The sequence below is a fragment of the Microbacterium sp. NPDC060117 genome (genome assembly GCF_042729315.1).
Lineage (GTDB): Bacteria > Actinomycetota > Actinomycetes > Actinomycetales > Microbacteriaceae > Microbacterium.
The window spans coordinates 111,419-566,934 of sequence record NZ_JBHWXR010000002.1 but is presented as its reverse complement, the minus strand read 5'-3'; the positions used below and the strand labels follow the sequence as shown (position 1 = coordinate 566,934).

Below are 455,516 nucleotides of genomic sequence, written 5' to 3'. Positions count from 1 at the left end.
CGCTGGTCGTCGCCTACGCCCTTGCGGGGTCGATGAACTTCGACTTCGACACCCAGGCGCTGGGCACCGACGGCGAGGGCAACGACGTGTTCCTCAAGGACGTCTGGCCCGACCCCGCCGAGGTGCAGCAGATCATCGATTCGTCGATCTCGCGCGACCAGTTCATCAAGCAGTACGCCACGGTGTTCGACGGCGACGAGCGCTGGACGAGCCTGCCCACGCCGACCGGTCCGGTCTTCGAGTGGGACGCCGACTCGACCTACGTGCGCAAGGCGCCGTACTTCGACGGCATGGAGGCGACCCCGGCACCCGTGTCCGACATCAGCGGCGCCCGCGTGCTGGCCACCCTCGGCGACTCGGTCACCACCGACCACATCTCGCCGGCCGGCAACATCAAGGCGGGCACGCCCGCCGCGCAGTACCTCACCGAGCACGGCGTCGCGCAGAAGGACTTCAACTCCTACGGCTCTCGCCGCGGCAACCACGAGGTCATGATCCGCGGCACGTTCGCCAACATCCGTCTGAAGAACGCGCTGGTCAAGGCGGTCAACGACGGACAGCAGATCGAGGGCGGTTACACCCGCGACTTCACCCAGGCCGGTGGCCCGCAGGCGTACATCTTCGACGCCTCGACGAACTACCAGGCCCAGGGCACCCCGCTGGTGATCTTCGGCGGCAAGGAGTATGGATCCGGATCCTCCCGTGACTGGGCGGCGAAGGGCACCAACCTCCTCGGCGTGAAGGCTGTCATCACCGAGAGCTTCGAGCGCATCCACCGCTCGAACCTTATCGGCATGGGCGTCGTGCCGCTGCAATTCCCCGCGGGCGAGTCCTGGGAGTCGCTGGGCCTCGACGGCACCGAGATCGTCTCGATCGCGGGCCTCGAGGAGCTCAACGAGGGCACCACGCCGAAGACGGTCAAGGTGACCGCGGCTCCGAGCGAGTTCTCGGCCGAGGGCAAGCAGCCCATCGAGTTCGATGCGGTCGTCCGCATCGACACCCCCGGTGAGGCCGACTATTACCGCAACGGCGGCATCCTGCAGTACGTGCTGCGCTCGCTGGTCTGATCCACGACGAGAGGCGGGGCCGGTTCCTTCGGGAGCCGGCCCCGCCTCTCATGTCAGGCGCGTGGCGCGCGTCCGCCGCTGGCATCCGTGCTGCGACGTCTGCAGGACGCCGTGACGGATGCAGGCGCTGATCGCGGATTCGGTCCTGCAGGCGTCGCCTGGTCCTGCAGGCGTCGCAGGACGTCTCCTCAGTTCTTCTTCGCGGGAAGTGTCGGCGGCGGGTCGTCGGGCGCGAGTTCCGTGGCGATCTGCCGGAACAGCCGGTCACTCGCATTGTCGTAGACGCCGTTCGCGTCGAACGCGCCGGGCAGGAACGTCGTCGCCACCGCGATCGCGATCTTCTTCGAGGGCAGATACGCCTCGGTGGCGCTGTACCCGCTCAGCAGAGGGTTCTGCAGCTGCCAGGATCCGGATCTCACCACTCCGAGTCCGTAGTTGTAGCCGTTCACCTGGGTGAAGCAGGATCCGGCGCAGACGGGGAGCGGTGTGCCGAAACCGATCAACGTCGAATCGGTCATCTCGTGGAAGCTCTTCGGTGAGAGCAGCTTGCCGGTGCCGACGGCGACCGCGGTCGTCGCCATGTCGGTGATCGTGGTCGCCTCGGCGGCTCCGATCGGCGTGCCCCAGGCGGGGTTCCAGAACGTCGACTCCTCCGTGAAAGGCATAGACGGGGGAATGCCGAGGGCTACGCGGCGCTCGGAGCTGTAGGCATGCAGCACCGGTTCCGGCATGGTCGCGGTACTGTACGCCGCCGTCTGCGTCATACCCATCGGGCCGAGGACCTTCTTCTGCAGCAGCTGGTCGAGGGGAGCTCCTCCGATCATGGAGAGGATGTGGCCGAGGATCATGAAGTTGGTGTGCGCGTAGCTCCAGTTGGTGCCGGGCTCGAATTGCAGAGGGCGATTGAACGCGTCCTTCAATCGCTCGTCGAACGTGAACTCGTGGAATGGGTCGGCGTTGTAGGCCGCGGTCCACTCCGGATCCGTCTCGAAGTCGGGATATCCGGTGGTCTGGTTCGTCAGCATCCTGAGCGTGACCTTGTTCGCCTCGGGCAGGCCGGGCATCCACTTGTCGACCGTGTCGTCGAGAGTGATCTTCCCCTCGTCGACGTACTCCAGCAACAATGTGGAGACGTACTCGAACGCCACCGCGCCGTTGCGGAAATGCATGTCGGTGGTGGCGGGGACGCCGGTCATCGAGTCCCCGTACGCCTGCATGGCCACGACCTTGCCGTCGACCGTGACCCGCACGATCACCGCCTTCAGACTGTCGGCCTTCATGGCCTCTCGGACGATCGAGTCGACCCGTGCGTTCTGGACGGTCGGAGGTTCGGACGACGCGATCGCGGCGGGAGCGGCCCCGCCCGCCGGCCGCCATACGATCCAGGCGATGACCACGAGCAATGCGATGACAGCAGCGGCTGCAATGACGACGATCGTCCTTCGCCGCGCGGTGCCGCGGGATGCCGGTGTCTGCGCGTTCACGTTCGTCTCCTCGGATCCACGATCGCGGAATGTCCAAGCGCACCGGGGGCCGTTCGGGTCCGGTCCTTCGGGCGCACGGGGACGATCACTCGCGTCCCCGTGCTCGCCTGCTGCTGAGCATAGACCCGGGGTCGGTGGCGATCAACGAGAGTGTGACGGCGCTCCGATGTACCGGGAGGACGGTCGGAGGATCTTGCCGTCCTGCACCTGCTCGCAGGCGTGCGCGCCCCAGCCGATCAGGCGTGCCGATGCGAACGTCGGAGTGAACAGCTCGCGCGGAATCCCGCACGCCTCCATGACGACCGCGGCGTAGAGCTCGACGTTCGTGCGCAGGGCGCGGCCCGGCTTGAGCTCGTCCAGCACCTGCAGCACGGTCTGCTCCACAGTCACCGCGAGGTCGACGCGGTCCGACGCGAGTCCGTCGACGCGCAGCCGCTGAGCGACCCCGCGCAGCAGGCGCGAGCGGGGATCCTCCGTGCGGTACACCGCGTGCCCGAACCCCATGATCCGCCCGCCGTTCTGCACGCGCTCGCGCACCCAGGCGTCCGCACGATCGGGTGTCCCGATCTCGTCCAGCATGTCGAGCGTGCGCGCGGGTGCGCCTCCGTGCAGTGGTCCCGACAGCGCGCCGAGTGCACCGCCGACGCACGAGGCGAGGTCGGCGCCGGTGGACGCGATGACCCGCGCCGTGAACGTCGACGCGTTGAACCCGTGGTCGATCGCCGCGGTCAGATACGTGGCGAGGGCAATGGAGAGGCGGGCGTCGGGTGCGGCGCCCGTGAGCATGCGCAAGTAGTCGGAGACGGGGTCGAGCTCCGCGTCCGGCGCGATCGGATCCTGTTCCTGGCTCCACCGGTGCAATGCCGCGATCAGGGACGGCGCGACGGCGGCGAGACGGATCGTGTCGTCGACGCGCTCCTCGTCGGTCTCGTCGTAGAGGGCGCGCCGTCCGTCCGCGGCGGAGACGAGAGCGAGCCCGGTGCGCAATTGGGCCATGGGATCCAGACCCGAGGCCGCGATCGCCGACAGCGGTCCGTGCAGGTGTTCGGGGATCGTTCGCGCCGCGGTCGTTCGGGCGCGGAAAGCTGCGGCGTCGGCGTCGTCCTGAGGCAAAGCGCCGAGTGCGACCAGCCTCCAGGCGTCCTCGAATCGGGCTTCGGCGGCCAGCTCCACACCCGAGACGCCCCGGTACTGGAAGAAGCCCTCCTCGCCGCGGACGTCGCCGATCGTGGTCTCGGCGACGACGACGTTGGTGAGTCCTCGCGGAACGTCGATGAGATGCGTGTCGTTGCGATCGATGGTGATGGCCATGTCGGCTCCTCTCTGGCGAGTCGCGGATGGCGGCTCTTCGCTCACGATCTCTAATGGATCCGGATATCGTCAATGTTGATCGAATCAATGAAGGAGCCCGCGATGGACGCACTCACGGCGGCGCAGACGGCGGCGCGTCTCGGTGTGCGGACGGAGACGCTCTACGCGTATGTCTCTCGGGGCCTGATCGCGCGCGAGCGCGGGGCGCACGGCTCGTTGTTCGACCCGCTCGAGGTCGAGCGCTTCGCCCGTACCCGCCGCCGTGCGACCTCGCCCTCGCACGGCGCGGCTCGCGCGGCCGGCGCGGACGGGAGCCCGCTGGCTGTCATCGACACGGACATCGCGCTGATCGAGGACGGGGAGCTCTGGATCCGCGGCGTGCCGATCGATGAGCTGGTCGCGGGGGAGGGCCAGCCGCCGAGATTCGACGCGATCGTGCGGTGGCTCTTCGCGCGCACGGACCTGCCGCAGTGGGACGCGTTGCGGCTGGAAGGGTCCGGGAGCGCAGCGCCGAGCCGCGTGGTTGCCGCCCTTCCGCCCGCTGCCGGGGCATTCAGCCGACTGCTCGCGGCGGTCGCGACTCTCGCGGCGGAGGATCCGGAACGATACGACCTCCGTGCGGAGACCGTGGCACGCGTCACGACGCGTCTCGTCGCCGGGCTCGTGGATGCGCTCCCGCTGCTCGGTGTCGGTCAGCAGAACGACAGTGCGGCGTCGACCAGCGGGACGACGGGCGGATCGGTGGCAGCGCGGCTCTGGCCTTGCCTCACGAGGCTTCCCCCGACGCCTGATCGCGTGCGAGTGCTGGACGCTGCGCTCGTGCTCCTGGTCGATCACGACATGGCGGCCTCGACTCTCGCCGCGCGGGCCGCGGCGTCGGCGCGAGCCCATCCCTACGCCGTCGTGGCGGCCGGGTTCGGCGCCCTCGACTCTGCTCTGCACGGAGCGGTGAGCGCGGCGGTCCACGCACTGCTCCGACAAGTGCGGGACGGGGTGGATCCGGCAGCCGCGCTGGCGACCGCGACGCGCTTGGGCGGAGCGGGGATCCCCGGCTTCGGACAGCTGCTGTACCCGGACGGAGATCCCCGGGCGCGGCTGTTGCTTCGGCTCATGCGCGAGACGGCGGATCCGCAGGCTGAGACGGCACTGGGGCTGGCCGAGCAGCTGATCGCCGTCGTGCATGCCAGGACGGGCCTCTACCCCACGGTCGATCTCGCGCTGGCCGTGATGGCACTGGCCTGGGACATGCCCGCGGACGCCGGAGAGACGGTCTTCGCGGTCGCGCGCTCAGCAGGCTGGTGCGCGCACGCGCAGGACGAGTACGGGCGGTCCCCGCTGCGGTTGCGGCCGATCGGACACTACGTCGGTCCGGATGCGGCGGATCTCCAGCGGCCCGGGAGCAATGCTCGGTAGTCTTGGTCGGTGCTGCGGGCCTCGGCTCGCTGTTCCCGTTTCGTTTCAGGAGGCAGACACGGTGGCGATCCTTCCCGGCATCTCCGGTCCCCGCGACCTCGACCGGCTCACCCCCGAACAGCTCGCGGAGCTGGCAGCGGAGGTCCGTTCGTTCCTGATCGAGAACGTCGCCCGCACGGGTGGCCACCTCGGGCCGAACCTCGGCGTCGTGGAGCTCACCATCGCGCTGCACCGGGTGTTCTCCTCACCGGATGACCCGATCATCTTCGACACCGGGCATCAGTCGTACGTGCACAAGCTCCTCACTGGGCGTCAGGACTTCTCGGCGTTGCGCTCGCGCGGCGGGCTGGCCGGCTACCCACAGCGGTCGGAGAGCCCGCACGACGTCGTGGAGTCCTCGCACGCCTCGAGCTCGCTGAGCTGGGCAGATGGGATCTCCCGCGCCTTCACCGCGACGGGTCGCGGGGACCGTCACGTCGTCGCGGTCGTCGGCGACGGCGCGCTCACCGGCGGCATGACGTGGGAGGCGCTCAACAACATCTCCGATGACAACGAGCGCAACCTGGTCATCGTCGTGAACGACAACGGGCGCTCCTACGCGCCGACGATCGGCGGTATGGCCCGCTACATGAACCGGGTGCGCACGGCGGGCGTGTACCGCGACCTGCATCGCAAGTCGGACCGGTTCTTCCGGGCGTTCGGTCCAGTCGGGCGCGCGTTCTACCGCGGCGTGCGCGGAGGAACGCACGGCTTCCTCTCGCGCTTCTCGAACAACGAGGAGTTGTACTCCAACCTCGACATCAAGTACCTCGGTCCCATCGACGGGCATGACATCCCCTCTCTCCTTGAGACGCTGCAGCTCGCGAAGGACTACGGCGCCCCGGTCATCGTGCACGTCATCACCGAGAAGGGCCGGGGGTACCAGCCCGCGCTCGACGACGAGGCGGATCAGTTCCACGCGGTCAACAAGATCGACCCGAAGACCGGCGCCCCCCTCGCGGCGAGCGGCATCGGATGGACCGACGTGTTCGCCGACGCACTGGTCGACGTCGGTTCGCGCACCCCGAAGGTCATCGCGATGACGGCGGCGATGCTGCGGCCCACGGGTCTCGCTCCGTTCGCAGAGCGGTTCCCCGACCGCGTCTACGATGTCGGCATCGCCGAGCAGCACGCCGTGACGTCCGCGGCGGGCCTCGCGTACGGCGGTCTGCATCCGGTGGTCGCGCTCTACGCCACGTTCATGGGCCGCGCGTTCGACCAGGTGCTGATGGACGTCGGGCTGCACCGTGCCGGGGTGACGTTCGTGCTGGACCGGGCGGGCGTCACCGGGCCCGATGGCCCGAGCCACCACGGTCTGTGGGACCTGTCCATGCTGCAGATCGTGCCGGGGATCCGCATCGCGGCGCCCCGTGACGCCGAGCGCCTGCGCGAGGAGCTGGAGGAGGCGGTGGCCGTCGACGACGCGCCGACCGTGATCCGCTTCCCCAAGGGTGCGGTGACCCCCGAGATCCCGGCGCTCGAGCGCCTGCACGACGGCGTGGACGTGCTCTCCCGCGATGAGGACGAGGATGTGCTGCTCATCGGGATCGGCCCGTTCGCGACTCTCGCTCTCGACGTGGCGGACCGCCTCAAGGCGCAGGGGATCGGCGCGACCGTGATCGACCCGCGCTGGGCGATCCCGGTGCAGCCCTCGGTCGTCGAGCTCGCGGCCCGGCACCGCCTCGTCATCACCCTCGAGGACGGCATCCGTGTCGGCGGGGTCGGCACACGCGTCCGTCAGGTCCTCCGCGAGGCGGGCATCGACACAGCCGTCGACGAGCTGGGCCTGCCCGACGAGTACATCGACCACGCCAGCCGCGACCAGATCCTCGAGGATGCCGGGCTGACCTCGGGCAAGATCGCGCAGGACGTCGTCGCCCAGGTGCTCGGCACCCGCGTGCCGATCGCCCGCCCCACGGGCGAGGTTCCGCTGCACACGGGCACGGTCGAGATCGTGGCCGGGGCACGCGAGGACCGCACGGCGAACGATCCCCGGCGTTAGTCACGCTCCGGCCAGGGTGCGCTGACCTTCCGGTCGTCACGCAGCGCCTGGCGCGCCGTGATCGACCAACCTGTGCCTGCGCTGACGGCGCCAGCGGTGGCGGCGAGCGCGATCAGCGGCCAGAGATCTCCAGACATGTTCCACGCGCCGGTGATCGCGCCGCCGATGCCGACGGCCAAGGCCCCGCCGACGACTGCTCCGAACGCTGCGTGCGCGCCGAGGTGGATCCATCTCGACCTGATGCGCGCCAGCGAACGTCCGAGAAGGGCGGCGAACGGCAGGGACACGAGTGTCGCGATTCCTGAGATCGCACCGCCGACGGCGAGCGAGACGATAGCGAAGACAGCCTTCAGCTCGCTGAACGCCGCGGATACGGCTCCGGGGAGCGTCACCAGCGCTCCCAGAATCGCCAAGAAGACCAACCATGCCCAGAACGCGCCGCGCACCAGCTCATCCCCGGTGAACGCCATGGGCCTCGCGGGCGTCCGCGGAGAAGGCGCGTCGGTACCGATGCTCATCATCATCGGGGAGCCGCCTGAGGATGGGGATGCCGGCGACGGAACCAGGGCTGCGGAGTCAGCCCGCGGTCCTTCCGCAGCGCGAGCGACGCCGTCCTCGCCCAGGCGAGCGTGATCGCGACCGACCCCGAGGCCCAGCCGGCGACGGCGATCACGGTCAGAACGCCTGCGAAGCTCAGATGCAGCGTGGTGATCACGGCTGCCGTCACCGCACCCGAGAAGACGATGCCGAACCCGGCCCATGCGATGACATGCGTTCGGAAATCTGCCACCCGGACGATCGCACGTCCGAGGAGCAGCGCCGGCATCACTCCGATCAGGAGCGCGAGGAGCGAGATCGGCACGGCGTAGAACTGGACCAGGATGGTGAGGCCCACGCCTCTCCCGAGGGCGGAAAACAACGAATCCGCTTGGTCGAGTCTGTCGACGAACGCGGCGACGGTGCCCGCCAGCACGCACGCGATGAGGAACAGCACGAGGTGCAGCCCGAGAGCACGGAAGGCGCCCGCGATGAACTCCTCCGGGGTGAACGCCATCGGCTTGTTCGGTGTCCGCGGCCACGCCGCAAGCTCTTCGGCGTTCATGGCCGCACGTCCGCGATCTGGTCGAGGAGGTCGCGGGTCACACCGCGGACACCGGGGACGCGCAGGAACGGGAGTGCGACGGCGAACAGTCTGAGTCCGGTATCGAGGAGGCGGGTGGTCTTCGCCTGGTCGGGAGACTCGTCATAGGTCCACCGGAGGATGAGCGCGAGATACATCGGGAAGATCGCCTCGGGCAGACGCTCGGCGATATCGTCCGGCACACGATGCGACGCGCCTTCGACGACTTCGCGGAGCAGGCCGATCGTCATCTCGCGCGCGGGAGAGGACTCCACGGACAGGGGGTTGATCGGGGAGTCGGGGGAGACCATCGCGCTGAGGAAGCCCGGTGCGACGGCGCGGTAGGCGCCGACCGTTTCCAGGCTGGTCTCGAGGAAGATGCGCAGACGATCGACGAGGCCGGTCACACCCTCGAGCCTTGGGCGCGCTACTGCTCCGTGATCCCGCTGCTGCTGGTCGTAGAGCTCCTGGACCAGGTGCTCCTTGGAAGGGAAGTAGTAGTAGGCGTTCCCGACCGATACGCCTGCCTCCTTGGCGATCAGTCGGATGGTGGTGTCCGGGTAGCCGCGCTCGACGAATGAGGCCATGGCCGCGGCGCGGATCCGCGCTCTTGTCGCTTCGGCCTTCGGGGTGAGCGGCTTCGACGTGGCGTCCGACTCTGAACTGAACATGTTCAAAGAGTAGCGCGGACCCCGTGGAACGTCTACCCGGGCCGGGCGTGGCCGGCGCTCGGTCAGTACACTCGGCCCTCCGTGCACGTCGCGGTGTCGGCCGTGTTGCCCATCACCTGCGAAGGCAATGCGACGGCGTCGGTCGTCGTAGGGGCTGCGGAAGCGGCAGGAGCCAGAGGATCGGCGGCATCGGCCTCCGCGGGAGCCGCGGTGCCGGCTTCCTCGGTTGACTGACCTTGGGTGGCCGCTGTGAATGTGAAGGTCTTGTTCTGCTCGAGAGCGGTCAGCACCTGCTGTGCGGCGGCCTCGTCCGGAACCAGCCGGTTCGGATTCGACGGCGCGGGATAGACGGGGTACTGGATGAACGCGTACTCCTGGGTGGGCACACTCTTGATCGCGAGGCCCAATTGCACGAGCGTGAGCGGGTTCTCCAACGTGGTGCTGGGGTCGATCGCGCTGATGCCGGCGTGCGCCAGCCGAAGCAGCTTCGCGGGATCGGTGAGCGTCTGCTCGTCGCTGATCCGCCGCACCAGGCTCGAGAGGTACTGCTGCTGGTTGCCGATTCGCGCGAGGTCACTACCGTCCGCCGTCGAGTAGCGCGCGCGAAGAAAGGCGAGAGCCTGCGCGCCCTGAAGCGTATGCCGTCCCGCGGTCAGATCGATGCCGGAGTCCGCGTCCCGCATGTCGCTGGCGACGCAGATCTCCACGCCGCCGATCGCATTGGTGACGTCGATCACGCCACCCCAGTTGATCGATGCGGCGTAGCCGACCTTCAGCCCTGTCAGCGCCGTGATCGCCTTCGCGGAGCAGTTCACTCCGCCCCGTTCGAACGCGGCATTGATCATCTCGCCCGAGACCGCTGGTGACACCGTGCCGTCATCCTTCCGACACTCGGGGATTTCGACGAGGAGGTCGCGCGGGAAGCTGATCACCGTGATGTGCCGTGGCTCCGCGGAGATGTGCACGAGCATGAGGACGTCGCTGCGCGTGCCCTCGACGTCCGGATCCGAGCATCGATTCTGGAACATCGCGGCGTATTGCGGCTCGCAGTTGTCGGTTCCGGCGAGCAGGATGTACGCGGCGACGTTCGGGAACCCGCCCAGCCCAGGTGCGGCTGCTTCTGCCGGTGCGTCCTCGAGCGCGAAGCTGCCCGACGCGAAGTTGCCGGCGAGGTCCTGGACGATCCAGACGCCGGTCGCGACCGCAGCGATGGCGACGGTGGTCGCGCAAACGGCGAGAAGGCGCAGGAACTGTCCCCAGGCGCCCGGACGCGGAAGCTGGCCGTGCTGGGCGACGGTCCGCCGACCGGATCTGGTTCCTCCCACACGATCCCCCTGATCTGCGCCTCGGACGATGCAGACGACCCGTCATGCACCACCTGTTGCTGCCCGAGCCTAGCGGGCGATGTCAGGCGGAGTCGGCGAGCGTCTCGGCCACGAGGCGCGACACCTGGTCGTGGGCGAGGGAGCGGTCATCGTCCACGAGGCCGATGCGGGTTCGCCTGTCCAGCACGTCGTCGGTGGTCAGCGCGCCTTCGGCCCGCACCGCGAACTCGACCTCGGCGCGTGTCACGTCGATACCCGCGGCGATGCGCTCCCGCGGGGCCGTGCAGCGCGCGCGGGCCAGCACCAGCCCGGCCTCCGCTCCGTAACGCCAGTGCAGATCGTCCGAGGGGCGCGAAGGAGCCGCAATCGCGCCGACGAGAGGCAGCGTGGCGGTGCGGCACGGCCCCGCGGGGAGACCTGCGATCGCGACTGCTCGATCGACCGCATCCTCTGCCATGCGGCGATAGGTGGTGAGCTTTCCGCCGAGGACGTTCACGAAACCGCCCTCGGAGACGGCTACGAGATGGCGTCGAGAGATGTCCGCAGTGGAGGATCCACCGGTGTCGACGAGCGGCCGCAGCCCCGCGTATGCACCGCGGACCTGGTCGCGCCGGATCGGCGTGGCGAGGGCGCGGTTGAGGACCTCGAGCAGGAACGCGATCTCCGGCTCCGTGGGGACGGCGACCGAGGGCACCGGCCCCGGCGCGTCTTCATCGGTGAGACCGACCACGACGCGGCCGAGCTGCTGCGGCAGAGCGAACACGAAGCGGCTGATGGATCCGGGATGCGGCACGGTGAGGGCTGCCGCGGGGTCCCCCAACGCTGCGGCGTCGAGCACGAGATGCGTGCCCCGGCTCGGCCGCATGCGGATGGCGTCATCGAGATCTCCGGCCCAGACGCCCGTGGCGTTCACCACGGTACGGGCGCGGATCTCGAACCTCTCGCCGCTGAGGGCGTCCTCGACGTGGGCACCGTTCTGGCGGAGCGTGAGTGCGCGCACCCGCGTGAGGATCCGGGCGCCGAGGGATGCGGCTGTCCGCGCGACGGCGACGACGAGCCGGGCGTCATCGACGAGCTGACCGTCGGCGGCGAGCACGGCGCCCTGCAGCCGCTCCGCCTGCAGGGTCGGCACCAACCGAGCCGCGGTGCGCGCTGTGATGAGGTGAGGCGCGGGCAGGACGGCCTGCGGCGTGCCCGCCCGCAGCCGCAGCAGATCCCCGAGTGCGAACCCCACGGCGCCTGTCAAGCGCTGCTTCGGGGTGGCGGCGGGGGAGAACGGCAGCAGCTGAGCCATCGGGCGGATGAGATGAGGGGCGATCCGCGTCATCAGCAGGTGGCGCTCGACCGCGCTCTCCCGCGCCGTGGCGATGTCGCCGGTCGCGAGGTAGCGCAGCCCGCCGTGCACGAGCTTCGAACTGAACCGGCTGGTGCCGAACGCGAGGTCCTCGGCCTCGATGAGCACGACCGACAGTCCGCGGCTCACCGCGTCCAGGGCGACTCCGGCGCCGGTGATCCCGCCCCCGACGACGAGCAGGTCGACACGGTCCTCGGCAGTGCGGAGCAGTTCCTCGCTCCGGCGCCGCGCGTTCAGTCGCGAGGAACCGTTCATGGCCGCAGCAGCCCGTCGATGGCGGTGCGCAGCTCGCGTTCGAAGGAGAGCTCGTCGATGAGTTCGCTCACCGTGCCGTGGGAGAGCAGTGCGGACTGCGCGATCAGCAGCAGCATCACCGCCATCGCCTGCGGATCATCGCGGCGGACGGATCCATCATCCTGGGCCGCAGAGATGGAGACCGCGATCCAGGCGAGGATCGCACGCTGGCTGGATCCGACGCGCTCCAGGGTGTAGCGCGTGAACGCCTCGGGCTCATCCGTCAGCAGGTGCCGGTAGACCGGGTCCCCGCGGAACAGCGTGGAGAACCGGAGCACGTCCTCGATGATCTCGGCGCGGGTCGTCGCAGGCTCGGGGAACTGGTCGAGGATGCTCGCCACACGGCGCAACAGGGCGGCGCGAACCACATCGTCGGCATCCGACCAGTGACGATAGATCGTCGGGCGACTCACTCGCGCGCGGCGGGCGAGCTCGGCGATCGTCACGCCGTGCACGCCTCGCGACGCGATGAGCGCCTCGGCGGACTCGAGGATCCGGGTCTGCGTCGGGTCCCAGCTCGGCAGGGGGACATCGAACGCGGGTTGACGTTTTGTCATGATCTGTCACACTGTAACGCATGACGAACCCGAGCGGCAGAGACGCCGACGATCCGATCGACGAGACGGCGCCGATGCGCTGGAATGGCTGGGGAGACCCCGAACGGGCCGAGGGTCTGCCTTTCGCTGTGCGTTCCCTGCTGCCGCTGCTGCTCGGGCGCATCCGTCGCCCCGGCTCGGCGATCGCCCTCGCCGACGTCCGGCTGATCCGTTCCGCCTTCACGTCCGACGACGTCGAGGCGTTCGCCGAGGTGCTCGGCGCCGACAACGTCCGGACGGATGCGGAGTCCCGCATTCGGCACGCCGGGGGGCGTTCCACCCCCGACCTGCTGCGCCGCCGTGAGGAGGACCAGGCCGCGCCCGACGCGGTGCTGCGCCCGCACGACCACGACCAGGTCGTCGCGTGTCTGCGCCTGGCCGCGGAGCGCGACATCGCCGTGATCCCGTACGGCGGCGGGACGAGCGTCGTCGGCGCCCTCGACCCCGAGCGCGGTGCGCACAGGTGCGTCGTGAGCCTGGATCTCGGCCGGATGACCGGCCTGCTGCGTTACGACGCCGTGAGCGCGGAGGCGGTGCTCGCCGCCGGAACGACCGGGCCGGAGGCGGAACGGCTCCTCGCGGGTCACGGCATGGAGCTGGGGCACTACCCGCAGAGCTTCCGCTACGCGACGATCGGCGGATTCGCCGCCGCGCGCTCATCGGGACAGAACTCGGCCGGTCACGGCCGGTTCGACACGATGGTCACCGGCATCAGGGTCGCGACCCCGACGGGCGACATCGAGCTGGGGCGGTCGCCGGGCAGCGCCGCAGGCCCGGACCTCATCCGCCTCTTCCTCGGATCCGAGGGCATCTACGGCGTCATCACCGAGGTGACCGTGCGCGTGCACCCCGTGCCGTCCGGGCGCGTGATGGAATCGTGGACGTTCCCCGACTTCGCGACCGGTGCCGCGGCGTTGCGAACCGTGGCGCAGGGCGGCGGTGGCCCCACCGTGATGCGCCTGTCCGATGAGGCCGAGACCAGCGTGAGCCTCGCTCAGGTCGGGAAGATCGGCAAAGCGCTCGCGAAGGGCACGAGCGCGGTCACCGTCTTCGAGGGGGACGACGTGGCGGCGCGTCGAGCGCGCACGGCTGCGCTGCTGCACGCGGCCGGCGGCACGTCGCTGGGCGAGGGAGCATCGGAGGACTGGCTGCGCACCCGTTTCGACGGACCGTACCTGCGCGATGCCCTGCTCGATGCGGGTGTGTTCTGCGAGACGCTCGAGACGGCGACGACGTGGTCCCGGCTCGTGGGCCTGCGCGATGCGGTGACGACGGCGCTCAAGACCGGATTCGCCGAGGCAGGACGCAAGTCCTTCGTGATGTGCCATGTCTCGCACGTGTACCCCACGGGGGCATCGCTGTACTTCACCGTGCTCGCTCCGCTCGGCACCGATGCGCTGGACGCATGGGCCGGCATCAAGCACCGGGCCGGCGACGCCATCATGGCCGCGGGCGGCACGATCAGCCACCACCACGCGGTGGGGCGCGATCACTCGCCCTGGCTCGCGGACGAGATCGGTCAGACGGGCATCCGGATCCTCGCGGCTGTCAAACGCGAGCTCGATCCCGCGGGGATCATGAATCCCGGCGCCGTGCTCGGCGCGGCGGCGCCGGTTCCCGTGTCACCCGCGGGAGCCTGAGGCATGCCGAGGATCGCGCTGATCGTGAACCCGCGCTCCGGCAAGGGGCGCGGCGCCTCCGCGGCGGATGCGGCCGTCGCCGCGCTGCGGGACGCGGGTGCCGAGGTCGTCGTGCACATCGGATCCTCGCCCGCGGACACGCGCCGTCTGATCGGGGTCGCCGTCGCGACACGTCCGGAGGCGCTCGTCGTGGTCGGCGGAGACGGCACCGTGTCGGAGATCCTGCCCGAGCTTGCAGGCACGGAGATGCCGATGGTGCTCGTTCCCGCCGGCACGGGCAACGACCTCGCTCGCGCCCTGGGAGTGCCGAGACACGACCCGGCCGGTGCCGCGCTGCTCGCGCTGCACGGAGTTCCTCGTCGCATCGACGTCGGCGAGATCGTGGCAGCCGGCCGGACCACGCCGTTCCTCACGGTGGCGGCGCTCGGCTTCGATGCCAAGGTCAGTGATCGCACGAACCTGCTGCGCTGGCCCCGCGGTGCCGCGCGCTACTACCTGGCGATCCTGATCGAGGTCGCCCGCCTGCGGCCGACCCGGTTCCGGCTGGCCTGCGAGGGCGAGGATCCGAGAGACGCCCCCGGCACACTGGTCGCCGTGGGCAACACCGCCAGCTACGGCGGCGGCATGCCGATCTGCCCCGACGCGCGCCTCGACGACGGCCTGCTGGACGTGGTGCATGTCGCGCCGATGCGGCGGATCCGATTGCTCGCGCTGTTCCCCCTGCTGCTGCGCGGGCGGCATCTGACGCGGCCGGAGGTGGCGCACCGCCTGGTGCGCGAGATCACCGTCTCATCGCCGGATCTCGTGGTCTACGCCGACGGAGAGCGGATCGCGGAGAAGGCGTGCACCATCCGGGTGCGCCCCGCGTCACTGACCGTGATGGTCGCGAAGGGAGTCACCGCATGACCGGCTTCGATGAAGACGTCGTCGTGATCGGGTCCGGGTTCGGCGGTTCGGTCGCTGCGCTCCGGCTCGTGGAGAAGGGCTACCGGGTCCGTGTGTACGAGGCGGGTCGACGCTTCGAGGACGACGACTTCGCGAGGACGAACTGGGACGTCCGCCGCTACCTGTGGGCTCCCGCCTTCGGGTGCTTCGGCGTACAGCGGATCCACCGGCTGCCGCACGTCATGATCCTCGCCGGCGCCGGTGTCGGCGGCGGATCCCTGAACTACGCGAACACGCTCTACCAGCCCGGCGACGGCTTCTTCGACGACCCGCAGTGGTCCGGTATCGCGCCATGGCGGGACGAGCTCGCGCCGCACTACGCCACGGCCAAGCGCATGCTCGGTGTCGTGGAGCACTACCCGCACACCGGCCCGGTCGAACGGATCATGGCAGGTGCAGCCGAGGATCTGGGCGTCGCGAAGACATTCCGCCGAGCGCCGGTCGGCGTGTACTTCGGCGCGCCGGGCGAGACCGTGCCGGATCCGTTCTTCGGCGGCGAAGGCCCCGCACGCACCGGCTGCACGTTGTGCGGGAACTGCATGGTGGGCTGCCGCGTCGGCGCGAAGAACACTCTCATGAAGAACTACCTCGCGCTCGCGGAGCGTCGTGGCGCGGTGATCGAGCCGCTGCGCACGGTCGTCGAGGTCCGCGAGCTCGCCGGAGGAGGCTTCTCGGTCACCACTCGCCCCAGCGGCGGCTGGGGTCGGGGCCGACGGCGCACCGTGACCGCGGAGCGGGTCGTGCTGGCGGCGGGCACCTGGGGGACGCAGCAGCTGCTGCACCGGATGAAGGCCTCGGGCGCGCTGCCGCGGATCCCGGATGCGCTCGGCCGGCTCACCCGCACCAACTCGGAGGCGCTGGACGGCGCGGTCTCGACCGCGGTGCCGGAAAAGGCCGGCTTCGCCCACGGCGTGGCCATCACGACGTCGTTCCACGTCGACGATCGCACGCACGTGGAGAACGTGCGGTACGGCCCCGGATCCAACCTCATGGGGGCGCTCGCGACCGTGCTCGTACCGGGCGACGTGCCGCTGCATCGCCGCCTGGGCGCGCTCCTCGGAGCCGTCGCGGGTCATCCGATCCGACAGTTCCGACTCGGGACGCTGCGTCGCTGGAGCGAGCGCGGCATCATCGCGCTCGTCATGCAGACCGCCGACAACTCGCTCACGCTCTCCCTGCGCCGTCGGTTCGGGCGCGACGTGCTGACCAGCGCCCAGGGGCATGGCGCCCCGAACCCGAGCCACCTGCCCGAGGCGCACCGTGCGGCGCAGGCGATCGCGACCCGCATGACGCAGGAGACGGGCGTGCCTGCATCCGCACGGGGATCCTGGCCCGAGGTCTTCGGGATCCCGCTCACCGCGCACTTCCTCGGCGGGGCGGTGCTGTCGGATGCGCCTGAGCACGGCGTCGTGGACCCCTTCCACCGGGTGTGGGGGCATCCCGGGCTCTCGGTCGTGGACGGATCCGCCGTCCCGGCGAACCCGGGTGTCAATCCGTCCCTCACGATCACGGCCCTGGCCGAACGTGCCATGTCGTACTGGCCGCGACGGGGCGAGCCCGATCCGAGGCCGGAACAGGCCTGACGCACGAAGAAGGCCGCCTCCCTCGGGAGACGGCCTTCGTCGTGCAGCTCTGTCGCGCCGCGTCAGGCGTTCGCGATCCCGCGGATCGCCGGCGTGTGGAACGTCGCGTTGAACACGCGCTCCGACGCGCCCTCGCGGTCGAGGTACGGCGATGCACCGCCGTCGATGAACGGCCAGCCCGCGCCGAGGATGAGGCACAGGTCGATGTCCTCGACCTCCGGCACCACGCCCTCGTCCAGCATGAGTTTGATCTCCTGCGCGAGCCCGTCCTGCACCCGGCGGAGGATCTCGGCGGCCGGTGTCGGCGTGGAACCCGCGGCCTGCTTCACGAGCTTGTCCGCGGCCTTGGTGAAGCCGGTCACCCGCCCGCCCTTGTCCTTCTCGACGACCTCGGGCAGATCCGCCAGCGCGTGGAAGTTCTCGTTCGCGTAGAAGCGGTCAGGGAACGCGTGCACCATGGTGTCCTGCACGTGCGCGGCGACCTTCCAGCCGACCAGGTCGATGAGCTGGAACGGGCCCATCGGCAGTCCGAGCGGGCCGAACGCCTTCTCGACGTCCGCGACGGGCGTTCCCTCGTAGACGGCACGGGCGGCCTCGCCCATGACCTTGGCGAGAAGGCGGTTCACGACGAAGCCGGGGGCGTCGGCGGTCAGGACCGCGTTCTTGCCCAGGCCCTTCGCGACCACGAATGCGGTCGACAGTGCCGCTTCGGTGGTCGTCGGCGTCTTCACGATCTCGATGAGCGGCATGACCGCGACCGGGTTGAAGAAGTGGAAGCCGACCAGACGCTCGGGATGAGCGAGTTGGGATCCGATCTCCTCGACCGACAGCGACGAGGTGTTGGTCGCGAGGATCGCGTCCTCGGCGACGATCTTCTCGATCTCGCCGAACACCGCCTGCTTCACGCCGACCTCCTCGAACACGGCCTCGATCACGAAGTCGCAGTCGGCGTAGAGGCTCTTGTCGGTCGTGCCGGTGACGAGGGCGCGCAGCTTGTTCGCGGTGTCCGCGTCCAGCCGGCCCTTCGCCTCGAGCTTGCCGATCTCCTCGTGGATGTAGGCGACGCCCTTGTCGACGCGCGCCTGGTCGAGGTCGGTGATGAGCACGGGCACCTGCAGCTTGCGCACGAAGAGCAGCGCGAACTGGCTGGCCATCAGGCCGGCGCCGATGATGCCGACCTTCGTGACCTTCTTCGCGAGGGCCTTGTCGGGAGCCCCGACGGGGCGCTTGGCGCGCTTCTGCACGAGGTCGAAGGCGTACATCGACGCCGCGAACTGGTCGCCGGTGACGAGGTCGGCGAGGGCCTCGTCCTCCCGTGCGAAACCTTCCTCCCGGCTTCCGCTCTTCGCCTTGTCGAGCAGGTCGAGAGCAGCGTAGGGCGAGCGCGGCACGGTGCCGATCTTGGACTCGAGCATGCCGCGGGCCATCTTGATGGCGATCGGCCACTTGGTGAGGCGCTCGATCTTGCCGGGCTCGTTCTTGCGCTCGACCTTCTTGCCGCCGAGCACCGCGTCGGCCCAGCGCAGCGAGTCCTCGAGGAAGTTCGCCGCGGGGAAGATCGCGTCCATCATGCCGAGCTCGAACGCCTGCTGCGGCTTGAGCATGCGGTTCTGCTTGAGCGGGTTCGAGATGACGACCTCGAGCGCGTTCTCGATGCCGATGAGGTTCGGCAGCAGGTACGCGCCGCCCCAGCCCGGGATGATCCCGAGGAACACCTCGGGCAGCGCGAGGGCCGCCGCCGAGGCGTCGACCGTGCGGTAGGTCGAGTTGAGCGCGATCTCGACGCCACCACCGAGGGCGAGGCCGTTCACGAACGCGAACGACGGCACGCCGAGCGTGCTGAGCGATCCCAGCACCTTGTGTCCGAGCTGCGCGATGAGGCGCGCGTTGTCGCGGGATCCGACCCTGCTGATGTCGGAGAGGTCGGCGCCGGCCGCGAGGATGTACTGCTTGCCGGTGATGCCCACCGCGGCGATCTCGCCGGCGGCAGCGCGGGCGCGGAGTCCGGCGAGCGTCTCGCCGAGCTCCGTGAGCGTCGCGGGGCCGAGCGTGTTCGGACGGGTGTGGTCGCGCCCGTTGTCGAGCGTGATGAGCGCGAGCACTTTGCCGGACGGCAGGCGCACGTCGCGCACGGGGGAGTGCGTGACGACCTCGCCCTCGGTGAGGGCCATGATGGGCGAGAAGTCGATGGCGTCGTAGTTCGTCATTCCTGCACTCACTTCCGCTTCTTGCCGTCGAAGTAGGGGTTCTCCCAGATGACCGAGCCGCCCTGGCCGAGTCCCACGCACATCGCGGTGAGGCCGTAGCGGACGTCGGGACGCTCGGCGAACTGCGCGGCGAGCTGGATCATCAGGCGCACGCCGCTGGCGGCGAGCGGGTGCCCGAGCGCGATCGCGCCGCCCCACTGGTTGACCCGGGGGTCGTCATCGGCGATGCCGAAGTGGTCGAGCAGCGAGATGACCTGGATCGCGAACGCCTCGTTCAGCTCGAACAGGCCGATGTCGTCGATCGTCAGGCCGGCCTTCCTGAGGGCCTTCTCGGTGGAGGGGATCGGGCCGATGCCCATGATCTCCGGCTGCACGCCCGCGAAGGCGAAGGAGACCATGCGCATCTTCGGCGTCAGGCTCAGCTCCTTCACGGCTCCGCCGCCGGCGAGCAGCGACATCGTCGCGCCGTCGGTGAGCGGCGAGGAGGTGCCGGCAGTGACGCGGCCGTGCGGACGGAACGGCGTCTTGAGCGCCGCGAGGTCCTCCATCGTGGTCTGCGGCCGGCGGCCCTCGTCCTCCGTGGCGAGGCCCCAGGCGCCGTCGGCGCCCTTGATCGCGACCGGAACGAGGTCGGGCTGGATCTTGCCGGCGTCGTAGGCGGCCTGCACCTTGTGCTGGCTCAGCATGCCGAAGCGGTCGGAGCGCTCCTTGGTGAGGTGCGGGAAGCGGTCGAAGATGCGCTCGGCGGTCACACCCATGTTCAGGGCGCCGGGGTCGACCATCCGCTCAGCGACGAACCGCGGGTTGGGGTCGGCGTTGCCGCCGATCGGGTGGTGCCCCATGTGCTCGACGCCGCCCGCGAGGGCGAGGTCGTACATGCCGACGCCGATCGACGCACCCATCGTGGTGACGCTGGTCATGGCGCCCGCGCACATGCGCTCGACGGCGAGGCCGGGAACGGTCTGGGGGAGTCCGGCGAGGATCGCGACCGAGCGTCCGAGGGTGAGGCCCTGGTCGCCCGTCTGCGAGGTCGCCGCGATGGCGACGTCGTCGATCCGGTCCAGCGGGACGTTCGCGTTCCGCTCCATCAGGCCGATCGTGGCCTTGACGGCCAGGTCGTCCGCGCGGGTGTTCCAGTACATGCCCTTCTCGCCGGCGCGCCCGAAGGGGGTGCGCACTCCATCGACGAAGAAGACGTCCGAGATCTCGGCCACTCTGCCTCCATTGTTCCGCCGGGAGCCAACGCTCGCCGGACTTACAGTTTCGCACGTCCTGAGGAACGCGGTTCCCGAATTCGTGAGACCGAGTCTCAACTCGTTCCGCGCGATCGGGTGTGTGCTCTCAGCCTAGGAGCGGTGGGGGAACGGAGGATGAATCGGTTGGGCTGAACCTACGAAGCGGTTCCGGAGGGCTCGTCGGTCGTTTGCGCGGCTTCCACAAAAGCATCCGCGATCCGCTGTGCGGTTTCCTCAATCTGCCACCGTCGGGCATCACGTGCGGCGAGGGCGGATCCGATCGATGCGGCATCCGTCTCCGTCGGCGGCTCCCACGCGATCCTGCGCAGTGTGTCAGGGGTGAGCAGGTTCTCCGTGGGCATCCCGAGCTCTTCGGCGCGGGCTTCGACGGCGGCCCTGGCGGACTTCAGCCGGGCGTCCGCCTCGGGGTTGCGGTCGGACCAGGCGCGTGGCGGCGGGGGAGCGTCGCTGGGGACGCGCTCACGCGGCAGATCGGTGCGCTCGCGGCCGCGCTCGATCGCCGCCCACCAGCGATCCAGCTGGCTGCGGCTCGCTCGCCCGGTGAACGCCGACACCGCGGCGAGGGCGCCCTTGCTCTGCGGGTTGGCCTGCACCGCGGCGATGAGCGCGCGGTCGGGGACGAGACGACCCGGCGAGACGTCGGATTCCCGGGCGAAGTCCTCCCGGGCCTGCCACAGCTCGCGGGCGACGGCGAGGTTCTTCGCGCCGCGCACCTGATGCAGACCGCTCAGGCGTCGCCACGGCTCCTCACGCGGAGGCTTGGGCCGGCGCACTCGGGTGGCCTCGAACTCCTCGGCGGCGTACGCCGTCTTGTCGGCCGCCGTGAGCTCGGCCGCGATGAAGTCGCGGACGTCCACCAGATGCAGCACATCGAGCTCGGCGTATTCGAGCCAGGCGTTCGGCAGCGGCCTGGTCGACCAGTCCGCTGCCGAGTGCTCCTTGGCCAGCACGATGCCCAGGGCGCGCTCGACCACGGCCGCGAGGCCGACGCGCTCATAGCCGAGCAGCCTCGCTGCGAGCTCGGTGTCGAACACGCTCGCGGGCTCCAGGCCGAGTTCATGCAGAGAGGGCAGGTCCTGGCTCGCGGCGTGGAACACCCACTCCTCGGCGCCGATGGCCTCCTGCAGGGGAGCGAACGAGGTGATCGCGATCGGATCGAACAGGAACGCTCCGGCGTCGCGGCGGAACGCCTGCACGAGATAGGCGCGCTGCGAATAGCGGAAGCCGGAGGCGCGTTCCACGTCGACGGCGACGGGCCCGCGTCCTGCAGCGAGCGTCCGGGCCGCGGCGGCGAAGTCCTCGTCGTTGTCGATGACGACGTAGTCAGTCACGGATGGTTCTCCTGGCGCCGAACACGGCGATGTCCTCTGAGCCGGGCGGCAGTCCCGCCAGCATCCCGACCAGTTCCGCCCATGCCTCGGCGTGCGGGGCGAGCGGACCGGTCGGCGACCACGACGCGCGGAGTTCGATCTGCGCGCCGTCCCCTTCCGCGGCCAGGCCGCCGAAGCCCTTGGACAGGGTCTTCGTCGACGTTCCGGACGCGGAGTGATGCGTCGCGCCGTGGGAGGCGAGCGCGTCGATCAGCCAAGACCACGCTACATCGGCGAGCAGCGGATCCGTGCCGATCTCGGGCTCGAGAGGCGCCTGCGCGAAGGCCACGATGCGCCAGGGCCCGCCCCAGGCGTCCGGCTCCGACTCGTCGTGCAGCAGCACGAGGCGACCGGTGCCGTACAGCGAGTCGCCGTTCTCGTCGGGGCGTACATCGGCCGCGAGCGCGAGCGCATCGGGCGCGAGGCCGGACGGCGCGGCGATCTCGTGCACGACGATGTCGGCGCGGAATCGCAGCGCGCGCAGCTGCTCTGCGGCATGCGCGAAGTCGCCGTCGGATCCGGGATGAGCGCTCACGCGGACAGACTAGAGTCAGGAGGCGATGAAGAGTCTCAGGCACGCCGCGACGGTCGGCGCGATCGCGCTGGCGGGCGCCGCGGCTCTCGGCGCGGCGATCGGCGGAGCCCTCGTGCTGCGCATCGCCCGCGAGGTCATCACGCCCGCACCGCGCAAGAACGACACCGACGTGCTCTCGATCGACACGGGTGCGCAGACGATCGAGCTCTCTCGGACGCCGGACACCGAGCTGCCAGGGCGCTACGGCCTCTATGTCGACGGCACCCCCGGATACGTGAAGCTCGGCGCCGTGCTGCACGCGGACGCCGGCAGCGTGCGTCGAAAGCTGCTGACTCAGATCGAGCCGGGTGCCGAGGTCGGGCGCCGCGCGGGATTCAGCGGTTACTACTACCTCGCACCGGGGGAGCTGCACCTGCCCTACGAATCGGTGCTGATCGGTACGCCGGCAGGGCCCTGCCCGGCCTGGCTCTTCCCGGCGGAGTCGACCACCTGGGTGATCCAGGTCCACGGCCGGGGCGCCACCAGGTCCGAGTGCCTGCGCGCCGTGCCCGTGCTGCATGCCGCGGGGCTGCCGGTGCTCGTCACCTCCTACCGCAATGACGGGGAGGGCCCGCGCACGCGACCGGGGTCCTACGGTCTCGGGGCGACGGAATGGCGCGATGTCGACACCGCGATCGCCTACGCGCTCCGCCACGGCGCGGAGCGGATCCTGCTCATGGGGTGGTCGATGGGTGGCGCGATCGCGCTGCAGACGCTGGTGAGCTCCGACCACGGCGGCGCGGTGGTCGGCATGATCCTGGATTCCCCGGTGGTCGACTGGCGCACGGTGCTGCGCTTCCAGGCGAAGGCGAAGAAGCTGCCGGATCCGCTGCCGCAGCTCGCGATGGACGCCCTGGAGCAGCCCTGGTCGGCACGGCTCAGCGGCGCCGACCAGGCGATCGCGTTCGATGCGCTGGACATGGTCGCCCGCTCCGCCGAGATCGACGTGCCGATCCTCCTGCTGCACAGCGACGACGACGGCTTCGTGCCCTCAGACGCCTCGCACGCCCTGGCGAAGGCGCGGCCGGACCTGGTGACCATGCCGCCGTTCACCGGCGCGCGCCACACGAAGCTGTGGAACTACGACCAGAACCGCTGGACCGACGCGATCGCCGACTGGCTCGGCGAGCAGGGGTTCGCGGACTGATCCGGCCGGATCGTCGGGCGCCTTTCGTCCTGCTGCGCTCGCTCGGAAACCGGGCTGTGTCGGTTCCCGAGCGCGGGGCGCTGCGACGAGATGAACGAAGCCGTGCGGATCAGGCGGCCGCGAGGCGCGCGCGCACCTGGCGCTTGGCGCGCATCAGCATCCCGGTCATGCCGGAGATGCGCAACGGCGAGACCACACGGGTGAGGCCGATCGACTGCGGGAAGTCGTCCGGGATCGCCAGCACGGCCTCCGGACTGAGACCGGCGATGCCCTGCGCCAGGATGCTCGCGAAGCCGCGCGTTGTCGGCGCCTCCGCGGGCGCGGTGGCGTGCATCGTCACGGCGCCGTCCGCCAGCTCCAGGTAGATGTAGACGGGCGACTGGCACTCGGCCACGCGCTCGGTCATCTCCGGGTGCGCGGCGACCTCATCGGAGACCGCGGGCAGCTCGTTCGAGAACTCGAGCAGGAGCTGCAGCCGGTCCGCCTCTGGGAGTTCCAGGAACGCGTCCCGGATCTCTGCGAGCGCATCGGGGAGGGCGAAGTCGGCGGTGTCAGTCATCACCGCTATCCTCCCACGCTCAAAGCGATCCGGGCTCCTCGCCGGTGACGATCGGGACCCGCACGGCGCTGCCCCATTCGGTCCAGGATCCGTCGTAGTTGCGGACGTTCTCGAACCCGAGCAGGTGCTTCAGCACGAACCAGGTGTGGGCGGAGCGCTCGCCGATCCGGCAGTACGCCACCACGTCGTCGCCGGCCTCGAGCCCCGCCCCGTCGAGATAGATGGCCTCGAGTTCGGCGCGGGGCTTGAAACCGCCGTCCTCGGCGACGGCCTTGGCCCACGGCACGTTCTGCGCGGTGGGGATGTGGCCGGCGCGCAGCGCGCCCTCCTCGGGGTAGGCGGGCGCGGACGTGCGGGAGCCGTTGTACTCCTCCGGCGAGCGCACGTCGATGAGCGGGTTGCCGAGGTGCGCCAGCACGTCGTCCTTGTAGGCGCGCAGCACGGAGTCGTCGCGCTCGACGATCGGGTACTCGGTTGCGGCGCGTCCGGGGAGATCCGTGGTGATCTCGCGGCCCTCGGAGATCCAGCGGTCACGGCCGCCGTCGAGCAGCCGCACGTCCTCGTGGCCGAACAGCGAGAACACCCAGAGCGCGTAGGCGGCCCACCAGTTGTTCTTGTCGCCGTAGATGACGACGGTGTCGTCGCGGGAGATGCCCTTGCGGCTCAGCAGCGTGGCGAACCCGGCGCCGTCGACGTAGTCGCGCACGACCGGGTCGTTCAGCTCGGTGTGCCAGTCGACCTTCACCGCACCGGGGATGTGCCCCGTCTCGTACAGCAGCACATCCTCGTCGGACTCCACGACGACCAGACCGGGTTCACCGAGGCGTGCGGCCAGCCATTCGGTGGTGACGAGCCGGCCGGGCTCGGCGTAGTCGGCGAACGTTGCGGACGTGGTGTCGAAGTCGACGGTCACAGGGTGCTCCCTCGGAGACGGTGGTGCGGGGCGACAGAGTCCGTGAACGGTGCGTCGCGCGCGATGACGCGCGGTGAAACCGGTGACGGCGACGGCGTAGGGTTGATCCGTCACCTCGACACTAGAACCCCGTGCGCCCCTGCGCATCCGCAGGGTAAGACTTCGACACAGGATCCGCATGACCGATCAGGCCGCCACCTCCGGCGTCGTCCATCTCATCGACCGCCAGCCGCAGATGACCGGCACCGAACTGCTGACGGGCCTGGTGCCGCCGCCGCAGTTCGACGGGGCGACCTTCGACAGCTACCGGTCGGATCCTGCGTTCCCCTCGCAGGAGGAGGCGAAGCAGCACCTCGTCGCGTTCGCCACGGGGGCGCAGCCGGTCAAGCGCGGCGGTCTGTTCCGTCGCGCACCCAAGCTGCCCGAGACCAAACCCGGCGTCTATCTCGACGGCGGCTTCGGCGTCGGCAAGACCCACCTCCTCGCCTCGATCTACCACGCGATGCCCGCGCGGAGGAAGTACTTCGGGTCTTTCATCGAGTACACCGCGCTCGTCGGCGCACTCGGCTACCGCAACACCGTCGACCTGCTCCGCGGGTCCGACCTGCTCTGCATCGACGAGTTCGAGCTCGACGATCCGGGCGACACCATGGTGATGACGCGCCTGCTCGGCGAGCTCGTGGGCAGCGGAACGAAGCTCGCCGCCACCTCCAACACCCCGCCGAACGCGCTCGGCGAAGGCCGCTTCGCCGCGCAGGACTTCCTCCGCGAGATCCACGCGATGTCGGACAGCTTCGAGACGATCCGCATCGACGGTGTCGACTTCCGCCAGCGCGCGCTGGACGGACACGCCCTGGCCCTGACCGGCGACGAGTACGCCGCGCAGGTCGCCGCACTGAGCGCCGGGCACCGCGTCTCGGACGACGCATTCGACGACATCGTCAAGCACCTCGCCCAGGTGCACCCGTCGCGCTACATCCGCCTGATCGCGGGCGTCGAGGCGCTGGGGATCCGCGATGTGCGTCAGCTCACCGACCAGTCGGAGGCGCTGCGCTTCGTGGCGTTCGTCGACCGCGCGTACGACGCGCAGATCCCGATCCTCGCGTCCGGGCGACCGCTGGACGAGGTGTTCAGCGAGGAGATGCTCGGCGGGGGCTACCGCAAGAAGTACCTGCGCGCCATCTCCCGCCTCAACGCGCTCTCGCACGCCGAGCGCCCCGACGGGGCCTGAGCGCGACTCGCGAAACACGCTGTTCACACAGCGGCGGATCCTGTAACACCGCCGCAACATCCGCCTCGCTCTGGCGAAACACGGCGCCGCCACACTGAAACGCACGACGCGATCAGGTGGAGGCGCACAGCATGGAAGCAACAGGGAACATCTCCTGGGGAGTGACGGCGACGGCGCTGGTGCTGCTCATGACGCCGGGCGTGGCGTTCTTCTACGGCGGCCTGGTGAAGGCCAAGAGCGTCATCAGCATGATGATGATGAGCTTCGGCGCCATCGGGCTCGTCGCGGTGCTGTGGATCCTCTTCGGGTCGTCCATGGCCAGCGTGGCCTCTCCGACGCAGTTCGCCGGCGACCCGTTCGCCGACTTCGGCCTCGCCTCGCTCGCGAGCAGCAAGGGCTCCAACGTCGCGCTGCTCACGGTCGGCTACGGCGCGACCTTCGCGATCATCACCGTCGCCCTCATCTCCGGAGCGATCGCGGACCGGGCGAAGTTCGGCCCGTGGCTCATCTTCGTCGGCGTCTTCGCGACCGTCGGCTACTTCCCGATCGCCGCCTGGGTCTGGGGCGGCGGCTGGATCATGCACCTGGGCGCCATGCTGTTCGGCGCCGACAGCGGCATCGAGTTCATCGACTACGCCGGCGGCACGGCGGTGCACATCAACGCCGGTGCCGCGGCGTTCGCGCTCGCGCTCGTGCTGGGCAAGCGGATCGGATTCCAGAAGGGCATCCAGAAGCCGCACAACGTGCCGCTCACGCTCCTCGGCGCAGCGCTCCTGTGGTTCGGGTGGTTCGGCTTCAACGCCGGCGCGCAGTGGACCACGAAGGGCATGGACGGCGTCGGCCTGATCACGATCAACACCTTCGGGGCGGCGGCCGCGGGCATCCTCGGGTGGATCCTGATCGAGCGGATCCGCGGAGGAAAGGCCACCTCGATCGGCGCGGCCAGCGGTGCGGTGGCCGGTCTGGTGGCGATCACGCCGGCCTGCGCCAACCTGACACCGGGATGGGCGCTGCTGCTCGGCGCTCTGACCGGAGCCGTGTGCGCCCTGGCCGTCGAGCTGAAGTTCCGCCTCGGTTTCGACGACTCGCTGGACGTGGTCGGTCTGCACCTGGTCGGCGGCTTCATCGGCACGATCTACCTCGGCTTCTTCGCGACCGGGCAGGGCCTGTTCACAGGCGGCGACCTCCGGCTGCTCGTGGTGCAGGTGCTGGCCTCCGGTGGCGTGCTGATCTACTCCTTCGTCGTGGCGCTGATCATCGGCCTCGCCATCGAGAAGACCATCGGATTCCGTGTCACCAGTGAGGACGAGATCGCCGGCGTCGACCTCGTGGTGCACGGCGAGGAGGGCTACGCGCTCACCTCCTGAGGCCCGCGGGGATGCGGGACAGGCGCGGATAGGGTGTCGTTGTGACCACCAATGGCAACGGCATCCTGTCCGCGCTCTTCGCCGTCGTGACGGGGATCGCCAAGGCATTCACGAGCTCCTCGACCCGGGGCGCCACAGCCCGCGGTCCAGCGGCGCCCGCGGTGGGCACGGCGACCCTGGAGCCCACGCCCGGCCACGGGGGCGCCACGGAGACGATCGAACTGGACCCCCGGTCCGTGCGCGGTCTGCGGGTCTCCTACGCGCCCCAGCGCGACGGCGCGCCCGACGCAGGGGAGATCGTCTGGACCTGGGTGCCGTATGCGGAGCGCGACGGCCGCGGCAAGGACCGGCCGGTGCTCGTCATCGCGACCCAGTCCGCCGAAAGGGTCTACGCGGTCAAACTCACGAGCAAGTCGCACGACGGGGATCGCGACTTCCTCTCGCTCGGATCCGGTCCGTGGGATGGACAGGGCCGGGAGAGCTGGGTCGACATCGATCAGCTCTACAGCGTGCACGTCTCGGGCGTGCGGCGCGAGGCCGCCGCACTCGACCGCGGCCGTTTCGAGCGCGTGGCGAGCGTGCTCGAGCGCCGGTTCGGCTGGACGGCGGTCGCCTGAGGGGCGGTCGAGCCCGCGCTCAGCGACGCGCCGGCGAACCGCCGCGCAGCACGAGCACGGTCGTCACCGCGAGCACGACGATGCCGATCGACTCCACGACGACGGTCTGCGGCACGAGGGTGAAGGTCCACACCTCGGTGATCCCGAAGAGCCCGACGGTGAGCGCCAGCAGGAGTGCACCGAGCGTCGCGATGAGGAACAGCAGCGACAGCACGGTCGCGGCCTGCAGGAGCCTGTCGCGAAGCAGCACCATGCCGGCGGCGAGCACGACGGCGGCCACAGCGTTGAGCACGAACATCACGCCGAGGACGCCGCCGACCCCGTCGAAGACGAGGAAGAGGTGTATTCCGCCGGTGGCGAGGAGGACGAGCGCGCTGAGGATCCGCATGACCCGCAGCGCCGCGGTGGTGGTCGACGTCATCGTGCTACCTGCTTCCGTCTCGAGCCGAGGCCTTCTGGGGTGACACGAGGTGCGTGTCCGCGCGGTTCATCCGGACCAGCCAGAACACGTCGCGGCCGAACGACTCGAGCAGGAGCAGGAGCGCGCCGGCCGCCGCGGCGACGCCGATCACGGGTGGCAGCACCTGCGCCGCGATGACGGCGAGCACGACTCCGCAGGTCGCGGCGACGACCTTGCGCCAATACCGGTAGGGCAGCGTGCGGCCGAGGAACGGCAGCGCCCATGCCGCCGCGACGAAGGCGTACCGCATGAGGCCGATCGCGAGCACCCACCCGCCCACGAACCTCGCGTCGTACACGCTCAGCATGAGGAGCAGGAACGCATCCACCTCCATGTCGAACCGCGCGCCGAGCTCGCTCACACTGCCGGTGCGGCGCGCGACGAAGCCGTCCACCCCGTCGAGCGCGAGGGCTATGGCCACGATCGTCACGAGCAGCGCGGGGCGGCCGGCTTCCGTGAGCGATGTCACCACGAGGCCCGTCGCGATCCCGACGAGGATCGAGCGGGCGGCCGTGACGGCGTTGGCGGCGCCGAAGCGGATGCTGCCGCGCCGTCGGAGGCCGCGGGAGACCAGCAGCGACGACACGACCAGGTAGCCGAGCGCGGCCGCCCATCCCGCCATCGACAGCGGTTGCGAAGCGCCCAGCACGAGCAACGTGAGGACTCCTGCAACCCCCCAGAGCCAGGGCGTGAGCTGAACCTTTCGCATCGGGCCTCCGTGTTACTTTCATGGTAGTCATGGGTGACACGACGCAGCAGGCGGTCGAGGTTCACGCGGATCGCGCAGCGACGGCGACCGCGTGGTGGATGACGGGCCCTGGCCGCGGCGAGTTCCGCAGCGATTCCGCGCAACCCCCCGCGCCGGGCGAGGTCGCGGTGCGCACCCTGTGGACGGGGATCAGCCGGGGCACGGAGTCGCTCGTCGCGCGCGGTGCGGTCCCGACCTCCGAACACGAGCGGATGCGCGCGCCCTTCCAGGCGGGAGCGTTCCCGTTCCCCGTCAAGTACGGCTACCTCAACGTCGGGGTGGTCGAAGAGGGCACGGAGGCGCTGCGGGGCCGAACGGTGTTCGCCCTGTTCCCGCACCAGTCGCGGTACGTCGCACCCGCAGAGGCCGTGATGCCCGTGCCCGACAGCGTGCCCGCTCGGCGCGCCGTGCTGGCGGGGGCGGTGGAGACCGCGGTGAACGTGCTCTGGGACGCGGCTCCCGCCGTCGGCGACCGCGTGCTCGTCGTCGGCGCGGGGATGATCGGCTGCGCGATCGCGCGCCTGGTCCGTGGCATCCCCGCAGTCGACGTCACCGTGGCCGATGTCGACCAGGGCAAGGCGGACGTCGTCGAGGCGCTCGGCGCGCGGTTCGTCCACGCCGCGGCCCCGCTCGGCGAGGCGGACATCGTGATCGAAGCCAGCGGATCCGCGGCCGGACTTCAGCTCGCGCTGCGGAGTGCACCCACCGACGGCGAAGTCGTCGTGGCGAGCTGGTACGGCGCGGAACTGGTGCCGCTCGAGCTGGGTGCGGACTTCCATTCGCGCCGTCTGCGGATCCGGTCGAGCCAGGTCGGCGCCGTCGCGGCGCTCCGTCGCGGCCGGCGAAGCACACGGGATCGATTGGCGCTCGCGCTCCGTTTTCTGGAGGACCCCGACTTCGACCTGCTGCTCGGCCCCAGCGTCTCCTGGCGCGGGCTGCCCGACGTGACCGCGAGGCTCGCCGACGGCACCGCGTCCGGGCTCTGCCAGACGATCGATTGGAGCACGCCATGACCTTCGCCGTGACCGTCCGCGACCACCTGATGATCGCCCACAGCCTGCACGGCGAGGTGTTCGGCCCCGCGCAGCGGCTGCACGGCGCGACCTATGTCGTCGATGCCTCGTTCCGCGCCGCGGAACTCGATCCGAACGGCATCGTCGTGGACATCGGGCGGGCCTCGTTCGCGCTTCGCGAGATCGTCGGCGAACTCTCGTATCGAAACCTCGACGACGAGCCCGACCTGAAGGGCGTCAACACCACGACGGAGCGGCTGTGCCAGATCATCGGCGACCGGCTCGCAGAGCGGGTGCGTGACGGCGATCTCGGCGATGCGAGGCTGACCGGCATCGCGGTCACTCTGCACGAGTCGCACATCGCCTGGGCGTCGTACGAGGTGACGATGTGACGGGCCGCGCTGTCACCTTCCTCGTTCCCGAGGGCATCGACGATCCCATCCGCGTGAGCGGTGGGAACGTGTACGACCGGCGCGTGCGCGACGGATTGGGCGCCCACGGCTGGCACATCACGACCGTCGAGACGCGGGACTCTTCGGATACGGCGGCCGTGCTCCGCGAGGTGCCCCGCGGAGCGACGGTACTCGTGGACGGGCTCGTCGCCCTCGGCGCACCGGGGGTGCTCGTCGAGGCGACGACCCGGATGCGGATGGTGGTGCTGGCGCACATGGTCGCGGCGGCCTTTCCCGATGCGACGGCGGAGACCGCTGTGGACGAGCGTCGCGCTCTGAACGCCGCCGATCATGTGATCGTGACGAGCCGGTGGACGGCGGAGGAGCTCCTCCGCCGTGGACTGGCGGCTTCCGATCGGGTGACGATCGCGCCGCCCGGAGTCGACATGCCGTCGGCGTCGTCCGCCACGGGGAGCAGGGAACCGGCTGGGCTGGACATTCTCTGCGTCGGCGTCGTGGCGCCGCACAAGGGACAGGACGTGCTGCTCGCGGCGCTCGACCGGCTGGAGGGGAGCTGGACGTGCCGGATCGTCGGATCCCGGCGACCGTTCGGCGCCTTCGCCTCGTCGGTGGCCCGCGATGCCCGGCGCTTCTCCGGCAGGGTGCGGCTCACCGGCGTCCTCGACGGAGCGGAGCTCGCTGCCGAGTACCGCCGCAGTGCGCTGCTCGTGGCGCCGTCGCGCGTGGAGAGCTCGGGCATGGCGATCGCCGAGGCCCGCGGGCACGGCGTGCCCGTCCTGGCCGCGGCGGTGGGCGGCATTCCCGACACCGTGGCCGGAGGCGGTGCCATCCTCGTCCCGCCCGATGACCCCGCCGCCCTCGCCGCCGCCCTCGACGGCTGGATGACGGATCCGGCGCTGCGTCTGCGCCTGCGCGCCGAGGCCCGCTCCGCGCGCGCCGGCCTGCCGACCTGGTCTGCGACCGTGGCCGCCGTTTCCAGAGCGCTGGAGCCGTCATGAGCTCCGTCTCGACCGCCACCCCGTCATGGCTCGCGCTGCGGGCCTCCGCGGACGACGCCGCGCGCTCGACGGAGCTCGCCGGCCTGCTCGCGCGTCTGCTCCCGCCCGGACCGGCCGTGCTGCACGACCTCGGGGCCGGCACCGGCGGCATGACGAGGTGGCTCGCGCCGAGGCTGCCCGGACCGCAGGAGTGGGTGCTGCGCGACGGTGATCCGGGGATCCTGGACCACCTCGATCTCGATGCCGTCGCCGATGACGCGGGGCGGCCGATCCGCGTCGTCGCGGCCGTCGAGGTCCTCGCGGCGCTCGATGTCCGCGCGTTCGTCGGCGCCGCTGCCGTGACGGCGTCCGCTCTGCTCGACGTCGTCACCCGCGAGGAGGCTGGTCGCGTCGTCGACGCGTGCGTCGCGGCCGGCGTCCCCGCGCTGTTCAGCCTCTCGGTGACCGGAGTTGTGGTGCTCGATCCTCCCGATCCGCTCGACGACGCCATCGGTGACGCCTTCAACGCGCACCAGCGACGGGATTCCGACGGGCGGCGGCTGCTGGGCCCCGATGCCGCCCCGGTGCTGGCGCGGCTGTTCGCCGAGGCCGGGTGGCGCGTGCGAACGAGTTCGACGCCGTGGCATCTCGGTCCCTCGAATGCGCCTCTGGCTACCGCCTGGCTCGAGGGCTGGATCGACGCTGCGGTCGAGCAGCGTCCCGAGTTCGCGGAGGATGCCGCGGCCTATCTGGCTCGCAGACGAGAGCAACTCGCCGGGGGAGCCCTGCGCGTCACCGTCTCGCACCAGGATGTGCTCGCATGTCCGCGGTGAGCCCCGTGTCGGAGGGCATCGCCGAAGGCACGCCCATCGCGGCGGAGCAGCAGCGTGGTCGTCGACCGATCCGCCTCGCCCTCCGTATCGGCGTCGGGATCGCGATCCTCGTCGCGACGGCGCTGGTGGTCGGCCTCGGCCCCTTCTTGCGCGGGATCGCCGCCATCTCGCCGTTTCCTGTATTGGCGGCACTCGTACTCGCGGTCATCGCGACAGTGGCGGCCGCATGGCGCTGGCGGACGGTAGCGACCGGGTACGGGCTGACGCTGCGCGGGCGGGCGGCGTTCGCCGCCTACTACCGGTCGCAGTTCCTCAACGCAGTGCTGCCGGCCGGCGTTCTCGGCGACGTGCATCGCGCCTGGGCGCACGGACGCGACCAGGGCGGCCTCGGCATCGCAGCGCGCGCCGTGGCCGTCGAGCGGATCCTCGGGCAGACCGTCCAGCTGGCGCTGACGCTCGTCATCCTGCTGCCCCTGGGGCTCGGATCGCCGCTTGCGCCTCTCGTCTGGGGTGCGGGAGCGATCGTGGTCGCGGTGGTCGTCATGACGGCGGCCGCAGCGCTCCTGCCACGTCTGCGGCGGCTCCTGCGGCAGGAGTACGCCCTGCTCCGCCCTGTGCTGGCGCGCCCGGCGGCGTTGATCTCGATCATCGCGTCATCGGTCGTGGTGGTGTCGTCGCACGTCGCGCTCTTCATCGTGGCGTCCCTCGCCGTCGGACTGCCGTTCGGCGGCGGGCTCCTGGCCGTCGGGCTCGTCGTGCTCGCGGCATCGGCGGTTCCGCTCAACGTCGGCGGGTGGGGCCCGAGGGAAGCCGTGGCGGGTGCGGCGTGCGCCTTCGTCGGCCTCGGCGCGTCGGCCGGCGTGGCGGCCTCGGCGGCGTTCGGCGCCCTGGCTCTCATCGGGGTCCTGCCCGGCGCGGTCGTGCTTCTCGTCGAGCGGAGGAGAACGCGATGAGCGAGCGGCCGTACGTGACGCTCAGCTGCGCGATGTCGATCGACGGATACCTCGACGGCGCCTCGCCGCGCCGCCTCGCGATGTCGAACGAGGCCGACTTCGACCGGGTCGACGAGGTGCGCTCCCGCAACGACGCGATCATGGTCGGAGCCTCGACCGTGCGCCGAGACGATCCGCGGCTGCTGGTGCGCGACGCCGGGCGGCGGGCACGACGGCTGTCCTCGGGACGCTCCGCGTCCCCGGCGAAGGTGACGGTGACGGCGTCGGGAGACCTTCCTCCTGACGCGGCGTTCTTCACCGCCGGGGATGTGCCGCGGCTCGTCTACACCCCGTCTGACGGCGCGCCGGGCCTCCGTGCGCGACTCGGCAAGCGGGCCACGGTGGTCGGACTCGGGGCGCAGGTCACCATGGCCGCGCTCCTCGAGGACCTCGGTGAGCGCCGGGCGGTCCGCCGGCTCATGGTCGAGGGCGGCGGCGCCGTGCTCACGCAGTTCCTCCAAGCCGACCTCGTCGACGAGCTGCAGCTCGTGATCGCACCGTTCTTCGTCGGCGAACCGGGCGCGCCGCGCGCCGCGGCGGCTGGTCCTTATCCGTGGACGGCCTCGCGTCGAGCCCGTCTCGCGGACACGCGGCAGATCGGCGACGTGGTGCTGCTGCGCTACGCCCTGTCGGACCGCTGCGATGTCCCTTCGGATCGAGGTCGACCCGCCATCGCCGATGGCGCCGAAGTCTCCCCGGAACGACGATGAGCATGCCCGTCCGGCACCGGAGCGCACGTGGATCCGGCCTCTGGCTCTCCCCACGGCGGAGGCGGGGCGCGGCCGGCCTCGTCCTCGCGATCGCGGTGCTCGTCGCCCTCCCGCTCGCCCCGGGACTGCTGGTCACGGATCGGTCCTCCGTAGGGCTGACGGGCCTCGTCGGCCTTCCCGCGGAGTCGCTCCTGATCGTGCTTCTGCTCCTGATCCTGCCCTGGCGGTCCGTGCGCCGCGTCCTCGCAGGGATCTTCGGCGTGTTCGTCACCGCCGCCCTCGCCCTCGCTGCGATCGACCGCGGCTTCCGCGCGACCGTCGGCACTCCGTTCGTCCTCGTGGACGGGCCGCAGCTCGGATCCGCCTATGGCGTGGTCGTCGACGCGGTGGGCGCCTTCCTCGCAGAGCTGCTGCTCGTCGGCCTCGTGTGCGCCATGCTCGCGTGCGCGACGCTGCTGGCCTGGGCTGCGCTGCGCGTCGCCGACGTGGTGCGGCGACATGCAGCGGGACGGGTCGTGACCGCGGGACTCGCGGTGGTGTGGCTGGTCGCGGGCGTCCTGGCGCCGGCGGCGGCGAGCGTCCCCCTCGCCGCCGCCGCTTCCGTCGGCGCCGTGAGTGCCACGGTGTCCCGCACCGAGCGCGTCCTCGCCGAGCAGGCCGCGGTCGCGAGCGCCATCGCCGAGGATCCGTTCGCTGCGGTGCCGCCCTCTCGACTGCTCACGGGGCTCCGCGGCAAGGACGTCGTGCTCGCGTTCGTGGAGAGCTACGGCCGGGTCGCTCTCGAGGGACCGGGGATCGCCGACGGCGTCACGGATGTGCTCCGCGCGGGGGACGCGTCGCTCGCCGCCGAGGGCTACACGGCGCGAAGTGCCTGGCTCACGTCACCGACCTTCGGCGGACTCAGCTGGCTCGCGCACGGCACGCTGCAGACCGGAGTATGGACCCCCACGCAGCCGGCATACGATCAGCTCGTCGCGAGCGATCGGCTCTCGCTGACCCGGGCCTTCGGTGCGGCCGGGTGGCGGACGGTGTCCGACGTGCCCTCGGATACCGAGGCCTGGGCCATCGGGTCGTCCTTCTACCGCTACGACTCGCTGGTCGACGCGACGGACGTCGGCTACCGCGGCCCTCCCTTCGGCTACGCCCGCATTCCCGACCAGTTCACGCTCAAGCACTTCGCCGACACCGAGCTGACGGGTCCGCATGATCCGGTGATGGCCGAGATCGACCTGGTGTCGTCGCACACCCCGTGGGCGCCGCTGCCGCAGCTCCTGCCCTGGGAGCGGATCGGCGACGGCTCGGCCTACGACCCGCAGCCGGGTCAGAGCGCTACCGCGGGCACGGTCTGGCAGAGCCCGAAGACCGTCCAGCGCTTCTACGGACAGTCGGTGCAGTATTCGCTCGGCTCCCTGCTCTCGTTCCTCGAGAACGTCGACGACCCGAACCTGGTGGTCGTCGTGCTCGGCGACCACCAGCCCGCGGCGATCGTGAGCGGCGCGGACGCGTCGCATGACGTGCCGATCAGCATCATCGCCCGCGACCCCGCGGTGTTCGCGGCGATCGGCGGCTGGGGGTGGACGCGCGGCCTGCAACCGGGGGAGAACTCCCCGGTCTGGCGCATGGACGCCTTCCGGAATCGTCTTCTCACGACGTTCAGCGAGAAGCACTGAAGGCGACACGGCGGTGCGGACGGAGCGGACACGTAGGCTGAAGGCGTGGCGAAGAGCATCCTCATCACGTCCATCGAAGGTCACTCCGGCAAGTCTCTCGTCGCGCTGGGCGTGATCGATGCGCTGAGCAGAGCCACGGCCCGGGTGGGCGTGTTCCGTCCCGTCAGTCGCGCGAGCGACGGCGCGGACGACGTGCTGGAGATGCTGCTGAGCCGCACCCAGGTCGGACTCGGCGCGGCCGAGTGCATCGGCGTCGGCTATGACGAGCTGCACGCCGACCCCGATGCGGCCCTCGGGCGGATCCTGCAGCGCTATCGGGCGGTCGAGGCGCAGTGCGATGCCGTCGTGATCCTGGGCAGCGACTACACGGATGTGGCGGCGCCCGCGGAACTCGGGGTCAACGCGCGGATCGCGGCGAACCTGGGCGCACCCGTGCTCCTGGTGCTGGGAGGACGGGACACGGCCGGCCACGGCGAACGGCTGGGCGCCACCGAGGCGCGCACCGCTGCGCAGCTGGGACAGCTTGCGAAGCTCGGCATGGCCGAGCTGGCACAGGAGCGCGCGGTGCTGTCCGCGATCGTCGTCAATCGCGCCGATCCCGCCCAGCAGGAGGAGATCGCCGCGACGATCTCGGCGGTGCGGGCCGAGCGGTCCACGGACGCCGCCGAGGAGGTCCCGGTCTGGGTGATCCCCGAGGACCGCTCGCTCGTCGCCCCCTCCGTCCGCGGCGTGCGAACAGCGCTCGAGGGCCGGATGGTGCGGGGCGACGAGGAGCTCCTCGACCGAGAAGTGCTCGACGTGGTGATCGCGGGCATGTCGATGGTGAACGTGCTGCCACGGCTGATCGAGTCGTCCGTGGTCGTGGTGCCCGCCGACCGCGAAGAGGTGCTGCTGGCGACGCTGCTGGCGCAGGCCGCGGGCACTTTCCCGTCGATCGCGGCGATCGTGCTGAACGGGCCGTTCGCGTTGCCCGAGCCGATCGAACGCCTCCTCGACGGGCTGGGACCGCGGGTGCCCATCATCGCGACCGATCACGGCACCTACGACACGACCGTGCGCATCATGAACGCGCCGGGCCGCCTCTCCGTGGACGCCCCGCACCGGGTCGGCCGTGCTCTGGCGCTGTTCGAGCAGAACGTCGACGTCCCGGCCCTGATCGCGCGGCTGGGCGTGGCGCGCTCCGATGTGGTGACGCCGCTGATGTTCCAGTACGAGCTGTTCGACCGGGCGCGCACCGAGCGCCGCACGATCGTGCTCCCGGAGGGCGGAGACGACCGCGTGCTGCGCGCCGCAGGTGCCGTCCTCGCCGGCGGGATCGCGGACCTCGTGATCCTCGGCGAGGAGGCCGCGGTGCGCGCGCGAGCCATCCAGCTCGGCGTCGACCTGGACGCGGCACGCATCGTGTCGCCCACGGATCCCGAGCTCGTGCCGCGGTTCGCCGAGGAGTACGCACGACTGCGCGCGCACAAGGGCGTCACCGTCGCCCAGGCCGCCGACACCGTGACCGACGTCTCCTACTTCGGCACGCTCATGGTGCACCTCGGGCTCGCCGACGGCATGGTCTCCGGCGCGGCGCACACCACCGCCCACACGATCCGCCCGGCTTTCGAGATCATCAAGACCCGGCCCGGGGTCTCCGTGGTGTCGTCGGTCTTCCTGATGGCTCTCGCAGACCGCGTCCTGGTGTACGGCGACTGCGCCGTGATCCCCGACCCCACCAGCGAGCAGCTCGCCGATATCGCGATCTCCTCCGCGGCGACCGCAACGGCGTTCGGCATCGAGCCCCGCGTCGCGATGCTCTCGTACTCGACCGGCGATTCCGGATCCGGTGCCGAGGTCGAGAAGGTGCGCACGGCGACCGAGCTGGTGCGCGAGCGGGCGCCGGAGCTCCCCGTGGAAGGGCCGATCCAGTACGACGCGGCCGCCGACGCAGCGGTCGCCCGTGCGAAGCTCCCCGGTTCCTCGGTCGCCGGGCGGGCCACGGTGTTCGTGTTCCCCGACCTCAACACCGGCAACAACACCTACAAGGCCGTGCAGCGCTCGGCCGGCGCCGTTGCGATGGGACCGGTCCTGCAGGGGCTCAACAAGCCGATCAACGATCTGTCGCGCGGCGCGCTCGTCGAGGACATCGTCAACACGATCGCGATCACCGCGATCCAGGCGCAGCAGGGGAGCGCATCGTGAGCATCGTCCTGGTCATCAACAGCGGATCCTCGTCCTTCAAGTACCAGCTCATCGATGTCGCCGACGGCGTCTCGCTGGCCTCGGGGCTCGTCGAGCGCATCGGGCAGCAGGAGGGGCGGGCGGTGCATGTCGACTCCCAGGGTCACGAGACGGAGCGGATCCTGCCGATCCCCGATCACACGGCCGGCTTCCAGGTGATGCTCGACGCGTTCGACGCGCTCGGGCCTTCGCTCGAGGAGTTCCCGCCCGCGGCGCTCGGGCACAGGGTCGTGCACGGAGGTGCGCGCTTCTTCGAGCCGACGCTGATCACCCCGCTCGTCGAGATCAACATCGACGAGCTCTCGGCACTCGCCCCGCTGCACAACCCGGGTGCGCTCCAGGGCATCCGCGCGGCGAAGGCCGCCTTCCCGGACGTGCCGCACGTCGCGGTGTTCGACACGGCGTTCCATCAGACTCTCGCGCCCGCGGCGTACACCTACGCGATCGATCGTGAGCTCGCCGAGGCGCACCGGATCCGCCGGTACGGCTTCCACGGGACCTCGCACAAGTACGTGTCCGAGGCGGCGGCCGCGTTCGTCGGCGGCGAGCGGGACGATCTGCGCCAGCTCGTGTTCCACCTCGGCAACGGTGCCTCGGTGACCGCGGTGCGCGGAGGACGTTCCGTGGAGACGTCGATGGGCATGACACCCCTGGAAGGGCTCGTGATGGGCACGCGCTCCGGCGACATCGACCCCGCTGTGCTGTTCACGCTGGCCCGTCGAGCCGACATGACGATCCAGGATCTCGATGAGCTGCTGAACGCCCGCAGCGGACTCAAGGGGCTCGCCGGCGTATCGGACATGCGCGATGTCCTCGCCCGCGCGGCCGCGGGAGACGAGGACGCCGCGCTCGCGTTCGAGGTCTACATCCACCGGCTGCGCGCGTACGCCGGAGCCTTTATCGCCCAGCTCGGCGGCGTGGACGTGATCTCGTTCACCGCCGGGGTGGGCGAGAACAACTCTCTGGTGCGCCGGGAGGCGATGGCGACGCTCGGGTTCGCGGGCGTCGAGATCGACCCGGCGAGGAACGACGCATCCGGTTCGGGGATCCGCGTCATCTCGACGGATGCCTCCCGGGTGACGGTGCTCGTGGTGCCGACCGACGAGGAGCTCGAGATCGCACGGCAGACGGAGCAGATCCTGCCCTGAGCCGGACGGGGCCAACCGCACCCCGCAGGGACTCGCGCGCGGTCTCGACCACGAGCGCTCCAGAGGCGCACGACGCGCCTCACGCGAACAGGGCGTCGAGCTCTCCCACGCTCACCCGAGGCCCCGGGGATGCCGATGTCGTGCCCGGCTCCGGTGCCCTCGAATCGATCACCGTCATGAGCGAGAGCGCCGCACTCGTCAGGAACCTGCTCGGCTTGGCCTGGACGTGCCGTGCGGTGAACGCCGTCGGGTGCGTCGGGAGAGTGGCGGGGGCGTACACGCTCAGCGCATCGCGTGCACGCGTGAGCCCGACGTAGAACAGCCGTCGCTCCTCCTCGAGACCGGCATGCGAGGTGAGGGCCATGTCCGACGGCATGGCGCCGTCCGTCGCGCGCAGCAGGTGGACGTGCGACCACTCCAGCCCTTTGGCCGAGTGGATCGTGGACAGCGTCACCCAGTCCTCGTCGAGGTGCGGTTGCGCCGCCCAGTCACCGGCGCGCGTGACCGGATCGATGGCCTGATCGCCCACGAACGCGCGGAGATCGTTCTGGCGGGACGCGGCCTCCGCGATCTCCTGCACATCCGAGGCACGTCGTTGCCAGTCGGGATAGTGCTGCGCCAGCAATCCCGAGACGGCATCGTGGCAGGCCTCGACCAGGTCGGCCACGGGCGAGTCCGCATCGACGACGCCGAGGAGCGAGAGCGTCGTCGCGAGCCCGACGCGGGCCGTGGGAGGGGCCGCCGCGATCGCCTCCGCCCCTCCGCCGATTCCCTGATCCGCGAGGATGCCGGCGAGTCGGCGCGCGCTGACCTTGCCGAGACCGCGGTGCCGGGTGAGCAGGCGGTACCACGCGATCTCGTCGCCCGGATTGAGGACGACACGGAACGCCGCGAGCAGGTCGCGGACGTGGGCGGTCTCGAGATAGCCGATGCCGCCGAACTTGACGAACGGGATGTCGCGGACCTTGAGCTCGACCTCGAGCATCGCGCTGTGCGAACCGGTGCGCATCAGTACCGCCTGCTCCCGCAGCGGAACGCCGTCGGCGTGGACGGCCAGGATCCGATCGGCGACGGCGCGGGCCTCGTCGTCGGCGTTCTCGCATCGCACGAGTTCCGGACGGGTCGCCGTTCCCGTTCGATCCGCGACGAGCTTGATCGGGAAGTCCTCTGGACGGGCGGCGTTCGCCAGATCGAGGATCGGCTGCGTCGAGCGGAAGTTGCGCTCGAGGCGGATGAGCTCGGCGTCGGGATGCCGATCGAGCACCTCCTGGAGCTGGCCGGCCCCGGCGCCGCGGAAGCCGTAGATCGCCTGCGCGTCATCGCCCACGACGGTCAGGCCGTGCCCGTCGGGAGCCAGCGCCTGCACGACGTCGGCCTGTACCCGGTTCACGTCCTGATACTCGTCGACGAGCACCCAGTCCCAGCGGGCGCGCAGTCTCGCTCCCACGTGCGGGTCGCGCGCGAGAGCGCGCCACGCCACCAGGAGATCATCGAGATCGAGAAGGCCGCGGGCGCGCTTTCGCTGCGCATAGGCGCGGAGCAGCCCCATGATCTCGTCGGCGTGCCCGAGCGCCCAGGGGAACTGCTCGGAGATCACCTCGCGTCCCGGTTTCTCCAGACTCACGGCCCGGGAGGCGATGTCGGCCATCGCCCGGCTCGTGGGCATTCGCCGGTCGGTGCCGTCCAGGCCGTGCTCGCTGCGCAGCAGATCGATCAGGTCGACGACGTCATCGGGGGCCAGCACCGAGACGTCCGCCAAGCCCAGATGCTGCGAGTACTCCGCGACGACGCGGTGCGCCACCGCGTGGAATGTGCCTCCGGCGATGCGCTGGGCCAGCGCGGTGTCTCCCACCATCGCGGCGGCGCGAGCGGTCATCGCGGCGGCCGCGCGCCGGGTGAACGTGAGCAGCAGGATCCGCTCCGGAGGCACGCCGGTGTCGATCAACCGCGCCACCCTGCTGGTGAGCACGCGCGTCTTCCCGGTCCCCGCGCCGGTGGCGACGACGAGCGGCCCTTCGCCGTGCTCGACGGCGCGCCGCTGCATCTCGTCCAGCTCTTCGATCACATCTGCGCTGCTCACGGGGCCGACGGTATCTCCGCCCTCGGACATCGGCGACAGCAGCTGCGCGCCACGCCCGGCCGACCGGCGCTGTCCTTGTGCGCTCGTCGGATCCGGTATGCTCTTTACCTGTGCCTCCGGGCACGCGAAAACTACAGATGGGCGATTGGCGCAGTTGGTAGCGCGCTTCCTTCACACGGAAGAGGTCGTCGGTTCGAGTCCGGCATCGCCCACCACCGAAAGCCCCTGGGAGAACCCAGGGGCTTTCGCCGTTCCCGCGTCGCTCCGCGCTCTGGGCCCGGCGGTCTCGATGGGGCGATCCTCGGCGCTCGTGTAACCTCTGGGTTGCAGGAAGGTTCTCGCCGGCCATCCCGCGCGACACAGGAGGCATGTCCATGACGAGCACGACGCGCAACGAGGCATCGGTCGCGGACGACGAGTTCTACACGGTCACGCGCAGCATCTCGATCGCCGCCCCTGCGGAGAAGGTGTGGCGCGCGATCACCGAACCGGAGCATCTGTCGCGCTGGTTCGGGCTCGCCGTGCTGGATGCGGCAGGTGCCGGAACGATGACCTTCGACGGGCACGGCGCCGTCCCGATCCGCGTCGAGTCCGTCGATGCGCCGCGGTCGGTGTCGTACCGGTGGAGCAACGACAACGCGCTCGATCGACTGCCGGTCGAGCTCGATGAGGAGAACTCGACCGTGTTCCGCTTCACCCTCGAGCCGGAGGGGGAGGGCACCCGGCTCACGGTCGTCGAGTCGGGCTTCGAGAGGACCTCGGATCCGCTGTCGAACCTCGACAGTCATCGCCGCGGGTGGGATGCAGAGCTCGACAAGCTCATCGCCCTGTTCGGGGGTCTCGTATGACCTCGACCCTTGTCCCGGTCTTCGCTGCGCTGGGGGATGAGACGCGGTGGAGCATTCTCAGCGCCCTCGGCGACGGCGATGCCTCCGCGTCGGCTCTCGCCGAGCGGTTCCCGGTGTCTCGGCAGGCCATCGCCAAGCACCTGACTGTGCTCGCGGAAGTCGGCCTGGTCGAGCCCGTCCGGGCGGGGCGTGAGGTGCGCTACCACGTCGTCGGTGCGGAGCTCAGCGCGACCGCGCGCCGGCTCGATGCGATCGGGCGCCAGTGGGAGAGCCGGCTGACGACGATCAAGGAGATCGCCGAGGGGCTCTAGCCGCCGATACCTGCAATTCAACAGTTGCAGAACCCATCCCTGTTGTGCAACTCTAGGGTTGCACACAACATGAGATGGGAGGCGGCACAATGCTGCTCGAGAACAAGGTCGCCGTGATTCACGGCGGTGGCGGGTCGATCGGCGCGGCGGCGGCGCGAGTGTTCGCCCGGGAAGGGGCGAGGCTCTTCCTGGCCGGGCGATCGCTGAATCGACTCGAGGCTGCGGCATCGGCGGCCAGGGCCGAGGGGGCGGAGGTGTCCGTCGCCGTCGTCGACGCGATGGACCAGAATGCCGTCGATCGACACGCCGATGACGTCGGTGCGGAGGCCGGGCGCATCGACATCGCGCTCAACGCGGTCGGCTTCGACCACGTGCAGGGGCTGGCCATCGGCGATACGTCCCTCGAGGACTATCTGCACCCCGTCGTCGGCTACCTGCAGACGAACTTCGTGACCGCCAAAGCGGCGTCCCGCCACATGATCTCGCAGGGGAGTGGCGTCATCCTGACGATCTCCACGCCGGGCGCCCGCCTGACGGGGCGCGGACTGATCGGCAACGCGGCGCAGTCCGCGGGACTCGAGGGCTTCTCGCGCGCTCTGGCGGGCGAGCTCGGACCCGCGGGCGTGCGGGTCGTGTGCGTGCGCCCGCATGCCATCTCCGATGCGATGGAGACGTCCTACACCCGGGAGATGTTCGGCCGCATCGCGGCGGCCGGGGGCGTTCCGATGGGGGATTGGGTCGGCGGGCTCGCCGGGACGACGCTGCTCGGGCGCCTGCCACTGCTGGATGAGGTGGCGGAGTATCTTGCGTTCGCCGGCTCCGACCGCGCGTCCTCGATGACGGGTGCGATCGCGAATCTGTCGGCAGGGGCGCTCGTCGACTGAGTCGAGGTCGGGACAGGCCGATCCCGGAGGGCGCCCGGTTGCCGTCGCCCCTCCGGGATCCCGGCGGACACGCCCGAGAACGGGGCCCGGTTTGGCGAAGCCCCAAACCTCGGCTAATGTATTTCAAGTGCCCGGGACACCGGGGAAACACAAAACGCGGATGTAGCGCAGTTGGTAGCGCACAACCTTGCCAAGGTTGGGGTCGCGAGTTCGAGTCTCGTCATCCGCTCCAGTGCAGGAGCCCCTTCGGGGGCTTCGGCATGTGGGTTCGAATCCACATGGTGGCGTGGCCGAGAGGCTAGGCACCGGCCTGCAAAGCCGTTTACACGGGTTCGAATCCCGTCGCCACCTCGCTCTTCTCAACTGAATAGCCTGAACAGGCGCGATTGGCGCAGCGGTAGCGCGCTTCCCTGACACGGAAGAGGTCACTGGTTCGATCCCAGTATCGCGCACTCAAGAAAACCCCCGGTCTGCCGGGGGTTTTTGCATTCCCTCGGGGGTTTTATCCGGTGATCGCGCCGATGATCACTCGTATGGCGAGCGCCACCACGGCGACGCCCACGACCAGGTCGGTCCAGGTCGCGACCGCCTCCTGCGCGTTCTTGCCCTTCTTGGGCAGGTGCATGAGGCCGGCGATGAGAAGGAAGACGCCGCCGGCGAGCGCGGCGGGCAGCACCCACCCGGGGACAAGCGCGAGCAGCCCTGCCAGGCCCATCGCCGTGTTCGCGGCACCGAGCTCGCGCGTGAGCTGCTGCTCCTGCACGCTCGGCGCGGTCGAACCGAGAATCTGGGCTGTCTGCCCCTTGCCCGACATCTGCGCGATTCCGGCGGCGAGAAGGCGCGTGCCCACTCCCCAGAACGCCCACCACTTGCCGAACACCAGAATCGGATCCCCGCCGACCACGATCAGTTCGACGAGCCCGCTGACGAGCGGCAGGACGACGGTCTGGCCGATCACGATGATGAAGTAGGTCATGGCGACCTCCGATGCTCTGCGGACGCGGCGGACACTGCGGACCTCATCGTGCCAGCCGACAGGGCGCCGCACCAGAGGCCGACGCCGCGACCTAGTCTGGGCGCATGCGGAAGTCCCTTCTCCTGATGCTGTCGGTCGGCCCGGCCGCGGCGGGGATGGCGTTCCTGCTGTGGGGCGAGGCGGTCTCGGCATGCGCGAGCGTGCGAGGCCTCGAGAGGGGGCGGCCCGGTGGGCAGCGCGCCGTTCTCGTGCTGGGATACGGCAACCGAGGATCGCGGGCCAACGCCGTCAACCGCTATCGGGTGCGCGCGGGCCTGCGCACCCTGCGGAGCGCCCACGATGCCCTGATCTTCTCCGGCGGGGCGGTGCGGGGTCCGGAGCCGGAGGCGCGGATCCTGGCCCGGTACGCGGCCGCGAGGGGATATCGCGGGCGGATGCTCCTGGAGACCGAGAGCCGCTCGACCGAGGAGAACATCCGCAACTCGATCGTCCTGCTCGAAGACGCGGGGGAGATCGCCGTCGTCTCGAACGCGCTGCACGCCGAGCGGGCGCGGGAGCTGCTGCGCGCCGCGCGACCCGACCTGGCCGCCCGCCTCGTGCGCGCCGACGACTACCGCTTCGGGGAGATCCCGGTGATCAAGGCGATCGCGGCCGCGCTCGCGCTCGTCGAGCGCCGTCGGAGTCGGACGAGGACGGGCTCGCGCTAGGTTGGACGCTGCCCGTTCCGAGAGCGGGCACCACGGGCTTGGGGAGAGAGAGCATGACGAACGCGGTCGAACGGTACCGGCACGGCCTGAGCCCGATGCGCGGGCGCGCGCAGCACCAGGAGCACCGCGCCGCCACCCCGCTCGAAGCGCTGTACGACCTGGTCTTCGCAGCAGCCTTCGGCGTCGCGGGTGCGCAGCTCGCGGACGGCGTCGCGGTCGGCCACGGCGCCGCGGCGGTCGGCGCCTTCGCCTTCGCGGTCGCGGTCGCGGCGATCATCTGGGCCTGGATCAACTTCTCCTGGTTCGCCTCAGCGTTCGACACGGACGATTGGCTGTTCCGGATCTTCACCATGGTGCAGATGGCCGGCGTGATCGTGCTCGCGATCGGGCTGCCCGCCATGTTCGCATCGCTCGAGGATCACGGCGCCTTCGACAACCGGGTCATGGTGTCCGGCTACATCGTGATGAGGGTGGGGCTGCTCGCGCAATGGCTGCGCGCATCGCGCGATCCGGCCTACCGCCGACACGCGCTCACCTATGTGCTGTTCGTCGCCGTCGCGCAGATCGGCTGGATCATCGTGGCGTGGGCTCCGCTGCCCCTCGGCGCTGCCTTCGCGGCTGCGGCGGCGTGCTGGCTGATCGAGCTGGGCGGTCCGATCGTGGCCGAGCGCAAAGGCGAGGGCGAACGCCGGGGAACCCCCTGGCACGCGCACCATATCGCGGAACGGTACTCGCTGCTGACGATCATCGCGCTGGGCGAGACGGTGATCGGAACCCTCGCCGCCGCACAGGAGGTCTCGCACGAGCAGGGGTGGTCAGGGGACGCCGTGGTCGTGATCGGCGCGGGCGTGGGCTTGACCTTCGCGCTGTGGTGGTCGTACACGATGATGCCGTCGGGCCCGATCCTCGCCGTGCACCGCAAGCGGTCCTTCGTGTGGGGCTACGGGCACGCCTTCATCTTCGCGAGCGTCGCCGCGGTCGGCGCCGGACTGCACACCATCGGGTTCGCGTACCGGCATGAGGATCCGCTTGCGACGCCGGTCGTCATCTTGATGATCGCGATCCCGGTGATCGTCTTCATGGTGTCGATCTCGCTGCTGCACTCCTATCTGGTGCACTCCGTCATGAAGGGGCTCCCGCTGCACGCGATCGCGATGGTGCTGCCGCTGCTCGGAATCGTGCTGGCCTTCGTCGGGCTTCCGCTGTGGGCCTGCCTGCTCGTGGTGCTGGCCGGCCCCGTCTTCGTCGTGGTCGCCTACGAGGCCGGCGGGTGGAGGTTCGCCCAGCGGCACCTGGACGAGGCGCTGGGCCGCACCATGAGCGAGGCGCCGCACGCGTCGGCGTAGGATTCTCCTATGGACTTCGCCCGGCTGACGCACGCGACCGTGATCGCGGTCACCGGCACGCGAACTCTCAGGGCCTGAGCGGGCAGGGCGCCGACGCGCCCGAAGCTGAGCCGAGACCATCGCCAAACTGGAGAACTTCCTTTGTCTGAGAACCCCGCGTCCGCCCCTGAAATGCCGTCCTATCCGTGCGACGGCTTCGCGCTCTACGGCGCGAATGGACCCTTCAGCGACCGCTCCGTCGTCGCCATGCTCGTCAACGGGCAGCAGAAGGACCTCGCCGCCCTCGTGAACGAGGACGACGACGTCCAGCCCATCACCATCGAGAGCCCCGAGGGCCTCGCGATCCTGCGCCACTCCACGGCGCATGTGCTCGCCCAGGCGGTGCAGCGCATCAAGCCGCAGGCGAACCTCGGGATCGGCCCGCCCATCACCGACGGCTTCTACTACGACTTCGGGGTCGACACGCCCTTCACTCCGGAGGACGTCAAGGCGATCTCCAAGGAGATGCAGCGGATCCAGCGCGAGGGCCAGCGCTTCGTGCGTAGGGCCGTGAGCGACGACGAGGCTCGTGCCGAGCTCGCCGACGAGCCGTTCAAGCTCGAGCTCATCGGGCTGAAGGGCCCGGGTGCCGACAAGACGGAGGGCGCCTCCGTCGAGGTCGGCGAGGGCGAGCTCACCATCTACGACAACGTGGCCAAGGACGGCGAAGTGGTCTGGAAGGACCTCTGCCGCGGCCCGCACCTGCCGAACACTCGAATGATCGGCAACGGCTGGGACCTCACCCGGATCGCGGCGGCGTACTGGCGCGGATCCGAGAAGAACCCGCAGCTGCAGCGCATCTACGGCACCGCCTGGCCGACCAAGGACGAGCTGCGCGCGTACCAGCAGCGCCTCGAGGAGGCCGCCAAGCGCGACCACCGCCGCCTCGGCAAGGAACTCGACCTGTTCTCCTTCCCCGATGAGATCGGATCCGGCCTGTCGGTCTGGCACCCTCGCGGCGGCATCATCCGCGGCGAGATGGAGCAGCACGCGCGCAGGCGGCACATCGAGGGCGGGTACAACTACGTGTACACGCCGCACATCTCCAAGGAGGACCTGTTCCTCACCTCCAACCACCTCGTCACCTACCGTGACGGCATGTTCCCGCCGATCCGGATGGACGAGGAGCGCGACGAGGACGGGCACATCACGAAGCAGGGCCAGGACTACTACCTGAAGCCGATGAACTGCCCGATGCACATCCTGATCTACAAGGAGCGGGCACGCAGCTACCGGGATCTGCCGCTGCGCTTCGCCGAGAACGGCACCGTGTACCGGAACGAGCTCTCGGGCGCCCTGCACGGCCTCACCCGTGTGCGCGGCTTCACCCAGGACGACTCGCACCTGTTCGTCACGCCGGAACAGCTGGAGACCGAGGTCACCAAGGTCCTCGAGTTCATCCTGTCGATGCTGCGCGACTTCGGGCTCAGCGACTTCGAGCTCGAGCTGTCGATGCGCGACGACGAGAAGGACAAGTGGATCGGATCCGACGAGTTCTGGGAGTACTCGACGAATGCGCTGCGCAACGTCGCCCTGGCCTCCGGACTGAAGCTCACCGAGGTGCCCGGCGAGGCGGCCTTCTACGGTCCGAAGATCGACCTGAAGACCACCGACGCGATCGGCCGCGTGTGGCAGCTCTCCACGGTGCAGGTCGACCCGAACCTGCCGGAGCGGTTCGGGCTCGAGTTCACCGACAAGGACGGGCAGAAGAAGCGCCCGATCATGATCCATCGGGCGCTGTTCGGCTCGATCGAGCGCTTCTTCGCGATCCTGCTCGAGCACTACGCGGGCGACTTCCCGCTGTGGCTCTCGCCGGTGCAGGTCGTGGGGATCCCGGTCGCGGAGGCGTTCGCCGACTACCTCGACGATGCCGTCGCCGCCCTGCGCGCGGCAGGTGTGCGCGCCGAGGTCGACCATTCGGACGAGCGCATGCAGAAGAAGATCCGCAACCACACGACGGGCAAGGTTCCGCTGATCCTCATCGCGGGGGAGCAGGATCGCGCCGCGGGCACGGTGTCGTTCCGGTTCCGCGACGGCACCCAGGAGAACGGCGTTCCGCTCGCCGAGGCCGTCGACAGGGTGCGACGTGCGATCGAGGACCACGCGCTGATCCAGACTGCGGGCGACCTGGCATGAGCGACGTCGGGGACGCGGGCGTCGGGGCGCGGCTGGAAGACGCCGCGCACCTCGCCGGCGTCCCCGACGAGTTCCAGCGCCTCTGGGTGCCGCACCGGATGACGTACATCCAGGCGGGCCCGGAGCCGCTGCGCGAGGAGTGCCCGTTCTGCGAGGCGCCCAAGCATCCGGACGAGGAGCGGCTCATCGTCGCCCGCGGGCGCACCGCCTACGTGCTGCTCAACCTGTTCCCGTACAACTCGGGCCATCTGCTCGTCTGCCCGTACCGCCACATCGCGACGTACGACGAGGCGACCGCGGAGGAGGTCGCCGAGATCGGCGAGCTCACGCAGATCGCCATGCGGGTGCTGAAGGCGACCTCACGCTGCGACGGGTTCAACATCGGCATGAACCAGGGCGCCGTCGCCGGTGCCGGCGTCGACGCGCATCTGCATCAGCACGTGGTGCCGCGCTGGAACAGCGACGCCAACTTCTTCCCGATCATCGCGAAGACCAAGGCGCTGCCACAGCTTCTCGGCGACGTGCGCAACACTGTCGCCGCTGCCTGGCCCGCCTGATCGTCGTCAGCGCACCCGGCGGGCTTCGAACTGGAGCGGAGGGTTCGCGTAGAACTCCTGCGCCGGGACGAGCTGCAGCTCTCGCGCGCCCGACTCGAGCGTGAGACGGAGGAGTTCGTACACGCTGGACACCGTGCGCTCGAGCGCGACCTTCGCGTCTCCGGTCTCCACATAGTGCGCGGTGAACAGCGCAGCGGTGACATCACCGGATCCGTTCGCCTTCATCGGCAGGTGCGGCGTGGCCACGAGCCAGGCGCCCTTGTCGTCCACGGCGAGCATCTCGATCGTGCCCTCCTCGCGATCGGGGCGCTCGACGCTCGTGACGAGCACGGTGTTCGGCCCCATGGCGCGCGCCTTGTCGACCGAGGCCAGGGTGGATTCGAGGGTGTCGGGCTCGGTCTCCGTGAGGAAACCCAGCTCGAACTGGTTCGGGGTGATGATGTCGGCGACCGGGACGACCTTGTCGCGCAGCAGCACCGGGATCGCGGGGGCGACAAAACACCCCGACTTCGCGTTGCCCATCACCGGATCGCAGGCGTAGACGGCGTTCGGGTTGGCGGACTTCACGCGCGCCACGGCGTCGATGATCACGTCGCCGATGCCCTCGCCGCCCTGGTAGCCGCTCAGAACGGCGTCGACCTCGCCGAGGACACCGCGCTCCTCGATGCCGGTGATGACCTCGCGCACGTCGTCGGGCGCGATCAACGGTCCGCGCCAGGCGCCGTAGCCGGTGTGGTTGGAGAAGTTCACCGTGTAGACGGGGAGCACCTCGACTCCGATGCGCTGCAGCGGGAACACCGCCGCGGAGTTGCCGACATGGCCGTACGCGACGGCGGACTGGATCGAGAGCACGGTGAGCATCCTCCGATCCTCTCACCTGCCGCTGGCTGATCCGGTCACTGTCTCACCGATGTGAGACACCGATGCAGACAGCGTATGATCTGTCCTATGACAGAACTTGCACCCGAATCGACCACCGGAACCGGTCGCGTCAAGCGCGGCCTCGCCGAGATGCTCAAGGGCGGCGTCATCATGGACGTCGTCACTCCCGAGCAGGCGAAGATCGCCGAGGACGCCGGCGCCGTCGCCGTCATGGCCCTCGAGCGGGTGCCCGCCGACATCCGCGCCCAGGGCGGCGTGTCGCGCATGAGCGACCCCGACATGATCGACGGCATCATCTCCGCCGTCTCGATCCCGGTCATGGCCAAGGCTCGTATCGGCCATTTCGTCGAGGCGCAGGTGCTGCAGGAGCTCGGCGTCGACTACATCGACGAGTCCGAGGTGCTGTCCCCGGCCGACTACGTCAACCACATCGATAAGTGGGGCTTCACCGTGCCCTTCGTCTGCGGTGCGACCAACCTGGGCGAGGCCCTCCGCCGCATCACCGAGGGCGCCGCGATGATCCGCTCCAAGGGTGAGGCGGGCACCGGCGACGTCTCCGAGGCGATGAAGCACATCCGCACGATCCGCGGCGAGATCGCCCGCCTGACCACCCTGCCCAAGGACGAGCTGTACGTCGCCGCCAAGGAGCTGCAGGCGCCGTACGAGCTGGTCGCCGAGGTCGCCGCGAAGGGCGCGCTGCCGGTCGTCATGTTCGTGGCCGGCGGCGTGGCGACGCCCGCCGACGCCGCCATGATGATGCAGCTCGGCGCCGACGGCGTGTTCGTCGGATCCGGCATCTTCAAGTCCGGCGACCCGGCTGCCCGCGCCGCGGCGATCGTCAAGGCCACCGCCGCCTACGACGACCCCGCCGTGATCGCCCAGGTCTCCCGCGGTCTCGGCGAGGCCATGGTCGGCATCAATGTGTCCGACCTGCCCGCCCCGCACCGCCTCGCGGAGCGCGGCTGGTGACAGCACCCGTGCGGATCGGCGTGCTCGCGCTGCAGGGCGATGTGCGCGAGCACGCCGCGATCCTCACCTCGCTCGGGGCGGAGGCGGTCGCTGTCCGCCGCCCCGAGCAGCTGGAGGGGCTGGACGGGCTGGTGATCCCGGGCGGCGAGTCGAGTGTGATCGACAAGCTGTCCCGGATCTTCGGCGTGCGCGAGCCCCTGCGCGCGCTCATCGCCGACGGCCTGCCGGTCTACGGCACCTGTGCGGGGCTGATCCTGCTCGCGGATGAGATCGAGGGGGCGATCGACGGCCAGCTCACCTTCGGCGGTCTCGACGTCACCGTCGCCCGCAACGCGTTCGGCGGACAGGTGGAGTCGTTCGAGACCGAGCTGGCGATCGACGGCGTCGAGGGGCCGGTCGATGCCACGTTCATCCGCGCGCCGCTCATCACGCGAGTCGGCCCCCGGGCGACGGCGATCGCTGCGCTGCCCGACGGCGGAGTGGTGGCCGTGCAGCAGGGCAACCTGCTGGGCACGAGCTTCCATCCGGAGATGAACGGCGAGCCTCGTCTGCATGCGCGGTTCCTCGACCTGGTCGAGGCGAGGCGTGCCGCGCTCGCGTCGTAGAGGTGCGGTTCTGCGCCGTCCGTCTGTTCCCCGGGCGCGGATCTTCTAGAATGGACGATGCCCTGGCGGGATGAGCCCCGGGGCGGATACGAGCGGGAGACATATGTCCGGGCATTCCAAGTGGGCGACGACCAAGCACAAGAAGGCGGTCATCGACTCGCGCCGTGCGAAGTCGTGGGCCAAGCTCATCAAGAACATCGAGGTCGCGGCGAAGCTGGGCGGCCCCGACCTCCAGGGCAACCCGACCCTCTTCGATGCGGTCCTCAAGGCCAAGAAGACCTCGGTCCCGAAGGACAACATCGACCGTGCGATCAAGCGCGGCGCCGGCATCGGCGGCGAGTCTGTCGAGTACTCCTCGATCATGTACGAGGGCTACGGCGCGAACGGCGTCGCCCTCATGATCGAGTGTCTGACCGACAACAAGAACCGCGCCGCCGCGGAGGTGCGCACGGCGCTCAGCCGCAACGGTGGCACGCTCGCCGATCCCGGATCGGTCGCATACAACTTCACCCGCAAGGGCGTCATCGTCGTCGACGGCGAGAACACGACCGAGGACGACGTTATGATGGCGGCGCTCGAGGCCGGCGCCGAGGAGATCGAGCCGCACGCACAGGGCTTCGAGATCGTCACCGATGCGTCCGACCTGGTCGCGGTGCGCACCGCGCTGCAGGAGGCGGGCATCGAGTACGAGTCGGCGGACGTCGAGTTCGTGCCGAACCTCAAGGTCGAGATCGACGCCGAGGCGGCGCGCAAGATCTTCCGCCTCATCGACGCGCTCGAGGACAGCGACGACGTGCAGAACGTCTACGCCAACTTCGACCTCACGGCCGAGGTGCAGGCCGAGCTCGAGAACGACGAGTAAGCCCGAGCAGGACTCCTCGATGGCCGCGCCGCAGATCGTCCCGTACGATCCGGCGTGGCCATCGCTCGCTTCATCGTGGATCCTGCGGATCCGTGAGACGCTCATCCGTGCCGGGATCCCCGTGGCCGGCTTCGCGCACATCGGCTCGACCGCGGTGCCCGAGCTCGCGGCCAAACCGTATGTGGATCTCCAGGTTCTCGTGCCGGCGATCCCCGACGAAACCGTGGTCGATGCAGCGCTCGACCCGCTCCTGTTCGAGAGAGCGCGTGGATCCCGTCCCGACTCCCCGGGGGTCGACGTCGACATCCCGCGGCCCGGATCCGATCCGCGCCATCATGAGAAGCTGCTCTACTTCCGCGATCTGGACGGCGACGCCTCCCTGCGCGGGCTGATCCTGCACATCCGCCATGCGGACTCCTCGTTCGCCGGCTTCGTGGTGTCGTTCCGCGACTGGCTTCGTGCGAACCCGGCGGAACGCGCGGCGTACGAGCAGCTGAAGCGGTCCCTCGCCGCGGCTCACTCGGCCGCGCAGGACTACGACGACTACACCCGCGCGAAGAGCGCCTTCATGGATCATGCGCAGACGGCGATGGGGTGGCCTGATCCGGCCGGGCGCGGCTGACTCTCCCTCCTGGCCCGCTGTCCGGCTCCGCTACGGTGTCGTTGATCCGCCCGATGCTCGAAGGGACTGCCATGGCCGGTGAAGCGGAGTCTGCGGTGGTCGTGCCCGATCGCGACCCTTCGCGTGTGCACTGGATGGAGCTGTTCTTCGACCTGATCTTCGTGGCCCTGGTGTCGCAGCTGGCGCGCGGGCTGCATGAGGATCCGTCGAACTCCGCCCTGCTGCTGTTCACGGCGCTCTTCGCCTCGGTCTGGTGGTCCTGGGTCAATCTGACGTTCACCGTGAACGTGATGACGTGGCTCACCCGCAGACAGCTCGCCGTCGTGATGCTCGCCGCGATGGCCTCGGTCGGCGCCATCGCGGTCGCCGCGCCGGAGGCCGTGGGAGAGCGCTCCTGGCTGTTCGCCGCGGGCAACGCCGCGCTGCGGCTCGTCCTGCTCGGCCTGTGGATCGCTCTGTCGTGGGCGAACGGATCGGCGTCGCGCATCCGGCTGCTGGCCTACAACGGCGCGACCGCCGTGCTCTGGCTCATCTCGATCGCCGTGCCCGCGCCATGGCGATACGTGCTGTGGGGGTTCGTGATCGTCGTCGAAGTGGTGCTGCTGCTCACGAACAGTCGGAGCTGGCGTGTGCGGATGCTGCCGCGGATGAACGTCGAGCACATCTCGGAGCGCTTCGGCCTGCTCATCGTGATCGTGCTGGGGGAGTCGGTGCTCACGATCGTCACCGCGCTCAACGGCACCTGGACCCTCGCCTCAGGGGGAACAGCTGCGGCGAGCCTCGCCGTCGTCGCTCTGCTGGCCTGGTCCTTCTTCATGTACGGCACGGAGACGATGCGCACCGGACTCGAGCAGCTGCAGCGGGCCGGGCGCTATGGTGCGATCCGCGACACCGTCGGGTTCCTGCCGTTCCTCCTGGTCGTCGGTGTGACGGCGATCTCCAGTGCGCTGTCCGCGGGGATCGGGCACCCCGGGGAGGTTCTCGCCCCCGCATCCGTGATCTCGCTGTGCGGGGGTCTCGGGATCTTCTTCGCGACGAACGCGGTCGTATCACTGAGGCTGGGGCGCCCCTCCGCCGCGGTGCTGCGCTGGGCGGTCCCGGCGCTTCTGCTCATCATCGTGCCCACGATCGTCGCGGCGACCTCGCCCGCGGGGTACGCGATCCTGGCCGCATGCGGTGCACTCGCGGTGATCGTGCTGCTCACGGAACTCGGCAACCGCGCGCACCCGGCTTCCGCGCCGGCGCGGGAGGCATGACCGGCCGCGCGCCTGGGGCGCGGAGCCCCGGGGCGGCCATAACCTGAAGTCATGACGGGAGTGCGACGCGTGCTGGGCATCGACCCCGGCCTCACACGCTGCGGTGTCGGCGTCGTGGATGTCGACGCGATGCGCCGGGGCACGCTCGTGCACGTCGGGGTGATCCGCACACCTGTGGATGCGCCGATCGGCGAGCGGCTCGCGGCGGTCGCCGCCGGGATTCGCGCGGTGATCGCAGAGCACCACCCGGACGCAGTGGCTGTCGAGCGGGTCTTCGCCCAGCAGAACACGCACACCGTCATGGGCACGGCGCAGGCCAGCGGGGTGGCACTGCTCGTCGCCGCCGAGCACGGGCTCCCCGCCGCCACGCACACGCCGAGCGAGGTCAAGGCGGCCGTCACCGGGTACGGCTCCGCCGACAAGAAGCAGGTGCAGGCGATGATCGCGCGCATCCTGCGACTCGACGCACCGCCGCAGCCCGCCGACGCGGCCGACGCTCTCGCGATCGCGCTCTGCCACGCATGGCGCGGCGCGGGGCATGCAGGGGGAGCGTCCCAGGGCTCGGATGCCCAGACCCCGGCGCAGAAGGCATGGGCTGACGCGGAGCGTGTCGCTCGAACATACCTACGAGCACGTGCGTAGACTGCTCTCATGATCTCCTCCCTGCGTGGCACCGTGCTGTCCGCGACCACGGATTCCGTCATCGTCGAGGTCGGGGGAGTGGGCTTCTCGGTCGCCGTGCCCGGCGACGTCGCGCACACCGCGCGGGTCGGTCACGAGCTGCGCCTGCACACGTCGCTGATCGTGCGGGAGGACGCTCTGTCGCTGTACGGGTTCGCGGATCCGGCCGAGCTCGACGTGTTCGGTCATCTGCTGTCGGTGACGGGTGTGGGGCCGAAGTCGGCGCTGGGCGTGCTCTCGCACCTCTCCGTCGACCAGATCGCGACGGCGGTCGCCGCCGACGACGACGCGCCCTTCCGACGCGTCTCCGGCATCGGACCGAAGACGGCGAAGCTCATCGTCCTGCAGCTCACCGGCAAGCTGCAGGCGCCGGTCATCGCCCCGGCCGCCGCATCCGTCCCCGACGAGATCGGCTCGCAGTTGATCGCCGCCCTCATCGGCCTCGGCTGGTCCGAGCGCGTCGCCGCCGAGGCCGCCGAGCGGAGCACCATCGAGGCGAGCGAGACCGAACGCGGATCCGTCGCGCTGCTGCTGCGCCGCACGCTCGCGACCCTCGGACCCGCTCAGGGCGGAGCCGCCCGTGGTTGAGTTCCACGACTCCGGCGAGGCCGTCGACGAGGCCGAGCTCGCGATCGAGGGCGCGCTGCGCCCGGCGAGCCTGGACGAGTTCGTCGGCCAGCACAAGGTGCGCGGGCAGATGAAGCTCCTGCTCGAGGCGGCGCGGATCCAGGACCGGGCGGCGGACCACATCCTGCTGTCCGGCCCTCCGGGACTGGGCAAGACGACCCTGGCGATGATCGTGGCGCACGAGAGCGGACGCCCGCTGCGCATGTCGAGCGGTCCCGCCATCCAGCACGCCGGCGACCTCGCCGCGCTGCTGTCGAGCCTGACCCCGGGCGAGGTGCTGTTCATCGACGAGATTCACCGGATGGCGCGATCCGCGGAGGAGATGCTCTATCTCGCGATGGAGGACTTCCGCATCGACATCATGGTCGGCAAGGGCGCCGGTGCCACGAGCATCCCGCTCGAGCTCGCCCCGTTCACGCTGGTGGGGGCCACCACGCGCTCGGGGCTGCTGCCCAACCCGCTGCGTGACCGCTTCGGCTTCACGGCGCATCTGGAGTACTACGAGGCGGATGAGCTCGAGCGGGTCGTCGAGCGCTCCGCCATCGTCCTCGGAGTCGGCGTGCCCGCCGTGGCGCGGGCGGAGATCGGCCGGCGCTCACGAGGCACTCCGCGCATCGCCAACCGCCTGCTGCGGCGCGTGCGCGACTACGCCCTCGTCCACGGCGGGGGATCCTCGGCGTCCGTCGAGGACGTGAGGGCGGCTCTCGAGCTCTACGACGTCGACCGGATCGGTCTCGATCGCCTCGACCGTGCGGTGCTGGACGCGATCGTGCGGCGCTTCCGCGGAGGTCCCGTGGGCCTCAGCACCCTCGCCGTCTCGGTGGGCGAGGAGGCGGACACCATCGAGAGCGTCGTCGAGCCCTACCTCGTCCGGATCGGCTTCCTCGGCCGCACACCGCGCGGGCGCATCGCGATGCCGGAGGCGTACGCGCATCTCGGCGTCGCGCACCCCGAGGGGGTCGCGTTGTTCGATGACCTATAATCGCTGGAGACTTTCACCATCCCCTCCCTTCCGCGCCCCACTGTTGGCGCGCGCCCCGAAAGGCTCCTCCTCGCATGAATCTCGCGACGTTCTTCTCGCAGTACGGCCTCTTCTTCGTCCTGGCCATCCTGCTCGTCTTCATGGTGTTCAGCACCCGCCGCCGCAACAAGCGCATGAAGGAGGAGCAGGAGAAGAAGGCCACGCAGACTGTTCCCGGAGCCAAGGTGCTGCTGCAGGGCGGCCTCTACGGCACGATTGTCGAGTTCGACCCGGAGAACCTGGACCGCCCCGCCAAGGTGGAGATCGCGCCCGGCGTGGTCATCGAGGTGCACTCGCAGGCGATCCTGCGGGTCGTGGACGAGGAGCAGGCCGCTCCGGTCGCGGAAGAGGCCCACACGCCTCTCGATGAGCAGACCCCGCTGGATGAGCAGACGCCGCTCGACGAGCGCGCCAAGGACATCCGCATCGAGTCGGCCGAGGAGACCCGCGCCCGCCTGGAGCGCGAGGCCGACGACAAGAACTGACGCGGTCCGCGCGCAGCGCAGGACCTCCCTCCGGACAGACCGTCCCCCTCAGAAAGCGAAGAACCTTCGTGGCATCGTCTTCTCCCGTCAAGCACGCCTGGCGGGTCCTGCTCGGCCTGCTCATCGCCATCGGCGTGCTCTTCGGCCTGAACGCCCTCGGCGTCTACGGCTTCGGCAAGAGCTCCTGGTCGCCCCAGCTGGCCCTGGACCTGCAGGGCGGCACGCAGATCATCCTCAGCGCGCAGACGGCGGACGGCAAGGATCCCAACGCCGAACAGCTCGATCAGGCGGCGCAGATCATCCGGCAGCGCGTGGACGCGTCGGGCGTCGGGGAATCCGACATCACCACGGAGGGCGGCCGCAACATCGTCGTCCAGATCGCCGGCAAGGCGGACGAGGCGACCCGCAACCGCATCCAGGCGAGCGCCAAGATGGAGCTGCGCCCGGTACTCGCCGCGACGGCGCCCTCGACGTCGTTCGTGGGCGATGACGGCAAGTCGACGCCGTACCCGACCCCCGCACCGGATCTCGCTTCCACCCCCTCGCCCTCGCCCACCGATGGCAGCGACATGTCCTGGGTGACGCCGAAGCTGCAGGCCGAGTTCCTCGCGTACGACTGCAAGACCAAGCGCGACACTGCCGCGCTGCCTGCCGACGAACCGCTCATCGCCTGCGACAGCAGCGGCCAGGCCAAGTATCTGCTCGGCCCGGTGGCGCTCGACGGCACGTCGATCAAGGACGCCGTCGCCGGCCTGAACCAGCAGACCGCACAGTGGGAGGTCAACCTGACCTTCGACGGCAAGGGCACCGACGCGTTCGGCAAGGTCAGCCAGCGCCTCTACGCGTTCACGCAGCAGAACCAGACGCCGCGCAACCAGTTCGCCTTCGTGCTGGACGGATCCGTCATCTCCGCACCGAGCATGAACGGCGTCATCCTCGACGGTCGTCCCTCGATCAGCGGCTCGTTCACGCAGGAGACGGCCAAGAGCCTCGCCGACCAGCTCAAGTTCGGCGCCCTGCCGCTGAGCTTCACCGTGCAGAGCTCCGACACCATCTCGGCGACACTCGGATCCCAGCAGCTCCAGATCGGCCTCATCGCCGGCCTCATCGGCCTCGGGCTCGTCGCCATCTACTCGCTGCTCAGCTACCGCGCGCTCGGATTCGTGATCATCGCATCGATCGGCGTGATGGCCGTCATCACCTACGTGCTGATCTGCATCCTGGGCTGGCGGATGGGCTTCCGACTTTCCCTGGCGGGCGTGGCCGGTCTGATCGTGTCGATCGGATTCACGGCCGACTCGTTCATCGTCTATTTCGAACGAATAAGAGACGAACTGCGCGACGGCAAGTCCATCACCGGCGCGGTCGAGGACGGCTGGAGCCGCGCCAAGCGCACGATCTACATCTCCAAGTCGATCAACATCCTCGCCGCCGTGGTGCTCTACATCCTCGCGGACGCGACGGTGAAGGGCTTCGCGTTCACCCTGGGTCTGACCACCATCATCGACGTGCTGATCTTCGTGGTGTTTACGCACCCGGTGATGCAGATCCTCGCCCGCACGCGCTTCTTCGGCAATGGTCATCCGCTGTCGGGCATGGATCCCGAGGCCCTCGGCGCCGTCTACCGCGGACGGACCGAGTACCGTGCCGTGGCCCCCGCGTCCCAGGGCAAGGCGGCCCGTGCCGGCCGCTCCCGGGGTGAGGCCGAGCGGCGTCAGACCATCGCCGAACGAAAGCGCGCGGAGGCCCTCGCCGCCGCGGACCAGGGCGCGAGCAGGAACGGGGAGAACGACTGATGCGCTCCATGAACGAGTTCGGCAACGACCTCTACTCCGGCAAGACCTCCTTCCCGTTCGTCGGGAGGCGGCGACTCTGGTTCATCATCGCGATCCTGCTCGTGGTGGGCTCGGCCCTGGTGCCGCTCTTCCGCCCGGTGCAGTTCTCGATCGAGTTCACCGGTGGATCCCAGTTCACGGTGGAGGCTCCGGCCAACCGCAACCAGGACATCGCGACGACCGCGGTGCGCTCGGTGCTGCCGAACGTCACCACGAAGGTGACCACCGTCAACAACCGCGACATCCGGGTGCAGACGGCCCAGCTCAAGAACGAGCAGGAGAGCCACGACGTGGCGGCCGCCCTCGCGAAGGCATACGACGTCCCGGTGGACAAGGTGAACACGTCGTTCATCGGCCCGAGCTGGGGCGAGGGCGTGACCCGGCAGTCGCTCTGGGGTCTGGCGATCTTCCTCGCGCTGACATTCCTGATCCTCGCGATCTACTTCCGCACCTGGAAGATGTCGGCGGCGTCCATCCTCGGCCTGCTCGACGTGCTGGTCATCACGGTCGGCGTGTACGCGCTGGCAGGATTCGAGATCTCCCCGGCGGCCGTGATCGGCTTCCTCACGATCCTCGCGTACTCGCTGTACGACACCACGGTCGTGTTCGACAAGATCCGTGAGAACACGACCGAGGAGGGCGCCAAGTCCTCCCGGACGTTCGGCGAGGCGGTGAACCTCGCGGTGAACCAGACGCTCATCCGATCGATCAACACCGCCGTCATCGCGGCGCTGCCGGTCGGCGCGATCCTGTTCATCGGCGCGTTCTGGCTGGGCGCGCAGACCCTGACCGACATCTCGCTTTCGATCTTCGTCGGGATCATCGTCGCCGCGTACTCGACGCTGTTCGTCGCGGCGCCGCTGTACTCCCTGTTCCGCGAGAACGAGCCGGCTATTCGCGAGCACGACAAGCGCGTGCTCGCGGCCCGGGAACGCGCGACGGTCACCGCGGTGGAGGTCTGAGCCTCGATGCGTCCGGCCGTCCCGGGCACTTGTAGGATGATCTGCCTGGAGGTCCGATGAGCGAGGTCGGCACGACGCCCGGGGCGCCGGCGCAGGGATCGAGTCTGCGACGACTCGTACCCCGGATCTTCTCGCGCGCGCCCCGGATCAACGACCTCGACAACCTCATCCGCACGGTGCGGCAGAACCATCCGCGTGGCGATCTCGCGATCATCGAGCGCGCCTACGCAGTCGCCGCGGAGAAGCACCAGGGGCAGAAGCGCCAGAGCGGCGAGCCGTACATCACGCACCCGCTGGCCGTGGCGCAGATCCTCGCCGATCTCGGGCTCGGACCGCGCGCCATCGCGGCCGCGCTGCTGCACGACACCGTCGAGGACACGGGTTACGCACTCACCGAACTGACCGCGACGTTCGGCGACGAGGTCGCGATGCTCGTCGACGGCGTCACCAAGCTCGACAAGGTCAAGTACGGCGACAGTGCGCAGGCCGAGACGGTCCGCAAGATGATCGTCGCGATGTCGAAGGACATCCGGGTACTCATCATCAAGCTCGCGGATCGCCTGCACAACGCCCGCACCTGGGGCTTCGTGCCACCGGAGAAGGCGGCGAAGAAGGCCACCGAGACGCTCGAGATCTATGCGCCCCTCGCGCACCGGCTCGGAATCCAGGCGATCAAGTCGGAGCTCGAGGATCTGTCCTTCGCGGTCCTGCATCCGAAGATCTACGCCGAGATCGACAGTCTCATCAAGCAGCGCACGCCGCAGCGCGAGAAGTACATCCACGAGGTGGTCGACGCGGTCGAGAGCGACCTGCGCGACCTGCGTGTGCGCGGCAAGGTCGCCGGCCGGCCGAAGCAGCTCTACTCCGTCTACCAGAAGATGGTGGTGCGCGGTCGCGAGTTCGACGACATCTACGACCTCATCGGCATCCGCGTGCTCGTCGGCACGGTGCGCGACTGCTACGCGGTGCTGGGCGCGATCCACGCGCGGTGGACGCCGTTGCCCGGCCGGTTCAAGGACTACATCGCCACCCCGAAGTTCAACCTGTACCAGTCGCTGCACACCACGGTGATCGGCCCCGGCGGCCGCACCGTCGAGATCCAGATCCGCACGCACGAGATGCACCAGCAGGCCGAGTTCGGCGTCGCTGCGCACTGGATGTACAAGGAGCGGATGAACGGCGGGGGCAAGGGGTCCACCGCCGACGCCGACATGACCTGGCTCGCGCACATCTCCGACTGGCAGGCCGAGACCGCCGACCCCAGCGAGTTCCTGGACTCGCTGCGCTTCGAGATCGGTGCGAAGGAGGTCTACGTCTTCACGCCGAAGGGGCGCGTGATCGGACTGCCCTCCGGTGCGACGCCGGTGGACTTCGCCTACGCGGTGCACACGGAGATCGGTCACCGCACGATGGGCGCCAAGGTCAACGGCCGCCTCGTGCCGCTGGAGACCGCGCTGAACAGCGGCGATGTGGTCGAGGTGTTCACGTCGAAGAACCCCGACGCCGGGCCCAGCCAGGACTGGCTGACGTTCGTGAAGAGCACCCGCGCGCGCAACAAGATCCGCGGCTGGTTCACGAAGGAGCGCCGCGAGGAGGCCATCGAGCAGGGCAAGGAGGCCATCGCGCGCGCGATGCGCCGACAGAACCTGCCGCTGCAGCGGCTGATGAGCCAGGAGTCGTTCACCGAGGTCGCGCACCAGCTGCGCTACGAGGACGTCTCGGCGCTGTACGCGGCGGTCGGTGAGGGGCACGTCTCCACGCAGTCCGTGCTGGAGAAGGTCACCGCGCTCATCTCCACCACCGAGGACACGTCGACGGGCGCGATCGACATCCCTGCACACGGTCGCAGCCGGGCTCCGCGCGAGGGCGACTCCGGAGTGCTGGTGCGCGGTGCGGCCGACATCCTGGTGAAGCTCGCGAAGTGCTGCACACCGGTGCCGGGCGACGAGATCGTGGGGTTCGTCACGCGGGGGAGCGGCGTGTCGGTGCATCGCTCGGACTGCGTGAACGTCAAGGCGCTCTCGGTCGAGAAGGATCGGATGGTGGACGTCGAGTGGGCGCCCACCACCCGCAGCGTGTTCCTCGTGCAGATCCAGGTGGAGGCGCTGGACCGTTCGGGTCTGCTGTCCGACGTCACCCGGGTCCTCAGCGAGCACCACGTCAACATCCTCTCCGCGACCGTGCAGACCACCAACGACCGTCTGGCGCTCAGCCGCTTCGTGTTCGAGATGGGCGACACCGTTCATCTGGACCGGGTGCTCAACGCGGTGCGACGGATCGACGCCGTCTACGACGTCTATCGCGTCACCTCCTCCTGACGGCGGACGCCGCGTCGCGAGGCGCGTCCCCGTCCTCAGCGGGACGCCCGTCCGCACCGTGGCCGGCGAGGAACCGCGCGACGCGGTGATAGCCGGGACCGTGGTGCAGCTGTGCCAGCCGGGCGGCGGCGCGCGGGATGAGTGCCGGATCCGTGAGCGCCAGCAGTCGTGCCCAGTCATGCCGTTCCGGCACCGTCGCGGGCCAGCGCAGCAGATCGATGAGCGTGCGCTCGGGCGTGGTCACGGCGATGCCGCCGAGGTGCTGCACGTCGGAAGGATCCAGCACCGGATCGTGCACGATGATCCGGCGGGTCGTCGGCGCGCGCAGCCGGTGGCCGGTCGCGCTCTGCAGCTCATGCGGATCCGGCGGGGCATCGCTCGCACCATGGATCCATGCCGCCGTCATGCCGGCGAACGCCGCATCGCGCATTCCTGCGACGAGGGGGATCAGCGAAGCCGCACGGAGGGCCGCCGTCTCCACGAGGTCCGCCGGCGCATAGCCCTCGCCGAGCTCGACCACATCCCCGTCCAGACGTGCCGCGGCGAGCTCCGGCAGGGAGAGCCGGGCTCCGGGAACGTGAAGGAACGTGTCGCGCATGCCTCCAGTGTGCGACAGACGCCACAGGGCGGGGATCCGGAGATCCCCGCCCTGTGGACAACTCCGGCGATCCGGAGTGCGTGTGCGGTCAGCCGCCGAGCGCGTTCAGCCAGGCCCGTCGAGCCTCGAGCGCCTCGGTGGCCTCCTTGAGAGCCTTCGCGTTCCCGGACTTCTCCGCGGCATCGCGCTCGGCCTCGAGCTTGGCGATCGCCTGCTGGAGCTGGTCGCTCATCGCGCCGGCGCGGGCCTTCGTCTCGGGGTTGTTGCGCTTCCAGTCGACGTCCTCGCGCGACTTCAGCTCCTGCTCGACGACGCGCAGGCGGTCGTCCAGGGCGCGCTCCTTCTCGCGCGGGAAGATCCGTCCGACCTCGTCCCACTGGCGCTGGATGCGGGTCAGCAGCGCGCGCGCCTTGCCGAGGTTCGCCTCGTCGGCAACGGCCTTGGCCTCTTCGAGCAGGGCATTGCGCGCCTCGATGCGAGGAGCGGACTCCGCCTCGGTCGCCGCGGCCTGCTCGGCGCGCGCCGAGTAGAGCGCGTCACCGGCGGCCTTGAACCGCGCCCAGAGCGCGTCGTCGGCCTTGCGTCCCGCACGACCGGCGGCCTTCCACTCGTCGAGGAGGCTGCGGTAGGCCGGGATCCCGTCGACGCCCTTGGGCGCCAGGGCCTCCGCGCGCTCGACCAGGCGCGACTTGCGGTCGCGCGCGGTCTTGTGGGTCTCGTCGAGCTCGGCGTAGAAGGCCCGGCGCTGACGATCCACGGTCGCACGGGCATCGCGGAACCGCTTCCAGAGCTGATTCGCCGCACCCTTCGGGAGACGCGGACCGTTCTGCTGGTGGCTCTGCCACGCGTCGAACAGCGCGCCCATCTCCTCGGTGACCTTCTTCCACTGCACGGAGGAGAGATCCTGCGCGGCGATCGCCTCGGAGCGCTCGACGAGCGCGGTGCGCTCGGCGATGGCGGCGTCGACCGCGGCCTTCGCTTCGACCGCCTCCGCGGCGGAGGCGTCGGCGAGCGATCCGGTCAACGCGTCGAGGCGGGTGCGGAGGTTCGCGAGGTCGCCGACCGCGGCGGCGTCGGTGACGTCGGCGACCAGGTGCTGCGCCTGCTTGGCGAGATCGGTCGCGCCGGATCCGCCCGCCTGCACGCGCTGCTCCAGCGTGTTCACCTTGAACGCGAGATCCTCGAACTTGCGCACGAAGTAGGCCAGCGCCTCGGCGGGTGTGCCGTCGGGGTACTGCCCGACCTCGCGCCACTCGTCACCCTCGCGCACGGACACGGTCCCGTCCTCGGTGACGCGACCCCACTCGGCGGCGTCGCTCGTGCTCACCGGTGCCGGAACGGCAGGCGCTGCCGGCGTCGCGGGACGGATGGCCGACGCCGGCGGGCGCGGCATGGCCGGCGGGCGGGGCATCGCCGGCGGACGCGGCGCGGGCACGGGGGTCGACGGTCGCTCCTCGGCCGCCGGAGCCGCCGCAGCGGCCTCGGTCTGCTCGGCAGGCGCGTCGGTCGCCTCGGTCGGAGCCTCGGCCTGCTCGGCAGGCGCCTCGGGCTCGACAGCCGGCGCGGTCTCCTCGGCGGGTGCGTCGGCGGCCGCCGCAGCGGCCTCGTCGGCGACGGTCTCGGGCGCCTCGGCGATCGGCGTCGCGGTGTTCTCGGGCTCGGACTGCGCGGCCTGCTCGCCGGTGGTCGGGTTTTCGGGGGTGTGCTCTTCGGTGGACACGGTGAACTCCTTGCGCGGCATGCCGCGGGAGGCGGAAAGGACAGGCCCAGCCTAGTACGCCGGGCGGCGCCGCGAGAGGGGCGCGGCTCAGCCGGCCGGGGTCTCCGTCGCCGTCGGCAGGGGCGTGGGAGCCGAGGTCGGGGCAAGCGTCGGGCTGACCGTCGGCGAGGGCGAAGGGACAGGTGCAGTGGCGTCCGCATGCACGACCTGGCTCACGATCGCGCCGATCACGATGACGGCTCCGGCGACCACGGCGACGGTGTTGTCGCGCACCCTGCGGCGAACGCTCGCGGCATGCAGATCCTGCCGTGCGGTGTGCAGCCGCGCGCGCTCCTGCTGCACACGGGCGCGCTGGTCGCGGGCGTTCGTCGGGCGGCGAGCGGCCATGGATCCTCCCTGGATGTCGAGGACAGAGCCTATCGTGCGCGCCCCCGCCCGGCGTGCAGCCGGCATCCGCGTCCGGGTGCCGCGCGTCACGGTGTCGGTGCACGCCGTTAGCCTTGACCGCATGACTCCTGCAGCACCGCTGATGAGCGGCCAGACGCCGCTCGCCGTGCGGATGCGCCCGATCTCGCTCGACGAGGTCGCCGGGCAGCAGCACCTGTTGAGGCCGGGGTCGCCGATCGTCTCGCTCGCGGATCCGGCGGCGAAGACCGCGTCGAGCGTCTCGATGATCCTCTGGGGTCCGCCCGGCACGGGCAAGACGACTCTCGCGCAGGCCATCGCCCGCTCGTCGGGTCGGCGTTTCGTGGAGCTGTCCGCCATCACCGCCGGTGTGAAGGACGTGCGCGAAGTCATGCAGGAGGCGCTGAACCAGCGCGATCTCTACGGTCAATCGACCATCCTGTTCCTTGACGAGATCCATCGCTTCACGAAGGCGCAGCAGGACGCGCTGCTGCCCGGGGTGGAGAACGGCTGGGTCATCCTCATCGCGGCGACCACGGAGAACCCCTCGTTCTCCGTCATCTCGCCGTTGCTGTCCCGGTCGCTGCTGTTGACGCTGAAGCCCCTCACCGACGAGGACATCGGCGTCCTGATCGACCGTGCCGTGGCGGATCCGCGCGGGCTCAACGGGCGCGCGACGCTGGACGATACGGCCCGGGCCGCTCTGATCCGGCTCGCCTCGGGCGACGCCCGGCGAGCGCTCACCGGGCTCGAGGCCGCGGCGGCCGTGGCGGCCTCGCCGGAGCGCCTCACGGAGGACGAGACCCCCGCCGTCACCGATGACGACGTCGCGCAGGCGGTGGACCGCGCGCTGCTGCGATACGACCGCCAGGGCGACGAGCACTACGACGTCATCAGCGCGTTCATCAAATCGATCCGCGGATCCGATGTCGACGCCGCTGTGCACTACCTCGCCCGGATGATCGAGGCCGGGGAGGATCCGCGCTTCATCGCACGGCGCCTGGTCATCTCGGCGTCCGAGGACATCGGTCTCGCCGATCCGCAGGCGCTCGTGATCGCCGTCGCAGCGGCGGATGCCGTCGCCTTCATCGGGATGCCGGAGGGGAGGATCCCCCTCGCCGAGGCGACCGTCTACCTCGCGACCACGGCGAAGTCGAACGCGGCGTACCTGGCGATTGACGCGGCGATCGCGGATATCCGCGCGGGCGGGTTCGGGCGGGTGCCCGTGCACCTGCGCGACGCGCACTATCCCGGCGCCAAGCGCCTGGGGCATGGCAAGGGCTACCGCTATCCGCATGACAGCGACGCCGGGATCGTGCCGCAGCAGTACCTCCCTGATGAACTGCAGGGGCGCCGCTACTACCAGCCCAAGGCGCTCGGCGGAGAGCGCGAGGTGCAGGCTCGGCTGGAGCGCATCAGGCGAATACTCGGCGAGGGGTAGGTCGCGGCGGGAAGCACCGGGACCCGTCCTGCGCACGGCGACGGACGCTCAGGGCCGATCTGATAGCATGGATCGGCTCGAAACCGTGTTTTCGGGCATCTCTCCACTCCTGCACCACCCTCTCGTCCGCCCCGGCGTGCGCTCGTGAGGGGCGGAATCGAGACGATACGTCCGCGAGCCGTGATCGACACGGCCGCGTATCGAAAGGAACACTTCGTGGTTACGAAGTCCCAGGACCGCCGTAAGGTCCGCCTGTCCCGTGCCCTCGGCATCGCCCTCACCCCGAAGGCCGCCAAGTACCTCGAGAAGCGTCCCTACGCTCCGGGTGAGCACGGTCGCACCAAGCGCAAGCAGGACAGCGACTACGCCGTCCGTCTGCGCGAGAAGCAGCGTCTTCGCGAGCAGTACGGCATCCGCGAGAAGCAGCTGGTCATCCAGTTCAACGAGGCCCGTCGCAAGGACGGTCTGACCGGTGAGAACCTCGTCGAGCAGCTCGAGATGCGTCTGGACGCGCTCGTGGTCCGCGCCGGTTTCGCGCGCACCACCGCGCAGGCGCGTCAGCTCGTCGTGCACCGTCACATCCTCGTCGACGGCCAGCTCGTCGACCGCCCGTCCTTCCGCGTGAAGCCGGGTCAGCTCATCCACGTCAAGCCCAAGAGCGAGGGCCTCGAGCCCTTCCAGGTGGCGGCCGCCGGCGGTCACGCCGAGGTGCTGCCCCCGGTTCCGGGTTACCTCGAGGTCGAGCTCGACAAGCTGGAGGCCCGTCTGGTCCGTCGTCCGAAGCGCGCCGAGGTCCCCGTGACCTGCGACGTGCAGCTGGTCGTCGAGTACTACGCGGCTCGCTGATCCACAGCGAACTCAGCGAACACGCCGAGGAGGCGTCGGGGGCATCCCCGGCGCCTCCTTCGCGTTTGCGCATACGATGGAGACCGTTGTGAGCGGGCCCGAACCGGAGGTGGTGACATGAAGACCCTGTTGTGGTTCCTCATCGGCGTGATCGGCGGGTTCGTCGCCGCGCACTTCCTGAACAAGGATCCGCGAGGCCACGACGTGCTGGCGGCCGTCGACGACCGGATCAATGAGTTCACCGGGATCCTCGCCGACGCCTTCCACGCCCAGGAGGCCCGCCTCACCCACGACGGCGCCGCGGACTGACGCGGATCCCTCCTCCTCCCGAACCCGCGCTCCGGCGCGCCCTGACAGCAAGGACCCCTCGACGAGCATGAAGACCGCGGAGATCGCGCAGCGCTACCTGAGCTACTTCGAGAAGAACGATCACCTCATCGTCCCCTCGGCGTCGCTGGTCAGCGACGACCCCTCGCTGCTGTTCACCGTGGCCGGCATGGTGCCGATGATCCCGTATCTCACGGGCGTGGTCCCGGCACCGCACCCGCGTATCGCCGACTTGCAGAAGTGCATCCGCACGAACGACATCGAAGAAGTCGGGCGCACGGCACGGCACGGCACGTTCTTCCAGATGCTCGGCAACTGGTCGTTCGGCGACTACTTCAAGGAGGGCGCGATCCGTTACGCCTGGGAGCTGCTGACCGGCTCCGAGAGCGACGGCGGGCTGGGCTTCGACGAGAAGGACCTCTGGGTCACGGTCTTCGAGACGGACGACGAGGCCGAGGCGATCTGGCGCGACGTGATCGGGCTGAAGCCGGAGCGCATCCAGCGCCTGGGGCGCGCGGACAACTACTGGAACACGGGTCAGCCGGGCCCCGGCGGTCCCGACAGCGAGATCTTCTTCGACCGCGGACCCGCGTACGGCCAGGACGGGGGACCGGCGGCCGACGACAACCGGTTCCTGGAGATCTGGAACCTCGTGTTCATGCAGGACTTCATCGAGAACATCCGCGGCAAGACCGAGTTCGACATCGTGGGCGAGCTGCCCATGAAGAACATCGACACCGGCATGGGCCTCGAACGTGTCGCCTTCCTCAAGCAGGGCGTCGAGAACATGTACGAGACCGACCAGGTGCGCCCGGTGCTGGACCGCGCTGTCGAACTCTCCGGACGGCGCTACGGCGCCGAGCACGCCGACGATGTCCGCTTCCGCGTCGTCGCCGACCACGTGCGCTCCGCACTCATGCTGCTCTCCGACGGCGTACGCCCGTCCAACGAAGGTCGTGGCTACATCCTCCGCCGGCTCATGCGCCGCACGGTCCGCTCGATGCGTCTGCTCGGCGTCGACGAGCCGGTGTTCCCCGAGCTGTTCGCGGTGTCCAAGGACGCCATGAAGAGCGCCTACCCGATCCTCGAGCAGGACTGGGTCCAGCTTTCCGCCGCCGCGAATGCGGAGGAGGAGACCTTCCGTCGCACGCTGGACGCCGGATCCACCATCCTCGACCTCGCCCTCGCCGACACGAAGAAGGCCGGATCCGAGACGCTGAAGGGGTCCGAGGCCTTCCTCCTGCACGACACGTACGGCTTCCCGATCGATCTCACGCTCGAGATCGCCGAGGAGGCGGGGCTCGACGTCGACCGCGCCGCGTTCGACGCGCTCATGCAGGAGCAGCGCTCCCGCGCCAAGGCCGACGCGCGCAACCGCAAGCGCCAGATCGCCGACGTGTCGGTGTACGGCGACCTGCGCGCGAAGGGAGAGACCGCGTTCCTCGGCTACGACGAGCTCGAGACCGGCTCGACCGTGCTCGGGATCCTCGTCGACGGTCAGCCCGTGCGCAGCGCCGCAGAGGGGCAGGTGGCCGAGGTCGTCCTCGCCGAGACCACCCTGTACGCCGAGTCGGGTGGCCAGGTCGCCGACAAGGGCGTCATCACCGGCCCCGGCTACGCGCTCGAGGTGCTGGACGTGCAGCGTCCCGTTCCCGGCCTGATCAGCCACACCGTCGAGGTGACCACCGGCGTCGTCTCGATCGATGCCCCCGCGACGACCACGGTGGACGCGGCCAACCGCCGTGCCGCCCGTCAGGCCCATTCCGCGACGCACCTCGTGCACGCCGCCCTGCGCGACACGCTCGGCAAGACCGCGACCCAGGCCGGATCCCTGAACCGTGCCGGTTACCTGCGCTTCGACTTCTCCTGGGGGCAGGCGCTGTCCGGGGACACGAAGAGCGAGATCGAGGAGATCGCGAACCGTGCCGTGCAGGACGGGCTCGAGGTCACCACGCGGATCATGTCCCTCGACGACGCCAAGGCCGCGGGCGCCATGGCGCTGTTCGGCGAGAAGTACGGGTCGACCGTGCGCATGGTGGACATCGGCGGCCCCTGGTCGCGCGAGCTGTGCGCCGGCACGCACGTGGCGTCGAGCGCGGAGATCGGTCTCATCAACCTCGTCGGCGAGTCCTCGGTCGGCGCGTCCAACCGCCGCGTGGAGGCTCTCGTCGGCGCGGACGCATTCCGCGAGTTCGCCGCCGAGCGCGCTCTCGTCTCCCAGCTCACCACTGCGCTCAAGACGCCGCGCGACCAGCTCACCGAACGTGTGACCGACCTCGCCGCGCAGTTCAAGGCCGCCGAGAAGCGGATCGCCCAGTTCGAGGCCGCCGAGCGCGCGGGCCGAGTGCCGGCGATCGCGCAGACCGCGACCTCCCTCGGATCGCTGCAGTTCGTGGCGCACGACCTCGGCGAGGTCGCCGGTGCGGACGAGGTGCGCGAGATCGCGACCGGCGTGCGGGACTCGTTCGGCTCCGCGGCGGCGGTCACGGCGATCTCGGGGATCGCGAACGGCCGGCCCATGGTGGTCATCGCGACGAACGACGCCGCTCGGGGCGCGGGAGCGAAGGCCGGTGCCCTCGCCAAGATCGCCGCGGGCGTTCTCGGCGGTGGCGGCGGCGGCCGCGACGACGTCGCTCAGGGCGGCGGGTCGGACGCGGCGGCGCTGCCTGCGGCGTTCTCCGCGATCGAGCAGGAGCTGCGTCGAGCGTGACCGGGTTCCGACGGGGCGTCCGGCTCGGCATCGATGTAGGCCGCGCCAGGATCGGTGTGGCCCGGTGCGATCCGGACGGCCTGCTCGCGGTGCCCGTGGAGACCGTGCCGCGCGGCGACGCCGCGGTGGCACGGATCGCCGACCTCGCGGCCGAGTACGAGCCGCTCGAGTTCGTGGTCGGGCTGCCGATCAACCTCCGCGGCGAGGACACCGCGTCGACCGCCGATGCCCGTGAGTTCGCCGAGGCCCTCGGCCGCGCGTGCGGGATCGCCGTTCGCCTGATCGACGAGCGGCTGAGCACCGTCACCGCGCACCAGGCGCTGCGCGCCTCCGGGCGCACTCAGCGCAACTCCCGCGGCGTGGTGGATCAGGCCGCGGCCGTGGTGTTGCTGCAGCACGCGATCGACATCGAGAAGAACACCGGCGAGCCGGCCGGTGCCCCGCTGATCCTCGACGAGGAGAACCGCTGACATGTCCGACCGATCAGCATCGGCCGCCACGCCGGAGAACGACCCCGTCTCGCACGACCTGTTCGGCGCGCTGCCGGATCCGCAGGTGCAGGCACCTCGCCCCGCCGAGCAGCCGGCCGTTCCCGGATCCCGTCGTGCGGTCCGCGAGGCCGCCGCGGCTCCCGCGCCGTCGGCAGGATCGGTGCCCGCACCGTCTGCGGCATCGGGCGACGGCGAGACCGCGCCCACGGAGCACCACGACACGTCGCACGCGACGCTGGAGGCCCTGTTCCGTCACGAGACCGAGCCGCCCGCGACCCCGAAGCGCAAGAAGCGCCGCGGTTGCCTGATCGCGCTGCTCGTCGTGTTCGTGCTGATCGCCGGCGCCGCCGGCGGCGGACTGTGGGTGTGGAACACCTACGGCGACAAGATCAGCGAGGTCATGGGCTGGGGCCCGGCCAAGGACTTCGAGGCGGGACAGGCGACAGGCAACGCGCTCGTGACCATCAAGAAGGGCGACGGCGGCCAGCAGATCTCCCAGGCCCTGTACGACGCGGGGGTCACGAAGACCTCCGGCGTCTTCTACGACATGCTCGTCAAGGACAACGTCGTCACCACGTTCTACCCCGGCGTCTACAAGCTGCAGCTGAAGATGACGGCAGCGGCGGCGCTCAAGGCGCTCGACGACCCGAAGAACAAGATGCAGAACTCCGCGGTGCTCCCCGAGGGACTCTCCGTCACCGAGACGATCTCGCGCATCGCCCAGAGCGTGGACGTGCCGCTCGCAGACCTCCAGGCCGCCGTGAAGAATCCCGCGGACTACGGCGTGAACGCCCCCTCGCTCGAGGGCTGGCTGTTCCCTGCGCTGTACGAGTTCCAGCCCGGGGCGACCGCGAAGGACGTGGTGTCGACGCTCGTGCAGCGCACCAGGGACTCGCTGAGCGCGGCCGGCGTGCCGGCGGCGGATGAGCAGCGCGTGCTCACGATCGCGTCGATCATCCAGCGCGAAGCCCGCGCCGAGGCGGACTTCTACAAGGTCTCCCGGGTGATCCAGAACCGCCTCGATCAGGGCATGAAGCTGCAGATGGACTCGACCGCGCAGTACGGCTACGGCGAACTGCACAGCGGATCCGCCAGCACCTCCGACGCGGCCCAGACCGACGACAACCCGTGGAACACCTACGTGATCGACGGGCTGCCGAAGACCCCGATCTCGAATCCCGGGGACAAGGCGATCGATGCCGCCATGCATCCCGCGGCCGGGCCCTGGCTGTACTTCGTGACAGTCAACCTCGACACGGGGGAGACGGTGTTCTCGACGACGTACGCCGAGCACGAGGCCGCAGTGAAGCAGTGGCAGGACTGGTGCAAGGCCAACCCCGACTCCGGGTGCTGACATGATCTCTCCGTCGCGGCTGGCCGTCTGGGGAGACCCGATCGACCACAGCCGCTCTCCCGAGCTGCACAGCGCCGCCTACCGGCTGCTCGGGCTGGACTGGGAGTACGACCGCCGCCGCGTCGACACGGCGGGTTTCGATGCTGCTCTGGACGGACTCGATGCGACCTGGCGCGGGCTCTCCCTGACGATGCCGCTCAAGGAACGGGCCCACGCGCGCGCCGACGCCCTCGACGACGACGCGCGTCTCACCGGAGCCGTGAACACGCTGCTGCTGGGCGAGGAGATCCGCGGGTTCAACACCGACGTCCGCGGGCTCACCGCGGCGCTCCTGGCGGGGGGACTGGCGTCGGCACGCACCGCGCGGGTGCTCGGCGGGGGAGCGACGGCCCGTTCCGCCCTGGTATCGCTGCTGCGCCTGGGCGTCGACCTGGTCGAACTGCGGACGCGCCGACCGGAGCAGGCTGAGGAGCTCGCCCGGTTCGCCCAGCACATCGGCCTGCAGGCGACCACGACGCCGCTCGACTCCGCCGCTGCGCCGCTGCCGGCGGATCTCACGGTCTCGACCCTGCCCGGGGGCGCGGCACTGCCGGAGGCCGTCATGGCCGCACTCGCGCAGCAGGGCGGCGCGCTGTTCTCCGCCGCATACGCCCCCTGGCCGACCCCGCTCGCCCAGGCATGGACGGACTCACCGGTGCTGACCGGACTGGAGATGCTGCTGCACCAGGCGGTCGCCCAGATCCGGATCTTCCTGCACGGCACTCCGGAGGAGGCGCTGACGGACGAGCCCGCGGTCCTGGAGGTCATGCGGGCGGCTCTGGGCTGACACGCACCCCGCGGTCATGCGGGCGGCCCGACCCCGAACACATGGGAGACTGGGGGAATGCTCCGCGTGCTCACGGCCGGCGAATCGCACGGCCCCGAACTCATTGCCGTCATGGAGGGCCTGCCTGCCGGCGTCCCGCTGTCCCGTGAGGCGATCCAGTCCGACCTGCAGCGCCGCAAGCTCGGCTACGGGCGCGGTTCGAGGATGAAGTTCGAGCAGGACGAGCTCTCGATCTCCGGCGGCGTGCGCCACGGGTTCACCCTCGGCAGCCCGATCGCGATGCGCATCGGCAACACCGAGTGGCCGAAGTGGGTCGAGGTGATGAGCGCCGACCCCGTCGAGCTCACCGACAAGTCCCGCGGGCGCAGCGCGGCCCTGACCCGCCCGCGCCCCGGTCACGCCGATCTCGTCGGCATGCAGAAGTACGGCTTCGACGAGGCCCGCCCGATCCTGGAGCGCGCGAGCGCTCGGGAGACCGCCGCCCGTGTCGCGCTCGGCGCGGTCGCCAGGGCGTTCCTCGGCGAGCTGGGGATCCGTCTGGTCAGCCACACCCTGTCGATCGGGCCGGTCCAGGTGCCGGAGGGATCCGACCTCCCGACCCCCGACGACGTGGACGCGCTGGACGCGGATCCGCTGCGCTGCTTCGATCCCGCCACGTCCGCGCGCATGGTCGAAGAGGTCGACGCAGCCCGCAAGGACGGCGACACGCTCGGCGGCATCGTCGAGGTGCTCGCCTACGGGCTGCCGCCGGGGCTGGGGTCGCACGTGCACTGGGATCGCCGTCTGGACGCGCGGCTCGCGTACGCGCTCATGGGCATCCAGGCGATCAAGGGCGTGGAGGTCGGCGACGGCTTCGAGACCACGCGCCGGCGCGGTTCCGCCGCGCACGACGAGCTCTTCGCGACCGAGGACGGGATCAGCCGCGGCTCCGATCGCGCAGGCGGCACCGAGGGCGGGATGTCCACCGGCACCGTTCTGCGAGTGCGTGCCGGCATGAAGCCGATCGCCACCATCCCGCACGCACTGCGCACGGTCGACGTCGCGTCGGGAGAGCAGGCCACCGCGCACCATCAGCGCTCGGACGTGTGCGCCGTGCCCGCCGCCGGCGTCGTCGCAGAGGCGATGGTCGCGATCGAGCTCGCGAACTCCGTGCTGGAGAAGTTCGGCGGCGACAACGTCGCCGAGACCCGGCGCAACCTCGAGGCGTACCTCGCCGCGATCCCGGAGGAGCTGCGCACCACGCCGGCCTCCGAGGCGGCGTTGATCCTGCACGATGAGCTCGGCTGAGGTCCTCGCGCCGGAGCTGCTGGTCCTCGTCGGCCCCATGGGCGCCGGCAAGACCAGCGTCGGGCGCAGGGTCGCGAAGGCCACCGGACTCCGCTTCGTCGACACGGACAAGGTCATCGCGCGCGAGCACGGTCCCATCCCGGAGATCTTCGCGGAGTACGGCGAGACGCAGTTCCGCGTCTGGGAACGGGCGGTCGTCGCCGAGGCCGTCGCGGGCGGGGGCGTGATCTCCCTGGGCGGAGGCGCGGTGCTCGACGCGGACACCAGGTCGCTGCTGCAGACCGCGCCGGTGGTCCTGCTGACGGTGTCGGCGGAGGCGGTGGCGGCACGGATCGCCGGAGACGCACGTCCGCTGCTGCACGGCGAGGAGGATCCGGTGCAGCGCTGGTCCAGGATCTTCGCCGAACGGCGTGCGCTGTACGAAGAGGTCGCCGACGCGCACTTCGACACCTCGCGGGTGCCGATGTCGCGGGTGGCGGAGCAGGTCGTGGAATGGATGAGAGGACGAGCATGAGCGCGGAGCAGAACGACGGGGTCACCACGATCGGCGTGACGGGCGGCACCCCGTACGACATCACCGTGGGACGGAACATCCTCGATCGCGTCTCCGCGGCGCTGGCGCCGAGCGTCCGCAAGGTGCTCGTCGTGCACCCGCCGACGCTCGCCGATCGTGCCGCGCAGCTTCGCGACCGGATCGTCGCCGACACCGCGAACGGTCCCCGTGAGGTGCTGTTGGCCGAGATCCCGGACGCCGAACAGGGCAAGCGCATCGAGGTCGCCCAGTTCCTGTGGCAGATCATGGGCCAGGCCGATTTCACCCGCAGCGATGCGGTCGTCGGCTACGGCGGCGGAGCGGTCACCGACCTCGCCGGCTTCGTCGCGGCGACGTGGCTGCGCGGGGTGCAGATCGTGCAGGTGCCGACCACGGTCCTGGGCCTGGTCGACGCCGCCGTGGGCGGCAAAACGGGCATCAACACGAACGAGGGCAAGAACCTCGTCGGCGCGTTCTGGGCGCCGCGCGCCGTGATCGGCGACCTCGACGAGCTCTCGAGCCTGACTCCGAACGAGGCGACCGCCGGCTTCGCCGAGGTCGTCAAGGCCGGCTTCATCTGGGCACCCGAGATCCTCGACATCATCGAGGCCGATCCCGCCCGCGCCGTCGATCCGCTCACCCCCGAGTTCCGTCGCGCCGTCGAACTGGCGATCGGGATGAAGGCGACGGTCGTCTCCGAGGACTTCCGCGAGGCCGGGCAGCGCGAGATCCTCAACTACGGGCACACCCTCGGCCACGCGATCGAGCACGCCGAGCGCTACCGCTGGCGGCATGGCGCAGCGATCTCCGTCGGCATGCTGTTCGCCGCCGAGCTCTCGCGGCTGGCCGGACGCCTCTCCGACGACGACGCCAACCGGCACCGGGCGATCCTGGAGTCCCTGGGCCTTCCGACCTCGTACCGCGCCGGAGCATGGCCGACCCTGCTGTCCACCATGCAGCGCGACAAGAAGAGCCGGGGTGGCATGCTGCGTTTCATCGTGCTGGACGGCATCGGCAAGCCGACGGTGCTGCAGGCACCCGACGAGTCGCTGCTCTTCGCCGCCTACCAGGAGGTCGGCGAGTGAGCACCCGCGTGCACCGGGTCCTGGCGACGGAATGGGCCGAGGTGCGCACGCTGCGCCTGCGGTCGCTGCAGGATCCGGTCGCGGCCCTCGCGTTCCTCGACACGTTCGAGAACGCGTCCACGCTGCCCGACGAGTTCTGGCAGCGTCGCACCTCTGATGCCGCGGCGGGTGGTCCCAACGCCCAGTTCGTGGCGATCGCCGAGGACGGCGAGTGGTTCGGATCCGCGACGGTCATCGGATCGCAGGTTCCGGACGTCGAGACCACGGCCCTCGTCGTCGGCGTCTACGTCGCCGAGGGACACCGAGGCAGCGGCACGATCGAGGCGCTCTTCGACGAGTGCGCGACCTGGGCCGCGGAGCTCGGCGCCACCGAGCTCACCCTCGAGGTGCATGTGGACAACCGTCGCGCGCAGGCCGCGTACGAGCGCTGCGGCTTCACGCGGACGGGCCAGATCACCGAACTCGCCAACGGGCACGAGTATGTGATGACCCGCCCGGTTGTTCCCGCCGCACGCTGATACCGTGAAGCCGTGACCACGCCGCGCCGCCTGCTCCTCGTCAACGGACCGAACCTGAACCTGCTCGGACAGCGCGAACCGGGGATCTACGGATCTGCGACGCTCGCCGATGTCGAGCGGATCACGGCGGAGGCTGCCGGGGCGTACGGCTACGAGGTCCGCGCCGTGCAGAGCAATCACGAGGGCGTGCTCCTCGATGCGATCCACGACGCGCGCGAGGACTGCGCCGGCATCGTGATCAACGCCGGGGCCTACACGCACACCTCGGTCGCCCTGCGCGACGCGCTCACCGGCGTCGCGCTGCCGTTCGCCGAGGTGCACATCTCCGATGTGTACGCGCGCGAGGAGTTCCGGCACCATTCCTACCTCACCGATGTCGCGGCCGTGCACGTCGTGGGGGAGGGCGTGCAGGGATACGCGACGGCGACGCGGCGCCTGATCCTGGTGCTCGCCGGACAGGCGGACGGCTGACCCGCTGCCCGTTCCGATCGCTCTCACGGGCGTCCAGCCGGGATCCCGTAAGATTGAACGTCGGCCGATCGGCCGCGAACCTCAGGAACGGACTTCTCAGACCCATGGCATCCACCGCAGACATCAAGAACGGCGTCGTCCTCTCGATCGACGGACAGCTCTGGAACGTCATCGAGTTCCAGCACGTCAAGCCCGGCAAGGGCGGGGCGTTCGTCCGCACGAAGCTGAAGAACGTCGTCAGCGGCAAGGTCGTGGACCGCACGTACAACGCGGGCGCCAAGATCGACATCGAGAACGTCGACCGCCGCGACTTCACCTACCTGTACACGGACGGCGACAACTACGTCTTCATGGACCAGGAGGACTACGACCAGATCAACGTGGCCGCGGCCACGGTCGGCGACGCGAAGAACTTCATGCTGGAGAACCAGCAGGTGCAGATCGCACTGAACAACGGCAACCCGCTCTACATCGAGCTGCCGGCCTCGGTCGTCCTCGAGGTCACCTACACCGAGCCCGGCCTGCAGGGAGACCGCTCCTCGGCCGGCACCAAGCCCGCCACGCTGGAGACCGGGTACGAGATCCAGGTCCCGCTGTTCCTGGAGACCGGCACCAAGGTCAAGGTCGACACGCGTACCGGCGGCTACCTCGGCCGCATCAACGACTGACGCGTGGGCGCCCGGACCAAGGCGCGCAAGCGCGCCCTCGACATCCTGTTCTCCGCCGATGTGCGCGGTGACGATCTCGCGGTGACCCTCGCCGCCGAGGCCAAGCGCGCCGCCGCCGAGCCCGCACGCGAGGGCTCGTGGCTCTACGGACGCGAGATCGTCGACGGGATCATCGATCACCGTGATGAGATCGACGAGCAGATCACCACGCACAGCCGGGACTGGAAGCTCGAGCGGATGCCGGCTGTGGACCGGGCGCTGCTGCGCATCGGCGTGTGGGAGATCCTCCACAACGACGAGGTCCCGACGGCCGTCGCGATCGACGAGGCCGTGGAGCTCGCGAAGGAGTTCTCCACCGACGAGTCGGGCGTGTTCGTGCACGGCGTGCTGGCGCGCGTCGCCCGCTCGGCCTGACCTGACCACACCACGATCTCCAGGAGCTCCGTTTGGGGCGTATCCGTCCGTTTTGGGGCGCAGGATCCCGGTCTTTCCCGGGATCCTGCGCCCCAAAACGTTGAAGTGCGCCCCGAAGCCGGGCCGGTTGTCCGTGGCCTGCCTGAGGATGGATCATCATGACCTCCGCTGACGCCGACGACTGGCGCGTGCTGCTGCCCTCCACCCGGGCGAGCGGTGCTCCGCTGGCGCTCGGGGTCGAGCTTCGCCGGCGAGACCGCGCCGACGCCCGACACTGGGGGTCTCGCCCCCTTCGCACGGCCACCGCGCGGGACCTGGTCAAGGATCCGGGCGAGCTGTTCCTCGCCGTCCGCCCGCTGCGGCGCAACGACGCCGGAACCGCCTGGGTGCAGGCCGATGCCGACTGGGATGCAGTCCGCCGTCCCGGCACGCGCTACGACGCGGGGCACTCGCGCTGGTTCGCCGACCTGCTGAGCATCTCGCGCGATTCGCTGCTGTCCGGGACCGCGGGGGTCTGGCTGCTGCTGGATCCGGTGGCGTCACCGCTTCTCTGGCCCCACCTGCAGGCTGCGGCGGCCACGGGAATCGGGATGGTCGCGACCGATCGCAATACCCGCCTCAGGTGGTCGGACGAGCTGCGGATCGTGGTGGACATCGCCGCGGACGGCGGCGGGCTCCTCCTGTCCGCCTCGGCGGACGCGGCAGGCGAGTCCTTCCCCGCCGCGGCGACGCGGGCGGTGGGGTCCGGCGGCGTGTACGCGCACCGCGTCGTCGGCAAGAGGATCGATCTCGTGGTCGGACCGGTGCCGGTGACCGACGGCGCCCGGGCGCTCCTGGAGTCGCCGGCGGGGTTGACGGTCGCTCCCGTCGACAGGAAGGCCTTCTTCCGGGACGGGTATCCGATGATCCTGCGCGGCGCCGCCGTGCGCCCGGGACGCGGGGTCACACTGCCCCCGCCGCCGAAGCCCGTTCCCCTCCTCGTCGTCGACTTCCGCCCCGACGACGTCGTGGCGTACCGACTGCACTGGGACTACCCGGGCTACGCGCGTTTCCCCCTCGACGAGCGCGCCGCCGTGGCAGGGATCCGGGACGATGCCGTGGAAGGGAGGCTGCGTCCTTCCGTGCTCGCGGCGTGGAGCGAGGTCACCGGACTGCCGTTCCTCCTCGCGGGCACACTGCGCGACGCCGACGCGGCCGAGTTCGTCTCGCACCTCGTGCCGGCCCTCGAAGCGCGCGGCTTCGTCACCGAGACGACCGGTACGCCGCGCAGCTACGCGGAGCTCACCGGCGATCCGGCGATCACCGTGAGCACCGTCGAGAGCACGGATCCGGACTGGTTCGAGCTCGGCATCCTGGTGCGGATCGACGGGAGGACGATCCCGTTCGAGCCGCTGTTCCGGGCGCTCGCCCTCCGCCAGGGCAAGCTCAAGCTCGTCGACAACACCTGGTTCTCGCTGCGCCACCCCGCCTTCGACCGGCTCAAGGAGCTGCTGGACGAGGCCGCCGAACTCGCGGAGTGGGAGACGGGGCCGAGGATCGCGCGCACCCACCTCGCCCTGTGGGAGGACTTCGAGGATCTCGCGGACGAGACCCAGGCCGCACGGACGTGGCGCGCCGCCGTCGACGACCTGAAGGCCGCCCCCGGTGAGGCCCCGGTTCCCGTCCCCGTCGCCATCACGGCCGCCCTGCGCCCCTACCAGCAGGAGGGGTTCACCCGGCTGGTACGGCTGTGGCAGCACCGCCTCGGCGGGATCCTCGCCGACGACATGGGGCTCGGCAAGACCCTGCAGCTGCTCGCGCTCATCGCGCACGCCCGTGCGAGCGCTGCCCACGGAGCCGCCCCGTGGCTGGTCGTCGCGCCCACCTCGGTGCTTCCGGTCTGGGAGCGTGAGGCCGAGCGGTTCGCGCCGGGGCTCCGCGTCGTCGTCGCCGGGCGGACCCGCGACGCGCACGGCGTCGACCTCGCCTCCCACATCGACGGCGCGGACCTCGTCATCACCTCGTACACCGTGCTACGCCTGGACGCGGAGGAGTTCGCGCGCCGCCCGTGGTCGGGCGTGGTCCTCGACGAGGCGCAGAACGTGAAGAACCCCGCCACCCGCCAGCATCAGGCGGTCGCTGCGCTCGATGCGACGGCGGTGTACGCCGCGACGGGCACCCCGCTGGAGAACGGTCTGGGAGAGCTGTGGGCGCTGCTGAGCCTGACGTCACCGGGGCTGTTCGCCTCGGCCCGGAGGTTCCGCGAGGACTTCATCCAGCCCATCGAGCAGGGCAAGGTGCCCGAGAACGCCGAGGGCGCTCCCTATCGCCGATCGCGTATCGAGCTGCTGCGGCGGCGGATCCGACCGTTCCTCATCCGCCGTACGAAGGAGCTCGTCGCCCGGGACCTCCCCGAGCGGCAGGAGCAGGTGCTGCGCGTCGAGCTCGCCCCCGCGCACCAGCATCGCTACGACACGGTGCTGCAGCGCGAGCGGCAGAAGATCCTCGGGCTGCTGCCCGACCTCGACCGGCAGCGGTTCATCGTGTTCCGCTCGCTCACCATGCTGCGCATGCTGAGCCTGGCTCCGGGGCTGATCGAGCCCGACGACGCCGGCATCGCCTCCCGCAAGCTCGAGGAGCTCGTCGAACGGCTCCTCGAGCTGCGCGCCGAGGGTCACAGAGCCCTCGTGTTCAGCCAGTTCACGTCGTTCCTGGGCCTGGCCGCCGAGCGGCTGCGTCGCGCCGGCCTGCGGATCTCCTACCTCGACGGTTCCACCAGGGACCGAGACCGCGTCGTGCAGGAGTTCCGGGCGGGGGATCAGGACGCCTTCCTGCTCAGCCTCAAGGCGGGCGGCACCGGGCTCACGCTCACCGAGGCCGACTACGTCTTCCTGCTCGACCCGTGGTGGAATCCTGCCGCCGAGGCGCAGGCCGCCGACCGCGCACACCGGATCGGGCAGCAGAACCGCGTCTTCGTCTACCGCATGATCGCCGAGGGCACGATCGAGGAGAAGGTGCTCGCCCTGCAGCAGCGCAAAGCGCGCCTGTTCTCCGCCGTGCTGGACGACGAGGACCTGTTCGCACAGTCGCTCACCGCGGACGACATCCGCGAACTCCTGAGCTGACCTTCGGGACCCTGGAGAGCGCCACCTGATCGGGTTATGCACGGGCCGCCTCCAGGACCGCGCCGGGCCGCCCGGGTAGGATCGACAGGTCCACACAGGAGGAGAGACATGCGGATCACGGGACTCGGGCATGCCGGGATGTTCATCGAGACGGTCGGCGGGAACATCATCTGCGACCCGGTCCTCGGACCCTCCTTCTATGGATCCTGGTTCCCCTTCCCCGACAACCGCGGGCTCGACTGGGAGCGTTTCGGGCGCGAGGCGGACTTCCTCTACGTGTCGCACCGGCACCGCGACCACTTCGACCCCCGGCTGCTCGAGCAGTACATCCGCAAGGACATCGAGGTGCTCCTGCCCGAGTATCCGACCGATGACCTCGAGCGCGACCTGCGCGCGCTCGGCTACGACAACATCACCTACGCTCCGGCCGGCGAGGTCATCGAGCGCGGCGCGCTGAAGATCATGGTCACCCCGCTGCGCGCCCCGAGCGACGGTCCGATCGGCGACTCCTCGCTGAGCGTGGACGACGGCTCCGGCTCCGTGCTGAACCAGAACGACTCGCACCCGCTCGATCTCGAGAAGCTGCTGAAGTTCGGCCGGCCGGACGCGTACTTCACGCAGGTCTCGGGTGCGATCTGGTGGCCGATGGTCTACGACCTTCCACTGGACGCCAAGCAGAACTTCGCCCGCCTCAAGCGCGAGGCGCAGAACAAGCGTGCGATGTACTACATCGAGAAGGTCGATGCGCCGCACGTGTTCCCGATGGCGGGCCCGCCGATGTTCCTGCGCGACGAGCTGTTCGACTTCAACGGCATCGGCCGAAACGGCGAGTCGATCTTCACGGACCAGAAGCAGTTCCTCGCCCACATGAACGAGCTCGCGCCGCAGTTCGACGGGCACCTGTTCGTGCCCGGCACCGTCGTGACACTCGAGGAGCGTCAGGTCGCCTCGGTCGAGCAGACCCTGTACTCCGAGGACGAACTGCGCCACATCTTCGACGAGAAGTGGGACTACCTCGACGAGCAGCGCGCGAGCCGGCAGCAGGAGATCCGCGATGAGGAAGCGCGTCGCTCGCCGATCCTGAATCCCGACGAGATGCTCGCTGCGATCAGGGAGTGGTGGGAGCCGCTCCTGAAGAAGTCGCGCACCATCCGCCTGGGCGTCGGCGGCAACGTCCGGTTCCGCATCGGGGAATTGGACATGGTCGTGGACTTCCCCCGGGCCAAGGTGCGCGAGTACGCGGGGGAGGAGTGCATCTACTGGTACACGATCCCCGCGGATCTCGTCTCCACGAACATCGCAGACCATGAGATCGACTGGTCCAACTCGATCTTCCTGTCCATGCAGTTCTCCGTGGGTCGCAGCGGCAAGTTCAACGAGTTCCTCACGACGTTCCTGAAGTGCCTGTCGGTCGACCGGATCGAGTACGTCGAGAACTGGTATCAGGAGCAGACCGATCAGACCGAGGACGCCGAGATCGGCGACTGGGTCGTGCAGCGCCGGTGCCCGCACCTGCGTGCCGACCTGACCCGCACGGGATCCATCGACGAGGACGGCGTGCTCACGTGCAGCATGCACGACTGGAAGTGGGATCTGAAGACCGGCCGGTGCCTCTCCACCGCGGGCCACCCGATCCGCGCGAAGCAGATCGATCCGGTGACCGAGGCCGCTCTCAGCGAAGCCTCCTGAGTTCCGCGCGACGTCGTGGTGTCGTCGCCCCCGAGACGCCTCGGCTAGACTGGGGGCATCCTCAGAAGCAACCTTTAACACCGTCCTGTGAGGCGGAGAAGGGAGCCGGCAGATGAGCGCACGTATCGTGCTGCAGGAAGCCGACATCAGGCGCGCCTTGACGCGCATCGCCCACGAGATCCTCGAATCCAACCGAGGAGCGGAGGATCTGGTCCTCCTGGGCATCCCGACCCGCGGGGTCCCGCTCGCCGAGCGGCTCGCGCTACTGATCACCGAGATCGCGCAGATCGCCGTCCCGGTCGGATCGCTCGACGTGACGCTGTTCCGCGATGATCTCGCGAAGCATCCGACTCGGTCGCCGCACCGCACGGACATCCCCGCCGGCGGGATCGACGGCAAGACCGTCGTGCTCGTCGATGACGTGCTCTTCTCCGGCCGCAGCATCCGCGCGGCTCTCGACGCGCTGCAGTCGATCGGACGCCCGGCCGTGGTCCGCCTCGCGATCCTCGTCGACCGCGGGCACCGCGAACTGCCGATCCGCCCCGACTTCGTCGGCAAGAACATCCCCTCGTCCCGCACGGAGCGGGTCAACGTGCGCCTGCGCGAGGACGACGGCGAGGAGTTCGTCTCGATCGAGGGAGGGGGCGAATGAGGCACCTGCTCGACACGCGCACGCTCGCGCGCGAGGACGCACTGCGGATCCTGGACATCGCCGAGGACATGGCCGACACGCAGTCCCGCGAGGTCAAGAAGCTGCCGACGCTGCGCGGCAAGACCGTGGTGAACCTCTTCTTCGAGGATTCCACGCGCACGCGGATCTCGTTCGAGGCCGCCGCGAAGCGCCTCTCCGCCGACGTGATCAACTTCGCCGCCAAGGGCTCCAGCGTCTCCAAGGGCGAGAGCCTCAAGGACACCGCTCAGACGCTGCAGGCGATCGGCGCGGACGCCGTCGTCGTGCGCCACCCCGCCTCCGGCGCGCCGCGCACCCTCGCGACGAGCGGCTGGATCTCCGCGGGCGTCGTGAACGCCGGAGACGGCACACACGAGCATCCGACGCAGGCTCTGCTCGACGCGTACACGATCCGCAAGCGCCGCTTCGGGGCGGACAGCCGCGGTCGCGACCTCAGCGGCGTGCGCGTGGTCATCGTCGGCGACGTGCTGCACTCCCGGGTCGCACGCTCCAATGTCTGGCTGCTCGCCACGCTCGGAGCGGAGGTCACCCTGGTCACCCCGCCGACGCTGATCCCGCAGGACGTCACCGCCTGGCCGGCACGGGTGCTGTACGACCTCGACACGGCACTGGCCGAGGAGCCGGACGCCGTGATGATGCTGCGCATCCAGCTCGAGCGCATGCACGCGGCCTTCTTCCCGAGCGAGCGCGAGTACACCCGTCGCTGGGGACTCGATGCGGCCCGGCTGCGACGGCTGCCCGACGATACGATCGTGATGCACCCTGGCCCGATGAACCGCGGATTGGAGATCTCCTCCGACGCCGCGGATTCCGCTCGCTCCACCGTGCTGGAGCAGGTCGCCAACGGCGTGTCGGTGCGGATGGCGGCGCTGTATCTGCTGCTGACCGGGGAACGCCCGGAACCGGCCAGGGCGGGGACGACGCCCGGAACCGATGAGTTCGAGATGAATCGAGGAGACCGATGACCGAGAGCCTGCTCTTCCGAGGCGCGAGGATCCTCGGCGCTGATTCCGCGGACATCCTGGTCCAGGACGGCCGGATCGCCGAGGTCGGCTCCGGCCTCTCCGCCGCCGGCGCACGCGTCGTCGACGCGGACGGCCTGGTCGCGCTTCCCGGCCTGGTCGACCTGCACACGCATCTGCGCGAGCCCGGCTTCGAAGCCAGCGAGACCGTGCTGTCCGGCTCCCGCGCGGCCGCCGCCGGCGGCTTCACCGCCGTGTTCGCGATGCCGAACACCTCGCCGGTCGCCGACTCCGCCGGTGTGGTCGAGCAGGAGCTCGCCCTCGGCGAGGCCGCCGGCTACGCCACGGTGCAGCCCATCGGCGCCGTCACCGTCGGGCAGAAGGGGGAGCGGCTCGCCGAACTCGGCGCCATGGCCTCGTCCCGCGCGAACGTCCGCGTCTTCAGCGATGACGGCTTCTGCGTGTGGGATCCGCTCATCATGCGCCGCGCACTCGAGTACGTGAAGGCCTTCGACGGCGTGATCGCGCAGCATGCGCAGGATCCGCGGCTCACCGAAGGGGCTCAGCTCAACGAGGGCGCCGTGTCCGCCGAGCTCGGCCTCGTCGGCTGGCCCGCGGTCGCCGAGGAGTCGATCATCGCGCGCGACATCCTGCTCGCGGAGCACGTCGGATCCCGGCTGCACGTCTGCCACCTGTCCACCGCCGGCTCGGTGGAGCTCATCCGCTGGGCCAAGAAGCGCGGTGTGGCGGTGACGGCAGAGGTCACCCCGCATCATCTGCTGCTGACCGATGAGCTCGCCCGCGGCTACGACGCGCGGTTCAAGGTCAACCCGCCGCTGCGCACCCAGGAGGACGTGCTCGCGGTTCGCGAGGGTCTCGCCGACGGCACGATCGACATCGTCGCCACCGATCACGCCCCGCACCCGAGTGAGGCGAAGGCGTGCGAGTGGCAGGCCGCCGCGAACGGCATGGTCGGTCTCGAGTCCGCGTTGCGGGTCGTGCACCAGGCCATGGTGCAGACCGGGTTGCTGGACTGGACCGACGTCGCCCGCGTCATGAGCTCCGCCCCGGCGCGGATCGGCTCCCTCGCCGGCCACGGCACGCCGATCGCCGCGGGTCAGCCCGCCGAGTTCACGCTCTACGACGCCGCCGCGCAGGGAGTGTTCGCCGAGGCCGACCTGCACGGCCAGAGCACGAACTCGCCGTACCTGGGCCACGACCTGCCGGGCAAGGTGCTCTGGACGGTGCACCGCGGCTACGTGACGCTCGAGGACGGCGTGCTCGCGAACCTCGAGGGGCGCTCGTGAACCAGCAGATCGCCGGCGCGGTCGTCCTCGGCGTCGCCGTGCTGCTCATCCTCGCCGGGGTGTGGGCATGGCGCGCGCGGCTGCGACGCGACTCCGGCCTCACCGCGCCGCTCGGCGTCCCCGAGCACGCCGAGGTCCGGGCCCGCTACGAGACCCTGTACGTCGCGACCACCCGGCACGACCACTCGCTCGAACGCCTCGCGGTACGCCCGCTCGTGTACCGGGCCCGTGGCGAGCTCACCATCACCGACCGCGGCACGGCGCTGAGCCTGGACGGCTCGCCCACTGTGTTCCTCGCGTCGACCCGGCTGATCGGCGCGGACCTCGCGACGGTCACGATCGACCGGGCCGTCGAACCGGGCGGGCTGATCCGCCTCGTCTGGCGCACGGACGACGGCACCGTCGTCGACAGCTACCTCCGCATCACCGGGGACATCGGCAACACGGACGCCTCCGGCGCCGCTCTCGCCGACCTCCAGCGACTCATCAGCTCGCAGTGCCCCGACGCTGCCTCCGAGACAGGAGAATCCGCATGACCCTTTCGCACGACTCCGCCGTACTCGTCCTCGAGGACGGCACACGCCACATCGGGCGCGCCTACGGCGCCCGCGGCACGACTCTCGGCGAGGTTGTCTTCGCCACCGGCATGTCCGGATACCAGGAGACGCTCACCGACCCGTCCTACGCCGGACAGATCGTGCTGCAGACAGCGCCGCACATCGGCAACACCGGGATGAACGACGAGGATCCCGAGTCCCGCCGTATCTGGGTCGCCGGGTACATCGTGCGCGACCCCTCGCGGGTCGTGTCGAACTGGCGCGCGAACGCCTCACTCGATGACACCCTCGTGCGCGACGGGATCGTCGGCATCAGCGGAATCGACACCCGTGCGATCACGCGGCACATCCGCTCCGCCGGATCCATGCGCGGCGGCATCTTCTCCGGTGCGGACGCCGCGCTGGATGCGGATGAGCAGCTGCGCCGTGTGTCCGAGGCGCCCGAGATGGCCGGTCAGAACCTCTCCGCCGCGGTCTCCGTCACCTCCGCACAGGTCACGCCCGCGACGTCGGAGCGGATCGGCAACCTCGCCGTGCTCGACCTCGGCGTCAAGCAGTCCACGCTCGACAACCTCGCCGCCCGCGGGTTCGACGTGCACGTGCTGCCGCAGGCCTCCACGTTCGCCGACATCACCGCGATCGAGCCGGTCGCCGTGTTCTACTCGAACGGCCCCGGCGACCCGTCCGCGTCCGACGCGCAGGTCGCGGTGCTCCGCGAGGTGCTGGACGCGGGTCTGCCGTACTTCGGCATCTGCTTCGGCAACCAGCTGTTCGGCCGGGCCCTGGGGCTCGGCACCTACAAGCTCACGTTCGGCCACCGCGGCATCAACCAGCCGGTGCTCGACAAGGCCACGGGCCGCGTCGAGATCACGGCGCACAACCACGGCTTCGCCGTCGAGGCGCCCATCGAGGGCTCCTTCGACAGCCCCCACGGCTACGGCAAGGTCGAGGTCAGCCACGTCGGCCTCAACGACCAGGTCGTCGAGGGGCTCCGCGCCCTGGACATCCCGGCCTTCTCGGTGCAGTACCACCCCGAGGCCGCGGCCGGTCCCCACGACGCCAACTACCTCTTCGACCGATTCCGCGACGTCGTCGTCGCCCACCTCTCCACGAAGGACAGCAAGTAATGCCCAAGCGCGACGACATCCACTCCGTCCTCGTCATCGGATCCGGTCCGATCGTCATCGGTCAGGCCTGCGAGTTCGACTACTCCGGCACCCAGGCGTGCCGCGTCCTGCGCGAGGACGGCGTCCGCGTCATCCTGGTCAACTCCAACCCGGCCACGATCATGACCGATCCCGACTTCGCGGACGCGACCTACATCGAGCCGATCACCCCCGAGGTCATCGAGACCATCATCGCCAAGGAGAAGCCGGACGCGATCCTGCCCACCCTGGGCGGTCAGACGGCGCTCAACGCCGCCATGGCCCTGCACGAGCGCGGGATCCTGGAGAAGTACGGCGTCGAGCTCATCGGCGCGAAGGTCGACGCGATCCAGAAGGGCGAGGACCGCCAGATCTTCAAGCAGCTCGTCCTCGACGCGGGCGCCGACGTCGCTGCGTCCGTGATCTGCCACACGATGGACGAACTGCTCGAAGGCGCCGAGAAGCTCGGCTACCCACTGGTCGTGCGCCCCTCGTTCACGATGGGTGGACTCGGATCCGGCTTCGCATACGACGAGCAGGATCTGCGCCGCATCGGCGGCGCCGGCCTGCACGACTCGCCGACAACCGAGGTGCTCCTGGAGGAGTCGATCCTCGGCTGGAAGGAGTACGAGCTGGAGCTCATGCGCGACACGGCCGACAACACGGTCGTGGTCTGCTCGATCGAGAACGTCGACCCGGTCGGCGTGCACACCGGCGACTCGATCACGGTCGCCCCGGCCCTCACGCTCACCGACCGCGAGTACCAGAACCTGCGCGACATCGGCATCGACATCATCCGGGCCGTCGGCGTCGACACCGGCGGCTGCAACATCCAGTTCGCGGTGAACCCGGAGAACGGCCGCGTGATCGTCATCGAGATGAACCCGCGCGTGTCCCGCTCCTCGGCGCTCGCGTCGAAGGCGACCGGCTTCCCGATCGCCAAGCTGGCGGCCAAGCTCGCGCTCGGCTACCGGCTCGACGAGATCCCCAACGACATCACGGGTGTCACCCCGGCGAGCTTCGAGCCCACGCTCGACTACGTCGTGGTCAAGGCGCCGCGGTTCGCGTTCGAGAAATTCCCGGCGGCGGACGCCACGCTCACCACGACCATGAAGTCGGTCGGCGAGGCCATGGCGATCGGCCGCAACTACACGACGGCACTGCAGAAGGCGCTCCGGTCGCTGGAGAAGCGCGGGTCCTCGTTCCACTGGGGTCACGAGCCCCGCTCGGTCGAGGAACTGCTCGAGGTCTCGAAGACCCCGACCGACGGCCGGATCGTGGTGCTGCAGCAGGCGCTGCGCAAGGGCGCCACGATCGAGCAGGCCTTCGATGCCACCGCGATCGACCCCTGGTTCATCGACCAGATGGTGCTCATCAACGAGGTCGCAGAGCAGATCCGCACGGCGCCCGAGCTCGATTCCGACACGATCCGGCTCGGCAAGGACCACGGCTTCTCCGACGCGCAGTTCGCCGAGCTCCGCGGTCTCACCGAGGCCGAGGTGCGCGGAGTCCGGCACGCACTAGGGATCCGCCCGGTCTACAAGACGGTCGACACCTGTGCAGGCGAGTTCCCCGCGCTCACGCCGTACCACTACTCCAGCTACGACAGCGAGACCGAGGTCACGCCGTCCGAGCGCACCAAGGTCGTCATCATCGGATCCGGCCCGAACCGCATCGGCCAGGGCGTGGAGTTCGACTACTCCTGCGTGCACGCCTCGTTCGCGCTCTCCGACGCCGGTTTCGAGACCGTCATGGTCAACTGCAACCCGGAGACGGTGTCCACCGACTACGACACCTCGGACCGGCTCTACTTCGAGCCCCTCACGCTCGAGGACGTGCTCGAGGTCCTGCACGCCGAGGCGCAGTCCGGCGAGATCCTCGGGGTCGTCTGCCAGCTCGGCGGGCAGACTCCGCTGGGCCTCGCCAAGGGCATCGAGGCCGCCGGCTACACGGTGCTCGGCACGAGCCCCGAGGCGATCGACCTCGCCGAAGAGCGCGAGCTGTTCTCGCGCCTGCTCGACGACGCCGGCCTCGTCGCCCCGCGCAACGGTACGGCGATCGACGTGGACGGCGCGGTCGCGGTGGCCGAGGAGATCGGTTACCCGGTGCTGGTGCGCCCGAGCTTCGTGCTGGGCGGGCGCGGCATGGAGATCGTCTACGACACTCCGGCGCTGCGCGACTACTTCGTCCGCACTGCGGGCGAGGTCATCATCGAGGAGGGCAAGCCGCTGCTCGTGGACCGCTTCCTCGACGATGCGATCGAGATCGATGTGGACGCGCTGTACGACGGCACCGAGCTCTACATCGGCGGCGTCATGGAGCACCTGGAGGAGGCCGGGATCCACTCCGGCGACTCGAGCTGCACGCTGCCTCCGGTCTCGCTCGGACGCACCGACATCGACCGGGTGCGCGAGGCCACGCTCGCGATCGCCGAGGGCGTGGGTGTGCGGGGCCTGCTGAACGTGCAGTTCGCGATCAGCGCCGGCGTGCTCTACGTCATCGAGGCGAACCCGCGCGCGAGCCGGACCGTGCCCTTCGTGTCGAAGGCGCTGGGCATCCCGCTGGCCAAGGCAGCGAGCCGCATCCTGTCCGGCACCACCATCGCCGCGCTCAAGGACGAGGGCCTGCTGCCCGAGAACGACGGATCCCGCGTTCCGCTCGGCTCGCCCGTCTCCGTCAAGGAGGCCGTGCTGCCCTTCAAGCGGTTCCGCACCGCGGACGGACGCATCGTCGACTCCGTGCTCGGCCCGGAGATGCGCTCGACCGGAGAGGTCATGGGCATCGACCGCGACTTCCCGACCGCGTTCGCGAAGAGCCAGGCCGCGGCCTACGGCGGGACCCCGACGTCCGGCACGGTCTTCATCTCGGTCGCCGACGCCGACAAGCGCGCCGTGATCCTGCCCGCGCACCGGTTGCACCAGCTCGGATTCACGATCGTGGCCACGGCCGGCACGGCCGAGATCCTCTCCCGCAACGGCATCCCGGTGACCGTGGTGGAGAAGTACAGCGAGACGCAGGAGAGCGGCGAGACGAACATCGTCGACCTGATCGACCAGGGCGCCATCGACATCATCGTGAACACGCCCTCCGGCGGCGCCGCGCGCGCCGACGGCTATGAGATCCGCGCGGCCGCCGTCGCCGCGGACAAGGCGCTGTTCACCACGATCGCGACGCTCGGCGCCGCCGTCAGCGGCATGGATGCAGCGGACAAGGGCTTCGAGGTGCGCAGCCTGCAGGAGTACGCGATCGATCGGGCGACGTCCCGATGAGCATCGGGTTCGGCGAGCGGACGAGGGCGGCGCTGGCGGCATACGGGCCGCTCTGCGTCGGCATCGATCCGCACGCGGCGCTGCTGGACGACTGGGGCCTGGCGCAGGGCGCCGCAGGGGTGCGCGAGTTCGGCCTGCGCACCGTCGACGCCGCAGCCGGCCGGGTGGCCGCCGTCAAGCCCCAGGTCTCGTTCTTCGAACGCTTCGGTTCGGCCGGGATCGCCGCGCTCGAGAACGTGATGGCGGCCGCCGCAGCGGCGGGCCTGCTCGTCATCGCCGACGCCAAGCGCGGCGACATCGGCACCACGATGGACGCCTACGCGGCCGCCTGGTTCACGCCGGGATCGCCGCTCGAGTGCGATGCCCTCACAGTCAACCCGTACCTCGGCGTGGGTGTCCTGGACGGCACGTTCGACCTGGCGGCCCGCCACGGCAAGGGCACGCTGGTGCTGGCCGCGACCAGCAACCCGGATGCGGCGCGGCTGCAGCGCGCCATCGATGCGGACGGTCGCACGGTCTCCGCCGCGGTCATCGACGCCGTGTCGCGCCGCAACGCCGCCGACACGCCAGCGGGCGAATGGGGGAGCAACGGCTTCGTCGTCGGCGCCACGGTGAACTGGTCCGAGGCGGGGATCGCCGCCTTCCAGCCGCCGGCGCCGATCCTCGCGCCCGGTTTCGGCGCGCAGGGCGCGACACCCGCGGATCTGCGAACGAGATTCGGTACGCTGGCAGATAACGTCCTGGCTTCCGAAAGCCGGAGCATCCTGTCCGCCGGTCCGGACCGGATCGCAGCGACGATCGAAGAGCGCGCCGCGCGCTACCAGGAGGTCATTGGTGGTTGAACCGGCAGGGCGCGCAGTGCCCGAGGTCGATCGCGTCGCCGCCGCTCGCCGAGCGGTGGAGCGCCGCCGTGCACGAGCATCGCTGAAGCGCGATCTGACCATGCGGGTGGTCGCACCGCAGGACGTGCTGGCCGCCGCCGCAGCCGACCCGCAGTCCACTGCGGGGACGCTGCGCGTGCCGGACTTCCTGACCGCCTTGCCCGCGATCGGCGCGGGCAAGCGCGATCGCATCCTCGCCGACCTGCAGATCTCCCCGGTCAAGCGGCTCGGAGGACTCGGCTCCCGGCAGCAGCAGGCGCTGCATCGCTGGGTCGACGCCCGTTTCCCGCAGGCGGCGCCTCGCGCAGGCCGCAGCCGCCTCCTGGTCCTCGCCGGCCCCACCGCGGTGGGCAAGGGCACGGTCGCCGCGCACATCCGCGAGAACCACCCCGAGATCCTCCTGTCCGTCTCCGCGACCACGCGCGCGCCGCGCCCGGGCGAGCAAGACGGCGTGCACTACTTCTTCGTCGACGACGCCGAGTTCGATCGCATGATCGCCGCGGACGAGCTTCTCGAGCACGCCACCGTGCACAACCGGTTCCGCTACGGCACTCCGCGGGGGCCCATCGACGCGGCCCTCGCCGAGGGCAAGACCGTGCTGCTGGAGATCGATCTGCAGGGCGCCCGGCAGGTGCGGGCCGCGGATCCGTCTGCGAATCTCGTGTTCCTGCTGCCGCCGTCGTGGGACGAGCTCGTGCAACGCCTGGTCGGGCGCGGCACCGAAGACGCAGAGGAGCGGGCCCGGCGCCTGCGCACGGCGAAGGTCGAATTGGCGTCGCAGTCCGAGTTCGATTACCGCGTCGTGAACGAGGACGTCGCCACCGCCGCCCGCGAGGTCGTAGAATTGTCCTCGGCGTCTGCGCGCTGACCGGTCCCTGAGGCTCTCGAGGGCGCGCGCCCGTATTCTTCGCGACACGCGTCGCAGAACATCCCACCAACAGGAGGTCCACCATGGCCGGACACAACAACGGCATCATCGACCCGCCCATCGACAACCTGCTCGACCGCGTCGAGTCCAAGTACGAGCTGGTCATCTACGCGTCCAAGCGGGCCCGTCAGATCAACGACTACTACTCCGACCTGCACGAGGGCAACCTGTTCGACAACGTGGGCCCGCTGGTCGACTCCTCGGTCGAGGACAAGCCGCTGACCATCGCGCTGCACGAGATCAACGAGGACAAGCTCCGCATCCGTCACGCGGAGTGAGCTGATCCACCGCCGGCATTAGGCAAGGGAGCCGCCGTCATCCCCTCCGAGGATGTCGGCGGCTCCGTCCATACTGGGCTCGGGCTCATCCGCCCGACGCCACGGGCGCACTCCGCCCGGCACACCAAGGGAGCACCGATGAGCGCGCTGCGTCTGTTCACCTCCGAGTCCGTCACCGAGGGACACCCGGACAAGATCTGCGACCAGATCTCCGATTCGATCCTGGACGGCCTGCTCGCGGTGGACACCGGATCCCGCGTCGCCGTGGAGACGCTCGTGACGACCGGCCTCGTGCACGTCGCCGGCGAGATCCGCACCTCCGGCTACGTCGACATCCCGACGATCGTGCGCGACGTCGTCAACGGCATCGGGTACACCTCGAGCGACACCGGGTTCGACGGCTCGTCGTGCGGTGTCAGCGTCTCGGTGGGGGAGCAGTCGGCCGACATCGCGAGCGGTGTCGACCAGGCCCGTGAGCATCGCGAGGGCGGATCCTCCGACCCCCGCGATCTTCTGGGTGCCGGCGACCAGGGCATCATGTTCGGCTTCGCCACCACGGAGACCCCGCAGCTCATGCCGATGGCAGCATGGACCGCGCACCGACTCGCGGAGCGGCTCACCGAGGTGCGCCGCGACGGCACGCTGCCGTTCCTCCGCCCCGACGGCAAGACGCAGGTCACCCTCGGCTACGACGGCTTCACCCCCAAGACGGTCGACGCGGTGGTGCTCTCCACGCAGCACAACCCGGAGATCTCGCAGGACGAGCTCAAGGAGCTGGTCCGCACTCACGTGATCGACCCGGTGCTCGCCACGACCGGTCTCGACCTCGACGACGTCACGCACTACATCAACCCGGCGGGACCCTTCGTGACCGGCGGCCCGAAGGGCGATGCGGGACTGACGGGGCGCAAGATCATCATCGACACCTATGGCGGCGCGGCCCGGCACGGCGGCGGCGCCTTCAGCGGCAAGGACCCGTCCAAGGTCGACCGCTCGGGCGCCTACGCCATGCGCTGGGTCGCCAAGAACGCCGTCGCCGCGGGCCTCGCCGACCGGCTGGAGGTGCAGGTCGCGTACGCGATCGGCGTGGCACAGCCCGTCGGGCTCTACGTCGAGACCTTCGGCACCGGCAAGGTCGACGACGAGACCATCACCCGCGCGATCCGCGAGGTGTTCGATCTGCGCCCGCAGGCGATCATCGAGGAGCTGGACCTGCTGCGTCCGATCTACGCCGCCACCGCCGCATACGGCCACTTCGGTCGCGAGCTGCCGACGTTCACCTGGGAGCAGACCACGCGCGCCGAGGACCTGCGTCGCGCCGCCGGTCTCTGACCCGGCGCCGAACCTCAAGGCCCGTTCGTGCCACGGCCGATCGCCCGCGTGCTGCTGGACTCGCCGGTCCCGCAGCTGGACCGGCTGTTCGACTACGCCATCCCGGCAGAGCTGATCGACGACGCGCTGCCCGGAGTCCGAGTGCGGGTACCGCTGCGCTCCGCGGGACGGGTCATCGACGCCTACGTGGTCGACGTGGACACGGAGGACGACGACGCGCGGACACTGGCGGAGCTCGACTCCGTGGTCTCCCGCGCACAGGTGCTGCCGGAGCGGCTCTGCACGCTCGCCCGCCGTGTGGCCGATCGCGCCGCGGGCAGCGCCTCGGACGTGCTCCGGCTGATCGTGCCCAAGCGTCAGGTCAGGGTGGAGAAGGCCTGGCTGGCCGCAGGTTCGGGGACGGATCCTGTCGCGGGCGCGGATGCGGACAGCGATATCGCCGCCTCCGGCGCTGCGGCGGCGGAAGCCGTATCCGAGACCATCGCGCAGTACGCGGGCCTCGCCGACGTGCTCGCGGAGTCGGCACGGGCGGCCGTGGAGGCGATTCCGCGCCTGGCCTCCGACGGCCTGCCGGAGTGGACCCGGCTGATGGCCGCCGCGGCCGCCGACACGCTCGCCGGGGGCGCCTCGGCGATCCTGGTCGTACCCGACTATCGCGACCTCGACCTGCTCCTCGCCGCTCTCGATGTGCTCGCGCCCGATGCCCCGGTCGCCCGGCTGGACTCCCGGCAGACGAACCCCGACCGCTACCGCGCGTACCTGCGCACTCTCGAGGATGCGCCCTGCATCGTGGTCGGCAACCGATCCGCCGTATACGCGCCGGCGCGCGCGGGCCTGGTGGCGCTCTGGGATGACGGCGACGGCCTGCTCGCCGAGCCCCTCGCCCCCGGTGCGCATCCCCGCGACGTGGCGCTGCTGCGCCAGGAACAGGAGAGGTCGGCCCTGCTGTTCGCGGGGCACACCCGCACGACCGATGTGGAGCGCCTGGTCGAGACCGGATGGATCCGGCCGATCACGGCCGCGAAGCGGCAGCTGCCGCGCGTGGTGCTGGACTCGACGGAGGATCTGGACCGCCGCGGGCAGCGCCTGCCGTCCCGCGCCTTCCTGACCGCACGGGACGCGGCGGCGACCGGGCCCGTGCTGCTGCAGGTCGCCCGGCCGGGGTTCTCTCCGACGCTGGTGTGCGCGTCGTGCCGCGCTCCCGCCCGCTGCCGCGCCTGCGGGGGACCGCTCGGCGCCGCCCATCGCGGGGCGACCCCGGTGTGCGCCTGGTGCGGACGCGGGGCGCGGCTCTGGGCCTGCAGCTCCTGCGGCGGGGAGAAGGTGCGCCTCGCGGCCTCTGGCAGCGAACGGACGGCAGAGGAGCTGGGACGGGCATTCCCCGGCATCCGGGTCATCGTCGCGGACGGCAACCATCCGGTGGAGCGCGTCGACGCCAGGCCGGCCCTGGTCGTCGCGACCCGCGGTGCGGAGCCGCTGGCCGAGGGCGGCTACCGCGCGGTCGTGCTGCTCGACGGCTCCCGCATGCTGCAGGCACCGGAACTGCGGATCGGGGAGTCCTGCCTGCGCTGGTGGTCGAACGCGGCGGCCCTCGCCGCCCCCGGCGCACCCGTCCACCTCGTCGGCGTCGACGGCGCAGTGGCGCGTGCCCTCGCCACCTGGTCCCAGGCCTCGTACGCGCGTTCCGAGCTCGCCGAGCGCGCGCCCCTGCGCATGCCGCCGTCGGTGCGCGTCGCCCAGCTCGAGGGCACCGGGGCGGGCATCCGACGCGCTCTCGACGACATCGCCGCGCTCCAGCTGCCGCCCGACGCCGTGCTCGGCCCGGTACCGATCGAAGGCGACGACGACGGCCGCGAACGGGCGCTCGTGCGCTTCCCCTACGCCGAGGGCGCGCGCGTGGCCGGCACGCTCCGCGCCGCCGTCGTCGCAGAGGCGATGGGGCGTCGACGAGCCCGCGGTCGCACCCCACGGACTACGCTCTCGGTGAGGCTGGACGTCATCGAACCCGATCTCTAGCCCCGGAATCGCCCGTTCGTCTCGAACATCCCGCAGCACCTTCGAAGGACCCCCATGCGCCTCGTCTTCGCCGGAACACCGGCAGCCGCCGTGCCCACCCTCCGCCGCCTCGCGGCCGAGCATGAGATCGTCGCGGTCGTGACCCGCCCGGACGCGCCGCTCGGGCGCAAGCGGATCCTCACGGCCTCGCCGGTCGCCCAGGTCGCCGGCGAACTCGGGATCCCCGTCATCAAGGCCGCGCGTCTGGACGAGGAGGCGACCGGGCGCATCTCCGCGCTGCGACCCGAGCTCGGTGTGATCGTCGCCTATGGCGGACTCGTGCGCGAACCACTGCTGAGCACGCCCGATCATGGCTGGATCAACCTGCACTTCTCGCTGCTGCCCGCCTGGCGCGGAGCCGCTCCTGTGCAGCGTGCGCTCATCGCGGGCGATGCGGAGCTGGGCGCCACCGTGTTCCAGCTCGTGGCCGCGCTCGACGCGGGAGACGTGCACGCGATGCGGGCGTACCCGGTGGCGGACGACGCCACCGCGGATGACGCGCTCGCCTCCCTCGCCGTCGACGGCGCCGGGCTCACGGCGGAGGCCGTCGCGGCGATCTCCGAAGGCACCGCCCGCCCCGTGCCGCAGCACGGGGACCCCACGCATGCCGCGAAGCTCGGTCTCGATGACGGCCGGTTGGACTGGGCCGAATCCGCGGATGCGGTGTTCGACCGCTACCGCGGCGTCACCAGCGAACCGGGCGCGCATACGACGATCGACGGCGCGCCGCTCAAAGTGCGTGAGCTCGCACGGGCTCAGGACGCGGATCCGCTTCCGCCCGGCGCGCTGCACGGGGTCAAGGGCGGTGTGCTCGTCGGCACCGCCACCGCACCGTTGCTGCTCGTACGCGTGCAGCCGGCCGGGAAGGCCGCCATGGCCGCCGCCGACTGGTTCCGCGGCCTGCGGGTCGATGATGGCGCGACCGTGCGGTTCGACGTGACGTCGCAGACCGAGGGGAGCGCGGCACGGTGAGCGCGCAGGGACGGCAGAACCACGACGACCGTCCTGGCCCTCAGCGGCGCGCCGACGGCCAGGACGGACCACGTCGGCAGAGCACCGGCGGAACCTCGCCGCGCGCATCCGCACGAGATGCGCGCTCCCGCGACGTGCAGCCCGCGCGCCGCGTCGCCTACGACGTGATCCGGGCCGTCAGCACATCGGACGCCTACGCCAACCTGCTGCTGCCGGGGGCCATCAGGGAGGCGGGGCTCTCCGGTGCGGATGCGGCCCTCGCCACCGAACTCGCCTACGGAACCCTGCGCCGTCTCGGCACCTACGACGCCGTCATCGCCGCCGCGGCGGGCCGGGACACCGCCGAGATCGATCCGCCCGTGCTGGACGCACTCCGGCTCGGGACGCACCAGATCCTCGCGACCCGCGTGGCGACGCACGCGGCCGTCAACGAATCCGTGAACCTCGTTGCACGGGAGGCGGGCCGTGGCGCCTCCGGTTTCGCGAACGCGGTGCTGCGCAAGGTCGCCGCACGTACGCAGGAGGAGTGGCTCGACGCGGTCACCGCCGCGGCGAGATCGGACGACGAGCGGCTGGGGCTCCGTTTCGCGCATCCGGTGTGGATCATCCGAGCCCTGCGTCGCGCACTCGCGGCCGAGGGGCGGGAGGAGGAGCTGGAGGCGCTCCTCGCCGCCGACAACGTCGCACCCGAGGTCACGCTCGTCGCCCTGCCGGGTCTCGCGGAGCCGCAGGAACCTCGGCGACCGTATGCGCCGACGGCGTTCGGATCCGAAGGCGGAGACCCCGGCGCCGTCGTCTCCGCCCACAGGGGCCGGGTGCGTGTTCAGGACGAGGGGTCGCAGCTCGTCGCGCTCGCCCTCGTCGGCGCGCAGCCGCTCACGGCGGGGGAGCGCTGGCTCGACCTCTGCGCGGGTCCCGGAGGCAAGACGGCCCTGCTCGCCGCGGAGGCCCTCCGTGGCGGTGCGGCACTCGACGCGAACGAGGTCGTGCCGGCGAGGGCGGGACTGGTCCGCAAGGCCGTCGCCTCGGTGCCCTTGCACGTCGACGTCGCCGAGGAGGACGGCCGCGTGCTCGCCCTCGACCGGCCCGGCGTCTACGACCGGATCCTGCTCGATGCACCGTGCACCGGACTCGGGGCGCTCCGGCGTCGTCCGGAGGCACGATGGCGCAAGACCGCGGCCGACGTCCCCGAGCTCGCAGCGCTGCAGGAGGAGCTGCTCTCGGCCGCGCTCGTCGCCCTCAAGCCGGGCGGCATCCTCGCCTACGTGACGTGCTCTCCGCACCTCGCCGAGACCGCGGCGGTGGTGCAGACCGTCCTGCGCGACAGGGACGACGTGCAGGAGCTCGACGCGCGCGAGGTAGTCCGCGACGTCTCACAGCATCCGATCGATCTGCCGGAGCCGTCGAGCGGATCCGGGCACGCCCAGCTGTGGCCGCATCGGCACGGCACCGACGCGATGTTCCTGTCGCTCCTGCGGAAGACGGCGTAAGAGGCCGGCTCTACTCCACGATCGCCGCCACGGCTCGCCGGGAGCGCACCAGACGCGCCGTGACGAACACGACCACCACCATCGCCAGGGCGAACGCGAGAGCGATCCACCCGGATCCGACGCCGACCCCGCCCTCGGCGACGGGCTTGCCGAGCCAATCCGCGACGGAAGCGCCGAGCGGCCGGGTCAGCACGTACGCGATCCAGAACGCGAGGACCCCGTTCCAGTGCAGGAAGCGGTAGCCGATCGCGGGGACGAGGATCAGCACGGCGAAGAGCAGGATCGACGGCACATATCCGAGGTGCAGTCCGACAGCGGCGAGGTCCCCGGCCGCGGTGCCGAGCGCGAACGTCGCGACGACAGCGGCCCAGTAGAACAGCTCGCGCCGCGTGGTGCGCACCTCGTGCACCGAGAGCGTGCGCTCGGTGCGCCGCCACAGCAGGAACACGCCGGCCAGGACGGCCGCGTAGACCACGGTCGTGACGGCGTACGGGAGTCCCAGCACGACGTGCACCACGTCTGCGGCCATCGTCCCGAACACGCCGACCATGGCGACCGTGAACCAGTAGACGCCGGGCACGTACCGGTGCCGGGTGAGCTGCCAGCCCAGCGCGAGGAGGAACAGGGCGAAGCCGAGCAGGACCGCGACAACCGGCGGCATGACCCGGATCGAGAAGTCGGAGGCGGCTTCCCCGAACGCCGTCGAGGCCGCCTTCGCGATCCAGAACCCCACCGTCGGATCCGGCACGCGCACCGGCGCTGCGCGGTGGTCGGCATTCGTCATGCTGCTCATCGGTCTCCTCGGCCTCGCTTCGGGGCGGTGTCCGCACGTCGCCGGCGCAGATCCGCGACGACGCTATCCGCGCCTTCTAGGCGCCCGCTGACATCCGGTGCCGGTGCGCGTCCGCGCTGCCGCCCGACCGGCACCGGGATAATGGGGCGCATGCCCGCATCCCGCACCGAACTGCCCGCAGCCCCTCGGATCAACCCCTCGATCCTCGCCGCCGACTTCGTGAACATGCAGACGGACCTCGCCCGCATCGCGACGGCGGACTTCGCGCATGTCGACGTGATGGACAACCACTTCGTCCCCAACCTCACGTTCGGACCGCAGATGGTCGAGCGCATCCAGGCGACGAGCCCGATCCCGCTCGACGTGCATCTGATGATCACGGATCCGGAGCGCTGGGCGCCCGGCTACGCAGAGCTGGGCGCGGCGAGCGTCACCTTCCACCTGGAAGCCGCGACGGATCCGGTGGGTCTCGCGCGCACGCTGCGCGGGATCGGCGCGCGCGCCGGCGTCGCGATCAAGCCGGGCACCGCGGGCGAGGCACTCTACGACATCCTCGACGAGTTCGACCAGATCCTCGTCATGACCGTCGAGCCCGGCTTCGGTGGCCAGGGCTTCATGCCCGAGACCATGCCGAAGCTGCGCGCCCTGGCCGACGAGGCCAAGCGGCGCGGCTCGAACGTGTGGCTGCAGGTGGATGGAGGCATCTCGGACGCGACGATCGCCCAGGCGGCCGCGGCCGGCGCCGACACGTTCGTCGCCGGATCCGCCGTGTACGGCTCGCATGACATCGAAGCAGCCGTCACGCGGCTCCGGGGTCTCGCACGAGCCGGTAGCCTGGGAGGGTGAAGACCTTCGACGAACTGTTCGCCGAGCTGAGCCGCAAGGCGGCCGAGCGCCCGGAGGGATCCGGGACGGTGCGCGAGCTCGACGCGGGAGTGCACACGATCGGCAAGAAGATCGTGGAGGAGGCGGCCGAGGTGTGGATGGCCGCCGAGTACGAGAGCGACGAGGCCGCGGCCGAGGAGATCTCCCAGCTGCTGTACCACCTGCAGGTGCTCATGCTGGCCAAGGGACTGACCCTGGAGAACGTCTACCGACATCTGTGAGGCGCCCCCGACGGGGCTCCTTTCGCACACAGATCGCTTCGAACGAAAGACCTCCCATGCTGCGCATCGCCGTCCCGAACAAGGGATCGCTGTCCGAGACCGCCGCCGAGATGCTCGCCGAAGCCGGATACGCCGGCCGTCGCGACACCAAGACCCTGCACGTGATCGACGCCGACAACGACGTCGAGTTCTTCTTCCTGCGTCCCCGTGACATCGCCACCTACGTCGCCTCGGGCGCGCTGGACGTCGGCATCACGGGCCGGGACCTGCTGCGAGACGTCCGCCGACCGGACGCCCGCGAGATCGAGCAGCTCGGCTTCGCTCGCTCGACGTTCCGCTTCGCCGCGCCTCCCGGTCGGTTCAAGACCCTGGAGGACCTGAACGGCGTGCGCGTCGCCTCCGCCTACCCCGGCCTGGTCGATGACTACCTGCGCGAGCACGGGGTGACCGCAGAGCTCGTTCCGCTCGATGGCGCCGTGGAGTCGGCCGTGCGCCTGGGCGTCGCGGACGCGATCGCCGACGTGGTCGAGACCGGCACCACGCTCCGACAGGCCGGGCTGGAGATCTTCGGCCCGGTGATCATCGAGTCCGAGGCCGTGCTGATCAGCCGCCCGGGCGACGCCGAGGGTACCGAGAAGCTGCTGCGTCGTCTGCGTGGCGTCATGGTCGCCCACCGCTTCGTGCTGCTGGACTACGACCTGCCCGCCGATCTCGTCGAGCAGGCGGCCGCGATCGCGCCCGGGCGCGAGTCGCCGACCGTGTCCCCGCTGCGGGATCCGGCCTGGGTCGCCGTACGGGTAATGATCCCGCGCCGCGGCATGAATCTGGTGATGGACCAGCTCTACGCGCTCGGCGCGCGGGCCATCCTCGTCACCGCGATCCACGCGGCGAGGCTCTGATGTCGCTCACCGCGCGCGTCATCCCGTGCCTCGACGTGGCCGCCGGTCGCGTCGTCAAGGGCGTGAACTTCGAGAACCTGCGCGACATGGGCGATCCCGTCGAGCTCGCCAGGCACTACGCCGCGCAGGGCGCCGACGAGATCACCTTCCTCGACGTCACCGCGACCGTGGACGAGCGCTCCACCACCTACGACGTGGTGCGCCGCACGGCCGAGGAGGTCTTCGTTCCGCTCACCGTCGGCGGAGGGGTGCGCTCGGTCGAGGACGTCGCCCGTCTGCAGGGCGTCGGCGCCGACAAGGTCGGCGTGAACTCCGCCGCGATCGCCCGACCCGCCCTGATCGGCGAGATCGCCGATCGCTTCGGCGCTCAGGTGCTCGTGCTCTCGCTCGACATCAAGCGCAGTCCGCGCACGGCATCCGGCTTCGCCGTGACCACCCACGGAGGCCGGACGGAGACCGCCCTGGACGCCCTGGACTGGGCCCGCGAGGCCATCGAACGCGGGGCCGGGGAGCTGCTGGTCAACTCCATCGACGCCGACGGCACCAAGGACGGCTTCGACCTCGAGCTGACCGCGCTGATGCGGGAGATCTCCAGCGTGCCCGTGATCGCCTCGGGCGGTGCCGGGAAGGCCGAGGACTTCGCTCCGGCGATCGCCGCGGGTGCGGACGCGGTCCTCGCCGCCAGCGTGTTCCACTCCGGCCAGCTCACGGTCGGCGATGTCAAGGCCGCGCTGCGCGAAGCGGGGGTGACGGTGCGATGAGCGAAGACCGCCTGGAGGCCGACCTGAGCCTCGTCACGTACAACGACCAGGGCCTCGTCCCCGTGATCGTGCAGCAGTGGGACACCCTCGAGGTGCTCATGATGGCCTGGGCCGATGAGGAGGCGCTGCGCCGCTCGCTGACCACCGGACGCGCCACCTACTGGTCGCGCTCCCGCCAGGAGTACTGGCGCAAGGGCGACACCTCCGGCCACGTGCAGCACGTGCGCGGCGCCCGCCTGGACTGCGACGGCGACACCGTGCTCCTGCTCGTCGATCAGATCGGCGTGGCCTGCCACACCGGCACCCGCACCTGCTTCGACGGCAGGGATCTGGATCCGGTCGTGGCGGTGTCGGATGACGTCGCCGTACCCGACGACGCCGAGACGGCCACGCAGTGATGCTCACCCGTCGCGCGAAGTCGTCGAGCCTGCTGCTGATCCTGCTCGCGGGCGGTATCGGCATCCTCTCCTCGACGCAGACGTGGCTGACCGTCACCCGCGCGGACGGGGGAGAGGCGCTCGACGTCGCCGGCAACGCGGCACTGCCCGTTGTCGCCCCGCTGAGCCTCACCGCCCTCGCGCTGTGCGCGGCCATCGCGCTCGTCGGCCCTGTACTGCGGCGGGTGTTCGCCGCGATCGCAGTCGCCGTCGGCGCCCTCATGCTCGTGCTGACGACGCGCATCCTGTTCCAGCATCCACTGGACGCCGTCAGCCCCGCTCTCACCAAGGCCACGGGTCTCGCCGGGAACACGGCGCTGGCGGCCATCGTCGACGGCATCGCCGTGACGGCCTGGCCCTGGGCGGCGCTCGTCGGCTGGATCCTGCTGGTGCTCGGCGGCGGGCTCGCCCTGGCCACCGCCGGCCGGTGGCGCAGCGGCGGGCGTCGCTACCGCACCGCCCCGACTCCGCACGACGGACCGGTGGACGCGGTGGAGAGCTGGGACGATCTCAGCCGGGGCACCGACCCCACCCGCTAGACCCTCGTGACGACGCCCCACGCTGCCCGGGGTCCTCGTCGCACGGAACGATCCCGATAGACTTGACCACACCACCCGACGCTCGGAGGAGAACATGAGCAACCCCATCGCAGATCCCGGCCACGGACACTCGCCTGCGGCTTGGACCGCCGTGGTGATCATGCTGCTCGGCTTCACGGTCGGCACCACCGCGTTCTTCCTCGAGATCCCGGTCGTGGTGTGGGTGGGCGTCGCGTTGATCGTCGTCGGCGCGATCGCGGGCTGGGCGCTCTCGAAGGCCGGATACGGCGCGAAGGGCCCGAAGTACCAGCCGAAGGCGCACTAATGGTGCTCGCCGACCTCACGGCCGGCGCAGTCGAGGACGCCGCCCGTCGCGAGCGGGAGCGTCCGCTGGCGATCGTGGAGCGTGCCGCACTCGATCGTGCCCCTGCCCTCGATGCGCACGCCGCACTGGCGCCCGCCGAGCGGGTGAAGATCATCGCCGAGGTGAAGCGGGCGAGCCCGTCGCGCGGAGCCCTCGCTGAGATCCCGGATCCGGCCCTGCAGGCGTCCCTGTACCAGCAGGGAGGCGCATCCGCGATCAGCGTCCTCACGGAGGAGCGCCGCTTCGGCGGCAGCCTCGCCGACCTCGAGGCCGTGACCGCGGCCGTGCAGGTGCCCGTGCTGCGCAAGGACTTCATCGCCACGCCGTACCAGGTCTTCGAGGCGCGCGCCGCGGGCGCGTCCCTCGCGCTGCTCATCGTGGCCGGCCTGGACAGGGCGAACCTGGAGCGGTTGTACGCGCTCATCCTCGAGCTGGGCATGACGCCCCTCGTCGAGACGCACTCGGCCGAGGAGCTCGAGGTCGCGATCGATCTGGGTGCGCACCTCATCGGTGTGAACGCCCGCGACCTGAAGACCCTCGAGCTGGATCGCGACCTGTTCGGCCGGCTGGCCGAGCGGATCCCGTCGACGTCCGTGAAGATCGCGGAGTCCGCCGTGCTCACGCCCGCCGACGTCGCGCACTACCGCGGCGCGGGCGCCGACGCCGTGCTCATCGGCGAAGCACTCGTCACCGGCGACCCCGTCGCCACCCTGCATTCCTTCCTGGAGGCCGGATCATGAGTCTGCGCGACCAGCCGGGGCCGTTCTTCGGCGACTTCGGCGGACGTTTCATGCCCGAATCGCTCATCGCCGCGATCGATGAGCTCACCGTCGCGTACCACGAGGCGATCGCCGATCCGGCGTTCCAGTCCGAGCTCGCGACGCTGCTGCACTCCTACGCCGGGCGTCCGTCGCCGATCACCGAGGTGCCGCGGTTCGCCGAGCATGCCGGCGGTGCACGGATCTTCCTCAAGCGCGAGGACCTGAACCACACCGGATCCCACAAGATCAACAACGTGCTGGGTCAGGCACTGCTGACCAAGCGACTGGGCAAGACCCGGGTGATCGCCGAGACGGGCGCCGGCCAGCACGGCGTCGCCACGGCGACCGCGGCCGCGCTGTTCGGCCTGGACTGCACGATCTACATGGGCGAGGTCGACACCGAGCGTCAGGCGCTCAACGTCGCCCGGATGCGTCTGCTCGGTGCGGAGGTCGTGCCGGTCACCACCGGATCGCGCACGCTCAAGGACGCGATCAACGATGCCTATCGGGACTGGGTCGCCACCGTTGAGACCACCAACTACATCTTCGGCACGGCGGCGGGCCCGCACCCGTTCCCTGCGATGGTGCGCGACTTCCAGAAGATCATCAGCGAGGAAGCGCGTCAGCAGCTGCTCGACGAGGCCGGGCGCCTGCCGGACGCGGTGCTGGCATGCGTGGGCGGCGGATCCAACGCGATCGGCATGTTCGACGCGTTCCTGGACGACGAGACGGTTCGGCTCTACGGCGTGGAGGCGGCCGGCGACGGCGTCGACACCCCCAAGCACGCGGCGTCTATCGAACGCGGGCGTCCCGGCGTGCTGCACGGCGCCCGCACTTACGTCCTGCAGGACGAGGACGGGCAGACCATCGAGTCGCACTCGATCTCGGCCGGGCTCGACTATCCCGGGGTCGGCCCGGAGCACTCCTGGCTCGCCGCGATCGGCCGCGCCGAGTACATCCCCGCGACCGACGACGAGGCCATGCAGGCCCTGCGCCTGCTGAGCCGCACCGAGGGCATCATCCCCGCGATCGAGTCGGCCCATGCCCTCGCCGGAGCCATCCGGATCGGCACCGAGCTCGGCCCCGACGCGATCCTGGCGGTCTGCCTCTCCGGCCGCGGCGACAAGGACATGGACACCGCCGCCCGCTACTTCGGACTGTACGACGAGGGCGCCGCCGAGAACGGAGCCGGCGCATGAGCCGCGTCGAAGAAGCCATCCAGCGCGCGCAGGACGACGGCCGAGGGGCCTTCATCGGCTACCTGCCGGTCGGCTACCCGGATCTGCAGACCAGCATCGACGCCGCGATCGCGCTCGCGCAGAACGGTGTGGACATCATCGAGCTGGGCCCGCCCTACAGCGATCCCGTCATGGACGGTGCGATCATCCAGGAGGCGACGCAGGCGGCGCTTGCGAACGGCTTCCGGATGCGCGACCTATTCACCGCGGTCGAGGCCATCACCGACGCCGTGGACGCTCCGGTCGTCGTGATGACCTACTGGAACCCCGTGCTGCAGTACGGCGTCGACCGCTACGCCGACGACCTGCTCGCCGCGGGTGGCGCCGGGCTGATCACGCCCGACATCACGCCGGAGGCCGCACCCGAGTGGATCGCGGCGAGCGAGCGCACTGGTCTGGACCGTGTCTTCCTCGCCGCGCCGACGTCCACGGACGCGCGACTGGACCTGGTCTCCTCCAGTTCCACGGGATTCGTGTACACGGTCTCGACCATGGGCATCACCGGGGAGCGCGCCGAGCTCGACAAGGCTGCACGCACGCTCGTCGGCCGACTCCGCGAGCACGGCGCCGGCCGCGCCTGCGTCGGCATCGGGATCTCGACCGCCGCGCAGATCGCGGGCGTGCTGGAGTACGCCGACGGCGCGATCGTCGGCACGGCGCTCGTGCGGGCTCTGCGGGACGGGGGAGTGGCGCGCCTCGCCGAGGTGACCCGCGAACTCGCCACGGGCACCGCGCTCGCACGGTGACGGCGCCCTGACGACGTAGACTCGTGATCATGCCCTTCGCGCTCCAGAACGCCCTCATCGGCGTGCACGCCAGCATCCCGAGCCCGCCGGTCAGCTACTTCACGCTGAACATCTTCGGGTGGACGCTGCAGATCCACTTCTACGCGCTGTGCATCATCGCCGGCATCATCGCGGCCACGCTGCTCACCAACCACCGGCTCACCCAGCGCGGTGCGGAGCGCTGGGTCGTCGTGGACATCTGCATCATCGCCGTGCCCCTGGCGATCATCGGCGCGCGGATCTTCCACGTGCTGACGCACCCGGGCTTCTACTTCGGACCGGGCAAGAACACCTGGAACCCCTTCGAGCCCGGCTCGGTCTGGGCGATCTGGGAGGGCGGCATCGCCATCTTCGGCGCCCTCATCGGCGGCGCGATCGGCGCCTGGCTCGGCTGCAAGTGGACCGGCGTGCGCTTCTCCGCGTTCGCGGACGCACTCGCCCCCGGCCTCATCCTCGCGCAGGCGTTCGGACGCTTCGGCAACTGGTTCAACCACGAGCTGTTCGGCCTGCCCACCGACCTCCCGTGGGGTCTGGAGATCGAGTCCACCAACGCGGCGTTCCCTGCGGGACTCGCTCCGGGAACCCTGTTCCATCCCACGTTCCTGTACGAGGTCATCTGGAACACCCTGGGCTGCCTGTTCCTGCTCTGGCTCGGCCACAAGCTGCGCCTGCAGTGGGGCAAGCTGTTCGCGGTGTACCTGATCTGGTACGGCGCAGGACGCATGGTCTGGGAGTCGATCCGCATCGATCCGAGCGAGATCTACTTCGGCCTGCGCACGAACGTCTGGGCCGCCCTCTTCGGCGTGGTGCTGGGCATCGTGATCCTCTTCGTGCAGACCCGCCGTCACCCCGGCTTCGAGCCCTCGCCGTACCAGCCGGGTCGGGAGCCGAGCGCCGCTGGGGTAGAATCGCAAAACCCCGATGATTTCGTCGACCTGAGCGAGCCTCAGTCCGACGAGAATCGCGCGGAGGCGGACGCCACGAGCGCCGTCTCCCGCCCCTGAGAACGGCACCGACAGGAGCCTCGCTGCGGTGGACGCACGTCCACCGGGAATCACGCACTGAACGAGCGGGCCGATGATGTCCCCGGGTTCATCAGAAATCTGAGGACGGTGACTGGTGTACTTCCAGCCTCCCTACGGCGCTTCCGGCGCCTACCCCCCGAAGCAGGGGATGTACAACCCCGCGTTCGAGAAGGACGCCTGCGGCCTGGCCATGGTCGCGACGCTCCGCGGGGAGCCGGGCCACGACATCATCGCGCTCGCCCTCGAGGCGCTGCGCAACCTGGAGCACCGCGGGGCCATCGGATCCGACGCGGGAACCGGCGACGGAGCCGGGATCCTGACGCAGATGCCGGACACGTTCCTGCGCGCGGTCACCTCCTTCGAGCTTCCCCCGGTGGGCGAGTACGCCGCCGGGCTCGCCTTCCTCCCGCTCGATTCGCGGTCCCGCCGCGAGCAGAAGGCCGGGATCGAGAAGATCGCCCGTGCCGAGGGGCTCACCGTGCTCGGCTGGCGCGAGGTGCCCACCGCGAACCAGCACCTCGGCAAGCTGGCCGACGAGGCCCGCCCCGCGTTCGAGCAGCTCTTCGTCTCGCGCCCCGCGTCCAGCGGCGCCGAGGCCCTCTCGGGCATCGCGCTGGATCGGGTCGCCTACCGGCTGCGCAAGCGAGCCGGCCACGAGCTCGGCGCCTACTTCGTCTCGCTGTCGGCGCGCACCCTCGGCTACAAGGGCATGGTCACGACCCTGCAGCTGGAGCCGTTCTACCCCGACCTGCAGGACGAGCGCTTCGCCTCCGAGCTGGCGGTGGTGCACTCCCGCTACTCGACTAACACGTTCCCGTCGTGGCCGCTGGCGCAGCCGCTGCGCATGCTCGCGCACAACGGTGAGATCAACACCGTCGGCGGCAACCGCAACTGGATGCGGGCACGTCAGTCGCAGCTCGAGTCCGAGCTGCTCGGCGACATCCGCCCGCTGCTGCCGATCTGCACCGAAGGTGCGAGCGACTCCGCCTCCTTCGACGAGGTGCTCGAGCTGCTCACGCTCACCGGCCGCAGCCTGCCGCACTCCGTAATGATGATGGTGCCGGCCGCCTGGGAGCGCCAGACGGACCTGGACCCGGATCTGCGCGCGTTCTACGAGTACCACGCGAACCAGATGGAGCCGTGGGACGGCCCCGCCGCCCTCATCTTCACCGACGGCACCGTCGTGGGCGCCACGCTCGACCGCAACGGACTGCGCCCCGGGCGCTGGACCGAGACGACGGACGGGCTCGTCGTGATCGGCAGCGAGACCGGCGTCCTCGAGTTCGAGCCCGAGCGCATCAAGCGCCGCGGCCGACTGCAGCCCGGCACGATGTTCGTCGTCGACACCGCGCAGCGCCGCATCGTGGAGGACGAGGAGGTCAAGCGCGACCTCGCCGCCCTGCACCCGTGGCAGGAGTGGCTCGACGAGGGGCGCGTGCGCCTCGCCGACCTCCCCGAGCGCGAGCACATCGTGCACCCGGTGGCGTCGATCACCCGGCGTCAGCGCACCTTCGGCTACACCGAGGAGGAGGTGCGGATCCTGCTCACCCCGATGGGGCAGACCGGCGCCGAGCCGCTCGGCGCCATGGGGAGCGACGCGCCGATCGCGGTGCTCTCGGAGCGGCCGCGGCTGCTCTTCGACTACTTCGTGCAGCAGTTCGCGCAGGTCACCAACCCGCCGCTCGACGCGATCCGCGAGGAGGTCGTCACCAACCTCTCGCTCGGTCTCGGTCCGGAGCGCAACCTGCTGGAGTGGGGACCCGACCACGCGCGCACGATCGTGCTGGACTTCCCCGTCATCGACAACGACGAGCTCGCCAAGCTCCGCCACATCGACCGCGCCCGTCCCGAGCGCTCCAGCGCGACGATCAAGGGGCTCTATCACTTCGATCTGGGCCCGCATGCGCTCGCGCAGCGTCTCGAGGAGATGTGCGCCGAGGTCGACACCGCGATCGAGGACGGCGCCGAGCTGATCATCCTCAGTGATCGCGACTCGAACAAGGACCTCGTCCCGATCCCGTCCCTGCTGATGCTGTCGGCCGTGCACCACCACCTCATCCGCCGCGAGGACCGGATGAAGGTCGGCCTGATCGTCGAGGCCGGCGACGTGCGCGAGGTGCACCACGTCGCGACGCTGATCGGCTACGGCGCGTCCGCGGTGAACCCGTACCTCGCGATGGAGACGGTGGAGCACCTCGTGCGCACCGGATACATCACCGGCATCACGCCGGAGAAGGCCGTCCGCAACCTCATCTATGCGCTCGGCAAGGGCGTGCTGAAGATCATGTCCAAGATGGGCATCTCCACGGTCGGCTCCTACGCCGGCGCGCAGGTGTTCGAGGCGGTCGGCCTCAGCCAGGAGCTCGTGGACGCCTACTTCACCGGCACCGAGACCAAGCTCGGCGGTATCGGCATCGAGGACGTCTTCGCCGAGAACCAGGCGCGCCACGACTTCGCCTACCCCGAGGACGCCGCCGCGCGTGCGCACGAGCGGCTCTGGACCGGTGGCGAGTACCAGTGGCGCCGGGACGGGTCCCCGCACCTGTTCAACCCGCAGACCGTGTTCCGTCTGCAGCACTCGACCCGCACCCGCCGGTACGACGTCTTCCGCGAGTACACGCAGCTGGTGGACGATCAGGCCAAGGAGCTCAAGACGCTGCGCGGGCTGTTCGAGCTGCGCACGGGCGAGCGTCCGCCGGTGCCGATCGACGAGGTCGAGTCGGTGTCCTCGATCGTCAAGCGGTTCTCCACGGGCGCGATGAGCTACGGATCCATCTCCCAGGAGGCGCACGAGACGCTCGCGATCGCGATGAACCGGCTCGGCGCGAAGTCGAACACCGGCGAGGGCGGCGAGGATCCGGATCGCCTGGTCGACCCGGAGCGGCGCAGCGCGATCAAGCAGGTCGCGTCCGGCCGGTTCGGCGTGACCAGCCAGTACCTCACCGAGGCCGATGACATCCAGATCAAGCTCGCCCAGGGCGCCAAGCCCGGTGAGGGTGGTCAGCTGCCGCCGCAGAAGGTCTACCCCTGGATCGCGCGCACCCGGCACGCGACCCCCGGTGTGGGACTCATCTCGCCGCCGCCGCATCACGACATCTACTCGATCGAGGATCTCAAGCAGCTCATCTTCGATCTGAAGCGCGCCAACCCCGACGCCCGCATCCACACCAAGCTGGTCAGCCAGTCGGGCATCGGCGCGGTCGCGGCCGGCGTCGCCAAGGCGCTCAGCGATGTCATCCTGGTCTCCGGACACGACGGCGGCACGGGCGCGAGCCCGCTGAACTCGCTCAAGCACGCGGGTACCCCGTGGGAGCTCGGGCTCGCCGAGACGCAGCAGACGCTCATGCTCAACGGCATGCGCGACCGCGTCGTGGTGCAGGTCGACGGCCAGCTGAAGACCGGTCGCGACGTGATCATCGGCGCACTGCTGGGTGCGGAGGAGTTCGGCTTCGCCACGGCGCCTCTCGTGGTGAGCGGCTGCATCATGATGCGCGTCTGCCACCTGGACACCTGCCCGGTCGGCGTCGCCACGCAGAACCCGGTGCTGCGCGAGCGGTTCACCGGCAAGCCCGAGTTCGTCGTGAACTTCATGGAGTTCATCGCGGAGGAGGTGCGCGAGCACCTCGCCGCGCTCGGCTTCCGCAGCCTCGACGAGATCGTGGGACGGGCGGATCTGCTGCGCATGGACGCGGCTATCAAGCACTGGAAGGCCGACGGTCTCGACCTCGCGCCGGTGCTCGAGGGCCCGGCGTTCCCCGCAGGGGAGCCCCGTCGCAGCGCCCGCACGCAGGACCACGAGTTGGAGAAGCACTTCGACGCACCGCTGCTCGAGGCGGCACGCGATGCGATCGCCCAGGGCACGCCGGTCTCGTTCGACCTGCCGATCCGCAACACCGAGCGCGCCGTGGGCACCATGCTCGGCCACGAGGTCACCGTGCGGCACGGGGGAGAAGGCCTGCCCGCCGGCACCATCGGCATCTCGCTGCACGGCACCGCGGGGCAGTCGCTCGGAGCGTTCCTGCCGCGCGGCATCTCGATCGCGCTGGAGGGCGACGCCAACGACTACGTCGGCAAGGGCCTCTCCGGCGGCGAGATCGCCATCCGGCCGCATCGGGACGCGACGTTCGCGCCGCACCGCAACGTGATCGCCGGCAACGTGATCGGCTACGGCGCGACGAGCGGCACGATCCACATCTCCGGCGTGGTCGGCGAACGCTTCCTGGTCCGCAACTCCGGGGCGACCGCCGTCGCCGAGGGCGTGGGCGACCACGCGCTCGAGTACATGACGGGCGGCGTCGCCGTGATCCTCGGCAGCACCGGGCGCAATCTCGGGGCCGGCATGTCCGGCGGCATCGCGTACGTGCGCGAGCTGCACACCGAGCGCGTGAACCCGCTGTCGCTGGGTTCGGGCGAGCTGGAGCTCCTCCCGCTCGACGAGGTGGACGCGCAGGAGCTCCGCGAGCTGCTGGCGCAGCATGTGGAGCGCACCGGATCCCCGCTGGCCGCGGAGATCCTTGCGGACGACGACTTCGCCGCATCCTTCACGAAGATCCTGCCCCGGGATTACGCAGCCGTGCTGCGCACCAGGGCAGAGGCCGAGGCCGAGGGGATCGACCCCGACGGCTCCATCGTCTGGACCCGCATCCTGGAGGTGACCGGTGGCTGATCCCAAGGGCTTCCTGACCGTCACGGAGCGCGAGCTCCCCGCACGCCGGCCCGTCCCCGTCCGCATCATGGACTGGAAGGAGGTGTACGAGCCGGGTGATTCGGCCGTGCTCCGCCGCCAGGCCGGGCGCTGCATGGACTGCGGAGTGCCGTTCTGCCACCAGGGATGCCCGCTGGGCAACCTCATCCCGGAGTGGAACGACCTCACCTGGCGCGGCGAGGGCCGTGCGGCGATCGATCGCCTGCACGCGACGAACAACTTCCCGGAGTTCACCGGGCGGCTGTGCCCCGCGCCGTGCGAGAGCGCATGCGTGCTCGGCATCAACCAGCCGGCGGTCACGATCAAGCAGATCGAGGTCTCGATCATCGACGAGGCGTTCGCGTCGGGCTGGGTCGAGGCGCAGCCACCGGCACGCCTCACCGGCAAGACCGTCGCGGTCGTCGGATCCGGCCCCGCCGGGCTCGCCGCCGCCCAGCAGCTCACGCGCGCAGGGCACACCGTGGCCGTGTTCGAGCGCGACGACCGCATCGGCGGGCTGCTGCGCTATGGCATCCCGGACTTCAAGATGGAGAAGTCGCACCTCGACGCGCGCCTGCGGCAGATGTCGGAGGAGGGCACCCGCTTCCGCGCCGGCGTCAACATCGGCACCGACATCAGCTGGGCCGATCTGCGTGCCCGGTACGACGCCGTGGTGATCGCGACCGGAGCCACGCTCCCGCGCGAGCTCGCGATCCCCGGCCGAGATCTGGACGGCGTGCACTTCGCGATGGAGTACCTCGTCGAGTCGAACAAGGCCGTCGCCGGAGATCCGGTGGCGAACCAGATCAGCGCCGAGGGCAAGCACGTCATCGTCATCGGCGGCGGCGACACCGGCGCCGACTGCATCGGCACCGCGCACCGGCAGGGTGCGCTCAGCGTGACCAACCTCGCGATCGGCCGGCAGCCGTCGTCCGGACGCCCGGAGCACCAGCCCTGGCCGATGATGCCCACCGTGTTCGAGGTCTCCTCGGCGCACGAGGAGGGCGGAGAGCGGCAGTACCTGGCCTCCACGGTCGAGTTCCTCGGCAACGAGGCGGGTGAGGTGCGGGCGCTGCGCGTCGCTGAGACCGAGTTCGTGGACGGGCGGCGGGTACCGAAGAGCGGCAGCGAGCGGGAGATCCCCGCTGACCTGGTGCTCATCGCGATGGGCTTCACCGGCCCGGAGTATGAGGCGTACGGCGACGACGGGCCGCAGCGCACCGATCGTGGCGCGTTCCGCCGCGACGAGGACTACGCATCGACCATCCCGGGCGTGTTCGTGGCCGGCGATGCCGGGCGCGGTCAGTCGCTGATCGTGTGGGCCATCGCGGAAGGCCGCGCCGCGGCCGCCGCCGTGGACCGGCACCTGATGGGTCAGACGGTGCTGCCCGCTCCCGTCCGCCCGTCGGATGTCGCGATCGGGGTCCAGCCCGCGTAGGCTGGGCCCGGCAGCGTGGCCCCTATTCCATCCCCCTGACACTTATCGGAGAACGCATTGAGACGTGCCAAGATCGTGGCCACACTCGGCCCCGCAACCTCGACGTATGAGACGGTGCGGGCCCTCATCGATGCGGGCGTCGACGTCGCCCGACTGAACCTCAGCCACGGGGACTACTCCGTGCACGAGAACAACTACGCCAACGTGCGCCGCGCTGCGGAGGACTCCGGTCGGGCGGTCGCCGTCCTCGTCGACCTGCAGGGTCCGAAGATCCGTCTCGGCAAGTTCGAGGCCGGCCCCTACGAGCTCGCGGTCGGCGACATCTTCAAGATCACGACCGAGGACGTCCTCGGCAACAAGGAGATCTGCGGCACCACCTTCAAGGGCCTCCCGCAGGACGTCAAGCCCGGCGACTTCCTCCTCATCGACGACGGCAAGGTCCGCGTCGAGGTCGTGGAGACCGACGGGACCGTCGTCACCACGCGCGTCGTGGTCGCCGGCGCCGTGTCCAACAACAAGGGCATCAACCTGCCCGGCGTGGCCGTCAGCGTTCCCGCGCTGAGCGAGAAGGACGAGGACGACCTGCGCTGGGGTCTGCGCATCGGCGCCGACCTCATCGCGCTGTCGTTCGTCCGCGATGCGACCGACGTCACTCGCGTGCACGAGATCATGGCCGAAGAGGGCGTGAAGATCCCGGTCATCGCGAAGATCGAGAAGCCGCAGGCCGTCGACAACCTCGAGAGCATCGTCGACGCGTTCGACGGCATCATGGTCGCCCGCGGCGACCTCGGGGTCGAGCTGCCCCTGGAGGCCGTGCCGATCGTGCAGAAGCAGGCCGTCGAGCTCGCTCGTCGCATGGCGAAGCCGGTCATCGTCGCGACGCAGATGCTCGAGTCGATGATCTCCAGCCCGGTTCCGACGCGCGCCGAGACCTCCGACGTCGCCAACGCCGTCCTCGACGGCGCCGACGCGGTCATGCTCTCCGGTGAGACGAGCGTGGGGGAGTACCCCATCATCGTCGTGGAGACCATGGCGCGCATCATCGAGTCCACCGAGGACCACGGCCTCGAGCGGATCCATCCGCTGACGACGAAGCCGCGCACGCAGGGCGGGGCCATCACGCTCGCCGCCCTCGAGGTCGCCGAGTTCGTCGAGGCCAAGTTCCTGTGCGTCTTCACGCAGTCGGGCGACTCGGCCCGCCGCCTGTCCCGGCTCCGCTCGCGCATCCCGATGCTCGCGTACACGCCGGACCCGGCGATCCGACGTCGCCTGGCCGTCACGTGGGGCGTGCGCACGAGCCTAGTGAACTTCGTGCCGCACACCGACATGATGTTCCACCAGGTGGACGAGCACCTGCTCGGATCCGGCCTGGCCGAAGTGGGCGACAAGGTCGTGGTCATCTCCGGATCCCCTCCCGGGATCGTCGGTTCGACGAACGACCTGCGCATCCATCGCGTCGGAGACACCGTTCACGGCGCGGCGCCGGCCTACCAGGTCAAGTAGCCGCATTACACGAGGGCCGGTTCCCACGGGGACCGGCCCTCGGCGCATCCGCGGGTGCGCTACAGTCGATCCGGGCCGGCGTGGCGGAATGGCAGACGCGGAGCACTCAAAATGCTCTATCCGAAAGGGTGTGTGGGTTCGAGTCCCACCGCCGGCACCAGGGGTTCACAAGAACCGAAACTCCCGTCCAGTAGGATGGATCCGTGACTGAAGAGCAGCAGCCTGAGCAGCCCGCCTCGTCCGCTCCGCGACGCGTGGTCGTCGCCGAGGACGAGTCGCTGATCCGCCTCGACATCGTCGAGATCCTCCGCGACAACGGCTTCGACGTCGTCGGCGAGGCCGGAGACGGAGAGACCGCGGTCCAGCTGGCCACGGAGCTGCGCCCCGACCTGGTCATCATGGATGTGAAGATGCCGCAGCTTGACGGCATCAGCGCCGCGGAGAAGCTGCACAAGGGCAACATCGCCCCGGTCGTGCTGCTCACCGCGTTCAGCCAGAAGGAGCTCGTCGAGCGCGCGAGCGAGGCGGGCGCCCTGGCCTACGTCGTCAAGCCGTTCACGCCGAACGACCTCCTCCCGGCGATCGAGATCGCCCTGGCCCGCCACGAGCAGATCATCACGCTCGAGGCCGAGGTCGCCGACATGGTCGAGCGCTTCGAGACCCGCAAGCTCGTCGACCGGGCGAAGGGCCTGCTGAACGAGAAGATGGGCCTCAGCGAGCCCGAGGCGTTCCGCTGGATCCAGAAGGCGTCGATGGACCGTCGCCTGACCATGCAGGACGTGGCGAAGGCCATCATCGAGCAGCTCGCCCCCAAGAAATAGAGCGTGGATCTCGGGCACGGGATCCTGCTCCGCCCGCTTCTCGACGGCGACGGCGCGCAACTCGCCGCGGCGTACACCCGCAACCGCGAGCATCTCGCCCGGTGGGAGCCGCTCCGTTCGGAAGAGTTCTTCAGCGCGGCGCGCCAGGAAGAGTTCGTCCGAGAATCCCTGCGCGGCGTGGCCGACGGGCGCAGCGCCGCCTATGTGCTCGAAGACGGTCGCCGTCGCATCGTGGGACGGGTGAACCTCAGCGACATCGTGCGCGGCGCGTTCTGGAGCGCGCACCTGGGTTATTGGGTCGACAAGGATCTGACGGGCCGCGGCGTCATGCGCGGCGCGGTCTCCGCGGTCTGCGCGCTCGCCCGCGACGACCTCGGACTGCACCGGGTGCAGGCGGCCACGCTCGTGCACAACGAGGCCTCGCAGCGCGTGCTGCGGGCGACCGGGTTCACCGAGATCGGCCGTGCACCCCGCTACCTGCGCATCGCAGGGGAGTGGCAGGACCACCTGCTGTTCCAGCGGATCCTGGAGGATGCTCCGGACCGCCGACCCTGAGCGATCAGGCGCCGGGAAGGTCCTTGATCATGTTCGTGATCCGGATCGTGGAGCAGCGCCGGCCCTGATCGTCGCTCACGACGATCTCGTGCACGGTGATGCTGCGGCCCAGGTGCACCGGTGTGCAGACGCCCGTGACCATGCCGCTGGTGGCCGAACGGGTGTGCGTGGCGTTGATGTCGACGCCCACGGCGAGTCGCCCGGGGCCGGCGTGCAGGTTCGCGGCCATCGATCCCAGGGATTCGCCGAGCACCACGTAGGCGCCGCCGTGCATGAGCCCGACGGGCTGCGTGTTGCCCTCGACGGGCATCGTGGCGACGCACCGGTCCACCGAGAACTCGACCCAGCTCAGGCCCATCTTCTCGGCCAGCGCGCCCATGCCCCGCTCCGTGGCCCAGTCCAGTCCGGTGCTCGTCCGAGTGGTGCTCGCCTCGGCCTGATCGCTCACGCGGATCCTCCTCGATTTCGATGTCCGCAGGGGTCGTTAGGCTGAAGTCGTGACGGACTCCGCAAAGCCTACCCTCATGGTCGTCGACGGCCATTCGCTCGCATACCGGGCGTTCTTCGCCCTTCCGGTGGAGAACTTCACCACCAAGGACAACCAGCACACGAACGCCATCTACGGCTTCCTGTCGATGCTGGTGAACCTCATCAAGGCGGAGCGTCCCACGCACATGGCGATCGCCTTCGACACGTCGAGGCACTCGTTCCGCACCGACGAGTACCCGGAGTACAAGGCGACCCGCTCGGAGACGCCGTCGGAGTTCCGCGGGCAGATCCCGCTGCTCCAGGACTGCCTCGCGGCGATGTCGATCCCGGTGCTCACGAAGGAGGGCATCGAGGCCGACGACATCCTCGCGACGCTCGCCGCGCAGGGATCGGCCCAGGGCTTCGACGTCCTCGTCGTCTCGGGCGATCGCGACACCATTCAGCTCGTGAGCGACGAGGTCACGCTGCTCTATCCCAACGTGCAGGGCGTGTCGCAGCTCAAGCGCTACGACCCGATCGCCGTGCAGGAGCGCTACGGCGTGCGACCCGAGCAGTACCCGGACATCGCCGCGCTCGTGGGCGAGACGAGCGACAACCTGCCCGGCGTGCCCAAGGTCGGCGAGAAGACCGCCGTCAAGTGGCTCACGCAGTTCGGGTCGCTCGATGAGCTGCTCGAGCGCTCGGGCGAGATCAAGGGCGTGGTGGGCGGCAACCTGCGCGAGCACATCGAGGACGTGCGCCGCAACCGCCGGTTGAACCGTCTGCTTCAGGACGTCGAGCTCCCCGTCGGGCCCGCCGATCTCGAGACGCGTCCGATCGACGCGCAGGCCGTGCGCGACATCTTCGCGCGTCTGGAGTTCCGCACCCTGCTGCCCCGCGTCTTCGAGGCGGTCGGTGAGGATGCGCCCGCGGAGGAGGCCGTTGCCGGCGTCGCCGTGCCGGGTGCCGCCGAGCTCTCCGCCGAGGGCGTCGCCGGGTGGCTCGCCACGGCCACCGGCGAGGTCGCGGTCACGGTGACCACGTCCGCCGGCCTGCCGCAGCGGGTCGGGCTCGCGCACGGCGATGATCTCGTGGAGCTCTCCTGGTCGTCGCAGGTGCAGGACGCCCTCGCCGATTGGCTCTCCTCCGATGCGGCGAAGGTCTTCCACGACGCGAAGCCGCAGGTGAAGGCGCTGCACACCGCAGGCGTGCGCGTGGGCGGGCTGTCCTACGACACGAACCTCGCTGGCTGGCTGCTGCGCCCCAGCTACCCCGACAAGACGCTCGCCGACCTCGTCGACCGCTACCTGGGCGAGAAGCTGCCCGAGGCGGATCCGAGCCAGCTGGTGCCGGAGACCGAGGGGGCCTCACCCGCACAGCTCGCCTGGTTCACCGCGCGCGTCGCCACCGCCCTCCGCGCGGACGTGCCGGAGAGCGTCGACCGAGTGCTCCGCGAGATCGAACTGCCGACCCTCATCACGCTCGCCGACATGGAGCTCGCGGGCGTCGCGGTCTCGCACGAGATCCTCTCCGGCTTCTCGCAGGAGCTGGGGGATCGCGCGGCCCGCATCGCCGAGGAGTCCTTCGCGATCATCGACCGCGAGGTGAATCTCGGCTCGCCCAAGCAGCTGCAGGAGGTGCTGTTCGAGCAGCTGGAGCTGCCGAAGACGCGCAAGACCAAGACCGGATACTCGACCGACGCCGCCGTGCTCGCCGATCTGCAGGAGAGCAACCCGCATCCGTTCCTCGACCTGCTGCTGCAGCACCGCGAGGCCACGAAGCTCCGGCAGATCATCGAGTCGCTCGACAGCGCGATCGGCAAAGGCGGGGCGGTCCGCGATGATCACCGCATCCACACGACCTACGTGCAGACCGGCAGCCAGACCGGGCGCCTCAGCAGCACCGACCCCAACCTGCAGAACATCCCGGTGCGCACCGAGGAGTCACGGCGGATCCGCAGCGCGTTCCAGGTCGGCGAGGGCTACGAGACGCTCCTGACCGCGGACTACTCCCAGATCGAGATGCGCATCATGGCGCACCTGTCCGGCGACGAGGGCCTCATCGAGGCGTTCAACTCGGGCGAGGACCTGCACCGTTTCGTGGGTGCGCGCGTGTTCGGCGTGGATCCCGCCGAGGTCACGCCGGCCATGCGCACGAAGGTCAAGGCCATGTCCTACGGTCTGGTGTACGGCCTCAGCGCCTTCGGCCTGTCCAAGCAGCTGCGCATCGAGCAGTCCGAGGCGAAGCAGCTCATGATGGAGTACTTCGCCCGCTTCGGTGCCGTCCGCGACTACCTGCGCGCCTCGGTGCTGGCCGCGAAGGAGGTCGGTTACACCGAGACGATCTTCGGGCGACGGCGACCGTTCCCCGATCTCGTCAGCCCGAACCGTGTGCTCCGTGAGAACGCCGAGCGCGCCGCGCTCAATGCTCCGATCCAGGGCAGTGCGGCAGACATCATGAAGGTCGCGCTGTTCCGCATCCACGCCGACCTGCTCGAGGCCGGCCTCGCCTCGCGGGTGCTGCTGCAGATCCACGACGAACTCGTCGTCGAGGTGGCGCCCGGCGAATGGGACGCCACCGAGCGCATCGTGCGCGAGCGCATGGGCGGCGCGGCGGACCTCTCCGTGCCTCTGGACGTGCAGGTCGGTCGTGGCGGCGACTGGAACGAAGCCGCGCACTGACGCAACGCCGCGGAACGGGAGCCTCTCCACGACGCGGGCCCTCAGGCCGCGTCGTTCCGTGGAGCGGAGCCCGTTCCGTGGATAGGCTCAAGGGATGACCGCAGAGCAGCCCACGACGCGCAGGCCGTCCACCATCGATCAGATCGCGGAGGGCTGGGTCGACACCCTGACCGAGCTCTCGCCCATCCTCGGCACCTACATCGGCCGCAACGAGGTCAACGGACGCCTCGACGACTTCAGCCCGGCAGGGCACGAGCATGCGATCGCCGAGACGCGCCGGGTTCTGGCCGAGCTCGACGCGCAGGAGCCCGTCGACGAGATCGACCGGGTCACCAAGACGGATCTCTCCGCCGAGCTTCGTCTCTCGATCGAGCAGCACGACGCCCAGTGGCACTTGCGCGACCTGAACGTCATCGCCTCCGCCGCCCAGGACGTCCGCCAGGCCTTCGACCTCATGCCCACCGCGACCGCCGATGACTGGAGCGTCATCGCCGAGCGCCTCGGCGCGATCCCGGCCGCACTGGACGGGTATGTGGAGACGCTTCGTGAAGGCATCGCGAAGGGCGTCGTGCCCGCCCGGCGTCAGGTCGTCGAAGTCGCCACGCAGATCGCGCGGTACACCGCGGACGACGGCTTCTTCGCCGCGTTCGTCGCCGACGCCTCGACCGACGAAGGGCAGCTGCCCGCAAGCCTCGCCCGCGACCTCGCCGATCGGTCCGCGGCCGCCCGCGTCGCCTATGACGGCCTGCGCACGTTCCTCAGCGCCGAGCTCGCACCCGTCGCCGGGGAGCAGGACGCAGTGGGGCGCGAGCTGTACGCCCTGGCCTCTCGCCGCTTCCTCGGCGCGACGATCGACATCGACGAGACCTACGAGTGGGGTCGCGAAGAGCTCGCCCGCATGGTGGCCGAGCAGACCGCGATCGCGAATGAGATCCTCCCCGGATCCACCGTCGAGGAGGCCGTCGCCCACCTGGAGGCCGACTCCGCGCGCAAGCTCGTCGGCACCGACGCCTTGCAGCGCTGGATGCAGGAGACCAGCGACCGGGCGATCGCCGAGCTCGGCGCCTCGCACTTCGACATCCCGGAGCAGATCCGCGAACTCGAGTGCATGATCGCACCGACGCAGGAGGGCGGGATCTACTACACCGGCCCGACCGATGACTTCTCCCGCCCCGGGCGCATGTGGTGGTCGGTGCCGGAGGGCGTGACGGAGTTCGACACCTGGCGCGAGCTGACGACCGTGTACCACGAGGGCGTTCCCGGGCACCACCTGCAGATCGCCCAGGCCACGTACAACCGGGCGGAGCTGAACACCTGGCGTCGCGTGCTCGCCGGTACCTCCGGTCACGCGGAGGGCTGGGCGCTCTACGCCGAGCGCCTCATGGAGCAGCTCGGCTATCTCGACGACCCCGCCGACCGGCTCGGCATGCTGGACGGGCAGCGCATGCGCGCGCTGCGCGTGGTGCTCGACATCGGCGTGCACCTCGGCAAGCCGCGCCTGGATGGCGAGGGCGTCTGGGACCACGACTACGCGCTCGACATGATGCGCCGCAACGTGAACATGTCCGACGAGTTCCGCCAGTTCGAGGTGAACCGCTACCTCGGCTGGCCGGGGCAGGCGCCGTCCTACAAGGTCGGCCAGCGCATCTGGGAGCAGGTGCGCGACGCGGTCAAGGAGCGCGAGGGCGACGCCTTCGACATCAAGGCGTTCCACAAGCGGGCCCTCGACATGGGCGGGGTCGGGCTCGACACGCTGCGCAGTGTGTTCCAGGTCGGCTGAACGGTCTGCAGCGTGAGGAAGGGGTCGCGGGAATGCCCGCGGCCCCTTCCTCCTTTATTCAAGTGAATAGAAAGGAGCTCGGCATGGAGATCGAATTCGGACTGGACACGTTCGGCGACATCACGGTCGACGAGGAGGGGAACACCCTCAGCGGCGCGCAGACCATCCGCAACATCGTGGAGCAGGCGGCTCTGGCCGATCAGGTCGGCGTCGACTTCTTCGGCGTGGGGGAGCATCACCGTCGGGACTTCGCGGTGTCGAGCCCGGAGATGGTGCTGGCGGCGATCGCCTCGCGCACGGAGCGGCTCCGTCTGGGCACGGCCGTCACGGTGCTGAGCTCGGACGACCCCGTGCGCGTCTACGAGCGCTTCGCGACGCTCGACGCGCTCTCCGACGGCCGCGCCGAAGTGGTGCTGGGCCGAGGATCCTTCACCGAGTCGTTCCCACTGTTCGGCTTCGATCTGCGCGACTACGACCGGCTCTTCGAGGAGAAGCTCGAGCTGTTCGTCGAGCTGCTCAAGGAGCAGCCCGTGAACTGGCAGGGCACGGTCCGCCCGCCGCTCGAGAACGCGGACGTCTTCCCGAAGACGGCCAAGGGCATGCGCACCTGGGTGGGCGTCGGGGGATCTCCCGAGTCGGTTGTGCGGGTCGCACGCCACGGCCTCGGGCTCATGCTCGCGATCATCGGAGGACCGGCGGCTCGTTTCCGTCCCTTCGTCGACCTGTACCACCGCTCGGTCGATGCATTCGGCAACCCGGCGCTGCCCGTGGCCGTGCACTCGCCGGGACACATCGCCGACACCGACGACGAGGCCTGGTCCACCGCCTACCCGGGGTTCGAGACCATGCGCAACACGATCGGCGCCGAACGGGGCTGGGGTACGGGCTACAGCCGTGCCCAGTTCCAGAACGAGGTGGGCCCGGAGGGCGCCGTCTACGCCGGCTCCCCGGAGCGGGTCGCCGCCAAGATCGCCGACACCGTACGCACCCTCGGTCTCGGCCGATTCGACCTCAAGTACGCCACCGGCACGACCCCGCACCAGGCCCTCATGCGCAGCATCGAGCTCTACGGCACCGAGGTGATCCCGCGCGTGCGGAAACTGCTCGCGGACGACTGACGTCGCACGGTGACGGGGTCGGTCGGACGCGCGTCCGACCGACCCCGTCGTCGTAGGCTGGATGGATGAGCGCTGTTCGATTCGTCGCCATCGGAGACTCCTTCAGCGAGGGCGTCGGTGATGAGCTTCCTGACGGCACCGTCCGGGGATGGGCCGATCTCGCGGCGCTCGGGTGGGCCGACGCGATCGGAGAGCCGATCGCGTACGCCAACCTCGCGATCCGTGGGCGCCTCGCCTGGCCGGTCGTCGAGGAGCAGCTCGAACCGGCCCTCGCCTTGAAGCCGACGCACCTCTCTTTCAACGCGGGCGGCAACGACATGCTGCGCCCGAGAGCCGACATCGAGCACATCGCCGACGCGTTCACACGCGTGCTCCGGCGTTGCGACGAGGCCGGAGCCACCCTCATCGTGCTGTCCGGCGCCAACCCGTCGGCGCAGCTGCCGCTGACCTCGCTCATCCAGCGTCGCGGCGACGAGCTGTCCGCCGCGGTGCTGCGCAGGATCCAGGATCGACCGGATGTGCTCCAGGCGCTGAACTGGCCGGACCGCGAGCTGAGCGGGCCGGAGTACTGGGCGGAGGACCGGCTCCACATGAACGCGAACGGACATCATCGCGTCGCCGCCCGGGTCTTGGATGCCGTCGGCGTCGACGCTCCGGGGGAGTGGTGGCATGCGCAGGACGTTCCGGAGGAGGAGCCGTTGAGCACCGCCGCGTACTACCGACGGCACGTGGGGCCATGGATCCGTCGCCGGGTGACGCGCCGGTCCTCCGGCGACGGACGTCTGCCCAAGTTCGCCGACTGGACCGAGATCCGCCCCTCTTCGGAGCGCTGAGCGCACCGCCCCCGGGTCGGCGCGCTCGAACCCGCGCGGCGTCGTCAGCGCGAGACGCGGGCGAGGAACTCCGCCGTCGCCGCGTGCTGCGGCGCGTCGAAGATCTGCTGGGGCGGTCCATGCTCCACGAGCACGCCGTCCTTGAGGAAGACGACCCGATCGGCGACGTCGCGCGCGAAGGACATCTCGTGCGTGGCCATGAGGATCGTGGTGCCGCGCCCCTTGAGCTCCCGGACGAGATCGAGCACCTCGCCGACGAGCTGCGGGTCGAGGGCACTCGTGATCTCGTCGAGGAGCAGCAGCTCGGGATCCGTGAGGATCGCCCGCACGATCGCGACGCGCTGCTGCTGTCCACCGGAGAGCCGATCGGGGTAGGCGTCGGCCTTGTCTCCGAGGCCGAGCGCCGTCAGCAGTTCCCTGCCGCGCCGGCTCGCCTCCGCCTTCGGCATGCGGTGCACGCGCCGGGCTGCGAGAGTGACGTTGTCGAGCACGGTGAGGTGCGGGAACAGGTTGAAGTGCTGGAACACGACCCCGATCCGTGCGCGAATCGCGTCCGCATCGATCCGCGGATCCGTGATGTCGGTTCCCGAGAGCAGGATCTGCCCGTCATCGACGCGCTCGATGAGGTTCATCGTGCGGAGGAGCGTGGACTTTCCGGATCCGGACGCGCCGATGAGGACGACGACCTCGTGCGCGTCGACCGCGAGGTCGATGCCGCGCAGCACGTCGTGGTCGCCGAAGCGCTTGCGCACTCCGAGCGCTTCGATCACAGGAGCGGTCATACGATGCCTCCGGCCTGCTCGCGCTTGTTGAGACGCGCCGTGACGACGTCCGTGAGCCGGATCATCGGCCAGCTCAGGATCACGAAGAAGAGTCCGGCGACGATGTACGGCGTGAAGTTGAACGTCTCGGCGACCTGCAGCTGCGCGGCACGGACCGCGTCGATGGCGCCGAGGACCGAGATGAGGCCGACATCCTTCTGCATCGACACGAAGTCGTTCATGAGTGCGGGCACGACCTTGCGCACGCCCTGCGGAATCACGACGATGCGCAGGGTCTGCCCGTGCGTGAGACCCAGCGACCGGGCCGCCACCCGCTGAGACGGGTGCACGGCCTCCATCCCCGCGCGGAGCACTTCGGCCACGTATGCCGAGTAGCTGATCACGAGGGCGATCGTTCCCCAGAACATCGCGGGCATCCGCGGGAAGATCATGAGCGCGGGGATCCCGAAGCCCACCAGATAGAGCACGATCAGCAGGGGCACGCCGCGGAAGAAGTCGGTGTAGGCCGCCGCAAGCAGCCGCAGCGGGAAGAACACAGGGCCCCGCAGCGACCGCAGCACGGCGAGAAGCGTGCCGAGCAGCGCCACGCAGACGGCGGCGATCACGAGCACGAGGATGTTGAGCAGCAGCCCCTGGAAGATCGGCCCGACGCTCGCGAGCGCCACCTTCGGATCGAAGAAGGTCTCGCGGACGACCTTCCAGCCCGGAGTGTTCGCGATGAGCACGATGAGCACAGCGGCCAGCACGAGGCTGCTCAGCAGCGCGATCAGGACGGAGCGCGTGGTCGCCCGGCGGCGCTGTGCGCGGCGGGACAGCTCGAGGGGGCTCGGCTGCCACGCCGCGTCGACGAGGGGAGCGGTCACTTCAGGACGGGGACGTTCACGGCCTCGCTGAGCCACTTCTTCTGCAGCTCGGCGATCGTGCCCTTCTTCTGCAGTGCGTCGACGGCCTTCGTGACGGCCGGGGTGAGCGCGGAGTTCTTCGGAAGCACGAAGGCGAACTGGTCGCCGCCCTTGTCGTCGGCGAACTGACCGATCACGCTGGCGTTCTCGAGCTGCGCGCCGGTCACGTAGAACGCGCCGGGCAGATCGGTGATCATCGCGTCGATCTGGCCCCCCTTGAGCGCCTGGACGACGTCGTCGACCGAGTTGAAGACGCTGAGATCGCCGGTGCCGAGCTGCGACTTCGCGACGGTGTAGCTCGTCGTGCCCGTGGCGACGCCGACCTTGGCCTTCTTGAGGTCGGCGATGCTGGTGGCCGTGGCGGCGGGCGTGCCCTTCGCAGCGACCACGGCCTGCGTGGTCGTGTAGTAGGACGAGGAGAAGTCGACAGCCTTCTTGCGGTCGTCGGAGATCGAGAACTGCTGGATGTTGAGATCCCAGTCCTTGGGGCCGGGGGCGATCGCGGCGTCGAAGCCGGTGCGCGTCCAGACGATCTGCTTGTCGGAGAAGCCCAGCTCGGCGGCCACGGCGTGGGCGACGGCGCCCTCGAAGCCCTTGCCGTTCGCAGGGTCGTTGTCGACGAACCACGGCTCGTAGTCGGGGTCACCGGTGGCGATCGTCAGCTTGCCTGCGGTGACGGTCTGCAGGGCAGCCCCGGTGGCGTCGGCGTCGGCCGACGGCGCGGACGCGGCAGAGCCGCTGCAGGCGGCAAGGGAGAGCGCGGCGGCTGCGAGCGTCGAGACGAGCGCGACGCGGCGAAGAGCGGGTGCGAGGGACACGGGGACTCCTGAGATGCGGGTGCGGGGGCGGACGGGTAGGACTGCGGGCGCAGGTGCCCCGTTCATACCGTAGAGGAATCGGCGAGACGCCAGTCGGCGAAGTCGAAACCCGGCGAAACGAAACAGGAGACCAGCACCTCGCTGTCATCGAGCGGACGGGCCGCCTGCCACACTCCGGCGGGCACGAGCGCCTGTGCAGCATCGTCGGGACCGAGCACGATGATCTCGGCGTCGCCCGGTGCCGCATCGGAGCCCCCGAGACGGAGCTCGAGGCGACCCGGACCGTGCCAGAGCCAGAGCTCGTCACTGGAGACGACGTGCCAGGCGCTGGACTCGTCGGACATGAGCAGGTAGTGGATGCACGTCGCCGCGGGACGTGCGCCGCCGGCGGTCTCGATGGGGATCGGACTGGTCCAGGTCCGGCGGAACCAGCCGCCCTCGGGGTGCGGCTCGAGTGCGAGGCGGATCGCGGTCGAGGGGATGGACTCAGACATGGGGCGTCTCCGTGGCGTGCCGGTCAGGGGTTTCGAAAGCAGCGGTCGCATGACGCACCTCGCCGGCGATGACCGTGGCGGCCGACCGCCCCGCGCCCGACTCCACGAGCTCGACCACGGCATCGGCACCCGGCGCGACGTCGAAGAAGGCGAGATCCGCGAGCGCGCCCACGGCGAGATAGCCGGTGCGGTCCGGGCCGACATCGATCCCCATCGCGTGCGCTCCGCCCAGGGTCGCGGCGTTCAGGAGGCGCGCGTGCAGATCGCGGTCGGTGTACCCCTGTGATCTGGCGATGCGGGCGAGCTCCGCGACGTCCGCGAGCAGGTCGAGGGAAGGGCTCGAGGACAACGAGTCGGTGCCCACGGCGATGGGATTGCCTTCCCGCAGATAGGCGGCGATCGGCGGCTCCTCCAGACCGATCACCGCGTTCGAGCGCGGGCACAGCGCGACGCTCGTGTGGCGCTCCCGCAGGATCGCCCGGTCACGGGCGCTCATGTAGACGCCGTGCGCGATGTGGCAGTCGGGGCCGAGCACACCGAGCTGGTCCACGAACTCGGTCGCGCTGGTGCCGAAGCCGGCGTCGCGCAGCTCCTGGAAACTCGCGAGACCCGCCGTGTGCCAGGCGTGCGCCTGGTCGTGTGCGAACTCGCTCTCGAACGCCGCCTCGCCGAGGTGGATGTGGATGCGGCTCCCGCGCTCCCGGACGATGTCGGGGATCTCCAGCAGGGGTTCGATGTCGAGGGAGTACGGGGCGTGCGGCGACAGTCCGGTGCCCGGTGGCGTGGGCAGCGCGTCCAGCGAGTCCTCGACCTGACGACGCCCGGTGCGCGCCCACTCCGCGTTGGTCCAGCTCATCACCTCCCAGTAGGTGATGCCGTGCAGACGGGCATCGTGCAGCGCGGACGCCGCAGACCTGTCGGTGACGACGTCCGCGGCGGCGGTCGTGCCGGTACGGATCAGTTTCGCGGCGCCTTCCGCCGCATCCGCGGCCCAGTCCCTTCCGCTCTCGTACACCGGATCGAACGCCGTGACCCAGTCCTCGAAGCCGTGGTAGCGGCCTTGCCCGACCTCGGCCATGCCGGTGTACTGGAGATGGGTGTGCGCGTTGACGAGCCCGGGGATCAGCACACCGGGCCAGTGCACTTCGGTGGGCGCGATGCCCCGGTCGGTCAGCGAGCGCTGCACCCAGGCGCGCTCGCCCACGTGCAGGATCCTGCCGTTCTGGACGGCCACCGCACCGTCGGCGATCGGCGGGGCGGTGATCGGGAAGACCTGCCCAGCCGAGTACAGAGTCACGCCGCTCATGCCGTCGCCTCCCGGTACCGCGGCGAACGCCAGTCGTCTTGGGCGAGCCGCTGTGCATCGCTGCGGACATCGAGGTCCTCGTGCCGTGCCGCCAGGGCTGCGCGAGCGACCGCCTGATCCGCCTCCGCGGGGAACGGATGCACGCCGGCCGGGAGCGGTGAGGCGAGCAGCTGAGCCACGGCGGACAGCTGCACGGCGAAGGAGAGATCCATGATCTCGATCGGATTGCCCTCCGCCGCGGCGAGATTGACGCACCCGCCTCGCGCGACGAGGAGCCCGCCGTCGCCCGCGCTTTCGAGATGCGGGAGTGCCGCACCGGCACGTTCGACCGGGCGCAGCGCCGCCACGTCGACATCGACCTCGCCCGGCACGCCGCCGGCGACGGCCACGATCTCCGCGACGCGCAGGGTCTCGGCGTCGATCGTGTGCGGCGCGCCGGTGGCGGAGATGACCAGCGCGCCCGGTGCGAGGTCGCGGAGATGCCCCGTGACGTAGCCATCGTGCGCCGCGCGGAGCGCGCGGACCGGATCCGTCTCGGTGACGCCCACCGTCGCTCCGAGCGCGCGCAGATGGGCGGCGACCCCTTCGCCGACGGGGCCGTAGCCGATGACCACCGCAGGCTGGTCGCGGACGGAGATCCCGGCGGTGTCGAGCACGTCGGCGACGGCGAACACACACGACTGTCCCGTGCCGTAACGGTTGTCGAAGGCCGTCTTCATGGGAGCGTCGTTGACGGCGATCACGGGGATCCGCAGCGCCCCCTCTGCGACCATCCGGCGCAGCGGGGTCAGGCCGCTCGTCGTCTCCTCCGCAGCGCCCCTCAGGTCGCCCAGCGCGTCCTGCTCGTGAGCCAGCCGGATCAGATGCGAGCCATCGTCCAGCAGCAGGTCGAGACCGCGCCGGAGGAATGCGACGGCGGCGTCGCGTTCTGCTGCTCCGGACAGCGCGGGGTTCCCGTCGACCGGGATCCCGCGCGCACGCAGCGCGGCGGCCACTTCGGGATCGATCTCGTCCGGGTGCGCGTACACCGCGACGTCGGCACCGGCCGCGCGCAGCAGCAGCGCGAGCTGCGCCGTCTTCGGCTCGAGCACCATCGCGATGCCGATCCGGATGCCGCGCACGGTGCCGGCTTCGCGCAGCGCATCGGCGATGCCGCGGGACACGGGCATGTGCACGCCCGCGAAGTCGATGCGCTCGTCCGCGGTGGCCCGCCACGGCAGCGCGTCTCCGTTCAGCAGGATCTCCGTCGTCGACTCCGGCGCGAAGACCACCGATCCCTGGCCGAGTCGTGCACCCAGCCGGGACAGAAGCTCGCGCAGCTCGTCGGCGACCTCGTCCTCGCCGACCACGTCGAAAGTGCGGCCTGCCACCAGCAGGTTGGTCGAACGGGCGAACCGCCGCACGAGTCGTTCGGCGGTCAGAAGGGCGTCGGGCACGTGCTTCAGCGTAGACGTTCCGCCTGCTCCGCCCGCGCCGTGCGACGACGTGCGCTACGCGTCGCGCGCGGCTCGTGGCAGCCGATAGGTGAGCTCCGCGAAGGGACCCGCTCGGCGAACGCCGACCAGCTCGAGCCGCGTGTGATCGAGGTCGCGGGGGAGCAGTGGCTTCCCCGCGGCGAGCGTCACCGGCGCGAAGGTGATGACGATCTCATCGAGCAGGTCCGCATCGACGAACTGGCCTACGAGATCTCCACCGCCGACGATCCAGACATCCTTGCCCGCGGCAGCTGAGACGATGTCCGGCCAGTGCTCGATCACGGACCCCTGCACGAACCGGATGTCGGCGCCGGGCACCCGCTCCCGCTCGCGTCGGGTGAAGACGAACGTCGGACGATCGCCGTAGAACTGCTGCCAGCGCTCGGGATGCTCCATCAGATCCTCGTGACCCCGCACCCATTCGTACGTCGATGCCCCCTCCACCAGTACTCCGATACGTTCCGTGAACGCGGCGATGTCGGCCGTGGCCTCGTCCTGCGGGATCGCCAGAAGCCAGTCCAGCGCATCGTCCGGGTCGGCGAGGAACCCGTTCACAGTCGAGGCGGTGTAGAAGATCGCGCGTGTCATGGGGGAGACCCTACGTGTGGCTGCCGACATCGGCCTCCGCTGCGCGACGCTTCCGATGCAGCTGCCACTCGCGAGCGGTGAGTGCCACGATGAAGACGTCGAAGAGAGTGAGGGCGAGCATCCACCAGCTGAAGTGGACGACGAGCTCGTAGCCCTGAATGACGATGAAGACACCGAGCGCCGCGAGCATCCACGGATACGCCCAGAGCTGCTGCTTCAGCAATGCCCAGACCAGCACGACCTTGATGATCCCGTGCAGCAGCAGGTAGGCCGCCGCGAAGAGCGTCGTCCTGGTGCCCCACGAATCGCCCAGATGGATGGCCCAGTGGAACACGGGGGAGCGCTCGTGCCCGACGAGGACGAACGAGACCACGTCCCCGAGCCAATCGCGCAGCCGGGCCGGCGAGATGAAGAGCAGGGCGAGTCCGCCGATGAGCTCTACGACGCCGTCGAGACCCTTGAGCACGATGCTCACGGCGAAGACCCGATCGAGGGTGCGGTGCTGTCCGGACGCGGCCATGTGCTCGATGCTACGAAGACCGTCTCTTAGACTGCCCTGAGATGAGCGATATCGAGATGCGGGCGCTGCCCGGCGGCACCGTCGGCTTGCATGATGCGCGCACGAAGCGTCGTTGGCAGGTGGCCCTGCAGCCGTTCGAGATCGGTGTCTACGCCGTCACCGAGGAGCAGGTCTCCGAGCTCCTCGGTATCGCGGCGGAGCGGCCGGACCAGCCCGCCGTGGACGTCTCCTGGCAGCGCGCCGTCCGGTTCTGCAACGCCGCCTCGGAGTGGGAGGGGCTGGATCCGGTATATCGGTTCGACGGACCGGAGGTGCGCTGGGACGTCTCGGCGGATGGATTCCGCCTCCCCACGGAAGCGGAGTGGGAGTACGCCTGCCGCGCCGGGTCCACGACCCCGCACTACGGACCGCTTCCGGACATCGCCTGGACAGCCGCCGACGGCGTACGGCATCCGCAGCGTGTGGGGGAGCGGATGCCGAACCTGAACGGACTGTTCGACACGCTCGGCAACGTGTGGGAGTGGTGCTGGGATCTGCTGGATCCGGCCCGCTACGGCGAGTACCGGGTGTTCCGCGGCGGCGGATTCGCCGACGACGCGTGGAACGTGCGTGCCTCGGTGCGCAGGGGCGGGGATCCGCGGACCGCACAGGACGACCTCGGCTTCCGCGTCGCGCGCGGCGGCTTCGACGGTCACGACGCCGCTCAGGGCTGGTCGCTCGCCGCCGACGAGGAACGCGCGCTGTTCTCGGGCCCGCTGCCGACGGGGTGGACCCCGCGGCGCTGACAACCTCTTCGCAGCGACGCTCACCCTCCTGGGCAGTCGCAGACCTCACCGCTCGAACACTGGCACGGGAGCGCCGGATAGTCGGTCTCGTCGACGTGAGACCGCACCTCAAGATCTGTGAGCGGCACGATCGTGGCCTCCCTCAGCGGCTCGGGAGCCCGGCCCGCGGCAGCACCCTCATCGCAGTCCGCAGCCTCAGTGTCGATCCGCGTGCCGTCGGGCGCGACGATGAGCGTCCAGCATGTGCGCAGGGAGACCTGCGCGTAGAACAGCCCGCCGCCGGACTCGCCCCCTGCTGAGGTCGTCAGCGTCATCGCTGTCCCGGAGTCGTCTCGGCGGAGGTCGGTGAGCAGCCAAGATCCTTCCGCGCTGCGCAGGCGGAGGTCTACCAGACCGTCGATGTCCGGCAGCGCGGATTCAGGATCACGCGACAGAAGTGCCCGGAACTGCCAGATCTGATCCTGGAACTTCTCGACCATGGCCGCGAGCCCCTGTCGCGCGCTGCGCTCCGCATCCGCCTGGGGCGACCACGCCGCACAACCGGAGATGAGCGCTGCGCACGCCCCCACCATCAGCGCCCCGATGATCCGGGTCGTCCTCGACCTGTGCATGTCGTCATCGTGACACGGACCACATGCCTCCAGCGGAATCCGTCGGCACGTCACTGTCCGCGTACGCTCTCGAGCACGTCACGGATCGCCGACACGACCAGGGCGGGCCGCTCCACCTGGATCCCGTGGCCGCTGTCCGTCGTGCTGATATGCGTCGCGTGCCATGAGCGTGCGAGTTCGTCCTGCGCGGCCAGCCATCCGGGCCAGGTCGACGCGCCGGGAGTCAACCCGAGGTCCCACGGCTGATCCGAGGAGAGCACGGTGGTCGGCACGTCGGGCACCGGTGCGGCTGTGGCGAACTCCTGCATCGTCGGGTCGTACGCGGGGCTCTCCGCGGTGCCATCCGTACGGGCCGCGGCGATGACGGCCATCCAGGCCCGCCATTGCGCAGGGCTGAACGTCCGGGCGAGCCAGGTGGACGCCGAATCGACGAGGACCAGGCCGACGACGCGCTGAGGGTCCTCGCGCGTGAAGAGTTGCGCGATCAAGCCGCCCCAGGACGCACCGACCAGGACGAGCGGACCGTCCTCGCCGGCGGTGCGGAGCAGATCTCGGAGATCGCGGACACCGTCCTCCGCCGTCGTCGGCTGCGTCACGGGCGTCGACGGGGACGTCGCTCCGTCCTCGCGGATCGTGCCGGGGCGATCATAGGCGCAGACGTGCACGTCCGCGGAGAGCGAGGGCAGCACAGCGGTGGGGCCTGCTGCGGGGGTGGCTGTCGGGAGCGGCGTCTGCGGGCGCGGCAGCGTCGTCCACTCGTCGGCCGCACCGCCCGTGCCGGAGATCAGGACGACAGTCGGGGAGCCGGATCCGCGACAGGTCAGGAACATCTCTCGCGACGTCGAGATGCGCACCATTCCTCCGCGATCAGGGGCGGAGGACGGGGACGAGGCGGGCGCGCCGGGAGGCATCGGGGCACAGCCGCACAACAGCACGAACATCAGCACCGCGGCGACCGACGTCATGCCCCTGTACCGCATCGCGTGCCTCCCGGAGACGGATGATCCTGGCGGCAGGCTATTCCTCCTCGGGGCGCTCGGGAAGTCAGGGGAGGGCGCGGACGAGGACGAGCGACCCCTCGAACCTCGCCCTGTGACGCCACTCGCCGTGTCGGCGATCCCACTCACCCGAGTCGAGCGCTCGGCGGAGGCGATCGGCGTACTCCTCCGCGCTCGTCGGGCTCACGAAGCTCCAGGCCGAGCAGGCCGCCCGTGCACCGGCATCGAGCAGCGCCTCGGGGCGCCCGTAGTAGGCCTCGTTGAACCCGTCGGTGCAGTCCAGCGGGATGGGCACCGGCTCGACGGTGACGCTGCCGCCGAGTCCGTCGGCCAGCGCCGCCAAGGAGGGATAGCGTCGTCGTTCGGTCTCGATGACCTCGGGCGCGTATTCGACGAGCCAGAACCGGTCCAGCAGATCCGGATCGCAGGTGAGGATCGCGACCGGACCGCGGGTGACCCGTCGTATCTCCGCCAGCCCCGCCGGCAGATCCGCCCACTGGTGCACGGAGAAGGTCGTCATCGCCGCGTCGAAGAACGCATCGGTGAAGGGCAGCGACTCTGCGACGGCGTCGAGCGCAGGGGCGAGGTGGGCCGGTCGTTGCGCGCGCATGCTCGCGGACGGTTCGACCGCCGTGACGTCCAGGCCGACCGGCTCATAGCCGCCCGCACCCGCACCGACGTTGAGCACCGACTGCGCGTCGCCGAGAGCGTCACGCACGATCGCCGCGATCCGAGGATCCGGCCGCCGGAAGTCGCTGTAAGTCCCGCCGATGAGCCCGTAGTCCGCGTCACCCGCGCTGCCGTCCTGAGTCCGTGCACGATCCGTCATGCGTCGATCCTCACACGACGGCACTCGGAAGCACGGGGCGTGCGCGAGCGGTGCGATGATGAGGCCATGCCCGTAGACCCGCGTGCGACGACCCTGACGACCGACCGCTTGGTCCTGCGGCCGCAGCGGGTGCAGGACGCCGCCGTGTTCCATCGGTTGTGGACCGAGCGTGACGAGCGGGTTCCCGCGCACCGCAGACTCGACGCGGACGGGCACCCGACGGAGGCCGAGATCGTCGATGACATCCGTCAACGGCGGCGCGGCCCTGCGCGCCCGGGACTGCTGACCGTCGTGCAGAAGGAGAGCGGCGAACCGATCGGATACTGCGGCGTGGTCTGGGATGCGGAGGGCGATCGGCCGGAGCTCGCGTTCGAACTGCTGCGCTCCACGCACAACCGCGGGTATGCAACGGAAGCCGGCGGCGCCGTCATCGGCTGGGCCGGAGACGCGGGCATCGCCCGGCTGTGGGCGAGCGTGTGGGATTGGAACATCGCGTCACGCCGCGCTCTTGAGAAGCTCGGATTCGTCGAGACCGGGACGGTGATCACCGAGAATGCGCACGGCCGCTCGCTCATGACGATGCGCGAGATCTCGCGCTGATCGGCCTATCGTCGAGCCGGAGGAGGTTGCGCATGGCGACGATCGAGGACGTGCGGGCACTCGGATCCGCACTGGAGCGCTCCTACGAGGTCTACGTCCGCGGACGGCTGAAGTTCCGGGTGGGACAGCTCGTGTACGTCGCCTTCTCGGCCGACGAGCGCATCATGGAGTTCGGCTTCCCGAAGGAGCTGCGCGAGGGGCTTGTCGGGGGCCAGCCTGAGAAGTTCCAGCTGCCGTCGCCATCGGACATGCGGTTCCACTGGGTGCGATCCGACCTCGCGGCGCTCGAGCCGGGCGAGGCCCGCGAGTTCGTGGTCGACGCCTGGCGCATGGTCGTGCCGAAGAAGCTCGCACGCGCCTACGATCTGGCCTTTCCCGACGGCCCGGCATGATCCGCGCGTCGGCGCGGTGCGCGCGTTCCCGGATCCTGTGGCACCAGAGCCCCGGGACTTCGGGCCGATGTTCAGCCTGGAGGGGATAGGGTTGTGCCCAGGTTGTTGAAGTTGTGGTTTCTGCCGGGGTTCTGCTCCGGACCAGCTTCTGGGCTCGGACATCGGCCGAGCGGGTATTCAGTTCAGTGACTCTGGTTGCGTCAGCCATCGTGATGCGCTCCCCACCGGTTGGTTCTCTGATCTCTCCTGCTGTTCCCACTTCCGTGTCGTCGCCCACGCCGGCGCCGAGACCCATGTGGAGCCCGGCCGACACGTCTGATCATGGCCGACACCGAGCGCCGAACGGCGCCACCCCAGATTTCCCGACGGCATCGTCGCGGATTCGCGGACCGTTCAACGGGTCCCAGACAAGAAGGAACGACGACATGGCCACTGGCACCGTCAAATGGTTCAACACCGAAAAGGGCTTCGGATTCATCGCCCCCGACGACGGCACCGCTGACGTCTTCGCGCACTTCAGCGCGATCACGGGCGACGGTTACCGCAACCTCGAGGAGAACCAGAAGGTCTCGTTCGATTCCGAGCGTGGCCCCAAGGGCATGCAGGCCGCCAACATCCAGGTGATCTGAGCCTCACGGCAGCGAGCGGGCGTCCCGGCAGTCACATGCCGGGACGCCCGCTTTCTTCTGGGCGCGAGGTTATCCATGTACTGACAGTCCCTGTTCATCCGTTTTCGGCAGGCCTACGGTCGAGTTCATGAGCACCCACTCTCACCCTGAACAACGGCGTCATCATGCCGGCCCTCGGCTTCGGCGTCTTCCAGACGCCGCCCGACGAGACCAGGGACGCCGTCGCCACGGCCCTTGCGACCGGGTACCGGCTGATCGACACCGCGGCCGCATATGCGAACGAACGCGGAGTCGGCGATGCGATCCGCGAGTCCGGCGTCGCCCGTGACGATGTCTTCATCGAGACGAAGATCTGGATCAGCGACTACGGCTACGACCGCACCCTGCACGCGTTCGACAAGAGCGCCCGCAAGCTCGGCGTCGACCGGATCGACCTGCTCCTGCTGCACCAGGCGCTTCCGGGCGAGTTCGACAGAACTCTCGACGCGTACCGGGCCCTCGAGCGGCTGTACAAGGACGGCCGGGTTCGCGCGATCGGGATCAGCAACTTCATGCCCATCCACCTGAATGCCCTGCTTGCGGAGACCGACGTGGTACCGGCGGTGAACCAGGTCGAGGTGCACCCGTTCTTCACCCAGCCGGTCGTGCAGTCAGCCAACGCCGAGCACGGGATCCTCACCCAGGCCTGGTCTCCGATCGGTGGAATCACGTCCTACCGCGGCGAGGGCGGCATGAGCAGGTTCACCGACCCGTCGATCCTCGAGATCGCGGGCAGGTACGGGAAGAGTGCGGCACAGGTGATGCTGCGGTGGCATCTGCAGGAGGGGCGCTCCGCGATCCCCAAGTCCGTCAAGGCCGGCCGCATCGCGGAGAACTTCGACGTGTTCGACTTCGAGCTCACGGGTGATGAGCTGCGCCGTATCGATGCGCTCGACCGGGGCGTGCGTGGTGGCCCGGAACCGGAGATGATCACGCTCGAGGCGTTCGGTCGGGACATCCCCGAAGCCTGAAACGCGGGGGAGAGGCTGTGTCCTCTCTCCCCGGCTCCAGAGACGGAACATGAACACATGAACAATCAGAGCGAGGTGCGCGAGTTCCTGATGACCCGTCGTGCACGTCTCACCCCGGAGCAGGCGGGGATCATCGGCGGCGGCCGCCGCCGCGTCGCAGGTCTGCGGCGGGAGGAGGTCGCGATGCTCGCCGGAATGAGCGTGGACACTACGCCAAGATGGAGCGCGGAAACCTCTCCGGCGTCTCCCCGGAGGTCCTCAACGCTCTCGCCCGCGCCTTGCGGCTCGACGATGCGGAGATCTCCCATCTGCAGGACCTGGCCGCTGCCGCTGCACCGGTCGGGGTACTGCGAAGGAGGAAACCGAGGGTGGAGGCGTCGGTGCGGCCGACCCTGCAGCGTTTCCTCGACACCATCATCGGCACCCCGGTGTACGTGACGAACCCGCGCAAGGACTTCCTCGCGACGAACGTGCTCGGCGCCGCCGTGTTCGCACCGATCATCGATGATCCCGCGAACGGCCGCAACAACGCCCGGTTCGTCTTCCGCAACCCCTTCGCCCGGACCTACTACCCGGACTGGGAGGCGGGCGCCCGCAGCATCGTCGCGACGCTGCGCATCGCCGCAGGCCAGAACCCCCACGACAGAGCACTCACCGATCTCATCGGCGAACTCGTCACCCGCAGCAACACGTTCCGCACCATGTGGGCCGCGCACGACGTCCGCTTCCACCGCTCCGGCACCAAGCGCATCAACCATCCGGTCGTCGGCGACCTCCAGTTCCACTACGAAGCCTTCGACCTTCCCGGCAGCGACGGGCTCGTCATGTACGCCTACACCGTCGACCCTGCGTCGCCCAGCGCCGAACGACTGCAGTTGCTCGGCAGCCTCGCCTCGACCTCCCGAGCGGTGTCGTGATGCGCCTGCAGGGGGATCCGTCGAGCAGCAAGGGCCCGGCGGCGAGGTTCACGGGGGATGTGCAGGTCCCCCCGATCCCCAGTGGCGATCTGCCCCACGGTGATGGACCGGCCGTCACCTGGTCCGAGCACGTCACCGACCAGGAATACCGCGAGGCTGCACGGGCAGCCGAGAAGGACTGACCCCATGACTGATCCCACCCCTGCGCAGCGGGCGATCGGCGACTTCGCCCCCAAGCTGGTCGAACTCACCGACACCGTCTTGTTCGGCGACGTCTGGGCCCGACCCGAGTTGAACCGACGCGACCGCAGCCTCGTCACCGTCGCCGCGCTCGTCGCGAGCGGCGCATTCGAGCAGCTGCCCAATCACCTCCGCCTCGCCCGCGACAACGGGCTCACCGAAGACGAGGTGAAGGAAGCGATCATCCACCTCGCGTTCTACGCCGGCTGGCCCAAAGCCATGTCAGCGATCCAGATCGCCAAAACCGTCTTCACCGACTGACCGAAGGACCAACCCGCATGGCCTCCACGACCGCTCCGATCGCTGTCATCACCGGCGCATCCTCCGGCATCGGCGCCGCCACGGCCCGGGCCCTCCACGCCACGGGCCATCACGTCGTGCTCCTCGCTCGACGCACTGACCGGATCACCGCCCTCTCCGACGAGCTCGGCGACCGAGCCACCGCCATATCCGCCGACATCACCGACCACGATGCGCTCCGTGCGGCAGCCGACCACGTCGCCGCTCTCGGGGGAGCGGACGTCCTCGTGAACAACGCCGGGATCATGCTGCTCGGCCCCTTCGCCACCGCGCAGCGCGACGACTACCGCGCGATGATCGAAGTCAACCTCCTCGGCGCGATCTCGGCCACCGAGGTGTTCCTGGAGCAGCTCAAGACCAGCGGCGCGGCCGACATCGTCAACATCTCCTCGGTCGCGGGGCGTACTGCGCGTGCCGGCAACGGCGTCTACGCCGCGACCAAATGGGGGATCAACGGCTGGTCCGAATCCCTTCGCCAGGAACTCCTTCCGGACGTGCGGGTCATGCTGATCGAGCCCGGCGTGGTCGCGACCGAATTGCCGACTCACATCACCCATGCGGACACGAACGCCGCGGTCAACGAGCTGTACAGCCACGCCGAGGTCACGGCCGACGACATCGCCGAAGTCATCGCCTTCGCGATCAGCCGACCGAGGCACCTCGCGATCAACGAGATCCTGCTCCGCCCGGCGGGACAGGTCTGAACGAGCGACAGCGCCTACCGCACGGCCGGCGCGTCGTCGTGGTCGTGGTCGTGGTCGTCTTCGAGGATCATCCCGACTGACGTGGCGCAGGCGTCTCCCCGCCACGCCTCGACGCCCTCTCGGACGGCCAATCCTGCGATGACGAGCCCTGCGATCGGATCCGCCCACCACCACCCGAACAGGCTGTTCAGCACGAGCCCGACCAGGACGGCCCCGGAAAGGTAGGTGCAGATGAGCGTCTGCTTGGAGTCCGCGATGGCGGTCGCTGAGCCGAGTTCACGGCCCGCACGCCGTTGCGCGAGAGACAGGAACGGCATGACGAGCACGCTCAGCGCGGTGATGACGATGCCGAGAGTCGAATGTTGGACATCGACACGGCCGAGCAGCGCCAGTACCGACGTGGTGGTGACGTACGCGGCCAAGGCGAAGAAGGCGACGGCGATAACGCGCAGCGTCACCTTCTCCCATCTCTCCGGATCACGGCGGGTGAACTGCCATGCGACCGCCGCCGCCGAGAGCACTTCGATCGTGGAGTCCAGGCCGAATCCGATGAGCGCCGTGGAGGACGCAACCGTGCCGGCGGAGATCGCCACGGCGGCCTCCACGACGTTGTAGCCGATGGTCGCGGCCACGATCCAGCGGATGCGTCGCTGGAGCCGGTGGCGGCGGTCGACCGTGAGGCGAGCAGCTGTGCCACTCATGCGCAGTTGCAGCTCTCTCCGGTACAGCACCCCGGCTCGACGAAGAGCACCACGCGCATCAACTCATCGAGTGCCGGCGCGAGATGCGAATCCGCGAGCCGGTACCAGGTGCGCCGGCCGTCGGGAATCGCCTCGACGAGTCCGCAGCCTCTCAAGCAGGCAAGCTGGTTCGACATCACCTGACGTGAAACACCCAGAGCCTCCGCAAGGTCGGAGGGGTGCCGGGGCGATTCACGGAGCGCCAGCAGCACACCGGCCCGCGTGGGATCTGACAGCGCGTGTCCGAGACGCGCCAGAGCAGCCGTGTGCGTCGCTGCGGCGAGGGGAGTGGGCATGGGTCAAAAGTACACAAATGCGTGAATTAACGAAACTGTGTATCGTCGAGGGAAGCCTCCCGCCCGAAAGCCGTGGCCCGTACCGACTGCACCCTGCCCGACGCCGACCACAGCGATCGCCGGAGACACCCTGGAGACACCTGGAGGACAGGTCACTCGACCGTCGAGGAGCTGAGCATCGGCGCAAAGATGATGATGCCGGCACCCAGAAGGCAGACCGCCGAGCCGACGTAGTCCCACTGCGTGGGCTTGAACCCGTCGACGATGATTCCCCAGGCCAATGATCCTGCGACGAAAATGCCGCCATACGCGGCCAGCACACGCCCGAAGTTGGCATCAGGCTGGAACGCCGCGACGAACCCGTAAGCGCCGAGGGCCACGATTCCGAGGAGCGCCAACCACCAACCGCGATTCTCGCGCACCGCCTGCCAGATCAACCATGCTCCGCCGATCTCGGCAGCAGCGGCGACGAGGAACAGGATGATGATTCGAGCGGCCGTCATGCTGCCAGCCTGCCACCTGCGCGGATGGCGATGAGTCGGCAGCAGGGGAGCAAGGCCACCAGATCCATTTGCGGATCGTCGAGGACACGTGCTCCGCGTACTGACATAATGTGCATTATCAGCGATATCCCGAACGAGATCGCGGAACTCATCTGTACCGTGCGATTGCACGGTACGGCCTGCTGTGGGCGATCCCAGGGACTCATTCCGCTCTGCACGCGTGCGCGTGCGTGGCGCCCGTGCTGCGGCACGGCCATCACGCCACGCTGGTCCAGCGCGCTGTCAGCGGCGACGCCCACGAGGCGCCCCACAAGATCCAACTGTTCGACCCTCCAGATCCGCACCGACGAACCCGGGTCTGGGCCTGGGCCTGGGCCTGGGCCTGGGCCTGGGCCTGGGCCTGGATCGCATCATCGCCCGGATGGAACTCTTCCCCGCAGCACTCCGTCTGGGAAAGGGAACCCGAAGCTGACATAACAGCGCCGCGTCGTTATCGCGTTCTGCCGATCAGCTGGTCGCCGCCCGCTGCCGTGCCGCCTCATAGAGCATCAGCGTGGCGGCGTTCGAGGCGTTCAGCGAGCTCGCGGATCCGCTCATCGGCACGCGCACGATCACGTCCGCGGCGTCTCGCCACCCGCGCGCCAATCCGGTCGTCTCGTTGCCGATCAGCACCAGCGAAGGCTGAGTGAAGTCGTAGTCCCACACATCCACGTCGCCGTGCTCGTCGGTCGCGACCAGCGTGAGCGGCGTGCCCTGCGCCCGAACCTCTCGCACCCAGTCGAACACCGGACCACCCGAGGCCGCCCGTACCACGGGCGTTGCGAACAGCGACCCGGTCGACGCGCGGACCGACTTCGGATCGTACGGATCCGCCGCATGCCCCGAGACGATCAAGCCGTGCCCGCCGAGCGCGTCCATCGAGCGCAGGATGGACCCGATGTTGCCGGGTTGCGTGGGACGGTCGAACACCATCCCCAGGAAGTCCCGCGGCACCGGGATCCGCGACAGCTCATCCGAGGGCATCGCCACGACGGCGATGAGCTCCGTGGCGCCCTCGTCCTTGTCGGCCAGCTCAGCCAGCAGCACCGGGCTCATCGCGATCGTCTCCGGCGCCCGCTGCACCATCTCCCGCGCCCACGGCGACAGCGTGCGCTGCGCGTCGTGGATCACGGTGAGGATCGTCCAGCCGTGCTCGACCGCCTGGGAGATCGGACGCACACCCTGCACGACGAACCGATGCTCGCGTGAACGGTGGTTGCGGTTGCGCGTCAGCGCCTCGAGCAGCTGGAACCGCGAGTTGCGCGTCGTGATCCGAAGGTCCGCCATGGTGGATCTCCTCTCAGGCGCCGACGTAGGCGGCGAGGTGCTCGCCCGTCACGGTCGACTTCGCCGCCACCAGGTCGGCCGGGGTGCCTTCGTAGACGATGCGCCCGCCGTCGTGGCCGGCACCCGGACCGACGTCGATGATCCAGTCGGCATGCGCCATCACGGCCTGGTGGTGCTCGATGACGATCACCGACTTGCCGGAGTCGACCAGACGGTCCAGCAGCCCCAGCAGGTTCTGCACATCCGCCAGGTGCAGGCCGGTCGTCGGCTCATCCAGCACGTACGTCGCGGCGCCGTCGGCCATCTGCGTCGCGAGCTTGATGCGCTGACGCTCTCCACCGGACAGCGTCGACAGCGGCTGACCCAGCGAGAGGTAGCCGAGCCCGACGTCCTCGAGGCGGCTCAGGATCGTCACCGCGGCGGGAATCTTGGCCTCTCCCCCGCGGAAGAACTCGTGCGCTTGCGCAACCGGCATGTCCAGCACCTCGGTGATGTCCTTGCCGGCGAGCTTGTACTGGAGAACAGCCGCCTGAAAGCGCTTACCGCCGCAATCCTCGCAGGGGCTCTCCACGGTGTCCATGAAGCCCAGCTCGGTCACGATCACGCCTGCCCCCTTGCACGTCGGGCAAGCGCCCTCGGAATTCGCGCTGAACAGCGCCGGCTTCACGCCGTTCGCCTTCGCGAACGCCTTTCGGATCGGCTCGAGCAGCCCCGTGTACGTGGCGGGGTTGCTGCGTCGCGAGCCCTTGATCGAGGTCTGATCGATCGAGATGACACCCTCACCCTTGGCCACGGAACCGTGGATCAGTGAGCTCTTGCCCGAGCCCGCGACACCCGTCACGACCGTCAGGACCCCGAGCGGCACGTCGATGTCGACATCCTGCAGGTTGTTCGTCGTGGCGCCGCGCACCTCGATCGCCCCGGTGCGCTCGCGCACCTCCGGCTTGAGAGCCGCTCGGTCATCGAGATGCTGTCCGGTGAGCGTGCCGCTGGCCCGCAGCCCCTCGACCGTGCCCTCGAAGCAGATCTCGCCGCCGGCGCTGCCCGCCCCCGGTCCGAGATCGACCACGTGGTCGGCGATGGCGATCGTCTCCGGCTTGTGCTCGACGACGAGAACGGTGTTGCCCTTGTCGCGAAGCTGCTCCAGCAGCCCGTTCATGCGCTGGATGTCGTGCGGATGCAGGCCGATCGTGGGCTCGTCGAACACGTAGGTGACATCGGTGAGCGAGGATCCGAGGTGGCGGAGCATCTTGATCCGCTGCGCCTCTCCCCCGCTCAGCGTGCCGCTGGGCCGCTCCAGCGAGAGGTAGCCGAGACCCAGGGTGACGAAGGCATCGAGGTTCGCCCGCAGCGCGTCGAGCAGTGGTCCCGCGCCCGGCAGGTCGAGCGATCGCACCCACGCGGCGAGATCCGTCACCTGCATGCGGCAGGCGTCCGCGATGCTCACGCCGTCGATCTTCGAGGACCGCGCCCCCTCGGTGAGGCGCGTGCCGTCGCACTCCGGGCAGACGGCGAACGTCGCGACCCGCTCGACGAAGGCGCGGATGTGTGGCTGCAGGGCGTCGATGTCCTTCGACAGCATGGACTTCGTGATCTTCGGGATGAGCCCCTCGTACGTGATGTTGATCCCGTTGATCTTGACCTTGGTGATCTCGCCGTACAGGAACAGCTGGCGCTGCTTCTCCGTGAACGTCGAGACCGGCTTCGCCGCCGGGTAGAAGCCCGACTCGGCGAACTGGCGCACCATCCAGCCGTCCGCCGTGTAACCCGGCACCATGATCGCACCATCGTTCAGCGACTTCGTCTCGTCGACGATCTGCGTGAGATCCAGATCGGACACCGCTCCCCTGCCTTCGCATCGCGGGCACATGCCGCCGAGGTAGATCGCATCCTTGACGATCTTCTTCTCGCCGCCGGGGCCGGTCATCACGCCGCTGGCCTTCTGCGTCGGGATGTTGAAGGAGAACGCCGTCGGCCCGCCGATGTAGGGGGTTCCGAGCTTCGAGAACAGGATCCGCAGCATCGCGTTCGCGTCGGTGACGGTGCCGACGGTCGAGCGCGGGTTCGCACCGAGGCGCTCCTGATCGACGAGGATCGCGGTGGTCAGGCCCTCGAGCACGTCGACGTCCGGGCGGGGCACCGACGGCATGAACCCCTGGACGAAGGCGCTGTAGGTCTCGTCGATCATGCGCCGGGACTCGGCGGCGATCGTGTCGAAGACGAGAGAGCTCTTGCCGGAGCCGGACACCCCCGTGAACACCGTCAGTCGGCGTTTCGGCAGCTCGATCGAGACGTCCTTGAGGTTGTTCTCCCGGGCGCCCTGCACCCGGATCGCATCGTGGGTGTCGGCGACGTGCTGCTCGGTCATCGGCGTGTCTCTCCGTATCGGACGGGACGGCAAGGGGCGCGTCAAAGGATAGCGGTGCGCCCCGACGTCGTCGCAGGCACCGCGCAGGCTTCAGGCCACCTGCTGCAGACGGATCATGTTGCCCGCCGGGTCGCGGAACGCGCAGTCGCGGATCCCGTAAGGCTGGTCGATCGGCTCCTGCACGACATCCGCACCGCGCGCCTCGATCTCAGCGAACGCCGCATCCACGTTCTCCGTGGCGAGCACCACGCCGCCGAAGCTGCCCTTCGCCATGAGCTCCAGGATCGTGCGCCGCTCGTCGTCGTTGATGCCGGGGTCCACGGCGGGAGGCGTGAGCACGATCGAGGTGTCGGGCTGGTTCGCCGGTCCCACGGTGAGCCAGCGCATCTGCTGATAGCCGACGTCCTTGCGCAGTTCCCAGCCCAGCACGTCGCGGTAGAAGCGCAGCGACTCCTCGGCGTCGGTGTGCGGGAGGAAGCTGGCGTTGATCATGATGTCCATGCGGCTCACGCTACGCCGGAGGATCCTGCGGGGCTTCTCGATTCCTGATCGGTCTGGTCGCCTGCTTCTCTATCCATGAAGGGATCCCCGGTCCCAGACCGGGATCCGAGCGGTAGCGACTCGGCGAGACGCCGACGAGCTCGGAGAATCGGGTGCTGAACGTGCCCAGCGACTGGAACCCGACGGCGAAGCACGCCTCCGTCACCGACACATCGCCGCGGCGCAGCAGGGCCATGGCCCGCTCGATCCTGCGCGTCATCAGATACGAGTACGGCGGCTCGCCGTAGACCAGCTTGAACTGCCTGCTCAGGTGCCCCGCCGACATGTGCACCCCTGCTGCGAGGGCCTCGACGTCGAGCGGTTGCGCGTACTCCCGGTCGATGCGGTCGCGCACCTTCCGCAGGGCCGCGAGATCGCGCAGGCGATCGTCGTCAGCGGCCGGATTCATCTCACGATCCTCGCACGAGGGTGCCACGGGACACGGAATCCCCAGATCCGGGCACTGTCACAGGTGCCGCTGTACAGTGAGGGCATCCCCAATTCCCAGGGATTACTCAGAAAGGGCCATCCTCATGTCCGAAGCAGTTTCCGAAGCGAAGAGCCTCGTGAAGTCGCTCCGAGTCTTCCTCGCCGTCTCGGGCGTCATCGCCCTCATCGCAGGCATCGTCATGCTGGTGTGGCCGGTCAAGACCGCGTTCGTCCTCACCGGCATCATCGCCGCCTATCTGATCGTCGCCGGTGTCGTGTACATCGGGCTCGGCATCTTCAGCGCCGGCAAGTCCGGCTGGGCCCGGATCGGTCACATCGTGCTCGGTCTCCTGTACATCGTCGCGGGCGTCATCGCGTTCACGAACATCCAGACCGCCGCGATCGCCTTCGCCCTCGTCACGGTGATCTTCATCGGCGTGAGCTGGATCTTCGACGGCGTCATCTCTCTGACGCTCATGGGCACGGACGGGTCGAAGACCTGGACCCTGCTCTACGCCCTGCTCAGCATCATCGCCGGCATCGCGGTGATCAGCCTCGGACTGGCCGCCGTGCCGTTCTTCTGGCTGTTCCTGGCGATCTCGCTCGTGGTGCTCGGCATCGCGCAGATCGTGCGCGCGATCACCATCGGCAAGGACGCGAAGGCCGTAGCCGCGGCCGCGGGAGTCTGATCCCTCGGATCCACGCGAAAGCGGCCCGGAGCCTCTGAGGCTCCGGGCCGCTTTCGGCGTCTTCGACGCCTATTCGGCGACGAACCCACTGACGTCGCCGATCAGCCGCGTGTGGTCGGCCGGGACCGGCTCGACGGCGGCCTGCGCGACCTCGGCGGCGAACTCCGCCACGTTGTACAGACGTCCCGCCGACTCGCGCCGCTGGGAGATCGCGCCGGGATTGGCCCGTTCCAGCAGTGTGGCGGTGATCGTCCCCTCGATCATGTCGCCCGAGACGACGACGAACTCGACGCCCTGCGCCTCGACCGCCGGGATCAGCTCGCGCAGCGCGTCCTCGCCCGCGCGCTTGGAGAGCGCCACCGGCTCGTACTCGGGCATGGTCGGCGTGGTGCGGATGAAGTGCGCCTGGTGGCTCGTCACGAAGACGATGCGACCGCCCTCGCGCAGCAGCGGCAGTGCGGTCTCCAGCACGTTGACCTGCGCATCGCGGTTGAGGCGCAGCGCGTAGTCCTCGCCCATGTTCGCCTCCATGCCGCCGGAGGCGTTCAGGACCAGCACGTCCAGTCCGCCGAACTCCGCCTTGACCGCGCCGAACATCTCGGCGACCGACGCCGGGTCGGTCAGATCGGCGCCGACCACCAGAGCGCGGCGGCCGAGCGCTCGCACCTCGCCCGCGAGCTTCTCCGCGCGGGGTGCCTTATTGCGGAAGTTGATGACGACGTCCGCCCCGGCCTCAGCGAAGTACCGGATCGTGTCGGCGCCGATGCCACGGGAGGATCCGGTGACGAGGGCGACCTTGCCGGTCAGCGAATCGGCGGGAAGGGTCTGAGACACGGGGACTCCTCGAGAGGGTGCGCACGCGGCGCGCGGGTGGGACCAGAACACCCTACCAATCCGCGTGATTCCGCGGCGAGTGACGCGGTGAGGGCACGCTGACCGCGTGATAGGTTGGCAAAAAGAAGGGGCGGTATGGACACGATCCTGCAGATGTTCCAGGACTGGGCGTGGATCGGCTGGCTGGTCCTCATGGTCTTGTTCTTCGTCATCGAGATCTTCACGCTCGACATGACCTTCCTCATGCTCGGGCTCGGCTCCGCGGTAGGCCTGCTCTCGACGCTCACAGGATGGCCGGTCTGGGTGCAGGTGATCATCGCCGCCCTCGCGGCCGTGCTGCTCATCTTCGTCCTGCGACCGCCGCTGCTGCGCCGTCTTCATCGCGGCGAGGACCAGACCCGCTCGAACGTCGACGCGCTGATCGGACTGCACGGCACCGTGCTGCTCGAGGTCACGTCGCTCACCGGGCAGGTCAAGCTGAGCAACGGCGAAACCTGGACCGCCCGTCTCGCCTCAGAGGCTCCCGTCATCGCGCCCCTCTCCCCCGGCGCCCCGGTGACGGTGGAGCGGATCGAAGGCGCCACCGCATACGTCCGTTCCGCCCACGTCTAGGAGAAACAGGAGCAGCCCTTCATGGACAGCGCGTCCTTCATCCCCACCGCCATCGGATGGATCCTCGCGATCGCCGTCATCATCTTCGTGCTGGTGACCATCGCCCGATCGGTCAGGATCATCCCCCAGGCCACCGCCGGGGTCGTCGAGCGGCTCGGCAGGTACCACAAGACCCTGATGCCGGGCCTGAACCTGCTCGTGCCGTTCATCGACCGTCTGCGCCCCCTCATCGACATGCGCGAGCAGGTCGTCTCGTTCCCGCCGCAGCCCGTGATCACCGAGGACAACCTCGTGGTGTCGATCGACACGGTCGTGTACTTCCAGGTGACCGACGCCCGCGCCGCGACCTACGAGATCGCCAACTACCTCGGCGCAGTCGAGCAGCTGACGACCACCACACTGCGCAACGTGGTCGGCGGTCTGAACCTCGAGGAAGCGCTGACCAGCCGCGACAACATCAACGGCCAGCTGCGCATCGTTCTCGACGAGGCGACCGGCAAGTGGGGCATCCGGGTCGGGCGCGTCGAGCTGAAGGCCATCGACCCGCCCGTCTCCATCCAGGACTCGATGGAGAAGCAGATGCGCGCCGAGCGCGACCGTCGCGCGGCGATCCTCACCGCGGAGGGCACCAAGCAGTCGCAGATCCTGGAGGCCGAAGGTCAGCGGCAGGCGGACATCCTCCGCGCCGAGGGCGAGAAGCAGGCCGCCGTGCTGCGCGCCGAGGGCGAGGCGGAGGCGATCCAGAACGTCTTCAACGCCATCCACCAGGGCCAGCCCGACGACAAGCTGCTCGCGTACCAGTACCTGCAGATGCTGCCGAAGATCAGCGAGAGCGCATCCAGCAAGCTGTGGATCATCCCGAGCGAGTTCACGGAAGCGCTGAAGAACTTCGGCGGCGCGTTCACGCCGGGTTCCGGCGGATCCACGCCCTTCACCCCGAAGGCCCCCGTGTCGCCGGCCGTCCCGACCACGCGCGCGGCGGCTTCCCCTGCCGTGGCTCCCGCACCCGCCTCAGACGGCGCCGCGTGACCCACCCGTACTTCCAGGGCGCCTCGGCGCCGCGAGTCCTCGCTCACCGCGGTCTGGTGGGCGAGGACTCGTCCGTGTTCGACAACTCCGCCCTCGCCCTCGCCGCCGCCGACGCCGCCGGCGCGGAGTACGTGGAGACCGACTGCCGGGCCACCGCCGACGGTGACGCCGTGCTGTTCCACGACGAGACGCTGCAACGTCTGCTCGGAGATCCCCGTCCCGTGGCCGAGGTCCCGACGGCCGAGCTCGTCAAGCTGTTCGCCGCCCACGGCGGCCTGCTCACGCTCGCCGACGCCCTCGAGTCCTTTCCTCTGCTGCGGTTCAACGTCGATGTGAAGTCGCGTGCAGCTGCAGGGGACGTGGGTCGCGCAGTCGCCGCCCACGGGCACCGGGTCCTCCTCACCAGCTTCGACGACCGCAATCGCCGGGCCGCGCTGGAGGCCGCCGCGGCGGCCGGGGCCGATGTGCTGCCGGCGTCCTCGGGAGGGCGGACCGCGATCGCGCTGCTCCTCCTCGCATCCGCGCTGCGTCTGCGAGGGGTGGCCCGTCGGGTCCTGCGGGGACTGGACGCCGTGCAGATCCCCGAGCGGTTCGGCGCGCTTCGCGTGTTCACCCCGGCACTCGTCCGCGCCGCGCACGACGCCGGGGCCGAGGTGCACGTGTGGACCGTGAACGACCCCGAGCGCATGCGGACGCTCGTGTCCGCCGGCGCCGACGGCATCGTCACGGACCGCGCGGACGTGGCGATCAGGACCCTCTCCCCGCGCTGAGATCCAGTCCCACGGTTCTGCGGATCCGGTCCCATCTCTCGCGCCGTGCGGTCCTGGGCTGGGTATCGACTGTGAAAGCGTTCATGGTTTGCCCCCTTCGCACCTTCTGCACAGCCCGGGCCGATATACCTGAGGGCGACGAGAGGACCACACAATGGCAGATCGCAGCCTTCGAGGAATCCGACTCGGCGCCCAGAGCCTTCAGAGCGAAGAGGGCGTCGTCTTCATGGAACGCCAGCAGACCGCATACTCCTGCGACTCCTGCGGCCACGTGACCACCCTGATGTTCGCGGCCGACGCAGAGCCGCCGGCAACCTGGGAGTGCCGCACGTGCGGCGCCGATGCCCGACTTCAGATCGACGGCAAGTCCGTCGAGATCGCGGAGGACGGCGACAAGAGCGGACGCACGCACTGGGACATGCTTCTGGAGCGCCGCACCCGTGCGGAGCTGGAGGAGCTCCTGGAGGAGCGCCTCGCGTTCATCCGCGCGCGTCGCGGTGCCGGCGAGGACCCGACCCGCGAGAGGATCGGCGCCTAAGCCACCCACCGGCCCCGTCGTATGCGGGCGAGCACGCCCGCCACGACGACCAGGAGCAACCCGCCCCACAGCAGGATCTGCTCCAGCCAGGGCCCGATGACAACACCCGCGGTCGCCCCGGTGTGCAGCTCGACATCCTCGAGCAGCGCACCGGGGCGATCCTCGTTCAGCGAGGCCTGCGTCGAGCCGTCCGCGCGGATCACCTGACTGGTTCCGACCGTGGAGATGTTCACGACCGCCCGCCCGGTCTCGACGGCACGCATGCGCGCGATCCCGAGCTGCTGCAGATTCTCCACCGTGCCGCGGAAGTCGGCGTTGTTGGTCTGGAAGACGAGGACCTGCGCGCCGGAGTCGATCCCCTGCGCGATCAGTTCGTCATAGATCACGTCGAAGCAGATCGCAAGCCCCACGGGGGTGTCTCCGACGCGGACGACCGGCGCATCCGTACCCGGCGTGTACTCGCGTCCGATCAGGCCGATGAGATCCGGCACGATCGCGTTGAAGAACGCCCGATCGGGCACATACTCCCCGAACGGCACCGGGTGGCGCTTGGCGTGGGTCTGCACATCGTCCCTCGCCAGTGAACGGTGGTTGTCGGCCGGCCACAGGAACGAGGTGTTGTAGAACAGATCGCCCTTCTGCGTGGCCGCGTTCGCGAGGATCGGTGCGTGCACGCGCGCAGAGATCTCATCGAGCGCATCGGCGAGCACCGGGTACTGGAACGGGTCCCCATCGAGGCCGCCTTCCGGCCAGACCAGGAGATCCATGCGCTTGCCGAACAGGGGCTCCGTCGCCGCCGTCTGCGCATTCAGCACGGCGAGCGGTTCCCGTTCGTCGAAGTACCCGGTCGGACCGTTGCCCTGCACCGCGCCGATCCGCATCGTGCCGTTCGCCGACGTCGGGAAGGCCGGCAGGAAGGCGAGCAGCGCGACGAGCGCCGCGGGGATCACGAGCGCCGCCGCGCGCGGGCGCCGTCCCCTGCGTACGACCTCGACCAGGAGCGCGACGAGGAGCACCATGAGGAAGCCGAGCCCGCTGATCCCGACCCAACTCGTCACCCGCGCCGCCGCCGTGTCGGACATCGTGTAGGCGATGCGCGCCCACGGGAATCCGCCGTACGGCCAGTTCCCGAGGAACAGTTCGCGGCCGATCCACAGCGCAGCCACCACCGCGGACACCGCGCCGGCGCGGAGCAGACCCGGACGGACGAGGACGGGGATCCATCGATACGCGAGCGTCACCGGAACCAGAGCGACCGCTGTCAGAGCCGCCTCGAGAAGACCGAGCGCGAGCCACGGAACGGGACCGAGATAGCGCGCCGTCCACGAGACGAGGACCAGGTAGAACACCGCTCCGTACACGAAGCCGACCAGCAGGGCGGACCAGGTGCGGCGGCCGATCAGTGCGACCAGCAGGAGCGCCACGGCGGGGAAGGCCGCGATCCAGATCGAGAGTGCGGGAAACGCCAGGTTGAGGAGTCCGCCGGCCGCCGCCGCGGCGAGCAGCGCCGCCCAGAGCGGGAGCACAGGGCGGGGCGCGGGGGCTGCGGCGCGTGCCTCGGGCGGCGTGATGGTGCGGGTGGTCACGGTCACATCGACGAGTAGGCGACGATGCCACGGCGGACACCGTCGAGTGCGGTACGGGCGGTGCGCGCCGTGTCGGCGTTCGGCGCGACGATGGAGAGCTGGTCCAGCAGGTCGATGGTCTGCTTCGCCCAGCGCACGAAGTCGCCCGCCGCCATGTCCGCGTCTTCCAGGACGGCGTCGAGGGACATCCCGCGCGCCCAGGCGTGCATCGCCCCGGCGAGTCCGGCGGAGGGGCGATCGGATCCGGGCAGCCGGTTGTCGTGCTCGAGGTCGTCGAGTTCCGCCCAGAGTTCCTGCGTGCGCTCCCAGGCGATGCGGAAGCGACCCCGCGGCAGATCCCGGGGATCGATCGATCCGTCGTCGCGCCGCGGCTCGTAGACGAGGGCGCAGGCCATCGCAGCGAGGGACGGCGCGTCCAGCCCGTCCCACAATCCGCGCCGAAGCGACTCCGCGACGAGCAGGTCGCGCTCCCCGTAGATGCGCTGCATGGTGCGCCCCGCGTCGGTGAGCGTCAGCTGATCCCCGCTCCCCTGCACGTAGCCGACCTCGGTGAGCACATCGAGAACCCGGTCGAAGACGCGGGCGACGGTGCCCGTGCGGGTCTCGATCTGCCGACGGGTGCGGTCGGTCTCCCGCTTGAGCTTCCAGTACCGCTCGGCCCACCGCGCATGCTGTTCGCGATCCGGGCAGCGGTGGCAGGCATGACGCTGCATCGCGCGGCGGAGCGACTCGATCTGACGCAGCCGCTTCTCGCGCACCGCGCGCGGGGCCTGCTGATCGGCACGGTTCTTCTTCTCCAGATCGCTGAGCTCCCGCCGGATCCCCGAGTACTCGGTGAAGTCGCCCCGGTCGCAGGTCATCGATCCGAGATAGCCCTCGAGCGACGCCTCGGCCTCGCGAACGGTGCGCGCGAGCCCCACGACGGCGCGATCCGCCTGGAACTGGGCGAACGACGACTCGAGGACCTCCCGGGAGCGGTTGCGCCCGAACCGGTCCAGCAGGTTCACCGCCATGTTGTACGTCGGCCGGAAGCTGGAGTTCAGCGGATAGGTGCGTCGGGAGGCGAGCGCGGCGACGGCCTGCGGATCCATGCCCTCGGTCCACTGCACGACGGCGTGTCCCTCGACATCGATGCCGCGGCGGCCCGCACGACCGGTCAGCTGGGTGTACTCCCCCGACGTGATCGCGACGCGCGCCTCGCCGTTGAACTTCTCCATGCGCTCGAGCACGACGGTGCGCGCCGGCATGTTGATCCCCAAGGCGAGCGTCTCGGTCGCGAAGACGACCTTGAGCAGACGCTGCTGGAAGAGCTCCTCGACGATCTCCTTGAACGCGGGGAGCAATCCCGCATGGTGGGCGGCGACACCGCGTTCGAGATTGTCCAGCCAGTCCCAGTAGCCGAGCACGGCGAGGTCCTCATCGCGCAGCGTGCGCACCCGGTCCTCGACGATCGCGCGGATCTCCTTGCGCTCCTCGGCCGTGGTCAGCCGCAGCCCGGAGCGGCGGACCTGCTGCACCGCGGAGTCGCAGCCGACGCGGCTGAAGATGAAGAAGATCGCGGGCAGCAGGTTCGCACGGTCGAGCAGATCCACGACCTGAGGGCGGTCCAGCCGCTCGATGCGACGCACATTCGCGGAGCGGACCGGGCGCTTTCCGCCGCGTTGCGGGCGCCGTCCCTGCGCTCCCGCATGGCGCGCGCTGCGGAACTGCTGCGCATCGCGGTTGCGCTCGTAGTTCGCACCGCCGAACGAACGGATCCGCAGCAGCTCCTGGTTGACCTGCGCCGTGGCGATGCCGGCGCGATCGTCGAAGAGCGGGAGCAGGTCGTCCCGCACGAGCACGTGCTGCTCGAGCGGGACCGGACGGGTCTCGGACACGATGACCTCGGTGCCGCCGCGGACCGTGTCCAGCCAGTCGCCGAACTCCTCGGCGTTCGACACCGTCGCGCTGAGCGCCACGATCCGCACGCTCCGCGGCAGGTGGATGATGACCTCTTCCCACACCGCGCCGCGGAAGCGATCGGCGAGGTAGTGCACCTCGTCCATGATCACGTAGCGGAGATCGTCGAGGGCGCGGGAGTCCGCGTAGATCATGTTGCGCAGCACCTCGGTGGTCATCACCACGATGCGCGCGGAGCCGTTGATGTTGACGTCTCCGGTGAGCAGCCCGACCTGGTCCGCACCGTACACGTCGACCAGTTCACGGAACTTCTGGTTCGACAGCGCCTTCATCGGCGTCGTGTAGAACGCCTTGTCCGACGGGGTCGACATCGCCTGGTGGATCGCGAACTCGCCGACGATCGTCTTGCCCGCGCCGGTCGGCGCCGCCACGAGCACACTGCTGCCGCGCTCCAGGGCGTGGCAGCCTTCGATCTGGAACGGGTCCAGCTGGAAGCGCTGCATCGCCGCGAAGGCGGTCGTGGCGGGGTGGTCCTGAGCGGCGCGGGCGGCGGCGTAGCGATCCGCCGGCGACGTCATGCCGTGGACTCCTCGAGGAACTCCTGCTGACGCTTGTGCTTGCGCCTGTCGAAGAGCAACGACAGGGACGCCGCGGCGAAGTACAGCACGATCAGGATGCCGGCGAGCATCAGCATGCTGACCACGTCGGCGGCGGGGGTCGCCAGGGCCGCGAACAGGCACGCGATCAGGATCGCGATCCGCCAGGCCTTGAGGATCGCCCGCCCTGACATGATGCCGGCGAAATTCAACGCGACGAGGAACACGGGGATGATGAACGAGATCCCGATCACGAGCATCAGCTTGAAGACGAAGTCGTAGTAATCCTGCGCGTTGTAGAGGTTGGCCGCGCCCTTCGGCGTGAAGCCCCACATGAGTTCGACGATGTGCGGCATGACGAGCACGCCCACATAGCAGCCGGCGAAGAACAGCGGCACGGCAGAGGCGACGAAACCGACCGTGTAGCGGATCTCCTTCTTCGTCAGGCCGGGCATGATGAATGCCCAGATCTGCCACAACCAGACCGGCGCCGACAGGAAGATGCCGATCGAGAACGCGATCCTCATCCGCATGTCGAATGCGGCAGTCACCGTTCCGAAGTTCAGCGCGGCGAAGTTGTCACCACGTTCCTTCGCAACCTGACGGATCGGTTCGGTGACGAAGCTGATGATCGGGTCCGTCACGAGGAACGCGACGATCATCCCGACGAGGAGAGCGGCGGCTGCGATGACCAGCCGCTTCCTCAGCTCGACGAGGTGCCCCGCGAGGGGCATGGTTTTGTCGCGACGCGGCTTCCGCCCCTTCGTCGCCGGTGACGCGTCGGTCACGCCCGTCAGCGCTGGGTACCGGCGTCGTGCGGCGGGTTGACGGCGGTGGTGTCGGCCGTGTTCTGCACGGGAGTCGGCAGAGCCGTCGTGGCGGGCGCCTGCGTGGATGCGGCGGCATCAGTCGCGGAGGCCGCGGCGTCCTCGTCCTTCATGGCCTTCATCTCACCCTTGAAGACGCGGGCCGACTGTCCCATGCTCTTCGCGAGCGCGGGAAGCTTGGCCGCGCCGAACAACAGCAGGATGACGGCGAGGATGATGACCAGATGCCATCCGTTGAGTCCGGCGAACATGATGATCTCCCTTGATGGATCGGGTGTTGCGCACAGTCTACCGTGACTGCGAGGTGGTTTGTTCGGAGTACAGCGCAAGTGCTGCGGCAGCCCATTCCCGAGCGGCGCAACGCGCCGATGCGGGTTCGAGGATCTCCACCGCGCCGCCGAAACGAGCGGCCAGCCGTTTGAGGCTGAGCGGGTCCCCCACATGAAGCGTAGCGGTCATGGAGGAGCCCTGGACGCCGGCATCGGCGCGGCGCAGATAGTCGCGCAGGAGCGGTGCGAGGCGCTCCGGGAAGCGGATCACCGCCTCGTCGCTCTCCCCGTCGCCGGCGAACAGCTCGGGCACGGGCTCATCGCCGTGCGTGATCGCGATGTCGGTGAGTCGCGGCTCGCTGACACGGTCCAGGTGGAATGTGCGCATCGCGCGGCGCAGGTGGCACCAGCCCTGCAGGTACCACTGCCCGTTCGTGATGAGCACCGTGACCGGGTCGACCGTGCGCGTCGTCGGTGCCGCATCCGGCGCGCGGTAGGTGAACGACACCGCGACGTGCTCGTTCAGGGCGGTCGCGACGACCGTGCGGACCTCGTCGACCGGCCCCGGCGCGACGATGACGTCCGCGGGCAGCCCTGCGGCACCCCGCGAGAGCTTCGTGATGAGAGTCTGCACCACCGTGGAGTCCGCGACACCCGGCACCGCCGAGGCGAGCTGCAGGCCGGCGACCAGCGCGGCGGCCTCGCGTGCGGTGAACTTCGGCACGCGGCGCAGGCCCACGTCGTTGGTGATCTCGATGATGCCCTGCTCGTCCAGCAGGTCCCAGTTGATGTCGAACAGCTCCTGCGGCGCCTGCCAGTAACCCTCGTCCCCGGGCAGCCCGATCACCGTGAGCTTCTCGACCATGGCCCGCATCTGCGCCTCGGTCATGTCGAACTCCGCCGCGGCCTCGGCCAGCGACACCTCGCCGCGCTCGAGCAGATACGGAACGAGCGTGAGGTAGGCGCGGACGCGGTCCGAGCTCAGCAGAGGTCTGCGCTGCGCCATCATGAACGCTCCTTCACGTCTGCATGCGCCGCGACCGCCGCACGTAGACGCACGATCACCGCATCGCGGAGCACGGCGGGCTCCACGACACGCACCTCCGGCCCGTACGAGGCTAGTTCATCCGCGAAGATGTGCAGATCCACGTAGCGCACGCGGATGCCCTGCACGGCCGGCTCAGCGCGCCGGCCGAGACGCAGCGCCGCCTCCGTGCCGGGGGTGACCTCCAGCAGGGCGGAGTGCGCGGCGGCGACCGCTTCCAGGCTCGCGAGCGCCCGCTCCCCGGCGCCCTCCCGCAGCTCGGCGGGGAAGGCATCGTTCGTGACCGTCACGTCTCCCACGATGCGGGTGAGGAGGAACATGCGGTCGCCCTCGGCGTCCACGTCGCGGCCGAAAACATGCCAGCGCGCCTCGTACTCCACCAGGGCGAGCGGCTGCACACGGCGCCGGCGAGGCGCCTGCTCCCCCGGCTTCAGGTAGTCGAAGGCGACGCCGACGCTGCGCTCGATCGCGCCCTGCAGCGGGGCGAAGGCCGCATCGCGCGCGGTGATGCGCGGTGCGAAGCCGATGATCGGCTCATCCACGTCGATCCCCAGAGCGCGGATCTTGCGCACCCCGGCCTGGGCATCGGCGGACAGGGACTCCTCGCTCCAGACGCTTCCGGCCAGGCGGAGCACGGCGAGCTCGGCCGGGGTGAACTCGATGTCGACGGGCAGGTCGTATTCCGCTTTCGGAATGCGGTAGCGCGCCTCACGCAGATCATTCGGATCGGCGTGGTCGCCCAGCGTCTCGATCGGGATGCCCAGCGCGCGCAGCTCTTCCTTGTCGCGCTCGAACATCTTGTCCAGTGCGTCCGCCTTGCCCTCCGCACGCTGGCGGTAGCCCGAGACGGACGCGAGGATCTGCTGCTTGGTCAGCCCGATCTCCGTGGCCATGAGCGCCACGACGAGATTCGTCAGACGCTCCTCCGCGGGGATCCGTTCCGCCATTTACTGGCCCGTCGTGGAGGAGTTGTCGATGCCGAGAATGTCGACGACGATCGCCTGGGTGCCGTTGCCGTCGCTGCCCGTGCCCGCACTCGCGTCGGCCGGCGGAACGATCAGGAGCACCTGGGATCCGACGGTCTGCCCCTCGATGCCGGCGGCACCGGAGATCACCGCGGACTGGGAGTCCCACGTGCTGTTGACGACCTTGCGCGTGTCCCAGTCCACGCTGGTGAACTGCACGCGGACTCCGTCGGTCTTCTTCACCTTGGGCCCGTCGCCGTGGATGAGGGTCTGGACGACCTGCTTGGTGGGCTTCTTGGCGTCAGGGATGATGATGCCAGGGCGTCCGTCGGGCGCGCGGACGACGGTGGGCAGGCCCAGGGCGTCGTTGTACTCCAGCGAGCCCTCTGCATGCGGCAGGAACACCGTGCGCACGTCGAGCACCGCGACAGCGGCGTCCTCCGCAGCGGTGCCCGCGGGGAAGCCGACGAGCAGACGCGACCCCGCGGTCGCGCACTGGAGCGCGTCGCCGAGCGGCTTCGCCTGGGACGCCAGGCTGTTCACGTCCGAGGCCGCCGTCGTCTTGTCGAAACCGGTCGCGCCGATCTTCTGCCCGGTCCGCGCGTCGTACAGCGCGATGTCCACGACGATCGGCTGGTTCTTCGCGGTGATGGGAGTGCCCGTCCCGACGATGAGGTCGTCGACGCTCGCCTTCTGCACCTTGGTGGGTGACGCGATGGTGACGGTCGGCTCGGCGCCGAAGTCGCCCTTCACCGTCACGGAGTCGGTGAGGCCGGACGATTTCGGCTGCGTCGGGCAGGCCTGTCCGGCGAAGGACGGACCTGCGGAGCAGCCGGCCAACGCGAGGGCGGCCAGGCCGAGGGTGATCAGAGCAGCGGCAGTCTTACGCACGCGCTCCAGTCTATGCGGACGGATCCGCCCCTTCGGTTCCTTCCGCCTCCGCGTCGCCGGACGCCGCCAGTCGCGCACCGCCTGCTGCCCGCTGCGCCTCGCGGACGCGCTTGCGCAGGTTCTTGTCGGTGATCTCGCGATCGCCCACGGCGCCGGGAGTCCACAGCTCCACGTCCTCGTCGCCGTAGCTGGGCTTCTTCGCCGCACGGCGCTTCACATCAGGCGGAATGGCGCCGGGGGCGAGTCGGCGGGCGGTGATGAGGAAGCCCGTGTGCGCGACCATCCGGTGATCCGGCCGCACCGCCAGGCCTTCGACGTGCCAGCCGCGGACCATGGTCTCCGAGGACTCCGGCTCGGTGAACAGGCCCGTGCCGCGGACGTACTCGGCGACCCGGGAGAGCTGCGTGGCGGTGGCGATGTAGCAGAGCACCACGCCGCCGGGGGCGAGTGCCTCCGCGACCGCGTCGATGCACTCCCACGGCGCGAGCATGTCCAGCACGACCCGATCGACGGTGCCGGCCGAGAACTCGGTGGGCAACTGCTCCTGAAGATCGCCCACGACGACGCTCCAGGTCTCGGGGAGCTCACCCAGGAAGGTCTCCACGTTGGCGCGGGCGACGTCGGCGAAGTCGTCGCGACGCTCGAAGGACACCAGGCGTCCGCTCGGTCCGATCGCTCGCAGCAGGGACAACGAGAGGGCCCCGGACCCGACACCGGCTTCGACGACGGTCGCACCGGGGAAGATGTCGGCCTGGGTCAGGATCTGCGCCGCATCCTTGGGATACACGATGGCCGCGCCGCGCGGCATGGACATGACGAAGTCGCGCAGCAGCGGACGCAGCGCGAGGTATTCGTTGCCCGAGCTGTTGGCGACGACGGAGCCGTCCGGCAGGCCGATGAGATCGCGGTGACGCAGAACGCCATGGTGCGTGTGCAGCTCGCCCTCCGCGCGGAGCGTGACGGTGTGCATCCGGCCCTTGGGGCCCGTCAGCTGCACGCGATCGCCCTCACGGAACGGGCCGCTGGGCCTCTGCGCGCTCACAGGGCCGCCTCCGCGCGGGCGGCGCGGACACGGGTGAACTCGACGGCGAGGTCGTCGACTCCGCGCCCGTCCAGCGAGTCCCAGATGGCATCTGCATCGAGACCGTCGAGGGCGACGATGTGCGGCACGCCGATCGCGACCGTACGGGCGGATACGGCGGCCTGCAATCCGGTGCGCGAATCCTCGAGCGCCACGGTGTCGGCGATGTCGACGCCGAGCGCGTCGGCCGCCTGCAGATAGGGGTCCGGGAAGGGCTTGGGACGCTCGACGTCATCGCCGCCGACGATCACGTCGAACGCGTCGAAACCGATGAGCGACACGATGTCCTCGGCCATGCGGCGCAGCGACATGGTGACCAGAGCCGTGCGGATGCCCGCCTCGCGCAGCTCGCGCAGCAGCTCCCGCGCGCCCGGCCGGAACGGCACGCCGTCCTGCTGCAGACGCACGCGCACGCGCTCGGTGAGCTCGTCCACGATCTCCTGGGCACCCATCTCGACACCGGCGCCCTGGAGGATGATCGCGCTGTCGATCAGGCCGTTGCCGACCAGCTGCAGAGCCTGCTCATGGGTCCAGGTGCCGCCGAAGGACTCGATGAGATCAGTCTCGGCGTCCATCCAGTACGGTTCGGTGTCGACAAGGGTTCCGTCCATGTCCCAGAGGACCGCGCGAGGGTGTTGATTCACTCCCCCATCGTACCGGCGGCCCGCGCCGCCGACGGTGGCGGGGACTAGCCTGGACGGAACACACGGCGCAGGTCGCCGCAGGAAGGAACACTGTGCAGGTACTCGGAACCCGGATCGTCGTCGCCGCCTTCGACGGCTGGAACGACGCCGGAGAGGCCGCATCAGCCGCTGCCGAGCAGATCGACGACGGCGGCTACTCCCTCGTGCACGCGGCCGATCCCGAGCTGTACTTCGACTACCAGTGGGCCCGCCCGACGCTCGAACGCGACCAGGAGGGCAATCGCAGCCTCCGCTGGCCCTCGGCACGGATGCTGCGGCCCGCCGGAGCCCCGGAGAGCACCGAGCCGAGGCTGTGGCTGCTGACCGGCACCGAGCCCGCGCGGGCATGGCAGGCGTTCAGCGCCGAGTTCATCGACGCGGCACTCAGCGAGGACGTCACGGGCTTCGTGACACTCGGCGCGATGCTCTCAGACGTGCCGCACACCCGCCCCATCTCGATCTTCGCGTCGAGCGAGAACGCCGAGGTCCGCGAGGCGCTCGGCATCGAGCGCTCGACGTACGAGGGCCCGATCGGAATACTCTCCGCTCTCGAGCACGCTGCGGAGGAGGCCGGGATCCCCGCGCTGTCGCTCTGGGCCAACGTGCCCCATTACGTGCAGACCGGCGGCTCGTCCCCCAAGGCGACGCTGGCCCTGCTGGACCGACTGCACGAGGTGACCGGGATCGACGTGCCGCGAGGATCGCTGTCGACCGAAGCCGCCATGTGGGAGGCGACGATCGACGCCGCCGCCGCGGAGGACGAGGAGATGGCCGCCTACATCGCGCAGCTCGAGACGAAGCGCGACACCTGGGAATCCCCCGACGCCTCGGGCGAGGCGATCGCACAGGCCTTCGAGCGGTTCTTCCGTCGCAACGGCGAGGGTCCGGGCGAGCACAAGCGCTGAGCCGTCGCGCCCGCACGGATTCCGATCCGCCCGCGCGGGCGGACGCGCGGTCAGGGCTTGATCACGCCGAGCGCGAGCAGGACGATGAGCACGATGCCGAGCAGGATCCGGTAGACCACGAACGGCAGGAAGCTGCGCTGCGAGATCCAGCGCATGAAGAACGCGATGACGCCCAGGCCCACGACGAAGGCGATGCCCGTGGCGGCGAGGGTCTCGCCCGCGGAGAACACGCTCGGCTCGCCGATGCTCTTGACCGCCTGATAGACGCCGGATCCGAAGACGGCCGGGATCGCGAGCAGGAACGCGTAGCGCGCGGCCGCCTCGCGCTCATAGCCGAGCAGCAGGCCCGCCGTGATCGTGCCGCCCGATCGGGAGACGCCAGGGATCAGCGCGAGGGACTGCGCGAGGCCGTACACGATGCCGTGACCGAGGGTGAGGTCCTTGAGGGTGCGCCGACGCGCCCCGATCGCGTCCGCGACGCCGAGCAGCACGCCGAACACGATGAGCATGATCGCGACCAGCCACAGCGAACGGAACACGGTCTCGATCTGGTCCTTGAAGACCAGGCCGAGCACGACGATCGGGATGCTGCCGATGATGATCAGCCATCCCATCCTGGCATCGGGGTCGTTGCGCGGGATCCGGCCGATCAGGGCGGCCCACCAGTTCCCGATGATCCGGACGATGTCGCGCCAGAAGAACACCACGACGGCGGCCTCGGTGCCGATCTGGGTGATCGCGGTGAACGCCGCGCCGGGATCCTGTGCGCTCGGCAGGAAGGCGCCGACGATGCGCAGATGCGCGCTGGAGGAGATCGGCAGGAACTCGGTGAGGCCCTGGACGATCCCCAGGAAGATGGCTTCGAGAAGGTGCATGGATCGCTTTCGCGTCGTGCGCAGGCTCGCGCGGGGAGGTCGGTCTGTGGTCGTGAACCGGAGCGGCGGTCAGTAGGTGCGCAGCAGGTCGGTCAGCACGCGTTGCCCGAACACCAGCGAATCGATCGGCACGCGCTCGTCCACGCCGTGGAACATGCCGGTGAAGTCGAGATCGGCGGGCAGTCTCAGCGGCGCGAAGCCGTAGCCCGTGATGCCGAGGAACGCGAGCGCCTTGTTGTCCGTGCCCGCGCCGAGCAGGTACGGGATGACGGGGACGCCCGGATCGTGCCGCTCGAGCGCCGCGACCATGGCGTCGACGAGAGGACCGGCGAACGGCGTCTCCATGCCGATGTCCTGCACCACCATCTCGAGCTCGATGTCGTCGCCGACGAGTGCGCGCAGCTGCCCGAGCACGTCCTCTTCCTGGCCCGGGATCACACGCACGTCGATGAGCGCCTCGGCGCGCTCGGGAATGACGTTGTGCTTGTAACCGGCCTGCAGCACGGTGGGGTTCGTCGTCGTGCGCAGCGTGGAGCGCAGGAACGCCTCGGCGGGCCCCGCCGTCGCGGCCAGGGCATCGGGGTCGTCCACGGGAAGGCCTGTCAGCGCGCTCATCCGGTCGAGGAAGTCGCGAGTGGTGTCGGTGAGCTGGATCGGCCACGAGGTGCGGCCGATCGCGGCGACGGCGTCGGCGAGTTTCGTCACCGCGTTGTCGGGATGGAAGCGGCTGCCGTGCCCGGCACGCCCCTTCGCGATGAGGCGGATCCACATCAGCGCCTTCTCCCCCACCTGCAGCAGGTAGGCGCGCTGGTCTCCGACGGGGATCGAATATCCGCCGACCTCACTGATCGCCTCGGACGCCCCCGCGAACCACTCGGGCCGGTTCTGCACGACAAGGGCGGAGCCCTCGACGCCGCCGTTCTCCTCATCGGCGAAGAACACCAGGATCAGGTCGCGCTCGGGCTGCTCGCCCGCCCGCAGGATCTCGGCCACGGACGTGAGGATCATCGCGTCCATGTTCTTCATGTCGACTGCGCCGCGGCCCCAGAGCATGCCGTCCTGCACGATGCCGGCGAACGGGTCCACGCTCCAATCCCCCGCCATCGCGGGCACGACGTCGAGATGCCCGTGCACGACGAGCGCCGGCTTGTCCTTGTTCCGACCCTCCACCCGCGCCATGACGTTCGTCCGCCGCGGGATCGGCTCGTAGTACTCCGGCTGCAGGCCGAGCGACTCCAGGTAGGCCCCGACGTACTCCGCGGCCTCCCGCTCGCCCTTCGCGTCGCCGCCGCCGAAGTTGGACGTGTCGAAACGGATGAGCTCGGCGGCGATCCGCGCGACCTCGGGAAGTCCGGCATCCGTCTGGGGCATTGCACCAGGCTATCGAACCCCTGCGACGCGCCCGACGTGCACCCTGGTTCGAGCAGACCCCAGGATCGTGCTAATCTCGATCTTCGGTTGGGAACAGCCGAAAACACCAGCGCGGGTGGCGGAATAGGTAGACGCGCTAGCTTGAGGTGCTAGTGCCCGAATAGGGCGTGGGGGTTCAAGTCCCCCCTCGCGCACGCTGGTAGGAAGGCCCCGGGTCCGAAAGGATCCGGGGCCTTCTTCGTGCCCGGCCAGTCGATGGGCGGATACGAGGAGAGCCGGGATCAGCGATCCCGGCTCTCCTCGTATCCGCCGTGGGTCAGCCGACGCTGACGTTGAACAGCAGACCCAGCACGTAGGTGACCGCGGCGGCGCCGAATCCGATCGCCAACTGGCGCAGACCGCGCCGCAGCGGCGGCCCGCCGGAGAGCACCCCGACGGTCGCACCGGTGCCGAGCAGGGCGATCCCGACGAGCGCGAGGGCCAGGAGCACCGCCGGCGTGCCCTGCATGCCGAAGATCCACGGCAGCACCGGCACGATCGCGCCGGAGGCGAAGAGCAGGAAGCTCGAGATCGCGGCCGGCCAGGCGTTGCCGATGATCTCGTGCTCATCGCCATCGGCGATCGGCACGCGCAGCGGGCCGGTGGCCCGCTGCGCCATTCCGGCCTTGGCCGCGCTCACGACGCGGCGGGCGCGCTGCAGCGACTCGTCGGCGTCCATGCCCCTCGCCCGGTACACGAGCGCGAGCTCGTTCTCATCGAGGTCGAGGTCGCTCGCGGTGGCGTCGCCGTGCCCGTTCTCCTCGGTGGCCTCCAGCAGCTCGCGCTGCGAGCGCACGGACACGAACTCGCCCGCCCCCATCGAGAGCGCCCCGGCGAGCAGGCCCGCGAAGCCGCTGAACAGCACGAACCCGCTGCTCACACCGGTGGCGCCGATGCCGAGCACGAGCGCGAGGTTGCTCACCAGACCATCGTTCGCGCCGAACACCGCGGCCCGGAAGGACCCGGAGAGCTGGCGCCGACCACGCGCGGCGAGCCCGCGGACCACTTCGAAGTGCACCTTCTCATCCGCACGCATGGCCGGTGTGGCGTATGCCTCGGAGTCGTACGGGGATCGCGCTTCGGCGCTCTGCGCGAGTGCGAGCACGAAGATGGATCCGAAGCGCCCCGCCATCCAGCCGAGGATCCGGGTGCGCAGGCCGGGACGCGGAAGACGGTGCGGCTCTCCGCCGAGCAGCTCGAGCCAGTGCGCCTCGTGGCGCCCCTCGGCGGCGGCGAGCTCGAGCAGGATCTCGCGTTCCTCGCCTTCGCGGCGCTGGGCGAGCTGTTGATAGACATGCGCCTCCGCGCGCTCCTCGACGAGGTAGCGCGCCCAGCGACGGCGGTCGGCCGCTGTGGGCTCGGCGGGGACAGGAGCAGGGGTGTTCATGACGTCCTTCACGGATCGGGGCAACCGTTCCACGCTATCGATCCAGGCCCCGCGGATCCGCGCCAGGACGGGGATTGACAGCATTTCGGGGATCCGAACCGGGAGATTCCGGGCGCGTCCGCGCGACCTGCTCAGAGGCCGATCGCTCCGAGGCGGAATCGGCTCAGGAGCGCACGCGTCGGCGCAGCAGATCGATGCGCGACTGCAGCTGCGTCACAGTGGCCTGCGCCACCGCGGGGCCGCCGCACAGCCGGCGCAGTTCGGCGTGCACGGCACCGTGCGGGTCGCCGGTCTGGCGCGCATAGACGCCGACGAGACTGTTCAGCAGCTGCCGCTGCTCGCGCAGGGTGCGGTGCAGCGGCTCCGGCAGCGTCGTGGTGGGCGCCGGGGTGACGGCCTCGCGCGCTTCCCGCAGCCGCGACTGCCGCGACTGCCGCTGCATGAGCAGCTCGTGCACGTGCTCGGGTTCGAGAAGGCCCGGGATCCCGATGAACTCCTCCTCCTCGGGCGTGCCAGGCTCGGCGAGCTGGCCGAACTCCTTGCCGTCGAAGACGACGCGGTCGAAATGCGCGAGCGAGGAGATCGCCTGATAGCTGAACTCCTGGGTGAGTGCATCAGAGGCGTCCTCCTCGCGGTTCGCGCTCTCCAGCAGCGAATCCTCGAGCCCGTCCTCGTCCTTCGACTGCCGATCCAGGGCGTGGTCCCGCTGCCGCTCGAGCTCGTTGGCGAGCTTCATGAGCACGGGGACGTTGGGCAGGAACACGCTCGCCGCCTCGCCGCGACGGCGGGCGCGCACGAAGCGGCCGATGGCCTGCGCGAAGAAGAGCGGCGTCGACGACGACGTGGCGTACACGCCGACCGCGAGGCGGGGCACGTCCACGCCCTCGGACACCATGCGCACGGCCACCATCCAACGGTCGCCCGACGCGCTGAACTTCTCGATCCGCTCCGAGGCGGTCGCATCGTCGCTCAGCACGACGGTGGGGCGCTGCCCCGTGAGCGAGTGCAGGATCTTGGCATACGCGCGGGCGACCGTCTGATCGGTCGCGAGCACGAGACCGCCCGCATCGGGGACATGATGGCGGATCTCGGTGAGCCGCCGATCGGCGGCAGAGAGCACGGCGGGCATCCACTCCCCCTCCGGGTCCAGCGCCGTGCGCCAGGCCTGAGAGGTGACGTCCTTGGTGTTGTCCTGGCCGAGGTGCGCCTCGAGCTCGTCGCCGGCGCTCGTGCGCCAGCGCATCTTTCCCGCGTACATGTGGAACAGCACAGGGCGGACCACGCCGTCCTGCAGCGCCCGACCGTAGCCGTACGCGTAATCCGTGCTGGAGATCCGGGCACCCGATTCGTCGGGCAGGTACTCGACGAACGGGATCGGCGCGGTGTCGCTGCGGAACGGAGTTCCTGACAGCAGCAGACGTCGCTTCGCCGACCCGTAGGCGTCGCGGATGGCGTCGCCCCAGCTGAGGGCATCACCGCCGTGGTGCACCTCGTCGAGGATGACGAGCGTGCGCGCGTCCTCCGTGAGGTGTTTGTGCACCGATGACTTCGCAGCGACCTGCGCGTACGTGACGACGACGCCGTGGTACTGGCGGGAGGGCGCCCAATGGCTGTTGCGGAACCGCGGATCCAGGCGGATGTGCACCCGCGCGGCGGCGTCGGCCCACTGCGTCTTGAGGTGCTCGGTCGGCGCGACCACGATCACCCGGTCGACCTCGTTCGTGCGCAGCAGCTCGACCGCGAGCGTGAGCGCGAACGTGGTCTTGCCGGCGCCCGGCGTCGCGGCGACGAGGAAGTCCCGGCGCTCGGGGATCCGGAAGTACTCCTCCAGAGCTTCGCGCTGCCATGCCCTCAGCCTGTCTGCGGTGCCCCAGGGCGCGCGCTGAGGGAAGGACGGGGAGAGCATGGGATTCCACGATAGACGAGGCGGCTGACATTCCCGGGCGCGTCGGATCCCTCGACGCCGGTCTCAGCATTCCCAAGGGATCGGCTCAGCGGATCCACGACGGGCGACCCTAGAGTGCGAGCCGGCATTCCATTCGGAGCGCCCTGCCCGAAGGAATCTCTGTGACACGACACCGTTCGGCGCGCCCGATCGCCCAGCACAGCTCTGCACGACGGCCACGCGCTTGGGCGCGAGCACTCCGCGCACTCGGCATCGCCCTCGCCGTGGTCCTGGTGAGCACCGCGGCCGTGGTCGGATATGTGGTCAGCGATCTCACCGCAGCGGTGGCGCACAACAGCGTGCAGCTCGAAGGCGGTCCCACGACCGCGCCCGACATCGGCGCGTACAAGAACGGCTTCAACCTGCTCGTCGTCGGCATCGACGCCTGCGAACCGAAGTACGCGGACCTGTTCCCCGGCCGTTGCGATGGCCCCGACGCGTCGAGCGTGAACAACGACGTGACCGTGCTCATGCACGTCTCGAACTCACCGCGCCGCATCACGGTCGTGAGCTTCCCGCGCGACATGATCGTGCCCGTGCCGTCGTGCACGGCGAAGGACGGCACGAACGTGTCCGCGCAGAGCGCCGCCCAGATCAACACGACCTATGACGAGGGCGGGCTGTCCTGCGTCGCCAAGACGGTGTCGGCGCTGTCCGGGCAGCAGGTCGACTTCGCCGCCGCAGTGAACTTCGGCACCGTGATCGACATAACGAACGCGATCGGCGGAGTCCAGGTCTGCCTCGCCACCCCGATCGACGACGCCTACACGGGCCTCAACCTGAGCGCCGGCGAGCACACGATCCAGGGCCTCCAGGCGCTGCAGTTCCTGCGCACCAGGCATGGCCTCGTGAGCGGCAGCGACCTCGCGCGCATCGGCAACCAGCAGCAGTATCTGGCCAGCCTCGCCCGCCAGCTCACGAGTGGGAAGGTGCTGTCGAACGTGCCCGAAGTGCTCAAGATCGCCACGATCGCGCTGACGAACCTCGAGGCCAGCACGACTCTCAAGAACCCGGCCACGATCCTTCAGCTCGCCCTCGCCGTCAAGGACGTGCAGCCCTCAGACATCACGTTCATCCAGTATCCGAACGTCACCGACCCCGACAACCCCAACCGCGTCATCCCGGATGCCCCCTCCGCGCAGACGCTCTGGTCCGCCGTCGCGGCGAACCAACCGGTCCTGATCACGCACCAGAACACGGTGAACGACGGGGTCACGGTCGAACCGACGACGCCCACGGACGCGCCGACGCCCGGTCCCGCCGGCTCGGCGGCTCCGACCTCGACGCCGACGCCGGCCGCTTCCGCAGTCCCGCTCTCCGACAACGTGCGCGGCAGCACGGCGGCCCAGCAGACCTGCACGAACGGCGACACCAGCGGCTGATCCCCACGTGCGCGGGTAGTCTCGGATGCTGTGCCGCGCCGAGCAGGCGCCCGCGAGGAGGAGAGGATCATGTCCGGTCACGAACCGCGCACCCCGTACGTCCCCAATGAGACGCCGCACCCATGGCACCGCTATGTGGCGATCGGCGACTCGTTCACCGAAGGCATCGGCGACCCCGATCCGACGGCCCCGGGGGGCCACCGCGGCTGGGCCGATCGCGTCGCGGAGGTGCTCGGCGCGCAGAGCGAGGACTTCGCGTACGCCAACCTCGCCGTGCGCGGCAAGCTCATCGGTCAGATCAGCGATGAGCAGATCGCCCCGGCGATCGCACTGAACCCCGATCTGATCACGCTCTGCGCCGGGGGGAACGACGTCATCCGCCCGGGGACCGATCCCGACGAGATCGCCGTGCTGCTCGACGACATGGTCACGCGCCTCGATCGCACGGGCGCGGCGATCGTGCTGTTCACCGGCATCGACACCAACTTCACCCCCGTGTTCCGCCCGTTCCGCGGAAAGGTCGCGATCTACAACGAGAACGTGCGCGCGATCGCCGAGCGGCACGACTGCATCGTCGCCGATCAGTGGGGCCTGAAGATCATCCAGGATCCGCGTTTCTTCGCCGACGACCGGCTGCACATGAACCCGCTCGGCCATCACGAGGTCGCCCGTATGGTGCTGCGCGCCCTGAACGTGCCCAGCGACCTGCAGGAGATGGTCGCCGACCCGTTCCCCGCACGCACCTGGCGGGAGGCCCGCAGCGAGGACCTGATCTGGGCGCGCACGCACCTGGTGCCGTGGGTGCTGCGACGCCTGCGCCACCAGTCGTCCGGAGACAGCATCGAGGCCAAGCGCCCCGAGCCGCTGCCCGTGGTGCTGCCGCACGACGAGTGACCCGGAGACCGCGTGGGCGGGACGGCGAACGGCCGTTCAGCCGCGCGGCGGATGCTGCAGCGCCCAGAGCGCGACAGCCGCGGTCGAGGCGACATTGAGCGAGTCCACGCCACCGGCCATGGGGATGGTCACCACGGCGTCCGCGGCCGCCACCGCCTGGGCGGTCAGGCCGGGTCCCTCGGATCCGAACGCGAGAGCGACGCGTTCGGGGCGCCGTGCGGCATAGGCATCGAGCGTCTCGGCGTCGTCCTGCAGCGCCAGCGCGGCGAGCCGGATCCCCTCGCTCCGCAGGATCGGCACCAGTTCGTCCCAGCTGTCGAACCGCGTCCACGGCACTTGGAACACCGTGCCGGTGCTGACCTTCACGCTGCGGCGGTACAGCGGGTCCGCGCAGCGGGCGGAGACCAGCACCGCATCGGCGCCGAGGGCCGCCGCGGCGCGGAAGGCCGATCCGACGTTCTGGTGCTCGATGAGATCCTCCAGCACCAGCATCGTGCGCGACCCGCGCACCACGTCTGCGAGCGTCGGGAGCGAGGGCCGGTGCATGGCCGCCAGCGCGCCGCGGTGCACGGGGAACCCGGCCACGGCCTCGACCACGGCGTCCGGGCAGACGTACGCTTCGACATCGGCATCCCCGAAGAGCGCGCGCAGACCGTCCAGCCAGCGCTCCTGGGTCAGGACGGAGCGCGGGCGATGCCCCGCGCGCACAGCGCGCTCGATGACCTTGAGCGATTCGGCGATGTACAGCCCGCCGTCGACGTCGCCGCGAGTGCGCAACGCCGTGTCGGTGAGCCCGCGGTAGTCGTCGAGTCGAGGATCTGCAGGGTCGTCGATGCGGGTCTCATGCACGGATCCACTCTTCCAGGTCGCTCGGGTCCGACGAGTTCTGCACGCCATCGGCACGCATCGGCGACTCGGCCGCTGTCCGTCAACGCGCCCGTAGACTCGGGCGAGGAGGTCGGATGAACACCAGCACGCCGTCGCTGCACGCGCAGCTCGAGCCCGTCGCGGAACTCCTCGCCGACCGCCGCATCGCGTTCCTCACCGGCGCCGGCCTCTCCACCGACTCGGGCATCCCGGCGTATCGCGGCGCCGGATCGATGCCACGGCGCACGCCCATGACCGTGCAGACGTTCCTGGGCTCGCAGGAGGCGCAGCGTCGGTATTGGCTGGGCAGCCATCTCGGCTGGCGCTCGTTCGGCGCCGCTGCGGCGAACCCCGGCCACCACGCCATCGCCGGACTCGAGAGAGACGGGCATGCGGTCGGCGTCATCACGCAGAACGTGGACGGCCTGCATCTGGCCGCCGGTTCCGCACGCGTGGTCGAGCTGCACGGCACCATGCGCACCGTGCTGTGCCTGCAGTGCGGCCAGAGCTTCTCCCGCGACGCCGTGGCCGCGCAGATCGAGAGCCGCAACGCCTGGCTCGACGTTCCGGACGACGTGCTGCTCGGCCCGGACGGCGATGTCAGGCCCGAAACGACCGCGGGCTTCTTCCTGCCGATCTGCACGGTCTGCGCAGGGCCGCTCAAGCCCGACGTCGTCTTCTTCGGCGAGTTCATCCCGGCCCAGCGGTTCGCGACTGCGGAGGCATTGCTGCGCTCGGGCGACGCATTGGTCGTCGCCGGTTCCTCGCTGGTGGTGAACTCCGGCATCCGCATCATCGAGCGCGCACGCCGCCGCAGCCTCCCCATCGTCATCGTCAACCTCGAGCCCACCAGGGCCGATGCCTGGGCCTCCGCGACCATCGCGGCATCCACGAGCGTCGTCCTCCCCGCCCTCCAGGAGCTGCTCACGTGACCCTCATCACTCTCATCCGCCACGGCCAGACCGACTGGAATCTGGATGGCCGGATCCAGGGGTCCACCGACATCCCGCTGAACGACACCGGTCGCGCCCAGGCGCGCGCCGCCGCCGTGCGCCTCGCCGGCCAGCCCTTCGATCACGTCTATGCGAGCCCGCTCGTCCGCGCCATCGAGACCGCGGAGATCATCGCCCGCGAGCTCGGGCTCGCCGTGCCGCTGATCACCGTGGGGATGCGCGAGCACGAGTTCGGCGAAGCGGAAGGGCTGCTCTGGGATCAGTACCGGGAGCGGTTCGGAGCACGTCACGATGACGTGCCCGGGGCCGAGACCACCGCGCAGCTGACGGACCGCGCGCTCGCCTCGCTCGCCCGGATCGACCTCGCGGCCCGCCGACGCTCCGCCCCGCGAGTGGAGTTCGTGCTCGTGTGCACCCACGGCGGCGTCATCCGCGCCCTGCTCGAGCACGCCTCGGGCGGCACGCTGCCGGCACCCGGCGAGCGGCTCGGCAACGGATCCGTGCACCGCTTCGCGATGGACGGCGGCGGCTTGAGACTGCTCGACGCCGCCGTCGTCTGAACGTCGATCCCGCGGGGCGGCGCCCCGATCGGAAACGGCGCCGGGCGTAGGATCGAAGACGCCGCCGACCCGAGGAGAGCCGTGAATCCCGCCCCTGCACCGACCTGGCGGATGTGGCTGATCTGGATCGTGGGTGTATCGGCCTACGTCGTGTCGATCACGAATCGCACGTCGCTGTCCGCGGTCGGGGTGGACGCCGCGCACCTGTTCCAAGCGGATGCGTCGACCTTGTCGCTCTTCGCCGTGCTCCAACTCGCGGTGTACGGACTCATGCAGATCCCGGTCGGCCTGCTGCTGGACCGCTTCGGTTCTCGGCCGATCATGGTCGCCGGAATGCTGCTGATGGCGGTGGGCCAGCTCGTGATGGCGTTCGCGCCGAATGTCGGCGTCGCGATCGTCGCGCGCATGATCCTCGGCGCCGGCGACGCCGCGATCTTCCCCGGCGTGCTGCGCCTCGTCGCGATCTGGTTCCCGGCGCAACGGGGCCCGCTGATGGCGCAGCTGACCGGCATCGTCGGCCAGCTCGGTCAGCTCGTCGCGCTCCTCCCCCTGCCCGTGCTGCTGCACTCGACCTCGTGGTCCGTCACATTCGGTTCTCTCGCCGGGCTCGGCGTGCTGTTCACCGTGCTCGTGTTCGCGCTGATCCGCAACCGCCCTCCCGAGCTCACCCAGGACGTCTCGGTGAACACCGACACCGGTGCGATCCGCGTCGTCACCTCTCAGGCGGACCTGCGCGTGTCGCTGCGCGAGGCACTCGCCCACCCCGGCACCCGGCTGGGCTTCTGGACACACTTCACGACCCCGTTCGCCGGCACGGCCTTCATGATGCTGTGGGGCATCCCGTTCCTCACGAACGGCGAGGGACTCTCGATCGGCGCGGCCTCGCTGGTGACCACGGTCTACGTCATCTTCGGGATCCTGTTCGGTCCCGTCCTCGGTGCGCTGTCCGCCCGTCATCCGACGAGCCGGTCCCTCATGCTCGTGCTGCCGACGATCGCGCTCCAGGTGCTCGTCTGGCTCGCCGTGATCCTGTGGCCCGGCACGGCGCCGCTGTGGCTGCTCATCCTGCTGGCGATCGCACTCGCCACCGGCGGACCCGCGTCGATGGTCGCGTTCGACCACGCGCGCACGCACAATCCGCAGCATCGGCTGAGCACCGCCACCGGCGTGGTCAACGGCGGCGGCTTCCTGGCCGCCCTCGTCGCGATCTTCCTGATCGGTCTCGCGCTCGATCTGCAGGGCGCGGGCACGCCGACCACCTACTCGCTGGAGGCGTTCCGGTGGGCGTTCCTCACCCAGATCCCGCTCTGGGTGCTCGGCACGGTCTTCATCGTGCGGGAGCGGCGCCTGACCCGGCGGGTCCTGGGTCTGGACCGCCCTCCCCGGAACGACTGACCGCGCGATCAGCGACCGCGCGGCCAGCGACGTTCAACCGAGCAGCATCGCCCGGCCGGGCTCCTGCAGCACATCGGCGACAGCTTTGAGGAACTGCGCACCCTCGGCCCCGTCCACGATCCGGTGATCGAACGACAGGCTGAGCGTCATCACATCGCGCAGCGCGACCTCGCCCTTGTGCTCCCACGGCAGGCGCCGCACCGCGCCGAGCGCGAGGATGCCAGTCTGCCCCGGCGGCAGGATCGGGGTGCCGGCATCGATCCCGAACACGCCGATGTTGGTGAGCGAGAACGTGCCCCCGACGAGGTCAGCCGGCGGAGTCTTGCCGCTGCGCGCCGTACGGGTGAGCTCGGCGACCGCCGCCGCGAGCTCCCCCAGGGGCATGCGCTCGGCATCGCGGATGATCGGCACGATCAGCCCGCGCTCCGTGGCCGCGGCGATGCCCAGATCCACGAAGTGCTGCTGCACGATCTCGCCCGCCTCGCCGTCCCATCGCGAGTTCAGCCCCGGGAAGGCGGAGAGCGCCAGGCACACGGCCTTCGCGACCACGGTGAGCACCCCGATCCGCGGCGCGTCCGGTTTGGCGCTCGCCCGCAGCGAGGCGATGAGGTCGGTCGTCGCGGTGACGTCGACGGTGTGGAACGTGGTCACGTGCGGAGCCGTGAACGCGCTCTGCACCATCGCCTCGGCCGTGTGCTTGCGCACGCCTCTGATGGGGATGCGGGTGGTGGCGCGCTCCCCCCGCACCGCCTGGGCGGGCGCTGCGGACGGAGTCGAGACCTCGACCGTTTCGAGGGGGCCGCCGGCGCCGCGCTGACCGATGCGCTCACGGTAGGCGTCCACGTCGGCACGGGTGATCACCCGGTCGCCGAGTTCGGCGGAGACGAGCACGAGGTCCACGCCCAGGCCCTTCGCGTAGGCGCGTACCGGCGGGGTGGATCGCGGACGCTCGCCGCGCACGGGCGGGGCCGGCACCACGGCGATGTCGTCGTGCGGCGCGGCGACCCGCACGTCGACGTCGGAGGCGACCGCGGTCGCCGCGGACGCGGCTCCGGCAACGGCCCGGCGTGCTCGACGCTGCGGCCGACCGGTCGACGGCGCGGCACCGTAGCCGACGAGATTCGGCCCCGAGCCCTCCTCGACCTCGGCGGTCGCCGGAGTCCCGGGCGTCGTCACGGCCTGACCCTCGATCTCGAAGCCGACCAGCGGTGCTCCCACGAGCACGACGTCGCCGGCCGCGGCGTGCAGCGAGGTGATCACACCGGCGTGCGGCGAAGGCAGCTCGACGATCGCCTTGGCGGTTTCGACCTCCGCGAGAGTCTGGTTCAGGGTGACGGTGTCGCCCTCGGCGACGAGCCACTGCACGATCTCGGCCTCGGTGAGGCCCTCGCCGAGGTCGGGGAGAAGGAACTCCTGCTTCATCGGTCCACTCCCTCCAGCAGCTGCTCGTCGTCGCAGACGCGGTCGACCGCGTCGAGGATCCTGTCGAGGTCCGGCAGATGGAACTTCTCCAACTTGGCCGGCGGGTAGGGGATGTCGTGGCCGGTGACGCGAAGCGGCGCCGCCTCGAGCCAGGTGAAGCACTTCTCCGTGATGCTGGCGATGACCTCGGCGGCGACACCCGCCTCGCGCGCGGCCTCGTGCACGACCACGACACGGCCCGTACGGCGCACCGAGGCGCACACCGTGCCGTAGTCGACTGGTGACAGCGAGCGCAGGTCGATGACCTCGAGCGAACGCCCCTCCGCCTCCGCGGCTTCCGCGGCATCGAGCGCGGTGCGGACCATGGCCCCGTAGGTCACGACCGTGACGTCGTTGCCCTCGCGCACCACCCGGGCGAGCCCCATGGGCGGCGCGTCCGCGAGCGGGGTCTCCAGATCCACCTCGCCCTTGGCGTGATACAGACGCTTCGGCTCGAAGAAGATCACGGGGTCGTCGCTCGCGATGGCCTGGCGCAGGCAGGTGTACGCGTCCTGCGGGTTCGACACGGCGACCACACGCAGGCCCGCCGTGTGCACGAAGTAGGCCTCGGGCGACTCGGAGTGGTGCTCGGCGGCGCCGATCCCGCCGCCCCAGGGGATCCGGATGGTGATCGGCATGGGAACCGTGCCCTGGGTGCGGTAGTGCAGCTTGGCCACCTGGGACACGATCTGGTCGAACGCGGGGTAGACGAATCCGTCGAACTGGATCTCGACCACGGGCCGGTAGCCGCGCATCGCGAGGCCCACCGCCGTGCCGACGATGCCGGACTCGGCCAGCGGCGTGTCGATCACCCGCTCCGCGCCGAACTCGTCCAGCAGCCCGTCCGTGATGCGGAAGACGCCGCCGAGCTTGCCGATGTCCTCGCCGAGCAGCACGACCTTCGGGTCGTCGGCCAGTGCCTGCGAGAGGGCGGCGCCGAGCGCCTTACCCATCGTCATCTGCGTCATGTCACGCCTCCGCGAGGGTTGCGAGGTAGCGCTCGTAGTCGGCGCGCTCCTCGGCGATGCCGGTGTGCGGCTCGGCGTACACCCCGTCGAACACGGCGAGCGGGCCGCGAGTCTCGAGGCCGAGGCATGCCGCCCGCATCTGCATGGCGGCTTCGTCCGCCTCCGCCGCGATACCGGCGGCGATCTCGTCGGTGAGCGCGCCCTCGGCGCGCAGCAGGGCCTCGACCCGAGCCAGCGGGTCCTTGCCGCGCCAGTAGTCGAGCTCGGCAGGATCCCGGTAGCGGGTCGGGTCGTCGGCGGTGGTGTGCGGGCCCATCCGATAGGTGACGAGTTCGAGGAACGCCGGTGAGCCGCCGCGGGCCTGCTCCAGTGCCCAGCGGGTCGCGGCGAACACGGCGAGCACGTCGTTGCCGTCCACGCGCATGCTGGGAATGCCGAAGCCCGGGGCTCGCCCGGCGATCGGGTGCTGCGACTGCACGGCGACCGGCTCGGAGATCGCCCAGTGGTTGTTCTGGCAGATGAAGACGACCGGGGCGCGGTAGGAGGACGCGAAGACCATGGCCTCGTTGACGTCGCCCTGGCTGGTGGCCCCGTCGCCGAAGTAGGTGACCGCGACCTGGTCGGAACCGTCGTGGAGGATGCCGAGCGCGTAGCCGACGGCGTGCAGAGTCTGCGCGCCGATGATGATCTGCAGCGGCGCCATGTGCATCACGGCGGGGTCGTAGGACGCCCCCTCCTCGCCGCGCCACATCCGCACGTAGTCGCCGGGCTGCGCGCCACGCGCCAGCATCACGCCGGTCTCGCGGTAGCTGGGGAACACCACGTCGCCGTTCTTCAGAGCGCGTGCGGAGCCGATCTGCGCGGCCTCCTGCCCCTGGCACGGTGCCCACAGGCCCAGCTGCCCCTGCCGCTGCAGCGCCACGCCCTCGGTGTCCAGGCGACGCAGCACGATCATGTCTCGCAGCAGTGACAGCAGCTGCGCGGAGCTGACGTCGGCCGCGTACGGGGACAAGCGCGTGTCGTTGCGGCGCCGGCCGTGGGCGTCGATGAGGCCGGCGGGCTCGTCGAGCCCGACGCCGGTGACGGTGATCGGATCAAGGTGGGTTGACATCTTCGTCCTCCTCAGTGGATCCGCCCTCGTGAGGAGGATCCGGTGCGTCTTCGCTACGCCTTGAGAGTACGTCCGCTTGACACGTCGCTCAAGCATTCCCAATCGCCTTGAGCATGTTGCCAAATAGGCGCCCACGGCAGAGTGCTAGCCTTTGGCAACATGGCAACTCTCGATCGCACCGATCTCGACATCCTCGAGATGCTCTCGGCCGACCCCCGCACCACGGTGGTCGCGATGGCCGAGAAACTGCGGCTCTCGCGCAACACGATCCAGGCCCGGATGGCCCGCCTCGAGGGGACCGGGGTGTTCCTCCCGTACGAGCGGGCCTTCTCCCCCGCCGTGCTCGGCTATCCGCTGCAGGCGTTCGTGAGCATCGGGGTCCGTCAGACCGAGCTGCCGCGGATCATCGCCGAGCTGGCGCGCGTGCCGGAGGTCGTGCAGGCGCACGGGCTGAGCGGCTCGATCGATCTGCTCGCCCTGGTCGCGTGCCGCGACGCCCGCCATCTCTTCGACACCGACGCGCGGATCCTCTCGATCGACGGCGTCGAGCGGACCGAGACATCGCTCGCGATGGGCGAGGTCATCCCGTTCCGCGTCGGCGGCCTCATGGGGCTGACACGGCGAGAGGCCGGAGGAACCGCCTGATCGCGCCCGCCGCCTCGGCAGGGGTCTCGTAGTGGATCAGGTGCCCGACATGGGCGATCTCGACCAGCTCGGCGTCGGGGAAGAGAGTGGCCAGGTGGCGCTCGGCCTCGATCGGCGTGATGTCGTCGCGCTGCGCCGCGACGAGCAGCGTCGGCACGGTGATCCGCGGCGCGAACTCTCGGACGTCATGGGAGACGCTCGTGCGGAACGCCTGGCTCAGGACCTCGCGGTCCGCGAACCGTGAGAAGTAGGTGTCGTGCTGATCGTGCACGAACCGGCGCAGTTCCGGATCGCTGGTCTTCGCCATCGCGATGCTCATGCCCCGCACGATGATCCTGTTGCGCAGGAGCTCGGTGCCGATGCCCTCGGGAAGCCGCGCCCCGAGGGCGTAGTAGAGGATCGCGAGGCGTGTGAGCACCGCCTTCGGGCCCTCCAACGCCGGCGCGCCGATCGGATTGACCAGGATCAGCCGCGGCGTCTCCAGCCCGCGCGAGACGGCAGCCGATGCCACGATCGAGCCGAACGAGTGCCCGAGGACGACCGCGCCCGGGGCCGCCACCGCGGCGAAGTCGATGAGCCACTGCGCGTAGGCGTCGATGTCGTGCACGCGGCCCGGCAGTGGTGCGGTCTCGCCGAATCCCGGCAGATCGGGCATGATCACGCGAATGCCGGGCAGGTGCGCGACCACCGGCTCCAATCCGTGGTGCTCGCCGCGGAAACCGTGCACCGCGAGAACGGTGAGCTCGGCATCGTCAGGGCCGTAGCTCCAGTACGCCGTGCGTCCGCCGAGAACCTCGGCCTCCTGCCGACGCACGGAGATGCGATCCAGGCGTGCGGCATAGGGCGAGGGCGCGGGCATGGTTCGAGTCTACGGGCGGGATCGGTACTGCCTGAGCGCACTGCCGCGTGCCGGGACGGCGATGTCCGGGCCGCACCCTACGGTGGCGTCATGACCGCTTCGACGCCGCTTCCGCCCTGGTTGACCCGCGTCGGGGTGTTCGACCTGGAGACCACGGGAATCGACGTCACCCGGGACCGCATCGTCACCGCGCACGTCGGTGTGCTCGACCACCACGGCGCCGAGATCGCCGCCCGCACCTGGCTGGCCGACCCTGGAATCCCCATCCCCGCCGGCGCCACGGCGATCCACGGCATCACCTCCGAACGCGCCTACCGCGACGGCGCACCCGCCGCACAGGTCATCGCCGGCGTCGTGACCGCGCTGCGTTCGCTGCTCGATCAGGGTGTGCCGGTGGTGGCGTACAACGCCGCCTTCGACTTCTCGCTGCTCGCGCACGAGGCGCGCCGGCACCGGATCGCCCCTCTGGAGAACCCCGCCCCGGTGATCGATCCTCTGATCATCGACAAGACCTACGACCGGTATCGCCCCGGCAAGCGGACGCTGGAGATCGTGGCCGCGCACTACGGTGTCGACCTGACCGGTGCGCACGATGCCTCGGCCGACGCCGTCGCCGCAGGCCGGGTCGCCCAGGCGCTGGCCCAGCGTTTCCCCCTGCCGGCGAGCGCGGGTGAGCTGCACACCCGCCAGATCGGCTGGGCCCGTGCACAGGCCGCGAGCCTGACCGACTATTTCGTGCGGATCGGCCGGATCGAGCCCACCGAACGCGTCGACGGCCGCTGGCCGGTGCGCGATGGTGACGCCGCCCGTCAGAGCGCGCCCACCGGGTCCTTCTGACAGATCCGGACCCTGCGGCGTAGCCTGCAGGGGTGAATGCGACCCTGAGCGCGGTGCTGGGCTGGAGCACGGCAGCCCTCCCGGTCGCGCTCGGGCTCTACGTCCTCGGCTATGCCGCCTGGGTGCTCGTTCGTCGCAGGCCGCTCGAGAAGCGCTACGTGGGAGGCGGAGGAGGGATCGGCGGCGCCTTCGACAGCGTGTTCGCACCTTCATCGATGGAGGCCGAGGCCGAACGCGACCGGCAGACGAGGCGGACCGCCCCCGCGCCGGCGCCCGGCGACCCGCCCTGGGGCATCGACGGCGACAGGATCCGGATCGACCTCTGACCGGCACGTTCCGCACCGGCAGATCCTCGCGCGGTAAACTGGGCGGTTACCCGACCGAGGGAGGCGCGACCGCCATGATGACCGACACCGCACGCATCGAGATCCTGGAACAGGAGATCGAGAGGATGCAGACCGTCATCGACTTCCTGCAGGTGACGTTCGCCCAGGAGCCGAAGCGCAAGAACCGTTTCCGCCGCGTGATCCGCCATGCCGAGGGCAAGATCGACGGCATCCGGTTCGCCCTCGAGACGATCCGGTCGACGGCGCCCGCCATCGACGGCCCGGGCTCGGCGTAGACAGCAGAAGACCCCCGCCTCGACCGAGGACGGGGGTCTTCGCAGAGGCGATTACTTGGAGGAACCGCCGAAGTTCTTGAAGCGCTGGTTGAACTTCTCGACGCGGCCGGCCGAGTCCATGATGCGCTGCTTGCCCGTGTAGAACGGGTGCGAGGCCGAGGAGATCTCGACGTCGATGACGGGGTACTCCACGCCGTCCAGCTCGATCGTCTTGTCGCTCGTGACCGTCGAACGGGTCAGGAAGGTGTCGCCCGAGCCGAGGTCGCGGAACACGACGGCCTGGTACGTGGGGTGGATGTCAGTCTTCATGGGATTCCTTACGTGGTGCCCTGGATTGTGCCAGGGGCGAGGGAAGTCTGCGGTGCCGAGAGCACCAAGGATCGATTCTAACAGATCAGGCGGCGCGGGCCGCGTAGCGCCCGTCGGCCCGGTCCAGAGAGATCGACATGCCGAACGCCTCGCTCAGAGCCTCCGCGGTGAGCGTCTGCTCGATCGGACCCGCCGCGACGATCGCACCGTCGCGCAGCAGCAGCACATGCGTGAATCCGACGGGGATCTCCTCGACGTGATGCGTCACCATGACCATGGCCGGCGTCGTCGGCGACTGGGCGAATCCGCCGAGCAGGCCCAGCAGCTCCTCGCGTGCGCCGAGATCGAGGCTCGCGCTGGGCTCGTCCAGCAGCAGCAGTTCGGGGTCGGTCATCACGGCGCGGGCGATCTGCACACGCTTCTGCTCGCCATCGCTGAGCGTGCCGAAATGGCGCTCGGCGAGGTGCTCCAGGTGCCACTGCTCGAGCACCCGCATCGCACGGCGCTCGTCGATCGACTCGTACGACTCGTTCCAACGACCCATGACCGAGTATGCGGCGGTCATGACGGTGTTCAGCACGGTCTCGTCCGCCGGGATCCGGCGCGCCATCGCCGAGGAGGCGAAGCCGATCCGGGGGCGGATCTCGAACACGTCGGTGCGGCCGAGGGTCTCCCCCAGGATGTCCACCTTCCCCTGCGTCGGGTGCATCAGCGTGTCAGCGAGCTGCAGGAGCGTCGTCTTGCCTGCGCCGTTGGGTCCCAGCACCACCCAGCGCTGGTCGTCCTCGACGGTCCAGGAGAGATGATCGACGATGTTGCGGCCGTCGCGGCGCACCACGACGTCCGAGAATTCGAGGACGGCAGACATGCGCCCAGCCTATCGGTCAGGCCGTGAGCTGCTCGTAGAGCGCCCTCGTCGTGTCGGCGATCGCAGCCCAGCTGAACTCCTCCGCGGCGCGACGCCGACCGGCCTCGCCATAGGCGCGCGCCTGCTCCCGGTCCGACACCACCTCGGTCAGCACCGCCGCGAGATCCGCCACGAACCGCTCCGGATCCACCGGCGTCCCCGTGCCGTCCTGCACCTGATCGATCGGCACCAGCCGGCCCGTCACGCCGTCGACGACGACCTCGGGGATCCCGCCCGTCGCGGTGCCCACGACCGCGGCACCGCAGGCCATCGCCTCCAGGTTCACGATGCCCAGCGGCTCGTACACCGACGGGCAGACGAACGTCGTCGCAGCCGTGAGGATGGCGGACAGCTCGTGGCGCGGCAGGAACTCCTCGACCCAGACCACTCCGGTGCGCGTCGCGGTGAGTTCGGCCACCAGACCGCGCACCTCGTCCATGATCTCCGGAGTGTCCGGCGCCCCTGCGCAGAGCACGAGCTGCACCTCGGGCGGCAGCTTCTCGGCGGCGCGGAGGAAGTACGGCAGGCCCTTCTGCCTCGTGATGCGACCGACGAAGACGACCGAAGGGCGCGACGGATCGATGCCGTGCTTCGCGAGCACGCCCGGATCCTCGACGGGCCGCCACGCATCGACGTCGATCCCGTTGTAGATCACGTGCACCTTCGCGGGGTCGACCTGCGGATAGGCCCGCAGGATGTCGTTGCGCATGCCCCCGCTCACGGCGATGATCGCGGCCGCGTTCTCGTAGGCGAGCCGCTCGATGCCGCTCGAGACGGCGTAGCCCCCGCCGAGCTGCTCGGCCTTCCAAGGACGCAGTGGCTCCAGGCTGTGCGCGGTGAGGACGTGCGGGATGCCGTGCAGCTGCGCGGCGATGTGCCCGGCGAAGTTCGCGTACCAGGTGTGACTGTGCACGACGTCGGCTCCTGCGATGTCCGGCACCATGTCGAGATCCGTGCCGAGCGTCTGCAGCGCGGCGTTCGCACCGGCGAGTTCGACGGGTGTCCGATAAGCCGTAACCCCCTGTTCATCCCGGTCCGCGCCGAACGCCCTGACCCGCACATCCACGCTTCCGCGCAGCGCTTTCACCAGTTCCGCGGCGTGCACCCCGGCCCCTCCGTAGATCTCAGGCGGGTACTCCTTGGTGATGATGTCGACGCGCATGTCCTGAAGGTAGTACATCGCGGCGACGGGGCTCTATGGTGGACGCATGTCGGCACCAAAGAAGGTTTTCGGGATCATCCTCGCCGGCGGCGAGGGCAAGCGACTCATGCCTCTGACGGCGGATCGGGCCAAGCCCGCGGTCCCGTTCGGCGGGCAGTACCGACTGATCGATTTCGCGATCTCCAACCTGATCAATTCGGGCCTGCGGCAGATCGTGGTGCTCACCCAGTACAAGTCGCACAGCCTCGATCGGCACATCTCGCAGACGTGGCGGATGTCCGCTCTGCTCGACTCCTACGTGACCTCGGTGCCCGCTCAGCAGCGTCTCGGTAAGCGCTGGTTCTCCGGATCCGCCGACGCGATCCTGCAGAGCCTGAATCTGATCCTGGACGAGAAGCCGGACATCGTCGTCGTGATCGGCGCCGATCACGTCTACCGGATGGACTTCACCCAGATGATCGAGGCGCACATCGCCTCCGGCGCACGGGCCACGGTCGCCGGCATCCGTCAGCCGCTCGCGCTCGCCTCGCAGTTCGGCGTCATCGACGTCGCGGAAGGCGACTCCGGCCGCATCAACGAGTTCCTGGAGAAGCCCTCCGATCCGACGGGGCTGCCGGACTCGCCGCACGAGGTGCTCGCGTCGATGGGCAACTACGTCTTCGACGCCGACGCTCTCATCGAGGCCGTCGAGGCCGACGGCGAGCTCGCCGGGTCCGACCATGACATGGGCGGCGACATCATCCCGTACTTCGTGAACCGCGGCGAGGCGGGGTTCTACGACATGAAGCAGAACGAGGTACCGGGATCCTCCCCGCGCGACCGCTCCTACTGGCGGGACGTGGGCACGATCGAGTCCTTCTTCGACGCGCACATGGATCTCATCTCGACCCTGCCGATCTTCAACCTCTACAACATGGAGTGGCCCATCCACTCCCAGGCGGTGAACTCGCCGCCGGCCAAGTTCGTGCGGGACTCCGTGGGGCGGATCGGCAATGCGATCGACTCCATCGTCTCGCTGGGATCCGTGCTCTCCGGCACGCACCTGGAGCGCAGCGTGGTCGGCCCCTGGACTCTCGCCGCCGGCGGATCGACCATCACCGACTCGGTGCTCTTCGATGGCGTGCGAGTGGGTCAGGGCGCGCGAGTGCACCGGGCGATCCTCGACAAGAACGTGGTGCTGCTCGACGGCGCGACGGTCGGCGTCGATCGCGAACGCGATCTCGAGCGCGGCTTCACGATCACGGAGACCGGGCTCACGGTCGTGGGGAAGGGCCAGCGCATCGAGCGGTGACCGCTCCCCTGCCGCAGCGTCACAGCGGCTCGGGCCTGCCGACGCGGCCGCTACGCTCGTCGGGTGACCACCGCGCGCTTCCTCGTCGTCCTCGATGCAGATTCCACGCTGATCCGCAACGAGGTGATCGAGCTCCTCGCCGAGGAGGCGGGGCGCCGCGCGGAAGTGCAGGCCGCGACCGAGGCCGCCATGCGCGGCGAGGTCGACTTCGCGACGAGCCTGCGCACGCGCGTCGAAGCACTGGCGGGCGTCCCCACGGCGGCGTTCGAGCGTGTGCGCAGCCGTATCGAACCCACCCCCGGCGTGCAGGAGCTCACCGCGGCGGTGCACGCGCGCGGCGGTGTGGTCGGCGTGGTCTCCGGGGGTTTCCACGAGATCCTCGACGCCGTCGCACCCGCCCTCGGTGTGGACCGGTGGCGCGCGAACCGTCTCGAAGTCCGGGGCGAGGCCCTGACCGGGCGGGTCGACGGCGCCATCGTGGACGCCGCGGCCAAGGCGGCCTCGCTGCGGGAATGGGCCGCGGAGCTCGGCGTCGCGCCCCGCGCCACGATCGCGATCGGCGACGGCGCGAACGATCTGCAGATGATGGCAGCGGCCGGGCTCGGGCTCGCCTTCAACGCCAAACCCGCCGTCCGCGCGAAGGCTTCGCTCGTCGTCGGGCGCGTGGATCTGTCCGAGGTCATCCCGCTGCTCCCCTGAGCACGCCCACGCCCCCGGCCTGGCGGCATCGACTCTGGCGCTTTGTCGGCGGACCTGCCTAGCGTGGACGCATGGACATCATCCTCGTTCCCGGCCTGTGGCTCGACGCCGATTCGTGGGAGCCGGTGCTCGCACCGCTCCGCGCCGCGGGACACGCACCGCGGCCGCTGACCATGCCCGGGGTCGGAGCCCCTGCGGCGGACTCGTCCGAGATCCGCATGAGCGATTGGGTCGATGCGGTGGTCGCCGCGATCGATGAGTCCGTCGGCGAGGTGGTGCTCGTCGGCCACTCCGGAGGCGGCAACGTCATCTGGGGCGCCGTCGATGCCCGCCCCGATCGTGTCCGCCGCGCCGTGTTCGTCGACACCGTGCCTCCGCCGAACGGAATCGGCATCAGCGAGTTTCCCGTGAGCGATGGCGTGATCCCGTTCCCCGGCTGGGACTTCTTCGACGCCGAGGACGTCGCCGATCTCGACGCGAGCACTCGCTCCGCCGCCGCGCGCACGGTGCGGAGCGTGCCCGCGCGTGTGCCGACGGATCCGATCGCGCTCTCCGACCCGCGTCGGTACGACGTCCCGGCGACGCTGCTCATGGGCACCCTCACGCAGGAGGCGCTCGAGGCATACCTCGAACAGTGGGGCTCCTACGGCGACGAGTACCGCAGCATCCGCGACGCCGAGGTCGTGCGCATCGGATCCGGCCACTGGCCGCAGTACTCGGTCCCCGATCGGCTCGCGGAGCTGCTGGTCGCGTCCGCGCGCTGAACCGCCGGGCTTCCCGCGGACCGCGGGTTCAGTGCCCCATGCCGAGGCCGCCGTCGACGGGGATCACCGCACCGGAGATGTATGCGGCGTCGTCGGAGGCGAGCCAGGTGACCACCCCGGCCACCTCGTCGGCCGAGGCGAAGCGCCCCGCGGGGATGCTGGCCTTGTACTGCTTCTGCGTGTCCTCGGGCAGCTCGGAGGTCATGTCCGTCTCGATGAATCCCGGCGCGACCACGTTCGCGGTGATGCCGCGGGCGCCGAGCTCGCGGGTGAGGGAGCGGGCGAAGCCGACCAGCGCGCTCTTCGACGCGGCGTAGTTGATCTGACCCGCGGAACCGTAGAGCCCGACCACGCTGGAGATGAGGATGACCCGGCCGAACCGCGCCTTGAGCATCCCCTTCGACGCGCGCTTCACGACGCGGAAGGATCCGCCCAGGTTCGTCGAGACGACGCTGTCGAAGTCGTCCTCGCTCATCCTCAGCAGGAGCGTGTCCTTGGTGATGCCGGCGTTGGCGACGACGACCTCCACAGGTCCGAGCTTCTGCTCGACCTCCGTGAACGCCGTGTCCACGGCCGCGGCGTCGGTGACGTCGGCGCGCACGGTCAGCGTGCCCTCGGGTCCTTCCCCGCTGCGGGCGGTGACGGCGACGCGGTAGCCGTCACGCACGAAGCGCTCGGCGATCGCGCGACCGATGCCGCGGTTTCCGCCGGTGACGAGGACGACGCGATCAGTGCTCATGCGGGGCTCCCAAGATTCGAGGTGTACGGCACGCAAGCCTATCGAGCAGAAGTGGCGGCAGGAATTGACAGAGCACCGGTGGCACGGAAATCTGTGAGGTGACCATCCGTGTGATCGACCGCGAGGAACAGCATGAGCAACGACAACGGCGGGATCCCGCCCCAAGGCCAGCAGCCCCCCGCCTATCCCGGTGCGCCGGTGCCCCCGCAGCAGCCGGCCTACCCTGCCGCCGCGCCCGCCCCGCAGTCACCGGTCCCGCCGGCTCCGGCCTACCCGGCTTCGGCTCCCCAGCAGCCGGGCGCCCCCGCCTACCCCGGTGCCGCCCCGCAGCAGCCGGCCGCGCCGTCCTATCCGGGTGCCGCACCGGCGTCTCCCGGGTATCCGGCGCCGTCGTACGCGCAGCCCTACGGGCAGCCCTACCCCGCGCCGCTGAAGTCGAACGGTCTCGCGATCACGGCTCTCATCTGCGGCATCGCGGGTGTGCTCCTGTGCTGGCTCGCCTACATCGTCATCCCCTTCCTCGCGTCGGTCACCGCGATCATCACGGGCCACATGGCGCTCGGGAAGATCAAGCGCGACGCCGCGCTCGGCGGCAAGGGGCTGGCCATCACAGGCCTGGTGCTCGGCTACGTCGGCGCGGTCCTCAACCTGCTCATCGGGGTCGGCTTCCTGCTGCTCATCGCCTACGGAATCTCGCAGGGCAGCAGCTACTGATCCGATGCCCCGCGGCGTCCGGCCCGGTCGCGGCGGCGTAGGCTGGAGTCATCGTGAGAAGGACTCCTGACGCCGCCGTGACCTCCCTGCCGCGCGCACCGCGCGACGAGGCGAGAGACCGCGTGCGCCATTACGTCATCACGATGTCGATCCGCATGATCTGCTTCGTGCTGATGTTCGTGGTGCAGCCGATGGGGTGGTGGACCTGGGCTTTCGGGATCGCCGCCGCGGTGCTGCCGTATATCGCGGTCGTCTTCGCCAACGCCGGTGACGACTCCGTGCCCACCGGGGTCGAGTCCCCGCGGATCGAGATCGAGGCTCCCGCCGAAGCGGCGCCCTCCGCGTCGCAGGAACCCCCGGTGATCACGATCGCCGAGACCGTCGCGCATCCGGCCGAGCCGCGCTCGTGAACGCCCCGGATCCTGCCCTGAAATGCTCGCGTGCCGGCTGCCGGGCGGCGGCGACCCATCGCATCGTGTGGCGCAACCCGCGAATACACGGACCCGAGCGCGAGAAGGTCTGGCTCGCGTGCGGCGAGCACCTGAGATTCCTGTACGACTACCTGCGCGCCCGCGACTTCCCGGCGCGCATCGACACGGCCGTGGGTGAGGGCGAACCCGAATGATGCGACAGCGCCTGCTCCGCTGGAGCGCCTACCTCGCCGTCGCGATCGTCTTCGCGATCGTGTGCGCCTATCTGTCGAATTGGCAGTTCTCGCGCAACGACGGCCGACAGACACAGCTCGAACTGGTGCAGCAGAACTACGACGCCAAGCCCGTCCCCCTCGATCAGCTGCTCGCCCCCGGGGAGCCCCTCCCGGAGAAGTCGCAGTGGCACCCCGTGCAGCTGCACGGGCGATACGAGCCGTCGGGTCAGCTCCTGGTGCGCAACCGCCCGCACGGCGGCACCAGCGCCTTCGAGGTGCTCGTGCCGTTCCGCACGGATGACGGGCGCGTCTTCATCGTGAACCGCGGGTGGGCCATCGCCGGAGACGGATCCGACGTGCCGACGTCGATACCCGCGCCACCCTCGGGAGAGACCACGGTCATCGCCCGGCTGCGTCCGGCCGAGCCTCTCCCGCCGTCCGGCCGTGGTGCGCCCGAAGGGCAGGTGCCCAGCATCAACCTCGCCCTCGTGGCGGACAAGATCGGTGGCGGCAGCGCAGTCGACACCGGGGCCTACGGGGAACTCGTCAGCGAATCCCCCGCGCCCGCCACGCGCCCGCACGCCTTCGAGGCGCCGTCCGACGACCCGGGCCCGTTCCTGTCCTACGCGATCCAGTGGATCCTGTTCGCGATCATGGGCTTCATCTTCATCGGCTACGTGATCCGCACCGAGGTCCACAAGCACCGCGACGAGGCGGCCGGACGGCCCCCACGGGGCCCCCGACGCCGCCGCGACCGCGACATGGACGACGAGGACGCGCTGCTGGACGCCGTGGAGCCGCGCTGATCCTCTCGCCTGCGCACCCGGGTCGCCCCGGGGGTCGGCAGCGAGCGAGGCTCAGGCGAGCTCGATGAGGTCCTGGTAGTCCTTCGACCAGATGTCCTCGACGCCGTCGGGCAGGATCAGGACGCGCTCCGGGTTCAGCGAGGCGACGGCGCCCGGGTCGTGCGAGACGAGCACCACGGCACCCTCGTAGTGCGCGAGCGCACCCAGGATCTCCTCGCGGGACGCCGGGTCGAGGTTGTTCGTGGGCTCGTCGAGGAGCAGCATGTTGGCCGAGGAGACGACCAGCGTCGCGAGGGAGAGGCGGGTCTTCTCCCCTCCGGAGAGGACGCCGGCGGGCTTGAGCACGTCATCACCGGTGAACAGGAAGGATCCGAGCACCTTGCGCGCCTCGGTCTCGTTGATGTCGGGCGCGGCCGACATCATGTTCTCCAGCACCGAGCGCGACACATCGAGGTTCTCGTGCTCCTGCGCGTAGTAGCCGACCTTCAGGCCGTGCCCCGGTTCGAGCTGGCCGGTGTCGGGCTCGTCGACGCCGGCGAGGATCCGCAGCAGTGTCGTCTTCCCGGCGCCGTTGAGGCCCAGCACGACCACCTTGGAGCCGCGGTCGATCGCCAGGTCGACGTCGGTGAAGATCTCGAGCGAGCCGTACGACTTCGACAGTCCTGAGGCCATGAGGGGGGTCTTCCCGCACGGGGCGGGCTTGGGGAACCGCAGCTTGGCGACGCGGTCGACCTGACGTACCTCTTCGAGACCGGCGAGCAGCTTCTCGGCGCGAGCGACCATCTGATGCGCGGCGGCCGCCTTGCTGGCCTTCGCGCCGAAGCGCGCGGCCTGCTGCTGCAGAGTCGTCGCCTTCTTCTCGGCGTTGGCGCGCTCCTTCTTGCGCCGCTCCTCGTCTGCCACCCGCTGGCGCAGGTAGTTCTTCCAGTTCATGTTGTAGATGTCGATCATCTGGCGGTTCGCGTCCAGGTAGAACACCCGGTTCACGGTCTCGCCGACCAGCTCGACGTCGTGGCTGATCACGATCAGCCCGCCCTTGTAGCCCTTGAGGAACTCGCGCAGCCAGACCACACTGTCCGCGTCGAGGTGGTTGGTGGGCTCGTCCAGGATCATCGTCTCGGCGTCCGAGAACAGGATCCGGGCGAGCTCGATGCGCCGGCGCTGACCACCGGAGAGCGTCTTCAGCGGCTGGTCGAGGATCCGGTCCGGCAGCGAGAGATTGTTCGCGATCGACGCGGCTTCGGCCTCGGCCGCGTACCCGCCCAGCGCCTCGAACCGCTCGGTGAGGTTGCCGAAGCGCTTCATCGCCTTCTCGGCGACGGCCGGGTCGGCGGAGCCCATCTGCTCGGACGCCTCGCGCATGCCCAGCTGCAGGGAGCCGAGGCCGCGCGCGTCGAGGATCCGAGTGCGCGCGAGCATCTCCGGGTCTCCGGAACGCGGGTCCTGCGGCAGATAGCCCAGCTCGCCACTGCGCTCGACCTTGCCGTCGGCGGAGATCAGGTCCCCCGCCAGCACCTTCGTCAGTGTCGTCTTGCCGGCGCCGTTGCGGCCGACGAGACCGATCTTGTCGCCATCGGCGACGCGGAAGGAGACGTTCTCCATGAGGAGACGCGCTCCCACGCGGATCTCGAGGTCGTGCACGGCGAGCACAGCGGACGTCCGTTCTTCAGAGGGGGGTGAGCGGCCGGATGGCCAGCCCCCCAGTATAGGACGCGCGACGGGACCGGATCTGCGTGTCCGCGGCGGGAGGGACGCTCATCCGAGTCCGCGCGCCGCGAGAGCCTCCCCCACCGCGTCCGCGTGCCGAAGGGTGCGCACGAGCAGCGGAACCGCCACCCTCGGTCCCAGTCGCACGCCTCGGGCGTCCTGGGCCTCGCGGACGGCGCGCACGAAACCGCCGACGACCGGAACCATGGTGAGGGTGAGCGAGAGCACCAGCGCGACCGATTCCGCATCGACGCCGAGCGGCCGCAGTGGTCTGAGGAGCCGCGCGATGACCGCCATCAGGGCGCTTGTCGAGGTAGTACGGGTGAGCAGCTCCGCGAGCAGCAGGAGCGCCACGAGTCTTCCCGTGTTCACGATCGCCGCCGGCACCCCGACGAAGACCACGAGTGCCGCGCCGAGGATGAGCACGAGCCACCGCAGGCGCCACCATGCCTGTCCCAGGGCGCGCAGGCCGAGTCCCGCGAGCAGGAACAGCGCACTGACCGCCACCACCGCGCCGCATGCGACGACAGCGGCCCCCTGCGTCGCCGGGAGGAACGAGAGGACGAGCGCGCTCAGTGCCAGCAGCGCGAGCTTCACTCCGGCGGGTGTCCGGTGCAGGAAGCCGGATCCGGGACGGTAGAGCGAGATCATCGCGATGCCTCAGGCGCAGACCTGCAGGTACGCCGAGATCACATCGTCGGGCGCGCCCTGTGCGAGCACCCGCCCCTGCTCGATCAGCACGACCTCATCGCAGCGTCGGGCCAGGTCGAGGTCGTGGGTGACCAGGACGAGGGGCATCTCCAGCTCCAGCAGGGCATCGCCGATGCGACGGCTGTTGCGGAGGTCCAAGCGCGTGGTGGGCTCGTCGGCGACCACGAGATCCGGACGGCCGATCAGCACGGACGCCAGCGCCAGCAGCTGCTTCTGGCCGCCGGACAGCTCCGTCGCCGGCGCGTCGCGCAGCGCCCCCAGGCCGCACCATTCCAGCGCCTCCTCCACGCGCGCGGTGCGCTCCGGTGCGGGGACATCGCGCAACGACAGCGCCAGGTCCTCGGCGGGCGTCGGCATCAGGATCTGCGCGTCCGGATCCGCGAACACGAATCCCACTCTGCGTCGCACGTCCCGCGTGTTCCGCACCGGATCGAGCCCGGCCACGCGCACCGACCCGGTGGTCGCCACATGAAGCCCGTTCAGCAGCCGGACCAGACTCGACTTGCCGGATCCGTTCGCGCCGATCACCGCGGTCCGTCGCGCGGTCAGCCGCAGCGAGACGTCCTCAAGGATCCTCCGCCCGTCGAGGTGCAGCGAGACCGCGCTCAGCTCGACGTCAGGCGACACGCGCGGTCGTCCGCAGGAATGCCCGCGGGTACGCGCGCTGCAGCGCGACGCACAGCACGGTGGCGACGACCGCCTTGAGGAGATCGCCCGGGAGGAACGCGAGACTCGACAGCGCCGTCACCCCGAGCGGCACCCCTGTGGCGAACGCCTGCACGGGGATCCCGAACAGATACACGACGCCGATCCCGCCGAGCACCGCGGCGAGACCGGCTCGCCACCACGTGACACGTCGCGCGCCCATGATCAGTCCGATCACGACGACACCCGCGAGCCAGCCGAGGAGGTAGCCGGCGCTCGGCCCGGCGAAGACCGCGAGGCCGCCTCGTCCGCCCGCCAGCACCGGGAGGCCGACCGCGGCGAGAGCGAGCACGGCGAGCACCGACAGCGGGGCCAGACGCGGACCGAGGATGAGTCCTGCGAGCATCACGCCGAGAGTCTGCGCCGTGATCGGCACGCCCCCGGGCAGCGGCACGATCACCAGCCCCAACGCGATGATCAGTGCGGCGAAGACGGCGATGCGGGCGGCGTCCGCGCCCCAGGGCCGGGAGGTCGAGGTCATGGGTTCCCCTTCGGATGTGCATGCGCGACGGATCCGGGCCGGCCGGCGCGCTACCTGAACAGTGTTCACCTGAACGCCGTTCAGTATACTCATCCGCATGACTCCCCCGCGCACCGGACGCCACGACCGCGATCACATCATCGGCGTCGCGCTCGACCTGCTCGACCGCTACGGCTTGCCCGATCTCACGATGCGCCGTCTGGCCACGGAGCTCGACGTGCAGCCCAGCGCCCTCTACTGGCATTTCGACAGCAAGCAGGACCTGCTCGCGGCGGTGTCGGACCGGATCCTCGCAGGCATCCCCGATCCGGCACCCGGCGACGACCTGCTCGGTGCAGCGCACGCGGTGCGGGATGCACTGCTGTCGTACCGCGACGGCGCCGAGATCGTGATGAGCTCCGCGGCGCTGCGCCCAGGGAACTCTCGCGCGGAGGACGCGCTCCGCGCCGTGCTGTCGCCGACCGTTCCCGATGCAGACCTCGCGGCGACGGCCGTGCTGCAGTTCGTCCTGGGCCACACCACACTCGTGCAGCAGCGCATGCACGGCGAGAGCTACGGCGCTGCGAGCTCCACGGAGACCCTGGACGGGCACGGCCGCGACGCGGCGGTGTTCGATGCGGGCATCGCCCTGCTCAGCCGCGGAGCGGATCGGACGCCGGCACCGCGCTGACGGCATCTGCACGGGCTGCCCCGGGCCCGTCCCCGATGCGCAGTCCGGGGAGCACCGCGATCAGGATCGCCGCAGCCGAGACGGCGAAGACCACGGGGAATCCGGAGCCGGCGATCGGCAGGCTCACGAAGAGCAGCCCGGCGAGGGCGATCGTCACCGCGGAGCCCGTCGAATCCGAGATCGAGAGCGCCGACGAGTTGAACCCCTCGTCGACCGGCGTCGAGTAGGCCAGAGTGAGCACGTTCAGACGGGGGTAGAGCAGCCCGACGCCGCCGCCCGCGATCCCCCAGAGTGCCACGACGGCCCACGGCATCGATCTCGACACGGCCAGGCCGATCAGCCCGAGGAGCGAGACCGACAGCAGCGCCAGGCCGATGACGACCATCCGCCGGCTGCCCAGTCTCTCGCCGTACCGGCCCTGCACCGCGGACGCACCCGACCAGGCGAGCGCAGACATGGTCAGGGCGAGTCCCGCGATCGTGGGGCTGAACTCGAACCGCTCCATGAGCATCCTCGGAACGTAGGCCTCGGCCGCGAAGAAGGCGCCCGCGACGAGCCCCCGCATCAGCACGACGCTGGGAAGCCCCGGTGCCGCGCGCAGCGTGCCGGCCGGCAGCAGCGGCCGGATCGCGAGAGCGATCGCGACGATGGCCGCGAGTGCGACCGGCCAGCCGATCTCCGGGGCGGCGTCGGAGGCGAACCCCACGGCGACAGCGGCGACTGCGACGACGACGGCGAGCAGGATCCGCACCCCGATCCGCCCGGCGGACGGCGGCGCAGGATCCTCGCCGCTGGGGTCCCGATGCGTGCGCAGGTCGACCGCGCGGAGCCGGACGATGACCAGCAGGAAGGCGATCACGTTCAGCACGGCGACGCCGAGGAAGGTCCAGCGCCAGTGCAGGAACTGCGCGACGGCGCCGGCGAGGAACGGGCCGATCATCGACGGGACGACCCAGGCGGCCGCGAAGGCGGCGAAGATGCGCCCGTGCAGCGACGGCGGGTAGACGCGGGCCACCACGACATACAACGCGACCGTCTGTCCGCCGCCGCCGAGCCCCTGGATGAGCCGGCCCAGGACCAGCGTGTACATGTCCGTGGCGGCACCCGCGATCACCAGACCCACGATGAACAGCGCGACCGCGGTGTACAACGGCGCCCGCGGTCCGGCTCTGTCACTCCACGCCCCGCTCGCCACCATGCCGATGACCCCGGTCGCGAGGGTCCCGGCGAAGGCCACCGCGTACAGCGCGTCGCCGTGCAGATCCGCCGCGACCAGGGGCATGACCGTGGTCACGGCCAGCGCCTCGATCGCACCGAGGAAGATGAGCACGACGGACCCGACCGTGATGCCGAGTCGATGCCGGTCCCAGATGGTCGCTGCGGCGACCGGTGCCGTCACCGCTGCACCAGCGCTGCGATCCGGAGCACTGCTTCGCTCAGCACTTCCGGCGAGCAGCCCAGGTTGATGCGGACGTGGCCACGACCTTCCACGCCGAAGGTCGGGCCGCGGTTGAGCGCGACCTTCGCCTCGCGAAGGATCCGGCCGGCAGGGTCGTCCCCCCAGCCGAGGTCACGGAGGTCGACCCAGGCGAGGTAGCCCGCGTCCGGCAGGCGGTAGCGCGCGCCCGGGATGTGCTCGGCGAGCAGACGACCGAGCAGGCGCCTGTTGTCGTCGAGGGCGACGAGGAGCCCGTCCAGCCAGGCGTCGCTCGCCGGGTCCCAGGCAGCCACGGCCGCCATCGCGCCGAAGAGTCCTGTGCGCCACTCCACCTCGGGCGGGAGCCCGCGCACCACGGCGGCGGTCTGCTCACTCGCGGTGACCATCACCGCGCACTTCAGGCCGGCGAGGTTGTACGCCTTGCTCGCGCTGGTGACCGTGTAGCCGACCTCCGCCGCGAGCGGCGACGCGGCGAGGAACGGGGTGTAGTCGATCCCCGGCTGCACCAGGGGCGCGTGGATCTCGTCGCTCACCACGACGGCACCGTGCGCGGAGGCGATCTCCGCCAGGCGCGCCAGCACGGCGTGGCTGTGCACCGTGCCGGTGGGGTTGTGCGGGTTGCACAGCAGCACGGCGCGCGCGCCGTCGGCGAGAGCCCGATCGATGCCGTCGAGGTCGAGCGTCCAGGATCCGTCCGCGTCGACGAGCGGAACGCGCTCGACGACGCCGCCGGCCTCCTCGATGCAGTCGAAGAACGGCGGGTACACCGGCGGCGCCACGACCACCCGGTCTCCCGGAGCCAGCACCGCACGCAGGATCTCGACGACGCCCATCATCACGTCGCACGTGGACCTGATGTGGGCGGGCTGCACACTCCAGCCGAAGCGACGCTGCGCATACGCGACGAACGCATCCCGGAGACCGGGGTCCGGAGGGGTGTACCCGGTGTCGCCCTGCTCGACCGCTTCGTGCAGGCGCCGGGTGATCGCGTCGGCGAGGGGGAAGTCCGTCTCCGCCACGAACAGCGGCAGCACGTCGTCAGGATACGTGCGCCATTTGGTGCTGGAGCGGCGGCGGAGCTGATCGAGCGGCAGCGCCCGGAGGGCTGCGGTGCGTGCGGCGGCGAAGGTCACCCTTCGAGCCTATCGACGCGGGAACGCCGAAGGGCCCGACCCCGTCATACGGCGTCAGACCCTTCGATCCTGCGTGTCAGATCGCGAAGCCGAGCGCGCGCATCTGGTCGCGGCCGTCATCGGTGATCCGCTCCGGACCCCACGGCGGCATCCAGACCCAGTTGATGCGGAATCGGTCGACGACATCGTCCAGCGCCTGACCGGTCTGCTCCTCGAGCACATCGGTCAGGGGGCACCCGGCGCTCGTGAGCGTCATGTGGATGACGAGGGCGTCGTTCTCCTCGTCCCAGGAGAGATCGTAGATGAGGCCGAGGTCGACGACGTTGATCCCGAGCTCCGGGTCCACGACGTCCTTGAGCGCCTCGGTGACCTCGTCGTACTTCTCTCCGGTCAGCGTTGCCGTCATGCCTTCAGCCTACGCTTCGATGGGAGCGGCGGGGTCGAGGAAGCGGTCGTAGCCCTCATCCTCGAGACGGTCGGCGAGCTCCGCACCGCCCTCTTCCACGATCTTGCCGGCGACGACCACGTGCACGTAGTCGGGGCGGATGTAGCGCAGGATGCGCGTGTAGTGCGTGATCAGCAGCACGCCGAGGTTCGTGTGCTCCTTCGCGCGGTTGACACCCTCGGAGACGATCTTCAGAGCGTCGACATCGAGGCCGGAATCGGTCTCGTCGAGCACGGCGATCTTCGGCTTGAGCACCTCGAGCTGGAGGATCTCGTGACGCTTCTTCTCTCCACCGGAGAAGCCCTCGTTGACGTTGCGCTGTGCGAACTTCGGGTCCATGCGCAGGTTCGCCATCGACGCCTTGACGTCCTTGGTCCACTGGCGGATGGAGGGTGCCTCGCCATCCAGCGCGGTCTTCGCCGTGCGCAGGAAGTTGGTGACCGTGACGCCGGGGATCTCGACCGGGTACTGCATGGCGAGGAACAGGCCGGCGCGGGCGCGCTCGTCGACGCTCATCGCGAGGACGTCCTCGCCGTCGAGCGTGATCGAACCGCTGGTGACGGTGTACTTGGGGTGGCCGGCGATCGTGTACGCGAGCGTCGACTTGCCGGACCCGTTCGGGCCCATGATCGCGTGGGTCTCCCCCGTGCGCATGGTGAGGGTGATGCCGTTGAGGATCGGCGTGGTGCCCGCCTCGGTCTCGACGGTGACGTGCAGATCGGTGATCTCCAGGACAGTCATGGATGGTTCCTTCGTATTCGTGAAGCTTCGTGTACGGGCGCCGGGCTCAGAGGCCGCTGACGTCCTTCGTGACGGTGGGGTCGATCATGAGGTCGTCTCCGACGATCTCCGTGACGTACACCGGGACCGGCTCGTAGGCCGGAAGGTTCAGCGGCTTGCCCGAGCACAGCGAGAACGCCGAGCCGTGCGCCCAGCACTCCAGCGTGGTGCCCTCGACGAACCCCTCGGACAGCGAGATGTCGCCGTGCGTGCAGGTGTCGCCGATCGCGTGGATCTCGCCCTCGGAATCGAGCACGACCGCGATCGGGACGCCGTCCAGCTCGACGCGCAGCGGAGTGTCCTCCTGCAGGTCGCTCACGGCGCAGGCCCGCTGGGCGGTCACGCGTTCACCGCCTGTAGCTCCAGCTCGATCGCGGCGAGCAGCTCCTCCTCCAGGGAGGGCACGCCGAGACGCTGCACGATGTCGCTGAGGAAGCCGAGGACGACGAGGCGACGAGCCTCCTCCTCGGTGATCCCCCGCGCCTGCAGGTAGAACAGCTGCTCGTCGTCGAAGCGTCCGGTCGCGCTCGCGTGGCCCGCACCGAGGATGTCCCCGGTCTCGATCTCGAGGTTCGGGATCGAGTCGGCGCGTGCTCCCTCGGTGAGTACCAGGTTGCGGTTGGCCTCGTACGAGTCGGTGCCCGTCGCGTCGGGGCCGATCAGCACGTCGCCGATCCACACGCTGTGCGCGCCTTCGCCCTGCAGCGCGCCCTTGTACAGGACGTCGCCGACCGTGTGAGCGCCCTTGTGGTGCAGGTAGACCTGGCTCTCCAGGTGCTGTCCGGCATCCGCGTAGGACAGGCCGTACAGACGCGTCTCGGATCCGGCCCCCGCGAGCTCCACGTTCGGGTTGACCCGGACGACGCCGCCGCCGAAGCTGACGACGAAGTGCGTGAGCGTGGCGTCGCGGTCGACCCGGGCCTGGTGCGAGGCGGCGTGGATCGCGTCATCGGCCCAGCGCTGCACGCTGACCACGGTGAGCCGGGAGCCGTCGCGGGCGATGATCTCCACGTTCTGCGCGTACTGCGCGGCGCCGTGGTGATCGAGCACGACCGTCGCGCGGGAGTTCGGCATCGCCTCGATGAGGATCTGGCCGAACGCGCGCTTGCCCGCGTCCGTGCCGTCGATGTGGAGCACGATCGGCGCGTCGATCTCGTCGTTCTGCGGGATACGCAGGTGCAGGCCGCGGCGGGCGTGCTTCCAGGCCAGGGCGCTGGGCAGATCCTCCGGACGGAAGAACTCGCCGTAGGCGTCGGCCTCGTCGGGGACGAGGAAGGCCTCGACCCCGTCCAGGTCGATCGCCACGGCGTCGTCATCGCCGGGCTCGTCCGCCAGCAGCCCGGCGAGCTGGGCCACCGGCGTGTGCTTCCAGTTGACCTCGCGCCCCGTGGGAGCGCGGAAGTCGGCCGGGTCGTACGAGTGCGGGCGCTCAGAGCGGGTCTGCACCGGGACGGTCTTGTCCGCAGCCACGAGCTGGGCCGCGGGGTCGATGTGGGCGTGCGTGTCCTGCGCCTCCGCGGGCGCGGCAGTGGGGGCCGTCATCTCAGCCGACCGATCCTTCCATGCCCATCTCGATGAGCTTGTTCAGTTCCATCGCGTACTCCATGGGCAGCTCGCGCGCGATCGGCTCGATAAAGCCGCGCACGATCATCGCCATCGCCTCGTCCTCGGGCATGCCGCGGGACTGCAGGTAGAAGAGCTGCTCCTCGCTGACCTTCGACACGGTGGCTTCGTGGCCGAGCTGCACGTCGTCGACGCGGATGTCGATCGCCGGGTAGGTGTCGCTGCGGGACTTCGTGTCCACGAGCAGCGCGTCGCAGCGCACCGTGTTGGCCGAGTGGTGCGCGTTCGCGTCCACCCTGACCTCGCCGCGGTAGCCGGCGCGCCCGCCGCCGCGGGCGATCGACTTCGACACGATCGAGGACTGCGTGTAGGGCGCCATGTGGATCATCTTCGCGCCGGCGTCCTGGTGCTGACCGGGACCGGCGAAGGCCACCGAGAGGGTCTCGCCCTTGGCGTGCTCGCCCATCAGGTAGATCGACGGGTACTTCATCGTCACCTTGGAGCCGATGTTGCCGTCCACCCACTCCATGGTCGCGCCCTCGTGCGCGACCGCGCGCTTGGTGACCAGGTTGTAGACGTTGTTCGACCAGTTCTGGATCGTCGTGTAGCGCACGCGGGCGTTCTTCTTCACGATGATCTCGACGACGGCGGAGTGCAGCGAGTCGCTCTTGTAGATCGGAGCGGTGCAGCCCTCGATGTAGTGCACATAGCTGTCCTCATCGGCGATGATCAACGTGCGCTCGAACTGGCCCATGTTCTCGGTGTTGATCCGGAAGTAGGCCTGCAGCGGGATCTCCACGTGCACGCCCTTGGGGACGTAGACGAACGAGCCGCCGGACCAGACCGCGGTGTTCAGCGCGGCGAACTTGTTGTCGCCGGCCGGGATCACCGTGCCGAAGTACTCCTCGAAGAACTCGGGATGCTCGCGCAGCGCGGTGTCGGTGTCCATGAAGATGACGCCCTGCGCCTCCAGATCCTCGCGGATCTGGTGGTAGACGACCTCGGACTCGTACTGCGCGGCGACGCCGGCGACGAGGCGCTGACGCTCGGCCTCGGGGATGCCGAGGCGCTCGTAGGTCTCGCGGATGTCCTCCGGGAGGTCCTCCCAGCTCTGCGCCTGCTTCTCCGTGGAGCGCACGAAGTACTTGATGTTGTCGAAGTCGATCTCACTGAGGTCGGCGCCCCAGGTCGGCATCGGCTTGCGGCCGAAGAGCTGCAGACCCTTCAGACGGGTCTTCAGCATCCACTCCGGTTCGCTCTTGAGCGCCGAGATGCCCCGCACCACATCCTCGGACAGACCGCGTCGCGCGGTCGCGCCGGCGGCATCCGTGTCGTGCCAGCCGAACTCGTACACCCCCAGACCTTCAAGCTCCGGGCGGTCGATCAGCACATCCGACATCACACTCTCCTCTTGGGCCGTAACGGTTCATCCGCCCCGGCACACCGTCGCTCCCGTCGAGTCTGCGGGGAACGGGTGCCGCTCATGGGCCCTCATCATGGACGCAAAGCATTCGCGCCTAAACTGTGTTGTCGATGGCAGAGCCATGCGCGTTCCGCGCTCCTGCGACCATCGCCAACACCTGAGATTCTACAGGTTCCCTCCGACATCCGGGCCGCAGTGCGCCCGCCGGAAGGGTTCCGGAGGAGCCATGCCCGAGATCGCACCACAGCCCGCCCCCCGCACCCGCTCCGGATTCCTGGGCCGAGTCCATGATTGGCTCCCCGATCGCGTCGACCTCCGCGTGCGGATCGCGGCCTGGGTCTCGCTCATCCTCGAGGTCGCGATCGTCGGCACCGGAGGCGCCGTGCGCCTCACCGATTCGGGTCTCGGCTGCGAGTGGCCGCTGTGCACGCCGGACTCGCTCTTCCCCACTGCCGCACAGAGCTACCACTCGCTCATCGAGTTCGGGAACCGCGGGCTCAGCTTCTTCGTGGGCCTCGCCGCGATCGCCGTGATCGTGCTCGTCTCGCGCCTCCGATCCGAGCGCCGTGATCTCTGGATCATGTCCTGGATCGTCTTCGCGGGCGTGCTCGTTCAGGCCGTCGTCGGCGGGATCCTGGTGATCTTCCAGCTGCACCCGAACATGGTCGCCTTCCACTACCTGGTCTCGCTGGTGCTCGTCGCGGTGTCGGCGGCATTCGTGGTGAGGATGGGACAGCCTCGGGGCGCGCGGGAGCGCGCCGTGCCCAAGGGCGTCGCCATCCTGGTGCACGTCACCTCCTTCGTCCTGGCGCTGACGGTGATCTTCGGCGTGCTCACGACCGGCGCGGGACCGCACTCCGGCGACCCTGCGGTGACGCTGCGGAACGGCTTCGACGCGACGATCCTCGAGCACGTGCACTCGTGGCCCGCCTACGCGCTGTTCGCGCTGACCCTGACGCTGCTCGTGATCGCGCTGACGAACTCGCTCACCGCGATCCGCAACGCGGTGATCACGCTGCTCGCGATCGAGCTGGTCCAGATCGCCGTCGGCCTCTACCAGGCGCGCAACGCCCTGCCCCCGCTCGCCGTGGGCGTGCACATGGTGCTCGCCGCGATCCTCGTCGCGGCCTGCACGGCCCTCGTGCTGCGGCTGAAGCGCCCCGCCGCGACCTGGCCCGCAGCGGCGAGCGTGCAGGGCGCCGCTGCCGCGGACACCGAGTCCTCGAGCTCTCTCGGCTGAGCTGCTCGTCCGTCAGCCGGCGCTCCGATCGGCGCCCGGACTGCCGTCCTGCGCCCAGGCGACCCCGAGGGCGAACAGCGTGGCGACACCGTAGCGCTCCATCGCCGCCGCGATCCTGCGCCTCCCGGTGCGCGGCGTGATGCCGAGCGAGCGGGACGCCGCATCGAGGGTCATTCCCCGCCGCATCCGGTGCAGCAGCTGACCGTACCCGCCGGGATCCCTCTCGACGGGACTGGCCTGCTGCCAGAGCTCCGCGAAATAGGCCTTCGCGAGCTCGGCGATCACCGGGCTCGCGACCGCCAGCACGCTCTGCGGCGCCGCCTCGCCCCACACCAGCGGGACCCCTGTGACATCCAGGTCGTCCACCCAGAACCAGCCCGGAGGGTCCGGCAGCATGCGGAACTCCACGCCGGAGTCGCGGAAGGCGCGCACCATGCCGGTCAGGTGCTCGTCGAGCGGCATCGCCGGGATGATCGCCTGCACCGAGGAATAGGTCGACATCGCCGTGGCGAACGCCCTGCTGCGCTCGGGGCTGCTCGCACGATATCGATCGAGGTCGGTCAGCACCGCCCTCACCCGGCCACCGGACCCCACCCGGGATGCCTGGACGGCGAACCACAGGTCCTCAGCGGCGTGCGGACCGTGCGCGCTCTGCAGTGAGAGCCGGTCCTGGGCGACCGCCTCACCGAAGTTCCAGGACGAGGTGCGGCGCGCGACGGCGTCCAGGATCGTCGCGAGCTGATCGCTGCGGGCCTGCGCCTGGGCGCGTTCCGACTGAAGCACCCGCTCGATCGCGATCGCCGCGGCGTGAACCGGAGGATTGAGCAGGATCACCCCGTCCTGCAGGGACAGGGCTCCCACGTCCGCGAGCCGCTCCAGGCTCGTCCGCACCGGACCGTGATCGAGTCCTGAACGCGCGACGACCGCATCCACGTCGAAGAGCCGCTCCCGCAGCAGCAGATCCAGCAGTTCGTCGTCGGTCATCTCATGTCCTCTTGCGGACAGTGCACGTATCGGTCCTTGCGCCGTCCTGATCAGGTCAGTTGGAATATGTCCTGGACGCTAGCAGGAGGCACGGGATCAGGGACGGATCCGCACCTGCATGCTGGGGACGCGGGTCCCGGCGCAGGGACGCCGGGACCTCACCTCGTCTCCCCCGGGGCGGCAGTCGACGCACCGGGCGGGCCTCGCCGACGCGACGGACACATACCGCCCTCATAGGCGACGCAGATCGGACGCACGAGTTCGCCGGTGAGGCTGGATCCATGACACGCGCATTGAATCGCAGCCTCCCGTTCTGGATCCTCGTGATCGCCTCGATCGGCCTCGTCGCCGCAGGGCTTCTCACCGTCCTGGATCACCTCGCCACCATGACCGCCACCCTCAAGGACGGCAGCGCGACCGGACTCGAGGTTTACGGAGGTCAGTCCTGGATCGTGCTCGGTTCAGCCCTGATCGGAGCGGGAGCGCTGGGCGTTCTGCTCGCGCTCGCGCTCGCGGTCGTCTCGACGCTGCTCGGCGCCGCCACGGCACGGCCGGTCGACATCGCGCCGCTCGCGTTCGAGGACGTCGATGACATAGACGACGAGAACGGATCCGAGGCTACCGACCCCGAAGGAGCGCTCGACGCTCCTGCCGCTCCGCACGAGATCGAGAAGCAGCAGCGGCAGGATCGGGCCGAGGTCGATGACGCGTCGGCCGACGAGGCTCAGAAGGGCAGCAGCGGGTCGACCGCGACGGCCACGAAGATCAGCGTCAAGTAGGTGATGGAGGCGTGGAAGACGCGCATCGGCTTGGCCGATGCGCCCTTCACCGCCTGCGCGTACAGCCGGTGCGACTCGTACACGAACCAGCCGCCGAAGACCAGCGCCGACACCGTGTAGACCAGGCCCATGCCGGCCACGGGGATCAGCAGCAGTGAGCACGCCAGCGTCGCCCACGCGTACAGGATGACCTGCAGGCCCACCTGCGAGGCGGAGCGGGTGACGCCGAGCATGGGCACGTCGACGTCGTCGTAGTCGTCCTTGTACTTCATCGACAGCGGCCAGTAGTGCGCCGGGGTCCACAGGAACACCAGCACGAAGAGCACGAAGGCCGGCCAGTCCAGCGAGCCGGTCACCGCCGCCCAGCCGATGAGGACCGGGAAGCACCCGGCGATGCCGCCCCAGATGATGTTCTGCTCGGTGCGACGCTTGAGGATCATCGTGTAGATGACGACGTAGAAGAAGATCGCGGCGGCCGAGAGCACGGCGGCGACCCAGTTGGTGGTCAGCCAGAGCCACCCGGTGGAGGCGACGGCGAGCACCCAGGAGAACACCAGGGCGCCGCGCGGAGAGACCTCGCCGGTGACCAGCGGGCGCTTCTCGGTGCGGTGCATGTGCGCATCGATGTCGCGGTCGATGTACATGTTGAACGCCGCGGCGGATCCGGCGCTCATGGACCCGCCGATCACCGTCGCGGCGACCAGCCACAGATTCGGCAGACCGTGCTGGGCGAGGAACATCACCGGCACGGTGGAGACGAGCAGGAGCTCGAGAACGCGGGGCTTGGTCAGTTCGACGTAGGCCTTGATGGTCCGCTTCAGAGAGCGCTCAGCGGCGACGGGCTCGATGGTGGTCGCGATGCTGACCGCCTCCTTCATGCGCACAAGGGAACAGTCTCATCCTACGGCACGGGGCGTAACACTCCGCCGCCTGAGAGAGGCGCGCGCAGAGGCGACCATCGTCCCGCGAAGCATGAGTGGACCGCCCTTCGATCGCATCGACACAGTTGGTCGCGACCAGACCCGTGCGGCGCGGGTCCGCACTATGCTGAAATCGCTCGCGCGCCCGTCAACGTGCCTCGCCCTTCCGTGAAGTCGCGGTCTGCGCGCAGACGATCGGGCGCTCTCATGTCTTGGAAAGGACTCCGGAGTGTCGGAACTGCTGTGGGAAGAGATCGATCGGCGCGCGGTGGACACCGCCCGGGTTCTGGCGGCGGACGCCGTGCAGAAGGTCGGCAACGGCCATCCGGGCACGGCCATGAGCCTGGCACCCGTGGCGTATCTGCTCTACCAGCGCGTGCTGCGTCACGACCCGGCCGACACCCACTGGATCGGCCGTGACCGGTTCGTCCTCTCCGTCGGGCACTCCTCGCTCACCCAATACATCCAGCTCTACCTGGGCGGATTCGGCCTCGAGCTGACCGACCTCGAGGCGCTCCGCACCTGGGGCTCGCTGACCCCGGGCCACCCGGAGTACGGCCACACGAAGGGCGTGGAGATCACGACCGGCCCGCTCGGCCAGGGACTCGCCTCGGCCGTGGGCTTCGCCTACGCCGCCCGCTACGAGCGCGGCCTGTTCGACCCGGACGCCGCAGCGGGCACGAGCCCGTTCGACCACCACGTGTACGTGATCGCCGGCGACGGCGACCTGCAGGAGGGCGTGACCAGCGAGGCGTCCTCGCTCGCGGGCCACCAGCAGCTCGGCAACCTCATCGCCATCTACGACTCCAACCGCATCTCGATCGAGGGCGACACGAACGTCGCCTTCACCGAGGGCGTCCGCGAGCGCTACGAGTCCTACGGCTGGCAGGTGCAGCACGTGGACTGGGTGCGCACCGGCACTTACGTCGAGGACGTGAAGGAGCTCTTCGACGCGATCGAGCAGGCCAAGGCGGAGACCTCCAAGCCGTCCCTGATCATCCTGAACACGATCATCGGCTGGCCGGCGCCCAACAAGAAGGGCACCGAGTCGGTGCACGGGAACGCGCTGGGCGCGGACGAGGTCGCCGAGACCAAGGTCGTCCTGGGCTTCGATCCCGAGAAGTCCTTCGTCGTCGAGGACGCGGTGATCGAGCACACCCGCGAACTCGGCGCACGCGCGGCCGAGGGCCGTGCCGCCTGGCAGCAGGACTTCGATGCCTGGGCCGCGGCCAACCCGGAGCGCAAGGCGCTGCTGGACCGCCTCGAGGCGCACGAGCTCCCCGAGGGCATCGAGGACGCACTCCCCGTGTTCGAGGCCGGGACCGAGCTCGCGACCCGTGCGGCCTCCGGCAAGGTCATCAACGCGCTGGCGCCCGAGCTCCCCGAGCTGTGGGGCGGATCCGCGGACCTCGCCGGATCCAACAACACCACGATCGCGGGTGCCAAGTCCTTCATCCCCGAGACCTGGTCCACGCACGACTGGAACGGCAGCCCCTACGGCCGCGTGCTGCACTTCGGCATCCGCGAGCACGCGATGGGCTCGATCCTGAACGGCATCGTGCTGCACGGCCCCACCCGGCCGTTCGGCGGCACGTTCCTGATCTTCAGCGACTACATGCGTCCCGCCGTGCGCCTGGCCGCGCTCATGAACGTGCCGAGCGTGTTCGTGTGGACGCACGACTCGGTCGCCCTCGGCGAGGACGGCCCCACGCACCAGCCGATCGAGCAGCTCGCCTCGCTGCGGGCGATCCCCAACCTCACCGTGGTGCGCCCGGCCGACGGCAACGAGACCGCGGCGGCCTGGCTGGAGATCCTGCGCCGCCACGGCGGCCCCACGGGCATCGCGCTGACCCGACAGAACGTCCCGAACTTCGCGCGCGGCACCGGAGACGCCACCGGCGACACGTTCGCTGCTGCATCGAACACGGTCAAGGGCGCATACGTCCTGGCCGAGGCGCCGAGCGGCACCCCGGATGTCATCCTCATCGCCACCGGCTCCGAGGTCCAGCTCGCCGTCGCCGCCCGCGAGACGCTGGCAGCGGAAGGCGTCAACGCCCGCGTGGTGTCCGCGCCGTCGCTGGAGTGGTTCGCCGAGCAGGACGAGGCTTACCGCGAGTCGGTGCTGCCGTCCGGAGTCAGGGCCCGCGTCTCCGTCGAGGCCGGTTCCACGCTGACCTGGCACGGCATCGTGGGCTCGACCGGTCGCTCGGTCGGCATCGACCACTTCGGAGCCTCGGCCGACTACAAGACGCTGTTCCAGAAGTTCGGCATCACCGCCGAGGCCGTCGTCGCCGCGGCCCACGAGACCATCGCCGCCAATGCGGCCGCATAAGCACGGATCCGAGGAGAACGCATGACCACCCCCACCGCCGCACTCGCCGACGCCGGAGTCTCGATCTGGCTGGACGACCTGTCCCGCACCCGGATCCAGTCCGGCAACCTCGCCGAACTCATCGGCACCCGCAACGTCGTGGGCGTGACCACGAACCCGACGATCTTCGCGAACTCGATCACGAACCCCTCCGACACGTCGTACGACGCGCAGGTCGCGGAGCTCGCCGCCCGTGGCGCCACCGCCGAGGAGGCCATCCTGGAGGCGACCACGCAGGACGTCCGCGACGCGCTCGACGTCTTCCGTCCCGTGTGGGAGCAGACCGGGCACGTCGATGGCCGCGTGTCGATCGAGGTCTCCCCCGACCTCGCGCACGACACCGAGGGCACCACCGCGCAGGCCAAGGAGCTGTGGACGAAGGTCGACCGGCCGAACCTGCTCGTGAAGATCCCGGCCACCAAGGCCGGTCTTCCGGCGATCACGGCGGCGATCGCGGAGGGGATCAGCATCAACGTCACGCTGATCTTCAGCCTGGAGCGCTACGCCGAGGTCATCGACGCCTACCTCACCGGCCTCGAGCAGGCCGCGGCGGCCGGCCACGACCTGTCCACGATCCACTCGGTCGCCTCGTTCTTCGTGTCGCGCGTCGACACCGAGACGGACAAGCGCCTCACTGCGATCGGCACCGATGAGGCCACGGCCCTCAAGAGCAAGGCCGGTCTCGCGAACGCCCGCCTCGCCTACGAGCTCTACGAGCAGACCTTCGCCGGCGACCGCGCCGCCGCGCTGCTGGCCGCCGGCGCCAACCGCCAGCGGCCGCTCTGGGCCTCCACCGGCGTGAAGGACCCGGCACTGCCGGACACCCTCTACGTCACCGAGCTGGTCGCCCCGAACGTCGTCAACACGATGCCGGAGAAGACCCTCGAAGCGACCTACGACCACGGTGTGATCACCGGCGACACCGTCACGGGCGCGTACGAGGAGTCCCGCGTGGTGTTCGCGGGACTCGCCGCCGTCGGCGTGGACTTCGCCGACGTGACCCAGGTGCTCGAGGACGAGGGAGTCGAGAAGTTCATCGACTCCTGGCACGGCCTGCTCACCCAGGTTCGTGAGGGTCTGGACGCCCAGCGGTGAGTTTCCAGATCCACACGTCCGGGGCGCCGAAGGCCGCGATCGATGAGGTCGTGCCCCGGCTGGTGGGCGAACTGATCGCGTCCCGGATCACCGGCGGCGACCCCACCGTCTGGGGCGAGGCCGCCGAGGCCGAGGCGAGCATCCGCCTCGGCTGGGTCGACGCCGTCTCGGTGTCGCGTCCACTGCTGCCGGAGATCCACGCGCTGCGCGACGAGCTGGCGGGCAAGGGCATCACCCGGGTCGTGCTGGCCGGGATGGGAGGGTCCTCGCTCGCCCCCGAGGTCATCTCGCAGACCGCCGGCATCGACCTCACGATCCTCGATTCGACGTCGCCGGGGCAAGTGCTCGCCGCGATCGACGCAGGACTCTCCGACGTGGTTCTGGTGGTGTCGTCCAAGTCCGGATCCACGGTCGAGACGGACTCGCAGCGCCGCACCTTCGAGGCTGCGTTCCGCGATGTCGGGATCGACCCCGTCGAGCGCATCGTCGTAGTCACCGACCCCGGATCGCCCCTCGACGCGTCGGCGCGCGCCGCCGGCTACCGGGTCTTCAACGCCGACCCGAACGTCGGCGGCCGGTACTCCGCGCTCACCGCCTTCGGACTGGTTCCGTCTGGTCTCGCCGGCGTGGACATCGCGGAGCTGCTCGACGAGGCCGAGGCCACGCTGCTGCAGGTCGCGATCGACTCCGCCGAGAACCCGGCTCTTCTGCTGGGTGCGGCGATCGCCGCCAGCGCGCAGTCTCCGGACGGTCCGCGACGGGACAAGCTGGGGCTGATCACCGACGGCACCCACATCGTGGGTCTGCCCGACTGGATCGAGCAGCTCGTCGCCGAGTCGACCGGCAAGGAGGGCACCGGGATCCTTCCCGTCGTGCTGCTCCCCGTCTCCCCCGAGGTGGAGGCGCGGCCCGCCGACCTGCAGCTGGTGCGCCTCGTCGACGAGGCCGACGAGTTCCACCTCCGCGAACGCCACCCCGGCGAGATCCTCGTCAGCGGCACGCTCGGCGCGCAGTTCGTGGTCTGGGAGCACGCCACCGCGATCGCGGGCTACCTGCTCGGAATCAACCCGTTCGACCAACCCGACGTCGAGTCGGCGAAGGTCGCCACCCGAGGCCTGCTGGACGCGCGGCCGGAGCCGTCGCCGGCGGCCTTCGTGCAGGACGGGGTCGAGGTGCGCGCCTCCGACGCCGCTCTGCTCGCGCCGGGCACGATCGCCGGGGTGCTCGATGCCCTGTGGCGGACCCTGCCGGCAGACGGCTACGTGTCCATCCAGGCCTACGTGAACCGCCTCGAGATGCCGCAGCTGCAGGGCCTCCGCGAGCTCGTGGCCGCCGACTCCGGCCGACCCACCACGTTCGGCTGGGGCCCGCGGTTCCTGCATTCGACGGGCCAGTATCACAAGGGCGGCCCCGCCCAAGGCGTGTTCCTGCAGATCCTGGAGCGCACGGACGTGGACCTGGAGATCCCCGGCCGTCCGTTCACGTTCGGCCAGCTCATCGAGGCACAGGCCGCCGGCGATGCCGGTGTGCTCGCCGCGCACGGCCGCCCCGTCGTCACGCTGACGATCACCGAACCACAGGACGATGTGCTCGACCTCTTCGAGGCCGCGCAGTAGGCATCACCCAGAGAGCACTCAGGAGAATCCCCCACCGATGACTGTTCCCGTCTCCCGCGGCCGCAACCCGCTGCGCGATCCCGACGACCGCCGGCTGAGCCGGATCGCAGGGCCCAGCGCTCTGGTGATCTTCGGCGTCACCGGCGACCTGTCGCGCAAGAAGCTGATGCCCGCCGTCTACGACCTCGCCAATCGCGGCCTCCTGCCCCCCGGGTTCGCCCTGGTCGGGTTCGCCCGCCGCGACTGGGAGGACCAGGACTTCGCCCAGGTCGTCTACGACGCCGTCAAGGAGCACGCGCGCACCCCGTTCCGTGAGGAGACGTGGGCCCAGCTGCTGCAGGGCATCCGCTTCGTCTCCGGCGAGTTCGGCGATCCCGACGCGTTCCGGCGCCTGCGCGAGACCGTCGAGAAGCTCGACGTCGAACGCGGCACCATGGGCAATCACGCGTACTACCTGTCGATCCCGCCGAACCAGTTCCCGCTCGTGGCGCAGCAGCTGCGCGACTCCGGACTCGTCGAGGGCCATGAGGACGCGGATCACTGGCGACGCGTGGTGATCGAGAAGCCGTTCGGGCACGACCTCGCTTCGGCCCGGGCGCTGAACGACGCGCTCGAGGGAACCTTCCCCGCCGACTCGATCTTCCGCATCGATCACTACCTCGGCAAGGAGACGGTGCAGAACATCCTGGCACTGCGCTTCGCGAACGAGCTGTACGAGCCGATCTGGAACCGCAACTACGTCGACCACGTGCAGATCACGATGGCTGAGGACATCGGCGTCGGCGGCCGTGCCGGATACTACGACGGCATCGGCGCCGCCCGAGACGTCATCCAGAACCATCTGCTGCAGCTGCTCGCGCTCACCGCGATGGAGGAGCCGATCAGCCTTTCCGCCGAACACCTGCGTGCCGAGAAGGAGAAGGTGCTGGCGGCGGTGTCACTGCCCGACGATCTCTCCCTCGCGACGGCTCGTGGACAGTATGCGGGTGGCTGGCAGGGCGGCGAGCAGGTCACCGGGTTCCTCGACGAGGACGGCATGGATCCGGAATCCGCCACCGAGACCTACGCCGCGGTGAAGCTCGAGATCAACACCCGGCGCTGGGCGGAAGTGCCCTTCTACCTGCGCACCGGCAAGCGCCTGGGCCGTCGTGTCACCGAGATCGCCGTCGTCTTCAAGCGCGCGCCGGAGCATCTGTTCGGCAGCGGCCAGACCTCCGAACTCGGCCAGAACGCGCTGGTCATCCGCGTGCAGCCGGACGAGGGCGTCACCCTCCGATTCGGTTCGAAGGTTCCGGGCAGCGGCAGCAACGTCCGTGACGTGACGATGGACTTCGGCTACGGCCACGCGTTCACCGAGGCCAGCCCCGAGGCGTACGAGCGGCTCATCCTGGACGTGCTGCTCGGCGACCCGCCACTGTTCCCGCGCCATGAGGAGGTCGAGCTCAGCTGGAAGATCCTCGACCCGGTGGAGCAGTACTGGGCCGCCGAGGGCGGCCCTGTGGAGCAGTATGCTCCCGGATCCTGGGGTCCGGCCTCCGCCGACGCCCTGCTCGCCCGCGACGGACGTGTCTGGAGGCGCCCGTGATCATCGATCTGCCCGACACCACCACCAGCCAGGTCGCGAAGAACCTGGTGAAGGCGCGCGAGGAGGGCGGCGTCGTCGCCCTCGGCCGCGTGCTGACGCTCATCATCGCTGCGACGGACGACGTCGCCGAATCCGCGATCGACGCCGCCAACGACGCGTCGCGCGAGCACCCGATGCGCGTGATCGTGCTGACCACCAGCGAGGGGGACTCGCGCCTCGACGCGCAGATCCGCGTCGGCGGCGACGCGGGCGCGAGCGAAGTCGTGGTGCTGCACGCCTACGGCGACGCCGCGAGCAACGAGGAGAGCCTCGTCACCGGTCTGCTGCTGCCCGACGCCCCCGTGGTGGTGTGGTGGCCCCGCGAAGCTCCGGAGGCCCCGGCTGCCTCTCCCCTGGGCCGCATCGCGCAGCGCCGCATCACCGATGCCGCGACCGCGCAGGACGTGCGCGCCCAGCTCGAGGTGCTCGGCCGCACGCACGTGCCCGGCGACACCGACCTCGCGTGGACCCGGCTCACGCACTGGCGGGAGCAGCTCGCGGCGGTGCTGGATCAGCCGCCGTACGAAGAGGTCACCGCCGTCGAGGTGCGCGGATCCGCGGCTTCTCCGTCCACGGCGCTGCTGGCCGGCTGGCTGCGTCTCGCGCTGGACGTGCCGGTGCGCTGGGCCTACGAGAGCCCGCAGGTGTGGCAGGAGGGCATCAAGTCGGTGCGTCTGACCCGTGCGAACGGTGACATCCTGCTGGAGCGGCCCGTGCCGGGTTCGGCCGTGCTCACGCAGCCCGGGCAGCCCGACCATGAGCTGCACCTGCCGCGGCGCACCCTCCGCGAGTGCTTGGCGGAGGAGCTGCGTCGCCTCGACCCCGACGTGCTCTACGGGCGCGTGATCACCGAGGGCTGGGAGCGGCTCGAGGCTCCGGAGCCGGTGGCCTGACGATGGCTGCGGATTCGCCCGCCAAGCGGGTCGTCATCGGCGAAGACCCGGCGTCGCTCGCGCGGCTCGTCGCCGACCGGTTCCTCGTCCGCGTGCAGGCGCGGATCAGGGACGGACGAATCGCCCACGTCGCACTCACCGGCGGCAGCATGGGATCCGCCGTGCTGAGGGCCGTCGCGGAGGACGCGCGCACGGCCCAGGTGGACTGGTCGCTCGTGCACTTCTGGTGGGGCGATGAACGTTTCGTGCCGGCGCAGGACCCCGACCGCAACGCAGGACAGGCCAGGACGGCGCTGCTGGACAGGATCCCTGTGCCTGCGGAGAACGTGCACGAGATGGTCGCGAGCGACGCAGGGCTGAGCCTGGATGAGGGCGCCGCGGCCTACGCCGCAGAGCTCGCGCGCTTCGGCGATGCGGAGCGCGCCTGGCCCTCGTTCGCCGTGTGCTTCCTCGGAGTCGGGCCGGACGGACACATCGCCTCGCTCTTCCCGGACCACGCGGAGATCAGAGTGACCGATGCCGCGGTGCTGCCCGTGCGGAACTCGCCGAAGCCGCCGCCGGAGCGGATCACGTTGACCCGCCCGGTGATCAACTCCTCGAAGCGGGTGTGGCTCGTGCTCACCGGCGCCGAGAAGGCATCGGCTCTCGGGCTCGCCCTGGCGGGCGCGAACTACGAGAACGTACCGGCCGCGGGCGCCAAGGGACGCAAGCGCACCGTGTTCTTCGTCGATGAGGCAGCGGCCTCCGAGGTCGCGCCCGAGCTCATCGACGTCGACTACTGATGGACATCGCCGGACCCGGTCCGGCGCACGTCAGATCCGCGAGGATCCGTTTCCGCGCTCGTCGGCGTCGCCGCCGGTGCGGGGCGGGTCCTCGCGGCGTATCGGCGCGACGTTCGACGGCCACCCGGACTCCTCGAGCGGACTCGCGGGGGGCGTGGGGGGCACTGTGTCGTCGGAGGAGACGCGCGGCGCCGGGGCATCGATCCCAGCGGCCCCGGATGCGCTGACCCCACCGGAGCTCCCCCGCTCGATCGGCAGCTCCTGGCTCTCGCTGACGACCTGCGGATGGTAGCGGGCGAGCGTGACGACGCCCCACCCTGCGATCAGGCCAGAGACCCCGAAGGCGACGAACACCCAGACGGGTGCGGCGGCGCCCTCCTCCAGCACGAGCAGGCCGATCAGCACGGCCACCATCGGATCGATCACGGTGAGCCCGGCGATGACCAGGTCCGGCGGACCGGATCCGTACGCGGTCTGCACGAAATAGGCGCCCGCGGCGCCGGCCGCGATCAGCGCGATCACGCACACGGCGGTCAGCCAGTCGAACTGACCGGACTGGATGCGGCTGATCACCGCCTTCGCGAGCGTCGCCACGAAACCGTACAGGATGCCCGCACCGGTGACGTAGAAGAGCGCGCGCATGCGATGCCGGAGGATCAGCCAGCACGTGCCGAGCAGGATGATCACGAGCAGCAGGATCGTGAGGATCGTGAACAGCTGGGTCTCGCTGATCTTCCGCTCGACGGCGAACAGTGCGGCGAACAGCACGAAGATGAAGATGCCGCCCACGCACGCGAAGATCGACACCACGGAGCGCTTCGTCGGCGCGACGCCGCTCACCCGCGCGTTGAGCAGCGTGGTGATCACGAGCGCGATGGCACCGAGCGGCTGGACCACGATCAGGGGCGCCTTGGTGAGCGCTGCGAGCTGGCAGACGATCGCCAGGGCCAGCATGAGCGTGCCGACGATCCAGGACGGGCGCGTCAGCAGGCCTTTGACCTGCACCCAGCTGAGCCCGGTCGCCGCGTCCGATCCGCTCAGGCGCTCCACCTTCTCGACGCCGCGGTGCTGATACTGCGCACCGAGCGACATGAACACGGCCCCGGCGAGGGCCAGCGGGATGCCCATCAGCAGGCCAGGGTTCGCGAACACGCCGGCGAGGTGTTCGCCGACGTCCGCGGCCCCCATTTCCCTCGTCAGGTCCTCAAGCACCCTTCGAGCCTACCTGCCGTGATGCGCCGACTAGGGTTGACGCGTGGCTGTGCTTCCGATTCGCATCATGGGCGATCCCGTCCTGCATTCCCCCGCCGACCCCGTCGGCGAGATCACCAATGAGATCCGCACCCTGGTGGCGGACATGCACGAGACGATGGACGTGGCCCCCGGCGTCGGGCTCGCCGCGCCGCAGGTCGGTGTCGGCCTGCGGATCTACGTCTACTCGTACGTCGACGACGACGAGAACCCGTGGCGTGGCGAGATCATCAACCCCGTGCTGTGGATGGCGCCCCTGTCGCCCGGCTCCCCCGACCCCGACCTCGAGTCCGAAGGCTGCCTCTCCTTCCCCGGCGAGCGGTTCCCCCTGCGCCGCTCGGAGCGCGTGCTGGTGACGGGCGTGGATCTGAACGGCGACGCCGTGCGCATCGAGGTCGACGGGTGGCGCGCCCGCATCATGCAGCACGAGTTCGATCATCTCGACGGCATTCTCTATGTCGACCGCCTCGACGACGGCGACTGGAAGACCGTGCAGAAGATCGCCCGCAAGCGCGGCTGGGGCCGCCCCGGCGCCAGCTGGCTGCCCGGCGTGGACGATCTCGAGGGCTGACCCCCGAGAAGTTCCACTCTGCACAGAAATTCCCCGGTACAGCGGGGTTTTCACGCAGGTTTGAGATTTCCTCTTCGACACCGGTACGTTCGTAGCGGTCCCGCGTTCTGCGTGGATTCATAGCTTCTAGAGGGGGAATTCCCATGAACGACCGCGCTCTTCTCCGTCGCGCCGCCGTCGTCGGCGCCGCGCTGGCGCTGGCAGCCGGGCTCAGCGGCTGCAGCGTGCTCAACAGCGTCCTCGGCAACGGGGGCGGCGATGCGCCGCGTAACGACAAGGCCGAGGTGACCGAGAGCTCGAGCATCGGCATCTTCAATCTCAAGCTCGGCGACTGCAAGATGAGCGACTCGGGGACCACCGTCAGCGACACCGACGTCGTCCCCTGCGACAAGCCGCACGACGAAGAGGTCTTCTACGAGTTCAAGCTCGAAGGCGCCGAGTACGACTCCGCCGCGATCGACAAGGAGGTCGAGAAGTGTGCCGGTGACGCCTTCACGACGTTCATCGGCATCGCCTTCGACGACTCCACCCTCGACGTCGCCTACATGACGCCCACGAAGGACACCTGGGACGAGATGAACGACCGTCTCGTGCAGTGCATCGTGAGCGACCCGGCCGGGCAGACCACCGGCTCCCTCAAGGGCTCCGCGCGCTGAGCAGGCCGGATCCCGCGTCTTCCGGAGGGGCTCGCCACGGCGGGCCCCTCCGTCGTCTCCGCCGCGGGCGCCGACGCGCCCGGGCGTCGCGCCGTGGCGGAGTCATGACCCAACCTTTGCTATAGTTGACGAGTTGCCCGCGCAGCGGGAAGCATTCCTCGGTAGCTCAATTGGCAGAGCAGCCGGCTGTTAACCGGCAGGTTCTTGGTTCGAGTCCAAGCCGGGGAGCAATCCCCCGAAGGCCCCGTCTCATGACGGGGCCTTCGTCGTTCCCGGGGTCTCCCGGGGCCACCACGCCATCTTCGCCGCATCGGACGCATACCGTGCCCTGATCGCGCTTCGCGGCGGCTCCAGGCTGTGGTGCGGCTGTTGCGATACGCGCAGAGAACTGGCATCTCTTCGTGACGTCGGAAGGCGCACGGAACAGATGAACAGCGACATAGATTCACCCTGTCGCGCGTCACTCTCCGCAGAGGATGAGCAGTTCGCGTAATGCAGGCGCATCGGCCCCGTCTCTCCAGTGCACGGAGTCCGCGCTGCGAGGTTCCCAGACGCCGATCAGTGCCACCCAGGGCCGTGCGAACGCCAAGGGGGGTGGCAGGTGCGGCCGGCCTAGCGCCGGCCGCACCGCCGATGACGCGGAATGTCACCAGGGCGGTCGAAGGCGCCGATCACATCATGGTCCGCAACCCGCCCGATGCATAGCGCCGGAACCGATGTCCGACGCGGCGTCGTCGAGTGACCGTGCGAAGCTCTGTCGACGATCAGCGCGCGTGCTCGGCGCCAGGGGTCCAGAGCAGATCCGCCCCCGCGCCGCGTGCGACCACGTGGCCCTCGCGGATCATGAGCGTCTCCGCGCCCAGCTCTCGCGCGAACGCGGCGTCGTTGCTGACCAGCAGCGCCGCCATCCCCCGTTCGGTGCGGCGCCGCGTGATCGCCGCGAACACCACCGGCCGCACCTCCAGATCGAGGTTCGCGAGGGGCTCGTCGGCGATCAGCACGGTCGGATCGAGCACCAGAGCCCGGGCGATCGCGACACGCTGACGCATGCCCGCGCTGAGCTCGTAGGGGAACGAGGCGGCGAGACCCAGCGGCAGGTGCAGCTCGTCGAGCAGCGTCGCCACCCGGATCGCCAGCGCCTTCACGTTCACGCGGCGCTCGCGCTGCAGGATCGGCTCCGCGATGATCTCCTGCACGGTCAGCTGAGGCGTGAGCAGCGCCCCGGCGTTCTGCGGAAGGTAGCCCGCACGATAGGTGAGCTCTCGCAACCGGCGTCCGGGGTGGCGTACAGAGACGCCGCACACGGTCGCGGAGCCTCCGACGACCCGGATCGAGGGGTCGGCGGCGCCGGCGAGGGCACCGACCAGCGTCGACTTCCCGGCCCCGGTGGCACCGGCGATGCACATCAACTCCCCCGCGGGCAACGCGAACGTCACGCCGTCGATCGCCCTGGTGGGCGCGGAGTGCCCGATCCGGTCGATCACGATGTCCTCGCAGACGATCGCTGTGGATGCATCCGCCGTCGCACGTGCCATGCACCCATCCTGCCCGATGGCCGCCGGCGCCGGGCCCCGTTCCGCGGCGGGCCTCAGTACTCGATGAAGCGCTGTCGCTCGGCGTCGATCTCGACGATGCGGCGTGCGATCGAACGCGCGCCCTCCGAGTCGGCGGGCAGCCGCTGGATCGCTCCCAGCAGCTCGTGCTTCTCCCGCTCCAGCCCCTTCACGATGAGCCGGCGGCACAGATCCGTCGCCGAGGCCCTCGCACCCTGCTCGTCACGCGCGGGAAAAGCCGCCATCAGGAGCTCTCCGCCCAGGGCACGGTACGGCTCCCTCACCGCATCCACCGCCTGCAGCGCCCAGCCCGGTCGCTGCCGGTCCGGGACCTGCGCGACCGCCTCGCGCACCGCATCCAGGGCCGGCACGGAGAACGGCGCGGTCATCGCGCGCTGCAGCAGCTCCGCGTCGAGCTGATGCCCGTACTGCAGCGCCCCCATGAGGGCGTCGCGCTCGAGCGGAGCGTCCCCGGTGCGGGGAAGCGTGGCGAGCGTCACGACGGGAGCGGCGGCCGGGGCGGCCTGACCGTCGAGGGCGCCGGGTCGCGAGCCGACGGCCGGAGGCGCCGACCGCTGCTCGTGAGCCGCCGCGTCGCTCTGCCGCCGGCGCTCATGACGACGCACCTCCGCGTGCACGTCCGTGGGATCCATGCCGAGACGGCGGGCGAGGATCCGCTCGTACTCGGGACGCAGCAGAGCGTCGCGGATCTCGGCGACGATCGGCGCCGCCGCACGCAGCGCACCCACGCGCCCCTCCGCGGTGCCGAGATCGAACGACCCGATCTTCCGATCGATGACGAACTCGAACATCGGCACCTTGGCCGACATGAGGCCGCGCACGGCCTGATCGCCGCGCTGCAGACGCAGGTCGCACGGATCCAGGCCGTCTGGCGCCACGGCGACGAAGGTCTGGGCGTTGAACCGGTCGTCCTCCGTGAAGGCGCGCAGTGCGGCCTTCTGTCCTGCCTCGTCGCCGTCGAACGTGAACACGACCTCGCCGGCCGCGGAGTCGTCGCCCATCACCCGGCGCAGGAGCTTGATGTGCTCGGCGCCGAAAGCCGTGCCACAGGTGGCGATGGCCGTGGTGACGCCGGCGAGGTGGCACGCCATCACGTCGGTGTACCCCTCGACCACCACGACCCGCTTGGGATCGCCACGGGAGATATCGCGTTTGGCCAGATCCAGCCCGTAGAGCACCTGGGCCTTCTTGTAGATCGGCGTCTCCGGGGTGTTCAGGTACTTCGGACCCTGATCGTCGTCGTAGAGCTTGCGCGCGCCGAACCCGATGGTCTGGCCCGTGACGTCGCGGATCGGCCACACCACGCGTCCACGGAACCGGTCGTAGACCCCGCGCTGACCTGCGGAAACGAGTCCGGCCGCGGTGAGCTCGTCGCGGGTGAACCCCTGCGAGCTGAGCGCCTTGAGCATGCCATCCCAGCCGCGCGGGGCATAGCCCACACCGAAATGGGCTGCGGCGCCCGCGTCGAATCCGCGCTGGCCGAGGAACGCGCGAGCCGACTCGGCCTCCGGGCTGAGCAGCTGACCGCGGAAGAAGTCCGCGGCTGCCGTGTTCGCGGCGTAGAGCCGGCTGCGTCCGCTCGTCTCGGGCGCGGGGCCGCCGTCCTCGTAGTGCAGGGTGTACCCGACGCGGCCGGCGAGGCGCTCGACCGCCTCGGTGAAGCTGACGTGGTCCATCTCGCGCAGGAACGAGTACACATCGCCCGAGGCGCCGCAGCCGAAGCAGTGGTAGTAGCCGACCTGCGGGCGCACGTGGAAGCTGGGGCTCTTCTCGTCGTGGAACGGGCACAGCCCCTTCATCGAACCCACGCCCGCGGACTTCAGCGAGACCCGCTCCCCCACGATGTCGGCGATGTTGGTGCGCGACTTGACCTCGTCGACGTCGGCCTGCAGGATCCGGGGCATCAGCGCGCGCCGTGTTCTGCGTCGACCAGCGCGGCCCGTGGAGAGTGCGCCGGACGCGGCCGCGCGTGCCGGGGCGACCAGATGCCGACCTCGGCGGGGTCGATGTCCCCGACCAGTCGGTTGTGCCAGTCCACCGCGGTCTGGTCCGTCAGGCTGGCGACCTGGTCGACGACCACCCTGGCGCGCTCCGCATCGGATCCGGCCGCGTGGAAGTCCGCGGCGAAGGCGGGCTCGAGCACATCGGCTCCTGCGGTCCACAGCGCGTCCGTCGACCACAGCGCGTCGGCCAGGCGCTTGAGCACCCTGCGCTGCTCCTTGTAGACGCCACGACGGGCGTCGATCGTGACGATCGACTGGCCCATGATCCCCTTGAGCACGGCGATCTCGGCCTCGATGACCTTCGGCACCACCACGTGCGCGCTGTACCGGGCGAGGCTCGGGCCTGGATAGGCCTCGCGCGTCGCAGACACCGCGGCCCGCGCGAAACGGCCGATCATGTCACTGGTCAGGTTCTTCAGTCGCGCCAGATCGCGCCGGGACCGGTCGAACGAACTCAGCCACATCGGCTGACGGGTGAGCCGGTACAGCGCATCCGCGAGATCCTCGCGGGTGAAGTCGTAGCCGACCCACTGCTGGACGCGCCCGACGAGCGCATGATGCTCAGCCGGATCCGCCAGCTGAGCGACGTCCAGGTAGCCGTTGACGATCGCGTCCTCGAAGTCGTGCACCGAGTAGGCGATGTCGTCGGAGAGATCCATGATCTCGGCCTCGATGCAGCGCAGCCGCCCTGGGGCGCCCTCGCGCATCCAGCGGAACACGTCCTCATCCTCGGGGTAGACGCCGAACTTGAGCCGGCCGCCGGGATCGGGCAGCGGACTGTCCGCGGTCCACGGGTACTTGCAGGTCGCGTCGAGGCTGGCTCTGGTGAGGTTGAGACCGACCGAACGATCACGGTCGTCGAGCACTTTCGCCTCGAGGCGCGTGAGGATCCGCAGGGACTGCGCGTTGCCCTCGAAACCCCCGATGTCCTCGGCCCAGTCGTTGAGCGCGCGTTCCCCGTTGTGCCCGAACGGCGGATGCCCGAGGTCGTGGCTGAGACACGCGGTGTCGACGACGTCGGCGGAGACGCCGAGGGCAACCGCGAGTTCGCGGCCCACCTGCGCCACCTCGAGCGAGTGCGTGAGCCGGTTGCGTGCGAAGTCCGCGGTGCTCGCCGGGCTCAGCACCTGGGTCTTCGCCGCCAGGCGGCGCAGGCCCGCCGAGTGCAGCACGCGGGCGCGGTCGCGGGCGAAGTCGTCCCGTTCCGATCGGTGGGTCTCGGCGAAGAAGCGCGCAGCATCGTGCGCACCGTAGCCGTCGACGCGCACCGCGGTCTCAGCCGCCACTGTTCTCGACCTCTGCGCCGCGCATCATGTCGGTGACATCGGTGGCGACCTCGCGCGAGTCCAGCCACCCGTCCGGCAGCGCCGTGCGCTTCGGCGTGCCTGCGCGACCACGCTGCCCCTCGGCCGCGGCTCCCGGATACGGCGCGTCGCCGAGGGTGCCCAGGATGTCGTCGATCTCCTGCAGGGTCGACACGCGGGCGAGAGCCGATCGGGTCTCGCCACCGACGGGGTAGCCCTTGAAGTACCAGGCGACGTGCTTGCGGATGTCCTTGCAGCCGCGGTCCTCGTCCTCGAAGAACTCGACCAGGAGCTCGGCATGCCGACGGAACGCGTCCTTGACGAAGCCCAGGGTCGCGTCGACCTGGACCGCGTTCTCATCGCCGAAGGCTCCTGCGAGCTCGCCGAAGAGCCACGGCCGGCCGAGGCAGCCGCGTCCGACCACGACACCGTCGCAGCCTGTCTCCGTCATCATCCGGATGGCGTCGTCCGCGCTCCAGATGTCGCCGTTGCCGAGTACCGGGATCGTGGTCACCGCCTGCTTGAGCTCGCCGATCGCCGACCAGTCCGCGTGGCCGGAGTAGTACTCACCGGCCGTGCGCGCATGCAGCGCCACCGCGGCCGCACCGGCGTCCTCCGCGGCACGTCCCGCATCGAGGAACGTGAGGTGGTCCTTGTTGATGCCCTTGCGCATCTTGACCGTGAGCGGCACGTCGCCCGCCGCCTTCACGGCGCGATCGACGATGTCGGCGAACAGCCCGATCTTCCAGGGCAGCGCCGCTCCGCCGCCCTTGCGCGTGACCTTGGGCACCGGACAGCCGAAGTTCAGATCGATGTGGTCGGCCCTGTCCTCCGCGACGATGATCCGCACGGCCTCGGCGATCGTGGCCGGATCCACCCCGTAGAGCTGGATCGATCGGGGCGTCTCGCTCTCGTGATGCTGGATGAGACGCATGGTGATCGCGTTGCGCTCCACGAGCGCCCGCGAGGTGATCATCTCGCTCACGTAGAGTCCGGCGCCGTACTCACGGCACAGGCGACGGAACGCGGTGTTGGTGATGCCCGCCATCGGCGCGAGCACGACGGGGACGTCGATGCGCAGCGGGCCGATCTGCAGGGGCCGGACGGAGGCAGGGGCGAGAGTCATATCCTGTCCATTGTCCCAGATCCGAGGCCATCGATCCCCGTCGCTCCTAGGCTTGGGGATATGTCCGACACCGCGCTGCGCCAGATCCCCTTCACCGATGCCGATGGCGGCACCCGCACCCTCGACGACTACGGCACCGGCCCCGTGCTGGTCGTCAACGTCGCCTCCAAGTGCGGGCTGACCCCGCAGTACGCGCAGCTCGAGGAGCTGCAGCGCCGTTTCGGCGAGCGGGGCCTCACCGTGGTCGGCTTTCCCTGCAACCAGTTCTTCGGGCAGGAACCCGGATCCATGGATCAGATCCTCGAGTTCTGCTCCACGACGTACGGGATCTCGTTCCCGATCAACGACAAGGTCAAGGTCAACGGGCGCAGCGCGGCCGACCTCTACAAGAGCCTCAAGCAGACCGAGGACGGTCACGGCAAGGCGGGCCGTGTGGAGTGGAACTTCGAGAAGTTCCTGGTCTCGCCGGACGGATCCGTGCAGCGATTCCGCCCGCGCCAGGTGCCCGACGACCCCGAGATCCTCGCCGCGATCGAGGACGCCCTGGCCTGAACGCCGCCGCGCGGTGATGCGGCGGCGGCCAGGGCGCGCCGTCAGCCCTCGAGCACCTCTGCGGTGTCGCCGCGCTTCGCCCACAGCTCGCGCAGCACGCCGGCGAACGCCTCGGGCGGCTGCGCGCCGCTGACGCCGTACTGGCCGTCGATCACGAAGAACGGCACGCCCTGGATGCCGTACGCCTGGGCCTGAGCCTGGTCCGCGCGCACGTCTGCGAGGTGCCGCTCCGTGTGCAGCGCCTCGAGCGCCGCTTCCCGGTCGAGGCCGATCTCTGCGGCGAGGTCGGCAAGATCGTCGATGCGACCGACATGGCGCCCCTCGATGAAGTACGCGGACATCAGCCGCTCCTCCATGTCGTGCTGACGACCCTGCGCCTTCGCGTGGTGCAGCAGCTCGTGCGCCTTGACCGTGTTCGTGTGCTGCAGCAGGTCGAAGCGGTAATCGAGCCCGGCCTCCTTGGCGACCCCGGTCACACGGTCGAGCATCTGCTCCACCTGCGCGCGCGGCATGCCCTTGTGACCGGCGAGGAAGTCGGCCTCGTCGCCCTCGAAGTCGACGGGTGTGTCCGGCGAGAGTTCGAACGAGTGGAACGTGATCGACACCTGCGGTGCGTCGTCATCCTCCGCGGTGGCCGCGAGCCCCGCTTCGAGGTTGCGCTTGCCGATGTAGCACCAGGGGCAGGCGATGTCGGACCAGATGTCGATCGAGATGGGTTCGCTCACACATCGATTCAACCGCATACTCCCACGGATATTCCGGATGCTAGCCTCATCCGATGCCCGACGACGCCGCTCCCGTTCCGGCCGCGCCGCAGCGGATCCTCATCGCGGGCGTGACCGGAAGCGGGAAGACGACGCTGGCGCGCCGCGTGGGGGCGATCCGGGGGTTGCCCCACATCGAGATGGACGCGCTGTTCCACGGGCCCGACTGGACGCCCCGGCCCGCGTTCCTCGACGACGTGCGGGAGTTCGTCCGGACCGACCGCTGGGTGACGGAGTGGCAGTACTCGAGCAAGGGCACGGATCCGATCCTCGCCCCGCGCGCGGACCTGATGATCTGGCTCGACTACCCGTATCGCATCGTGCGCACGCGCCTGATCTGGCGCACGATGTCCCGCAGCGTGCGCCGCACCGACCTGTGGAACGGCAACCGCGAGAGGCCGCTCTGGGACATGCTCCGCCGCGGGCCCGAGGAGAACATCCTGCGTTGGCAGACCACGACGCTGCACAAATGGCGCGACCGCATGCCCGCGATCGCCGCCGCACATCCGGATCTTCCGATCCTGCGGTTCGCGCACCCCCGTGAGGCGGAGCGCTGGATGCGGACGCTGCGGCCCGGTCCCTGAGCGGTTCGGGAACGGTCAGAACAGCAGCGTGGCGAGGCGCCTGCGCGCCGCGGCGACGCGCGCATCCGCGTCGCCGACCAACCCGAACAGCTCGACGAGGCGCTCGCGGACGAGGCCCTTCTCATCCGACGGAACCACGCTGAAGAGGTCGAGCAGCCGGTCGAACGCGTCAGCGACATGCCCACCCGCGACATCGAGGTCCGCCACCGCGAACTGCGCGGCGATGTCCGTCGGCGCTGCCGCGGCCGCCGCGCGCGCCTCGTTCAGGTCGAGATCCTGCGTGCGGAACAGCAGACGGACCTGTCCGAGACCGGAACGCGCATCCTCGTCTCGCGGATTCTCCGCCAGAGCCTGCTCGTACGCCTCGATGGCCGCGGCGAAGTCGCCGCGCTCGATCGCATCGAACGCCGCCTGGTGCAACGGCGCGAGCGGCTGCTCGACCGGCTCCGCCGACTCGTCATCCGCCGCCGGCTCACCGACCGGGATCGTGCCCGTCACACCGTGCTGTGCGGCCAGCTGCAGAAGCTGCGCGAACACCTCGCGCACCTGCTCCTCCGGCACCGCACCCGTGAACAGCGGCACGGGCTGACCCGCCACGAGCGCGACCACCATCGGGATGGACTGCGCGCGGAAGCCCTGGGCGAGCTGCGGATTGGCGTCCACGTCGACCTTCGCGAGAACCACTCGGCCCGCGAGCTCGGTGACGACCTTCTCCAGCACCGGGCTGAGCTGCTTGCAGGGACCGCACCACTCGGCCCACAGATCGACGACGACGGGCACGCTCTGGGACAGTTCGAGCACCTGCCCGAACGTGGCGTCCGTGACGTCGACGATCAGAGGGACGGCCGTGTCGTTGGCCGGCCCCTGCTCCGGCGCGCCCGGTGCCGGAGCGGCGGGACGGTTGCGCAGTGAGGACAGGTCGACGGCGCCGCGGAGGGCGGCGGCGGACAGCTCGGTCATTTGATCTCCGTCACACTCTGAAGCTGCTGAGAGGCCGCCAGCAGCGTGATCTTGGCCTCGGATCCCTGCGCGGGCACCGCGAAGAACAGCTGCATCCCGTACACCGACACGAAGCCCGTCTTCGACTCGTCCACCCCTGTCAGCGCCTTCGCGGGGGCGTTCACGACGGTGCCGTTCGTGTCGACGTTCTTGATCGAGGCGTCGGCGCTGGTCGGCTTGATCGTCTGCGAGTCGTCGACGGTCACCGAGACGATCGCGCCGCTGTCGATGCTCGACATCGACACGGGGGCCCCGGCGCCGGCGGTCGCGGCGAAGGCGAGACTCGAGGTGCTGTCCGCGCCCTTGTCCTTCAGCGCCTGGAGCACGGTCGCGCGGCTGTCCTGGACGGCCTTGGCGAAGGCGAGCGCGGACTTGTCGAACTTGTCGTAGAACTCGCTCTTGTCGCCCTGGTCGATCACGTTCGCGAACTCTTTGGCCAGCTCGTCAGGTGCGGCCACGAGGAACGGTGAATCCGGCGGGGTGAGTTTGGCGCCCAGCCAGGCGGGAGCCATGTTCGGCAGCTTCGCGGACGCCTGCATCTCGGCGACCGAGGAGATCTTGTAGTCGGACCACGGATCCGGCTGGGTCATCATCATGATCAGCGGCGCGACCTTGTCGTCGCTGCCGTGCTCGACGAGCATCAGCACCGTACGCGGCCATGAGTCGTATGCCTGGGGCACGAGGATCTTGACCTTGTCGGCCGGGATCTTCGCGGGCAGCGCGAAGTCCGCGACGCTCTTGCGGACGGCGTACGCGGTCTTGCGAGCCTCGAGGGCCGCGCCCTCCAACCGGGTCTCCGCCTTGGCCGCGTCCATGTTCTTGTCGGCGTCGGCCAGCGTGCCGGAGATGCTCTCCAGGATCCGTGCGGCCTGCGCCTCGGTCACGGCGGGAGCCTGCTGGCCCGCCTCGACGGCCTGAGTCTCGGTGGGCGTCGGCGTCGGCGTCGTCGCGGAATGCGGCCAGATGTCGGGCGTGCAGCCGCTGAGCAGGGCGGCGGTCACGCCGACGACGGGGAGCAGCAGAAGCGCCCGCCGACGTTTCGGGCTCGCCGCACGACGCTCGCGCACGGCGCCGTCCCGGTTCGACGACGCGGGATCGGTCTCCGACGGCGTCTCGCCGTCGGACGGAGCGGCGGCCTCGGGGCCGGCGTCGATGGCGGCGCGGTCCGCCACGTCGATCGGCTCGGTCACGGGGAGGGGCGGCGGCGCCTTGCGACGCGGGCCGCGGCCCCGGCGCGAATGCCGGATCGCGAGCACGTACAGGACCAGCCCGACCAGGAGGAGGATGCCGCCCGCGACCATGAGGGGTCCGGCCCACGGCGTCGCCGTGTCGAGCGGCCATTTCAGCACCACGTCGGTCGGCGCTTCGGCCTTGCCGTCGGACGCGACCAGCACGCTCACCCCGTCCGGCACCTGCATCCGATCGATCAGCGAGTTCTTGTCCGTGAAGCTGTCCAGCCACAGATCGGAGCCGGCGGGGTTGCGCTGTGCGTTCTCGGCGCCGTCGCCCGTGACGGTCGGCTCGACCACCTTCGCCGTGGTGGTGCCGTCCTTCGCCAGGGTGATCCGGTTGTAGCTCGCGTCGCTCAGCCAGGCTTCGAGATCGGCGGTGCGGGCCTGGGCGACGAAGATCGTGCCATCGCCGTGTGCGACGAGCGTCTGCTCCCCCGGGTGCGCGCGGAGGACGGCGGAGTCGATCACCGTGTACGTCTGGGGTGCCTTGACGGTCAACTCGGCCGCGACGTCCTTGGGGCCGAGGAAGATGGTCCGCTGCGCGATGCCCGTCCCGATCAGGACGGCCGCCAGCACGAAGGCCAGAACAGCCCATACAAAACGCACGAAAAGTCTCCTCCGCGATCCACGGGCAGGCGCCCGGGATCTCCGCTCGACGTTTCAGACTAGCGAAACGACCTGTATGGATGCCACGAGAGGCCCCTCGGCGCGCTCAGCCGCGGCCGTGCGGCGATGCTCAGGGGCACGGCGGGACGCGCCCGTTACGCTGGAGGACCGAACCCGAAGGATCCCATGAAGCTGCACAACCCGTTCCGCACCGCCCTCGTGGCGACCCTCGGCGTGGGCCTGGGCATCATGCTCATCCAGGGCGTGCAGTCCCTGTCGACGATCCTCCTGTATGTCGGAACCGCCTTGTTCCTGAGTCTCGGCCTGGATCCGATGGTGAGCTGGCTGACCCGTCGTCGTCTGCCTCGCTGGGCGGCGGTGCTCATCACGATCCTGGTCGTGCTCGGCGTGTTCGCCGGCATCGTGCTGATGGTGATCCCGATCCTGGTGAGCCAGATCTCTCAGCTCGTCCAGCAGATCACGCAGATCGTGAACAGCGGCACCGCGTTGGCCGATTTCAAGCACTGGCTGGAGGGGCTGCTGCCGAATCTCGACGTCGACACCGTGTTCGGCTACATCAACGACTGGCTGAACAAGAACCTCGGCGACATCAGCAGCTCGATCGGACAGGGCGTGATCGTGGTCGGGGGCGCCCTCTTCGCGGGGATCAGCGGCACGTTCATCGTGCTGATCCTGACGATCTACTTCACGGCGGCGATCCCCTCGCTCAAGGGCGCCGTCTACCAGGTGGTTCCGGCCTCCAAGCGCGACCGCTTCATCGACCTCGCCGAGCAGATCACGGCCTCGGTCGGGCACTACGTCATGGGTCAGGTCGCGATGGGCGTGATCAACGGCGTGCTGAGCTTCATCTTCCTGTCGATCATCCAAGCGCCCTTCCCGATCGTGCTCGCCGTGATCGCGTTCTTCTTCTCCCTGATCCCTCTGGTCGGCACGCTGACGGGATCGACGCTCATCGTCCTGCTCTGCCTCATCCCGGGGCTCGGCTCTCCTCCGTGGGCCTGGCTGATCGCCGCGGCCTATTACCTCGTGTACATGCAGGTCGAGGCCTACGTCATCTCGCCCCGCGTGATGAACCGTGCGGTCGCCGTGCCCGGAGCCGTGGTCGTGATTGCGGCGCTGTCGGGCGGAGCACTGCTCGGCCTGCTCGGCGCGCTCATCGCGATCCCGGTCGCGGCCAGCGTCCTGATCATCTACCGCCAGGTGCTCATCCCGCGGATGAACGAGAGATAGCCGCTCTCAGGCCGCAGGCCATTCCCGCGCCAGCGGAAGTGCGGCAGGGTTCACGGCCGCGACGATCTCGTCCAGCACCCGACGGGTCTGGGTCTCCCCCACCCAGAGATGCTTGCCGCCGTCCACGGCGATGAGCTCGACGTGCGGGATCGCCGCGAACCGCGTCACAGCCTCGGCCGGACGCAGGTAGTCGTCGAGTTCGGGGACCAGCACCACCACGCGCCGGTCGTCGTGCGCCCAGGCGGCCACCTCTGCGGCCGTGGTGCGATGCAAGGGCGGCGACAGCAGGATCACGCCCTCGACGTCGTGGTCCCGGCCGTACTTGAGCGCCAGTTCCGTGCCGAAGGACCAGCCCACCAGCCACGGCCGGGGCAGACCGCGCTCGCGCACGCATGTCATGGCGGCCGCCACATCGTGGCGCTCCGCCGTCCCGCCGTCGAACGCGCCGTCGCTCGTGCCGCGCGGCGAACTCGTGCCGCGCGTGTTGAAGCGCAGTACGGCGAGGTCGGCGAGAGCCGGCAGCCTCGCCGCCGCCTTGCGCAGGATGTGCGAGTCCATGAAGCCGCCGGCCGTGGGCAGCGGATGCAGGGTGACGAGCGTCGCCACGGGAGCCGCCTCCTCGGGCAGGGCGAGCTCTCCGACCAGTCGCAATCCATCGGCGGTGCGCAGCTCGATGTCCTCGCGCCGTGCGGGCAGAGGGCGCGGTCCTCGGATCTCCACCTCAGCTCCTGTTCCAGCAGCCGTTGTGCCAGTGCCGTCGAGCGGCCAGATCAGCCGCGTCGCCCAGCACGCCGTCCGCGCGCCAGACCACGACATGCGCCGTGCCGGCGGAGATCGCGCCCCTGCACCCCGGGCAGATGTACTCCTTCTGCGCCTGCGCCGCCGTCAGCGGCTGGACGTACCATTCCGCGCCCCCGCGCACCTCGGTGCGCTTCCACCCGGCGATCAGCCGGTCGAGGGAGTCCTCGTGCGGGCGCTCCTGACGTCGTCGATGCGGGCGTGGCATGGGTGAGCGCTGCTCACCACCAGTTGTTGGCCGACCAGAACGCCACCGCGGCGCCCCAGCTGCCGTAGCGACCGACGGCGTAGCCGTTGCCCCAGCGCAGGTTGTCGACGGGGTCGTAGCCGTTGCCGGGCACCTTGCTGCACGGCAGCGCCTGCACCAGACCGCACGCGCCGGATCCGCTGTTGGTGGCGTTGGGGTTCCAACCGCTCTCGCGACTCACGATGTAGTCGACGTAACCCCAGTCGCTGGATGCGATGCCCGCCGCGGCCATCCACTCCGCAGGTGCGCCGCCGCCGCTGTAGTACATCGGGCCCGCGTCGCCCGATGAGCCGGAGGACGAGGAGGACGAGTCGCTGGAGGCGACCACGGGCTCAGGCGTCGGGGTCGGCTTCGGGGTGACGTACACCTCGAACGCGTCGCGCGTCTGCGACGTCGGCGTCGCACCGTGCACCGAGACGGTGATGTTCTGCGCGTCGCGCGCCGCCAGTGAGTACGCGGTGGTCACCGCGGCGTGCGCCGGCTCGGAGGCCGACATCGCGAACCCTGCGGGCGCCACGATCGCGACGGAGAATCCCACGACGGCCAGCCCTGCCAGCACCGCGGAAGTCCCCCGCCGATGAGGGTGCGCCTTCGAGGTCGGTCGGGGTGCTGTGGCTGCTGCGTTCTGCACGGCGGTTCGGGGGCGCGCCGCAATCGAATCGTTATCGGGAGTCACAATGGCTCCGAGTTTAGCCAGCCGAACCTGAATTCGCCATGAGAATCGCTCAACGGATTGCCAGCAGGACGTCGATCGTGGCGTCGAGCAGCGCGTCGACCTGCTCCTCGCGATACCCGCGACGCTGCATCCGGAACGCGGTCTGCCGCACCTGCTCCGCCGTCAGCGCGTCGCCGTCGCGGAGAAAGCGCACGATGCGCTTGGCCACGTGATCGACCTCGTCGATGCGGTAGCCGAAGGTCAGCATCCCGGTCCGTGCGAACTTGTGCCCGGGGGCCCGGGTGAGGTGATCCAGGATCACCTGCGCGTCGCTGCGCGCACGCCCGACCCACGCCGAGGCGCCGTCCGTGGAGACGACGAGGGCGCGCTCGCGCTGTGCGAACGCCTCCTCGACCCTGGCCAGCGCCGCATCCACGGCGGGTACGTCATAGCCGCCGCGCACCATCGGAAACGAGGCCGCGCGGATGTCGGCGGATCCGATCCCCTCGGCATCGTCCTCGAACGCGCGACGCGCACGGGCCAGGAACGTGTCGACGGCGGCGCGCTGATAGCCCTTCTCCCTTCGCGGGAGCACGGGGAAGCTCGGCGCGACGGCCGAGGCGTCGCGGTCGGATCGTGCGGAATCGGTCATGCTGCCGCCAGAGGGGTGAGGAGGAGGTACAGGGCGAGGGCGACCACGGCCGAGGGAAGCATGCTGTCGAGCCGGTCCAGCAGACCGCCATGTCCCGGGATCCAGGAGCTCATGTCCTTGATGCCGAGATCGCGCTTGAGCAGCGACTCCCCCAGGTCTCCGATGGTCGCGGAGGCCACGAGGACGGCGCCGAAGATGAGGCCGGCCCACCACGGCACGCCCAGGAGGTAGACGCCGACCAGGGCGCCGGCGAGCAGGGATCCGACCACCGCGCCGGCGAAGCCCTCCCACGTCTTCTTCGGGCTGACGCGCGGCGCCATCGGATGCCGCCCGCCGCGCCCGAACAGCAGGCCGGACGCGTAGGCGCAGGTATCGGCCACCACGACGACGACGATGAGCGAGAGCACCCACCACTCGCCGCGCGGCTGACGCAGCAGCATGAGCATGAGGGCACCGAGGAACGGCACGTACACCTGGATGAATCCGCCGGCGAGTGCGTCGGTGAGGACGTCGCCGTAGGTGCGTCCGTCCTTCGTGACCATCTGCGCGACCAGGCGCCACACGACGACGCCGAACACGGCGACGAACAGCATCACCCAGGTCAGCCACGGTTCGGCGAAATACCCGCCCGCGGCCAGTGCCGCGCCGAGCACGAGCTGCGGCCACAGGTCGACCTTGCGACCGCCGGTGCGCAGCGCGAGCACGAGCTCCCAGACGGCGATCAGGATGATGGCGAGGCCGATCACCACGAATGACCATTTCGCGAACAGCAGCGAGGCGAGGATCACCCCGCCGATCAGGAGGCCCACGCCGATCGCGACCACCAGGTCGCGCCCGGTGCGCTCCTTGATGCGCTCGTTCGCCTGGTCCAGCTGGTCGCGGGCGTGCGAGACGTGCGTCTCGATCTCGGCCTTCTTCGCCCGGAACTGCGCCTGCAGATTCTCACCGCTGCGCGCAGGCGGGTTCTCCTCGCCGCGCGAAGACAGGGTCTCGTCACCGCGCCGCCGCTGCGCGTCGCGCGTGCGCGGCGGAAGAGGCGGTCGTGGCGGGATCCTCGACGCGTCGTCGTCGTCGGACGGGGTGCTCATAGGCGGTCTCAGACCTCGAGCAGCTCGGCCTCTTTGCGCTTGACAGCCTCGTCGATGAGGTCGACGTGCTGGCGCGTGAGGGCATCGAGCTCCTTCTCCCCGCGGGCGATCTCGTCCTCGCCGAGATCGCTCTTCAGGGCGTCCAGCTCATCCTTCGCCTTGCGACGGATGCCGCGGACGTGCACCTTCGCGTCCTCGCCCTTGCTCTTCACGAGCTTCACGTACTCCTTGCGGCGCTCGGCGGTGAGCTCCGGCATCGTGACGCGCACGATGTTGCCGTCGTTGGAGGGGTTGGCCCCCAGGTTCGGCATGTCGCGGATGGCCTGCTCGATGGCCTTGAGCGCCGACTTGTCATAGGGCGTGACGTTGAGCGTGCGAGCCTCGGGGTTGGCCAGCGAGGCGAGCTGCGCGAGAGGCGTCGGCGTGCCGTAGTAGTCCACCAGGACCTTCTGGAACATCTGCGGGTTGGCACGGCCGGTGCGCACCGTGCTGAAGTCCTCCTTGGCGGCCTCGACGGCGCGCTGCATGCGGGAGGTGGTGTCGGCGAGGACATCCGCGATCACGGTGACTCCTATTCGTCAGGGGGTTGCGATGCAAGTCTATCGGGGAGGATGCGCGGATCCCCGGCCCGACGCCCAGCGGCGCGGCCCGGGGATCCGATGGCCTCAGGCGATGACGCGGGTTCCGATCGGCTCGCCCAGGAGCGCGCGGGTGATGTTGCCGGCGGGCTCCATGCCGAAGACGCGCATGTCCATGCCGTTGTCCATGCACAGGCTGAACGCCGTGGAATCGACGACCTTGAGGCCGCGCACGAGCGCATCCTGGAAGGTGATCTCCTCGATCCGCTCCGCCGAGGCGTCCTTCTTGGGGTCGGCGGTGTAGATCGCGTCCACGCCGTTCTTGGCGACCAGGACCTCGTCGGCGCCGATCTCCAGCGCGCGCTGAGCCGCGACGGTGTCCGTGGAGAAGTACGGCAGGCCGGCGCCGGCGCCGAAGATCACGACGCGGCTCTTCTCCATGTGCCGTTCGGCACGCAGTGGCAGGTACGGCTCGGCGACCTGGGTCATGGCGATCGCGGACTGCACGCGCGGCGACGCTCCCGCCTGCTCGAGGAAGTCCTGCAGGGCGAGCGCGTTCATGACGGTGCCGAGCATTCCCATGTAGTCGGCACGGGCCCGGTCCATGCCGCGCTGGCTCAGCTCCGCTCCGCGGAAGAAGTTGCCACCGCCGACGACGACCGCGATCTCGACCCGGTCGGTGGCGGCTGCGATCTCTCGCGCGATCTGGCTGACGATGTCCGGGTTGACCCCGAGCTGGCCACCGCCGAAGGCCTCACCGGAGAGCTTGAGGACGACGCGTCGTCGCCCCTGTCGTTCGGTCATGGAGTACTTCCTCTCGTCTGGGAAAAGATATCGTCTGCAGCCCCCGCACAAGAGCGGGGGCATGACGAAGGGGTCCGGATCCTGGTGGATCCGAACCCCTTCGATGCTGTTACGCGCCGACCTTGAAGCGGGCGAAGCCGGTCACGTTCAGACCGGCGTCCTTCGCGACCTGGCCCACGGACAGCTTGTTGTCCTTGGCGTAGTCCTGCTCGAGCAGGGCGACCTGCTTGAAGAACGCGGTCACGCGACCCTCGACGATCTTCGGCAGGGCGGCCTCGGGCTTGCCCTCGTTGCGGGAGATCTCGGTGACGATCTCGCGCTCCTTCTCCACGTCCGCGGCCGGGACGTCCTCACGGGTGAGGTAGGACGGGTTCGCGAACGAGATGTGCTGCGCGATGCTGCGAGCGGTCTCCGCGTCGTCACCCGTGTAGGCGACGACGACGCCGATCTGCGGCGGGAGGTCCTTGCTCGTGCGGTGCAGGTAGACCTCGGTGCGCTCGCCCGAGATGGTCGCGACGCGACGCAGCTCGACCTTCTCGCCGATGATCGCCGCCTCGTCCGAGATCAGCTGCTCGACGGTCTGACCACCGGCGTCCGCCGCGAGGGCGGCCTCGACGGAGTCGGCCTTGATGGCGGCCGCGGCGTCGGCGACCTTGTCGGCCAGCGCGATGAAACGCTCGTTCTTCGCGACGAAGTCCGTCTCGCAGGCGAGCTCGACGAGCGTCACGGCGCCGTCCTGCTCGCGGGCGACGACCAGGCCCTCGCTGGTGGAACGGTCAGCGCGCTTGGCGTTGCCCTTCGCACCCTTCAGGCGAAGGATCTCGACGGCCTTCTCGACGTCTCCGTCGGCCTCCTCGAGCGCCTTCTTGGTGTCGACCATTCCCGTTCCGAGCTGCTCACGCAGCGCCTTGATGTCGGCGATGGTGAAGTTGGCCATGTTGTGGTGGCTCCTTGCTTCGTATGTGTGCGTGGTGGTTGCGGGTCGGAGGGCTTACGCCCTCCGACGGACCGCGATTACTTGTCGGCCGACTCGGCGTCGGCGACCTCGGTCGCCGTCTCGTCCGCAGCAGCGGCGATCGCCTCGTCATGCGCCTCGGCGCCGGCCTCGTCAGCAGCGGACTCGGTGGCGGCGGTCTGCGCGTCGGCGCCTTCGAGGAGCTCCTGCTCCCACTCGGCGAGCGGCTCGGCGTCGCCGGCGTCCGGGTTGTGCTTGAGCTGCAGGCCCTCGGCCGCGGCGTCGGCGATGATGCGGGTCAGCAGCGAGACGGAGCGGATCGCGTCGTCGTTGCCGGGGATCGGGTACTGGAAGTCATCCGGGTCCGCGTTGGTGTCGAGGATGCCGATCACCGGGATGCCGAGCTTCTTGGCCTCGTCGATGGCGAGGTGCTCGCGCTTGGCGTCGACGACCCACAGGGCCGACGGGGTCTTGGTCAGGTTGCGGATGCCACCCAGCGACTTGTGCAGCTTGTCGAGCTCGCGCTTCTTGAGCAGCAGCTCCTTCTTCGTGAAGCCCGAGGCGGCCGGGTTCTCGTAGTCGAGCTCCTCGAGCTCCTTCATGCGGGCGAGACGCTTCGCGATGGTGGTGAAGTTCGTGAGAAGACCACCGAGCCAGCGCTGGTTGACGTAGGGCTGGCCCACGCGGGTGGCCTGCTCGGCGAGGATCTCCTGCGCCTGCTTCTTGGTGCCCACGAAGAGGATGGTGCCGCCGTGCGCGACCGTCTCCTTGACGAAGTCGTAGGCCTTGTCGATGTAGCCGAGCGACTGCTGCAGGTCGATGATGTGGATTCCGCTGCGCTCCGTGAGGATGAAGCGCTTCACCTTCGGGTTCCACCGGCGGGTCTGGTGTCCGAAGTGAACGCCGCTGTCGAGCAGCTGGCGGATGGTGACGACGGCCATGGTCGTGCTCCTTGCTTGTTGAGGTTGTGCTGCCGATCGGACGATCGGCGATCCTGGTGCCCGGCGCACACTCCGCTCTCTTCCGAGAGACCTGTGGAGTGTTCGCCACGTTGAACGCTGTGGGCACGCGTAGTCACCCCGATAGACGGGATGCCCTGCAAGCATATCAGGGTCGCGACGTGGGGTCGCACCCGATCCGTCCGCACAATCCGGCGGCCGCACCGACTCTGCACCGATCGCGCGGAACGCACGCCGCGCGATCGCCGCGCGGCGCAGGATCAGGGGATGGGCTCCCTTCGCACCCCTCGCTGCCCGGCGGCGATCCGTCGCCGGCCGATCCGGCTGCTCGCGATCGCGGCCGCGCTGCTCGGCGGACTCATCCCCGTGACGCTGCCGGCTGCGGCGCCCACGGCGGCCGCTTGCGGGCATCCTGCCGGGGCGGACGGCGGAGCCCCGCTCCAGAGAGGCGGGCCGTCCCCTGGTCTGACCCCGGCGGCGGGGTCGGGCTCTGCGGCGGGGCGCGGCTCGGGCAGCGCCCCCTCTCCCCTGCCGGACCATGACTGGCTCTGGCCCGCCGAGGGCGCCCGCTCGGTGATCGTGCCGTTCCGAGCTCCCGCGCACGACTACGGACCGGGACACCGCGGCATGGACATCGCCGCGATCGACGACGTCAGGGCTCCGGCCGATGGCGTGGTCGCATACCTGGGCACGGTCGTCGATCGCCCGCTGCTGACGATCGACCACGGCAACGGCTTGGTCACCACGCTCGAGCCCGCACAGTCGGCGCTCGCTCCCGGCGCGACGGTGCATCGCGGGGACGTGATCGCGACGGTATCCACCGGCGGGCACACGCCGGCGGGGGCGCTGCATATCGGCGTGCGCTGGAACGGCGTCTACGTCAATCCGATGCTGCTGTTCGGCGACGTGCCGCGGGCGGTGCTGCTGCCCTGCGGCTCCCGTGGCTGCTGACGATCGTCCCGCCGCGACGAGAGCCGTTCTCGACGCCCCGTCACGCCCGTGGATGCGCGAGCCGGTAACTCGCCGCGAGGCGCTCCGCCGAGACGTGCGTGTAGATCTGGGTGGTCCCCAGACTCGCGTGACCGAGGATCTCCTGCACCGCTCGCAGGTCTGCTCCCCCGTCGAGCAGGTGCGTGGCAGCGGAATGACGGAGCGCATGCGGTCCGACGGTCTCCGCACCGATGACCGGCGCGAGCACGCGGGCGACCAGCTCGTACACCGCGCGCGATCCCAGCGCTCCCCCGCGCGCGCCGCGGAACAGCGCGGGACCGGACTCCTCCGCACGAGCGACGAGCACGGGGCGGGCGCGGCGCAGGTACGAGGCGACCGCATCACGAGCCGGGGCGCCGAAGGGGACGACCCGCTCCCTGCCGCCCTTCCCGAGCACGCGAGCGGTGCCGCGGTCGAGGTCGATGTCGTCGACGGCGAGCCCGCACAACTCGGAGACGCGCATGCCCGACCCGTACAGCAGCTCCAGGATCGCGCTGTCCCGCAGTCGGACAGGATCCCCGTCGAGGGCGGCGTCGCGCGCCTCGTCGAGCAGGACGCGCATCGCGTCGGCCGACGCCACCGCCGGCAGCGTGCGTCCGCGCTTGGGCGTCACGAGGCGCAGCGCGGGGTCGTGCGGGACCAGCCCCGCCTCGGTGGCCCAGGCGAAGAACGAGCGCACCGCCGCCGTGCGACGCGCCAGCGTCGATCGCGCGTCGCCTCTTTGCGTGGCGCGCCACAGCCAGTCCCGCAGCGCCTCGAGATCCACGTCGCCGAGGGGAGCGTCCGCCGTCGCCGCCGCGAGGTCGGCGAGATCCGACCGGTACGCGCGCACCGTCGCAGGTGACAGCCGCCGCACCTGAGCGAGGTGCGTCGTGAACGCCGTGGCGGCTTCTGATACGCGCATGGCTCCAGCATGCGCTCCGCAGCCCGGCACCGACGGGAGCACGCGCGGGACCCATGATCTCTCGCTGCAGGACCTCACTGCACGATGCTGCGCCACCCCCGCTCGGAGCGGACCGCGCTGCCGTCCAGTTCCAGGATGCCGAGGAGCGCCTCGACTCGATCCGCGCTCAGTCCGCTGCGCTGCGCCAATTCGGCGATGCCGCGCGGCGTGCGCACGTTCAGGGCATCCGCGAGGCGCACCATGTCCGGATCCTCGGTGGTGATCATCGGCGGCGCAGCCGTGGCGACTCCGAGCAGCTCGCGCACGTCGGCGACAGAGGTGATGCAGCGCGCGTCGTAGTCCCGCAGCAGCCGGTGGCAGCCCGCCGACGCCGTCGACGTGATCGGCCCCGGGACGGCGCCGAGCGGTCTGCCGAGCGCGGCCGCATGCCCCGCCGTGTTCAACGACCCGCTGCGCTGTCCGGCCTCGACCACGACGGTCGCGGCCGAGAGCGCGCTGATCAGCCGGTTGCGCGCCAGGAATCGCCATCTGGTCGGCGCGACGCCGCAAGCCACCTCCGTCACCAGCGCACCGCTCGACACGATCCGCTCGAACAGCTGCGCATGCCCGCTCGGATAGGGCCGGTCCACCCCTCCCGCGAGCACCGCCACGGTCTCTCCTCCGGCACGAAGCGCCGCGCGGTGCGCCGTGCCGTCGATCCCGTACGCCCCTCCTGAGAAGATCACGCGCCCCTCGGCGGCGAGCTCCCCGGCCAGTTCTCCCGCGACGTGCTCGCCGTAGCTCGAGGACGCCCTGGCGCCGACGAGCGCGACGCCGTGGCTCGCCAGCACCGCCGCATCTCCGCGCAGCCACAGCGCGAGCGGAGCATGCGCGCCCAGGTCTGCAGCGCGCGACGGCCACTCCGCGTCAGACGGCAGCAGCAGGGTCGCACCGATGCGCGCAGCGGTGCGCAACGCGCCGAGATGCAGCAGAGGGTCGAGCCGGGGCGCCCAGCGGCGCCGCCCGTCCCGCAGCGCTCCCCGTGCGGGCCGAGCCTCGTCCTCCGCCCCGTCGTCGCCGTAGCCGTTCGCCATGACATCCAGCGCCTCCTCGGCTCCGAGCGCCGCCACGAGTGCGCCCGCGACGCCATCACCGGGCTCCGTGATGAGGCTCCAGATCAGGCTGTCCCGCACCGCGGGCAGTTCCGCATCGGGACGGACACGGGCGGCCGCCTCGCGGAAGCGCTCGTCCTCACGCACGGCGCGCAGCCGGGCCACGAGCTCCGCGGCACCGAGTGCGCGCCTCGCCCCGTCCGCCGCGTTCGCCGCCGTCGAGCCCCGTTCCGTCATGCTCATGCCGTCATCCCCTTCTTCAGGAACAGGGCGCGCCCCACATGGTCGAGCCCGGGAGCATCCGCCCCTGCCAGATCGGCCACCGACCATGCCAGCCGTAGAACCCTGTCGTATCCGCGCAGCGAGAGCGCCCCGCGCTGCAGCGCGCGGTCCAGGGGTGCACGCGCCTCGACCGGAAGCCGGAAGTCGCCCTGCCGCAACCATGTCCCCGGCACATGCGCGTTGAGCCGCCAGGGCGTGCCCTTCCAGCGCCGCGCCGCGCGGTGGCGGGCCTCCTCGACCCGCCCGCGTGCGTCGACCGTCGAGAGCGCGCCGCGCTCCTGCGTGCTGACCTGAGCGGCGGAGACGCGGGCGACCCGCACCTCGATGTCGAGCCGGTCCCGGATTGGACCGGAGAGTCGCGCCGCATAGCGCCGGATCGCGGAGGGCGGGCAGATGCACTCCTCACCGACCACGCCGAAGACCCCGCACGGACACGGGTTTGTGGCAAGCACGAGCTGGAACCGCGCGGGGAAGCGCGTGGTGAACTCCGCACGATGGATCTCGATCATGCCCGCCTCCAGCGGCTGCCGGAGTGCGTCCAGAACACCGCCCGGTGCCTCGGCCGCCTCGTCGAGGAAGAGCAGCCCACCGTGCGCGCGGGCGATCGCACCCGGCCGGGCCGCCCGGGATCCGCCCCCGATCATGGCCGCGACCGACGCGCTGTGATGAGGCGCCACGAACGGCGGGCGCCGGTCCAGCCGGGTCAGGTTCTCCCCCATCAAGGAGCGGATCGACGCCGCCTCGAGTGCCAGTTCCTCGTCGAGGTCGGGCAGGATCCCCGCGAGTCTGCGCGCGAGCATGGTCTTGCCGGCACCGGGCGGACCGGACAGGAGCAGATGGTGCCCTCCCGCCGCTGCGGCCACGAGGGCGGCGACCGCCTCGTCCTGCCCGATCACATCCGCCAGCTCCGGCGCGGGGCCGCTCGTCGCCGGAGTGACCGCGGCGAGCACCGGTTCCGGCTCACCGAGGTCTGCGAGGTCGGCGCCGTGCAGCAGCGCCACGTGAGCGAGGCTCACCGCAGCGTGCACGTCGAGGCCCGGCACCAGTCGCGCCTCCGCCTCGTTCGCCACGGGCACCACCGCCCGCTCGAAGCCGGCCTCCCTTGCCGCGTGCAGGGCCGGCAGCACGCCCGGAATCGGACGCAGCCGCCCGTCCAGTCCGAGTTCGCCGAGGTGCACGGTGCGGGCGAGGGAGACCTCGTCGAGCGCCCCGGTCGTACCGAACGCCGCGATCGCGATAGCGAGGTCGAACGCCGAGCCGTGTTTGGGCAGGCTCGCAGGCGACAGGTTCACCGTGAGTTTGCGCCGCGGCAGGTCGAGACCGCTGTTGCGGCAGGCGTTGTGCACGCGGCGCACGGCCTCGCCGAGCGCGCGATCCGCCAGCCCGATGAGATCGAACCCGGGGGTCTGCTGGGAGAGGTCGGCCTCGACGTCGACCATGTGGCCGTTCAGCCCGGTCAGGGCCACCGCCCAGGTGCGCGCGGTCATCGCAGGTCCTGCAGGTGCTCGAGGGATCCGATCGCCGGGTCCGCGCCCACGATCCCGATGGCCTCGAGCCGCAGCGCCCGCCCCCTGCTCGCCATCGGGTGCTCCCGCACCCACACGTGCACGAGCCGCCACAGTCGCTGTCGTTTGCGCTCGTCGATCGCCTCGAACGGGTGGCCGTAGTCGAGGGTGCGCCGGGTCTTCACCTCGACGAACGCCAACGCGTCGCCGCGCTGCGCGACGATGTCGAGCTCGCCCTGATCGCACCGCCAGTTGCGGTCGATGATCCGGTATCCGAGTCGGGTCAGGTGCGCGGCGGCGCGGTCCTCCCCCGCGCGTCCGAGATCGTCCTTGGCTGCCATGACCGACAGCCTGGTCGCCGCCATGCAGGCGTGGAGCGCCGTCCGCGCAACCCGTGCGCAATCGGCGGGATCATCCGCCTGGGGAGGACGATCACGCCCGGAGCGGCAGGCGCGTCAGACGCGACCGCGCGGCGCCATCGCTCGCATCACTCCCCGTCGAGCGAGAGCTCCTGCGGCAGCTCGAACTCGCGGCGCGACAGCTCCTCGACATTCACGTCCTTGAACGTGAGGACGCGCACGGACTTCACGAAGCGGTCGGCGCGATAGATGTCCCACACCCAGACGTCGTTCATGGACACTTCGAAGTAGAAGTCGTGCTCGGTGTCCCGGCGCACGACGTTGACCTCGTTGGCGAGATAGAAGCGGCGCTCGGTCTCGACCACGTACTGGAACTGCAGGACCACGTCGCGGTACTCGCGGTACAGAGCGAGTTCGAGCTCACGGTCGTAGTCGTCGAAGGCGTCGTCATCCATGATCCCCCCATCCTACGAGAGCCGGATCCGCGAGGCCGCATCCTCGCGCCGCGGTCAGAACAGAGTGGGCGCGTCGGCGATCGCCCAGGATGAGCGGTGGTGGCGGGTCAGACCGCGCAGGCGGATCGCCTCGCGGTGCTCGATGCTGGCGTAGCCCTTGTTCCGCTCCCACTGGTAGTCGGGGAACTCCGGGGCGAGGTCGACCATGAGAGCGTCACGGGCCACCTTGGCCAGCACCGAGGCGGCAGCCACGGAGGCGCAGTCCCGGTCGGCCTTGATGATCGAACGCACGGTCAGGCGGCCGGGGTGCACCGCCGAGACGTAGTCGTGGTTGCCGTCGAGGATCACCAGCGCCGATGACGCCTCCCACGCGTCTCCGCAGGCGGCGATGATCGCACGGGATGCGGCGAGTCCCAGCGCGCGCATGATGCCGACCTCGTCGATCTCCGCGCTCGAGGCCCAGCCCACGGCGCTCGCCGGCGCCCATGCACCGGCGCGCTCGGCGACCTCGGGCCGGCGTCTCTCCGGCACGAGCTTCGAGTCCCGCAGCCCCTGTGGCACGCGTCGACGTGCAGCCGCGGCATCGACGACCGTCGCGCCCACGGCCACGGGTCCCGCCAGCGCGCCCCGCCCCACCTCGTCCAGGGCGATCAGATGCGGGTGCTCTCGCAGCAGTCGCCGTTCGAGGACGAGGCTAGGCTCGACGACCGCCACGACGGCGCCCCTGCTGCTTCGGAGTGGACACCCCGTTGAACACGGCGTAGTGGCCGTCGATGAGGCCGAATCGGTCGAACGGCCAGGTGGTCAGGAAGGCACGCCCGACGATGTTCCCCATCGGCACGAACCCGCCTCCGGGCTGATCCTGGTGATAGCGGGAGTCCTCGGAACGGGTGCGGTTGTCACCGAGCACCCAGACGGCGCCCTTGGGCACCGTGACATCGAACGGGATGCTGGAGGCACGCGCGTCGCCCACGCCCGGCTTGAGATACGACGACTCATCGATCGGGGCGCCGTTGACGGTGATCTGGCCCAGCGAGTTGCAGCACACGACATGGTCGCCGGGCAGACCGATGAGGCGCTTGACGAGATGGTCGTCCGAGTCGGGGGCGGCGACCCCGATCAGGGTGAGGAACCACTCCCCTGCCTCGAACAGCGGGGATCGCGGCGGCTGCGGCGGCGCCGGCGGCAGCCAGCCACCCGGATCCTTGAAGACCACGACGTCGCCGCGGTGATAGCCGTTCCAGTGCGGGGTGATCTCATCGACGAGGATCCGGTCCTTGATGAGCAGCGTGTTCTCCATCGAACCGGAGGGGATGTAGAAACTGCGCACGACGAAGGTCTTCACGAGGAAGGAGACCAGCACCGCGATGAGCAGGATGACGACGACGTCGCGGAGGAAGATCACCCAGCCGCGTCGTCGCGGTGCCGTCTGCTCCCGCACCGCGTCGGCGGTTCCGGCCGCCGCGATCTCTTCCGTCATGCGCCATCCTTCACAGACCTCGGCCGTCGGCTGACGGCGCCTTCCAGCTTCTCATGTCCGGAGACGAACAAGCGCCCCGAGAACCGTGTCTCGGGGCGCTTGTTCGAAAGCGGATCGGGTCAGCGCGCGTCGCGCTTCTCCTTGATCTTCGCCTTCTTGCCGCGCAGGTTGCGGAGGTAGTACAGCTTGGCGCGGCGCACGTCACCGCGGGTGACGACCTCGATGTGGTCGATCACCGGGGAGTGCACCGGGAAGGTGCGCTCGACGCCCACCTGGAAGCTGATCTTGCGGACCGTGAAGGTCTCGCGCACGCCGTCGCCCGAGCGGCCGATGACGACGCCCTGGAAGACCTGGATACGGGAGCGGCTGCCCTCGATGATGTTGACGTGCACCTTGACGGTGTCGCCGGGGAAGAACTCGGGGATGTCGGAGCGGAGCGAAGCCGCATCGACGACGTCGAGGATCTGCATGATCGTCTCTCTCTGCACTCGCCTCAGGTCGCATGCATGTAGGAAGGGATGAAGGTGTGGTGTGTGCCGAACGGAGCGCTAGGCGTCCGCGGGCTCCCCTGAGGCAGAACCGGGTCACGGCACAAGGAACCATTCTGCCATGGATCCGGATCCGCACCAAAACGGGATCCGATGCCGCAGCGGTGGGCTCAGTGCTCGGAACGACCGTCCCCGGGGCGACCCGTCTCGCTGATGACGATGACCTCGGCGTGCTGCCGCGTCCGTTCCCGGACGGCGTCGCTCTGATCGCCGTATGTGGTGGCGTGCATCGCGTCGCCGTCGACGACGAAGCCCGCCCTGCCGCGCTCCGCCACGTCCTTCCAGAGCTGCCGGAGAGTCGACCAGAACAGGCCGAGGAACGCGACGATCGTGCCGGTGAGGAGCCAGCCGAACGCGTCCTTCGGGAAGAAGCCGAGGGCGATCGTGAGGGCGTGCCAGACAGCGAACCCCACGACGTCGCGCCAGGAGACCGCGCGCTCCTCGCGGACGGTCGGACGTGCGCGCACGAGCAGCCCCAGCGCGACCTCCCCGACCAGCACGGAGGGCAGCGCGACGAACAGCACCCAGAGGAAGGCCCATCCGCCGGCCTGGAACACGCCCCAGCCGATGAACAGCCACAGCGGCAGCACCAGGGCGGCCGGGAACAGCCAGGAGTAGAAAGCGCGCCGGATCCACATACCGCGATGCTACGTCGGCGGCACCGGCCGGGATCCGCACGTTCGCTGTGAGCGTCGCCTGTGGAGCAGTAGGAGAGAATGGACACGACGAGAGGACTGGGAATGATCGAACTGCGCACCCCCGCCGAGATCGAGGAGATGCGGGCGGCCGGACGCTTCGTGGCGGAGACGCTGGCGACGCTGCGCGCCGAGACCAAGGTGGGCACGAACCTGCTCTCGATCGACCGGCGCGCGCACGACATGATCCGCAAGGCCGGCGCCGAGTCCTGCTACATCGACTACCACCCCTCCTTCGGCGCGAGCCCGTTCGGGAAGGTCATCTGCACGTCGGTGAACGACGCGGTGCTGCATGGACTCCCGCACGACTACACGCTGCGCGACGGCGACCTCGTCTCCCTCGATTTCGCGGTCTCCGTCGACGGCTGGGTCGCGGACTCCGCCGTGTCGTTCGTGGTGGGCACCCCGCGCGATGAGGATCTGCGTCTCATCGACACCACCGAGCGCGCTCTGGATGCGGCGATCGCGGCGGCCCTGGTCGGCAACCGCATCGGCGACATCTCGGCCTCGATCGCCGCCGTCGCGCATGGCGAGGGCTACTCGATCAACACCGACTTCGGCGGGCACGGCGTCGGGCGCATCATGCACGGCGATCCGCACGTGCCCAACGACGGCCGCCCTGGACGCGGGTTCCCGCTGCGCGCGGGCCTCGTGATGGCCCTGGAGCCCTGGTTCCTCGCGACCACGGACGAGCTCATCACCGACCCGGACGGCTGGACGCTGCGCAGCGTCGACGGCTCCCGCGGTTCGCACTCGGAGCACACGGTCGCGATCACCGAGGACGGTCCGATCGTCCTCACCGACCGCACCTTCCTCGGCGTCGACTGATCCCGGCCGGGCGTCGTCCACGCCGACCGCATACGGCGATCGGGGCGGCGCTCAGCCCTCGTCGTCGGGGAGCAGGTCGGGGCGGCGGCGGCGGGTGCGCTCGATCTGCTGCTCGCGCCGCCAGGCCGCGATCGCACCGTGGTTGCCGCTCAGGAGGATCGGCGGCACCTCGCGGTCGCGCCAGACGGACGGCTTCGTGTACGACGGGTACTCGAGCAGGCCGTCCTCGTGCGACTCCTCGACGAGGCTCTCGGGATTGCCGACGACGCCGGGGATGAGCCGGCCGATCGCTTCGACCATCGCCATGACGGCGACCTCTCCCCCGTTGAGCACGTAGTCGCCCAGACTGATCAGCCGCACCTCGCCGAGCCCCGCGGCCTCTTCGAACACGCGCTCGTCGATGCCCTCGTAGCGCCCGCAGCCGAAGATCAGGTGCTCGCGGTCCGCGAGCTCGCGGGCCGTCGACTGATGGAACACCTCGCCGGCCGGAGAGGGGAAGATGATGGTGGGGCGCCCTTCGGCGGCGTCCGCAGAGCGCGCCGCCGAGAGCTGATCGAGGGCGAGCCCCCACGGCTCCGGTTTCATAACCATGCCTGCGCCGCCGCCGTACGGCGTGTCATCGACGGTGCGATGCCGGTCGCTGGTCCAGTCGCGCAGATCGTGGACGTTCAGATCCAGGATCCCGGCGCCCTGCGCCCTGCCGAGCAGGGAGAGGGTCAGCCCGTCGAAGTACGACGGGAAGATCGAGACGACGTCAATCCGCACCGGGCGCGTCCTGCTCGGAGGCGTCCGCAGGTGCGTCGTCCTCGACGAGCTCCTCGAAGAGGCCGGCCGGAGGCGTGACGATGATCCGACCCGCGCCGATGTCCACGGTCGGCACGATCGCCGAGACGAACGGGACCATGATCTCGCCGGTCCCCGATGCGGGCCGGACGATGAGCAGATCCTGCGCGGGCAGGTGATCCACGCGGATCACGCGCCCGACGACGACATCATCGCGGACGACGTCCAGCCCGGTGAGCTGATGGTCGTACCAGGCGTCGTCCTCGGGCTCCTCGGTCTCGTCCTGATCGATCCAGAGGATCGCCTTGACCAGGCCCTCGGCCGCGGTGCGATCGTCGACGCCCTCGAAGAACACGACGGAGCTGCCGTTCATCACCCGGTGCTCACGGACGGTGATGGACTTGCCGTGCCACGGAGATGCCTCGGGCACCTGCAACGTGAACTCGGCGCCGGGCACGAAGCGGCCGGCCGGATCGTCGGTGTACAGCTCCAGCTTGAGCGCGCCCTTGAGTCCGTGCGCCTTGACGAGGCGCCCCACGCGCAGCTGGTTGCGGCCTGACGGGCGGTCTGCGGTGGCCACGCTCAGTCGTCCGCGACGTCGACGCGAACGCGACGTCCGTCCGCGAGTGCGGTGATCAGCGTCCGCAGGGCCTTGGCGGTGCGGCCGCCGCGCCCGATCACGCGACCCCTGTCGTCGGGGTGCACATGCACCTCGAGGACGTCGCCGCGGGGCGACGAGGTGGCGGTGATGGTGACATCCTCCGGGTGATCGACGATCCCCGAGACGATGTGCTCGAGCGCGGCAGCCAGCACGACGGATTACTCCGCGTCGGCCGCAGCGTCCGCTGCGTCCTCGGCGGGGGTCTCGACGGGAGCCTCCTCGGCGGGAGTCTCCTTCTTCTCGACCTTGGGCTTGATGACCGACTTCTTGGAGGAGTCGGCCTCGAAGGCGACCTTCTCGCCGGCGACCTTGAGGGTGGACTTCGCGTCCTTGTCGCCCTTGAAGATGCCCCAGTCGCCCGTGATCTTGAGGATGGCGGCGACCTGCTCGGTCGGCTGCGCGCCGACGGACAGCCAGTACTGCGCCCGCTCGGAGTCGACCTCGATGAACGAGGGCTCCTCGGTGGGGTGGTACTTGCCGATCTCCTCGATCACGCGACCATCGCGCTTGGTGCGCGAGTCGGCGACGACGATGCGGTAGTAGGGCGCACGGATCTTGCCCAGGCGCTTGAGACGGATCTTGACAGCCACGATTCTCCTGAATGGTGTGGAAGGAAGACGAACTGATCACCAGAAGCGTGGGGTGCACACCCGGTGGAAGCTCTAAGGGTGGATCACGGCCGGATAGAGGGTCGAGCGGCGATCCAGCTGTCCATTCTGCCAGATCCCCGGCGCTGAGGCGAAACGACGCGGATCCGTGTCGCCCTGACCGTCCAGCGATCTGTACTGCATGACATATTACCTAATAGGATGGCAGCATGTCCGATGTCATCGCCGACCTCGTCCTCGTCGACGCCCCGTCCCTCTCCGCCCGCGTGGACATGCCCACGGCGATCCGTGCGATCGGCGACGTGCTGCGCGGCGGGTTCGACCCCGAAGAGGACCTCCCCCGCACCATCCTGGACGTTCCGCACGGCCAGCTCCTGCTCATGCCGGCGGCGATCGACGGCATGGTCGGACAGAAGCTCGCCTCGGTCGCCCCGGAGAACCCGGCCCGCGGCCTGGAGCGCATTCAGGGCGTCTACGTGGTGCTGGACGGAGCGACGCTCGCTCCGATCGCGGTCATGGACGGCACGGCCCTCACCTCGCTGCGCACACCGGCCGTGAGCGCCGCTGTCGTCGATGTCGTCGCGGGGGCGCACGCGGGCGACCTCGTCATCTTCGGGACCGGCCCTCAGGCGGTGCGGCATGTGCAGGCGATCGGCGCGGTTCGCGCGCTGCGGTCCGTGCGCATGATCGGGCGCGACCCGCAACGCACCGCTGCCGCCGTCGCCGAGGCGCGCACCCTGGTGCCGACCGCAGACATCGCGGCCGGAGGACGCGGTGACCTCGCGGGCGCCGACCTGATCGTCTGCGCCACGACGGCGGCGGATCCGCTCCTGTCCGCGGACGCGGTCCGTGACGACGCGACCGTCGTCGCGATCGGCTCGCACGAGCCGGCGAAGGCCGAACTGCCGGCAGAGCTCCTCGGCCGCGCCCAGGTCATCGTGGAGAGCCGTCGCGTCGCCGCGACCGAGGCCGGGGATGTCATTCGGGCGGTCGCCGCCGGTGCGGTGCGCTCGGAGGACCTCGTCACGATGCACGAGCTGTTCCGCGGGGCGATCGCCCCCGCGTCCGATCGACCGCGGGTCATCAAGACGTGCGGCATGGGCTGGCAGGATCTCGCGGTGGCCGCGCTGGCCGTCCGCCGCGGAGAGGGGCGATGATGACTCAGGTGTGGACGACCGAGGACTGGCACACGGCAGGCGAGCCGTTCCGCATCGTGGCGGGCGTGCCCACGCACGGCGCGACCGTCGCCGAGCGCCGCGTCGAGGCGATCGGTGGCGAGGCGGACGCGGTACGACGATTCCTCTGCCTCGAGCCGCGCGGCCACGACGACATGTACGGCGGATTCGTCACCGAACCGGACGACGACGGCGCCGATTTCGGCGTGCTGTTCTGGCACAAGGACGGCTTCTCGACCGCCTGCGGTCACGGCACCATCGCGCTCGGCGCGTGGGCCGTGCGCATGGGCGTGGTCCCGTCCGACCCGGACGGCGAGACCACGGTCACGATCGACGTGCCGAGTGGCCGCGTGCAGGCCCGCGTCCGCCAGGAGGCCGGCCGGATCACCGAGGTCGTGTTCCGCAACGTCGAGTCACGGGTGCTCGCGCGCGGCATCCCCCTCGCGACGTCGCGCGGGTTCGTCGACGTCGACCTGATCTTCGGCGGGGCCGTGTACGCGACGCTGCCGGCCTCCGCGATCGGCCTCTCGGTGCTCGCTGAGCACACCGCGGACCTCATCCGCATCGGGCGCGAGATCAAGTGGGCGCTGAACGACCATCCCGCCGCCCAGCTCGCCGACCCGCGCCTGAGCGGCGTCTACGGCACGATCCTGTTCGACGACCTCGGACGCACCGAGCGCGGGCCGTGGCAGCGCAACGTCACCGTGTTCGCCGACGGCGAGGTGGATCGCAGCCCGTGCGGATCCGGCACGGCCGCCCGCGTCGCGCTGCTGGCCACGACGGGCGAGCTGGCCGACGGCGAGGAGCTCACCCACGACTCCATCATCGGCACGCGCTTCCACGCCACCGTTGCCGTTCGCACCGCGGACGGCGTGATCCCCGAGGTGCGCGGACTCGCGCACCGGGTCGGATCCTGCAGCTTCGAGCTCGACGATTCGGACCCGCTGCCCGAAGGATTCAGCCTGCGCTGAGCGTCCCGCGGCCTCGCCCCTCTCCCCGCGAACCACCCCCGACACCACTCACCAAGGAGCAGTCCATGCGCACCGGATCCGTCAGCATCCTCGGAGCAGCCGTCTGGAACGGCGAACAGTTCGTCGACCGCGATCTGCACATCGTGGACGGCGCTGTGTCAGAACGCGGAGAGGCAGGGGCCGCGACGATCGACGGGCGCGGACGATGGCTCATCCCCGGCCTCATCGATGCGCACTTCCACGCCTATGCGACGAGCCAGGACGGCTTCGAGGACGAGCGGGGGCCGCTCAGTTTTGCCGCCATCAACGGCACCCGGCGACTGCACGCCGCGCTGCGACGCGGCTTCACGACCGTCCGCGATGTCGCCGGCGGCGACATCGGACTGGCCCGTGCGATCGACGCCGACCTGTTCTCCTCTCCGCGCTACCTGTTCACCGGCCCCGCCCTGAGCCAGACCGGCGGGCACGGGGATCCGCGTTCCGCGCATATCGACCTCTGCTTCGCGCACGGGCACCTCAGCGAGATCGTCGACGGCGTGGATCCCCTCCGTGTCGCCGTGCGCAATCGCCTGCGCACGGGTGCGCACGCGATCAAGGTGATGGCCTCCGGCGGCGTCTTCTCCCTCACGGACCCGATCCGCGTTCCGCAGTACTCCGCCGACGAGCTTCGTGCGGTCGTCGACGAGGCGACGAGGCGCGGATCGTACGTCGCCGCGCACGCGTACTCCTCCGAGGCTGTGCAGCACGCGATCGACAACGGCGTGCGCTCGATCGAGCACGGCAACCTCATCGATGCCGCGACCGCCGCGAACATGGCCGCCGCCGGCGCCTACCTCGTGCCCACGCTCGCCGCCTACGACGCGATGGATCGGCGCGGCGCGGGGATCGGTCTGAACGCCGTCTCGCTCGCGAAGAACGCCGAGGTGCTCTCCCACGGGCAGGAGGCGGTGCGGCTCGCGCACGCGGCGGGCGTGCGCGTCGGCTTCGGCACGGATCTCATGGGCGAGCTCGAGGACGACCAGCTCTGCGGCGTGCGCCTGCAGATCGAGGCCGCCGGCGCCGCGGAGACGCTGCGCTCGATGACCACGGTCAACGCCGCTCTCATCCGCGACCCGCGCGCGGGCCACCTGGACGCCGGCGCGTACGGCGATGCCGTGCTGCTCTCGGCGGACCCGCTCACGGAGCCCTCGGCACTCTGGGAACAGGACGCCCGCACCCTCGTGATCCGCGGCGGGATCGCCGTCGACTGAGCCGGATCCGGGTCGTCGTGCGGGGACGGCCACGGCGACCGACGCGAAACGTGGTCATCCGAGAGGATGACCACGTTTCGTCCGTCTCCGGTTCCCCGGTGCTCGCTCAGCGCCCCCGCGCGGTCAGTGCGCGAACGCGCCCCACTGCGTCGAGCCACCGGCCTCGCTGCGTCGCTGCGGGACTCCCCACGGGTTGTCATCGCGCAACGGCGCCGGGAGCAGCTCCTGAGGCGCGTTCTGGTAGGCGACGCCGCGCAGGAACCGGGTGATGCCCGCGGTCCCGACGCTCGTGGCGTCGGTCGTGGTCGCCGGGTACGGACCGCCGTGCTGCATCGCGGGAGTCACGGACACCCCGGTGGGCCAGCCTCCGAAGAGCACCCGCCCGCTCGTGGCGGCGAGAGCGCCGACCAGGTCGTCGAGGGATCCGTCGGCGAACTCCTCGGGGCGCGCGTGCAGCGTCGAGGTGAGGTTCCCGGGGAAGAGTTCCTCGTGCACGGCGGGCAGTTCCGCGGCGTCGGTGTAGCGGACGATGACCGACAGCGGACCGAACGACTCCTCGAGCAGCTCCTCCCGGTGCGCACGCAGCGTGTCCAGATCCACGGCGACGACGGTCGGGGTGGCGAAGCGCTGCCCGTCCTCGTCCTCGCGGATCTCCCCCGCGGCCAGCACGTCGGAACCCTGCGCCGAGAGCACGGCCGTCCGCCGGCCCTCGAACGCACGCCCGATCCCGGGGTTCAGCAGGCGGTGCTCCGGCACGCCGCCGACCGCCGGCGCGACAGAGGACAGGTCGGCCCCGGACGGCACGAACAGGAACCCGGGCTTGGTGCACAGCTGGCCGGCGGATCCGGCCACGGAGGCGACGAACCCCTGCAGCAGCTCGGCATCGACGTAGGTCGCGTACACGGGATTGACGCTGCCCAGCTCGCCGTAGAACGGGATCGGGCGGGGCCGGGCGGCGGCGATGTCCGCGAGCAGGCGACCGACGTGCGTGGAACCGGTGAAGGCTCCCGCGCGGATCCGCTCGTCCTTCAGCAGGTCGACGCCGTTCTGCTGCCCCTCGATGAGCTGGAACACACCGGCCGGCATTCCGGCGCCTTCGAGCGCTTCCGCCACGATGGCCGCGGTGCGGCGAGACAGCTCGGGATGCCCCGAGTGCGCCTTGACCACGACCGGGCAGCCGGCGGCGAGGGCCGCGGCGGAGTCGCCGCCGGCCACGGAGAACGCGAACGGGAAGTTCGATGCGGCGAAGTTCAGCACGGGTCCGACCGGCTCCAGCACGCGGCGCACGTCCGGACGCGGGCCGATCACGTACTCGGGATCGGCGGCGTCGATCCGGGCGTCGAGGTAGGCACCGTCGACGATCGTGTCGGCGAACAGTCGCAGCTGCCAGGAGGTGCGCTTCACCTCGCCGGTGAGCCGCGCCTCGGTGAGACCCGTCTCCCGCATCGCGATCGCGATGAGCTCACCCGCGTGGGCGTCGAGGGAGTCGGCGACCGCGACGAGCGCCGCGCCGCGGTCCGCCGGAGAGCTGGCCGCGAAGGCACGAGCGGCGGATGCCGCCCGTGCGGCGACATCGGACACGGCGGTGATGGAGTCGTTCATGCATCTCCTCCTAGAAGACGAAGCCCTCGGGGAACGGGTCGTCCCCGTCGAGGATGTACTGGCCGAGCCCGGTCACCCAGGCCCGACCCGTGATCGTGGGGACGACGGCGGGCCGCTCCCCCACACGGGTCTCGCCGACGAGGCGACCGATGAACTCCGTGCCGATGAACGACTCGTTCACGAACGGGGTGTCCAGCGCGAGTTCGCCGCGGGCGTGCAGCTCGGCCATGCGGGCACTCGTTCCGGTGCCGCAGGGCGACCGGTCGAACCAGCCGGGGTGAATGGCCATCGCGTGCCGTGAGCGGACGGCATCGGATCCCGGCGCGATGAACTCCACATGATGGACGTGGTTCGCGCCCTCGAGCACGGGGTGCACGGGCGGCGCCTGCGTGTTGATCGCCTCCATGATCTGGAGGCCGGCGCGGACGATGTCGTCCTGGCGGGCACGGTCGAACGGGAGTCCGACCTCCTCCAGATCGACCAGCGCGTAGTAGTTGCCCCCGAACGCGACGGAGTAGGTGATCTCGCCGATTCCCGGAACCTGGATCCTCTCGTCGAGACGGTCCACGAAGCTCGGGACGTTCTCGATCGTGACGTTCACGGCACGCCCGTCCTCGACGGCGACCCGTGCGATCACGAGTCCTGCCGGGACGTCCAGACGGATCTCCGTGACCGGCTCGGTCACCTCGACCATGCCTGTCTCGACGAGCACCGTCGCCACCCCGATCGTGCCGTGCCCGCACATGGGCAGGAAGCCGGAGGCCTCGATGAACACGACCCCCCAGTCCGCGTCGTCCCGCGCGGGGGGCTGCAGCAGCGCACCCGACATCGATGCGTGCCCGCGCGGCTCGTTCATCAGGAACCCGCGTAGACCGTCGAGATGCTCCATCGCATAGAGGCGACGGTCGTTCATGGTGGCGCCGGGGATCCTCCCCACGCCGCCGGTGACGACGCGGGTCGGCATGCCCTCGGTATGGGAATCGACCGCCTGGATCACCCGACGAGCTCGCATCAGCGCGCTCCCCGTGCGCGCGGGAATCGAGCGCACGGACGCTTCGGCCCGCGCAGCCCCCGCATCACGCGACCGCCGCGCGGCGCGTAGCGAGCGCGGCGAGGGCGCGTTCGGTGTCAGCGGTGACCTGCGCGCGCTGCTCGACCGAGAGCGGGCCGCGCGGCGGGCGCGTGGGGCCGCCGTACGAGTTGCCGCAGATGTCCATGGAGAGCTTGATCGCCTGCACGAACTCGGTGCGCGAGTCCCAGCGGAACACGGCCACGAGCTGCTCGTACAGCGCCTTGGCCTCGTGCCACTTCCCTTCGGCGCAGAGGTTGTAGAGTTCGACGGCCTCGCGCGGGAACGCGTTCGGGTAGCCCGCGAACCAGCCGACGGCGCCGTTCACCATCAGCTCGAACAGCACGTCGTCGGCCCCGGCGATGATGTCGATGTCGCAGAGCTCCTTGATCTCGTAGACGCGGCGCACGTCTCCGGAGAACTCCTTGATCGCGACGACCTCGGGGATCTGCGCGAGCTTGGCGACGAGCGAGGGGACCAGGTCCACCTTGGTGTCGAACGGGTTGTTGTACGCCATGATCGGCAGACCGGCCTTCGCGACCTCCTCGAAGTGCGCGATGACCTCGCCCTCGTTGGCGCGGTAGATCGTGGGCGGCAGCAGCAGGACGCCGTCCGCGCCGTCCTCGCGGGCGAGCTCCGCCCACTTCCGCGCCTGGTGGCTGCCCACGCCGTGCACGCCGGCGATCACGATGCCGCGACCGTCCACGGCTTCGACGGCGACCTGGATGACCTTGCGGCGCTCCTCATCCGTGAGTGAGGAGTACTCCCCCAGCGAGCCGTTCGGGCCGACCCCGCGGCAGCCGTTGGACATCAGGAAGTCGACGTGCTCGCCGAACTTGTCGTAGTCGACGGCGAGGCCGGCAGGGGCCGAGGCGTCCTCGGTGAACGCCAGCGTGGTCGCGACGACGACGCCGCCGAGGTCCATGGTCTGCTCAGTCATTGCGATGTCCATTCTCTCTGGTTCGCGGCCGCAAGGGCCGGTTCTCGTGCGGGATCCGAGCGGAGTCAGCGGCAGCGCTGCTCCCCGGAAGGCGGCCGGTGGTCGCGTGGTCACCGATAGTACGTAACATATCACCCACTACTCAACGTCGGCAAGCGATGTCCTTCTCCTCAGGCGTCGGGATTGGTCCGCGCCGCGGCGAGCTCGCCGATGCGGACCGAGCTCAGTACGGGACGGCGGTCGTAGCCGACCCGTTCGCCGAGGATGTCCTCCACACTGCGACCGCAGGCACGCCCCTGGCAGGCGCCGAGCCCCGCTCGAGTGGCCAGCCGCATTCCCCGGGAGGAAGCCCCGACGAACGCGTCGAGAGTCCCCCTGCGCACCGATTCGCACCGGCAGACGATGGTGTGCTCGTCGAGCCATCCGGTCCATCCGGATCCGATCCGATGCGTCTCCAGTCGCGCGGCGAAGGCGCGCATCCGGCGGCGATCGGCGAGCGGTGCGCGATAGCGCAGGTCGGCCGGGGCCACGCCCGCCGCCGCCAGTCCGGCGATCGCGCCCTCGGCGAGCGCCGCGTCGGCCCCGCCGATCCCGGTGATCTCACCCGCGGCGTAGACGCCGGGCACGCTCGTCTCCTGCTGGGATCCGACCCGCACGAACCGATCGGAGCCGATATCGCAACCCACCTGGATCGCGGCCTCGAGCCGCGGCGTGAAGCCGTGCCCGAGTGCGACCGAGTCGCACTCCACCGTCCGGTCGGTGCCGCGGATCGGACGCCAGTCGCCGTCGAGGCGCTGCACGGTCACCGCCTCCACCGCGGTGCCCCCGTGGATCCGGGTCACCGCCGCGCCGAACCGGTACGGCGTGCGTCGGCCGGCGAGAGACCCCAGATACGATGCCAGCTCGCCCGCCTTGCCCGCGGCCGCCGTCAGCTCCCAGGGGCGACGGCCCCATCCGCGCAGGATGGTCCCGACGCTCGCCGCTTCCACGACCTCGGCGACCTCGCCCCCGACGAGTCCGATGCTCTGCGCGACCGGCAGCAGGAACGGGCCTGCGCCGGCAACGACGGTGCGCGCACCAAGCCGCACCCCATCACGCTTGGCCAGTGCCTGCGCGGCGCCGGCCGAGGTGACGCCGGGCAGATGCCCGCCGGGAACCGGGAGAACACGGTCATGTGCGCCGGTGGCGATCACGAGTGCGTCGGCGTCGAAGGTCTCGCCGTGGCGCTGTCCGGCATCCGCCGGCCCCACCAGGGCGTGCACTCGCGAGGGCGTTCCGGGTTCGATCCGCCAGACCGACGCCGACGATACGATCCGCGCATCCGCGAGCTGCTCCTGCAACTCGCGGAATCGACCGGTCTGATGCTGCAACCGCGGATCCGTGAGCTCGGGGTGGTGCCGCCAGAACTGTCCGCCGACGCGCTCCCCCTCGTCCAGCAGGACGACCTCCGCACCGGCCGACGTCGCCGCCGCGGCGGCGGCGAGACCCGCCGGCCCCGCACCGATGACGACAACTCGACGCCCGCTCACGCCCGCACCTCCCGCTCCACCACGTCTCCTTCACATGCCGCACGCTGACAGGCCCGCACGCCCTCGACGCCGTTGACGGTCAGCACGCAGTCCTGGCAGATACCCATCCCGCAGAAGATGCCCCGCTCCTGGCCGGCCGCGGTGCGCCACGTACGGTGCCCCGCACCGAGCAGCACGCCCGCGATCGTCTGGCCGCCCCGCCCGGTCACGTCGGTTCCGTCGACGCTGATCGTCACGCTCATGCGGCTGCTCCGTTCTCCTGCGACGCGGTCGTGATCTCCCGTCCGCCCGCCCCCTGCAGGCTCGCCCGCGAGGGCAGGAACGGTGCCGGGTCCAGGGGCGTCGGCGTACCCAGCAGGGCGTGCGCGATGAGGGCGCCCGTAGTCGGGGCGAGCCCGATGCCCGCGCCCTCGTGACCGGCCGCGTGGAAGAGCCCCGCGATCGTCGCGTCCGCCCCGATCGCCGGCAGATGGTCGGGCGCGTACGGCCGGAAGCCGTGATACGTCCGCAGCAGCATCGTGTCGCGCAGGAACGGGAACACCCTCGCCGCCTTCGCCGCGATCTCGGACAGCGGAGCGAGCAGCCCCTCGTCGGAGAATCCGACCCGCTCCCGGCTGGATCCGATCAGCACGGTGCCGGACGGCGTGGACTCGACCACGGTGGACGTCTGCAGCGCCGCGTCTCCGGATCCGACCGCGCTGACGTAGTCCGCGTCGTAGACTTTGTGGAACACGCGCTGCGGCATGGCGGTGGTCACGAGGATCGTGCCGCGACGTGGCCGGATGTCGAGCTCGGCGCCGAACAGCGCCGCCGCCTCCCCCGCCCACGGCCCCGCGCAGTTCACCACGCCGTCGGCCTCGATCACGCCGGTCCGCGTGCGCACGCCGGCGGCGCGCCCCGCGAGGACGACCCCGGCGACGACCTCATCCCGCACGAGCCGTGTCCCCAGGTGCACGGCGCGAGCGAGCATCGCCTGCGTCGCGAGGCTGGGCTGCACCTGGGCGTCATCGGGGTAGTGCACGCCGAGCGCGACCTCGGGACTCAGGTGCGGCTCGGCGGCGCGCAGCGCCCTCTCGTCGAGCGCTTCGGAGCGGATGCCGATGCCGCGCTGGGAATCGGCGAAGGAGCGCAGCGCCTCGGCCCCGCGGTCGAACGCGACGACGATCCCGCCCTTCGCCTCGAATTCGGTCGCGGGCTGCCCTGGCACGCGTTCGGCGTCCAGCCGTGCGGCGAGCGCACGCCAGGCCCGGTTCGCCTCGATCGCCAGAACCGCCTCGGATCCCGGCTCCTTGTCCGAGACGAGGATGTTGCCCTCGCATCGGCTCGAGGTCTCCCCCGCCACGCCCGCACGGTCGATCACGACCACCTCGGCGCCGGCTTCGGTCAGCGTGAGCGCACACGCAGCGCCGATCGCCCCGGCGCCGATCACGACGACCCTCATCCACGCCTCCTGCTCTCGCAGCGAAGACTCGCCGCGTTCGTACCGTGTGACATATTACAGTGATCCGCGGGCTTCGCGCAGGTGACCGGCGGACGCCTCGCCGAGCTCAGTCCTCGTCGCGCCCGCTCCACACGCCGCCGACGTGACCGAGGTGTCGGCGCATGAGCGCCTCCGCACCGTCGCCGTCTCCGGCCACCAGCAGGTCGACGAGCTCCGCGTGCTCCTGCGCGGTCGGCACCAGGGTGTCGGAGTCCGCCAGCCGCACGAGCCCCACCAGCCGCGTCTGCTGCCTGAGTTCCCGCACGGTGTCGACGAGCTTCTGGTTTCCGGTGACCGCGAGGATGCGCAGGTGGAAGGCAGTGTCCGCCTCGAGGTACTCCTCGAACCGGCGCTCCTTTCCCGCCGCCACGATGCGGTCGGCGAGCTCGCGGAGTTCCTTCTCGAGCGCGCCGTCGATCGCACCGGCCACGCGGCGCATCGGCGGCGCCTCCAGCAGCAGCCGCACGTCCGTGAGCTGGTTCAGCTCCTCGGCGGAGACCTCGGTGACCTCGAAGCCGCGGTTGCGGATGGGGCGGAGGAAACCGCGCCGCGCGAGGTTGAGCATCGCCTCGCGCACCGGCGTGGCGCTCACACCGAAGTCGCCGGCCAGGGTGGGCACGGTCAGCACCTCACCCGGGGGCGTCTCCCCCGACACGATCCGTGCCCCGATCATGCGCTCGACCTGCTCGCGCAGGCTCTCCGCAGGAACGAGAATGGAGCCGGCGCTCATGTCCGGCACCCGTCGCAAAACGTCATACGGCACATGCTAGCGCCGCGCATGCCATCATTGGCCGACGACCTCCTGCACCGAATCGAGGCCCCATGCCGATCGAGTTCGCCACCTCGCCGCGTTCCACGGTCGGACTGGAGTGGGAGCTCATGCTCGCCGATCCGGCCACCGGCGATCTGGTCGGGCGCGCGCCCGAACTCCTGCGCGATCTCGAGGGGGCGAGCGCCGGCGAGCGGCACACCGTCACCGGAGAGCTGCTCACCAACACGATCGAGGTCACGAGCGGCATCGGATCCACCGTGTCCTCCGCGGTGGCCGACATCGCCGCCGCGATCGCGGCCGTGCGCGGCGCGACGGATCCGGCCGGCATCGAGCTGCTCTCGGCAGGCAGCCACCCGTTCGCGCAGTGGTACGACCAGCAGGTCACGGACAAGACCCGCTATCACTCGCTCATCGAGAAGACGCAGTGGTGGGGCCGCAACATGATGATCTGGGGCATCCACGTGCACGTCGGGGTCGAGGACCGCGACAAGGTGCTGCCGATCATCGGCGCGCTCACGTCGTATCTGCCCCATCTGCAGGCGCTCGCCGCCTCGAGTCCGTTCTGGGCCGGAGAGCGCACGGGCTACGCCTCGAACCGTGCTCTCGTGTTCCAGCAGCTGCCGACGGCCGGACTGCCCTGGCCGCTCCCGGACTGGGCGGCCTACGAGGGCTACCTCGACGACATGGTCCGCACCGGCGTGATGGCCGACGCGACAGAGGTGCGCTGGGACATCCGTCCCGCCCCGCGCTGGGGCACGATCGAGGTGCGTGCCTGCGACGGCATGTCCACCCTGCGCGAGCTCGCAGCCGTCGCCGCCCTCACCCAGGTGCTCGTGGAGTCCTTCTCCCGCGACCTCGACGAGGGGCGCACGCTGACGCCTCTCGCGCCGTGGTTCCACCGCGAGAACAAGTGGCGCACGGCCCGCTACGGACTCGACGCCGAGGTCATCGTGTCGACCGCCGGCGCGCAGCGCTCGGTGCGGGAGCATCTGGCCGAAGAGCTGGATCGGCTCGCACCGGTCGCGGCGGACCTGCAGTGCTCCGCGCAGTTCGGCGGGGTCGCCGACATCCTGCGCGACGGCGCCAGCTACGAGCGCCAGGTCGCCGTGGCCGATGCGACCGGAGGCGACCTGCACGAGGTGGTCGATCATCTGATCCGCGAGTTCCGCTCCGGTCCCGAGACGCTCTGAGACGGCGACGCCCGAGGCGCCCGGGGATCCGTTCCGGGCGCGATCGCAGGGTCAGCCCTCCACGAGCTGACGAGCGAGTCCTTCGTCCAGCACGACGTCGGTGACCAGTCGCGCTCCGATCGCCGCCCGCAGGGACGGCAGCTTCTGCGCCCCCGCCACGACGCAGAATCGCCGCGCGACGCGGCGCAGCCGGTCAAGGCCCGGCCCGGTCGCACGAGCGTTCACGGCGATGTCCTTCCAGGTGCCGTCGGCGCGGAAGAACACGGTCGCCACGTCCCCGATGGCCCGATCATCGCGCAGGCTCCGATAGTCTTCCCGACTCAGATATCCGCCCACATACACGCGGCTGGGCACTTCGGCGCTCGGCGACCCCACGCTGAACACGGCCAGATCCATCTTCGCCTGCAGGTCCAGCACCCGCAGCGTGCTGCGCTCGCGCCACATCGCCTCCCGCGTGCGCGGGTCGTCGAAGAAGGCGGGAACGGGGAACTGCTGGACCTGCGCACCGAAGGCGGATCCGAAGCGCTGCAGGATCTCGCTCGAGTACTCCACGCCGCTGGTCAGCGTGTTGCCGGCGCCGTTCAGCTGCACGATGGTCGTGCCGCGGGTCTCCTTCTGTCCGAGCGCGCGACTGACCGCGCTGATCGTGGATCCCCAGGCGAGTCCGACCACCATGTTCGAGTCGATGACCTGCGTCAGCAGCCGGCCCGCCGTCAGCGCCACGCGCTCGAGGCGCTCCACTTCGGTGACGCTCTCCGGCATGGGAACCACGTGGGCGGTGACCTGGAGCCGGTCGTGCAGCTGCTGCTCCAGCTCCCCCGCATGCTCGAGCGGCGAGTTGATCCGGATGTCGACGAGACCCACCTCGCGTGCATAGCTCAGCAGGCGGGACACCGAGGAGCGGGATGTCCCGAGCTCCTCGGCGATGACGTCCATCGTCTTGTCCTGGAGGTAGTAGAGCCGGGCCGCCGTGAGAGCCGCGACGGCCTTCGACTGGCGCTTCCGTTCAGCCATTTCGGATCCTTCGCGTATCGATTCGACCGATTCTTGCACATTCGTGCAGCTTGCTTGACCATACGGGCGGCTGGGGGAATGCTGTGAGAAATCCGGAAGGAGAAGATGATGACCGACCACATCCACCAGGCCGCAGAACGTCCCGAGGTGAGCCGCGTCCGCGAGGCCGGCCGCACCACCGTGCTGGTGATCGGCGGCGGGATCAACGGCATCTCCACCTTCCGCGACCTCGCCCTGCAGGGGATCGATGTGGTCCTCGTCGAGCGCGGAGACTTCGCCTCCGGAGCATCGTCCGCCTCCAGCCACATGATCCATGGCGGCATCCGCTACCTCGAGAACGGCGAGTTCCGCCTGGTCAAGGAGTCGGTCACCGAGCGCAACGGCCTGCTCCGGATCGCGCCGCACTACGTCAAGCCCCTCGAGACGACGATCCCGATCTACTCCACCTTCTCGGGGATCCTGTCCGCGCCGCTGCGGTTCCTCACGCACAAGTCCGGGAAGCCGCAGGAGCGCGGCGCGTTCCTCATCAAGATGGGCCTGACCATCTACGACACGTTCTCGCGGGACGGCGGCATGGTCCCGCGCCACAAGTTCCTCGGGCGCAAGAAGTCGCTCGCCGAGCTTCCCGCGATGGATCCGAAGATCAAGTACACCGCGACCTACTACGACGCCTCGATGCACGACCCGGAGCGTCTCGCGCTGGACGTGCTGCAGGACGGGCGCGCCGCGCATCCCGGTGCCGTGGCGCTGAACTACGTCGAGGCCGTCGGACACGACGGCGACGCGGTGCTGGTGCGCGACCGTGAGAGCGGCACCGAGTTCCCGATCGCCGCGGACGTCGTCGTGAACACCTCCGGCCCCTGGACCGACCTCACCAACGAGGCCATGGGCGAGCTGACCCGGTTCATGGGCGGCACGAAGGGCTCGCACATCGTGCTGGACAACCCCGAGCTGCTCGCCGCGACCCGCGGCCGCGAGATCTTCTTCGAGCACTCCGACGGCCGGATCGTGCTGATCTACCCGCTCAAGGGCAAGGTGATGGTCGGCACCACCGACATCGACGCGGACCCGCGCGAGGTGCCGCTGTGCACCGAGGAGGAGATCGACTACTTCTTCGACCTCGTGCACCACGTCTTCCCGACGATCGACGTGAACCGCGACCAGATCGTGTACCGGTTCAGCGGGATCCGCCCGCTCCCCCGGCATGAGGACACGGCCCCGGGATTCGTCTCCCGCGACTACCGCGTCGAACTCGACGACAGTCACGCCGTCCCGCACCTCAGCCTCGTCGGCGGCAAGTGGACCACCTTCCGCGCCCTCGGCGAATCGCTCTCCGACAGGATCCTCGAGCTGCTGGGCCGTACGCGCGTCGTGTCGACCCTGGGTCGGGCGATCGGCGGAGGAAAGGACTACCCGCAGGACGCCACCGCGCGCACGGCCTGGATCTCGCGGAACCTGCCCGGCGCCGGAGACAGGGCAGAACCGCTGCTGAAGCGCTACGGCACCCGCGCCGCCGAGGTGTGGCAGTTCGTCGAGCAGGGACCCGACGCCGCATTGGCAGGCGGTCAGCTCTCGACGCGCGAACTCGAATGGATGGTGCAGAACGAACTGATCGTGCGCCTCGAGGACGTGATCCTGCGCCGCACGAGCCTCGCGTTCACCGGCGACGTCACGGAGGAGATCCTCGAAGAGGTCGCCGAAGCCCTGGCGCCGTTCAAGGGCTGGGACCACGCGCGTACCGCACGTGAGGTCGAACTGACCCGGGAACTCCTCAACACCCGGCACGGACTGTCCCTCGTCGCCCGCACCCGCGGGTAACGGGGTTCCCCCGCCGCCCTTCTCGGCGTCTACTCGAACACCGCATCGGCAGAGGGGCCGATGCTCTGCGAAAGGTCAATGGAGACATGCCTGATGTGAACATGGGTCTCTTCTTCGTGTCCGAGCTGGTCGGCACCGCGATGCTGCTGCTGCTCGGCTGCGGCGTCGTGGCGAACGTCGCCCTGGTGAAGAACAAGGGCTTCAACGGCGGCTTCCTGATGGTCAACTGGGGATGGGGCCTGGCGGTCTTCGCCGGTGTTCTCGTCTCCGCCTACTCCGGCGCGATCCTGAACCCCGCGGTCGGCATCGGGCTGTTCGTGCAGCACCTGCTCGACCCCGCGAAGGGGATCGACTTCTCCCACTACGCGGTCGCGACGGCGGCGGAGCTGCTCGGCGCGATCATCGGCGCCGTGCTGTGCTGGCTCGCGTACAAGCAGCACTTCGACGAGGAGCCCGAGCCGGCGAACAAGCTCGGCGTCTTCTCCACGGGTCCGGCGATCCGCTCCTACGGTTGGAACCTCGTCACCGAGATCATCGGCACCTTCGTCCTGGTGTTCGTGATCTTCGCGTTCGCCGATTACGGCGACATCAAGATCGGCACCCCGGGCACCCTGGGCCCACTGACGGCTCTTCCTGTCGCTCTGCTCGTCGTCGCGATCGGCGCCTCGCTCGGTGGTCCGACCGGCTACGCGATCAACCCCGCCCGTGACCTCGGCCCGCGGATCGCGCACGCGATCCTCCCGATCAAGGGCAAGGGCTCGAGCGACTGGGCGTACTCCTGGGTGCCCGTCGTGGGCCCGCTCCTCGGCGGCACCATCGCCGCTCTGCTCTCGCCGGTGCTGCTGCACTTCGCCAAGTAACCCGATCGCTATTCAAAGGAGAACTGCACATGGCTGACTACGTCCTCGCCATCGACCAGGGCACGACCTCGAGCCGCGCCATCATCTTCGACCGCAAGGGCAGCATCATCGCCACCGGTCAGAAGGAGCACGAGCAGATCCTGCCGCAGGCCGGCTGGGTCGAGCACGACGCCGCCGAGATCTGGGCCAACGTCCAGGAGGTCATCGGCCTCGCGCTCACCCGCGCGCATCTGACCCGCCACGACATCGCCGCGGTCGGCATCACCAACCAGCGCGAGACCGCGGTCGTCTGGGACAAGACCACCGGCAAGCCGGTCTACAACGCGATCGTCTGGCAGGACACCCGCACGCAGCCCATCGTGGACCGCCTGGCGGCGGAGGGCGGCGTCGAGCGGTTCAAGCAGATCGTCGGGCTGCCCCTGGCGACCTACTTCTCCGGCACGAAGATCGCGTGGATCCTCGAGAACGTCGAGGGCGCGCGGGAGAAGGCTGAGGCGGGCGACCTCCTCTTCGGCACGACCGACTGCTGGGTGCTGTGGAACCTCACGGGCGGAGTGCACGGCGGCGTGCACGCGACCGACGTCACCAACGCCTCGCGGACCATGTTCATGGACCTCGAGACCCTGCAGTGGCGCGACGACATCCTCGAGGCCTTCGGCGTGCCGAAGTCGATGATGCCCTCGATCCGCTCCTCGTCCGAGGTGTACGGCGCGGCCGAGGACTCCTCGCTGCTGCGGGAGACCCCGATCGCGGGTATCCTGGGCGACCAGCAGGCGGCGACGTTCGGCCAGGCCGCGTTCAACTCCGGTGAGAGCAAGAACACGTACGGCACGGGCTGCTTCCTCATCTTCAACACGGGCGAGGAGATCGTCCACTCGAAGAACGGGCTGCTGACGACCGTCGGCTACAAGCTCGGCGACGGCCCCACGCACTACGCGCTGGAGGGCTCGATCGCGGTCACCGGATCCCTCATCCAGTGGCTGCGCGACCAGCTCGGCATCATCGACTCCGCCCCCGAGGTGGAGGAGCTGGCCCGTCAGGTCGAGGACAACGGCGGCGTGTACATCGTCCCGGCGTTCTCCGGTCTGTTCGCGCCGTACTGGCGTCCCGACGCCCGTGGTGCGATCGTCGGCCTCACCCGCTACGCGAACAAGAACCACATCGCGCGGGCGGCTCTCGAGGCTGTGGCGTTCCAGACCCGCGACGTGCTCGACGCGGTCAACGCCGACGCCGGAGTGGACCTCACCGAGCTCAAGGTCGACGGCGGCATGGTCGCGAACGATGCGCTCATGCAGTTCCAGGCCGACGTGCTCGGAGTGCCTGTTGTCCGCCCCGTGGTCGCCGAGACCACGGCCCTGGGCGCCGCCTACGCCGCCGGTCTCGCCGTCGGCTTCTGGACGGGCCTGGACGACCTGTCCGCGAACTGGCAGGAGGATCGCCGCTGGGAGCCGAGCATGGACGGCGCCGAGCGCGACCGCCAGCTGCGGCTGTGGCACAAGGCCGTCACCAAGTCGATGGACTGGGTCGACGACGACGTGAAGTGACCTGAGACGAACAAGGCGGGCCCGGAGGAACGATCCTCCGGGCCCGCCTTTCACGTCGGGGCTGCGGGATGCGCCGGACCCGTCAGAGAGTCAGCGCCGCCTTGACCGGGGCGCTGCGATGCAGGTCGCCGCCGAACGCGACGAGCTGGAACTGCCGTCCGCCGGCGAGATCGACCGCCTCGGCGAAGAACACATCACGGTGCACCCGGCCCAGCCAGGCGGTGCCGGCGTCCCCGATCTGCAGCACGTCGTAGCCGACGGCGTCGGACTGCAGATCCCACGCGAAGCTCAGGTGCCGTCGCCCGCCTCCGACATCCCCCGCGTCGGCGACCTGGAAGCCGGTCGGCGTCGCGGGCTTCAGCGGCTTGCCGGCCTCTCGCAGCGACACCCGTCCGAGACGGCCGTCCCCGCCGGTCCGCAGCGAGATCCGCGCGATGCGTCGGCCACGAACGTCGACCCCGCCCGTCCAGCTGTCCCAGTCCGCCCACGCCGACGTCGTCAGCGGCCGCCAGTCGATCTCCGCGGGCGCGTCCTGCCACGTGATCCCGAGGTCGATCGACGACAGTCCCTGGGCGCGGACGTCGACCGCCATCGCCTTCGCCGCCGTCAGGTCGGTCTTGAACAGGTGCGTCACTCCCCCGCCGCGCAGAGCGAGGCTGTGCCCGCTGCCGTAGCTGGTGGACTCGTCGAGCGTGACGACGACATCGCCCTCGGTCCAGAACTGCCAGGTGAGCGCCCTGTCGGCGCTGCCCATGTTGTCCCAGCCCCGATCGCGCACCTTCGCGCCCTCGAGGAAGAACGCGGATCCCACGCCGACGTTGAAGTCGGTCGCGATCGGCAGCGCGCTGTAGGGAGAGCGCTCGGTGATCCAGTGCGCGATGCCGTCCCATTGCCGATAGTTCAGCGTGTCGGTCCGATACGGAGGAGTGCGGGGCTCGAGCCGCCCCGATGTGCCAGGGTTTCCCGTGGGGCCGGACCAGAACCGCTGCTCCAGGTCGCGATACGTCGCGCGTCCATCCGCGGTCGACGTGGTGCCGTCCCACGACCCGTTCAGCCAGATCTGAGAGTCCACGAACAGTGCGACCGAGGTCGGCGCGGGCCGACCTGGGCCGGCGACGCTGCCGAAGTCCTCCTCGGGCCGGAACCCGCCCTTCTGATGCTCGACGCCGGCGAAACCCACCACGCGCGGATCGCGGCCGGCGGCGACGGCCGATGCAGCGCTCTTGCTGAGATCGCGGTCCGCGCCCCCGGTCGTCGCCTGCCACCAGTAGTTCATGAACAGCGAGTCGTAGATCGGCGCGTCCGGAGTGCCCAGCCAGCGCAGGTTGTTCTCGCTGAGCCTGTTCTCGTAGCTCACCTCGCCGCTGTCGAAGTCCGCCGAGTCGTAGCCCTGCAGGTAGAAGTCGGGATCCGTGCGCTTCAGATAGCGCAGGAAGTCCTGGAACTTCTTGATCTGCGCGGCACTGACGCTGCCCTCCTGATTGATGAACAGCCCATCGAATCCGAAGTACTTGCGGATCTCGATCATCTTGTCCGCGACCGGGAAGGATCCGTCACCTGCCTGAACGAGGAACGCGTCGAAGTCGACGGGTCGAGGCCAGAACCAGCCGCCGATGGAGCGGGCGCCGTTCTTGTGGGCCGCCTCGGTCCAGCCCGGATTGGGGATGTCGATCACGCCGTACGGTCGTCCGGGTGCGCGCTTCCCGTCGATCATCTCGATGGGCGCCGACCCCTTGACCTGCCCGTGCCAGGTGCCCCAGATGTCGATGTACGACCAGTACCGCTGCGTGTACACCTGCGCCTCCAGGCCGATCGCCTGGTTGTGCCCCTCGTAGATGCTCCCCGCATCGTCGATCGTGAGCGTGGACAGCTGCACCGCGGGGTCGAGATCGGGATGCGCCTGCGTGGCGGCGAAGGGCGCGATGCGTGCAGCCCGTGGGATCAGACAGCGCAGGTGCCGCGCCCACGGCGTCGAGCCGGGGTCGAAGGCGAGCAGGTCGTCGGCGGCCCAGCCGAACGTGTACGGGCCGGGCGGCGTTCCTCCGGATGCCGGCACGGGCGCGGCCGGGCCGGTTCCGGCGGCGGGACGTTCTGCGGCGCCGGCGAGACCGGGCGCACCGGTCAGCAGCGCCGCCAGCCCGACACCTCCGACGGTCAGGAATGTTCTGCGATTCAGATCAGCCATGTGCACCCTCCAGGTTGCGCTCCGTTGCGTGGCGGATCCGCGCCCGTGACGCGACGCGAAGCCGCGCCAAGGCTATAACGCTTTAGTGTCAGAGTGCGAGGATCGGACTCGGCGGGTCGAGGCGCGTGTCGCCGGGAGATCCGTCATCTCCGCGCCGGGCGCCGTCGCCGCACGCAACGCGGGCGCCGGGCCGGATCGGCCACGGCGCCCGCGCGCGTCGGTGTCAGTTCTTGCCGAACAGCTTCTGGATCTCGGCCATGTCGGCCTCGCTCGGCGCCGGACGACCACCCAGGCCGAAGCCCGACCCGGTCGCGGCCTCGCCGCTGCCGACGCCGGCGTTCTCGGCGGCGCGCTTGGCCGGGTTGCCGGAGCGGGACCCGGACCCCTTGCCCTTCTTGCCGCGCTTCGAGGAGGCTCCGGGCCGCCCCATCCCGGGCACCGGCCCCATGCCGGGGATGTTCGGGGTACCACCGCGGGCGACGGTCTTCATCATCTTCGCCGCCTGATCGAACCGCTGCACGAGCTGGTTCACGTCGGTCACGGTCATACCCGAACCGCGCGCGATGCGCAGGCGGCGGGAGCCGTTGAGGACCTTGGGGTTGCGGCGCTCCCCCGGCGTCATCGAGCGGATGATCGCCTCGGTGCGATCGATCTCGCGCTCGTCGAAGTCCTCGAGCTGCTGCTTCATCTGGCCCATGCCCGGGAGCATCCCGAGCATCTTCTTCATCGAGCCCATCTTCTTGAGCTGCTGCATCTGCTCGAGGAAGTCCTCGAGCGTGAACGTCTCGGTCGCGAGCTTCTCTGCGACCTTGAGCGCTTCAGCTTCATCGAACGCGCTCTGCGCCTGCTCGATGAGGGTGAGGATGTCGCCGAGGTCGAGGATCCGGCTCGCCATGCGGTCGGGGTGGAACGGCTCGAGGTCGTCGAGGCCCTCGCCCGTCGATGCGAACATGATCGGACGGCCCGTGACGGAGGCGACCGAGAGCGCCGCGCCGCCGCGGGCGTCGCCGTCGAGCTTGGAGAGCACGACGCCGGTGAAGTCCACGCCGTCCTGGAACGCCTTGGCGGTGTTGACCGCGTCCTGACCGATCATCGCGTCGATGACGAACAGCACCTCGTCGGGGTTCACCGCGGAGCGGATGTCGGCGGCCTGCTTCATGAGCTCGGCGTCGACGCCGAGGCGTCCTGCGGTGTCGATGATGACGATGTCGTGCTGCTGCCGGCGCGCGTGCTCCACGCCGTCGCGCGAGACGCGAACAGGGTCACCGACGCCGTTGCCGGGCTCCGGAGCGTAGATGGTCGCTCCGGCCTGCTCGGCGACGACGGTGAGCTGCGTCACGGCGTTCGGACGCTGCAGGTCGGCGGCGACGAGCAGCGGCGTGTGCCCCTCGCCCTGCAGCTGCTTGGCGAGCTTTCCGGCGAAGGTCGTCTTTCCGGAGCCCTGGAGTCCCGCGAGCATGATGACGGTCGGCGGGTTCTTCGCGAACTCGAGACGGCGCTGCTCGCCGCCGAGGATCGCGACGAGCTCCTCGTTGACGATCTGGACCACCTGCTGAGCGGGGTTCAGCGCCTTGTTGACCTCGTCGCCCAGTGCGCGCTCGCGCACCTTCGCCGTGAAGTCCTTGACGACCGGCAGCGCGACGTCGGCGTCGAGCAGGGCGCGCCGGATCTCGCGGACGGTGCCGTCGACATCGGCGGCGGACAGCTTGCCCTTCGTGCGCAGGTTGCGGAAGGTCTCGGTGAGCCGATCGGAGAGGGTGCCAAAAGTAGCCATGGTGCTCCGATTCTACGCGAGCGGATCCCCCGCTCGCGGCGCCGTCACCCCCAGTGCAGATCGGCGATCCGAGGCAGCGCGTGCTGCAGCTGCGCGAGTGGCGACCCGTGGCCCGCGCCACCTTCGGCCCAGACCCGCAGCGAGGAGAGCACGACGACCGCGTAGGCGGCACCGAGCACGTCCGCACGGATCCGCTCGACGCCGGCACCGCGCGCGGCCTCGGAGAGGGCGACGGCGAGCCGGCCCTGGCGAAGGGCGGATTCGCGCTGCAGTTCCTCCCCGAGACCCATGGCCTGCGCGTTGCCGAACGCGAGCGCCAGCGGATCCGGCTCGAGCCCCTGCAGGATCGCGGCGAGCACCGCCTCGATCCGGACCGAGTCGGCACCCGCATCCGGCTCCGCGAGCGCCGCGACGGCATGGTCGAGACGCTCGTCGAAACCCGACCAGAGCACATCGCTCTTGGAGGAGAAGTAGTTGAAGAAGCTCGACCGGCTCACCCCTGCGCGCTGCGCGATGCCGGCGATCGACGTGCCCTCGTACCCGGACTCCAGGAACAGCTCGCAGGCCGCCTCGGCGATCGTCTCGCGCGAGGAGACCCGGGGGCGGCCGACGCCGCGGGCAGGGGTGGTCACCACGACACCGTATCGCGATGCGCCGATCCGGCGATTCACCCCTATTATTGAACCGCATACAACAACTCGATCAGAAGGATCGGTCATGCTCGACATCCAGACGGTGGGCCTCGCCCCCGCGTTCGTCCCGTATCTCGACGGCTGGGATCTGCAGCGCCGTGTTCATGCCGAGGTCGTCGCCGGCACCCGCCCCGACACGCTGCTGCTCCTCGAGCACGAAGCGGTCTACACGGCCGGCAAGCGCACGGAGCGGCAGGAGCGCCCCCAGGACGGCACGCCGGTGGTCGATGTCGATCGCGGCGGCAAGATCACCTGGCACGGCCCGGGGCAGCTGGTGGGCTATCCGATCGTCCGCCTCACGGAGCCCATGGACGTGGTCGCTCACGTCCGCCGGCTGGAGCGGCTGCTGATCGAAGTGCTGCGTCCCCTGGGCGTGGACGGGTACCAGGTCGAGGGCCGCAGCGGTGTGTGGGTGCGCCGACCGCTCAGCGAGGACAAGGTGGCGGCGATCGGCGTGCGCGTGCAGCAGGGCGTGACCATGCACGGCTTCGCGATCAACTGCGACAACACGCTCGCGGGATTCCGCGGCATCATCCCGTGCGGCATCACCGATGCCGGTGTCACCACGGTGAGCGAGGTGGTCGGCCGAGAGGTCGCCCCCGCCGACATCGCCGACGCGGTCGCCATGGCGTTCGCCGCGGAGTACGCGACGGAGGTGGCCGCATGAGCGCCGCTCCCGAGGGCCGCAAGCTGCTGCGTCTGGAGATCCGCAATGCGGAGACCCCGATCGAGCGCAAGCCGGAGTGGATCAAGACCAAGGCGCGGATGGGGCCGGAGTACAAGGCCCTGCACTCGCTCGTAAAGGACGAGGGTCTGCACACCGTGTGCCAGGAGGCCGGCTGCCCGAACATCTTCGAGTGCTGGGAGGACAAGGAGGCCACATTCCTCATCGGCGGCTCCCAGTGCACCCGCCGCTGCGACTTCTGCCAGATCGACACCGGCAAGCCGGACGCCTACGACACCGATGAGCCCCGCCGCGTGGCCGAGAGCGTGCAGCAGATGGGTCTGCGCTACGCAACGGTCACCAGCGTCGCGCGCGACGACCTGCCCGACACCGGCGCATGGCTCAACGCCGAGACCGTGCGCAAGATCCACGAACTCAACCCGAACACCGGTGTCGAGCTGCTCGCGAACGAGCACAACGCCGACCCCGCGTTCCTCGGCCAGATCTTCGACGCCCGCCCGGAGGTCTTCGCGCACAACGTCGAGACCGTTCCGCGCATCTTCAAGCGGATCCGCCCGGCGTTCAAGTACGAGCGCTCCCTCAACGTGATCACGCAGGGCCATGAGGCCGGTCTCATCACGAAGTCGAACCTCATCCTCGGCATGGGCGAGGAGCCGGAGGAGGTCGTACAGGCACTGCAGGACCTGCACGACGCCGGCTGCGACATCATCACGATCACGCAGTACCTGCGCCCCACGCCTCGTCACCTGCCGGTGTCGCGATGGGTGAAGCCCGACGAGTTCGTCGCCTTCAAGGAGGAGGCGGAGCGGATCGGCTTCCTCGGCGTGCTCGCCGGCCCGCTCGTGCGCTCGTCCTACCGCGCGGGGCGGCTGTGGGCGCAGTCGATGACGTCCAAGGGCCGCGAGATCCCGCCGCACCTGGCGCACATCGCCGCCAACGCAGACCTCGGCTTCGCGCAGGCCGTCTGAGACAGCCCTCCTCGCGGTCGTTGAGGGAGCCCCGAGCGCAGCGAGGAGCGAGACGAAACGCGGTCACTTTCATGCGGCGGCGTTTCGTCTCGGTCGCCTTCGGCGTCCTCGCTCAACGACCCCGATAAGACTCAGTCGGCGCTCATGACCGAGAGCACCGAGCCGTCGGATCCGAAGTTCACCAGCAGAACGTCGTCGTCGCCGTCCGCGTCGAGGGCGTACTCGAGCACCGCGAACGGCTCGCTTCCGCCGTGCTCGTCGACGAGCAGGGTCATGCTCATCAGGCGGAGCGAACGGATGATGTCGACGGCGGCGTCACCGCTCACATCGACGAGATAGTCGGTGAGCTCGTCGCCGAATTCCTCCTGCTGCTGCAGGATGTACTCGGTGACCTCGCTGGTGCGGTCATCGACCTCGGCGAGCATGCCGCGACGGGCCTTGTCGTCGATGGCTTCCAGGCCGGACACGAAGGCGGCCGCGATGTCGAGCGACTCGCGGGACACGTCCTCCTGGTCGGGCGCGGTCAGATCCACGGTGAGGGCATGGTCGCCGAACTCCACCGTCTCGGACCAGAAGATCGATCCGTCCGGTCCCGAGGACAGCAGTCCGAAGAAGTCGTGTTCGATCGCCATACCGCTATAAAACCAGCCTTGTCCGTAGGGCGGTAGTCCGTCGCGCGCGTGCCGCCGACAGGTTGTTCCGCATCATCTGATCAGGACCCGACGAGCGCCTGCACGAACACGTGCGGCGTGAAGCCGGTCAGGTCGTCGATGCCCTCCCCCTGGCCGAGGAGCTTGACCGGGATGCCGGTGCGCTCCTGCACGGCGAGCACGAATCCGCCCTTCGCGGAGCCGTCGAGCTTTGTGAGCACCAGGCCGGTGACCCCGGCGTGCTCGAGAAAGGCCTCCGCCTGCATGACGCCGTTCTGCCCCGTCGTCGCGTCCAGCACGAGCAGCACCTCACTGATCGGCGCCTGCTTCTCCACGACCCGGCGGATCTTGGACAGCTCGTCCATCAGCCCGCCCTTGGTGTGCAGGCGTCCTGCCGTGTCGATGATGACGATCTCGGTGCCCTCGCGTTTGGCGTAGTCCACGGTCTGGAAAGCGACAGAGGCGGGATCCTGCCCGTGCTGCTGCGGGCGCACGATCGCGGCGCCCGCGCGCTGCGCCCAGGTCGCCAGCTGCTCGACGGCCGCCGCACGGAAGGTGTCGGCGGCGCCCACCACGACCGAGCGCTGGTAGCCGCGAAGGAACTTCGTGAACTTGCCGATGGTGGTGGTCTTGCCCACGCCGTTCACTCCGACGACGAGCACGACAGCCGGACGCTCGGTGAGCTTGAGCGTGGTGTCGAACTTCGCGAAGTGCTCCTCGAGCGTCTCCCGCAGCATGCGCTGCAGATCCTTCGGATCGGTCGTGCGGTACTTCTCGACCTTGGCGCGCAGTTCCTCGACGAGTCGCTCGGTGATGTCCGGACCGAAGTCGGCGGTGAGCAGCGCGGTCTCGAGATCGTCCCAGGTCTCCTCATCGATCGTGGGCTTGACGAACATGCCGCGCAGCGCGCGGCCGAGGGACCAGGACTTCTCCGCCATGCCTCCAGCCTACGGGGAGGAGCCCGTCGGATCCGGAGTGTTCGCCGATGGCGCGCGGCCGTCGCCTGCTGCCGCCCGGAGCTGCTGCCTAGACCGTCGCGGCGGCGCGATCGCCGACACGCTGGCCGACCACGGCCGACACCCCGTCCTGGCGCATCGAGACGCCGTAGAGCGCGTCCGCGATCTCCATGGTGCGCTTCTGGTGCGTGATGACGAGCAGCTGTGAGCTGGCGCGGAGCTGCTCGAACACCGTGAGCAGGCGACCGAGGTTGGCGTCATCGAGCGCCGCCTCGACCTCGTCCAGGATGTAGAACGGGCTGGGGCGGGCCTTGAAGATCGCGACGAGCAGCGCGACGGCGGCGAGCGATCGCTCCCCACCGGAGAGCAGCGAGAGGCGCTCGATCTTCTTGCCGACCGGGCGCACGGCGACCTCGATGCCGGTGTTCAGCAGATCGTCGGGGTTCGTGAGCGAGATGCTGCCGGCGCCACCGGGGAACAGCAGCGGGAAAACCTCGCCGAAGGCCTGCCGCGTGTCCTCGAACGCGGACGCGAAGATCGTCTGCATGCGCTCGTCGAGCTCGGCGATGATCGTCAGCAGGTCCTGCCGGGTCTTCGTGAGATCCGCGAGTTGTTCGGTGAGGAACGCGTGGCGCTGCTCGAGCGCCGCGAACTCCTCGAGGGCGAGCGGGTTCACCCGGCCGAGCTGGGCGAGCTTGCGCTCCGCCTCCTGCAGCCGGCGCTGCTGGATGCGGCGGTCGAACGGAATGCCGTCCGCGATCGGGACGCTCACGTCGCGAAGGGGCGGGTCGCCGGCGTCGTCCGCGTCGTCGCCCTCAGCGGCCTCTTCCGCCATGGCGGCCGCGAGCAGGTCCTTGGAATCGCGCGTCGGACCGGGATCGCGCGGAACCAGCTGCTCAGGTCCATATTCCGCAATCAGAATATCTTCGTCCAGAGCGAGCTCGGACTGGACACGCTCAAGCAGGCTGGACAGGTGCAGCTTCTTCTCGTGGATCTGCAGCTCGAGACCGTGCACGCTCTCGGTGAGCCCCGCGAGGCGCTCGCGGATCGAGGAGTCCTGCCGCCGCAGCTCGCCCAGCTCCTCGTTCTGCGCCGAACGGGCGGACTCGGCGGCAGCGAGTGCCAGACGTGCCTCCGCGACCGAGCGGTCCAACGAGTCCAGGATGCGCGGCAGCTCGGCGGCCACCCCGGAGGCGGTCTCCCGCTGGGCACGGCGGACGACCGCGCGTCGTGCGGCTTCCGCCGCAGCCTCGCGTTCCCGCTCGCGCTGTCGTTCCAGCGACGCCACCCTCGCCTCCGCGGCACGGACCCGCTCGCGCAGGGTCTCGACACCGAGGCGCGCCTCGATCTCGGCTTCGCGGGACGCCTCGAGGGCTTCCAGCAGACCGTCTCTCGCCGAGACGTCGAGCACGGGGCGCGGCGTGGCCTCGGCCCCGGCCAGGGCGTTCTTCGCGGTGTCCGCGTGGGCCTCGGCGTCGGCGACGGCCGACTGCGCCTGAGCGAGACCGGACTCGAGGCGCTCGCATTCGGCGACGGCCGACTCGTGCTGCACGACCACCCTGTTGACCTGCTCGGTGTGCGCGGCCAGCGCGGCGTCGTGCTCGCGCAACGTCCGCAGCGCGTCGCGGGACACGCGTCGCGCGATCTCGAGCGTCTCGGTCGCATCCTCGCGCGCCTCGCGCAGCGAGTCCACGACGACCCGCACCTCGTCGAGGCGGTCGACGGCCGCGTCGCGCTCCGCGATGAGCTCCAGGCGCGAGCGCTCCCCACCGGATCCGGTGTGCAGGGTGTGCGCCGTGAGCACTTCACCGGAGCGCGTGACGATCGTGAGCGGCGTCCCGGAGGTCGCAGCGGCGGCGGCATGCGCGCCACGGGCTGCGGCGAGATCCTCGACGACGACGACGTGCGAGAGGATTCCCAGGATGCCGGCCGGTGCGGTCACGACCTGCACGGCCGGCGTCGCCCCGGCGATGCCCGCATCGCTGACGGCCACGGCCGCGCCCTCGGCGATGACGATGTCGTACGCACCCGCCGTCGCGTCGTCGCCGGCGAGGAGGAAGGCCGCGGCCACGTCGTCCACCAGCACACCCTCGGCGAGCGGGCCGAGCACGGCGGCGATCGCCGCCTCGAACCCCGGCTTCACCTGCACCGCGTCGCCGACGAGTCCGCGCACACCGGCGATGCCGGCCGCGACGATCTCCGCAGCGCCGCCGGTGACAGCGATGGCGCTGCCCAGAGCGGCGGCCTTCGCGGTCAGCGCCTCGGATTCGCGCTCGGCGGCGTGCAGCCGCTCGCGCAGTTCGCCGAGTGCCGTCTCGGACGCGACGGCTCTGGCCTGCGCTCGCTCGTACGCCTCGGCGTGCTCCGCGGCCGTACCCTCGGGCGCCTCGCCCTCCTCGATCCGCTCGCGCGCCTCCGCGGCTTCGCGCCGACGCCCGTGCGCGGCCTCCAGAGCGTTCTCCTGACGCAGCACCGCGCCGCGGACGGCGGCCAGCGCCGACGCGGCCGCCTCCGCCTGCCCGCGCAGGGCCGTGAGGCGCATGTCGTGCGCGGAGACGAGGGCGCTCTGTTCGGCGATGTCGACGTCGAGCGCGTCCAGCTCCGCCCGCGCGTTCGCGACCTCACGGGTCGCCTCGTGCGCAGCATCCTGTGCGCGGCCGATCCCTGACGAGATCTCCTCGGCCTCGTGCCTCGCCTCGTCGATCGTCGTCTGCGTGACGGTGACGGCCGCGACCGCGGCATCGTCGTCATCGGATCCGAGCAGCGCGAGCTTCTGGTTGGCGAGCGTGAACAGGCCGCGCATGCGCTCCTGCACCTGTTCCAGCCCGAAGGAGATCCGCCGCGCCTCGTCGACGGCCGCGGAATTCTGCAGCGCCTCGAGCCGGACGATCTCGGCACGGACCCGGTCGCCCTGCTCGCTGAGCACCACGCGCTCGGCGTGACGCTCGTGCTCATTGCGGGTGTGGTCGGCGAGCGCTGTCCGAAGCGTCACCACATCGTCGGCGAAGAGCCTCGCCTTGGCGTCGCGCACGACCGCGGCGATGGTCTGCGCCTCGCGTGCGATCTCGGCCTGACGTCCGAGCGGCTTCAGCTGGCGGCGGATCTCTCCCGCGAGGTCGCTGAGCCGCGTCAGGTTCGTCTCCATCGCATCGAGCTTGCGGAGGGTCTTCTCCTTGCGGCGCCGATGCTTGAGGATCCCTGCGGCCTCCTCGATGAAGCCGCGCCGATCCTCAGGCGAGGCCTGCAGCACCGTATCAAGCCGGCCCTGCCCGACGATGACGTGCATCTCCCGGCCGAGCCCGGAGTCGCTGAGCAGCTCCTGCACGTCGAGCAGGCGGCAGTTCTCGCCGTTGATCGCGTACTCGCTCGATCCATTGCGGAACAGCGTGCGACTGATCGTCACCTCGGCGTACTCGATCGGCAGCGCGCCGTCGCTGTTGTCGATCGTCAGCTGTACCTCCGCGCGTCCGAGCGGACCACGCGTAGAGGTGCCGGCGAAGATGACGTCCTCCATCTTGCCGCCGCGCAGGGTCTTCGCCCCCTGCTCCCCCATGACCCAGGCGAGCGCGTCCACGACATTCGACTTGCCGGATCCGTTCGGTCCGACGATGCAGGTGACGCCCGGCTCGAAGGCGAACGTGGTCGGCTGCGCGAAGGACTTGAACCCCTTGAGGGTCAGGCTCTTCAGGTGCATGGGCACGCTCGGCAGTCGGCGGAGTTCACGGCGTCTACGCTATCGCGGCGGCTCCCCCGTAACGCGAGGGAAACGCCCGAGGTCCAGGCTTTTCTGAGTGCGCGCTTGACGTCTGCTGTGAAACTTCGCTAGCGTTGCAGGTCCTGAGCCGAGAAAGGAGGTTGCCGACATGATGATTCGCTCTGATATCACCCCATTCCGTGGGATCGATGCGCTCTCGGCGACTTCCGCCGGCCTCCGCGCGCGCCACGCCGCGTAGCAGGCGCATTCTCCCTCGCCCCGGCTTCTGGCCGGCCTGACGCTTCGTGCGTCTGCGATCCGATCCGCGACCATCTCGTCGCAGGCTGATCGCCCACCCGATCCGGGACTCCGCGTCCCCGGATCCCTGACGGTCCTGACTCCGTTTCCCGGACCGCCTCCACACCCGTGACACGTTGCGGCACCCCACCGGGTGGCCGTGACGTGGAGCGAAACCGCCTTTCCGGCACGACCAACGAAAGCGAACCACCGTGAATACCGCATTGCACGCTTCGCCTCCCACCGAGTCGACGCACAGCGCTCCCGCCGAGCGCGAACTGTCCATCCAGCTTCCCCGTGAGGAGGAGCTGCGCAACCTGTCACTCGCCCAGCGAGTGGCCCTGCGTGTCGCCCTGCAGCTCATCGTGCGGTCGCGTCCTTCGACGCAGGACCGGGCTCACGCCGCCCAGGCCGAGGCCCGTCGCCTCCGCCTGCTCGAGCAGTACGAGGCCGACCGCCTGACCCGCACCGCCCCGCGGCAGGTGCTCTGATGATCGACGCCCGCACCGACGACCCGATCATCTCCCTCACCGCCGGCGCGACCCTGCGTCCGCTCGTGCTCCCCGCACGGGCGGATGCGGGGGCGCCCGGCCCGTTCCGCGACTACGCCGAGGTGCGCAACCGCGTCCTCGAGGAGGCGTCCGGCCGCGATGACGACAGCTTCACCGCGGAGGAACTGCTTCCGCTGCTCACGTCGGACGCCTACACGAATCGCCGGCAATGGCGCATCCTCATCGGGGAGCGCACGATCGGCGTGGCCTTCCTGAACATCTCGCGCGACGGCGGCGGCGACACCGCAATGTCGGCGATCAGCGTGATCCGCGACGAGCAGGGCCGCGGGATCGCGACCTCCGTCGCCGGCTATCTCGAACCGCTCGCGCGCAGCGAGGGCGTGCGCACCCTGCAGATGTGGACGGAGCACCTCGCATCGAGCGGACCGACGCTGGATCCGCCCACGGGGTTCGGCAGCATTCCGCGCGATCACACCGCACGCTTCCTTCTCGCGCAGGGCTGGACCCTCGAGCAGGTCGACCGCGTCAGCGAGTACCGCTGGGGGGAGGACGAGCACCTGCCCGCGCTGCGGGCCGCCGCCGAGGAGGCGGCACCCGGATACCGCGTCGTGCAATGGCTGCTGCCGACCCCGGACGAGCGGCTCGACGGGTATGCGTGGATGAAGTCCCGCATGTCGACCGATGCGCCGGACGCGGCGATGGACTCTCCCGAGGAGACGTGGGACGCCGATCGCGTCCGCGAACAGGATGCGCGCTGGATCGACATGGGACACACCGTGCAGGTGACGGCAGCCGAGCACATCGAGACCGGTGAGCTCTGTGCGTACAACGAGCTCTCGCTGAAGGGAGTGGACGACAGTGTCACCCAGCAGAACGACACCCTGGTGCTGGCCCAGCACCGCGGCCACCGGCTGGGCCTGCTCGTGAAGGCCGCAGGCCTGCTCTCCTGGCATGAGCGCTATCCGCGCTCGACTCGGGTCGTCACCTACAACGCCGAGGAGAACCGTCCGATGCTGTCGATCAACGAGCAGCTCGGATTCGTCCCGATCGCCTATGGCGGAGCGTGGAAGAAGGTGCTGGACTGATCCATCGGCCAGGATCATCCCGGAGGATGACGCTCCGTCACGATCCTCACTCCGGCGACCGATGATCCGCCGGGCGGGGCCGACCAGGCTGGAGGCATGAGCACAGCAGTCATCGAAGCACACGGTCTGATCAAGTCGTTCGGATCCACCCGCGCCCTGGCCGGCGTCGACCTCCGGATCGCCTCCGGGGAATCGGTCGCGATCATGGGGGCATCCGGATCCGGGAAGACGACCCTGCTGCACGTGCTCGCAGGGATCACCAAGCCGGATGGGGGCCGCGTGACGTTTCAGCCGCCCGTCGGCGGATCCGTCGAGGTGAGTGCGCTGGGCGAATCCGCGCGATCTCGCCTGCGCCGCGAGTCGTTCGGCTTCGTGTTCCAGCAGGGCCTGCTGATGCCGGAGCTCACCGCGGTGGAGAACGTCGCGCTCGCCGCGATGATCACGGGGATCTCCCGCGCGGACGCCACCCAGCGTGCAGCCGGGTGGCTCGCGGCGCTCGGGCTGCAGGGCATGGAGGACCGCCGCATCGGCGAGCTCTCCGGCGGACAGGCGCAGCGTGTCGCCATCGCCCGCGCCCAGGTCACCGGTGCGAGCGTGGTTTTCGCGGACGAGCCGACCGGCGCACTGGACTCGGCGACCTCCTCTGAGGTCATGGATGCTCTCCTGTGGTCGACCACCGGCCAGGGACGCACGCTCGTGGTCGTCACGCACGACCCACAGGTCGCCGCCCGATGCTCCCGGACCGTCGCGGTCCGCGACGGCCGGGTGCTGGGCACGGTGGTGAACGCATGAACGCCTCGACGCTGCGCCTGCTGCTGCGCGCCGCCCCCGGGTCCGCCGGGGTCGTGGTGATCCCGATGATCGCGTTCGCCGTGGTGTCCGCGCTCGTGCTGACCGTCGTCGGCGGCGCGCAGGCGTTCTGGCGGTGGACCGACCAGGACGCGATGATCTATCAGATCCTGGCGGCGGTCGCCCTCGTGCTGCTCGTGCTTCCGCTCGCCACGCTCGGCGGCGCCGCGGCGCGGCTCTCCGCCCGTCGTCGCGATGAGCGGCTGTCGACGCTGCGCCTCCTCGGCGTCACCGGGTTCGGCGTCGGTGTGGTCGCCGTGGTCGAGTCGACCCTGGTCGCGGTGATCGGCGTGCTGGGCGGAGTCGTGCTGGCGCTCGGCCTCGCGCCGCTCGTCGGGCTCATCCCGTTCCGCGGCGCCCCGCTGGGCACGGCCGTGCTGCTGTCGCCGGGGCTCATCGCCGCCATCGCGACCGGCACCGTGCTGCTCGCGACCGTGAGCGCGGTGCTCGGGCTTCGCCGCGTGGTGATCTCGCCGCTCGGTGTCCGGACCAGGACCACGCCGCCGACACCGCACTGGGCGCGCGCGGTCATCGCGATCGTCGCCATCGCCGCGGGGTTCGCGGCGGGCCGGGTCGTCCCCGGGATCGGCGGCGCGATCGCCATGATCACCGGCCTGGTCGCGATCTTCGGTCTCGGGCTGCTGGTATTGAACCTGATCGGCCCTTGGGTCCTGAAGATCGGCGCCAGGATGCAGCTGCGCGGCGCCAAGACGCCCTCGCGTCTGCTCGCAGCACGCATCGTGCTGGACGATCCGAAAGCAGCGTGGCGTCAGGTCAGCGGCGTGGCGATGGCGAGCTTCATGGCCGTGTTCGCCGGCACCGGCGTCGCCCTCATGGACGCGATCAGCTCGGGCGAGCCCTCGGCGCAGCAGCTGATGCTCGTCGCGGACATGCGCACCGGCCTCATCATCACGCTGGTCGCATCGTTCCTCATGGTCGGATGCTCCGTGGCCGTGACGCAGGCCTCCGACATCCTCGACCAGCGCGACCTGCACCGCAGTCTGCACTACCTCGGCGTTCCGGCCGACACCGTGGACTCCGCACGACGGCGCGCCGTGATGTCGCCCTTGCTGATCACCGCCCTCGGCTCCGCCCTCTGCGCCGCCGTGCTCATCTTCCCGCTGCTCGGCATGGCGCTCATCACCGCGCCGCTGTCCATCGCGACGATCGCCGCGGTGCTGCTCGCCGGCATCGCGCTCGTGTGGACCGCGACCCGACTCACCCGGCCGCTGCTGATGCGTGCGTTCGCCGGCTGAACGGGCTGATCTCAGGATCGGGTCGCGGCCGTCAGGAACTCCTCGACGGCCGCGACCGTCGTGGCGTTGTCGACATGCACCACTCCACGGATGCCGACACGCGCGGCGAGTGCGAGCGAGAGGGATGTGTCACAGAATGGACCCGTCCCGCCAGCGACCCGAGGAGCACCGAATGAGCAGCATCGTCGACTTCGTGACCGTCTCGACCGCCGGGCTCGAATCCTCTCCCATCCCGGACGCGCTGGCAGGCCTGCGCGCGAACGAGGCGCGGTACATCACGAACAAGTACGGCTCCCCGTTCACCGTGAGCACGCCCGAAGAGGATCCGGAGACGCTGCACTGGGTAACGGAGATCCTGCGCGAGGAGCGTGACATCGTGATCGCGAGTCCCGCACTCGAGGTGACCGGCTTCGAGGCGGACGGGATCCGCTTCGGCTACGTCTTCTACGCCTCGGGTCTCGCGATCAACGTGATGTACACGCTCGCCGACGCGGGTAAGCGCGCGGTCGGTTTCAAGCTGTCGCTCGGCATGGAGATCCCGGAGGAGTTGTCCGCCTTCAAGTTCGCCCGGCAGCGGTCGAAGCTCGCCGGCGAGATCCGCGGGTCCTACTTCGTCATCAAGGGCGAGCACTAGCTGCGCTGGGCGAGCTCTTCTGCTCTGACCACGGTTCTGAATGTCCCTCAGGACCCTCAGTTCGGCAGAGTCGCCTTGTAGATGGTCGCCGTGCCGGTGCCGATGAACACCGTGCTCCCCGAGACGGCGATGCTCTCGGCGTTGCCGGTGATCCCGCTGACGTCCGCGCGCTTCGTCCAGGTCGACCCGTCGGTGGACGAGTAGACGGCGGGAACGGTCGGCGAGTTCGCCAGCATGTACGTGGTGCTGCCGTCCTGGTAGGTGTCCAGGACGGCGCTGAGACCGGGGCCCGAGATGGTGGTGTACTTCCCCGTGGCCGTGTCGAAGGCCGCGAGACCGGCCGAGCCGTTCACAGAGATCACGTCGCCGCGGAGCGTCGACTTGGAGAAGACGATCTTCGAGCCCACCGCATCCGCATGGTACGGGTGCGGCAGCGTGGCGATCACCGGGCCCGGGTCCACCGTGCTCCAGCCGGATCCGGGCGTGTAGACGTCGAGTCCCGTGTTGTTGTACGCCGTGTGCTGCACGCCGTCCTTGCCCGGGTACTGGAACGCGAGCGAGGCGGCGCCCGTGGCCGACATCGTGCTCGCCCGTGTGTAGAGCTTCCCGTTCACGACGGACATCCAGTAGTAGCGGGCGTACTCGCCGTCACCGGGATAGGTCGCCAGTACCGCGGGGTCGTCCGCCGCCGTGCGCTCGATGGTCCAGGTCGCACCGCCGTCGACGGACTTCTTGATCGCGGCGATGGTGTTGGTCGGCCCGTACGCGGTCTTGTCCGGATTCTGTATCGACCCGGCCAGGAACAGCTCGCCTCCGAGCTTGGCGGAGTCGAACACGTGCACGAACGGCGTGTTCGCCACGTAGCTGCCGGCATGCGTCGCCGAGTCGTACAGACCGTAGTTCGCCGGCGAGGTCCAGCTGACCCGCGGGTCCATGTTCGGGGCGTAGACCTTGCCGTCCCACACCCGCAGCGCGTGGATCTCCTCGGCCGGCATGCCCATGACCTCGTGCTTCTCGGCTCCGGTCGCGATCGAGTACGAGTTCAGGCTCACCGGCCCGGTGTTGATGTTGTAGTCGCCGTAGCCGGCGAAGACCTTGCCATCGGCGACGGCCAGGTCGTGGATCCCCGAGTGGAACGTGCTCTGCGTCCCGACCCAGCTCGGGACCGCCTTCGCATCGCTGTTCGTCGCGAAAAGGGATGCCTTCACCGCCGAGGTCGTCGTGGTTCCGCCTGGCTTGGACGGGCCTTTCGCCGGGTGCAGGGATGCCGTCGGCTGCGCATTTCCGGATGCCGGAACGGCGTTCGCGGGCGCTGCGATGCCCAGCGTGCACGCCGCAACCAGGGCGAGGGCAGGAACTGCGCGAAGAGCGGTGCGGGAGAGCCGGCTGCCGGCGCGAGATCCGGAATTCTCGATGGACCGCATGAGCGTTGGGCCTTTCGACATGGGTGGCTGGTGCGGAGCAAGACGAATGTCGAGGATTATTCTGCTATATCGGCAGTCGTGGGAGGAAGCCGGACGAAGCTCGATGCGAATTCGGTCATCGTCGGCGCTGGCACCTCGGGCAGAAGTGCGACGAGCGGTTCATGAACGACACGCGCTTGATCGGTGTTCCGCAGCGAGAACACGGGATTCCTTCGCGCCCGTACGCCTCGAGAGAGTGCGCGAAATAGCCGGCCTCGCCGTTCACGTTGACGTACTGGGCGTCGAAGCTCGTGCCGCCTTCGGCCAGAGCTTTCTCCAGCACGGCCCGCACCTCGGCCAGCAGCCGGTTCGCGGCCACGGTCGACAGCACGGACGCCGGCGTCTCGGGATGGATGCGGGCAGCCCAGAGCGACTCGTCGGCGTAGATATTCCCGACGCCGCTGATGAGGTTCTGGTCCAACAGAACGCGCTTGATGGCGCTCGACCGCGTCCGAAGTGCGCGGCGGAACACGCTCTCCTGAAACGCCTCGTCCATGGGATCGCGCGCAATGTGCGAGACCTGCGATGGCAGGAGGGGCGCGTCGCTCCCCCAGCCTGCAGCGTGACCGTCGGATGTCGGCACCAGCGCATCGACGGCGAGCGATCCGAAGGTGCGCTGATCGGCGAACACGACGGCGAGCTCGCCGTGCTGCGGGTGCTCGGCGAAGAGCCGGATCCGCTCGTGCCGTTCGGCAGGCGCGTCGGGGCGGCGCAGCAGCAGCTGCCCCGACATGCCCAGGTGTCCGACGATCGCCGAGCTGCTTTCGGGCCCGGCGGTCGCGAGCGGCATCCAGAGGAACTTCCCTCGGCGCGCGACCGTGACGACCTCGGATCCTTCGAGCCGGGCGACGAAGTCGGCGGCACCCGCTGCGTGCCGCGTGAGGGCGCGCTCGTCGTGCACCGCCACCGCGAGGATGCGTGCGCCCGTCAACGCCGGCGCGAGGCCCGCGCGGACGACCTCCACCTCGGGAAGCTCAGGCACGGTCGCTGAGCGTGTGCCAGGCGGCCAGCGCCGCGGCCATCTCGGCTGTCTTCTTGCTCGTGCCCGAGCCCGAGCTCGCCAGGTCGCCCGTCGTCACGGTCGCGGTGAAGCGCCGGTCGTGATCGGGACCCGTCGAGACCACCGCGTACGCGGGAGCGCTGAGCCCGAGATGCGCGGACAGCTCCTGCAGCGCGGTCTTCGGATCCATCGCCGCGCCGTACCTCTCCGGATCGGCGAGGAGCGGCTCGATGAGTCGCAGCACCAGCGCGGTCGCCGCCTCGGGACCCGCGGACAGATAGGTGGCCCCGAACACGGCCTCCATGGTGTCGGCGAGGATCGAGTCCTTGTCACGACCGCCGGTGCGCTCCTCGCCGTTTCCGAGCAGGATGTGCGCGCCGAGCCCGATGCCACGGGCGACCTCCGCGAGAGCGACGGTCGACACCACGCTCGCGCGTCGCTTCGCCAGCGAACCCTCGTCGAGGTCGGGAAGCGTCGTGTAGAGCATCACGGTCACGGCCTGGCCGAGCACGGAGTCGCCGAGGAACTCGAGGCGCTCGTTGTGCGGGAGCGCGCCGTTCTCGTACGCGTACGAGCGATGCGTGAGCGCAAGCTGAAGCAGCTCGGGGTCGATGTCGACTCCGAGCTGCTCAGAAAGAGGGCGCGTCCCTACGGGGACTTCTGCCATGATCGAGGATCGATCAGACGTCGGCGACCTTGCGGCCCTTGTACTCGAGGAACAGCTCGGTGCCCTGCGAGTCGGTGACGACCTTCGCCTGGTGGGGACGGCTGTAGACGACCTTGCCGTTCTCGATGGTCTTGACGAGGGCAGGAGCCTCCGCCTTCCACTGCGCGCGACGCGAGCGGGTGTTCGAACGGGAGACCTTGCGCTTCGGGGGGTTACCGGCCATGGTTGCTTACCTTCTGTGTTCTGGGCGCGCAGCTATTTCGCTGCGTTTCCGTGGTCTGTGATCTGCTGGAGCGCGGCCCATCGAGGATCGACAGGAGCGTCCTGCTCTTTCCCGGCGCTTCCGGTCAGCCGCTCGCCGGTCTCGGGATCGAGTCCAGGGCAATCCGGCTGACACACCGGCTGAAACGGGAGCGCCAAAACCACCGCGTCCCTGACCAGAGTTTCAAGATCCACGTGGTCGTCTTGAACCTCGAAGTCGTTCGCTTCCTCTCCAGGGTACGCGAAAAGCTCTTGAAACTCGACTTCGACAGGCTCTTCGATCGGATTCAGGCATCGACCGCACTCTCCGCGGTACGTCGAATCGACCTCGCCGGTGACGAGGATCCCCTCGTGCACGGACTCCAGCCGGACGTCGAGATCGAGTTCCTCGCCCTTCTCGACCGAGACGAGACCCTCGCCCCACTGCTCGGGCAGAGGAATGGCCATCCGGAACTCCCGCATCTCACCGGGTCGACGAACGATGTCGTGCGCGGACAGCGAGAATGGTCCTTTGCGTCGGGTCTTCACCGGTTCAGTCTACCGGGCGCACCTGGGCGGAGGCCGGGCCCTCCGACGGGCTCAGGGACCGGCGGGCGGGCGTTCAGATGCCGCGGGCTCCGGTGTCGAGGAAGCGCGCGACCGCCGGCGGTACGAACGGGGACACGTCGCCGCCGAGCGCGGCGACCTGGCGCACGAGCGAACTGGAGACGAGAGCGTGCGCCGGATCAGGCAGCAGGAACACGGTCTCGATGTCGGCGAGGTGCCGGTTCACGATCGCCATCGGCGACTCGTAGGCCACGTCGATCTGGGACCGGATGCCCTTCACCAGCACGCTCGCGTTCACGTCCCTGGCGTAGTCGACCAGCAGTCCCATGCTCCAGGACCCGACGATGACGGTTCCCGCGACGCCGGCCTCGGCGATCGACTCCTCCAGCAGCGCGAGGCGCTGAGCCACCGGCAGCATGGCCTGCTTGTCGGGGTTGTGCACCACCAGCACGTGCAACTCGTCGTAGAGCGCGGCGGCGCGTCGGATGACGTCCAGGTGGCCGAGGGTCGGCGGGTCGAAGGAACCGGGGACGACGGCGATCCGAGCGCTCATGCCTCAACCCTAGCGGCGCGGATCTCTGCATCCGCCGAGCGGGCGCCGCAGAGCGTGCTCAGTTCTTGGCGAGCGCCGCACGATCGTCGATGCTGAGTCGCTGCGCCATCGCCTCGCGCAGGCCGTCGTGCGTCTGCAGCGCCGGATCGGCCTCGATGATCTCCTCGGCGATCGCGCGGGCCTGCGCGATCAGGTCCGCGTCCTTGATGACGCGCAGCAGCTTCAGCGACGACTTCGCCCCGGACTGACGCGCTCCGAGCACGTCACCCTCGCCGCGCAGATCGAGGTCGACCTCGGCGAGCACGAAGCCGTCGAGCGTCGCGGCGACCGCATCGACCCGATCGCGGGCCGGGGTGCCCTGCTCGGCCTCCGTGACCAACAGGCACAGGCCCGGCACGCCGCCGCGCCCGATACGGCCGCGCAGCTGGTGCAGCTGGGAGACGCCGAACCGGTCGGCCTCGAGCACGATCATCGTCGAGGCGTTCGGCACGTCGACGCCGACCTCGATCACGGTCGTCGCGACGAGAAGGTCGATCTCGCCGCGGGCGAAGGACTGCATGATCGCGTCCTTCTCATCCGCGGCCATGCGCCCGTGCAGGCCGGCGACACGCACGGAGCCCAGCTTCGGGTGCGTGCTGAGTGCGGCCAGCAGCTGCACCACGCCCCAGCGCGGACCGCGGCTCTCCTCCTCGTCCGCGAAATGCTCCTGATCCGCCTCCTCGGCGCCATCGTCGGTGTCGATCGCCGCGCACACGGCGAACACCTGACGGCCTTTCTCGATTTCCTCCGCGGCGCGCTCCCACACCCGGGCGAACCAACCGGGGTGGTCGGCGAGCGGAGCGACGAACGTCTCGATGCCCGCTCGCCCGCTCGGCATCGTGCGAATCACCGAGGTGTCGAGATCGCCGAACACGGTCATCGCGACGGTGCGCGGGATCGGGGTGGCCGTGAGCACCAGTGCGTGCGGACTCGTGCCCTTGGCGCGCAGCGCCTCACGCTGCTCGACGCCGAAGCGATGCTGTTCGTCGACCACGACCAGCCCGAGGTCGGCGAAGGTCGTCTTCTCCCCGAGCAGGGCGTGCGTGCCCACCACGATGAGCGCCTGCCCCGCCGCGACGCGCAGCGCGGCCTTGCGCCGTTCGGGCGCGGACATCTGCCCCGTGAGCAGCGTGGGCATCACGAGCGGGGCGAGCTTCGGCCCGAGCATCTTCGTGATCGAGCGCAGGTGCTGCCCGGCGAGCACCTCGGTCGGCGCGATGAGCGCCGCCTGGCCGCCCGACTCCGCGACCTGCAGCATGGCGCGCAGGGCGACCAGCGTCTTGCCGGATCCGACCTCTCCCTGGACCAGCCGGTTCATCGGCGCCCCGCCGACGAGGTCCGCGGCGATCGTCTCGCCGACCGCCTCCTGATCGGGTGTGAGCTCGAACGGCAGCGCGGCGTCGAAGCGCTCCAGCAGTCCTCCGGGTCTCGCCGGCCGAGCCGTGGCGTCGAGCATGCGCACGAGGTAGCGCTGCTGCATGAGGGCGCTCTGCAGCGTGAGCGCCTCGTGCATGCGCAGCGTGCGGATCGCCGGCGCGATCTCGTCCTTGGTGCTCGGCCGGTGGATGCGCTCCAGCGCCGCACGGGCATCGAGCAGGCCCTCCTGGAGGCGCACGGCGTCGGGGATGGGCTCCGGCACCGGTCCGAGCTCGTCCAGGACCGTGCCGACCATCTTCTCGATCTGCCACGTGGTGAGAGCGGCCGTGGCCGGGTAGATGGGCAGCGGTGTGGTCACCAGCACATCGGCCTGCGTACGCGCGCGCAGCTCGTCGTCGAACATCTCGTACTGGGGGTGCGCGAACTGCGTGACGCCGCGGTAGTCGCCGACCTTGCCGGTGAACACCCCGCGGCGACCGATCCGCAGCTCCTTCTCCCGCCACTCGAGCTGACCGCGGTACTTGGCGAAGAACGTCAGCACCATGCGGCCGACACCGTCGCCGATGTCGACCGTCATCATCGCGCCGCGACGGTTCTTCATGTCGCGCACGTCGACCTTCATCACCTCGGCGACGATCGTGACCGTCTCGCCCTTCGGGAGGTCGAGGATCGGTGTGAGCTCACCGCGGTTGGCGTAGCGGCGCGGGTAGTGCGAGAGCAGATCCCAGACCGTGCTCATGCCGAAGGCCTTCTGCAGCGCCTTCGCGTTCCCGTCGCCGACCGCGACAGCGAGCGGCGAATCGAGGCGGAGCGGCATGCTCAGAAGTCTAGAACGGGCCTCGGACGGCCGGATCCCGCTTTGCACACGTCCGCTCCGCGGCGAGGCGCTCCTCAGCTGCCGAGGAACTCCAGCGCGGCATCGCGGAAGGCCTTCGAGCCCGGGGCGTTGAAATGGTGCCGACCCGGGATCTCGAAGAAGGATCCGTTCGGCGCCGCTTCGGCGAGGCGGCGCGAACCGTCGATGATGGGGTCCTCGGATCCGGTCGCGAAGAGGATCGGCTGGCCGGGTGCGGTCGCCGGATCCGGATCGATCGTGCGCGCCTCGCCGCGCATGCCGAGTGCGAGCGCGAGCATCACGTCGAGATCGTTTCCCGGCACGCGCTCGGTGAGCGCGATGTAGTCCCGCGTGGCGGGATCGGTGACCGGCGTGCCCGCGGTGATGTACGCGCGCACCTCGGCGACGTCGAGCCGCTCCAGCGGACGTCCGTCGGGGATGCCGCCGAGCACGGCGCGCGGGACCCTGTCACCGAGGTCGCGCAGCACCTCCCATCCCACGCGGGCTCCCAGGGAGTAGCCGATGTAGAGCGCCTCGTCGACGAGGTAGGTGTCGAGCACCTGCTCGATGTCGCCCGCGAGAGTGCGCATGGTGTAGTCCTCGGGCTGATGCGGCTTCTCACTGGCGCCGTGACCGCGCTGGTCGACCGCCAGCACACGATAGCCGGCACGCTCCAGCGTGCGCGCCCAGCCCGTCAGCACCCAGTTGTCGCGTGCGCTGGAGGCGAATCCGTGCACCAGCAGCACGACCGGAGCGTCCGGCTCGCCCCAGGTGTAGGTCGCGAGGCCCACGCCCTCACCCGTCTCGATGATCTGCGGACGGGGCATGCTGATCAGTGCTGCAAGAGGTTCGGCCACTCGTCCATCTTGCCCCTGTCGCACCCGCCGAGGGGCCTGGAGCGGCCTCTGTGACACGGACCGGCGGGCGGATCCGCGCCGTGCGTCGAAGATCCTCGGGCGAATAGGGTGAACGGGTGACGAGAATCATCGCCGGACCCGCCGGCGGCACCCGGCTGGAAGTACCGGGGCAGGGCACGAGGCCCACGAGCGATCGGGTGCGCGAGTCGCTGTTCGGGGCTCTCGAATCGATGGATGCGATCGCCGATGCACGCGTGCTCGATCTGTACGCCGGATCCGGAGCCCTGGGCCTGGAGGCGCTCAGCCGAGGCGCCCGCAGCACGGTGCTCGTCGAGAGGGGACGCGGCGCCGCCGCGGTGATCCGCCGCAACGCGTCCGCGGTCTCCAGGGCGCTGGGCCCAGGCGCGTCGGGGAGCACGACCGTGCAGGAGTCGTCCGTGCACGGGTATCTCGTCCGGGCCGCGGGCCCGTTCGACCTGGTCTTCACCGACCCGCCCTACGACCTGTCCGATGCCGAGATGACCGCGGACCTGGTGGCGCTCACCCCGCTCCTCTCCCCCGACGCCGTCGTCGTCATCGAGCGGGCGAAACGCTCCACGCCGCCGGAACTCAGCACAGCCGGCCTCGCCCTCATCCGGGAGAAGGCCTACGGCGACACCGTCCTGTGGTGGGCGGAGCCCACCGCTTCGTGAACGTCCGTCAGTGCGGAGCGTCGGCTCCCGCGTCGCGGTAGGGGTCCCAGCCGAGAGGGCCCACGGGCTCGCCGTCGCACAGCACGGGGGCGTCGGGGACGGCGGAGATCACGGCCCCGATCGGGCGGAATCCCGGCGGGAGCATCCCCGGGGAGAACGTGGCGAGCAGGGCGTGATCCTCGCCGCCCGCGAGCGCCCGATGCGGATGCGCGCCGAGGGCCGACCGTTCCAGGGCGATCGTCACTCCGGAGGCCTCCGCCATGCGGCCCGCATCGAGGGCGAGGCCGTCAGAGACGTCCATCATCGCGGTGGCTCCGGCGATCGCGGCGATCGGGCCGAGCCCGATCGGCGGCGCGGGGCGCAACTGAGCGGCGATCGCGTCCGCTTCGCCCTCCGTCAGCGCCGCGGCGACCACGGGCACCGCCGCCCCGTCGCGGTGGAAGCGCCGGAACAGCACGGAGAGGCCGTGTCCGGCGAGACCCATCTCCCCGGCGATCGCGACCTCGTCGCCCACGCGAGCACCGGCCCGGGTGACGGCAGGGCGACCTTCCAGGTCGCCGAGCGCCGTCACGGCGATCATCAGGGTCGCTGACACGGTCAGATCACCGCCGACGACCGCGCACCCCGGGGCGAGTGCGGCGCAGGCATCGCGGAAGCCGTCGGCGAGCGCCGCCACGAAGGAGAGCCGTCGGTCCTTCGGCACTGCGAGGGCCACGAGCAGCGCCGTCGGGCGCGCGCCCATCGCTGCGACGTCAGCGAGGTTCACGGCCGCCGACTTCCAGCCCAGGTCGTAGCCGCTCGACCACGCCGCGCGGAAGTCCGGCCCCTCCACGAGGGTGTCGGTGGTCGCGACGACCGATCCGGAAGGCGCGGCGATCACGGCGGCGTCGTCGCCCGGCCCCAGCAGCGCATCGCGCCCCGCGGGCGTCCGCGCCAGGATCGTGCGCAGCACGCGCCCCTCGCTCACTTCGCCGATCATCGGATCGTCGGATGCCGGAGCCCCCGCGGTCGGGACGGATCCGGGAGCTGAAAGGTCCACCATGCTCTCAACGGTAGCCTGGAGGGATGCCCCGCCGTCTCTCCGTCGCCACTGTCCTCGTGCTCGGGACGGCGCTGCTGGCCGGGTGCAGTTCGACGGTGCATCTGAATCCCGCCGACGATGCGAACGACCCGCGCTGCGCGGATGTCTCGGTGCGGTTGAGCAACGTCCCGTCGATCGACGGGCACGACCGGCGCTGGACGGACGCGCAGGCGACGGCGGCCTGGGGAGACCCCTCCGTGGTACTGCTCACCTGCGGTCTGCCGGAGGCGGAGCCGACCAGTGCCCTGCAGTGCATCTCTCTGCAGGGCATCGACTGGCTCGTGGACGACTCGAAGAGCCCGTATCTGACGCTCACCACCTACGGGCGGAAGCCCGCCGTGCAGCTCTACATCAACAGCAAGCCCGATGAGCCGAACAAGGGCGTCAGCGCCAACGATGTGATCGGAAACAAGAGCCTCGCCGCGGCGATCGCGACGATCCCCGCCACGCATGCCTGCACCGACCGCCCTGGCGCCGACACGGCCACACCGACGCCGACGCCGAACAAGGCAGGCTGACGCACGTTCGCTCCGACCGGCTCAGACGCCCGAGCCGCGCACGGCCCGAACGGCCGCCGCGTTCGACCCCTCCGGATCCGCTTCAGGTCGCTCTGCTCCTCGGGGACTCTGCAGGACGATCTCGACGAGCGCGGGCACCCAGATGAGGGCGCCGAGCAGGACGGTCAGCCATGCCCCGTGCGGCGTCGTCACACCGGAGACGACGGCGACGCCGATGGGCACGCCCACGAGCAGGGTCAGCGAGGGGAGCCCCGCGAGCAGCCGCAACACGCGCCGGCTGCGGCGTGAGAACAGGAAGCCCGCGCCGACGAAGGCGGCGAGCAGCGGGAGCGTCGCCGGATCCGCGAGCATCGCGAACGGCGCGAACACCAGCCACACGGCCCCGCAGCGTTCGCCGGCGATCCGGCGGGCGAACGCCCAGCCGAACAGGGCTCCCATGATCGTCCCCGGCACGAGGATGAAGCCGAACGTTCCCAGCCAGTGGAACTCCGACTCGAAGCCTGCGAGCTGCGCCATCATGCCGCGCATCGATGCCGCCCAGGCGAGCCCGCCGACGGCGCCGACCACGATCGGCAGCACCACCCGTGTTCGCATCGTCGCGCCCATGACCGCTCCTTCTCGCGCCCCACGACGCCGCACCGCGCATCGCGGTCGGATCATGCTGACGTTCTACCAGGGAAGCGGGTCTCCCGTCGGATCGTTTCCTCCGCGGAAACGGAGGCGACTGATCCGATCGGCTCAGTGCCGCGCGGACGGCGCCGCGCGGGTGATCGCCTCGGTGAAGTCCGCGAAAAGCGCGATCATCGCCAGCAGCTCGGGTCTGACGTCCGCCGAGCGATGGTGCATGTAGTACCAGCACGCCGGAACGCCGTCGAGCTCGACCCAGGTCAACGCGGGCGGAAGCGCCGCTGCCAGGGCCGCCGGAACCACCGTGATCCCGGGCCCCACGAGCAGCTGCCCGGCGACGTCCGATGTCCGCGACGCCGGCAGCCGGACCAGCGAGGCTTCGGCGAGCGGTCGGACGTCGGCGAGGACGAACGGATCCATGTAGCTCGGCGGGAGTTCCGGCGAGTACAGCAGCGGCTGCTGCGCGAACTCGGCCACGGGAACGCGGCGCCGATGCGTGTACGGATGCCCGGTCGGGATGAGGCCGACGCGCCGCAGCTCTCCGAGCCGAGTGGAGGTCACCCCGGCGGCCTCCGCGACACCGAACGTGAGCACGGCGTCCACCGCGCCGGCGGTCAGGTCCGGATCGAGCCGATCGAATGCGGTCGGCACGAGAACGACCCCGACCCCAGGATGGGCGTGCGAGAGCGCGAGCTCGAGCGTTGCGAGCGCGGCCGGCATGAGTGGAGCGACCGCGTCCACTCCGGCGGGGAACGCCACGCGCAACCGCTCCGCGGGCTCCGCGACCGCCGCCAGCTGAGCGGCCTGAGCGGCTTCCAGCACCCGGGGCGCGAACTGGAGGAACCGGCGCCCCGCCGCGGTGAGCCCGATGACGCCTCCGGAGTCCCGCTCGATGAGCGGGATCCCGAGGTCGGCCTCCAGCCGCTGAACCGTTTGGTGACCGCCGAGATCGACACCCCGAGCTCGGCCGCGGCGTGTCCGAAATGCCGATGGCGGACCACGGCGAGGAAGGCGGTCAGCGCGATGATGTCCATCGCATCCTCCCCTCGGCGCGGGCATGGCAGAACGCCAGGATGCCGCTGCGCCGAGGGGCGCGCAAGAGGCGGCTCAGCGGCGCAGCCCCGCCTCGATCAGCTCGGTGATGAGATCGCGGTAGCTGAGCCCCGAGGCGATCCAGCACTTCGGGAACATCGAGATCGGCGTGAAGCCGGGCATCGTGTTCAGCTCGTTCACGACGAGGGTGCCGTCGGCCGTGAGGAACATGTCGACGCGAGCGAGACCGCGTCCGTCGACCGCCTCGAACGCCTTGATGCCTGCGTCCTGGATCGCGACGACCTCGGCCTCCCCCAGCTCGGCCGGGCAGACCACGTCCACACCGTCGCCGCCGAGGTACTTGCCCTCGAAATCGTAGAAGCCCCGGGACGTCAGCACGATCTCGCCCGGCACGGAAGCACGCGGCCCTTCCACGCCCTCGAGGATCGCCACCTCGATCTCGCGGCCGACGACCCCGGTCTCCACGAGCACCTTGTCGTCCTCGGCGAGAGCGATCCGCATCGCCTCGTCGAACTCGGCCGGGTCGGTCACCTTCGAGACGCCGACGCTCGACCCTGCGCGGGCCGGCTTCACGAAGAGCGGCGATCCGAGCCCGGCCGCGGCAGCGCGCACGCCGTCCGGATCCTGCGCCCATTCCCGCGCGCGCACGGTGATCCAGGGAGCCACGTCGATGCCGGCGGCCTGCAGCGCGACCTTCATGAAGTGCTTGTCCATGCACAGCGCGGAATCCAGCACTCCGCCTCCGGCATACGGGACCTCGAGGGTGTCGAAGTAGCCCTGCAGCGTGCCGTCCTCGCCGTGCGGTCCGTGCAGCAGCGGCAGCACCACGTCGATCGGTCCGAGGTCCTCGGTCGATCCGTCCGCACGCGTCACGCGCAGCGTGCGGATCCCGCCCGGCTCCGGCCACTGGATCCGCGTGCCGTTGTCCACGACCTCGGGCAGGTGCGCCGCGTCGAGCGGGAACTTCTCCGGCTCGTCGTCTTCGAGCACGAAAGCCCCGGCGCGAGTGATCCCGACGGGGATGACGTCGTAGCGCTCTCGATCAAGGGCGCGCAGAACCCCTCCCGCCGTGGCGGAGCTGATCGAGTGCTCGCTGGAGCGCCCTCCGAAGAGCACCACCACCGTCTGCTTGTCCATTGCCCGTCCCTTCCCCCTGCGGGGTGTCGTCGTCGGTGGTCAGATGGGGGGCGATGTCACGCGGATCCATGGCGCCGTCCAGCACCATCTTCACCTGCTCGACGATCGGCATCTCCACGCCGGCGGCGCGGGCCAGCTGCAGGATCGGCGCGACGGACGCGAGTCCCTCGGCTGTCTGCTGCATCTGCTTGACCACGTCCTGGAAGCTGTATCCCTGACCGAGCAGGCGCCCGGCCGTGTTGTTGCGGCTGAGCGGCGACTGGCACGTCGCGATCAGGTCGCCGAGGCCGGCCAGACCCTGCAGGGTCCCCGGCTGTGCGCCGTTCGCCACGGCGAAGTCGGTCATCTCGACCAGGCCGCGGGTGATGATCGACGCCTTGGTGTTCTCGCCGTAGCCGACGCCGTCGACGATGCCGATGGCGACCGCGATCAGATTCTTCAGCACGCCGCCGAACTCCGTGCCGATCACGTCGGTGTTCACGAAGCTGCGGAAGTAGCGGTTGCGCGCCGTCCGCGCCACGATGTCGGCCGTCTCCTGGCTGGTGGAGGCGATGACGGCGGCTGTGGGCTGCTCACGAGCGATCTCGAGCGCCAGGTTCGGTCCGCTCGCCACGGCGATCCGGTCGGGGTCGCAGCGCAGCTCCTGCTCGATGACCTGGCTCATCCGCAGTCCGGTGCGCTTCTCGACGCCCTTCATGAGGCTGACCACGGGGATGTCCGAGTTCTGCAGCAGCGGGCGCAGCGCCTTGAGGTTCTCCCGCAGCGTCTGGCTGGGCACCGACAGGTACACCTGCTCGGCGCCCTGGATCGCCTCGGCCAGGTGATGCGTGGCCGTCATCGAGCGTGGCAGGTTGATGCCGGACAGGTACTGCGAGTTGCGCTTAGCCTCGGCGATCTCGTGCGCCAGCTCCTGCCGGCGCGCCCACATCGTCACCTGTGCGCCGCCGTCGGCCAGGATCTTGCCGAAGGTCGTGCCCCAGCTCCCGGCACCGATCACGGTGACGCGAGGGCCGAGCGGGACCGAGGCGGTGCGCGGGGCCGCGTTCCTAGGAGTCAAGACGCCCCGTCTCCTTCTGGCCGTGTTCGGCCGGGTTCCAGCGCTCGGCGGGAGCCTTCTCGCCGCGGAGTTCTTCCAGGAGCGCCGTGACGGCGGCCATGAGGCGGTCGTTCGCCTCCACCAGCGCGGCACGCTCCCCTCCTCGACCGTAGAGGTCGGAGAGATCGACCGGATCCCCGATGAGCACGTCGACCTGCTTGCGCGGCGGCCAGAGACTGAGCCCCTTCTGGTAGCGGCCCATGATGTTCTGGGTGCCCCACTGCGCCATCGGGATCAGCGGGATCCGTCCGGCGAGGGCGAGGCGGACGGCACCCGTCTTGCCGCGCATCGGCCAGAGCTCCGGATCCCGGGTGAGGGTGCCCTCCGGGTAGACGATGACTCCGCGCCCGTGCTCCACGAGCTCCTCGGACTGCACCAGGGTCTGCTTCGCCGCAGCGGCGGATGAGGCCCGGGCGACCGGGATCATCCCCGTGCCGCGCAGCGCCCAGCCCAGGACGGGGACGCGGAACAGGCTCTCCTTCGCCATGAAGCGCGGCGCGCGGCCGAGCCGCCACACGGCGACGGCGACGATCAGCGGGTCGAACTCGGAGTAGTGGTTCGGCGCCAGCACGAAAGCGCCAGCGCGGGGCAGCTTCTCCGCGCCGCGGATCCGGATCTTCGCCAGGAACGAGACGAACGGCACCACGAAGACCGCCAGGAACCAGAACAGGCTCGGGCGGGTCTTCTCGGCGGTCGCGCGCATCTCAGCCGATCACGTCGAAGTCGGCGCCCAGCGCGGTGAGCTTGTCGAGGAACTTCTCGTAGCCGCGGCTGAGGATGTCGACGCCGGAGACTCTCGACTCGCCGGTCGCGGTGAGCGCGGCGATGACGTGGCTGTAGCCGCCGCGCAGGTCGGGCACCACGATGTCCGCGCCGTGCAGCGGCGTCGGGCCCGTGATGACCGCGGCCTGCTCGAGGTCGCGACGCGCCACACGACGCGGGCCGTCCTGCAGACCGTGCGGGTGCACGACGATGTCCGCGCCCATCTTGATCAGCGCGCCGGTGAAGCCCATCCGGTTCTCGTACACGGTCTCGTGCACCACCGAACGGCCGCGCGCCTGCGTGAGCGCGACAACGAGCGGCTGCTGCCAGTCGGTCATGAAGCCCGGGTGCACGTCGGTCTCGACGATCACCGGCTTGAGCTCGCCGTCGCGGCGGAACAGGATCCCGTCCTCGCGCACGTCGAACCAGCCGCCCGCCTTGCGGAACACGTTGAGGAACGTCAGCATCTCCTGCTGCTTGGCGCCGCCGACGAAGATCTCGCCGTCGGTCGCGAGCGCCGCCGAGGCCCAGGACGCGGCCTCGTTGCGGTCGAAGATCGAACGGTGGTCGTAACCGCGCAGCTTCTCCACGCCCTCGATGAGGATCACGCGGTTGGGCTCGTAGGAGATGATCGCGCCCATCTTCTGCAGCACGGCGATGAGATCCATGATCTCGGGCTCGATGGCCGCGTTGCGCAGCTCGGTCGTGCCCTCGGCCCGTACCGCGGTCAGGAGGACCTGCTCGGTCGCACCGACGCTCGGGTACGGCAGGTGGATGTTGGCGCCGTGCAGGCGGCTGCCGCCCGTGGACAGCCGGATGCCGCTGGGCAGCTTCTCGACGGTCGCGCCGAACTTGCGCAGCGCGTCGAGGTGGAAGTCGATCGGGCGGTCGCCGATGCGGCAGCCTCCGAGGTCCGGGATGAAGGCCTGTCCCAGCCGGTGCAGCAGAGGGCCGCAGAACAGGATCGGGATGCGCGAGGCGCCCGCGTGGGCGTCGATTTCCTCGAAGTGCGCGGACTCGACCTCGCTCGGGTCGAAGATCAGCGCCCCGGGCTCGTCGCCCTCGGTGACCCGCACACCGTGCACTTCGAGCAGCGAGCGCACCACGGCGACGTCGCTGAGGTCGGGGACGTCGCGGAGCGTGCTCGCGGTCTCCCCGAGGAGGGTCGCCACCATCGCCTTGGTCGCGAGGTTCTTCGCGCCCTTCACGTCCACCCGGCCGTGCAGTGGCCGTCCGCCGCGGATTGCCAGGACATCGCCCGAAGGCTTCGAAGCGAGCGTGGTCTCGTGCAGCGGTGTCGTCATTCAGGGCCTCTTCTTGTGGAACGGGCGCGGCCGGAGCCGCCGGGCGGATGCCCTAGGCTCACGGCCGCGTCCGATTCAGAGAACAGGAAGCGTACGTGGCCGCCACGACTCGCGACGGGCCTCGAACTGCGCGATCTTGTCTTCGTTGCGCAGCGTGAGCCCGATGTCATCGAGCCCTTCGAGGAGCCGCCATCTAGTGTAATCGTCGATCCCGATGGAGGTCTGGAAGTCGCCGATCGTGGCGGTGCGCGCCTCCAGGTCGACGGTGATCTCCCGGCCGGGATCCTCGTCGATCAGGGCCCAGATCCGCTCGATGTCGGCCTCGTCGACGGTCGCGGCGAGCAGGCCCTGCTTGCCGGAGTTCCCGCGGAAGATGTCGGCGAAGCGGGGGCTCAGCACGACGGCGAAGCCGTAGTCGCGCAAGGCCCAGACCGCGTGCTCGCGACTGGATCCGGTGCCGAAGTCGGGACCCGCCACGAGCACGGACGCGTTCCGGAAGGCGTCCTGGTTGAGCACGAACTCGGGGTCCTGACGCCAGGCGTGGAAGAGCGCGTCCTCGAAGCCGGTCTTGGTGACCCGCTTGAGGAACACCGCCGGGATGATCTGGTCCGTGTCGACGTTGGAGCGCTTCAGGGGCGCCGCGACACCCGTATGGGTAGTGAACTTCTCCACGATCAGGCCTCCAGATCGCTCGGGCTGGACAGGGTGCCGCGCACGGCGGTGGCGGCGGCGACGAGGGGCGAGACGAGGTGCGTGCGACCGCCCTTGCCCTGGCGGCCCTCGAAGTTGCGGTTCGAGGTCGACGCGCAGCGCTCCCCCGGAGCCAGCTGGTCGGGATTCATGCCCAGGCACATCGAGCAGCCGGCGAACCGCCACTCGGCACCGAAGTCGGTGAAGACCTTGTCGAGCCCTTCGGCCTCCGCCTCCAGGCGCACCCGGGCGGATCCGGGGACGACCATGACGCGCACGCCATCGGCCTTCGTCTTGCCCTTGATGACCGACGCGAAGGCGCGTAGATCCTCGATCCGGCTGTTCGTGCAGGAGCCCATGAAGACCGCGTCGACCTTCACCTCCTTCAACGGAGTGCCGGGAGTCAGGTCCATGTACTCGAGAGCCCGCTCGGCGGCGCTGCGTTCGTTCGGGTCGGCGATCCGGGCCGGATCCGGGACCGTGGAGGACAGCGAGCTGCCCTGGCCCGGGTTGGTGCCCCACGTCACGAACGGCTCCAGCTCATCCGCATCGATGAACACCTCGGCGTCGAACGTCGCGCCCTCGTCGGTCGGCAGCGTCTTCCAGTAGGCGACGGCGTCGTCCCAGTCCTGCCCCTGCGGCGCGTGGGGCTTGCCCTGCACATACGCGAAGGTGGTCTCGTCCGGCGCGACCATGCCCGCCCGCGCGCCGGCTTCGATCGACATGTTGCAGATCGTCATCCGACCCTCCATCGAGAGGGCGCGGATGGCACTGCCGCGGTACTCGAGCACGTAGCCCTGCCCGCCGCCGGTGCCGATCTTCGCGATCACTGCGAGGATGATGTCCTTCGCCGTGACACCGGGGCGCAGCGTGCCCTCGACGGTGATCGCCATGGTCTTGAACGGCTTCAGCGGCAGCGTCTGCGTGGCCATGACATGCTCGACCTCGCTCGTGCCGATGCCGAAGGCCATGGCGCCGAACGCGCCGTGGGTGGACGTGTGCGAGTCGCCGCAGACGACGGTGATGCCGGGCATGGTCAGGCCGAGCTGCGGGCCGACGACGTGCACGATCCCCTGCTCGGCGTCGCCCAGCGAGTGCAGCCGCACACCGAACTCTGCGGCGTTGCGGCGCAGCGTCTCGATCTGGGTGCGGCTCGTGAGATCGGCGATGGGCTTGTCGATGGCGAGGGTCGGGGTGTTGTGATCCTCGGTGGCGATCGTCAGATCGAGGCGTCGCAGCGGGCGCCCTTCGCTGCGCAGACCGTCGAAGGCCTGCGGGCTGGTGACCTCGTGCACGAGGTGGAGGTCGATGTAGATGAGGTCGGGCTCGCCGTTCTCGCCCTTCACCACGAGGTGGTCGTCCCAGACCTTCTCGGCCAGCGTGCGGGGTCGGGGGGATGCGTCGTTCATGCGTTGCTTCTCCTGGGTAGTGGTGCGGCCGTCCCCTGAAGAGCAGGGCGCGACTCCGCGGCGAGAGAGGCCTAGATCGAGGTCTCGCCGCGGCTGCTAAGGAGAAGCTGCACCGCCTGCATGGCCACGAGTTTACCCCCGGTCAGGGTGGGTGTTTCCCACCCACCCTGAGCCGAAATAGGCAGGGCGGACGGCTCACTCCGCGAGGGCGCGCTCCCGGCGCTTCTCGCGACCGGAGGCGATGAGGCTCGCCCCGGTGGCGCCGAGCATGGCGACCACGATCACGGTGAGCGACAGCCAGATCGGCACATCGGGCGCCCATTCGATGGGCTTGCCGCCGTTGATGAACGGGACGCTGTTCTCGTGCATTGCGTGCAGCACGAGCTTCACACCGATGAACGCGAGGATCACGGCGATGCCGTAGTGCAGGTAGCGCAGCCGGTCGAGGAGGTCCCCGAGCAGGAAGTAGAGCTGGCGCAGCCCCATCAAGGCGAAGATGTTCGCCGTGAACACCAGGAAGCTGTTCTGCGTGATGCTGAAGATCGCCGGGATCGAGTCGATCGCGAACATCAGATCCGTCACGCCGATCGTGACGAACACGATGATCATCGGGGTCCAGATCTTCTTGCCGTCGACCGTGGTGCGCAGCTTCGGACCGTCGAACTCATCGCTGACGGGCACGAGTCGGCGCACCAGACGCACGGCGAAGCCCTCCTTCGCAGCCGTCTCGTCCTCCTGCTCCCTCTCCGGCATCGCCTGACGGATCGCGGTCCAGATGAGGAACGCGCCGAAGAGGTAGAACACCGGGGCGAAGTTCTCGATGATCGTGACGCCGAGCAGGATGAAGATGCCGCGCAGCACGAGCGCGATGATGATGCCCACCATCAGCACCTCCTGCTGCAGCTTCCGCGGCACCGAGAACTGCGCCATGATCAGCACGAACACGAAGAGGTTGTCGATCGAGAGGCTGTACTCCAGCGCCCAGCCGGTGAGGAACTCCCCCGCGTGCTGGCCGCCGGCCACGGCGAGCAGGAGGCCCGCGAATCCGAGCGCCAAGGCGACGTAGAACACCACCCAGAGGGTGGACTCCTTGGTCGAGGGGATGTGCGGGCGCCAGCGCACGATCAGCAGGTCGCCGATCAGGATCAGCAGCAGGACGGCGAGCGAGACGACTTCGAACCAGACGGGAACGTCCACAGGGGCCTTTCGAGGGGGTCGGTCAACGGCCGAAAGTCTCTTCCCCGCAGATCAGCGGTCACGCGCCCGGAGGCCCGGCGGCGGGCCTCGTGATGACGATCGCGTGAAGTCGGAATACTCCCCTTCGCGGGGTCCATTCTACCGGATCCCGACTGAGCACGGTTCGCGACGGCGCTCCCCTCCCCGGGTTCACCGACCGGAGACGACCTCATCGGGCGTGTCCACGGCGCCGCCGAACCGACGGTCACGGGACAGGTAGATCCCGATCGCGCGCCACAGCTCCTCGCGGGAGAAGTCCGGCCACAGCGTGTCCAGGAACACCATCTCGGCGTAGGCCGACTGCCACAGGAGGAAGTTCGACGTGCGCTGCTCCCCCGAGCTGCGCAGGAACAGATCCACGTCGGGCATGTCCGGGATGTACAGGTGCCGGCGGATGGCCTTCTCGGTGATCGCGCTCGGGCGCATCCGCCCTGCCTTCACATCCTCGGCGATCGCACGCATCGCGTCCACGAGCTCCACACGGCCGCCGTAGTTGATGCACATCGTGAGCGTGAGGGTGTCATTGCCGCGCGTCAGCTCCGACGCGTACTCCAGCTCCTTGATGACGGAGCCCCACAGCCGCGGCCTGCGACCCGCCCAGCGGATCCGCACGCCCCACTCATTGAGCTGATCGCGGCGGCGGTGCAGCACATCGCGGTTGTAGCCCATGAGGAAGCGCACCTCTTCCGGAGATCGCGCCCAGTTCTCCGTCGAGAACGCGTACACGCTGAGGTGCTTGACGCCCGCCTGGATCGCGCCGGCGACCACGTCGAGCAGCACCTCCTCCCCGGCCTTGTGCCCCTCGATGCGGTTGAGCCCCCGCCGGTTCGCCCAGCGGCCGTTGCCGTCCATGACGATCGCGATGTGGTTCGGAACGGCGGGGAACGCCGGCGGCAGCACCCCGGTCCAGTCCAGCGGGCGATACGGCACCGCGTCCTTGTGCGTGTACGGCTTGGGGCTCAACGTGTTCCCTCCAGGAGCGAGAGCGAGCGGATCCCCCGCTCGAGATGCCACTGCGCATAGGCGGCGATCAGGCCGGATGCCGCGGCGGTGTCGCGGACGGTGGCGGAATCGACCCGGTCCCAGTCCCCCGCGATCAGCGCGCGGAGCACATCCAGCGCGGTGGCCGGGATCCGCGGACTGCCGACGGGAGCGCAGTCGTCGCAGACGATGCCACCCATCTGCGCGACGAACACCGTGTGCGATCCGGGCTTCGCACAGCGCGCGCAGTCGTCGAACGACGGCGCCCAGCCCGACAGCGCCATGACGCGCAGCAGATAGGAGTCCAAGATGCTGCGGGCGGCATGTTCGCCGCGCGCGAGGGCGCGCAGCCCGCCGACGAGCAGCAGGTACTGCTCGGGCGTCGCCTCGGCGTCGTTCAGCCGATCGGCCGTCTCGACCATGGCGTTCGCCGCCGTGTAGCGGTCGTAGTGCAGGGCGATGTCGGCGCCGTAGGATCCGAGCGACTCGGCCTGCTGCACGATGTCGAGCGATCGGCCCTGGTACAGCTGCACGTCCGCGACCATGAACGGCTCGAGACGCGAGCCGAACTTCGATGAGGTGCGGCGCACTCCCTTCGCCACGGCCCTGACCTTGCCGTGCGCACGCGAGAGCATCGTGACGATCCGGTCCGCCTCACCGAGCTTGTGGGTGCGCAGGATCACCGCTTCGTCTCGGTAGGTGGGCATTCCTCGATCATCCCACTCCCGGGGACAATAGAGCTGTGACCGAACCGACCTTCACCATCCCGCTGTGGGCCGATCTGCTGGGCGTGGGCCTGGGCGGCGTGCAGGGCGCCATGTTCGCGAGCGGCTTCCGAGGCGAACGCCGTCTGGATCTGCTCGGGGTGGCCATCATCGGGATCATGATCGGAATGGGCGGTGGGCTCATCCGCGACATCCTGCTGGGCCAGCCTCCCGCATCGCTGCACAGCAACTGGTACCTGCTCACCGCCGGCGGCGCCGCCCTGTTCGGCATGCTGCTGGCGGGGGTGTTCCAGCGGCTGAACGCCGTGGTCGTCGGCCTCGACGCCGTCGTGATCGGCATGTTCGGCGCGTTCGGCACGAGCAAGGCGATCGCGTTCGGGCTGCCCGAGGTCCCGGCGGTGTTCATCGGCGTCTGCGCCGCCGCCGGCGGAGGCGTGCTCCGCGACATGCTCATGGGGCTGCCGGTGTCGATCATGCACGTCGGCTCGCTCTACGCGGTCGCAGCCGGTGCGGGCTGCGCCTTCATCGTGGTCGCGCATGCCCTCGGGATGGGGATCGTGCTCGCGGCGATCATCGGCATCGTCCTGACGGCCGTCATCCGCGTGCTCGCCGTGGTCTTCGATCTCTCGCTTCCGGAGCAGCGTGCCCTGTACCGCCGACGCGTCGCCGCGGAGACCGGGATGATCCCGATCATCCGTCCCTGAGACATGACTGCGCCCCGGGGCACGGCATGTTCTGCCGGGCGCCGGGGCGCAGGCTCAGTCACGCGGACGGTTGTGCCGCGGACAGGCCCTCCGCACGCGGGGTGCCGGTGCGGAGAATTCTCGGGCGACTGCTCAGGCGGTGACGAGGTCCGCTTCGGCGGCCTGACGCGCGCGGATGGAGCGGTTCACGCAGGACACGATGGCCTTGAGCGACGCCGTGGAGATGTCCCCGTCGATGCCGACGCCCCACAGGCGCTGGTCTCCGACCTGCAGCTCGACGTAGGCCGCCGCCTGGGCGTCGCCGCCGGTCGAGAGCGTGTGCTCGACGTAGTCGTACAGCGAGATCTCGAAGCCGCGCTCACGCAGCACCTCGATGAACGCCGCGACAGGGCCGTTGCCCCGGCCTTCGGCCTCGACTCGCTCCTCATCGTCGCGCAGCACGACATCGAGGGTGACCTCGCCGGACATGTCGCTGTTGGTCCGCGTGCCCAGCAGTTCGAACCGACCCCACTTGGCGTCGTCGGCCGACGCCGGCAGGTACTCGTCGGTGAAGATCTCCCAGATCTGCTCACTGGTGACCTCGCCACCCTCGGCGTCGGTCTTTCCCTGGACGACACCGGAGAACTCGATCTGCAGCTTGCGGGGCAGGTCGAGCGCGTGATCGGTCTTCAGGAGGTAGGCGACGCCGCCCTTGCCGGACTGCGAGTTGACACGGATGACCGCCTCGTAGGATCGACCCAGATCCTTGGGATCGACCGGCAGGTAGGGCACACCCCACTCGATGTCGTCGACCGTCACGCCCTGCGCCTCGGCCTTGGCGGCCATCGCCTCGAAGCCCTTCTTGATCGCATCCTGGTGCGATCCGCTGAACGCGGTGAAGACGAGGTCGCCGGCCCAGGGGCTGCGCTCGGGCACGGGCAGCTGGTTGCAGTACTCGGCAGTGCGCTTGACCTGGTCGATGTCGCTGAAGTCGATCTCGGGATCGATGCCCTGCGTGAACAGGTTGATGCCCAGCGCGACGAGGTCGACATTGCCGGTGCGCTCCCCGTTGCCGAACAGGCATCCCTCGATGCGGTCGGCTCCGGCCATGTAGCCCAGCTCCGCGGCGGCGATCGCGGTGCCGCGGTCGTTGTGCGGATGCAGCGAGAGGATCACGTTCTCGCGGTGGTTCAGGTGACGGCTCATCCACTCGATCGAGTCGGCGTAGACGTTGGGCGTGGCCATCTCGACGGTGGCGGGCAGGTTGATGATGACCTTGCGGCCGGGGCTCGGCTCCAGGATCTCCAGCACCTCGTTGCAGACCTCGACCGCGTACTCGAGTTCGGTGCCGGTGTAGCTCTCGGGCGAGTACTCGTAGTAGACCTCGGTGTCGGGGATCCGCTTCTCGAACTCGCGGCAGAGACGCGCACCCTCGAGCGCGATCTGCTTGACGCCCTCGCGGTCGGAGCGGAAGACGACTTCGCGCTGCAGCACGCTGGTGGAGTTGTAGAAGTGCACGATCGCCTGCTTGGCGCCGGCGATCGCCTCGTAGGTGCGCTCGATGAGGTGCTCGCGGCACTGGGTCAGGACCTGGATCGTGACGTCGTCCGGAATCAGGTCCTCTTCGATGAGCTGGCGCACGAAATCGAAGTCGGTCTGGCTCGCGGACGGGAAGCCGACCTCGATCTCCTTGTAGCCCATGCCGACGAGCAGCTCGAACATGACGCGCTTGCGCTCGGGCGACATCGGGTCGATGAGCGCCTGGTTGCCGTCGCGCAGGTCGACCGCGCACCAGCGCGGCGCCTTCGTGATGCGGGCCGACGGCCAGGTGCGGTCGGGCAGATCGACGGGGATCTGCTCGTGGAACGGCCGGTACTTGTGGACCGGCATCGCAGTGGGGCGCTGGTTGTTCTTCATGAGGGGTGCTCTTCTCGTCGCTTCAAGTGTGGGAGCGGGCCAACACGAACACCGCGACGAGTGGGGCCCTCAGAGACGGGACTCGTCGCGGCAGCTAAGAAGGAGCAGACCGCCTGCGCGCATGCCGCCATGCTAGCACGGCGTGTCGGGTGCCCTGTCCCGATGCCGAACGCCCGCCGACGCGACGTCACGCGTCTCATGAGGGTGGACGGAACCTGCGAGAATCGTTGGACGCGGATCCGCGCCCGTGCGGACGGATCCGAGACGCCCGACTTCCGAGGAGCAGCTCGTGCAGTACATCTCCACCCGCGGTGGCGGGGAGCCGAAGACCTACAGCGAAGCACTGCTGGAGGGGCTCGCCGTCGACGGCGGCCTGCTCGTTCCGGAACAGTTGCCGACGGTCGACGCGGCGACCCTCGAGTCCTGGCGCGGACTCGACTACGCCGCCCTCGCGACGGAGGTCCTCGGCCTGTTCGCCACCGACATCCCCCGCGATGACCTCGCAGCGCTCTGCGCGGCCGCCTACTCGTCCTCGGTCTTCGCGACGCCCGTGCCGCTCACGCCGATCGGCGGCGGGATCACCCTCGTCGGGCTGTCCGAGGGGCCGACGCTCGCGTTCAAGGACATGGCGATGCAGTTCCTCGGGCAGGCGCTCGAGTACGCGCTCGAGCGCACCGGCGGTGTGCTGAACATCGTCGGCGCGACCTCGGGCGACACCGGATCGGCAGCCGAGCACGCCTTGCGCGGCAAGGACCGGATCAGCGTGTTCATGCTCTCGCCGCAGGGACGGATGAGCGCGTTCCAGCGGGCGCAGATGTACTCGCTGCAGGACGCGAACGTGCACAACATCGCGGTCGACGGCGTCTTCGACGACTGCCAGAACCTCGTCAAGGACCTCGCCGGCGACCTCGACTTCAAGAACGCTCAGCACCTCGGCGCGGTCAACTCGATCAACCTCGCCCGGATCACGGCGCAGGTCGTCTACTACTTCTGGGCATGGCTGCGCGCGACCGACGGCCTCGGTTCCGCCGAGCGCGAGGGCTTCGAGGTGTCGTTCGCGGTGCCGTCGGGGAACTTCGGCAACATCCTCTCGGGCTTCTTCGCCCGGGGCATGGGGCTGCCGATCCGCCGTCTCGTGCTCGCCGCGAACGAGAACAACGTACTGGACGAGTTCTTCCGCACCGGGGTCTACCGTCCGCGCAGCGCCGCACAGACGCTCGCCACCTCCAGCCCGTCGATGGACATCTCCAAGGCGTCGAACCTGGAGCGCTTCATCTACGACCTCGTGGGCCGGGACCCGCAGCGCGTCGCCCAGGCATGGGACGACCTCGCCCGCACCGGCGCGTTCGACTTCACCGCGGATCTGCCGCGCTTCGCCGACGAGTTCGGCATCGTGAGCGGCACCAGCACGCACGCCGACCGGCTCGCCACGATCCGCGCCGTGCACGAGACGAGCGGCACGATCATCGATCCGCACACCGCCGACGGTGTGAAGGTGGCGGGGTCGTTCCTCGAGGACGGCGTGCCCATGCTCGTGCTCGAGACGGCCAAGCCGGAGAAGTTCGGCGAGACCATCACCGAGGCGCTCGGCATCGAGCTGCCGCTGTCGGACGAGCTGAAGGCCCTGCTCGCCGCACCGCAGCGCGTCACCGAGATCGCGAACGACGAAGCCACGCTGCGCACGATCATCGAGACCAGCGCGCTGCACTGACCGGCCGCGATCCAGGGTTCGACGCCGCGCGGCACAACGCGTCGGAGAGCGGGGAGCGAAGGGCGCGACGGATAGTCTGGCTGGCATGACGGCTCGACTGCGCGCCCGGCTGCTCGCCGTGCTCGGCGCCCTCGCCTTCGTGCTGGCCCCGCTGCTGGCGGCACCCGCCGCGCACGCCGACACGAACGACTTCTCCTATGCGTCCTGGGACGCGCAGTATCTGCTCAGCCGTGATGCCGACGGCCGCGCGATGCTGGCGGTGACCGAGACGCTGGTCGCCGATTTCCCGGACTTCGACCAGAACCACGGGATCATCCGCGGACTGCCCACCTGGTACGAGGGCGCGCCGCTCGGGCTACATGTCGTCTCGATCACCGACGGCGCCGGCAAGGCTGTGCCGTACGACGACAGCGAGACGGACGACGGCGAGCGTCAGCTGAAGATCGGTGATCCGGACGCGTTCGCGCACGGACGCACCACGTACGTGATCCGCTACACGATGCGCGACGTCGTACACCGCCCCACGGACCGGGCGATCGACGAATGGTACTGGAACCTGCTCCCGTTGAACTCCACGCAGCCGATCACGCACTTCTCGGCCGAACTGTCCTTCGCCCCGGAGGTCGAATCGGCCAGGATCGGCGATCCCTCCTGCTACGCCGGACCCGCCGGCTCCACGACGCCGTGCACCCTCTCCCCCGCGCCCGCGATCCACGGGTTCACCGTGTCCCAGGACGACGTCCCCGCCGGATCCGGCGTCACGGTCGCGTTCCCGATGAAGGCGGACTCCTTCGCACAGGCCCCCGCCCGGCAGCCGGATGCGATGACCGATGTGGCGCCGTACCCCGTCGCCGCCCTCGCCGCTCTTCTGGCGATCGGCGGCCCGATCCTCGGCATCGGGCTGCTGCGCCGGAGCGGGCGCCGTAGCGGCCGCGGCATCGTGGTCGCCCAGTACGACGTGCCCGAGGCGCTTCCGCCGGTCCTCGCCGCCGAGATCGAGGGACGCAAGCCTGTCGCGGGCTCCGCGGAGATGGTGCACCTCGCCGTCCACAAGGCGATCCGCATCTCCGACGGCGAGAGCAAGCCCGTGCTGGAGCTGCTCGACCCGTCGATCGCCCCCGATGCCCTGGACGCGGAGGCACTGCACGCGCTCTTCCCCGGCGACCCCGTCGGCACGACGCTGCATCTCGAGGTGCCGAACGATCCGCTGGTCACCCGGCTCAAGGCCCTGTCCGGATCCGCGCACGTCGCCGCGTTCGAGCGCGGCCTGCTCACCAAGCAGCGCTCGACGACTGCGGTGGTGCTGAGCGCCGTCGGGCTCGCCGCCGGCCTGGGCGCGGTCGCGCTGGCCGTGCCCGGCATGGCGGTAGGACGCCCTGCTGCCATCGCGACCTTCGTCGTCGCGATCGTCGCATCGGTAGTCGCGGTCGTGGCACTCCTCGTGTCGCTGCCCCGCCGCGCCGTGCTCACGCCGCAGGGAGCCGAGACGCGCGAGTACCTGCTCGGCGTGCGCGAGTACATCCGACTGGCGGAGGCGGACCGGATCCGCATGCTCCAGTCCTACCGCGGTGCCGAACGCCGCGCGGACGGCACCGCGGACGTCATCGTGCTGTACGAGCGCCTCCTCCCCTTCGCGATGCTGTTCGGCATGGAACGCGAATGGGGACAGGTGCTGGCCGTGCAGTACGAGCACGACGGCGTCACGCCCGGCTGGTACTACGGGTACACGGGCGCGAGCTTCGCGGGTTCGCTCAGCGGGATGAACAGCTCACTCAGCCCCACGCCCACGCCGAGCACGTCGTCGAGTTCCAGCGGCTCCTTCGGCGGCGGATTCTCCGGCGGGGGCGGCGGAGGCGGGTCATCCGGCGGGTGGTGAGACGCCGCATGCGAGAGCACCGCGTCTCGTCTCGCTCGGCCCGCGGCCGGGGCCGTTCGATGCCCCGTGGGCGGCGCCTAGGGGATCAGCGCGAGCTTGCCGCCGGGGTGCCCCTCCGCGAGGAATCGCGTGGCTTCGAGGGCCTCGACGAGCGGATAGGTGCGCGCGAGCGGCACCGTCAGCCGTCCCTGGTCGGCGAGTCGGACGAGTTCCGCGCGGATCCCGTCGCGGAAGACCGCGCTGGAGGGCTGGGAACCCGCGATGGCCGCGAAGCCGTGCTCTGCGGCACGACCGGGAGCAGCGATCGTGACGATCCGCGAGCGGTCCTCGACGAGCGCGAGGGAGACGTCGACGGCCTCGTCCGTGCCGACCGCGTCCAGCGCCGCGTGCACGGCGGGGCCCGTCGCGCGGACCCGGTCCAGAAGGCCCTCACCGTAGGCCAGGGGGATGCCGCCGAACCGGCGCACGCGTTCGGCGCCGGCCGAACTCGTGGTGCCGATGACGCGGATGCCGCCCCAGTGCGGCCAACTGCAGCACCATGACGCCGACCGCGCCGGAGGCGCCGTGCAGCAGGATCGTCTCCCCCGCCTGCGCGTGCACGCGCTCGAGCATCTCCGCCGCCGTGGTGCCGGCGAGAAGCAGGTTCGCCGCCTCGGCGTGCGACAGCGGTTCGGGCTTGTGGAACGCCTTGTCCGCGGGGATCGTGAGGGCGGTCGCATAGCCGCCCTGCACTCGGAAGGCCACGACCTCGTCGCCGACCCGCGCCTCACCGGACCCGATCCGGGTGCCGGGTCCGATCGCGAGGATCTCGCCGGAGACCTCGTAGCCGATCGGCACGGGAAGCTCGACACCCGGCCTCGGCGCGGCGACGTGCTTGCGATCGGCGGGGTTCATCCCTGCCGCGCGCACGCGGATCGTCACCTCGCCCTGTCGCGGATCCGGTGCGGTGGTGTCTTCGAGCCTCCAGCCCTGCGGGCCTCCCCACTCCGCAGCGATCCACTGCTGCGCGGCGACGCCCACGTCAGAACCCCAGCCGCCCGAGCTGCTTCGGGTCGCGCTGCCATTCCTTGGCCACCTTGACGTGAAGGCCGAGGAACACCCGGGTGCCGAGCAGCTCCTCGATGCCTGCGCGAGCGGTGGCGCCGACCTCGCGGAGTCGGGCGCCCTTGCGTCCGATGATGATCGCCTTCTGGCTGTCGCGCTCGACGACGATCGAGGCGTGCACGTCGGTCAGGTCGGAGTCCTCGCGCGGCGAGATGTCGTCGACGACGACCGCGATCGAGTGCGGCAGCTCGTCGCGGACGCCCTCGAGCGCCGCTTCGCGGATCATCTCGGCGATGCGGTCCTCGGTGGACTCGTCTGTGACGATGTCGTCCTCGTACAGTGACGGCCCCTCCGGCATGAGGGAGAGCACCTCATCGGCGAGCACGTCCAGTTGCACCCGCGTGAGTGCGGAGAGCGGGATCACCGCTGCCCAATCCTCGCGCAGGGAGTCGACCTCCATGAGCCGTTCGGTGATCTCGTCGCGCTCGGCGATGTCGACCTTGGTCACGATCGCGATCTTCTTCGCCCTCGGGTAGCCGTCCAGAGACGCGGCGATGCGCTTGTCGCCCGGGCCGACCTTCTCCGTCGCCGGCACGCAGAAGCCGATCACGTCGACGTCGCCGAGCACCTGCCCGACGAGGTCGTTGAGGCGCTCGCCCAGCAGGGTGCGGGGACGGTGGATCCCCGGGGTGTCCACGATCACGAGCTGCCCGTCCGGGCGGTTCACGATGCCGCGGATGGCGCGCCGCGTCGTCTGCGGCTTCTCGCTGGTGATCGCGATCTTCTCGCCGACCAGCGCGTTGGTGAGTGTGGACTTGCCGACGTTCGGCCGACCCACGAACGTCACGAACCCGCTGCGGTGCGGGGTCGGGGTCTCGGTGTCGCGCTCATCGCTCATCGTGGTTCTCCTTGCTGGACCGCTCGGATCCGTTCTGATCCCCCGCGAGCGGCTCCTCGGCCCGCTCCACGAAGACGTGTTCGATGCCGCGGCCGCGACCCCGCGAGGCGCCGCCGGTGAGGAGAAGCCCGCGTACGACGGCCGTCGCGCCGGGCGTCGGGATGCGGCCGAGCTCCTTGCCCAGGAGCCCGCCGATGGAGTCGACATCGTCGTCCTCGAGCTCGACGCCGAACAGCTCGCCGACATCCTCGAGGCTCATCCGACCGCTCACCCGGTAGTGCCCCGGTTCGAGCTCCACGACCTCCGAACCGGGTCGGTCGTACTCGTCGGAGATCTCGCCGACGAGCTCCTCGATCAGGTCCTCCATCGTGACGAGCCCGGCGATCCCGCCGTGCTCGTCGATGACGATGCAGACGTGGACGGCCTCGCGCTTCATCTGCTGCAGCAGGGTCTCCGCACGCATCGATTCCGGCACGAACACCGCGGGGCGAGCGAGCCTGCGCACCGAGGCGGCCCGCCAGCTGCGATCGTCACGGTAGGCGAACTGCACCAGATCCTTGAGATAGAGCACCCCGACAACATCGTCCGCCTCGTCGTCGACGACTGGGATCCGCGAGACGCCCCGGCTCAGGAAGAGGTCCATCGCCTCGGACGTCGTCGCCGTCGCGTCGACGGTGACCATGTCGGTGCGGGGCACCATGACGGCCCGCACGAACTGGTCGGTGAAGTCGAACACGGAGTGGATCAGCTCGCGATCATCCGCCTCGATGAGATCGTGCGAGGCCGCCTCGTCGACCATGCTCAGCAGCTGGGTCTCGGTCGCGAACGTGCTCCGCCCGGCGCCCGGCGTGACCCGGCTGCCGAAGACGGCGAGTCCCTGCGCGATCGGGCCGAGGATGACGCGGACCGCCCGGATGGTGGGAGCGCACGCCCGCAGCATCGCGTCCGCGTGCTGCCGGCCGAAGGAGCGAGGGCTCGCTCCGACGAGGACGAAGGTGATACCGGTCATGATCACCGCGGCGGCGAGCATCGCCCACCAGATCTGGTCGTCGAACAGCAGCACCAGGGCGACGGTGACGAGCACTGCCGCCGCCGTCTCGACGAACACGCGCATGAAGGCGACCGCGTTCGCGTGGGGTTCCGGATCCGCGGCGATCCTGGCGAGGGCCGGCGCGTTGCGCCCCTCGGATCCCATCTCCTCCAGGTCGGCCCGAGAGGTCACGGACAGGGCCGCATCGATCGCGGCCATGAGCCCGCCGAAGGCGACGAGCAGGATCGCGCCGGCGAGCAGCAGGAATGGAGTCATCGACCGTGGGAGCGCTCGTCGGCGGCGAAGCCGGCGATGAGCTCGCGCTGCAGGCCGAACATCTCCTTCTCGTCCTCGGGCTCGGCGTGATCGAAGCCCAGGAGGTGCAGCAGCCCGTGCGTCGTGAGCAGGATCAACTCGTCCATGAGCGTGTGCTTGGCCGTGGCGGCCTGGGTCTCCGCGACCTGCGGGCACAGCACGATGTCGCCGAGCAGTCCCGGCGGCGTCGGGCGGTCCATCGTGCCGGGACGAAGCTCGTCCATCGGGAAGCTCAGCACGTCCGTGGGACCGGGCTCGTCCATCCACTGGACGTGCAGCGCCTCCATGGCGCCCTCGTCGACGAGGACGATCGCGACGTCGGCATCCGCGCTCACGTTGAGCTGGCCGAGGTTGCGCTCGGTGAGGCGCAGGAGCACCGTCTCGTCGATCGCGATGGCCGACTCGTTGTTGATCTCGATCATTTCAGGCCTCGTTTCGGCATGCGGTCTCGGGGTCCCGGGCGCTGCTGCCCCGCGCGGCGCTCCGCGCGGTTGGCGAACTCCGCCGCCTGCTCGCGCTCGGTGCGGGCCGCCGTGCGCTGCTCGTCGTACTCGGTGTACGCATCGACGATGCGCCCGACCAGCGAGTGGCGCACGACGTCGTCGCTCGTGAGCCGGGAGAAGTGGATGTCGTCGATGTCCTTCAGCACCCGGGTCACCACGCGGAGCCCGGACGCCCCCTGCGGCAGATCGATCTGGGTGATGTCGCCGGTGACGACCATGCGCGTGCCGAACCCGAGCCGGGTGAGGAACATCTTCATCTGCTCCGGCGTGGTGTTCTGCGCCTCGTCGAGCACCACGAACGAGTCGTTCAGCGTCCGGCCGCGCATGTACGCGAGCGGGGCGACCTCGATCGTGCCGCTCGCCATGAGCTTGGGGACGATCTCGGGATCCATCATCTCGTTCAGCGCGTCGTAGAGCGGGCGCAGATACGGATCGATCTTGTCGGTGAGCGTGCCGGGAAGGAACCCGAGCCGCTCCCCCGCCTCGACGGCGGGGCGGGTGAGGATGATCCGCTCGACCTCCTTGCGCTGCAGGGCCTGCACCGCCTTCGCCATCGCGAGATAGGTCTTGCCCGTTCCGGCGGGGCCGATGCCGAAGACGATCGTGTTCTCGTCGATCGCGTCGACGTACTCCTTCTGACCGAGTGTCTTCGGCCGGATCACCCGACCGCGCGTGGACAGGATCGCCTCCCCGAGGACCTCGCTCGGGCGGACCCCCTCGCGCTCCAGCATGCGCGCGGACTGCGCGACGTCGCTGGGAGCGAGGGCGTGCCCGGAGCGGGTCAGCTCGATGAGCTCGTCCACGAGCTTCTGGGCCGAGCGCACGGCGGCGGGCTCACCGGTGAGGGTGACCTCGTTGCCGCGCACCAGCACGTCGACCGCAGGGTGCTCCTTCTCGAGCATGCGCAGCAGCCGATCCTGGGGCCCGAGCAGCTGCACCATCGCGACCCCGTCCACCTCGATGCGGGCGGAGGTCACGGTCTGGGAGGGCGCCATGCCCTCGGCCGTGTCGTCAGAAGCCAACGAGCTTGTTCTCCTCGAGATTGCCGAGCACATGGGCGTGCACGTGGAAGACGGATTGAGCGACGCTCGCGCCGTTGTTGAAGATCAGGCGGTACTCGCCGTTCGCGTGCTCGTCGGCGATCTCCTTCGCTGCGGCCACCATCTTCGCCATGAGCCCCGGGTCGCCCGCGGCGAGCTCGGTGACGTCGCGGAACTGCTCGGACTTGGGGATCACGAGCACGTGCAACGGCGCCTGCGGGTTGATGTCGCGGATCGCGAAGACGTCCTCGGTCTCCAGCAGGATCTCGCCGGGGATCTCCCCGTTCAGGATGCGCGTGAAGATCGAGGGTTCGCTCATGGAATCAGTCTATCCTCGCCGTGCCGGCGGGCGTCTGCTACCAGCGCCCGCGCGCCACGTTCAGCACGGCGATCGCGGCGGGACCCGCGGTCGAGGTGCGCAGCACCGTGCTGCCCAGCAGCACGCGCTCCGCCCCGGCAGCGACGAGTCGCTCGATCTCCTCGGGGGCGATCCCGCCCTCCGGGCCCACGACCAGCACGATGTCGCGCTCGTCCGGGATCAGGGCGGACAGCGCCGCGGGCGCGGTCGGATCGAGGATCAGCACGCGCTGCGTCGCCGCGCGGCGGGCCAGGTCTCCGGTCGTCTCGACGGCGGCGACCTCCGGGATCCAGGCCCGGTGCGCCTGCTTCGCGGCCTCGCGCACGATGCTCGCCCAGCGCTCCCGGCCCTTCCCGGCCTTGGCGCCGTCCCACCGGGAGACGCTGCGCGTCGCCTGCCACGGGACGATCTCGTCGACACCGAGCTCGCACGCCGCCTGCACCGCGAGTTCGTCGCGATCGCCCTTGGCGAGTGCCTGTGCGAGCAGGATCCGCGGATCAGGCCTCGGTTCCTCCCGGCGCGCGAGGATGCGCACCTCGACGAGAGCGGGCGCCGCCGAGGCGACCTCGCCCTCGAGCCAGACGCCCGACCCGTCGCCGAGCGTGATCGGCTCGCCCAGCCGCACCCGGCGCACCACGGCGGCGTGCTTGGCCTCCGCACCGGTGAGGGCGACGACGGAACCCGCCGAGGCCGCCGTCGCATCGGGCGTCACGAAGTGCAGGGCCATCGCGGATCAGCCCCGGAAGCGGTCGCGCAGCTTGGAGAACAGCCCCTGATGGAACTCGGCGAGCTTCGGCGCCGGCGCCTTGGTGCGCTTGGCGAAGTCCTCGATGAGCTGGCGCTCCTTGTGGTCGAGCTTGGTCGGCGTGAGCACCTGGACGCCCACACGCAGGTCGCCGCGCTGGGTTCCGCGCAACGGCGTCACGCCGCGACCCTTGATCGTCAGCACGTCGCCCGACTGCAGGCCCTGACGGATCTCCAGGTCGACGGGCCCGTCGAGCGACTCGATGGTCGTCGTCGCTCCGAGGATCGCGTCGCTCATGGCCACTTCGAGCGTCGCGAGCAGGTCATCGCCGTCGCGGCTGAAGCGGGCGTGCGGGGACACGGTCACCTCGACGTACAGATCGCCGTTCGGTCCTCCCGCCCGGCCGACCTCGCCGGATCCGGGCAGCTGCAGGCGCAGGCCCGTCTCGACGCCGGCCGGGATGTCGAGCCCGACCGTGCGGCGCGAGCGCACCCGTCCCTGGCCGTTGCAGGTCTGGCACGGGAACGGGATCGTCGTGCCGAAGCCCTCGCAGGATCCGCAGGGCGCGGTGGTGATGACGTTGCCGAGGAGACTGCGCACCTGCTGCTGCACGTGGCCGGATCCGCCGCAGATGTCGCAGGTGACCGGCGAGGTGCCTTCCTGGCAGCAGGATCCCTGACAGGTCTCGCAGAGCACCGCCGTGTCCACCTCGATATCGCGGTGCACCCCGAACACGACGTCGCCGAGCTCGAGAGTGACACGGACCAGGGCGTCCTGCCCGCGCTCCCGGCGCGAACGAGGACGCGCCGCGCGCGCCCCTCCGCCGCCGAAGAAGGTCTCGAAGATGTCGCCGAATCCGCCGAACCCTCCGAAGCCGCCGTTGCCGTTCTGGTCGCCGCCCATGTCGTAGCGGCGTCGCGAGTCGGCGTCGCTCAGCACGTCGTACGCATGCGTGACGAGCTTGAAGCGCTCCGCCGCGTCCTCGCTGGGGTTCACGTCGGGGTGCAGCTGACGTGCGAGCCGCCGGTACGCCTTCTTGATCTCGTCCTCGCTCGCATCGCGCGAGACGCCGAGGACCTCGTAGTGATCCGTCACCATCGCCTTTCCGGGCCGCCGTCGGCGGCATGCGTGTTCGTGCGGCCGATCAGCGGCCGGTCTCATCCTCTTCGAGCAGCTGCGACAGGTAGCGGGCCACGGCCCGCGCCGCCGCGAGGTTGCTCGGATAGTCCATGCGGGTCGGCCCCATCACGCCTACGCGTGCGGTACCGCCGTGCGTCAGGTAGTCGCTCGCCACGATCGAGGCCTCGCCGAGGCCGAACGCGGCGTTCTCCGTGCCGATGCTCGCCGCGAGCCCGTGCTCGTCGACGTGCATCTCGCTCATCAGGCGCAGCAGCGTGACCTGCTCCTCGATGGCCTCGAGGAGCGGATGGATGCTGCCGCGGAAGTCGTGCTCGCGGCGGGCCAGGGTCGCCGCTCCCGCCATCACCAGCCGCTCCTGACGGAACTCCGCGAGCTCCTCGGCCACCGCCCGCAGCAGAGTGCCCCGGGCCGCGTCGATGCGGGGGCCGTACGACGTGTCCGCCGCCGCCTCCACGCGCTCGGCGCCGCGCCGCACGGAGCGTCCGGTCAGCAGCTCCGTGATGACTGCGCGGAGCACGGCGAGCTCGGCCTCGTCGAGCTCGACCGGCAGCGGCACGATGCGCTGCGACACGCCGCCGGCGTCGGTGACCAGCACGATCAGCAGCCGGCTGGGACCGAGGGCCACGAGCTCGACGTGCGTGACGTGGGCACGGGCGAAGGACGGGTACTGCGCGAGCGCGACCTGTCCGGTGAGGCGCGTCAGCACGCGCACCGTGCGCACCATGAGATCGTCGAGATCGGCGGGATCCGCGAGGAAGGCCGTGATCGCGCTGCGCTGAGCCGCCGAGAGCGGTCGCACCTGAGCGAGGTGATCGACGAAGACGCGGTAGCCCTTGTCGGTCGGCACCCGCCCCGAGGACGTGTGCGGCGCCGCGATGAGGTCCTCATCCTCGAGCTGGGCCATGTCGTTGCGGATCGTGGCCGCGGACACGCCGAACGCGTGCCGCTCCACGATCGACTTGCTGCCGACCGGCTCGTTCGTCTCCACGTAGTCCTCGACGATGGCGCGGAGCACCTGGAGTCCGCGTTCTGAGACCATCGCTCCTCCTCACCGTTGGCACTCGTGCGACCTGAGTGCCAATCCTATCCTGCCGGGCCGGGAGCGGGCCGAGGATGCGACACTCCCTAGGATGTGGCCATGAGTCAGGACGCGCGTACCAGGATCTCCTCCGGCGAGCTGATCGGCCGACGCAGCGACGGCATCGACCGCTATCTCGGCGTGCCCTATGCGGCACCGCCCTTCGGTGGACTCCGCTTCCGCCCCCCGCAGCCGCCGGAGCCGTGGTCCGCACCGCGCGACGCCGGGGAGTTCGGCCCGACGGCGCCGCAGCTGCCCTATGCCGGCGCCACCGCGGAGATCCTGGGCAGCGTCCGCATCGACGGCGACGACATCCTCACGGCGAACGTCTGGGCCCCGGCCGACGCGAGCGCGGCCCCCGTCGTGCTGTGGATCCACGGCGGCGCGCTGGAGCGCGGCACGGCGGCGCTGTCGATGTACGACGGCACGGCCTTCGCACGGGACGGCGTGGTGTTCGTCAGCGTCGGCTACCGCCTGGGATCGGAGGGCTTCTCGGTACTCGAGGATGCGCCGCGCAATCTGGGTCTGCAGGACGTCGCCGCCGCCCTGCACTGGGTGCGGGACGAGATCGCCGCGTTCGGCGGCGATCCGAGCCGGATCACGCTCATGGGCGAGTCCGCGGGCGGCGCACTCGTCGCCGCGCTGCTCTCCCGGCCGGACACCAGGGCCCTGGTGCGCGGTGGGATCCTCCAGTCGGGTCCGCTCGACGCTCAGACCCCGCAACGCGGAGGAAGAGTGACCCGCCGGCTCGCGAAGCGCCTCGGCGTCCCGGCGACGCGCGAGGGTTTCGCGTCCATCGCTCCGGACGCCCTGCTCGAGGCGAGGCGCGCCCAGTCCGCCGGGTCCTCCCCACTCGGCGGTGCCCCGGGCTTCCAGCTCGTGCAGGATCCCGATTCGCTGCCGCAGTCGCCGCATAAGGCGCTCGTCGACGGGGACGTGCCCGTGCTGATCGGCACCAACACCGACGAGTACCGCCTCTGGTTCCCGCCGAACGCGCTCGCCGCGATCCGGCCGTCGAAGCTCCTGCTCGCCCGCCTCGCTCTCCGGATACCCGCCGCGGCCGCCAGGGCGGTGCGCGCCGACCACCCCGGCGCGAGCACCGGAGAGGTGTTCGGCCAGCTCGCGACAGACCTGCTGCTGCGCGCGCCGGCCACCAGGGTCGCCCGCGCCCGCACCGCGCCGACGTTCCTGTACGAGTTCTCGTGGCCGAGCCCGGTGCGCGACCTGCGCGCCGCGCACGCCCTGGAGATCCCGTTCGTGTTCGACCGGTTGCACGACCCGGAGAGCGCCAAGATCGCCGGCGCTGCACCCCCGCAGCCGCTCGCCACCGCGATGCACGACGCCTGGGTGCGCTTCATCCGCGGCGGGGATCCCGGCTGGCCGGTCTTCGATGCGCAGCGCACGGCAGCGCTGTTCGATGGTGCGGGCGACGAGCCCGTGGTCGGCCCGCAACGGCGGACCGCCGTGGTGGACCTGCTCCCCTCACTCCGGGACTGAACGCGCTCCTGGCACCGACCGCTGGAGACTGCTGCGACGCGACGTCCGCAGGACCGTGCGACGGCGGCAGGACCCAACGACCGGATTGATCGTGCACCCGTCGCGGGATCCTGCAGCCGACGCCGGCCTCAATCGGTCAGGGCGCGCACCACGGCATCGGCGAGCAGCCGTCCGCGCAGCGTGAGCACGAGCGTGCCGCGCAATGCGGGACCGGCCTCGACGAGGCCGTCCGCGATCAGCCCTGCGACCCTGGTGCGGGCGTCGGCCGCGATCGCATCCAACGGCATGCCCTCCGCCATGCGCGAGCGCAGCAGGATCCGCTCCAGTTGCGCTGCCTCGGCGTCGGGCCGCTCGGTGCCTGCGGCCGGCGAATCCCCCACGGCCAGCCGCTGCGCATACGCCGCGGGGTGCTTCACGTTCCACCACCGCAGTCCGGTGACGTGGCTGTGCGCACCGGGCCCGAAGCCCCACCAGTCCGTGCCGCGCCAGTACGCCATGTTGTGCCGCGAGCGCTGGTCCGCGCCGCCGAGGTCCGACGGTCGACGAGCCCAGTTGCTCACCTCGTACCAGTCGAACCCGGCCTCGCCCAGTAGGGCGTCGGCGAGCTCGTACATGTCGGCCTGCAGGTCGTCGTCCAGAGCGGGCACCTCCCCGCGGCGGATCTGACGCGCGAGCTTGGTGCCGTCCTCGATGATCAGCGCATACGCGGAGATGTGATCCGGATCCAGGTCGATCGCGGTCGTCAGCGAGGAGCGCCAGTCCTCCAGCGACTCCCCCGGTGCGCCGTAGATGAGATCGACGCTGACCGCGAGCCCCGCAGCCCGGGCAGCCTCGACGGCGGTGTGCACGTTCTCCGGCCGGTGCGTGCGGTCGAGCGCCGCCAGCACGTGCGGCACCGCGGACTGCATGCCGATCGACATTCGCGTCACCCCGGCTGCCGCGAGCTCCTCGGCGACCTCGGCCGTCACCGTATCGGGGTTGGCCTCGACCGTCACCTCGGCGCCATCGGCGATGCCGAACGCACCGATGACGGCGCCGAGCATGCGGCCGAGGTCGCCCGCCGGCAGCAACGTCGGCGTGCCGCCTCCGAAGAACACAGTGCTGAGCGGACGCAGGGCACCCCGTTCGGCGAGCACGCCGCGCGCGAGGTCGATCTCCTGGATCAGCGTGTCGGCGTACGCGTCCTGACGTGCCCCGCGCAGCTCGGAAGCCGTGTAGGTGTTGAAATCGCAGTAGCCGCAGCGCACGCGGCAGAAGGGCACGTGCAGATACGCGGAGAACGGCGCATCCGGATCGATCCGCAGATCGACGGGCAGCCTGCCGTCCGAAGGGGCCGGGTCCCCGAGCGGGAGGGGGCCGGCCATCAGGCCGCCCTCCCCATCAGCACGCGCCCATCAGACGGGCGTCGCGTACAGCGGGGAGATCGCCCGCAGATACCGGGCGAACAGCTCGCGGCGGCGGCGCTTCACCAGATACGGGAAGCTGCGGTACAGGAAGCTGTTCGGGCGGTCGAAGGCGCGCACAGTGAACCACACCTCGTCGGCGTCGTTCCACTCGATGTCGAAGGACTCCTCGCCGCTCACGACGGATCCTGCGACCGTGCCCAGCACGAAGCCGATCCGGTGCGTCTGCTCGGTCACCGAGATCACGCGCAGTTCGGCGTCCGCGCGCATGCCGGACACCCGCCCGTGCAGCTTGAGCGTCATCCCGGGGCCCACCCACGGCGTGCCGTCCTCGTCGTAGCGCGGCTCGACCTCGGTGCGACTCGGAGCGATCGGGGCGCCCTCCGCATCGAAGCTGACCCCGGCGTACCCGGGGCTCGCGGCAGGGCGCACATCCGTGAGCTGGAGACCCGCCGCACGCTGTGCCGTCCAGGCCAGCAGGGCGTCACCGGCGGTGCGGAACCGCTCCTCGCCGCTGCCGAGCCGCCAGGACTCCTCGGCGGGGATGCTCCGCTCCGGCGGATACTGCATCAGGTCGGGCGCGTGGGTCGCGCCCACGGCGGCATAATCCACCGTTCCTTCTCGGAATGTCCCGCGACGCATGTCAACCACCCTACTTGCTGGTCCCGGCTCCCCACCCAGGTTCCCCCAAGGGTGGAGTGCTTCGCGCGCGGGGCCTACTTCTTGTCCTTGCCCTCGACGTCGCCGGAGAGCGCGGCGATGAACGCCTCCTGGGGGACCTCGACGCGACCGACCATCTTCATGCGCTTCTTGCCCTCCTTCTGCTTCTCGAGGAGCTTGCGCTTACGGGTGATGTCACCGCCGTAGCACTTGGCGAGCACGTCCTTGCGGATGGCGCGGATGGTCTCGCGGGCGATGATCCTGGCGCCGATCGCGGCCTGGATCGGCACCTCGAACTGCTGGCGCGGGATCAGCTTGCGCAGCCGCTCGGCCATCATCGTGCCGTAGGCGTAAGCCTTGTCGCGGTGCACGATCGAGCTGAACGCATCGACCTTGTCACCCTGCAGCAGGATGTCGACCTTGACCAGGTCCGCCTCCTGGGATCCGGCGGGTTCGTAGTCGAGGGAGGCGTACCCCTGCGTCTTCGACTTCAGCTGGTCGAAGAAGTCGAACACGATCTCGCCGAGCGGGATGTTGTAGCGCAGCTCGACGCGCTCTTCGGAGAAGTACTCCATGCCCAGCAGCGACCCGCGGCGGGACTGGCAGAGCTCCATGACGGTGCCGACGTAGTCCTTGGGCAGCAGGATCGCCGCCTTCACCATCGGCTCCGAGACGGATCCGATCCGCCCGTCCGGGTACTCGCTGGGGTTCGTGACGGTGACCGTCTCCCCCGTGTCGGAGGTGAGGACCTCGTAGATCACGCTCGGCGCGGTCGTGATGAGGTCGAGCCCGAACTCGCGGGACAGCCGTTCGGTGATGATCTCCAGGTGCAGCAGGCCGAGGAAGCCGCAGCGGAAACCGAAGCCGAGCGCGACCGAGGTCTCCGGCTCGTACTGCAGCGACGCGTCGGAGAGCTTGAGCTTGTCGAGCGCCTCGCGCAGCTCCGCGTAGTCGCTGCCGTCGATCGGGTAGATGCCGCTGAACACCATCGGCTTCGGGTCGGTGTATCCGGCCAGGGCGTCGGTCGCCGGCTTGCGTGCAGTCGTGACGGTGTCACCGACCTTCGACTGGCGCACGTCCTTCACGCCCGTGATGAGGTACCCCACCTCGCCGACGCCGAGGCCCTTGGTGGGCACCGGCTCCGGGCTCGAGACGCCGATCTCGAGCAGCTCGTGGTTGGCCCCTGTGGACATCATCTGGATCCGCTCGCGCGGCGAGAGCTTGCCGTCCACCATGCGCACGTATGTGACGACGCCGCGGTACGCGTCGTAGACGGAGTCGAAGATCATCGCCCGCGCGGGGGCGTCGGCATCGCCGACAGGCGCGGGGATCTCCTGGACGAGACGGTCGAGCAGCTCTTCGACGCCGGCACCGGTCTTGCCGGAGACCCGCAGCACGTCATCGGGGCTGCCGCCGATGAGGTCGGCGAGCTCCTTCGCGTACTTCTCCGGCTCGGCCGCCGGCAGGTCGATCTTGTTCAGCACCGGGATGATCGTGAGGTCGTTCTCGAGCGCGAGGTACAGGTTCGCGAGTGTCTGGGCCTCGATGCCCTGCGCAGCGTCGACGAGAAGGATCGCGCCCTCGCACGCGGCGAGCGAGCGCGACACCTCGTACGTGAAGTCGACGTGCCCTGGCGTGTCGATCATGTTCAGCGCGAACGTCTCGCCGTCGATCTGCCAGGGCATGCGCACCGCCTGGCTCTTGATGGTGATGCCGCGTTCGCGCTCGATGTCCATGCGGTCGAGGTACTGGGCGCGCATGTCGCGGTCGGAGACCACGCCGGTGATCTGGAGCATCCGGTCGGCCAGCGTCGACTTGCCGTGGTCGATGTGGGCGATGATGCAGAAATTGCGGATCTGCTGCGGGGGCGTGGCGGCCGGCTGCAGCGGAGTGAGGGCGCGAGGTGACATGAGGTCCTGAACGATGCGGGGTCCGGCGGGCGGATCGGGCTGTCCCGGGAGTGAACCGGGTATCCCGACGATTCTACGGGAGCGCCCGGAGCGGCCGTCCCCTGCGCCTCTCCGCCGCCGTCAACGTGCGCCGGGCGAGGCGTGCCACTTCCCCCCTCGCGTCCGGCCGGTGATAGTCTCGCGAAGTTGCCGCGTCCCGGAACCGGGTCTCAGCGGCGACAGCACTCCGTCTCGCGCTGCGCGGGGCGGAGCACCGCGTCACCGGTTTCGGGTGGTGTTGATATGGCATCGACCCAGCGCTGCGTCGGAGATCCCGCGCGGCGTCCGTGACAAGAGAGAGAACATCCATCTTGATCAAGTACCTGCTGCGCCGAACTCTCGGCTGGCTTCTCATGATCGTGGTGGCGACCAACGTCACGTACTTCCTCGCGTGGGCCTTCCTGGATCCGCGCAGCAACTACGTCGGTCGCAAGCCGCCACTGTCGCACGACCAGATCTCGCGTCTGCTCGAACCGCGCAATCTCGATGACAGCATCCCGCTCCTGAAGCGCTGGTGGACCTGGATCTCCGACATCGTGCTGCACTGGAATTGGGGTGTCAGCCCCGTCGGCCAGTCGGTGAACGACCAGATCGCATACCGCATGTGGGTCTCCGGCGAGCTGGTGCTCGGCGCGACGATCATCGCCGCGGTGCTCGGTGTCGCGGTCGGCGTCTACACCGCGTCGCGGCAGTACAAGGTCGCGGACCGGGTGTGGCAGGGCATCTCGATCGTCACGATGAACATTCCGATCATCGTCGCGGCCCTCGGCATCGTCCTGATCGCGATCAGCATCAACAACGCCGTCGGCTTCCGTCTCTTCTACGTCACCGGATCCAGCTCCGACGGTGTGAGCGGATTCTTCCCCGTCCTCATCGACAGCCTGCAGCACCTGATCCTGCCCACCGTCGCGCTCGTGTTCATCGGCTACTCCAGCTACCACTTCCTGCAGCGCTCCCTACTCCTGGACAACATCAAGGCCGACTACGTCCGCACTGCGCGCGCGAAGGGCCTGACCAAGCAGCAGGCCATCCGCAAGCACGCGCTGCGGACATCGCTGATCCCGGTGGCGACGCAGCTGGCCTTCAGCATTCCGACGGTGTTCACCGGCGCGGTGCTGACCGAGACGATCTTCGCGTGGAACGGCATGGGCCGGTACTTCATCGACACGATCAGCAAGAACGACGTGCACGGTGTGGTGGCCATCGCGGCTTTCACCGCCGTGCTCACCGCGATCGGTGCGATCCTCGCCGACATCGCCGTGGTGGTCCTCGATCCGCGAGTGAGGGTGAGCTGACATGACTTCCGCGACCATCCAGCCCCCGGTCGGGCCCGACACCACCGCTGCGCGCATCCCCCGCAAGCGCATCGGCACGTTCCGGCTCTACTACCGGCGCTTCGTGCGCAACCGCCCGGCCGTCGCCGGCGTCTTCCTCTTCTTGTTCCTCGTGCTGTTCGCCATCGTCGGACCTCTGATCGCGCAGTTCACTCCGATCTACCTCGATTTCGCGTCGTTGGGGACACCCCCCGATGGCACGCACTGGTTCGGCACGGCTGCCGACGGTGGCGACCTGTTCGCGCAGACCGCCGTCGGCCTGCAGCGCTCACTGATGATCGCGCTCACGGTCTCGATCGGCACCACGGTGATCTCCGCGATCGTCGGCACCGCCGCCGCGTACTTCGGAGGCACGACCGAGCGGATCATCCTGCTGATCATCCACTTCCTCATGGTCGTGCCGACGTTCCTGATCCTCGCCCTGGTCTCCTCGAATGCCGGAGGCGACTGGCGCGTGATCTCGGCCGCGATGATCTTCATCAGCTGGTTCTTCCCGGCGCGCGTCATCTGGACGATGGCGCTGTCGCTCCGCGAGCGCGAATACGTGCAGGCCGCACGATACATGGGCGTCCCCGGCATGAAGATCGTGCTGCGCCATCTGCTGCCCAACATCGGCTCGTTGCTGGTGATCAACTTCACCCTCGGCGTGGTCGGGGCGGTGATCACGGAAACGGGCCTGTCGTTCATCGGCTTCGGCGTGAAGATCCCCGACGTCTCGCTCGGATCCCTCATCGGAATCGGCGCGAACTCGGTGTCGAGTGCCCCATGGACGTTCTACTTCCCGGCCCTCGCGCTGACCATGCTGACGGTGTCGATGGCCCTGATCGCCGACGGCCTGCGCGACGCCCTTGATCCCACCTCGGCGGCGGGAGGCCGCGCATGACCACTCCTCTTCTCTCCGTCCGCGACCTGCACGTCAGCTTCGCATCCGAGTCCGGGCGCGTCGACGCCGTCCGGGGCGTCTCCTTCGACCTCGAGCCGGGGCGCACACTCAGCATCGTGGGCGAGTCCGGCTCCGGCAAGTCCGTCACATCGCTCGCGATCATGGGTCTTCTCGATGAGAACGCGAAGATCACCGGATCGATCATGTTCGACGGCATCGAGCTCGTCGGCAAGAGTGACAAGGAGCTGTCGACGCTGCGCGGAAACGGCATCGCGATGATCTTCCAGGATCCGCTGACCTCGCTCACCCCCGTGTTCACCGTCGGCGACCAGCTCATCGAGGCGCTCACGGTGCACCGCAGCATGTCGCACGCGGACGCCACGGCGCGCGCGATCGAGCTGCTGCGACTCGTCGGCATCCCCAGCCCGGAACGCCGCCTGAAGTCGTTCCCGCATGAGTTCTCCGGCGGGATGCGCCAGCGCGTCGTGATCGCGATCGCCATGGCGAACAACCCCAAGCTGATCATCGCCGACGAGCCCACCACGGCCCTCGACGTGACGATCCAGGCGCAGATCCTGGATCTCATCGCCACGGCACAGCGCGAGACCGGCGCCGCGGTCATCATGATCACGCACGACATGGGCGTGGTCGCGAAGACCGCCGACGACGTGCTCGTGATGTACGCCGGCAAGCCCGTGGAGCAGGCACCGGTGCGTGAGCTGTTCCACGAGACGCGGATGCCCTACTCGATCGGCCTGCTGGGCGCGATCCCGCGGGTGGACAAGGCCGAGAAGCAGCCTCTGGTGCCGATCAAGGGCAACCCACCGTTGCTGATCGGCCTCCCCGACGAGTGCCCGTTCGTGGCCCGCTGCCCGATCGCCACCGAAGCGTGCCGGACGCGCGAACCCGAGCTGCTTCCGATCGCAACGGCTGAGGGCGGCGCTCACAAGGTCGCCTGCGTTCGGGCCGGCGAGATCGAGAACGGTCGCATCGGCGGCACGCCGGTCTATCCCGTGCCCGAGGTGCCGACAAGCGCGCTCGACCGCATCCCGCGCGCCGAGCGTCCCGTCACGCTGGACGTGCGCAACATGCAAAAGACGTTCCCCCTCACCAAGGGCGCGTTCCTCAAGCGCAAGGTCGGCGAGGTGCACGCCGTCAAGGGCCTCACCTTCGACGTCCGCGAGGGCGAGACCATGGCCATCGTCGGCGAATCCGGCTGCGGCAAGACCACGACTCTGCTGCAGATCATGGATCTGGTGAAGCAGACCGACGGCGAGATCACGATCGCCGGCACCCCGGTGTCGACGCTGCACGGAGGCAAAGCGGAGCGCGCCGTCCGCCGCGACCTGCAGATCGTCTTCCAGGATCCGATGGGCGCGCTCGACCCGCGTCTGACCGTCGCAGATGTGATCGCCGAGCCACTGCGCGCGATCGGCGTCTCCCGGGCGGAGGCGGATCTCCGCGTCGACGAGCTCATGGATCTCGTCGGTCTCGACCCGGCACACGCGAGCCGATTCCCCGGCGCGTTCTCCGGTGGTCAGCGCCAGCGCATCGGCATCGCCCGCGCGCTCGCGACAAACCCGAAGATCGTCGTTCTCGACGAGCCCGTCTCGGCGCTGGACGTGTCGATCCAAGCCGGCGTGATCAACCTGCTCGACGAGCTCAAGGTCAAGCTCGGGCTCTCGTACCTCTTCGTCGCGCACGACCTGTCCGTCGTCCGGCACATCGCAGACCGGGTCGGAGTCATGTACCTCGGCGAATTCGTCGAGCACGGCGACGTTGACGAGATCTTCGACAACCCGCAGCACCCGTATACCCAGGCGCTGCTGTCAGCGATCCCGGTCCCGGACCCGGACATCGAGCGCACCCGAGAGCGCATCGTCCTTCAAGGCGATCTGCCGAGTCCGGCAGACCGCCGCGACGGCTGTTCTTTCACGTCGCGCTGCCCGCTGTACAAGATGCTCCCGGAGGACCAGCGCACCCGCTGCGAGACCGCGGCCCCCGTCCTTCACGGCACGGATTCGCACGCGAATGCCTGCCACTGGCGCTGAAGCCGGAGATCTCCGTTGACATCGGAACGGTAACGGTTGGGTCGATGTACCAGGAGGTTCCGGTTCACGCCGGTTAACTGTCCCCTGTCCCCAAAACGCCGAAAGGCATCGAAGGAGAACCATGAAAAGGCAGCACAAGCTGTGGGGCGTCATCGCTCTCACAGGGGCGCTGGCAATCGCCATCAGCGGTTGCTCGGCGGCCGGAGGCTCCAACGGCGGCACAGACAAGCCCGCTGAGACCAAGACCGCGGACTACAACCCGCAGCCTCGCGAGAACCTCAAGCAGGGTGGCGAGGTCCACTTCGGCATCAACGAGATCACTCCGCAGATGAACCCGTTCCAGGCGGACGCCTCGGCGGACACCACTCGCCTGGCGAACTGGTACACGCCCCAGGTCCTGCTCATCTCGCCAGATGGCAAGGTCTCGCCCAACCCGGCCTACCTCGACAAGTGGGACATCGGCGAGAAGGACGGCAACACCGTCATCACCGGCAAGATCAACGACAAGGCCGTCTGGAACGATGGCACGCCGATCGACTGGACCGCCTTTGAGGCCACCTGGAAGGCGAACAACGGCACCGACGAGGCCTACAAGGTGAGCTCGACGGACAACTGGAAGAACATCGAGTCGGTGACCAAGGGCGCCACCGACAAGGATGTCGTCGTCACCTTCAAGGGCAAGTTCGCCTGGCCCGAGGCCGTCTTCTCGACGATCCTCAACCCGAAGGTCAACTCGGCCGACCTGTTCAACACCGCTTACGTGGAGAACGCGCACCCCGAATGGGGTGCCGGTCCGTACAAGCTCACCAAGTACGACACGAAGGGGCAGAGCGCGACGCTCGAGCCCAACGAGAAGTGGTGGGGCGACAAGCCCCTGCTCGACAAGGTCACCTTTACCGGCTTGGACTCGACGGCGCGCATCAACGCCTTCAAGAACGGTGAGATCGACGCCGCCGAGACGCCGAACAAGGACGCTCTCGCCCAGGTCGCCGGCATGAAGGACGTCGTCACCTATCGTGCACAGCGCACCTCGAAGACGGTGCTCATCGTCGATTCCTCCAAGCCCCAGTTCAAGGACATCAAGGTGCGTCAGGCGTTCTTCATGGGCGCCAACATCGACGAGATGAAGAAGGTCATCTGGAACGGGCTCGGCTACTCGGAGGAGCCTGTCGGCTCGCTGAACCTCTACGGCTTCCAGGACGGCTACAAGGACTCCTTCAAGGATGCCGGCCTGAAGTTCGACGCCGCAGGAGCCAAGAAGCTCCTCGACGAGGCGGGCTGGAAGGAGAGCAAGGACGGGGTCCGCGAGAAGGACGGTGTCAAGCTTTCCGTCGTCTTCCCCAACCACAACGACTCTCCGACCACGATCGCGATGCTGAAGGCCCTGCAGCAGCAGGAGAAGGCCATCGGCATCGACATCAAGATCGAGCAGCGCCCCTCGTCCGACTTCTCGACCGACTTCACGACGAAGAACTGGGATGCGTTCTCGCTGCAGTTCACGGACGGCGACCCCTTCGGGCCGGCGTACTTCTGCCAGCTCTACTGCTCGGACAGCTCCCTGAACCTCTCCGGCACGAGCACGCCCGCGATCGACGAGAAGATCAAGAGCGAGGTGGAGTCGCAGACGACGGCCGAGACGTGGACGAAGGCTGCGATGAAGCTCGAGCCTGAGATCATCAAGGAGACCTGGGGTGTCATTCCGCTCTACAACGGTCCGTGGATCGTGACCGCCAAGAAGGGTCTCTCCAACCTGACCCCGGAGCCCTACGTGGGCCTCGACGGATTCGGCGTCCAGCCGGTCGAGAACGTGGGCTGGGAGAAGTAAGCACCACCCTCTGTTGTTGCGGAGCGGGGTCGGTGGTTCGCCACCGGCCCCGCTTCGTCGTTCGCCGGCTGGCAGCGAGGCCGCGCTCCCGATCTCCGTGGTGGCGTCCGGGGCGCGATTCCACGGCATGCGAACGGGGATCCTGTCGGTTCGCACCTCTTAGACTGGCGGCCATGAGCCGCTCCCCGGTGTCCGTGGTCCTCGTGCACGGGATCCGCACCTCCGCGACGATGTGGCGCGCGCAGGAGGAGTTCCTCGCCGAGCGCGGCAATCCGGTGGTCGCCGTCGATCTGCCCGGTCACGGCACCCGCATGGACGAGCCGTTCACCCTCGATGAGGCGATGGGCACGATCGATGCCGCCGTGCGCGACGCCGCCGGTCCCGTGCTGCTGGTGGGGCACTCGATGGGCGGCCTGCTCTCGACCGCGTACGCCGGGGCGGATCCGGCCCCGCCGATCGCCGGCTTCGTCGGGGCCTCCTGCACGGCGCTCCCCCGCGGCGCAGGGCTCGCCGCCTATCGGGTGCTGGCGGGCGCCTTGAACGCGATGCCGGATCGCGGCATGTGGCTGAGTCGGCAGGTGCTGGACGCGACGTTGCCCGCCTCGACGCGCGAGGACTTCGGCGCGGGCGGATACGCCATGGCCACGCAGGACGACGCGCTGCGCTCGCTCGTCGAGCTGGATCTGATCGCCGCCGTACCCCGCATCCGGGTGCCCACCTGGTTCGTGAACGGGCAGTTCGACCAGCTCCGCACCCACGAGACGCTGTACCGCCGGCTCGCGCCCGATGCGGAGTTCATCATCGTGCCGCGCACGACGCACCTGGTGACTGCGATGCGGCCCCGGGTGTTCAATGCGGTGCTGCAGCTGGCACTGGCGACGCTGGAGACGGCGCCCTGACCGCATAGGTCATCGCGGCGCCCACGACCGACAGCACGGCCGCGGCGCCGAACAGCAGCCCGAATCCGCCGACCAGGGCGACGAGGCCGGCGCCGAGCAGCGGCCCCAGCAGCTGCCCCAGCTGCGCCGACACGTTCACGAGCCCGAGGTCTCGCGCGTGGTCGTCCGGATCCTTCAGCAGATCCGTCGCGAATGCCAGGCTCACCGCCATGTACGCGCCGTACCCCGCGCCCATGATCCCGGCGGCGACCGCGGTCATCTCGAACGAGGGGCTGATCAGGATCACCACGCCGGAGACCGCCTGCACGACCGCGGAGACCGCGGTGATGGTGCGGCGACGGCGCAGCGGGCTCGCCGACGGGCGGTCGGAGAGCATGCCCGCGATGATCGACGCGATCACGACGAACACCGTGTAGATCACGATCAGGATGAGCAGGTCGTCCTGGGCCGCGGCCGACGGGACGCGGACGCCGTAGAGCAGGAAGAACAGCAGCAGCGAGGTGCCGAACGCGTTGCCGATGTTCACGACGAGACGGCTCACGAGCAGCCACAGGAAGTCGCGATCGCGCCACGACGCGCGGCGCGCGGCCGTGCGCGGGGCGGGCAGCGCGAGCTCGTGCGCCGGCGCGTCCGGCAGCAGCAGCGCCGTTCCGGTCCCGATCACGGCGATGATGGCCGCCATCAGGAAGTAGGACTGCTGCACGTTCAGGCCGATCAGGACGACCGCGCCCACGCCGACGACGATGCCGACCGCCTGGGCCGAGCTCGCCGCCGCCGAGGCGGCACCGCGCTGGGTGGTGAGCTGGTCCGCGATCATCGCGGTGAGGGCCGCCGAGGCGACCGAGACCCCGACCGAGACGACGATCCAGGCGCCGCCGACGGCGGCCGGCCCCGCCACCATGCCGGTCAGCACCAGCCCGATCGCGGCGAGCAGGGATCCGCCGATCGCCCACGGCCGCCGGCGTCCCCACCGTGAACGGGTGCGATCCGACCATCGACCGGAGACGGGCGCCGCGATGATGCCGACGAGTCCGCCCACCGACAGCACGACGCCGGCCCAGACCACGCCGGCGATCCAGTTCTCACCAGGGGCGCCGGTGTCGAGCTGCAGCGGCAGCAGGAGCTGGATCGGGGTGAGCTGGACCGTCCAGATCGCCAGCCACGCGAGCGTGAACAGGGTCATCCAGATCGGGCCGACCCGCTTCCCTGCACTCGGAGCAGGGGTGCCGGGGTGTTCGATCATGAGCGTGCCTCCTCGATGAGCGCGCGGTACCAGGCGTACGAGGCCTTCGGGGTGCGCTGCCCCGTGTCCATGTCGACGTGCACGAGCCCGAACCGCTGCGTGTACCCGTCGGCCCATTCGAAGTTGTCCAGTAGCGACCACACGGTGTACGCGTCGATGCGCACGCCCGCGCGCATCGCCGAGAGCACCGCCGCGAGGTGTCCGCGCAGATAGGCGACGCGCGCGGCGTCGTCGATCGGCTGGTCGATGTGGTCGGGCTCGGGGAACGAGGCGCCGTTCTCGGCGATGACTACCGGGGGCAGCGACGCGCCGTAGCGCTCTCTCGTATCGACCAGGAACGCGGTCAGCGCCTCGGGCACGATCGGCCACAGCGGGCCGAATCCGGTGACCGGGGCACCGGGCGTCGGCACCACGTCGAAGGGAATCGGTCCCGCCGACGCCGCCACCGTCGTCGGGTTGTAGTAGTTCACGCCGTAGACCTCGCAGGGCGCGCTGATCAATGCGAGGTCGCCGTCCTGCACCGGGAGCGTCACCCCGAGCGGCTCCAGGTCCGGGTAGCGGCCGAGCAGCACCGGATCCGCGTACATCCTGTTGTGGATGAGGTCATAGAGGTACGCCGCCTGCTGGTCGGCCTCGGAGTCCGATGCCGGCAGCACCTGCGTGTGGTTGTTGACGATCCCGACGCTGTTCGCACCGCGCGCGTGCAGGATCCGCGCCGCGTAACCGTGTGCGAGAAGCTGATGATGCACCGTCGGAAGCGCGTCGAAGAGCAGCGTGCGCCCCGGCGCGAGTTCACCGATCGCGTAGCCCTGCAGAGTCGTGGAGACGGGCTCGTTGATCGTGTACCACTGCCGCACCCGGTCGCCGAGCGCATCGGCGACCACCTCGGTGTATTGCGCGAACCGTTCGGCGGTGGAGCGGTTCAGCCAGCCGCCGGCCTCCTCGAGGCGGGACGGCAGATCCCAGTGGTACAGCGTCGGCGTGGGCACGATCCCGGCGTCGAGAAGTCGATCCACGAGCCGGTCGTAGTAGGCGAGCCCCTGCGGACTCGGCCGTCCGTCGGGCAGCACGCGCACCCAGGAGATCGAGAACCGGTACTCGTCGACGCCGAGTCGGGCCAGCAGCGCGACGTCCTCGGCAGCGCGGTGGTAGCTGTCGGGCCCTGGATCCGCCGTGCCGGCGTCGCGCACCCGGCCCGGGGCGTCGACGAAGTCGTCCCAGATGGATCTGCCCCGACCGTCCTCGGTTCTCGCCCCCTCGATCTGGAACGCCGCCGTCGCGGCGGAGAAGCGCAGCCGGCGCAGCAGGGCACGATCGAGCGCGGGCACGTCAGCGGTGACGGGTTCGGGCATGGACGACTCCTTCGGGTCCTTCGCCAGCATGCACCATCCACTGCTGCCGCCCTGCACGCGACGCGCCCGGGATTCGCCGGGTCCGAGGTGTGTCGCCGGCTCGGCATCGGATACGTGGCGGGCGTCTTGACTGCGCGCATCCCGGACGCACGGGCCGGTTCGGCATCGGACCGGATCCCTGATAAGATCGGTGATTGGCTTGCGTGTCAGGTCCCACCCCTGCACGCTGCCGGAGGCGCCCCTCTACCGCCAGGCCGGCATGACCATCCATCACTCGAACGAAGGTTCCATCCGTGGCGAACATCAAGTCGCAGATCAAGCGCAACAAGACCAACGAGAAGGCGCACGAGCGCAACAAGGCCGTCAAGAGCGAGCTGAAGACCGCCGTCCGCAACACCCGCAAGGCCATCGCCGGTGGCGACAAGGCCGCCGCCGAGGCCGCGCTGAAGACGGCGTCGAAGAAGCTCGACAAGGCCGTCAGCAAGGGCGTCATCCACTCGAACCAGGCCGCGAACCGCAAGTCGTCGATCGCGAAGCAGGTCTCCGCTCTCTGAGCCGGAACTTCCGAAGGCCCGTCCCGATCCGGGGCGGGCCTTCGTCGTTGCCGGGTCCCTCCCCGTTACTGGATGCCGCGTCCGGGCCTCTGGTCCGAATTGAGCAGGTTTTGGGGCGCGCTACCCCGTTTGGGGCGCACACCGCCACCGAATCGTGGCCTGGCACGCCCCAAAACGTGAGAATGCGCCCCAAACGGAGAGGGTTCCCGCGTAGCGTCAGCGGACCCGCGGTCAGCCGCCGTACGGGGTGCGGGTCGCGATCACCGTGATCATGCGCTCGAGCGCGAAGATCGGGTCGCGGGCGGCGCCCTTGACGTCGGCGTCGGCCCGCGCGGTCGCCTGGATCGCGAGCCCCAGGGTGCGCTCGTTCCAGCCGCTCAGATCGCGGCGGGCACGGTCCACCTGCCAGTCCTTCATCCCGAGGCGGGCGGCCAGCGCCGCGTTCGACTCCCGGGATCCCGCCACCCGCGCCATCGACCGCAGCTTCATCGCGAACGCCGCGACCATGGGCACCGGATCGGCGCCGGAGGACAGGGCGTGTCGGAGCGCGATGAGCGCCTCGCCCAGGCGCCCCGCGATCGCGGTGTCGGCGACGACGAACGCGGAGACCTCGACGCGTCCGCCGTAGTAGCGCTCGACGAGATCGGGCGTGACGTCGCCCTGCACGTCGTTGATGAGCTGCTGGCAGGCCGCGGCGAGTTCGGTGATGTCGTCGGAGAACGCGGAGACCAGGGCGCGCAGCGCCTGCGGCTGGATGCGTCGGCCTGCGGCGCGGAACTCGCCCGCGGCGAAATCGGCCTTCTCGTCATCGCGCTTGATGGCGGGGCAGGCGATCTCGATCCCGCCGCCGGTGCCGGCGCGGATCGCATCGAGCAGCTTCTTGCCGCGTACGGTCGCACCGGTGTGGCGGAGCACGACGGTGGCACCTTCCTGCGGATGCTCGAGGTAGGCGATGGCCTCGGCGAGGAACGCGTCCGTGCAGCGCTCGACGCCGGAGATGCGCAGCAGGCGCGGCTCGCCGAACAGCGACGGCGAGGCGAGACCGAGCAGGCTACCCGACTCGTAATCGGAGGCCACCAGATCGCTGACCTCGAGCGCCGGGTCCTCGGCGCGCAGGTAGGCGCGCACGCCGGCGATCGCGCGCTCGGCGCAGATCTCCTCGGGACCGGATACCAGCACGATCGGCGCCGGCCGGGGATCGCGCCACGACACCTGCGGGATGTTCGTCGCCTTCCCTCCGCGTCGTGCGGCAGAAGTCGAGCGCGGTGCGGGCATACCCCCAGCGTACCGGCGGGCGCGGACGTTCACGGCGCCCGCGCTGTCGAGGTCGCCAGGGGTTCCGGCGCCGGCTGCCCGGCGCGACCCGTACTCGTGGCGGGCCCCCTGGTCGGGCTCTCGGTCGGCGCCGACGTAGCGTGTCCGCCCGGCGGGCCACTGTCCGTCGGTGCGGGGCGCTGGGTCCAGACGCGCAGCCCCTCCTCCCCCTCCGACACGAGGATCGTGCCGCGCTGGTCGGTCCGCACGATCGGCGTGCGTAGGGCGCGCAGCATGTCCAGGGTGCTCGCACGCGGGTGCCCGTAGTCGTTGCCCGCGCCTACCGAGATCAGCGCCAGCGCGGGATCCAGATCCGCGTAGAGCTGCGGATCCTGATCGGCACTGCCGTGATGGGCGACCTTGACGACCGTCTCGTCGTGCGGGTGCGCGAGACGACGCAGCATGCCCTGCGAGGTCGCCGAGAGATCCGCAAGGAACAGGCTCCGCGGCACGCCACCACCGGAGATCTGCAGGATCACGCCCGCGTCGTTGCCCGGCGGGAAGACCTTCTCGGCGCGGCGGGGCCAGAGCACGCGCCAGTCCGCCCCGCCCAGGCGTCCGGTCGTTCCCGCCGCCGCTTCGAGGATCTCTGCCCCTCCGCGCTCGAGTCGGTCGAGCTGGTGCTGGTGCGCGGCCGTGTCGACCGGTCCGTGCAGCACGACGTCGGCCCGGCCCACGGCCACGTCCGACGCGCCGGCGTGATCGTGATCGAAGTGGGTCAGCACCAGCAGGTCGAGTCGCGTGACCCCGAGGTCGTCGAGACAGCGCCGCAGCGGTTCCGGATCCGGACCGGTGTCGATGAGCATGGTGCGTCCGGAGGAGCGCACCAGCACGGCGTCGCCCTGCCCGATGTCGCACATCGCGATCGCCCAGTCCGCGGGGCGCTGCAGCAGGGCGACCGGGCCGGTCACGATGCCCCAGCCGGCGGCCGCACCGATCGCCACGGCCAGGAGGCCGCCGACGAGGACCCGCCATGGACCGCGGAGCGGTCGCCGCCGCACGATCACCCAGAAGACGCCCGCGCTGAGCGCCGCCACGGCGAAGGCCGTGCCGATGCCGGCGGGGGCCTCGATCGTCGCGAGCGGCAGCGCGGCCGTGGTCACGGCGGTCTGCGCGATCCACGCGGACGGCAGCCACGCCGCGGCGGCGAACAGGTCGGCGAGCGGCGGGACCGGCATGGCCAGGCAGGCGAGCAGACCCAGCACCGTCGCGATCGGCGAGGCGGGTTCCGCCAGGAGATTCGCGATCACGGAGACCAGCGACTGCTGCGTCGCGAACAGCGCGATGATCGGCCCGCACGCGAGCTGCGCCGACAGCGGGACCGCGATCGCCAGTGCGACCGGCCCAGGAAGCCGGCGCCCGAGCCCGGCGGCCAGCGGCGGGGCGAGCACGATGAGCCCCGCGGTGGCAGCGGCCGACAACGCGAACCCGGGAGCCGCAGCCAGGCGCGGATCCGCGAGCAGCAGCACGGTGACCGCGAGCAGCAGCACCGAGAGGCCGGCACGCGGACGCCCGAGCAGCAGTGCGGCCATGGCGACCCCGGCCATGGCCGCGGCCCGGATGACGCTCGGCTGCGGCGTGACCAGCACCACGAATCCGGCGAGGGCGAGAGCCGCCACCACGATGCGCGTCGTCCGGCCGCCACCGCACAGCGCGACGATCCCGAAACCCGCGGCGGCCACGAGCGCGAGGTTGCTGCCGCTCACGGCGGTCAGGTGCGAGAGCCCGCTGGCTTTCATGGCCGTGTCGAGGTCGTCGCTCACCGCGCGCACGTCGCCCACGGCGAGACCCGGGAGCAGCTCGGAACCCGGTTCCGGCAGGCGCTGGCTGCGCTCGATGAAAGCCGCGCGCACGTCCCCTGCGAGTCGCTCGACCGGGCCTCCGCGCGACAGCTGCTCGACGTCGCCGTTCGCGAACAGCACCAGCGCCGCGCGCTCGCCCGGATCCGTGCCTTTCGCCTCCGCCATGAGCCGCAGCACGGTTCCAGGCCCCAGCGTGGCGGCGTGCGCGTCGGGCGGGATCCCGATCCGCACCGGCACCTGCAGCGGCCCGGGATCCTCCCCCGGCCCGAGCCGGAGCGTGTCCGCATCGGCCCACAGCCGGCCGTCGGCACCGAACGAGGGCAGCGACCGCACGCTCACCTCTGCGGTCACCGCATGCCCCGCCAGCCCCGCTGCCTGATCGCGGGCCGGTGCCGCCGCGGCGGCAGCGCCGGCGATGGCGGCCGCGATGGCGAGGCACACGATCGCGAGCGGCGCCGCCCGGGCGATGGCGTCGAGCGTTCTCGCGCCGAGCGAGGGAGAGCCCGGCCGGGGAGAGCCCGGCCGGGAACCCGCGGATGCCGTTCCTCGAACCTCAGGAGACGGATCCGTCCTCTTCGCGAGACGCGGTGACCACCGCTCCCCTCCGCCCGCGCGGGTCCGGCAGCGGCGGATGGCGAGCGCGGTCACGGCGGCCGGCGCCGCCGTCGCGATCACGATTCCCGCGGCACCGGGAAGGAACGAGACCAGCAGTGCGACCGCCCAGGCGGTGACGGCGACCGGCACCATCCGCACGTCCCTGAGCCGAAGCCCGACCGGGAGAGCCGGTTCATCGGAGAGGGCTTCCGACGGCACGACGCCGCCCCGGGCCGCTGCCCGTGCGACCGGGCGGGAGGCGCTCATACCCGCACCAGGTCGCGGATCCCTGCCAGCATCTTCTCGCCGATGCCGGAGACCCCCAGGAGGTCGTCCACGCTCGTGAACCGCCCATTGCTCGTGCGCCATTCGATGATGCGCTGGGCGAGCGCGGGACCGATACGCGGCAGCTGCTCGAGAGCAGCGGCGTCGGCCGTGTTGAGGTCGATGAGTCCGCCTGCGCCGGGGCCGGAAACGTCCCCGCCCGGCGGACCGGATCCGCCGGCGCCCGGACCCGGCAACGCGCCGGCCGCGCCGACGGCCGGTACCAGGATCTGCTCGCCGTCGGCCACGGGGCGCGCGAGGTTCACCGCCGCCAGATCCGCGGTCGGCAGCGTGCCGCCCGCCGCGGCCAGCCCCTCGGCCACGCGCGCCCCGTCATCGAGCACGTACAGCCCGGGCTTCGCCACCTCGCCCAGGACGTGCACGTAGACCGAGCCCGCGGAGATCCCGGATCCGCTCGAGCGGGGCTCCGGTGTCACGGCGATGCTCTCCGGCGCCGTGGACCGGCTCAGCAGGCCGATGCCGACCGTGACCGAGACGGCCACGAGCGCCACCACCACTGCCGCGCCGAGCCCCAGGCGGAGCCGTCGTGGCGTACGCACGACCACCGTCGGCGACGCGCTCTCGGACTCCGATTGCTCGCTCACACGCCGACGCTAGGTGCGCGGGGCGGCGCGCGGAACGTGCCCTGCGCAACCCGTGCACAACCCGGGAGGCTCTCGTGCTGTGGAGGACGAGAGTGCACGGCGCACGGGCTCCTCGACCCGCGTCGACCGATACGCTGATCGCACCGATCGATCGACCCGGAGCCGCCATGCGCCTGCACGACTTCCTCCCGCCCGACACTGCTGCCGCCCGTGGGGCGCACGAACTGGTGATGCGGTTCCAGTCCCCTGCGCTCGTCAACCACGTGCTGCGCAGCTGGCTGTGGGCCGAGGCGTTCGCCGTCGTCGAGGGGCGCCGCGGTATCGATCACGAGCTTCTGTACACCGGAGCCGTGCTGCACGACATCGGGCTCGCCCCTGCATACGACAACCACGTCCTCGGCTACGAGGAGGCGGGTGGCTTCGTCGGCGAGGCGCTGGCGGCCGGAGCAGGATGGTCCGCCGGACGGCAGCGCCGCGTCAACGAGATCATCGTGCGGCACAACTGGCCGTCCGTGGACCCCGACGAGGACCTCGAGGGATACCTGCTCGAGACGTCGACGGGGCTCGACATCTCAGGGCGCCGCGACGAGGAGATCCCCCTCGAGTTCCGCCGCGAGGTGCTCGCGGCGTTCCCCCGGCTCGGCCTCGCCGAGGAGTTCGGCGACCGCGTCCAGCAGCAGTCGGCGCGCAAGCCGCACAGCCACGCGCGACGCCTCGTCGACGGCGGCCTGCTGGGCAAGCTCGCCGACAACCCGCTCGAGCGGATCTGACCGGATCCACTCCCGTCCGCGTGCGGCGATCGGCGCAGCTGCTGGTGCGCATGCCCGCGGCACGCTCTCTCCGGACTGCCCGTCCGCGTTCGGCGACACGTGCGGCCCGCGGACCGACGGTCAGCGCCCGAGCGCCGCGCGCAGAGCCTCCGCGAAGTGCGGAGCGATCCGCGCATGACCTGCTGGCGTCAGATGCACCGCATCCGCCTGGGGCGCGGAGTAGTCACTGACCCAGCCTGCGACCGAGATCGCGGCGACGCCCTGGTTCCGCGCCTCCTCGGTGACCACGGCGTCCATCGCGCGCCGTGCGGCGTGCGCGGCGTCGCTGCGACTCATGACTCCGTTCACGACGATCGGGGCGTTCGGGTAGGCCTGCCTCAGCAGACCGATCAGCTGGTCCTCTGCGGCGACGACCTCGGCCGCGGGGCGCTTCTGCGCCGTGTCGTTGCCGCCCAGGGTGACGATCACGACGCCCGGGTCTCCTTCGGGCAGCAGCACGCGGTTGCGCGCCACGCTCTCGACGACGCCCGCTGTGCTTCCCGCGATCGGAGCAAGGTAACCGGATCCCGGATATCCGAACTTCGCGATGTTCGGGAACCCCGCGCTGCGCGCGCCCTGATCGATCCAGGAGTCGCCCGAGCACTGGGAGTCGCAGATGAGCACGGCGGTGGATCCGTCGACCGCCGTCGCGGGGACCGTGAGCAGGCGCCCCGCGCGCAGCACCGTCTGCGCCTTCTCCCAGTCCTGGTGCGCGCCGCGGTCATCGACCCGCGTGTCCTTCGTCGGCCAGCCGAAACGGGCCGGATCCGCCGCCCAGATCGCGAAGTTCTCCGCATCGAGGCGGAACACCCCGGCGCCCTCGTGCCATACCAGCACACCACCTGTGAAGGCCTGATAGCGGCCGCCCGCGACGTCGATCTTCTCCCCCGTCGGCAGGCCGAGCTCGCCCTCAGGACCGCCCAGCTCCTGGTACCGGTTCTGGATGTCGCCCGCCGCGGTCGCGAGGACCGCCCCGTCCTTGTCGGAGCGGTACAGCGCGCCGCCCTGGAACGTCTGCATCGAGCCGCCCTGGAGCCGTGACGCGTCGGCCGTCGGCAGGCCGAGCGCACCGCCCGCCCCGCCGCGATCGTGGTACGCGGCCAGGAACGGCGCTTGCACCGAGGCCGCGCCGGTGCCGGCGGACCACCACACCTCGCCGCCGTCGAACTCCTGCACAAGACGATCGCCGACCGCCCGCTGCGTGCTCTTCGGGTAGCCCAGCGGTCCGGACGCGCCCGCCGCGCGACGATGAGCGTCTGCGATGTCCGAGACGGTGGGCACGGCCCTGCCGTCGCGCATGTAGATCGTGCCGTTCACGAACTCCTGGACGACCGTGCCACGCCGGTCCGCGTGCTCAGCCCCCTTCGGGAACCCGAGCCCGCCGCGCTCCTGGGAGTAACGCAGCCACGACCGCCAGAGCGCGCCGCGCACCAGGATCGGGGCATCGTCGCCGTTCGCGAAGATGCCGGCGTGCTGGAACGCCTGCCACGGCCGGTCGGCGGATCCGCTCTGCTCCGCGATCGGCAGCCCCAGCCTCGCCACCCCGCCGAGCTCGTCGAACGCCGCGCCGACCGCGCCGGCCCGCACGATGTGCGCGAAGCCGTTCACAGCCGCGTAGATCGTGCCCGCGCGGAAGTCCTGCCGGCACACTCCCGCCCTGCACGTCTCGTGGTTCCATGCGGCGCCGAGCTCGTCATCGTGGTGGTGCCAGAGCACGCCGATCGCGCTGGTGGTGCTGACCGGACGCGGCAGCTGCCACGCCAGCAGCAGACCAGCGCCGGCGAGCACGGCGACCAGGACCATCGTGCCGAGCACGCGCCGCATCACCCGGAGGGCGCGCGCTCCCTTCCCCCCGGAGCGCAACGGAACTCAGCCCTTGACGGCGAAGTTCACGATCTTCGGGGCGCGGACGATGACGCGCACGATCTCCTTGCCGTCCAACGCGCGCTGCACCTTCTCGTCCGCGCGGGCCAGCGCCTCGAGGTCCGCGTCGCCGATCTTGGCCGGCACCTCGAGCGTCGCGCGCACCTTGCCGTTGACCTGCACCGCGCAGGTGGCGGTGTCCTCGACGAGCAGCAGGGGGTCGGCCTGGCGCCACGTCACGAGTCCGACGGACGGCTCGTGCCCGAGGATCTCCCAGATTTCCTCGGCCGTGTGCGGCGCGACGAGGTCCAGCATGACGGCGACCGTCTCGGCGGCCTCGCGCACGGCGGGGTCGGCGGGGCCGGATCCGGCGTCGATCGTCTTGCGGATCGCGTTCACGAGCTCCATCAGGCGCGCGACGAGCACGTTGAACTTGGTCTGCTCCACGAGCGCGGGCGCGTCGGCCAGCAGATGGTGAGTGACCCGGCGCAGCGCCGCATCCCCGCCGTCGAAGACGACGTCCACGGGGCTCGCGACGTCGTGCGCCGCACGCAGCGCACGAGCCAGGAACTTCTGCGCGCCAGTGGTCGAGACGTCCTTCCAGTCCTTGTCGTCCTCCACGGGGCCGGCGAAGGCCAGCGCCACGCGCAGGGCGTCGGCGCCGTAGGCGTCGAGCTCCTCCTGGAAGAGCACCAGGTTCCCCTTGCTCTTCGACATCTTCGCCCCGTCGAGGATCACCATGCCCTGGTTGATGAGGCTGGAGAACGGCTCGGTGAAGTCGATCAGGCCCATGTCGAAGAGGACCTTGGTGATGAACCGGGCGTACAGCAGGTGCAGGATCGCGTGCTCGACTCCGCCGATGTAGGAGTCGATGGGCGCCCACCGGCGCGCCTCGTCCGGGTCGAAGGCGACGGTGTCGCTGTTCGGCGAGAGGAAGCGCAGGTAGTACCAGGAGCTGTCCACGAACGTGTCCATGGTGTCCGGATCGCGCAGCGCCGGCTCGCCGGTGCCGGGCACGGTCGTCTGCACCCAGCTGGTGGCGGCGCCCAGCGGCGAGGAACCCTTCGGCGACAGGTCCAGGCCCTCGATGCTGGGCAGGCGCACCGGCAGGTGCTCCTCCGGAACCGGGACGATCTCGCCGTCCTGCGTGTGCAGCATCGGGATCGGGGTGCCCCAGAAGCGCTGGCGGGAGATCAGCCAGTCGCGCAGACGGTAGTTCTTCGCGGCACGTCCGGTGCCGGCCGCCTCCAGCTGCTCGATCGCGCGGGCGATCGCGTTGCGCTTGGACAGGCCGTTCAGTTCACCGGAGTTGATCATCCGCCCGTCGCCGGTCAGAGCGATCCCGGTCTTCGCCGGATGCTGGTCGTCGAGCGATTCCAGCGGCTCGATCGGCACGCCGTCCTCGTCGACCTCGATCACCGGCAGCGCGCCGGTGATCGGGGCGGTCGTGTCGACCACGACCTTCACGGGCAGGTCGAAGGCACGGGCGAAGTCGAGGTCGCGCTGGTCGTGCGCGGGCACGGCCATGACCGCGCCGTGTCCGTAGTCGGCCAGCACATAGTCGGCAGCCCAGATCGGCAGCCGTTCGCCGTTGACGGGATTGATCGCGAAGCGGTCCAGGAACACGCCGGTCTTCGGCCGGTCGGTCGCCTGCCGGTCGATCTCGCTCGTCTTCTGCACCTGCGCGAGGTACTCCGCGAAGCGCGTCCGCACCTCGGCCGACGAGCCGGCGGCCAGCTCCGCGGCCAGATCCGAATCGGGGGCGACGACCATGAAGGTGGCGCCGTGCAGGGTGTCCGGACGAGTGGAGAACACGGTGACGACGCCTTCGCGACCCTCGATCGCGAAGTCGACGTCGGCGCCCACCGAACGGCCGATCCAGTTGCGCTGCATCTGCAGCACCTTGTGCGGCCAGAAGCCCTCGAGCTGGTTCAGGTCGTCGAGCAGACGGTCGGCGTAGTCGGTGATCTTGAAGTACCACTGGGTGAGGTTCTTCTTCACGACCTCGGCGCCGCAGCGCTCGCAGCGCCCGTCGACGACCTGCTCGTTGGCCAGCACCGTCTGGTCGTTCGGGCACCAGTTCACCGGGCTCTTCTTGCGGTACGCCAGTCCCCGCTCGTACAGCTTCAGGAACAGCCACTGGTTCCAGCGGTAGTACTCCTCGTCGGAAGTGTGCAGCTCGCGCGACCAGTCGAACGAGACGCCGTAGGTCTGGAAGCTCGCCTTCTGCTGCGCGATGTTCTGGTACGTCCATTCGCGCGGATCCGCTCCACGGCGGATGGCGGCGTTCTCTGCCGGCAGGCCGAACGAGTCCCAGCCGATGGGGTTGAGGACGTTGTGCCCGCGGTGCCGCCAGAAGCGCGCCACGATGTCGCTGTAGAGGTAGTTCTCGGCGTGCCCCATGTGCAGGTCGCCGGACGGGTATGGGAACATCGCCAGCACGTACTTGCGCGGACGCACGTCCTCGACGCCGCCCGCCTTGAAGGTCTCGTTCTCGGCCCAGTACTTCTGCCATTTGGCCTGAAGCCGCTGCACCTGGTGCGCCTGAAGCTCGTGCGCCGACTGCGACTCGTCGTCATTCGACGGGGATGCGGCGTGGGACGGGTTCTCAGACAACGCGACGACCATTCTCTGCGGCAGGGGAAAAGAATGCCCCGAACAGGGCAACCTCCAGATTATCCCAGCCCGCGAGGGGGCGCGTTCCGTCCCGGAGGAGGCGTCTGCGGCGGAACGTGAAAGACTAGAGCCGCTATGCCCTCGTCCTCATCCCGACCGGAGCGGATCCACTGGTTCGCCCGCCTGGAGCACCGCTTCCACGCGTGGCGTGAACGGCGCGCCCGCAGACGGGGCCGCACCGCGAGTGTCGTGCCCTTCCCCGGCTACGGCGGACCCGGCTGGATCCGGGTGGTCGGCCGCGTGCTGATCCTGCCGAAGACGCGCGGGCGGGGCAAGGACGCAAGCGTGCGCGGCTGGCGCAGCTTCGTGGGTATCCCGGTGAGCTTCGCGACCGTCACGATCACTGTCGCGGGACGCACGCACGAGGTCGCCGCCGATCGCGGCGGAGTGATCGACTGCCGCATCGAGGCCGACCTGTCCAGCGGGTGGCAGCAGGTCACGATGGCGGTCGAGGGACAGGATCCGATCCCCGCACGGGTGTTCGTCGTCGCCGACGACGTGCGCTTCGGCGTCGTATCCGATGTCGACGACACCGTGATGGTGACCGCCCTGCCGCGCCCGCTGATCGCGGCCTGGAACTCCTTCGTCGTCGACGAGCACGCCCGCACCCCGGTCCCCGGAATGGCGGTGCTGCTCGAACGTCTCATGCGGGACAATCCGGGCTCGCCGATGATCTACCTCTCCACGGGCGCCTGGAACGTGGCGCCGACGCTCAACCGCTTCCTCTCCCGGCATCTGTTCCCGGCCGGATCCATGCTGCTCACCGACTGGGGCCCGACGCACGAGCGCTGGTTCCGCAGCGGGCGCGAGCACAAGCTGCAGAACCTCGGACGGCTCGCCGAGGAGTTCCCGCACATGCGGTGGCTGCTGATCGGCGACGACGGGCAGCACGACGAGGCCATCTACGGACAGTTCCTCGTCGATCACCCCGAGAACGTCGCGGCGGTCGCGATCCGTCGTCTGCTCCCCGCGGAAGGCGTGCTCGCCGGACGTCGTGCCGCGGCCCGGGCCGACGGTGACGCCGCCGACACGGAGGCACGGGACGAGGACCTCGCGCCGTGGGTGAGCGCGGAGGACGGCGCCGGGATCCTCGACGAGCTCATCGACGCCGGCGTCGTGCGCTCGGAGCCATGAGCCCCGCCGACGGCGAACCGGCCCTCGCTCCCCTGCCATCGGAGATCACGGTCGCCGCCACGGTCGCACCCCCGCGCCTCGATCGCGCCACGTGGTCGGCACGCGCCGAGGCCCACGCGGAGCGCGCCGATGCGCTGACCGCGGAGCATCGCGACCGTCAGGCGCGGCGCGAGAAGCACCCGGTCCACGATTTCCTGTTCACGTACTACGGCTACAAGCCGGGGCAGCTGCGGCGCTGGCACCCCGGTGCCGGCGTGGTGCTGGACGACGCCCCCGAGCGCGCGGAGTGGCGCTGGTACTCCCCTGCGCCCGCGACGGAGCCCGGCACCGTATCCGTGATGCCCGATGCCACCGCTTTCGCCGCGGAGAAGCCCGAGCTCGCGCGCCTCGTGCACGCGATGCTCGCCCGCACGGCCGCCCGTCCCGGCCAGTTCGGCTGCTTCGGTCTGCACGAATGGGCGATGGTCTATCGCACCCCGGAGCACCGGCACGAGGTGCCGCTGCGACTCGGCCAGGCGGGCACCGATGCCGTCGTGGAACAGGGCGAGCTGCGCTGCACGCACATCGACGCGTACCGGTTCTTCACCCCGGAGGCGGCGCCGCGCAACCGGCTCGTCCCGACCCGCGAGACGCAGCCGCTGACGGAGCAGCCCGGATGCCTGCATGCAGGCATGGACGTGTACAAGTGGGCGATGAAGCTCGGCCCGCTCGTGCCGGGTGAGATCCTGCTGGACGCCTTCGAGCTGGCCCGGGACATCCGGATCCTGGACATGGAGGCCGCCCCCTACGATCTGAGCGCGTGGGGCGTGGTCCCCGTGCGGATCGAGACCGCGGACGGCAAGGCCGAGTACGTGCGCCGGCAGCGCGACTTCGCCGAGCGGAGCACCGCGCTGCGCCTCCGGATCCTCGAGGCCTGGCTGGGTGCAGCGGACTGACGAACACCGCCCGCGGCGCCGGACCCGTCAGCGGCTGCGATCGGCGATGTCCAGGCGGAGCGCGACCACCCGGGAGGCGGCGTCGCTGAGGCGCGCTGCGGGGAGCGCTCCGCTGTGCACGGCCGCGACCAGTCCGTCAGCGATCTTCTGCGCCGTGTCCGGCCCCGCGCCGTCCAGGGCCAGCACGAGGTCGCTTCCGGCGGCGACCGAGCGCACGGCGTCGGCCACCTCGTCGGCATAGGCCGCGTCACCGGAGTCGACGAGCATGTCGAGGTCATCGGTGACGATGACGCCCTGGAAGCCGAGCTCGTCGCGCAGGATCTGATGCCAGCGCGGTGACAGGGACGCCGGCTGGGCGTCGACGGCGGTGTACGCGAGATGCCCCATCATCACGATCGGCGCGCCCGCACGGATTCCGGCGAGGAACGGCGGTGCCACCTGAGCGCGCCAGGTGGCGAGGTCCATCCCGGTGCTCGGGATCATGTGGTGCGAGTCGCCCTCGGCGGCGCCGTGCCCCGGGAAGTGCTTGAGGGTGGCGGAGACCCAGGGCGCCTGCCCGCGCACGGCGGCGTCGACCCGTTCGGCCGCTGCGGCAGGATCCGTCCCGAACGACCGGTCGTAGATGAACGACTCCGGCGATCCGGCGACGTCCGCGACCACGCCGAAGTTGACGGTCACGCCGGATTGCGCGAGCAGCTGCCCGCGCTGGGCGAACGCGGCTCGGGTGGCGTCCGCCGGTTGCGCTTTGAGCACGTCCGCGCCGGGCTGGTCGTCCCAGGGCAGGCGGACCACGTCGCCGCCTTCCTCGTCCGTCGCGATCAGCGGCGGCAGCGAGGGGTCGGTCGTGAGCGCCGCGGTCATCGCATGCAGCTCCTCGGGGGTGCCGGGCATGTTGGAGCCCATCAGGATGAACACCCCGAAGCCGCCGCTCATCATCGCGCGCATCGATGCCGGATCCGTTCCCGGCACGTTGCCCATCACCACGCTGGACGCCTGCTGGGCGAGATCCATCCGGTTCACGATCTCCCGCACGCGGGATCGTCCGTCGGCGCCGGGCGACGGCGCGGGGCCCTGCGTCTGCGCGGAGGGCGTCGTCGTGCGGAGACCGTCCGAGGCGACGCCCGATCCGCACGCCGTGACGGCGAGCAGCGTCGTGAGCAGCAGGAGCGCCGCGCCCGCGCGCCGCGCCGGGTGCGGCGCAACGGGACGTACCGGGAGCAGCCGCATCCCTCCAGCCTAAGGCCGCCGTCCTGAGCGCCTTCATCGCGAGGACCGGACACAGGTTCTACGATTTCAAGTGATGTCCGACCCGATCTCCCCCGACGTCGCGCTCGGCGATCTCGGCGCGCTGCTGCTGGACGCCGGCGTGTCCGTGACCGACGTGCGCGGCACGCTCGAGCGCGCCCGCGACGCCACCGTTCCCGGCGCCGAGCTCGCATTCGCCGTCCTCCCCGAGCACGTGTTCGTGAGCCGTCCCGGCGTGCCAGGCGCGACCACGATCTCGGCCGGCGGCGGACCAGGGCTGACCTTCCGCCAGACCGCGCACGCCTCGCGTCTCGCCCGGCGGCTGGAGGCCGGCCGCGTCACCCTGGATCAGGTGCCGGCGCACATCGCGCACATCCGGGGTCTGCAGCGGCGCCACCCGGTCTTGCAGACGGCCCTCGGCGGCGGGCTGCTGGCCGCCGGGCTCGCCGTGCTGTTCCGCTGCCCGTGGTGGGCCGTGGTGCTCGCCCTCGTGGTCGGCGGTCTCGTCGCCGCCATCGTGATGGCGACGGAGCGGATCCGGGCCGCGGCCGCGGTCATCCCGTTCGTCGCCTCGCTCATCTCCACCCTCGTCGTCGGGGTGGTCGCCGACCGGCTCGATCTCGGCGCCGTGCCGCTGTTCGCCGTGTGCGCGCCGGTGGCGCTCCTGGTCCCGGGCGCGCTGATCACGAACGCGCTGCTGGAGCTCACCGCCGCAGACATCGTCACCGGGGCGTCGCGTCTCGTGTACGGCCTGATCATGCTCACGTTCATGGCCGCGGGGATCTTCACCGGCGCTGCGGCGACCGGCCTGCGCGTGGATCCGCACTCCGCCGCCCTGGTCGGGGAGACCTCGCTGGTCACCGGTCACAACGGCTGGGAGGCGGTGCCGCCGCTCGCCTGGAGCTGGGTCGGCGTGGTGGTGCTCGCGATCGGGATCGGGCTGAGCTTCGGATCCGGGTTCCGGCTCACGATCGCGACGGTGATCGTGATGATCTGCACCTACGGGGCGCTCATGCTGCTGAGCCCGTTCACGGGGAGCACCATCGCCACCGGCATCACGGCGGGGCTGCTGTTCCTCGCCGCGCGCGTGCTGGAGCGGATGACGCTGGCGGTGCCAGCGACGGTCTCGTTCCAGCCCGCGTTCCTGCTGCTCGTCCCCGGTACGGTCGGGCTCGTGGCGCTCGCGTCGTTCGATGCGGCGGCACTTGCAGCCGCCCCGATGATCTTCATCAGCCTGTGCATCGGGACGAAGGTCGGAGCGCTTCTCGCCGATGCGCTGCGGATCACCCGCCCCGTCTCCCCGACCACCATGACGGGGTCGATCCGCATCATCCGCTGAGCCCGTCGCCGGATCAGCCGACCCCGACCGCCACCGATGTCCGGGCGAGGTACCGCTGCACGCCGCGCGCCGCGACTCGTCCCGCACGGTTCGCTCCGATCGTGCTCGCGGACGGGCCGTACCCGACGAGTTGGATCCGAGGGTCCTTGACGGCCGTGGTGCCGCGCCCGTCGTGATCGAGTCGGATCCCGCCGCGGTCGCTGCGCAGGTGCAGCGGTGCGAGGTGTCCGATCGCGGGTCGGAACCCCGTGGCCCACAGGATCGCGTCCACCGGCTCGAACGAACCGTCCGCCCAGCGCACGCCGTCGGGCTCGACGCGCTCGAACATGGGCCGGCGCGCGGCGTAGACGCCGAGTCGGGCCGCCGCCTGCTCCTGCGGCCGCAGCATGAGGCCGGTCACGCTGACGACGCTCTGCGGAGCGAGCCCCTGTGCGACGCGCTGCTCGACGAGCGCCACCGCCGCAGCGCCCGCCTCGGGGGTGAAGTCGTCGGTGCGCCACACCGGTGGACGACGCGTGGCCCACAGCACATCGGTGAGCGGGGCGAGCGCGCCGAGGAACTGCACGGCCGAGGCGCCCCCTCCGACCACGAGCACCCGCTTGCCGCGGAAGTGCTCCGGCCCGGGGTAGTCGACCGTGTGGAACTGCTCGCCGAGGAAGGTCTCCATGCCGGGGTAGTGCGGCAGGAAGGGCTGCGTCCATGTGCCGGTGGCGTTGACCAGGGTGCGCGAGAACCATGCCCGCTCCCCGGCGTGCACCACGAGGATGCCGTCCTCATCCGTCACACGATCGACGCGCACCGGCCGGATCACCGGCAGCTCCTGGGCGCGCTCGTAGGCGGCGAAGTACGACGGCACCGCACGGTTCGCCTGCTCCGTGGTACGCGGCGGCGGGACTTCTCCGGGAAGCTCTGCGACGCCGTGCACGTCCTGCATGGTGAGGGCGTCCCAGCGGTGCTGCCACGCCCCGCCCGGCGCCTCGTCCGCGTCCAGGACCACGTGCTCGATACCGAGCCGGCGCAGATGGTGCGAACTCGACAGGCCGGCCTGGCCGGCTCCGATCACGATGCTGTCGAGGATGTCCACGGCATGTGCAACGTCCCGGAGCCCTCCGCTGTTCCCCGACGGCACCGCCACACCCAGGAGATTCCCAGGCTCCCACGCGTCACTTCCGAGTCCTTTTGGACTCTCCAGAGTCGGCAGCCTCCGCGAGGGTGCGACGCCCGGCACGGACGGGCGGGACAGGAGTGAACATGAGCGAACACGAGACGGCCGACGCAGGACGCTCGACGTCGGGCCCGGCGGCCCCCGAGATCGAAGCGTCCGCGAACGTGCGTCGGCTCCGGCCGAGCGCGGCCTGGAACCTGTCCGTGATCGCCGCCGTGATCGCCGCGGACGAGATCGCCATTGCGGACGACGCCGGAGCCGCGGTCCACCCGCAGCGGGGCGGCTCGCCGGCCCCTGGACGGAGCGATCGGAAGCCCGCGGGTCGCGCCGCTAGGGAAGATCGATCTGGAGCTCGACGGTGACGCCCGGGCATCCCGCGGAGGGAGTCGCGAACGTGACCACGCCCCAAAGGTCCCCGCCGAGCACGGATCCGTCCGGCACGGATCCGATCAGCGGCGATCCGACCAGCGGGAGTCCGGCCGGCAGGGATCCGTCCGACTCCGCCTCCATCGATCCGGTACTCGACGGCGCCGACGCCTCCATCGCGGCCGAGACCGTGGCGGCAAAGGCGCCGGCGGGAGGGAGGGATCCGTCCGCCTCCGCAACCGCCGGTACCAGGCCGGCTTCGGCGGCGAAAGCCGCCTGAACTCCGGGAACGGACCCGATGGCGCGGAGGTTCGAGGTCACCGTCGCGGGGAGTGTGCCCGGCACGGCGGGCGCGAGCTCGGGACCGTCAGGAAGCACCGTCGGGACGGGCACCGCATCCGGGCCTCCCGACTGCGCGGGCGGAGGCGCGGGCGCGCCGACGGGCACGGGAAGTGCCGCAGGATCGTCCGGAACCGGCACGTCGTCCGGCGCGGGTACCGGCACCGGGGTCACCAGCGCCGTCGGCTGCTCGGGCGGCGCGGAGACGGTGAACAGCGATGTCAGCACGAGCCCGCCCACTGTGGCCGTGGCCACCCCCGCGCCGATCGCCCAGGCAGCGAAGCCAGACCCTGCGGTGGTGACCACGGCCGCCGCCGCGGTCGTCGTCGACAAGGACGCGGCGACGGGCAGGCCGGCGCCGAGCGCCCCGAGCAGAACGACCGAGAGCGCCCCGCCCTGCACCCGGGTCACGGATCCGCGCATCCCCCTGAGCAGATCGTCGCAGTCGAGGCAGCCGACGACGTGCACGGCGACCGCGGTCGCGAGCGCCGCATCCGCGGGATCGGACAGGTGCCGCGGAAGCAGCCGGGCCACATGGGCGGGATCGTGGCGCAGCGCGCTCGGCACCTGCCGGTCGAGCCAGCGGAGCTTCATGCCGGTTCGTGCGCGGCGCTGCAGCGCCGACACCGCGTTCGGTCTGATTCCGAGCTCCCGTGCGATGGCGGAGCGCCCGGCCTCCTCGACCTCGGAGAGCCAGAGCACGCGCTGCCACCGGTCCGGGAGCTCGCCGAACGTCGCCAGGATCTCCGCGGACTCCGCCTGCCGCTCCACCCGGCTGAGCCCGTCCCTGTGGTCCACCGGCTCCAGATCTTCCGTGTCGACCAGCCGGGCCGCGTCTCGGCGCCAGTGGGCCGCCGTGTTGCGGATCACGGCCTTCAGATAGGGCCGGAACACCGACTCGGGGCCCGTGCCCGCCACGCCGACCTGCTGATAGATCGACAGGAAGGACTCGGAGACCAGATCCTCCGCGCGCGACGGGAAGAGGCGGCGCGCATATCTCAGACCGGAATCGAAGTGCCGGTGCCAGAGCTCTTCGTAGGCGTGCGGGTCTCCCGATCTCATCGCATCCAGCAGGTCCGCATCGCTGCGGTCTTCGGGCATGCTCCCTCCCCGGGACATGTCGCTCTCCTCGTCTAGTGCGTCATCAGCAGATCGCGCGGCGTCGCGACCGAGACCGGATCCGGATCCACGGCAGATGCGTCGCACGCGTACGACCGACGATAGGCGCTCGGGGCGATCCCGACCTCACGCGTGAAGTGATGCCGGAACAGCGTCGCACTTCCGAACCCGCAGGTCGCGGCGATCTCCTCGATCGACGCATCGCTCGTCTCGAGTGCCAGCCGGGCGTGCAGCACGCGCTGGGCGATGAGCCACTGCATCGGCGTCACACCGGTCTCCGCGACGAACCTCCGCGCGAAGGTGCGGGTGGACATGTGGGCGCGCTGCGCGAGCGTCGCGACCGAGTGCGGGGCGCCGAGACGGTCGCTCATGTACGCCAGGACGTCGCCCAGCGCGTCGGAGTCCGCCTGCGGGACCGGGCGCTCGATGTACTGCCGCTGCCCCCCGTCGCGCTGCGGCGGCACGACCATGTTCCGGGCGATCACGTTCGCGATCGCGCTTCCCAGCTCACGGCGCACGAGGTGCAGGCTGGCGTCGATGCCCGCCGCGGTCCCGGCGCTCGTGATCAGGTCCCCGTCGTCCACGAAGAGCACATCGGGATCGATGCGGGCCGTCGGGTAGCGACGCTGCAGCTCCTCGGCGTACCGCCAGTGCGTGGTGCACGGCCTGCCGTCGAGCAGCCCGGCGGCACCCAGCACGAACGCACCGGAGCACGCGCTCAGCAGGATCGCACCACGGTCGGCGGCTCGGCGCAGCGCCTGCAGCAGCTCCGCCGGATACTCGTCCGCCGGGCGCACACGCGCCGCCGGCACCGCGATCACGTCGGCGTGCTCCATCGCCTCGAGCCCGTGAGCGGGGATGACCTGCGCACCCACTTCCGTGCTCACCGGCTTGCCCGCCTCGACGCCGCACACGCGGAAGTCGAAGGCCGGCACGTCCGAGTAGACGCTGCGGTCGAGCCCGAACACCTCGCTGAGGAGGCCGAACTCGAACACGGCGAGCCCGTCGATCACGGGAAGAGTGACGCTCTGCAGCATGGGTCGATTGTACTGGCTGGATCTTTATGCCGAAAGTCTTTCCGCCATCTGGTGGCAGGATCCTGTCGCTCGTAGCTTTGAAGCCATGACCGAGACCGCGACGAACCCCGCCCCTTTCCGCATCCCCCTGACCCGCGTGGACGCCTCCCCGCGACCCGCGACGGAGGCCGCGCCGCGCCGTTCGCGCCGCACTCTGCCGGCGTGGCTGCCTCGGGCAGTCCTGCGTCGCGGAGCGACCTTCACCCGCGAGGACGAGCGCGCGCTGCGCGACCTGCGGGCCGTGCAGGACCGCAGCGAGTGGTGACGGCGCTGCCGCTCGCGGGCGCCGCCATCGAGCCGACGCGCCGGTCGCTCAGCGCGCCTCGGGCATCGCGACCTTGAGCTTCGCCCAGGACCGCCCCTGGGTGTCCTTCAGGATGTCGTACTCCACGTCGACGTGCGGTTCGATCGCGCTGTACTTGTCGTTGGGCGCACCGATGACGAGCTGGAACCCGAGCCCACGCCACGCGCCGATCGCGCGCTTGGTGAAGTGCGCGTCGGCCTTGATGAGGGCCTCGTCCATGAACACCGGGGCGTAGCGCGGACGCTCGGCCCCGGCGTCGCCGAGCTGATACCGGAGCGCCGCGCCGACGATGAAGGCGATGAGCTCCTGCGACTCGCCCCCGGACTTCTCGCCGATGTGGTCGTACAGCGCGACGTGGACCTTCGCATCGGCGGTGACCCGCTCGGCGCTCACCCGCACGTGGTTGCGCACGTCGATGAGATCGGCGAAGTCGGGCGCGGAGCGCCGCAGGTGGCCGATCAGCCGGGACATCCGGCGATAGGCCTGCTCGCGCTCCTGATCGGTGGAGGCGGCCTCGATGAGCCCGCGCACCTCGCGCAGATCACGACGGAAGCGCTTGCGCGCCTCGGACTGGCTCTCGCGGGTGGTGATCTGCAGGCGGTGGTGATCGTCGTAGAACGGCAGGTCCTGCATGATCCGGTTGATCGGCTCGATCCGCTCGCGGATCTCCCGCAGCGCCCGGCCGAGTGTGGAGTCGAGATTGGTCAGATCGTTGCCCGAGAGGTGCACCAGGCTGTCCCGCCACTCGCTCTCCAGACGGTGCATCCCGCTCGTCTCGAGGGCGGTGAGGATGCTCTCGAAGTCGTCGACGTACAGGTCCGGATCCGGGAGCAGGTTCGGGTTCTCCCAGCGCTCCAGGAAACCGCTCATCAGCCGGCGCATGGCCTCGCGCTGCTCGTGGTGGGCGTCGAATGCCGCCGTGCGGTCCTCGGTGAGCCGGGCGCCGGCGGTCTGCAGTGCGCCGTCGAAGCGCTCCAGCAGCACGGAGGGCGCCGCCTTGGCCGACACGGGCGTGGCGAAGCGGGCGTCGAGATACTGCGCCTGCTCGGCATCCACCGTGCGATCGGATCCGGCCGCCGACGCGATGAGGGTCTGCCCGGCGTCCACGTCGTCGGTGACCTCGCCCCAGCGTTCCTCGACCTGGTGGCGTTCCGCGACGGCCGCGCCGATCTCCTCCCGCAGCCGTCCGGCGAGCCGCTTGGCCTTCTCGATCTGCGCACCGATCCCGGCGATGTCGGGGTTCTTCTCGGCGACCTCGGCCTCCACGCTGCGCCAGCGCTCCTGTTCGGCGACGAGCGCCTCGACGTCGACCCGGTCCCAGACGACGTCCGAGATGCGGGCGAAGGCCGCTCGTTCGACGTCGAACCGGTCGAGTGCGGACTCGGCCGCGGCGACCGCCTCCTCGGCGCGCTCCAGGCCGGGCCGCAGCTCGTCCACCGCTTCTTCCAGCTCGCGCAGCCGGGTGCGGTTGGAGAATCCGAGCACGTTAGTGCGGCCGTGACCGCCGTGCGCGCCCTGATCGCCGCGCGAAACCTGGCCGGTGATCGTGAGCGCCTGCTCATGCGCGGCGAGATCGGCGGCGGTGGTCACGCACACGAAGCCGAACCGTTCGGCGAGCCGCACCTGCAGCCAGCCCGTGAACGGGGTGTCGGCGTAGTCGAGCCGGCCCGGAAGCCGGTCATCCGCTCCCCCGCCGCTCGCCCGGAGTCCGGTGTGCACGCCGTGGTAGGTGAGCCTGCGCGGGGTGCGCACGCCGTCGATCGCGGTGCGGAACCGATCGACGTCAGCCAGGTCGAGGAGCACGGTCGTCGCGAAGCCGCCGAGTGCGAGGTTGAAGGCCTCCCGCCACGGCTCGTACTCCGTGCGGACCTCGATGAGCTCACCCACGAACGGGAGCTGATGCGGCTCGAGCCCCGCTGCCGCGGCGAGCAGCTCGCGCGAGCGGTACAGATCGCCCGGGATGTTGCCGGCGAACGCGGAAGCCTCGTCGAGCGCCCGCTCCCGCTGCGCGAACTCGGCTCTGAGCGCGTCCCTCGTGCGACGTGCCTCCGCCCACGCGTCGCGGGCGCTGCCCTTCGCATTCGCGTCGGAGAGGGCGGCGCGGGCGCGGGCCACGAGCTTCTCGAACTGCGCCCGGCTGTGCACCTCGACGCCGAGCCCGCGCACATCGTCGTCGAGCCTCGCACGCAGCGCCTGTGCCTCCTCAAGGCGTCGTTCCACGCCGCGCAGCTCGCGCTGGGCGGTCTCCAGCCTGTCGCCGCCGCGTTCGCGCAGCAGATCGCGCAGGCCGTCGTGCTCGACCTCCGCGACCTCGGCCTGCACGCGCTTCTCCCGTACGAGCACATCGAGGGTGTGCGTGCGGTCGCGCAGTTCGTCCTCGACATCGCGGAGCAGGTCCATGCGCCGCTCGGCACGCCAGAGGGAGGCGATCGAGCCGGGATCCTCGAACACGCCCACCGCGTCGATGAGGGACATCCGCGCCGCCGCCGCATCGATGCGGTGACGCAGATCACGGATCGGTTCGAGTGCCGCGACCTGCTGGCGCGCGACGAGCATGCGCTGCTTCGTGCTCTCGAGCTCGTCGAAATGCACGACCACCGCATCCGCGGTGCGCATGGTCTCGGGCTCCTCGAGCACGAGTCGCTTGTACAGGTCGTCGACCGTGGTGATCTGCTGCCCCGCCTGGATGCGGGCGAGCAGGCTCATCGCATTCGCGCCTGCTCCCGCGGCCCCGATGCCCAGCACCGAGTGCAGCCGCGCCGAGAACTCGCGGTCCGTGCCCACGGGCTCCAGTCCCGCGGCGCGCACGGAGGCGTCCGTCAGGCGCTGCGCGGCGGCTCGCTCGAGCGACGCCAGGTCGAACGCGGCGTTCGTCGTGGCGCGCACGCGCACCGTGTCCTCGAGCACGCGCGCGCCGGCCGGGATGTACCAGGCGCGCACGGCGGTGAAGCGCGAACCGTCGTGGTCGCGCCACGTCATCGCGATCGCGGTCCAGGTGTCCTCGCCGTCACCGCGGAGCACCTGCACCTTCGTGCCCTCCTCGGTGCGCGTCTCGTCGAGCTTGCCGCGACCGTAGGAGAGCACGTTGCGCTGCTCGTCGCCACGCGGACGCCCCGTGACGCCGCCGTTCGAGGCGCCGTTGAACGGCGTCGTGTGGGGCATCATCAGCGCGATGTACGCGTCCATCAACGTCGACTTGCCGGATCCGGATCCGCCGCAGAGGAGGGTGGCAGCGGGCGAGAATCGCACGCGGTGCGGCCCGCCGTCGTAGCCGCCCCAGTTCACGAGCTGGAGGTCCTCGGCGACCCATTGCTGGCCGCGGGAGGCTTCGGGGATGAGCCCGAAGAGCGTGTCGATCATGGTCATGACAGGACGTCCTCCAGGTCTTCCTCAGCAGCGTCGAGCCCGACGGCACCCGTGCCGGCACGTCGTTCGGCCGCGGTCTCGCGCAGCCAGTCGCGCAGCTCGGTGAGCTTCTCGGCGCTCAGCACGACCTCGACGAGCGGGCCGATCCGGTATCGGCCGGTGGTCTCCTCGCTGATGATCCCGTCGTTCGAGAGCTTGCGCATCGCATCGCGCACGGCCTTCTGGCGTCGCGAGATATCGCCGTCCGCGTCGGTGAAGTAACTGAGCACGGTCTGCTCGACGTCCTCGATGTCGATGCGCGGCGCGGCCTCGCCGACGACGCTCTCCCGTTCGTAGACGGTGCGCAGGTGCACGAGCACGAGAGTCTCCGAGCGGGTGTACGGCGTATCGCGCAGCAGGATCGGGATGTCGAGCTCATCGATGCGGATCTGCTGCTTGTACGCCAGGCCATGGTCGTGGTCGACGATCAGCCGGATGTACAGGTCGTTGAGGCGCGACTCGATCACCGTCTGGTGGTCGAGCAGGGTGCGCCACTCGGTGCGGTTGCGATCGGCGAGCAGGAAGCGCCGGTGCAGGATCAGCGCGAGCGTGCGCCGCACCTCGGGGTCGAGCACGCCGCGGTCGCCCGGGAACAGCTCGGCGAGGTCGTCCTCCATCGCGACGGGCTCGATGAACCCGGAGGTCTCTGTGGCATCGGAGGTCATCGTTCCTCTTCCTTCCTCGCATGCGCGGTCACGGATCCGAAGGCGAATCGGCGCGCGGTGCCATCCGGACGCACGGCCTCGACGACCGAGACCCCGTCCGCTTCGGTGAGGCCGTTGCGGTGGGCGATCTCGAGCAGGCCGAGCAGATCCACCGGGCGACGGGTGCCCTGCTCGGCGATGGCCTGGAACGCCTCGCCGAGATCGAACGTCTCGCCGAGTCCGGAGACGTGCGCCTCGAGCTCGGCGTAGTGCGGGCCGCCCCAGGCGCGCGTGTCCGCATCGACGAACTCGACGTCCTGGCCCTGGGTGATCAGCGCCGCCGGCGCCCCGGGAGGACGGATGTCGCCGAGCGACTGGCGCAGGTGGCCGATGTTCGCCACCGGTAGGCGGCGGAGCGGATCCACGGGAGTCTCGGGCGTTCGCGTCTGCGTCCAGGCCTGCATCCCCGCGATGACGTCGCGCAGCAGCTCGTCCACCTGGCGGTCGCGTGCGGGGTCGTGCGTGCGCACCTGGCCCGCGATGACGTGCGAGGCGCGGCGCTGGGCCGTCAGCACCTCCTGCACGCCGAGTTCCATGCGACGGCCGATCATGTCGAGTTCCGTGCGCTGCGTGCCGTCGAGCAGCCGCGCGAACGGGCGCGAGAGGAGCCCGTGCAGCTGATCGGTGAGCTCGTCGATCCGCTCCGGGTCGCCGATGAGCCGCAGCGCGCCGGCGAACGCCTGCCCTTCGCGTGTGGACTGCATGACCTGCTGGCCGCGCAGCAGGTATTCGCGCAGCACCTCGCCGGTCGGACGCTCGTCGCGACGCAGATCGCGGATCACGTCGCGCTGCATGGCCTTGATCGACTCCGCGACCCGCGTGAAGTCCGCGGGCAGCCCTCGGGAGAGGTGCAGCACGTTCTCAGCCTCTTCGAGCAGCTCGTCGTCCGGGACGGGATCCGCGGGACCGTCCTCGAGCGCAGCGATCTGGGCGTCGAGCGCCGCCCGCTCCGCCCGAAGTCGCCTCAGGCGCCGCGCCGGGTCGTCGTCCGCGTTCCCCGCGAGGCGCTCCACCGCCTCGAGCAGGGTGCGCACCCGGGAGTTGGAGACGCGCGAGCCGCCGCCGGTGAGGTCGGCGATCTCGAGCGCGCGCACGGCGTGCGCCGTCAGCCGGTAGACCTCGCTCTCGCCCTCGATCTGCTGCCCGAGCCAGCCGACCTTGACCCAGTACCGGCAGACCTCGCGGCCGGACGTGGCGGGCAGTCTCCGGTCTTCGCGCTCGTAGCCCGCTGCGCGCAGCTGGTCCAGCATCTCACCGACCTCGACATGCGCGTCGGCGACCGCGACGGTCGGCCGGTCGGCGGAGAACATCTGACTGAGCGCCGCGACGACGAAGGGCGCGTACCGGCCGTGCAGCAGATCGAGCGTCGGCGTCTTGAACGCCGCAAGGGCGCGCAGATAGGCGCCCTCTGCCCTGCTTCCGGTCACGATCGCTCCCTCACGGCTGACGCCCATACGCTCCGGGCTGCCCATCCGTCCGGTGCACCGGTCGCGACGACGAGAACGTGCACGACCTCGTCGCCGGACGACGAAAGCCCCCGGCGAACCGAGGGCTTTCATTGGTGGACCTGAGGGGACTCGAACCCCTGACCCCCTGCATGCCATGCAGGTGCGCTACCAGCTGCGCCACAGGCCCAGATGCTGTTCGCGGCTTCCCGCGACAACTCATTCAGCCTACAACATGGCTGTCTCACCGCGCCAATCGAGGCGGCACGTGCGGGCCGCCGGGCGTGTCACGCGGGCGCGGCGGTCATGTGGAGGGCAGCGCGCTGAAGGCGTCGCGGATCGCCAGCACCAGTTGACGGACCGCGGTGGACGGCCCGCGCGTCGAGCCCTCCGCCGAGGTCGCGACGAGCACGGAGCGTACGAAGGACGGATCCTCGATCGGGCGCAGGACGATCCCGGGATGGGATCCGCCGACGGCAAGGCTGGGCAGCAGCCCGACGGCGAGGCGGGCCGCGATCATCCCGAGCATGACCTGGAAGTCGTCCGTGCGGATCGCGACATCGAGCGTGTGCCCGCGTGCGGCGAAGGCATCGATCACGATCGTGTCCATCGGATCGTTCCCCGCCGCAGCGAAGAGCCAGCGCTCCTGCCACAGCGTCAGCAGCGTCGGCACGTCGATCGGTCTCGGCGTCGCGAGCGAATGCCCGGCCGGGAGGGCCAGCAGGAGCGGATCGCGATGCACCTCCCTCGTCGCGACCTGCGTCCGGAACGGCAGTTCGTATCCGGGCACGGTGTACACGAGCGCGGCATCCAGTCCTCCGCGGTTGATCCTGTCCACGAGCGTCGGCACCTCCTCGAGCATCGCGTCGACCTCGATCCCCAGGTCGTCGACACGGCCCACGACTGCCGGGAGGATCTTCGCCGCGGCGGTCGGGAAGGTCCCGAATCGCAGGCGCACCCGCCCCATCGACGTCAGTTCTCTGGCATCCCGGATCGCGCGCTCGCCCAGGGTCAGGATCTCCTGCGCGCGTTCGAGCAGCAGTGTGCCGACGGGGGTCAGCCTGCTGCCGCGCGACGAGCGGATCAGCACGGGCGAGCCGACGAGGCGTTCGAGGTTCTTGAGGTGGTAATCGACGGTCGGCTGCCCCCAGCCGAGGCGTCGCGCCGCCGCGGTCACCGAGCCCTCGGCGTGCACCGCACGGAGCGCTTCCAGCTGTCGCAGATCGAGCATGGGCACCAACCTCCTATGTCAGCGAACGTGTGATACGGCGCTTCGTCACATACAGAGTATGTGAGCCAGGAGAATTTACGGGGATTCCGTCCTCGCCGGGCAGGCCGCACCATGGACCAATGCCGTCCCCCGCCTCACTCGCCCTCGACCCGTCCGCAACGCCGATCGCGGATGCCCGCCACCGCGAGACCCCGTACGCCGACGCGCTCGAGCGCCACGCGAGCCGGTCGCCGATCCAGCTGATGGTCCCGGGTCACAGCGGCAACGGCCGCGGCATCAGCGCACGCCTGGCGGAGTACTTCGGCGAGCGCGTGCTGCAGCTCGACGTGCCGATGCTCCTCGACGACATCGACCTCGGCGAGAACTCACCCCTCTCCCAGGCGCTCGAGCTCGCGGCCGACGCCTGGGGCGCGCGGCGCACCTGGTTCCTCGCCGGCGGCGCTTCGCAGGCCAATCGGATCGCGGCGCTCGCGGTCCGCGGCCTCGGCGCCAACATCCTCTCCCAGCGCAGCGCGCACTCGAGCTTCAGCGACGGCGTGCTCACCGCAGGGCTCACGCCCTCCTTCGTGCTGCCCTCGGTGGATGCCCGGTACGGGATCGCGCACGGCGTCTCTCCCGCCGCCCTCGACGACGCCCTGACCAGTGCGGCCGACCGCGGCCAGCCGGCGAACGCCGTGTACATCGTGTCGCCGAGCTACTTCGGATCGGTGGCCGACGTCGCAGGCCTCGCCGAGGTCGCGCACGCGCACGGCGCCCCGCTGATCGTGGACGGGGCCTGGGGACCGCATTTCGGCTTCCATCCCGACCTGCCGGAATCACCCACCCGTCTCGGCGCAGATCTGGTCGTGTCGAGCACCCACAAGCTCGCCGGATCCCTCACCCAGTCGGCCATGCTGCACCTCGGTGACGGCCCCTTCGCGGAACGCCTCGAACCGCTCATCGAGCGCGCCGTCTCCACCACGTCCTCGACGTCCTCCTCGGCGCTGCTCACGGCATCCCTCGACATCGCCCGGCACGCGCTCATGACCGAGACGGACACGATCGGCCGGTCGATCGCCGGGGCGAACGCCTTCCGCGCCGCGTTGCGCGAGGATCCGCGGTTCGCGGTCGTCAGCGACGGCTTCGGCGCCTTCGACGACATCGTCGCGACCGATCCGCTCCGCGTGCCGATCGACGTGTCGGCCACCGGCGTGAGCGGGCACTGGCTGCGCCAGCATCTGCTCGAGGTCGAGGGCATCTACTTCGAGATCTCGACCGCCACCGCCCTCGTCGCCCTCATCGGCGCCGGCAAGACGCCCGACCTGGAGCACGTGCACCGCGTGCTGTCGGCGGCGGTCGACTCCGACGAGGCGCACGCCGAGCGCGCCCAGGCCGACACCGCCGCCTTCCCCCCGCTGCCGCCCTCCGGCGCCCTGCGCATGCTCCCCCGCGATGCGTACTTCGCGGCGACAGAACTCGTCCCCGCCGCGCAGGCGATCGGCCGCGTCTCGGCCGACACCCTCGCCGCCTACCCCCCGGGGATCCCGAACGTCATCCCGGGCGAGGAGATCACGGCGCAGACCGTGGCCTTCCTTCAGGCCGTGGCCGCGTCACCGAGCGGATACGTCCGCGGCGCGGTCGATCCCGATGTCGCGCGATTCCGGGTGACGAGAGAAGACTGACTCCCGATCCTGCCGAACCCGGATCGTGCAGGATCACACATCCAATCAAAGGAGACTGGAATGACCACCATCGCCCAGCAGTTGCTGCGCCGTAAGCCGACCACGCCGGTCGGCACCGGCGAAGTCCACCTGAAACGAAGCATCGGGCTGTTCTCGCTGACCATGATCGGCGTCGGCGGCACGCTCGGTACGGGAATCTTCTTCATCCTGTCTCAGGCCGTGCCCGTGGCCGGCCCGGCCGTGATCTGGTCGTTCGTGATCGGCGGCGTCGTGGCGGGCCTCACCGCCCTCTGCTACGCCGAGATGGCGGGCGCCGTGCCGGTGTCCGGATCGACCTACTCCTACGCCTACGCGACGCTCGGCGAGGGAACGGCCATGGCGGTCGGCGCGTGCCTGCTGCTCGAATACGGCGTCTCGACGGCGGCGGTCGCAGTCGGCTGGTCCCAGTACGTCAATCAGCTGCTGCAGAACCTGTTCGGCTGGCAGATCCCGGTGCAGCTGTCGCAGGCTCCCGAGCAGGGCGGCATCATCAACGTCCCCGCCGTCATCGTCATCGTGCTGTGCGGACTGCTGCTGATGCGCGGCGCCCGCGAGTCGACCCTGGTCAACAGTGTGATGGTGGTCATCAAGATCTCGGTCGTGCTGTTCTTCTGCGCGGTCGCCTTCACCGGCTGGAACTCGGACCACTTCCAGAACTTCGCCCCTGCGGGCTTCGCCGGCATCGTCGGCGGCGCCGGCATCATCTTCTTCTCGTTCGTCGGTCTCGACGCCGTCTCGACCGCCGGTGACGAGGCGAAGAACCCGAAGCGCAATTTGCCCCTCGCCATCATCTTCGCCCTCGGCATCATCATCACGCTGTACGTGCTCACCTGCCTCGCGGCGCTCGGCGCGCAGGCGCCGGCGAAGTTCGAGAACCAGGACGCCGGCCTGTCCGCGATCCTGCAGAACATCATCGGATCCAGCTGGCCGGGCACCGTCGTGGCTGTCGGCGCGATCATCTCGATCTTCTCGGTCACGCTGGTCTGCCTCTACGGCCAGACGCGGATCCTGTTCGCGATGTCGCGCGACGGCATGATCCCCCCGGTGTTCGCGAAGGTCGACCCGCGCACCCTCTCCCCCGTGAACAACACGATCATCGTGGTGATCGCGACGAGCGTCCTCGCCGCGGTGGTCCCGATCAACTTCCTCGCCGAGATGACCAGTATCGGCACCCTGGTCGCGTTCCTCGTGGTGTCGATCGGCGTGATCATCCTGCGCGTGCGCGAGCCCGAGCTGGAGCGCGGCTTCCGCCTGCCGCTCGGCTGGACGATCCCGATCCTGTCGATCATCGGCTGCATCGCGATCATCACGCAGCTGCGCCTCATCACGATCCTGGTGTTCCTCGCGTGGGCGGCCGTGTTCCTCGTCTTCTACTGGTTCTACGGGCGCAAGCGCTCGGCGCTGGCGGTCGGCCACCCCGTCGTCGCCGCCCCGGACGTCCCGTACACCACCGCCGTCGCCCAGCCCAGCACGGGCGAGGTGCGCCAGGCTGCAGCCGAACGCCGGACGGACGGCGAGCGATGAGCCTCCTCGTCGGCCTGAATCCTGCGAGCCGCTCGGCGTCGGTGCTGCACCTCGCGGCGATGCTGGCGCGGTCTGCGGACACCGACCTGATCGTCACGACGGTGATCCCGGAGACCTGGCCGCGCGCGGCGACCGCCCGCGACGACGCCGAATGGCAGGCCTACACCCACGACGCCGCCAACACCGTGCTCGACCACGCCGCCGCCGTGCTCGGCGGATCGGTACCCGCGCAGTTCGTCCTGCACGAGGCATCGTCCGCCCGGCGCGGGCTGCTCGAGCTCGCCGAGAGGCGCGACGTCGGCATGATCGTGATCGGCTCCTCCTCCGCGGCCCCGCTCGGGCGGATCGCCCTGGGATCCGAGAGCGATGCGCTGCTGCACGCGGCGGCGGTTCCGGTCGCGATCGCACCGCGCGGCTTCCGCACCAAGGGCGATGTCCGGGTCGGTCGCGTCACCGCGGCCTACCGTGGCACGGACTCGTCGGCGGACCTCGTGTTCGGCGCGGCGACCGTGGCGGGCTCGGTCGGGGCAGCCTTGCGCATCGCGTCGTTCGCCATCGTGCCGAACGTCTCCGGCACGGCCGGGGCGGGGTTCGACGCCGAGCGGAGCATCGCCGAGCAGTGGGCCGACGACATTCAGGCCCACGCCGCGCAGCTGCTCTCGGAGGTGTCCGCGCTGCCGGGCGCGCCCGAACTCGCCGGCACCGTGATCGGCCTCGGCGACACGTGGGAGTCCGCCGTGGACGACGTGGAGTGGGACGCGGACGAGGTGCTGGTCGTAGGATCGAGCAGTCTCGGGCCGATCGCCCGGGTCTTCCTCGGATCCAACGCGACCAAGGTCGTGCGGCACTCCCCCGTACCGGTCGTGGTCGTCCCGCGCCGGGCCCTGGATCCCGCCTGACACCGCCCGCCTGACCTGGCCACACCGACGCGAAGGACGCAGACCATGCCGCACCCGATCCTCGACCTGTTCCCCGCCGGGACCACCGTGGACCCCGACGGCACCCTGCGCTTCGGGGGGTGCCGGGTCGACGACCTGGCGCGCGAGTTCGGCACCCCCGCGATCGTGGTCGACGAGACCGCCCTGCGCGCCCGCGCCAGGGAGTACCGCACCGAGCTGACCTCGCGCTGGCCGAAGGCGCGCGTCGTGTTCGCCTCGAAGTCCTTCCCGGCGACCGCCGTGCAGCGTGTCATGGTCGAGGAGGGGCTCGGGCTCGACGTCGCCGGCGGCGGCGAGATCCTCAGTGCGCTCCGCGCGGGTGTGGATCCGGCCCTCCTCGTCCTGCACGGCAACGCCAAGTCGACCGAGGAGCTGCAGATCGCGGTGGAGGCCGGCCTCGGCCTGGTCGTGGTCGACAACGCGGACGATGTCGACCGGCTCGAGCAGCTGGTGCCCGAGGGCCGCCGGCAGGACGTGCTCGTGCGGATCATCCCCGAGGTCGAGTCCTCCACCCACCCGCATGTGCAGACCGGGCAGATCGGATCCAAGTTCGGGCTCACGGTTCCCGCCGCGAAGGAGCTCATCACCCGGATCGAAGCCAGTCCGAAGCTCGCGATGCGCGGCGTGCATGCGCACGTCGGCTCGCAGATCATGGACCCGTCGGAGCTCGCCGCTGCCGTCGCCCCGCTCGCCGAGCTCGGCACCTTCCCGGTGTACGACCTGGGCGGCGGGCTCGGCGCGCGCTACACCTACGACGAGCACCCCGCGAGCGTCGCCGAGTACGTCGAGGCCCTGCTCGCCGCCGCGCGGGAGCACCTTCCCGCCGACGCCGAGCTCATCATCGAGCCCGGCCGCAGCATGGTGAACGGCTCCGCCATGACGCTGTACTCCGTCACGACGGTGAAGCGCGACGCGCGCACGTTCGTGGCCGTCGACGGCGGGATGGGCGACAACCTCGAGGTGGCGCTGTTCTCGCAGCGCTACGAAGGCGCGCTCGCCACCCGCCTCGACGAGGAGGCGGCGGAGGACGTCGTGGTGGTCGGCCGGCACTGCGAGTCGGGCGACGTCCTCATCGACCCGCTGCGCCTTCCCGAGGTCCGCGTGGGCGACCTCCTCGCGGTGCCCGCGACGGGCGCCTACACGCACACCATGGCGAACAACTACAACGGCTATCGACGGCCTCCGGTCGTCTTCGTGCGCGACGGCCAGGCGCGCGCGGTCATCCGCCGGGAGACCTGGGCCGACCTCTTCGACCGGGATCTCTGACCCCTACCGTTCCGCATGCACAGCGCGGAGGGCCGGCGCGCGTCCTGCGCGACCGGCCCCTCCGCGCTGTCGGGCGCTCAGGCCGCCGACGGAGTGACCGTGACCTGGATGCTCTTCATGAGCGGCTGGTCGCTCTGCACGCTGAAGTCGGCGTGCCCGATGAGCACGTTCATCTCGGGCATGTAGCCGGCGGCGCACCCCTGGGGCAGGTCGTACGGCACCGCGCGGAAGCCGTGCACGATCCGGGTGGATCCGTCCTTCGACGTCGAGCGGATGTCGACCAGATCCCCCTCGGCGATGCCGCGCTCGCGCATGTCGTCGCGGTGCAGGAAGACCAGCTCGCGCAGGTTCTTCACGCCGCGGTACCGATCGTTGTTGGAGTAGATCGTCGTGTTCCACTGGTCGTGGGACCGCATGGTCTGCAGCACCAGGGTCTCGGCGGAGGCCGGGATCACATCGGGCAGCGGGGCATGCGAGAACTCGGCCTGCCCGGAATCCGTCTCGAACACGCGCTCGCGGGCGGGCTGCGGGATCCGGAAGCCGTGTCGGCTCTGCACGCGCTGGTTGAAATCCTCGAAGCCCGGAAGAACCTGAGCCATCACATCGCGAATACGGTCGTAGTCCGCGATGTAGGCGTCCCACGGGGTCTGCGTCTCGGGGAGCGTCGCCTTCGCGATCCCTGCGATGATCGCGGGCTCGGAGCGCAGATACGCGGACGCGGGGCGTTTGCGCCCCACGGAGAGGTGCACCATGCTCATCGCATCCTCGACGGTGACGCCCTGCGGCCCGGCTTCCTGCTGGTCGCGCTCGGTGCGTCCGAGGCACGGCAGGATCAGCGCCTTCTCCCCGTGCACGAGGTGGCTGCGGTTGAGCTTGGTGCTCACCTGCACCGTCAGCGCGCAGCGGCTGAGACCCTCCGCGGTGTACGGCGTGTCGGGGGCGGCGAGCACGAAGTTGCCACCCATGCCGACGAACACCTTGACCGTGCCGTCGTGCATGCCGCGGATCGTCTTGACCGTGTCCAGGCCCTGGTGGCGGGGCGGGTCGATGCGGCAGACCTCCGCCAGCCGATCCGTCCAGGCGGGCGGCCGGTGGTCGATGCCGCAGGTGCGGTTGCCCTGCACGTTGCTGTGCCCGCGCACGGGGGACGGCCCGGTTCCCGGGCGCCCGATGTTGCCGCGCAGCAGCAGCAGGTTCACGATCTCGCGCACCGTGTCCACGCCGTGCTCGTGCTGGCTCACGCCGAGGCACCAGCTGATGATCGTGCGCTCCGAGCCGAGGTAGACGGCGGCCGCCTCGCGGATCCGCTCCTCGCTGAGGCCGGACTGACGCACGAGCTCGGCCCAGGGCGTCGCCTCGACGAGCGCCCTGTAGTCCTCGAGCCCGTTGGTGTACTCGCGCAGGAACGCAGTGTCCAGGACGGTCGGATCCGTCCGGGCCGCCTCGAACACGACCTTGGACATGCCGCGGATCAGGGCGAGGTCACCGCCGAGGCGCACCTGAAGGTTCATCGTGCTGGTGTCGGTGCTCTTGAACAGCGCCATGTCGACGAACTCGTGCGGCACGATCGTGCGCGTCGCACCGGCCTCGACCAGGGGGTTCACGTGCACCACCTGCGCGCCGCGGCGGACCGCGTCGGACAGCGCGGTCAGCATGCGCGGGGCGTTCGACGCCGCGTTCACGCCGAGGACGAAGAGCGCGTCGCACTCCTCCCAGTCGCGCAGATCCGCCGTGCCCTTGCCCGTGGCCAGCGACGCCTTCAGCGCGCGACCGGAGGCCTCGTGGCACATGTTCGAGCAGTCCGGGAGGTTGTTGGTGCCGTACTCGCGCACCATGAGCTGGTACAGGAACGTCGCTTCGTTGCTCAGCCGGCCGGAGGTGTAGAAGCTGGCCTCGTCCGGGCTGTCCAGACCGCGCAGCTCCTCTCCGATCAGGGCGAACGCGTCATCCCAGCTGATCGGCACGTACCGATCGGTCGCGGCGTCATAGCTCATCGGCTCCGTGAGGCGCCCCTGGTCCTCGAGATCGAAGTCCGTCCACCCGGAGAGCTCCGCGACCGTGTGCGAGGCGAAGAATTGCCGGTCCACGCGCTTGTGCGTCATCTCCCACGTGACGTGCTTGATCCCGTTCTCGCAGATGTCCAGCCGCAGGTTGCCGAGATCGTCCGGCCAGGCGCAGCCGGGGCAGTCGTATCCCGACCTGCCATGGTTCATGATGAGCATCGCGCCGGAGCCCGCGATCGGTTCGCGCTCGCGGAGCAGAACCTGACCGACCGACTTCGCGGCGCCCCAGCCCGCCGCCGGGTGGTGATACGGCTTGCGAGACCAGGGAGCGGTCGTGCGCGGCCCGTATCCGCCCTGCCGGGGCTCTCGCGGCATGAGGCCGAAGGCCGTTCCTCCGCGTGCGTCCACGTCGTCGCTCATCGTTCCGCCCGTCCTTCCCGCGCGGCGATCTCCCCGCGCGTCGCCGCATCGATCCGCACGCGCTGCACGTGCGCGTACACGTTCATGGAGTTCCCTCGGACGAAGCCGATCAGCGTGAGCCCCGACTCGTCCGCCAGCTCGACGGCGAGCGAGGAGGGCGCAGAGACCGCGGAGAGCACCGGTATGCCCGCCATGACGGCCTTCTGCACCAGTTCGAAGCTCGCCCTGCCCGATACCTGCAGCACGGTCGACCGCAACGGCAGCCGGTCCGCCTGGAGCGCCCAGCCGATCACCTTGTCCACGGCGTTGTGCCGGCCGACGTCCTCGCGGATCACCAGCAGCTCGCCCGTGGCGGCGTCGAAGAGTGCGGCCGCGTGCAGTCCACCGGTCTTGTCGAAGGCGGCCTGCTCGGCGCGGAGCCGGTCGGGCAGCTCCGCGATCCACGCGGCATCGACCTCGAGGTCGTCGTGCGACACGGCGTGATGCGAGGTCGTGCGCACGGCGTCGATGCTGGCCTTGCCGCACACGCCGCACGAGCTGGTCGTGTAGAAACGGCGCGCCTCGTCGGCGCCGGGAAGCCGCACGCCCGGTGCGAGTGTCGCATCGAGCACGTTGTACGTGTTCTCCGCTCCGCCGGTGCCCGGACCACCGCAGTGGATCGCCGCACGGAAGTCGGAGCTCTTCGAGATCACACCCTCTGAGACGAGGAATCCGATGGCGAGCTCGACGTCATGGCCAGGCGTGCGCATCGTGACCGCGAGCGGAGCACCCGCGATCCGGATCTCCAGCGGCTCCTCGACCGCGAGCGTGTCGGCGCGACGACGCACGCCCTCTCCCAGAGCGATCCGGGTGACCGGCCGCAGCGTCGTGATCCGTCCCACGGCTCGACCCTACTCGCGGATCCGGTGTCCGCGGGCCCGAGCAGCGGGTGTTCGTCGATCCGTGCGACGACACGGTGCTCGGGCACAGCTCATCGACCCCGATCCCGCGTGCGCAGGTGCGCGCGAGGCATGGATCCGCGGCGCTCCGGAAGCACCGATGGTGCGGACGGCGCCGATCTTCTGGTGCGGTCAGTCCCGCTCGGAGGACGCGCCCAGAGGCGTGGGCTCCGCGATCGGCACGACCGGGCAGTCCTTCCAGAGGCGCTCGAGACCGTAGTAGGTGCGCTCCTCCTCGTGGAAGACGTGCACGATCAGGTCACCGAAGTCCAGCAGAACCCAACGGGCTTCGCTGCGCCCCTCGCGGCGCACGCGCTTGTAGCCCGCCTCGATCATCTTGTCCTCGACCTCATCGGCGATCGCGGCGACGTTGCGCTCGCTGTTGCCGGTGACGAGCAGGAAGATGTCCACGAGCGGCAGCGGCTCGGACACGTTCAGCGCGAGCAGGTCCTCTCCGCCCTTGGAACGGGCCGCGTCGGCGGCGATCTGCAGCATGTCTGCGGCGGAGGGCGACTGCATCAAGAGAAGGCTCCTGTGGTGATGGCGACGATGAGCGCCCCGACCAGGGCGACGGCGAGCGCGCCAGCGGTGATGGTCAGTGCGAGCATGAGCTTGTTGCCCTTTTCGGGCTCGGGCGGGCGGATGACCTCGCCGGCAGGCTTGATCGTTCCGATCGCCGCGCTGGCGGCGATCGGCGTGGGGGAAGAGGCAGGGGCGAGTTCGCCGTCGACGAGGACCGCGTCGACCTCCTTGCCGTCGGCGACGCCGTCGGCGTGACCGCGCGAGCCGAGACCCGAGGGCAGCTCGTAGCTGCCGGTGACGAGGATCTCACCGGTCGAGGCGACGGGGCCCGACAGCGACAGCCCGGCCGGCGCCTGCTGGAAGATCAGGGCGTTCGGCGCCGCGTGGTGCGACCCCGTGGAGTCGCCGATGAGCGCGTCGAACGAGTCGGCCTGCGGCGTGCGAGGCTGCTGAGCGAGCACCCGCTCGCCGAAGCCCGGGTTGACCGTGGAGCCGACCCCGCCGGCGGGAGCCGCCTGCGGCAGGGGGCGCGGCGCCTCTTCGGCCGGAGCAGCCGACGCCGGAGCAGCAGCTGCCGCCGGAGCAGCAGCTGCCGCCGGCTCGGGTTCGGTCGCGGCGGACCACAGTGCGGTCTGCTCGGACGAGAACGGCAGCGCGACGGGTGCGGGATCGGGCTCGGCAGCCGGTGCGGCGGCGGGAACCGCGGGCAGCAGCGGCGCGGAAGAGGGCTCTGCCGGACGGGCGGGAACGACGAGACGCTCTTCGGGTGTGGTCTCGGGCACGGCCGAGACGGGATCGGCGTGCCAGGTGCGTCCGGTCTCCTCCTCGGCGCGCATGACCGAGGAGACCGAGACGGGCGCGACGCCCTGTTCGGCGTCGTCCACACCGTCCTGCTCGTCGGGGACCCGCGTCTGCACGGGAGTCGTCGAGGTCTCGTAGGAGCGGCGACGGCTCGGATAACTGGGCCGGGGCACGTCCGTGATCATCCCCGCCGACTCGGGCGTGGTGCCGGCAGGTGGGGCGGGCGTGACGGGCGCCGGTGCCGGCGGGGCGCTCTGGGATGACGGATCGGACACCGGAACCGCGCCGGTGCGGATCCGCTCCTGCTCCCGCACCTGGCGGCGGGTGAGCGGCTCCTCGCCCGCGACGGAGTCCTGGGGTTCGACGGCGCTCGGCCCAGCCGTGCTCTCGGCGACGGTGTCCGCCGCCGGCGCAGCCGGCGTCTCGGCGACGGGCTCCGGAGCAGCCGGGACCGCCGGAGCGGACGGTGCGGCTTCGGCCTGCTGGCGCGCAGCCTCGGCCTCCTCCGGAGTGACGATCGGGGTCGATCCGGTGAGGCGGGCCTCCCGCATCTGCTTGCGGGTCAGCTGACCGTGCTGATCCGATGTGCTCATGACGTGCTCCGATAAAGATGATGCTTCGCGATGTACTGGACCACTCCATCCGGCACGAGGTACCAGACCGGATCCCCCTCGCGGACACGGGATCGACAATCCGTCGACGAGATCGCGAGGGCGGGGACTTCCAGTTGGCTGACGTCACCGGGGGGCAGACCGTCCGTGCTCAGCACGTGACCGGGTCGGGATACGGCGACGAAATGGGCCAGGTCCCACAGTTCATCATGATCCCTCCAGCTGAGAATCTGCGCCACGGCGTCCGCGCCGGTGATGAAGAAGAACTCCGCCTCGGGACGCTGGGCCTTCAGATCCCGCAGCGTGTCGATCGTGTAGGTGGGCCCGTCACGGTCGATGTCCACGCGGCTGACCGTGAACGACGGGTTCGACGCCGTCGCGATCACCGTCATCAGGTAGCGATGCTCGCTGTCCGACACACCGCTCTTCTGCCAGGGCTGCCCGGTGGGCACGAAGACGACCTCGTCCAGTCCGAACGAGTGCGCCACCTCGCTCGCGGCGACGAGGTGCCCGTGATGGATGGGATCGAACGTCCCGCCCATCACACCGATCCGCGGCACCGGAGTGGTCGTCATCGGATCAGCTCAGTGACCGTGTCCGGCCCCGTGTCCTTCGTGTCCGTGCTCCGCGGCCCACGCCTCCGCCTTGCGGGCGTGACGGTTGGCGACGTTGCGGTAGGAGAGCGCGACCAGGCCGAGAAGTGCGAACACGCCGGCAGCGATGAAGAAGAACGGAAGGGTCTGCAGCGTCACGTTGCCGTGGTGCTCCGTGGTCTCTGCGGCGGCCTGCACGAACTGTGCGACGAGGTTCATCGATTCTCCAGAGTGATCAGGGTGGATCTCAGCTCCTCAGTCTAGCCCTCAGGCGCGGGTCTGCCCCGACCCGCGCGCCAGCCACTTGGTGCTGGTCAGCTCGGCGAGTCCCATCGGGCCTCTGGCGTGCAGCTTCTGCGTGGAGATGCCGACCTCGGCGCCGAAGCCGAACTCGCCGCCGTCCGTGAACCGCGTCGACGCGTTCGCCATCACGACCGCGGAGTCGACCTCGGCCAGGAAGCGCTCGATCACAAGGGCGTCCGTGCTGATGATCGATTCGGTGTGCCCGGTGCTGTACCGCCGGATATGCGCGAGCGCCTCGTCGAGATCCTCCACCACGCGCATCGACAGATCGAGGCTCATGTGCTCGGTCGCCCAGTCCTCGTCCGTCGTCGCCACGGCCTCCGGCACGAGCCGGCGGATGTCCTCGTCGCCGTGGATCGTGACGCCCTGCGCGATCAGCGCCTCCGCGACCTCGGGGACGAGCCGGCCGGCGGCACCGCGGAGCACGAGCACCGTCTCCACGGCGTTGCACACGCTCGGACGCTGCACCTTCGCATTCACGACGATGTCGCGCGCCCAATCCAGCGGCGCCGTGTCGTCGAGCACGATGTGCACCACACCGGCGCCGGTCTCGATGACGGGCACGGTCGACTCCGTCACCACGGTCTCGATGAGCCCCGCACTGCCGCGCGGCACGAGCACGTCGATGAGTCCTCGGGCGTGCATCATCGCGGTGGCGCCCGCACGGCCGAAGTCGTCCACGGTCTGGATCGCCTCGGCGGTGACCCCGGCCGACACCAGTGCGTCGCGCATCACGCGCACCAGCACCGTGTTGCTCTCCCTGGCGGCACTGCCCCCGCGCAGCACGGCCGCGTTGCCGGAGCGCAGGGCGAGCGCGGCGATGTCGACCGTGACGTTCGGGCGCGCCTCGTAGATCGCGCCGACCACGCCGAACGGCACCCGCACCTGCTCCAAGGCGACGCCATTGGGCATCCGGTGCCCGCCGACGACACGGCCGACCGGATCCGGCAGGGCCGCCACCTCGCGCACCGCGGCGGCGAGAGCCTCGATCCGCTTCTCGTCCAGGCGCAGGCGGTCCAGGAGGGCATCGCCGATGCCCTCTGCCGCACCGCGGGCGAGGTCACGGGCGTTGGCGGCGATGATGTCGTCCGCGGCGGCCACGAGTGCGGCGGCGATCGCCTGCAGCGCTGCGACCTTGCCGTCGCTCGTGAGCCGTGCGGTCTCGCGCGACGCCTCCTTCGCCGCGCGCATCCGCGCCTCAGGGGAATCCGGCCCGTCCTGCGCGGAGGCGTCGGCGGGCACGGCGAAGTCGGCGATCAGGGTGGACATGCGGTCAGTGTACCGACGCCACACACCCGGGCGGCCCGGATGACGGATTCAGACCGCCGGCTCGAACCAGGTGCCGATCTCCGCGCCGGAGAGCGCCTCGGAGACCAGATCCGCGCTGGTCACCAGCACGCCGATGCCGCTGGCCGCGGCCAGGCGCGCGGCGGACACCTTGGTCGCCGCTCCCCCGGTGCCGACGCCGTTCACCACGGTCGCGCCGAACTCGAGACCGGAAAGATCGGCGCCCGCGGCCACGACGTCGAGCGGCTCTGCCGCCGGGTCTGAGGGCGGTCGGGTGTACAGCGACTCGACGTCGCTGAGGAGCACGAGCGCGTCGGCCCCGGTCAGTTGCGCCACCAGCGCGCCGAGCCGGTCGTTGTCGCCGAAGCGGATCTCCTGCGTGGCGACGGTGTCGTTCTCGTTCACGATCGGCAGCACCCGCAGCCCGAGCAGACGCTCCATGGCGCGGCGGGCGTTGCTGCGGGAGGTCGGATGCTCCAGATCGCCGGTGGTCAGCAGCACCTGCCCGGCCACGATGCCGTGCGGGCGCAGGGCCTCCTGGTAGCGGTAGATGAGGAGGTTCTGGCCGACAGCGGCCGCGGCCTGCTGCGTGGCAAGGTCGGTGGGCCGCGCGTCGAGCTGGAGGAACGGGATCCCTGTGGCGATCGCGCCGGAGGAGACGAGCACGATCTCGGTGCCGCGCGCGTGCGCCGCAGCCAGTGCCTCCACCAGCAGGGGGATGCGCCAGGCGGCCTCGCCGCTGATCGACGACGATCCGACCTTCACGACGATGCGCGCCGCCGCGGGCAGATCCGCCCGCGTCAGCGCCGTCATTCGACGTCCTCGCTGCCGGCGTCCTCTCCGGCTGCGGTACCCCGGGCGAGGCGCTGCTCCTCGAGCTCGGCGCGCGCCGCCGCCTTCGCGTCCATGCGCTCGTGGTACCGCTCGCGGCGCTCGTTGGTGGTGCGTCGCGTGTTCGGGTCGAAGCGCGAGTCCAGACCGCGCGGCGAGGTGATCAGCTCTGCCGCGGAGGACATCTGCGGCTCCCAGTCGAACACGATGCTCTCGCCGGGGCCGATCACGACCGTGGATCCGCGCTCCGCGCCCAGGCGGAACAGCTCGTCCTCGACGCCGAGCTTCTCGAGACGGTCGGCCAGGTAGCCCACGGCCTCCTCGTTCTGGAAGTCGGTCTGCTGCACCCAGCGCACCGGCTTGTCGCCGAGGATCCGGTACACGTTGCCGTAGCTGCCGCCCTCGACGCGGATCTCGAACTCGCGCTTCGACCCTCGGGGCCGGATGACGATGCGCTCCTTCGGTGCGGCGGCGGCCGCAGCCAGTTCCGCGCGGTGTTCGTCGACGATCTCGCCGAGCGCGAAGGTCAGCGGACGCAGGCCCTCGTGCGAGACCGTGGAGATCTCGAACACGCGGAACCCGCGCTGCTCCAGCTCCGGGCGCACGAAGTCCGCGAGCTCGCGCGCCTCCGGCACATCGATCTTGTTGAGAGCCACCACCTGCGGCCGTTCCAGCAGCGGCACCTGTCCTTCCGGAACCTCGTAGGCGGCGAGCTCGGCGAGGATCACGTCGAGATCGCTGAGCGGGTCGCGACCGGGCTCGAGCGTGGCGCAGTCGAGCACATGCAGGAGCGCGGAGCATCGCTCCACGTGCCGGAGGAACTGCAGACCGAGCCCACGCCCCTCGCTCGCGCCCTCGATGAGGCCGGGCACGTCGGCCACGGTGTAGCGGGAGTCGCCGGCCTGCACGACGCCGAGGTTGGGGTGCAGCGTGGTGAACGGGTAGTCGGCGATCTTCGGCCGTGCGGCGGAGATCGCCGCGATGAGGCTCGACTTGCCGGCCGACGGGTAGCCGACCAGCGCGACGTCGGCGACGGTCTTGAGCTCGAGAACGACGTCGCCCTCGAAGCCGGGCGTGCCCAGCAGTGCGAATCCGGGAGCCTTGCGCTTGGGCGTCGCCAGTGCGGCGTTGCCGAGCCCGCCGTGGCCTCCCGCAGCGGCCACATAGCGCTCGCCCGGGGTGACCAGGTCGGCCAGGACCGTACCGTCGGGCGCCTTGACGACCGTGCCGACCGGCACGAGCAGCTCGAGGTCCTCACCGTCGTAGCCGGCGCGGTGGTCGCCCATGCCGAAGCCGCCGTTCTGCGACGTGCGGTGCGGCGAGTGGTGGTAGGACAACAGCGTGCCGGTCTGGGGGTCGGCGACGAGCACGATGTCGCCGCCGTCGCCGCCCTTGCCGCCGTCAGGGCCGCCGAGGGGCTTGAACTTCTCCCGGTGCACCGACACGCAGCCATTGCCGCCCTTGCCCGCGCGCAGGTGCAGCGTCACCCTGTCGACGAACGTGACCATGCGGATCCTCCTGGGTTGCGGGATGGCACTGACCGAAGCGTGCCGGGATATGGAAACGGGGCGAGCCGAAGCCCGCCCCGTTGCCGAAAGTCTGCGCTGCGATTACTCGGCAGCTACGACGATGTTGACGACCTTGCGGCCGCCCTTCGCGCCGAACTCGACCGCGCCGGCGGCGAGGGCGAACAGCGTGTCGTCGCCACCACGGCCGACGTTCACGCCGGGGTGGAAGTGCGTGCCGCGCTGACGGACGAGGATCTCGCCGGCGCTGACGGTCTGACCGCCGAAGCGCTTCACGCCGAGTCGCTGTGCGTTGGAGTCACGACCGTTGCGGGTCGAGCTCGCACCCTTTTTGTGTGCCATTTCTCAGCTCCTCTTCGTGCTTACTTGATGCCGGTGATCTTGACGCGCGTGAGGTCCTGACGGTGGCCCTGGCGCTTCTTGTAACCGGTCTTGTTCTTGAACTTCTGGATGACGATCTTCGGGCCACGGAGGTGGCTGACGACCTCTGCCGTGACCTTGACCTTCGCGAGCTTGTCGGCGTCGGTGGTGATCTTGTCACCGTCGACGAGGAGCACCGCGGCCAGCTCGACCTTGTCGCCCTGGGCCGCCTTCAGACGGTCGAGCTGAACGATCGTGCCGACCTCGACCTTCTCCTGGCGTCCACCGGCGCGCACTACTGCGTAAACCACTTCATACCTGTTTCGTTGGGGAGCGGGACCGCTCCGTAATCTCACGGGAAGACTGTGCGTGCATCGCGCCACAGCAGAGGGATCCGCAGTGGCGGGCGCGAGTTGCATGATCCCGCGGCGGCCGAGTGGGGCGTCCGGCGCGGTGCACCAAGGAGCTACTTTACCGGATGCGCCCTCGCCTCGCAAAGCGAGCGCGGCCGTGTCGGGATCCGGATCCGATCGCCGGGCGCATGAGCCCCGGCACCCGTCGTCGCGTCTAGGATCGCGGAATGGCGATCCTCGTGGACGACGCGATCTGGCCGGCGCACGGCCGCCTCTGGGCGCACATGGTCAGCGACACCAGCGTCGCCGAACTGCACGCGTTCGCCGCGCGTCACGAGATCCCGCCTCGGGCGTTCGACCTGGACCACTACGACGTCCCCGCCGACGCCCTGGACCGGCTCGTCGCAGGCGGCGCGGAGCGCGTGGGGGGCAAGGAGCTCACCCGCCGGCTGATCGCATCCGGCCTGCGCGTCCCGGCCCGCGATCGCACCGGCGGGCACGACCACGACACGAGGATCCCGCGATGACCTCGAGCAGGCTGGAGGCGTTCAGCGACGGGGTGCTCGCGATCATCATCACCGTGATGGTGCTCGGGCTCGCCGTTCCGAAGGGCTCGACCTGGACAGACCTCGTGCACACCTCCGGGCTGGGTCTGCTCACCTATCTGCTGAGCTTCGTCTACGTCGGGATCTACTGGAGCAACCACCACCACCTGTTCCAGTTGCGTCCCACGGTGAACGGCGCCGTGCTCTGGGCCAACCTGCACCTGCTGCTCTGGCTGTCGCTGTACCCCTTCACGACCGCGTGGCTGACCGAGACCCGCGTCGCCCAGGTTCCCACCATCGTCTACGGGCTCAACCTGCTCGGCGCCGCCATCGCGTACACGATCCTGCAGCGCACGATCGCGCGTCAGCCCGGCGGGAACAGGATCCGCGAGGCGTTCGGGCACGATGTCAAGGGCATCATCTCGCCGCTGCTGTATCTGAGCGGTCTGGGCCTGTCGTTCGTCGTTCCATGGCTGGGCCTGATCCCCTATGTCATCGTCGCCGTGGTCTGGCTGGCGCCGGACCGGCGCGTCGAGCGATACCTGCGCACGCACGCGACCGATGTCTCGGAGCGGGCCGCCGACGACGAGGAGGACCCGGCGCCGTAGCGCCGAGCCCTCCTGACGTGGTCCTGCGGCCGGGTCAGCCCTGCTCCGCCTGGGGTGCGGCCTCGGTGGTGTGCACGACGGCCGTGCCCGCGGAAAGCGCGGCGGTGGTCACCCGGCGACGGTTGCGGCCTTGTCCCGGCGCCTTGGGCTCGGGAAGCGCATCCAGCACCGAGTCGAGCAGCTGCTCGGCCTCCGTCCTGGGCGCCTTGCTGCGGTCGGAACCGCGCTTCTTCCGCGGCTTCTTGGATCGTTCCTGTGCCGAGCGCTCGGCCGGAGCATCCGCCACCGGCTCCGCGGGCGCGTCGCCGGCGGCCGCTGGCGTCTCCCCCGCGGCGCGGCTGGAGGCGGCGATCTGGGCGAGAGCGGACTTCGCGCCCTCCGGAATGACGTGCGTGCCGCCGTTCGCGGGCGCGGCGGACGCGGCCGGCGTGGAGCCGTTGCCGTTCCCGTTCCCGTTGCCGTTCGAGGGGGCGTTGCCGCCGCCGCGCTGGCGACGGTTGGAGCTCTGCTGGGGGGCCGCCGCGCGGTGCTTCACGACGGGGTCATGGTGCACGATCACTCCGCGGCCCGCGCATACCTCGCAGGGCTCGCTGAAGGTCTCCAGCAGACCGAGGCCCAACTTCTTGCGCGTCATCTGCACGAGCCCCAGCGAGGTCACCTCGGCGACCTGGTGCTTGGTGCGGTCGCGGCTCAGGCACTCCACCAGACGGCGCAGCACGAGGTCGCGGTTGGACTCGAGCACCATGTCGATGAAGTCGACGACGATGATGCCGCCGATGTCGCGCAGGCGCAGCTGGCGGACGATCTCCTCCGCGGCCTCGAGGTTGTTCTTGGTGACCGTCTCCTCGAGGTTTCCCCCCGAGCCGACGAACTTGCCGGTGTTGACGTCGACGACGGTCATGGCCTCGGTGCGGTCGATCACGAGGGATCCCCCCGACGGCAGCCACACCTTGCGGTCCAGCGCCTTCTCGATCTGCTCGGTCACCCGGTAGACGTCGAACGGGTCGCTGGTGTCCTCGTACGCCTCGACACGATCCAGCAGGTCGGGCGCGACGCTCTCCAGGTACGAGCGGATGGTGCGGCCGGCGTCGGCGCCCTGGATGCGCATCCGCGTGAAGTCCTCGTTGAAGACGTCGCGGACGATCTTGACGAGCAGGTCGGGCTCGGCATGCAGCAGCGCAGGCGCCTGCTGGGTCTCGACCTGCTTCTGGATGTAGCTCCACTGCGCGGTCAGGCGCTGCACGTCGTTGGTCAGCTGCTCCTCGGTGGCGCCCTCAGCCGCCGTGCGCACGATCACGCCGCTGGACTCCGGGAGCACCTCCTTGAGGATGCGCTTGAGGCGCGCGCGCTCGGTGTCGGGCAGCTTGCGCGAGATGCCGTTCATGGATCCGTTCGGCACGTACACGAGGTAGCGGCCGGGCAGCGAGATCTGGCTGGTGAGGCGGGCGCCCTTGTGGCCCACCGGGTCCTTGGTGACCTGCACCAGCACGCGATCGCCAGCCTTGAGGGCGAGCTCGATACGGCGCGGCTGGTTGCCGGTCTCCACGCCGTCCCAGTCCACCTCGCCCGAGTACAGCACGGCGTTGCGGCCGCGACCGATGTCGACGAACGCGGCCTCCATGCTGGGCAGGACGTTCTGCACGCGGCCCAGGTACACGTTGCCGATGAGGGACGCGTCCTGGTTGCGGGCGACGTAGTGCTCGACGAGCACGTTGTCCTCGAGAACGGCGATCTGGGTGCGGCCGTTCTTGGAGCGCACGATCATCTCGCGATCGACGGCCTCGCGGCGGGCGAGGAACTCGGCCTCGGTGACGACGGGGCGACGACGGCCGGCATCGCGGCCGTCTCGGCGGCGCTGCTTCTTGGCCTCGAGCCGGGTGGATCCCTTGATCGCCTTCGGCTCCGTGATGTACTCGACGACCCGCTGGCGCTGACGCGGCTGCTCGATATCGCCGCCGCGGCCGCGCGAACGCCGTCCGAAGGAGTCGTCGGCGTCGTTGTCGTCCCGTGCGTCGCGGCTGTCGCGCGCACCGCGGGAGGAGCGGGCCGGGAGCGGGACGATCGTGGGAGCGTGGAAGTGCAGCTGCGTCGAGACACGGGAGACGAAGATCTCCGGCAGCAGACCGAGGCTCACGGCGGTGACGGCCTCGGGCTCCGCCTCCGGGGCGGATCCGGCGGCGCCGTCAGTCGCGGGCTCGTTCGCCGGGGCGGTCTCGGGCTCGGACTCCACGAGCGGCTCCGCCACGAGCTCGGGCTCAGCGGCCGTCTCGACCTCGGTGACGGACTCGGCCTCGGGCTCCACGGGAGCCGCGCTCGCGGCAGCGGGCTCCGCGGCGCTCTCGGCGGCGGGCTCCGCGGCGCTCTCGGCGGCGGGCTCCGCGGCGCTGTCGACATCGGCGGGCACGGCTGCGTCCTCGTCGGATGCGGCCGGGGTCACCGCCTCGTCCACGACCTCGGCGGAAGCGGTGTCCTCGTCCGTCGGCGCGGGCGTCGGCTCCGCGGGCTCGGGAGCTACCGGCGCCTGCAGCGCGTCGAGGTCGAGGGTAGGGGCGTTGTCATTGTTCTCGTCGGCCATCTCTGGCGTACTCCCTGCACGACGGCCGGGCCGTCGTGAATTCTCTCGTGCGACACCCTCGGCGTCGCGAACTCAATCGGTCTGCGATCGGCATGTGCTCTGATCGCTGGGGGCAGGAGCCCCCGAAGTCTGTATCCGTCGGCCGCCATCACGGCGACGCGACCCGTCCATTATCGCACCATCGCGGCCGGATGCCCGCCTTGACGCGAACCGATGCATCCGCATGCATCCCGCACAGAACGGCGACTGCGATAATCGCGGCATGTCTGCACAGCGCAACCTCGCGGGGACCAGGCCCGTCGGCTACGCCATCTGGCTCATCGTCGCGAGCGTCGTCGGGTGGTGGGCCGCCTTCCAGCTCACCCTCGACAAGTTCGCCACCCTGGAGAATCCGACCGCCGATCTCAGCTGCAACGTCAGCGTGTTCGTGCAGTGCGGGAAGAACCTGGATTCCTGGCAGGGCTCGGTGTTCGGCTTCCCGAACCCGCTCATCGGCCTCACCGGGTGGATGGCCCCGCTCGTCGTGGGCGTGGCGATCCTCGCGGGCGCCCGCTTCCCCCGCTGGTTCTGGGGGCTCTTCGGCCTCGGCATCACCGGCGCCTTCGTCTTCATCGCATGGCTGATCTGGCAGAGCTTCTTCGATCTGCACACGCTGTGCCCCTGGTGCGGCCTGACGTACCTCGTGGTGATCCCCACGTTCCTGGCGACCGTCCAGCAGCTCTTCGCGAACGGGACGTTCCCGATCAGCCGGGGCGCCCAGCAGGCGGCGCGTCGACTCGGCTCCTGGGTGCCGCTCGCATCGATCCTGGCGTTCGCGATCGTGGTGCTGCTCGCCCAGATCGCCGGAGTGGATCTGATCGGCGAGGTCGTCCGGATGTTCTGAGCCCGGTCGCACCGCCGGATCCGGCGAGCAGAACGCCCCGGTCCTCGATGAGAGGACCGGGGCGTTCACGTCTGCGGAGCTGTGGGGATCAGCCGAACCAGATTCCGAGCTCGCGCGCGGCGGACTCGGGCGAGTCGGAGCCGTGCACCAGGTTCTGCTGCACCTTCAGGCCCCAGTCGCGACCGAAGTCGCCGCGGATCGTGCCGGGCGCGGCCGTGGTCGGGTCGGTGGTGCCGGCCAGCGAGCGGAAGCCCTCGATGACGCGGTTCCCGGCTAGGCGGATCGCGACGGACGGGCCCGAGAGCATGAACTCGAGGAGCGGCTCGTAGAACGGCTTGCCCTCGTGCTCGGCGTAGTGCGCGGCGAGGAGGTCGCGGTCGGGGTCGACGAGGCGGATGTCGACGAGGGCGTAGCCCTTCGCCTCGATGCGGGCGAGGATCGCGCCGGTGAGGCCGCGGGCGACGCCGTCGGGCTTGACCAGGACGAGGGTCTCTTCGGTGGGCATGTCAGTCACTCTCTGTCGTCTTTCCAGCGGTGTCGGTGGAGGAGGTGGTGGGGGTGGTGGGATCCGCGCGGTGGGCGGAGGCGGCGGCGCGGTCCGCGCGTCCGCCGACGATCATCGCGTAGGCCCACATGCCGCCGAACACGATCGCGACCAGCAGGATCGCGGGCACCAGGATGGCGGACAGCAGGACGATGACCTGCAGGATCCATCCCATCACGATTCCGGTCCTGCTGCCCATCATCCCCGCGGCGGCGAGCATCGCGACGCCGACCACGGCGCCGCCCACGATGCCCCACCACGGCTCGATGTCGGGGCCGAGCGCCTTCAGCCCGTAGACGGTGAGCCCTGCCAGGCCCACGACGATCGCCTCGAACGCGAGGATGATCGACCCGAGCTTCTGCGCGAGCCCCCGCGGTTTCCGGGTGCGGCGGGGACGCACAGCGCGCGCGTCGGTCGCGGAGTGGTCGGTCACGCGCGCCATCCGCTCTTCCAGTCCTCATCGGCGGCGAGCGAGATCGCCTCGCCCGCGAGCACGACGGATCCTGCGATCACGACCGCGCGACGATCCGCGGAGGCTGCCCATTCACGGGCCGCGTCTGCAGCCTCGGCCAGGGTCGGATGCACCGTGGCCCGGCCGCCGGCGCGCTCCACCAGATCGGCGATCGCGTCGGGTTCGCTCGCCCGGTCGGAGTCGGGGGCGGTCGCGAACACGTGCTCGACGGACGGCAGCAGCGTCTGGACGATGCCCGCCGCGTCCTTGTCTCCGAGCACGCCGAGCACGAGGCCCCACTCGTCGAAGTCGAAGCTGTCCTTCAGCGCGGCCGCGAGGGCGCGTGCGCCGTGCGGGTTGTGCGCCGCGTCCACGACCACGGTCGGGGCGATGCCCAGCAGCTGGAGGCGGCCGGGCGAGGTGGCGCCCTGCAGCCCCTCGGCGAGCACGTCGCCGACGATCGCGTGCTGCGCTCCGCCGATGAGCGACTCGACGGCCGCGATCGCGAGGGCCGCGTTGAACCCCTGGTGCTCGCCGTACAAGGGCAGGTACTCCTCGGCATACTGCCCCGCGAGGCCCCGCACCGTGATCTGCTGGCCGCCCACGGCGAGGCGCTGCTCGACGAGGGCGAAGTCCTGCCCCTCGAAGGCGATGCTCGCGCCCCGCTCCGCCGCGACCCGGCGCAGCACGGCCTCGGCCTCGGGCGTCTGCCGCGAGGAGACCACGGCGGCGCCGTCCTTGATGATCCCGGCCTTGACCTCCGCGATCTTCGCGATCGTGTCGCCCAGGCGGTCGGCGTGGTCGAGGTCGATCGGGGTGAAGACCGCCACATCGCCGTCGGCGGTGTTCGTGGAATCCCACGATCCGCCCATACCCACCTCGAGCACGAGCACGTCGATGGGGGCGTCCGCGCAGGCCACGAAGGCCAGCACGGTGAGCAGCTCGAAGAAGGTCAGCGGCGCGTCGCCGGAGGCCTCGAGCTCGGCGTCGACGATCCCGACGAAGGGCTCGACCTCCTCCCACGCATCGGCGACGGCGGCATCGGCGATCGGCTCGCCGTCGATCATGATCCGCTCGGTGAACCGCTCCAGGTGCGGGCTCGTGAACAGGCCGGTGCGCAGACCGTGCGCGCGTAGCAGGCTCTCGATCATGCGCGCGGTCGAGGTCTTGCCGTTCGTGCCGGTCAGGTGCACCACCCGGTACGTCTTCTGCGGGTCGTCCATGAGCTCGAGCAGACGGGCCGTGCGCTCCTTGCGAGGCTGCACCCACCGCTCCCCCGCCCGCTCCAGCAGTGCGGAGTAGACGGCGTCCGCGCGTTCGCGGTCATCGGTCACGATGCATCTCCGATCCGGCTCACGGCGACGGCGAATCCGCCGCGGTTCGCGTAGGTGCCCTGGTCGATGTCGGCCACGAACTCCGCCGTGGCGAACTCGGCGGCCGCGTCCAGCACGTCCGCCTCGATCGCGAGCGTCTCCTCGGCCACCGCCGCGACATCGAACGCCGAACGGACCGCCGCGGCATCCTCCGCATCGGCGAAGCGCAGCTGCAGGCGAATACGGTCGCTCACGTCGAAGCCGGCGTTCTTGCGGGTGTCCTGCACGGCGCGGATCACGTCGCGCGCCAGACCCTCCGCCTCGAGCTCAGGGGTGGTCGCGGTGTCGAGCAGCACGAAGCCGCCGGTCGGGACGACGGCCAGCGCCTCGCCCTCCGGGCGCCCCGTGGTCTCCAGCGCGAGCTCGTACTCGTGCGGTTCGAGGGCGATGCCATCCGCCGTCACCACGCCGGATTCCTCGGTCCAGAAGCCGTCCTTCGCGGCGCGGATCACGCGCTGCACGTCCTTGCCGAGGCGCGGACCAGCGGCGCGGGCGTTGACGCTGAGGCGGTGACTGATGCCGTAGTCCGCCGCCGTTCCCTCGCCCTGGGCGACCAGCTCGACGCTCTTCACGTTCAGCTCTTCGCGGAGGATGTCCTCGAACGGCGCCAGCGCAGCCGCCTGCGGCGAGACGACGGTGAAGCGGGCCAGCGGCAGGCGCACGCGCAGCTTCTCCTTCTTGCGCAGCGCGTTGCCGACGCTGGACAGCTCGCGCACCGCGTCCATCGCGTCGCGCACGTCGTCCGCGTGCGGGAACAGCTCGGCATCGGGCCAGTCGGTCAGGTGCACGCTGCGCCCGCCGGTGAGCCCCTGCCAGACGCGCTCGCCGATGAGCGGCACGAGCGGCGCCGCCACGCGGGTCAGCGTCTCCAGCACGGTGTAGAGCGTGTCGAAGGCCTCGGTGGTCGTGGGGTCGGACGGGTCGACGCCCACCCAGAACCGATCGCGCGAGCGGCGGATGTACCAGTTCGTGAGCACCTCGGCGAATTCGCGCAGGCGCGAGGCCGCGGTGGTCGAGTCGAGGCCCTCCAGGTCCTCCTGCACGCCGCGGACGAGATCACCGGTGCGCGCCAGGATGTACCGGTCCAGCACGTCGGTCGAATCCGTGCGCCACCGCGCCTCATAGCCCGAGCCGTCGGGCCCTGCCGCGGCGTTGGCGTAGGTGGCGAAGAAGTACCACGAGTTCCACAGCGGCAGGATGAACTCGCGCACGCCGGCGCGGATCCCCTCCTCCGTCACGGACAGGTTGCCGCCGCGCAGCACCGAGCTCGACATCAGGAACCAGCGCATCGCGTCGGATCCGTCCCGGTCGAACACCTCGGAGACGTCGGGGTAGTTGCGCAGCGACTTCGACATCTTGTAGCCGTCGGATCCCAACACGATGCCGTGGCAGCTCACGCCCGTGAAAGCGGGGCGGTCGAACAGCGCGGTCGACAGCACGTGCATGAGGTAGAACCAGCCGCGGGTCTGCCCGATGTACTCGACGATGAAGTCGGCGGGCGAGTGCGAGTCGAACCACTCCTGGTTCTCGAACGGGTAGTGCACCTGCGCGAACGGCATGGACCCCGAGTCGAACCACACGTCGAAGACGTCCTCGATGCGCCGCATCGTGCTCCGCCCGGTGGGGTCATCGGGGTTCGGCCGCGTCAGCTCGTCGATGTACGGACGGTGCAGATCCACCTGTCCCTCGGCGTTGCGCGGCAGGCGACCGAAGTCGCGCTCCATGTCCGCGAGGGATCCGTAGGCGTCGACGCGCGGGTACTCAGGGTCGTCGCTCTTCCAGATCGGGATCGGGGATCCCCAGTAGCGGTTGCGGCTGATCGACCAGTCTCGTGCGCCCTCGAGCCACTTGCCGAACTGGCCGTGCTTGACGTTCTCCGGCACCCAGGTGATCTGCTCGTTGTTCGCGAGCATGTCGTCCTTGAAGTCAGTGACGCGCACGAACCAGCTGGACACCGCCTTGTAGATGAGAGGGTTCCGGCACCGCCAGCAGTGCGGGTAGGAGTGCAGGTAGCTCTGCAGGCGCAGCAGGCGCCCGTTCGCACGCAGCAGGCGTACGAGCGGCGTGTTCGCGTCCATCCAGAGCTCTCCCGCCACGTCGGTGACGTTCGGCAGGAACCGCCCGCCCTCGTCGAGCGAGAGGATCGTGGGGATCCCCGCGGCGCCGGCGACGCGCTGGTCGTCCTCACCGTAGGCGGGCGCCTGGTGCACGATGCCGGTTCCGTCGCTCGTCGTGACGTAGTCGTCGACGAGGATCTGCCAGGCGTTCTCGGTGCCCCAGGTCTCGGTGTCGGCGTAGTAGTCGAAGAGGCGGTCGTACGTCACGCCCCCCAGCTCGGCGCCGGTCACGGTGGTGGCGACCGCGGCCAGCGCGTCCTCCGCGGTGTCGTAGCCGAGGTCCTTCGCGTAGCCGCCGAGCAGGTCCTGCGCGAGCAGGAAGCGGTCGCCCTGCGCCCCCTCCGAGGTTCCGTTCGGCCCCGCGGGCAGCACGGCGTAGACGATCTCCGGCCCCACCGCGAGCGCGAGGTTGGTCGGCAGGGTCCAAGGGGTCGTGGTCCAGGCCAGTGCCCTGGCTCCCTCGAGGCCGAGGGCCGCCGCCTTCTCCCCGGAGAGCGGGAAGCTCACGGTGACGGAGGGATCCTGGCGCTCCTTGTAGACGTCGTCGTCCATGCGCAGCTCGTGCGCGCTGAGCGGCGTCTCGTCGCGCCAGCAGTACGGGAGCACCCGGTACCCCTCATAGGCGAGGCCCTTGTCGTGCAGGGTCTTGAAGGCCCAGAGCACGCTCTCCATGTAGCCGAGGTCGAGCGTCTTGTAGCCGCGCTCGAAGTCGACCCAGCGCGCCTGGCGGGTGACGTAGTCCTGCCACTCGTGCGTGTAGGCGAGCACCGACTCGCGAGCCTTCGCGTTGAAGACGTCGATCCCCATCTGCTCGATCTCGTCCTTCTCGGTGATCCCGAGCTGCTTCATCGCCTCGAGCTCGGCCGGGAGGCCGTGCGTGTCCCACCCGAACACGCGGTCGACCTTCTTGCCGAGCATGGTCTGGAAGCGCGGGAACAGGTCCTTCGCGTAGCCCGTGAGCAGGTGGCCGTAGTGCGGCAGGCCGTTGGCGAACGGCGGGCCGTCGTAGAAGACCCACTCCTCGGCGCCGTCGCGCTGGGCGATCGAGGCGCGGAAGGTGTCGTCGGCCTCCCAGAACGCGAGCACGTCGCGCTCGATCTCGGGGAAGCGCGGGCTCGGGGTGACGGCGTCGGCGGCGGGGCCGAAGGATCCGGCGGAAGAGGTGCGCGGGTAGGTCATCGTGTCTCGCAGTGTCGGTGGCGGGCGGGAGCTGCGCGCCGGGACGATCCTGCGCCGGTTCAGGCGAAGGGACCGCGGTACCACCCTGCATTGCCCGAACCATGAACCTGTCGGTTGACAGCTCGGACCACTTTCACTGCGGCTGTGACGGGCCTGCCCCGCTCGGTTCTACTGATTCCGGCTCCGGCGCTTCGACAGGCTCAGCGACCGCAGGGCGGAACGTTCTTCCGAGAGCTCCCCGGTGATGGCCGGATCGATGCTCGTGCTGTCCAGTCTAACGCCGCCTCTCGGGCCGCCGCGCCGCCGTGCGGAAGAGGGCCGGGTAGGGCATCGAACCATGAGCCGCTGTCGGCGAGGGGTCCTAGGGTCGTGGCATGGCCCGCAGCACCGAACGACCCCAGCCGCCCCGCGCCTCGCCGCCCGATCTGCCGGACGAGCTCGAAGACGCGGTCGGCCGTCGTCACGGCGACCACGTCGGCCAGAGGATCCCGCTCGCCGAGGATCTCGCGCACGCGCAGTTCGAACAGTGCTCGCTGTCGGGCGCGGCGGACCGCGTCGACCTGACCGGGGCGACGCTGCTGGATGTCGAGATCGTGGACGCGCGCACGCCTGTGCTGTCGCTCAAGGATGCGACGATCCGGCGGCTGCGCATCGCGGGCGGGCGGATCGGCACGCTCGACCTGTCCGGCGCGCACGTCGCGGAGCTGATGCTCGAGCACGCCCGTATCGACTATCTGTCGCTCGCGGCAGCGAAGATCCAGGACTCCGTCATCGCCGACTGCACGCTCGCCACCGTGGATCTCCCGTCGGCCACGGCCACCCGCGTGAGATTCGAGCGCTGCAGCGCAGACGAGGTCGATACTCGGGGCCTCAGGGCCGACGCTCTCGATCTGCGCGGGCTCGACGCCCTCGCGTTCCTCGACGTGACGGCCCTGCGCGGCACCACGCTGTCGGCACGGCAGGTCGAGCTGCTCGCCCCGGTCTTCGCCCGCGCGGCCGGCATCGACGTCCAGGACTAGTCGGAGGAGGACGACGCGGCGAGCAGCTCCCGCGTGAACGGGTGCTGCGGCTTGGCCAGCACCTGGGCGGCCGGGCCCTGTTCGACGATCGCCCCGTCCTGCATCACGAGCAGATCGTCGGCCACGGAGGCGATCACGCCGAGGTCGTGCGAGACGAGGAGCATCGTCAGCCCGCGGTCGCGCTGCAGGCGGTCCAGCAGCGCGAGGATGCGCGCCCGCACGGTCGCGTCCAGAGCCGACACCGGCTCATCGAGCACGAGCACCTCGGGTTCCGCCGCGAGCGCACGGGCGATCGCGGCCCGCTGCCGTTGACCGCCCGACAGCGCGGCAGGGCGCCGTGCCGCGAGCGCGGGATCCAGGCCGACCTCGCGCAGCAGGTCGGCTGCGCGCGCCACCCGCTGCCCGCGGGCAACACCCCCGGCGGCGAGCGCCTCGCGGAGCGAGCGTCCGATCGACCAGCGCGGGTCGAACGCGCCCAGCGGGTTCTGATGCACGAGCTGGATCCGCGGCCGCGCACCGGCGGCCCAGGTGACCGTGCCGGTGTCGGCGCGCTCGACCCCGAGGAGGACACGGGCCAGCGTGGTCTTCCCCGACCCGGATTCCCCGACCACGCCGAGTGTGCGTCCGCGACGCCACTCGAAGGAGATGGCACGGAGCGCGGGCCGGTCGAAGCTCTTGCCGACGGCGGCCACGGTCGCGAGCAGCGGCGCGTCGCCGAGGGGCGCGGTGCGCGGTGCCGGGGTCGAGGCGAGCACGAGGTCTCGCGTGTACGCGTCCTTCGGGGCGGCGAGCACCTGGCCCGCCGCCCCGTGCTCGACGACGCGCCCGTCCTTGAGCACCACCACGCGGTCGGCGATCCGGCGCACCGCCGCCATGTCGTGACTCACGAACACGACCGCAGTGCCGTCGTCGGCGATCCGGCGCAGAAGCGTCAGCACCCGCGCCTGCACGGTGGCGTCCAGCGCCGTGGTCGGTTCGTCGGCGACCAGCACCGTGGGCGCGGCGGCGAGGGCGCTCGCGATGAGGGCCCGTTGACGCAGCCCGCCGGAGAGCTCGTGCGGTCGCTGCCGGGCGCGACGCTCCGGGTCCGGAATGGCGACGTCGGCGAGCAGCTCCCGCACCCGCGCGCCCCGTGCCGCACGCGGAACGGATCCATGGATCTCCAGCGGCTCGGCGACCTCGGCGCCGATGCGGCGCAGCGGATCCAGGGACACGAGCGCATCCTGCGAGACCAGGGCGATGCGTGCTCCGCGGAGCGTCCGCCATCCGCGCTCGGGCAGCGCCACGGCATCGACACCGTCCACCTCGAGCGTCGCCGCGGAGACCACGGCGTGCTCCGGCAGCAGGCCGAGCAGCGCCCGGACCGTGAGCGACTTGCCGGCCCCCGACTCCCCGACGAGCGCGACGCACTCCCCCGGCGCGACCGTGAACGCGACGTCGTCCACGAGCACTCGCCGGTCGATGCGGATGCGCAGGCCCTCCACCCGGAGACTGGAGCGGGCGCCGCCCGCGGGAGCCTCGGCGCTCATGCGCGCCTCCCCTCGGCTCGGGCCCGCAGCGTGCGCCCGAGGAACGTCGCCGCGAGCACGGTCAGCGTGATCGCCAGCCCGGGGAACACGGCGATCCACCAGGCCTGGCCGAGCACGTTGCGCCCGCCCGCGAGCATCAGCCCCCACTCGGGCGACGGCTCCGCGGGGCCGAGCCCGAGGAAGCTGAGGCCCGCGGCGGCGAGGATGCTGGAACCGAGCCCGATCGTTGCGAGCACGCTGAGCGCGCCGAGCACACCGGGCGCGACGTGCCGTCGAAACGTCGTGAACGCTCCGACGCCGAGGATGCGCGCCGCCTCGACATGCTCGGCGCGCCGCAGCACCTGGGTCTGCGCGCGGGCGAGCCGCACGTACACGGGGATCGCGGCGAGCGTCACGCCGATGGCGACGTTGGCGACTCCGGGACCGAGGATCGCCACGACGACCAGGGCCAGCAGGAACTCGGGGAACGCCATCAGCACGTCGTTCGTGCGCATCAGCGCGGCGTCGACCGGCCGCGGCGCCACCCCGGCGAGCGCACCGACGATCAGACCGACCACGAGTGCCAGAGAAGTGGCCAGGACACCGATGCCGAGCGAGCGCCCGGCCCCATGCACGACCCTGGCGTACACGTCGCGCCCGCTCTGATCCGTACCGAACGGGTGCCCCGGTCCCGGCGGCAGCAACGCGTCGCGCACGTGGGTCTGCAGCGGATCCGCCGGGGCGAGCAGGGACGGCACGAGGGCGGCCAGCACGAACGCGGCCAACACGAGCACGGCGATCGCGAGCAGGGCGCGCCGCACCGGCCTCATGCCGCGGCCTCCGGGCGCGCGGGTGCAGCCTCGGCCGGGCGACCGGCGGATGCCCGCAGGCGCGGATCCAGGAACGGCGCCGCGAGCTCGACGAGGGTGTTCACGATCACGTACACGAGGGCGCTGAACAGGATGATCCCGGTCACCACCGGCAGGTCGCGCCCGGTGATCGCCGCCAGCGTCACCCGCCCCAGTCCCGGCCGGGCGAACACCGTCTCCACCAGCACCGCACCGCCCAGCAGCGACCCCACGAGGTATGCGCTCAGGGTCAGCGCCCCGATCGAGCCGTGCCGCAGGGTGTGCCGCAGCGTGAGCCGGGCATGGTCGGCGCCGCGTGCGCGCACCGTCAGCGCCCACGGCTGCCGCTCGGCCGCCTCCACGCCGTCGCGAAGCACCTGGCCGAGCAGCGCCGCGACGGGCAGCGCCAGGGTGACCGCCGGCAGCACGAGGCTCGCCCCGGTCCGTGAGCCCGCGACGGGGAACCAGCCCAGCCCGAAGGCGAACACCGTGAGCAGCAGCAGCCCGATCCAGAACACGGGCGAGGACAGCACGATCAGCTCCCCTGCCGCGACGAGCCCTCGGGCGAACGGCCGGCGGGCGATCAGCACTCCGGCGAGCGCGAGCAGCACCGCGATCGCGAGGGCGAGCGCCGTGAGCTGCAGCGTGGCGCCCAGCTGACGGCCGATCACCTCGCTCACCGGCATCCGCAGCTGATAGGACGTGCCGAGATCACCGTGCAGCAGATCGGACAGCATCGACAGATATTGCTGCCAGAGCGGCCGGTCCAGCCCGAGTTCCGCCCGGATCCGCTCCTTGACCGCCTCGCCCACCTGGGCCTGCGGGCCGAGCATGACGCTCACAGGGTCGCCGGGCAGCACCCGGAACGCGAGGAACGAGAGGGTCGCCGCGCCCCACAGCACGAGCACGACCGACAGCGCCGTCCCGCCGATCCGGCGCAACACGGCACCGGATCGGCGGGCGGACCTGTTCCGGAGTCGCTGTCGATCCCTCACGAGCGGACGATATCGCGAACCGCGCTCACTTCACGCTGGTGCCGAAGAACAGCGGCCGCCCGTAGATGTCGAAGCCGAGACCCGTCACCTTGTCACCCACGGCCGTGATCGCGGAGGTGACGTACAGCGGGACGATCGCGTCGTCCTTCGCGTTCCACTGCTGGATCTGCGCGTAGACGTCGGCCCGCTTGGTCGCATCGGTCGTGGCGATGCCGTCCTTCAGGAGCTCGTCGAGCTTCGGGTCGCTCACCGAGGACGCGTTCTGGAAGCCGTCGGTCGCCAGATGGCTGCGCAGCAGATCGGGGTCGACGCCGGAGAAGTCCCAGTCGGTGATGTCGAAGGTCTTGGGGCCGTACTTCTCGTTGTAGGCGCCCGGTTCCAGCGTCTCCCGCGTGACCTCGAACCCGACGGACTTGAGGTCCGACTGGATCGCGTTCGCGAGGGCCGCGTGGTCATCGGAGACGGGGGTCCAGGCGATCCAGTTCGCGGTGAGGCGCTTCCCGTCCTTGATGCGGATGCCGTCCGCTCCGCGCTGGGTCCAGCCGGCCTCGTCGAGGAGCTTGTTCGCGAGATCCTTGTCGAAGGGCCAGCTCTTCTCGAGGCTCTTGTCGTAGCCGGGCGTGGTCGGTCCGAGGATGCTCCACGCGCGCGGGAACTGGCCGAAGAAGATCTTGTCGACAGCGGCGTCCACGTCGATCGCCCGGGTGAAGGCCTCGCGCACCTTCTGATCCGCGAACACCCCGTTGCGCTCGTTGAGGAAGAGCGAGTACGGCAGGCCGGGCACCTGCACGGACTTCACGGTCGCGGATCCCTTGATCTGCGACACGAGGTTCGGCGGCAGCTGCGAGGCGAGGTCGATCTCGCCCGAGGTCACGGATCCGCTGCGCACGGACGCCTCCGGCAGGATCTGGACCCGCAGCGTCTTGAACGCGGGCGCCTTCTGCCCCTCCGGCGCCCAGGCGTACTTCGCGTTGCGGGAGTACACGATCTCCTGATCGGGCGTGTACGACGAGATCTGGAACGGGCCGGTGCCCACGGTGATGCCCTTGCCGCCGGCGGCGAGATCCGCCGAGTGCTCGGTGAGCGATTTCGGCGCGTAGAAGCCGAGCTGCGCGGTGCTCGCCGCCTGCAGGAACGGCGCGTAGGGCTGCGAGAAGGTGACCTTCACGGTGGTCGGGTCCACCACTTCGGTGCCCTTGTAGAGGTCGCCGCCGAGCATGCTCGCGGCCTGCGCGGACTTGGTCGCGGGATCGGCGATGCGGTCGAAGTTCGCCTTCACGGCCGCCGCGTCGAACTTCTCGCCGTCGGTGAAGGTGACATCGTCGCGCAGGTGGAACGTGTAGACGGTCCCATCCACGGAGACCTCCCACTTCTTCGCGAGCCACGGCACGAAGGTTCCGTCCGCCTTCTGGAACACCAGCGAGTCCAGCACGGCGCGCTGCACCATGGCGGTCACGTCGAGCTGGCTGGTCTGCGGATCCATCTTGCCGCTGGAGAGCAGGCTGCCGTCGACACCCCAGACGAGCTCGCCGTTCGCGTCACCGGATCCGGATCCGCTCGAGGCGGAGCAGGCGCTGAGAGCGAGCGCGGCGGCCGCGGCGAGCGCGGTGAAGGGCAGGAGTCGACGCCGAAGCGGAGAAGGCATGAGGGATCCTCGGGGTGCGGTGAGGGGTGCTGAGTGCGGGACACTCCAGGCTACCGGTTTGTGGACGGGGTGGATCTATCGGTGGCGTTCCGTGCAGGCCTGCCCGGTAGACTGTCGCCACACCCCACACTCAGGCACGCTCACACAGTGCCGCACACATCGAACGAGGAGATCCATGTCGTCGTTGAACGCCATCCCGGACAAGCCCGCACTGGAAGGCCTCGAAGCGAAGTGGGGTGAGCGCTGGTCCACGGACGGCACGTTCCTCTTCGATCGCCTCCGCGCCGCGCAGGACGGCCGTGACGGCGTCTACTCGATCGACACTCCGCCGCCGACGGCGAGCGGCAGCCTGCACATCGGCCACGTGTTCTCCTACACGCACACCGACATCAAGGCGCGCTTCGAGCGCATGCGCGGCAAGAACGTGTTCTACCCGATGGGCTGGGACGACAACGGCCTGCCCACCGAGCGCCGCGTGCAGAACTACTACGGCGTGCGCTGCGACCCGTCGCTGGGCTACGACCCCGACTTCACTCCCCCGTTCGAGGGTGGCGACAACAAGTCCTCCCGGGCAGCGGATCAGCTGCCCATCAGCCGGCGCAACTTCATCGAGCTGTGCGAGAAGCTCACCGAGGAGGATGAGAAGCACTTCGAGGCCCTCTTCCGTCAGCTCGGACTGAGCGTCGACTGGACCCAGACATACCGCACCATCTCGAACGAGTCGATCCGGCAGAGCCAGCTGGCGTTCCTGCGCAACCTCGAGCGCGGTGAGGCCTATCAGTCCCTCGCACCGACCCTGTGGGACGTCGATTTCCGCTCCGCGATCGCGCAGGCCGAGCTCGAGGACCGCGACCAGCAGGCCGCGTATCACACCATCGATTTCCCGTTCGCGGACGGATCGGGCCACATCACGATCGAGACGACGCGTCCCGAGCTGCTGCCCGCGTGCGTGGCGATCGTCACGCACCCGGAGGGCCCGCACAAACACCTCATCGGCACGAAGGTGCGCACACCCTTCTTCGACGCCGACATCGAGATCCACGGCCACCACCTCGCCCAGCCCGACAAGGGCACCGGCGCCGCCATGGTCTGCACCTTCGGCGACGTGACCGACATCGTGTGGTGGCGCGAGCTGCGCACGACCGACGGCCGCGACCTGCCGAACATGACCACGATCGGCCTCGACGGGCGCTTCCTGCCCGACGCCCCCGCCTCGGTGGGCCACGCGGACGCGGCCGCCTGGTACGTGGAGAACATGGCCGGCAAGACGGTGTTCTCGGCCCGCAAGGCGCTCGTGGAGAAGCTGCAGGAGACCGGGGCCATGACCGCGGTCGGCAAGCCGTTCAACCACGCGGTGAAGTTCTTCGAGAAGGGCGACCGCCCGCTCGAGATCGTCTCCACCCGCCAGTGGTACATCCGCAACGGCGCGCGCGACGCCGGGCTCCGCGACCAGCTGCTCGCGCACGGCGCCGAGCTGTGCTGGCACCCGGAGTTCATGCGCGTGCGCTACGAGAACTGGGTGGGCGGCCTGACCGGCGACTGGCTGGTCTCCCGGCAGCGCTTCTTCGGCGTGCCGATCCCGCTGTGGTACGCGCTCGACGAGAACGGCGAGCGCGACTACGACCGCGTCCTGACCCCCGCGCACGCGACCCTGCCGATCGATCCCACGAGCGACGTGCCCGCCGGCTACACCGCGGACCAGCGCGGCGTGCCGGGCGGTTTCGACGCCGAAGCGGACATCCTCGACACCTGGGCGACCTCGTCGCTCACCCCCCAGCTCGCGGGCGGCTGGGAGCGCGACAGGGAACTCTGGGATCTCGTGTCGCCGATGGACCTGCGTCCGCAGGGACAGGACATCATCCGCACCTGGCTGTTCTCGACCATGCTGCGCTCGACGCTCGAGGACGGCCGCGCCCCCTGGCGGAACGCCGCGATCAGCGGCTTCATCGTCGACCCCGACCGCAAGAAGATGTCCAAGTCCAAGGGCAACGTGGTCACCCCCGCCGACATCCTCGACGCGCACGGATCCGATGCGGTGCGGTACTGGTCGGCTTCCAGCCGGCTCGGGGCCGACGCCGCGTTCGACCCGCAGAACCCGACGCAGGTGAAGATCGGTCGCCGCCTGGCGATCAAGATCCTCAACGCCGCGAAGTTCGTGCTGTCCTTCCCGGTGCCCGAGGGCGCCGAGATCACGCATGCCCTGGACGCCTCGATGCTCGCCACCCTGGACGGCGTGGTGCGCGATGCGACGACGGCGTTCGAGAACTACGACCAGGCCAGGGCGCTGGAGATCACCGAGGCGTTCTTCTGGACGTTCTGCGACGACTATCTCGAGCTCGTAAAGGAGCGCGCCTACGACCGCACGAACGTCGGTCAGGCGTCCGCGGCCCTCGCGCTGCGTCTCGCGCTGTCCACGCTGCTGCGCCTGCTCGCCCCGATCGTCTCGTTCGCGACCGAGGAGGCCTGGAGCTGGTTCGAGGACGGCTCGGTGCACAACGCGGCCTGGCCTGAGCCGCTCGGCCCCGTGCCGGGATCGACCGAAGCCGGCGACCCCGTCGTCCTCGCGACCGCGAGCAAGGCGCTGATCGGCATCCGCCGGGCGAAGACCGAGGCCAAGGCTTCCCAGAAGACCCCGGTGTCGTCCGCGACGATCGCCGCCCCGCCGGCCGAGATCGCGGCCCTCGAGGCCGCAGCCGACGACCTCCGGGCCGTGGGTCGCATCTCGGAGATCGCCTTCGTCGAGGCGGACGCGCTCGAGGTCACAGCCATCGAGCTGGCACCGGCCGAGGAGGCATGATGCAGCTCGGGACGCGCTGGGCCGCCGGATCCGAGCCGCCGGCATCGGTTCCCGCGGCCCTGCGCCCGGCCATCGCCGACGCCGAGGCGCGCAGCGTCGCGGGCGGCACGCTGAGCCTGCACACCGGGGCGCTGAACCTGCTGCGCGGGACTTGGACCCTCACCTGGCTGGAGGGCCGGCCGATCGCCGAGCTCGACACGGGCTGGGAGGTCTCGCGCACCGCCTCGGGCGAGGTCGTGGTCCGTCCGTTCGAGGACTGATCGGTCCCCTCCCGCGGACGTCGAGCGAGCACCGACGCAGTCGGAGCGAGACGAGACGCCGCCCGCGCGGGGCTCTCAGCGCGAGCGTGAGCCAATCATCTGCAGCGCCTGCTCGAGGACGTACGGATCCGCGGGTCCTGCGCGCCTGCTGCTCGCGAAGCATGTCGATGGCGAGCGCGCGTCGCTCCGCCCGGCGCTCGACGCGCCGGCGGACGTGAGCGGTGATCGCGTCGGCGACGCGGAGCCCTGTGCGCTCGACGAAGGTGGGGGCGGCGATGTGCAGCGTCGCGGCGGTCATGACAGCTCCTCGGTCTCGGTGGTGCGGTGTTCCACGGCGCCGCGGGGGCGAGCGTCGGGAAGGTCGAACAGGTCTGCGCGGACAGTGACTCGACGCACGCCGGGTCCGGTCTGGCCACGGTAGCGCTGCACGGCCTCGCCGATCACGGCGTCAATGCGTCCCGTGAGCTCCTGCAGCTGCGATGCCGTCAGGTCGAGCATCGTCGTCATGTGGTGCGCAGCCTCACGCCATTCCTGCGGAACCTCGGACTGCGGCCGGTGCAGATGGTCCATGAGCCGCTGATGGCGGTTGCGGAAGAACTCGTCCTCCACGATCTGCGCCGCAGCCCGACCGGACGGCGTCATCTCGTCGTTCGGGCCGGGAAAGGACATGCGACCGCGAGGCCGCTCCCACCACCGCTCTCGCGCGGTGCCGCGACCGGCGACCTCCCGAATCAGATCCTGCGCCGCGAGTGCACGGAGGTGATAACTGGTGGCGCCAGAACTCTCCCCGATCAATGCGGCGAGGGAGCTCGCCGTCTGAGGTCCGCGCTCTGCGAGCAGATCGAGGATCCGAACCCGCAGCGGATGCGCGAGAGCCTTCAGGGCGCCCGCGTCAAGCATTCGCTCCTCGGACGTCGTGTCCTTGCGGGGTGCGTCGTTCTCCGTCATACTTGCAAAGATACCTTTGCAAGAGATTCTTTGCAAGTACTTCTTTGCACGTTTCCCCGTCGGCGACTCAGCCTGCGGTCACGTGCCGCGTCCAGGCCAGGATCGCCATGACCGCGTCGGGGTCGAGCCTCGTCCCCTCCTCGTTGTAGTTCGTCCCCGGGACGATCTCGGCGCGCGGGCGGAGTTCGTGCTTGAGCACGTGGTTCGCGTTCGCGGGGAACGAGAACGTCACCAGCGGATTGCCCGCGGCGGCCATCCGCAGTGGCTCCCCGTCGGCGGCAGCATCGATCTGCAGGTCCTTCTCCCCGATGAGCACGAGCGCGGGGATCGCGACCTCCCCGATGCGGTCAGCGACGCTCTCGCTCCACAGTTCACGTGCGAACGGGAGGTTCACGGGACTGTCGAAGCTCCGCAGCACGTTCGCGACGGTGTCGGGGATGGCTTCGTCCGGATCCATCGCACCGCCCGCCGAGAAACGGGTCGTCGCCTCTCGTACGAGAGCGAGGATCTTCTCTCCCCCGGGTACCGCCGAGAGCTGCGCGCTCAGCTGCATGCCCAGCACCGCGCCGACGCTGCGCCCGGGAGGCGCGGCGAGCACAAGCCCGCAGAACGGGATCGGAAGCCGCTGCTCTGCCTGCGCGAGCGCATAGTGCAGCACGTGCACGCACCCCTCGCTGTTGCCCAGCCCCACGATGCGGCTCCGATCCACCCGAGGATCGGCGACGAGCACGTCGACCGCCGCGGCAAGCTCAGCGAGATGCGACGCCATGCTGAACGTGCCCGCGAGGCGCGGCAGGTTCTCGACGACGTGCGGGCCCGACGCCCGCTTGTCGTAGCGCAGCGTGATGAAGCCGCTCTCGGCGAACGACTCGGCGAGCAGCCTGCCGGATCCGTTCGTCCCGGGCAGCATCGGCGAGTTCCAGTCCCGGTCCGTCGGCCCGCTGCCGGCGACGAGGACGACTGCGGGGAACGGGCCGTCTCCGTCCGGCGCCATGATCGTGCCGAACATATCGATGCCGTCGAGGGTCCAGCCCACCTCTGCAGAGTGCGTCATGAGCAGAGTCTGACGTGCGTTCCTCTCCATCTCCGAGGAATCCACGGAGAGTCTCTCGCCGACATCTCTCGCAGCGCCAACGCCCCCTCGCGGCAACGGCGCTCGGAGGAGGCGCCGACGCTGCGAGGGGGCGAGGACACCGGTCAGGCGGCAGCGCGTGCGGCGACGAACGCCGCGACGCAGCGCTCGACCTGCTCCGGGGTGTGCGCGGCGGAGAGCTGCACCCGGATGCGAGCGAGACCGCGCGGCACCACCGGGAAACTGAACGCGGTCACGTACACGCCCTGCTTCTGCATCTCCGAGGCGACCCGTGCGGTCAGCGCGGCATCGCCGAACATGACGGGGACGATCGCGTGCTCCCCCGGGAGCAGGTCGAACCCCTCCTCGGTCATGCGACGCCGGAACAGCGCGGCGTTGGACTGCAGCTGCGCGCGCAGGGACCCGGATCCCTCGACGAGGTCGAGCGCGCGCAGGGTGCCCGCGACGATCGACGGGGCGAGCGTGTTGGAGAACAGGTACGGCCGGGCACGCTGGCGCAGCAGAGCCACGATGTCGCGGTGACCCGCGACGTAGCCGCCGCTCGCGCCGCCGAGCGCCTTGCCGAAGGTGCCGGTGTAGATGTCCACACGACCCTCGACGCCGCACAGCTCCGGCGTGCCGCGTCCGTGCTCGCCGATGAATCCGACCGCGTGCGAGTCGTCCACGAAGACCAGGGCGTCGTAGCGCTCCGCGAGGTCGCAGATCTCGGCGAGCGGCGCGATGTACCCGTCCATGGAAAACACGCCGTCGGTCACGATCACTCTGAATCGGGCGTCGGCCGCGGCCTGGAGCTGCTCCTCGAGTTCGCCCATGTCGCGGTTCCGGTAGCGCAGCCGGCGCGCCTTGGAGAGCCGGATCCCGTCGATGATCGACGCATGATTGAGCTCGTCCGAGATGATCGCGTCCTCGGCCGCGAACAGCGTCTCGAAGACGCCGCCGTTCGCATCAAAGCAGGATGAGAACAGGATCGCGTCGTCGGTGCCGAGGAACGTCGACAGACGCCGCTCGAGCTCGAGGTGCTGCTCCTGCGTGCCGCAGATGAAGCGCACGCTCGCCAGGCCGTAGCCCCACTCGTCGAGCGCGCCCTTGGCGGCAGCGACGAGGCGCTCGTCGTCGGCGAGCCCCAGGTAGTTGTTGGCGCAGAAGTTCAGCACCTCGGCGCCGTCCGCGATGATCTCGGCGCGCTGCGGACCGCGGATCCCGCGCTCGTGCTTGGTGAGCCCTGCCTCGTCGATACCGGCGAGTTCGCCGGCGAGGTGCTGCTGGAATGCTCCGTACATCGTCGTCTCCTACAGTTCGGTCCAGTCGAGGATGATCTTGCCCGTGCCCGCCGATGCAGCGGCCGCGAAGCCCTTCTCCCAGTCGCGGGCCGGAAGGACCTCGGCGATGATGCGGGTGATCGAGCCGCGCAGCACGGGACTGGTCTGCAGCATCGCGCCCATCGCGTTCCAGGTCTCGAACATCTCCCGACCGTAGATGCCCTTCACGGTGAGCATGTGGGTGACGATCTTGCCCCAGTCCACGCTGAACGGTCCGGTCGGCAGGCCGAGCATGGCGATCCGGCCGCCGTGGTTCATGTTGTCGATCATCGCGGGCAGCGCGCTCGGCGCTCCGCTCATCTCGAAGCCGATGTCGAAGCCCTCGCGCATGCCGAGCGCGCGCTGCGCGTCCGCGATGTCCTCGCGGGAGACGTCGACGACGGCGTCGGCGCCCATCTCACGCGCAAGCTGCAGTCGCGGTGCGCTCACATCGGTCGCGGTGATGAAGCGCGCACCCACGTGCCGGGCGATCGCGATCGCCATGAGGCCGATCGGGCCGCAGCCGGTGACGAGCACGTCCTCTCCGACGAGCGGGAAGGCGAGCGCGGTGTGTACGGCGTTGCCGAGAGGGTCGAAGATCGCGCCGAGCTCGGGCGTCACATCGGCGTGATGCACCCAGACGTTCGTGGCGGGAAGGGTGAGGTACTCCGCATACGCGCCGTCGCGCTGCACGCCGAGTCCGATCGTGCGGATGCACATCTGCCGGCGGCCGGCGCGGCAGTTGCGGCACATTCCGCACACGATGTGCCCCTCGCCGGAGACGCGGTCGCCGACCGAGATGTCGTGCACCAGCGGGCCCACCTCGACGACCTCGCCGTAGAACTCGTGCCCGGGAATGAGCGGCGCCTTCACCGCGGAGGCGGCCCAGTCGTCCCAGCGCTGGATGTGCAGATCGGTGCCGCAGATGCCGGTGCGCAGCACGCGGATGACCACTTCGTCGGGTCCGGCCACGGGGTCGGGACGGTCGACGAGCGCGAGGCCCGCGTGCGGGCCGTCCTTGTAGAGAGCCTTCATGCTTCGATCCCACCGCGAACAACCCTGTAGATCAATCCCCACTGTCTGGACTGAGCTTTAAGCATCGCTACATGCTTGACTGGACATATGCAGTTGCAGCAGCTTCAGATCCTCCGCGAGCTCGGCGCGCTCGGCAGCGTGACCGCCGTCGCAGAGGCCCTGCGCGTCACGCCGTCCGCCGTCTCCCAGCAGCTCGCCGCGCTGCAGCGCGGAGTCCGGGCGCCGCTGACGAGGAAGCAGGGCCGCACGCTCGTGCTGACGCCCGCCGGAGAAGCTCTCGCCGAGGCCGGTGCCGCGGCGCTCGACGCGATGGCCGCGGCGCGATCGGCGGTGGACGAGTTCGAGGCGACCGAGGGCGGTGTCGTCACGGTCAGCGGCTTCCTCAGCGCCGCGCAGGCGCTGTTCGGCCCTCTGATCCGGGCGCTCGGATCCGGACCCGACGTCCCGGCGATCCGCTTCACCGACGAGGATGTCGCGCAGAGCGACTTCCCTGCCCTCACCGCACGCTACGACCTCGTGCTCGCGCACCGCATGGAGCACAGTCCGCCCTGGCCCAAGACCGGGATCCGCGTGCTGACGCTCGCCGCCGAGCCGCTGGACGTGGCGCTCTCCCCTGAGCACCCGCTCGCGCAGCGTGCCTCACTGCGCCCGGCCGATGTGGTGGGCGAGCGCTGGGTGACGAGCCGAGCCGGCTACTCCCCCGACGACGTGCTGCGCACGATCTCCGCCATCACGAACCAGCCTGCCGAGATCGTGCATCGCATCAACGACTACGGCGTCGCCGCCTCCGTGATCGCGACGGGCGACGTGATCGGGGTCCTCCCCCGCTACACCTCGCCGGGCACCGACGCCGTCGTGCGCCGCCCGCTGCAGTACGTCAGCACCAACCGGATGATCGACGTGCTCGCCCGGCCGGAGAACCTGCGCCGGCGTTCCGTGCGTCTCGTGTCCGACGCGCTGCGCCGGGTCATGGCGGATCTGACCGGCTGAGCGCCGCGCGGCCGGGCACTCCCTCTGGTCCGAGCCATCTTCTAGGCTCGGACCATGACGGTCGAGACCAACCCGCTGCTCACGCCCTCCACCCTCCCGTATGCGCTACCCGACTACGGATTGATCCGCGCGGAGCACTATCTCCCCGCATTCCGGCAGGGATTCGAGGAGCAGCTCGTCCAGATCCGCCGGATCACGATGGTGCGGTCGATGCCGACGTTCGAGAACACGATGGTCGCGCTGGAGCGCAGCGGAGAGCTTCTGGACCGGACCTCGCACGCGTTCTACACCGTGAGCTCCGCCGATGCGACCCCTGAGATCCAGGCGATCGATGAGGAACTCGCCCCGCTGATGGCGGCGCACCAGGATGCGATCCTGCTCGACGCCGCCCTGTACTGGCGCATCTCGCAGCTGCACGAGCAGATCGGCGCACTGTCGCTGGATCCTGAGCAGCATCGGCTCGTCGAGCGCTGGCATCGCGAGATGACGCTGGCCGGGGCGGCGCTCGACGACGAGGCGAAGGCTCGACTCACCGAGCTGAACCAGCGGATCTCCTCGCTGAGCACGACCTTCGAGAGGAACCTGCTCGCCGACACGAACGAACTGGCCGTCGTGTTCGACGACGCGATCGAACTCGACGGCCTGAGCGACGGTGAGCTGTCCGCTGCCGCGCGCGCCGCCGTCGAGCGCGGCCTCGACGGCAAGCATCTGCTCACGCTCCCGCTCTTCACCGGCCACCCCGCCCTGGCGGCGCTGACGAACCGCGAGAGCCGTCGTCGGATCATGGCGGCATCGCTCTCTCGCGGCGCGCGAGGGGGCGACCACGACAACCGCGGTGTCCTCGTCGAGATCGCCCGCCTCCGCGCCGAGCGCGCGGATCTGCTCGGCTACCCCTCGCATGCCGGCGCCGTGACCGCCGACGAGACCGCGGGCACGCCCGAAGCCGTGGAGCGCATGCTGCGAGATCTCGCCGCACCGGCCGCACGCAACGCGACAGCGGAGCGAGCCGCCCTGCAGGGACTCATCGACGAGACCGAGCCCGAGCCGTTCCCCCTGGAGGCGCACGACTGGGCCTTCTACACCGAGAGGCTGCGCACGGCGCAGTACGAGATCGACACCGCGGCCCTGCGCCCCTGGTTCGAGGCGGAGCGAGTGCTCCGCGACGGCGTGTTCGCCGCCGCCGGCCGACTGTACGGGCTCTCGTTCACGGAGCGCCCCGACCTGCCCGTCTACCACCCCGGCGCGCGGACCTTCGAGGTGTTCCAGGAGGACGGGTCCGCGCTCGGGCTCTTCGTGCTGGATCTGTACACCCGCGACAGCAAACGCGGCGGTGCGTGGATGAATCCGATCGTCAGCCAGTCCGCGCTGCGTGGCACTCTGCCGGTCGTTGCGAACAATCTCAACGTGGCCAAGCCCGCCGACGGTCAACCGACGCTGCTCACGCTCGACGAGGTGAACACGTTGTTCCACGAGTTCGGTCATGCGCTGCACGGTCTCTTCTCCGACGTGACCTACCCGCACTTCTCCGGCACGAACGTTTTCCGCGACTTCGTCGAGTTCCCCAGTCAGGTCAACGAGATGTGGATGCTCTGGCCCGAGCTCGTCGGCTCGTACGCACGGCATCACGAGACCGGAGAGCCGCTCCCGGTCGGTCTCATCGACCGTCTGCAGTCGACCGGGACCTTCAACCAGGGGTTCGAGACCAGCGAGTACATCGCCGCAGCCTGGCTCGACCAGGCGCTGCACACACTGCCGGCGGGCGGCTCGATCGACGATGTCGCGGCGTTCGAGGCAGCGGCCCTCGCCGACATCGGGCTGAACGATCCGGCGGTGCCCACCCGATACTCCTCGGCGTATTTCGCGCACGTGTTCTCCGGCGGCTACAGCGCCGGCTACTACTCGTACATCTGGAGCGAGGTGCTCGATGCCGACACCGTGGAGTGGTTCCGCGAGAACGGCGGGCTCACCCGGGAGAACGGGGAGCGCTTCCGGCGTCGTCTGCTGGGCGTCGGCGGGTCGAAGGATCCGCTCGAGGCCTATCGAGACTTCCGCGGCCGTGCCGCCGAGATCACCCCACTGCTCAAACGCCGCGGGCTGGACAGCTGACGGCGCCGGTCACGGCGGTCCGCTGCGCTCTTGCGCCCCGAGCGGGCATCGCGCATGCTGAGCACGGCGTGCGCGCATCGGACGTGCCCGATCGAGGAGGAGTCCCCATGACCGCGTTCCCCGCCGAGCCGTTCGACGGCGTTCAGGAGATCATCGTCGAGGCCGCACCGCTCGCGGTCGTGCGGCATTCCGGACTCCGCCTGAGCAGCCTCCCGGACGTCTTCGATCCCGCCTACGCCGCGCTCGGTCGGGCGATCGCCGATGCCTCGTTCTCTCCGGCGGGTCCGGCGCTGGCCGTCTATCACGGCGACCCCATGGGCGTCTTCGACCTGGAGATCGGATACCCGGTGACCGCACCGATCAGCGAGGTCCTCTCGGTCGACGGCGTCGAGATCGCTCCCTCTGCGCTGCCCGCGGGGCCTGCTCTCGCCGCCAGTCACATCGGCGCCTACGACGGGCTCGGCCCCGCATGGGGACGCCTGTACGGTGACGTTGCGCAGCGCCTGCGTCGGGGAACGGGCGATTGGATCGAGATCTACGTCACGGATCCGCGGAGCGCCGCGCCGGCCGAGCTGCGCACGGATCTGGTGCTGCGCACGGTCTGACGCACCGACACGCCGCTGCGGTGGGGCGAGGTCCTCGGCGGGGCTGTGTCGGTGATGCCGGACGGGACCGTCAGGCGCTCTTGCGCTTGCGCGCGAGCACGAGCGTCGGTGCCGCGCCTTCCTCGACCGCCGCGCGCGTGACGACGACCTTCTGCACGTCCTCCGCGGAGGGGATCTCGAACATGATCGGCCCGAGGACGTCCTCGAGGATCGCCCGGAGTCCGCGCGCGCCGGTCTTGCGCAGCACGGCGAGGTCGGCGATCGACTTCAACGCGTCGTCCTCGAACTCCAGCTCCACGCCGTCGAGCTGGAACATGCGCTGATACTGCTTGACCAGCGCGTTGCGCGGCCCGGTGAGGATGTCGATCAGAGCCGCCTGGTCGAGCGGCGAGACCGAGGCCACGACCGGCAGCCGGCCGATGAACTCGGGGATGAGACCGAACTTGTGCAGATCCTCCGGCAGCACCTCGCTGAACAGATCCAGGTCCTTGCCCTTGTCGTGCAGCGGTGCGCCGAATCCGACGCCGTGCTTGCCGACGCGGGAGGAGACGATGTCCTCGAGGCCGGCGAAGGCGCCGGCGACGATGAACAGGACGTTCGTGGTGTCGATCTGCAGGAACTCCTGGTGCGGGTGCTTGCGACCGCCCTGCGGGGGCACCGACGCGACCGTGCCCTCGAGGATCTTGAGCAGCGCCTGCTGCACGCCCTCTCCCGAGACGTCGCGGGTGATCGACGGGTTCTCCGCCTTGCGCGCGATCTTGTCGATCTCGTCGATGTAGATGATGCCCTGCTCCGCGCGCTTGACGTCGTAGTCGGCCGCCTGAATCAGCTTGAGAAGGATGTTCTCCACGTCCTCGCCGACATAGCCGGCCTCGGTGAGCGCCGTGGCGTCGGCGACCGCGAACGGGACGTTCAGGCGCTTCGCGAGCGTCTGCGCGAGGTAGGTCTTGCCGCACCCGGTCGGGCCGATCATCAGGATGTTGCTCTTGGCGATCTCGATGTCCTCGGCCTTCTGCTCGGCCGGCTGCAGGGTGCCGCGGGCGCGAACCCGCTTGTAGTGGTTGTAGACCGCGACGGCGAGGGCCTTCTTGGCCGGCTCCTGACCGACCACGTACTCCTCGAGGAAGGAGAAGATCTCGCGGGGCTTGGGCAGATCGAACTCGGCGACCTCGCCGTTCGCGGACTCCGCCATCCGCTCTTCGATGATCTCGTTGCAGAGCTCGACGCACTCGTCGCAGATGTACACGCCGGGACCGGCGATGAGCTGCTGCACCTGCTTCTGACTCTTGCCGCAGAACGAGCACTTGAACAGGTCGGCGCTCTCACCGATGCGTGCCATGTGCGTCCTCCTTCGAGACGTGGTCCGCGGTCGCCTCCGTGCTGTCACGACGGGCGATCGCGGCGTGGGAACACCGTGCGGCGATGCCGCTGTTCGAGCCTAACCGCTGCATCCGACATCCGGCCGCATCGCCACGGATCCCCCACGACGCGTCGCTCCGCGCGCGGCGAACAGGCTCCCACCCACCCTTGCATGACGAATGGCCCGCCCCGTGCACCCGGCTCCATCACCGTCGGCGGCATCCTTCTGGCACCTACAGTTCCCAGACCAACCCGGAGAGCGCCAACCAGCCGACACATGGATCCAACGTGAACGCCGGGAGTCCGCGGGTCGACGTCACGTTCGAGCTGGGATCCACGCAGCCGCGGGATCGGGGCGGAGAACGAATGTGTCGCCGATGCTCCAGGGGTGCTCACCAGGACCCCAGCCGACCCTGTTGTACATGGCCGCGGACGTCATGTCCATGCATAGACGCTTCTCGATGCCCGTCGAGGTTGTCGCCGGTGACGGTCGTGTAGCTCACGATGCGACCCTGATCGTCGAGATTCACGGTGCCGTTCGCGCCTTCGCGAGGCCCGAAGTCGATCGGCTCCCCGATCAGCTTGCCGTGGAAGTCGGTGGCGTGGCCGTCGGCGTCGACCGTGTCCGACTGAATCTCGACCCACGCGAGCGGATGGCAGTTCTCCGCACCTCCGACGCGCTGCTGCTCAGAGGTCGGGAACACCGCTGACGGCTCGGGCGTAGGTCTCCTGGATGGCGCATTCGGGGCAAGCGAAGGCTGGACGACGTGGTGGGGGCTGGCGGCAGAAACGGTCGCGAGTGCGGAGCCAGCGCCGACGGCAAGCCCGACGACGACAAGCCCGGCTCCGGACCAGGTGACGAACTTCGCGGTTCTGCTCATGCCCTGAACCTAGCCGGGTGCTCCGATTCGTTACGAGCCCGGGATGGACCGATGCCCGAATGAGAATCGCCCGCCCGGCCGCGTCATCCGGATCCGAGCGGGCGATGCAACGAACTGGCGACGAAGACTACAAAAGAGCCTTCGGATGCCACACGGTCTTCACCTCGGTGAAGGCGGCGATCCGCTGCGGAGAGGCGACGACCTCACCCGGGGCCAGCACGCGCTTGAGCGTGTCGGCGGCGGCGATCTGCAGGTCGATCCAGTCGATGCCGCCTGCGCCCGCCAGATCCAGCGCGTTGACGTCGGCGTGCGAGGCGAGCCACGGCGCGAGCTCCGCCGGGGCTCCGGTGAGCACGTTCACCACACCGCCGGGAACATCGCTCGTCGCGAGCACCTCGGCCAGGCTGATCGCCGACAGCGGGTACTGCTCGCTCGCCACGACGACCACCGTGTTCCCGGCGACGAGCGCCGGCGCGACGACCGAGACGAGGCCCAGCAGCGCGTCCTCCTGCGGCGCGACGATCGCGACGACGCCGGTCGGCTCGGGCGCGGAGATGTTGAAGTAGGCCCCCGCGACCGGGTTCAGGTTTCCGGCGATCTGGGCGTACTTGTCGCACCAGCCCGCGTACCAGACCCACAGATCGATCGCCTCGTCGACCTGCGCTCCCGCCGCGGCGGCCGACACGCCCTGCTGCGCGACGATCTCGTCGACGAACTGCGCCTTGCGGCCCTCCAGCACCTCGGCGACGCGGTACAGCACCTGTCCCCGGTTGTACGCGGTGGCCTTTGCCCAGCCGGCCTGCGCGGTGCGCGCGGCCTTGACCGCGTCGCGCGCATCCTTGCGCGAGGCCTGGGCGGCGTTCGCCAGGAACGCGCCCTTGGGCGTGGTGACCTCGTAGGTGCGTCCCGATTCGCTGCGCGGGAACGCGCCGCCGATCGCGAGCTTGTAGGTCTTGGGAACGGTGAGTCGCGCGCTCATGCGGCAGATCCCTTCTTCGGTGCCTTGGCCTCGATCTGGCGGGCGACCCCGGACGGACGCAGGTACGCGGTCAAGCCCTGCTTGCCGCCCTCGCGGCCGTAGCCGGACTCCTTGTAGCCGCCGAACGGGCTGGACGGATCGAACCGGTTGAACGTGTTCGCCCACACCACGCCGGCGCGCAGGCGATCGGCGACGGCGAGGATCCGGGATCCCTTGTCGCTCCAGATCCCCGCAGACAGACCGTAGGGGGTGTTGTTCGCCTTCGCGATCGCCTCGGCCGGAGTGCGGAAGGTGAGCACCGACAGCACGGGGCCGAACACCTCCTCGCGGGCGATGCGATGCGATGCCTCGACACCGGTGAAGATCGTCGGGGCGAACCAGAACCCCTTCTCCGGAATCGCGCAGTCGGCAGTCCAGCGTTCGGCACCCTCGTCCTCACCGATCTGGCTGAGCTCCCTGATGCGGGCGAGCTGCTCGGCGGAGTTGATGGCGCCGATGTCGGTGTTCTTGTCGAGCGGATCGCCCAGGCGCAGCGTCGACAGGCGCTCCTTCAGCCGGTCGATCACCTCGTCGTGGATGGACTCCTGCACCAGCAGCCGGCTGCCGGCGCAGCACACATGGCCCTGGTTGAAGAAGATCCCGTTGACGATCCCCTCGATCGCCTGATCGATCGGGGCGTCGTCGAACACGATGTTCGCGGCCTTGCCGCCGAGCTCGAGGGTGAGTGCCTTTCCGGTGCCGGCCACGGCGCGGGCGATCTCGCGACCCACCGCGGTGGAACCGGTGAAGGCCACCTTGTCGACGTCGGGGTGGCGCACCAGCGCGGCGCCGGTCGCACCGGCGCCCGTGACGATGTTCACCACGCCTGCAGGCAGGTCCGCCTGCTGCAGGATCTCGGCGAAGATCAGCGCGGTGAGCGACGTCGTCTCCGCGGGCTTCAGCACCACCGTGTTGCCTGCGGCGAGGGCCGGGGCGACCTTCCACGCGAGCATGAGCAGCGGGAAGTTCCACGGGATGACCTGACCCGCGACGCCGTGCGCGGCCGGATCCGGTCCCGCTCCGGCGTAGTCGAGCTTGTCCGCCCAGCCTGCGTAATAGAAGAACCAGGAGGCGACGAGCGGCACGTCGACGTCGCGGGACTCCTTGATCGGCTTGCCGTTGTCGAGGCTCTCCGCCACCGCGAGCTCGCGGGCGCGCTCCTGCACGAGGCGCGCGATGCGGAACAGGTACTTGCCGCGGTCGCGGCCGCTCATCTTCGACCACACCTTGGTGTAGGCGCGACGCGCGGCGGCGACGGCGAGGTCGACGTCCTCATCGGACGCGTGCGCGATCGTCGCGATGCGCGACTCGTCCGCCGGGGAGATCGTGCCGAACGAGGCGCCGCGGCCCTCGACGAACTCGCCGTCGATGAAGAGCCCGTACTCGTCCTTCAGGTTGAGGATGCTCCGCGACTCGGGCGCGGGCGCGTATTCCAGGAATCCCATGAACAGTCCTTCGTCAGTCGATCGTGACGTAGTCGGGGCCGGAGTAGTGGCCGGTGGTCAGCTTCTGCCGCTGCAGCAGCACGTCGTTCAGCAGGCTCGAAGCGCCGAAGCGGAACAGGTGCGGCTGCAGCCACTCCTCCCCCGCGGTCTCCGCGACGTGCACGAGGTACTTCACCGCGTCCTTCGAGGACCGGATCCCGCCCGCGGGCTTCACGCCGATCTTCTCGCCCGTGAGCCGGTGCCAATCGCGCACGGCTTCGAGCATGAGGAGCGTGACCGGCAGCGTGGCCGCCGGGGCGACCTTTCCGGTGGACGTCTTGATGAAGTCGCCGCCGGCCAGCATGCCCAGCCACGACGCGCGCTTGATGTTGTCGTAGGTGTTCAGCTCTCCGGTCTCGAGGATGATCTTGAGCGAGGCGGAGGTGCCGTCCTCTCGACGGCAGGCGTCCTTTACGGCCACGATCTGGTCGAACACCTGGCCGTAGCGCCCGGCGAGGAACGCACCTCTGTCGATCACCATGTCGATCTCGTCGGCGCCGGCCTCCACGGCGTCACGGGTGTCGGCCAGCTTCACCGCGAGGGACGCGCGGCCGCTCGGGAACGCGGTGGCGACCGCCGCGACGGAGATCGCGCCGTCATCCGGATCACCGTGCCGGGCGCCCAGTGCCTCGACGGCATAGGGCACCATGTCGCCGTACACGCAGACCGCGGCCACGGACGGACAAGTCGGATCCGAGGCGTCGGGCTGCTTGGCCTTGGAGACCAGCGAGCGCACCTTTCCCGGGGTGTCCGCGCCCTCCAGCGTCGTGAGGTCGATGAGCCGCACGATCGTGTCGAGAGCCCAGGCCTTCGACGTCGTCTTGATCGAGCGCGTGCCGAGCGCGGCGGAGCGCTGCTCCAGGCCCACCGCGTCCACGCCGGGCAGGCCGTGCAGGAATCGGCGCAGCGTGAGGTCGTCGGGGTCGCCACCGAGCACCTCCAGCGCCGTGCGCCGTGCGAGTTCGGTCGTCGTCACTGGTCCTCCAAGAGGGTCCGGGCGGTCGCCTCGTCGGTGACCACCATGGTGCACAGGTTCGCGGTCACGACCGTGCGGGCGATGTCGTGCTTCGCCTCTCCGGCCGTGACGAAGACGGAGGTGCGCGCCTCGCGCAGTCGCTCCAGGCTGAGTCCGACGGTGCGGGCGTCGAGTTCGGGATCGACGATGTTGCCGTCCGCATCGATGTAGCGACCAAGGACGTCGCCGACCGCACCGCGGCGGCCCAGTTCGTCGATGTCCCGGACGCTCAGGTAGCCGTTCTCGACGTGGGCGGACCCCGCGTCGCAGACACCCGCGGTGAAGAGGTAGGCGTCGGCCTGCGCCGCCTGCTCGAGCACTCCTGCGACGGTGCGGTCGCGCTCGATGGCCTGCTTGGTCTCGAGTCGCTCCAGGATCGCGGGGCTGGGCAGCAGCGCGACGTGCCCCGAGGCGCGCTGCGCGATCGTCGCGGCGAGCGAGGCGGCACCTCCGGGGCGGCGATTCACGCTCACGCCGCCGTTCATCTGCACCACGGTGACGCCGCGGGCCCACCCCTCCGCCATGCGGTCGGCGATCGCGGTGAGCGTGCGCCCCCAGCTCACGGCGAGGGTCTTCGGCACCGGCCGGAGGGCGGCGAGGTGGTCGGCAGCGCCCTGCGCGACTCGTCCGAGCGTCTCGGCATCGCTCGGCCCGTTCGGGACGACGACCGCGTCCGCGAGCCCGAAACGCTCGCGCAGCTCCCGCTCGATGCCGAGCTTGCGAGCGCGCGGGTGCACGATCTCGATCCGCACGATCCCGGAGGTTCGCGCCTGCTGCAGGAGCCGCCCGACCTTCCAGCGCGAGACGCCGAGCAGACCGCCGATCTCGTCCTGGGTCTTGTCCTCGTCGTAGTAGAGCTCCGCAACGCGGACGGCGAGCAGCTCGTCGTCGTCGATGGCGGATCGGGGCATGCTCCGAGAGTACCCCTCGCCACGCGCACGCGCACGGCAATGCTCATATGAGCAGGCCGCCCCACTCACTCGCGCAACGGGAGCGGGGACGGGAAAGGGCGGGCCGGAATCGGATCCGGACCGCCCTCTCGCGGGACGTCAGCAGGTCAGCTCAGCGACTGGCGCTTGCGGCTGGTGAGCACCTGGTCGACGATGCCGTAGGCCCTGGCCTGCTCGGCGGAGAGGATGTTGTCGCGATCGATGTCGCGGTTCACCTTCTCGACCGGCTGCCCGGTGTGCTTGGCCATGGTCTCCTCGAGCCAGGTGCGCATGCGCAGGATCTCCGCGGCCTGGATCTCGATGTCCGAGGCCTGCCCCTGACCGGCTTCACCCATGGCGGGCTGGTGCATGAGGACGCGAGCGTTCGGCAGGGCGAGACGCTTGCCGGGCGCACCCGCGGCGAGCAGGACGGACGCGGCCGAGGCCGCCTGTCCGAGCACGACGGTCTGGATCTGCGGCGCGACGTACTGCATCGTGTCGTAGATCGCCGTCATCGCCGTGAAGGATCCACCGGGCGAGTTGATGTACATCGTGATGTCGCGCTCGGAGTCCTGGCTCTCCAGGACCAGCAGCTGGGCCATCACGTCATCGGCCGACGCGTCGTCGACCTGCACGCCGAGGAAGATCACGCGATCCTCGAACAGCTTGTTGTACGGGTCCTGACGCTTGAAGCCGTAGGCGGTGCGCTCCTCGAACTGAGGAAGGACGTAGCGGCTCGAGGGCAGGGTGCCGGCGGACCGGAACGTGGGTGTGTACATGAGTGTCCTCTCCAGCCTTACTTGTCCGCGCCCGTGCCGCCGCCGCCGTGCACGTCGCTGGCGTGCTCGCGCATGTGGTCGACGAAGCCGTACTCGAGGGCCTCGGTGGCGGTGAACCAGCGGTCGCGGTCGCCGTCCTCGTTGATCTGCTCGACCGACTTGCCGGTCTGCGAGGCCGTGATCTCGGCGAGGCGCTGCTTCATCGACAGGATGAGCTGCGCCTGCGTCTGGATGTCGCTGGACGTGCCGCCGAAGCCGCCGTGCGGCTGGTGCAGCAGCACGCGCGCGTTGGGCGTGATGTAGCGCTTGCCCTTGGTGCCGCTGGTCAGCAGCAGCTGCCCCATCGAGGCCGCCATGCCGATGCCCACCGTGACGATGTCGTTCGGCACGAACTGCATCGTGTCGTAGATCGCCATACCGGCGGTGATGGATCCGCCGGGCGAGTTGATGTAGAGGTAGATGTCCTTCTCGGGGTCCTCAGCGGCGAGAAGGAGGATCTTGGCGCAGATCTCGTTGGCGTTCTCGTCCCGCACCTCGGATCCCAGCCAGATGATGCGATCCTTGAGCAGCCTGTCGAAGACGCTCGTCGCGACCAGGGGTTCAGCCATTTCCGCTCCTGTTTCCGTGTTCGGTGATTCGAATCTACCGGCGACAACGCGCGTGCCCGGCCGTGTTCGCCGTCGGCATATCAGGCGTCGCGGCCCGCGATCTCGTGCGCGTAGGCCGTCATCGACCGGTGGTAGCGGGGCATGTGCGGCACGAGGGCCAGAACGGCCACGGCGAGCCCGCGCTCGGGCTGTCCGCTGCTGGCCAGCGCGAGCGCGTGCATGGCGGCGATCGCATCGCGGTAGACGGAATCAGGGTGCGCGGCATGCTCGGCCTCGATGAGTTCGAGCGCGCCCGGCACGTCGCCGAGATTGCGCAGCGAACTGGCCAGCTGGATCGTCGCCTGGGCGCGCCGGTCGTCGTCGAGCCCGAGCTCGAGCGCACGCCGGTAGAGCGGCACGGCCTCGTCGGGCCGTCCCGCCGAGTCGCGGGCGCCGGCACGTTCGAAGGCGGCTTCGGCATCATCGGGGCCGCGCTCCGCCGCGATCGCGTCGATCCGCGTGATCACCTCGTCGTCGACAAGACCGCCCGAGGCGGCCTCCCACACGGCGTCGATCCGCTCCTGCCAGTCGTTCATGTCTGTCCTCGGTCTCATCGTCGGTGGATGCGAAGAGGGCGGGTGCATGTCGCACCCGCCCTCTTCCGGATCGTGGATCCGGTGCTTACTCGGCGTCAGCAGTCTTGTCGGCGGCCTTCTTCGCCGGAGCCTTGCGCGCGGCCGGCTTCTTGGCGGCGGGCTTCTCCTCGGCGGCGGCCTCGGCGGCAGGAGCCTCGTCGGCCTCGGCGACCTTCTTGGCCGGAGCCTTCTTGGCGAGAGCCTTCTTGGCCGGAGCCTTCTTCGCGGGCTTCTCCTCGGCCGGGGCCTCCGCGGAGTCCTCGGCCTCGTCGTCGGTGGCGACGAAGCCGGTCAGGTCCACGGCCTTGCCGTTGGAGTCGACCACGGTGACCTTGCCCAGCGCGACTGCCAGCGCCTTGTTGCGGGCGACCTCGCCGACCAGCACGGGCAGCTGGTTCGCGGACTGGAGCGCCTCGACGAACTCCTGGGGAGCCATGCCGTACTGCGCGGCGGACTGGATCAGGTACTGGCTGAGCTCGTCCTGCGAGACCTGGACGTTCGCGTCCTCGGCGATGGAGTCGAGCAGCACCTGGGTGCGGAACTGCTTGGTGCTCGCCTCCGTGACCTCGGCGCGGTGCTCGTCGTCCTCCAGGCGACCCTCGCCCTCGAGGTGGTTGTGCACCTCGTCCTCGATGAGCTGCGGCGGGACGGGGATGTCGATCTGCTCGAGCAGCGTCTCGACGAGCTTGTCGCGCGCGGCGGACGCCTGCGTGAACACGCCCTGCTGCTCGACCGACTCGCGCAGGCTGTCGCGCAGCTCGGCGATCGTGTCGAACTCGCTCGCGATCTGCGCGAAGTCGTCGTCCGCCTCGGGCAGCTCGCGCTCCTTGACGGCCTTGACGGTCACGGAGACCTCGGCCTCCTCGCCGGCGTGGTCGCCGCCCACGAGCTTCGAACGGAAGGTGGTGTCCTCGCCGGCGGTGAGCGAGTCGATCGCGTCGTCGATGCCCTCGAGCAGCTCGCCGGAGCCGATCTCGTAGGAGACGCCCTCAGCGCGGTCGATCTCGGCGTCGTCGATCGCGGCGACGAGGTCCAGCTCGACGAAGTCGCCGGCCTTCGCGGGACGGTCGACGGGGACCAGGGTTCCGAAGCGGGCGCGCAGGCGGTCGAGCTCTGCGTCCAGCGCGGCGTCATCGGCCTCGACGGCGTCGACGGTCACGGTGATGCCCTCGAGCGAGGGGACCTCGATCTCGGGACGGACGTCGACCTCGACCTCGACCTTGAGGTCGCCGGAGAAGTCCTTTTCATTGGGCCACTCGATGACCTCGGCCGAGGGGCGGCCGACGATGCGGAGGTTGTGCTCGAGCGATGCCTCACGGAAGAAGGTGTCCAGGCCCTCGTTGACGGCGTGCTCGATGACCGCACCGCGGCCGACGCGCTGGTCGATGATCGGCGCGGGCACCTTGCCCTTGCGGAAGCCCGGGATCTGCACGTCCTGCGCGATGTGCTCGTACGCGTGAGCGATGCTGGGCTTGAGGTCCTCGGGGGTGACCGTGATGTGCAGCTTGACCCGGGTCGGGGCAAGCTTCTCGACGGTGCTGTTCGCCATGCTGGTGTGTCTCCTTGTGAATGTCCCGCGCGGAGATCCACGCGAGTGCGACGTATCTGAACGTCGGGGCGACAGGATTTGAACCTGCGACCTCCCGCTCCCAAAGCGGGCGCTCTACCAAGCTGAGCTACGCCCCGGATAGGACCCGCGCGCGCGGGAACGGCCTCCACGAGTCTAACGGAACAGAGCACCCCCGGCAGTCAGGTATGCTCGTGGATGTCCCGCGGCGTCGTATCGCGGGCCGGTCCCCTCGCTCGCCGAGGGGCCCGGGGGTGTAGCTCAATGGTAGAGTCTCAGTCTTCCAAACTGATTGCGCGGGTTCGATTCCCGTCACCCCCTCCACACTTTCTCCCCCGTTCTGCAGAGGAACGCGAGGTCCGATCCTGCAGCTCGACGCCGTGATGCGGTCGCGTCGCGACGCCTTCGTTCCCGGGCGGTCGGCGTAGAGTTCGCTCCGTCGATGGGAGCGGACATGGAGATCACTCCGACGCGCATCACCGCGCTCGATGCGGACCAGGTGTTCGTCTTCGGCTCGAATGCGGACGGCCGTCATGGCGGCGGTGCCGCCCGGATCGCGTACGAGACCTTCGGAGCGGTCTGGGGTGAGGGGCACGGTCATCATGGTCAGACGTATGCCATCGACACGATGAGCGGCCTCGACGTCCTCGCCGCCGAGGCGCAGACGTTCGTGGCCTACGCGACCGCGCATCCCGCTCTGCGGTTTCTGCTGACCCCGGTCGGGTGCGGGATCGCCGGCTACGCACCGGATCAGGTCGCGCCCGCATTCGTCGGCCTGCCCGCCAACGTCTCGGTGCCGGCGAGCTTCGTCCCGTTCCTCTGAGATCGCCGCGACGGCACGGCTCCGCATACACCCAGGGCCCGCCCGGTCCGCATGAGAGGATGTCCGCACGTGCGACGACGTCGAGCCGTCGCACCCGCATCACCCGGCCCCTCGGCCCCGAGCGACAGGACCGTGATGGAAGAGCCCCGCCCGCCGCACCGCGACGATGCCGCACCGGATGAAGACCTCGGCACGACGGCGGCCGGCGTCGCCATGCCGGACGCCGACGATGCCCGGTCACCGGGCCCGAGCACCTCGGACCTCGTACCGGGTGCGCAGGACGCCGATGCGCCACCGGCTTCTCCGTCCGACTCCGCGGCGCGAACGCGCCGCCGGCGCCGCGTCCTCGCCTGGGTGCTCCCTCCGGTGGCCGCCGTACTGGTCCTGGGTGCGCTCGCGATACTCGAGCTCACCGCGTGGCAGAGCTTCGAGCACGAGAGCGCTGCGCTGAGCAAAGCCCTCGACGATCAGGACGAGGCCGCACGCCAGGTGCAGGGAGCGCTGGCCGGGTCGCGCAGTGTGAGTGACGCGGCGACCGCCGTGCTCGCCGTTCAGGACGGCGGCCTGCTCACCGGCGAGGACCGCACGGCCCTCGCCGACGCCGCCCATCAGGCCGCCGAGCGCTCCAAGGCCGCCTCCGCCCTGCTCCCCGGCAGCCGACCTCATACGAGCCCCCGGAGATTCTGGTTCTGGGAGGTGAATGCCGACACCGCGAGACTCGAGAAGCTCGGCGCGAACGCGCACGAGCGGGCGAAGAAGCTCGACGCCGCCGAGGGACCGCTGCGATCCGCCACGGAGACGGTGCGCACCATCGCGTCGACCACGCTGACCACAGCCGCCGACCGCGCCGCCGGCGCGGAAGCCGCGAATGTGCCCGCCGACAACGACGCCGTGCTCGACCTCCGAGCCGCTGCGACGCAGGTGAAGCAGCACGCGTCCGTCTTCCGGCCCTACGCCGCTGCGGAGTACACGACACTCGTCGCAGCCGTTCAGAAGCTGCAGGATTCCCACACCGCCACCCTCGCAGCCGAATCGGGTCCCCTGGAGCAGTCGCGCCTCGACCTGGAGGCATTCGCCCGGTCTCTCGCACCGGGCATCCTCATGGACTTCGAATGGGCCGATCTCATCAACGGCCTGGGCGAATCCAACGGCTACCTCTCCGGAGAGACCGCGTGGTGGTACGACCGGGGCGGGTACGCCACCATCCGGCTGTCGAACTCGATCGCCCAGGACTGGCCGAGCGACGCCGCGCATGCGATCGTCGCCCACGAGGTCGGGCACGCCATCACGATTCGCTGTCGCACGATGTACGACACCACGAACGATCAGACGGCGGAGGCTTGGGCCACCGCATGGGCGATCAGCATGGGCTTCACATCCGATGCCAACGGCACCTCCGCGTACGGCTCTCCCCCCGATTCGCTGATCCAGACCGCGTCCGCCTGCCGCTGAACCGGCACGGTCTCGCTCCGGCGCTCCGGATAGCGCGCGGATACGACGAGAGCCCCTGCCGAAGCAGGGGCTCTCGTCGTATCCGGTGCGTGCAGGATCAGGACTGACCGCGCCGCTCGCGCAGCTGTGCGAGGGCGTCGCCGAGAAGCTGCTCGGCCTCCTCGTCGGTACGGCGCTCCTTCACGTACGCGAGGTGGGTCTTGTAGGGCTCCGCCTTCGCGATCTCCGGCGGGTTCTCCTTGTCCCGCCCGGCGGGAAGGCCGGAGTGCGGGTGGTCGATGATGTCGGGGATCTCTTCCTCGGGCAGGCCCGCCGCGAAGTACCGCACGGTCTCGTTGCCGAGTCCGTCCCAATACGAGATCGCGATGCGGTCGGCGTGATAGCCGTGGTCCTGCTCGCCCATGGGGCCGGATCCGACCCTCGTTCCACGGATCGCGTTGCCACCGGTCGCCATCAGATGGCCTCGAACTTCGTGATGAGGCCGAGTCCGACGACCGCGACGAACCAGGCCAGGGCGAGCACGACCGTGAACCGGTTGAGGTTCCGCTCGGCGAGACCGCTGGACCCGACAGCGGAGGACATGCCGCCGCCGAACATGTCGGAGAGGCCTCCGCCGCGCCCCTTGTGGAGCAGGATCAGAAGGGTCAGCAGGACGCTGGTGATGCCCAGCAGCACCTGCAGGATGAACTGGAGAATATCCACGGATCGGCCTTTCGCTCGGGCCCGCACGGGCGTGCGGGATCCCGGGTAACGGTCAATTATACGTCGAGACGTCCCCGCCCCTCGGGGCGGGGACGCGTGTCACACGCCGACGTGCTTCTGATAGCGCACGATCGCGGCGAACTCGTCGACGACCAGGCTCGCTCCGCCCACCAGCGCACCGTCGACGTCGGGCTCGCGCATGAAGCCGGCGATGTTCGTGGACTTCACCGAGCCGCCGTACAGGATCCGGGTTCGCGCGGCGGCGTCGTCGCCGAGAACGGTCGCGATCACGCCGCGCAGCACGGCGCAGACGTCCTGCGCCTGCTGCGGGGTCGCCGCCTGTCCCGAGCCGATCGCCCAGACCGGCTCGTACGCGACGACGATGTCCGCCTTCGCATCCAGACCCTGCAGCGCCGCCTCGAGCTGACCGGCGGGAACGGCGCTCGCGCCGAACTTCTCCAGGTCCTCCGCGGTCTCACCGACGCAGATCACCGGCACCAGACCGTGCTTGAGCGCGGCCCTGGTCTTGGCCGCCACGACCTCATCGCTCTCCGCGTGGTACTCGCGCCGCTCGGAGTGACCGATGATGACGTAGCTCGCGTCGAGCTTGGCCAGAAACGCGCCGGAGATCTCGCCGGTGTACGCTCCGGCGTCGTGCTCGGACAGATCCTGCGCGCCGAACGCGAACGGGATCTTGTCCGCGTCGATCAGCGTCTGGACGCTGCGCAGGTCGGTGAACGGCGGGAACACCGCCACCTCGACCGTTCCGTCCTCGTGCTTCGCATCCTTGAGCGTCCAGTGCAGCTTCTGCACGAACGCGACCGCCTGCAGGTGGTCGAGGTTCATCTTCCAGTTGCCCGCAATAAGCGGGGTGCGGGTCGTTACGCCCATCCGAGGACCTCCAGTCCGGGAAGCTTCTTGCCCTCGAGGAACTCGAGGCTCGCGCCTCCGCCCGTCGAGATGTGACCGAACTGGTCGTCCGCGAAACCGAGCTGGCGCACGGCCGCGGCGGAGTCGCCGCCGCCGACGACACTCAGGCCGTCGGTCTCGGTGAGCGCCTGCGCGACCGCCTTGGTGCCGGCGGCGAACGCCGGGAACTCGAACACACCCATCGGGCCGTTCCAGAACACGGTCTTGGATCCGCGGATCGCGTCCGCGAAGCGCGCCGCAGTGTCGGGGCCGATGTCGAGCCCGATGCCGGCGGCGCCGAACGACGTCGCCTCGATCGCGTCGGCCGCGGCGATCTCGTGCGCCGCATCCGCGGAGAACGAGGCCGCGACCACCACGTCGGTCGGGAGCACGAGCTCCACACCGCGCTCGGCCGCTTCGGCGATGTACCCGCGCACGGTGTCGAGCTGGTCCTTCTCCAGCAGGCTGGAGGCGACCGCGTGGCCCTGGGCCGCGAGGAAGGTGAACAGCATCCCGCCGCCGACGAGCAGACGGTCGACACGCGGAAGCAGGTGCGAGATCACACCGAGCTTGTCCGAGACCTTCGAGCCGCCGAGCACGACCGTGTAGGGGCGCTCGGGGTTCTCGGTGAGGCGGTCGAGCACGGTGAGCTCGGCCTCGATGAGCAGGCCGGCCGCGGACGGCAGGATCTGCGCGAGGTCGTAGACGCTGGCCTGCTTGCGGTGCACGACACCGAAGCCGTCCGAGACGAGCGCGTCGCCGAGTGCGGCGAGCTGCTCGGCGAAGGCACGGCGCTCGGCGTCGTCCTTGGAGGTCTCCCCCGGGTTGAAACGGAGGTTCTCCAGCACGACGACACCGCCGGACGGCAGGGCCGCGACGGCGTCCTGCGCCGCGGCGCCGACAGTGTCGGCCGCGAACGCGACCGGCTGCCCGAGCAGTTCGCCGAGGCGCACCGCGACGGGGGCCAGGCTGTACTGCGGATCCGGGGCGCCCTCAGGACGACCGAGGTGGGAGCACACGATCACGCGAGCCCCCTGGTCGATGAGGGCCTTGAGAGTCGGCACCGACGCACGAACACGGCCATCGTCCGTGATGACCCCGTCCCGCAGGGGGACGTTGAGGTCACAACGGACGATGACGCGCGTTCCGTCGAGCGAACCGACCGATTCCTTCAGGGATTCGAGGGTGCGCAGAGTCATGGATATGAGCTTAGAGGCGCTCGGCCACGTACTCGGTGAGGTCGACCAGACGGTTCGAGTAGCCCCACTCGTTGTCGTACCAGCTGGAGACCTTGACCAGGTTGCCGGAGACGTTGGTGAGGGTCGAGTCGAAGATCGACGAGAACGGGTTGCCCTGGATGTCGCTCGAGACGATCTGGTCCTCGTTGTACTGCAGGTAGCCGTTGAGGCGCCCCTCGGCCGCGGCCTTCGCGTAGGCGGCGTTGACCTCGTCGGCCGTCAGGTCCTCGCGCTCGGTGATGAGCGTCAGGTCGACGATCGAGCCGGTGGGAACGGGCACGCGGTAGGAGGAACCGCTGAGCTTGCCGTTCAGCTCCGGCAGCACCAGGCCGATGGCCTTGGCGGCTCCGGTCGAGGCCGGGACGATGTTGATCGCGGCAGCGCGGGCGCGACGCAGGTCACTGTGCGGGCCGTCCTGCAGGTTCTGGTCGGCGGTGTACGCGTGCGCCGTCATCATGAAGCCGCGGACGATGCCGAACTCGTCGTTGAACACCTTGGCCAGCGGCGCGAGGCAGTTCGTGGTGCAGGACGCGTTGGAGATGATGTGGTCGGTCTCCGGGTTGTACGTCTCTTCGTTCACGCCCATCACGATGGTCGCGTCGTCGCCGGTCGCGGGAGCGGAGATCAGCACCTTCTTGGCGCCGGCCTCGATGTGCTTCTTCGCGAGCTCGGCCTTGGTGAAGAATCCGGTCGACTCGATGACGATGTCGACGCCCAGTTCGCCCCACGGCAGGTTCGCGGGGTCGCGCTCGGCGAAAGCCTTGATGTGGTGCCCGTCGACGGTGATGCTCTCGTCGTCGTAGCTCACGTCAGCCTTGAGCACGCCACCCACGGAGTCGTACTTCAGCAGGTGGGCGAGGGTCTTGTTGTCGGTGAGGTCGTTGACCGCAACGATCTCGAGGTCGGCGCCCTGCTCGAGGGCTGCGCGGAAGTAGTTGCGTCCGATTCGGCCGAAGCCGTTGATACCGATCTTGACAGACACGAAAGTCTCCTGGTTCTTACTCAAGGAAAAGCGTGATTCTTGCAGATTGCGCGGACAACGGCGTCCTGATGGGAATATCGCCCATCAGGACGCCCATCTTTTACGACAGTACCAGCAGTCCGTTGGTCTTCTCGCGCGCAGCAGCGAGGCGCTGGGCGACGTTCTCCCAGTTCGCGATGTTCCAGGCGGCCTTGACGTAGTCGGCCTTGACGTTCAGGTAGTCCAGGTAGAACGCGTGCTCCCACATGTCCAGCTGGAACAGCGGCACCGTGCCTTGCGCCGTGTTGCCCTGCTGGTCGAAGAGCTGCTGGATGATGAGGCGGGCGCCGATCGGGTCCCAGCTCAGGACCGACCAGCCGGATCCCTGGATGCCCATCGCGGCCGCGGTGAAGTGCGCCTGGAACTTCTCGAAAGAGCCGAAGAACTCGTCGATGGCCGCCTTCAGCTCGCCCTCGGGCTGACCGCCTCCGTTGGGCGACAGGTTGGTCCAGAAGATCGAGTGGTTGACGTGTCCGCCGAGGTTGAACGCGAGGTCCTTCTCGAGCTTGTTCACGTTCGCGAGGTTTCCGCTCTCGCGGGCCTCGGCGAGGGACTCGAGCGCCGCGTTCGCTCCCGCGACGTAGGCGGCGTGGTGCTTGTCATGGTGCAGCTCCATGATCTTGCCGCTGATGTGCGGCTCGAGAGCCGCGAAGTCGTAGGGAAGGTCGGGCAGCGTGTAGATCGCCATGTCGATGTCATCCAATCCGCGCCGCGCTCGCGGCGCTTGCCGGTCCCCCGAAGCGCGGTGGTGCGCACGGGGCGGACGTCTTTCATCCTAATGACGGCAACGCGCGGAATGTCCGGATCCTTCCGGATGTGACGCCATCGCGAGGGCCGTTCCGGGCGTGTTTCCGCAGACCGGAACGCTGGCCCCCGCTGGCGCGCCTCAGACGTCGAGACCGGCGGGCACGGCGGCCTCGGTGCCGGGGATCCCGTCGGTCTGCGCGCGCTTGTCGGCCATCGCGAGAAGGCGACGGATCCGGCCGGCGACGGCGTCCTTGGTCAGGGGCGGATCGGCGTGATGGCCGAGCTCGTCGAGGCTGGCGTCGCGGTGGGCGAGGCGCAGCGCGCCGGCCGTGCGGAGGTGCTCCGGGACGTCCTCGCCGAGGATCTCGAGTGCGCGCTCGACGCGCGCGCAGGCGGCGACCGCGGCCTGCGCGGAACGGCGCAGGTTCGCGTCGTCGAAGTTCACCAGGCGGTTGACGCCGGCGCGCACCTCGCGGCGCTGTCGCATCTCCTCCCACGCGGCGGCGGTCTTGGACGCACCCATCAGGGCGAGCACGGCACGGATGCCCTCGGGCTCGCGGATCACCACGCGCGGCATCCCGCGCACCTCGCGCGCCTTGGCGGCGATACCGATCCGGTGTGCGGCGCCCACGAGCGCCATGGCGGCCTCGGACGAGGGGCACGCCACCTCGAGCACCGCGGAACGGCCGGGCTCGCTGAGCGATCCGGCGGCGAGGAACGCTCCGCGCCACAGGCCGGCGAGCTCTTCGCGCGATCCGGTGGTGAGACGGTTGGGGAGGCCGCGCACGGGACGGCGGCGCTGGTCGAGCAGACCCGTCTGACGGGCGAGGGTCTCGCCCGCGGCGATCACCCGCACGGCGTACTTGGCGCCGTCGTGGCTGGAAGCGCCCTGGATCGGGGCGATCTCGGGACGGACGCCGAACAGCTCGGCGAGGTCACGCGCGACGCGCCGTGCGAGCAGCTCCGCGTCCACCTCCGCCTCAACCGCGATGCGGTTGGCGATCTGGTGCAGCCCGCCGGCGAACCTCAGCACGGCCGTCACCTCCGCGACGCGCACCGAGGGGGGTGCGTTCCGGATGCTGACGAGCTCGGCCTTGACGTCGGTGGTGAGTGCCACGGGTCTCCTTCTCACGGGCGGCGCCGGATCTCGGCACAAGGGATCAGCTTACCCGGCCGCGGCGCTCACCACCGGCCGGGCCGGCCTCACTCTCGCCCGAGATCGCGGTGACGGACGGTCACCGCGACTCCCGGGATCTGCCCCAGGCGTGCGGCGAGCTCCTCGACCATCGCGACCGAACGGTGCTTGCCGCCCGTGCAGCCGATGGCGACCATCGAGTGGCTCTTGTTCTCGCGCTGGTATCCCTCCAGCACGGGGCGCAGTGCGGCCGTGTAGGCGTCCAGGAACTCCTGCGCGCCGTCGCGGGTGAGCACGTAGTCGCGCACCTCGGAGTCCAGGCCCGTCGAGCCGCGCAGCTCATCGATCCAGAACGGGTTGGGCAGGAAGCGCATGTCGGCGACCAGGTCCGCGTCCGAGGGCAGACCGTACTTGAACCCGAAGCTCATGACGGTCAGCTTGTGGCGCGCGGCACCCTCCTCCGCGAACACCTCGTTGACCTTGGTGGCCAGCTGATGGACGTTCAGGCTCGAGGTGTCGATGATGATGTCGGCGGCTTCGCGCAGAGGCGCGACCCTGGTCCGCTCCGTGCGGATGCCGTCGAGGAGTGTCCCGTCGGCCTGCAGCGGGTGCGGACGTCGGACCGACTCGAAACGGCGCACCAGCACGTCGTCGGCCGCATCCAGGAACACCACCTGCACGGATCCGTGCTCGCGCAGCGCGCGGGCCACTCCGGGGAAGCCGTCGAAGAGATCACGCCCGCGCACATCCACGACCGCCGCCACCTTGGGCAGAGCCGCTCCGCCGAGGTTGGCGAGATCCAGCAGCGGACGGAGCATCTGGGGCGGGAGGTTGTCGACCACGTACCAGCCCAGGTCCTCGAGCGCATTCGCGACTGTCGAGCGCCCGGCGCCCGACATTCCGGTGACGATCAGGAACTCACCCTGGTCGGCGCTCATGTGCTCTCCTCCTCGCTCGGATCCAGCCTAGCCAGAAGGCGGAGTCTCCGAGGCATCGGAATCGGATCCGCCTCCGGCGACCACCGATTCCCGCCTGTTCTCGGATCCGGATGTGGTCGAGGTTCCCGCCAGGTGCACCCGGATCGCCTCGGCGAGGGCCGGGCCGATGCCCTGCACCTCCTGGATCTCCTCGGTTGCCGCACGCCGAAGCGCGGCGACGGATCCGAAGTGCCGCAGCAGCGACTTGATCCGCGCGGCTCCCAGCCCGGGTACCTCGCCCAGGATCGACGCGATGTCACGCCGGCGCCGTTTGCGCTGATGGGTGATCGCGAAGCGGTGAGCCTCGTCGCGCAGACGCTGCACCAGGTAGAGGGCCTCGCTGGTGCGGGGCAGGATCACCGGGTAGTCCTCCCCCGGGAGCCACAGCTCCTCGAGCCGCTTGGCGATGCCGCACAGGCCGATGTCGCTGCGGCCGGCGTCGCGGAGCGCACGCGCGGCCGCCTCGACCTGCGGCTTGCCGCCGTCGACGATGAGCAGTTGCGGCGGGTAGGCGAAGCGGGGCCTGCGGCGCTCCGTGACGACGAGTTCATCGCCGTCCGCGTCGAGCGTCGGCGCGTCCGCGGTCTCCTCGGGTGCGTCGATGTGCGCGAGGCGGCGGGTGAGCACCTGGTACATCGAATCGGTGTCGTCGGTGGTCTCGGCGATGTTGAACGAGCGGTACTGATCCTTGCGGGGAAGCCCGTCCTCGAAGACCACCATCGAGGCCACCACGTTCGTGCCGCCCAGGTGGGAGATGTCGTAGCACTCGATCCGCAGCGGCGCCTCATCGAGGCCGAGTGCGTCCTGCAGGTCGGTGAGGGCCTGTGTGCGCGTCGTGTAGTCACTGGAGCGCCGGGTCTTGTGGCGGATGAGAGCCTGCTGCGCATTGAGGGTGGCGTTGCGCATGAGCTCCGCCCGCTGACCGCGCTGCGCCACCGCGATCTCCACCTTCTTGCCGCGGCGATCCCGCAGCCACTCCTCGAGCTCGGCGGTGTCGTCCGGCAGCGACGGCACCAGCACGCGTCGCGGAACCTGCTCGCCGCTCGCCTCGCCGTACACCCGCTGCAGGATCTGATCCACGAGCTCGGCGCCGGAGATGTCGATCTCCTTGTCGAGCGTCGATGCACGCACACCGCGCACGCGGCCGCCGCGGATCACGAAGTGCTGGATGGCCGCCGACAGCTCGTCCTCCGCGATGCCGAACAGATCGGCGTCCTCGTCCTGCGGCAGCACCAGGGCGCTGCGGCCCAGCACCGCGTCGATCGAGGCGAGCCGGTCACGGTGCTTCGCGGCGTTCTCGTAGTCCATCGCCGCCGACGCCTCATGCATGCGCCGGGTCAGGTCGCGGGTGAACCGCTCGTCTCCGCCCTCCATGAAGGCGATGAAGTCATCGACCATCGCGCGGTGCTCGGCGATCGTGACCGTCATCGAACAGGGGCCGCCGCACTTGCCGATCTGGCCCGGAAAGCACGGCCGGCCGGTCGCCATCGCCTTGCGGTAGCTCGCATCGCTGCAGGTTCGGATCGGGAAGACCTTGATCATCTGGTCGATGGTGTCGTGGACGGTCCAGACCTTCGGATATGGGCCGAAGTACTTCGCCCCGGGGATCCGCCGGTTGCGCGTCACGATGACTCTCGGGGCCTCGTCTGCGAGGGTGATCGCCATGAACGGGTAGGACTTGTCGTCCTTATAGCGCACGTTGAACGGCGGATCGAACTCCTTGATCCACATGTACTCGAGCTGCAGCGAGTCGACGTCGGTCGGCACCACCGTCCACTCCACCGACGCGGCCGTGGTGACCATGCGCCGGGTGCGCTCGTGCAGGGTGCGCAGCGGCGCGAAGTAGTTCGACAGCCGCTGACGCAGGTTCTTCGCCTTCCCGACGTAGAGCACCCGGCCCTGCGCATCGCGGAACCGGTACACCCCGGGGTCGGTGGGGATCTCCCCCTGCCGCGGCTTGTACGGGAGTTCCTCGGCCATCAACCCGCCTTGCGCTCGAGCACCCGCTGCGCGCCGGGACGCGCCCCCGCGGGCGCCGTGCCGAGGATCTCCGCGAGGAACACGCCAGTGTGGCTGTCGGCGTTGCGCGCCACCTGCTCCGGCGTGCCGGTCGCGATGACCTGCCCGCCGCCGGATCCGCCCTCGGGGCCGAGGTCGATCACCCAGTCCGCCGACTTGATGACGTCGAGGTTGTGCTCGATGACGATGACGGTGTTGCCCTTGTCCACGAGCCCGTTCAGCACCTCGAGGAGCTTGCGCACGTCCTCGAAGTGCAGGCCCGTGGTGGGCTCGTCGAGCACGTAGATCGAACGGCCGTTGCTGCGGCGCTGGAGCTCGGTGGCGAGCTTGACGCGCTGCGCCTCACCGCCCGAGAGCGTCGTCGCCGACTGGCCCAGGCGCACATAGCCGAGTCCGACGTCGACGAGCGTCTTCATGTAGCGGTGGATCGCCTGGATCGGCTCGAAGAACTCCGCGGCCTCCTCGATCGGCATCTCCAGCACCTCGGCGATGTTCTTGCCCTTGTAGTGCACCGCCAGGGTGTCGCGGTTGTAGCGCTTGCCGTGGCAGACCTCGCAGTCGACGTACACGTCGGGCAGGAAGTTCATCTCGATCTTGATCGTGCCGTCGCCCGAGCACGCCTCGCAGCGCCCGCCCTTGACGTTGAAACTGAATCGGCCCGGCTGATAGCCGCGCACCTTGGCCTCGGGCGTCTCGCTGAACAGCGTGCGGATCCTGTCGAAGACGCCCGTGTAGGTGGCCGGGTTCGACCGCGGGGTGCGTCCGATCGGCGCCTGGTCGACGTGCACGACCTTGTCCAGGTTGTCGAGGCCGGTGACCCTCGTGTGCTTGCCCGGGACTTTGCGCGCCCCGTTCAGCCGCGATGCGAGCACCCGGTACAGGATGTCGTTCACGAGGGAGGACTTGCCGGATCCGCTCACACCGGTCACGGCGGTGAGCACCCCGAGCGGGAAGTCCGCGGTGACGTTGCGGAGGTTGTTCTCCTTCGCCCCGACCACGCTGAGCATGCGCTTGCGGTCGATCCGGCGGCGCTTCTTCGGCGTGACGATCTCACGACGACCCGCCAGATAGTCACTCGTCATCGAGGCCCTCTCGCGCAGCAGCGCCTCGTACGGGCCGGAGTGAACGACCAGACCGCCGTTCACGCCGGCGCCGGGGCCGATGTCCACCACCCAGTCCGCGGCCTCGATCGTCTCCTCGTCGTGCTCGACGACGATGAGGGTGTTGCCGAGGTCTCGGAGCGTCAGCAGCGTCTCGATCAGCCGCCGGTTGTCGCGCTGGTGCAGGCCGATCGACGGCTCGTCGAGCACGTAGAGCACGCCCGTGAGCCCGGAGCCGATCTGCGTCGCGAGGCGGATGCGCTGCGCCTCGCCGCCGGAGAGCGAACCGGCCGAACGGCTCAGGTTCAGGTAGGACAGGCCAACCTGGAGCAGGAAGTCCAGCCTCAGGCGGATCTCGCGCAGCACCTGCGCCGCGATCTTGGCCTCGCGAGGTGTCAGCTCGAGACGCTGCATGAACTCCTGCGCCTCGGCGAGGCTCTTGTGCGAGACCTCGGCGATCGAGTGCCCGTGCACCTGCACCGCGAGCACCTCGGGCTTGAGCCGGTCGCCATCGCACACCGGGCAGGGCACCTCGCGCAGGTACTCGCCCCAGCGGCTGCGCTGGGTGTCGCTCTCGGCCTGCTGGTACTGCCGCTCGATGTAGGGCACCACGCCCTCGAAACCGGACGAGTAGCGCATCTCGCGGCCGTACCGATTCTTCCACTTCACGGTGACCTTGTAGTTCTCACCGTGCAGCACCGCCTCCTTCACATCGGAGTGCAGCTTGTGCCAGGGCGTGTCGAGCGAGAAGTCGAGATCCACGGCGAGTCCCTCGAGCAGGCGCTCGTAGTACTGGAACAGGCCCTTGCCCTGCGTCGTCCAGGGGATGATCGCGCCCTCGCGAATCGACAGGCTCTCGTCGCCGAGCATGAGCTCCGGGTCCACCGACATCCGGGTGCCGAGACCGGAGCAGGCGGGGCAGGCGCCGAACGGCGCATTGAAGGAGAACGTGCGCGGCTCGATCTCGGTGAGCGTGATCGCGTGCCCGTTGGGACACGCGAGCTTCTCGGAGAACGACTGCCAGGCGTCGTCGCCGTCCTCGTCCACGAAGTTCACCTGGACGACGCCCCCCGCAAGACCCAGCGCGGTCTCCACCGAGTCGGTGACCCTGCCCAGGATGTCGGGCGCGGCCACGAGGCGGTCCACGACCACGCCGATGTCGTGCTTGTAGCTCTTCTTCAGCACGGGGGGCTCGGCCAGCTGCACGAGCTCGCCGTCGACGATCGCGCGCGCATAGCCCTTGGCTCCGAGCTCGCGGAACAAGTCGACGAACTCGCCCTTCTTCTGGCTCACCACGGGTGCGACGATCTGGTACCGCGTGCGCTCGGGCAGCTCCATGAGCTGGTCCGCGATCTGCTGCACCGTCTGGCGCTGGATCCGCTCGCCGCACTGCGGGCAGTGCGGCACGCCGATGCGCGCCCACAGCAGGCGCATGTAGTCGTAGATCTCGGTGATCGTGCCGACCGTGGAGCGCGGGTTGCGGTTCGTCGACTTCTGGTCGATCGACACCGCAGGGCTCAGCCCCTCGATGAAGTCGACGTCGGGCCGGTCGACCTGGCCGAGGAACTGGCGGGCGTAAGCGCTCAGGGACTCGACGTAGCGGCGTTGCCCCTCCGCGAAGATCGTGTCGAACGCGAGGCTCGACTTGCCGGACCCGGAAAGCCCGGTGAAGACCACCAGCGAGTCGCGCGGGATCTCGAGGTCGACGTTGCGGAGGTTATGGACACGAGCGCCTCGGACGCTGAGTCTTCCAGGGCTGGTTACGGGTACGATCGGCACCCGTCAAGTCTAGGAGCGGCCACCGACATTGGATCCGGCAGGCCCCTCAGCGCCTCCCGGCGGGGAGCCGGACGGCCTCCTCGACGCGGGCCCCGGTCCCCATGACACCCGCAGGACGGCGGCGCTCACTCCGGTGAGGACAGCGGCCCCGAGCGGCGCCAGCCACGCGAATCCCGGTCCGTGCAGCGGTGGCACGGCGAGCAGCATGAGCGCCGCGACCGACTGCGCGATCGCCTGGATCAGAAGCAGACGGCGCACGCCGGGAAGCAGCACGGCAGGCCGGATGCGGGAGCGCCACGGCACGGCCCATGCCCAGGCGGCGAGGACGTGCGCCGCGTGGATCAGCAGGATCGCCAGCGCCGTACGCGCCGCCGACGGCTCGGTCAGGACCATGCCCACCGCCATGCAGGCGATGCCGATCCATGACCCCATCGATCGCGGGGCCAGCACGGACACGAGCGATGCACCTCCGGCGACCCACCACCACAGCGGATACGGGTTCAGCAGCACGACGCCCCCGACGATGATCACCGCGGCGCCGATCCTCAGCACCGGGGCAGGGAGGGAACCCGGTGCGATCAGCTCGTGCGGCCCCCTCATCGTCGCGCTCCTCGGCCGCGATCGCGCCGACCGGTGCGAGCCGCGATCCGCAGCGCCGCCATCGGATCGTCCGCGTCCCAGGAGACCACCTCGACCCCGGCGCCGCGGAGGTCGTCGAGCACGCCGGCGCGCTCGAGCAGCAGCGTGCGCATGGCGAGGTTCTGCGCCGGGGTCAGCCGCTGCGTCCGCGGTGCCGGCAGCACGTCGATCGCCACGACGGCCTGTCCCCCCGCGCTCCAGCGCAGCGCCAGATCCGCCGCTGCCCCGTCGAAGAACGTCGACAGCACGAACACGATCGACCCCGGCGGCACCGGCGGCGTGCGCCGGTACCGCGTGCCGTCGCCGTCCGCGCCGGTGCCCGCGATCACGCCGCGCAGCCGCTCCAGGTGCCGGGCTCCGGAACCGCTGCGCAGGGAGCGGCCGCCGGGTGACAGGGCATGGAACGCGACGCGGTCACCCGCCCCGATCGCCGCTGCCGCGACCGACAGCGCGGCCTCCCGGCCGAGGTCCATCGACGTGGGTCCGCTGTGCGCGGTCGCGCCGCTGCCCCAGGTGGCAACCACGGCCCCCAGGTCATCCGCGGTGTCCAGTGCGATGACGACAGCGCTGTCGCTCAGCGCGTTCGTGCGTCGCACCAGCAGCTCACCGGGACGCCGCGCCACCCGCGCCGTCGCCCGCCAGTCGATACGGCGCAGCTCATCACCCGGCGCGTACGGATGGATGTCGCGAAAGTCCCCGCCTGTGCCTCCGCGGCGCCCGTCATGGGCTCCGTGCAGACCGATCAGCCGAGATGAGAGCGGCAGCTCGGCGATGCGTCTCGTCCGCGGCGACGCGGCCCAGACCGCGGAGAGCCGCGGCGTCGGCGCGCTGGCCCAGGCGCCGTCATGGTGCAGGGCGCGAGCCGAGACGGCCAGCGCTTCGGACGGACCGGAATGCAGGGTGCGGGTGCGCGTGCGCGGCACCTCCCCCGGAGGCGTCTCGACCTCGCCCGTGCGCTCGCCGCCCTGATCGACGGCGAGCTGGATCCATTCCGCCGTCGTGACGACCTCGATCCCACCCTGGACCGCCTCCCGGTCCGCAGCAGCGCCCACGCGCAGCACGATCTCCACCGAAGACGCGCCCGGGGGCCGCCACAGCGCCCAGACGGCGGCGAGCGCGAGCGGAAGACCCGCCGCGATCACATCAGGACGGCCGAACACCAGGCCCGCGCCCGCGAGAAGCACGGATCCGGCGAACGCCGCCGCCAGGATGGGCGTGCGCTGCCAGTCCAACCACGCGCGCAGCGTCGAGCGGGTCTCGGTCATGTGCGGATCGCACCGGTCTCCGCCACCGTCGGAGGTGCGGGCGTCGCGTTCACGACCCCGGCGACGACGCCGGTCGGATCCACGCCCTGCGCCCAGGCCTGAGGGGTCAGGGTCAGCCGGTGCGCGAGCACGGGGATCGCGATGCGCTTGACGTCGTCGGGGCGCACGTAGCCGCGACCCTCGATGGCCGCGACGGCTCGTGCGAGCAGGATCAGCGCCTGGGATCCGCGCGGCGAGGCCCCCACCGCGACGTTCTGCGCGGTGCGGGTCCCCCGCGCGAGATGGACGGCGTAGCGGATCAGGTCGTCCTCGACGTGGATCCGCTCGACCGCCGCCTGGAGCGCGAGCAGTTCCGTGGTGTCGATCACGGAGTCCACTTCGGTGTGCTCCCGCTGCCGCCGGATGCGCTGCTCGACGATGCCGGCCTCGTTCTCGGGCTCCGGATACCCGACCGCGAGCCGGACCATGAACCGGTCCAGTTGCGCTTCGGGCAGCGCGTACGTGCCCTCGTACTCGATGGGGTTGGACGTCGCGATCACGTGGAACGGCTCGGGCAGGGCGTACCGCCGTCCCTCGACCGTCACCTGGCGCTCCGCCATCGCCTCCAGCATCGCGGACTGGGTCTTCGGGGTGGTGCGGTTGATCTCATCCGCGAGCAGCAAGCCGGTGAAGATCGGACCGGGGCGGAACCGGAACTCCCCCGAGTCGGGCGCATAGACGAAGGATCCGGTGACATCGCCCGGGAGCATGTCGGGCGTGCACTGCAACCGGCGGAACTCCAACCCGAGCGCCGCCGCGAGGCTGCGCGCGGCGAGCGTCTTGCCCAGGCCCGGGACGTCCTCGAACAGCACATGGCCACCGGCGAGGATCGTGGCCAGGGCGAGTGTCAGCGGCTCGTCCATGCCGACGACGGCGGTGCGCACGCCCGCGAGGACCCGCGCCGCCGTGTCGGTGATGGCGGCGATGTCGCCGTCTCTCGTGTGATCGATGCTCATGCTCGCTCCGGGGTCGTGGTGGCGGACGGGGATCGTTTCGGGCGGACGGGCGGTTCCTCCAGGGCGCGCAGGAGCCGCTCCAGATCGGGACGGCGCATCTCGGCGGCCACGAGCGCGGCGTGCGCGCCGGGTCCGAGGATCGCGTCGACCTCGTCGGCGTCCGCGTCGTGCGCCGACAGCCCGTACTCCCCCAGACGCCGATCGGCGAGCGCGGTCACCCGACGGCGCAGGGCCATCCCCACGACTCCGGTGCGCGCGTCCACGGCCCAGGCGAGACGGGAGACATCGGATCCGCGCTGGAACTGCTCAGGAGGAGGCGGCGGCCACGGACCGGACTCGTCCAGGAAGCTCTGCTGAGCGATCAGCAGCGCTGCGGCGAAGGCGAGGATCCAGGCGATTCCGAACGGGAGCGGGACACCGAGGAATCCGAGAAGCAGCACGACCGGAACGCCGACGACGATCCACAGCACGACCAGCACGATCCAGCGCTTCACCGCCAGGCCTCCTCGATGGTCGCGAGGCACCGGCGCGCGGTCGCGCGTGCGGCCTCGTCGGCCCGCTCGCCGCCGAAGCGCACGGATTCGTACAGTCCGAGCAGCGTCTCCAGCTCGCCGTCCAGCCCCGGCCTCCGGCGCAGGATCCGCAGAGCGAACTCCCCCGGGGTCTCGGAGGGCACGCGGGCGCGCCCGGCGCGCGCCGATGCCTCCTCCAGCTGCACCCATGCGGCGACGATCGCGTCGCCGGGGTCGCGGTGCGCGTCGATCTCCTCCTGTGCGCTCGCCGCCGCGGTGCGGATCGTCCCGGCGTCCACCGCCTCCTCCCCGGTGGCCGAGGCCTCGCCGACCTCGACCGCGCTGCCTGCCTCGCGGCTCATCGGACGGGCGATCCAGAGCGCGCGAGCCATACGCCAGAACAGCCACCCGAGCAGCAGAAGGAAGCCGAGAGCGATGACGAGCTCGATCACGACGACGATGACACCCAGGATCGGGCTGTCGAGAAGCCCAGTCTCTCCGGCGCCGGGCGTCTGCGTGCCGGCTGTGGGCGTGGGTGCCGGGATCCGATGCTCGAACGCGATGTCACCGAACCGGGGAACGCCCTGCAAGGACGCGATGGCCATGAGCAGCGCGGCGAGAAGCACCACACCCACGAACATTCCGGAAAGCGGCGGGGTGCGAACGAGCGGGTCGTCGCGGACCATTCCCTCACCCTATGCGCTGCCGCCGGCCGCGGCGATCATCGTGAGCCGCCGATCGCCGCGGGAGTCCTCACGCCGAGCACATCAGAGGTCGACGGCGCCGGCGAACCGGTTCAAGGCGTCGCGCACGGCCTCCACCTCCGGCACCGTCATGCCGAGCCGCGCCATCACCTGCCGGGGCACGTCCAGGGCCCGTGCCCTGAGGGCCGCCCCCTTCGGCGTGAGGGCGATGTCGAGGCGGCGTTCGTCGGCGGCGCTGCGCTGCCGCTCGATCAGCCCGTCGGACTCGAGCCGCTTCACAAGCGGCGAGGCCGTCGCCGGATCCATGGCCAAAGCCGTCGCCAACTCGCCGAGCGATCGCGGCGACCGCTCCCACAGCGCCAGCATCGCCAGATACTGGGGATGCGTGAGACCGAGCGGCTCGAGGATCGGACGGTAGACGCCGACCACGTTGCGCGCCGCCGTCACGAGGGCGAAGCACAACTGGTTGTCCAGGCGGAGCAGATCATCGGGGCTGGGATCGGTCACCTCGCGATGTTACCAATCACCCTAATCATTAGTACACTAATTATCATGACGAACAGTCCTGTGGAGCACCCGCCGCTCCGCCAGCGCATCCGCGAGGCGGGTGGCCTCTACGCATGGATCAACACGAACCTCATCCGCTTCGCCGGCCCCGCCTCGGTCGGTCCCTATGAGGCGACGCCGCCCCCGTCGGCCGCGGAGCGCGCGCAACGCGGCTGCCCGCTGTGCGGCGCGCCGATGACGGCGCACGAGATCGACCGCAGCGGGCCGAAACCGCTCATGCACTGCCCCTGAGCCCGGCCGCCGATGACGCGACCGGCTCGCCGGCCGAGCGCGGCGCGCCGCACATCAGGCCGCGCCGGCATCCTCCCGAGCGAGATCGATCCACTCCATGAGCGCCCTATCGTCCGAGACGACCTCGGGTGCCACGTCGAGCCAGTTCTCACTCATCGTGCGCGCACCCATGACGGCGCGAGCGACTCCCGGCTCGGTCAGCAGCACGGCGGCGCGCTCCGCGCCGACGCGCACCAGCAGCGTCCCGCCCTTGCGCGCTCCGACCAGGATCCGCCCTTCGCTCAGGAAGGCGCGACTGCCGAACATCCCGCGCTCCTCGATCTCACCCGCACCGCCGAGCAGCGCGCGGATCCGATCCGCCAGTTCGACCACCGCCGCGTCCACCAAGTCGCCTCCTCCGTCACCCCGCACGACGCGGGTCAGGCATGCCCGGCCCGCTCCATGGCGCGCAGCTCCTTCTTCAGGTCCTGCACTTCATCCCGCAGGCGCGCGGCCAGCTCGAACTTGAGCTCTCCCGCCGCCGCCAGCATCTGAGCGGACAGATCCGCGATCGTGTCCTCGAGCTGCTCCGCGCCCTCCGCCGCGATGCCCACGCGCCGCAGGTTCGGAGTCGGCGACTTGCCTCGCCCCGATTTGGTGCGTTTGGCGAGCATCTCCGCCGTGTCGGCGCCTTCGCGCGCGAGCACATCGGTGATGTCTGCGATGCGCTTCCGCAGCGGCTGCGGATCGATGCCGTTCGCGGTGTTGTACGCGATCTGCTTCTCGCGGCGCCGCTCGGTCTCCTCGATCGCGTTCCGCATTGAATCCGTCATGTTGTCGGCGTACATGTGCACCTGGCCGGACACGTTGCGCGCCGCTCGGCCGATGGTCTGGATGAGCGATGTGCCGCTGCGGAGGAACCCCTCCTTGTCGGCGTCGAGGATCGCGACCAGAGACACCTCCGGCAGGTCGAGGCCCTCACGGAGCAGGTTGATACCGACGAGCACGTCATAGACGCCTGCGCGCAGCTCGGTGAGCAGTTCGACGCGTCGGAGGGTGTCGACATCAGAGTGCAGGTAGCGGACCCGGACCCCGTGCTCTCCAAGGAAGTCGGTGAGCTCCTCGGCCATCTTCTTCGTGAGCGTGGTGACCAGCACGCGTTCGTCGCGTTCCACACGCAGGCGGATCTCCTCCAGCAGGTCGTCGATCTGACCCTTCGAGGGCTTCACGACGATCTGCGGATCCACCAGGCCGGTCGGGCGGATGATCTGCTCGACGACGCCGTCAGCGATGCCCATCTCGTACTTGCCGGGCGTGGCGGAGAGGTAGACCGTCTGCCCGATCCGATTCTTGAACTCGTCCCACCGCAACGGCCTGTTGTCCAGCGCACTGGGCAGACGGAAGCCGTGATCGACGAGGGTGCGCTTGCGAGACGCATCGCCCTCGTACATCGCGCCGATCTGGGGAACTGTCGCGTGCGACTCGTCGATGACGAGGAGGAAGTCGTCGGGGAAGAAGTCCAACAGCGTGTGCGGCGGCTCGCCCGCCTCGCGGCCGTCCATGTGCCGCGAGTAGTTCTCGATGCCGGAGCAGAATCCGAGCTGCTGCAGCATCTCCAGGTCGAACGACGTCCGCATGCGCAGGCGCTGCGCCTCGAGCAGCTTGCCCTGACGCTCGAGCTCGGCGAGCCGCTCCGTCAGCTCGTCCTCGATCTGACCGATCGCGCGCTGCACGACGTCGGTGCCCGCGACGTAGTGCGACGCCGGGAAGATCGGCACGGAGTCGAGCTTGGCGATCACCTCTCCGGTGAGCGGATGCAGCGAGTACAGGGCCTCGATCTCATCGCCGAACAGCTCGATGCGAATCGCGTGCTCCTCGTAGACGGGGATGATCTCGATCGTGTCCCCGCGCACGCGGAAGTTGCCGCGCGAGAAGTCGACGTCGTTGCGGTTGTACTGCATGGCGATGAACTGCCGGATCAGCGCGTCGCGGTCGTACCTCTCCCCCACCTGCAGCGCGACCATGGCGCGCAGATACTCCTCAGGCGCGCCGAGGCCGTAGATGCAGGAGACCGTCGAGACGACCACCACGTCACGGCGACTGAGCAGCGAGTTCGTCGTGGAGTGGCGCAGTCGCTCCACCTCGGCGTTGACCGACGAGTCCTTCTCGATGAACGTGTCCGTCTGCGGGACGTACGCCTCGGGCTGGTAGTAGTCGTAGTACGAGACGAAGTACTCGACCGCGTTGTTCGGCATCAGGTCGCGGAACTCATTCGCGAGCTGTGCGGCGAGCGTCTTGTTGTGCGCGAGCACGAGGGTGGGCCGCTGCACCTGCTCGATGAGCCATGCCGTCGTCGCGGACTTGCCGGTTCCGGTCGCACCGAGCAGCACCACGTCGGTCTCCCCGGCGTTGATGCGCGCAGCGAGCTCGGCGATGGCCTGCGGCTGATCACCGGCGGGCACATATTCCGAGACGACTTCGAACGGTCGGACCGAACGCGTGGGTTGCATCCCTTAACACTACGAGGAGCCTCCGACATCGGCGTCGGAGGCTCCTCATCGGATCGGGCGGATCAGACGTCGTGCACCTTCGGACCGACGACCGGCGTGTACCCGTCGAGCGCGGAGACGAGACCGTCGATCTTCCGCGTGCCGTCGGCGCTCACGCCCGAGATGTTGAGCGTCATCGACTTCAGCCCCGGCTGCGAGCCCAGCACGTTGTTGTAGTCCAGCTCGAAGCCAGTGATCCCGCTGAAGCACGACACCGCCTGAGTGGACGCGAGCGTGACGAGCGTGGCCGTGGCCGATACGATCCGCCAGACGTTGCCGGCGGACCGGACACCGCTGCCCGCCAGCGTGAAGCCGGGGACGCCATCCGCCGTGCCGTCCCATGCCACGGTCGCCGTGAGGTTGAACGTGACGTTCTGGAAGTTGTCGGTGGCGAAGCAGCTCTCGACTCGAGAACTCGATGCGGACAGCGTCGTGTCCTTGATGTTGGGTGAGGACTCCACGAGCGAGCCCACGCTCGTCGGCTGGCCGCTGGCCGCTGCCATCGGTGCGGCAGCGGCGATGGCGATGACAGGCACCGACCACGCTGCGCCCTTGATCACGGTGCGGCGCGAGAGGCCGCTCTTGACGTCGGTCATGATTGCACTCCAGATATCGGTTGAGCGGTGGCTCAGAAACCGAGATCGCGCACGGCGCGGGTTCGACGCGCACGACGGAGACGCAATGCGTCCAGCCCCCAGACTTCCCCAGAGCCTTTCCCCATTGTCCCCACAGCGCTTCCCCGCACTGCCCCACGAGCGAAGATATATGATCCTCTCGAATATTGCAAACCATATGAACAAACTGTTCGATCGGTTGGCTCCTCCGATCGTCGACGTCAGTACATCCTGATCAGCGGGCAATATGTGGCATATCACCGGTGGTCCCCTACAGTGGTGCCGTGATCGAGTTCGTGATCGGATCCAGCCTTGCCGCGGCCGCCGGCCTGAACGCCTGGATCCCGCTGTTCCTGCTCGGCCTGGCGGCGAAGCTCCTGCCCGCCGTGGCCCTCCCCGCGGGCTGGTCCTGGCTGGGCAGCGACATCGCACTCTGGATCATCGGCGCCCTGCTCGTCCTGGAGATCGTGGCGGACAAGATCCCCGCGCTGGACTCGCTGAACGACATCGTGCACAGCATCGTCCGGCCCGCCGCCGGCGGCATCGCGTTCGGTGCCGGCGCGAGCGCGCGGACCGTCGCCGTCGACGACCCCGGCACGTTCTTCTCCGAGCACACCTGGATCCCCATCGTCGCCGGAATCGTCATCGCCCTCGCCGTGCACGCGGTCAAGGCGACTGGGCGAGTCGCCGCGAACGTGGCCACGGCGGGCGTCGCCGCCCCCGTGCTCAGCACGACGGAGGACATCGCGGCGTTCCTCCTGAGCGCGGCGGCGATCATCGTGCCGGTGGTCGCCGCGATCCTGCTGGTCGCCCTGATCGTCGGGATCGCCGTCGTGGTGCGCCGACGATCCCGACGGCGCCGCGCCCGTGCGGTCGCCGAATAGCCGTCAGCCCCCGCGCGTCCAGACGTACGGCGTGGTGGTCGTGACCTTGCGCATGCCGGACCGCTCGAGGATCGGTCGGGAGAACTCGGTCGAATCGGAGTGCAGATAGCGCAGCCCGCGCTGCAGAGCAGCCTGGGCGCGCTTCGCCGTCAGGGCCCGGTACACGCCTCGGCCCCGCCACTCCGGCACGGTCGCACCACCCCAGACCCCTGCGAACTCGGTTCCGCCGACAGGTTCGAGGCGCCCGGCACTGATCACGCGCCCCTCGGCCTCCGCGACCCAGAGCACGACATCGTCGCCGGCCGCGACACGGGCGATCATGTGCTGCGCCCGCTGCTCGCCGTCGCCGTGCCCGAACACGGCCGCCTGCATCCGCTCCATCGCGACGATGCCCTCGTCGTCGCGCACCTCGCGCAGCACCACGCCCTCGGGCACCGGCACGTCGACCGCGAGGGCGGCTGCCTCCCCGAGCATCACCGACTCGACCTCCTCCGGGAAGAAACCGGCATCACGCAGCGCGGTCTCGAGGCCGGGTGCGACGTCGTGTCCGCGGGTCTTCCACTCCGCCGAGCCCACTCCGGGGAGCGCCTCGAAATGCGCGCGCACCTCCTGAACCAGCGATCGGATGCGGCGCTCCCCCAGCCCCGCGAGATCGGCATAGCTCGCGAAACCGGCGCCGCCCGGGAACACGCCGACCCAGGCCGGACCGATCCTCCGGATGCTCTCGGCGCCCGCCAGCTCCGCCTCGCCGCGCAGCTGCCGGTCGTACTCAGCCAGCAATGGGGTCACGCCCGAGACTCGGTCTGCAGCCGCTGCCACAGCTCGTCCGCCTGCCGGAGAGTATCCGCCAGCGACCCCGCCGTGTCGACGAGAACGTCCGCGATCTCGCGACGACGCTCGTCCGGCACCTGCGACGCGATCCGCTTCCGCGCCTCGTCGCGGTCGAGACCACGTTCCCGCACGAGCCGGTCCTCGCGCTCGGAGGCCGGGGCGTCGGCGACCACGATCAGGTCCCAGGGGTCGTCCACGCGCGCCTCCACCAGCAGCGGGACGTCGTACACCACGACGGCGGAAGGATCCGCGGTCAGCGCCTCGGCGAACCGCCGCTGCGACTCCGCCTTCACGGCGGGATGCACGATGGCGTTCAGACGGCCGAGCGCATCCGCGTCGCCGAAGACCCGCGCTCCGAGTCTCGCCCGGTCCAGAGCCCCGTCGGCCTGGATCATCTCGGTGCCGAACTCGGCCGCGATGCGCGCGAGCACGGGCGAGCCCGGTGCTTGCACGTCGCGGACGATCCGATCGGCGTCGATGACGACGGCGCCGTGCGCGGCGAGCCGCGCCGCGATCGTGGACTTGCCCGACGCGATGCCGCCGGTGAGCGCGATGAGGGGCATGCTGCCAGTCTCGCACGGGATCCGCACCCGCCGTCAGGGACGCCCGTTCCGCACTCCGGCCGATGGATCCGCCGCGCGCAGTGCGATGACCGCGGCCAGGGCGGCAGACGCGCACATCCCGATCACGATCCCCCCGAACCACGCCCAACCCCATGCCGCGAACGCGATGCCGAGCGCCCACCCGAACAGGCTCGAGCCCGCGTAGTAGGCGAAGTAGTAGAGCGACGACGCCTGCGCGCGGCTCTCCGCGGAGGCGGCGACCGGAGTCCACCCGGATGCCACCGCGTGGGCGCCGAAGAATCCCGCCGTGAAGAGCACCAGGCCGAGCAGCACGACAGCCGTCAGCGGCACCAGCATGAGCGCGGCGCCGCCGGCCATCACCGCGATCGATCCCAGCAGTACGGGGTACCGCCCCGCCCGCGAGGCCAGGACGCCGGCCCACGGCGACGATGCCGTCCCCGCGAGATAGGCGAGGAAGAGCAGCGTCACGAACCATGCGGGCAGCGCGAATGGCGCAGCGGAGAGATGGAAGCCGAGGTAGTTGTACACCGCCACGAACGCACCCATCAGCAGGAACGCCTGGGCGTACAGCGCCAGCTGGCGGGGAGAGCGCAGCAGGGCGAGCAGTCGTGTCGCGACGCCGGAACCGCGGTCCGCGCCCAGCCGCAGCGGCACGAAGCCCTGCGACCGCGGCGCGAGCCACAGGAACAGGCCGGCGGCCACCGCGCAGAGTCCCGTCGCGGCCCACACTCCCGCCTGCCACCCCGTGGCCTCGGCGACGAGACCCGACACGATCCGCCCTGCGAGCCCTCCGACCGTCGTGCCCGCGATGTAGCTGCCCGCGGCCGCGGCCGCGTGGCGGGGACCCACCTCCTCGGCGAGGTAGGCGAGCGCGACGGCGGGCACGGCCCCCAGCGCCACCCCCTCGGCGCAGCGCAGGGCGAGCAGGACGACGATGTCGCCGCCGAAAGGCGCGAGCATCCCCAGCGTGGTCGCCGTGATCACTCCGACCGCCATCGCGGGCACTCTGCCGATCCGGTCCGCGACGACGGACCAGCCGATCACCGACGCCGCCAACCCCAGCGTGGCGGCGGAGACGCTCAACGCGGCGGTCGCCGGATCCACGGCGAGGTCGCGGGCAAGCTGCGGCAGCACCGCCTGCGGCGCATACAACTGCGCGAACGTCGCGATGCCCGCGAAGAACAGGCCGAGGATGAGCCGCCGGTACGCAGGGGATCCCGGGGCGTGACCGACGAACGTCACCGAACGCGGATCCGACGTCGCGCAGCTCGGGGACGCAGCGCGATCGGATCCATGTCCTCCATCCTCACACGTCCGCGGGGCGTCGTCCGCGGCGAGCCGGCGAAGGCACTGGGCCGTGTTTCCAGCACATGCGGAACGGGCCGCCACCTGCCCGGAGGCGAGGTGACGGCCCGTTCGTCGAAGGGTGACGCTTACGCGTTGCCGCCCGAGAGCTTCTCGCGCAGAGCCGCGAGAGCCTCGTCGTCGGCCAGCGTGCCGGCGCCGGCGGAGTCGCTCGAGAACGACTGCGCGCTCGCGCTGAAGTCGTCGCCCGCAGCGGCCTCGGCCTCGGCGGCCTTGATGACCTGCGCCTTGTGCGCCTCCCAGCGAGCCTGGGCAGCCGCGTACTCCTGCTCCCATGCCTCCCGCTGGGCGTCGAAGCCGTCCTTCCACGCACCGGTCTCGGCGTCGAAGCCCTCCGGGTACTTGTACTCGCCGTTCTCGTCGTACTCGGCGAGCATGCCGTACAGGGCCGGGTCGAACTCGGTGCCGTACGGGTCGACCGACTCGTTGGCCTGCTTCAGCGACAGCGAGATGCGGCGACGCTCGAGGTCGATGTCGATGACCTTGACGAAGACCTCTTCGCCCACCGAGACGACCTGCTCGGCCAGCTCGACGTGCTTGCTGGACAGCTCCGAGATGTGCACGAGGCCCTCGATGCCGTCCGCGACGCGCACGAACGCACCGAACGGAACGAGCTTGGTGACCTTGCCCGGGGTGACCTGGCCGATGGCGTGGGTGCGGGCGAAGACCTGCCACGGGTCCTCCTGCGTCGCCTTCAGCGACAGGGAGACGCGCTCGCGGTCGAGGTCGACCTCGAGGATCTCGACGGTGACCTCCTGGCCCACCTCGACGACCTCGGAGGCGTGCTCGATGTGCTTCCAGGACAGCTCGGAGACGTGCACGAGGCCGTCCACGCCACCGAGGTCGACGAACGCACCGAAGTTCACGATCGACGACACGACGCCCTTGCGGACCTGACCCTTGTGCAGGTTGTTGAGGAACGTGGTGCGCGACTCGGACTGCGTCTGCTCGAGCAGGGCGCGGCGCGAGAGGACCACGTTGTTGCGGTTCTTGTCGAGCTCGAGGATCTTGGCCTCGAGCTCCTGACCGAGGTACGGCGTCAGGTCGCGGACGCGGCGCAGCTCGATGAGCGATGCCGGCAGGAAGCCGCGGAGGCCGATGTCGACGATGAGTCCACCCTTGACGACCTCGATGACCTGACCGGTGACGACGCCGTCGTTCTCCTTGATCTTCTCCACGTCGCCCCAGGCGCGCTCGTACTGGGCGCGCTTCTTGGACAGGATCAGACGGCCTTCCTTGTCCTCCTTCTGGAGGACGAGGGCCTCGACCTGGTCGCCGACGGAGACGACCTCGTTGGGGTCGACGTCGTGCTTGATGCTCAGCTCACGCGAGGGGATGACGCCCTCGGTCTTGTAGCCGACGTCGAGGAGGACCTCGTCGCGGTCGATCTTGACGATCGTGCCCTCGATGATGTCGCCGTCGTTGAAGAACTTCAGGGTCTTCTCGACCGCAGCCAGGAAGTCCTCGGCAGATCCGATGTCGTTGATCGCGACCTGCTTGGTGGCCGGGGCGGCCGTTGCGGTAGTCATGTAGTGGGTTGTCCTTGTTGATGGATACTCGGGCCGCGGCACGCGCTCAGCAGAGCACAGGATCGCACCGCGGCGAATTGAATGTGTCTTGGTCGTCACGCACGCAGGAGGAACCCCCCACCGGTGACACCTCATGCTATCAGGTCGCTGAGCGTTCCGGTGACCGCATTCTCGCGGCCCGCGCCCCTCGACCGTCCGGCACAGCAGTGACCAACGCCGCGCTTCCGCGTGATGTTCCCCGGGGCCGGCTTCCCGCGCTCCTGGACGGATGCGATGACGGCCCTGGCAGACTGTGGGGATGACCGACGCCGCTCCGAAGCTGCTCCTCCTCGACACCGCCAGCCTCTACTTCCGCGCCTTCTACGGCGTGCCCGACGCGGTCAAGGCGCCGGACGGCACCTCGGTGAACGCAGCCCGCGGGCTGCTGGACATGATCGCGAGGCTCGTCACGGCCTACCGGCCCACTCACCTCGTCGCCTGCTGGGACGACGACTGGCGTCCGCAGTGGCGGGTCGACCTCATTCCCAGCTACAAGGCGCACCGCGTCGTCGAGGTGGTCTCGGGCGGAGCCGACGTCGAGGAGGTGCCGGATCCGCTCGAGGCGCAGATCCCGATCATCCGGGAAGCGCTCGGCGCACTCCGGATCCCTATCATCGGGGTCGCCGCACATGAGGCCGACGACGTGATCGGCACGCTGGCGACCGTCGCGGAGATGCCCGTCGACATCATCACCGGGGACCGGGACCTGTTCCAGCTCGTGGACGACGCCCGAGGCGTCCGGGTGATCTATACCGGTCGCGGCATGAGCAACCTCGAGGACCTCACCGAGGAGGCGGTGGTGCGCAAGCACGGGGTGCTCCCGAGCCAGTACGCCGACTTCGCGACGATGCGCGGCGACGCCTCCGATGGGCTCCCCGGCGTGGCCGGGGTCGGCGAGAAGACCGCGGCGAACCTCCTCGCCGTGCACGGCGACCTTGTCGCGATCCGCGCCGCCGCCGAGAGCGCGGAGGGCATGTCGGCGGGCGTGGCGAAGAAGATCCTCGCCGCCTCGGACTACCTCGATGTCGCCCCCACCGTGGTGCGCGTCGCGACCGCGTTGCCGATCTCCGTCCCCGCCGAGCCGCTGCGGCCGCTCGACGCCGCCGAGACCGCCGCCGCCGTCGGCGTGGCCGAGCGGTGGAACCTCGGCACCTCGATGGCCCGCGCGCTGGAGGCGCTCAGCCGCACCGCGTGAGGGCGTCCGCCGGCAGCCCGCGTTCAGCCCGCCCAGCGCAGCAGCCGCTCGAGCCCCCAGGTCGTCACGATCCGCTCCGTCGGAATCCCGGCGCGCTCGGCCCGCTCGGCGCCGTGATCCAGCAGCGAAAGCTGCCCCGGCGCGTGCGCGTCGGAGTCGATCGAGAACAGGCAGCCGAGGTCCAGGGCGAGCGCGAGCAGATCGTCCGGCGGATCATGGCGCTCCGGTCGGGAGTTGATCTCGACCGCGACGCCGTTCTCGGCGCACGCCTCGAAGACGGCACGGGCGTCGAACCTCGACGGCGGCCGGGTGCCTCGCTCACCCTGCACGAGCTGCCCCGTGACATGTCCGAGCACGCTCACGCGCGGGTTCGAGACCGCGGCGACCATGCGCCGCGTCATCGGCCCCGGATCCATGGCCAGCTTGGAATGCACGGACGCGACCACGATGTCGAGTTCCCCGAGCAGTCCGTCCTCCTGATCCAGACCCCCGTCATCGAGGATGTCGACCTCGATCCCGGTGAGCATCGTGAGCCCGTCGCCGCTGAGCGCGCGCACCTGGGGCAGCTGCGTGCGCAGCCGCTCGGAGCTGAGCCCGCGCGCGACGCGCAGCCGCGGAGAGTGGTCGGTGATCGCGAGGTACTCGTGCCCCAGGGCGCGCGCGGCATCGGCCATCGCGGCGATCGGCGTCGTGCCGTCCGACCACTCCGTGTGCGCATGCAGATCGCCGCGCAGCCGGGACCGCAGCTCCGACGCGATCTCCGGCTCGACCTCGCCGCGCAGCTCGACGAGATAGGACGGCGTCCGCCCGTCGAGCGCCTGTCGGATGACCTCGAACGTCGAGGATCCGATTCCCTTCGCCTGTTGGATCCGGTTCAGATCCGACCTGGCGTCCTCGGGGAGTTCGGCATACGTGGCCGCGGCGGCGCGGAACGCCTTGGCCCGGTAGCGCGAGGCCCGCTCGCGCTCGAGCAGCCTGGCGATCTCGAGCAGCGCCTCCTGCGGATCCATGTCGGCCCTCCCCGGCCCGTCAGCTCGCGGCGAGCTCCTGGGACGCCGCGACCCATGCGTCCAGCTTCGCGATCGCGCGCCCGTCGTCGACGGCGGCCTCCGCTCGCACGAGTGCCGCACGCAGACGGTCCACGATCGCGACCTGCGCCTGTGCGGGGTCGTGGGACAGCTCGTAGGCGACGATGCCCGCCGCCGCGTTCAGCAGCACGATGTCGCGCACCGCACCGCGCTCGCCTTCCAGCGTGCGGCGCAGCACGCCGGCATTGTGCTCCGGGGATCCGCCGATCAGGTCGGTCAGCTCCGCGAGCGGGATCCCCAGGTCGCGCGGATCGAGGTCGTGCTCGTGGATGTCACCGCGGGTGACCTCCCAGATGCGGCTGTGCCCGGTGGTCGTGAGCTCATCCAGCCCGTCATCGCCGCGGAACACGAGCGCCGTGGCACCGCGGGTACGGAACACGCCCGTGATCAGCGGCACCCGGTCGAGCTGTGCGACGCCCACGGCGTTCGCCTCCGCACGCGCCGGATTGCAGAGCGGGCCCAGCATGTTGAACACGGTCGGCACGCCGAGCTCCGCTCGCACGCCGCCCGCGTTCTTGAACCCGGGATGGAAGGCCCCCGCCCAGGCGAAGGTGATGCCCGTGCGGTCGAGGATCTCGGCGACTGCCTGGGGGTCGAGCGTGAGCTGGAGTCCCAACGCGCCGAGGACGTCGGAGGACCCGGATGCCGAGCTCGCCGCGCGGTTCCCGTGCTTGACGACGGGGATGCCGGTCGCCCCGATGATGATGGCGGCCGTCGTTGACACGTTCACGGTCCCGATCCGGTCTCCCCCGGTGCCCACGATGTCCAGCACGTCCGAGGACACGGGGAGTGGCACGGCCGCCTCCAGGATGGCGTCGCGGAAACCGACCACCTCATCGATGGTCTCCCCCTTCGCACGCAGCCCGACGAGGAAACCGGCCAGCTGCGCCTGGGTCGCCTGCCCGCGCATCACCTGACGCATCGCCCAGGTCGACTCGTAGACGCTCAGATCGCGTCCGGCGAGGAGCGTGGAGAGGACATCGGGCCAGGTCAGAGCATCCGCCATGCCAGCGATCCTAGCGATGTGATGCAGTCGTGATCCCCGCTCCGGCAATCCGCGACCCGCCCGCAAGCCCGCGTCTCTCAGGGGATTCGCGGCTGGTTCCGAGGTCACACCGAGGCCCGGACGAGCTGAACCGCCGTCGCCGGTGCGACAATCGGCGTCTCGGATCGGCCATAATGGACAGGTGACGACCTCAGCGACGTATGCCCCGGTGGCGAGAACGATCAAGCGCCCCAACCCGGTGGCTGTGGGAACCATTGTCTGGCTCGGCAGTGAGGTGATGTTCTTCGCGGGACTCTTCGCGATCTACTTCACCCTGCGCAGCACCTCTCCGGAGCTGTGGGCCGCGCGAACCGAGCAGCTGAACGTGCCGTTCGCCGCGATCAACACCTTGGTGCTGGTGCTCTCCTCCGTGGCGTGCCAGATGGGCGTGTTCGCAGCTGAGGACATGCAGCCCTACCGGCTTGCGAAGGGACAGAAGAACCTCGCTGGCAAGCGCTACCTGTTCGGTTGGGGCATGGTCGAGTGGTTCTGGCTGACCTTCGCCATGGGCGCCTTCTTCGTGTCGGGTCAGGTCTGGGAGTACTCGACGCTGGTGGCCGAGGGGATGCCGATCTCGGCCGACTCCTACGCCTCGGCGTTCTACATCACCACCGGCTTCCACGCCCTGCACGTCACCGGCGGTCTGGTCGCGTTCCTGCTGACCCTCGGCCGGGCCTTCGCCGTCAAGAACTTCACGCACAAGGAGGCGACGACCGCGATCGTGGTGTCCTACTACTGGCACTTCGTCGACGTCGTCTGGATCGTGCTGTTCTTCGTCATCTATTTCCTCAAGTAAGAAGCGGAGCGGATTCCCGACATGGCACGTGAGAAGAAGCGCCGTACCGGCCGTCGCAGCCCCCTGGCTGCCGCGGCACTGATCGGCGCAGGCCTGATGATCACCGGCGGCGTCTACGCCGGTGCGAGTGCGGCGTTCGCCGCGACCGAGCCGGCGTCCGTCACCGCCGCGGTCTCGACCGAGGACGGGCAGAAGCTGTTCCAGGCGAACTGCGCCACCTGTCACGGCATGAACCTGCAGGGCACCGCCACCGGGCCCAGCCTGTACGGCGTCGGCGAGCTCGCGGTCGAGTTCCAGATGTCCACCGGGCGCATGCCGCTGCAGATGCAGGGCCCGCAGGCTCCGCAGAAGCACCCGCAGTTCTCCGAGGAGCAGATCAAGAACGTCGCCGCGTGGGTGCAGTCCGTGGCTCCCGGCCCGACCTACCCCGAGGAGAAGATCCTCGACGGCAAGGGCGACGTGGCGCACGGCGCCGAGCTGTTCCGCATCAACTGCGCGATGTGCCACAACGTCGCCGGCGCCGGCGGCGCCCTGACCGAGGGCAAGTACGCACCGGGCCTGATGAAGACCAGCGCGCTGCACATGTACGCGGCCATGGTCACTGGACCTCAGAACATGCCGGTCTTCGGCAACATGAACCTTTCGGCCGAAGACAAGCGCGACATCATCTCGGCGCTGCTCTTCCAGCAGAACGCGCCGCAGGTCGGCGGCATGGACCTCGGATCCCTCGGACCCGTCTCGGAAGGTCTGTTCATCTGGATCTTCGGCATCGGCGCATTGGTCGCCATCACCGTGTGGATCACGGCGAAGTCCAACTGACGCCGGCATATCGCAGAACGTACGAGGAGAACCATGGCACACGACGACCCGCACGCTCTTGACCGGACCTATCAGGCACCGGCCGGGCTGAGCGTCGACGTCAGCGACCCCGCGCACAACCCGGGGCTGCCCGCGCACCGCGAGCGCATCACCGACCAGGATCCGAAGGCGATGAACGCCGCGGTCCGCACGGTCTACACGCTCTTCTACCTCTCCCTCGCGGGCAGCATCTGGGCGGTCGCCGCCTACATGTTGTTCCCGATCGAGAGCGGCTCGCTCATCGATGTGCGCTACAACAACCTGTTCATCGGCCTCGGAATCGCCCTCGCCCTGCTCGCGCTGGGTATCGGCGCGATCCACTGGTCGAAGGCGATCATGGCGGACCACGAGCACATCGAGTACCGCCACCCCACTCGTGGCCGCGACTCCACCCGCGAGGCTGCGATCAAGGCCTTCGCCGACGCGAACGAGGAGTCCGGTTTCGGACGCCGCGTGATGATCCGCAACTCGCTCATCGCCGCGGTGGTCGCCTCGGTCGTCCCCGGCCTTGCCCTCTTCCGCGGCCTGGCTCCGCACAGCACCCCCGAGAACCCGATCGCGGGCGACCCGGTGCAGCTGCTCAAGCACACCATGTGGGAGAAGGGCATGCGTCTCGCGCACGACCCCGACGGCACGCCGATCCGCGCTGCGGACATCGTGCTGGGCTCCGCCGTGCACGTGATCCCCGAGCCGCTCAGCAAGGTCGGCCACGAGGACGGCTACCTCGAGGAGAAGGCCAAGGCGATCGTGCTGCTCGTCCGCCTGCTTCCCGAGCAGCTCCACCCCTCCGAGGCGCGCAAGGACTGGGCGTACAACGGCATCGTCGCGTACTCCAAGGTCTGCACCCACGTCGGCTGCCCCGTCGCGCTGTACGAGCAGCAGACGCACCACCTGCTCTGCCCCTGCCACCAGTCGCAGTTCGACATCACCGAAGAGGCCAAGGTCATCTTCGGTCCGGCGGCGCGCCCGCTGCCGCAGCTGCCAATCACGGTCGATGACGAGGGCTACCTCGTCGCGCAGAGCGATTTCCACGAACCCGTCGGTCCGAGCTTCTGGGAGCGTCATTGAGCACCGCAACTGTTACCGAGCAGAAGTCCTCGGAGAAGCCTTCGGAGGCGCCCCTGGGCGGCCGATTCGTCGGCGGTCTCTCCAACTACATCGATGAGCGGACGAGCCTCTCCGGTTTCGTCAAGGAGCTCGGCCGGAAGATCTTCCCCGATCACTGGTCGTTCATGCTCGGCGAGATCGCTCTGTGGAGCTTCGTCGTGGTGCTGCTGTCCGGCACCTTCCTGACGTTCTTCTTCCAAGCGTCGATGGTGCCCACGCACTACGCCGGGGCCTACGCGCCCATGCGGGGCGTGGAGATGTCCGCCGCACTCGACTCGACACTGCGCATCTCGTTCGATCTGCGCGGCGGCCTGCTGGTCCGTCAGATCCACCACTGGGCGGCGCTGACGTTCGTGGCCGGCATCGGCGTCCACATGCTGCGCGTGTTCTTCACGGGCGCGTTCCGCAAGCCGCGTGAGCTGAACTGGGTGATCGGCTTCGTGCTGTTCGTCCTCGCCATGGCCGAGGGCTTCACCGGATACTCGCTCCCCGACGACCTGCTCTCGGGCAACGGCCTCCGCATCATCGACGGCATGATCAAGGGCCTGCCCTTGATCGGCACCTGGACCTCGTTCATGCTGTTCGGCGGCGAGTTCCCGGGCGACCAGATCGTGGGACGCCTCTACACGCTGCACATCCTGATCCTGCCGCTCCTGGTGATCGGCCTGGTCGTACTGCACCTCATGCTCATGGTGATCAACAAGCACACGCAGTTCGCCGGCCCCGGCCGCACGGACGAGAACGTCGTGGGCTACCCGATGATGCCGATCTACATGTCGAAGATGGGCGGTTTCCTGTTCATCACGTTCGGCGTGATCGTGCTGATCGCCTCGCTGTTCCAGATCAACCCCATCTGGAACTACGGCCCCTACGATCCCTCCCCCGTGTCGGCGGGTACCCAGCCGGACTGGTACATCGGATTCGCGGACGGCGCTCTGCGTCTGGCGCCGTCGAACCTCGATGTCGTGTTCCTCGACCACACATGGTCGTTCGGGATCATCCTCCCGGTGCTGGTGCTGGGCCTGTTCATCGTGCTGGTCGCCGTCTACCCCTTCATCGAGGCGTGGATCACGGGCGACAAGCGCGAGCACCACATCGCGCAGCGTCCTCGCACCTCCGCCACGCGTACCGCGATCGGCGTGGCCGGTGTGATCTTCTACGCGACGCTGTGGGCTGCGGCCTCGTCCGACCTGATCGCGACGCACTTCTCGCTGACGATGGAGGGCGTGATCCACACGCTCCAGGCTCTGCTGTTCATCGGCCCGGTGCTCGGCTACTTCGTCACGAAGCGCATCTGCATCGCCCTGCAGAAGAAGGACCGCGAGATCGTCCTGCACGGCTACGAGTCCGGTCGGATCGTGCGCCTCCCCGGAGGCGAGTTCATCGAGGTCCACAAGCCGGTCGACGTGTACGACCGCTGGAAGCTCATCGACACCGAGGTGTACGAGCCTCTCGTGGTCCGCCCGAACGCCAAGGGCCGCATCCCGTGGACGCAGAACCTGCGTTCCTCGATGTCGCGCTGGTTCTTCGAGGATCGTCTCTCGCCGCTCACTCAGACCGAGGTCGCTGCAGCTGACGCGCACCAGCGTCACGCGCTGCACGACACGGACGAGGCCGCGCACGACGAGATCGTGGCGTCCCACACCCGTGCCGGTGTGAGCGAGGACCAGATCGCACCGGTCGACACCACGCACGTCAGCGAGACGCCGAACACGCCGAGCTCCGCGCTCGCCCCGGAGTCGCTGCCGACGAAGGAGGGCGGCGAGTAGGCCGCTCCCCCACCTCGATCGAAGGCCCCGTCACACGACGGGGCCTTCGTCGTTCCCGGACCTGTCCCCGGAGTAGCCTGGCCGCATGACTTCTGCCATGGATCACTTCGCCGCAAGGCTCGCTCACGAGACCGATGCGAGCGACGTGCACGCCGCCCGCAGGGCCGGCGAACAGCTCGCCGTCGTCGACGTCCGCAGCGACGAGGCCTGGGCGCAGGGACGCGTCGTCGATGCGATCCACATGCACTACAGCGAGATCGCCGAGAGGGCGCCGCGGGAGATCCCCCCGGGCACCTCCGTGGTGGTCTACTGCTGGAGCCCCGGGTGCAACGCCGCAGACAAGGGAGCCCTCGAGTTCGCCAAGCTCGGCTACGACGTGAAGCTCATGATCGGCGGCTTCGAGTACTGGGTCCGCGAAGGCTACCCCGTCGCGGACGCCGATGGCGTGCACCGGCGCCCTGTGGATCCCCTCACCGGGGTGGCCCGCGTGCGCTCACGTGCCTGACATCCACGACGCCCGGACCGCAGCGGCGGACGAGTCCGAAGACGCCGCAGCGGCGCACAAGCCCGACGATGAGCTGCGGGAGTCTCTCCGTGCCCGGGAGAGCGCACTGCACTCCCCTGCGGTCCGAGGCGATGCAGCCGCCCTGGACCGGATCCTGCATCAGGACTTCCGGGAGATCGGTCGCAGCGGCAGGCTCTGGACCCGATCGGCGATCATCGGCGCACTCGTCGCGGAAGAGCGCGGCGCTGCACCCGAGGAGACCCGAGACTGGACGATCGAGCGTCTCGGACGGCGGCATGCCCTGCTGACCTACACGATCTCCGGAGCGTCCGGCGCGAGCCGCCATTCGTCCCTGTGGGAGCACGACGGCCTGGAGTGGCGTCTGCGCTTCCACCAGGGGACGCACATCGCGCCAACGCCCTGACTCTCCACTGAAGCACACCCGGGCGGCGCTCCCACGGCTTCACACCACCGCATCCGTAGCGGCTGCATGGACCCGGAAAAGATGCTGACACACGAAGAAGGCCCTGGAGCGGTGCTCCAGGGCCTTCTCACACGGCAGTCCGCTCAGCGGGCGAAGTGCCCGCGGTAGTACTCGTAGACCCACCCGACGATCGCGACCACGAAGATGGCCAGCGCGACCGGGAAGAGGAACACGCCCACAGCCAGCGCGATCATTCCGACCGCGGCCGCACCGGCGAGCACGATCGGCCACCAGGACCACGGGCTGAACTCTCCGAGCTCCGGGTCGCCGTCATCGATGTCGCTCGTGAGGATGTCCTCGGGCAGCGTGCCGCCCTGGGCCTTGTGCGTGCGGTCGAGGTAGAACGCGATCATAGCGCCCATGAACGCGGCAAAGAACAGGGCGACGGTGCCGACCCACTCGATCGCCTTCACGGGCGGCTCACCGGCGTGCGCGACCAGGTTCCAGACCGTGTAGGTCACGCCCACGAAGGCGAAGAACGCGGTGAGGATCCACCACAGGACGATGTTGTCGCGCATGGGTCAGTGGGCCTTTCCGTCAGCGGCCGCAGCAACCGGGTGCTCGGCGGCCTCCGGGTGGTTGAGGTCGAACGCCGGACGCTCGCTGCGGATACGCGGGATCGAGGTGAAGTTGTGCCGAGGCGGCGGGCAGGACGTCGCCCACTCGAGCGAGGCGCCGTAGCCCCACGGGTCGTTCACGGTCACCTTCGGAGCCTTGCGCGCGGTCAGCCACACGTTCAGGAAGAACGGCAGCATCGAGGCGCCCAGGATGATGGCGCCGATCGTCGAGACCTGGTTCTCCCACGTCCAGTTGTCGTACGCCGAGTAGTCGGCGTAACGACGCGGCATGCCGTCGACGCCCAGCCAGTGCTGGATGAGGAACGTCATGTGGAAGCCGATGAACAGCATCCAGAAGTGCACGTAGCCGAGGCGCTCGTTGAGCATGCGGCCGGTCCACTTCGGCCACCAGAAGTAGAAGCCGGCGAACATGGCGAACACGACCGTGCCGAACACCACGTAGTGGAAGTGCGCGACGACGAAGTACGAGTCGGAGAGGAAGAAGTCCAGCGGCGGCGACGCCAGGATCACGCCGGTCAGACCGCCGAAGACGAACGAAACCAGGAAGCCGAGGGCGAACACCATCGGCGTCTCGAAGGTGACCGATCCTCGCCAGAGCGTGCCGATCCAGTTGAAGATCTTCACGCCCGTGGGGACCGCGATGAGCATGGTCATCAGTGCGAAGAACGGCAGCAGCACACCGCCGGTGACGTACATGTGGTGCGCCCACACCGCCACGGACAGCGCGGCGATCGCGATCGTCGCGTAGACGAGGGTCTTGTATCCGAAGATCGGCTTGCGGCTGAACACCGGGAAGATCTCCGAGACGATGCCGAAGAACGGCAGCGCGATGATGTAGACCTCGGGGTGGCCGAAGAACCAGAACAGGTGCTGCCAGAGGAGGACGCCACCATTGGCGGGGTCGTAGATGTGCGCGCCGAGCACGCGGTCGGCCGCGGCGGCCAGCATGGCGGCGGCCAGCACCGGGAACGCCATCAGGACCAGGAGGCTGGTGATCAGCGTGTTCCACGAGAAGATCGGCATGCGCCACATGGTCATGCCCGGCGCGCGCATGGTGATGATCGTGGTGATGAAGTTCACGGCGCCGAGGATCGTGCCGAAACCGGACATGCCGAGTCCCAGCATCCACAGGTTGCCGCCGGCGCCAGGGGTGAACGACGCGCTCGCGAGCGGCTGATAGGCGAACCAGCCGAACGAGGCAGCGCCCTGCGGCGTGAGGAAGCCCGCGACCGCGATGGTCGAGCCGAACAGGAAGAGCCAGAACGCGAAGGCGTTCAGACGCGGGAACGCGACGTCGGGGGCGCCGATCTGCAGCGGGAGGATCGCGTTCGCGAAGCCCGCGAACAGCGGGGTCGCGAACATCAGCAGCATGATCGTGCCGTGCATCGTGAACAGCTGGTTGTACTGCTCCTTCGTCGGCACGATCTGCATGCCCGGCGAGAACAGCTCAGCGCGGATGATGAGGGCCATCACGCCACCGAGGAGGAAGAACAGCACCGAAGCGATCAGATACATGTATCCGATCGTCTTGTGGTCCGTGGAGGTGATCCACTTGACGACGATGTTGCCCTTCTGCTCGACGCGGGTCGAGCTGAGCAGAGCCGCCTGACGCGGCGGGATCGTCGTCGGACGCGCGCCGGTCTCTGACGTGTCGGGAAGAGTGCTCGTCATTCTGCTTACTTCGCTTCCGAGTCAGTCGCGGGCTTCCCGGTGCCGGGGAAGTTGGTGAGGCGGTCGTAGGCGTCGGTGATGTCGCCGGTGTTGCCCTCGTCCTTGAGCTTGGTCAGGTACGACTGGTATTCCGCGTCGCTGACGACCTTCACGTTGAAGAGCATCATCGAGTGGTACTCGCCGCAGAGTTCGGCGCACTTGCCCTGGTAGGTGCCCTCACGGGTCGGCGTGAACGACCAGGAGTTGTCCTTGCCGATGTACATGTCCTTCTTGTAGAGGAAGTCGATGATCCAGAACGAGTGGATGACATCGCGCGACTGGAGGGTGATCTTCACCTTCTTGTCGACCGGCAGGTACAGAGTGGGCAGGGCGGCCTGATCGATGTTGCCGGCCTTGTCGGGCTGGGCCTGGACGCCCATGGTCCAGACGGCGTCGGAGTTGTCCTTCTCCGTGCCGTCGTACTGGAAGTCCCACGCCCACTGCTTGCCGATCGCGGTGATCGACACATCGGGCTTGTCGTACTGCGTCTCGATGATCGTCTGATCACGCGCCGTGAAGGCGAACATGCCGAAGATCAGGATCAGCGGAACGAGGGTGTAGAAGATCTCGATCGGCATGTTGTAGCGCAGCTGCACCGGCAGGCCGGTCTGCCCCTTGCGACGCCGGTAGGCGATCGCGGCCCAGCCCATCAGACCCCAGGTGATGAGGCCGACGATGAGCAGGACGATCCAGGAGTTGACCCAGAGCGCGGCGACCCGATCGGTCTGGTTGGTGGCCGGTGTGCCATCGGCGACGAAGCCCGGAAGGAATCCGTGGAGCTCTGTGGGAGAGCATCCCGCGAGGGCCACGGCTGCCGCTACTCCCAAGGGGAGTGCGGCCCAACGAAGGCGGCGTTTCGAGGGCACGATGCACCTTTCAGATCACGGACGTGGGCTACCCCAGTCTAGGGCAACCTCACACCCGATTCACGCCATCCACGCAGGTTCGGCGTGGTTGGCGCAGGGGTGGAAGAAGGGATTCCGCGGGTCAGTGGAAGCTGTCGCCGCAGGCGCAGGAGCCCTGCGCGTTGGGGTTGTCGATCGTGAACCCCTGCTCCGAGATGGTGTCCTTGAAGTCGATCGCAGCGCCGTCGAGATACGGCACGCTCATGTTGTCGACGATCACCTCGACGCCGTCGAAATCGACGGTCTCGTCGCCTTCGAGGTAGCGCTCGTCGAAGTAGAGCTGATAGATCAGGCCGGAGCATCCGCCGGGCTGCACGGCGACGCGCAGGCGGAGGTCGTCGCGACCCTCCTGCTCCAGCAGGCTCTTCACCTTCGCCGCGGCGGCGTCGGTGAGCTTCACGCCGTGGGCGGTGGTCTCGGGGGTGAGGGTGATGTCGCTCATGTCGCTCCTTGGATCGGCCGTGCACTGGCACGGTTCCCGTGCTTCGAGTCTACCGCCGCGCACGAGGGCGGCATCGATCGCGACCGGCCGTGACCGCGATCGATGCGCCCTGACTCGTCAGAGGGTGATCTCGTTCATCCGGGTGAGCAGCAGCGCCTCGGTGGCCACGGCGTGGCGGAAGGTGTCCAGATGCAGCGACTCGTTGGGGCTGTGGGCGCGCGAGTGGGGATCCTCCACGCCGGTGACGAGGATCTCCGCGCCGGGGAAGCGCTCCACGAGGTCCGCGATGAACGGGATGGATCCGCCGATGCCGAGGTCGACGGGTGCGGTGCCGTAGCCGTCCGCCATGGCGCCGCGCACCAGCCCCACGGCCCAGCCGCTCGTGTCGACCAGGAACGGGTTGCCGAGATCGGCGTCGGAGAAGGAGAGCTCCGCACCGAAGGGCGCATGGGCGCGCAGGTGTGTCTGCAGCGCGGCGTAGGCGTCGTCCGCACTCTGCCCCGGCGCGATGCGGCAGCTCAGCACGACGGTGGTCTCCGGTGCGAGCGTGTTGGACGCGGCGGCCACGGAGGTGGCGTCCACCCCGATCACGGTGACCGAGGGCTTGTTCCAGATGCGGCTGAGGATCGTGCCGTCGCCGATGGGCGTGACGCCCGGCAGCAGCCCGGTCTCGTCGCGCAGCGTCTCCTCGCTGTACTCGGGCGTGGCGGCGTCGCGCACCGTGAGGCCCTCGACCGCGACGGATCCGTTCTCGTCCCAGAGCGTGTTCAGCAGCCGGATGGTCGCGAGCATGGCATCGGGCACCGCTCCCCCGAACATGCCGGAGTGCGAGGCGTGGTCGAGCGTGCGCACAGTCAGGGTGAATCGCACGGCGCCGCGCAGTGAGACCGTCAGACCCGGCGTGGCGGAGTCCCAGTTGCCCGAATCGGCCACGACGATCGCGTCGGCGCGCAGGGCGTCCTCGTTGTCGCTGAGGAACTGCGCGAACGAACGGGATCCGTACTCCTCTTCGCCCTCGATGAACATCGCGATCCCGAGGTCCAGGTCGTCGCCGAGCGTCTCCGCGACCGCGCGGATGGACGCGATGTGCGCCATGATCCCGGCCTTGTCGTCGGCGGCGCCGCGACCGTACAGACGTCCGTCACGGACGGTGGGCTCGAACGGCGGGGTCTCCCACAGCTCGTCGTCGCCGGGGGGCTGCACGTCGTGGTGCGCGTAGAGCAGGATCGTGGGCTTGCCGTTGCGCGCGGCGCGGCGCGCCAGGATCGCAGGCTGCCCGACCTCGTCGGTGCCGGGGATCGCGGCCCGCAGCACGCGCACGCTGTCGAACACGCCGGTGGCTTCGACGAGCTCGGAGATCGCCGCGGCGCTGCGCACGAGCTGGGTCTGATCGAACGCGGGCCAGGCGACCCCGGGAATGCGCACGAGGGTGCCGAGATCGCTGAGCGCGGCGGGGATCCCGGTGCTCACGGCTGCGGTGACGGCGGCTTCGACGTCACCGGGTGCGGTGACCGAGGAGGAGGGAGAAGTCATGCAGGTAATCTTAGAGAACACCCTTTTCCCGCTCTCTCGACATCAGGAGCCTTCGTGCCCAGCACTCCCACCCCCGCACCAGAGGACTCCTCCTCCGCCGACGCGAGCGGCAAGGGGCGCCGTACGCCGACGCGGGCCGAGCAGGAGGCCGCCCGACGCCGCCCTCTCGTGCCGGACACCAAGGAGGCCAAGGCGCAGGCCCGCGCCGACCTGCGCGTCCGTCAGGAGCGCCAGCGCGTCGGCATGGCCAACGGCGAGGAGAAGTACCTCCCCGTCCGCGACCGCGGCCCGCAGCGGCGCTGGGTGCGGGACTACGTCGACGCCGGCTGGCACGTCAGCGAGTGGATCATGGCCCTCATGGTCGTCGTGATCGTCGTGTCTCTGATCCCGAACACCCTGGTCGCCTACTGGGCGTTCATCGGCCTGTGGGGCTTCATCGCGATCGCGATCATCGACATGGTCTTCCTCGGCATCCGCGTGAACCGTCGGATCGCCGACAAGTTCGGCAAGGACAAGCGCGAGCGCGGCCTGGCCTGGTATGCCGCCATGCGGTCGCTGCAGATGCGCTTCATGCGGCTGCCGAAGCCCCAGGTGAAGCGCGGGCAGTACCCGGATTGATCCGGACCCCCTCGACATGAGAGAAGGATCCCGTGCGCGACGCGCCGGGATCCTTCTTCGTGTACGGCGTGGCCCGCACCGCTCGCCGAACGGGATCAGCGGCCGGAAAGTCCCGCGCGGATCTGGCGTGCCCAGAGCGGCCCCCGGTACAGGAACGCCGTGTAGCCCTGCACGAGGGTCGCACCGGCGTCGAGTCGCTCCCGCACCTCGGCTCCCGTCTCGATGCCGCCCACCGAGATCACGCAGAAGTCGGCGGGCACGGCGTCGCGCACGAGGCGCAGGACGGCGAGCGAACGCTCCTTGAGCGGCGCGCCGGAGAGACCGCCCTCCCCCGCCGCGACGACCTTCGCCGGATCCGTGGTGAGGCCTTCGCGCGAGATCGTGGTGTTGGTGGCGATGAGCCCATCCAGCCCTTCGGCGACGGCCAGCTCCGCGATCGCGGTGACCTCGTCGTCGGGAAGATCGGGGGCGATCTTCACCAGAAGCGGGGTCGCACCCGCCGCGACCTTCACCGCGCGCAGCAGCGGCGCGAGGGTCTCGACGGCCTGCAGCCCGCGCAGGCCCGGCGTGTTCGGAGACGAGACATTGATCGCGAGATAGTCGGCGAGCGGCGCGAGGCGCACGGCCGATGCGACGTAGTCCGCGGTGGCGTCCTCGACGGCGACCACGCGGCTCTTGCCGATGTTGACGCCGATGACGGCGGAGGGCCGGCGCCGCCGCAGCTTCCAGAGCCGCTTCTCCGCAGCCTCCGCACCGGCGTTGTTGAAGCCCATGCGGTTCACCACGGCGCGGTCGGGGATGAGGCGGAACAGGCGGGGCTTGGGATTGCCCGGCTGCGGAATGGCCGTGATCGTCCCGACCTCCACATGCCCGAAGCCGAGCGCGGACAGCCCGCGCACGCCGACGGCGTTCTTGTCGAATCCGGCGGCGATGCCGAACGGGGTGGGGAACGTGAGCCCGAGCGCGTGCACCTCGTCGCCCGCGGCGGGGCGGGTCAGCGCACGCGCCACCCAGGAGAATGGCGGCACGCCGAGGATCCGCACCACGACCATGCCGGCATGGTGGGCGAATTCGGGATCGAAGCGCGCGAGGACGAGGCGGAAGAGCAGAGGATACATCCCTGCCAGGCTACCGGGGTCCGGACCCTGATCCCGACCTGTCGCTCAGAGCGCGGTGTGCGCGGCCGTCCTGTGATGGTCGGCACGCAGTTCGGCGATCGACGCCTCGAAGTCCTCGAGGGAGTCGAACGCCTGGTAGACGCTCGCGAAACGGAGGTAGGCGACTTCGTCCAGATCCCGCAGCGGGCCGAGGATGGCCAGGCCGATCTCGTTGGTGTCCAGTTGAGACACGCCGGTCTGACGCACGGCCTCCTCGACGCGCTGCGCGAGGATCGCCAGATCCGCCTCGGTGACGGGGCGGCCCTGGCAGGCCTTGCGGACGCCGGAGATCACCTTCTCGCGGCTGAACGGCTCCATCACGCCGGAGCGCTTGATGACGTTGAGGCTCGCGGTCTCGGTCGTCGAGAAGCGTCCGCCGCACTCCGGGCACTGACGGCGACGACGGATCGACAGACCGTCATCGCTCGTGCGCGAGTCGATGACGCGGGAGTCCGGGTGACGGCAGAACGGGCAGTGCATTCGAGAAAGCCTACGCCCCGGCCACCGCGGCGGGCGCGGCCGCGGCTGTGAACCGGGCCTCGACGGCCTCGCCGTGGGCCGGGAGGATCTCGGCGTCGGCGAGCGCCACGACGCCCTTGCGAGCACGCGCCAGCGCATCACGGTCGTACGAGATCACCTGTTGCGGGCGGAGGAACGTGTAGGCGCCGAGGCCGGACGCGTAGCGCGCCTGTCCCCCGGTCGGGAGCACGTGATTGCTGCCCGCCATGTAGTCGCCCAGGCTCACCGGCGTCTGGTCTCCGACGAACACGGCGCCGGCGCTCGTGAAGGCGGCGGCCGCCTCCTCGGCGTCGACGAGGTGCAGTTCGAGGTGCTCGGGGGCGTAGGCGTTGCTGAACGCCACGGCGGCAGCACGATCGTCGACCAGGACGATCGCCGACTGGGGGCCGTCGAGCGCCGTCTGCACGCGCACGCTGTGCCGGGTGACGGCAGCGGCCGTCGCGACCTCGGCCGCGACGCGGTCCGCGAGCTCCGCCGAGTCCGTAACGAGAACGGCGGAGGCCTGCTCATCGTGCTCGGCCTGGCTGATCAGGTCGGCAGCGATGAGACGAGGGTCGGCCTTGGCGTCGGCGACGACGAGGATCTCGGTCGCACCCGCCTCGGAGTCCGTCCCGACGACACCGGCGACGGCGCGCTTGGCGGAGGCGACATAGTTGTTGCCCGGGCCGGAGATCACGTCGACCGGGTCGAGTCCGATCGCCGCGACGCCGTGTGCGAGCGCGCCGATCGCGCCGGCGCCGCCGATCGCATAGACCTCGTCCACGTCGAGCAGAGCCGCCGCGGCCAGGATGGTCGGGTGGATGCGGCCGTCCTCGTCCGCCTGCGGCGGGGAGGCCAGCGCGATGCTGTCGACGCCGGCGACCTGGGCAGGGACCACGTTCATCACGACGCTCGAGGCGAGCGGCGCCTTGCCGCCGGGGATGTAGACACCGACCCGGCCGACCGGCTGCCAGCGCTGGACGATGCGCGCGCCCGGACCGATTTCGGTGACCTGTGACGCGGGCACCTGCGCGGCAGAACCCTGGCGCACGCGATCGATCGCAGCCTCCAGCGCCTCGCGCACCTGCGGGTCGACTCCGGCGAGCGCCTCGTCGAGGTGCTCTCGAGGGACTCGGATCGCGTGCCCGCTGACCCGGTCGAAGCGCTCGGCCTGCTCGCGCAGCGCCTCTTCGCCGCGGACGCGCACGTCCTCCACGATCGCGGTGGCGGTCGCCAGGGCCTCGGCGCGGGCAGCCGTGGCGCGCGGCACGGCGGCCAGCATCTCGGCGGTGGAGAGGGTGCGACCCCTCAGGTCGATCGTCTGCATGCGTCCTCAGCCTCGGGTCATGTTCTCGGTGTCGTGCAGGTAGCCCACGCGACCGTCGTCGTGGCGCACCACGAAGGCGCCGCCGCGATCCTCGAGAACAAGGATCCACGCATCGGGCCCGATCGTGAAAATCGTGTCTCCGCGTGCGTCATGAACTGCCCGCGTGTCGGGCGCGAGCGCCCAGAACGGCTGGGGCTGCTCACCCTGCCCCGCCGACCCCGAAGCGACCTCGCGGCCGTCGTTCTGCGGCACGACGTCGACCGCGTGCGTGGCGACCTCGTCCGCCGAAGGTTCGAGCAGCTCGCCGAGCACCTCGGTCATGGTGTCGGACAGGTCGTGCGGCGCGGTCGCCGCGTCCGGCTCCTGCTCGGATCCGCGAGCGGCGTCCGTTTCGGGCCCCGACTCCGTCGCTTCCTCGACATCGGCGACGGCGCGCCGGGCGTCCGCCCGGGTGGCGGGCTCGCCCTGCTCCTGCGGGTCCTCCGCGGAGGCCGGCGCCACGGAGGCCTGGCGATCCACGGGAGCCGAGTCCAGAATCGCCTCGGTCGGCGCATCGTCGGCCGGCACGACATCGGACGGGGCGTCGGCGGCCGGCATCGCCGTCTCCACCGCGACCGATGTCTCCCCGTGCGCAGACGCCGCAACGTCGTTCTCTTCCGACACGAGGAAGGACTCACGATGGTGCTCCGGCACGTAGCCCGCCTCTCCCTGGACCACCGCGCCGGTGACCCCGGTGGCGGAGAGATGCCCTGCGGCTCCGACCTCGTTCTCGTGCAGCAGACCCGGATCCACGTCGTCCTCGTTCTGCGGGTCGGAGATGCTTCCCCTCGCCCGCACCGGCCGCGGTCGGGTGAACACCGGACGCACCGGGTTCGCGTTGCGGTGCGCGAGGGTCTCGATGCGGTCCTCGAAGTCCTCGCGGATCCCGGGGATGAGCGTTGCGAACACGGTGACGCCGACGAGCACCAGCATCAGCAGGATCTCCAGCCACAGCGGCCACGTGACCAGCGCAGACCGCCGGGTCGCGGCGACGAGATCCAGCTGCTGCCACAGCATCACGGCCCAGCTGACCAGGGCGACGGAGAAGGCCACCGAGGCGAACTGATCGATGCCGAGGGAGCCGACCCGGCGGATCCCCTCGGGCGAGAGGCGTCGCAGCACGATGAGGAACGCCGCCGCGGTGGGCACGCCGATCGCCAGTGCCCAGGCGCCGTTCATCGTCCAGACGGTCGCCGAGGCGTCGAGGACGCTGCCGGCACCAGGCACGAAGGACAGCGCGAACGCGATCACCCATGCGGCGATCACGATCAACTCGCGCAGCGTGAAACCGAACCAGCCCTGCTGCGGAGCCGCAGCCGGCAGGGGCGCGTCGTCGACTTCCGTGTCGGACGGAGCGAGAGTGCTCGATGTCGGATCCTGTTCGTCCTGCGCCATCTCAGCGAAGGGGACGTCGCCGGTCATCAGTACTTCCTTTCGTCGTGCGGCCGCTGGGGACTTCGGCCGTCGAACGGGACCAGATACTACCTGGCGGCGGTGGGGACCCCCTGAGCGGCCTGCGCCTGCGCGACAGCGGGCGCGTGCTCGGGCAGAGAAGCGCGGTTCCCGGCTCAGCCCAGGCACTGCGGGCCGAGCAGCGACTTCAGGTCGCCGAACAGGTCCGCCGTGACAGTCACCGGCATGGGCACTTCGAACACCTTCGCGCGGCCGCCGCGATGCATCTTCAGCATGACCTCGGTCTCGCCGGCATGCCGGCGCAGCACGTCGGCCAGATCCTCGATGACCCGCTCCGTGGCGCGCTGCTCCGGGACGAGCAGAGACAGCGGGCCGGCGGCGTCGAAGGACCCGATGTCGGGAGTGAACGCCGACTGCGCATGCAGGTTCATGCCGTCGTCGCGGCGGGAGACGCGCCCGCGCACCGCGAGGATCGTGTCCTGCTGGAGCGTGCTCTGGAACTCCAGATACGTCTTGCCCATGAACATGATGGTGATCTCGCCGCCGAAGTCCTCGACGGTGATCATGCCGTAGGGGTTGCCGCTCGCCTTGGCCACGCGGTGCTGGACGCTCGTGACGAGCCCTGCGACGGTGACCTGGTCGCCGTCCTGCAGATCCTCCGACTCCAGCAGGCTGTTGATGGCGATCGAGGCATGCTTCGCGAGCGGCACCTCGAGCCCGGCGAGCGGATGGTCGGAGACGTACAACCCGAGCATCTCGCGTTCGAACGCGAGCTTGTCCTTCTTCGTCCATTCCGGACGAACCGGTACCTTGGGCGGCGCGACTTCCTCGATCTCGTCGTAGAGGCTGTCGAAATCGAACCCGATCGCGCCCTGCGCCTCGTTGCGCTTCTGCCCCACGGACGCTTCGACGGCGTCCTCATGGATCTCCACCAGCGCCCGGCGGGTGTCGCCCATCGAATCGAACGCCCCGGCCTTGATCAGAGACTCGACCGTGCGCTTATTCGCGACGTGCAGCGGCACCTTCTTGAGGAAGTCGTGGAACGACGCGAAGTTCTCCTCCTGACGCCCCTGGACGATGCCCTCGACGACGTTGGATCCGACGTTGCGCACCGCGCCGAGGCCGAAGCGGATGTCCTCGCCGACGGCCGCGAAGAAGTTGATCGACTCGCGCACATCGGGCGGCAGCACCTTGATGCCCATCCGCCGGCACTCGTTCAGGTACAGCGCCATCTTGTCCTTGGAGTCGCCGACGCTCGTGAGCAGCGCGGCCATGTACTCGGCGGGATAGTGCGCTTTGAGGTACGCGGTCCAGTACGAGATGACGCCGTACGCCGCGGAGTGGGCTTTGTTGAAGGCGTAGTCGGAGAACGGCAGCAGGATCTCCCAGAGCGCGTTCACGGCCCCGTCCGAGTAGCCGTTCGCGTGCATTCCGGCCTGGAAGCCCTCGAACTGCTTGTCCAGCTCCGACTTCTTCTTCTTGCCCATCGCGCGGCGCAGGATGTCGGCTTGACCGAGGGAGAACCCTGCCACGCGCTGCGCGATCGCCATCACCTGCTCCTGGTAGATGATGAGGCCGTAGCTCTCCTCCAGGATGTCCTTGAGCGATTCGGCGAACTCCGGGTGGATCGGGGTGATCTCCTGCAGACCGTTCTTGCGCAGCGCGTAGTTCGTGTGGGAGTTGGCGCCCATCGGGCCCGGGCGGTACAGCGCGATGAGGGCCGAGATGTCGCCGAAGTTGTCCGGCTTCATCAGACGCATGAGTGCGCGCATCGGACCGCCGTCGAGCTGGAACACGCCCAGCGAGTCACCGCGGGTGAGCAGGTCGTAGGACGGCCGGTCATCGAGTGCGAGGTCCTCGAGCACGAGCTCCTCACCCCGGTTCATCCGGATGTTCGCAAGGGCGTCGGAGATGATCGTGAGGTTGCGGAGCCCCAGGAAGTCCATCTTGATCAGGCCGAGGGACTCGCAGGATGGATAGTCGAACTGCGTGACGATCTGGCCGTCCTGCTCGCGCTTCATGATCGGGATGATGTCGATCAGCGGGTGCGAGGACATGATCACGCCGGCCGCGTGCACGCCCCACTGGCGCTTCAGGTTCTCGAGGCCCAGGGCCGTGTCGAACACGGTCTTCGCCTCGGGGTCCGACTCGATGACCACGCGGAACTCGCTGGCTTCCTTGTACCGCGGGTGCTGCGGATCGAACATGCCGTCCAGCGGCATGTCCTTGCCCATCACCGCGGGCGGCATCGCCTTGGTGAGCTTCTCCCCCATGCTGAACGGGAAGCCGAGCACGCGGCCCGCGTCCTTCAGGGCCTGCTTGGCCTTGATCGTGCCGTATGTGACGATCTGCGCGACGCGCTCGTCGCCGTACTTCTCGGTGACGTACTGGATCACCTCACCACGACGACGGTCGTCGAAGTCGACGTCGAAGTCGGGCATCGAGACGCGGTCGGGGTTGAGGAAGCGCTCGAAGATCAGGCCGTGCTCGAGCGGGTCGAGGTCGGTGATCTTCATCGCGTAGGCCGCCATGGATCCGGCGCCGGATCCACGTCCGGGACCCACGCGCACGCCGTTGTCCTTGGCCCAGTTGATGAAGTCGGCGACGACGAGGAAGTAGCCAGGGAACCCCATGGACGAGATGACCTCGACCTCGTAGTTCGCCTGCTTGCGCACCGCATCGGAGATGCCGCCCGGGTAGCGGAACTGGAGGCCCTTCTCCACCTCCTTGATGAACCAGCTCTCCTCCGTCTCTCCGGGCGGGACCGGGAAGCGCGGCATGAAGTTGGCACTGGTGTTGAACGAGACGTCGCAGCGCTCGGCGATGAGCAGCGTGTTGTCGCATGCCTCTGGGTGATCGCGGAAGACCTGGCGCATCTCCGCGGCGGACTTCACGTAGTAGCCGTCGCCGTCGAATTTGAACCGGTTCGGGTCGTCGAGGGTCGAGCCCGACTGCACGCAGAGCAGTGCGGCGTGACTGGTCGAGTCGTGCTGGTGCGTGTAGTGCAGGTCGTTCGTCCCGACGAGCGGGATCCCCAGGTCCTTCGCGATCTTCAGCAGGTCGCCGGTGACGCGACGCTCGATCTCGAGGCCGTGATCCATGATCTCGGCGAAGTAGTTCTCCTTGCCGAAGATGTCCTGGAACTCTGCGGCGGCGGCGCGGGCCGCGTCGTACTGCCCCAGACGCAACCGGGTCTGGATCTCGCCCGAGGGGCAACCGGTGGTGGCGATCAGACCCTTGGAGTACTTCTGCAGGATCTCGCGGTCCATGCGCGGCTTGAAGTAGTAGCCCTCCAGGCTCGAGGTCGAGGAGAGGCGGAACAGGTTGTGCATGCCCTCGGTCGTCTCGGAGAGCAGCGTCATGTGCGTGTATGCGCCGGATCCGGAGACGTCGTCGCGACGCTGCTCGGGCGAGCCCCACTGCACGCGCGACTTGTCGCTGCGGTGCGTGCCGGGGGTGACGTAGGCCTCGATGCCGATGATCGGCTTGACGCCGGCAGCCTGGGCCGCCTTGTAGAACTCGAACGCGGCGAACGTGTTGCCATGGTCGGTGACCGCGACGGCCGGCATGCCCTGCGCGACGGCCTCCTGCACGAGCGGCCCGATGCGCGCAGCCCCGTCCAGCATCGAGTACTCGCTGTGCACGTGCAGGTGGACGAAGGAGTCTGATGCCATGCCTTCGAGTCTACGTTTCTGGTCAGACTTTGAGACGTCCCCACCCGGGCTGAAGGCCTGGGGAAGGATGCGCTCCGGCGATCCACATCCGTCTGGCTGGAGTTGTGCCGTTCGGCAGGCGGATCGGGCCGATTCCGCCCGCCGAACGGTATTCCGCCAGCCAATCGGTTCAGAAGACACCGGATACGCTGAACCGATGACCACCCCCGACTTCGTCCTGGCGCTTCGGAAGCACATCGGCCACGCCCCGCTGAGCCTCGTCGGCGTTACCGCGATCGTGTT

General features: G+C 69.9%; 430 protein-coding genes, 10 tRNA genes and 1 pseudogene (2 of these 441 running past the window's edge). 198 read left to right on the top strand and 243 right to left on the bottom strand.

What is annotated here, in order from left to right:
* On the top strand, positions 1–1,067 hold the final stretch of the coding sequence (gene acnA, locus ACFWCK_RS08870) for an aconitate hydratase AcnA (protein WP_378805491.1). 1,753 nt of this gene lie to the left of the window's left edge; only the last 1,067 of its 2,820 coding nucleotides appear in the window; its start codon lies beyond the left edge, outside the window; the stop codon is at positions 1,065–1,067.
* A gap of 188 nt (positions 1,068–1,255) precedes the next feature.
* On the opposite strand, the gene ACFWCK_RS08865 is transcribed toward acnA, so the two are convergent.
* Together ACFWCK_RS08865 and ACFWCK_RS08860 are read right to left on the bottom strand one after the other, a co-directional pair.
* Positions 1,256–2,551, bottom strand: a complete 1,296-nt coding sequence (locus ACFWCK_RS08865; protein WP_378805490.1) for a serine hydrolase domain-containing protein — start codon at positions 2,549–2,551, stop codon at positions 1,256–1,258.
* Positions 2,552–2,692: 141 nt separating this feature from the next.
* Positions 2,693–3,862: a citrate synthase gene (locus tag ACFWCK_RS08860; RefSeq protein ID WP_378805489.1), complete on the bottom strand. Its 1,170-nt coding sequence runs from the start codon at positions 3,860–3,862 to the stop codon at positions 2,693–2,695.
* A gap of 102 nt (positions 3,863–3,964) precedes the next feature.
* On the opposite strand from ACFWCK_RS08860, the gene ACFWCK_RS08855 reads away from it, so the two are divergent.
* Positions 3,965–5,275 (top strand): citrate/2-methylcitrate synthase, encoded by a 1,311-nt coding sequence (locus tag ACFWCK_RS08855; RefSeq protein WP_378805488.1) that lies wholly within the window; start codon positions 3,965–3,967, stop codon positions 5,273–5,275.
* A gap of 61 nt (positions 5,276–5,336) precedes the next feature.
* Positions 5,337–7,316 (top strand): 1-deoxy-D-xylulose-5-phosphate synthase, encoded by a 1,980-nt coding sequence (dxs, locus tag ACFWCK_RS08850; RefSeq protein WP_378805487.1) that lies wholly within the window; start codon positions 5,337–5,339, stop codon positions 7,314–7,316.
* Here the strand turns inward: dxs and ACFWCK_RS08845 are convergent.
* From ACFWCK_RS08845 to ACFWCK_RS08820, 6 genes are all read right to left on the bottom strand, one after another.
* A complete protein-coding gene (locus ACFWCK_RS08845) occupies positions 7,313–7,762 on the bottom strand; it encodes a hypothetical protein (protein ID WP_378805486.1) in 450 nt (149 codons plus the stop codon). The genes dxs and ACFWCK_RS08845 overlap by 4 nt on opposite strands.
* A 74-nt stretch (positions 7,763–7,836) precedes the next feature.
* Entirely contained in the window at positions 7,837–8,418 is a 582-nt protein-coding gene (locus ACFWCK_RS08840; protein WP_378805485.1) for a hypothetical protein, read from the bottom strand.
* Entirely contained in the window at positions 8,415–9,107 is a 693-nt protein-coding gene (locus ACFWCK_RS08835) for a TetR family transcriptional regulator (protein WP_378805484.1), read from the bottom strand. The genes ACFWCK_RS08840 and ACFWCK_RS08835 overlap by 4 nt, the downstream gene beginning before the upstream one ends.
* A gap of 62 nt (positions 9,108–9,169) precedes the next feature.
* Entirely contained in the window at positions 9,170–10,432 is a 1,263-nt protein-coding gene (locus ACFWCK_RS08830) for an LCP family protein (RefSeq protein WP_378805483.1), read from the bottom strand.
* An 82-nt stretch (positions 10,433–10,514) separates the two neighbouring features.
* On the bottom strand, positions 10,515–12,041 hold the full coding sequence (locus ACFWCK_RS08825; protein WP_378805482.1) for an FAD-dependent oxidoreductase: 1,527 nt from the start codon (positions 12,039–12,041) through the stop codon (positions 10,515–10,517).
* On the bottom strand, positions 12,038–12,637 hold the full coding sequence (locus ACFWCK_RS08820; protein WP_378805481.1) for a TetR/AcrR family transcriptional regulator: 600 nt from the start codon (positions 12,635–12,637) through the stop codon (positions 12,038–12,040). The genes ACFWCK_RS08825 and ACFWCK_RS08820 overlap by 4 nt, the downstream gene beginning before the upstream one ends.
* Positions 12,638–12,657: 20 nt before the next feature.
* Between ACFWCK_RS08820 and ACFWCK_RS08815 the strand changes: the two genes are divergently transcribed.
* The 3 genes from ACFWCK_RS08815 to ACFWCK_RS08805 are packed head-to-tail and all read left to right on the top strand — an operon-like array spanning position 12,658 to position 16,844.
* Entirely contained in the window at positions 12,658–14,316 is a 1,659-nt protein-coding gene (locus tag ACFWCK_RS08815) for an FAD-binding oxidoreductase (RefSeq protein ID WP_378805480.1), read from the top strand.
* Positions 14,317–14,319: 3 nt separating this feature from the next.
* Complete coding sequence (locus ACFWCK_RS08810) at positions 14,320–15,222, top strand: diacylglycerol kinase family protein (protein WP_233310033.1); 903 nt, start codon at positions 14,320–14,322, stop codon at positions 15,220–15,222.
* The gene (locus ACFWCK_RS08805; RefSeq protein ID WP_378805479.1) at positions 15,219–16,844 is read left to right on the top strand and encodes a GMC oxidoreductase; all 1,626 of its coding nucleotides are present in this window, start codon (positions 15,219–15,221) and stop codon (positions 16,842–16,844) included. Before ACFWCK_RS08810 ends, ACFWCK_RS08805 begins: the two co-directional genes overlap by 4 nt.
* Before the next feature lie 62 nt (positions 16,845–16,906).
* Here the strand turns inward: ACFWCK_RS08805 and ACFWCK_RS08800 are convergent, their stop codons facing one another.
* From ACFWCK_RS08800 to ACFWCK_RS08785, 4 genes are all read right to left on the bottom strand, one after another.
* Positions 16,907–19,051 carry a 3-hydroxyacyl-CoA dehydrogenase NAD-binding domain-containing protein gene (locus ACFWCK_RS08800; protein ID WP_378805967.1) on the bottom strand — a complete coding sequence of 715 codons (2,145 nt, stop codon included), beginning with the start codon at positions 19,049–19,051 and terminating at the stop codon, positions 16,907–16,909.
* Positions 19,052–19,059: 8 nt separating this feature from the next.
* Positions 19,060–20,265 carry a thiolase family protein gene (locus ACFWCK_RS08795; protein WP_378805478.1) on the bottom strand — a complete coding sequence of 402 codons (1,206 nt, stop codon included), beginning with the start codon at positions 20,263–20,265 and terminating at the stop codon, positions 19,060–19,062.
* 176 nt (positions 20,266–20,441) lie between these two features.
* On the bottom strand, positions 20,442–21,638 hold the full coding sequence (locus ACFWCK_RS08790; RefSeq protein WP_378805477.1) for an HRDC domain-containing protein: 1,197 nt from the start codon (positions 21,636–21,638) through the stop codon (positions 20,442–20,444).
* Entirely contained in the window at positions 21,631–22,212 is a 582-nt protein-coding gene (locus ACFWCK_RS08785; protein ID WP_233310037.1) for a DUF3000 domain-containing protein, read from the bottom strand. The genes ACFWCK_RS08790 and ACFWCK_RS08785 overlap by 8 nt, the downstream gene beginning before the upstream one ends.
* A 25-nt stretch (positions 22,213–22,237) precedes the next feature.
* Here ACFWCK_RS08785 and ACFWCK_RS08780 point away from each other — a divergent pair, with 25 nt between their 5' ends.
* A complete protein-coding gene (locus ACFWCK_RS08780) occupies positions 22,238–23,398 on the top strand; it encodes an alpha/beta hydrolase family protein (protein ID WP_378805476.1) in 1,161 nt (386 codons plus the stop codon).
* A 109-nt stretch (positions 23,399–23,507) separates the two neighbouring features.
* Here ACFWCK_RS08780 and ACFWCK_RS08775 read toward each other — a convergent pair whose 3' ends face one another.
* Positions 23,508–23,957 carry a SufE family protein gene (locus ACFWCK_RS08775; protein WP_233310039.1) on the bottom strand — a complete coding sequence of 150 codons (450 nt, stop codon included), beginning with the start codon at positions 23,955–23,957 and terminating at the stop codon, positions 23,508–23,510.
* Positions 23,958–23,976: 19 nt separating this feature from the next.
* Positions 23,977–24,870 (bottom strand): sulfurtransferase, encoded by an 894-nt coding sequence (locus ACFWCK_RS08770; RefSeq protein ID WP_378805475.1) that lies wholly within the window; start codon positions 24,868–24,870, stop codon positions 23,977–23,979.
* Between the two features lie 178 nt (positions 24,871–25,048).
* Between ACFWCK_RS08770 and zapE the strand changes: the two genes are divergently transcribed.
* From zapE to ACFWCK_RS08755, 3 genes are all read left to right on the top strand, one after another.
* Positions 25,049–26,101: a cell division protein ZapE gene (gene zapE, locus ACFWCK_RS08765; protein ID WP_233310041.1), complete on the top strand. Its 1,053-nt coding sequence runs from the start codon at positions 25,049–25,051 to the stop codon at positions 26,099–26,101.
* 131 nt (positions 26,102–26,232) lie between these two features.
* The gene (locus ACFWCK_RS08760) at positions 26,233–27,468 is read left to right on the top strand and encodes an ammonium transporter (protein WP_378805474.1); all 1,236 of its coding nucleotides are present in this window, start codon (positions 26,233–26,235) and stop codon (positions 27,466–27,468) included.
* A gap of 41 nt (positions 27,469–27,509) precedes the next feature.
* A complete protein-coding gene (locus ACFWCK_RS08755; RefSeq protein ID WP_378805473.1) occupies positions 27,510–28,085 on the top strand; it encodes a type II toxin-antitoxin system PemK/MazF family toxin in 576 nt (191 codons plus the stop codon).
* Positions 28,086–28,104: 19 nt separating this feature from the next.
* On the opposite strand, the gene ACFWCK_RS08750 is transcribed toward ACFWCK_RS08755, so the two are convergent.
* Positions 28,105–28,506: a hypothetical protein gene (locus ACFWCK_RS08750; protein ID WP_378805472.1), complete on the bottom strand. Its 402-nt coding sequence runs from the start codon at positions 28,504–28,506 to the stop codon at positions 28,105–28,107.
* 4 nt (positions 28,507–28,510) lie between these two features.
* Complete coding sequence (locus tag ACFWCK_RS08745) at positions 28,511–29,254, bottom strand: CDP-alcohol phosphatidyltransferase family protein (protein WP_378805471.1); 744 nt, start codon at positions 29,252–29,254, stop codon at positions 28,511–28,513.
* A 29-nt stretch (positions 29,255–29,283) separates the two neighbouring features.
* On the opposite strand from ACFWCK_RS08745, the gene ACFWCK_RS08740 reads away from it, so the two are divergent.
* The 9 genes from ACFWCK_RS08740 to ACFWCK_RS08700 are packed head-to-tail and all read left to right on the top strand — an operon-like array spanning position 29,284 to position 39,272.
* Positions 29,284–30,306, top strand: coding sequence for a zinc-binding alcohol dehydrogenase (locus ACFWCK_RS08740; protein WP_378805470.1), 1,023 nt, complete (start codon positions 29,284–29,286; stop codon positions 30,304–30,306).
* Positions 30,303–30,698: a 6-pyruvoyl tetrahydropterin synthase family protein gene (locus tag ACFWCK_RS08735; RefSeq protein WP_378805469.1), complete on the top strand. Its 396-nt coding sequence runs from the start codon at positions 30,303–30,305 to the stop codon at positions 30,696–30,698. The genes ACFWCK_RS08740 and ACFWCK_RS08735 overlap by 4 nt, the downstream gene beginning before the upstream one ends.
* Positions 30,695–31,717, top strand: coding sequence for a glycosyltransferase family 4 protein (locus ACFWCK_RS08730; protein WP_378805468.1), 1,023 nt, complete (start codon positions 30,695–30,697; stop codon positions 31,715–31,717). Before ACFWCK_RS08735 ends, ACFWCK_RS08730 begins: the two co-directional genes overlap by 4 nt.
* Positions 31,714–32,529 (top strand): SAM-dependent methyltransferase, encoded by an 816-nt coding sequence (locus ACFWCK_RS08725; RefSeq protein WP_378805467.1) that lies wholly within the window; start codon positions 31,714–31,716, stop codon positions 32,527–32,529. Before ACFWCK_RS08730 ends, ACFWCK_RS08725 begins: the two co-directional genes overlap by 4 nt.
* On the top strand, positions 32,517–33,482 hold the full coding sequence (locus ACFWCK_RS08720) for a lysylphosphatidylglycerol synthase transmembrane domain-containing protein (RefSeq protein WP_378805466.1): 966 nt from the start codon (positions 32,517–32,519) through the stop codon (positions 33,480–33,482). The genes ACFWCK_RS08725 and ACFWCK_RS08720 overlap by 13 nt, the downstream gene beginning before the upstream one ends.
* The gene (locus ACFWCK_RS08715; RefSeq protein ID WP_378805465.1) at positions 33,479–34,231 is read left to right on the top strand and encodes a RibD family protein; all 753 of its coding nucleotides are present in this window, start codon (positions 33,479–33,481) and stop codon (positions 34,229–34,231) included. The genes ACFWCK_RS08720 and ACFWCK_RS08715 overlap by 4 nt, the downstream gene beginning before the upstream one ends.
* A complete protein-coding gene (locus tag ACFWCK_RS08710) occupies positions 34,228–35,901 on the top strand; it encodes a CDP-alcohol phosphatidyltransferase (RefSeq protein ID WP_378805464.1) in 1,674 nt (557 codons plus the stop codon). The genes ACFWCK_RS08715 and ACFWCK_RS08710 overlap by 4 nt, the downstream gene beginning before the upstream one ends.
* 45 nt (positions 35,902–35,946) lie before the next feature.
* Positions 35,947–38,085, top strand: a complete 2,139-nt coding sequence (gene pta / locus ACFWCK_RS08705; RefSeq protein WP_378805463.1) for a phosphate acetyltransferase — start codon at positions 35,947–35,949, stop codon at positions 38,083–38,085.
* On the top strand, positions 38,082–39,272 hold the full coding sequence (locus ACFWCK_RS08700) for an acetate/propionate family kinase (RefSeq protein WP_378805462.1): 1,191 nt from the start codon (positions 38,082–38,084) through the stop codon (positions 39,270–39,272). Before pta ends, ACFWCK_RS08700 begins: the two co-directional genes overlap by 4 nt.
* A gap of 79 nt (positions 39,273–39,351) precedes the next feature.
* Here ACFWCK_RS08700 and ACFWCK_RS08695 read toward each other — a convergent pair whose 3' ends face one another.
* Entirely contained in the window at positions 39,352–41,352 is a 2,001-nt protein-coding gene (locus ACFWCK_RS08695) for an ATP-dependent helicase (RefSeq protein ID WP_378805461.1), read from the bottom strand.
* 139 nt (positions 41,353–41,491) lie between these two features.
* Between ACFWCK_RS08695 and ACFWCK_RS08690 the strand changes: the two genes are divergently transcribed.
* From ACFWCK_RS08690 to ACFWCK_RS08660, 7 genes are all read left to right on the top strand, one after another.
* Positions 41,492–41,567, top strand: a tRNA-Val gene (locus ACFWCK_RS08690).
* 159 nt (positions 41,568–41,726) lie between these two features.
* On the top strand, positions 41,727–42,200 hold the full coding sequence (locus tag ACFWCK_RS08685; protein WP_378805460.1) for an SRPBCC domain-containing protein: 474 nt from the start codon (positions 41,727–41,729) through the stop codon (positions 42,198–42,200).
* Complete coding sequence (locus ACFWCK_RS08680; RefSeq protein WP_233310056.1) at positions 42,197–42,511, top strand: helix-turn-helix transcriptional regulator; 315 nt, start codon at positions 42,197–42,199, stop codon at positions 42,509–42,511. Before ACFWCK_RS08685 ends, ACFWCK_RS08680 begins: the two co-directional genes overlap by 4 nt.
* 89 nt (positions 42,512–42,600) lie before the next feature.
* Complete coding sequence (locus ACFWCK_RS08675) at positions 42,601–43,395, top strand: SDR family NAD(P)-dependent oxidoreductase (RefSeq protein ID WP_378805459.1); 795 nt, start codon at positions 42,601–42,603, stop codon at positions 43,393–43,395.
* 156 nt (positions 43,396–43,551) lie between these two features.
* A tRNA-Gly gene (locus ACFWCK_RS08670) sits at positions 43,552–43,627 on the top strand.
* Between the two features lie 48 nt (positions 43,628–43,675).
* Positions 43,676–43,746, top strand: a tRNA-Cys gene (locus ACFWCK_RS08665).
* A 29-nt stretch (positions 43,747–43,775) separates the two neighbouring features.
* A tRNA-Val gene (locus ACFWCK_RS08660) sits at positions 43,776–43,847 on the top strand.
* 50 nt (positions 43,848–43,897) lie between these two features.
* Here the strand turns inward: ACFWCK_RS08660 and ACFWCK_RS08655 are convergent.
* A complete protein-coding gene (locus ACFWCK_RS08655) occupies positions 43,898–44,371 on the bottom strand; it encodes a hypothetical protein (RefSeq protein WP_378805458.1) in 474 nt (157 codons plus the stop codon).
* A gap of 104 nt (positions 44,372–44,475) precedes the next feature.
* Between ACFWCK_RS08655 and ACFWCK_RS08650 the strand changes: the two genes are divergently transcribed.
* From ACFWCK_RS08650 to ACFWCK_RS08635, 4 genes are all read left to right on the top strand, one after another.
* Positions 44,476–45,078, top strand: a complete 603-nt coding sequence (locus ACFWCK_RS08650; protein ID WP_378805457.1) for a YdcF family protein — start codon at positions 44,476–44,478, stop codon at positions 45,076–45,078.
* Between the two features lie 53 nt (positions 45,079–45,131).
* Entirely contained in the window at positions 45,132–46,424 is a 1,293-nt protein-coding gene (locus ACFWCK_RS08645) for a low temperature requirement protein A (RefSeq protein WP_378805456.1), read from the top strand.
* Between the two features lie 171 nt (positions 46,425–46,595).
* Positions 46,596–48,599: a threonine--tRNA ligase gene (gene thrS, locus ACFWCK_RS08640; protein ID WP_378805455.1), complete on the top strand. Its 2,004-nt coding sequence runs from the start codon at positions 46,596–46,598 to the stop codon at positions 48,597–48,599.
* Entirely contained in the window at positions 48,596–49,156 is a 561-nt protein-coding gene (locus tag ACFWCK_RS08635) for an HIT domain-containing protein (protein WP_233310061.1), read from the top strand. Before thrS ends, ACFWCK_RS08635 begins: the two co-directional genes overlap by 4 nt.
* A 6-nt stretch (positions 49,157–49,162) precedes the next feature.
* Here ACFWCK_RS08635 and pdxY read toward each other — a convergent pair whose 3' ends face one another.
* Positions 49,163–50,017 (bottom strand): pyridoxal kinase PdxY, encoded by an 855-nt coding sequence (pdxY, locus tag ACFWCK_RS08630; protein WP_233310062.1) that lies wholly within the window; start codon positions 50,015–50,017, stop codon positions 49,163–49,165.
* 87 nt (positions 50,018–50,104) lie between these two features.
* On the opposite strand from pdxY, the gene pdxS reads away from it, so the two are divergent.
* The 12 genes from pdxS to ACFWCK_RS08570 all read left to right on the top strand — a co-directional run bounded on the left by pdxS (position 50,105) and on the right by ACFWCK_RS08570 (position 62,281).
* Positions 50,105–51,007, top strand: a complete 903-nt coding sequence (gene pdxS / locus ACFWCK_RS08625; protein WP_233310063.1) for a pyridoxal 5'-phosphate synthase lyase subunit PdxS — start codon at positions 50,105–50,107, stop codon at positions 51,005–51,007.
* Positions 51,004–51,612 (top strand): pyridoxal 5'-phosphate synthase glutaminase subunit PdxT, encoded by a 609-nt coding sequence (gene pdxT, locus ACFWCK_RS08620; RefSeq protein WP_233310064.1) that lies wholly within the window; start codon positions 51,004–51,006, stop codon positions 51,610–51,612. Before pdxS ends, pdxT begins: the two co-directional genes overlap by 4 nt.
* A gap of 103 nt (positions 51,613–51,715) precedes the next feature.
* Complete coding sequence (locus tag ACFWCK_RS08615) at positions 51,716–52,474, top strand: YebC/PmpR family DNA-binding transcriptional regulator (protein WP_233310065.1); 759 nt, start codon at positions 51,716–51,718, stop codon at positions 52,472–52,474.
* A gap of 19 nt (positions 52,475–52,493) precedes the next feature.
* The gene (locus tag ACFWCK_RS08610) at positions 52,494–53,096 is read left to right on the top strand and encodes a GrpB family protein (protein ID WP_378805454.1); all 603 of its coding nucleotides are present in this window, start codon (positions 52,494–52,496) and stop codon (positions 53,094–53,096) included.
* 71 nt (positions 53,097–53,167) lie between these two features.
* A complete protein-coding gene (locus tag ACFWCK_RS08605) occupies positions 53,168–54,352 on the top strand; it encodes a low temperature requirement protein A (protein WP_378805453.1) in 1,185 nt (394 codons plus the stop codon).
* A 51-nt stretch (positions 54,353–54,403) separates the two neighbouring features.
* Positions 54,404–54,994 carry a crossover junction endodeoxyribonuclease RuvC gene (ruvC, locus tag ACFWCK_RS08600; protein WP_378805452.1) on the top strand — a complete coding sequence of 197 codons (591 nt, stop codon included), beginning with the start codon at positions 54,404–54,406 and terminating at the stop codon, positions 54,992–54,994.
* A gap of 9 nt (positions 54,995–55,003) precedes the next feature.
* Entirely contained in the window at positions 55,004–55,621 is a 618-nt protein-coding gene (gene ruvA / locus ACFWCK_RS08595; RefSeq protein WP_233310069.1) for a Holliday junction branch migration protein RuvA, read from the top strand.
* Positions 55,614–56,642 (top strand): Holliday junction branch migration DNA helicase RuvB, encoded by a 1,029-nt coding sequence (gene ruvB / locus ACFWCK_RS08590; RefSeq protein WP_378805451.1) that lies wholly within the window; start codon positions 55,614–55,616, stop codon positions 56,640–56,642. Before ruvA ends, ruvB begins: the two co-directional genes overlap by 8 nt.
* Positions 56,643–56,716: 74 nt before the next feature.
* Complete coding sequence (yajC, locus tag ACFWCK_RS08585; protein WP_378805450.1) at positions 56,717–57,166, top strand: preprotein translocase subunit YajC; 450 nt, start codon at positions 56,717–56,719, stop codon at positions 57,164–57,166.
* 68 nt (positions 57,167–57,234) lie between these two features.
* On the top strand, positions 57,235–58,962 hold the full coding sequence (secD, locus tag ACFWCK_RS08580; protein WP_233310072.1) for a protein translocase subunit SecD: 1,728 nt from the start codon (positions 57,235–57,237) through the stop codon (positions 58,960–58,962).
* Entirely contained in the window at positions 58,962–59,963 is a 1,002-nt protein-coding gene (secF, locus tag ACFWCK_RS08575) for a protein translocase subunit SecF (RefSeq protein ID WP_233310073.1), read from the top strand. Before secD ends, secF begins: the two co-directional genes overlap by 1 nt.
* A 56-nt stretch (positions 59,964–60,019) precedes the next feature.
* The gene (locus ACFWCK_RS08570) at positions 60,020–62,281 is read left to right on the top strand and encodes a RelA/SpoT family protein (protein WP_378805449.1); all 2,262 of its coding nucleotides are present in this window, start codon (positions 60,020–60,022) and stop codon (positions 62,279–62,281) included.
* Here the strand turns inward: ACFWCK_RS08570 and ACFWCK_RS08565 are convergent.
* The 3 genes from ACFWCK_RS08565 to ACFWCK_RS08555 all read right to left on the bottom strand — a co-directional run bounded on the left by ACFWCK_RS08565 (position 62,268) and on the right by ACFWCK_RS08555 (position 64,986).
* On the bottom strand, positions 62,268–62,879 hold the full coding sequence (locus tag ACFWCK_RS08565) for a type IV toxin-antitoxin system AbiEi family antitoxin (protein ID WP_378805448.1): 612 nt from the start codon (positions 62,877–62,879) through the stop codon (positions 62,268–62,270). The two genes, ACFWCK_RS08570 and ACFWCK_RS08565, sit on opposite strands and share 14 nt — an antisense overlap.
* Positions 62,880–62,967: 88 nt before the next feature.
* Complete coding sequence (locus ACFWCK_RS08560; RefSeq protein WP_378805447.1) at positions 62,968–64,599, bottom strand: DUF349 domain-containing protein; 1,632 nt, start codon at positions 64,597–64,599, stop codon at positions 62,968–62,970.
* Between the two features lie 87 nt (positions 64,600–64,686).
* Positions 64,687–64,986, bottom strand: a complete 300-nt coding sequence (locus ACFWCK_RS08555) for a hypothetical protein (RefSeq protein WP_378805446.1) — start codon at positions 64,984–64,986, stop codon at positions 64,687–64,689.
* 121 nt (positions 64,987–65,107) lie between these two features.
* On the opposite strand from ACFWCK_RS08555, the gene ACFWCK_RS08550 reads away from it, so the two are divergent.
* The 29 genes from ACFWCK_RS08550 (at position 65,108) to ACFWCK_RS08410 (ending at position 98,634) form a co-directional block, all read left to right on the top strand.
* Positions 65,108–66,445 (top strand): replication-associated recombination protein A, encoded by a 1,338-nt coding sequence (locus ACFWCK_RS08550; RefSeq protein ID WP_233309523.1) that lies wholly within the window; start codon positions 65,108–65,110, stop codon positions 66,443–66,445.
* A 216-nt stretch (positions 66,446–66,661) separates the two neighbouring features.
* Complete coding sequence (gene rpsD, locus ACFWCK_RS08545; protein WP_233309522.1) at positions 66,662–67,291, top strand: 30S ribosomal protein S4; 630 nt, start codon at positions 66,662–66,664, stop codon at positions 67,289–67,291.
* Between the two features lie 117 nt (positions 67,292–67,408).
* Positions 67,409–67,600, top strand: coding sequence for a hypothetical protein (locus ACFWCK_RS08540; protein ID WP_233309521.1), 192 nt, complete (start codon positions 67,409–67,411; stop codon positions 67,598–67,600).
* A gap of 67 nt (positions 67,601–67,667) precedes the next feature.
* Positions 67,668–70,328: an alanine--tRNA ligase gene (gene alaS / locus ACFWCK_RS08535; RefSeq protein WP_378805445.1), complete on the top strand. Its 2,661-nt coding sequence runs from the start codon at positions 67,668–67,670 to the stop codon at positions 70,326–70,328.
* A complete protein-coding gene (ruvX, locus tag ACFWCK_RS08530) occupies positions 70,325–70,798 on the top strand; it encodes a Holliday junction resolvase RuvX (protein WP_378805444.1) in 474 nt (157 codons plus the stop codon). Before alaS ends, ruvX begins: the two co-directional genes overlap by 4 nt.
* Before the next feature lies 1 nt (position 70,799).
* Positions 70,800–72,173: an endolytic transglycosylase MltG gene (gene mltG / locus ACFWCK_RS08525; RefSeq protein ID WP_378805443.1), complete on the top strand. Its 1,374-nt coding sequence runs from the start codon at positions 70,800–70,802 to the stop codon at positions 72,171–72,173.
* A gap of 1 nt (position 72,174) precedes the next feature.
* Positions 72,175–72,999, top strand: coding sequence for a shikimate dehydrogenase family protein (locus ACFWCK_RS08520; protein WP_378805442.1), 825 nt, complete (start codon positions 72,175–72,177; stop codon positions 72,997–72,999).
* A gap of 57 nt (positions 73,000–73,056) precedes the next feature.
* Positions 73,057–74,286 (top strand): chorismate synthase, encoded by a 1,230-nt coding sequence (gene aroC, locus ACFWCK_RS08515; RefSeq protein WP_378805441.1) that lies wholly within the window; start codon positions 73,057–73,059, stop codon positions 74,284–74,286.
* Positions 74,273–74,800: a shikimate kinase gene (locus ACFWCK_RS08510; RefSeq protein WP_378805440.1), complete on the top strand. Its 528-nt coding sequence runs from the start codon at positions 74,273–74,275 to the stop codon at positions 74,798–74,800. The genes aroC and ACFWCK_RS08510 overlap by 14 nt, the downstream gene beginning before the upstream one ends.
* Positions 74,797–75,903, top strand: a complete 1,107-nt coding sequence (gene aroB, locus ACFWCK_RS08505; RefSeq protein WP_233309514.1) for a 3-dehydroquinate synthase — start codon at positions 74,797–74,799, stop codon at positions 75,901–75,903. Before ACFWCK_RS08510 ends, aroB begins: the two co-directional genes overlap by 4 nt.
* Positions 75,900–76,421, top strand: a complete 522-nt coding sequence (locus ACFWCK_RS08500) for a GNAT family N-acetyltransferase (protein WP_378805439.1) — start codon at positions 75,900–75,902, stop codon at positions 76,419–76,421. The genes aroB and ACFWCK_RS08500 overlap by 4 nt, the downstream gene beginning before the upstream one ends.
* Before the next feature lie 12 nt (positions 76,422–76,433).
* The gene (gene aroQ, locus ACFWCK_RS08495; RefSeq protein WP_233309512.1) at positions 76,434–76,892 is read left to right on the top strand and encodes a type II 3-dehydroquinate dehydratase; all 459 of its coding nucleotides are present in this window, start codon (positions 76,434–76,436) and stop codon (positions 76,890–76,892) included.
* Positions 76,893–76,996: 104 nt separating this feature from the next.
* Entirely contained in the window at positions 76,997–77,560 is a 564-nt protein-coding gene (gene efp, locus ACFWCK_RS08490; protein WP_045273064.1) for an elongation factor P, read from the top strand.
* A 3-nt stretch (positions 77,561–77,563) separates the two neighbouring features.
* Complete coding sequence (gene nusB / locus ACFWCK_RS08485) at positions 77,564–77,974, top strand: transcription antitermination factor NusB (protein WP_378805438.1); 411 nt, start codon at positions 77,564–77,566, stop codon at positions 77,972–77,974.
* A gap of 158 nt (positions 77,975–78,132) precedes the next feature.
* Positions 78,133–81,078: a DEAD/DEAH box helicase gene (locus tag ACFWCK_RS08480; protein ID WP_378805437.1), complete on the top strand. Its 2,946-nt coding sequence runs from the start codon at positions 78,133–78,135 to the stop codon at positions 81,076–81,078.
* Positions 81,079–81,186: 108 nt separating this feature from the next.
* Positions 81,187–82,767: a Rieske 2Fe-2S domain-containing protein gene (locus tag ACFWCK_RS08475; RefSeq protein ID WP_378805436.1), complete on the top strand. Its 1,581-nt coding sequence runs from the start codon at positions 81,187–81,189 to the stop codon at positions 82,765–82,767.
* A gap of 112 nt (positions 82,768–82,879) precedes the next feature.
* Entirely contained in the window at positions 82,880–83,419 is a 540-nt protein-coding gene (gene pyrR, locus ACFWCK_RS08470) for a bifunctional pyr operon transcriptional regulator/uracil phosphoribosyltransferase PyrR (RefSeq protein ID WP_378805435.1), read from the top strand.
* Complete coding sequence (locus tag ACFWCK_RS08465) at positions 83,416–84,423, top strand: aspartate carbamoyltransferase catalytic subunit (protein WP_233309507.1); 1,008 nt, start codon at positions 83,416–83,418, stop codon at positions 84,421–84,423. The genes pyrR and ACFWCK_RS08465 overlap by 4 nt, the downstream gene beginning before the upstream one ends.
* Positions 84,420–85,727: a dihydroorotase gene (locus tag ACFWCK_RS08460; RefSeq protein ID WP_233309506.1), complete on the top strand. Its 1,308-nt coding sequence runs from the start codon at positions 84,420–84,422 to the stop codon at positions 85,725–85,727. The genes ACFWCK_RS08465 and ACFWCK_RS08460 overlap by 4 nt, the downstream gene beginning before the upstream one ends.
* The gene (locus ACFWCK_RS08455; protein ID WP_378805434.1) at positions 85,724–86,263 is read left to right on the top strand and encodes a hypothetical protein; all 540 of its coding nucleotides are present in this window, start codon (positions 85,724–85,726) and stop codon (positions 86,261–86,263) included. Before ACFWCK_RS08460 ends, ACFWCK_RS08455 begins: the two co-directional genes overlap by 4 nt.
* On the top strand, positions 86,260–87,411 hold the full coding sequence (gene carA, locus ACFWCK_RS08450) for a glutamine-hydrolyzing carbamoyl-phosphate synthase small subunit (protein ID WP_378805433.1): 1,152 nt from the start codon (positions 86,260–86,262) through the stop codon (positions 87,409–87,411). The genes ACFWCK_RS08455 and carA overlap by 4 nt, the downstream gene beginning before the upstream one ends.
* Entirely contained in the window at positions 87,411–90,698 is a 3,288-nt protein-coding gene (gene carB, locus ACFWCK_RS08445; protein WP_378805432.1) for a carbamoyl-phosphate synthase large subunit, read from the top strand. The genes carA and carB overlap by 1 nt, the downstream gene beginning before the upstream one ends.
* Positions 90,695–91,540, top strand: a complete 846-nt coding sequence (gene pyrF / locus ACFWCK_RS08440; protein ID WP_378805431.1) for an orotidine-5'-phosphate decarboxylase — start codon at positions 90,695–90,697, stop codon at positions 91,538–91,540. Before carB ends, pyrF begins: the two co-directional genes overlap by 4 nt.
* Positions 91,533–92,447: a guanylate kinase gene (gene gmk, locus ACFWCK_RS08435; protein WP_378805430.1), complete on the top strand. Its 915-nt coding sequence runs from the start codon at positions 91,533–91,535 to the stop codon at positions 92,445–92,447. Before pyrF ends, gmk begins: the two co-directional genes overlap by 8 nt.
* A gap of 83 nt (positions 92,448–92,530) precedes the next feature.
* Positions 92,531–92,785: a DNA-directed RNA polymerase subunit omega gene (gene rpoZ / locus ACFWCK_RS08430; protein ID WP_045273081.1), complete on the top strand. Its 255-nt coding sequence runs from the start codon at positions 92,531–92,533 to the stop codon at positions 92,783–92,785.
* A 138-nt stretch (positions 92,786–92,923) separates the two neighbouring features.
* Positions 92,924–94,117 carry a methionine adenosyltransferase gene (gene metK / locus ACFWCK_RS08425; RefSeq protein ID WP_378805429.1) on the top strand — a complete coding sequence of 398 codons (1,194 nt, stop codon included), beginning with the start codon at positions 92,924–92,926 and terminating at the stop codon, positions 94,115–94,117.
* A 27-nt stretch (positions 94,118–94,144) separates the two neighbouring features.
* Entirely contained in the window at positions 94,145–96,133 is a 1,989-nt protein-coding gene (locus ACFWCK_RS08420) for a primosomal protein N' (protein WP_378805428.1), read from the top strand.
* Positions 96,134–96,187: 54 nt separating this feature from the next.
* Positions 96,188–97,144 carry a methionyl-tRNA formyltransferase gene (gene fmt, locus ACFWCK_RS08415; protein ID WP_378805427.1) on the top strand — a complete coding sequence of 319 codons (957 nt, stop codon included), beginning with the start codon at positions 96,188–96,190 and terminating at the stop codon, positions 97,142–97,144.
* A 134-nt stretch (positions 97,145–97,278) separates the two neighbouring features.
* The gene (locus ACFWCK_RS08410) at positions 97,279–98,634 is read left to right on the top strand and encodes an RsmB/NOP family class I SAM-dependent RNA methyltransferase (protein ID WP_378805966.1); all 1,356 of its coding nucleotides are present in this window, start codon (positions 97,279–97,281) and stop codon (positions 98,632–98,634) included.
* A gap of 10 nt (positions 98,635–98,644) precedes the next feature.
* Here the strand turns inward: ACFWCK_RS08410 and ACFWCK_RS08405 are convergent, their stop codons facing one another.
* Positions 98,645–99,427, bottom strand: a complete 783-nt coding sequence (locus ACFWCK_RS08405; protein WP_378805426.1) for a hypothetical protein — start codon at positions 99,425–99,427, stop codon at positions 98,645–98,647.
* A gap of 150 nt (positions 99,428–99,577) precedes the next feature.
* On the opposite strand from ACFWCK_RS08405, the gene rpe reads away from it, so the two are divergent.
* From rpe to ACFWCK_RS08320, 17 genes are all read left to right on the top strand, one after another.
* On the top strand, positions 99,578–100,273 hold the full coding sequence (gene rpe, locus ACFWCK_RS08400; RefSeq protein WP_233309496.1) for a ribulose-phosphate 3-epimerase: 696 nt from the start codon (positions 99,578–99,580) through the stop codon (positions 100,271–100,273).
* Complete coding sequence (locus ACFWCK_RS08395; RefSeq protein WP_045252002.1) at positions 100,270–100,533, top strand: phosphoribosyl-ATP diphosphatase; 264 nt, start codon at positions 100,270–100,272, stop codon at positions 100,531–100,533. Before rpe ends, ACFWCK_RS08395 begins: the two co-directional genes overlap by 4 nt.
* 56 nt (positions 100,534–100,589) lie before the next feature.
* Positions 100,590–101,432, top strand: a complete 843-nt coding sequence (gene hisG, locus ACFWCK_RS08390; protein ID WP_233309495.1) for an ATP phosphoribosyltransferase — start codon at positions 100,590–100,592, stop codon at positions 101,430–101,432.
* Complete coding sequence (gene hisF / locus ACFWCK_RS08385; RefSeq protein ID WP_378805425.1) at positions 101,432–102,193, top strand: imidazole glycerol phosphate synthase subunit HisF; 762 nt, start codon at positions 101,432–101,434, stop codon at positions 102,191–102,193. The genes hisG and hisF overlap by 1 nt, the downstream gene beginning before the upstream one ends.
* Positions 102,190–102,591 carry a phosphoribosyl-AMP cyclohydrolase gene (hisI, locus tag ACFWCK_RS08380; protein ID WP_378805423.1) on the top strand — a complete coding sequence of 134 codons (402 nt, stop codon included), beginning with the start codon at positions 102,190–102,192 and terminating at the stop codon, positions 102,589–102,591. Before hisF ends, hisI begins: the two co-directional genes overlap by 4 nt.
* Positions 102,591–103,169 (top strand): Trp biosynthesis-associated membrane protein, encoded by a 579-nt coding sequence (locus ACFWCK_RS08375; protein ID WP_378805422.1) that lies wholly within the window; start codon positions 102,591–102,593, stop codon positions 103,167–103,169. The genes hisI and ACFWCK_RS08375 overlap by 1 nt, the downstream gene beginning before the upstream one ends.
* 94 nt (positions 103,170–103,263) lie before the next feature.
* Positions 103,264–103,494, top strand: a complete 231-nt coding sequence (locus tag ACFWCK_RS08370; protein ID WP_233309491.1) for a DUF6704 family protein — start codon at positions 103,264–103,266, stop codon at positions 103,492–103,494.
* A gap of 2 nt (positions 103,495–103,496) precedes the next feature.
* Entirely contained in the window at positions 103,497–104,273 is a 777-nt protein-coding gene (gene trpC / locus ACFWCK_RS08365; protein WP_378805965.1) for an indole-3-glycerol phosphate synthase TrpC, read from the top strand.
* On the top strand, positions 104,270–105,493 hold the full coding sequence (gene trpB / locus ACFWCK_RS08360) for a tryptophan synthase subunit beta (RefSeq protein ID WP_233309490.1): 1,224 nt from the start codon (positions 104,270–104,272) through the stop codon (positions 105,491–105,493). Before trpC ends, trpB begins: the two co-directional genes overlap by 4 nt.
* A complete protein-coding gene (trpA, locus tag ACFWCK_RS08355; protein WP_378805421.1) occupies positions 105,490–106,278 on the top strand; it encodes a tryptophan synthase subunit alpha in 789 nt (262 codons plus the stop codon). Before trpB ends, trpA begins: the two co-directional genes overlap by 4 nt.
* A gap of 29 nt (positions 106,279–106,307) precedes the next feature.
* The gene (gene lgt / locus ACFWCK_RS08350; RefSeq protein ID WP_233309488.1) at positions 106,308–107,321 is read left to right on the top strand and encodes a prolipoprotein diacylglyceryl transferase; all 1,014 of its coding nucleotides are present in this window, start codon (positions 106,308–106,310) and stop codon (positions 107,319–107,321) included.
* Between the two features lie 169 nt (positions 107,322–107,490).
* A complete protein-coding gene (gene gltB, locus ACFWCK_RS08345; protein WP_378805964.1) occupies positions 107,491–112,008 on the top strand; it encodes a glutamate synthase large subunit in 4,518 nt (1,505 codons plus the stop codon).
* Complete coding sequence (locus ACFWCK_RS08340; protein WP_233309487.1) at positions 112,001–113,464, top strand: glutamate synthase subunit beta; 1,464 nt, start codon at positions 112,001–112,003, stop codon at positions 113,462–113,464. Before gltB ends, ACFWCK_RS08340 begins: the two co-directional genes overlap by 8 nt.
* Before the next feature lie 57 nt (positions 113,465–113,521).
* Positions 113,522–114,967 (top strand): pyruvate kinase, encoded by a 1,446-nt coding sequence (gene pyk, locus ACFWCK_RS08335; RefSeq protein WP_378805420.1) that lies wholly within the window; start codon positions 113,522–113,524, stop codon positions 114,965–114,967.
* A 74-nt stretch (positions 114,968–115,041) separates the two neighbouring features.
* Positions 115,042–115,127: transfer RNA gene (locus ACFWCK_RS08330), tRNA-Leu, on the top strand.
* A 43-nt stretch (positions 115,128–115,170) separates the two neighbouring features.
* On the top strand, positions 115,171–115,788 hold the full coding sequence (locus ACFWCK_RS08325; protein WP_045252013.1) for an ANTAR domain-containing response regulator: 618 nt from the start codon (positions 115,171–115,173) through the stop codon (positions 115,786–115,788).
* Between the two features lie 3 nt (positions 115,789–115,791).
* Positions 115,792–116,343, top strand: a complete 552-nt coding sequence (locus ACFWCK_RS08320; RefSeq protein ID WP_378805418.1) for a GNAT family N-acetyltransferase — start codon at positions 115,792–115,794, stop codon at positions 116,341–116,343.
* A gap of 4 nt (positions 116,344–116,347) precedes the next feature.
* Here ACFWCK_RS08320 and ACFWCK_RS08315 read toward each other — a convergent pair whose 3' ends face one another.
* Entirely contained in the window at positions 116,348–116,722 is a 375-nt protein-coding gene (locus ACFWCK_RS08315) for a hotdog fold thioesterase (protein ID WP_378805963.1), read from the bottom strand.
* Positions 116,723–116,840: 118 nt separating this feature from the next.
* On the opposite strand from ACFWCK_RS08315, the gene polA reads away from it, so the two are divergent.
* From polA to ACFWCK_RS08295, 4 genes are all read left to right on the top strand, one after another.
* On the top strand, positions 116,841–119,492 hold the full coding sequence (gene polA / locus ACFWCK_RS08310) for a DNA polymerase I (RefSeq protein ID WP_378805416.1): 2,652 nt from the start codon (positions 116,841–116,843) through the stop codon (positions 119,490–119,492).
* Between the two features lie 94 nt (positions 119,493–119,586).
* Positions 119,587–121,272: a DUF885 domain-containing protein gene (locus tag ACFWCK_RS08305; RefSeq protein ID WP_378805415.1), complete on the top strand. Its 1,686-nt coding sequence runs from the start codon at positions 119,587–119,589 to the stop codon at positions 121,270–121,272.
* Between the two features lie 83 nt (positions 121,273–121,355).
* The gene (locus tag ACFWCK_RS08300) at positions 121,356–122,390 is read left to right on the top strand and encodes an LLM class flavin-dependent oxidoreductase (protein WP_378805413.1); all 1,035 of its coding nucleotides are present in this window, start codon (positions 121,356–121,358) and stop codon (positions 122,388–122,390) included.
* A gap of 65 nt (positions 122,391–122,455) precedes the next feature.
* Positions 122,456–123,223: an SGNH/GDSL hydrolase family protein gene (locus tag ACFWCK_RS08295; RefSeq protein ID WP_233309481.1), complete on the top strand. Its 768-nt coding sequence runs from the start codon at positions 122,456–122,458 to the stop codon at positions 123,221–123,223.
* Between the two features lie 44 nt (positions 123,224–123,267).
* Here ACFWCK_RS08295 and ACFWCK_RS08290 read toward each other — a convergent pair whose 3' ends face one another.
* The 8 genes from ACFWCK_RS08290 to ACFWCK_RS08255 form a co-directional block, all read right to left on the bottom strand.
* Positions 123,268–124,005, bottom strand: a complete 738-nt coding sequence (locus ACFWCK_RS08290; protein ID WP_378805412.1) for an amino acid ABC transporter ATP-binding protein — start codon at positions 124,003–124,005, stop codon at positions 123,268–123,270.
* The gene (locus tag ACFWCK_RS08285) at positions 124,002–124,868 is read right to left on the bottom strand and encodes an amino acid ABC transporter permease (protein ID WP_233309479.1); all 867 of its coding nucleotides are present in this window, start codon (positions 124,866–124,868) and stop codon (positions 124,002–124,004) included. Before ACFWCK_RS08285 ends, ACFWCK_RS08290 begins: the two co-directional genes overlap by 4 nt.
* Entirely contained in the window at positions 124,865–125,725 is an 861-nt protein-coding gene (locus ACFWCK_RS08280; RefSeq protein WP_233309478.1) for an ABC transporter substrate-binding protein, read from the bottom strand. Before ACFWCK_RS08280 ends, ACFWCK_RS08285 begins: the two co-directional genes overlap by 4 nt.
* 62 nt (positions 125,726–125,787) lie before the next feature.
* On the bottom strand, positions 125,788–126,219 hold the full coding sequence (locus ACFWCK_RS08275; RefSeq protein ID WP_378805411.1) for a cupin domain-containing protein: 432 nt from the start codon (positions 126,217–126,219) through the stop codon (positions 125,788–125,790).
* Positions 126,212–127,525: an amidohydrolase family protein gene (locus ACFWCK_RS08270; protein WP_233309476.1), complete on the bottom strand. Its 1,314-nt coding sequence runs from the start codon at positions 127,523–127,525 to the stop codon at positions 126,212–126,214. Before ACFWCK_RS08270 ends, ACFWCK_RS08275 begins: the two co-directional genes overlap by 8 nt.
* Positions 127,522–128,961, bottom strand: coding sequence for an adenosylhomocysteinase (locus ACFWCK_RS08265; protein WP_378805410.1), 1,440 nt, complete (start codon positions 128,959–128,961; stop codon positions 127,522–127,524). Before ACFWCK_RS08265 ends, ACFWCK_RS08270 begins: the two co-directional genes overlap by 4 nt.
* A 54-nt stretch (positions 128,962–129,015) precedes the next feature.
* Positions 129,016–129,588 (bottom strand): dihydrofolate reductase family protein, encoded by a 573-nt coding sequence (locus ACFWCK_RS08260; protein ID WP_378805409.1) that lies wholly within the window; start codon positions 129,586–129,588, stop codon positions 129,016–129,018.
* Between the two features lie 10 nt (positions 129,589–129,598).
* Positions 129,599–130,108 (bottom strand): DUF2127 domain-containing protein, encoded by a 510-nt coding sequence (locus tag ACFWCK_RS08255; RefSeq protein WP_378805408.1) that lies wholly within the window; start codon positions 130,106–130,108, stop codon positions 129,599–129,601.
* Positions 130,109–130,149: 41 nt separating this feature from the next.
* Here ACFWCK_RS08255 and ACFWCK_RS08250 point away from each other — a divergent pair, with 41 nt between their 5' ends.
* Complete coding sequence (locus ACFWCK_RS08250; protein ID WP_233309472.1) at positions 130,150–130,893, top strand: SUMF1/EgtB/PvdO family nonheme iron enzyme; 744 nt, start codon at positions 130,150–130,152, stop codon at positions 130,891–130,893.
* Positions 130,894–130,913: 20 nt separating this feature from the next.
* Here ACFWCK_RS08250 and ACFWCK_RS08245 read toward each other — a convergent pair whose 3' ends face one another.
* The 3 genes from ACFWCK_RS08245 to ACFWCK_RS08235 form a co-directional block, all read right to left on the bottom strand.
* Positions 130,914–131,504, bottom strand: coding sequence for a hypothetical protein (locus ACFWCK_RS08245; RefSeq protein ID WP_378805406.1), 591 nt, complete (start codon positions 131,502–131,504; stop codon positions 130,914–130,916).
* A 50-nt stretch (positions 131,505–131,554) separates the two neighbouring features.
* Positions 131,555–132,361, bottom strand: coding sequence for an alpha/beta fold hydrolase (locus tag ACFWCK_RS08240; RefSeq protein WP_378805405.1), 807 nt, complete (start codon positions 132,359–132,361; stop codon positions 131,555–131,557).
* 187 nt (positions 132,362–132,548) lie between these two features.
* On the bottom strand, positions 132,549–133,331 hold the full coding sequence (locus ACFWCK_RS08235) for a class I SAM-dependent methyltransferase (RefSeq protein WP_378805404.1): 783 nt from the start codon (positions 133,329–133,331) through the stop codon (positions 132,549–132,551).
* Between the two features lie 66 nt (positions 133,332–133,397).
* Here ACFWCK_RS08235 and ACFWCK_RS08230 point away from each other — a divergent pair, with 66 nt between their 5' ends.
* The 7 genes from ACFWCK_RS08230 (at position 133,398) to ACFWCK_RS08200 (ending at position 138,123) form a co-directional block, all read left to right on the top strand.
* Positions 133,398–133,931 (top strand): GNAT family N-acetyltransferase, encoded by a 534-nt coding sequence (locus ACFWCK_RS08230; protein ID WP_378805403.1) that lies wholly within the window; start codon positions 133,398–133,400, stop codon positions 133,929–133,931.
* A gap of 32 nt (positions 133,932–133,963) precedes the next feature.
* Positions 133,964–134,323: a hypothetical protein gene (locus ACFWCK_RS08225; protein ID WP_233309467.1), complete on the top strand. Its 360-nt coding sequence runs from the start codon at positions 133,964–133,966 to the stop codon at positions 134,321–134,323.
* Between the two features lie 425 nt (positions 134,324–134,748).
* Positions 134,749–134,952 (top strand): cold-shock protein, encoded by a 204-nt coding sequence (locus tag ACFWCK_RS08220; RefSeq protein ID WP_233309466.1) that lies wholly within the window; start codon positions 134,749–134,751, stop codon positions 134,950–134,952.
* A 164-nt stretch (positions 134,953–135,116) separates the two neighbouring features.
* Positions 135,117–135,962, top strand: coding sequence for an aldo/keto reductase (locus ACFWCK_RS08215; RefSeq protein ID WP_378805401.1), 846 nt, complete (start codon positions 135,117–135,119; stop codon positions 135,960–135,962).
* A 218-nt stretch (positions 135,963–136,180) separates the two neighbouring features.
* Positions 136,181–136,879 (top strand): transcriptional regulator, encoded by a 699-nt coding sequence (locus tag ACFWCK_RS08210; RefSeq protein ID WP_378805400.1) that lies wholly within the window; start codon positions 136,181–136,183, stop codon positions 136,877–136,879.
* Positions 136,880–137,065: 186 nt separating this feature from the next.
* Positions 137,066–137,380 carry a carboxymuconolactone decarboxylase family protein gene (locus ACFWCK_RS08205; RefSeq protein ID WP_233309462.1) on the top strand — a complete coding sequence of 105 codons (315 nt, stop codon included), beginning with the start codon at positions 137,066–137,068 and terminating at the stop codon, positions 137,378–137,380.
* A gap of 17 nt (positions 137,381–137,397) precedes the next feature.
* Positions 137,398–138,123, top strand: coding sequence for an SDR family oxidoreductase (locus tag ACFWCK_RS08200; protein ID WP_378805399.1), 726 nt, complete (start codon positions 137,398–137,400; stop codon positions 138,121–138,123).
* 14 nt (positions 138,124–138,137) lie between these two features.
* Here the strand turns inward: ACFWCK_RS08200 and ACFWCK_RS08195 are convergent, their stop codons facing one another.
* From ACFWCK_RS08195 to ACFWCK_RS08165, 7 genes are all read right to left on the bottom strand, one after another.
* Positions 138,138–138,824, bottom strand: a complete 687-nt coding sequence (locus tag ACFWCK_RS08195; protein ID WP_378805398.1) for a cation diffusion facilitator family transporter — start codon at positions 138,822–138,824, stop codon at positions 138,138–138,140.
* On the bottom strand, positions 138,821–139,159 hold the full coding sequence (locus ACFWCK_RS08190) for an ArsR/SmtB family transcription factor (protein ID WP_378805397.1): 339 nt from the start codon (positions 139,157–139,159) through the stop codon (positions 138,821–138,823). Before ACFWCK_RS08190 ends, ACFWCK_RS08195 begins: the two co-directional genes overlap by 4 nt.
* Before the next feature lie 152 nt (positions 139,160–139,311).
* On the bottom strand, positions 139,312–139,662 hold the full coding sequence (locus ACFWCK_RS08185; RefSeq protein ID WP_378805396.1) for a YnfA family protein: 351 nt from the start codon (positions 139,660–139,662) through the stop codon (positions 139,312–139,314).
* A 507-nt stretch (positions 139,663–140,169) separates the two neighbouring features.
* Entirely contained in the window at positions 140,170–140,988 is an 819-nt protein-coding gene (locus ACFWCK_RS08180) for a TrmH family RNA methyltransferase (protein WP_378805395.1), read from the bottom strand.
* Positions 140,989–141,001: 13 nt separating this feature from the next.
* Positions 141,002–143,356 (bottom strand): ATP-binding cassette domain-containing protein, encoded by a 2,355-nt coding sequence (locus ACFWCK_RS08175; RefSeq protein WP_378805394.1) that lies wholly within the window; start codon positions 143,354–143,356, stop codon positions 141,002–141,004.
* A gap of 90 nt (positions 143,357–143,446) precedes the next feature.
* On the bottom strand, positions 143,447–143,857 hold the full coding sequence (locus ACFWCK_RS08170; protein WP_233309455.1) for a VOC family protein: 411 nt from the start codon (positions 143,855–143,857) through the stop codon (positions 143,447–143,449).
* Positions 143,858–143,867: 10 nt separating this feature from the next.
* Positions 143,868–144,305, bottom strand: a complete 438-nt coding sequence (locus ACFWCK_RS08165) for a helix-turn-helix transcriptional regulator (protein WP_378805393.1) — start codon at positions 144,303–144,305, stop codon at positions 143,868–143,870.
* Between the two features lie 124 nt (positions 144,306–144,429).
* On the opposite strand from ACFWCK_RS08165, the gene ACFWCK_RS08160 reads away from it, so the two are divergent.
* On the top strand, positions 144,430–145,014 hold the full coding sequence (locus tag ACFWCK_RS08160) for an HdeD family acid-resistance protein (RefSeq protein WP_233309453.1): 585 nt from the start codon (positions 144,430–144,432) through the stop codon (positions 145,012–145,014).
* Between the two features lie 69 nt (positions 145,015–145,083).
* Here ACFWCK_RS08160 and ACFWCK_RS08155 read toward each other — a convergent pair whose 3' ends face one another.
* Positions 145,084–145,848, bottom strand: a complete 765-nt coding sequence (locus tag ACFWCK_RS08155; protein WP_378805392.1) for an SDR family oxidoreductase — start codon at positions 145,846–145,848, stop codon at positions 145,084–145,086.
* A gap of 135 nt (positions 145,849–145,983) precedes the next feature.
* Here ACFWCK_RS08155 and ACFWCK_RS08150 point away from each other — a divergent pair, with 135 nt between their 5' ends.
* The 4 genes from ACFWCK_RS08150 (at position 145,984) to ACFWCK_RS08135 (ending at position 148,797) form a co-directional block, all read left to right on the top strand.
* Positions 145,984–146,460 (top strand): NfeD family protein, encoded by a 477-nt coding sequence (locus tag ACFWCK_RS08150; RefSeq protein WP_378805391.1) that lies wholly within the window; start codon positions 145,984–145,986, stop codon positions 146,458–146,460.
* A 21-nt stretch (positions 146,461–146,481) separates the two neighbouring features.
* The gene (locus tag ACFWCK_RS08145; protein WP_378805390.1) at positions 146,482–147,489 is read left to right on the top strand and encodes an SPFH domain-containing protein; all 1,008 of its coding nucleotides are present in this window, start codon (positions 146,482–146,484) and stop codon (positions 147,487–147,489) included.
* On the top strand, positions 147,486–148,259 hold the full coding sequence (locus ACFWCK_RS08140) for a glycerophosphodiester phosphodiesterase family protein (protein WP_378805389.1): 774 nt from the start codon (positions 147,486–147,488) through the stop codon (positions 148,257–148,259). Before ACFWCK_RS08145 ends, ACFWCK_RS08140 begins: the two co-directional genes overlap by 4 nt.
* A 154-nt stretch (positions 148,260–148,413) precedes the next feature.
* Positions 148,414–148,797, top strand: a complete 384-nt coding sequence (locus tag ACFWCK_RS08135; protein WP_233309448.1) for an RNA polymerase-binding protein RbpA — start codon at positions 148,414–148,416, stop codon at positions 148,795–148,797.
* On the opposite strand, the gene lnt is transcribed toward ACFWCK_RS08135, so the two are convergent.
* Genes lnt through ACFWCK_RS08090 form a run of 9 tightly spaced genes read right to left on the bottom strand, consistent with a single transcriptional unit; the run spans position 148,794 to position 158,600 of the window.
* Positions 148,794–150,389, bottom strand: coding sequence for an apolipoprotein N-acyltransferase (lnt, locus tag ACFWCK_RS08130; RefSeq protein WP_378805388.1), 1,596 nt, complete (start codon positions 150,387–150,389; stop codon positions 148,794–148,796). The genes ACFWCK_RS08135 and lnt overlap by 4 nt on opposite strands.
* A complete protein-coding gene (locus tag ACFWCK_RS08125; RefSeq protein WP_233309446.1) occupies positions 150,386–152,860 on the bottom strand; it encodes an RNA helicase in 2,475 nt (824 codons plus the stop codon). The genes lnt and ACFWCK_RS08125 overlap by 4 nt, the downstream gene beginning before the upstream one ends.
* A complete protein-coding gene (gene tatC, locus ACFWCK_RS08120; protein ID WP_233309445.1) occupies positions 152,857–153,612 on the bottom strand; it encodes a twin-arginine translocase subunit TatC in 756 nt (251 codons plus the stop codon). Before tatC ends, ACFWCK_RS08125 begins: the two co-directional genes overlap by 4 nt.
* 59 nt (positions 153,613–153,671) lie before the next feature.
* Positions 153,672–153,956, bottom strand: coding sequence for a Sec-independent protein translocase subunit TatA (tatA, locus tag ACFWCK_RS08115; RefSeq protein ID WP_233309444.1), 285 nt, complete (start codon positions 153,954–153,956; stop codon positions 153,672–153,674).
* A gap of 37 nt (positions 153,957–153,993) precedes the next feature.
* Positions 153,994–154,983 (bottom strand): helix-turn-helix transcriptional regulator, encoded by a 990-nt coding sequence (locus ACFWCK_RS08110; RefSeq protein ID WP_378805387.1) that lies wholly within the window; start codon positions 154,981–154,983, stop codon positions 153,994–153,996.
* Positions 154,980–155,966: a helix-turn-helix transcriptional regulator gene (locus tag ACFWCK_RS08105; protein ID WP_378805386.1), complete on the bottom strand. Its 987-nt coding sequence runs from the start codon at positions 155,964–155,966 to the stop codon at positions 154,980–154,982. Before ACFWCK_RS08105 ends, ACFWCK_RS08110 begins: the two co-directional genes overlap by 4 nt.
* The gene (locus ACFWCK_RS08100; RefSeq protein WP_378805384.1) at positions 155,967–156,875 is read right to left on the bottom strand and encodes an FKBP-type peptidyl-prolyl cis-trans isomerase; all 909 of its coding nucleotides are present in this window, start codon (positions 156,873–156,875) and stop codon (positions 155,967–155,969) included.
* 10 nt (positions 156,876–156,885) lie between these two features.
* Positions 156,886–157,917 carry a tRNA (adenine-N1)-methyltransferase gene (locus ACFWCK_RS08095; RefSeq protein WP_378805383.1) on the bottom strand — a complete coding sequence of 344 codons (1,032 nt, stop codon included), beginning with the start codon at positions 157,915–157,917 and terminating at the stop codon, positions 156,886–156,888.
* Positions 157,914–158,600 (bottom strand): HAD family phosphatase, encoded by a 687-nt coding sequence (locus tag ACFWCK_RS08090; protein WP_308192500.1) that lies wholly within the window; start codon positions 158,598–158,600, stop codon positions 157,914–157,916. The genes ACFWCK_RS08095 and ACFWCK_RS08090 overlap by 4 nt, the downstream gene beginning before the upstream one ends.
* A 92-nt stretch (positions 158,601–158,692) precedes the next feature.
* Between ACFWCK_RS08090 and ACFWCK_RS08085 the strand changes: the two genes are divergently transcribed.
* Positions 158,693–159,544 (top strand): PAC2 family protein, encoded by an 852-nt coding sequence (locus tag ACFWCK_RS08085; protein ID WP_378805382.1) that lies wholly within the window; start codon positions 158,693–158,695, stop codon positions 159,542–159,544.
* Positions 159,545–159,594: 50 nt separating this feature from the next.
* Here ACFWCK_RS08085 and ACFWCK_RS08080 read toward each other — a convergent pair whose 3' ends face one another.
* Together ACFWCK_RS08080 and ACFWCK_RS08075 are read right to left on the bottom strand one after the other, a co-directional pair.
* Positions 159,595–160,419: an undecaprenyl-diphosphate phosphatase gene (locus tag ACFWCK_RS08080; RefSeq protein WP_233309438.1), complete on the bottom strand. Its 825-nt coding sequence runs from the start codon at positions 160,417–160,419 to the stop codon at positions 159,595–159,597.
* A 69-nt stretch (positions 160,420–160,488) separates the two neighbouring features.
* Positions 160,489–161,790: a M20/M25/M40 family metallo-hydrolase gene (locus ACFWCK_RS08075; protein WP_378805380.1), complete on the bottom strand. Its 1,302-nt coding sequence runs from the start codon at positions 161,788–161,790 to the stop codon at positions 160,489–160,491.
* Between the two features lie 109 nt (positions 161,791–161,899).
* On the opposite strand from ACFWCK_RS08075, the gene ACFWCK_RS08070 reads away from it, so the two are divergent.
* A tRNA-Leu gene (locus ACFWCK_RS08070) sits at positions 161,900–161,984 on the top strand.
* Positions 161,985–162,106: 122 nt separating this feature from the next.
* Here the strand turns inward: ACFWCK_RS08070 and ACFWCK_RS08065 are convergent.
* Together ACFWCK_RS08065 and ACFWCK_RS08060 are read right to left on the bottom strand one after the other, a co-directional pair.
* Positions 162,107–163,216 (bottom strand): VIT1/CCC1 transporter family protein, encoded by a 1,110-nt coding sequence (locus tag ACFWCK_RS08065; protein ID WP_378805379.1) that lies wholly within the window; start codon positions 163,214–163,216, stop codon positions 162,107–162,109.
* A gap of 163 nt (positions 163,217–163,379) precedes the next feature.
* Positions 163,380–165,122 carry a DEAD/DEAH box helicase gene (locus ACFWCK_RS08060; RefSeq protein ID WP_378805378.1) on the bottom strand — a complete coding sequence of 581 codons (1,743 nt, stop codon included), beginning with the start codon at positions 165,120–165,122 and terminating at the stop codon, positions 163,380–163,382.
* Positions 165,123–165,283: 161 nt separating this feature from the next.
* Between ACFWCK_RS08060 and ACFWCK_RS08055 the strand changes: the two genes are divergently transcribed.
* Both ACFWCK_RS08055 and ACFWCK_RS08050 read left to right on the top strand, forming a co-directional pair.
* The gene (locus tag ACFWCK_RS08055; RefSeq protein WP_378805376.1) at positions 165,284–166,543 is read left to right on the top strand and encodes an LCP family protein; all 1,260 of its coding nucleotides are present in this window, start codon (positions 165,284–165,286) and stop codon (positions 166,541–166,543) included.
* A gap of 69 nt (positions 166,544–166,612) precedes the next feature.
* Complete coding sequence (locus ACFWCK_RS08050) at positions 166,613–167,437, top strand: SGNH/GDSL hydrolase family protein (protein ID WP_378805375.1); 825 nt, start codon at positions 166,613–166,615, stop codon at positions 167,435–167,437.
* 36 nt (positions 167,438–167,473) lie between these two features.
* Here ACFWCK_RS08050 and ACFWCK_RS08045 read toward each other — a convergent pair whose 3' ends face one another.
* Positions 167,474–168,286 carry a TrmH family RNA methyltransferase gene (locus ACFWCK_RS08045; RefSeq protein ID WP_378805374.1) on the bottom strand — a complete coding sequence of 271 codons (813 nt, stop codon included), beginning with the start codon at positions 168,284–168,286 and terminating at the stop codon, positions 167,474–167,476.
* Positions 168,287–168,399: 113 nt separating this feature from the next.
* On the opposite strand from ACFWCK_RS08045, the gene ACFWCK_RS08040 reads away from it, so the two are divergent.
* The 3 genes from ACFWCK_RS08040 to ACFWCK_RS08030 all read left to right on the top strand — a co-directional run bounded on the left by ACFWCK_RS08040 (position 168,400) and on the right by ACFWCK_RS08030 (position 171,212).
* Complete coding sequence (locus tag ACFWCK_RS08040) at positions 168,400–169,236, top strand: Sir2 family NAD-dependent protein deacetylase (RefSeq protein WP_378805372.1); 837 nt, start codon at positions 168,400–168,402, stop codon at positions 169,234–169,236.
* Positions 169,233–169,817 (top strand): histidine phosphatase family protein, encoded by a 585-nt coding sequence (locus tag ACFWCK_RS08035; RefSeq protein WP_378805371.1) that lies wholly within the window; start codon positions 169,233–169,235, stop codon positions 169,815–169,817. The genes ACFWCK_RS08040 and ACFWCK_RS08035 overlap by 4 nt, the downstream gene beginning before the upstream one ends.
* Positions 169,818–169,928: 111 nt before the next feature.
* Positions 169,929–171,212 (top strand): nitrate/nitrite transporter, encoded by a 1,284-nt coding sequence (locus ACFWCK_RS08030; protein WP_378805962.1) that lies wholly within the window; start codon positions 169,929–169,931, stop codon positions 171,210–171,212.
* A 33-nt stretch (positions 171,213–171,245) separates the two neighbouring features.
* Here the strand turns inward: ACFWCK_RS08030 and ACFWCK_RS08025 are convergent, their stop codons facing one another.
* From ACFWCK_RS08025 to ACFWCK_RS08015, 3 genes are read right to left on the bottom strand one after another with little or no spacing between them, the layout of a single operon-like run.
* Complete coding sequence (locus ACFWCK_RS08025; RefSeq protein ID WP_378805370.1) at positions 171,246–172,634, bottom strand: dihydrolipoamide acetyltransferase family protein; 1,389 nt, start codon at positions 172,632–172,634, stop codon at positions 171,246–171,248.
* Entirely contained in the window at positions 172,631–173,641 is a 1,011-nt protein-coding gene (locus ACFWCK_RS08020) for an alpha-ketoacid dehydrogenase subunit beta (protein WP_378805368.1), read from the bottom strand. The genes ACFWCK_RS08025 and ACFWCK_RS08020 overlap by 4 nt, the downstream gene beginning before the upstream one ends.
* A gap of 1 nt (position 173,642) precedes the next feature.
* Complete coding sequence (locus ACFWCK_RS08015) at positions 173,643–174,752, bottom strand: thiamine pyrophosphate-dependent enzyme (RefSeq protein WP_378805367.1); 1,110 nt, start codon at positions 174,750–174,752, stop codon at positions 173,643–173,645.
* A gap of 159 nt (positions 174,753–174,911) precedes the next feature.
* On the opposite strand from ACFWCK_RS08015, the gene ACFWCK_RS08010 reads away from it, so the two are divergent.
* Positions 174,912–175,397, top strand: coding sequence for an Lrp/AsnC family transcriptional regulator (locus ACFWCK_RS08010; protein ID WP_378805366.1), 486 nt, complete (start codon positions 174,912–174,914; stop codon positions 175,395–175,397).
* Here the strand turns inward: ACFWCK_RS08010 and ACFWCK_RS08005 are convergent.
* Positions 175,357–176,256 (bottom strand): alpha/beta fold hydrolase, encoded by a 900-nt coding sequence (locus ACFWCK_RS08005; protein WP_378805365.1) that lies wholly within the window; start codon positions 176,254–176,256, stop codon positions 175,357–175,359. The two genes, ACFWCK_RS08010 and ACFWCK_RS08005, sit on opposite strands and share 41 nt — an antisense overlap.
* A 90-nt stretch (positions 176,257–176,346) precedes the next feature.
* On the opposite strand from ACFWCK_RS08005, the gene ACFWCK_RS08000 reads away from it, so the two are divergent.
* The 3 genes from ACFWCK_RS08000 to ACFWCK_RS07990 all read left to right on the top strand — a co-directional run bounded on the left by ACFWCK_RS08000 (position 176,347) and on the right by ACFWCK_RS07990 (position 177,715).
* Positions 176,347–177,093: a 3'-5' exonuclease gene (locus tag ACFWCK_RS08000; RefSeq protein WP_378805364.1), complete on the top strand. Its 747-nt coding sequence runs from the start codon at positions 176,347–176,349 to the stop codon at positions 177,091–177,093.
* Positions 177,094–177,125: 32 nt separating this feature from the next.
* Positions 177,126–177,419: a hypothetical protein gene (locus tag ACFWCK_RS07995; RefSeq protein ID WP_378805363.1), complete on the top strand. Its 294-nt coding sequence runs from the start codon at positions 177,126–177,128 to the stop codon at positions 177,417–177,419.
* Positions 177,420–177,493: 74 nt separating this feature from the next.
* The gene (locus ACFWCK_RS07990; protein ID WP_378805362.1) at positions 177,494–177,715 is read left to right on the top strand and encodes a hypothetical protein; all 222 of its coding nucleotides are present in this window, start codon (positions 177,494–177,496) and stop codon (positions 177,713–177,715) included.
* Between the two features lie 51 nt (positions 177,716–177,766).
* Here ACFWCK_RS07990 and ACFWCK_RS07985 read toward each other — a convergent pair whose 3' ends face one another.
* From ACFWCK_RS07985 to glgA, 3 genes are all read right to left on the bottom strand, one after another.
* Positions 177,767–178,024 carry a type B 50S ribosomal protein L31 gene (locus ACFWCK_RS07985; protein ID WP_233309421.1) on the bottom strand — a complete coding sequence of 86 codons (258 nt, stop codon included), beginning with the start codon at positions 178,022–178,024 and terminating at the stop codon, positions 177,767–177,769.
* Positions 178,025–178,109: 85 nt separating this feature from the next.
* Positions 178,110–178,892 (bottom strand): ABC transporter ATP-binding protein, encoded by a 783-nt coding sequence (locus tag ACFWCK_RS07980; protein WP_378805361.1) that lies wholly within the window; start codon positions 178,890–178,892, stop codon positions 178,110–178,112.
* Between the two features lie 16 nt (positions 178,893–178,908).
* A complete protein-coding gene (gene glgA, locus ACFWCK_RS07975) occupies positions 178,909–180,093 on the bottom strand; it encodes a glycogen synthase (RefSeq protein WP_378805360.1) in 1,185 nt (394 codons plus the stop codon).
* Positions 180,094–180,139: 46 nt separating this feature from the next.
* Here glgA and ACFWCK_RS07970 point away from each other — a divergent pair, with 46 nt between their 5' ends.
* The 3 genes from ACFWCK_RS07970 to ACFWCK_RS07960 all read left to right on the top strand — a co-directional run bounded on the left by ACFWCK_RS07970 (position 180,140) and on the right by ACFWCK_RS07960 (position 182,847).
* Positions 180,140–181,384 (top strand): glucose-1-phosphate adenylyltransferase, encoded by a 1,245-nt coding sequence (locus ACFWCK_RS07970; RefSeq protein ID WP_233309418.1) that lies wholly within the window; start codon positions 180,140–180,142, stop codon positions 181,382–181,384.
* A 63-nt stretch (positions 181,385–181,447) separates the two neighbouring features.
* The gene (gene serB, locus ACFWCK_RS07965; RefSeq protein ID WP_378805359.1) at positions 181,448–182,083 is read left to right on the top strand and encodes a phosphoserine phosphatase SerB; all 636 of its coding nucleotides are present in this window, start codon (positions 181,448–181,450) and stop codon (positions 182,081–182,083) included.
* A 71-nt stretch (positions 182,084–182,154) separates the two neighbouring features.
* Positions 182,155–182,847 (top strand): alpha/beta fold hydrolase, encoded by a 693-nt coding sequence (locus ACFWCK_RS07960; protein WP_378805358.1) that lies wholly within the window; start codon positions 182,155–182,157, stop codon positions 182,845–182,847.
* 28 nt (positions 182,848–182,875) lie between these two features.
* On the opposite strand, the gene ACFWCK_RS07955 is transcribed toward ACFWCK_RS07960, so the two are convergent.
* A complete protein-coding gene (locus ACFWCK_RS07955) occupies positions 182,876–183,586 on the bottom strand; it encodes a beta-ketoacyl-ACP reductase (protein WP_378805357.1) in 711 nt (236 codons plus the stop codon).
* Positions 183,587–183,718: 132 nt separating this feature from the next.
* Here ACFWCK_RS07955 and ACFWCK_RS07950 point away from each other — a divergent pair, with 132 nt between their 5' ends.
* Genes ACFWCK_RS07950 through ACFWCK_RS07935 form a run of 4 tightly spaced genes read left to right on the top strand, consistent with a single transcriptional unit; the run spans position 183,719 to position 185,752 of the window.
* The gene (locus ACFWCK_RS07950; protein ID WP_378805356.1) at positions 183,719–184,300 is read left to right on the top strand and encodes a DUF4190 domain-containing protein; all 582 of its coding nucleotides are present in this window, start codon (positions 183,719–183,721) and stop codon (positions 184,298–184,300) included.
* 53 nt (positions 184,301–184,353) lie between these two features.
* Complete coding sequence (locus ACFWCK_RS07945) at positions 184,354–184,710, top strand: DUF3099 domain-containing protein (RefSeq protein WP_233309413.1); 357 nt, start codon at positions 184,354–184,356, stop codon at positions 184,708–184,710.
* Positions 184,707–184,925 (top strand): hypothetical protein, encoded by a 219-nt coding sequence (locus ACFWCK_RS07940; protein WP_233309412.1) that lies wholly within the window; start codon positions 184,707–184,709, stop codon positions 184,923–184,925. The genes ACFWCK_RS07945 and ACFWCK_RS07940 overlap by 4 nt, the downstream gene beginning before the upstream one ends.
* Positions 184,922–185,752: an SURF1 family protein gene (locus tag ACFWCK_RS07935; protein ID WP_378805354.1), complete on the top strand. Its 831-nt coding sequence runs from the start codon at positions 184,922–184,924 to the stop codon at positions 185,750–185,752. Before ACFWCK_RS07940 ends, ACFWCK_RS07935 begins: the two co-directional genes overlap by 4 nt.
* 51 nt (positions 185,753–185,803) lie before the next feature.
* On the opposite strand, the gene ACFWCK_RS07930 is transcribed toward ACFWCK_RS07935, so the two are convergent.
* The 4 genes from ACFWCK_RS07930 to ACFWCK_RS07915 form a co-directional block, all read right to left on the bottom strand.
* The gene (locus tag ACFWCK_RS07930; protein WP_308192499.1) at positions 185,804–187,402 is read right to left on the bottom strand and encodes an ABC-F family ATP-binding cassette domain-containing protein; all 1,599 of its coding nucleotides are present in this window, start codon (positions 187,400–187,402) and stop codon (positions 185,804–185,806) included.
* A gap of 105 nt (positions 187,403–187,507) precedes the next feature.
* Positions 187,508–188,110, bottom strand: coding sequence for an energy-coupling factor transporter transmembrane component T (locus ACFWCK_RS07925; RefSeq protein WP_378805353.1), 603 nt, complete (start codon positions 188,108–188,110; stop codon positions 187,508–187,510).
* Positions 188,111–188,119: 9 nt separating this feature from the next.
* A complete protein-coding gene (locus ACFWCK_RS07920) occupies positions 188,120–188,797 on the bottom strand; it encodes an energy-coupling factor ABC transporter ATP-binding protein (RefSeq protein WP_378805351.1) in 678 nt (225 codons plus the stop codon).
* Positions 188,787–189,356, bottom strand: a complete 570-nt coding sequence (locus tag ACFWCK_RS07915; RefSeq protein WP_233309408.1) for a biotin transporter BioY — start codon at positions 189,354–189,356, stop codon at positions 188,787–188,789. The genes ACFWCK_RS07920 and ACFWCK_RS07915 overlap by 11 nt, the downstream gene beginning before the upstream one ends.
* A gap of 97 nt (positions 189,357–189,453) precedes the next feature.
* Between ACFWCK_RS07915 and ACFWCK_RS07910 the strand changes: the two genes are divergently transcribed.
* Entirely contained in the window at positions 189,454–190,026 is a 573-nt protein-coding gene (locus ACFWCK_RS07910) for a TetR family transcriptional regulator (RefSeq protein ID WP_378805349.1), read from the top strand.
* On the opposite strand, the gene ACFWCK_RS07905 is transcribed toward ACFWCK_RS07910, so the two are convergent.
* The 7 genes from ACFWCK_RS07905 to sufB form a co-directional block, all read right to left on the bottom strand.
* Complete coding sequence (locus ACFWCK_RS07905) at positions 189,989–191,425, bottom strand: MFS transporter (RefSeq protein ID WP_378805348.1); 1,437 nt, start codon at positions 191,423–191,425, stop codon at positions 189,989–189,991. The two genes, ACFWCK_RS07910 and ACFWCK_RS07905, sit on opposite strands and share 38 nt — an antisense overlap.
* Positions 191,422–192,597, bottom strand: a complete 1,176-nt coding sequence (locus ACFWCK_RS07900; protein WP_378805347.1) for a MalY/PatB family protein — start codon at positions 192,595–192,597, stop codon at positions 191,422–191,424. Before ACFWCK_RS07900 ends, ACFWCK_RS07905 begins: the two co-directional genes overlap by 4 nt.
* Before the next feature lie 76 nt (positions 192,598–192,673).
* Entirely contained in the window at positions 192,674–193,003 is a 330-nt protein-coding gene (locus tag ACFWCK_RS07895) for a metal-sulfur cluster assembly factor (protein ID WP_045252088.1), read from the bottom strand.
* A 9-nt stretch (positions 193,004–193,012) separates the two neighbouring features.
* Complete coding sequence (gene sufC, locus ACFWCK_RS07890) at positions 193,013–193,783, bottom strand: Fe-S cluster assembly ATPase SufC (RefSeq protein ID WP_233309404.1); 771 nt, start codon at positions 193,781–193,783, stop codon at positions 193,013–193,015.
* 46 nt (positions 193,784–193,829) lie between these two features.
* Positions 193,830–194,165, bottom strand: coding sequence for a non-heme iron oxygenase ferredoxin subunit (locus ACFWCK_RS07885; protein WP_045273169.1), 336 nt, complete (start codon positions 194,163–194,165; stop codon positions 193,830–193,832).
* Complete coding sequence (gene sufD / locus ACFWCK_RS07880) at positions 194,162–195,364, bottom strand: Fe-S cluster assembly protein SufD (RefSeq protein ID WP_378805345.1); 1,203 nt, start codon at positions 195,362–195,364, stop codon at positions 194,162–194,164. Before sufD ends, ACFWCK_RS07885 begins: the two co-directional genes overlap by 4 nt.
* A gap of 1 nt (position 195,365) precedes the next feature.
* Positions 195,366–196,784 (bottom strand): Fe-S cluster assembly protein SufB, encoded by a 1,419-nt coding sequence (gene sufB, locus ACFWCK_RS07875; RefSeq protein ID WP_378805344.1) that lies wholly within the window; start codon positions 196,782–196,784, stop codon positions 195,366–195,368.
* 250 nt (positions 196,785–197,034) lie between these two features.
* Between sufB and ACFWCK_RS07870 the strand changes: the two genes are divergently transcribed.
* Positions 197,035–198,048 carry a heme A synthase gene (locus tag ACFWCK_RS07870; protein ID WP_378805342.1) on the top strand — a complete coding sequence of 338 codons (1,014 nt, stop codon included), beginning with the start codon at positions 197,035–197,037 and terminating at the stop codon, positions 198,046–198,048.
* A gap of 12 nt (positions 198,049–198,060) precedes the next feature.
* Here the strand turns inward: ACFWCK_RS07870 and ACFWCK_RS07865 are convergent, their stop codons facing one another.
* The gene (locus ACFWCK_RS07865) at positions 198,061–199,032 is read right to left on the bottom strand and encodes a hypothetical protein (RefSeq protein WP_378805341.1); all 972 of its coding nucleotides are present in this window, start codon (positions 199,030–199,032) and stop codon (positions 198,061–198,063) included.
* Between the two features lie 281 nt (positions 199,033–199,313).
* Between ACFWCK_RS07865 and ACFWCK_RS07860 the strand changes: the two genes are divergently transcribed.
* Complete coding sequence (locus tag ACFWCK_RS07860; RefSeq protein WP_378805339.1) at positions 199,314–199,811, top strand: hypothetical protein; 498 nt, start codon at positions 199,314–199,316, stop codon at positions 199,809–199,811.
* On the opposite strand, the gene ACFWCK_RS07855 is transcribed toward ACFWCK_RS07860, so the two are convergent.
* Positions 199,757–200,689 (bottom strand): heme o synthase, encoded by a 933-nt coding sequence (locus tag ACFWCK_RS07855; RefSeq protein WP_233309398.1) that lies wholly within the window; start codon positions 200,687–200,689, stop codon positions 199,757–199,759. The two genes, ACFWCK_RS07860 and ACFWCK_RS07855, sit on opposite strands and share 55 nt — an antisense overlap.
* Positions 200,690–200,960: 271 nt before the next feature.
* Here ACFWCK_RS07855 and tkt point away from each other — a divergent pair, with 271 nt between their 5' ends.
* Genes tkt through pgl form a run of 6 tightly spaced genes read left to right on the top strand, consistent with a single transcriptional unit; the run spans position 200,961 to position 209,112 of the window.
* Complete coding sequence (tkt, locus tag ACFWCK_RS07850; protein ID WP_378805338.1) at positions 200,961–203,063, top strand: transketolase; 2,103 nt, start codon at positions 200,961–200,963, stop codon at positions 203,061–203,063.
* 21 nt (positions 203,064–203,084) lie between these two features.
* Positions 203,085–204,197 carry a transaldolase gene (gene tal / locus ACFWCK_RS07845; RefSeq protein WP_378805336.1) on the top strand — a complete coding sequence of 371 codons (1,113 nt, stop codon included), beginning with the start codon at positions 203,085–203,087 and terminating at the stop codon, positions 204,195–204,197.
* Positions 204,194–205,813 carry a glucose-6-phosphate isomerase gene (locus ACFWCK_RS07840; protein ID WP_378805335.1) on the top strand — a complete coding sequence of 540 codons (1,620 nt, stop codon included), beginning with the start codon at positions 204,194–204,196 and terminating at the stop codon, positions 205,811–205,813. The genes tal and ACFWCK_RS07840 overlap by 4 nt, the downstream gene beginning before the upstream one ends.
* A gap of 37 nt (positions 205,814–205,850) precedes the next feature.
* A complete protein-coding gene (gene zwf, locus ACFWCK_RS07835; RefSeq protein WP_233309394.1) occupies positions 205,851–207,398 on the top strand; it encodes a glucose-6-phosphate dehydrogenase in 1,548 nt (515 codons plus the stop codon).
* On the top strand, positions 207,395–208,330 hold the full coding sequence (locus tag ACFWCK_RS07830; RefSeq protein WP_233309393.1) for a glucose-6-phosphate dehydrogenase assembly protein OpcA: 936 nt from the start codon (positions 207,395–207,397) through the stop codon (positions 208,328–208,330). The genes zwf and ACFWCK_RS07830 overlap by 4 nt, the downstream gene beginning before the upstream one ends.
* A 2-nt stretch (positions 208,331–208,332) precedes the next feature.
* The gene (pgl, locus tag ACFWCK_RS07825) at positions 208,333–209,112 is read left to right on the top strand and encodes a 6-phosphogluconolactonase (RefSeq protein WP_378805333.1); all 780 of its coding nucleotides are present in this window, start codon (positions 208,333–208,335) and stop codon (positions 209,110–209,112) included.
* 30 nt (positions 209,113–209,142) lie between these two features.
* Here pgl and ACFWCK_RS07820 read toward each other — a convergent pair whose 3' ends face one another.
* Complete coding sequence (locus ACFWCK_RS07820) at positions 209,143–210,300, bottom strand: DMT family transporter (RefSeq protein WP_233309547.1); 1,158 nt, start codon at positions 210,298–210,300, stop codon at positions 209,143–209,145.
* Positions 210,301–210,367: 67 nt separating this feature from the next.
* Here ACFWCK_RS07820 and def point away from each other — a divergent pair, with 67 nt between their 5' ends.
* From def to ACFWCK_RS07805, 3 genes are all read left to right on the top strand, one after another.
* A complete protein-coding gene (def, locus tag ACFWCK_RS07815) occupies positions 210,368–210,934 on the top strand; it encodes a peptide deformylase (RefSeq protein WP_378805332.1) in 567 nt (188 codons plus the stop codon).
* Positions 210,935–211,077: 143 nt separating this feature from the next.
* On the top strand, positions 211,078–211,590 hold the full coding sequence (locus ACFWCK_RS07810) for a septum formation family protein (RefSeq protein WP_233309390.1): 513 nt from the start codon (positions 211,078–211,080) through the stop codon (positions 211,588–211,590).
* Between the two features lie 155 nt (positions 211,591–211,745).
* Positions 211,746–211,818: transfer RNA gene (locus ACFWCK_RS07805), tRNA-Asn, on the top strand.
* Between the two features lie 536 nt (positions 211,819–212,354).
* Here ACFWCK_RS07805 and ACFWCK_RS07800 read toward each other — a convergent pair.
* From ACFWCK_RS07800 to dusB, 4 genes are read right to left on the bottom strand one after another with little or no spacing between them, the layout of a single operon-like run.
* A complete protein-coding gene (locus tag ACFWCK_RS07800; RefSeq protein WP_378805330.1) occupies positions 212,355–213,125 on the bottom strand; it encodes an ATP-binding cassette domain-containing protein in 771 nt (256 codons plus the stop codon).
* 53 nt (positions 213,126–213,178) lie between these two features.
* Positions 213,179–215,068 carry a DNA primase gene (dnaG, locus tag ACFWCK_RS07795; RefSeq protein ID WP_378805329.1) on the bottom strand — a complete coding sequence of 630 codons (1,890 nt, stop codon included), beginning with the start codon at positions 215,066–215,068 and terminating at the stop codon, positions 213,179–213,181.
* Positions 215,068–216,453: a deoxyguanosinetriphosphate triphosphohydrolase gene (locus tag ACFWCK_RS07790; RefSeq protein ID WP_233309387.1), complete on the bottom strand. Its 1,386-nt coding sequence runs from the start codon at positions 216,451–216,453 to the stop codon at positions 215,068–215,070. Before ACFWCK_RS07790 ends, dnaG begins: the two co-directional genes overlap by 1 nt.
* Complete coding sequence (gene dusB / locus ACFWCK_RS07785) at positions 216,443–217,597, bottom strand: tRNA dihydrouridine synthase DusB (protein ID WP_233309386.1); 1,155 nt, start codon at positions 217,595–217,597, stop codon at positions 216,443–216,445. The genes ACFWCK_RS07790 and dusB overlap by 11 nt, the downstream gene beginning before the upstream one ends.
* A 60-nt stretch (positions 217,598–217,657) precedes the next feature.
* Between dusB and ACFWCK_RS07780 the strand changes: the two genes are divergently transcribed.
* Positions 217,658–218,149 (top strand): glutathione peroxidase, encoded by a 492-nt coding sequence (locus ACFWCK_RS07780; RefSeq protein ID WP_233309385.1) that lies wholly within the window; start codon positions 217,658–217,660, stop codon positions 218,147–218,149.
* Positions 218,150–218,190: 41 nt separating this feature from the next.
* On the opposite strand, the gene ACFWCK_RS07775 is transcribed toward ACFWCK_RS07780, so the two are convergent.
* Positions 218,191–218,874 (bottom strand): DsbA family protein, encoded by a 684-nt coding sequence (locus ACFWCK_RS07775; protein WP_378805328.1) that lies wholly within the window; start codon positions 218,872–218,874, stop codon positions 218,191–218,193.
* Positions 218,875–218,927: 53 nt separating this feature from the next.
* Between ACFWCK_RS07775 and ACFWCK_RS07770 the strand changes: the two genes are divergently transcribed.
* The gene (locus ACFWCK_RS07770) at positions 218,928–219,497 is read left to right on the top strand and encodes an AAA family ATPase (RefSeq protein ID WP_378805327.1); all 570 of its coding nucleotides are present in this window, start codon (positions 218,928–218,930) and stop codon (positions 219,495–219,497) included.
* A gap of 15 nt (positions 219,498–219,512) precedes the next feature.
* Here the strand turns inward: ACFWCK_RS07770 and ACFWCK_RS07765 are convergent, their stop codons facing one another.
* Both ACFWCK_RS07765 and ACFWCK_RS07760 read right to left on the bottom strand, forming a co-directional pair.
* Positions 219,513–220,457, bottom strand: a complete 945-nt coding sequence (locus ACFWCK_RS07765; protein WP_378805326.1) for a tetratricopeptide repeat protein — start codon at positions 220,455–220,457, stop codon at positions 219,513–219,515.
* Entirely contained in the window at positions 220,454–222,334 is a 1,881-nt protein-coding gene (locus ACFWCK_RS07760) for a glycosyl transferase (protein ID WP_378805325.1), read from the bottom strand. Before ACFWCK_RS07760 ends, ACFWCK_RS07765 begins: the two co-directional genes overlap by 4 nt.
* 186 nt (positions 222,335–222,520) lie before the next feature.
* Here ACFWCK_RS07760 and ACFWCK_RS07755 point away from each other — a divergent pair, with 186 nt between their 5' ends.
* Positions 222,521–223,585 (top strand): AI-2E family transporter, encoded by a 1,065-nt coding sequence (locus ACFWCK_RS07755; RefSeq protein WP_233309380.1) that lies wholly within the window; start codon positions 222,521–222,523, stop codon positions 223,583–223,585.
* 6 nt (positions 223,586–223,591) lie between these two features.
* Here the strand turns inward: ACFWCK_RS07755 and ACFWCK_RS07750 are convergent, their stop codons facing one another.
* The 9 genes from ACFWCK_RS07750 to rpsB all read right to left on the bottom strand — a co-directional run bounded on the left by ACFWCK_RS07750 (position 223,592) and on the right by rpsB (position 230,303).
* The gene (locus ACFWCK_RS07750) at positions 223,592–224,305 is read right to left on the bottom strand and encodes an alpha/beta hydrolase (RefSeq protein ID WP_378805323.1); all 714 of its coding nucleotides are present in this window, start codon (positions 224,303–224,305) and stop codon (positions 223,592–223,594) included.
* A gap of 1 nt (position 224,306) precedes the next feature.
* Positions 224,307–224,591: a hypothetical protein gene (locus tag ACFWCK_RS07745; protein ID WP_378805321.1), complete on the bottom strand. Its 285-nt coding sequence runs from the start codon at positions 224,589–224,591 to the stop codon at positions 224,307–224,309.
* Between the two features lie 13 nt (positions 224,592–224,604).
* Positions 224,605–225,189: a transglycosylase SLT domain-containing protein gene (locus ACFWCK_RS07740; protein ID WP_308192498.1), complete on the bottom strand. Its 585-nt coding sequence runs from the start codon at positions 225,187–225,189 to the stop codon at positions 224,605–224,607.
* A 166-nt stretch (positions 225,190–225,355) separates the two neighbouring features.
* Entirely contained in the window at positions 225,356–225,937 is a 582-nt protein-coding gene (locus ACFWCK_RS07735) for a DivIVA domain-containing protein (RefSeq protein WP_378805320.1), read from the bottom strand.
* A complete protein-coding gene (locus tag ACFWCK_RS07730; RefSeq protein WP_378805319.1) occupies positions 225,934–227,025 on the bottom strand; it encodes a phosphatidate cytidylyltransferase in 1,092 nt (363 codons plus the stop codon). The genes ACFWCK_RS07735 and ACFWCK_RS07730 overlap by 4 nt, the downstream gene beginning before the upstream one ends.
* A gap of 8 nt (positions 227,026–227,033) precedes the next feature.
* Positions 227,034–227,588 (bottom strand): ribosome recycling factor, encoded by a 555-nt coding sequence (frr, locus tag ACFWCK_RS07725; protein ID WP_233309375.1) that lies wholly within the window; start codon positions 227,586–227,588, stop codon positions 227,034–227,036.
* 102 nt (positions 227,589–227,690) lie between these two features.
* Positions 227,691–228,407 (bottom strand): UMP kinase, encoded by a 717-nt coding sequence (gene pyrH, locus ACFWCK_RS07720; protein ID WP_233309374.1) that lies wholly within the window; start codon positions 228,405–228,407, stop codon positions 227,691–227,693.
* Positions 228,408–228,516: 109 nt separating this feature from the next.
* On the bottom strand, positions 228,517–229,344 hold the full coding sequence (gene tsf, locus ACFWCK_RS07715) for a translation elongation factor Ts (protein WP_233309373.1): 828 nt from the start codon (positions 229,342–229,344) through the stop codon (positions 228,517–228,519).
* Positions 229,345–229,421: 77 nt separating this feature from the next.
* Positions 229,422–230,303 carry a 30S ribosomal protein S2 gene (gene rpsB / locus ACFWCK_RS07710; protein WP_378805317.1) on the bottom strand — a complete coding sequence of 294 codons (882 nt, stop codon included), beginning with the start codon at positions 230,301–230,303 and terminating at the stop codon, positions 229,422–229,424.
* A gap of 285 nt (positions 230,304–230,588) precedes the next feature.
* Between rpsB and ACFWCK_RS07705 the strand changes: the two genes are divergently transcribed.
* Positions 230,589–231,272: a murein hydrolase activator EnvC family protein gene (locus tag ACFWCK_RS07705; protein ID WP_378805316.1), complete on the top strand. Its 684-nt coding sequence runs from the start codon at positions 230,589–230,591 to the stop codon at positions 231,270–231,272.
* A gap of 40 nt (positions 231,273–231,312) precedes the next feature.
* Here the strand turns inward: ACFWCK_RS07705 and ACFWCK_RS07700 are convergent, their stop codons facing one another.
* The 9 genes from ACFWCK_RS07700 to ACFWCK_RS07660 all read right to left on the bottom strand — a co-directional run bounded on the left by ACFWCK_RS07700 (position 231,313) and on the right by ACFWCK_RS07660 (position 238,573).
* Positions 231,313–232,215 carry a tyrosine recombinase XerC gene (locus tag ACFWCK_RS07700; protein ID WP_378805314.1) on the bottom strand — a complete coding sequence of 301 codons (903 nt, stop codon included), beginning with the start codon at positions 232,213–232,215 and terminating at the stop codon, positions 231,313–231,315.
* Positions 232,216–232,289: 74 nt separating this feature from the next.
* The gene (gene dprA / locus ACFWCK_RS07695) at positions 232,290–233,549 is read right to left on the bottom strand and encodes a DNA-processing protein DprA (protein WP_378805312.1); all 1,260 of its coding nucleotides are present in this window, start codon (positions 233,547–233,549) and stop codon (positions 232,290–232,292) included.
* Positions 233,546–235,075: a YifB family Mg chelatase-like AAA ATPase gene (locus tag ACFWCK_RS07690; RefSeq protein WP_378805311.1), complete on the bottom strand. Its 1,530-nt coding sequence runs from the start codon at positions 235,073–235,075 to the stop codon at positions 233,546–233,548. The genes dprA and ACFWCK_RS07690 overlap by 4 nt, the downstream gene beginning before the upstream one ends.
* Entirely contained in the window at positions 235,072–235,434 is a 363-nt protein-coding gene (locus tag ACFWCK_RS07685; protein WP_374107786.1) for a YraN family protein, read from the bottom strand. The genes ACFWCK_RS07690 and ACFWCK_RS07685 overlap by 4 nt, the downstream gene beginning before the upstream one ends.
* 146 nt (positions 235,435–235,580) lie before the next feature.
* Positions 235,581–235,907 (bottom strand): DUF2469 family protein, encoded by a 327-nt coding sequence (locus ACFWCK_RS07680; RefSeq protein WP_045273217.1) that lies wholly within the window; start codon positions 235,905–235,907, stop codon positions 235,581–235,583.
* 54 nt (positions 235,908–235,961) lie between these two features.
* Complete coding sequence (locus ACFWCK_RS07675) at positions 235,962–236,621, bottom strand: ribonuclease HII (protein ID WP_378805310.1); 660 nt, start codon at positions 236,619–236,621, stop codon at positions 235,962–235,964.
* A complete protein-coding gene (gene lepB / locus ACFWCK_RS07670; RefSeq protein ID WP_378805309.1) occupies positions 236,602–237,387 on the bottom strand; it encodes a signal peptidase I in 786 nt (261 codons plus the stop codon). The genes ACFWCK_RS07675 and lepB overlap by 20 nt, the downstream gene beginning before the upstream one ends.
* A 119-nt stretch (positions 237,388–237,506) precedes the next feature.
* Positions 237,507–237,857 (bottom strand): 50S ribosomal protein L19, encoded by a 351-nt coding sequence (gene rplS, locus ACFWCK_RS07665; RefSeq protein WP_233309346.1) that lies wholly within the window; start codon positions 237,855–237,857, stop codon positions 237,507–237,509.
* A gap of 188 nt (positions 237,858–238,045) precedes the next feature.
* Positions 238,046–238,573: an MFS transporter permease gene (locus ACFWCK_RS07660; protein ID WP_378805307.1), complete on the bottom strand. Its 528-nt coding sequence runs from the start codon at positions 238,571–238,573 to the stop codon at positions 238,046–238,048.
* A 102-nt stretch (positions 238,574–238,675) separates the two neighbouring features.
* On the opposite strand from ACFWCK_RS07660, the gene map reads away from it, so the two are divergent.
* On the top strand, positions 238,676–239,458 hold the full coding sequence (gene map, locus ACFWCK_RS07655; RefSeq protein WP_233309543.1) for a type I methionyl aminopeptidase: 783 nt from the start codon (positions 238,676–238,678) through the stop codon (positions 239,456–239,458).
* Positions 239,459–239,509: 51 nt separating this feature from the next.
* On the opposite strand, the gene trmD is transcribed toward map, so the two are convergent.
* From trmD to rpsP, 4 genes are read right to left on the bottom strand one after another with little or no spacing between them, the layout of a single operon-like run.
* The gene (gene trmD / locus ACFWCK_RS07650; RefSeq protein WP_378805305.1) at positions 239,510–240,223 is read right to left on the bottom strand and encodes a tRNA (guanosine(37)-N1)-methyltransferase TrmD; all 714 of its coding nucleotides are present in this window, start codon (positions 240,221–240,223) and stop codon (positions 239,510–239,512) included.
* Positions 240,213–240,821 carry a ribosome maturation factor RimM gene (gene rimM / locus ACFWCK_RS07645; protein ID WP_378805304.1) on the bottom strand — a complete coding sequence of 203 codons (609 nt, stop codon included), beginning with the start codon at positions 240,819–240,821 and terminating at the stop codon, positions 240,213–240,215. The genes trmD and rimM overlap by 11 nt, the downstream gene beginning before the upstream one ends.
* A gap of 2 nt (positions 240,822–240,823) precedes the next feature.
* The gene (locus ACFWCK_RS07640; protein ID WP_045273224.1) at positions 240,824–241,054 is read right to left on the bottom strand and encodes an RNA-binding protein; all 231 of its coding nucleotides are present in this window, start codon (positions 241,052–241,054) and stop codon (positions 240,824–240,826) included.
* A 6-nt stretch (positions 241,055–241,060) separates the two neighbouring features.
* On the bottom strand, positions 241,061–241,492 hold the full coding sequence (rpsP, locus tag ACFWCK_RS07635; protein ID WP_233309342.1) for a 30S ribosomal protein S16: 432 nt from the start codon (positions 241,490–241,492) through the stop codon (positions 241,061–241,063).
* 227 nt (positions 241,493–241,719) lie between these two features.
* Here rpsP and ACFWCK_RS07630 point away from each other — a divergent pair, with 227 nt between their 5' ends.
* The 3 genes from ACFWCK_RS07630 to ACFWCK_RS07620 all read left to right on the top strand — a co-directional run bounded on the left by ACFWCK_RS07630 (position 241,720) and on the right by ACFWCK_RS07620 (position 244,906).
* Complete coding sequence (locus ACFWCK_RS07630) at positions 241,720–242,667, top strand: ornithine cyclodeaminase family protein (RefSeq protein ID WP_378805303.1); 948 nt, start codon at positions 241,720–241,722, stop codon at positions 242,665–242,667.
* Positions 242,664–243,656 (top strand): proline racemase family protein, encoded by a 993-nt coding sequence (locus tag ACFWCK_RS07625; RefSeq protein WP_378805302.1) that lies wholly within the window; start codon positions 242,664–242,666, stop codon positions 243,654–243,656. Before ACFWCK_RS07630 ends, ACFWCK_RS07625 begins: the two co-directional genes overlap by 4 nt.
* Positions 243,657–243,721: 65 nt before the next feature.
* The gene (locus ACFWCK_RS07620) at positions 243,722–244,906 is read left to right on the top strand and encodes an amidohydrolase family protein (RefSeq protein WP_378805301.1); all 1,185 of its coding nucleotides are present in this window, start codon (positions 243,722–243,724) and stop codon (positions 244,904–244,906) included.
* 123 nt (positions 244,907–245,029) lie between these two features.
* Here the strand turns inward: ACFWCK_RS07620 and ACFWCK_RS07615 are convergent, their stop codons facing one another.
* The 7 genes from ACFWCK_RS07615 to ACFWCK_RS07585 form a co-directional block, all read right to left on the bottom strand.
* Complete coding sequence (locus tag ACFWCK_RS07615) at positions 245,030–246,508, bottom strand: aldehyde dehydrogenase (NADP(+)) (protein ID WP_378805300.1); 1,479 nt, start codon at positions 246,506–246,508, stop codon at positions 245,030–245,032.
* A 10-nt stretch (positions 246,509–246,518) separates the two neighbouring features.
* Positions 246,519–247,520 (bottom strand): proline racemase family protein, encoded by a 1,002-nt coding sequence (locus ACFWCK_RS07610; RefSeq protein ID WP_378805299.1) that lies wholly within the window; start codon positions 247,518–247,520, stop codon positions 246,519–246,521.
* Between the two features lie 64 nt (positions 247,521–247,584).
* Positions 247,585–248,517 carry a dihydrodipicolinate synthase family protein gene (locus ACFWCK_RS07605; protein WP_233309336.1) on the bottom strand — a complete coding sequence of 311 codons (933 nt, stop codon included), beginning with the start codon at positions 248,515–248,517 and terminating at the stop codon, positions 247,585–247,587.
* Between the two features lie 170 nt (positions 248,518–248,687).
* Positions 248,688–250,046: an FAD-dependent oxidoreductase gene (locus ACFWCK_RS07600; protein ID WP_378805298.1), complete on the bottom strand. Its 1,359-nt coding sequence runs from the start codon at positions 250,044–250,046 to the stop codon at positions 248,688–248,690.
* Positions 250,043–250,288: a (2Fe-2S)-binding protein gene (locus ACFWCK_RS07595; protein WP_378805297.1), complete on the bottom strand. Its 246-nt coding sequence runs from the start codon at positions 250,286–250,288 to the stop codon at positions 250,043–250,045. Before ACFWCK_RS07595 ends, ACFWCK_RS07600 begins: the two co-directional genes overlap by 4 nt.
* The gene (locus ACFWCK_RS07590; protein ID WP_378805296.1) at positions 250,285–251,487 is read right to left on the bottom strand and encodes an NAD(P)/FAD-dependent oxidoreductase; all 1,203 of its coding nucleotides are present in this window, start codon (positions 251,485–251,487) and stop codon (positions 250,285–250,287) included. The genes ACFWCK_RS07595 and ACFWCK_RS07590 overlap by 4 nt, the downstream gene beginning before the upstream one ends.
* A 106-nt stretch (positions 251,488–251,593) precedes the next feature.
* The gene (locus ACFWCK_RS07585; RefSeq protein WP_233309332.1) at positions 251,594–252,256 is read right to left on the bottom strand and encodes a GntR family transcriptional regulator; all 663 of its coding nucleotides are present in this window, start codon (positions 252,254–252,256) and stop codon (positions 251,594–251,596) included.
* A 92-nt stretch (positions 252,257–252,348) separates the two neighbouring features.
* On the opposite strand from ACFWCK_RS07585, the gene ACFWCK_RS07580 reads away from it, so the two are divergent.
* Positions 252,349–253,488, top strand: a complete 1,140-nt coding sequence (locus tag ACFWCK_RS07580; RefSeq protein WP_378805294.1) for a glutamate--cysteine ligase — start codon at positions 252,349–252,351, stop codon at positions 253,486–253,488.
* Positions 253,489–253,539: 51 nt separating this feature from the next.
* On the opposite strand, the gene ACFWCK_RS07575 is transcribed toward ACFWCK_RS07580, so the two are convergent.
* Positions 253,540–254,502: a sugar-binding transcriptional regulator gene (locus ACFWCK_RS07575; protein ID WP_378805293.1), complete on the bottom strand. Its 963-nt coding sequence runs from the start codon at positions 254,500–254,502 to the stop codon at positions 253,540–253,542.
* A 108-nt stretch (positions 254,503–254,610) separates the two neighbouring features.
* Here ACFWCK_RS07575 and ACFWCK_RS07570 point away from each other — a divergent pair, with 108 nt between their 5' ends.
* From ACFWCK_RS07570 to glpK, 3 genes are all read left to right on the top strand, one after another.
* Positions 254,611–256,320, top strand: a complete 1,710-nt coding sequence (locus ACFWCK_RS07570) for an FAD-dependent oxidoreductase (protein ID WP_378805292.1) — start codon at positions 254,611–254,613, stop codon at positions 256,318–256,320.
* Positions 256,321–256,406: 86 nt separating this feature from the next.
* Positions 256,407–257,180 (top strand): MIP/aquaporin family protein, encoded by a 774-nt coding sequence (locus ACFWCK_RS07565; protein WP_378805290.1) that lies wholly within the window; start codon positions 256,407–256,409, stop codon positions 257,178–257,180.
* 29 nt (positions 257,181–257,209) lie between these two features.
* Positions 257,210–258,724, top strand: coding sequence for a glycerol kinase GlpK (gene glpK, locus ACFWCK_RS07560; RefSeq protein ID WP_378805289.1), 1,515 nt, complete (start codon positions 257,210–257,212; stop codon positions 258,722–258,724).
* A gap of 82 nt (positions 258,725–258,806) precedes the next feature.
* Here glpK and ACFWCK_RS07555 read toward each other — a convergent pair whose 3' ends face one another.
* The 3 genes from ACFWCK_RS07555 to ACFWCK_RS07545 form a co-directional block, all read right to left on the bottom strand.
* Entirely contained in the window at positions 258,807–260,909 is a 2,103-nt protein-coding gene (locus ACFWCK_RS07555; RefSeq protein ID WP_378805288.1) for a hypothetical protein, read from the bottom strand.
* 223 nt (positions 260,910–261,132) lie between these two features.
* Entirely contained in the window at positions 261,133–262,683 is a 1,551-nt protein-coding gene (gene ffh, locus ACFWCK_RS07550) for a signal recognition particle protein (RefSeq protein WP_378805286.1), read from the bottom strand.
* 44 nt (positions 262,684–262,727) lie between these two features.
* The gene (locus ACFWCK_RS07545; RefSeq protein ID WP_233309324.1) at positions 262,728–263,315 is read right to left on the bottom strand and encodes a TetR/AcrR family transcriptional regulator; all 588 of its coding nucleotides are present in this window, start codon (positions 263,313–263,315) and stop codon (positions 262,728–262,730) included.
* 85 nt (positions 263,316–263,400) lie between these two features.
* Here ACFWCK_RS07545 and lipB point away from each other — a divergent pair, with 85 nt between their 5' ends.
* Entirely contained in the window at positions 263,401–264,042 is a 642-nt protein-coding gene (gene lipB / locus ACFWCK_RS07540) for a lipoyl(octanoyl) transferase LipB (RefSeq protein ID WP_378805285.1), read from the top strand.
* The gene (gene lipA / locus ACFWCK_RS07535; protein WP_378805283.1) at positions 264,039–265,028 is read left to right on the top strand and encodes a lipoyl synthase; all 990 of its coding nucleotides are present in this window, start codon (positions 264,039–264,041) and stop codon (positions 265,026–265,028) included. Before lipB ends, lipA begins: the two co-directional genes overlap by 4 nt.
* 131 nt (positions 265,029–265,159) lie before the next feature.
* On the opposite strand, the gene ACFWCK_RS07530 is transcribed toward lipA, so the two are convergent.
* From ACFWCK_RS07530 to smc, 3 genes are all read right to left on the bottom strand, one after another.
* On the bottom strand, positions 265,160–265,660 hold the full coding sequence (locus ACFWCK_RS07530) for a DUF2004 domain-containing protein (RefSeq protein WP_233309321.1): 501 nt from the start codon (positions 265,658–265,660) through the stop codon (positions 265,160–265,162).
* Between the two features lie 80 nt (positions 265,661–265,740).
* Positions 265,741–266,616, bottom strand: coding sequence for a signal recognition particle-docking protein FtsY (gene ftsY / locus ACFWCK_RS07525; protein WP_233309320.1), 876 nt, complete (start codon positions 266,614–266,616; stop codon positions 265,741–265,743).
* A gap of 88 nt (positions 266,617–266,704) precedes the next feature.
* Positions 266,705–270,328: a chromosome segregation protein SMC gene (gene smc, locus ACFWCK_RS07520; protein ID WP_378805961.1), complete on the bottom strand. Its 3,624-nt coding sequence runs from the start codon at positions 270,326–270,328 to the stop codon at positions 266,705–266,707.
* 521 nt (positions 270,329–270,849) lie between these two features.
* On the opposite strand from smc, the gene ACFWCK_RS07515 reads away from it, so the two are divergent.
* The 5 genes from ACFWCK_RS07515 to ACFWCK_RS07495 all read left to right on the top strand — a co-directional run bounded on the left by ACFWCK_RS07515 (position 270,850) and on the right by ACFWCK_RS07495 (position 274,961).
* Positions 270,850–271,116, top strand: coding sequence for a hypothetical protein (locus ACFWCK_RS07515; protein ID WP_378805282.1), 267 nt, complete (start codon positions 270,850–270,852; stop codon positions 271,114–271,116).
* The gene (locus tag ACFWCK_RS07510; RefSeq protein WP_378805281.1) at positions 271,116–272,222 is read left to right on the top strand and encodes a GNAT family N-acetyltransferase; all 1,107 of its coding nucleotides are present in this window, start codon (positions 271,116–271,118) and stop codon (positions 272,220–272,222) included. The genes ACFWCK_RS07515 and ACFWCK_RS07510 overlap by 1 nt, the downstream gene beginning before the upstream one ends.
* Before the next feature lie 96 nt (positions 272,223–272,318).
* Entirely contained in the window at positions 272,319–273,014 is a 696-nt protein-coding gene (locus tag ACFWCK_RS07505) for an ABC transporter ATP-binding protein (protein ID WP_378805279.1), read from the top strand.
* Positions 273,011–274,327, top strand: a complete 1,317-nt coding sequence (locus ACFWCK_RS07500) for a permease (RefSeq protein WP_378805278.1) — start codon at positions 273,011–273,013, stop codon at positions 274,325–274,327. Before ACFWCK_RS07505 ends, ACFWCK_RS07500 begins: the two co-directional genes overlap by 4 nt.
* A gap of 172 nt (positions 274,328–274,499) precedes the next feature.
* The gene (locus tag ACFWCK_RS07495) at positions 274,500–274,961 is read left to right on the top strand and encodes a phage tail protein (RefSeq protein WP_378805277.1); all 462 of its coding nucleotides are present in this window, start codon (positions 274,500–274,502) and stop codon (positions 274,959–274,961) included.
* Between the two features lie 56 nt (positions 274,962–275,017).
* On the opposite strand, the gene ACFWCK_RS07490 is transcribed toward ACFWCK_RS07495, so the two are convergent.
* The 8 genes from ACFWCK_RS07490 to ACFWCK_RS07455 form a co-directional block, all read right to left on the bottom strand.
* Positions 275,018–276,169 (bottom strand): hypothetical protein, encoded by a 1,152-nt coding sequence (locus tag ACFWCK_RS07490; protein WP_378805275.1) that lies wholly within the window; start codon positions 276,167–276,169, stop codon positions 275,018–275,020.
* A 331-nt stretch (positions 276,170–276,500) separates the two neighbouring features.
* Complete coding sequence (mutM, locus tag ACFWCK_RS07485; RefSeq protein WP_378805274.1) at positions 276,501–277,406, bottom strand: bifunctional DNA-formamidopyrimidine glycosylase/DNA-(apurinic or apyrimidinic site) lyase; 906 nt, start codon at positions 277,404–277,406, stop codon at positions 276,501–276,503.
* Entirely contained in the window at positions 277,399–278,091 is a 693-nt protein-coding gene (gene rnc, locus ACFWCK_RS07480) for a ribonuclease III (RefSeq protein WP_233309311.1), read from the bottom strand. Before rnc ends, mutM begins: the two co-directional genes overlap by 8 nt.
* A 13-nt stretch (positions 278,092–278,104) precedes the next feature.
* Positions 278,105–278,314 carry a 50S ribosomal protein L32 gene (gene rpmF, locus ACFWCK_RS07475; protein WP_013586329.1) on the bottom strand — a complete coding sequence of 70 codons (210 nt, stop codon included), beginning with the start codon at positions 278,312–278,314 and terminating at the stop codon, positions 278,105–278,107.
* Positions 278,315–278,346: 32 nt separating this feature from the next.
* On the bottom strand, positions 278,347–278,814 hold the full coding sequence (locus tag ACFWCK_RS07470; protein WP_378805960.1) for a YceD family protein: 468 nt from the start codon (positions 278,812–278,814) through the stop codon (positions 278,347–278,349).
* Between the two features lie 139 nt (positions 278,815–278,953).
* Positions 278,954–279,451, bottom strand: a complete 498-nt coding sequence (gene coaD, locus ACFWCK_RS07465; protein WP_378805273.1) for a pantetheine-phosphate adenylyltransferase — start codon at positions 279,449–279,451, stop codon at positions 278,954–278,956.
* Positions 279,452–279,509: 58 nt separating this feature from the next.
* Positions 279,510–281,684 (bottom strand): ATP-dependent DNA helicase RecG, encoded by a 2,175-nt coding sequence (locus tag ACFWCK_RS07460; RefSeq protein WP_378805271.1) that lies wholly within the window; start codon positions 281,682–281,684, stop codon positions 279,510–279,512.
* Positions 281,685–281,758: 74 nt separating this feature from the next.
* Complete coding sequence (locus tag ACFWCK_RS07455) at positions 281,759–282,559, bottom strand: alpha/beta fold hydrolase (RefSeq protein ID WP_378805270.1); 801 nt, start codon at positions 282,557–282,559, stop codon at positions 281,759–281,761.
* A gap of 116 nt (positions 282,560–282,675) precedes the next feature.
* Between ACFWCK_RS07455 and rsmD the strand changes: the two genes are divergently transcribed.
* Positions 282,676–283,251 (top strand): 16S rRNA (guanine(966)-N(2))-methyltransferase RsmD, encoded by a 576-nt coding sequence (rsmD, locus tag ACFWCK_RS07450; protein ID WP_378805269.1) that lies wholly within the window; start codon positions 282,676–282,678, stop codon positions 283,249–283,251.
* Positions 283,252–283,258: 7 nt separating this feature from the next.
* Here the strand turns inward: rsmD and thiL are convergent, their stop codons facing one another.
* A complete protein-coding gene (thiL, locus tag ACFWCK_RS07445; RefSeq protein WP_378805268.1) occupies positions 283,259–284,293 on the bottom strand; it encodes a thiamine-phosphate kinase in 1,035 nt (344 codons plus the stop codon).
* Positions 284,294–284,316: 23 nt separating this feature from the next.
* Here thiL and ACFWCK_RS07440 point away from each other — a divergent pair, with 23 nt between their 5' ends.
* Positions 284,317–284,850, top strand: a complete 534-nt coding sequence (locus ACFWCK_RS07440) for a DUF3515 domain-containing protein (protein WP_233309306.1) — start codon at positions 284,317–284,319, stop codon at positions 284,848–284,850.
* Positions 284,851–284,871: 21 nt separating this feature from the next.
* On the opposite strand, the gene ACFWCK_RS07435 is transcribed toward ACFWCK_RS07440, so the two are convergent.
* The 12 genes and pseudogenes from ACFWCK_RS07435 to recO form a co-directional block, all read right to left on the bottom strand.
* Complete coding sequence (locus ACFWCK_RS07435; RefSeq protein WP_378805267.1) at positions 284,872–285,456, bottom strand: hypothetical protein; 585 nt, start codon at positions 285,454–285,456, stop codon at positions 284,872–284,874.
* 132 nt (positions 285,457–285,588) lie between these two features.
* A complete protein-coding gene (locus ACFWCK_RS07430; protein WP_378805265.1) occupies positions 285,589–286,299 on the bottom strand; it encodes a LysR substrate-binding domain-containing protein in 711 nt (236 codons plus the stop codon).
* 119 nt (positions 286,300–286,418) lie between these two features.
* Positions 286,419–286,511, bottom strand: a pseudogene (locus ACFWCK_RS07425) (LysR family transcriptional regulator); the annotation flags it as partial.
* A 73-nt stretch (positions 286,512–286,584) separates the two neighbouring features.
* Positions 286,585–287,667 carry a D-alanine--D-alanine ligase family protein gene (locus tag ACFWCK_RS07420; protein ID WP_378805264.1) on the bottom strand — a complete coding sequence of 361 codons (1,083 nt, stop codon included), beginning with the start codon at positions 287,665–287,667 and terminating at the stop codon, positions 286,585–286,587.
* Positions 287,573–288,724 (bottom strand): NAD(P)H-dependent glycerol-3-phosphate dehydrogenase, encoded by a 1,152-nt coding sequence (locus ACFWCK_RS07415; RefSeq protein ID WP_378805263.1) that lies wholly within the window; start codon positions 288,722–288,724, stop codon positions 287,573–287,575. The genes ACFWCK_RS07420 and ACFWCK_RS07415 overlap by 95 nt, the downstream gene beginning before the upstream one ends.
* Complete coding sequence (locus tag ACFWCK_RS07410) at positions 288,714–289,466, bottom strand: lysophospholipid acyltransferase family protein (protein WP_378805261.1); 753 nt, start codon at positions 289,464–289,466, stop codon at positions 288,714–288,716. Before ACFWCK_RS07410 ends, ACFWCK_RS07415 begins: the two co-directional genes overlap by 11 nt.
* A gap of 1 nt (position 289,467) precedes the next feature.
* On the bottom strand, positions 289,468–290,829 hold the full coding sequence (gene murA / locus ACFWCK_RS07405; RefSeq protein WP_233309300.1) for a UDP-N-acetylglucosamine 1-carboxyvinyltransferase: 1,362 nt from the start codon (positions 290,827–290,829) through the stop codon (positions 289,468–289,470).
* A gap of 75 nt (positions 290,830–290,904) precedes the next feature.
* On the bottom strand, positions 290,905–291,501 hold the full coding sequence (gene leuD / locus ACFWCK_RS07400; RefSeq protein ID WP_233309299.1) for a 3-isopropylmalate dehydratase small subunit: 597 nt from the start codon (positions 291,499–291,501) through the stop codon (positions 290,905–290,907).
* Positions 291,502–291,503: 2 nt separating this feature from the next.
* Complete coding sequence (gene leuC, locus ACFWCK_RS07395; RefSeq protein ID WP_233309298.1) at positions 291,504–292,928, bottom strand: 3-isopropylmalate dehydratase large subunit; 1,425 nt, start codon at positions 292,926–292,928, stop codon at positions 291,504–291,506.
* A 195-nt stretch (positions 292,929–293,123) separates the two neighbouring features.
* Complete coding sequence (locus ACFWCK_RS07390; protein ID WP_378805259.1) at positions 293,124–294,125, bottom strand: TerC/Alx family metal homeostasis membrane protein; 1,002 nt, start codon at positions 294,123–294,125, stop codon at positions 293,124–293,126.
* A gap of 189 nt (positions 294,126–294,314) precedes the next feature.
* Positions 294,315–295,127, bottom strand: coding sequence for an isoprenyl transferase (locus ACFWCK_RS07385; RefSeq protein WP_378805258.1), 813 nt, complete (start codon positions 295,125–295,127; stop codon positions 294,315–294,317).
* Positions 295,124–295,852, bottom strand: coding sequence for a DNA repair protein RecO (gene recO / locus ACFWCK_RS07380; RefSeq protein ID WP_378805256.1), 729 nt, complete (start codon positions 295,850–295,852; stop codon positions 295,124–295,126). The genes ACFWCK_RS07385 and recO overlap by 4 nt, the downstream gene beginning before the upstream one ends.
* A 35-nt stretch (positions 295,853–295,887) precedes the next feature.
* Here recO and ACFWCK_RS07375 point away from each other — a divergent pair, with 35 nt between their 5' ends.
* Complete coding sequence (locus ACFWCK_RS07375) at positions 295,888–296,574, top strand: trimeric intracellular cation channel family protein (RefSeq protein WP_233309292.1); 687 nt, start codon at positions 295,888–295,890, stop codon at positions 296,572–296,574.
* 132 nt (positions 296,575–296,706) lie between these two features.
* Here ACFWCK_RS07375 and leuA read toward each other — a convergent pair whose 3' ends face one another.
* Positions 296,707–298,470 carry a 2-isopropylmalate synthase gene (gene leuA / locus ACFWCK_RS07370; protein WP_233309291.1) on the bottom strand — a complete coding sequence of 588 codons (1,764 nt, stop codon included), beginning with the start codon at positions 298,468–298,470 and terminating at the stop codon, positions 296,707–296,709.
* Positions 298,471–298,759: 289 nt separating this feature from the next.
* Here leuA and thrC point away from each other — a divergent pair, with 289 nt between their 5' ends.
* Together thrC and ACFWCK_RS07360 are read left to right on the top strand one after the other, a co-directional pair.
* Complete coding sequence (gene thrC, locus ACFWCK_RS07365; protein WP_378805255.1) at positions 298,760–300,181, top strand: threonine synthase; 1,422 nt, start codon at positions 298,760–298,762, stop codon at positions 300,179–300,181.
* A gap of 85 nt (positions 300,182–300,266) precedes the next feature.
* Entirely contained in the window at positions 300,267–302,057 is a 1,791-nt protein-coding gene (locus ACFWCK_RS07360) for a DUF2207 family protein (protein WP_378805254.1), read from the top strand.
* A 77-nt stretch (positions 302,058–302,134) separates the two neighbouring features.
* Here ACFWCK_RS07360 and ACFWCK_RS07355 read toward each other — a convergent pair whose 3' ends face one another.
* The 10 genes from ACFWCK_RS07355 to hrcA are packed head-to-tail and all read right to left on the bottom strand — an operon-like array spanning position 302,135 to position 310,169.
* A complete protein-coding gene (locus tag ACFWCK_RS07355; protein ID WP_378805253.1) occupies positions 302,135–302,524 on the bottom strand; it encodes a zinc-binding dehydrogenase in 390 nt (129 codons plus the stop codon).
* Positions 302,487–303,077 carry a zinc-binding alcohol dehydrogenase family protein gene (locus ACFWCK_RS07350; protein ID WP_378805251.1) on the bottom strand — a complete coding sequence of 197 codons (591 nt, stop codon included), beginning with the start codon at positions 303,075–303,077 and terminating at the stop codon, positions 302,487–302,489. The genes ACFWCK_RS07355 and ACFWCK_RS07350 overlap by 38 nt, the downstream gene beginning before the upstream one ends.
* 1 nt (position 303,078) lies before the next feature.
* Positions 303,079–303,999 carry a GTPase Era gene (gene era, locus ACFWCK_RS07345; protein ID WP_105689606.1) on the bottom strand — a complete coding sequence of 307 codons (921 nt, stop codon included), beginning with the start codon at positions 303,997–303,999 and terminating at the stop codon, positions 303,079–303,081.
* Complete coding sequence (locus ACFWCK_RS07340) at positions 303,989–305,305, bottom strand: hemolysin family protein (RefSeq protein WP_233309287.1); 1,317 nt, start codon at positions 305,303–305,305, stop codon at positions 303,989–303,991. The genes era and ACFWCK_RS07340 overlap by 11 nt, the downstream gene beginning before the upstream one ends.
* Positions 305,302–305,766, bottom strand: a complete 465-nt coding sequence (ybeY, locus tag ACFWCK_RS07335) for an rRNA maturation RNase YbeY (RefSeq protein WP_378805250.1) — start codon at positions 305,764–305,766, stop codon at positions 305,302–305,304. Before ybeY ends, ACFWCK_RS07340 begins: the two co-directional genes overlap by 4 nt.
* Entirely contained in the window at positions 305,763–306,842 is a 1,080-nt protein-coding gene (locus ACFWCK_RS07330; RefSeq protein WP_378805959.1) for a PhoH family protein, read from the bottom strand. The genes ybeY and ACFWCK_RS07330 overlap by 4 nt, the downstream gene beginning before the upstream one ends.
* A gap of 16 nt (positions 306,843–306,858) precedes the next feature.
* Positions 306,859–307,206: an HIT domain-containing protein gene (locus ACFWCK_RS07325; protein ID WP_233309285.1), complete on the bottom strand. Its 348-nt coding sequence runs from the start codon at positions 307,204–307,206 to the stop codon at positions 306,859–306,861.
* Positions 307,207–307,243: 37 nt separating this feature from the next.
* Positions 307,244–307,972, bottom strand: a complete 729-nt coding sequence (locus ACFWCK_RS07320) for a 16S rRNA (uracil(1498)-N(3))-methyltransferase (RefSeq protein WP_378805248.1) — start codon at positions 307,970–307,972, stop codon at positions 307,244–307,246.
* A gap of 6 nt (positions 307,973–307,978) precedes the next feature.
* Positions 307,979–309,085: a molecular chaperone DnaJ gene (gene dnaJ / locus ACFWCK_RS07315; protein ID WP_233309283.1), complete on the bottom strand. Its 1,107-nt coding sequence runs from the start codon at positions 309,083–309,085 to the stop codon at positions 307,979–307,981.
* Positions 309,086–309,134: 49 nt separating this feature from the next.
* Positions 309,135–310,169 carry a heat-inducible transcriptional repressor HrcA gene (gene hrcA, locus ACFWCK_RS07310; RefSeq protein ID WP_233309282.1) on the bottom strand — a complete coding sequence of 345 codons (1,035 nt, stop codon included), beginning with the start codon at positions 310,167–310,169 and terminating at the stop codon, positions 309,135–309,137.
* 99 nt (positions 310,170–310,268) lie between these two features.
* Here hrcA and ACFWCK_RS07305 point away from each other — a divergent pair, with 99 nt between their 5' ends.
* Positions 310,269–311,705: a carboxylesterase/lipase family protein gene (locus tag ACFWCK_RS07305; RefSeq protein ID WP_378805247.1), complete on the top strand. Its 1,437-nt coding sequence runs from the start codon at positions 310,269–310,271 to the stop codon at positions 311,703–311,705.
* 128 nt (positions 311,706–311,833) lie between these two features.
* On the opposite strand, the gene hemW is transcribed toward ACFWCK_RS07305, so the two are convergent.
* The 3 genes from hemW to lepA all read right to left on the bottom strand — a co-directional run bounded on the left by hemW (position 311,834) and on the right by lepA (position 315,678).
* Positions 311,834–313,069 (bottom strand): radical SAM family heme chaperone HemW, encoded by a 1,236-nt coding sequence (gene hemW, locus ACFWCK_RS07300; protein WP_378805245.1) that lies wholly within the window; start codon positions 313,067–313,069, stop codon positions 311,834–311,836.
* 30 nt (positions 313,070–313,099) lie between these two features.
* Positions 313,100–313,750: a DUF1990 family protein gene (locus tag ACFWCK_RS07295; RefSeq protein ID WP_233309279.1), complete on the bottom strand. Its 651-nt coding sequence runs from the start codon at positions 313,748–313,750 to the stop codon at positions 313,100–313,102.
* Positions 313,751–313,824: 74 nt separating this feature from the next.
* Positions 313,825–315,678, bottom strand: coding sequence for a translation elongation factor 4 (lepA, locus tag ACFWCK_RS07290; RefSeq protein WP_233309278.1), 1,854 nt, complete (start codon positions 315,676–315,678; stop codon positions 313,825–313,827).
* 350 nt (positions 315,679–316,028) lie between these two features.
* On the opposite strand from lepA, the gene ACFWCK_RS07285 reads away from it, so the two are divergent.
* From ACFWCK_RS07285 to ACFWCK_RS07265, 5 genes are all read left to right on the top strand, one after another.
* The gene (locus tag ACFWCK_RS07285) at positions 316,029–317,012 is read left to right on the top strand and encodes an ABC transporter permease (protein WP_378805244.1); all 984 of its coding nucleotides are present in this window, start codon (positions 316,029–316,031) and stop codon (positions 317,010–317,012) included.
* 1 nt (position 317,013) lies between these two features.
* A complete protein-coding gene (locus ACFWCK_RS07280; protein WP_378805243.1) occupies positions 317,014–317,934 on the top strand; it encodes an ABC transporter permease in 921 nt (306 codons plus the stop codon).
* Entirely contained in the window at positions 317,931–319,985 is a 2,055-nt protein-coding gene (locus tag ACFWCK_RS07275; protein WP_378805242.1) for a dipeptide ABC transporter ATP-binding protein, read from the top strand. The genes ACFWCK_RS07280 and ACFWCK_RS07275 overlap by 4 nt, the downstream gene beginning before the upstream one ends.
* A 121-nt stretch (positions 319,986–320,106) precedes the next feature.
* Positions 320,107–321,810, top strand: a complete 1,704-nt coding sequence (locus ACFWCK_RS07270) for an ABC transporter family substrate-binding protein (protein WP_378805241.1) — start codon at positions 320,107–320,109, stop codon at positions 321,808–321,810.
* 173 nt (positions 321,811–321,983) lie between these two features.
* Positions 321,984–322,709, top strand: a complete 726-nt coding sequence (locus ACFWCK_RS07265; protein WP_233309273.1) for an alpha/beta fold hydrolase — start codon at positions 321,984–321,986, stop codon at positions 322,707–322,709.
* Here ACFWCK_RS07265 and ACFWCK_RS07260 read toward each other — a convergent pair.
* Positions 322,660–323,952, bottom strand: coding sequence for an MFS transporter (locus ACFWCK_RS07260; protein ID WP_378805240.1), 1,293 nt, complete (start codon positions 323,950–323,952; stop codon positions 322,660–322,662). The genes ACFWCK_RS07265 and ACFWCK_RS07260 overlap by 50 nt on opposite strands.
* Positions 323,949–325,304 carry a GH1 family beta-glucosidase gene (locus ACFWCK_RS07255; protein WP_378805238.1) on the bottom strand — a complete coding sequence of 452 codons (1,356 nt, stop codon included), beginning with the start codon at positions 325,302–325,304 and terminating at the stop codon, positions 323,949–323,951. The genes ACFWCK_RS07260 and ACFWCK_RS07255 overlap by 4 nt, the downstream gene beginning before the upstream one ends.
* Before the next feature lie 293 nt (positions 325,305–325,597).
* Between ACFWCK_RS07255 and rpsT the strand changes: the two genes are divergently transcribed.
* The gene (gene rpsT, locus ACFWCK_RS07250; protein ID WP_045270507.1) at positions 325,598–325,858 is read left to right on the top strand and encodes a 30S ribosomal protein S20; all 261 of its coding nucleotides are present in this window, start codon (positions 325,598–325,600) and stop codon (positions 325,856–325,858) included.
* 231 nt (positions 325,859–326,089) lie between these two features.
* Here rpsT and holA read toward each other — a convergent pair whose 3' ends face one another.
* Genes holA through ACFWCK_RS07235 form a run of 3 tightly spaced genes read right to left on the bottom strand, consistent with a single transcriptional unit; the run spans position 326,090 to position 330,497 of the window.
* Positions 326,090–327,133, bottom strand: a complete 1,044-nt coding sequence (gene holA / locus ACFWCK_RS07245; protein WP_378805237.1) for a DNA polymerase III subunit delta — start codon at positions 327,131–327,133, stop codon at positions 326,090–326,092.
* 29 nt (positions 327,134–327,162) lie between these two features.
* Positions 327,163–329,835, bottom strand: coding sequence for a ComEC/Rec2 family competence protein (locus ACFWCK_RS07240; protein WP_378805236.1), 2,673 nt, complete (start codon positions 329,833–329,835; stop codon positions 327,163–327,165).
* Complete coding sequence (locus tag ACFWCK_RS07235) at positions 329,832–330,497, bottom strand: helix-hairpin-helix domain-containing protein (RefSeq protein ID WP_378805235.1); 666 nt, start codon at positions 330,495–330,497, stop codon at positions 329,832–329,834. Before ACFWCK_RS07235 ends, ACFWCK_RS07240 begins: the two co-directional genes overlap by 4 nt.
* Before the next feature lie 167 nt (positions 330,498–330,664).
* Between ACFWCK_RS07235 and ACFWCK_RS07230 the strand changes: the two genes are divergently transcribed.
* A complete protein-coding gene (locus ACFWCK_RS07230; RefSeq protein ID WP_378805233.1) occupies positions 330,665–331,267 on the top strand; it encodes an HD domain-containing protein in 603 nt (200 codons plus the stop codon).
* Positions 331,268–331,387: 120 nt separating this feature from the next.
* Here the strand turns inward: ACFWCK_RS07230 and ACFWCK_RS07225 are convergent, their stop codons facing one another.
* Together ACFWCK_RS07225 and leuS are read right to left on the bottom strand one after the other, a co-directional pair.
* A complete protein-coding gene (locus tag ACFWCK_RS07225; RefSeq protein WP_378805232.1) occupies positions 331,388–333,121 on the bottom strand; it encodes a GDSL-type esterase/lipase family protein in 1,734 nt (577 codons plus the stop codon).
* A 54-nt stretch (positions 333,122–333,175) separates the two neighbouring features.
* Entirely contained in the window at positions 333,176–335,797 is a 2,622-nt protein-coding gene (gene leuS, locus ACFWCK_RS07220; protein ID WP_378805230.1) for a leucine--tRNA ligase, read from the bottom strand.
* A 123-nt stretch (positions 335,798–335,920) separates the two neighbouring features.
* Here leuS and ACFWCK_RS07215 point away from each other — a divergent pair, with 123 nt between their 5' ends.
* Together ACFWCK_RS07215 and ACFWCK_RS07210 are read left to right on the top strand one after the other, a co-directional pair.
* A complete protein-coding gene (locus tag ACFWCK_RS07215; RefSeq protein ID WP_233309264.1) occupies positions 335,921–336,979 on the top strand; it encodes an App1 family protein in 1,059 nt (352 codons plus the stop codon).
* Positions 336,976–337,914, top strand: coding sequence for a 3-methyladenine DNA glycosylase (locus ACFWCK_RS07210; RefSeq protein ID WP_378805228.1), 939 nt, complete (start codon positions 336,976–336,978; stop codon positions 337,912–337,914). Before ACFWCK_RS07215 ends, ACFWCK_RS07210 begins: the two co-directional genes overlap by 4 nt.
* 27 nt (positions 337,915–337,941) lie before the next feature.
* Here the strand turns inward: ACFWCK_RS07210 and ACFWCK_RS07205 are convergent, their stop codons facing one another.
* Positions 337,942–339,141, bottom strand: coding sequence for a glycoside hydrolase family 3 N-terminal domain-containing protein (locus tag ACFWCK_RS07205; RefSeq protein WP_378805226.1), 1,200 nt, complete (start codon positions 339,139–339,141; stop codon positions 337,942–337,944).
* 73 nt (positions 339,142–339,214) lie between these two features.
* On the opposite strand from ACFWCK_RS07205, the gene ACFWCK_RS07200 reads away from it, so the two are divergent.
* On the top strand, positions 339,215–340,498 hold the full coding sequence (locus ACFWCK_RS07200) for a threonine/serine exporter family protein (protein WP_378805225.1): 1,284 nt from the start codon (positions 339,215–339,217) through the stop codon (positions 340,496–340,498).
* A 13-nt stretch (positions 340,499–340,511) separates the two neighbouring features.
* On the opposite strand, the gene ACFWCK_RS07195 is transcribed toward ACFWCK_RS07200, so the two are convergent.
* The 3 genes from ACFWCK_RS07195 to ACFWCK_RS07185 form a co-directional block, all read right to left on the bottom strand.
* The gene (locus tag ACFWCK_RS07195; RefSeq protein ID WP_378805224.1) at positions 340,512–341,582 is read right to left on the bottom strand and encodes a flavin-containing monooxygenase; all 1,071 of its coding nucleotides are present in this window, start codon (positions 341,580–341,582) and stop codon (positions 340,512–340,514) included.
* A 411-nt stretch (positions 341,583–341,993) separates the two neighbouring features.
* Positions 341,994–343,469, bottom strand: coding sequence for an RNA polymerase sigma factor (locus ACFWCK_RS07190; RefSeq protein WP_378805222.1), 1,476 nt, complete (start codon positions 343,467–343,469; stop codon positions 341,994–341,996).
* A 32-nt stretch (positions 343,470–343,501) separates the two neighbouring features.
* On the bottom strand, positions 343,502–344,524 hold the full coding sequence (locus ACFWCK_RS07185; protein ID WP_378805221.1) for a helix-turn-helix domain-containing protein: 1,023 nt from the start codon (positions 344,522–344,524) through the stop codon (positions 343,502–343,504).
* Positions 344,525–344,609: 85 nt separating this feature from the next.
* Between ACFWCK_RS07185 and ACFWCK_RS07180 the strand changes: the two genes are divergently transcribed.
* Positions 344,610–344,828 carry a hypothetical protein gene (locus ACFWCK_RS07180; RefSeq protein WP_378805219.1) on the top strand — a complete coding sequence of 73 codons (219 nt, stop codon included), beginning with the start codon at positions 344,610–344,612 and terminating at the stop codon, positions 344,826–344,828.
* Between the two features lie 48 nt (positions 344,829–344,876).
* Here the strand turns inward: ACFWCK_RS07180 and ACFWCK_RS07175 are convergent, their stop codons facing one another.
* From ACFWCK_RS07175 to ACFWCK_RS07155, 5 genes are all read right to left on the bottom strand, one after another.
* On the bottom strand, positions 344,877–348,233 hold the full coding sequence (locus ACFWCK_RS07175; RefSeq protein ID WP_378805218.1) for an ATP-binding protein: 3,357 nt from the start codon (positions 348,231–348,233) through the stop codon (positions 344,877–344,879).
* The gene (locus ACFWCK_RS07170) at positions 348,230–348,937 is read right to left on the bottom strand and encodes a DUF4194 domain-containing protein (RefSeq protein WP_378805217.1); all 708 of its coding nucleotides are present in this window, start codon (positions 348,935–348,937) and stop codon (positions 348,230–348,232) included. Before ACFWCK_RS07170 ends, ACFWCK_RS07175 begins: the two co-directional genes overlap by 4 nt.
* Complete coding sequence (locus tag ACFWCK_RS07165; protein WP_378805216.1) at positions 348,934–350,403, bottom strand: DUF3375 domain-containing protein; 1,470 nt, start codon at positions 350,401–350,403, stop codon at positions 348,934–348,936. Before ACFWCK_RS07165 ends, ACFWCK_RS07170 begins: the two co-directional genes overlap by 4 nt.
* A 132-nt stretch (positions 350,404–350,535) precedes the next feature.
* Positions 350,536–350,611, bottom strand: a tRNA-Ala gene (locus ACFWCK_RS07160).
* 114 nt (positions 350,612–350,725) lie between these two features.
* The gene (locus tag ACFWCK_RS07155) at positions 350,726–351,652 is read right to left on the bottom strand and encodes a LysR family transcriptional regulator (RefSeq protein WP_378805214.1); all 927 of its coding nucleotides are present in this window, start codon (positions 351,650–351,652) and stop codon (positions 350,726–350,728) included.
* A 119-nt stretch (positions 351,653–351,771) separates the two neighbouring features.
* On the opposite strand from ACFWCK_RS07155, the gene ACFWCK_RS07150 reads away from it, so the two are divergent.
* The 4 genes from ACFWCK_RS07150 to lysA are packed head-to-tail and all read left to right on the top strand — an operon-like array spanning position 351,772 to position 357,080.
* Positions 351,772–353,313 carry an aminotransferase class I/II-fold pyridoxal phosphate-dependent enzyme gene (locus tag ACFWCK_RS07150; protein WP_378805213.1) on the top strand — a complete coding sequence of 514 codons (1,542 nt, stop codon included), beginning with the start codon at positions 351,772–351,774 and terminating at the stop codon, positions 353,311–353,313.
* 60 nt (positions 353,314–353,373) lie between these two features.
* The gene (locus ACFWCK_RS07145) at positions 353,374–354,876 is read left to right on the top strand and encodes an amino acid permease (RefSeq protein WP_378805212.1); all 1,503 of its coding nucleotides are present in this window, start codon (positions 353,374–353,376) and stop codon (positions 354,874–354,876) included.
* Positions 354,873–355,775 carry a universal stress protein gene (locus ACFWCK_RS07140; protein WP_378805211.1) on the top strand — a complete coding sequence of 301 codons (903 nt, stop codon included), beginning with the start codon at positions 354,873–354,875 and terminating at the stop codon, positions 355,773–355,775. Before ACFWCK_RS07145 ends, ACFWCK_RS07140 begins: the two co-directional genes overlap by 4 nt.
* A 45-nt stretch (positions 355,776–355,820) precedes the next feature.
* Positions 355,821–357,080: a diaminopimelate decarboxylase gene (gene lysA, locus ACFWCK_RS07135; RefSeq protein WP_378805209.1), complete on the top strand. Its 1,260-nt coding sequence runs from the start codon at positions 355,821–355,823 to the stop codon at positions 357,078–357,080.
* A gap of 77 nt (positions 357,081–357,157) precedes the next feature.
* Here lysA and ACFWCK_RS07130 read toward each other — a convergent pair whose 3' ends face one another.
* The 11 genes from ACFWCK_RS07130 to rplU form a co-directional block, all read right to left on the bottom strand.
* Positions 357,158–359,503 (bottom strand): FdhF/YdeP family oxidoreductase, encoded by a 2,346-nt coding sequence (locus ACFWCK_RS07130; protein ID WP_378805207.1) that lies wholly within the window; start codon positions 359,501–359,503, stop codon positions 357,158–357,160.
* A complete protein-coding gene (fdhD, locus tag ACFWCK_RS07125; protein WP_378805206.1) occupies positions 359,500–360,384 on the bottom strand; it encodes a formate dehydrogenase accessory sulfurtransferase FdhD in 885 nt (294 codons plus the stop codon). The genes ACFWCK_RS07130 and fdhD overlap by 4 nt, the downstream gene beginning before the upstream one ends.
* 189 nt (positions 360,385–360,573) lie before the next feature.
* Positions 360,574–360,960: a ribosome silencing factor gene (gene rsfS, locus ACFWCK_RS07120; protein WP_233309246.1), complete on the bottom strand. Its 387-nt coding sequence runs from the start codon at positions 360,958–360,960 to the stop codon at positions 360,574–360,576.
* Positions 360,960–362,357 carry a hypothetical protein gene (locus tag ACFWCK_RS07115; protein ID WP_378805204.1) on the bottom strand — a complete coding sequence of 466 codons (1,398 nt, stop codon included), beginning with the start codon at positions 362,355–362,357 and terminating at the stop codon, positions 360,960–360,962. Before ACFWCK_RS07115 ends, rsfS begins: the two co-directional genes overlap by 1 nt.
* Complete coding sequence (gene nadD / locus ACFWCK_RS07110; RefSeq protein WP_378805203.1) at positions 362,354–362,950, bottom strand: nicotinate-nucleotide adenylyltransferase; 597 nt, start codon at positions 362,948–362,950, stop codon at positions 362,354–362,356. Before nadD ends, ACFWCK_RS07115 begins: the two co-directional genes overlap by 4 nt.
* A 9-nt stretch (positions 362,951–362,959) precedes the next feature.
* On the bottom strand, positions 362,960–363,187 hold the full coding sequence (locus ACFWCK_RS07105; protein WP_233309243.1) for a hypothetical protein: 228 nt from the start codon (positions 363,185–363,187) through the stop codon (positions 362,960–362,962).
* Between the two features lie 48 nt (positions 363,188–363,235).
* Complete coding sequence (locus ACFWCK_RS07100) at positions 363,236–364,462, bottom strand: glutamate-5-semialdehyde dehydrogenase (protein ID WP_378805958.1); 1,227 nt, start codon at positions 364,460–364,462, stop codon at positions 363,236–363,238.
* 126 nt (positions 364,463–364,588) lie between these two features.
* The gene (gene proB / locus ACFWCK_RS07095) at positions 364,589–365,371 is read right to left on the bottom strand and encodes a glutamate 5-kinase (RefSeq protein ID WP_233309242.1); all 783 of its coding nucleotides are present in this window, start codon (positions 365,369–365,371) and stop codon (positions 364,589–364,591) included.
* Positions 365,368–366,897: a GTPase ObgE gene (obgE, locus tag ACFWCK_RS07090; protein WP_378805201.1), complete on the bottom strand. Its 1,530-nt coding sequence runs from the start codon at positions 366,895–366,897 to the stop codon at positions 365,368–365,370. The genes proB and obgE overlap by 4 nt, the downstream gene beginning before the upstream one ends.
* 102 nt (positions 366,898–366,999) lie before the next feature.
* Positions 367,000–367,257 carry a 50S ribosomal protein L27 gene (gene rpmA, locus ACFWCK_RS07085; RefSeq protein WP_378805200.1) on the bottom strand — a complete coding sequence of 86 codons (258 nt, stop codon included), beginning with the start codon at positions 367,255–367,257 and terminating at the stop codon, positions 367,000–367,002.
* Positions 367,258–367,277: 20 nt separating this feature from the next.
* The gene (gene rplU / locus ACFWCK_RS07080) at positions 367,278–367,586 is read right to left on the bottom strand and encodes a 50S ribosomal protein L21 (protein WP_233309240.1); all 309 of its coding nucleotides are present in this window, start codon (positions 367,584–367,586) and stop codon (positions 367,278–367,280) included.
* Between the two features lie 269 nt (positions 367,587–367,855).
* On the opposite strand from rplU, the gene ACFWCK_RS07075 reads away from it, so the two are divergent.
* Positions 367,856–368,155: a DUF4031 domain-containing protein gene (locus tag ACFWCK_RS07075; protein WP_233309239.1), complete on the top strand. Its 300-nt coding sequence runs from the start codon at positions 367,856–367,858 to the stop codon at positions 368,153–368,155.
* Positions 368,152–368,781, top strand: coding sequence for a TMEM175 family protein (locus tag ACFWCK_RS07070; protein WP_378805198.1), 630 nt, complete (start codon positions 368,152–368,154; stop codon positions 368,779–368,781). The genes ACFWCK_RS07075 and ACFWCK_RS07070 overlap by 4 nt, the downstream gene beginning before the upstream one ends.
* A gap of 34 nt (positions 368,782–368,815) precedes the next feature.
* On the opposite strand, the gene ACFWCK_RS07065 is transcribed toward ACFWCK_RS07070, so the two are convergent.
* Positions 368,816–371,356 (bottom strand): Rne/Rng family ribonuclease, encoded by a 2,541-nt coding sequence (locus ACFWCK_RS07065; RefSeq protein WP_378805197.1) that lies wholly within the window; start codon positions 371,354–371,356, stop codon positions 368,816–368,818.
* Between the two features lie 262 nt (positions 371,357–371,618).
* Between ACFWCK_RS07065 and ACFWCK_RS07060 the strand changes: the two genes are divergently transcribed.
* A complete protein-coding gene (locus tag ACFWCK_RS07060) occupies positions 371,619–372,239 on the top strand; it encodes a vitamin K epoxide reductase family protein (RefSeq protein WP_233309236.1) in 621 nt (206 codons plus the stop codon).
* Between the two features lie 88 nt (positions 372,240–372,327).
* Here the strand turns inward: ACFWCK_RS07060 and ndk are convergent, their stop codons facing one another.
* The 4 genes from ndk to ileS are packed head-to-tail and all read right to left on the bottom strand — an operon-like array spanning position 372,328 to position 377,903.
* Positions 372,328–372,744, bottom strand: coding sequence for a nucleoside-diphosphate kinase (gene ndk / locus ACFWCK_RS07055; protein WP_045272553.1), 417 nt, complete (start codon positions 372,742–372,744; stop codon positions 372,328–372,330).
* Position 372,745: 1 nt separating this feature from the next.
* Positions 372,746–373,225, bottom strand: a complete 480-nt coding sequence (locus ACFWCK_RS07050) for a DUF4233 domain-containing protein (RefSeq protein WP_378805195.1) — start codon at positions 373,223–373,225, stop codon at positions 372,746–372,748.
* Complete coding sequence (locus ACFWCK_RS07045; RefSeq protein WP_378805193.1) at positions 373,213–374,568, bottom strand: bifunctional folylpolyglutamate synthase/dihydrofolate synthase; 1,356 nt, start codon at positions 374,566–374,568, stop codon at positions 373,213–373,215. Before ACFWCK_RS07045 ends, ACFWCK_RS07050 begins: the two co-directional genes overlap by 13 nt.
* Positions 374,565–377,903 (bottom strand): isoleucine--tRNA ligase, encoded by a 3,339-nt coding sequence (gene ileS, locus ACFWCK_RS07040; RefSeq protein WP_378805192.1) that lies wholly within the window; start codon positions 377,901–377,903, stop codon positions 374,565–374,567. Before ileS ends, ACFWCK_RS07045 begins: the two co-directional genes overlap by 4 nt.
* A 374-nt stretch (positions 377,904–378,277) precedes the next feature.
* Here ileS and ACFWCK_RS07035 point away from each other — a divergent pair, with 374 nt between their 5' ends.
* Complete coding sequence (locus tag ACFWCK_RS07035) at positions 378,278–378,922, top strand: pentapeptide repeat-containing protein (RefSeq protein ID WP_378805191.1); 645 nt, start codon at positions 378,278–378,280, stop codon at positions 378,920–378,922.
* Here ACFWCK_RS07035 and ACFWCK_RS07030 read toward each other — a convergent pair.
* The 4 genes from ACFWCK_RS07030 to ACFWCK_RS07015 are packed head-to-tail and all read right to left on the bottom strand — an operon-like array spanning position 378,919 to position 383,918.
* Positions 378,919–380,451: an ATP-binding cassette domain-containing protein gene (locus ACFWCK_RS07030; protein ID WP_378805189.1), complete on the bottom strand. Its 1,533-nt coding sequence runs from the start codon at positions 380,449–380,451 to the stop codon at positions 378,919–378,921. The genes ACFWCK_RS07035 and ACFWCK_RS07030 overlap by 4 nt on opposite strands.
* On the bottom strand, positions 380,448–381,260 hold the full coding sequence (locus ACFWCK_RS07025; RefSeq protein WP_378805188.1) for an ABC transporter permease: 813 nt from the start codon (positions 381,258–381,260) through the stop codon (positions 380,448–380,450). The genes ACFWCK_RS07030 and ACFWCK_RS07025 overlap by 4 nt, the downstream gene beginning before the upstream one ends.
* Positions 381,257–382,273, bottom strand: coding sequence for an ABC transporter permease (locus ACFWCK_RS07020; protein ID WP_378805187.1), 1,017 nt, complete (start codon positions 382,271–382,273; stop codon positions 381,257–381,259). Before ACFWCK_RS07020 ends, ACFWCK_RS07025 begins: the two co-directional genes overlap by 4 nt.
* Before the next feature lie 25 nt (positions 382,274–382,298).
* Positions 382,299–383,918: an ABC transporter substrate-binding protein gene (locus ACFWCK_RS07015; RefSeq protein ID WP_378805186.1), complete on the bottom strand. Its 1,620-nt coding sequence runs from the start codon at positions 383,916–383,918 to the stop codon at positions 382,299–382,301.
* A 175-nt stretch (positions 383,919–384,093) separates the two neighbouring features.
* Here ACFWCK_RS07015 and valS point away from each other — a divergent pair, with 175 nt between their 5' ends.
* A complete protein-coding gene (valS, locus tag ACFWCK_RS07010) occupies positions 384,094–386,715 on the top strand; it encodes a valine--tRNA ligase (RefSeq protein ID WP_378805185.1) in 2,622 nt (873 codons plus the stop codon).
* Positions 386,712–386,975: a hypothetical protein gene (locus ACFWCK_RS07005; protein WP_378805183.1), complete on the top strand. Its 264-nt coding sequence runs from the start codon at positions 386,712–386,714 to the stop codon at positions 386,973–386,975. The genes valS and ACFWCK_RS07005 overlap by 4 nt, the downstream gene beginning before the upstream one ends.
* A gap of 294 nt (positions 386,976–387,269) precedes the next feature.
* On the opposite strand, the gene ACFWCK_RS07000 is transcribed toward ACFWCK_RS07005, so the two are convergent.
* From ACFWCK_RS07000 to tdh, 4 genes are all read right to left on the bottom strand, one after another.
* Positions 387,270–387,923: an ArsR/SmtB family transcription factor gene (locus ACFWCK_RS07000; RefSeq protein ID WP_378805182.1), complete on the bottom strand. Its 654-nt coding sequence runs from the start codon at positions 387,921–387,923 to the stop codon at positions 387,270–387,272.
* A gap of 67 nt (positions 387,924–387,990) precedes the next feature.
* Positions 387,991–388,977: an alpha/beta hydrolase family protein gene (locus ACFWCK_RS06995; protein ID WP_378805180.1), complete on the bottom strand. Its 987-nt coding sequence runs from the start codon at positions 388,975–388,977 to the stop codon at positions 387,991–387,993.
* Between the two features lie 143 nt (positions 388,978–389,120).
* Positions 389,121–390,296 carry a glycine C-acetyltransferase gene (locus ACFWCK_RS06990; RefSeq protein ID WP_378805179.1) on the bottom strand — a complete coding sequence of 392 codons (1,176 nt, stop codon included), beginning with the start codon at positions 390,294–390,296 and terminating at the stop codon, positions 389,121–389,123.
* A gap of 9 nt (positions 390,297–390,305) precedes the next feature.
* Complete coding sequence (gene tdh, locus ACFWCK_RS06985; RefSeq protein WP_378805177.1) at positions 390,306–391,349, bottom strand: L-threonine 3-dehydrogenase; 1,044 nt, start codon at positions 391,347–391,349, stop codon at positions 390,306–390,308.
* Positions 391,350–391,436: 87 nt separating this feature from the next.
* On the opposite strand from tdh, the gene ACFWCK_RS06980 reads away from it, so the two are divergent.
* From ACFWCK_RS06980 to ACFWCK_RS06970, 3 genes are all read left to right on the top strand, one after another.
* Positions 391,437–392,339, top strand: a complete 903-nt coding sequence (locus ACFWCK_RS06980) for a LysR family transcriptional regulator (protein WP_233309220.1) — start codon at positions 391,437–391,439, stop codon at positions 392,337–392,339.
* A 54-nt stretch (positions 392,340–392,393) separates the two neighbouring features.
* Positions 392,394–394,445 (top strand): M3 family metallopeptidase, encoded by a 2,052-nt coding sequence (locus ACFWCK_RS06975; RefSeq protein WP_378805176.1) that lies wholly within the window; start codon positions 392,394–392,396, stop codon positions 394,443–394,445.
* Between the two features lie 107 nt (positions 394,446–394,552).
* Positions 394,553–395,050 (top strand): GyrI-like domain-containing protein, encoded by a 498-nt coding sequence (locus tag ACFWCK_RS06970; RefSeq protein WP_378805174.1) that lies wholly within the window; start codon positions 394,553–394,555, stop codon positions 395,048–395,050.
* Between the two features lie 70 nt (positions 395,051–395,120).
* On the opposite strand, the gene clpX is transcribed toward ACFWCK_RS06970, so the two are convergent.
* From clpX to ACFWCK_RS06915, 11 genes are all read right to left on the bottom strand, one after another.
* Complete coding sequence (clpX, locus tag ACFWCK_RS06965) at positions 395,121–396,389, bottom strand: ATP-dependent Clp protease ATP-binding subunit ClpX (RefSeq protein WP_233309217.1); 1,269 nt, start codon at positions 396,387–396,389, stop codon at positions 395,121–395,123.
* Positions 396,390–396,801: 412 nt separating this feature from the next.
* Positions 396,802–397,290, bottom strand: coding sequence for a hypothetical protein (locus ACFWCK_RS06960; protein ID WP_378805173.1), 489 nt, complete (start codon positions 397,288–397,290; stop codon positions 396,802–396,804).
* A gap of 127 nt (positions 397,291–397,417) precedes the next feature.
* Positions 397,418–398,269, bottom strand: coding sequence for an aldehyde dehydrogenase family protein (locus ACFWCK_RS06955; RefSeq protein ID WP_378805172.1), 852 nt, complete (start codon positions 398,267–398,269; stop codon positions 397,418–397,420).
* Positions 398,266–399,753: an aldehyde dehydrogenase family protein gene (locus ACFWCK_RS06950; protein ID WP_233309215.1), complete on the bottom strand. Its 1,488-nt coding sequence runs from the start codon at positions 399,751–399,753 to the stop codon at positions 398,266–398,268. Before ACFWCK_RS06950 ends, ACFWCK_RS06955 begins: the two co-directional genes overlap by 4 nt.
* Before the next feature lie 13 nt (positions 399,754–399,766).
* Positions 399,767–400,735, bottom strand: coding sequence for a deoxyribose-phosphate aldolase (gene deoC / locus ACFWCK_RS06945; protein ID WP_378805957.1), 969 nt, complete (start codon positions 400,733–400,735; stop codon positions 399,767–399,769).
* 29 nt (positions 400,736–400,764) lie between these two features.
* Complete coding sequence (locus ACFWCK_RS06940; RefSeq protein ID WP_233309213.1) at positions 400,765–401,718, bottom strand: sugar-binding transcriptional regulator; 954 nt, start codon at positions 401,716–401,718, stop codon at positions 400,765–400,767.
* 146 nt (positions 401,719–401,864) lie between these two features.
* Positions 401,865–402,515 carry an ATP-dependent Clp protease proteolytic subunit gene (locus ACFWCK_RS06935; protein WP_378805170.1) on the bottom strand — a complete coding sequence of 217 codons (651 nt, stop codon included), beginning with the start codon at positions 402,513–402,515 and terminating at the stop codon, positions 401,865–401,867.
* A gap of 17 nt (positions 402,516–402,532) precedes the next feature.
* Positions 402,533–403,123, bottom strand: coding sequence for an ATP-dependent Clp protease proteolytic subunit (locus tag ACFWCK_RS06930; protein ID WP_233309211.1), 591 nt, complete (start codon positions 403,121–403,123; stop codon positions 402,533–402,535).
* An 80-nt stretch (positions 403,124–403,203) separates the two neighbouring features.
* Positions 403,204–403,698 (bottom strand): tetratricopeptide repeat protein, encoded by a 495-nt coding sequence (locus ACFWCK_RS06925; protein ID WP_378805169.1) that lies wholly within the window; start codon positions 403,696–403,698, stop codon positions 403,204–403,206.
* A gap of 85 nt (positions 403,699–403,783) precedes the next feature.
* A complete protein-coding gene (gene tig, locus ACFWCK_RS06920; RefSeq protein ID WP_378805167.1) occupies positions 403,784–405,286 on the bottom strand; it encodes a trigger factor in 1,503 nt (500 codons plus the stop codon).
* Positions 405,287–405,349: 63 nt separating this feature from the next.
* Positions 405,350–405,423 (bottom strand) — tRNA-Pro (locus tag ACFWCK_RS06915).
* A 131-nt stretch (positions 405,424–405,554) separates the two neighbouring features.
* Between ACFWCK_RS06915 and ACFWCK_RS06910 the strand changes: the two genes are divergently transcribed.
* The 3 genes from ACFWCK_RS06910 to ACFWCK_RS06900 all read left to right on the top strand — a co-directional run bounded on the left by ACFWCK_RS06910 (position 405,555) and on the right by ACFWCK_RS06900 (position 407,579).
* Positions 405,555–405,628, top strand: a tRNA-Gly gene (locus tag ACFWCK_RS06910).
* A gap of 130 nt (positions 405,629–405,758) precedes the next feature.
* Entirely contained in the window at positions 405,759–406,127 is a 369-nt protein-coding gene (locus tag ACFWCK_RS06905; RefSeq protein WP_233309208.1) for a hypothetical protein, read from the top strand.
* A 135-nt stretch (positions 406,128–406,262) separates the two neighbouring features.
* Positions 406,263–407,579 carry a hypothetical protein gene (locus ACFWCK_RS06900; protein ID WP_378805166.1) on the top strand — a complete coding sequence of 439 codons (1,317 nt, stop codon included), beginning with the start codon at positions 406,263–406,265 and terminating at the stop codon, positions 407,577–407,579.
* Between the two features lie 97 nt (positions 407,580–407,676).
* On the opposite strand, the gene ACFWCK_RS06895 is transcribed toward ACFWCK_RS06900, so the two are convergent.
* The 16 genes from ACFWCK_RS06895 to ACFWCK_RS06820 all read right to left on the bottom strand — a co-directional run bounded on the left by ACFWCK_RS06895 (position 407,677) and on the right by ACFWCK_RS06820 (position 423,828).
* Positions 407,677–408,033, bottom strand: a complete 357-nt coding sequence (locus ACFWCK_RS06895) for an RNA polymerase-binding protein RbpA (RefSeq protein ID WP_045272527.1) — start codon at positions 408,031–408,033, stop codon at positions 407,677–407,679.
* Entirely contained in the window at positions 408,033–408,281 is a 249-nt protein-coding gene (secG, locus tag ACFWCK_RS06890; RefSeq protein WP_233309206.1) for a preprotein translocase subunit SecG, read from the bottom strand. The genes ACFWCK_RS06895 and secG overlap by 1 nt, the downstream gene beginning before the upstream one ends.
* Before the next feature lie 99 nt (positions 408,282–408,380).
* A complete protein-coding gene (tpiA, locus tag ACFWCK_RS06885) occupies positions 408,381–409,172 on the bottom strand; it encodes a triose-phosphate isomerase (RefSeq protein WP_378805165.1) in 792 nt (263 codons plus the stop codon).
* On the bottom strand, positions 409,163–410,389 hold the full coding sequence (locus ACFWCK_RS06880) for a phosphoglycerate kinase (RefSeq protein WP_378805164.1): 1,227 nt from the start codon (positions 410,387–410,389) through the stop codon (positions 409,163–409,165). Before ACFWCK_RS06880 ends, tpiA begins: the two co-directional genes overlap by 10 nt.
* A gap of 10 nt (positions 410,390–410,399) precedes the next feature.
* Entirely contained in the window at positions 410,400–411,410 is a 1,011-nt protein-coding gene (gene gap, locus ACFWCK_RS06875) for a type I glyceraldehyde-3-phosphate dehydrogenase (protein ID WP_045252312.1), read from the bottom strand.
* A gap of 100 nt (positions 411,411–411,510) precedes the next feature.
* On the bottom strand, positions 411,511–412,137 hold the full coding sequence (locus ACFWCK_RS06870; RefSeq protein WP_233309202.1) for a superoxide dismutase: 627 nt from the start codon (positions 412,135–412,137) through the stop codon (positions 411,511–411,513).
* 198 nt (positions 412,138–412,335) lie between these two features.
* Positions 412,336–413,313: a DNA-binding protein WhiA gene (whiA, locus tag ACFWCK_RS06865; protein WP_233309201.1), complete on the bottom strand. Its 978-nt coding sequence runs from the start codon at positions 413,311–413,313 to the stop codon at positions 412,336–412,338.
* 86 nt (positions 413,314–413,399) lie between these two features.
* A complete protein-coding gene (gene rapZ, locus ACFWCK_RS06860) occupies positions 413,400–414,269 on the bottom strand; it encodes an RNase adapter RapZ (RefSeq protein ID WP_233309200.1) in 870 nt (289 codons plus the stop codon).
* Positions 414,270–414,296: 27 nt separating this feature from the next.
* Positions 414,297–416,288, bottom strand: a complete 1,992-nt coding sequence (gene uvrC, locus ACFWCK_RS06855) for an excinuclease ABC subunit UvrC (protein WP_378805162.1) — start codon at positions 416,286–416,288, stop codon at positions 414,297–414,299.
* Positions 416,288–419,206, bottom strand: a complete 2,919-nt coding sequence (uvrA, locus tag ACFWCK_RS06850) for an excinuclease ABC subunit UvrA (RefSeq protein ID WP_378805161.1) — start codon at positions 419,204–419,206, stop codon at positions 416,288–416,290. The genes uvrC and uvrA overlap by 1 nt, the downstream gene beginning before the upstream one ends.
* 9 nt (positions 419,207–419,215) lie before the next feature.
* Positions 419,216–419,806: a hypothetical protein gene (locus ACFWCK_RS06845; RefSeq protein WP_378805160.1), complete on the bottom strand. Its 591-nt coding sequence runs from the start codon at positions 419,804–419,806 to the stop codon at positions 419,216–419,218.
* Entirely contained in the window at positions 419,803–421,110 is a 1,308-nt protein-coding gene (locus tag ACFWCK_RS06840; protein WP_378805159.1) for a DUF58 domain-containing protein, read from the bottom strand. Before ACFWCK_RS06840 ends, ACFWCK_RS06845 begins: the two co-directional genes overlap by 4 nt.
* Positions 421,107–422,105: an AAA family ATPase gene (locus ACFWCK_RS06835; RefSeq protein WP_378805158.1), complete on the bottom strand. Its 999-nt coding sequence runs from the start codon at positions 422,103–422,105 to the stop codon at positions 421,107–421,109. Before ACFWCK_RS06835 ends, ACFWCK_RS06840 begins: the two co-directional genes overlap by 4 nt.
* Complete coding sequence (locus ACFWCK_RS06830; RefSeq protein WP_378805157.1) at positions 422,102–422,599, bottom strand: hypothetical protein; 498 nt, start codon at positions 422,597–422,599, stop codon at positions 422,102–422,104. Before ACFWCK_RS06830 ends, ACFWCK_RS06835 begins: the two co-directional genes overlap by 4 nt.
* Positions 422,596–423,303 carry a DUF4129 domain-containing protein gene (locus ACFWCK_RS06825; RefSeq protein WP_233309193.1) on the bottom strand — a complete coding sequence of 236 codons (708 nt, stop codon included), beginning with the start codon at positions 423,301–423,303 and terminating at the stop codon, positions 422,596–422,598. Before ACFWCK_RS06825 ends, ACFWCK_RS06830 begins: the two co-directional genes overlap by 4 nt.
* A gap of 81 nt (positions 423,304–423,384) precedes the next feature.
* Complete coding sequence (locus tag ACFWCK_RS06820; protein ID WP_378805155.1) at positions 423,385–423,828, bottom strand: MarR family winged helix-turn-helix transcriptional regulator; 444 nt, start codon at positions 423,826–423,828, stop codon at positions 423,385–423,387.
* A gap of 45 nt (positions 423,829–423,873) precedes the next feature.
* Between ACFWCK_RS06820 and ACFWCK_RS06815 the strand changes: the two genes are divergently transcribed.
* The gene (locus ACFWCK_RS06815; RefSeq protein WP_233309191.1) at positions 423,874–424,119 is read left to right on the top strand and encodes a hypothetical protein; all 246 of its coding nucleotides are present in this window, start codon (positions 423,874–423,876) and stop codon (positions 424,117–424,119) included.
* Positions 424,120–424,173: 54 nt separating this feature from the next.
* On the opposite strand, the gene ACFWCK_RS06810 is transcribed toward ACFWCK_RS06815, so the two are convergent.
* The 3 genes from ACFWCK_RS06810 to ACFWCK_RS06800 form a co-directional block, all read right to left on the bottom strand.
* Positions 424,174–424,503, bottom strand: a complete 330-nt coding sequence (locus ACFWCK_RS06810; RefSeq protein ID WP_378805956.1) for a TfoX/Sxy family protein — start codon at positions 424,501–424,503, stop codon at positions 424,174–424,176.
* 35 nt (positions 424,504–424,538) lie between these two features.
* Positions 424,539–426,608 carry an excinuclease ABC subunit UvrB gene (uvrB, locus tag ACFWCK_RS06805; RefSeq protein WP_233309190.1) on the bottom strand — a complete coding sequence of 690 codons (2,070 nt, stop codon included), beginning with the start codon at positions 426,606–426,608 and terminating at the stop codon, positions 424,539–424,541.
* Between the two features lie 62 nt (positions 426,609–426,670).
* On the bottom strand, positions 426,671–427,243 hold the full coding sequence (locus ACFWCK_RS06800; RefSeq protein WP_378805154.1) for a hypothetical protein: 573 nt from the start codon (positions 427,241–427,243) through the stop codon (positions 426,671–426,673).
* A 302-nt stretch (positions 427,244–427,545) separates the two neighbouring features.
* Between ACFWCK_RS06800 and ACFWCK_RS06795 the strand changes: the two genes are divergently transcribed.
* A complete protein-coding gene (locus tag ACFWCK_RS06795; protein ID WP_378805152.1) occupies positions 427,546–428,145 on the top strand; it encodes a DUF4126 domain-containing protein in 600 nt (199 codons plus the stop codon).
* A gap of 3 nt (positions 428,146–428,148) precedes the next feature.
* On the opposite strand, the gene ACFWCK_RS06790 is transcribed toward ACFWCK_RS06795, so the two are convergent.
* The 4 genes from ACFWCK_RS06790 to rpsA form a co-directional block, all read right to left on the bottom strand.
* Positions 428,149–428,934 (bottom strand): GNAT family N-acetyltransferase, encoded by a 786-nt coding sequence (locus tag ACFWCK_RS06790; protein ID WP_233309187.1) that lies wholly within the window; start codon positions 428,932–428,934, stop codon positions 428,149–428,151.
* Complete coding sequence (gene coaE / locus ACFWCK_RS06785) at positions 428,931–429,539, bottom strand: dephospho-CoA kinase (RefSeq protein WP_378805151.1); 609 nt, start codon at positions 429,537–429,539, stop codon at positions 428,931–428,933. The genes ACFWCK_RS06790 and coaE overlap by 4 nt, the downstream gene beginning before the upstream one ends.
* 33 nt (positions 429,540–429,572) lie before the next feature.
* Complete coding sequence (locus ACFWCK_RS06780; protein ID WP_378805150.1) at positions 429,573–430,802, bottom strand: MFS transporter; 1,230 nt, start codon at positions 430,800–430,802, stop codon at positions 429,573–429,575.
* 191 nt (positions 430,803–430,993) lie between these two features.
* Positions 430,994–432,454, bottom strand: coding sequence for a 30S ribosomal protein S1 (gene rpsA, locus ACFWCK_RS06775; RefSeq protein WP_233309184.1), 1,461 nt, complete (start codon positions 432,452–432,454; stop codon positions 430,994–430,996).
* 298 nt (positions 432,455–432,752) lie between these two features.
* Here rpsA and ACFWCK_RS06770 point away from each other — a divergent pair, with 298 nt between their 5' ends.
* Positions 432,753–433,688 carry a 5'-3' exonuclease H3TH domain-containing protein gene (locus ACFWCK_RS06770; protein ID WP_378805148.1) on the top strand — a complete coding sequence of 312 codons (936 nt, stop codon included), beginning with the start codon at positions 432,753–432,755 and terminating at the stop codon, positions 433,686–433,688.
* A 23-nt stretch (positions 433,689–433,711) separates the two neighbouring features.
* On the opposite strand, the gene ACFWCK_RS06765 is transcribed toward ACFWCK_RS06770, so the two are convergent.
* Both ACFWCK_RS06765 and trpD read right to left on the bottom strand, forming a co-directional pair.
* On the bottom strand, positions 433,712–434,698 hold the full coding sequence (locus tag ACFWCK_RS06765) for a PHP domain-containing protein (RefSeq protein WP_378805146.1): 987 nt from the start codon (positions 434,696–434,698) through the stop codon (positions 433,712–433,714).
* Between the two features lie 19 nt (positions 434,699–434,717).
* Positions 434,718–435,782 (bottom strand): anthranilate phosphoribosyltransferase, encoded by a 1,065-nt coding sequence (trpD, locus tag ACFWCK_RS06760; RefSeq protein ID WP_233309181.1) that lies wholly within the window; start codon positions 435,780–435,782, stop codon positions 434,718–434,720.
* A 181-nt stretch (positions 435,783–435,963) separates the two neighbouring features.
* On the opposite strand from trpD, the gene ACFWCK_RS06755 reads away from it, so the two are divergent.
* The 6 genes from ACFWCK_RS06755 to ACFWCK_RS06730 all read left to right on the top strand — a co-directional run bounded on the left by ACFWCK_RS06755 (position 435,964) and on the right by ACFWCK_RS06730 (position 441,280).
* On the top strand, positions 435,964–436,617 hold the full coding sequence (locus ACFWCK_RS06755; RefSeq protein ID WP_378805145.1) for a heme-copper oxidase subunit III: 654 nt from the start codon (positions 435,964–435,966) through the stop codon (positions 436,615–436,617).
* A gap of 21 nt (positions 436,618–436,638) precedes the next feature.
* Complete coding sequence (locus ACFWCK_RS06750) at positions 436,639–437,436, top strand: c-type cytochrome (protein ID WP_233309180.1); 798 nt, start codon at positions 436,639–436,641, stop codon at positions 437,434–437,436.
* 33 nt (positions 437,437–437,469) lie between these two features.
* Positions 437,470–438,543: a ubiquinol-cytochrome c reductase iron-sulfur subunit gene (locus tag ACFWCK_RS06745; RefSeq protein WP_233309179.1), complete on the top strand. Its 1,074-nt coding sequence runs from the start codon at positions 437,470–437,472 to the stop codon at positions 438,541–438,543.
* Entirely contained in the window at positions 438,540–440,351 is a 1,812-nt protein-coding gene (locus ACFWCK_RS06740) for a cytochrome bc complex cytochrome b subunit (RefSeq protein WP_233309178.1), read from the top strand. Before ACFWCK_RS06745 ends, ACFWCK_RS06740 begins: the two co-directional genes overlap by 4 nt.
* A gap of 85 nt (positions 440,352–440,436) precedes the next feature.
* The gene (locus ACFWCK_RS06735; RefSeq protein WP_378805143.1) at positions 440,437–440,856 is read left to right on the top strand and encodes a rhodanese-like domain-containing protein; all 420 of its coding nucleotides are present in this window, start codon (positions 440,437–440,439) and stop codon (positions 440,854–440,856) included.
* The gene (locus ACFWCK_RS06730; RefSeq protein ID WP_378805141.1) at positions 440,849–441,280 is read left to right on the top strand and encodes a DUF4440 domain-containing protein; all 432 of its coding nucleotides are present in this window, start codon (positions 440,849–440,851) and stop codon (positions 441,278–441,280) included. Before ACFWCK_RS06735 ends, ACFWCK_RS06730 begins: the two co-directional genes overlap by 8 nt.
* A 143-nt stretch (positions 441,281–441,423) precedes the next feature.
* On the opposite strand, the gene ACFWCK_RS06725 is transcribed toward ACFWCK_RS06730, so the two are convergent.
* From ACFWCK_RS06725 to ACFWCK_RS06705, 5 genes are all read right to left on the bottom strand, one after another.
* Positions 441,424–441,858, bottom strand: coding sequence for a cytochrome c oxidase subunit 4 (locus ACFWCK_RS06725; RefSeq protein ID WP_233309175.1), 435 nt, complete (start codon positions 441,856–441,858; stop codon positions 441,424–441,426).
* A gap of 3 nt (positions 441,859–441,861) precedes the next feature.
* Positions 441,862–443,589, bottom strand: a complete 1,728-nt coding sequence (gene ctaD / locus ACFWCK_RS06720; RefSeq protein ID WP_233309174.1) for a cytochrome c oxidase subunit I — start codon at positions 443,587–443,589, stop codon at positions 441,862–441,864.
* 5 nt (positions 443,590–443,594) lie between these two features.
* A complete protein-coding gene (gene coxB / locus ACFWCK_RS06715; protein ID WP_233309173.1) occupies positions 443,595–444,494 on the bottom strand; it encodes a cytochrome c oxidase subunit II in 900 nt (299 codons plus the stop codon).
* Between the two features lie 121 nt (positions 444,495–444,615).
* Positions 444,616–444,975 (bottom strand): iron-sulfur cluster insertion protein ErpA, encoded by a 360-nt coding sequence (gene erpA, locus ACFWCK_RS06710; protein ID WP_233309172.1) that lies wholly within the window; start codon positions 444,973–444,975, stop codon positions 444,616–444,618.
* 117 nt (positions 444,976–445,092) lie between these two features.
* The gene (locus ACFWCK_RS06705) at positions 445,093–446,508 is read right to left on the bottom strand and encodes a dipeptidase (RefSeq protein ID WP_378805139.1); all 1,416 of its coding nucleotides are present in this window, start codon (positions 446,506–446,508) and stop codon (positions 445,093–445,095) included.
* A gap of 54 nt (positions 446,509–446,562) precedes the next feature.
* Here ACFWCK_RS06705 and ACFWCK_RS06700 point away from each other — a divergent pair, with 54 nt between their 5' ends.
* Positions 446,563–447,126 carry a DUF3043 domain-containing protein gene (locus tag ACFWCK_RS06700; protein ID WP_233309170.1) on the top strand — a complete coding sequence of 188 codons (564 nt, stop codon included), beginning with the start codon at positions 446,563–446,565 and terminating at the stop codon, positions 447,124–447,126.
* Positions 447,127–447,221: 95 nt separating this feature from the next.
* Here ACFWCK_RS06700 and ACFWCK_RS06695 read toward each other — a convergent pair whose 3' ends face one another.
* The 5 genes from ACFWCK_RS06695 to dnaE form a co-directional block, all read right to left on the bottom strand.
* Positions 447,222–448,244: a quinone-dependent dihydroorotate dehydrogenase gene (locus tag ACFWCK_RS06695; RefSeq protein WP_378805138.1), complete on the bottom strand. Its 1,023-nt coding sequence runs from the start codon at positions 448,242–448,244 to the stop codon at positions 447,222–447,224.
* 45 nt (positions 448,245–448,289) lie between these two features.
* Positions 448,290–448,763, bottom strand: coding sequence for a transcriptional regulator NrdR (nrdR, locus tag ACFWCK_RS06690; RefSeq protein WP_233309168.1), 474 nt, complete (start codon positions 448,761–448,763; stop codon positions 448,290–448,292).
* 10 nt (positions 448,764–448,773) lie between these two features.
* Positions 448,774–450,108, bottom strand: a complete 1,335-nt coding sequence (gene hisD, locus ACFWCK_RS06685) for a histidinol dehydrogenase (RefSeq protein WP_378805136.1) — start codon at positions 450,106–450,108, stop codon at positions 448,774–448,776.
* A gap of 6 nt (positions 450,109–450,114) precedes the next feature.
* A complete protein-coding gene (locus tag ACFWCK_RS06680; RefSeq protein ID WP_378805135.1) occupies positions 450,115–451,569 on the bottom strand; it encodes a hypothetical protein in 1,455 nt (484 codons plus the stop codon).
* Between the two features lie 146 nt (positions 451,570–451,715).
* Positions 451,716–455,234 carry a DNA polymerase III subunit alpha gene (gene dnaE, locus ACFWCK_RS06675; RefSeq protein ID WP_233309165.1) on the bottom strand — a complete coding sequence of 1,173 codons (3,519 nt, stop codon included), beginning with the start codon at positions 455,232–455,234 and terminating at the stop codon, positions 451,716–451,718.
* A 196-nt stretch (positions 455,235–455,430) separates the two neighbouring features.
* Here dnaE and ACFWCK_RS06670 point away from each other — a divergent pair, with 196 nt between their 5' ends.
* On the top strand, positions 455,431–455,516 hold the beginning of the coding sequence (locus ACFWCK_RS06670) for an NUDIX domain-containing protein (RefSeq protein WP_378805134.1). Its footprint extends 400 nt past the window's final position; the window shows 86 of its 486 coding nt (coding positions 1–86); it begins with the start codon at positions 455,431–455,433; the stop codon falls past the right edge of the window.

Coding starts and splice junctions, on each gene's coding strand:
- ACFWCK_RS07500 (WP_378805278.1), top strand. CDS start 273,011: ATGAACGCCTCGACGCTGCGCCTGCTGCTGCGCGCCGCCCCCGGGTCC.
- ACFWCK_RS08555 (WP_378805446.1), bottom strand. CDS start 64,986: ATGGCCGCTCGCCGCCCGACGAACGCCCGCGACCAGCGCGCCCGTGTG.
- map (WP_233309543.1), top strand. CDS start 238,676: ATGATCGAACTGCGCACCCCCGCCGAGATCGAGGAGATGCGGGCGGCC.
- ACFWCK_RS08245 (WP_378805406.1), bottom strand. CDS start 131,504: ATGCACAGGTCGAGGACGACCCGGATCATCGGGGCGCTGATGGTGGGG.
- ACFWCK_RS07800 (WP_378805330.1), bottom strand. CDS start 213,125: ATGGCACGTGCGACGGCGGATGCATCCACAGCGATCGTCTGCGAGGAC.
- ACFWCK_RS08855 (WP_378805488.1), top strand. CDS start 3,965: ATGGACGCACTCACGGCGGCGCAGACGGCGGCGCGTCTCGGTGTGCGG.
- yajC (WP_378805450.1), top strand. CDS start 56,717: ATGAATCTCGCGACGTTCTTCTCGCAGTACGGCCTCTTCTTCGTCCTG.
- ACFWCK_RS07470 (WP_378805960.1), bottom strand. CDS start 278,814: ATGCGGGAGTTCCGGATGGCCATTCCTCTGCCCGAGCAGTGGGGCGAG.
- tsf (WP_233309373.1), bottom strand. CDS start 229,344: ATGGCCAACTTCACCATCGCCGACATCAAGGCGCTGCGTGAGCAGCTC.
- ACFWCK_RS07590 (WP_378805296.1), bottom strand. CDS start 251,487: ATGAGGGTCGTCGTGATCGGCGCCGGGGCGATCGGCGCTGCGTGTGCG.
- ACFWCK_RS07155 (WP_378805214.1), bottom strand. CDS start 351,652: ATGCTCGATCTGCGACAGCTGGAAGCGCTCCGTGCGGTGCACGCCGAG.
- ACFWCK_RS07420 (WP_378805264.1), bottom strand. CDS start 287,667: ATGGACAAGCAGACGGTGGTGGTGCTCTTCGGAGGGCGCTCCAGCGAG.
- ACFWCK_RS08810 (WP_233310033.1), top strand. CDS start 14,320: ATGCCGAGGATCGCGCTGATCGTGAACCCGCGCTCCGGCAAGGGGCGC.
- ACFWCK_RS07615 (WP_378805300.1), bottom strand. CDS start 246,508: ATGAACGACTCCATCACCGCCGTGTCCGATGTCGCCGCACGGGCGGCA.
- dusB (WP_233309386.1), bottom strand. CDS start 217,597: ATGACTCTCGCCCCTGCCTCCGTCCGGCCCCTGCAGATCGGCCCGCTG.
- ACFWCK_RS08610 (WP_378805454.1), top strand. CDS start 52,494: ATGGCCGCGCCGCAGATCGTCCCGTACGATCCGGCGTGGCCATCGCTC.
- ACFWCK_RS08255 (WP_378805408.1), bottom strand. CDS start 130,108: ATGGCCGCGTCCGGACAGCACCGCACCCTCGATCGGGTCTTCGCCGTG.
- ACFWCK_RS08185 (WP_378805396.1), bottom strand. CDS start 139,662: ATGACGGCCGCTCGAATCATCATCCTGTTCCTCGTCGCCGCTGCTGCC.
- carA (WP_378805433.1), top strand. CDS start 86,260: ATGACCCTTTCGCACGACTCCGCCGTACTCGTCCTCGAGGACGGCACA.
- ACFWCK_RS07240 (WP_378805236.1), bottom strand. CDS start 329,835: ATGAGCGCCTCCCGCCCGGTCGCACGGGCAGCGGCCCGGGGCGGCGTC.
- ACFWCK_RS07755 (WP_233309380.1), top strand. CDS start 222,521: ATGAAGCTGCACAACCCGTTCCGCACCGCCCTCGTGGCGACCCTCGGC.
- holA (WP_378805237.1), bottom strand. CDS start 327,133: ATGCCCGCACCGCGCTCGACTTCTGCCGCACGACGCGGAGGGAAGGCG.
- ACFWCK_RS07115 (WP_378805204.1), bottom strand. CDS start 362,357: ATGAGCACATCGGATCAGCACGGTCAGCTGACCCGCAAGCAGATGCGG.
- ACFWCK_RS07255 (WP_378805238.1), bottom strand. CDS start 325,304: ATGCCCGAACCCGTCACCGCTGACGTGCCCGCGCTCGATCGTGCCCTG.
- ACFWCK_RS07680 (WP_045273217.1), bottom strand. CDS start 235,907: ATGGATGACGACGCCTTCGACGACTACGACCGTGAGCTCGAACTCGCT.
- lepB (WP_378805309.1), bottom strand. CDS start 237,387: ATGACGGAAGAGATCGCGGCGGCCGGAACCGCCGACGCGGTGCGGGAG.
- ACFWCK_RS08605 (WP_378805453.1), top strand. CDS start 53,168: ATGGCCGGTGAAGCGGAGTCTGCGGTGGTCGTGCCCGATCGCGACCCT.
- ACFWCK_RS08040 (WP_378805372.1), top strand. CDS start 168,400: ATGAACACCAGCACGCCGTCGCTGCACGCGCAGCTCGAGCCCGTCGCG.
- ACFWCK_RS07270 (WP_378805241.1), top strand. CDS start 320,107: ATGAAAAGGCAGCACAAGCTGTGGGGCGTCATCGCTCTCACAGGGGCG.
- ACFWCK_RS07820 (WP_233309547.1), bottom strand. CDS start 210,300: ATGGGGGCCGCGGACGTCGGCGAACACCTCGCCGGCGTGTTCGCGAAC.
- ACFWCK_RS06705 (WP_378805139.1), bottom strand. CDS start 446,508: ATGACTTCTCCCTCCTCCTCGGTCACCGCACCCGGTGACGTCGAAGCC.
- coaD (WP_378805273.1), bottom strand. CDS start 279,451: ATGAGCGCTCGGATCGCCGTCGTCCCCGGTTCCTTCGACCCGCCGACC.
- ACFWCK_RS07340 (WP_233309287.1), bottom strand. CDS start 305,305: ATGACTCCATTCCTGCTGCTCGCCGGCGCGATCCTGCTCGTCGCCTTC.
- ACFWCK_RS06925 (WP_378805169.1), bottom strand. CDS start 403,698: ATGAACGACTGGCAGGAGCGGATCGACGCCGTGTGGGAGGCCGCCTCG.
- ACFWCK_RS08675 (WP_378805459.1), top strand. CDS start 42,601: ATGCTGCTCGAGAACAAGGTCGCCGTGATTCACGGCGGTGGCGGGTCG.
- ACFWCK_RS07320 (WP_378805248.1), bottom strand. CDS start 307,972: ATGGCCCTGCACTTCGTGACGCCCGATGCGACGGCGGCCTCGGCGGGT.
- ACFWCK_RS07970 (WP_233309418.1), top strand. CDS start 180,140: ATGTCGGCACCAAAGAAGGTTTTCGGGATCATCCTCGCCGGCGGCGAG.
- zwf (WP_233309394.1), top strand. CDS start 205,851: ATGACTGTTCCCGTCTCCCGCGGCCGCAACCCGCTGCGCGATCCCGAC.
- ACFWCK_RS07605 (WP_233309336.1), bottom strand. CDS start 248,517: ATGACTGAGCAGACCATGGACCTCGGCGGCGTCGTCGTCGCGACCACG.
- dnaE (WP_233309165.1), bottom strand. CDS start 455,234: ATGGCATCAGACTCCTTCGTCCACCTGCACGTGCACAGCGAGTACTCG.
- pdxY (WP_233310062.1), bottom strand. CDS start 50,017: ATGCTCACCGTGCTCTCGATCCAGTCCGCCGTCGCGTACGGCCATGTC.
- ACFWCK_RS08060 (WP_378805378.1), bottom strand. CDS start 165,122: ATGCTCTCCCCGTCCTTCCCTCAGCGCGCGCCCTGGGGCACCGCAGAC.
- glpK (WP_378805289.1), top strand. CDS start 257,210: ATGGCTGACTACGTCCTCGCCATCGACCAGGGCACGACCTCGAGCCGC.
- ACFWCK_RS07585 (WP_233309332.1), bottom strand. CDS start 252,256: ATGAGCGCCGGCTCCATTCTCGTTCCTGCGGAGAGCCTGCGCGAGCAG.
- nrdR (WP_233309168.1), bottom strand. CDS start 448,763: ATGCACTGCCCGTTCTGCCGTCACCCGGACTCCCGCGTCATCGACTCG.
- ACFWCK_RS08740 (WP_378805470.1), top strand. CDS start 29,284: ATGGGTGACACGACGCAGCAGGCGGTCGAGGTTCACGCGGATCGCGCA.
- ACFWCK_RS08860 (WP_378805489.1), bottom strand. CDS start 3,862: ATGGCCATCACCATCGATCGCAACGACACGCATCTCATCGACGTTCCG.
- ileS (WP_378805192.1), bottom strand. CDS start 377,903: ATGACCTACCCGCGCACCTCTTCCGCCGGATCCTTCGGCCCCGCCGCC.
- ACFWCK_RS07620 (WP_378805301.1), top strand. CDS start 243,722: ATGCGCACCGGATCCGTCAGCATCCTCGGAGCAGCCGTCTGGAACGGC.
- ACFWCK_RS07980 (WP_378805361.1), bottom strand. CDS start 178,892: ATGTCTGCCGTCCTCGAATTCTCGGACGTCGTGGTGCGCCGCGACGGC.
- ACFWCK_RS07130 (WP_378805207.1), bottom strand. CDS start 359,503: ATGAGCGACGACGTGGACGCACGCGGAGGAACGGCCTTCGGCCTCATG.
- ACFWCK_RS08475 (WP_378805436.1), top strand. CDS start 81,187: ATGCGGATCACGGGACTCGGGCATGCCGGGATGTTCATCGAGACGGTC.
- ACFWCK_RS07745 (WP_378805321.1), bottom strand. CDS start 224,591: ATGCCACGCCCGCATCGACGACGTCAGGAGCGCCCGCACGAGGACTCC.
- trpB (WP_233309490.1), top strand. CDS start 104,270: ATGAGTCTGCGCGACCAGCCGGGGCCGTTCTTCGGCGACTTCGGCGGA.
- recO (WP_378805256.1), bottom strand. CDS start 295,852: ATGCCCACCTACCGAGACGAAGCGGTGATCCTGCGCACCCACAAGCTC.
- ACFWCK_RS07990 (WP_378805362.1), top strand. CDS start 177,494: ATGATGACCGACACCGCACGCATCGAGATCCTGGAACAGGAGATCGAG.
- ACFWCK_RS07410 (WP_378805261.1), bottom strand. CDS start 289,466: ATGCGCGCGACCGCCGAGAAGACCCGCCCGAGCCTGTTCTGGTTCCTG.
- ACFWCK_RS08820 (WP_378805481.1), bottom strand. CDS start 12,637: ATGACAAAACGTCAACCCGCGTTCGATGTCCCCCTGCCGAGCTGGGAC.
- ACFWCK_RS07870 (WP_378805342.1), top strand. CDS start 197,035: ATGCCCGAGATCGCACCACAGCCCGCCCCCCGCACCCGCTCCGGATTC.
- ACFWCK_RS08300 (WP_378805413.1), top strand. CDS start 121,356: ATGGAGATCGAATTCGGACTGGACACGTTCGGCGACATCACGGTCGAC.
- ACFWCK_RS07025 (WP_378805188.1), bottom strand. CDS start 381,260: ATGAGGCCGGTGCGGCGCGCCCTGCTCGCGATCGCCGTGCTCGTGTTG.
- ACFWCK_RS06745 (WP_233309179.1), top strand. CDS start 437,470: ATGGCACACGACGACCCGCACGCTCTTGACCGGACCTATCAGGCACCG.
- pgl (WP_378805333.1), top strand. CDS start 208,333: ATGGCTGCGGATTCGCCCGCCAAGCGGGTCGTCATCGGCGAAGACCCG.
- proB (WP_233309242.1), bottom strand. CDS start 365,371: ATGACGGCGCTGACGCGGGCGGATCTGCCCGCGGCGGCGCGCATCGTC.
- zapE (WP_233310041.1), top strand. CDS start 25,049: ATGACCGATCAGGCCGCCACCTCCGGCGTCGTCCATCTCATCGACCGC.
- hisG (WP_233309495.1), top strand. CDS start 100,590: ATGCTGCGCATCGCCGTCCCGAACAAGGGATCGCTGTCCGAGACCGCC.
- trpA (WP_378805421.1), top strand. CDS start 105,490: ATGAGCCGCGTCGAAGAAGCCATCCAGCGCGCGCAGGACGACGGCCGA.
- tpiA (WP_378805165.1), bottom strand. CDS start 409,172: ATGGGCGTAACGACCCGCACCCCGCTTATTGCGGGCAACTGGAAGATG.
- ACFWCK_RS08745 (WP_378805471.1), bottom strand. CDS start 29,254: ATGCGAAAGGTTCAGCTCACGCCCTGGCTCTGGGGGGTTGCAGGAGTC.
- ACFWCK_RS07865 (WP_378805341.1), bottom strand. CDS start 199,032: ATGACCGACGACGAACTGCTGGATCTGCTGCTGCGGGAGCGGCTCTTC.
- pdxS (WP_233310063.1), top strand. CDS start 50,105: ATGACAGAACTTGCACCCGAATCGACCACCGGAACCGGTCGCGTCAAG.
- uvrB (WP_233309190.1), bottom strand. CDS start 426,608: ATGCAACCCACGCGTTCGGTCCGACCGTTCGAAGTCGTCTCGGAATAT.
- ACFWCK_RS08230 (WP_378805403.1), top strand. CDS start 133,398: ATGCCCGTAGACCCGCGTGCGACGACCCTGACGACCGACCGCTTGGTC.
- ffh (WP_378805286.1), bottom strand. CDS start 262,683: ATGGCTACTTTTGGCACCCTCTCCGATCGGCTCACCGAGACCTTCCGC.
- ACFWCK_RS08025 (WP_378805370.1), bottom strand. CDS start 172,634: ATGAAGCAGGAGTTCCTTCTCCCCGACCTCGGCGAGGGCCTCACCGAG.
- ACFWCK_RS07180 (WP_378805219.1), top strand. CDS start 344,610: ATGACCGAGACCGCGACGAACCCCGCCCCTTTCCGCATCCCCCTGACC.
- ACFWCK_RS06870 (WP_233309202.1), bottom strand. CDS start 412,137: ATGGCGATCTACACGCTGCCCGACCTTCCCTACGACTTCGCGGCTCTC.
- ndk (WP_045272553.1), bottom strand. CDS start 372,744: ATGCCCACCGAAGAGACCCTCGTCCTGGTCAAGCCCGACGGCGTCGCC.
- ACFWCK_RS06930 (WP_233309211.1), bottom strand. CDS start 403,123: ATGGCTGAACCCCTGGTCGCGACGAGCGTCTTCGACAGGCTGCTCAAG.
- ACFWCK_RS07780 (WP_233309385.1), top strand. CDS start 217,658: ATGTCCGACACCGCGCTGCGCCAGATCCCCTTCACCGATGCCGATGGC.
- ACFWCK_RS07295 (WP_233309279.1), bottom strand. CDS start 313,750: ATGCGTCGCGGGACATTCCGAGAAGGAACGGTGGATTATGCCGCCGTG.
- ACFWCK_RS08685 (WP_378805460.1), top strand. CDS start 41,727: ATGACGAGCACGACGCGCAACGAGGCATCGGTCGCGGACGACGAGTTC.
- ACFWCK_RS08005 (WP_378805365.1), bottom strand. CDS start 176,256: ATGCCCGCGCCCTCGCCCTATGCCGCACGCCTGGATCGCATCTCCGTG.
- ACFWCK_RS08145 (WP_378805390.1), top strand. CDS start 146,482: ATGGACAGCGCGTCCTTCATCCCCACCGCCATCGGATGGATCCTCGCG.
- trpD (WP_233309181.1), bottom strand. CDS start 435,782: ATGGCGGATGCTCTGACCTGGCCCGATGTCCTCTCCACGCTCCTCGCC.
- ACFWCK_RS08050 (WP_378805375.1), top strand. CDS start 166,613: ATGTCCGGTCACGAACCGCGCACCCCGTACGTCCCCAATGAGACGCCG.
- leuC (WP_233309298.1), bottom strand. CDS start 292,928: ATGAACGACGCATCCCCCCGACCCCGCACGCTGGCCGAGAAGGTCTGG.
- ACFWCK_RS07175 (WP_378805218.1), bottom strand. CDS start 348,233: ATGACCATGATCGACACGCTCTTCGGGCTCATCCCCGAAGCCTCCCGC.
- ACFWCK_RS07265 (WP_233309273.1), top strand. CDS start 321,984: ATGAGCCGCTCCCCGGTGTCCGTGGTCCTCGTGCACGGGATCCGCACC.
- ACFWCK_RS07915 (WP_233309408.1), bottom strand. CDS start 189,356: ATGACCTCGACCTCCCGGCCCTGGGGCGCGGACGCCGCCCGCATCGCC.
- ACFWCK_RS08010 (WP_378805366.1), top strand. CDS start 174,912: ATGGCAACTCTCGATCGCACCGATCTCGACATCCTCGAGATGCTCTCG.
- ACFWCK_RS07435 (WP_378805267.1), bottom strand. CDS start 285,456: ATGGGCGCGACGATGCGAACACGGGTGGTGCTGCCGATCGTGGTCGGC.
- dnaG (WP_378805329.1), bottom strand. CDS start 215,068: ATGCCCCGGATCCTGCAGGCCGACGTCGACGAGGTCAAGTCGCGCACC.
- ACFWCK_RS07855 (WP_233309398.1), bottom strand. CDS start 200,689: ATGAAGGAGGCGGTCAGCATCGCGACCACCATCGAGCCCGTCGCCGCT.
- lysA (WP_378805209.1), top strand. CDS start 355,821: ATGCCGCACCCGATCCTCGACCTGTTCCCCGCCGGGACCACCGTGGAC.
- ACFWCK_RS07575 (WP_378805293.1), bottom strand. CDS start 254,502: ATGGCTGAACGGAAGCGCCAGTCGAAGGCCGTCGCGGCTCTCACGGCG.
- ACFWCK_RS08825 (WP_378805482.1), bottom strand. CDS start 12,041: ATGAACGGTTCCTCGCGACTGAACGCGCGGCGCCGGAGCGAGGAACTG.
- secF (WP_233310073.1), top strand. CDS start 58,962: ATGCGCTCCATGAACGAGTTCGGCAACGACCTCTACTCCGGCAAGACC.
- ACFWCK_RS07570 (WP_378805292.1), top strand. CDS start 254,611: ATGACCGACCACATCCACCAGGCCGCAGAACGTCCCGAGGTGAGCCGC.
- thiL (WP_378805268.1), bottom strand. CDS start 284,293: ATGGTGGACCTTTCAGCTCCCGGATCCGTCCCGACCGCGGGGGCTCCG.
- ACFWCK_RS08175 (WP_378805394.1), bottom strand. CDS start 143,356: ATGACCGAGCAGCACGTCGCCGACACCCACGATGCGATCCGGGTGCAG.
- ACFWCK_RS08075 (WP_378805380.1), bottom strand. CDS start 161,790: ATGCCCCAGACGGATGCCGGACTTCCCGAGGTCGCGCGGATCGCCGCC.
- ACFWCK_RS07100 (WP_378805958.1), bottom strand. CDS start 364,462: ATGCGCGCGGCGAAGGAGGCGTCGCGCGAGACCGCACGGCTCACGAGC.
- ACFWCK_RS07060 (WP_233309236.1), top strand. CDS start 371,619: ATGTCTGCACAGCGCAACCTCGCGGGGACCAGGCCCGTCGGCTACGCC.
- ACFWCK_RS07065 (WP_378805197.1), bottom strand. CDS start 371,356: ATGGCCGACGAGAACAATGACAACGCCCCTACCCTCGACCTCGACGCG.
- ACFWCK_RS07105 (WP_233309243.1), bottom strand. CDS start 363,187: ATGAACCTCGTCGCACAGTTCGTGCAGGCCGCCGCAGAGACCACGGAG.
- coaE (WP_378805151.1), bottom strand. CDS start 429,539: ATGCCCCTCATCGCGCTCACCGGCGGCATCGCGTCGGGCAAGTCCACG.
- sufD (WP_378805345.1), bottom strand. CDS start 195,364: ATGACGGCCCCCACTGCCGCGCCCGCGGAGGCGCAGGACACGCACGCC.
- ACFWCK_RS08655 (WP_378805458.1), bottom strand. CDS start 44,371: ATGACCTACTTCATCATCGTGATCGGCCAGACCGTCGTCCTGCCGCTC.
- ACFWCK_RS08305 (WP_378805415.1), top strand. CDS start 119,587: ATGACCGCAGAGCAGCCCACGACGCGCAGGCCGTCCACCATCGATCAG.
- metK (WP_378805429.1), top strand. CDS start 92,924: ATGAGCGCGCTGCGTCTGTTCACCTCCGAGTCCGTCACCGAGGGACAC.
- ACFWCK_RS08635 (WP_233310061.1), top strand. CDS start 48,596: ATGAGCGACGTCGGGGACGCGGGCGTCGGGGCGCGGCTGGAAGACGCC.
- ACFWCK_RS06995 (WP_378805180.1), bottom strand. CDS start 388,977: ATGACGCACTCTGCAGAGGTGGGCTGGACCCTCGACGGCATCGATATG.
- ACFWCK_RS06950 (WP_233309215.1), bottom strand. CDS start 399,753: ATGGGATTCCTGGAATACGCGCCCGCGCCCGAGTCGCGGAGCATCCTC.
- ACFWCK_RS08370 (WP_233309491.1), top strand. CDS start 103,264: ATGAGCAACCCCATCGCAGATCCCGGCCACGGACACTCGCCTGCGGCT.
- aroB (WP_233309514.1), top strand. CDS start 74,797: ATGAGCGCGGAGCAGAACGACGGGGTCACCACGATCGGCGTGACGGGC.
- ACFWCK_RS08080 (WP_233309438.1), bottom strand. CDS start 160,419: ATGCACCTTCTCGAAGCCATCTTCCTGGGGATCGTCCAGGGCCTCACC.
- hisF (WP_378805425.1), top strand. CDS start 101,432: ATGTCGCTCACCGCGCGCGTCATCCCGTGCCTCGACGTGGCCGCCGGT.
- ACFWCK_RS08235 (WP_378805404.1), bottom strand. CDS start 133,331: ATGACGGATCGTGCACGGACTCAGGACGGCAGCGCGGGTGACGCGGAC.
- ACFWCK_RS08760 (WP_378805474.1), top strand. CDS start 26,233: ATGGAAGCAACAGGGAACATCTCCTGGGGAGTGACGGCGACGGCGCTG.
- gltB (WP_378805964.1), top strand. CDS start 107,491: ATGTACAACCCCGCGTTCGAGAAGGACGCCTGCGGCCTGGCCATGGTC.
- fmt (WP_378805427.1), top strand. CDS start 96,188: ATGCGCCTCGTCTTCGCCGGAACACCGGCAGCCGCCGTGCCCACCCTC.
- ACFWCK_RS06905 (WP_233309208.1), top strand. CDS start 405,759: ATGGAGATCACTCCGACGCGCATCACCGCGCTCGATGCGGACCAGGTG.
- ACFWCK_RS06990 (WP_378805179.1), bottom strand. CDS start 390,296: ATGTACGGAGCATTCCAGCAGCACCTCGCCGGCGAACTCGCCGGTATC.
- ACFWCK_RS07325 (WP_233309285.1), bottom strand. CDS start 307,206: ATGAGCGAACCCTCGATCTTCACGCGCATCCTGAACGGGGAGATCCCC.
- ACFWCK_RS06725 (WP_233309175.1), bottom strand. CDS start 441,858: ATGCGCGACAACATCGTCCTGTGGTGGATCCTCACCGCGTTCTTCGCC.
- rpoZ (WP_045273081.1), top strand. CDS start 92,531: ATGGCCGGACACAACAACGGCATCATCGACCCGCCCATCGACAACCTG.
- ACFWCK_RS08030 (WP_378805962.1), top strand. CDS start 169,929: ATGTGGCTGATCTGGATCGTGGGTGTATCGGCCTACGTCGTGTCGATC.
- rpsA (WP_233309184.1), bottom strand. CDS start 432,454: ATGACTACCGCAACGGCCGCCCCGGCCACCAAGCAGGTCGCGATCAAC.
- ACFWCK_RS07260 (WP_378805240.1), bottom strand. CDS start 323,952: ATGATCGAACACCCCGGCACCCCTGCTCCGAGTGCAGGGAAGCGGGTC.
- ACFWCK_RS07735 (WP_378805320.1), bottom strand. CDS start 225,937: ATGACCGATTCCGCACGATCCGACCGCGACGCCTCGGCCGTCGCGCCG.
- ACFWCK_RS08125 (WP_233309446.1), bottom strand. CDS start 152,860: ATGACGTCGCCGGCGGATCGCTACGCCGCCGCCCGCGCCGCTCAGGAC.
- ACFWCK_RS07810 (WP_233309390.1), top strand. CDS start 211,078: ATGAACGACCGCGCTCTTCTCCGTCGCGCCGCCGTCGTCGGCGCCGCG.
- ACFWCK_RS07530 (WP_233309321.1), bottom strand. CDS start 265,660: ATGGCGATCGAACACGACTTCTTCGGACTGCTGTCCTCGGGACCGGAC.
- ACFWCK_RS07330 (WP_378805959.1), bottom strand. CDS start 306,842: ATGGCGCCCTCCCAGACCGTGACCTCCGCCCGCATCGAGGTGGACGGG.
- ACFWCK_RS07770 (WP_378805327.1), top strand. CDS start 218,928: ATGCCCGACGACGCCGCTCCCGTTCCGGCCGCGCCGCAGCGGATCCTC.
- ACFWCK_RS07705 (WP_378805316.1), top strand. CDS start 230,589: ATGGGCTCCCTTCGCACCCCTCGCTGCCCGGCGGCGATCCGTCGCCGG.
- ACFWCK_RS08715 (WP_378805465.1), top strand. CDS start 33,479: ATGAGCGAGCGGCCGTACGTGACGCTCAGCTGCGCGATGTCGATCGAC.
- ACFWCK_RS07765 (WP_378805326.1), bottom strand. CDS start 220,457: ATGACCGAGCTGTCCGCCGCCGCCCTCCGCGGCGCCGTCGACCTGTCC.
- ACFWCK_RS08835 (WP_378805484.1), bottom strand. CDS start 9,107: ATGTTCAGTTCAGAGTCGGACGCCACGTCGAAGCCGCTCACCCCGAAG.
- ACFWCK_RS08650 (WP_378805457.1), top strand. CDS start 44,476: ATGCGGAAGTCCCTTCTCCTGATGCTGTCGGTCGGCCCGGCCGCGGCG.
- ACFWCK_RS06815 (WP_233309191.1), top strand. CDS start 423,874: ATGACGAACAGTCCTGTGGAGCACCCGCCGCTCCGCCAGCGCATCCGC.
- ACFWCK_RS08180 (WP_378805395.1), bottom strand. CDS start 140,988: ATGGCGGACCTTCGGATCACGACGCGCAACTCGCGGTTCCAGCTGCTC.
- ACFWCK_RS07145 (WP_378805212.1), top strand. CDS start 353,374: ATGACCACCATCGCCCAGCAGTTGCTGCGCCGTAAGCCGACCACGCCG.
- ACFWCK_RS08710 (WP_378805464.1), top strand. CDS start 34,228: ATGAGCATGCCCGTCCGGCACCGGAGCGCACGTGGATCCGGCCTCTGG.
- ACFWCK_RS07005 (WP_378805183.1), top strand. CDS start 386,712: ATGATGCAGCTCGGGACGCGCTGGGCCGCCGGATCCGAGCCGCCGGCA.
- ACFWCK_RS06960 (WP_378805173.1), bottom strand. CDS start 397,290: ATGAGCAGAACCGCGAAGTTCGTCACCTGGTCCGGAGCCGGGCTTGTC.
- ACFWCK_RS08065 (WP_378805379.1), bottom strand. CDS start 163,216: ATGAACACCCCTGCTCCTGTCCCCGCCGAGCCCACAGCGGCCGACCGC.
- ACFWCK_RS06980 (WP_233309220.1), top strand. CDS start 391,437: ATGCAGTTGCAGCAGCTTCAGATCCTCCGCGAGCTCGGCGCGCTCGGC.
- ACFWCK_RS06900 (WP_378805166.1), top strand. CDS start 406,263: ATGGAAGAGCCCCGCCCGCCGCACCGCGACGATGCCGCACCGGATGAA.
- ACFWCK_RS06935 (WP_378805170.1), bottom strand. CDS start 402,515: ATGTACACACCCACGTTCCGGTCCGCCGGCACCCTGCCCTCGAGCCGC.
- ACFWCK_RS07555 (WP_378805288.1), bottom strand. CDS start 260,909: ATGGCTGATCTGAATCGCAGAACATTCCTGACCGTCGGAGGTGTCGGG.
- ACFWCK_RS08800 (WP_378805967.1), bottom strand. CDS start 19,051: ATGACGAACTACGACGCCATCGACTTCTCGCCCATCATGGCCCTCACC.
- nadD (WP_378805203.1), bottom strand. CDS start 362,950: ATGACGACCACTCCGGTGCCGCGGATCGGTGTGATGGGCGGGACGTTC.
- tdh (WP_378805177.1), bottom strand. CDS start 391,349: ATGAAGGCTCTCTACAAGGACGGCCCGCACGCGGGCCTCGCGCTCGTC.
- rpe (WP_233309496.1), top strand. CDS start 99,578: ATGCCCGCATCCCGCACCGAACTGCCCGCAGCCCCTCGGATCAACCCC.
- ACFWCK_RS06940 (WP_233309213.1), bottom strand. CDS start 401,718: ATGCCCCGATCCGCCATCGACGACGACGAGCTGCTCGCCGTCCGCGTT.
- ACFWCK_RS07190 (WP_378805222.1), bottom strand. CDS start 343,469: ATGCCCGAAGACCGCAGCGATGCGGACCTGCTGGATGCGATGAGATCG.
- rpmA (WP_378805200.1), bottom strand. CDS start 367,257: ATGGCACACAAAAAGGGTGCGAGCTCGACCCGCAACGGTCGTGACTCC.
- ACFWCK_RS07685 (WP_374107786.1), bottom strand. CDS start 235,434: ATGGCAGCCAAGGACGATCTCGGACGCGCGGGGGAGGACCGCGCCGCC.
- ACFWCK_RS06680 (WP_378805135.1), bottom strand. CDS start 451,569: ATGACCGGCGACGTCCCCTTCGCTGAGATGGCGCAGGACGAACAGGAT.
- ACFWCK_RS06735 (WP_378805143.1), top strand. CDS start 440,437: ATGACTTCTGCCATGGATCACTTCGCCGCAAGGCTCGCTCACGAGACC.
- ACFWCK_RS07895 (WP_045252088.1), bottom strand. CDS start 193,003: ATGACGGCAACGCTGACCGGAGAGAAGTACGACGAGGTCACCGAGGCG.
- ACFWCK_RS07580 (WP_378805294.1), top strand. CDS start 252,349: ATGCCGATCGAGTTCGCCACCTCGCCGCGTTCCACGGTCGGACTGGAG.
- ACFWCK_RS07030 (WP_378805189.1), bottom strand. CDS start 380,451: ATGAGCGCCGAGGCTCCCGCGGGCGGCGCCCGCTCCAGTCTCCGGGTG.
- ACFWCK_RS07565 (WP_378805290.1), top strand. CDS start 256,407: ATGCCTGATGTGAACATGGGTCTCTTCTTCGTGTCCGAGCTGGTCGGC.
- ruvA (WP_233310069.1), top strand. CDS start 55,004: ATGATCTCCTCCCTGCGTGGCACCGTGCTGTCCGCGACCACGGATTCC.
- ACFWCK_RS08015 (WP_378805367.1), bottom strand. CDS start 174,752: ATGTCAACCCACCTTGATCCGATCACCGTCACCGGCGTCGGGCTCGAC.
- ACFWCK_RS07275 (WP_378805242.1), top strand. CDS start 317,931: ATGACCACTCCTCTTCTCTCCGTCCGCGACCTGCACGTCAGCTTCGCA.
- dprA (WP_378805312.1), bottom strand. CDS start 233,549: ATGAGCATGACGGAACGGGGCTCGACGGCGGCGAACGCGGCGGACGGG.
- ACFWCK_RS07035 (WP_378805191.1), top strand. CDS start 378,278: ATGGCCCGCAGCACCGAACGACCCCAGCCGCCCCGCGCCTCGCCGCCC.
- ACFWCK_RS07305 (WP_378805247.1), top strand. CDS start 310,269: ATGAGTCAGGACGCGCGTACCAGGATCTCCTCCGGCGAGCTGATCGGC.
- ACFWCK_RS08540 (WP_233309521.1), top strand. CDS start 67,409: ATGAAGACCCTGTTGTGGTTCCTCATCGGCGTGATCGGCGGGTTCGTC.
- ACFWCK_RS07955 (WP_378805357.1), bottom strand. CDS start 183,586: ATGAGCACTGATCGCGTCGTCCTCGTCACCGGCGGAAACCGCGGCATC.
- ACFWCK_RS07610 (WP_378805299.1), bottom strand. CDS start 247,520: ATGCGAGCTCGTCGGGTGATCCAGGCGGTCGATTCCCATACCGAGGGC.
- ACFWCK_RS06895 (WP_045272527.1), bottom strand. CDS start 408,033: ATGGCGACCGGTGGCAACGCGATCCGTGGAACGAGGGTCGGATCCGGC.
- ACFWCK_RS08840 (WP_378805485.1), bottom strand. CDS start 8,418: ATGAACGCCGAAGAGCTTGCGGCGTGGCCGCGGACACCGAACAAGCCG.
- ACFWCK_RS07910 (WP_378805349.1), top strand. CDS start 189,454: ATGACTCCCCCGCGCACCGGACGCCACGACCGCGATCACATCATCGGC.
- ACFWCK_RS08150 (WP_378805391.1), top strand. CDS start 145,984: ATGGACACGATCCTGCAGATGTTCCAGGACTGGGCGTGGATCGGCTGG.
- ACFWCK_RS07070 (WP_378805198.1), top strand. CDS start 368,152: ATGACCTCGAGCAGGCTGGAGGCGTTCAGCGACGGGGTGCTCGCGATC.
- rapZ (WP_233309200.1), bottom strand. CDS start 414,269: ATGAGCGCCGACCAGGGTGAGTTCCTGATCGTCACCGGAATGTCGGGC.
- ACFWCK_RS06695 (WP_378805138.1), bottom strand. CDS start 448,244: ATGTATCCTCTGCTCTTCCGCCTCGTCCTCGCGCGCTTCGATCCCGAA.
- ACFWCK_RS08240 (WP_378805405.1), bottom strand. CDS start 132,361: ATGGTGCGCATCTCGACGTCGCGAGAGATGTTCCTGACCTGTCGCGGA.
- leuA (WP_233309291.1), bottom strand. CDS start 298,470: ATGAAGAACAACCAGCGCCCCACTGCGATGCCGGTCCACAAGTACCGG.
- ACFWCK_RS06750 (WP_233309180.1), top strand. CDS start 436,639: ATGGCACGTGAGAAGAAGCGCCGTACCGGCCGTCGCAGCCCCCTGGCT.
- ACFWCK_RS06845 (WP_378805160.1), bottom strand. CDS start 419,806: ATGAGGGGGCCGCACGAGCTGATCGCACCGGGTTCCCTCCCTGCCCCG.
- ACFWCK_RS08215 (WP_378805401.1), top strand. CDS start 135,117: ATGCCGGCCCTCGGCTTCGGCGTCTTCCAGACGCCGCCCGACGAGACC.
- ACFWCK_RS07935 (WP_378805354.1), top strand. CDS start 184,922: ATGATGCGACAGCGCCTGCTCCGCTGGAGCGCCTACCTCGCCGTCGCG.
- ACFWCK_RS08200 (WP_378805399.1), top strand. CDS start 137,398: ATGGCCTCCACGACCGCTCCGATCGCTGTCATCACCGGCGCATCCTCC.
- glgA (WP_378805360.1), bottom strand. CDS start 180,093: ATGCGCGTCGACATCATCACCAAGGAGTACCCGCCTGAGATCTACGGA.
- ACFWCK_RS07690 (WP_378805311.1), bottom strand. CDS start 235,075: ATGACCGCGCGCACCTGGGCGGTGGCCCTGACCGGGCTGAACGGCCAC.
- aroC (WP_378805441.1), top strand. CDS start 73,057: ATGCTCCGCGTGCTCACGGCCGGCGAATCGCACGGCCCCGAACTCATT.
- erpA (WP_233309172.1), bottom strand. CDS start 444,975: ATGAGCGACATCACCCTCACCCCCGAGACCACCGCCCACGGCGTGAAG.
- sufC (WP_233309404.1), bottom strand. CDS start 193,783: ATGACTGTCCTGGAGATCACCGATCTGCACGTCACCGTCGAGACCGAG.
- ACFWCK_RS07625 (WP_378805302.1), top strand. CDS start 242,664: ATGATGACTCAGGTGTGGACGACCGAGGACTGGCACACGGCAGGCGAG.
- ACFWCK_RS08020 (WP_378805368.1), bottom strand. CDS start 173,641: ATGACGCAGATGACGATGGGTAAGGCGCTCGGCGCCGCCCTCTCGCAG.
- ACFWCK_RS08460 (WP_233309506.1), top strand. CDS start 84,420: ATGACCGAGAGCCTGCTCTTCCGAGGCGCGAGGATCCTCGGCGCTGAT.
- pyrF (WP_378805431.1), top strand. CDS start 90,695: ATGAGCATCGGGTTCGGCGAGCGGACGAGGGCGGCGCTGGCGGCATAC.
- ACFWCK_RS07200 (WP_378805225.1), top strand. CDS start 339,215: ATGTCCGACCCGATCTCCCCCGACGTCGCGCTCGGCGATCTCGGCGCG.
- murA (WP_233309300.1), bottom strand. CDS start 290,829: ATGACGACACCGCTGCACGAGACCACGCTCGCTTCGAAGCCTTCGGGC.
- ACFWCK_RS07280 (WP_378805243.1), top strand. CDS start 317,014: ATGACTTCCGCGACCATCCAGCCCCCGGTCGGGCCCGACACCACCGCT.
- thrS (WP_378805455.1), top strand. CDS start 46,596: ATGCCGTCCTATCCGTGCGACGGCTTCGCGCTCTACGGCGCGAATGGA.
- rnc (WP_233309311.1), bottom strand. CDS start 278,091: ATGGCAGAAGTCCCCGTAGGGACGCGCCCTCTTTCTGAGCAGCTCGGA.
- smc (WP_378805961.1), bottom strand. CDS start 270,328: ATGCACCTGAAGAGCCTGACCCTCAAGGGGTTCAAGTCCTTCGCGCAG.
- valS (WP_378805185.1), top strand. CDS start 384,094: ATGTCGTCGTTGAACGCCATCCCGGACAAGCCCGCACTGGAAGGCCTC.
- ACFWCK_RS08195 (WP_378805398.1), bottom strand. CDS start 138,824: ATGAGTGGCACAGCTGCTCGCCTCACGGTCGACCGCCGCCACCGGCTC.
- ACFWCK_RS07630 (WP_378805303.1), top strand. CDS start 241,720: ATGTCCGATGTCATCGCCGACCTCGTCCTCGTCGACGCCCCGTCCCTC.
- ACFWCK_RS07950 (WP_378805356.1), top strand. CDS start 183,719: ATGAGCAACGACAACGGCGGGATCCCGCCCCAAGGCCAGCAGCCCCCC.
- ACFWCK_RS06975 (WP_378805176.1), top strand. CDS start 392,394: ATGACGGTCGAGACCAACCCGCTGCTCACGCCCTCCACCCTCCCGTAT.
- rpsB (WP_378805317.1), bottom strand. CDS start 230,303: ATGGCCGTCGTCACCATCCGCCAGCTGCTCGACAGCGGCGTTCACTTC.
- ACFWCK_RS06880 (WP_378805164.1), bottom strand. CDS start 410,389: ATGACTCTGCGCACCCTCGAATCCCTGAAGGAATCGGTCGGTTCGCTC.
- ACFWCK_RS08220 (WP_233309466.1), top strand. CDS start 134,749: ATGGCCACTGGCACCGTCAAATGGTTCAACACCGAAAAGGGCTTCGGA.
- ACFWCK_RS07985 (WP_233309421.1), bottom strand. CDS start 178,024: ATGAAGACTGACATCCACCCCACGTACCAGGCCGTCGTGTTCCGCGAC.
- ACFWCK_RS06765 (WP_378805146.1), bottom strand. CDS start 434,698: ATGGATCCGCAGGAGGCGCTGCTCGAGATCGCCAGGCTGCTCGAGCGC.
- uvrC (WP_378805162.1), bottom strand. CDS start 416,288: ATGGCCGAGGAACTCCCGTACAAGCCGCGGCAGGGGGAGATCCCCACC.
- ACFWCK_RS08510 (WP_378805440.1), top strand. CDS start 74,273: ATGAGCTCGGCTGAGGTCCTCGCGCCGGAGCTGCTGGTCCTCGTCGGC.
- ACFWCK_RS08105 (WP_378805386.1), bottom strand. CDS start 155,966: ATGGCGGAACGGATCCCCGCGGAGGAGCGTCTGACGAATCTCGTCGTG.
- ACFWCK_RS07170 (WP_378805217.1), bottom strand. CDS start 348,937: ATGACCTCCGATGCCACAGAGACCTCCGGGTTCATCGAGCCCGTCGCG.
- ACFWCK_RS07000 (WP_378805182.1), bottom strand. CDS start 387,923: ATGACGGAGAACGACGCACCCCGCAAGGACACGACGTCCGAGGAGCGA.
- ACFWCK_RS07210 (WP_378805228.1), top strand. CDS start 336,976: ATGAGCCCCGCCGACGGCGAACCGGCCCTCGCTCCCCTGCCATCGGAG.
- lipB (WP_378805285.1), top strand. CDS start 263,401: ATGCTCGACATCCAGACGGTGGGCCTCGCCCCCGCGTTCGTCCCGTAT.
- ACFWCK_RS06825 (WP_233309193.1), bottom strand. CDS start 423,303: ATGGTCCGCGACGACCCGCTCGTTCGCACCCCGCCGCTTTCCGGAATG.
- pyrH (WP_233309374.1), bottom strand. CDS start 228,407: ATGACCGAACGACAGGGGCGACGACGCGTCGTCCTCAAGCTCTCCGGT.
- ACFWCK_RS08565 (WP_378805448.1), bottom strand. CDS start 62,879: ATGCGCGACACGTTCCTTCACGTTCCCGGAGCCCGGCTCTCCCTGCCG.
- ACFWCK_RS08315 (WP_378805963.1), bottom strand. CDS start 116,722: ATGGGCGCGCTGGCCGAGAAGATGGGCCTGAGCTGGGTCGAGTTCTCG.
- lepA (WP_233309278.1), bottom strand. CDS start 315,678: ATGTCACCTCGCGCCCTCACTCCGCTGCAGCCGGCCGCCACGCCCCCG.
- ACFWCK_RS07015 (WP_378805186.1), bottom strand. CDS start 383,918: ATGCCTTCTCCGCTTCGGCGTCGACTCCTGCCCTTCACCGCGCTCGCC.
- ACFWCK_RS07360 (WP_378805254.1), top strand. CDS start 300,267: ATGACGGCTCGACTGCGCGCCCGGCTGCTCGCCGTGCTCGGCGCCCTC.
- ACFWCK_RS07215 (WP_233309264.1), top strand. CDS start 335,921: ATGCCCTCGTCCTCATCCCGACCGGAGCGGATCCACTGGTTCGCCCGC.
- hrcA (WP_233309282.1), bottom strand. CDS start 310,169: ATGGTCTCAGAACGCGGACTCCAGGTGCTCCGCGCCATCGTCGAGGAC.
- ACFWCK_RS08780 (WP_378805476.1), top strand. CDS start 22,238: ATGAAGAGTCTCAGGCACGCCGCGACGGTCGGCGCGATCGCGCTGGCG.
- leuS (WP_378805230.1), bottom strand. CDS start 335,797: ATGGTCGTCGCGTTGTCTGAGAACCCGTCCCACGCCGCATCCCCGTCG.
- clpX (WP_233309217.1), bottom strand. CDS start 396,389: ATGGCACGCATCGGTGAGAGCGCCGACCTGTTCAAGTGCTCGTTCTGC.
- ACFWCK_RS07150 (WP_378805213.1), top strand. CDS start 351,772: ATGCCGTCCCCCGCCTCACTCGCCCTCGACCCGTCCGCAACGCCGATC.
- tatA (WP_233309444.1), bottom strand. CDS start 153,956: ATGTTCGCCGGACTCAACGGATGGCATCTGGTCATCATCCTCGCCGTC.
- ACFWCK_RS07205 (WP_378805226.1), bottom strand. CDS start 339,141: ATGCGGCTGCTCCCGGTACGTCCCGTTGCGCCGCACCCGGCGCGGCGC.
- carB (WP_378805432.1), top strand. CDS start 87,411: ATGCCCAAGCGCGACGACATCCACTCCGTCCTCGTCATCGGATCCGGT.
- ACFWCK_RS08165 (WP_378805393.1), bottom strand. CDS start 144,305: ATGAATCCGGCCGCTGACGACGATCGCCTGCGCGATCTCGCGGCCCTG.
- ACFWCK_RS07860 (WP_378805339.1), top strand. CDS start 199,314: ATGACACGCGCATTGAATCGCAGCCTCCCGTTCTGGATCCTCGTGATC.
- lipA (WP_378805283.1), top strand. CDS start 264,039: ATGAGCGCCGCTCCCGAGGGCCGCAAGCTGCTGCGTCTGGAGATCCGC.
- ruvC (WP_378805452.1), top strand. CDS start 54,404: ATGACGGGAGTGCGACGCGTGCTGGGCATCGACCCCGGCCTCACACGC.
- ACFWCK_RS06970 (WP_378805174.1), top strand. CDS start 394,553: ATGACCGCGTTCCCCGCCGAGCCGTTCGACGGCGTTCAGGAGATCATC.
- ACFWCK_RS08405 (WP_378805426.1), bottom strand. CDS start 99,427: ATGAGCAGCATGACGAATGCCGACCACCGCGCAGCGCCGGTGCGCGTG.
- ACFWCK_RS08160 (WP_233309453.1), top strand. CDS start 144,430: ATGTCCGAAGCAGTTTCCGAAGCGAAGAGCCTCGTGAAGTCGCTCCGA.
- ACFWCK_RS08375 (WP_378805422.1), top strand. CDS start 102,591: ATGCTCACCCGTCGCGCGAAGTCGTCGAGCCTGCTGCTGATCCTGCTC.
- ACFWCK_RS06770 (WP_378805148.1), top strand. CDS start 432,753: ATGACCGACGCCGCTCCGAAGCTGCTCCTCCTCGACACCGCCAGCCTC.
- hisD (WP_378805136.1), bottom strand. CDS start 450,108: ATGCAGACGATCGACCTGAGGGGTCGCACCCTCTCCACCGCCGAGATG.
- ctaD (WP_233309174.1), bottom strand. CDS start 443,589: ATGACGAGCACTCTTCCCGACACGTCAGAGACCGGCGCGCGTCCGACG.
- ACFWCK_RS08110 (WP_378805387.1), bottom strand. CDS start 154,983: ATGATGGCGCAGCGCAGACCTCTGCTGAGCTCGGACCGCGTCCGCGCC.
- era (WP_105689606.1), bottom strand. CDS start 303,999: ATGAGCGATGAGCGCGACACCGAGACCCCGACCCCGCACCGCAGCGGG.
- ACFWCK_RS08550 (WP_233309523.1), top strand. CDS start 65,108: ATGACTCCTGCAGCACCGCTGATGAGCGGCCAGACGCCGCTCGCCGTG.
- ACFWCK_RS08615 (WP_233310065.1), top strand. CDS start 51,716: ATGTCCGGGCATTCCAAGTGGGCGACGACCAAGCACAAGAAGGCGGTC.
- ACFWCK_RS07440 (WP_233309306.1), top strand. CDS start 284,317: ATGCCCCGCCGTCTCTCCGTCGCCACTGTCCTCGTGCTCGGGACGGCG.
- ACFWCK_RS08805 (WP_378805479.1), top strand. CDS start 15,219: ATGACCGGCTTCGATGAAGACGTCGTCGTGATCGGGTCCGGGTTCGGC.
- obgE (WP_378805201.1), bottom strand. CDS start 366,897: ATGGTCACGTTCGTCGACAGGGTGACGCTGCACCTGCGCGCGGGCAAG.
- ACFWCK_RS08720 (WP_378805466.1), top strand. CDS start 32,517: ATGTCCGCGGTGAGCCCCGTGTCGGAGGGCATCGCCGAAGGCACGCCC.
- ACFWCK_RS07140 (WP_378805211.1), top strand. CDS start 354,873: ATGAGCCTCCTCGTCGGCCTGAATCCTGCGAGCCGCTCGGCGTCGGTG.
- ACFWCK_RS08170 (WP_233309455.1), bottom strand. CDS start 143,857: ATGGACATCATGATCAACGCCAGCTTCCTCCCGCACACCGACGCCGAG.
- efp (WP_045273064.1), top strand. CDS start 76,997: ATGGCATCCACCGCAGACATCAAGAACGGCGTCGTCCTCTCGATCGAC.
- ACFWCK_RS07510 (WP_378805281.1), top strand. CDS start 271,116: ATGATCGACGCCCGCACCGACGACCCGATCATCTCCCTCACCGCCGGC.
- ACFWCK_RS07730 (WP_378805319.1), bottom strand. CDS start 227,025: ATGAGCACCCCGTCCGACGACGACGACGCGTCGAGGATCCCGCCACGA.
- ACFWCK_RS08725 (WP_378805467.1), top strand. CDS start 31,714: ATGAGCTCCGTCTCGACCGCCACCCCGTCATGGCTCGCGCTGCGGGCC.
- alaS (WP_378805445.1), top strand. CDS start 67,668: ATGAAGACCGCGGAGATCGCGCAGCGCTACCTGAGCTACTTCGAGAAG.
- hisI (WP_378805423.1), top strand. CDS start 102,190: ATGAGCGAAGACCGCCTGGAGGCCGACCTGAGCCTCGTCACGTACAAC.
- ACFWCK_RS07495 (WP_378805277.1), top strand. CDS start 274,500: ATGAGCAGCATCGTCGACTTCGTGACCGTCTCGACCGCCGGGCTCGAA.
- ACFWCK_RS06835 (WP_378805158.1), bottom strand. CDS start 422,105: ATGAGCATCGATCACACGAGAGACGGCGACATCGCCGCCATCACCGAC.
- ACFWCK_RS08735 (WP_378805469.1), top strand. CDS start 30,303: ATGACCTTCGCCGTGACCGTCCGCGACCACCTGATGATCGCCCACAGC.
- ACFWCK_RS08260 (WP_378805409.1), bottom strand. CDS start 129,588: ATGACACGCGCGATCTTCTACACCGCCTCGACTGTGAACGGGTTCCTC.
- ACFWCK_RS07595 (WP_378805297.1), bottom strand. CDS start 250,288: ATGAGCGTGACGATCAGCGTCGACGGAACCGACGTGACCGGGCGGGGC.
- ACFWCK_RS08680 (WP_233310056.1), top strand. CDS start 42,197: ATGACCTCGACCCTTGTCCCGGTCTTCGCTGCGCTGGGGGATGAGACG.
- ACFWCK_RS08250 (WP_233309472.1), top strand. CDS start 130,150: ATGAGCGATATCGAGATGCGGGCGCTGCCCGGCGGCACCGTCGGCTTG.
- ACFWCK_RS07050 (WP_378805195.1), bottom strand. CDS start 373,225: ATGGCGCGCGTGACCGACCACTCCGCGACCGACGCGCGCGCTGTGCGT.
- ACFWCK_RS07185 (WP_378805221.1), bottom strand. CDS start 344,524: ATGCTGCAGAGCGTCACTCTTCCCGTGATCGACGGGCTCGCCGTGTTC.
- tal (WP_378805336.1), top strand. CDS start 203,085: ATGACCACCCCCACCGCCGCACTCGCCGACGCCGGAGTCTCGATCTGG.
- ACFWCK_RS07660 (WP_378805307.1), bottom strand. CDS start 238,573: ATGTGGATCCGGCGCGCTTTCTACTCCTGGCTGTTCCCGGCCGCCCTG.
- ACFWCK_RS07960 (WP_378805358.1), top strand. CDS start 182,155: ATGGACATCATCCTCGTTCCCGGCCTGTGGCTCGACGCCGATTCGTGG.
- ACFWCK_RS06955 (WP_378805172.1), bottom strand. CDS start 398,269: ATGAGCGCGCGACTCACCGTTCCCAAGACCTACAAGCTCGCGATCGGC.
- ACFWCK_RS08750 (WP_378805472.1), bottom strand. CDS start 28,506: ATGACGTCGACCACCACCGCGGCGCTGCGGGTCATGCGGATCCTCAGC.
- ACFWCK_RS08210 (WP_378805400.1), top strand. CDS start 136,181: ATGGAGCGCGGAAACCTCTCCGGCGTCTCCCCGGAGGTCCTCAACGCT.
- ACFWCK_RS08570 (WP_378805449.1), top strand. CDS start 60,020: ATGAGCGAGGTCGGCACGACGCCCGGGGCGCCGGCGCAGGGATCGAGT.
- sufB (WP_378805344.1), bottom strand. CDS start 196,784: ATGTCGGATGTGCTGATCGACCGCCCGGAGCTTGAAGGTCTGGGGGTG.
- ACFWCK_RS07460 (WP_378805271.1), bottom strand. CDS start 281,684: ATGCCGCTCCGCCTCGATTCGCCGCTCGCTGTCGCGGTCGGCGACGGG.
- ACFWCK_RS08295 (WP_233309481.1), top strand. CDS start 122,456: ATGAGCGCTGTTCGATTCGTCGCCATCGGAGACTCCTTCAGCGAGGGC.
- ACFWCK_RS07230 (WP_378805233.1), top strand. CDS start 330,665: ATGCGCCTGCACGACTTCCTCCCGCCCGACACTGCTGCCGCCCGTGGG.
- tatC (WP_233309445.1), bottom strand. CDS start 153,612: ATGCCCCTCGCGGGGCACCTCGTCGAGCTGAGGAAGCGGCTGGTCATC.
- ybeY (WP_378805250.1), bottom strand. CDS start 305,766: ATGATCGAGATCAACAACGAGTCGGCCATCGCGATCGACGAGACGGTG.
- ACFWCK_RS08290 (WP_378805412.1), bottom strand. CDS start 124,005: ATGACCGCTCCTGTGATCGAAGCGCTCGGAGTGCGCAAGCGCTTCGGC.
- ACFWCK_RS08775 (WP_233310039.1), bottom strand. CDS start 23,957: ATGACTGACACCGCCGACTTCGCCCTCCCCGATGCGCTCGCAGAGATC.
- ACFWCK_RS08135 (WP_233309448.1), top strand. CDS start 148,414: ATGGCAGATCGCAGCCTTCGAGGAATCCGACTCGGCGCCCAGAGCCTT.
- mltG (WP_378805443.1), top strand. CDS start 70,800: ATGTCCGACCGATCAGCATCGGCCGCCACGCCGGAGAACGACCCCGTC.
- tig (WP_378805167.1), bottom strand. CDS start 405,286: ATGGCGAACAGCACCGTCGAGAAGCTTGCCCCGACCCGGGTCAAGCTG.
- rsfS (WP_233309246.1), bottom strand. CDS start 360,960: ATGCAGTCGCCCTCCGCCGCAGACATGCTGCAGATCGCCGCCGACGCG.
- rplS (WP_233309346.1), bottom strand. CDS start 237,857: ATGCAGATCCTCGACGTCGTCGATGCGGCTTCGCTCCGCTCCGACATC.
- ACFWCK_RS08465 (WP_233309507.1), top strand. CDS start 83,416: ATGAGGCACCTGCTCGACACGCGCACGCTCGCGCGCGAGGACGCACTG.
- ACFWCK_RS08480 (WP_378805437.1), top strand. CDS start 78,133: ATGACCTCCGCTGACGCCGACGACTGGCGCGTGCTGCTGCCCTCCACC.
- ACFWCK_RS08225 (WP_233309467.1), top strand. CDS start 133,964: ATGGCGACGATCGAGGACGTGCGGGCACTCGGATCCGCACTGGAGCGC.
- ACFWCK_RS08645 (WP_378805456.1), top strand. CDS start 45,132: ATGACGAACGCGGTCGAACGGTACCGGCACGGCCTGAGCCCGATGCGC.
- ACFWCK_RS08000 (WP_378805364.1), top strand. CDS start 176,347: ATGACCGCTTCGACGCCGCTTCCGCCCTGGTTGACCCGCGTCGGGGTG.
- ACFWCK_RS08270 (WP_233309476.1), bottom strand. CDS start 127,525: ATGAGCGGCGTGACTCTGTACTCGGCTGGGCAGGTCTTCCCGATCACC.
- ACFWCK_RS06800 (WP_378805154.1), bottom strand. CDS start 427,243: ATGACCGACGTCAAGAGCGGCCTCTCGCGCCGCACCGTGATCAAGGGC.
- ACFWCK_RS07925 (WP_378805353.1), bottom strand. CDS start 188,110: ATGATCTCGCTCTACCGTCCCGGATCCGGCTTCCTGCACCGGACACCC.
- rpmF (WP_013586329.1), bottom strand. CDS start 278,314: ATGGCCGGTAACCCCCCGAAGCGCAAGGTCTCCCGTTCGAACACCCGC.
- ACFWCK_RS08815 (WP_378805480.1), top strand. CDS start 12,658: ATGACGAACCCGAGCGGCAGAGACGCCGACGATCCGATCGACGAGACG.
- ACFWCK_RS06840 (WP_378805159.1), bottom strand. CDS start 421,110: ATGACCGAGACCCGCTCGACGCTGCGCGCGTGGTTGGACTGGCAGCGC.
- ACFWCK_RS08190 (WP_378805397.1), bottom strand. CDS start 139,159: ATGCCCACTCCCCTCGCCGCAGCGACGCACACGGCTGCTCTGGCGCGT.
- ACFWCK_RS08205 (WP_233309462.1), top strand. CDS start 137,066: ATGACTGATCCCACCCCTGCGCAGCGGGCGATCGGCGACTTCGCCCCC.
- ACFWCK_RS08275 (WP_378805411.1), bottom strand. CDS start 126,219: ATGTCTGAGTCCATCCCCTCGACCGCGATCCGCCTCGCACTCGAGCCG.
- lgt (WP_233309488.1), top strand. CDS start 106,308: ATGCCCTTCGCGCTCCAGAACGCCCTCATCGGCGTGCACGCCAGCATC.
- ACFWCK_RS08520 (WP_378805442.1), top strand. CDS start 72,175: ATGATCTCTCCGTCGCGGCTGGCCGTCTGGGGAGACCCGATCGACCAC.
- ACFWCK_RS07505 (WP_378805279.1), top strand. CDS start 272,319: ATGAGCACAGCAGTCATCGAAGCACACGGTCTGATCAAGTCGTTCGGA.
- ACFWCK_RS07700 (WP_378805314.1), bottom strand. CDS start 232,215: ATGCGCGTATCAGAAGCCGCCACGGCGTTCACGACGCACCTCGCTCAG.
- hemW (WP_378805245.1), bottom strand. CDS start 313,069: ATGGCCGGCCCCCTCCCGCTCGGGGACCCGGCCCCTTCGGACGGCAGG.
- ACFWCK_RS07075 (WP_233309239.1), top strand. CDS start 367,856: ATGGCGATCCTCGTGGACGACGCGATCTGGCCGGCGCACGGCCGCCTC.
- pyrR (WP_378805435.1), top strand. CDS start 82,880: ATGAGCGCACGTATCGTGCTGCAGGAAGCCGACATCAGGCGCGCCTTG.
- ftsY (WP_233309320.1), bottom strand. CDS start 266,616: ATGGCGGAGAAGTCCTGGTCCCTCGGCCGCGCGCTGCGCGGCATGTTC.